This is a genomic window from Pseudomonas sp. GW822-FHT03F04, assembly GCF_058801405.1.
The window spans coordinates 55,618-516,990 of the sequence record NZ_JBXANF010000003.1 but is presented as its reverse complement, the minus strand read 5'-3'; the positions used below and the strand labels follow the sequence as shown (position 1 = coordinate 516,990).

Sequence of the window (461,373 nt, the reverse complement as noted above, 5' to 3'; positions counted from 1 at the left end):
CAGGCGTTTCTTGGTCATGGTGGTTTTCCAGTCAGTGCGAGGAGGTGTGTCGGTAGTGGGCACCGGTGTGCTGCTGCGGCAGATGCGCTTCGCCGTGAAACAGTTTTTCCCGCAGACTGCCGGTGTCGTACGCGGTCTTGTACGAGCCGCGCCGTTGCAGTTCCGGAATCACCAGATCGATGAAATCCACATAGCTTTCCGGGGTGACGATGCGGGTCAGGTTGAAGCCGTCGAGGCCGGTTTCGGCGATCCACGATTCCAGTTCATCCGCCACTTGCTGCGGCGAGCCGACCACCGTGATGTAGCGCCCGCCGAGGGCGTGCTGGTCGAGCAACTTGCGGCGGGTCCAGTCGTTGTTCTGCAGGTTTTTGGTGGCGGACTGGATTGCGTTGCTCTTGACGTACTGGATGGGCTCGTCGATTTCGTACTGGGAAAAATCGATGCCGGTGGACGCCGAAAAATGCGCCACGCCCGCTTCGGCGCTGGCGTAGCTCAGGTATTCGGCATGCTTGGCCCAGGCCGCTTCTTCGGTCTCGCCGACGATCACGTTCAGGCCCATGAACACCTTGATGTCCTCGAGATTGCGACCTGCCTCGACGGCACTGGCGCGGACCTTGTCCACCTGTACTTTGGTCGACGGTTTGTTCTGACCGCTGATGAACACGCACTCGGCATGACGCCCGGCGAACAGCAGACCGCGATCCGAACTGCCGGCCTGGAACAGCACCGGCGTACGCTGCGGTGACGGTTCGCACAGGTGATAACCCTCGACCTGATAGAACTCGCCCTTGTGCTCGACCTTGTGCACTTTGTCTGGCTGCGCGTAGATCCGCTGCTGCGGATCGTTGAGCACTGCACCGTCTTCCCAGCTGCCTTCCCAGAGTTTGTAGAGGACTTCGAGGTACTCGTCGGCCTGGTCGTAACGCCGGTCATGTTCGACCTGTTCACTCAGGCCCATGGCCTTGGCGGCGCTGTCCAGATAACCGGTGACGATGTTCCAGCCCACCCGTCCACGGCTCAGGTGATCGAGGGTCGACATGCGTCGGGCGAACAGATACGGCGGCTCGTAGGTGAGGTTGGCGGTCAGGCCGAAACCCAGATTTTTGGTCACCGCTGACATGGCCGACACCAGCAGCAGCGGATCGTTGACCGGCAGCTGGATCGACTCTTTCAGGGTGACGTCCACCGAGTTCTGGTAGACGTCGTACACGCCGACGATGTCGGCGATGAACAACCCGTCGAACAGCCCACGCTCCAGCAATTGCGCCAGTTCGGTCCAGTATTCAATGGTCTTGTATTGGGTCGAGGTGTCCCGTGGGTGGGTCCACAACCCGTGGTTGATGTGGCCGATGCAGTTCATGTTGAACGCATTGAGCAGGATCTTTTTCTTGCTCATCAGATGGTCCCTCGCAGCGGAGGGTTTTCATCGTTGAGGTAGTAATTGCCGACCGCGTGATACTTCCAGCGCACCGGGTCGTGCAGGGTGTGCACCCGGGCGTTGCGCCAGTGACGGTCGAGGCCGTGCTCGATCAGGGTGGCCTGGCTGCCGGCCAGTTCGAACAACGTGCTGCCGGCGGCCAGAGAAATTTCAGTGCTGATCGCCCGTGCTTCAGCGACGGCAATCGAGGCTGCTGCAACCGTCTCGGCGTTGCTCTCGGCCTGGGCCGCATCGAGGAATTCGCCGGCGCGTTCGAGCAGGGCTTCGGTGGCGTGCAGGCGGATGCTCAAGTGGCCGAAACTCTTGAGGGTCAGTGGGTCTTCGGTGGCTTTGTCGTTGCCCGAGTCGATCCATGGCCGGGTCTTGCTGCGCACGAAGTGCAGCGCATCTTCGTAGGCGGCGCGGGCGATGCCGGTGTCGATGGCGGCGTGAAGAATCTGCGCCAGCGGGCCGACGGTGGTCGGGCGTTCGAAAGCGCTCTGGAACGGAATGACATCTTCGGCGGCGACATACACGTCCTCGAACACCACCGAACCACTGCCGGTGGTGCGCTGGCCGAAGCCGCTCCAGTCGTCGATCACCGTCAGGCCTTTGCTGTCACGCGGGACAAACGCCAGTTGCTGCACTCCGTCTTCATCGACCACTGAGGTCGGGATGCGTTGGGCGTAAATGGCGCCGGTTGCATAAAACTTGCGACCGTTGATGCGATAACCGCTGCCGTCGCGTTTCAGGCTGGTAACCCGATCGTGGGCAGTCTTGGTGCCCAGTTCTGCCAGGGCATTGCCGAAGCGCTGGCCGGCGAGGACTTCGGCGTACAGACGTTGTTTCTGCTCGTGGCTGCCATTCACCCGGAGTACTTCGAGGGCATAGAAATGGTTCTGCGGAATCTGCCCGAGCGAGCCATCGGCCCGGGCGATCAGGGCGATGACGTTGGCCAGGGTCACGTTGGACACGCCGGCGCCGCCGTATTCCTTGGGCACGCTGATGCCCCACAGGCCGGAGCGGGAAAACACGTCGAGTTCCGGCAGCGGCAGGCGGCGTTCGCGGTCGCGCAGGTTGCTGTCGCGCTGGAAGTCTTCGGCCAGGTCGCTGGCGACGATCAGGGCTTGCTCGTCGCTGGTGATGACCGCGACGGGATGAGAAAGAGTCATGTGTTTCTCCAGAGATCTGGTCAAAAGTGTTCTGGTCGTCAGATCCAGGAATGGCGAGCCGGCAACTTGCCGTTGAGGCGATAGGCGCCGACCGCGTGGTACTTCCAGCGCACCGGGTCGTGCAAGGTGTGCACCCGTGCGTTGCGCCAGTGACGGTCGAGGTTGAATTCGGCGAGGGTGGCGCGGCTGCCGGCCAGTTCGAAGAGCTTTTCGCTGGCCAGCAGCGAGATCTCGGTGGTCAGCACCTTGGCTTCGGCCACGGCAATCGAGGCGCGGGCGGCGGACTCGGCGGTGAGCGGCGCGGCGTGCACCTGATCCAGCACCTGACCGGCCTTGCGCAGCAGCACTTCGGCGGCGTGCAGTTCGATTTTCAGTTTGCCGATGTCGGCGATCACGTAGAGGTCATCGCTGGCGCGTTCGACCTTGGCATCGATCCACGGCCGGGCGCGGGTCTTGACGAATTCGATGGCGTCATCGATGGCGCCACGGGCGATGCCGGCGTCGATTGCTGCCTGAATCAGCTGCGACACCGCGCCCTGGGTGTTGGGCTTTTCGTTGATCTTCCAGTTGTCCACCACAAGACCAGCATCGACCCGCACGTTGTTCAGCAGGATTGTGCCGCTGGCGGTGGTGCGTTGGCCGAAACCCGACCAGTCATCGACGATGCGCAGGCCCGGTGTGCCACGACGGACGAAGGCCAGCACTTGCCTGCCGTCATCGTTGAGTGCCTTGACCGCGACCCAGTGGGCGAAGAGGGCGCCGGTGGAATAGAACTTCTGGCCGTTGATCACGTAGTCATCGCCATCGGCGGTGATGCGCGCTTTCAGCTCCAGGGTGTCTTTGGTGCCGCGTTCAGGCCCGGCGTTACCGATGCGCCAGCCTTCGAGCACGCTCTGCAGCAATTGTTTTTTCTGCTCTTCGGTGGCGCTGCCGAGGATCAGGTTGATGATGCCGAACTGGTTCTGCGGGATCTGTCCCAGTGCCGGGTCGGCCGCGGAAATGATCGCGAACACCTCGGCCAGGGTGACGAAGGAAACCTGCGGGCCGCCGTACTCGCGCGGAATCGCGATGCTGCCCAGTCCGCTGCGGGTGAACTGTTCGACTTCCGACCACGGCAGCTTGCGCTGGCGGTCACGTTTGGCGGCCTGCACGCGGGCGACTTGCGCCAGTTCATGTGCAGCCTTGATGGCTTGAGCGTCGTTGCGCAGCACTTGCGCGGGCAACAACAGCGGGGCGATGTCCAGGTCACTCTGGACGTTTGCGTCTGCCAGACTGGACATCAGTGCCACTCCTTGGCTGCACGCAATGCCCTGGCGATTTGCACTGGGGTGATTGTGTTCCGGACCATGTTACCTACCTCACATCTCATGAAAAACGCCGCAAAAGTGCGGCGAACGAAAGAATGTCCGGTGGTCCGGTTCATATACCCTAAGCGCGTATAAATATTAAATAAACTAACTTTTAGGAATATGCATAGAAGATCAAAAGCTCACTCGGCTTTACGCTCCGCGGCCATGGGAATCTGCCTCAAGGGCACTTTCAGATAAGGATTCACGCAACCGATTTTCAGCGTCTGTGATGGTGCCCAACGCGAGTTGTTGCCGACCCGGTCGATGATGCAATAGGTCACATCCAGCCGCAGGTCTTCGCCGGCTTCGACGATGATTGCCGGGGGCACCCAGACCTGAATGCCGTAACCGATATCGGATTGGGTAATACGCGGCAGATCCATGCGTACATCGCCCCAGCGCAGGGTGATTTCGTCACCCTCGGCCATGTTCAGGTAAGGCTCGATAGTCAGGGGAACGCCGCGCTTGATCTGGTTCGGGTTGATCCCGCGTCGGCGAATGACCTCGGGAAGACTGACCGGCAGCAGGTACTGGTTTTCCTCCGCGCAGCCTGCCGCGAATTGCCCGCCCGGGCAGTCGAGCTTGACCTGGAACTGCGCGCTGGCCGACAGCGCCGGGTTTCTTCCGACCTGCATGACCCGGTAATGCACGCGCGGCGAACCGCTGATGATGAAGCTTTCCGGCACCCGCAGGCTGACCGTGCTTCCGACATCCCCGGCATTCAGCACGCGGGAAGCGACGTAGCAGCCATCCCAGAACAGCTCGATCAGGTCGCCACTGTCCATGTCGTGCCAAGGCACGATGTCGACCGTCAGGTTGGCGGCTCCCATGAGGTTGATACCGGCCCCGTGGGATTTTTCCAGGGTCGGTGGTGCCAGCAGCGGGGTGTTTGAAATGCAGGTCATCGGTTTCTCTCCTTGAAGCCTTGCAGCGAAGTCCGTTTTCGAAAGAACGAATGGCGTGAATTACCCGGCAATAAAACTTCGGAGTTCCGTACAAGTTTGAAAGTGTCTTGTTGAACTAGCGTGTGCCGGTTGGAGACTAGATAAGAGTTCGCCGGAAGAGGTGTCAAGCGAGTGGGTTAGTTAATCCGTGAATTACGGATTAATCAGAAGGTTCCTACATTGTCGCGGCTGTCAGCCTAGGCTTTGTAAGGAAGAGAGCTACAGATTGCTGCGGTTTTCAGCCTGTTTCGCTGTGAGTTCTACCGAAGCGGAAAGTCAAGACGCGGCGAATTTTACGCACAGGGAGCGTGTTGCAGGAGATATATACGTACTGCGCTTTGAAGGGTTTTATTGTTTATTTTTGGAGGGGGATTGTATGGCGGGGAAAACACTACTTCCATCCATGGAAGTGAGTGATAGCACTTGCGAAGTTATCAGCCGTTGTTGCGGAACTTGCTGAGAAACTGTCGTGTGCGTTCTTCTTTCGGATTGGCAAACAGTGCCTTGGCTTCGCCTTGCTCGACGATCACACCCTTGTCGAAAAACACCACGCGGTTGGCCACGTCACGGGCGAACGCCATTTCGTGAGTCACGATAACCATGGTGCGTTTTTCTTCGGCCAGGCCGCGAATGGTCGCCAGTACTTCGCCGACCAGTTCCGGGTCGAGGGCCGATGTAGGCTCGTCGAACAGGATCACTTCCGGCTCCATCGCCAGCGCCCGGGCAATCGCCACGCGCTGTTGCTGGCCACCGGACAGGCGCCGTGGGTAGGCGTCTTCCTTGCCCGCCAGGCCGACCTTGGCCAGCAGCTTCTTGCCCAGGGCAATGGCTGCGTCGCGGTGCATCTTCTTGACCACGATCGGGCCTTCGATGACGTTTTCCAGGGCGGTGCGGTGGGGGAACAGGTTGAAGTTCTGGAACACGAAGCCCACATGCTGGCGCAGGTTGCGCACCAGGCTTTGCTGCTGGTTCAGCGGGCGGCTGGTATCGATCTCGATATCGCCGACCTTGATCCGGCCGCTGGTGGGTTGTTCGAGGAAGTTCAGGCAGCGCAGGAACGTGGTCTTGCCCGAACCGCTGGGGCCGATGATCGCCACGACCTCGCCTTCCTTCACTTCAAGATCGATGCCGTTGAGCACGACTTGACCCTTGAACTGCTTTGTCAGTTTTTCCACGACAATCATGGGGTCAGGACTCCTGGTCGTGCCGATTGACCCGCTCTTCCAACTTGTTCTGGAAGTGCGACAGCACTGTGGCCAGAATCCAGTAGATCAGCGCGGCGGCAAGATACATGGTGAAGACTTCGAAAGTCCGGGCGGTAATCAGTTGTGCCTGACGGAACAGCTCCGGCACCTGGATGGTGGCAGCCAGCGCGGTGTCCTTGACCAGTGAAATGAAGCTGTTGCCCAGCGGCGGCAACGCCGTGCGCATCGCTTGCGGCAGGATGGCCCGGCGCAGGGTCTGCGCGCGGGTCATGCCGATGCTCGCAGCCGCTTCCCACTGGCCTCGTTCGATCGAACCGATCGCGGACCGCAGGATTTCACAGGCGTAAGCGGCCATGTTCAGCGAGAAGCCGATCAGGGCCGCCGGCAGCGGATCGAGTTCCAGACCCATTTGCGGCAAGCCGTAATAGATCACGAACAGTTGGACCAGCAATGGCGTGCCGCGAAAGAACGACACGTAGATGCGGGCCAGCCAGCTGACCGATTTGAAACGCGACAGGCGCATCAGCGCCAGGCCAAAGCCCAGCAGCAGGCCGAAGAACATGCCGCCGAGGCTGAGGACTACCGTGTAGTACGCGCCCTTGAGCAGAAAGGGCGCGGAGTCCAGTGCGAGTTGGAAAGCTGCTTCCATTATTTAGTGACGTCAGCTTGGAAGTATTTTTCCGAGATCTTGGCCAGGGTCCCGTCGGCACGCAGCTCGTCGAGGGCCTTGTTCACGGCCGCCAGCAGCTCAGGCTCGCCTTTGCGCAGGGCAATACCGGATTCCTGACGGGAGAACGCCTGACCGGCCGCTACGGTTTTCGGTGCTTTCTTGGCGTATTCGAGCGCGGCCAGACGGTCGATCAGAATCGCGTCGGTACGACCGTTGTTCAGGTCGGCGAACTTGGTCGGATCATCGTCATAGGTGCGCACGTCGGCACCCGGCACGTTGGCGCGAACCCATTGCTCGTAGTTGGTGCCCAGGCCTACGCCGACTTTCTTGCCGGACAGGTCAGCGGCGGACTTGATGTTCAGCGCAGCTTCCTTGTCCTTCAGTACCAGCGCCTGAATCCCGGAGATGGTGTACGGCTCGGAGAAGTCATACTTCTTCTTGCGCTCGTCGGAGATGGTCACTTGGTTGACCACAACGTCCAGACGCTTGGATTCCAGCGCGGCGAGGATGCCGTCCCACTTGGTTGGCTGAATCTTGGCCTTGACGCCCAGCTTCTTGGCCAGGGCTTCGGACAGTTCAACTTCGAAGCCCGACAGCTTGCCGTCGGCATCAACGAAGCTGAACGGTGGATAAGTGCCTTCCAGGCCGACGTTGATAACGCCTTTGTCCTTGATCTGTTGCAGTTGCTCACCGGCAACGGCGCTGCTGATCAGACCGGCGCTCAGTGCCAGGCCCAGCGAACCTACCAGCAGATTTCGACGTAGTGCGGAAAGAATCATGACAAGCCCCTGTGTTTTCTTATGGAAGACGCTTAAGGAAAGTTGGCGAATCCGGGAGTTGAACGACAGCGCTATCCTGCCTTAAAGCAGCTTATGCGTCTCTCGCGAAATTCGCCTGCGGCGAGACTATAAGACGGTTCTTTTAGAATGGAAAATAATGAATTTTCTATTTGTTATGCATTTAATGAATATGCATTCGAGCCGACGCTGAGCGTTCCCACGCAGGGCGCGGGAACGCGCTTCAGCCTAGAGAAAATCCTTGTAGGCAAACAGCGCCGGGGCTCCGCCGGTGTGCAGGAAAATGATCGGGCCGTCGTCGAAACGCCCGCGACCGATGCCGTCGAGCAACCCGGCCATGGCCTTGCCGGTGTAGACCGGATCCAGCAACACGGCGTCCTGACTCGCCAGCAGTTTCACGGCCGCCAATGTCCCGGCATTTGGCTCGCCATAGCGCGGGCCGAAGTATTCGTCCCACAACTCGACCTTGAAACTCTCCGGCAGCGCCACGCCCAGCAGGTCGGCAGTGCGTTCCGCCAGGCCCTGCACTTTCGGGCGCTGATCTTCTTCGCTGCGCGAGACGGTCACGCCGATCACCGGCAGTTGCGGCAGCGCTTCGCTCAAGGCCAGTGCCAGGCCGCTGTGCGTGCCGGCGCTGCCCGAGGCGAGCACCACGGCGGAAAATTGCAGGCCGGTGTCCTTGATCTGTTCCGCCAGCTCCAGGCCGGCGCGTACGTAACCCAGTGCGCCGAGGGCGTTGGAACCACCGATCGGCACCAGATACGGCTTCTTGCCGTTGCTGCGCAGGCGCACGGCGAGGGCGGCCAGTTGTTCGTCGGCGTTGTCGAGGTTGTCGACCAGTTCGACTTTGGTGTCGAACAGATCCAGCAGCAGGCGGTTGCCGTTGCCGGTGTAGTTGCTGTCATCGGTGCCCAGCGGATTTTCCAGCAGCGCCACGCAGCCCAGGCCGAGTTTCGCGGCCAGCGCAGCGGTCTGGCGAACGTGGTTCGATTGCAGTGCGCCGGCGGTGATCAGCGTGTCCGCGCCTTGGGCGAGGGCGTCGGCGGCGAGGTATTCGAGCTTGCGCAGCTTGTTGCCGCCCATGGCCAGCGGCGTCAGGTCATCGCGCTTGATGTAGACATCGCGGCCGAGCCAGGTGGACAGGCGCTCGAGCTTTTCCAGTGGGGTCGGTTGGCCGAGCAGGTCGAGGCGGTTAAAGCGGTCCAGCTGTTGTTTGATCATGAGTCCGTACTGATGCAAGGAGATGTCAGGACTATAGGCACGCCGATTTACCGGGGCAACCGCCAATCGCTTATAGCCAAATGTGCTTAGGCCAGCACTATCGGTTCTTAATTCGCCTCCTAGGCGTTGCCGTAAAGTAGTGGCCGTTGACGCGGCCAGACAGTCCGGCCGCCCGTGAGGAGTCTTTACCGTGAGCGAGCGTTCCAGCCATTGGCAATTGCAGACCATCGTCAGCCAACTGCGTACCGCCCGGGATCAGTGGCGCACACAAAATGGCCGCGCCAGCGGCGAACAGGGCGGGCGCGAATTGCCGTCCCGTGATGCGATGGCGCAGATTCTCGAAGCCTTGTGCGGCGCGTTGTTCCCGATGCGTCTGGGGCCGGTTGATCTACGAGAAGAAAGTGAAGATTTTTACGTCGGTCACACCCTCGACGTTGCGTTGAATGCATTGCTGGCGCAGGCGCGACTCGAACTGCGTTACGTCGCCCGTCACAGTGCCCGGGCCGACACCGAAGTCGAGGCGCAGGCGATCAGGATCATCCAGGACTTCGCCCTCGCATTGCCGGGCCTGCGCAGCCTGCTCGACACCGACGTGCTGGCCGCCTATCACGGTGATCCGGCGGCGCGCAGCGTCGATGAAGTGCTGCTGTGCTATCCGGGGATTCTGGCGGTGATCCACCATCGTCTGGCGCACCATTTGTATCGCGCGGGTCTGCCGTTGCTGGCGCGGATCAGTTCGGAAATCGCCCACTCGGCGACCGGTATCGATATCCATCCGGGCGCGCAGATCGGCCGCAGTTTCTTCATCGACCACGGGACCGGCGTGGTGATCGGCGAGACCGCGATCATCGGCGAGCGCGTCAGGATCTATCAGGCAGTGACCCTCGGCGCCAAACGCTTCCCGGCGGACGAGGACGGCCAGTTGCAGAAGGGCCATCCTAGGCATCCGATTGTCGAGGACGACGTGGTGATTTACGCCGGCGCGACGATTCTCGGGCGCATCACCATCGGCCAGGGTTCGACCATCGGCGGCAACGTATGGCTGACCCGCAGCGTGCCGGCCGGGTGCAACCTGACCCAGGCCAACCTGCAGCATGATGACGGGACGCAGAAGTAATTTTCCTGTCCGTTCGTTCCCGCGCGAGGTGGGAACGAACGCCCTCGCCACAGCGTCATACCCCTCCTTGAGCTAGCTTACGAAAGCGACCGCTGAGCCCTGCGATTAGTCCTTAGCGTGCTATCCATGTTTAACTTGAACGTTCATTCAAGTTAAACCGGTAGCTCGCTGCCCGCTCACAACAGGAGGCTTGCCTTTGCTGAGTCCGATCATTTCAGCCATTTTCCAACCCCTTGAGGTGCACCGTTCATGAGTGCATCGTCCACCCCCGCCAGCGGCCTGGTACGCATGAATCCGCCGGTGTTCTGGTTCGCCGCGACAGTGATTCTGCTGTTTGGCCTGGTTGTCATCGCCATGCCGGAACAGGCCGGTGCCTGGCTCCTTGAAGCGCAAAACTGGGCGGCCAATACGGTCGGCTGGTACTACATGCTCGCGATGACCCTGTATCTGGTCTTCGTGGTGGTCACCGCGTTATCGGGCTACGGCAAGATCAAACTCGGTGCCGACCACGACGAACCCGAATTCAGTTACCTGTCCTGGGCCGGCATGCTGTTCGCCGCCGGGATCAGCATCACGCTGTTTTTCTTCTGTGTGTCCGAGCCGCTGACCCACATGCTCCAGCCGCCGCAAGGCGAGGCCGGCACGGCGGATGCGGCGCGTCAGGCGATGCAGATTCTGTTTCTGCACTGGGGCCTGCACGGCTGGGGCGTGTTCGCTTTCGTCGGCATGGCGCTGGCGTATTTCGCCTATCGGCACAACCTGCCACTGGCCCTGCGTTCGGCGCTGTACCCGCTGATCGGCAAACGCATCAACGGCCCCATCGGCTACGCGGTGGACGGCTTCGGCATCATCGCCACGGTGTTCGGTCTCGGTGCGGACATGGGCTTCGGCGTGTTGCACCTCAATTCCGGTCTGGACTACCTGTTCGGCATCGCCCACACCCAGTGGATTCAGGTCGGCCTGATCACGCTGATGATGGGCGCGGCGATCATCGTCGCCGTCTCCGGTGTAGATAAGGGCGTGCGGGTCATGTCCGACATCAACATGCTGCTGGCCTGTGCGCTGCTGCTGTTCGTGTTGTTCGCCGGTCCCACCCAGCATTTGCTCAACACCCTGATCCAGAACCTCGGCGACTACCTCGGCGCGTTGCCGATGAAGAGTTTCGACCTCTACGCCTACGACAAACCGAGCGACTGGCTCGGTGGCTGGACGGTGTTCTACTGGGCCTGGTGGATCGCATGGTCGCCATTCGTGGGCCTGTTCATCGCACGGATTTCCCGTGGCCGGACCATCCGCGAATTCGTCTTCGGCGTGCTGCTGATTCCGCTCGGTTTCACCCTGGCGTGGATGTCGATCTTCGGCAATAGCGCCATCGATCAGGTGCTCAATCACGGCATGTCGGCACTGGGCATGTCGGCCCTCGACAACCCGTCGATGACCCTTTACCTGCTGCTGGAAACCTACCCGTGGAGCAAAACTGTCATCGCGGTGACGGTGTTCATCAGCTTCGTGTTCTTCGTCACCTCCGCCGACTCCGGCACGGTAGTGCTCTCGACCCTGTCGGCCAAGGGTGGCAACCCGGATGAAGACGGACCGAAATGGCTGCGGGTGTTCTGGGGTGCGATGACCGCACTGATCACCAGTGCGCTGCTGTTTTCCGGCAGCATCGATGCGCTGAAGTCAGCGGTGGTGCTGACCTCGCTGCCGTTCTCGCTGATTCTGCTGCTGATGATGTGGGGGCTGCACAAGGCGTTCTATCTGGAATCGCAGAAGCAGATCGCGCAACTGCATTCGCTGGCGCCTGTGTCCGGTTCACGACGTGGCAAGGGTGGCTGGCGCCAGCGCCTGAGTCAGGCCGTGCACTTCCCGTCGCGGGACGAGGTGTACCGCTTCATGGACACCACGGTAAAACCGGCCATCGAAGAAGTGACCGCGGTGTTCGTCGAGAAAGGTCTGAACGTGGTCACCCAACCGGACCCGGCCCATGACAGCGTCAGCCTGGAAATCGGCCATGGTGAGTTGCACCCGTTCATCTACCAGGTGCAGATGCGTGGCTACTTCACGCCATCGTTCGCTCGTGGTGGCATGGGTTCCAAGCAGCTTAACAACCGCCGCTACTACCGCGCCGAAGTGCACCTGAGCGAGGGCAGCCAGGACTACGATCTGGTCGGTTACACGAAAGAACAGATCATCAACGACATCCTCGACCAGTACGAACGGCACATGCAGTTCCTGCATCTGGTGCGTTGATCGGGGCAGGGCGCCGGGACGGATTCAGGTCTCGGCGCTCAGCACCATGAACAAAACCATCGCGGCGATCGGCACGCCGAACACGGCGCTGCCAATCGCGATCTCCGACCCCAGCGGCTGCCCGGCGTGCACCACGCCGACCGCGCCATTGATCACCGTCAACGCCAGCCACAACGCCGCGAAGCCGTAGGCCAGCGTCTGCCGGCTGAAGCCGATGCGCTCGCCGATATAGAACATCAGCGCCAGCAGGATCAGGCCGAAGAAGATGATGATTGCGGTGTGCATGGTCGCCCCTGCGGGATGTGCGGTATCACCTAGAGCATAGCCAACTCAGCCCACGCTGTGCTCATCAGGTACTTTCCCGCTCAATGACCGTGCATTGCAGCAGATTCAACCGCTGCACCTCATCGCTCGGCAGCACGCCCAGACTTTCCAGTACTCGCGTCGCCGCCAGAACGCCGATCTCCAGCGCCGGCGGTTTGATCGTGCTCAGACTCGGCAGCAGCATCTCGGCGAACGGGTAGTCGCCGAAGCCGAGGACGGCGCAGTCTTCGGGAATCTTGAGGCCGGCCCGTTGCCCGGCGAGCAGGCCGCCGGCGGCGAGGTTGTCGTTGGCGAAGATGATGGCGTCCGGGCGCGGTGAGGTGTTCATCAGCGCTTCCATCGCTTGCTTGCCGGCCTCGAACGGGGCGCGATCGGCATCTGGTGCGAATACCCACGGTTCCAGACCGAACTCGCGGACGGTCGCTGCGTAACCGTCGCGGCGTTCCAGTGCGCTGAAGTCGCCGGGTGCGCTGTTCTGCACGAAGGCGATTCGCCGATAGCCTTTGCCGTGCAGATAACGAGCGGCGCTGACACCCACCTCGAAGTGCGAAAAACCGATCTGCATCGGCTCGCGATCCGGCTGGTAATCCCAGGTTTCGATCACCGGGATATCCGCTTCGGCGAGCATCTTTTCCGTGCCCGCGCTGTGAAAGTGACTGGTGACCACCAGCGCCGCCGGCGACCAGCCGAGGAAGGCCCGTACCGCGTTTTCTTCCTGCTCGGCGCTGAAGTAACTCGAGGCCAGCAGCAACTGATAACCGTGGCGGCTGAGGGTGTCGCTGAAGCCTTGAATGGTGTTGGCGAAGATCGGCCCGGAGATGTTCGGGATCACCATGCCGACGATTTTCCCCCGCGCTGAGGCGAGCCCGCCGGCCACCAGATTCGGCACATAACCCAGCTCGGCGACCACCGCCGCGATCCGCTCGCGGCGTTCGGGCGAGACCTGTTCCGGCTGGTTGAAATAGCGCGACACGGTGATTGCCGAAACACCGGCCTGGCGCGCCACCGCGTTGAGGGTCACGCGACCGGCGCCACGGCGTTTGCGGGGCTTTTCTTCGCTCAAGGCTCGATCCTTCTTAAAAACCAAAACGCATATAAAAGTAATTTTTCAGTATTGGACGGTCTATGTCCGGCTTGCCAATACTGGCGATGTTAGCGCTAACAAGGCGCGTTGTCTGCTACTCGCTCGAGCGAATGCCCAAGACACCGAGACAGGCGCTGTCGTCGCAGAACGGCAGCGGTTCAGGGCAACTTTTCGAGCGGGCAAACATGCACAACATTCCTGGGGCGACACACAAACTGGCGCAATCGATCCGCGCTGCGGGCTGGCTACTCACCGGGCTGGCCGCGCTGCCGCTGCCCGCCGCGTTCGCCGCCTACAGCTCCGATCAGGAGCCGACACTCAAGTCCGTCACGGTCACCGCCACCCGCCGCGAAGAGTCGCTGCAAAAGGTCCCGGTGGCGGTGTCGGTGATCGACGGCGAGCAACTGGAACGCGACAACCGCAACAGCGTGGCGAGCATCGTCCAGCAAGTGCCGTCGCTGAATTTCCGCACTGGCGCATCGAACAAGGACACCTCGTTGTTCGTGCGTGGCGTGGGGACGATTTCCACCTCGCCGGGCGTCGAGCCGACGGTGGCCACGGTGATTGACGGCGTGGTCTACGCCCGTCCTGGCCAGTCGACCCTCGATCTGCTGGATCTGGAGCGCGTCGAAGTTCTACGTGGCCCGCAAGGCACGCTGTTCGGCAAAAACGCGTCGGCCGGCGTGCTGAACATCACCAGCAAGGCGCCGACCGCCGAGACCCACGGTTACATCGATCAGTCGTACTACAGCGGCAACGAAAGCCGCACCCGTTTCGGCATTGGCGGCAGCCTGATTCCGGACACGCTCAAGGGTTCGATCAGCACCTTGTTCGGCACTTACGACGGCAACGTCGATAACAAGCACAATGGCCAGGAGGTCAACGGTTACAACCATCGCGGTGTACGCGGCAAACTGGAATTCACCCCGAACGACGACGTCACCTTCACCCTGATCGTCGACTACATGCAGTCCCACGATGACGGCCCCAACGGCGTCGTCACCAAGTCGTTGACCCCGGCCTTCGCCAACGCGCTGAGTCCGGTCAGCGCCACCAGCCACAACCGCGACATCAACACCGACACCCGCACCCACGTCGAAGACACCAACAAGGGCCTGTCCGGCCAGCTCGACTGGCAACTGGGCGATTACACCCTGACGTCGATCACCGCGTGGCGTGGCTGGGACAACACCCAGTATCAGGACGGCGACCGCCTCGGCACGGTGACGGCCGCGTTCCCCGGCACGGCGGACAAGGGCGATCTGGCCTTCGACCAGTACTCGCAGGAGCTGCGGCTGGCTTCGCCGAAAGGCGAATTCCTCGAATACGTCGGCGGCCTGTTCTACATGCACGGCAAGGATGACGAGACCTATCAGCGCACGTTGACCACCACCACGCGGACTGATCGCGGCGTCGCCGATTACAGCACCACCAGCGACAGCTACGCGGTGTTCGGCGAAAGCACGCTGAATTTCACCTCGGACTTCCGTGGCATCGCCGGCCTGCGCTATACCCACGACGATCTGGAATACGATCACCGTCGCGTTTCCACTTCTGCAACCACGGTCAGCGGCATTCAACCGGCGACCAGCAGCTCTGGCTCGGTGGACGAGGACGGCTGGTCCGGTCGGCTCGGTTTGCAGTACGACCTGAGCGATACCGTCACCACTTATCTGACCTACTCGCGCGGCTACAAAGGCCCGGCCTACAACGTGTTCTTCAACATGCAGCCGCGCGATACCGAAGCACTGAAACCGGAAACCTCCAACACCTGGGAGGCGGGGATCAAAGCTTCGTCGTGGAACAATCGCCTGACCACCAACCTCGCGGTTTTCCACAGCGACTACGACAACTATCAGGCGAACTTTTTCGACACCGTCGCAGGCCAAGTGGTAACGCGCCTGATCAACGCCGGCAGCGTCAGCACCGAAGGCGTGGAACTCGATTACACCTTGCAGGCGACCCAGCAACTGAAGTTCTCCGGAGCGCTGGCTTACACCCGCGCCCGCATCGACCAGTTCGCCTGCCCGGCGGGTGCGGCGGCGTCTTGCAACGTCAATGGCAAACCGCTGCCGTTCAGCCCGGACTGGAAAAGCTACGTGCGGGCCGACTACACCATCCCGCTGGAAAACGGCCTGGATATCGAACTCGGCACCGACTACAGCTGGCAGAGCGAAGTGCAGTACGACATCAGCCAGAACACCGACACCAAGCAGGGCGCCTACGGCCTCTGGAATGCCAGCGTCGCCCTGGCCGATTACACCAACGGCTGGCGCGTGGCATTGCTGGGCAAGAACCTCACCGACAAGTCGTATTCGCCGTTGCTCGCCAGCGGTGGCAATTACATCTACCGCGCCGTGCCTCGCGACGACGAGCGCTACTTCGGCGTGCAACTGCGCAAGGACTTCTGAGATGAGCAGACAGCTGAAACTCGGCGCGTTTCTCATGGCCACCGGGCACCACGTCGCCGCGTGGCGTCATCCGGATGTGCCGGCCAACGCCGGGCTGGATTTCGCCCATTACAAACGTCTGGCGCAGATTGCCGAGGCAGCGAAGTTCGATACGTTGTTCGTCGCCGACAGCGTCGCTGCGCCGACCCAGGACATCGCCAGCCGGATGGCCCGTTCGGATCACTTCGAGCCGCTGACGTTGCTCTCGGCCTTGAGCGCCGTGACCGAACGCATCGGCCTGATCGCCACCGCCACTACCAGCTACAACGAGCCGTATCACGTGGCGCGTAAATTCGCTTCGCTCGATCACCTCTCGGGCGGGCGAGCGGGGTGGAATCTGGTGACCTCGGACAACGCCGCCGAAGCGCAGAATTTCGGCCGCGACGAACACATCGGCCATGCCGAACGCTACAGCCGCGCCCGGGAGTTTCATCAGGTGGTCACCGGACTTTGGGACAGTTGGCAGGACGACGCCTTCCTCCGCGACAAGGCCAGCGGAGCGTATTACGACCCGGAAAAATTGCACGTGCTGGATCACGTCGGTGAGCACTTCCGGGTCAAGGGCCCGCTGAACGTCGCACGTTCGCCACAGGGTCAGCCGGTGATCGTGCAGGCCGGCTCGTCGGAAACCGGGCGTGAACTGGCGGCGCAGACGGCCGAAGTAGTGTTCACCGCGCAGACCTCACTGGCCAGCGCCCAGGCGTTTTACGCCGACCTCAAGGGACGCTTGCCGAAGTACGGACGCAGCGCCGACTCACTGAAAATCATGCCCGGTGTGTTTGTCGTCGTCGGGCAGACGGAAGCCGAAGCGCAGGAAAAATGTGAAACGTTTCAGCAATTGGTCGAACCCGAGGTTGGTGTCGCCCTGCTTGGGCGTATGCTGGGCAACTTCGACCTGTCGAAGTACCCGTTGGACGGGCCGCTGCCGGAATTGCCGCTGACCGACAGCGGCCAGCAGAGCCGGCAGAAACTGCTGACAGAACTGGCCGGTCGCGAGCATCTGACCCTGGCCGAACTGGGCCGCCGAATCGCCGGCGGTCGCGGGCATTACAGCGTCGTCGGCACGCCGGCGCAGATTGCCGACCGCTTGCAGGAATGGTTCGAGCAGGGCGCGGCAGACGGTTTCAACGTGCTGGTGCCGCACTTGCCCGGCGGGCTCGAAGACTTCGCCAATGGCGTGGTCCCGGAACTGCAACGGCGCGGACTGTTCAGAACCGAATACGAGGGCCGGACCTTGCGCCAGAACCTTGGCCTCGCCCGTCCCGGCAATAGATTTGCGTAGCAATCGACACCCATTTCAAGACCGACAAGAGAGGATTCGATGACTTACACCGCTGCCGAAAACCGTTATGACTCCATCCCTTACCGCCGCGTCGGACGCAGCGGTCTGGTGCTGCCGGCGCTGTCCCTGGGCCTGTGGCACAACTTCGGCGACAGCACGCCGATCGACACCCAGCGTGCCTTGCTGCGCACCGCGTTCGATCTGGGGATCAACCACTTCGACCTGGCCAACAACTACGGCCCTCCCTACGGCAGCGCCGAGACCAATTTCGGCCGCTTGCTGCGCGAAGACTTCAAGCAGTATCGCGACGAACTGATCATCTCCAGCAAGGCCGGTTGGGACATGTGGCCCGGCCCTTACGGTCAGGGCGGCGGTTCGCGCAAATACGTGCTGGCCAGCCTCGATCAGAGCCTGCAACGCCTGGGTCTGGACTATGTGGATATCTTTTATTCGCACCGCTTCGACCCGGACACCCCGCTGGAAGAAACCGCCAGCGCCCTCGCCACTGCGGTGCAGCAGGGCAAGGCGCTGTACATCGGTATCTCGTCGTACTCCGGGGTGAAAACCCGCGAGATCGCCGCGCTGCTCAAAGAGTGGAAAGTGCCGCTGTTGATTCACCAGCCGGCCTACAACCTGCTCAACCGTTGGGTGGAAAAAGACCTGCTCGACACCACCGACGAACTCGGCACCGGCGTGATTGCGTTCACCCCGCTGGCGCAAGGTCTGCTGACTGACAAATACCTCAACGGCGTGCCGGCGGATGCGCGAGTCAATCGTCCGGGGGGTGGTTCGTTGCAGGCTTCACATTTGTCCGAGGCCAACATCGCTCATGTGCGGGCGTTGAACGAGATCGCCAAGCGTCGTGGCCAGAGCCTGGCGCAACTGGCATTGGCGTGGACGTTGCGGGATCCTCGGGTGACCTCGGCGCTGATCGGCGCGAGCCGGCCGGAGCAGATTGTCGAGAACGTCGGGGCGTTGAAAAATCTGAGATTCAGTGCGGAGGAGTTGGCGGAGATTGACCGGTTTGCCCAGGAGGGCGGGATCAATCTTTGGGAGAAGCCTTCGACGGCGGAATAACGACACACTGATCGTTCCCACGCAGAGCGTGGGAACGATCAATTGTTCAGCGAAAAAACGGCACATCCCCCAACACCGTAGCCCGCTGCATCACCCGCTGCGCCGGCCGGTAATCATCCACCGCGTAATGCTGCGTCACGCGGTTATCCCAGAACGCAATGTCATCCTTCTGCCAGCGCCAGCGAATGGTGAACTCCGGCCGCGTCGCGTGGGCGAACAGAAACTTCAGCACCGCTTCGCTCTCAGTTTCCGACAGCTCATTGATCTTCGACGTGAAGCCTTCGTTGACGAACAACGAACGCCGCCCGCTCACCGGGTGCGTGCGAATCACCGGATGCGACAGCGGTGGATTCTTGCGCCGCGCCTCTTCCCACTGCGCCAGTGCTTCCGGCGTGTTGCCATAGCGCTCCAGCGGAAACGAGCGGGTGAAGTCGTGAGTCGCGGTCAGCCCTTCGAGCAGCGCTTTCATCGGCGCAGAAAGTGCCTCATACGCGGCAATCCCGCTGGCCCACAACGTATCGCCGCCGAACTCCGGCAACAGCTTGGCGCTGAGCACCGCGCCCATGGCCGGGGTTGGCAGGAAGGTGACGTCGGTGTGCCAGATCGCGTTGTCGCGCACGTCGGTGACGGCGGTGTCGAGGATCAGCACTTCCGGTTGCTCAGGCACATTCGGGTAGATCGGGTGAATGTGCAGGTCGCCGAAATAGTGGGCGAAACGTGCCTGTTGCGACGGCTCGATCGGCTGATTGCGGAAGAACAGCACCTGGTATTTGAGCAGTGCCTGCTCGATGGCGTCGCGCTGTTCCAGGTTCAGCGGCTGGCTGATGTCGACGCCGCTGATCTGTGCGCCGAGGGCCGAGCTTAACGGGGTGATGTTCAGGCTGCTCATGGTGGTTCTCTTCAATTCCGGGGCCCCGAAACTGTCGGGGTAGTCAGTGCTGAAAAATCAGTGGGCCTGGCCGTGCCACGGCACCAGTTTGCGTTGCAGGGCGCGCAGGCCCATTTCCATGGCGAAGGCGATCAGGGCGATGACCAGAATCCCCAGCACCACCACATCGGTGACCAGGAATTGCGCGGCCGACTGCACCATGAAGCCCAGGCCACTGGTGGCCGCGATCAATTCGGCGGCGACCAGAGTCGACCAGCCGACACCCAGACCGATGCGCACACCGGTCAGAATGTCTGGCAGCGCGCTCGGCAAAATCACGTGGCGAATCAGTTGTGCGCGAGTGGCGCCCAGCGATTGCGCAGCGCGCAGTTTGGCCGGGTCGACGGTGCGCACGCCGGTGGCGGTGGCAATCGCGATCGGAGCGAAAATCGCCAAGTAGATCAGCAGCACTTTCGACAATTCGCCGATGCCGCACCAGATCACGATCAGCGGCAGATACGCGAGCGGCGGAATAGGGCGGTAGAACTCGATCAGCGGATCCAGCACACCTCGGGCGATGCGGTTGGCGCCGATGGCAATGCCCACCGGCACCGCGGTCAGAATCGCAAAACCCAGGCCCAGACCGATGCGGCTCAGGCTCGCGCCCAGGTGCTGCCACAACGTCGAATCCATGTAACCCGTGGTCGCCAGTAACCAGCCTTTTTGCAGCACGGCGGACGGTGGCGGCAGGAACAGCGGTTCGATCAGGCCGGTGGCCGTGACGACCCACCAGATCACCAGCAACGCGAACAAGGTCAGCAGGCTGATCCAGCGAGTGCTGAGGCTGCGACGCACAGGAATCACCACCGACGTGGCGGCGGGTTTCACTGCGGTGGCGGAAACGTCGTAACTGCTCATGCGCGCTCCTGCCGCTGAACGGCGCTGCGTTGCGAGAACACTTTGGCGAGCACGTGTTCGCGGGTTTCGATGAAGCGCGGATCGGACTTGATCGCCCGCGCCGATTCGCCGGCGGCGTAACGCTGGCCGAAGTCGAGGTGCAGACGCTCGACGATCTGCCCCGGATTCGGCGCCAGCAGAATCAGGTCAGTGGCGAGGAACACCGCTTCTTCAATGTCGTGGGTAATCAGGAACACCGGTTTGGCGGTGCGTTGCCAGACTTGCAGCAACAGCTCCTGCATCTGTTCGCGGGTGAAGGCGTCGAGGGCACCGAAGGGTTCGTCCATCAGCAGCACGCGCGGGTCGGCTGCGAGGGCGCGGGCCAGGCCGACACGTTGCTTCTGGCCACCGGAGAGTTGCCAGATGCGACGTTTTTCGAAACCGGAGAGATCGACCAGCGCGAGCATTTCCCGGGCGCGCTGTTCGCGTTTGTCCTTGGCGACACCGGCCAGTTCGAGACCGAAGGCAACGTTGGCCAGCACGTCCTGCCAGGGCAGCAGGGCGTCGTCCTGGAACACCACGCCGCGCTCGGCGCTCGGGCCTTTGACTGGCACGTTGTCGAGGGTGATGCGCCCTGTGCTCGGTTCGACGAAGCCGGCAATCAGGTTCAACAGCGAAGTCTTGCCACTGCCGGACGGGCCGAGGGCGACCAGCAACTGCTGGGGCCCCAGGGTCAGAGAGATATCCGCCAGCACCGGTTCCGGGCTGCCGGGATACTGTGCGCTGATGCGCTCCAGCTGTAGCAAGGCCATCGCAATTAACTCCCGATCAGTTGGTGATGTACTTGGCGCTGACGTACGGCGCGTAGTCCGGCAGAACCGCTTCGACCTTGCCTTGCTCCTTGAGGAACGCAGCGGTGTCGGTGATGGCTTTGGTGGTCGGCGCGCCGAGGTCACTGACCTGATCCGCCGCCAGCGGGTAGACGTTGCCTTGCAGCAGCAATGGAATGTCGCTGGCCTTGGCGCCGGACAGTTTCACCAGCTTGTCGACGTTGCTCTGATTGGCGATCCAGGCTTTTGGATCCTTGCGGTAGTCGGCGTAGGCGTCGAGGGTGACCTTGGCGAATGCGGTAACGATTTCCGGGTGCTTCTCGGCGAAGTCTTTACGCACGATCCAGGCGTCGAAAGTTGGCGCGCCGAACTTGGCCAGTTCGCCGGAAGTGATCAGCACTTTGCCGTTTTCCTTGGCCACACCCAGCGCCGGATCCCAAACGTAGGTGGCATCGATGTCACCGCGCTTCCACGCGGCAATGATCGCTGGCGGGGCGAGGTTGAGGACGGTGACTTTCGAAGGGTCGATGTTCCAGTGCTTCAGCGCGGCCAGCAGGCTGTAGTGACCGGTGGACACGAATGGCACGGCGATTTTCTTGCCGACCAGATCCTGCGGCGTCTTGATGCCGGAGCCGTCGCGGGCGACCAGCGCTTCGGCAGCTCCGATCTGAGTGGCGATAAGGAAGGTTTCCACCGGGACTTTGCGGGTGATCGCAGCGGTCAGCGGGCTGGAACCGAGGTAGCCGATCTGCACGTCGCCGGAAGCGATGGCGGTGATGACGTCGGCACCGTTGTCGAACTTGCGCCAGCTGATGTCGGCCTTGGTGGCTTTTTCATAGGCGCCGTCGGCCTGGGCGACTTTCGCCGGGTCAACGGTGGTCTGGTAGGCGACGGTGAGGTCGGCGGCCTGAGCCAGGAAACTCGCGGCAGCCAGAGAGGCCACGGCCAGCAGGCGAAGCGGGACATTCAGTTTCATTGAAGAGCTCCATATCAGGCGACCGAGCGTCGGCGTGAAAGGAGACTAAATGATCTAAGAATCTAGAAATAAATAACTTTTTAGACTTAGCTTATGAGCGGAAAAATCTAAGGGAAGGCAGAGCAGATCGTTCCCACGCTCTGCGTGGGAACGCCTCAATGGACGCTCTGCGTCCCGGTGACAGTGACGTGGAGCGTCAGGACCTGCATTCCCACGCGGAGCGTGGGAATGATCGGAGAAGGAAGTGTCAGTTGCTGATCGCCAGAATACTCGCCTGATACGACCCGACAAACACGTCGAAATCGCCCACCTCGTTCTGCTCCAGCTCAGCCTGTTGCGCCAGCGACGACCGCGCCAGTTCTTCAAACTTCGCCTGTTCCTCAGCCGCCAACGGCTCGCTGCGGAAGAACTCGGCGTGAGCCTGGCTCTGGCGCAGGGAGAATTGCGCGAAGCTTTCCTTGTGCTCGGCCATCGCCGCCAGCACCTGGGCCGAAGGCGTCAGGGACGAATCCTTGACCTTGGCCAGTTGTGCGTCGAGTGCCTTGCTGTGGGCATCTCCACCATGGCTTTGATCCAGCAGCGCCGCCAGTGGAGCAATTTTTTCCAGCAGTTCGGCGGCCCATTCCTTCAGTTCGACCGGTTGGCCGTCACGCTGCAATTGCAGGCCCGGACGACGACCTTCCTTGACCACGCTGAGGAAGTTCGACGTGGCGTTGCCGCAGCTGATGTTGGTCAGCAGCGGGCTGTCGTTCAGTGCGCAGTACAGCAGGAACGCGTCGAGGAAGCGCGATTCGGTGAGGTCGATGCCCATCGGCAGGAACGGGTTGATGTCCAGGCAACGCACTTCGACGTACTGGATGCCACGGGCGACCAGCGCCTGGATCGGCCGCTCGCCGGTGTAGGTCACGCGTTTCGGGCGGATGTTGGAGTAGTACTCGTTTTCGATCTGCAGGATGTTGGTGTTCAGTTGCACCCACTCGCCATCCTGGTGCGTGCCGACTTCTACGTACGGCGCGTATGGCGTGGCCACCGCCTTGCGCAGACTGTCGGTGTAGCTTGCCAGGTCGTTGTAGCAAGGGGTCAGGCCAGCCTGGGCGTTGCTCTGGTAACCGAGGTCACTCATGCGCAGGCTGGTGGCGTAAGGCAGGTACAGAGTGTCCGGGTCCAACTGTTCCAGCTGATGCGAACGGCCGCGCAGGAACCCCGCGTCCAGCGCCGGTGAAGCACCGAACAGGTACATCAGCAGCCAGCTGTAGCGACGGAAGTTACGGATCAGCGCGATATAGGACGACGACTGGAAATCCCGGTCGGTGCCGACGAAGCCTTCGGCTTCTTTCAGCAGCGGCCAGAGTTTTTCCGGCAGGGAGAAGTTGTAGTGAATCCCGGCGATGCACTGCATGGTCTTGCCGTAACGCAGGGCCAGGCCCTTGCGGTAGACGTACTTGAGCTGACCGATGTTGGAGGTGCCGTAATAGGCGATCGGGATGTCTTCCTCGGCCGGCAACGGGCACGGCATCGATGGACTCCACAGGTACTCGTTGCCGAGCTTGCTGTAGGCGAAGCGATGAATCTTGTCCAGGCTGGCCAGGGTGTCGGCCGGGTCTGGCAGGGCAGGCGTGATGAATTCCAGCAGCGACTCGGAATAGTCGGTGGTGATCTGTTCGTTGGTCAGCGCGGAACCCAGGCTTTCAGGGTGCGGCGTTTGCGCCAGACGTCCCTCGCCGGTCACGCGCAGGCATTCACGTTCGATACCGTGCAGGCACTGCTCGAGCAGAGAGAGGTTGGCGCGCTCACCGAGCAGAGCCAGGCGGCGGTTGAGAAGTTCGCTCAATTTGGATTCCTTCACGCGTCAGTCGCCCCAATATGGGGGTGGGCAGGACGGTCTACAAGGGTGAAGTTGAAACTGGCGTTTTCGCCTGGTTTTCGGGCCATGAAAGCCCCATTGGAAACGCCAACTTCAGTCCCTGAATCTGGCAGACGCGGGCGAGGAAAACTCCGACGCTGCGATCACAGCGCCGAAATTAACTCAAAATGATGAACAACATCTACAGGACAGCGAACGTGCCTTGCGCTTTTGCGACCAGTTTGTCGCCCTGCATCACGTCGGCTTCGACCACCAGCGTGCGCCGGCCCGGGTGGATCACCCGCGCCGTGCACATCACCTCGCCCTCGGAGACGGCGCGGATGTAGTTGATCTTGCACTCGATGGTCGCGCTTTGCTGGTCAAAGCCGTGGGTGCTGGAGCAGGCCAGCCCCATGGCGATATCGACCAGACTGAACAGCGCGCCGCCGTGCAGCTTGCCGCCGCGGTTGCGCAGTTCGGGTTCCAGCACCAGGGCGACTTGCGCCACCCCGGTTTCCAGGCTGTGCAGGCGGCAGCCCAACAGCTTGAAAAACGCGCTCTCGACGAGCCCGGCCGGAATCTCCATCAGCGTTTCTTCAACTGCTTGGCGTTGGCGAACAGCGACGCCATGGCGTTGTTCGCCGGAGCCGCCGGGGTGCTTTCCTTGCGCGGCGCCGAACCCTGCGACTGGCGTGGCGCCGAGCCTGGACGCGCGCCACGGGCACCGTCGATTTTCTCGCCCGGGGTGTCGCTCATGCGCATCGACAGGCCGACGCGTTTGCGCGGGATGTCGACTTCCATGACCTTCACTTTCACCACGTCACCGGCCTTCACCGCTTCGCGTGGATCCTTGATGAACTTCTCCGACAGCGCCGAGATGTGCACCAGACCATCCTGATGCACGCCGATGTCGACGAACGCGCCGAACGCGGTCACGTTGGTCACCACGCCTTCGAGGATCATCCCCAGTTGCAGGTCTTTCAGGTCCTCGACGCCTTCCTGGAACTCGGCGGTCTTGAACTCCGGACGCGGGTCGCGGCCCGGTTTTTCCAGTTCCTGCAGGATGTCGGTGACGGTTGGCAGACCGAAGGTCTCGTCGGTGAATTTCTTCGGATCCAGACGCTTGAGGAACCCGGCGTCGCCGATCAGCGAGCGGATGTCGCGGTCGGTTTCAGCGGCGATGCGTTGCACCAGCGGATAGGCTTCCGGGTGAACGGCCGAGGAATCCAGCGGGTTGTCGCCGTTCATCACGCGCAGGAAGCCGGCGGCCTGTTCGAAGGTTTTTTCGCCCAGACGCGCGACTTTCTTCAGTGCAGCGCGAGTCTTGAACGCGCCGTGTTCGTCACGGTGAGTCACGATGTTCTGTGCCAGGGTCGCGTTGAGGCCGGAGATCCGCGCCAACAGCGCCACGGAGGCGGTGTTCACGTCCACGCCCACGGCGTTCACGCAGTCCTCGACCACGGCGTCCAGGCCGCGCGCCAGTTTCAGCTGCGACACGTCGTGCTGGTACTGGCCGACACCGATGGATTTCGGATCGATCTTCACCAGTTCGGCCAGTGGATCTTGCAGGCGACGGGCAATCGATACCGCGCCGCGAATCGACACGTCCAGATCCGGGAATTCCTTGGCTGCCAGTTCCGATGCCGAGTACACCGATGCGCCGGCTTCGGAGACCATGACCTTGGTCATTTTCATCGCTGGATATTTTTTGATCAGCTCGATGGCCAGTTTGTCGGTTTCACGACTGGCGGTGCCGTTGCCGATGGCGATCAGGTCGACCGAGTGCTTGGCGCACAGAGCGGCCAGGATCGCGATGGTCTGATCCCATTTGTTGTGCGGCACGTGCGGGTAAACCGTGGCGTGATCCAGCAGCTTGCCGGTGGAGTCGACCACCGCGACCTTGCAGCCGGTGCGCAGGCCCGGGTCGAGACCCAGGGTGGCGCGCGGGCCGGCCGGGGCAGCCAGCAACAGGTCGTGCAGGTTGTGGGCGAACACGTTGATCGCCTCGGTTTCGGCGCCGTCGCGCAGCTCGCCGAGCAGGTCGGTTTCCAGGTGGGTGTAGAGCTTGACCTTCCAGGTCCAGCGCACCACTTCACCCAGCCATTTGTCGGCCGGACGGTTCTGGTTCTGGATGCCGACTTGCTGGCCGATCATGCCTTCGCACGGATGCATGGTGCCCGGCAGTTCATCGCCGACCTTCAGTGCGGAGCTGAGAATGCCTTCATTGCGGCCACGGAAAATCGCCAGCGCGCGGTGCGACGGCATGCTTTTCAGCGGTTCGTCGTGTTCGAAGTAATCGCGGAACTTGGCGCCTTCCTCTTCCTTGCCGGCGATCACGCGGGCACTGAGGGTGGCTTCCTGCTTCAGGTAAGTGCGCAGTTTTTCCAGCAGGTTGGCGTCTTCGGCGAAGCGCTCCATGAGGATGTACTTGGCGCCTTCCAGCGCAGCCTTGACGTCGGCCACGCCTTTTTCGGCGTCGATGAAGCGTACGGCTTCGGCTTCCGGGGCCAGGCTCGGGTCGTTGAACAGACCGTCGGCCAGCTCGCCGAGGCCGGCTTCCAGGGCGATCTGGCCCTTGGTGCGGCGCTTCTGCTTGTACGGCAGGTACAAGTCTTCGAGGCGGGTCTTGGTGTCGGCGAGTTTGATTTCGCGCTCCAGTTCAGGGGTGAGTTTGCCCTGCTCCTGGATGCTGGAAAGAATGCTGATGCGCCGTTCGTCGAGTTCTCGCAGGTAGCGCAGACGCTCTTCCAGATGACGCAGTTGAGTGTCATCGAGGCTGCCGGTCACTTCTTTCCGGTAACGGGCGATGAAGGGAACGGTAGAGCCTTCATCGAGTAGCGCGACGGCCGCTTCGACCTGTTGTGGGCGTACGCCGAGTTCCTCGGCGATGCGGCTGTTGATGCTGTCCATAAAACCACCTGACAAATTGTGAAAGCAGGCTCGCAGGCACGTAAATAAAGGCCCGGAGTCTGGTTGGGCGGCCTGACGCTTGCCGCTGCCTGGGTCAAAAGGCATCCCATTGACCCGTGAAATCGAACAATTACTGCGACGGCCCGGAAAATAAGAGACGGCCACCTGCGGTAACGATTCAGACGTTGCCTGACACAAAAGGCCGCGCATTATAACCAGCGTTCTGTCATTCGGGGGCGACACAGTCTGTAGGCTCAAGCCCCGGTTTTCTGGCAGTGAAGGAAAAATCTGCTAACAATGCACACGGTGCGTATAACGGCAGCTACGCCATAATGCGCGCCGAGCTAAAAGGAGCATCCAATGAGCAGCACTGCACAAACTGCTGAAGGCGAAAAAATTCTTATTGTTGATGACGATCCGGGGCTGAGCAGCCTGCTGGAACGCTTCTTCGTCAGCAAGGGCTACCGTGCCCGAGCCGTACCGAATACCGAGCAGATGGATCGTCTGCTGTCGCGTGAAGTGTTCAACCTGGTCGTCCTCGACCTGATGCTGCCGGGCGAAGACGGCCTGACCGCTTGCCGTCGCCTGCGTGGCGCGAACAATCAGATCCCGATCATCATGCTCACCGCCAAGGGCGACGAGCTGAGCCGTATCAAGGGCCTGGAACTGGGCGCCGACGACTACCTGGCCAAGCCGTTCAACCCGGACGAGTTGATGGCCCGCGTCAAAGCCGTGCTGCGCCGTCAGGCCGCACCGGTGCCGGGCGCGCCGGGCAGCGAAGAAGAGAACGTCACGTTCGGTGACTACGTGCTGTCCCTGGCCACCCGCGAACTCAAGCGCGGCGACGAAGTGCACATGCTCACCACCGGTGAGTTCGCGGTACTCAAGGCCCTGGTGATGAACGCCCGTCAGCCGCTGACCCGCGACAAACTGATGAACCTGGCCCGTGGCCGGGAGTGGGATGCCCTGGAGCGTTCCATCGATGTGCAGATTTCCCGTCTGCGCCGGATGATCGAACCCGATCCGTCCAAACCGCGCTACATCCAGACTGTCTGGGGCGTGGGTTATGTGTTCGTGCCGGATGGCAACTCCACCAAGTGACGGGTGATTTGTAGGAGCGGGTCTGTGGGGAGCGGTCAAAAAAGCCGCCTCCGCAGACTCGTTATCCGCAATATGCGAGCATTGCTCGCTCCTGCAAGTGCGTAGCGGTTATCCATGAAAACCCCTGTCTGGTTCCCCCAAAGTTTCTTCTCCCGCACCCTCTGGCTGGTGCTCATCGTCGTATTGTTTTCCAAGGCGCTGACCCTGGTTTATCTGCTGATGAACGAGGACGTGCTGGTGGACCGTCAATACAGCCACGGCGTCGCCCTGACGCTGCGTGCCTATTGGGCTGCCGATGAAGAAAACCGCGCGAAGATCGCTGATGCCGCGACCCTGATCCGGGTGGTCGGTGCCGGTGTGCCGGAAGGCGAGCAGCACTGGCCGTACAGCGAAATCTACCAGCGGCAGATGCAGGCGGAACTGGGTGCCGACACCGAGGTTCGCTTGCGCATGCATTCGCCGCCGGCGTTGTGGGTGCGTGCGCCGAGCCTGGGTGATGGCTGGCTGAAAGTGCCGTTGTACCCGCATCCATTGCGCGGCCAGAAAATCTGGAACGTACTCGGCTGGTTCCTCGCCATCGGGTTGCTCTCGACCGCGTCGGCATGGATCTTCGTCAGCCAGCTCAATCAGCCTTTGAAGCGTCTCGTGTATGCCGCACGGCAACTCGGCCAGGGCCGCAGCGTGCGCCTGCCGATCAGTGACACGCCAAGCGAAATGACCGAGGTTTATCGCGCCTTCAACCAGATGGCCGAGGACGTCGAACAGGCCGGCCGTGAACGTGAACTGATGCTCGCCGGGGTTTCCCACGACCTGCGCACGCCGCTGACCCGTCTACGGCTGTCGCTGGAACTGATGGGTGACCGCACCGACCTGACCGACGACATGGTGCGGGACATCGAAGACATGGACGCGATTCTCGACCAGTTCCTCGCGTTCATTCGCGATGGTCGGGATGAATCCGTGGAAGAGGTGGACCTGAGCGATCTGGTGCGCGAAGTCGCGGCGCCGTACAACCAGAGTGAAGAGAAGGTGCGCTTGCGTCTGGAGCCGATCCAGCCGTTTCCGCTACGCCGGGTATCGATGAAGCGTTTGCTGAACAACCTGATTGGCAATGCGTTGAATCATGCCGGCAGCGGCGTCGAAGTTGCGGCTTACGTGTCCGGCGATACCAGTGCGCCGTATGTGGTGCTGAGCGTGATGGACCGTGGCGCGGGGATTGATCCGTCGGAGCTAGAGGCGATCTTCAATCCGTTCACCCGTGGCGACCGTGCGCGGGGCGGAAAGGGTACCGGGTTGGGGCTGGCGATCGTGAAGCGGATTGCTTCGATGCATGGCGGCAATGTCGAGCTGCGCAACCGCTCCGGTGGCGGGCTGGAGGCGCGGGTGCGCTTGCCGCTGGGGTTGATGCTGCCGCGGGACGCGGTTTAAGTTTCAGGCGGCCTTGCGGCCGCCTGATTCAAGGTTCAACCCTTGCCTTTGGTACGGGTCATGTTCGGCCCGCCATTTTTCTCAAGGTGTTCGATGATGATCCCCGCCACGTTCTTGCCGGTGGTGGTCTCGATCCCTTCCAGGCCCGGCGACGAGTTCACTTCCATCACCAGCGGCCCGTGATTCGAACGCAGGATATCCACACCCGCCACCGCCAGGCCCATGACCTTGGCGGCGCGCAACGCGGTCATGCGCTCTTCCGGGGTGATCTTGATCAGGCTGGCGCTGCCGCCACGGTGCAGGTTGGAGCGGAATTCCCCGGGCTTGGCCTGACGCTTCATCGCCGCGATTACCTTGTCGCCGACCACGAAGCAGCGGATGTCCGCGCCGCCGGCCTCCTTGATGTATTCCTGCACCATGATGTTCTGCTTGAGACCCATGAACGCCTCGATCACCGACTCCGCCGCCGTCGCGGTTTCGCACAGCACCACGCCGATGCCCTGAGTACCTTCCAGCACCTTGATCACCAGCGGCGCGCCGTTGACCATGTCGATCAGGTCGGGAATGTCGTCCGGCGAGTGGGCGAAGCCGGTCACCGGCAAACCGATGCCCCGGCGCGACAGCAATTGCAGCGAACGCAGCTTGTCCCGGGAGCGGGCGATGGCCACCGATTCGTTGAGCGGAAACACCCCCATCATTTCAAACTGACGCAACACTGCGCAGCCATAAAACGTCACCGACGCGCCGATCCGTGGAATCACTGCGTCGAACCCTTCCAGCGGCTTGCCGCGATAGTGGATCTGCGGCTTGTGGCTGGCGATGTTCATGTAGGCGCGCAAGGTGTCGATCACCACCATTTCATGCCCGCGTTCGGTGCCGGCTTCGACCAGACGACGGGTGGAATACAGACGCGGATTCCGCGACAGCACAGCGATCTTCATGCAACACCTGTGGAGGAGGTAGATACCGGGAACACCGGCTTGTCTTGTACATACTTGATACCCGGATTGACCACCAACTGGCCGTCGATCAGGGCTTTGGAACCGAGCAACAGGCGATAGCGCATGGACTTGCGGCAGGCGAGGGTGAACTCGACCGGCCAGACCCGATCACCGAGGGCCAGGGTGGTGCTGATCACATAGCGCACCTGGGCCTGGCCGTTGGAACTCTTGATGGTCTTGCGGGTGACCAGCGGTGCTTCGCAACGCCGGTGGCGCAATTGCACCACCGTGCCCAGGTGCGCGGTGAAACGCACCCACTTCTCGCCGTCCCGCTCGAACGGTTCGATGTCGGTGGCGTGCAGGCTGGAGGTACTGGCACCGGTGTCGATTTTCGCCCGAAGGCCTGCGACTCCCAAACCTGGGAGCGCCACCCACTCACGCAGACCGACAACGGTCAAATGGTCAAATGTCTTCAAAAAAATGCTCAACCGGTGAAAACCGATCAGCCCGCAGGGGGCCGGATTTGCGGTATTCACGCAGAATAGTGGTTAAAAGGCGACAGATATCTACGGCCCGGATTTGCGCGCTCTCAAGCACGCCCCGGAATGTGTGCATTGTAATCCGGGACAGCACAATTCATGGCACGACAGAAACGGTAGTACAGTTCATCAATATTTCAGAATGAGGAAATTCCATGGCACAAAAAAGCGAAGAGGACGACAAGGTCCGTCTCGACAAATGGCTGTGGGCTGCACGTTTTTTTAAAACCCGCGCCTTGGCCAAAGCCGCCATCGAAAGTGGCAAGGTGCATTGTCGGGGAGAGCGCTGCAAGCCTGGCAAAGAACCACGCATCGGCGATGAATTCGAGATTCGTACCGGCTTCGATGAAAAGACTATCGTGGTCCAGGCTCTGTCGATCGTGCGCCGTGGCGCGCCGGAAGCGCAGACGCTGTATGCGGAAACCGAAGCCAGTATCGCCAAGCGCGAGGCGGCCGCGGCGATGCGCAAGGCGGGCGCGTTGGGCGTGACCACCGACGGCAAACCGAGCAAGAAACAGCGTCGGGACTTGTTTAAATTTCGTGGGAACAGTAGCGGCGAATAAAAAATCGCAGCCTGCATGCGCTCCCTGAGGAGCTGCCGGAGGCTGCGATCTTTTCAGGCGCATCGAATTAGCGGAGCGCCACCACACTCATCCGCGAAACCACCGGCAACTTGCCCACCAGCCTGAAAATCGGCGCTGTGATCTTCAGCCAGAAGTTCGCTGCGTGATAGGCAAACGGTGTGTAGTAACCCCAGCCCAACGCCCACACCGCCAACAGCAGGCCACCGATGTAATCGTCCTGGCCCCAGTGCGCGCCGGCCACCAGACGCGGCAGCATGAACAGCAGCGCCAGACCCCAGATCGTCAGGAACTGGCCGGCGGAGCGACTGAAAACGCCCATGAACAGCGCCCAGATCAACAGCACCGAAGCATGGTCACCGGGGAAGCTCTGGCTCGAACGGTCCTTCAGCTCAAAGGTCTTCTCGAGATGCGGGAAGTAGTCGCTCATATGAACGGCGCCCTGGAGCACCATGGATGGGCTATTGTGCTGCCAGCCCATGTGGTCGGCGAATTTGGAAAACAGCGCGCGGATCACCACCATCAGCAGCAGGATCGAGAAAAATCCGAAGAAGGCGCGACGCACGTCAATCGCCTTGAACACCCAGTCGCCCTTGATCAGCAGGGTCAGCAGGATCAGTCCGACGACAACGTCGAACGGGCGCAGACTTGCAATTGCCCAGATGTGGAGCCATATGGGGTTGCTGGCCAGCGGTGCATTGAGTGAGCGGAACAGCCACTCGTCGAAAATCACACACAGCATCTGACCCGTAGGCCATAACCAGAAAGCCAGTAGTGCCAAAGGCACTGCATTGCACAGAACCAGCCGGCCGAGGTTCCACCTTGATTGGAACAAACCCGGATTGTTCATAAAATGCCTCCCGTGGCTGAACATAGGCATCAAAATGGATGCCAGAAGCGCGGGATTTTCATTCTTTGTAACCTTTTTGTCATTAAAATCAGATACCTAGACCTATGACCGATTTCCTCGATACCGATTACACCCAACGCTTCATCTTCGATGACAGCGACACGCGCGGCGAACTGGTGTCGCTGGAACGCAGCTACGCCGAAGTGCTCGCCAAGCACCCGTATCCGGAGCCGGTTGCGCAATTGCTGGGCGAACTGATGGCTGCTGCGTCGTTGCTGGTAGGCACCCTGAAATTCGATGGCTTGCTGATTCTTCAGGCGCGCTCCGAAGGCCCGATCCCGCTGCTGATGATCGAGTGCTCCAGTGACCGCGAAATTCGTGGCCTGGCCCGTTATGAAGCCGACTTGATCGCCGCTGATGCGACCCTCTCCGACCTGATGCCCAACGGCGTGTTGGCGTTGACTGTCGATCCGACGGTGGGCCAGCGCTACCAGGGCATCGTCGACCTCGACGGCGAAACCCTGTCCGACTGCTTCACCAACTACTTCGTCATGTCCCAGCAGGTTGGCACCCGCTTCAAGCTGTGCGCCGATGGCCGTCGCGCCCGTGGCCTGCTGCTGCAGCAACTGCCTGCCGATCGCCTGAAAGATGAAGAAGAACGCGCCGCCAGCTGGCAGCACATCACCGCGCTGGGCAACACCCTGACCGCTGATGAACTGTTGAGCCTGGACAACGAAACGGTTCTGCATCGCCTCTACCATGAAGAACAGGTCCGTCTGTTCGATGTGCAGAAACTGCGCTTCCATTGCAGCTGCTCCCGCGAACGCTCGGGCAACGCACTGGTCAGCCTGGGTCTGGAAGATGCGCAGCAATTGGTGGCCGAGCAGGGTGGCAGCGTCGAGATCGATTGCCAGTTCTGCAACCAGCGCTACCTGTTCGACGCGGCGGATATCGCTCAATTGTTCGCTGGTGCGGGTGTCGAGACGCCGTCAGATACCCGGCACTAAAACGGTTCAGCGCAGGTAAATTCACTGCTCAACGACGGAATAACGCCGTTACGACGGGAGGGCCCTACTCTTTTTGGGCTTTTCTGGCATAATCCGGCCCACTTTTTTCGCGGTAGTAGTGCACGACTTTCTACTACAAAACGTTTGGAGCACACTCGGCCACTGGCCGACGGGGAACCTCATGACGCAAGCCAATAACGCCGTGTACACCGATCTGAGTGTTGATGATCTGGTAAAAGAAGCCCTGAAACGCGGTGAAGGCGAGCTTGCCGATACCGGCGCTCTGGTAGTTCGCACCGGTCACCGCACCGGCCGTTCGCCAGTCGACCGTTTCATCGTTGAAGAGCCTTCCACCCAGGACGCAATCGCCTGGGGCCCGATCAACCGCAAGTTCCCGGCCGACAAGTTCGACGCGCTGTGGGCTCGTGTCGAGGCGTTCAACAACGCGCAAGAGCATTTCGTTTCCCACGTGCATGTAGGCGCGGCCGAAGATCACTACCTGGCCGTGAAGATGACCACTCAGACTGCCTGGCAGAACCTGTTCGGTCGTTGCCTGTTCATCAACCCGGCTCAGTACAACCCGGCCGGTCGTGACGAGTGGCAAGTGTTGAACGTAGCCAATTTCGAGTGCGTGCCTGAGCGTGACGGCACCAACTCCGACGGTTGCGTGATCCTCAACTTCGCCCAGAAAAAAGTGCTGATCGCCGGCATGCGTTACGCCGGTGAAATGAAGAAAGCCATGTTCTCGGTGCAGAACTTCCTGCTGCCGGCCGCTGACGTGCTGCCAATGCACTGCGCTGCCAACATCGGCGAAGAGGGCGACGTGACCCTGTTCTTCGGTCTGTCCGGCACTGGCAAGACCACCCTGTCCGCCGACGAAAGCCGTTACCTGATCGGTGACGACGAACACGGCTGGGGTGAAGGCGTTGTCTTCAACATCGAAGGCGGCTGCTACGCCAAGTGCATCGACTTGTCCGAGAAGAACGAGCCGGTCATCTGGAAAGCCATCAAGCACGGCGCTGTGCTGGAAAACGTCGTGATCGACGATGCCAAGCACGCCGACTACGCCGATGTCAGCCTGACCCAGAACAGCCGCGCGGCCTACCCGCTGGAGCACGTTGCCAAGCGTTCCGAGAAGAACCTGGGCGGCGAGCCGAACGCTGTAATCTTCCTGACCTGCGATCTGACCGGCGTACTGCCGCCAGTGTCGATCCTGAACAACGAGCAAGCGGCTTACCACTTCCTGTCCGGCTACACCGCACTGGTGGGCTCGACTGAAATGGGTTCGGGCAGCGGCATCAAGTCGACCTTCTCCACCTGCTTCGGCGCACCGTTCTTCCCGCGTCCGGCTGGCGAATACGCTGAACTGCTGATCAAGCGCATCAAGGGCTTCGGCTCCAAGGTCTACCTGGTCAACACCGGCTGGACCGGCGGTGGCTACGGCGTCGGCAAACGCTTCAACATCCCGACCACCCGCGCCGTGATCGCAGCGATCCAGAGCGGTGCACTGATCGGTGCCGAAACCGAACACCTGGACACCATCAACCTGGACGTGCCACTGGCCGTACCGGGCGTCGAAACCAACCTGCTCAACCCACGCAACACCTGGGCTGACAAGGCTGCGTACGACGAAGCTGCCAAGGCACTGGCCGGTCTGTTCATCGAGAACTTCAAGAAGTTCGACGTGAGCGACGCGATCAAGGCTGCCGGGCCTAAGTTGTAAGACTGGGTTCTGGTGAATGAAAAAGCCGCCTCTTGTGGGCGGCTTTTTTGTGGGCGTTCAGTTCTCGAGTAAGTACCATTATTCCCGCACGATACGGTGTGAACTGCCAGAATTCTGCTACTTAAGATGCAAGCTTTTCGCCAATGCAGCGATCAAAAATTGCCTCAAGGCCCCGGTAATCGCATGCCACAGCATCGATGTTTGCCGGAATCCAGGTCTCATCCTTGATCAACCACCAATCTACTGCAAAACCAGCATTGATGATTATGTGCTCAAAAAGAATGCGTTGGGCACGACCATTGCCTTCACGAAAAGGATGAATGACGTTCAGATCGCCGTAGGCTTCAGCAACTTTTACTACAAGATCTGACCTTTCCAGCCCCTCGAACCATGCGGAGCGTTCCATAGAGAGAAAAATTTTGTCAGCTTCCGGGAGGATCCTCTCCGCAGTGCAAAAAAATGTTTCGCCTTTTTGGATGTTAACGGTACGCAGCAGTCCAGCCCAATCATAGACGTCGCAAAAAAGAACTTCATGGACGTGCTGCAAGCGGCTGAGGTCATAAGGAGGGGGGAGAAGATGAAATCGGCTGATTGCGATTTCAGAGAGCTCTCGCTCTGCTTTTTGAAGTTGTTCTTCACAATGGATGTTGAGCAAATTACGCAAAACATCGGTGCCAGGGTAACAATAAGGGTCTTGCCCAACCCCGTACTTGTCCACCATTAACGGCCGTTTTGACGATATTTTTCGATAACCGATTCCCGCGAAGGAAGTGGTTTTTCAGCGTCGGCACGGGTGGTGTCAAAGCCTTCAAGCCGCAGACTCGCCAGATAGTTGGACCGGCGGACCTTGTCGTAATAAGCCTGCTTTTGCTGGAACGTCAACTCGCTCATGTCATATGCCTCTTTGTGCTGGATTCCAGTGTAGCGCAATCGTGTTCCCGGATCGGTCGGGATTTTCGATGCTTACATATGCGTTGCCTATCATTGGGCTGATGGGGTTCTTTGGGAAATCCATCGAAACTCGATTGGCAGTCGGCTCGGTGCTCACGACGAAAGATTTCGTCTGCCTGTTTAACGCTTTCCATCAGCTCATCAAAAAATTTGCTCACCGGAATCTCCATTGTTCGATTGCTGTTTTTTAGATCGCTCTCAGGTAATGCGTGAGAGCGATTCGATCACTCAGCCTCAGGCCGGCGCTTTCCAGTTAAGCATTCGCTGCTGGGCGACCTGGAGCAGGTCATAGCCGTCTTTGGTCAGCAGGTAGAGGGCGTGGGTGATGTGCGGGATATCTTCGACGTCGGCGTGTTTGAAGCAGAGGCAGTAGAGGGTTTGCAGCAGGTCACTGGAGGCGCGCAGGCGCTGGACGGCGCATTCGAGGATGTCTTGCGGGTTGGCCTCGGTGTCGATGACCAAGGGCTTGGTGTCGGTGAGGTTGGAGTCGAGTGGACGGTAGCGATCGGAGTGGAGCTCGTTCCATGATTTCATTTTTTAGATCCTCAATTGCTTCGAATGAAGCCACCACATCGTGACCAAGCGACTGGAGGCGACTGTGTTCGGGTTGGTCAACCGGTGAGGATCATGCACATACCCGGCACGCTCGAAAGCGTCCCAAACACAGCCACCATAACGCTGCTGGCAATTAAGTGCCGGCAGCATACAGCGGACGCGAATGCATGATCCATTCGGGTGACCAAGCCCGAGCCGCTGAATTGGCAGCGACAGTCACAACTATAGGTTTTGGCCCACCGGCGCCGATAGAAGACAAGGCGCCGCTGCCTGTAGGAACAGGATGCAAATCTGGGCAGGCCGTTCCTACAGATCAATCACGGTTTTCAACGAATCGCCCGATACGCCTCAACATCCAGCACACTCGTCGTCAGCCCGCTCGCCGGTGTGTAGATCGTGCCTTTCACCGTCGAGAACGGGACGCCTTTGCTGCCCAGTGACACGTAGCGTTCACCCTGATCCAGTTCGGTGAACCAGGTGTAGGAGCACTTCTCCATGGCCTTGTATTTCGCTGCCGCGTTGACGATGGCGGCGGTGTGGTTTCGCAGGTCGGCGTCGGTGAGGTTGAGGTTCTTGTCGAGCACGGTGCCCCAGCGTTTCAGGCAGACCTCGGCAAAGTGGCGGACGATGAGACCGGGTTCGGCCAGCACTTTTGGTCCACTGTTGCCATCGGCGGAGGCGTTGCCGACCAGGGTGGCGTGACGGCCGGGCATGGGGAAGATGCTGGTTTTGGTGCCGGTCGCGGTTTGCGGGATGACGCAGCTGAAACCCTTGGAGCGTTCGTCCCGTGCATAGAAACCCACGTACTCTTTTACGTTGTAATTGAGCTTCACCCGGTGTTCCTGAAAGTTACCGATACCGGGCACGGGATCAATAGCGAAGATATTCACCGGTATATTTTTCAGCGCACTGTCGTTGAACATGGAATTGGCCAGCATGTGGCAACTAATGCCGCCACGGCTCCAGCCCACCAGATTAACCTTTGTTGGAATAACGCCGTCCTTGCGGAACGTTTTAATGATTTGCTCTTGTAACTTCTGTTGCGTGACGCTGCGATCACCATAGTTGTATTTGCGCCACAGCCAGGAGCCCTCGACTTTTACATCTTCAATGGGGATGCCGGCGGCTTTGAGGCGGTTGTACTCTGCTTCGGTCAGTTGCTCGCGCTGCCAGTCGCATTGGCCTTTGATGATGTTCATCGCGTGCTGGACGTTTTCCTCCCAGCCCTTGCCGAACAGGGTTCCGCTGAGGCCATAGTCCTTGGATTTGGTGAACAGGTCATCGGCCTGCAGGTTGCTGGTGCCGGGGCCATCGACCACGATCCATTCGGCAAACTCGCGACCGGCGTGATGGGAGGCGAGTGTTGAAACCAGCTCGCCATCCCAATAGTTTTCATGGGCATTATCAAACTTTGTCGAACCTGTACCGCAAAAGAAAATAGTCAGCGTAGTCATGTTGTTGCTCTTGGTTGATGTAAGAGCAAACAGGCTAGTTCTGAACTTTGCAGTAATGGAAGTGATGGGTTGTTGCGAACTTTGTAAGTTTGGCTGGTGGCGTCAGTTATTTATTCGTTGTCTGGCAACTTCCAGCAAGTCACAGCCGTCCTGCGTCAACAAATACAGCGCATTGACGATGTTGGGGATGTCTTTCACGTCGGCCTGTTTGAAACACAGGCAGTAAAGAGTTTCCAGCAGATCGCTGGCGGCACGGAGGCGTTGATCGGCAGCATTGAGCAGATCCCCAGGTTTGGCTTCGGTGTCGATGACCATGACCGGGATGTCGCCGTCGCAGGTTTTGAGAGGGCGAAAACGAGTATTCAGCGGTTTGAACATGTTCATGATTGAGGCGTGTCCTTTACGAAGTCGCGTCGGTGGGCCGACACAGTGTTTTCAGCCGCGCCGGCCACTATAGAAGGGCGCCATCGAGTGGGACAAGACAGCCACAATGGACAGGATTCGTAGGGGTTTTTCCGGGGTTCGGGCATTTGCCCTACGCGTTTTTACGGCGTTTTAACAGCCAAACCCTGAGGAGAGAAATTTCCCACGTGTTTGTCGGGCGATTCCCGGTAAACCTCTGTATGGTGCGCGCCAGAATCCGTAGGGCGTTTCCAGACGTCCGACACACGCTTAAAGGGAATTAGGTATGCAGTGGCTACGAATGGCCTCGATCATTTTGCTGTGGGCCAGTGGTTGTCGTTTGACGGTGGCCTCCGACACGGGCAACGGGCTGGCGCTGGCCAACCTGGAGCGCAGCGGTTGGCCCGATGCACTCACCACTCAGGCCAGCATCGACACAGCCTCCCGCGCTGAGGTGCTGATCTTCGGCAAGGCTCTGTTGGCGAGCGAAGCGCTGGACGAAACAGGACTCAAGCAACGACTGGGCGTGCAGCAAATGCAGCTCAAGTCGATCAGGCAAGTGCGCGACGGTCTGTGGGATCGCTTGCTCAACACCTACCGCAACGCCAGCCAGAATTGCGACGAGCAAGCGTTTTGCCCACGGGTGCGCAGCGTCGCCGACTTGCGTCAGTTGGCGGCGGCATTCACTGGCGGCATCAGCCCGGCCCATGCACTGTGGGCGAGCAAGAGCCTGGATGTGCATGAGCGGGTACTGGATGAGCAATTGCGGGTAGCCGTATTGCGGCCATAGCAGCGCGCTTGCGGCTGCTAAGTCGACGAGGCTTCATCCGCTGTCACGGCGATCGCCAAGGGCGGTGGGAAGCCATCGGGAACTGGCGTGCATGCGCCCAGCAACAGGGATGCAAAGACCAGGGCGACAGGCAGTTTCAGGTTGTTCGACATGTTCACTCCTTGATAAAAATCCATGCGCCTCGGCCGTCCTGGCTCGAGGCGTGACGGACATTACCCTCGGGTCGATTCACGCGGCGATGAACAAAGTGTTTCATTTGTTTGATCCCGTGGCGGAGCTGCCGACGCTGTATCATCCCGTATCGATTTGCCCCCCGACCTTTTCTCGACTCGCTGCGATCGCCCGCTAGGCTGTTGGCATCACAGCGGTCAACGGAGTGACAGCGAATGCACAACACCCTGGAACAGGTTTTCGGTTATCCACAATTTCGACCCGGTCAGGAAGCGGCAATCAGCGCCGTGCTGGCCGGGCGCTCGGCGGCGGCGATCTTTCCCACGGGCTCCGGAAAATCCCTTTGCTACCAGGTGCCGGCTCTCCTGCTGCCGCACCTGACGCTGGTGGTCTCGCCGTTGCTCGCGCTGATGCAGGATCAGTTGGCGTTTCTGCAGCGACATGGCATTTCGGCAGGCAGCATCGATTCGGCGCAGAGTCGTGAAGACGCCAATGATGTGATGGCTCGTGCCCGATCGGGCGAACTGAAGATCCTGATGATTTCCGTGGAGCGCCTGAAGAACGAGCGCTTCCGCAATTTTTTGCAGCAGGTGCCGATCTCGCTGCTGGTGGTGGATGAGGCGCACTGCATCTCCGAATGGGGCCACAACTTCCGGCCTGATTACCTCAAGCTGCCGGACTACCAGCGTCAGTTCAACATCCCGCAAACCTTGCTGCTGACCGCCACGGCAACGCCGAAAGTCATCGCCGACATGCAGGCGAAATTCGCCATCGCTGCCGAAGACGTTGTGACCACGGGTTTCTATCGGCCCAATCTCAATCTGCTGGTGGAGCCGGTGCGCGGTGAGGACAAGCGTCGACGGCTGGTGCAGTGGATGGCCGAGCGGGCGGGTCAACCGAGCATCGTCTACGTCACCCTGCAGAAAACCGCCGAGCACATCGCCGAGCATCTGGGGCGCAATGGCATTCAGGCCGAGGCTTACCACGCCGGGCTGCCCCACGAGCAACGGGAAGCGATTCAGAAACGCTTCATGGGTGGGCAGTCCAATTGCATCGTCGCCACCATCGCGTTCGGCATGGGCATCGACAAGAGTGACATCCGCAACGTGGTGCATTTCGACCTGCCCAAATCCATCGAAAACTACAGCCAGGAAATCGGCCGCGCCGGGCGTGACGGGCAACCGTCCGACTGTCTGGTGCTGGCCAACCGCGACAGCCTCAATGTGCTGGAAAACTTTGTCTACGGCGACACGCCGGAGCGCGATGGCATTCGCCATGTGCTGGACGAGTTGCAGGCCGCTGCGCCTGAAGGTCAGTGGGAGTTTTTGCTCGGGCCGCTGGCGGATCAGAGCAACATTCGTGCGCTGCCATTGAAGACGTTGCTGGTGCAACTGGAGCTGCGAGGGCTGATTGCCCCGCGCTACGCGTACTACGCCGAATACCGTTTCAAATACCTGCTGGAACCCGAGGCGCTGCTAGAGCGTTTCGAGGGCGAGCGCAGGGATTTCGTTGCGGCGATCATCCAGACCTCGAATCGCGCGCGGACCTGGGCCACGGTGAATTTCGAGGCGATGTACACGCAGTATTCGGCTGAGCGCAATCGTGTGGTGAAGGCGCTGGATTACTTCCAGGAGAAAGGCTGGGTCGAGCTGGAAAGCAAGCAGATGACCGAAGTCTACAACGTGCTGCACAGCGCCTTCGACAGCCAGGTCTTGAGTGGCGAGCTACATGATTATTTCTCTCGCCACGAACAGACCGAAGTGGCGCGGATTCACGCCATGCTCGAATTGTTCGCCACCGAGCGGTGCCTGGGCTATCGACTGGCGGAGTACTTCGGTGATCACAACGCCCCCGAGCAGTGCGGGCATTGCTCGGTGTGTCACGGGCAGGTTGCCCGGCTCCCGACGCCTCCGGAATTGCCGGCGCTTGTGGATAAAAGTTTCCCGGCGTTGTGCGGCGATTTTATCCACAGGCATGAGCAGCAGACAGGCAGTGCGCCTTCAACGGAGCGGCTGACGCGCTTTCTGTGCGGGATCAGTGTGCCGCTGTTCACCAAGCTCAAGGCACGGACCATTTCCGGGTATGCGGCGCTGGAGGAGTATCCCTACGCGGACGTGCGGGCTTGGGCTCAGGCGCATCTCTGAAGCAACGAATCCATTTGCTGAATGTCGATCATCACAGCAATAAACTTCAAAAATACCCGTTGGCTGACTATGGTGAAGGCTGTCTTTGGATCTCCAACAAGAGAACAACAATGAGCCAGACATCCTTCGAAATTCGGCAGGCCGCCGTGATCGGCGCCGGCACCATGGGCCGTGGCATTGTCATGTGCCTGGCCAACGCCGGCGTGTCAGTGCAATGGGTCGATAACAATCCACAGATGCTTGAGCAGGCGCTGAAGACGGTGGCCGATACCTATGCGCACAACGTGCGTCAGGGTCGGATCGATCAGGCCGAGGCCGATGCGCGAATCGCCCGGATCAGTGCGGCGGCGGATTATGTGGCGATCCGCAATGTCGACCTGGTGATCGAAGCGGTGTACGAGAATCTCGAACTCAAGCAGAAGATCTTCCGTGAGCTCGATGGCTTGCTGAAACCCGAAGCCCTGCTGGCGAGCAACACCTCGGCACTGGACATCGATGCGATTGCCGCCGCGACACGACGACCGACGCAAGTGCTGGGTCTGCATTTCTTCAGCCCGGCGCATATCATGAAACTGCTGGAAATAGTCCGTGGTGCACAGACCTCGCCAGCCGTGCTTGAGGCTGCACTCGAGCTGGGCAAGCGTATGGGCAAGGTCAGTGTGGTGTCGGGCAACTGCCACGGATTCATCGGCAATCGCATGCTCCATCCTTACGTGCTCGAGGCGCGCAAGATGCTGCTTGAGGGGGCCTGGCCGCAGCAGATCGACGCAATATTGCAGGGCTTCGGTTTTGCCATGGGGCCGTTTCGCATGTACGACGTGGTCGGCATCGATCTTGAGTGGCGTGCTCGTGAGCTGGCCGGCAAGGGCCAGGATGCGCCAGAGGTTCAGGTGGATAACCGCTTGTGCGAGTTGGGTCGGTTCGGGCAGAAGTCTGGCAATGGTTACTACCACTACGAACCGGGCAGTCGTCAGGCCGAACATGATCCCGAGGTGGATGCACTGGTGTTGAGTGTCAGCGAAGGTCTGGGGTTTCATCGCCGTGAGATCGGATCTGAGGAGATCCTTGAGCGCTGTCTTCTGGCGTTGGTCAACGAGGGCGCGAAGATTCTGCAGGAAGGGATTGCCGAGTCGGCGCATGACATCGATCAGGTTTACCTGAACGGCTATGGCTTCCCGGCTGAGAGAGGCGGGCCGATGGCCTGGGCGGACGATCAGGGGCTGGCAGACATTCACAAGCGGCTGCTGGCGCTGGAAACGCGGCAGGGTGATCAATGGCGGCCGGCGCAACTGATTGGCGAGCTGGCGGCACGAGGCAAAGGTTTTTACCTTTAGACTGGGCCGATCACTCAAGGAATCGACACTGATGTCCAACCCGATGCCGCAACGCGCCGATTACCCACATTTCCAGCCGATCACCACGCGCTGGCATGACAACGATGCCTACGGCCACGTCAACAACGTCACCTACTACAGCTTTTTCGATACGGCCGTGAACACCTACCTGATTCAGGTCGGCGGCCTGGATATCCACGATGGGGAGGTGGTGGGGTTTGTGGTGAGTTCGTCTTGCGATTACTTCGCCTCGATTGCGTTCCCGGACTTGATCGAAGTTGGTTTGCGGGTCGGCAAACTGGGCAACAGTTCAGTGCAATACGAGCTGGCCGTGTTCAAGGCTGGCGAGCATGAAGCCTGTGCGGCGGGGCGTTTCGTGCATGTGTTCGTTGATCGTGCATCGAATCAGCCGGTGGCGATCCCTGCGGGGTTACGCGGAGCGCTGGAACGGCTGGCGGTTTGACAGGCAAAAAAAATCGCAGCTCGGGGGAGCTGCGATCTGGCTGTACCGGCAACGAGGTCAAGCCTCAGTCGCGGTAGTAGCGGTGATGCTTGCGATGGCCGTAGGCGTGGCCACGACCACGGTGGTCGTCGCGGTAGTAGCGACCACGGTCACGGCCGCGATCGTAATTGCGGTCTTCGCGATTACTCTCGTTGCCCATGTAGTTACCCAGCGCGCCACCGGCGCCGCCACCTGCTGCGGCGCCGATCAGGCTGCCGGTGGTGCCGCCCATGCTGCGGCCAACCACGTTACCGCCGGCTGCGCCCAACGCACCGCCAATGGCCGCTTCGCCACGGCTGTGTTTGTTGGCGCCCACCGCGCTACCACCCGCGCCGCCCAGGGCCGCGCCAATGGTTGAACCTGTGCTGCCGCCTAAAGACTGACCGACGACCGAGCCAAGAACCCCGCCCAATGCGCCGCCCACACCTGCTTCGGTGGTGCCTCCGGCAGAAGCGAAGCCACTGACCAGGCCAAGGGACAACAAGAGAATCTGGGAGAACTTCATAGAGGAGCCTCAAAGGGATGACGGCGCGATCCTGAGGCTGTGTAACAAGGCTGACAATCGAAATCCGACGAATAACACGACTTGTATACAATTATGCAAGTTACTGATTTTTGGGTGGAACTTAACCGATTTTCACCGGTCTTTAACTGCTTCGGACAGGCCGCTTTTATACAAAAGCGGCCTTTTTTGTGGGCGCTGAAAAGTTTGGTGTCAGGCCGACCTGGCCATTATCAGTCCTGTCTCGCTCGCCGCTTCCAACCGGATCGCGATGAACTTCGACGTCGGCGTATGGCTGCCGTCCCCGGTGCTTTCGAGCGGCACCAGCGGGTTCACCTCAGGGTAGTAAGCCGCCGCTTGCCCCGCCGGAATATCGAACGCCAGCAGTGTGAAGCCTTTCACGCGACGCTCACGGCCATCGTCCCACAGCGACACGATGTCAGCCTTCTGCCCAGGCTTGAAGCCCAGACGGATGATGTCCGCCTCGTTGGCGAACAGCACGTCACGCTGTCCCTTCACCCCGCGATAACGATCGTCGAGACCATAAATCGTGGTGTTGTACTGATCGTGAGAGCGCATCGATTGCAAGATCAGATCCGGCAGTTGACCGGTGGCGCGAGTGCGTTCGTGGATCAGGTCTTTGGGCAGCATGTTCGGTTTGAAGTTGGCCCGGCCCGACGTGGTGTTCCACTTGCGCGCGCCGGCACTGTTGCCGAGGTAGAAACCGCCCGGGTTCTTGACCTTCTCGTTGAAGTCCTTGAAGCCCGGGATGGTGTCGGCGATCAGTTCGCGGATGCGCCGGTAGTCGGCCACCAGCCAGTTCCAGTCCACCGGTTTGCTGCCCAAGGTCGCGGCGGCAATGCCGGCGATGATCGACGGCTCCGAGCGCATCTGGTTCGACAGCGGCTGCAACTGGCCGTTGGAGGCGTGCACCATGCTGAACGAGTCTTCCACGGTGACGGCCTGCGGGCCTTCGGTCTGGATGTCGATGTCGGTACGACCCAGGCACGGCAGGATCAATGCGTCCTTGCCGTGGGCAAGGTGGCTGCGGTTGAGCTTGGTGCTGATCTGCACGGTCAGGTCGCAGTTGCGCAGGGCCTGGAAGGTGCGCGGGCTGTCAGGCGTGGCCTGGGCGAAGTTGCCGCCCAGACCGATGAACACCTTGGCCCGACCTTCGGCCATCGCATGGATCGCTTCGACCACGTTGTGCCCGTTGTGGCGCGGCACCTTGAACTGGAAGCGACGCTCCAGGGAATCGAGAAACGCCACCGGCGGACGCTCGTTGATGCCCATGGTGCGGTCGCCCTGCACGTTACTGTGACCGCGCACCGGGCACAGACCGGCGCCGGGTTTGCCGATGTTGCCGCGCAGCAGCATCAGGTTGGCGATTTCCTGGATGGTCGGCACCGAATGGCGGTGTTGGGTGATGCCCATCGCCCAGCACATGATCACGTTCTTGCCTTTGGCGTACATGCGCGCCGCTTGCTCGATTTCAACCAGCGTCAGGCCGGACTGCGCAACGATCTGCTCCCACGGCGTGTCATCAACGACGCCGAGGTATTCCAGCACGTTGACGCTGTGTTCATTGAGGAAGTCGTGATCGAACACCGCCGGCGCACCGGCCTTCTGCGCATCGCGTTCCCATTGCAGCAGGAACTTGGCCATGCCGCGTAGCACTGCCATGTCACCGCCCAGTGCCGGGCGGAAATACGCGGTGTTGGTCGGCTTGTCGCCGTTGGTGAGCATTTCGATCGGGTGCTGCGGATGCTGGAAGCGTTCCAGACCGCGTTCTTTCAGCGGGTTGATGCAGACCACCTGAGCGCCGCGCTTCACCGCTTCACGCAGCGGTTCGAGCATGCGTGGGTGGTTGGTGCCGGGGTTCTGGCCCCAGACAAAAATCGCATCGGCGTGTTCGAAATCGTCGAAGGTCACGGTGCCTTTGCCGACACCGACGCTTTGCGCGAGCGCCACGCCGCTGGCCTCGTGGCACATGTTCGAGCAGTCGGGGAAATTGTTGGTGCCGTAGGCGCGCACGAACAGTTGATACAAATAGGCGGCTTCGTTGCTGGCACGACCCGAGGTGTAGAACTCGGCCTGGTCCGGACTCGGCAGGGCTTGCAGGTGCTTGCCGATCAGCGCGTAGGCATCGTCCCAACTGATCGGCTTGTAGCGGTCGGTTTCGGCGTCATACACCACCGGTTCGGTCAGACGGCCCTGATATTCGAGCCAGTAGTCGCTCTGCTCCAGCAACGAGGTGACGCTGTGTTTGGCGAAGAACTTGCCGTCCACCCGACGTTTGGTCGCTTCCCAGTTCACCGCTTTGGCGCCGTTCTCGCAGAACTTGACCATGCCGCTTTCCGGCGAGTCACCCCAGGCGCAACCCGGGCAGTCGAAGCCGCCGTTCTGGTTGGTCTTGAGCATCATGCGCAGGTTCTTCAGCGCGTTGTCGCTGGTCAACCAGGCCTGGGCCACGCTGATCAGTGCGCCCCAGCCGCCGGCTGCGCCCTTGTAGGGCTTGTAGCGCGGGACGGGTTTCTGGTCGGCTTGATGGTGTTGGCTCACGAGTGTTTCTCCATTTCTGGGCTATACACCCGCGGCGCGTTCTTCTGCGGCAGGTGGATGAGATTGAGGTTGTGGCGGCGGGCCCATTGCACGGCGAGGCCGGTGGGCGCGGACAGACTGACGAGGGTCTGGATCCCGGCGCGCAGGACTTTCTGGATCAATTCGAGGCTGCAACGGCTGGTGACAATCGCCAGGCCGCCGGTGGTGGAGATCTTTTGCCGGATCAGGCCACCGATCAGTTTGTCGAGGGCGTTGTGTCGGCCGATGTCTTCGCGGCCCAGCAGCAATTCACCGCTGGCGTTCATGAACACCGCCGCGTGCACCGCGCCGCAATGCTGGCCCAGCGGCTGGAACGCACCGATGCGCTGGCGCAAACCGTCGAGCCATTCAATCGGCGGCAAAGGGGCGCCGGGCAAGACCTTGAGATCGGGTAACGCCTGTTCCACCGCCTCCACGCCGCACAAACCGCAACCGCTGGTGCCGGCCAGTTGCCGACGCTGCTGCTTGAGATTCCAGAAGGCGCGGTTGGCGATGGTCACCTGGGCGTATTGCGCCGAGCCTGAACCGGTCAGTTGCAGGTCATAGATGTCCGAGGCGTCTTCGATGATGCCGCTGCCCAGGCTGAAGCCGACGATGAAGTCTTCGAGGTCGGTTGGCGTCACCAGCATCACGGCCTGGCTGATGCCGTTGTAGGCAATCGCCAGTGCGACTTCCTCGGCCAGCGCGGTGCTGGCCGACTCCGCCAGGGGCAGGTCGCTGTAGCTGTAGGTCTGACTGGCGGCGGGCGCGGGCGTTTCGAGTGCAGGCGCCGCGCAGGCCGGGCGCTTGGCGTTCATGGCATCACCGACGGATTGATCAACGTTAAGACTAGGCGCGGCAACTTGTCGCGTCTAATCGCTAGTGTCGATCTATCGATAGATGCCGTCGATCAAGCGGCCGCTGGCGATTTCTGATACAGCGCGAAACAGGCCTCGGCCAGTGCCGAACGCGGGGCGCCGCGGCGCATGATCAGGCCCAGCCGGGCGAGGGTCTGGGCGTTTTCGATCGGTTGCAGGCGCAGGTGATCGGTGAGGCTTTCGAGGCCGCCGTCCAGCGGCATGATCGCGCAGCAGAATCCGCCGTGCACAGCTTGTAACAATTGATGCACGGCGTCGGTCTGCAACAACGGCTGCGGTGTCAGGCCCCGGCTGTGGAAGTTGTGGTCGATGGACTGGCGAAAGTGCATACCGCTGGTGAGCATGCCCAGCGGCAGTTCGATCAGCGCCTGCCAGCTCAATGGCGCCTCGCCGAAGCTGAAGGAACGCTGATCGTAGAGCAGGCCCATGCGGGTTTCGTCGAACGCCAGGGATTCGAAACGCTCGTTGTCGAGACGATCCAGGTAGGACACGCCGATGTCGATCCGGTTGTCCGCCAGTTGTTCGAGGATCTGTTCCGAACTCAGTGCCGACAATTCGAAGCGCAGTTCCGGGTGTGCAGCGTGCAGGCGTTGCATCAACGGCAGCGGATCAAAACTCGACAGCGGCACCACTCCCAGGCGCAAGGTACCGATCAGGTTGCCGCGACAGGCCGCCGCTTCCGCCTGCAAGCCGTCATAAGCCGCCAGCACCGTACGGGCCCAGGCCAGCACTCGCTCGCCTGGCGCGGTGAAACCTTCGAAGCGCTGGCCGCGATTGACCAGCGGCAGATCGAGTTCTTCTTCGAGGCTGCGCAGGCGCATTGATAGAGTCGGCTGGGTGATGTGGCACCGGGCGGCGGCCTGGCCGAAATGGCGGGTTTCGTCGAGGGCGATGAGGAATTTCAGCTGCTTGATGTCCATCTTCGCTCCGGGGCGCTGGCAAGGGTGGGCGATTCTACCGTTTGCGCGGCGACAGGGTCATTGGTCGGTCTGGAACCGGGTTAGTTTGTGGTGGTCTAGGCTTGGGCGTCTGGAACTTAAATCAAGGAGTGTGCGCTATGAGTCTTTTGAGCTTTGTAAAAGAGGCCGGTGAGAAGCTGATCGACCTGTTGACCCCTGGCAACGCCAATGCCAGCGAGCAATTGAAGGAACACATCAGCAAGGTCGGGTTGGGTAACCCGAATGTTCAGGCGACGGTGGATGGCGACAAGGTGACGGTCACCGGCGAGGTGGCGAGCCAGGAAGAGAAAGAAAAGATTCTGCTGGCGGTGGGCAATATCGAAGGCGTCGGCAGTGTCGATGACCAGATCACGGTCACTGGGCCGGTAGTGGCTGCCGCACGTTTCGTGGTGGTGAAAAAGGGCGACACCCTCAGCGCGATTTCCCTGGCGGTGTATGGCAATGCCAACCAGTACAACAAGATTTTCGAGGCCAACAAGCCGCTGCTCAAGGACGTGAACAAGATCTATCCGGGGCAGACGCTGCGTATTCCTGAGTAACAACAGACTTGCAGGAGCTGCCTCTGGCAGCTCCTGCAACGTTCAGAGTCCTGCTATCAAGTCCCGATAATCTTCGACGGCCACAAACTCCGCCGTGTCCTTCGGCCCCTTGCGACTGTCCGGCTCCTTTACGGCCAACAGATGTGCCACACCAAAGTCCCGTGCACTGCGCAGGATCGGCAGGGTGTCGTCGATGAACAGGCTGCGCGCCGGGTCAAAACCGATATCGGCCTGCAAGGCATCCCAGAACTGCGGGTTCTCCTTGGGAAAACCGTAATCGTGGGAGCTGATCAGCCGCTCGAAGTACGGCGCCAGTTCAACCCGTTCCAGTTTCAGCGACAGCGAATCGCGGTGCGCGTTGGTGATCATCACCACGCGTTTACCGGCCCGCTTGATCGCGGCCAGAAAAGTGTCGGCGTCCGGGCGCAGGGCAATCAGGTGGGCAGTTTCCAGCTTCAGCTCGCGCACCGACAGCTTCAATTCCGTGCTCCAGAAGTCCAGGCAATACCACTGCAATTGACCGGCATGACGTTCGAACAACGGCTGCAATTCCATTTCCGCCATGGCCCGGCTCACGCCATGCAGTTCGGCGTAGCGCTGCGGCAAGTGTTCCAGCCAGAAGTGGTTGTCGAAGTGCAGATCCAGCAGCGTGCCGTCCATGTCGAGCAGAACGGTATCGATGTCGGACCACGGTAATGAAGGCATGGCAACGTCTCGAACGGTAGAAAGATATCCGACGCAAACAATCGGAAAAGCCGCGTTATAGTAGCGCGTTCACGCCAAGGAGCTTTGCATGCGCCAGAAACCAACCGTACTTGCCCGCGAAATCGTCGCCACCAGTCGTCTGTTCTGCGTGGAAGAGCTGAAACTGCGCTTTTCCAACGGCGTGGAGCGCACCTACGAGCGGCTGGTGGGCAAGGGCGCCGGTTACGGCGCGGTGATGATTGTGGCCATGCTCGATGCCGAGCACGCAGTGCTGGTCGAGGAATACTGCGGCGGTACCGACGAGTACGAGCTGTCCCTGCCCAAAGGCTTGATCGAGCCGGGCGAGGATGTGCTGGCGGCGGCCGAACGTGAGCTCAAGGAAGAGGCGGGCTTTGGTGCCCGGCAATTGGAACACCTGACCGAGTTGTCGTTGTCCCCCGGCTATATGAGCCAGAAAATCCAGGTGGTGCTTGCCAGCGATCTGTATGAGGAGCGACTGGAAGGCGACGAGCCGGAGCCGATGCGGGTGGACAAGGTCAACCTGCGGGATCTCTCTTCATTGGCGCAAAATCCGCAGTTTTCCGAAGGTCGTGCCTTGGCGGCGTTGTACCTGGCCCGCGATCTGCTGACCCAGCGCGGTTTTTTCCAGTCATGAGTGAGATGTCTATGAGTTTTTCCCATCCGTTGATGGCGCCGGTGGTTGAACTGGCGCTGCGGGCCGGCGAGGCGATTCTGCCGTTCTGGCGCGCCGATGTGGCGGTGACCGCCAAGTCCGATGATTCGCCGGTGACCGCTGCGGATATCGCCGCGCACCATGTGATCGTCGCCGGCCTGACCGCCCTGGATCCGAGCATCCCGGTGTTGTCCGAAGAGGACGCCAACATCCCGCAAAGCGTGCGTGCCGGCTGGCAGCGCTGGTGGCTGGTGGATCCGCTGGATGGCACCAAGGAATTCATCAGCGGCAGCGAAGAGTTCACCGTCAACATTGCCCTGATCGAAAATGGCCGGGTGGTCTTTGGCGTGGTATCGATGCCGACCAATGGGCGTTACTACGTTGGCGGTGCCGGGCTCGGTGCCTGGCGTGGCGACACGGGCGGCACGCCGGTGGCGATTCAGGTTCGTGACGTGCCGGGGCCTGGCGAAGCCTTCACTGTGGTTGCCAGCCGCCGTCATTCGAGCCCGGAACAGGAACGCTTGCTGGCCGGTTTGAGCGCAAGCCTTGGCGAGTTGCAATTGGCCAATATCGGCAGTTCGCTGAAGTTCTGTCTGGTGGCCGAAGGTGCGGCGGATTGTTATCCGCGACTGGCGCCGACGTCCCAGTGGGACACAGCGGCGGCGCAGGGCGTTCTGGAAGGTGCCGGTGGCGAGGTGCTGGATTTGAACGGTGATGCGTTCTGTTATCCACCGCGGGAATCATTGCGCAACGCGTTCTTTCTGGCGCTGCCGGCGAAAGCGGCGTGGCGTTCGAAGTTGCTGGAACTGGCCCGTTCGTAAGCGCGTTCCCGGACTCGGGAACGCTCAGCCTTCAGCGGTGCAGAACGTACTGCCCGCTGAAGGTCACCGCATCCTCATCGCTCCCCGCATTGACCACTCGCGTATGCAGCGTCAATCGCGCCCGCCCGTAGCGCTGATACATCGTCAGAAACTTCTTCCACACGGCCGCATTCGGCGCCGCGCAGATGGCGTTGGCATCGCCGGTTACCGGCAGCGGATAACTGATCTGTCCTTCCTGGATCACGATGTGTCCGTCGGTGATGCCTTCTTCTTTCAAACGCAAGTGCAGCCAGCCCCAGCCGGCCAGCACCGCGCCGCAATACAGACTGCCGCCGAACATGGTGCTCTTGTGGTTGACGTTGGCTTCCAGCGGCAAATGCAGGCGTAGTTGCTGTTCCTGCCAGTCGAGCACCTTAAGGCCCATGTCCCGGGTCAGCGGAATGTCGTGATGGAGGACGGATTCCAGATAGCGGCTGTCGCGATTCATTCGGATTCGTCTCCATGGCTGCTGCTGTCGGCGAAATTCAGACCGTGCTTGCGCAGTTTGTCGTGCAGAGTCTTGCGCGGAATGCCCAAGGCTTCGGCGAGACTGCGTACCGAGCTGTGCGAGCGGGCCAGCTCGGCGGCGATCAATGACTTCTCGAAATTCTCCACCTGTTCACTGAGGCCACCGCTGGTGACCTCGATGGCGGTGCTGCTGCCGTCAGGCTGAGTGTTGTCCAGCGCCAGCTCCAGGCCAAGGGCGAAACGCTCTGCCGCGTTCTGCAATTCCCGCACATTTCCCGGCCATGAGTGACGCAGCAGCAATGCCCGTTGCGCCGGTTGCAGTTCATGAGGCGGCAAACCGTGGCGGGCGCTGGCTTCGTCGGCATAGTGCTGGAACAGCACCAGCGCGTCTTCGCCCCGTTCGCGCAATGGCGGGATACGTAGTGGCGCTACATTGAGGCGGTAATACAAGTCGGCCCGGAACCGCCCTTGATCGGCGGCCTGGCGCAGGTCTTCCTTGGTGGCGGCGATGACGCGGATGTCCAACGGGATCAACTGATTGCCGCCCAGCCGTTCGACGACTCGCTCCTGCAGCATGCGCAGCAGTTTGACCTGCACGTCCATGCTCATGCTCTCGATTTCATCGAGGAACAGCGTGCCGCCATTGGCGAATTCGAACTTGCCGATCCGGCGCTTTTGCGCACCAGTGAACGCGCCGGGCTCATGGCCGAACAGCTCGCTTTCGACCACCGACTCGGCCAGTGCCCCGGCGTTGATCGCCACGAACGGGCCGTTGCGCCGGCTCGACAGGTCGTGCAATGCGCGGGCGACAACTTCTTTGCCGGCACCGGTTTCGCCGAGGATCAAGACGTCGGCCTTGGTCGCGGCCAGTGCGCCGATCTGCTCGCGCAGGCGCGCCATCGGCGCCGACTGGCCGACCAGTCGCGCGCTCAGTTCGTTGCGGTCGCTCAGGGCCATGCGCAGGCTGCGGTTGTCCAGCACCAGACGCCGCAGGGCCAATGCGCGGCGCACACTGTCGAGCAGGGCGTCACTGGCGAACGGTTTTTCGAGGAAGTCGTAGGCGCCGGCGCGCATGGCTTGTACGGCCAGCGGCACGTCGCCGTGGCCGGTGATCAGTAGCACGGGCAGCTCAGGGTCCTGTGCGTGCAGTTCGCTCAATAACTCAAGACCGTCCATGCCGGGCATGCGGATGTCACTGACCACCACACCCGGCCAGTCACGCTCCAGTTGGGCGGCCAGGCCCTTGGCTTCGGACAGCGGGAGGATTTTCAGGCCGGCCAGATCCAGCGTCTGGCCCAGGGCCTGACGCAGGTGCGGATCGTCGTCGATCAGCACCACCTGAATGCGGTTGTCGATGGTCATGCACTTCGATCCTCGGACGGTTGCAGGCTGACCCCGGGCGCGCCGGCGCGCAGCCGCAGGGTGATCAAGGCGCCACCTTGCTTGTGGTTGGCGAACGACAGTTCACCGCCGAAGGCGCGCATCAGGGTTTCGCAGATGGCCAACCCCAGACCAAGCCCCTGTGTGCGGGTCTTGGTGGTGTAAAACGGTTCGCTGGCGCGGCCCAGCGCTTCCATGCAGAACCCCGGGCCGTTGTCGCGAATGTACAGATTGACGCCCTCGCCGGTGGATTCGGCACTCAGCCACAATTTGCGCGGCGGGCCTTTCTCGGTCAGGGCATCGAGGGCGTTGGCCAGCAGGTTGCCGAGGACCTGGCGCAGACGGGTTTCCCCGGCTTCAACCCACAAGGTTGCGGCGGGCAGGTCGCGGATCAGCTCGACGTCCATGCTCCGGCGACGTTTGGCCAGCAGCGCCAATGCATCGTCCAGTGCCGGTTGCAGGGCCACGCTTTCCGGGGCGTGGCGATCGCGGCGGGCGAAGGCGCGCAGGTGAGCGATGATCGACGCCATGCGCCCGGTCAGTTCGCTGATCAACTTGAGGTTGCCACGAGCGTCGTCGGTGCGCTGATGGTCAAGCAGCACCTCGGCGTTTTCCGCGTAACTGCGGATCGCCGCCAGCGGCTGGTTGAGTTCGTGGCTGATGCTCGCCGACATCGTCCCGAGCGCTGACAGTTTGCCGGCCTGTACCAGGTCGTCCTGGGCCCGCACCAGTTCCTGCTGAGCCTGTTCACGCTCCAGCACTTCCTGTTTCAGGCGCCGGTTGAGTCCTTCCAGATCGCTGGTGCGCTCGGCGACCCGGCCTTCGAGTTCCCGTCTTGCCTTGGCTTCGAAAGCGATCCGTTCCAGGTAATGGCGGCGGCGCTGCATCATCAGCCCGAGCAACAGCATGACCACCAGCAACGTGGCGCCGCCGACGGCCACCACGGTGCGCACCGGACGATCGATCAGGGTGCGCGGCGCAAGAATGCTGACGCTCCAGCCGGTTTCTTCGATGTCCCGGGTCTGGGTCAGCCAGGCGGTCGGGCTGAGGTTCAATGGCCGCGGCTCGCGAGTCGGGTACGGCTGGATCGCGGTGATTGCTGAGCGTTCGTCGTTACTCAATGGACGGGTGGAGCGGAAGCGCCATTCCGGGCGCGAGGTGAGAATGACCACGCCGTTGTGATCGGTCACCAGCAGTTGTTCCGGGGTTTTGCCCCACAGGCTTTCGGTGTGGTCGAGGTCGACCTTGATCACCAGCACACCGATGATTTTCTCGCCATTGCGCACGGCCGCCGCGAAGAAATAGCCGCGTTTGGCGGAGGTGGTGCCAAGGCCGAAGAAGCGGCCCAGGCGTCCGGCCATGGCTTCGCTGAAGTAAGGCCGGAACGAGAAATTGCGCCCGACGAAACTGTCGTGCTTGTCCCAGTTCGACGCCGCCAGCGTTCGGCCAGTGGTGTCCATCAGGTACATGACTTCGGCGCCGGTCTGGGAAGCGATGTTCTTCAGCAGGCGGTTGGCATTGCCCTGGGTGACACCGTCGTCCGGCGCGCCGACGACCGCGCGCAGGGCCGGCAGATCGCCGAGGATCTGTGGCAGCACTTCGTAACGATGCAGAGTGCCCAGCAGGTTGGCGACGTAGAGGTCGAGGGTCTGGCGGTTCTGGCCAGCCAGCTCACTGCGGTAGTAACGCTCGGCGAGATGCTCCAGCGGCCACAGCAGCGGGGCCAGGCACAGGGCCAGCAGGGCGAGGCTGCGCCAGCGGGGGCGGCGGGGAAGGGTCGGAGTCATGAGCATCGAGCGCCTGTGGATACAGGCGCATTATGCCTAGGCTTGCAGTCGCAGTCTGCGCACCCGTTGTCGGGTGCACAGCAGCGCTGAAGTTTCACACAGGCATTCAGGAAAAGACGTCGGCGTCCTTGAGGAGTGCACCCGCCTGATCCTTGGCCGACAGTTTCGGTTCTTCGTCCAACTGCCAGTCGATGCCCAGATCCGGGTCGTTCCAGCGAATGCTGCGCTCCGCGGACGGGGTGTAGTAGTTGGTGGTCTTGTAGAGGAACTCGGCGAATTCGCTCAACACCACGAAGCCATGGGCGAAGCCTTCCGGTACCCAGAGTTGGCGGTGGTTTTCGGCCGACAGCCGTACAGCAACCCATTTGCCGAAGTTCGGCGAGCTGCGGCGGATATCTACCGCCACGTCGAGCACTTCACCAACGGTGACACGGACCAGTTTGCCCTGAGTGTTTTCCAGTTGGTAATGCAGGCCGCGCAGCACGCCTTTCTGCGAGCGCGAATGGTTGTCCTGGACGAATTGCGTATCCAGACCGGTCGCTTCCTGAAAAGCCTTGGCATTAAAGCTTTCGTAAAAGAAACCACGCTCGTCACCAAACACCTTGGGTTCGATGATCAGAACGCCGGGCAGATCGGTAGCGATTACATTCATGAGTTTTTTCCAGTGAGAGGTGTGAATGGTCGACATTCTTGCGCAAAGTGCCGGTGGGCGCGAGTGGTCTGAAACATTTCGCCCGAACTTGCGATCCCGTCCGACGGAGCAGGGGTTGCGAATCGTCCAAAGCAATGGCGATATAGGCGCCTAATAAAATTTCAGGGGTCGTTCCATGTCGTTCGCCACGTTGATTCATCGCGCCAGTCTGCCAGGCCCACAGGTCACTGCGGAGCAGGCGTTGCAGGTTCTGGCGCAGCATTACGGGCTGAACGGCACGTTGCAGGCACTGGGTAGCCAGCAGGACCTCAACTATCGCGTGGACAGCGAGCGCGGGCGATTCGTGCTGAAAATCTGCCGGGGCGACTATTCGCTGGTGGAGTTGCAGGCCCAGCACGCTGGCCTGAAATATTTGGCCGAACACTGCGATGTCCATGTTCCCCGGGTCATCCCGGCCAATGACGGCCAGGACCTGTTGTCGCTGGAGATCGGCGGTGAAGCGGTGCATGTGCGGTTGCTCGATTACATCGAAGGCCAGCCGCTGACGGCGCTCGATCATCTTGGCCACGAAGTCGTCGCCGGATTCGGCCGGCTCTGCGGTGAAATGGACCTGGCCCTGGCCGGGTTCGACCATCCGGGGCTCGCGCGCACGTTGCAATGGGATGCGCGCCACGCCAGTGCCCTGATCGAGCACCTGCTGCCGGTGATCGAGGATCAGCGCCAGCGCGCACTGATCGCCGAGGCCGCCGAACAGGCTGGTCGCCGTCTGCAACCGTTGCTGGAAAAGCTGCCGGTGCAGGCGATCCACATGGATATCACCGACGACAACGTGGTCTGGCAGCGTGATGCCCGGCGACACTGGCAGTTACAGGGCGTCATCGATTTCGGTGATCTGGTGCGCACCTGGCGTATCACTGATCTGTCGGTCACCTGCGCGGCGTTGCTGCATCACGCCGGGGGCGATCCGTTCGTGATCCTGCTGGCAGTGCAGGCCTACCACGCGGTCAATCCGTTGCAACACGAAGAATTGCAGGCGTTGTGGCCGCTGATCGTGGCGCGCGCGGCGGTGCTGGTGCTCAGTGGCGAGCAACAGGTCAGCATTGATCCGGGCAATACCTACAGCCGCGACAACCTCACCCATGAATGGGAAATCTTCCGGGTCGCCACTTCGGTGCCGCTGGCGCTGATGGAGGCGGCGATTCTCTCGGCGGTCGGGCGGACGTTGCCGGCCATCGACAGTGAAGGCTTCGCGCCGTTGTTGCCCGGTCTGGTCGGGCGCGAGTTCGCGCTGATTGATCTGGGTGTGTTGAGCGCGCACTTCGAGGCGGGCAATTGGGAGCAATCGGGCATTGATCAACGTCTGTTGAACGAGGCCGCCGCCATCCACGGTCTGGCCGCCAGTCGATACGGGCAATACCGTCTGTCTCGTACCCGGCCTGACAGTGCCGAGGAGCCAGAAACATTCCCGCTGCACGTTGAGTTGCGCGTACCTCAGGGTACGACGGTGGAAGCGCCGTTTGCGGGCGTTCTGCATCTGTCGGCTGACGGCGCGCTGCGACTCGATGGCCCGCAACTGTGCGTGCGCCTGTGGGGCGTGACGCCGTCGCTGCACAGCGGCGCGGCGCTGGTCAAAGGCCAGGTGCTGGGTTCGGTGGACGGTCCGCTGATTGTGCAACTGGTTCGCGATGCGCACCTGGAGGCACCGCTGTTCTGCACGCCGACCCGCGCGCCGGCGTGGCAGGCGCTGTCCCCATCGCCAGCGGCGCTGCTGGGCCTGGCCTGCGACGCGGAGCCGGAGCTGGATGCGAAAACCCTGCTGGCGCGCCGTGATGCCAGTTTCGCCCGCACCCAGAAACATTATTACGTCGACCCGCCGCGCATCGAGCGCGGCTGGCGCAATCACCTGATCGACATGCAGGGCCGCTCCTACCTCGACATGCTCAATAACGTCGCGGTGCTCGGGCACGGTCATCCGCGCATGGCAGCGGTCGCGAGCCGGCAATGGTCACTGCTCAATACCAACTCGCGTTTCAACTATGCGGCGGTTGCCGAGTTTTCCGAACGCTTGCTGAAGCTGGCGCCGGAAGGCATGGACCGGGTGTTCCTGGTCAACAGCGGCAGCGAGGCCAATGATCTGGCGATCCGTCTGGCGTGGGCCTACAGCGGCGGGCGCGACATGCTCAGTGTGCTGGAGGCCTATCACGGCTGGACGGTCGGCGCGGATGCAGTGTCGACCTCGATTGCCGACAACCCGCAGGCCCTGAGCAGTCGTCCGGACTGGGTGCACCCGGTGACTGCGCCGAATATCTATCGTGGCGAATTCCGAGGCCTCGATTCGGCGCCGGACTACGTGCGCAGCGTCGAACACAACCTGGCCAAAATCGACGAGCAGAAGCGGCAACTGGCCGGGTTCATCTGCGAGCCGGTCTACGGCAATGCGGGCGGGATCTCGCTGCCGCCGGGCTATCTGAAAAAAGTCTATGAATTGGTGCGCGCCCGGGGCGGCGTGTGCATCGCCGACGAGGTGCAGGTCGGTTACGGGCGCATGGGCCACTTCTTCTGGGGCTTCGAAGAGCAAGGCGTGGTGCCGGACATCATCACCATGGCCAAGGGCATGGGCAACGGCCAGCCACTGGGCGCCGTGATCACCCGCCGGGAAATCGCCGAAGCGCTGGAAGCCGAGGGTTACTTCTTCTCGTCCGCGGGCGGCAGTCCGGTGAGTTGCCAGATCGGCATGGCCGTGCTCGATGTGATGGAAGAAGAAAAACTCTGGGAAAACGCCCAGGTGGTCGGCGGGCACTTCAAGCAGCGGCTGGAGGCATTGATCGATAAACATCCGCTGGTCGGTGCGGTGCATGGCTCGGGGTTCTATCTGGGGGTCGAACTGATCCGCAATCGGCAGACCCTGGAGCCGGCAACCGAAGAAACCACGTTGCTGTGCGATCGCCTGCGAGAGCTGGGGATCTTCATGCAGCCGACCGGCGATGACCTGAATATCCTCAAGATCAAACCGCCGATGGTCACTTCGCGTCAGAGCGTGGATTTCTTTGTCGACATGCTGTCGAAGGTGCTGGAAGAAGGCCTCTGAGCCTGTGATAGGCCGATTAATGCCGATTTGTATCGGCATTAATCGGTAGATTCAAAAGCGATCATTTGTTTTTAGCTTTTAAAGTCGATATTTATCGTTTATAAAGTCGCCATAGTCCGTCGTCCAAACCTGTTCGGCGCGTTGAACACCCTCGACCGTTCCCTGGAGTCCTGATCGACATGACCACCTTGAAAAGTACCCCACGCGCCGATGGCTTCCACATGCCGGCCGAATGGGCGCCGCAAACCCAGACCTGGATGATCTGGCCCGAGCGTCCGGACAACTGGCGTCTGGGCGGCAAGCCCGCGCAGGCCGCTCACGCCGCCGTGGCCAAGGCCATCGCGCGTTTTGAACCGGTGACCGTGGCAGTGTCCGCCGGCCAGTACGAAAACGCTCGCGCTCGCCTCGATGTACCGAATATCCGTGTGGTCGAGATGTCCAGCGATGACGCCTGGGTCCGCGACAGCGGTCCGACCTTCGTGATCAACAACAGCGGCGAAGTGCGCGGTGTGAACTGGGACTTCAACGCCTGGGGCGGCTTTGATGGCGGCCTGTATTCGCCGTGGAACCGTGATTCTCAGGTTGGCGGCAAGATCCTCGAGATCGAACGCAGCCCACGCTACCGCACTGAAGGTTTCGTGCTTGAAGGCGGCTCGATTCACGTCGACGGCGAAGGCACCCTGATCACCACCGAAGAGTGCCTGCTCAACCGCAATCGCAACCCGCACCTGGGCCGCGAAGAAATCGAAGCGGTGCTCAGCGAAAACCTGTCGGTGGACAAGATCATCTGGCTGCCGGATGGCCTGTTCAACGACGAAACCGACGGCCATGTGGATAACTTCTGCTGCTACGTGCGTCCGGGCGAAGTGCTGCTGGCGTGGACCGACGATCCGCAGGATCCGAACTACCCGCGCTGCCAGGCTGCGATGAAAGTGCTGGAAAGCAGCACCGACGCCAAGGGCCGCCCGTTCACGGTGCACAAGATGCCGATTCCGGGGCCGCTGTTTGCCACCGAAGAAGAATGCGCGGGCGTGGACCCGGTGGACGGCACTCAGGAGCGCAACCCGAGCGTGCGTCTGGCCGGGTCCTACGTGAACTTCCTGATCGTCAACGGCGGCATCATCGCACCGAGTTTCGACGATCCAATGGACGCCCCGGCCCGCGAAATCCTGCAGAACCTGTTCCCGCAACACGAAGTGGTGATGGTGCCGGGTCGTGAACTGTTACTGGGTGGCGGCAACATTCACTGCCTTACCCAACAGCAACCCGCGCCGCACAAAGAGTGAGTGCGGATGTAACAGCTTGAGTTGATTGAAAAATCGACCGGGCAGTCATTTGTTGCCCACGCTTGAAGAGAAACCCGCAGCCCGTCAGGACTGCGGGTTTCTTTATATCCGCCTGTCGGTATTTTCAACACATTGGCATAGCTCTTGTATCGCTCATGACGCACTAGGGAGGGGGGAGAACTTCAACAGTTCTGTCATAAACCTTGGATAACGTAGCCGCTCACGAACGGGGAGAGAGCGCTGAAATGAACGCCGAAGTGAACGTAATCAGCGAGCGGACGTTGCATCCCATGGCTGTAAATAGTGAGTCGCTCCAGATTGTCGCGCACTGGTTGAAATCCAATGGAACGCGTCAGATCAGGGAACCTGATCCGCGCCGGATGATGATCGAGCGTTACCCCGCTGGCCTGTTCAGCGAGGCCGAACTGGACGCATTGTGGGATGTGATGGAAGGATAAGAAGAACAGACAAGGATTGTAAAAAGCGCTGCCGGGATGGCAGCGCTTTTTTTATGGGCGTGAATCAGAAGCTGTAGGTGCCGGTCATGACCAGGCTGCGTGGTGCGCCTGGCTGGATCTGGAAGGCGCTGGTGGCCGACGAGTAATACTCGCGGTCGGTGATGTTGTTCAGCGCTGCGCGCAAGTCCCAGTCCTTGTGGCGGTAGCCGACCAGGGCGTCCCAGCGACCGTAGCCCGGCAACACGGTGGTGTTGGCGTTGTCGGCGTAACGCTGACCGACCAGGGTCAGACCGGTTTCGCCGTACCAGCCCATCTCCGGTTTCCAGGTCAGGAACAGGCTGCCGTTGTGCTTGGCGACGTTGTTGACGCGTTTGCCTTCCAGGCCGTTGTTGTCCTTCTCGATGGTCGCGTCCTGCACACCAACGCCACCGCGCACGTACCAGTTGCCGACGATCTTGCCAGTACCGGTCAGTTCGATCCCGCGCGAGCGCTGCAAACCGCTCATCACGGTCAGCGTCGGATCGACCGGGTCGGTGGTGCGGCGGTTGTAGAGTTCCAGCTCGTAGACGGCGAGGGTGGTGCTCAGGCGATCGTCGAGCCAGTCGCTCTTGACGCCGATTTCCTTTTGCTTGGTCAGCTCCGGACTCAAGTCGTTGGTGTTGCCGGCTGCACCGGGGGTGATACCGATCAGACCGCCGCCAACCGGCGAAAACGTCTTGGTCCATGAAGCGTAGAACGAGTGATTCTGCAGCGGCGTCCAGACCACGCCGAAACGCGGACTGGTGCTGTGGCTGTCGCGGTCCTCGGAGATGTTGCGCAGTTTATTGGTCGACTCGATATCGAAAGTGTCGTAGCGCAGACCGGCCAGCAGTTGCCATTCATCGTTCAGGCGCAGTTGATCCTGAACATAGATCGCGCGGCTTTCGACTTCGGTGTGGCTGCTGCTCGACACCTGCATGCGCCCGGTGTGGCGCTGGCTGCGATCCGGGTTGTACAGATCCAGCGACGGCACCGGTTGGGTGCCACGACCGGTGGCCGCGTTGTACAGGGTCGGGTCGCGGCGCTGGCTGCCGGTTTCGATCCCGGTCAGCAGTCGATGTTCGAGGCCGAAGGTATCGAAGCCGCCTTCCAGTTCGACGTTGTTGAACACGTTGCGGGTGGTCAGGTCCTGTTGCCAATGCTGGCGGGTGACCTTGTTGGTCTTCGCATCGAAGCCGGTGAGGTAGGTGTTGTCGAAATCGCTGTCGAGCTTGAACACACCGAGCGTGTGGCGCAGTTGCCAGTTGTCGTTGATTTCATAGCTCAGTTTCGAGCGCAGGGACTGCGTCTTGTCGTCGATGAAGTCGTGATCGTTGCCGTAGGTCGTGTCCCGGCCGACATCCGCCGGACGTCCACCGACCCCGGGAATGCCGCGATCCGGCGTGCGGTTGTAGCGGCTGTATTCGTATTGCACCAGCCAGTTCAGGTCAGGCGTGAGCTGCCAGCTCATCGACGGCGCAAACAGTTTGCGGTTGCCGCTGACACCGTCGCGGAAGCTGTTCTCGTCCATGTTGCCCATGTTCAGACGCAGGCTGATGTTCTCGCTCGGGTCGGCGCTGAGGTCGGCGTACAGACTGCGCAGATCCTCGCTGCCGCCCTGGGCCTCAATGGTCGAGCGGCGGCCGAACTCGGGCGCCTTGCTCACCCGGTTGACGATCCCGCCCTGGCTACCACGGCCGTACAGCACGGCGGCGGGGCCCTTGAGTACTTCGACGCGTTCGATGTTGTGCAGATCGCGCTTGTACTGGCTGTCGTCGCGGATGCCGTCCAGGTAGAAGTCGTTGCTGGCGTCGAAACCACGGATGCGTAGGCTGTCGAAGCGCGTGTCGCCTCCGCCGCTGACGTTGGGAATCCCGCTCAGGGCATCTTCGATGTCATTGACGCCGTAATCCGCGACGTTGGCGGTCTTGATCGAATCGATCGCCTGCGGCACGTAGCGCACGGGGGTGGACGTGCGGGTTGCGGTGTTGCTGACCTTTACGCGCGGGTCGTCGGCCTGCGCTTCAGCACTGATCGAAGTGGCGGGAAGTTCGGTCGCGGAGTAAGCGAAACCAGAGGACAAAAAGGCAGAAAGCCCAAGCGTGACGGGCGTGAGACGGAACGGGGCAGGCATTGAAAAGCGCATCCGGAAGGGTGGAAGAATTCGAGTGCGCGAATGGTAATGCTTTGCATTTACTTCCGTTAATTATTCCTGAAAGGTTCCGTTGTTTGATTGTTTCATTTTGTTTCAGGTCTTTTTCAAGACTGTTACAAGACTGACAACGACCCCATTCGACCGATTGCCGAAACAGACTGAAAGCCATTCCGGCGTTTTTCCGCAACGACCAGAGGATTAAGGTGGCGACATCGTTTTTCCCACCTTCTTGCCGGAGCTTTCCGATGACGCTTCATTACATCTACGACCCTCTGTGCGGCTGGTGCTATGGCGCCAAACCGCTGGTACAAGCCGCACAACAAGTGCTGCCGGTGATCGCCCACGCGGGCGGCATGATGACCGGTGCCAACCGCCAGAGTGTTTCACCGCAACTGCGCAATTACGTGATGCCTCACGACCGACGCATCGCCGAATACACCGGACAGCCGTTCGGCGAAGCCTATTTCGAAGGTCTGTTGCGCGATCACACGGCGGTTTTTGATTCCGCGCCACCGATTGCTGCTGTCATGGCAGCAGAAAGCATCGATGAGCGTGGCCTGGAACTGCTTGGCCGTTTGCAAACCGCACACTATGTAGAAGGCCGGCGAATTGCCGATGAAGCCGTGCTCGTGGAGTGCGCGGCAGAGATGGGCTACGAGGCGGATACGTTCCTCAAAACCCTCAAAGCGACTGACACCGATCAACACATAAAGAACAGCCGCGCATTGTTGGCGAAACTCGGTGGCCAAGGCTTTCCGACCTTTGCGCTGGAACAGGACGGGCAGTTCACCCTGATCGATATCGGCCCGTGGCTCGGCAAACCGCAGGCCTTTGCACAGTGGTTGAGCGAGTCGATTCCTTCGGCACCATCGGCGCAAACCTTGCCGGTTTGCGGCCTCGACGGTTGCGCGTGAGACGGCATCAAAATCCCTGATTACAGGCGTTTCCCTGCACGCAGCCATCGAAAAATTTACTTTTTTTAGACGATTTTTGCCTATTTAAAGACGATTCTTGAAATTGACACATTGTTCAGGGCGCGGCTACGATTCGGCCCAACGCCTGTGGCCAACCGCCATGACTCAAAAATAATAAGAAGGCCCGCCACGACTTTGTCGTGGGCGGGCCTTTTTGTTTCGGGGTGAAAAAAGAGTGCATTAGCGCCGTTTCAGCCGTTCGACACAGCGCGTTTCAACCCGTAATAAGGAAAACAAAATGTTGAACAAGCGGATCAGTCTGATCGCATTGGGGATGTTGAGCGCCACTCAGGCCATGGCTAACGACCAGGCCGAGTCCAAGGGTTTTGTTGAAGACAGCAGCCTCAAAGTGCTGCTGCGCAATGCCTACATCAATCGTGACTACAAAGACGGCAACAAGGACAAATCCGAGTGGGGCCAGGCGGCCATCGGTACGTTCTCGTCCGGTTTCACCCAAGGTACTGTCGGTGTCGGCGTTGACGCATTCGGCCTGTACGCCCTGAACCTGGAGCGCAGCGAAGATCGCAGCGGCGCCCAAGGTATCGACTTCTTCAAGAAGGGCGACAGCGGCCACCCGGCCAACGACCTGTCCAAGGGCGGCGCAGCGGTGAAATTCCGCCTGTCCAACACCACCCTGACTTACGGTGACCAGATGCCGGCCCTGCCGGTGCTGAACTACGACAACTCGCGCCTGCTGCCGGAAAGCTACACCGGTACCTTGATCACTTCCAAAGAGATCAAAGGTCTGCAACTGGATGCCGGTCGTTTCACCGCCGAATCGCGTAAAAGCGCTGAAGGCCGTGACAGCGGTGGTCTGAAGTCGATCAACGTGTTGGGCGGTAGCTACCAGTTCACCGAACAGTTCAAGGCAGCGCTGTACGCTTCCGACGTCGAAGACGTGCTGAAGAAGCAATACGTGAACGCCAACTACGTGTTCCCGATCGACAAGGATCAGTCCCTGACCCTGGACTTCAACGGTTACCGCACCAAGCTGGACAACTCCTATGTCCGCGAAAACGGTGTGACCGGCGACGACAACAAGATCTGGAGCCTGGCAGCGACCTTCGCTACCGGTCCGCACTCGTTCACCGTGGCACACCAGCGTTCCACCGGCGACAGCAACCTGGGTTACGCCTATGGCGGCTACCAGAAAGGTCAAGGTCGCGTGGGTGACGGTGGCAACACCATCTACCTGGCCAACTCCTACTGGTCGGACTTCAACGCTGAAGACGAGCGCAGCTGGCAGTTGGGCTACGGCCTGGACTTCGGCGCATTCGGCGTACCGGGTCTGAGCTACAACTTCGCGTACGTGCGTGGCGATAACATCACCACGTCCACCAGCGAAGGCGGCACCGAGCGCGAAATCTTCAACCAGTTCAAGTACGTCGTGCAAAGTGGCCCGGCCAAAGACCTGAGCGTGAAACTGCGCAGCTCGATCCTGCGTGTTTCGCAGAAATCCAGCGAATACAACGTCAGCGGCAACGAGCTGCGTGTGTTCGTGGATTACCCGATCAACATCTTCTGATGATCGGTTAAGGCTGCGAAACGCCATAAAAAACCCCGACTGGTTCGGGGTTTTTTTTTGACGTTTTTTGAAAAAAAAGCATAAAAACCCGTGTTTTTGTCATTTGAAACGCACTTTGAAGGCGTTTCAAATCGCGTTTCAAACAGGGCTTTAAATGCCTGAAATTCTTTCTCATGGACGCAAATTCTCCACCTAATAGATTAGGCCGCTCAATGCAGCGGAGAATTTGGTAATGATCGTTTTAACCAGAGAAGTGGGCGAATCGCTACGGCGTGACAAGTACGCCAATGTGCAGGGTGCTGACTTCAATCTCTACGGTCATTTCGCCGACTTCGTCAGACTGACCAAAAGTTGGGAAAACATGGAGCCTGACAGTTACTACGGTCAGGCCGAAGCCGGCATGCGTTACCGTCGTTACAGCGACTTTGAGTACAACCCCAAGACACGCGAACTGAAGCAACTGGAACATCGCGCGTACGTGCAGTCCAAGGAAAACAATGCTTACGTGGGCGGCGTTGTACGGCACTTCCAGGACTTCTCTGATGAAGTCATCAGTTCGCCGGTGATGCGCAGCCTGATCGACACCGATTTCGAAGTGTACAAAAGCGTGTTGCCGGAAGAGCTGCACGATGAAATCTGGCAATGCCAGATCCATCAGATCCGCATCGAGATCAAACCCGGCAAACAACTGGAAATCACGCCGGAAGGCATTCATTGCGACGGTTACCCGTTCAGCGGTGTGCACTTCTGGGGCCGCAACAATGTCGAGGGCGCCGAAAGCCGTCTGTACGACATTCACGAGCAGCAACTGGCGTCGACCACTTACCTGGAAATCCTCGACACCACTTACTTCCTCGACCGCGACATGCGCCACTACGTGACACCGGCACGCAATACCCACTCCCATGCCATGGCGTACCGGCAGATTCTGGCGATTTCCTTCTCGCGGCCCGGGACCGCTTTCGACATTGTTCGCTAATCAGATCACTCAAATTGACGGCGTCGAATGCTCGACGCCGGTGGTGCTGCGGCGCGCGACGGCCAAGGATGCGCAGCGCATGGAGCGCTTCTTCCGCCAGTTCGACGAAGTGTCGTTCTGCGAATGGCAGGACGCCAAATGCCTGCGCGGTGTGCTGATCCAGAAAACCACCACGGCGTATCTGGCCTTCGATGTCGAAGGCGAGATCGTCGGCGCGGTGCTGGGCGGCATGCTGGGCAGTCGCGGCACGATCAACCATCTGGCGGTCAGCGCGCGCTATCGCAGCCAGGGCGTCGGCCAGCGGCTGGTGGAAGCGGCGTCGGCCGACATGAAACGGGTCGGTGTGCTGCGGATGTTCCTGTTCGTCGATGATGCTAACCTCGCGGGCAAGCGTTTCTGGACTGCCCAGGGTTTTTGCGAACCACACGGCGAGCGGACATTTGAGAGGGATCTATGAATGAAACATCCGGCAGTGCGCCGCTGATGGTCGACCGTCAGCCGTCGCGCACTTTTGCCGAAGCCAGCCCGGTGGTGGCCGGTTATTTCACCGTGTCGTTCGTGTTCGGGCTGATGGCGGTCAACGCCGGGCTGCCGCTGTGGCTGCCGGTGGCCATGTGTCTGTTCGTGTATGCCGGGGCTTCGCAATTCGCGGCGCTGGCGCTGATCAGCAGCGGGGCGTCACTGACCACCATCGTGCTGACCACGTTTCTGATCAATGCGCGGCACATGCTGATGTCGGTGTACATGGCGAAGGCCCTGCGGGCGCTGGGCCTGAGCCGCATGGAGCGCTGGTGCTACGCCGGCGGCCTGACCGATGAGTCGTTCGCCTTCCACAGCGTCAAGCTCGGCACCGGGGTGCCGGTGAACATCCGTTATCTGATCGGCTTCAACCTGTTCTGCCACACCTCCTGGGTGATCGGCGGATTGCTCGGCGCCCTGTGCGCGCAGTACGCGTCGCATCTGATCAAATACCAGCTCGACTATGCGCTGACCGCGATGATGCTCTACGTGCTGGTCTCGCTGTGCAACACCCGCAACAAACTCATCGCCGCACTGGCCGCTGTGGTCTGCATGGGCGCACTGAGCCTGGTCGGCAGCTCGCCATTCAACGTTTTCATCGCCACGTTTGTGGGCTGCGGAGTGGGTGTATGCCTGACCAAACGTTCCTGATTCTGGTGGTCGCGCTGATGATGGCCGTGACCTTCCTGCCGCGTGCCTTGCCGTTGCAGGTCAACACCGAGCACTGGCCGCCCTTCATCGCCCGGGCGCTGGAATACCTGCCGGTGGCGATCGTCGCTGCGATCAGCCTGACTCCCTTGTTGATCAAGGATCAGCACATACAGCTCGATCGCCCGGAATTCTATGCAGCGATTCCGACGCTGTTATGTGCGTATTTCAGCAAAAACCTCTTTCTCAGTGTGGCGGTTGGGACGGCTGCGTACATTGCGCTCGGCTCGTTCATGTAGCGGCAGATCGACCACATCGTTCAACGCCTGGCCGGACAGATCCGGGTTGTTCACCGCCAGGCGCACTTCGAGGAAATCCTCGAACCCGGGGAAAATCGTCAGGCCGTTCTTCTGTGCGGCCTCGCGGGAGACCATGCCGACCGCGTCCATCTGCGTGATGAGCGACAGGGTCAGCGTTTCGCTGCAGGAATAAATCGTCCGTTGGCTGTTCTCGTGATTACCCAGCCCGGCGTCGAGAAAACGCAAAAAGCTGTGGGAATACGGACAATCCTCTGCCGGACGCACCTGAAACTTGTTGCCGAGCAACGTCAGCGGATCGTTTTCCTGACCGCAATGCGCGCCGACCACTTGCACCTGCACTTCAGGCAGGACAATGCTCGGCAAACCCGGACGCTGCGGGCCGATCAACACCGCGAGGTCGAAGTCCTCGTTCTTCAGCTTGCTGAGGTTTTCCATCGACTCGGCGTAGCTGAATTCCATCTGGTAGTCGGGAAACACGTCGATCAGGCGTCCGATCAATCGTCGGTTGAAATCCGGGTCCAGCGTGGTGTTCAGCGCCACTTTCAACGTGCGCTGTCCCGGCACCTTCAACGCCTCGACTTTCTCTTCCATCTGCCGCGTGGCTATCAGCACTCGGTCCATATAGGGCGTCAGCTCCGTGCCTTGCGGCGTCAGCGTCAGCCCTTTGTTGGAACGGCGAAACAAGCGGAAACCGAACTGTTCTTCGACCTTGTTCAACTGCGCGGCCAGGGCCTGCACAGTCAGGCACGAATGCTCGGCTGCGGCCGACAACGAGCCGGTCTGCACGATGCGCATGAGGTTGCGTAAGGTTCTGCTATCCATGGGTAATGCCCTCTGAAGTGGGCTGGGTATTGTTGTGTACGTGACGGCCTGAACGGCTCCATTTGCCGGCTATATTCCTGCACCTGAGCATAGTTGTCGCGCAATTAGTAGCGAATTGATGTCCCTGCCGATGGCTGGAGGCTGACACAGGATCGGGGTTTTTGGTGACGTGGGGGTGATTGGGGTCAAAAAAAGTGCCCGACTCGAAGGAGTCGGGCACTTTTTTTGTGCGGTTGGGTTACAGCGGCTGGGACAATTTCGTACAGCCATCTCGCGCTGTTCAGCGTTGATGCCGGAAGCGTCCTATTGAAAGACAAGAACGGGCTGATTTATTACCGCAGCACAAGTAGCTGAAATATCAGGTAGTTAATTTCGGGACTTTTTCAGTCCGAGGCCATTGGATATCCAGGCAATGCCGGCATCCGCGAAGCTAGCGAGAAGATGCCAATGAGTGTGCCTGGGAGCAGGGCGTTACCTGAACAAAAGAACTGGAAGGATCTTGGTTTACCGGACATTCGGGACATTGATCCCGAGTTGCTGACTTCTGCGATCAGAGAACGTCCGGGCGCCGAGAGTCTGGAGGCTGCATGGGAGCAAGTTGCCGAAGGCTTCGGACTTCAGGACGGCCTCAATTCAAAAGTGATTGAGACACCCATTTGCCCAGTTCTGGTGAGGCGCGAGCACTTGTTGCACATTGTGGAAAAACGTCCGAATGCTCGGGAGCGCTTCACAGACTTCGCGGAGGACACCCTGAAAAAGCCGTTAGAAATCTGGAAGATTTCCTACGATGACGACTCTTTCCGGCTCTCATATATCGGTGCCTACAACACGAAATACCAGATGCTGGTCGTGATCCATGTCGATCATGGCAACGTACTCTGGAAGTTCATGAACTGTGACAAAAAGGGGCTGAACAAGCATCGGCATGGAGAGCTGCTGTTTCAACGTTACCGATGACCCAAACAAAAAGGGCAGCCTTAACAGGCTGCCCTTCACGAAAAAGTTGCTTGATATTGTGCTCCCTCAAGCAGGGGAGAAGAGGTCTCACCCGAACGCTGATTTTCAGGTCATCAACGGGGTTCCTAACGCCGACTATCGCCACCTGATGGCAGTCGGTTTCGCGCTCTTGGTGCCGATTCTCGGCCACTGAATCTGATGTGTCAACCTACGACTTCAATGGGTAAGCGGTAGCGACATCGGCGTATCAATTCATTACACCACCTCACAAATGAAGTACCCCACCCCTACTTTTTCCCCCACCGGCACACGCCTAAATTGAGCTCCAACACCTGACCATCATCCCGAGGCCAGGTCACTGGAGTAATCGTCATGCCATTTGTCAGCGTACGCATCACCCGTGACGGTGTTACCCGCGAGCAGAAAGCTCAGGTGATCGCCGAAATCACCGAAACCCTGGAACGCGTCCTCAACAAACGCCCGGACCTGACCCACATCGTGATCGAAGAAGTCGACACCGATAACTGGGGTTACGCCGGCATCACCACCACCGAATACCGCCGACAACTGGCGGAACGGAATCAGTCATGACCGCACTCACTGTCTTTTCGGTCACCATCAACCTGTTGAGGATTTCATCATGAGCCATTCGAAAAAAACCGTCGTCATCACTGGCGCCTCCCAAGGTCTGGGCGAAGGCATGGTCAAGGCCTTCCGTGAACTGGGCTACAACATCGTCGCCACCTCGCGCTCGATCAAACCGTCGAACGACCCGCAGATCCTGACCATCGCCGGCGACATAGGCGATCCTGCCACCGCTCAGCGTGTGATCAGCGAAGGTGTGGCGCGCTTTGGCCGCATCGACACCCTGGTCAACAACGCCGGCATCTTCGTCGCCAAACCGTTCACCGCCTACACCCCGGAAGACTACGCGGCGGTGCTGTCGGTCAACCTCAACGGCTTCTTCTACATCACCCAACTGGCCATCGCCGAAATGGAAAAACAGGGCAAGGGCCACGTGGTCAACATCACCACCAGCCTGACCGACCACGCGGTCGACGGCGTGCCCTCGGTCCTCGCCTCACTGACCAAGGGCGGCCTCAACGCCGCCACCAAATCACTGGCCATCGAATACGCCAAACGCGGGATCCGGGTGAACGCGGTGTCGCCTGGCATCATCAAGACGCCGATGCATGGCGAGGAAACCCACGCGGCACTGGGGGCTTTGCACCCGGTTGGGCACATGGGCGAGGTCGACGATATCGCGCAGGCCGTGGTGTATCTGGATAACGCGGCGTTTGTGACGGGTGAGATTCTGCATGTGGATGGCGGGCAGAGCGCCGGGCACTGACCGTCGGCGTGTCGATCGGGTGCAACTGACTGACCTGATGCGGCTGGCCGAGGCTTCGGTCAGCTGCATCCATACAAAATTGTGAACGATAGGATCAAGCCGCAGGGGGGGGGCTTGTTTTTCTTACGCCTGTCAATGAAACCAGGATTGCAGAATCAATCTGATACCGAATGGATCGCTGAAATTCGGCTCAATCATTTTGATCCTTTTTGTTGATCAGCTTCGTTCCTCGTCCCACTCGCAGCGCTTTCGAGACCACATTACGAAGGCTGTTGTCCACAATACCCAGCAGGCGACGACCTGTTTCTTCCGGGCGGCCACTGAACGACGTTACGTGAAAGTATTCGTGATCATCCGGCGAAGTTGCCGAGAAGTAATAGTTGGAAACACAGCACCGAGGCATTTCGGCGCGAACACCGCTCACGGAGTGCCAGGAGTATTTGTTGGTTTCCATCACCACCAGGCGATTGCACTTGGACACGATCGTTTTCTGCTGCTTGACCTTCGGATCCCACAGCTCAAAGTTGCCGCCATTTTCAAGCGCCCAGTTGGGCGACACGTAATAGAGCAGATTCAGGCGGCGGTACAGGTTGCGTGTGCCGTCGTGGCTGTTGTCGATGTGAGGGTTCAGAAAGTCGCCTTGGAACATCATCGACAGACCGCCGGCGTACAGGCTTGGGTCCGGCACGACATCATCCATCCCGACCAGTTGTGCAACCTTGGCCACAACAGATTCGTGCTGCATTGCGTAGGTCACGGCGCTCAGGATCTGCGGATAGTCGGAGAGATTGGTCAGCGTTTTTTTCTTCTCCCGGAACGACTGGCGGTCAAAGAACCCATCAGCATTACGCGGGAACGCCTCATAAATCGCCTCGGCCATTTCGTCCGTGAGCAGGTCGTCAACGAAGAAGTGGCGAGTGTGGGTGCCCTCGGGATTGTTCCACTGTCTCTGAATGTCAGTGCCCATTTCGTCAAGCCGATTGACGATAAGCGCAGCGATTTGTGTGACTTCCATTTGAGATCCTTGGCCTGGTGGCATTTGAGCGACCAACATTCTCCCCGAAACGGATCATCGTATTCAAACGGAAGCAGCGGGTTGCATTTGCGACCACGCTGGGATTGCCGGATAAGAGCACCCATCAATGCACTCGATGCCGAGCAGTACAAGCGCCGTTATGGCCATTCGGCAAGCGTGACATCCATGAAGGTGCTCAGGAATCTGCAACCGGCTTGAAGTGATCAGTCTATGGATTGTTCCGATTAAAACTGGCAACACGATTACTGATGATCGGAGATGTAGACGAAATTTGGACACTCCAGAAACAACAAAGCCCCTGCATTTCTGCAGGGGCTTCGTTTTGTATGGTGCCGGCACCAGGAATCGAACCCGGGACCTACTGATTACAAGTCAGTTGCTCTACCATCTGAGCTATACCGGCGTGTGGGCGACGATTATAGCGACTCGGTTGCTTCTGTAAACCCCTGAATTCAGACTATTTTTGCGCGGGCTCCGATCAAGCCCGACGCAGGACGTTGCGCAGTTTCTGGATCGCTCGCCAGGCGCGGTTGTTCTGGATGGCGCGCAGTTGGGCTTCGGCGTGTTCGGCGCGTTGCAGAGCGGCGCTGATTTGCGCCAAGGCGTCGGCTTCGCCGGGGCTGACGGGGTGGGCGAAGGGGTGGCCGAGGCATAGCTGGAAGTTGTCGAGTTGGCAGGGCGCCATGTCAAAGGCCGGTTTCAGATTCAGGTGTTCGTCGGCCAGGAAATAGCTGTTGAGGCCGTCGAAGCAAACGTTGGTGTAGCCGGCGTCGGTGACCAGGTGTTCCCAGGTGTGGTCGCGTTCGAACGGAGTTTCGATGAGGATGATCCATGGACGGAAGCGGCTGAAGTCCATGCCGCGCAGCACGGTTTCCTCGTGGCCTTCGACGTCGATTTTCAGGAAATGGATTTCGCGGCCGCTGGCGTGTTCTTCGCAAATCGAGGTCAGGGTCCGGGCCTGGACAGTGAGGCTGCGCACATCGAGGCCGAGATCGCGGCGCTCCTGGGCGGTGACGGGGTCGGCGGTGGACAGGCCGGTCCCGGGAATGCCGTAGAAGGTCACTTCACCGGGCTTATCACTGGCGATGCATTGCAAGGTCGTGTCGCGCGGGCGTTGTTCGCACAGGGCGTCGTGGAAGTTCTGCATCGGCTCGACGTTGATGCCGCTCCAGCCGCGATCGTAGAACGCCTTGGTGACCGAGTCGTGGGTCGGATCGTTGGCGCCGACATCGATGTAGAAGCCGTTTTCAAAGAACTTGAGGGCGCGCCACAGGCGGATGTCTTCGAAATTCTGTGCGTAAGAGATGAACGTCACGGTCGCTCCCTGTCGGTCAGGTTCTTCTTGTTCGTGCGTGCGCTGCCGGCACGGTGTGAGCCTGTATAGCAAGGGTGGTGGGCAGGCGCAATTTTCGGTTGCCGGCGTCCGTGATTCGGCGGTTATGTCCTTTTGCTTGGGGGCTTATGCACAACAGGCGTTTAATTCGACAGGGTCAGGCGGGATTTTGTGGACGGGTTCTCATTTGAATCGCAAATCCCTGTTTTACCGGTTTTTTATTCATGTGAACAAAAAATGACCAGGGCTGTTAATGGCTTGAAACAGCCGTGGATATTGGATCCACGAGAAATCCATCAACAGAGTTATCCACAGGCTGTAAGGATTTAAGCGCGTTCGGCCAGCAACAGGAAATTACGCGGTGTGAGCGGCGCCTCGCAGAAGGTACCGAGACGTACGACGTATCCCTGTTCGCTGAGGAAAAGTGCCCGATCAAGATTCAGCCAAAGCTCCAACGGTCGTCGGAAGAGTCCGCGCATTAATTCCAGGTTGCGAACTTCGGCCAACCGCTGCCAACCCGCTGCTTCCAGTGCCGGCCAATCGCGCTCGCCGATTGTGGATAACTCTTTCAACGCCGCCAGGTCGCGACAGAAGTCGTCGAACGGCTTGTCCAGCCAGGCGCTGGGAAGGGATGGCGTCGGGAGGTACTCGTCGATGCCCCGCACTTGCCGTTGCAGCAGATCGAAGGCCAACCGACGGGCCATGGAGGTATCACGTTGACGTCGGACGCGGGCCCCGGCAGTGACGGTTTCGCTCATCGGTAGGGACAGATCTTCCAGCGAGAGCTGTAGGTCTGATCGCGAACCAGCGGAGGACAATGCCTGATATTCAGTACGACTGATCCGGTTGTAGCAGCACGGTGCGATCGCCAATTGTCGGCAGCCAGCGTCGGAAGCCAGTTGCATCAGCCGCACATGCAGGTCGCCGCAAGCGTGTAGGGCGACGGGTGTGTGCTCTGCGTTCAGCAATAAAGCGGTGTTCGCCGCGAGCACATCCTGCTCGACATGCAGCGCATGCAGGCGATGACGTTGACTCAGCGCCTGACCGCTGGCGACCAGCGCCGGGTCATATTCCAGACAGATGAGTTGCTGGTCAGCGCCGAGCAGGCGACGGCCCAAATGACCTTTGCCCGAACACCAATCCAGCCAGTGCTTCGGTTGTGAGGCAAACGACAAACGGCTGGCGAAGGCCTCGATCTGCTGCCATTTGCGCCCCGGCACATCGACATTCAGTCGATGGCTGGAAGCTTCCAACTCGTGTGCAGGTAATTCACCCACCGAGCTCAGCTCAAGCGATAACGCTGCCAATGAAGCAAAGGGTTCGGGCGCACCCAAAAGTTCGGCAGGATGGTTGTGGGCGTTTTCCGCATCCTCCAGCGACCGGCCACGTAGCCACAAGGCCAGCTCCGGGTAGGACGCTTCCCAGGGCAGTTGCAGATGAGTGAACGGGCGGGGTTTCCACAGCGTCTGATGCGCCGTGAGAAATGTATCCAGTGCCGTGAAACGGGCGAGCAGATCCTCGCCCGTCAGCACGTAAGAAGCTTCAGCGCCCCTGGCACGCATCGACGCGCAGCCAGCGTTCCAGCAACTTGAAGCCGCGAACCAGCACGTAGGCCATTACCAGATAGAACACACCGGCCGCGAAGAAGATCTCCACCGGCAAGTAAGTGCGGGCAATGATCGTACGGGCCATGCCGGTCAGTTCCAGCAAAGTCACGGTACTGGCCAGGGCACTGGCCTTGAGCATCAGGATCACTTCGTTGCTGTAGGCCGGCAAGCCGATGCGCGCAGCACGCGGCAGGATGATGTAGAACAGCGCTTTCGGCCGGGACATGCCCAGCGCCCGCGCCGCTTCGATTTCACCCGGGGGAATCGCCTGGATCGCGCCGCGCAGGATCTCGGCGATGTACGCCGCGGTGTGCAGGGTCATGGTCGCGGTAGCGCACCAGAACGGATCGCGCAGGTACGGCCACATCGAGCTGTTACGCACCGCGTCGAACTGCGCCAGGCCGTAATAGACCAGGAACAACTGAACCAGCAACGGCGTGCCACGGAAAAAGAAGATGTAGGCGTAGGGCAATGCGCGCACGTACCACAGCTTCGAAGAACGGGCGATGCCCAGCGGGATTGCCAGCAGCAGCCCGGCGATCACGGCGATGGCCACCAGTTCCAGGGTCAGGGTCGCGCCCTGAGCCAGTTTCGGCAGCCACTTGATGATGACTTCCCAGTTCATTGAGCGCTCCTCGCGAAGCCGCGTGCGGCGCGTTTTTCCAGGAAGTGCATGCCGGTCATGGCCAGTACGGTCAGGCCCAGGTACATGAAGGCGGCGACCATATAAAAGGTGAACGGCTGTTTGGATACGGTCACGCCGATCTGCGCGTGTCGCATGATTTCTTCCAGACCGATCACCGACACCAGTGCGGTGTCCTTCATCAGGATCATGAACAGGTTGCCCAGACCGGGCAGGGCGATGCGCCACATCTGCGGCATGATCAGCCGGGTGAAGATCCGCCATTTCGACAGGCCCAGGGCCACGCCGGCCTCACGGTGGCCTTTGGGAATGGCGAGGATCGCGCCGCGGAACACTTCCGTGGCGTAGGCGCCGAAGCACAGGCCCAGCGCAATGACGCCGGCGGCGAAGGCGCTGAGTTCCAGATCGGGATTGCCGAAGAACTCACCGAGGGCGCGCATGGCGTTGACCGTACCGAAGTAGATCAACAGCACCCAGAGCAATTCCGGGACGCCGCGCACCAGGGTCGAATAAGTGCCGCCAAGCCATTGCAGCGGCTTGTACGGGGAAGTCTTGGCCAAGGCGCCGAGCAGACCGAGCACCAGCCCGAGGCACAGGGCCGAGAGTGCCAGTTTGACGGTCATCAGCGCGCCGGCGGCGAGCGCCGGGCCGAATCCGTAGAGGTCGATAATCATGGATTTCTTTTCAAATCGCGGCAGGCAAGGCCGGGGATCGGCGCCACTCTGTAGCGGCGTCGATCCGGCAGGTCAGGATCAGTAGATGCTGAACGGGAAGTACTTGTCGTTGATCTTCTTGTAGGTGCCGTCGGCAACGATTTCCTTCAGCGCGACGTTCAGCTTCTCGCGGATGGCGTCGCCTTTACGTACAGCGATACCGATCTTGTCGCTTTCTTCCACCGGGTCGCCCTTGAATTCGTAGGCTTTGCCGGCGTCGCTTTTCAGCCACTCGTAGTTGACGTATTTGTCGGCGAGGATGCCGTCCAGGCGACCGGAAGTCAGGTCGAGGTAGGCGTTTTCCTGGGTGTCGTAGAGCTTGACGGTGATGTCGTCACCGAAGTGATCTTCCAGGAAGGTGCCGGCCAGGGTCGCGCGCTGGGCGCCGATCACTTTGCCCTTCAGTGCAGCCTTGTCGGTTTTGAAGTCGACGTTTTTCGGCGCGATGAATTGCAGCTTGTTGGAGTAGTACGGGTCGGTGAAGTCCACCGCTTGCTTGCGCTCGTCGGTGATCGACATCGAAGAGATCAGGAAGTCGAACTTCTTGGCGTTCAGGGCCGGGATGATGCCGTCCCAGTCGGAAGTGACCACGGAGCACTCGACTTTCATCTTGGCGCACAGGGCATCGCCGATGTCTTTGTCGAAGCCGACGACGTTACCGCTGGCATCTTTGTTGTTGAACGGCGGGTAAGCCGCTTCGATGCCCATCTTCAGGGTCTCGGCCATGGCGCCGGCGCTGAACGCCAGGGAGACGGCGGCGGCCAGGAAGACCTTTTTGTAGTTCTGCATGCGGGTAGCTCCGTTAGCGGTTGCTGGACATGAATTGTTTGCAGCGCGCCGAAAGCGGGTTTTCAAACACCTGCTGTGGCGATCCTTGCTCTTCGACCAGGCCCTGGTGGAGGAATACCACTTCACTGGAAACCTGACGGGCGAACCCCATTTCGTGGGTCACGAGCAGCATGGTGCGGCCTTCTTCGGCCAATGCGCGGATGACATTAAGTACTTCCTGGACCATTTCCGGGTCAAGGGCGGAGGTGGGCTCGTCGAACAGGATCACCTTGGGCTGCATCGCCAGCGTGCGGGCAATCGCCGCGCGTTGTTGCTGGCCACCGGACAGTTGCGCCGGGTAGGCGTGGCGCTTGTCGGCGATGCCGACCTTGGCCAGCAGGGCTTCGGCGACTTCGATGGCTTCGGCCTTGCTCTGGCCGAGCACGCGGCGCGGGGCTTCGATGATGTTGTCGAGCACGCTCATGTGTGGCCACAGATTAAAGTTTTGAAACACAAAACCAATCTCGGAGCGCAGGCGATTGATCTGCTTGCCGTCGGCGGCAACCAGCTCGCCATTCTTGGCGGCCTTGAGCTTGAGTTCTTCCCCGGCCACCAGGATCTGGCCCTGATGCGGGTTTTCCAACAGGTTGATGCAACGCAGGAACGTGGACTTGCCGGAACCGGAGGAACCCAGGATCGAGATCACATCGCCGTCGCGGGCGGTCAGCGAGATGCCTTTGAGCACCTCAAGCTGTCCGTAGCGTTTGTGCAAGTTGCGGATTTCAAGCGCGGGCGTGGCCTCAGCCATGTGCGTTCCTCATATATGTTGCGCTCCTGCTGTTGGTTGGCCTTCCTGGCGAGGCGGCCAAGCTAGCATAGCGTTTCAATGGCAGCCAACAGCGCTTCGGGCGGTAAACGGATGGCGTGTGGCAGGTTGTCGCATCGGCGCAGCAGACTGTCGCCCCATCAACAACCGAACGGGTGTTTGAACGTTGATTCCCGTGGGTGCCGCGTAAAAAAAGGCGCGATGTTGCCACCTTTGGCGGGGTGTTGGAAGCGCTAACCGGCCGAACGTTCCTCATTCGCCCTTTTATTGTGCATCCCACACTTTTTCAGTGTGTTTCTGGTGCGCTGATTCGTTTAAAAAGTGAGTCGCAGGGTAACGCTTTGGCGAAAGGCCAGTATTCTCAAGGACTTGCGATGACTGTCCGGTCGCGCTGAAAACCGCAGGCCAGAAGAGTTTGAAACATTTTGGCGCAATTATTGCGTGCAGAATCCGGAACGCCCCGTTGGATTCTTTTTACGAGAAAGAACGCCAGACGGGACGGACTGAATCGCTTTCCTCGCAAAGGTAGTTTCAATGAGCAGTACCCAAAGCTCCAATGGCCTCGAACAGGGGCTCAAACCGCGTCATGTGACCATGCTGTCGATCGCCGGGGTGATCGGTGCAGGTCTGTTCGTAGGCTCCGGCCACGCCATCGCCGCCGCCGGTCCCGCTGTTCTGCTGGCGTACGCCGCTGCTGGCGCGCTGGTTGTGCTGGTGATGCGCATGCTCGGCGAAATGGCTGTTGCTTCGCCTGACACCGGCTCGTTCTCGACTTACGCCGACCGCGCCATCGGCCATTGGGCCGGTTTCACCATCGGCTGGCTGTACTGGTGGTTCTGGGTACTGGTGATCCCGCTGGAGGCCAACGCCGCCGCGACCATCCTGCACGCCTGGTTCCCGAGCGTGGAAATCTGGGCCTTCGCGCTGATCATCACCATGCTGCTGACGGTGACCAACCTGTTCAGCGTGAAAAACTACGGTGAGTTCGAATTCTGGTTCGCCCTGCTCAAAGTCGTGGCGATCATCGGTTTCATCATCCTCGGTATCGCGGCCATTTTCGGCTTCCTGCCGAACAGCCAGGTCAGCGGCGTTTCGCACATCTTCGACACCCAGGGCTTCCTGCCAAACGGCATGGGCGCGGTGTTGGGCGCGATCCTGACCACCATGTTCTCCTTCATGGGTACCGAGATCGTGACCATCGCGGCCGCGGAATCGAAGAACCCTGGCAAGCAGATCTCCAAGGCCACCAACTCGGTGATCTGGCGGATCGGCCTGTTCTACCTCGTATCGATCTTCATCGTTGTGGCCCTGGTGCCATGGAACGACCCGGTTCTGGCGAGCCTCGGCTCCTACCAGACTGTGCTTGAGCGCATGGGCATCCCGAACGCCAAGATGATCGTCGACATCGTGGTACTGGTCGCGGTGACCAGCTGCCTGAACTCGGCGCTGTACACCTCTTCGCGCATGCTGTTCTCCCTCGGCAAGCGTGGTGATGCTCCTGCCATGGCAACCCGCACCAACAAGAGCGGCACCCCTTACTGGGCGGTGATGCTGTCCACTGGCGCGGCGTTCCTGTGCACCTTCGCCAACTACGTGGCCCCGGCTGCGGTGTTCGAGTTCCTGCTGGCCAGCTCCGGCGCCATCGCGCTGCTGGTGTACCTGGTGATCGCGATTTCGCAACTGCGCATGCGTAAACAACGCATGGCTCGCGGCGAAAAAATCGTCTTCAGCATGTGGCTGTTCCCAGGCCTGACCTACGCGGTGATCGCCTTCATCGTGGCAGCCCTGACCATCATGCTGTTCCAGGACGCCCACCGTGTGGAAATCCTCGCGACCGGCCTGCTGAGTCTGGTCGTTGTGGCTACCGGTCTGTTGGTCGCTCGCCGTCGCAAGGCGGAAAACCGTGGTGCGGCGGTTCTGAACTGATCCGAATCGCGTAATGCAAAACGGCCGCTGTCAGTGATGACAAGCGGCCGTTTTTGTTACTGAGCGGGGTTTATTCGCTCTTCTCTTCCGGTGCATCAACCGACTGACCGTAGCTATCCAGCGCAATCCCGAAGTCGGTGATGAACTGCGGTTCGCTCAGCCAGGCCTGGGCGGTCTCGCGGTCCATGCCGTCGGCCCACATGCGGTAGTCGATCAGCATGTCGGCGGCCAGGTGGGTGGCGGCCATGCCTTCGTTGTCGGCGTTTTCCATGTCCAGCAGTTCAGGATGATCAACGATGATGAACGCCAGCTCCCGCAGCAGCGTCAGCAGCATGTCGTTGCGGCTGACGGCTTCGGCGTCGCGCATCTTGCTGAACATCGCCAGGGTGTATTCCGGGATCGGCTCGGCCAGGTGACCGAGGTCATCGTCCTGGGCCAGAGGTTTGCGGCCGACCATGCGGATTTGCTTGGCTTTGGCCTTGGCGCGTTTGGCGCGTTTCTGCTGCTTGTTAAGGGATGCCATGGGAACTCAGTTTTTCTGTTGGGTTTGTGCGGCGATTGCGTCGGACGCGGCCACATAGTCTTTCTGGAAGGCAGGCGATTCAATCCACGCCAAGGCGCCGGCCTCGTCGGTCTCGGTGGACCACTGGCGGTACTCGATCAGTGCGGCGAGGATGAAGTCCATCGCACCTTCTTCGCCTTCCTGTTCGTACACCAGTTCCAGCAACGGGTCTTCGAGGAACGCGGTGCACATGGCCTGCTGGCTGATCTTCTCGGCGTCGATCATTTTCTTGAACAGCTCGGTCAGGTCCACCGATTCGAAATCGATGCGGTCGTCGTTCGGGTCCAGCTCGACCGGCGCTTCCGCACGTTTGGTGCGGTTCTGCTTGGCCTTGGTCTTGGCCCGGGCGGCGCGTTTTTGCTGCTTGTTGGCGGAAGCCATGGTGTGTGTTCCGTGGTGCGTTGGAGGGGTTCAGCTGCGCGGTACTTGCCGCCCCGGTGTGTCGGGGGCCAGTGCGCCGGTTTGCAGCCAGGTCAGAGCGATGGGCCATAGTGTGGCTTGGTATGCGCTGCGAAAAAAGGCGAAATGTCCGACTTCTTGTTCGCCAATGTCCTGGGGTTCGATTCGCAGGTGGGTCTTTTGCGCACTGTCGAAGTAATCGAGCAGGCGTTCGGTTGCCGGAATGGTCCCGTAAGGATCGTCGCCGATACTGATTGCCAGGGTGTTTGCGTGGACATTGGAGAAGGGCAGGCGGCCGTTTTTCGCCAGCATCGCCCGACCGCTCGGACGCTGCTCATAACGTGCGCCAGGCGTGCTCCAGTCGCGCACTACGCCCGCGGGCGTGTCTTCCAGCCAGCCGAGGCGTTTGCCCGGAAAGTAGCCACAGAGCAGCGTGACCAGTGGCATCAGCAGATGCCATTTGCCGAACATCCGCCAGCGATGCTCGGGCGCGTAATCGCGCCAGTAAGCGAATTGCGCGCCGACCATAACCAATCGTCGGATTACCTGCCCGGAGGCCCCCAGACCTGCTGCGCAGCCACCGAAGCTGTGCCCGACCACATCGATCGGCTGACCGGGAAACTCCCGCTGCGCGCGTTTGAGCATCGCTTCGAAATCCAGCGCGCCCCAGTCCGTCCACGAAGCCTGCAAATGCCTCATCGACTTCGGGCGCGATTCACCAATGCCCCGGTAGTCATAAATGATCACGTCGAAACCGTTGGCGAACAGGTACGCGGCGAAGCGCGAATAGTGACGGCAGCGCACGGAAGTGGCGGCATTGATGATCACCACCGGGCGCTGTGGGTCGGGCGAAGCGTGGCGCCAGGTGAAACCACCAAGGCGATAGCCATCGGCGGCGGGCTCCTGAAAGGGTGCGTCCTGAACATCGCTTGCGAGCGCGGTTCTGTTCCGGGCATCTTCCAGTGCGTGCGTCTCTTGAAAACCCATGGCTCTCGACCTTCGCGGAGTAGCTGCCAACGATAGTCTCAGGCGGCTCGGTGAACAATCCGTCGTCGGTTAATCATCCGGCTGATCAATCAAGCGTTCTTCCAGCAGCGTGTGTTCCCGGTTTAGCTCCGCTCGTAATTCCTCTTCGCTCGGCAGCACCAGTTTGTAGCTGCTGGCGAACAGTTGTTCATTGCCCTTGAGGATTGTGTAGCGCGCAACCGATTCATTTTGTTGTGCACAGAGAATGATCCCCACCGTAGGCCCGTCGCCCTCACTGCGTTTCAGGTCGTCGTACATGCGTATGTACATGTCCATCTGTCCCACGTCCCGAGCGCTGAGTTTGCCGCGCTTCAGATCCAGGATGACGAAGCATTTGAGCAGATAGTTGTAGAACACCAGATCGATGTAAAAATCATCGTCTCCAGCACTGATGCGTTGCTGACGGCCGACAAAAGCGAAGCCCTTGCCCAGTTCGAGGAGAAATCCCTGGAGCTGGTCGATCAAGGCTTGCTCCAGTTCGGATTCCTGAAGCTTGCCCGGTGATGGCAGGCCGAGAAACTCCAGAAGGACGGGGTCGCGGATGAATTCCCGAGGATTGCTTTTCATCGCGGCAATGTTCGTCGCTGCCTCTGCATAGACGTCGGTTCTGTCTCGGCTCATCAACAGACGTTCGTAGTAGAGCGTGTTGATCTGGCGATCCAGGGCGCGGCTTGACCAGTTTTGCGTGGCGGCTTCGTTCATGTACCACTGGCGGGCTGATTCGCTTTCTATCCCCAATAGCTTGCGATAGTGGGTCCAGCTCAATTCGTGACGCAGTGCGTCACGAATTGGAAATGCCTGATAAAACAAACGCATGTAGCGAAGGTTTGAAGAATCGAAGCCTTTCCCAAAGTCCGCAGTCAGTTCTTTTGCCAACGTAGCCAGAAGTTGTTTTCCATACCCCGCCCGTCGGGCTCCCTGTTGTTCGAACTCGACAATATGTCGCCCGATCTGCCAGCAGGTCTGGACCTGAATCGTGTCGACCGTTCGCAACACTTTCTGCCGCGCCTGGCGTATCAGGTCACCCAGATCGCCCAACAGCGAATCGAGTTTTGGATCTTGCGTATCAGCAGGTTCAAGTTGGCTCATCAGGTCTTCCGGCTCAGGAGAAACAGAAGCAAGAGCATGCCAATAATTCACGGACTGGCGATGCCGGCCGTGTCTGGCTCTACCGAAGGAAGAGGGGGCGGGTTTTGCAGGATGCGACCGACGAAGATAGCGATTGGGGAATACAACGCGTAGTCCTTTTCGCATTCAAGACAACTCCCAATCAATCTAAAACCAGCCTTGCATCGCAAAATCTAAACAGGAGTAACGATTGGGTTCTGCGAGAACCCGGGAGTACTCATCATGAAACGCGTCATTTCATTCATGCTGCCGGTCGCTGCAGTGGCTGTTCTGATGTTCCCGCTCATGGCGCAGGCGAGCAGCGCCGAGCCGATCGACAGTGCCGGTGTGCAAGTCCAGCAACAACAGCAAAACGGTATCAATTACCTGTCCGGAGGGATTGGCCTGGACGAGTCACGGGCGATTCAGCAAGCCGCCGGCTACAACCTGCACATGACCTTCTCCGTCGGTGCACAAAACCTGTACACCTCGGACGTCGACCTGGTTGTCCAGAAAGCGACAGGGCAGCCGGTGCTGAACCTGAGCCAGATCGGGCCTTTGGTCTATGCGCAACTGCCGCCAGGCAAATACACCGTGGTTGCCACCCGCAATGGTGAGGTGCGGCGGGACGTTGCCAATGTTGGCATCGGCGGGGCAAGTAACCTGGTGTTTCATTGGGATTGGCATCAATAACGTCGACCAGGACGGGGTTCGGGCTGAATCCCGTCCATTACGTTCACTTGCGTACCTTCAGGTGGATCCGTAACCCGAACAGCGCAACGCTCACCAGCATTAGGGGGACGAGGCTTTGCCACACGACTTCGAACCAGTACCTGCGCGGTTGCAGATCCCGGAGGTAGGTTGTGCGCGGGCCGCGATTGGTTGTGGTGATCGAGCCACTGATCAGGCTGTCGATGATCATGTAAATCGACGCGCCAATGGCGAACGTTATCAACAGCCCGACAAGAAGCGTCAGCCAGAACGAAGTCCGGCTCTGGCGATAGGGTGGTGGATGGGGCAGGGGGATGCGGGTTCTTTTCTGGTTCATCGACTGGATGACCCTCTTCCGTAAGGGTTGGGAAAAGTATCGCGAATTCCGGCCTGCAAGAAGCGCGGGATCCAGTCTCCATCAAATCGCAGGCATAAAAAAACCCTGAATCTTGCGATTCAGGGTTTTCGGTATTTGGTGCCCAGAGACGGAATCGAACCGCCGACACGGGGATTTTCAATCCCCTGCTCTACCGACTGAGCTATCTGGGCAACGGGGCGCATTAAAAGGGTTTTTCGGATTTACGTCAAACACTTTTTTAAAATTTCTTAAATTAATTCCGTCGCTTACGATCCGACCCCCGATTTTCGGGGGTTATTCCGCTGGCGGCACGTAGCCTTCCGCCTGGGCGTATTCCTCGCCGGAGAAGTACTTGTCCATTTCGCCCTGCAGAAATTTGCGATCTTCGGCGTTCATCATGTTCAGGCGTTTTTCGTTGATCAGCAGGGTCTGGTGTTTCTGCCAGTCGGCCCAGGCCTTGGCCGAGACGTGTTCGAAGATGTCCTGGCCCTTGGCGCCCGGGTACGGTGGGCGCTCCAGACCTTCGAGTTGTTCTTTGTACTTGCGGCACATTACGGTGCGGGTCATGTCGACTCTCCTGCATTCAAGACGGCGGCCGCGCGTTCGAGCAAGGTTTTGACCGGGGCGGCGAGGCCCAGGCGCGGCGGGGTGGCGAGGTTATACCAGAGCCAGTCGGCCTCGGCCACGTGACCGCCCGCCTCCTGCACCTGAACCAGCCAGGGTTCGATGGACAGCTGGAAATGGCTGAAGGTGTGGACAAGGCTCGGCAGCGCCTGCTGCTCGCCGAGTTCCAGCGAGTGCTGCGCGGCGAGGTGTTGCAGGTCGTCGAGGTCGTCGAGTTCCGGCAGGCTCCACAAACCGCCCCACAATCCGCTGGAGGGGCGGCGATAAAGCAGAATCGCGCCCTCCTCGTTGGCCAGCAGCGGCATCAGCGTGCGTTTCTGCGGGATGGCTTTACGCGGCTTGGGAATCGGGTAGCGCGTCTCCAGGCCGAGCATATGCGCTTCGCAGCCCTTCTCCAGTGGACACAGCAGGCAGCTCGGTTTGCTGCGGGTGCACAGCGTGGCGCCCAGATCCATCATCGCCTGGGTGTAGGCGTTGACCCGATCCTGCGGCGTGAAGCGTTCTGCGTTGGCCCACAGCTGTTTGGCGACCTTTGGCTCGCCGGGGTAGCCCTCCTGCGCGGTAAAGCGCGCCAGCACCCGTTTGACGTTGCCGTCGAGGATCGGTGCGCGCAGGCCCATGCTGATGCTGGCAATCGCGCCAGCGGTGGACAGGCCGATGCCCGGCAAGTCCGTGAGTTTCTCGACATCGCGGGGAAACTCGCCGCCGTACTGGCTGACGACGATCTTCGCGGTCTTCTGCAAATTGCGCGCGCGGGTGTAGTAACCCAGGCCCGTCCACAGGTGCAGCACTTCGTCCTCCGGCGCTTCGGCCAGGGCTTCGACCGTCGGCAACGCAGCCATAAACCGGTCGAAGTAGTTGAGTACGGTGCTGACCTGGGTTTGCTGCAACATGATCTCGGACACCCACACCCTGTATGGGTTGATGTCCTGTTGCCAAGGCAAATCATGGCGGCCGTGGCGGTCGAACCATTCCAGCACCGCCGTGGAAAACTGCTCCGCTCTCATCGCTTGAACAGCCCCTTCAATGCGTTTTTCAGTTCAGGGCTGACTTTGTCGCCCAGTTTTTCGTCGATTTTTTCGCTGAGCTTGTCGCCGGCCATTTTGGTCGCGACCTGGCCGAGCCGCTCGTTATCCACACGGCAAGCCTTGGCGCCGAGCTCCAGCGGGCCACGGCAGCGCAGCGGCCACTCGATGCCGACGAATTTGTCGCCGACCTGACAGGCCGGGTCCGGCATGGCGCTGGTGTCGCCTTCGACGATGATGCCGACGCGATAGTCCATGCCCAGCACTTTCAGGTCGATGTCGCCGTCACCGTTGACGGTCATGCCCGGGATCCGCACTTTCAGGTCCGGGTTGCTGGCGACGCCGTTGCGGAAGGTCAGGTTGCCCTTGAGCTCCTGAAACGGCGTGTCCTTGCCGCGCGGCTCGCCGCTCAGGGATTTGCGGTTGAGCGTGGCGATGCCTTTGCACAGTTGCTGTTCGAGGTTGGCATTGAGCAACACGCCGTTGTTGATCACGAAACTGGCGTTGCCGTTGAGGGTGTCGATCAGCGCCTGTTGGCTGTTGCCGCTACCGGTGACAGTGCTGGTGAGGTTCACCAGGCCTTTGACCGGTGGATTCTTGCCCTGGCTTTCGAGGATTTTTTCCACTGGCACGCGGTTGATCCGGGTTTGCAGATTCAGCACTGGCGCGGTCTGGCGCACATCCAGCGTGCCCTTGGCTTCGAAGTCGCCGTTGTACAGCTCGCCGCGCAGGTTCTCCAGGGTCAACAGGCCGCCCTGGCCGGTGGCTTTCAGTGCAGCGTTCTGGATCGGCAGCTTGTCGAGGGTCAACTGGCCGAAGGTCAGGTCGGCGTTCACGTCCAGTTTGCTCAGGCGCTCCACCGGGAACAGTCGCTCGGTGCTCCAGGCACTTTTGCTCGGTTTGTCCGGCAGCGGGGTGCTGCCGGCGCCGGCCATGGCATCGGCTTCGGTGCTGGCGACTTCGGTCTGACGTGCCTGGGTGGCGCTGGTGGCTTTTTCCGATTTTGGCGGCAGGTAGCGGTCGACGTTGAAAGTGTCGGCCTTGAGGATCGCCCGCAGCGATTGCTTGGCGAAATCTTCGACGGCGATGCGGCCGCTGAAGCTGCTGTCGTCGAGTTTCAGGTTGATGTTGTCCAGCGCCACGCTGGTGGGCGTGGCAGACACGCGACTGACCAGCTCGACCTTGCTCAGGCTGCCTTCGGCCATGGCCGGCAGGGTCTGGCCGATGCTGTCGACGAATTTCGCCAGATCGAACTGGGCGATGGAAATCCCGCCGGTGATCTGCGGGGTCTTGTCGAGATCGTTGGCCTTCAGCTCACCCAAGGCGCGCAACTGGTTGGCGGAGATCTTGATCCCGGTCCATTCGGCGACGTTCGCAGCCTTGTCCAGCAGCATCTGCCCCTGGGCGGAGAACGTCATGGCCTTGCCTTGCAGTGGATCGCCGGTCAGTTCGCCGGACAGCTTCAAGTCTTCGAACTTGTAGCGTTGCAGGGCGCGCTCGATGCGCAACTCGCCATTGAGCTCGGTGCGTACTCGCAACACGGGCTGATTGGTGCTGAGGAACGCCGTGGCTTTCAGCGGAATGTTGGTTGAATCGTGTACCGCGCCGGTGCTCAGCTGGATGCTTTCGGCACTGAACTGCTTGCCGGTCTGCTCGTCGTTGTATTCAACGCGGGCGTTGTTGACGGTCAGGCTGTCGATGTCGAGGCGGATCGGCTGCGGCGGTTTCTCCGGCTGGGCAGGCGTTTCGGCAACCGGCTCGCCAGCGGCAACCGGCGGGGTGCTGCCCGGCGTAGGCGCTGCGGCAGGCAGCTTGCCGATGTCTTCCCAGTTGCCGTGACCGTTCTTGTCACGGTTCAGGCGCAGGTTCAGGCCTTCGACACGCACATCGCTCATCTGCACTTCGCGGCGCAACAGCGGCAGCACGCGCACGGACAGACCGAGCATCTGCAGATCGGCAAACGGTTCGGCAGGCTTGATCAGGGTGGCGACGCTGGCCTCGTGCAATTCCAGGCCGAGCCACGGGAACAGGCTCCAGCCGATATCGCCATTGAGCGTCAGCTCGATGTGGGCCTTGTCGCGGGCTATCTGGCGGATCTCGTCTTTGTAGTCGTTGGGATCGAAGAGGTGGGTCAGGGCGAAGCCCGCCGCCACAATGATCAGCAACAGCCCGAGAAGTACCAGACCCAGGATTTTGCCGAACGCTTTCATGGGCGAGTCCTTGTAGTTAGTCGAATTCGTAATTTAGCCGGGGAGTATAGCGCTGCATAACCCCGCGCTGGTGCGGCGTCCTGAGGAACCTGTTGATCCGCGACGTGCAGCGCTTCGACAACGGTCGGCAGGAGGGTTCCCCGGTCACAGGAGATCAGATGACTCAAAAAAGGTGATATCAGTTTGGTTTTTCTGTCACGTGCAGATGGTAACCTTCGCCCGTTCGTCCGCCCTTCTGCGACTTTTGGTCGCGCCTCAAGGAGCTTCACCCACCAACACGGTCATGCCTGCGTGCATAAAGGCCGGGGGTGAGCAGTGGCTGGCGAACCATACTAATAATTGGGGGATACACAATGAGCACGAGCATTACGGCGGACGGCCTCAGCGCCGCCCAGCCTGCGTTCCTGTCCAAGGAACGCATCATCGCCAAGCCCGGTTTCAACCGCTGGCTGGTACCACCGGCCGCTCTGGCCATTCACCTGTGCATCGGCATGGCCTACGGTTTTTCCGTGTTCTGGCTGCCGTTGTCCAAGGCGCTGGGCATCACCGCTCCGGTGGCTTGCGCGCCGGACATGAGCTTCATCGCACAAGTCTTCTCGTCGCAATGCGACTGGCCGATCTCCATGCTCGGCTGGATCTACACCCTGTTCTTCATCTTCCTCGGCTGCTCGGCAGCGATCTGGGGTGGCTGGCTCGAACACGCCGGCCCGCGCAAGGCCGGTGTCGTCTCGGCACTGTGCTGGTGCGGCGGTCTGTTGATTTCTGCGTTGGGGATCTATACCCACCAGATCTGGCTGATGTGGATCGGCTCCGGCGTGATCGGCGGTATCGGTCTGGGCCTGGGCTACATCTCGCCGGTGTCGACCCTGATCAAATGGTTCCCGGACAAGCGCGGCATGGCCACCGGCATGGCGATCATGGGCTTCGGTGGTGGCGCGATGGTCGGTGCGCCACTGGCGACCGCTCTGATGAGCCATTTCGCTTCGCCGGCTGGCGTGGGCGTGTGGCAGAGCTTTGTGGCCATGGCCGCGATCTACTTCGTGTTCATGATCGGTGGTGCGTTGTCGTACCGCGTCCCGCCGACCGGCTGGAAGCCTGAAGGCTGGACCGCGCCAGCGAAGAAAGCGTCGAATGCGATGATCACCCACCGTCACGTACACGTGAATGTGGCGTGGAAAACCCCGCAATTCCGTCTGGTGTGGCTGGTGCTGTGCCTGAACGTGTCCGCCGGTATCGGCATCCTCGGCATGGCTTCGCCACTGTTGCAGGAAGTGTTCGGCGGCAAGCTGCTGGGCAATGATCTGCCGTTCGGTCAGCTGGATGCCGGGCAACTGGCGTCGATCGCAGCGATTGCGGCCGGTTTCACTGGTCTGCTGAGCCTGTTCAACATCGGCGGCCGGTTCTTCTGGGCGTCGTTCTCGGACTACCTGGGTCGCAAGAACACCTACTTCGTGTTCTTCGCGCTGGGCTTTGCGCTGTACGCGCTGATTCCGAACCTCGGCCATCTGGGCAACGTTGCGCTGTTCGTGGCGGCGTTCTGCATCATCCTGTCGATGTATGGCGGTGGCTTCGCAACCGTTCCGGCATATCTGGCCGACCTGTTCGGCACGCAGATGGTCGGCGCGATCCACGGTCGTCTGCTGACGGCATGGGCTGCTGCTGGCGTGCTGGGTCCGGTGCTAGTGAACTACCTGCGTGAGTATCAACTGAGCATCGGCGTTGAACGCGCGGCGGCTTACGACATCACTCTGTACATCCTCGCCGGCCTGCTGGTGCTGGGTTTTCTGTGCAACCTGCTGGTGCGTCCGGTGGCAGACAAGTACTTCATGACCGACGCCGAACTGGCTGCCGAGCAGGCGCTGGGCCACGACAAGGGTGCTGACAGCAGCACCGTGCTTGAGTGGAAAGCCGCGCCGGGCAGCAAGCCGTTGGCGGTTGCTGCGTGGCTGGCGGTCGGGATTCCGTTGGCGTGGGGTGTGTGGGTGACCCTGCAGAAGACGGCGGTGCTGTTCCACTAAGTAAAACGTCGTAACCCTGTGGGAGCGAGCCTGCTCGCGATAGCGGTCTGACAGTCGACAGTGATGTTGAATGTGTGGCCCTCATCGCGAGCAAGCACGCTCCCACAGTTGTTTTGGGCTGTCCGAAATGGCTTGTATGGACATGTCTATCCCCGACAGTACGGGCTTCTATCCGTCTGCCATATCACGTCTCGTGTTTCTGTTTCGGCCCCGCGCCCCTATAATGGCTGCCTTTTTCGCCCAATGATTTTGCGGAGCTGGTGATGGCCGAACGTAAGGCGTCTGTCGAGCGCGACACTCTGGAAACCCAGATCAAAGCCTCGATCAACCTTGATGGCACCGGAAAGGCCCGATTCGATATCGGTGTTCCTTTTCTTGAGCACATGCTGGATCAGATCGCCCGTCACGGGTTGATCGACCTGGATATCCAATGCAAGGGCGATCTGCATATCGACGACCACCATACCGTGGAAGACGTCGGTATCACTCTCGGCCAGGCCTTCGCGCAAGCCATCGGCGACAAGAAAGGCATCCGTCGCTACGGCCATGCCTACGTGCCGCTCGATGAAGCGCTGTCGCGCGTAGTGATCGACTTCTCCGGCCGTCCGGGCCTGCAGATGCACGTGCCGTACACCCGCGCCACCGTCGGCGGCTTCGACGTCGACCTGTTCCAGGAATTCTTCCAGGGCTTCGTCAACCACGCGCTGGTCAGCCTGCACATCGACAACCTGCGTGGCACCAACACTCACCACCAGATCGAAACCGTGTTCAAGGCTTTCGGCCGCGCGCTGCGCATGGCCGTCGAGCTGGACGACCGCATGGCCGGCCAGATGCCTTCGACCAAGGGCGTGCTGTAATGCAGACGGTTGCGGTAATCGACTACGGCATGGGCAACCTGCACTCGGTGGCCAAGGCCCTCGAGCACGTTGGCGCCGGCAAAGTGCTGATCACCAGCGATGCGGACGTGATCCGCGAAGCCGACCGCGTGGTTTTTCCCGGTGTCGGCGCGATTCGCGATTGCATGGCGGAGATCCGTCGCCTCGGTTTCGACTCGCTGGTACGTGAAGTCAGCCAGGATCGCCCGTTCCTCGGCATCTGCGTCGGCATGCAAGCCTTGCTCGACACCAGCGAAGAGAACGACGGTGTCGACTGCATCGGTCTGTTCCCGGGCGCGGTGAAGTTCTTCGGCAAAGACCTGCATGAAGACGGCGAGCACCTGAAAGTCCCGCACATGGGCTGGAACGAAGTGAAACAGTCGGTGGATCACCCGCTGTGGCACAACATTCCGGACCTGGCGCGTTTCTACTTCGTGCACAGCTACTACATCGCCGCCGGTAACCCGCGGCAGGTGGTCGGCAGCGGTCATTACGGTGTCGATTTCGCCGCGGCGCTGGCCGAGGGTTCGCGTTTCGCCGTGCAGTTCCACCCGGAGAAGAGCCATACCCATGGCCTGCAATTGCTGCAGAACTTCGCTGCGTGGGATGGTCGCTGGTAAATGGCCGTCAAGAAATCCAAGCCGCCGATCCTGACCCTCACGCCCGAGCAGGAAAGCGACGCCAATCGCAAGATCCAGCGGTTCATGGAGGATCGTTTCGAACTGGACCTGGGTTCGTTCGAGGCGGCGGAAATTCTTGAGCTGTTTACCCGCGAAATTGCTCCGCACTATTACAACAGGGCGATTTTCGATGTGCAGACCCACCTCAAGGAGCGGTTTGAAAGCATCGAAAGCGACCTGTGGGCGCTCGAGAAAAACTGATTTCCGAGCCAAGCTGAACATTCAAATTTGAAGGTTTGCCAGATGCTGATTATTCCCGCTATCGATCTCAAAGACGGTGCCTGCGTACGTCTGCGCCAGGGCCGCATGGAAGATTCCACAGTGTTCTCCGATGACCCGGTGAGCATGGCTGCCAAGTGGGTGGAGGGCGGTTGCCGTCGTCTGCATCTGGTCGACCTGAACGGCGCTTTCGAAGGCCAACCGGTCAACGGCGAAGTGGTGACCGCCATCGCCAAGCGCTACCCGACTTTGCCGATCCAGATCGGCGGCGGCATCCGTTCGCTGGAAACCATCGAGCACTACGTCAAGGCCGGCGTGAGCTACGTGATCATCGGCACCAAAGCGGTGAAGGATCCGGCGTTCGTCGCGGAAGCCTGCCGTGCGTTCCCGGGCAAGATCATCGTCGGTCTGGATGCCAAAGACGGTTTTGTCGCCACCGATGGCTGGGCTGAAATCAGCACCGTGCAGGTCATCGACCTGGCCAAACAGTTTGAAGCCGACGGCGTGTCCTCGATCGTTTATACCGACATCGCCAAAGACGGCATGATGCAGGGCTGCAACGTACCGTTCACCGCTGCGCTGGCTGCTGCCACCAAGATCCCGGTGATCGCGTCCGGCGGCATTCACAACCTGGGTGACATCAAGTCGCTGCTCGACGCCAAGGCGCCAGGCATCATCGGCGCCATCACTGGCCGGGCGATCTACGAAGGCACTCTCGACGTCGCCGAAGCGCAAGCTTTCTGCGACTCGTACCAAGGCTGAGGACTGACCATGGCGCTGGCCAGACGCATCATCCCTTGCCTGGACGTGGACAACGGCCGGGTCGTCAAAGGTGTGAAGTTCGAGAACATCCGTGACGCCGGCGATCCGGTGGAAATCGCCCGTCGCTACGACGAGCAGGGTGCCGACGAGATTACCTTTCTCGACATCACCGCCAGTGTCGATGGTCGCGACACCACGCTGCATACCGTCGAGCGCATGGCCAGCCAGGTGTTCATTCCGCTGACCGTCGGCGGCGGCGTGCGGACCGTGCAGGACATTCGCAATCTGCTCAATGCGGGTGCGGACAAGGTGTCGATCAACACCGCTGCCGTGTTCAACCCGGAATTCGTCGGCGAAGCGGCGCAGCATTTCGGCTCGCAATGCATCGTCGTCGCCATCGACGCGAAGAAGGTTTCGGGCCCGGGCGAAACCCCGCGCTGGGAAATCTTCACCCACGGCGGTCGCAAGCCGACCGGCCTCGACGCGGTCGAGTGGGCGAAGAAAATGGAAGGCCTGGGTGCCGGTGAAATCCTCCTGACCAGCATGGATCAGGACGGCATGAAAAACGGTTTCGACCTGGGTGTGACCCGCGCCATCAGCGATGCGCTGGGGATCCCGGTGATCGCTTCCGGTGGCGTCGGCAACCTGCAGCATCTGGCCGATGGCATCCTCGAAGGCCACGCCAGTGCCGTACTGGCGGCGAGTATTTTCCACTTCGGCGAATACACGGTTCAGGAAGCCAAGGCTTACATGGCTCACCGCGGCATCGTAATGCGTTAAACATCCATACAGGCCAGTGGACAGCATGGCGTACCCAAGGCACTCTTGGGCACGCCATGGATTTCGGTAGCCCGACATGATCAAACGCCTGCTTCTCGCCCTCGCCAGTGCCTCCGTGTTGTTGATCAACACTGGCCACGCCGAAGAAAGCCCCGACACCGATCTGGTGCTCCTCACCGAAAACTTCCCGCCGTACAACATGGCGAAGAACGGCAAGAATTTCGCTCAAGACGAAAACATCAACGGCATCGCCACAGACATTGTGCGCGAGATGTTCAAGCGTGCCGGCATCACTTACAGTCTGACCCTGCGCTTCCCCTGGGAACGGGTCTACAAGCTCGCGCTGGAGAACCCCGGTTACGGTGCTTTCGTCATGGCACGCCTGCCGGATCGCGAAACGCTGTTCAAGTGGGTCGGCCCCATCGGCCCGGATGACTGGGTCATGCTGGCCAAAGCCGACAGCAAGATCACCCTCGAAACCCTGAACGATGCGCGCAAGTACAAGATCGGCGCTTACAAAGGCGATGCGATTGCCGAGACCCTGGCCAAGCAGGGCCTGAAACCGGTGGTGGTGTTGCGCGATCAGGACAACGCCAAAAAGCTCGTCAGCGGGCAGATCGACCTGTGGGCTACCGGCGATCCCGCCGGCCGTTATCTGGCGCGGCAGGATGGCGTGACCGGGCTGAAAACCGTGCTTCGCTTCAACAGCGCCGAACTGTATCTGGCGTTGAACAAGGACGTGCCGGACGAAGCCGTCGCCAAACTTCAGGCAGCGCTTGATCAGATGCGCAAGGACGGCGTGGTCGACGAGATCATGGGGCGGTATCTGTAACTGTCGCTGATTCTTTCGTTGATTGCGGACCTGCCACGGGCTCCGCAGCCGGCAGCTTTTCAGGTTCCTTCTCTGGCTCGATGGCAGTCGGTTTCTCAAGTTCTTTCTTCGTATCCTTTGACGGTTCCGGCTCGGCCGGGTAGTCAGTCAGATGCAGGCTATTCATATCGGTATAGCTGAGATGGCCTTCCACTTGTGAACCGTCTTCGCGCAGCAATCGGTAGTCGCTCTGCATAAGATAAATCGCTGCGAACCGGTTTTTCGCAACCAGCGCAATAACTTCTGCCTGTTCGGAGTTCACCCATTCATAGGGTGCCGATTCGGTGTTGCAGAAACTGTCGCCCAACCTGGCTGAGCAGGTGATGGCCGACTCAGGCGCAGACAATGCCGACGGCCATTGGCTGCCGATGTCGATTCCGGTTTTGCGCGTGAACGTGCGCACCATTTCGAAGGATTGGGCTCGGCCGGCTCTCCACCTGAAAGGGCGATGCATGTCTGTGCTGTTCTGGTCTTGGCCGACGAGCAAGTAGCGATCAGTTCTTTCCATACGATAAAACGGTGAAGTGCGTAGCTGTACAAGGCTTGTCATCGCCGGGTCGCTGACCGTGAACCACGGCAATCGGACGACCTGTGTAATCTTGGGTTGCGTCAGGATGGCGGAGGCATCATGCCCGGTCAGTACAGGGGCCGCCGGAGGCGTATCGACCTGAAGCGCAATAGGCATCCGTAAGGCATAGGCCGTGATGGATGCAGCAGGTTTGCTGTAGCCGTTGGCACCGATAAACGTGCCGGGTGCAAAGAATATCTCCCCGGCAGGTGCGGTCGGAGGCTTGACGCTCCAGGTGCTGAAATCGCGGTCGGCTCCGCTACCCTTGTCGCTCCAGATCAGTGCGTTGGCGCTTGCGGCGACCACCAGATCTGCACGTACACAACGAACGGCGTTGAAGGACGGCTTGTTGCGGTCGTTGGAACATACCATTCCGACTGCCACATAGCCTTCGGGAGGAATCGGCCGCCATACGGAGCAGTCACCGTTGGCGCGCGAACCTGAATCGCTCCATACCCGTTGGTAATCATCAGGCCTGCTCAGTGCCGGCCCCTTGCCGGCTTCGGCATTCTGCGGATCGCCCTCGCGGACAACCGCCATCACCTGCCTGTCGTTGATATTGTCCCGTCCGGAGACAACGAGATCGCCCAAGGAAAAATAGCCGGGCAGCAGGTCGGGAGCCGGTGTCGGGCGCCAGAAGCTGCCGGGTTTTGAATTCGAGCCTGTGTTGTCCCAGATCCGGTGAAACTCGGTGGTGAAATTGATCAGCAGGTTTTCAACTGCAATGGGCTCCATCTGCCGAACAGATGAGTTGAGAGAAGTTTGGGTGTTCATGATTGATCCCGAATAAAGAAAGCGGCTTGGTGTCGCCGCGACGGGTCTCAATATCCGGGTATGGAGGGGGCTGGCTGCGGTATCTATCTATTGCTTCGTGACAGCTTGTTACCGGTAGACGCCGTCTTTGCCATGAGCGGCCGTGGCGCGATTGCTGCGCACGCTGATCATCTGCTTGATGTCGATCCAGTCGATGCCTTGGGCTTTCAGCTTCGGCAGTTCCCGTTCCAGCACAGCCAGAGTCTGTGGATAAGGATGGCCGATCATCACCGCCGAACCCTGCTTGTGAGCCAGGCTGATCGCCGTCTGCAACTGGGTGAAAATCGCTGCTTCAGTGCGCTCGTCATCGAGAAACACATCCCGCGAGACGCTCGCCAGATCGATCTTCTGTGCCTGTTGAGCAGCGACCGTTTGCGCGCTGGTGCGGCTGTCGACGAAGAACTTGTGACGGCGCTGCAACTCACCCATCAACCAGGCCATCGCCACTGGTTGTGCGGTCATGCGACTGCCCATGTGGTTGTTGATGCCGGCGGTGTAGGGGACCCTCTTGAATGCGGCGTCGAGGCGTTTCTCAAGTTCTTCGATGGGCAGTTCAGGATGCCAGGCAAACGGGCCGGTGGCCGGGTCCATCGGCATGTGCAGGATCACGATCTTGCCGGCGCGATGGGCTTCGCGGGCAAATTCGGTGGCGTGCGGGGTGTCGGGCATGATTGCCGTGGTGACGGGCCCGGGGAGGGCCAGCACGCGGCGATCCCGGGGCAGGTTCTGCCCCAGGTCGTCGATGATCAGTGTCAGGTAGGCTTTTTGTGGTGTCGGTCTGGCAGGCTCTGCGTGAGCAGCACCCGCCAGACAGCACAGCAGGACAAAGACAAGACGCAAAGACATCCTCAACGGCCGGACGTGATGCTCAGGCCTTTGAGCAGGCTCAGGGCCTGGGCCAACTGGTAATCGTCATCCTGCGGCATGGCTTTCGGTTTCGCGCCGGAGCCGGTCGGTTTGTCTGCGCCGCCGTTGCCGTTGCCCAGGTGACCCTGCAGGTCGGCTTCCTTGAAGTATTCGCCGTCCGCTTCGTTGGTGATCTTGGCCTTGCGTACTTCGATGTCCGGGACGATGCCCTGGGCCTGGATCGAGCGGCCGTTCGGCGTGAAGTACAACGCGGTGGTGATCTTCAGCGCGCGGTCGTTGTTCAGCGGCAGCACGGTCTGCACCGAGCCCTTGCCGAAACTGGTGGTGCCCATGACCACGGCGCGTTTCTGGTCTTGCAGGGCGCCGGCGACGATTTCCGAGGCCGAGGCACTGCCACCGTTGATCAGCACAACCATTGGCACGGCTTCGCTTTCGTCTTTGCCGGTGGCGGAGAAGCGCAGTTCGGAGTTGGCGATCCGGCCCTTGGTGTAGACGATCAGGCCTTTGGTGATGAAGTGGTCGACCACTTCCACCGCTGCCTGCAGCACGCCGCCCGGGTTGTTGCGCAGGTCAAGGATGATGCCGTTGAGCTTCTTGCCGTTGTCCTTGCGCAGCTTGGCCAGGGCCTTGGAGACTTCCTCGCCGGTCTTGACCTGGAACTGGGTGATGCGGATCAGGCCGTAACCCGATTCCAGCAGTTGCGCCTTGACGCTCTTCACCTGGATCACCGCACGGGCCAGGGTCACGTCGAACGGCGTACCGCCGTCGCGGACCAGGGTCAGGGTGATTTTCTGGCCGATCTTGCCGCGCATCTTGTCCACGGCTTCGGTCATGGTCTGGCCACGGGTCGGCGCGCCGTTGATCTTGACGATGAAGTCACCGGCCTGAATGCCGGCCTTCGACGCTGGCGTATCGTCGATTGGCGACACAACCTTGATGAAACCGTCTTCCGAGCCGACTTCGATGCCCAAGCCGCCGAACTCACCGCTGGTGCTTTCCTGCAGCTCGGTGAAATCTTCCGGGCCGAGGTAGGCCGAGTGCGGGTCGAGGTTGCTAAGCATGCCCTTGATGGCGTTTTCCAGCAGGGTCTTGTCGTCCACCGGTTCGACATAAGCGGCCTTGATCCGGTCCATGACCTCGGCAAAGGTGCGCAACTCTTCCAGCGGCAGCGGGGCCTTGGAAGTCGCGGCAGTGCCTGCCGGAGCGACAGCCGGAGCCGGTTGAGCGGCGAACGCCAGAGGCGCGCCGATCACCAGGGCGATCGTCAGGGCCAGCGAGGTAAGACGGGACAAATGCAGCATGTCGAACGAACTCCTAAAGTTGGTGACTCAACGCCTATCCTTGCGCGCGGCACCATTGCGCCGGATCACTCGGGTGACCCTGCTGACGAATTGCGAAATACAGCGCTGGTGTGTCCTGCCCGCCACTGCTACCGACAGTGGAGATGGACTCACCGGCTTTTACCACGTCACCAGCCGACTTCAGCAGCGTCTGGTTATGACCGTAAAGGCTCAGAAAACCGTTGCCGTGATCAAGGATCACCAGCAGCCCGGCACCGCGCAACCAGTCGGCAAACACCACGCGCCCGCCGTGTACGGCGTGCACCTGGCTGCCGGCGGAGGCGCTGATCATCACGCCATCCCACTTGGTGCGGGCATCGTCGCCACGGGTTTCACCGAAGCGTGCCAGCAGTCGACCATCAACCGGCCATGGAAGTTTTCCCCGGGTGGCGGCAAAAGGGCCGCCGAATGTCTCGCCGCTGCTGGAAACCAGCGCGCCAGGTGTGGGTCTGGCTTGTTTTCGCGGGGCGTCGCTGGTGTCCGAGTCCGCATCGGCGCGGGCCTGGGCCTCACGCAAACGCTTTTTTTCGGCTTCCTGCTGGGCGATGAGCGCTTTCTGTCGCGCTTCTTCTGCCTCACGGGCCTGGCGGGCCAGGGTTTCTTCAATGGTTTTAAGGACTTTAGACAGGTCTGCCTGATCCTGCTCGCGGGAGGCCAGTTTCTGATCGCGCGCCTTCACGTCGTCGTTGAGCTTGGCCAGCACCTGCTGGCGCTCCTTGCGAACCTTGTCGAGTGCGTCGCGCTGGGTATCCAGGTCGCTTTTCTGCACCAGCAACTGGGCTTGCTGCGTGGAAATGTCTTTTTCGACATTGTCCAGCTGGCGCAGGGTTTCGTTGAAATTCTTCAGCTGCTCCAGGCGGGCCTGGCTCAGGTAGTCGTAATAGGTGAGGGTGCGGGCGAATTTCTCGGGGTTCTGCTGGTTGAGCAGCAGCTTGAGGTATTCCTGCCGGCCGTTCTGATAGGCCGCGCGGGCCTGGATGGCGATCAGTCGTTGCTGTTCAGTGCGCGCGCTCTGGAGTTTTTTTTTCTCCGCATCGAGCCGCTGCAGCTCGGATTCGCTCTTTTTCAGCTCCTTTTGCAGGGCGTCCACCTGTTTTTCGAGATTGCCCATCTCGGTTTCAGTGCCCTTGAGCTCTTTCTGTACGCCGGATTTTTCTTCCTGGAGCTTGCCCAGCAGCTTTTTCAGCTCGGCGATATCCTGACGCGTGGCGTCCAACTGTTGTTGGGTTTGCGCGCGCTCGTCAGCGAAGGCCGGTTGGAGCAGGCATGTCAGAGCGAGGGCGATCAGGACGCGAAGCATAGAGGCGGGCGGCACCAGGGTAAGGGACGGCCTAGTATGCCCGCCCCACGCGGCAAAAAAAACGCCTCAAAGCCAACTGCTTTGAGGCGTTCGTCATAAAAAGCCGTTTCAGGCTGATTACAGGGCGTTTTTGATATCAGACCAGAATCGAAGTGCCAGTCATTTCCGCTGGTTTTTCCAGGCCCAGCAGTTTGAGCATGGTCGGCGCCACGTCCGCCAGCACGCCGCCTTCACGGACCTTGAGGTCGCGTTTGCCGACATAGATGAACGGCACCGGTTCGGTGGTGTGAGCGGTGTGCGCCTGGCCGGTGGCTTCGTCGGCCATTTGTTCGACGTTACCGTGGTCGGCGGTGATCAGCGCTTCGCCGCCGACCTTTTCCAGCGCCTCGACGATGCGGCCGACGCAGGTGTCCAGGCATTCCACGGCTTTTACCGCCGCCTCGAACACACCGCTGTGGCCGACCATGTCGCCGTTGGCGTAGTTGACCACGATCACGTCGTAGCGCTGATTCTCGATGGCATCGACGATGCGGTCGGTGACTTCCGGTGCGCTCATTTCCGGCTGAAGGTCATAAGTGGCGACTTTCGGCGACGGGATCAGGATGCGCTCTTCGCCCGGGAACGGTTCTTCGCGACCGCCGGAGAAGAAGAAGGTCACGTGGGCGTACTTTTCGGTTTCGGCGATGCGCAGTTGGGTCTTGCCGTTTTTCGCCAGATAGTCGCCGAGAACATTTTCCAGGCTGCCCGGCGCAAAGGCTGCGGGGGCCGGGATGCTGGCGGCGTACTGGGTCAGGCCCACGTACTGCACTTTTGGCTGGCGGGCGCGTTCGAATTCCTTGAAACCGTCTTCGACAAACACGCGGCTCAGCTCGCGAGCACGGTCGGCGCGGAAGTTCATGAACACCACGGCGTCGCCGTCTTCGACTTGCACGGGCTCACCGATGCTGGTGGCTTTGACGAATTCGTCGCTCTCGCCACGGGCGTAGGCGGCTTCCAGGCCTTCCTGGGCGGTGGCGGCGTTGAATTCACCCTTGCCGTCGACGATCAGGTTGTAGGCCTGGGAAACGCGGTCCCAGCGGTTGTCGCGATCCATGGCGAAGTAGCGGCCGATGATGCTGGCGATGCGGCCCTTGCCGAGCGCCTGGAAGGTCGCGTCGAGCAGTTCGATCGACGACGCGGCGCTTTTCGGCGGCGTGTCACGGCCATCGAGGAAGGCGTGCAGGTAGATTTTTTCGGCGCCACGCTTGAAGGCCAGTTCGGCCATGGCGATCAGATGATCCTGGTGGCTGTGAACGCCGCCGTCCGACAGCAGCCCCATGAAATGCACGGCCTTGCCGGCGGCCACGGCTTTGTCCACGGCGGCGCAGATGGTCGGGTTCTCGAAGAACTCGCCGTCGCGGATCGCTTTGGTCACGCGCGTGAAGTCCTGATACACCACGCGGCCGGCGCCGAGGTTCATGTGGCCGACTTCGGAGTTGCCCATTTGGCCGTCCGGCAGGCCGACGTCCATGCCGCTGCCCGAGATCAGGCCGTTCGGCACGGTGGCCCACAGGCGATCCAGCACAGGCTTTTTGGCCGCGAAGACGGCGTTGGATTCGGGGCTGTCGCTGTGACCGAAGCCGTCGAGAATCATCAGGACCAAAGGTTTAGGCGTGGTAGTCATGGAATCCACTCGTGGCTAATAAAGAAGAGGGCGATGGAAAAGGGAGTTGGAGTTTAAAGCGAAGTTCCGACCGCGTCACCGCCGGACGGGGTTTGGCCCACCATAGTGGCTGTGTATACTGGCCGACATTTTAACGCCCTGGAACCTCCTTCGATGGTTGCTCACCTGATTGAATTTGCCACTAACCACTACATTCTTGTCGGTATCTTCGTCGTACTGCTGGCATTGCTGCTGGCGCACACAGTGCAGGGCGGCGGTAAAAGCCTGAGCACGGGCGAGCTGACCGCACTGGTCAACAAGGAAGCCGGCGTGGTGGTGGACATCCGTCCGAGCAAGGATTACGCCGCCGGTCACATCGTTGGCGCGGTGAACATTCCCCAGGACAAACTGGCCGCCCGTATCGGCGAGCTGGAAAAACACAAGGCCAAGACCATCATTCTGGTCGACGCCCTGGGCCAGACGGCCGGCACCCACGCCCGCGAGCTGATGAAATCCGGCTTCACCGCTGCCAAGCTGTCCGGCGGGATTTCCAGCTGGAAAGGCGACAACCTGCCGCTGGTGAAGTGACATGAGCGAAGTCATCGTCTACTCCAGCGATTACTGCCCTTACTGCTCGCGCGCCAAGTACCTGCTCGCGAACAAAGGCGTGGCCTTCGAAGAGATCAAGGTCGATGGCAAGCCGCAAGTGCGCGCCGCCATGGCCCAGAAGGCCGGACGCACGTCCGTGCCGCAGATCTGGATCGGCGACACCCACGTCGGCGGATGTGACGATTTGTTTGCCCTGGAGCGCGCCGGCAAGCTCGACGCGCTGCTCAAGGCCTGAACTGCTGCACCTGCAAACCAAGAACCCTAAAAGACCCAAGATCAGAAAGGATCTGAGATGACTGACCAACAGAACACTGCAGCCAGCGAAGAAGAAACCGCACCGCAATTCTCCTTGCAGCGCATCTACGTACGCGACCTGTCCTTCGAAGCCCCGAAAAGCCCGGCGATCTTCCGCCAGCAGTGGGACCCGGCGGTCGGTCTGGATCTGAACACCCGTCAGAAGGCGCTGGAAGGCGATTTCTACGAAGTCGTACTGACCCTGTCCGTCACCGTGAAAAACGGTGAAGAAGTCGCCTTCATCGCTGAAGTGCAACAGGCCGGTATCTTCCTGATCAAGAACCTGGACGCGGCTTCGATGAGCCACACCCTGGGTGCGTTCTGCCCGAACATTCTGTTCCCGTACGCTCGCGAAACCCTGGACAGCCTGGTGACCCGCGGTTCGTTCCCGGCCCTGATGCTGGCCCCGGTGAACTTCGACGCCTTGTACGCGCAAGAGCTGCAGCGCATGCAGGAAGCCGGCGAGACCCCGACCGTTCAGTAAGCGGTCGATGCAACAACGAAAAAAGCGCCGTTACAGGCGCTTTTTTCTTGGGCGATCGAATGGCGTTACTTGAAGTCGTTCTGCCGCCACGCTTCGTACACGGCCACTGCCACGGTGTTCGACAGGTTCAGGCTGCGGCAACCTTCACGCATTGGCAGGCGCAGGCGCTGTTCGGCGGGCAGGGCATCCAACACTTCCGGCGGCAGGCCACGGCTTTCCGGGCCGAAGATGAAGGCATCGCCGGGGACGAACGCCGCATCGTGAAACGGTCGCGAACCCTTGGTGGTGAAGGCGAACAACCGAGGGTTATCGAGGCTTTCCAGGCAACTGGCCAGGTCGGCGTGGCGTTGCAGAGTGGCATACTCGTGATAGTCGAGACCGGCGCGACGCAGGCGCTTGTCGTCCATCTCGAAGCCCAGCGGTTCGATCAAATGCAGGTGGCAGCCGCTGTTGGCGCACAGCCTGATAACGTTACCGGTGTTCGGTGGAATTTCCGGTTGAAAAAGGATGACGTGAAACATGCACGGCTCCGAAGGTAAAGATGACGCGCATTCTACGCCGCAAGCCGACCCGCGTTCGAAACTATTCCCGCGGGTGATGGCGTCGCTGGCGATCGTCGGTGTGATGGTCGGGATGATGATCGGCCGTTTGACCACGCCTGACCCGAGCGTCTTGCAACAGGTCGAGGTGGCTGATGGCGGTCTGACGGTCTGGTTCAACAACGAGCCGAAGCTGCACGGCGAGATCGTCGATGGCAGCGTTGCGCTGTTGTTCGAGGCCGAAGGCAAGGCGCAGAAGGGCCAGCTCAAGCTCAACGGCAAGGACGTGAACTGGCGGACGCGATTGAGTGATGGGGGCCTGTTGCTGACGTTGGTAGCAGCGCGACCGCTGCAAGGGGAGTGGGCCGGCAGCAAGGTCGATGACCGCTGGCGGCTGGAGATCCATCTCCGGGAGCAATAAAAGAGGGAATCCCCGGCCTGCCTGTACCAAGGTTCCCGAAACGGGCGGGCTCATCGCATCGCGTACTGAGCCGGTGTAAAGAAGGAACCCCTGACCTGCCTGTATCAAGGGCCCCAAAAGGGTGGACTCGATGAGTCCGGTGTAAAGAGGGGAATCCCCGGCCTGCCTGTACCAAGGCCCCCGAAAGGGTTGGTGAAACGAATCACCTGATTGGGTTATTGCAGGGGGCGTGCCAGTTTTTATCGTTTTGAAACAAAAAAGCCCGATACAACGACGAAGGCCCCGTAATACGGGGCCTTCGTCTTTTCACCGGATGGTTTTTTCAGCGGGTTGCGGTGCAGGAATGAGCCAGCGACCGTGCCCGATTACGGGTCACGGTGCCTTGCGGCGGTGCAGGCGGGCGCTGAGGGTCAGCCTTCTTCGCCTTCGTCGTCATCCCCGCCATCGACCTTCATTCCCAGTTCCTTGATCTTGCGGGTCAAGGTGTTCCGGCCCCAGCCCAGCAACACGGCAGCGTCACGACGACGCCCGGCGGTGTGCTTCAGCGCCGTCTCGATCATGATCCGCTCGAACGCCGGTACCGCGCTGTCGAGCAGGCTCGACTGGCCACGCGCCAACGCCTGATCGGCCCACTGACGCAGCGCCTGTTCCCAATTGGTCACCGGTGCCGAGTCTTGCGGCAGGCTCAGCAGTTCCGGTGGCAGGTCGCTGATGTGCACCTCGCGCCCGGACGCCATCACCGTGATCCAGCGGCAGGTGTTTTCCAGCTGACGCACGTTGCCCGGCCATGGCAGGTTTTTCAGGTATTCCTCGGTCTCGCTTTTCAGCAGTTTTGGCTCTACCGCCAGTTCTTGTGCTGCGCGGCTGAGGAAGTGCTTGGCCAGGGTCGGGATGTCTTCGCGACGGTCCGACAGGCGCGGAATGTGGATGCGGATCACGTTGAGGCGGTGGAACAAGTCCTCACGGAATTTCCCGGCGTGAACCAGGGTTTCCAGATTCTGGTGAGTCGCGGCGATGATTCGTACATCGACCTTGACCGGCACGTGCCCGCCGACGCGGTAGAACTCGCCGTCGGCCAGTACCCGCAGCAGTCGGGTCTGGGTGTCCGCCGGCATGTCGCCGATTTCATCGAGGAACAGCGTGCCGCCGTCAGCCTGCTCGAAACGCCCGCGACGCAGGTTGGCCGCGCCGGTGAAGGCGCCTTTCTCGTGGCCGAACAGCTCGGACTCCATCAGATCCTTCGGGATCGCCGCCATGTTCAGCGCGATGAACGGCGAGGCCGCACGCGGGCTGTGGCGGTGCAGGGCGTGAGCCACCAGTTCTTTACCGGTGCCGGATTCGCCGTTGATCAGCACGGTGATGTTGGAGTGGCTCAAGCGCCCGATGGCGCGAAACACTTCCTGCATCGCCGGCGCTTCGCCGATGATTTCCGGGGTGCGGGTCAGGGTCGGCGCGACTTCCAGGCCCTGTTGTTCCTGGGCGTGCTGATTGGCGCGTTTGACCAGAGACACCGCTTCGTCGACATCGAACGGTTTGGGCAGGTACTCGAAGGCACCGCCCTGATAGGAGGCGACAGCGCTGTCCAGATCGGAGTGAGCGGTCATGATGATGACCGGCAGTCGTGGGTGTTGCTCGCGAATCCGCGCCAGAAGGTCCAGACCGCTGGCACCCGGCATGCGGATGTCGGAGATGATCACGTCCGGCTGCTGGCGCGCCAGGCGACTCATCACGCCATCGGCACTGTCGAAGCTCTGGGTGGTCATGCCTTCCTGTTGCAGGGCTTTTTCCAGGACCCAACGGATAGAACGGTCGTCATCGACGATCCACACGGTTTCACTACGGCTCATGTCGATGTGGCTCCTTGTTCCAGTGGCAGAAAGATCGAGAACGTGGTGTGGCCTGGATGGCTGTCACACTCGATCAGGCCCTGGTGCTGGCTGATGATGTTCTGGGTGATGGCCAGGCCCAGCCCGGTACCGTCCGGACGGCCGCTGACCATGGGAAAGAAAATGGTTTCCTGGAGTTCCGCCGGGATCCCCGGACCGTTGTCGATGATCTCGATCTTGGTCACCAGGCGATGGCGGATGTGGCCAATGGTGAACTGGCGCATGGCGCGGGTGCGCAGGCTGATGCGGCCCAGGCGCAACTCGTTCTGGCTGCTGATCGCCTGCATCGCGTTGCGCACGATGTTCAGCACGGCCTGAATCATTTGCTCGCGGTCGATCAATACGTCGGGAATGCTCGGGTCGTAATCGCGCACCAGCGTGATGCAGCCCTGGCTTTCGGCCTCGACCAACTGGCAAACGCGCTCCAGCACTTCGTGGACGTTGCACAGGGCCAGCGACGGCAGTTTGTTCGAGCCGAGCATGCGGTCGACCAGATTGCGCAGGCGGTCGGCCTCTTCAATGATCACGTTGGTGTAGTCGCGCAGGCTGTCTTCCGGCAGTTCCCGGGCCAGCAGTTGCGCGGCGCCACGGATGCCGCCCAGCGGGTTCTTGATCTCGTGGGCGAGGCCGCGCACCAGCATCTTGCTGGTTTCCTGCTTCGACAGTTGCGCCTCTTCCTTGGTGATCCGCAGCAAGCGGTCGCGAGGGTGAACCTCCAGCAACAGCAGGGTCGCGCCGTTGCTGAGGATCGGCGTCACCGCGTAGTCCACGGTCAGGGTCTGGCCGGTGAGGGCGGTGAGCATTGCTTCGCGCTTGGTGAACGGGTGCGCCTGTTCCACCGCCTGGCGTAACGAATTGAGCGCCTCGGTGGACTCGGTGAACAGCTCACTGATGAACTGGCCATGGCTGCGCTGACCGCTGATGGCCAGCAGCATCTCCGCCGCCGGGTTCATGTACTCGAGGCGCAATTCGGCATCGAGCAGGATGGTGGCGGTGGTCAGGTTGTCGAGCAGCAAACGGTGGAGTGCGTCGCTTATGGTCATCAGGACCTCTTTTGGAGCAAGGCGTGCGCAAGGAACCAAGCGCCGATATCAGGAAAATGCAAAAACCAAACCAAGGCTCCGAAAAGAAGCGTTCGACCCCTGAAACGGGCGTTTGACGCTCGTTTGCGTGGCGATCGGCCGACCCTGGCGGGTACTTTCGAACCAAAATGGGTTGCAATGTGGGTACGGTGCAGACTGTTGCACCAATATAGTGCGCAAAGCTGAACGGCGTTAGAAGAAACGCAGGAAGGGATTTTTCGGTTCGACGGGTTTGTCTTTCAGCGGGCATTCCGGGCGAACGCCGTAGTCTTCGGTGGTGCAGGGTTTGACCTGGCGTTTCTGCGCCAGCGAGATGCGCTGCATATGGAATGGCTGATTGGCGGTGCGCTCGACGATGCGATCCTGCGCGTCGAGAATCTCCACCGACAGGTTATGGCTGCCGCGATCGATATTGCTCAGCGGGAACACCGGGCTAAGGCCGGGCTCGCCGGTGGCCTGGCCGTCCAGCAGCAGGCGATAGCGATGACCTTTTTGCAGCCCCGGCTCGCTGGTGATGCTGACGATCAATTCGCCGGCGCTGCTGCGAATGGTCGCGTCCGGCTCGGGAACCAGCACCCGCAGCATGTCGTAGCGGAACAGCGGTTGCTCCGGTGATTTTTTAGCTTTGGTAATGGGCGCCGCCCCGGTCGGGTTGGAGGCCATGCGATTGCTGGTGGCCAGCGGCACACGCTTGGCATTGCCGCGCGGTTGATCGGTGTAGACCCGATTGCCCTGCGAGTCGACATACGTGAAGACCTCGGCGGATGCGCCAAGCGCGAACAGAACCAGACACACGGCAATCAATCCGCGAGTCATGGCTTGTGCACCCGCTGCACAGTGAAGACCACTGCCGGACTCTGCTGAATGATCGCCTCGCCATTGATCACCTGAACCGCCAGCCGATGCTCGCCCCGGTCAATGTTCACCAGCTGCAGGATCGGCACGTTGCTCGGCTGGCCATAAGGCGCGTCGTCCAGCAGCAGGCGCAATTGATGTGGCGGTTGCAGGCGCGGCTTGATCAGCACGCTGACGGTGAACGTACCGTTGTTGGCGCGCAGGGCCTCTTCGGTGGGCAGGTCGGTCAGCTCCAACACCTCATAGGCATTGTGCGCAGGCGCCCGGCTGGCCGTGTCCGACGACGGCACGCTCGGTGCCTGAGGCTGGACGCTGTTGAGCGGCGGCAACTCCACCGGCTGCGCCTTCACGCCGTCCGGCGCATGATCGCTGTACACCGTGTTGCCGCTGGCGTCGGTGTATTTGTAGATCTGCGCCGTCACTGGAAATGCGAAAGTCAGCATCAAAAACAACAAAAATGGCCGCATCAAGCCCCCCCGGTGAGCAGCAAGGATGGCTCCGACAATGGAATTCCCTGGCTGCCAGCATAGAACACTCTCCGGTTTACGCAGCCTCAATATCAGTGGAGGAATTTCTGCATGCGTCGTTCCATTTCCGGTGTCAATGGAGCACAGCGTTGCGGGATTTCCTTGCCCGACTCGTCGTAATCGATCGCGCAGCCGAGATAGCCACGGTCAAAATAGTAGCGATTGCGGACAACACCGCTCGGGTAATAACACAGCTGTTCACCATACAGTTTTGCACCGTCGTAATTTTTGACGGGCTGCTGGTTGATGGTCATCAGCGTGAAGCCTTTTTTCGACTGTTTGCAGGAAAGAGTGCCATCAGGGCCATAGCCATTAACGGTCACCTGATCGTCCTCGCCGATAATCGTTTCCTTGGTTTTTTTCCCCGTCTGGACGTTGTATTCCACATTGGTTTGTTCCCGGCCATAGAGATAGTCGCTTTCGGTTCTCAGTTTTCCATTCTCGAAAACACGGTATTTTCCGCAGCGGTCTACCTTTGGGCCGTTTTCATCGAAGCTGCACCAGCGGGTTTCTATCAGCAGGGGGCTTTTGGGGTTTTGGTCAATCCAGAGGCCAATAAACTTGCCGTTTTCGTAGACGCCGTCGCTGGCGAGCCTGCCATCATCGAAGAAATCGCGATAAGGCCCATCGACCACACCGGCGCGCCAGTTGAAGTCCTTGAGCAAACGTTCCCCATTGGCACTGAAATGCTGGGCGTGCCCGTCGAGTTTTCCGTCGGTGTAGTTTTCCACGAAGGTAAGCTTGCCGTTTGGCGCGTAGCCTTCACGACTGCCTGACAGGACGCCTGCCTTGTAATGCTCGATGAATATCAGTACGCCATTGGCGTCGGTGTCGCGCAATTCCCCGTCCTTTTTGCCGGCGACGAAGTTCACCGCTTGGCGATGACCGTCGCCGGCCTTGAGTGTCCACGGACCGCTTTGCAGGCCATCGGTGTAGTTGCCGCTGCCTGAATCGGTCACCCATGGGCCCTGGCGTTTATCGTCGAGATAGTTGCCATGTTCGGTGGTGCTGCCGACGGTCAGTTCGCTGGGGCCGTTGAGTTGGCCGTGGGCATAGGTCTGGAACCCGGTAGCGATCCACCCCATTTCAGCTTCGTTGGAAAACACCCAGCGACCTTCGCGCAAGTCATTGCGGTATTCGCCGCTCTTGCCTTGCGCATCGTCATCTTCGGTCCATTGCCCCTCGCGTTTGCCGTTGACGTATTCACCGGACTCCGACTGTTTTTCGTCGTTGGAAAGCATCCACGTACCGCTACGCAAGCCGTGCTGGTAAGCACCCTGGGCCGAGACATTGCCGAAGTAGTAGGACGCCGATTGACCGTCTTCACTGCCCGTGAACTGCGCCGGCGCGGTCTCCCAGGCGATGCGTCTGACCTGGTAGTTGTAGAGCGTGTGTTGGCCTTCACCGACGGTAGTATCGGCGGCGCGCCAGAAGGTGACGGTCAGGAAGCGCCCGTCCTTTTCCTGATAGGTCTTTTTAAAGAAGTACGGTTCGTCATCCGGCGTCGGGTTGTGCAGAGGGTCGTGGTATTGGCCGTAATAGCTCACCAGTGTTCCCTGAGTCAGGTCGAGTTGGTCGAACTCGTCGATGCCGGAGGTCTGGTAGCGGATGCCGTAGTTGATGGGCGTGAGCTGGGCCAGGGCTTTCTTGATGGTGAGGGCGTCGAGGCGTTTCTGGCCTTCGGTAATACGGTCAAGGGCTTTTTGCAGCCCCTGGAGGCGACTGTAGCGTTCTTGGCTGGGGTCGTATTTGTAGGCATAAACCCGGTACTTCGCCTGCTGTTTGAAGAGAACGAGGCGGATAGGACCTTCGCTGTCGAGTTGGGTGAGGAACACCGACTCGATGTTCGCCTGACCAAAGTCATCCAGCAACTGAGGGCTTCCCTCGGACGTGTTGCAAAGGCAGTAGTAGCCTTTGACGCCACCTGGCTCTTTTATGAACGCCAGGGTCGCCGAGCTTTCCTGTAACCCTTCGATCAGCGGGTGAGCCAGCGGCTTGTCTTCATAGAACTCGGCAGCGCCGGCTGTCGAGCAGGCGAGGCCCGCCATCAGGGCGATAGCCCGTAACCACTTCATGCGAATCCCTTCGTCAAGGCGCCGGTCATGGCGCGAAAGCGGCGGATTATCCATGGATGAGCGGGCACAAAAAAGGCCTCCCGAAGGAGGCCTCTCTTTTGTCACGCCGCGTAGTGCAGCGCTACCGGATCAGCAGCTGTAGTACAGCTCATATTCCAGTGGGTGTACGAAGGTGCGAACCTTGATTTCTTCTTCGGATTTCAGCGCGATGTAGGCGTCGATGAAGTCGTCGGAGAACACGCCGCCCTTGGTCAGGAACGCGCGGCCCTTGTCCAGCTCTTCCAGGGCTTCTTTCAGGCTGCCGCAAACTTGCGGGATCTCTTTCGCCTCTTCAGGCGGCAGGTCGTACAGGTTTTTGTCAGCCGCATCGCCTGGGTGGATCTTGTTCTGGATACCGTCCAGACCGGCCATCAGCAGTGCTGCGAAAGCCAGGTACGGGTTGGCAGCCGGATCCGGGAAACGTGCTTCGATACGACGGCCACGTGGGCTGTTGACGTAAGGAATACGGATCGAGGCGGAACGGTTGCGAGCCGAGTAGGCCAGCATCACCGGAGCTTCGAAACCTGGCACCAGACGCTTGTAGGAGTTGGTGGCCGGGTTGGTGAAGCCGTTCAGGGCCTTACCGTGCTTGATGATACCGCCGATGAAGTACAGGGCGGTTTCGGACAGGCCGGCATAGCCTTCGCCAGCGAAGGTGTTCTTGCCATCTTTGGCGATGGACATGTGAACGTGCATACCCGAACCGTTATCGCCGTACAGAGGCTTCGGCATGAAGGTCGCGGTGCGGCCATAGGCATCGGCCACGTTGTGTACAACGTATTTCAGAGTCTGAACTTCGTCAGCTTTCTTCACCAGGGTGTTGAACTTGACACCAATTTCGTTTTGACCGGCAGTTGCCACTTCGTGGTGGTGAACTTCAACGGTCTGACCCATCTCTTCCAGTGCGTTGCACATGGCGGTACGGATTTCGTGGTCGTGGTCGAACGGCGGAACCGGGAAGTAGCCGCCTTTCACGCCTGGACGGTGGCCCTTGTTGCCGCCTTCCACGTCCTGGTCGGACATCCACGAGCCTTGCTCGGAGTAGATCTTGAACATCGAGCCGGAGATGTCGGACTTGAACTTCACTTCGTCGAAGATGAAGAACTCAGGCTCTGGACCGGCGAATACGGTGTCACCGATACCGGTGGTCTTCAGGTATTCCTCGGCACGGTGGGCGATGGCGCGCGGGTCGCGATCGTAGCCTTGCATGGTCGACGGTTCGATGATGTCGCAGACCAGGATCAGGGTCGGCTCTTCGGTGAACGGGTCGAGAACGGCGGTTTCGTCGTCCGGCAGCAGGATCATGTCGGAGGCTTCGATGCCTTTCCAGCCAGCGATGGAGGAACCGTCGAACATCTTGCCAACTTCGAAGAAGTCGTCTTCCAGCGCATCGCGAGCCGGCATGGTCACGTGGTGCTGAGTGCCTTTGGTGTCCGTGAAGCGCAGATCAATCCACTTGACGTCATGATCTTTGATGAGTTGAACCGACTTCGACATAGTGTCCTCCGGGTGGCTTAGGGCTGGTAGTGGATGCCCTTAAATGTTGGTGATGCCGGCGCGAATACTCTGCCAAGGCAACCTGCCTCACAAGGGAGCAAATTGCATGCCAGTGCCCCAGCATGGGTTTTTTGCCCCAAATTCACGCTTATAAAGGTGCGAAGTGCATAAAGGGTGAAAATCTCGCCCTTTAATGTAGCGCTTTAAGTCGAAAATGACCCGTTTTGGTGCATGCAAAACCTTCTGCACATTAACTGGTTAAACCTTGAGCAATTTCCGCTATAATCCGCGCCCCCCTTTTTCGGCTGGCCCTGCGCGCGCTGTTTTCATGAAACTAATCGTAAAAGTCTTCCCCGAGATCACCATCAAAAGCCGACCTGTCCGGACGAAATTCATCCGCCAGCTGGCCAAGAACATCCGCACCGTGCTCCGCGACCTGGACCCGGCCGTGGTGGTGAACGGTGTGTGGGACAATCTCGAGCTGGAAACCCGCGTTACCGACCCCAAGGCCCTGAAAGAGATGGGCGAGCGCCTGACCTGCATGCCGGGCATCGCGCACTTTCTGCAGATCGACGAGTACCCGCTGGGCGACTTCGACGACATCACCGAGAAGTGCAAAGAGCACTACGGCGATGCACTGGCCGGGAAGATTTTCTCGGTGCGCTGCAAACGTGCGGGCAAGCATGCGTTCAGCTCGATGGACGTCGAAAAATACGTCGGCAGCAAGCTGCGCCGTGAGTGCGGTGCTGCCGGAATCGACTTGAAACAGCCGGAAATCGAAGTCCGCATCGAAGTTCGCGACAAACGGTTGTTCGTGATCCACAGCCAGCACAATGGCATCGGCGGCTACCCGCTCGGTGCGCTGGAGCAGACGCTGGTATTGATGTCCGGCGGCTTTGACTCGACGGTTGCCGCCTACCAGATCATGCGTCGCGGCCTGATGGCGCACTTCTGCTTCTTCAATCTGGGCGGTCGTGCCCACGAATTGGGCGTGATGGAAGTCGCGCATTTCATCTGGAAGAAGTACGGCAGCTCGCAACGCGTGCTATTTGTCAGTGTTCCGTTCGAAGAAGTGTTGGGCGAAATTCTCGGCAAAGTCGATAACAGTCATATGGGCGTCGTATTGAAGCGTATGATGTTGCGCGCGTCCTCGGCCATCGCCGAGCGTCTGCACATTGATGCGCTGGTCACCGGCGAGGCGATCTCCCAGGTGTCGAGCCAGACGCTGCCGAACCTGTCGGTGATCGACTGCGTGACCGACAAACTGGTCCTGCGTCCGCTGATCGTCGCCCACAAGCAGGACATCATCGACACGGCCAACGAGATCGGCACCGCCGATTTCGCCCGGCACATGCCGGAGTACTGCGGGGTCATTTCGGTCAATCCGAAGACCGCCGCCAAGCGTGGTCGCGTTGAGCACGAAGAGCAGGAATTCGACATGGCGGTGCTTGAGCGTGCGCTCGCAAACGCCAGACTGGTGCCGATCGATCGGGTGATCGACGAATTGGGCCAGGATTTGCAAATCGAAGAAGTCAGCGAAGCACTGGCCGGCCAGATCGTCATCGACATCCGTCACCCGGATGCCGCCGAGGATGAGCCGCTGGAGCTCGAGGGCATAGAAGTACAGACGATGCCGTTCTACGCAGTGAACGCTCGTTTCAAGGAGCTGGATCCGACTCGCCAGTACCTGCTGTATTGCGACAAAGGCGTGATGAGTCGCCTGCATGCTCACCATTTGCTCAGTGAGGGGCATGCCAATGTGCGCGTTTATCGACCGAGCTAAGTGCCCGGGGCTGTTTGCCTGTGGCCTGCGTCACCGGCCCCCCGACACCGCCGTCAAGCTGTAACGGCCATGCCGGACACTACTGCTAATCGCTGCCAAGACTTGTCAGCAAACCGAATCCTCTGATCGAGATACACAAGTGATCGAAAATCTACGCAACATCGCCATCATTGCCCACGTTGACCATGGTAAAACCACCCTGGTAGACAAACTCCTGCGTCAATCCGGCACTCTGGAGCGCAACGAGCTCAACGACGAGCGCGTGATGGACTCCAACGACCAGGAAAAAGAGCGCGGCATTACCATTCTGGCGAAAAACACCGCCATCAACTGGAACGGCTACCACATCAACATCGTGGACACCCCGGGCCACGCCGACTTCGGCGGCGAAGTTGAGCGCGTAATGTCCATGGTTGACTCCGTGCTGCTGCTGGTCGACGCTCAAGACGGCCCTATGCCGCAAACCCGTTTCGTGACCAAGAAGGCTTTCGAAGCCGGCCTGCGTCCAATCGTGGTTATCAACAAGGTTGACCGTCCGGGCGCGCGTCCTGATTGGGTTCTGGACCAGATCTTCGATCTGTTCGACAACCTGGGCGCAACCGAAGAACAACTGGACTTCCAGGTTGTTTACGCTTCGGCCCTGAACGGCATCGCCGGTCTGGACCACACCGCCATGGCGGAAGACATGACCCCGCTGTACCAAGCGGTTGTCGACCACGTTCCAGCGCCTGCTGTTGACCGTGACGGCCCGTTCCAGATGCAGATCTCCGCTCTGGACTACAACAGCTTCCTGGGTGTTATCGGTGTTGGCCGTATCGCTCGTGGTCGCGTCAAGCCGAACACTCCGGTTGTCGCTATCGACGCCAACGGCAAGCGCCGCAACGGCCGTATCCTGAAGCTGATGGGTCACCACGGTCTGCACCGCATCGACGTTGAAGAAGCAGCTGCCGGCGACATCGTCTGCATCAGCGGTTTCGACGAGCTGTTCATCTCCGACACCCTGTGCGACATCAACACCGTCGAGGCGATGAAGCCTCTGACCGTTGACGAGCCAACCGTTTCCATGACCTTCCAGGTAAACGACTCGCCTTTCTGCGGTAAAGAAGGCAAGTTCGTGACCTCCCGTAACATCAAGGATCGTCTGGACAAGGAGCTGCTGTACAACGTTGCACTGCGCGTTGAAGAAGGCGACTCGGCTGACAAGTTCAAGGTTTCCGGCCGTGGTGAGCTGCACCTCTCGGTACTGATCGAAACCATGCGTCGCGAAGGCTTCGAGCTGGCCCTGGGCCGTCCTGAAGTGATCATCCGTGAAGTTGACGGCGTGAAGCAGGAACCGTTCGAAAACGTAACCATCGACATCCCTGAAGAATCCCAGGGCAAGGTCATGGAAGAGATGGGTCTGCGTAAAGGCGACCTGAGCAACATGGTGCCGGATGGCAAGGGCCGTGTTCGTCTGGAATACAACATCCCTGCTCGCGGTCTGATCGGTTTCCGTAACCAGTTCCTGACCCTGACCAACGGTGCTGGCATCCTGACCTCGATCTTCGATCGTTACGCTCCAGTGAAGTCGGGCCACATGTCCGGCCGTCAGAACGGCGTTCTGGTTTCGGTTGAAACCGGCAAGGCGCTGACCTACTCCCTGGAAACCCTGCAGGCTCGTGGCAAGCTGTTCGTAGAACACGGCCAGGAGATCTACAACGGTCAGATCGTTGGTCAGAACTCCCGCGACAACGACCTGGGTGTAAACCCAACCAAAGGCAAGAAGCTCGACAACATGCGTGCTTCGGGTAAAGACGAAACCATCGCTCTGGTTCCACCTGTTCGCTTCACCCTGGAACAGGCTCTGGAATACATCCAGGAAGACGAGCTGTGCGAAGTCACTCCTAAGTCCATCCGTCTTCGCAAGAAGATCCTGGACGAAAGCGAGCGTACCCGCGCTGCCAAGAAAGCCAAGGCGTAATTTAGCCCAGGCTTAAAAAAACGCCCCCGGTCGAGAGACCGGGGGCGTTTTTGTTTGTCCGGGTTTTTTTGATGTCTCGTTCCCACGCAAGGCGTGGGAACGATCAAGGGCAGATCAGAACTTCTCGATCGCCCGGAAATTCTGCACCCGCTCCACTTCCTTCGGCTTGTACGCGCAATACCCCGGACGCGGGCCGATTTTCGGGTGGTTGCGGCAGGTGTCCGGGCGCTTGTCATAAATGGTGCACAGCCGGCTCTTACGATCCAGGTAGTAGCAATCGTTGTTGCTCATGCGTTGCAGGGTGAAGATCCCCGACTTCTGGTTGAAGCGTTCCACCAGGCCTTCCTTTTGCAGGCGCTTGGCGATGTTCTTCGGCGGGTCGCCCAGTTCGAACTCGTCGACCACACCGATACGCACCAGGTCCTTGATCTTGACCTCGACCGGCAGCGTGCAGCAGCTGGACATGCACGAACCGCACATCGGGGCCGAATATTTGGCCCAGGTATCGAGACGGTCGATCTCGGCTGCGGCGATCAGGTTGGGCTTCATCATCGGGGTTTACCAGACATGTGCATCAGGGCGCGCGATCATACCGGGACTGGTGGATTTTTGAACAACCTTTCGCCAGATTTTTTCTTCCTGCCACCACCAGGGCTGACAATTCGGCACGGCCCCTGCATTCATTCAGGCATTCGCCAGGGTATTGCCGGACGAACGTTCACTCTCAGGAAAAACTGCCGAACCAGAGCCAACACCGTCGGTCAGACCGTCTAGGCTCTGACAATTCCCCGCTCGCTCGAGGTCCTATCGATGACTCAAGAACCACTAGTTCGCGAAGCAGAGGTGGCCGCATTCCGCGACGCCGTCCTGACCAAACTCACCTACGCGGTGGGCAAAGACCCGGATCACGCCTTTGACCATGACTGGTTCGAAGCCATCGCCCTGGCGGCGCGCGATCACATGGTCGAGCACTGGATGGACCACACCCGGCAGATCTACCGCAAAGGTCAGAAGCGGGTGTATTACCTCTCGCTGGAATTCCTCATCGGCCGTTTGCTGTACGACAGTTTGAGCAATCTCGGTCTGCTCGACGTCGCCCGTGAAGCATTGACCGAACTGGGCGTGGATCTGGAGCGCATCCGCCTGCTGGAACCTGACGCTGCACTGGGCAACGGTGGCCTCGGACGGCTGGCAGCGTGCTTCATGGAAAGCATGTCGACCCTCGGCATCGCCGGTCATGGTTACGGCATCCGATACGAACACGGGTTGTTCCGTCAGGCGATAGTCGATGGCTGGCAGCAGGAACAGACCGAGCACTGGCTGGATTTCGGCAACCCGTGGGAGTTCGAGCGGCCGGAGGTTGTGTACTCCATCGGATTTGGCGGCAGCGTCGAGACCGTCACCGATGTCAGCGGCAAGAGCAAACAGGTCTGGCACCCGGCAGAAACCGTCCGGGCGATTGCCTACGACACCCCGGTGGTCGGCTGGCGCGGGGCGAGCGTCAACACCTTGCGCCTGTGGCGGGCCCGGGCCATGGAAGATTTGCACCTGGAGCGCTTCAACGCGGGTGATCACCTGGGCGCCGTCGCCGAAGTGGCCCGGGCCGAAAGCATCTCCCGCGTCCTTTATCCGGCGGACAGCACCGAGGCCGGGCAGGAATTGCGCCTGCGTCAGGAATACTTCTTCGTCGCCGCCTCGCTTCAGGATCTGCTGCGCCGTCATCGCAACATGCACACCTCGGTGCTGACCCTGGGCGATCACGCGGCGATCCAACTCAACGACACTCACCCCTCGATCGCCGTCGCCGAACTGATGCGCCAACTGGTCGACGTCTACGACGTGGCCTGGGATGCGGCGTGGCAAGTCACCGTCGACACGCTGTCGTACACCAACCACACGCTGCTGCCCGAAGCGCTGGAAACCTGGCCGGTGGGGCTGATGGAGCGCATGTTGCCCCGGCACATGCAGATCATTTACCTGATCAACGCCCAGCACATCGATTCACTGCGGGCCAAGGGCATCCATGATTTCGACGTGCTGCGCGCGGTGTCGCTGATCGAAGAAGACAATGGCCGCCGGGTGCGCATGGGCAACCTCGCGTTCCTCGGCTCCCACAGCGTCAACGGCGTGTCGGGGCTGCACACGCAACTGATGCGCAAGACCGTGTTCGCCGAACTGCACAAGCTCTACCCGGAGCGAATCAACAACAAGACCAACGGCATCACCTTCCGCCGCTGGCTGTACCAGGCCAACCCGGAGCTGACGTCGATGCTGGTCGATTCCCTCGGCCCGGACGTTCTGGATAACCCCGAACAGCGTCTGCTCGATCTTGAGCCTTTCGCCGAGAAACCCGCCTTCCGCAAAGCCTTCGCCGAGCAACGGCTGCACAGCAAAAAGGCCCTCGCTTATCTGATCCACGAGCGGCTGGGGATCGCCGTCAACCCGGCGGCGATGTTCGACGTGCAGGTCAAGCGGATCCACGAATACAAACGCCAGTTGCTCAACCTGATGCACACCGTCGCGCTGTATCAGGCGATCCGCGCCGAGCCGGAAATCGACTGGGTGCCGCGGGTGAAAATCTTCGCCGGCAAAGCGGCGGCGAGTTATCACCAGGCCAAGCTGATCATCAAGTTGACCAACGACATCGCCCGCGTGGTGAACAACGACCCGACCGTGCGGGGCCTGCTGAAAGTGGTGTTCCTGCCCAACTACAACGTCAGCCTGGCGGAAAGCATCATTCCGGCTGCGGACTTGTCGGAGCAGATCTCCACCGCCGGTTTCGAAGCCTCGGGCACCAGCAACATGAAGTTCGGCCTCAACGGCGCGCTGACCATCGGCACCCTCGACGGCGCCAACGTGGAAATGTGCGAGCGCATCGGTGCCGAACACATGTTCATTTTCGGCCTGAGTGCCCAGCAGGTCGAAGCGCGCAAGCAGAACCACGAGTTCAGCGCGGTGCCGGATATCGCCGCCTCCCATCGTTTGAACGATGTATTGCAGGCGATTCGCGGCGGTGTGTTCTCGCCGGATGACACGTCGCGCTACACCGGGCTGATCGATTCGCTGGTGGATTACGACCGCTTCCTGGTCTGCGCCGATTTCGACTCTTACTGGGAGGCGCAAATGCGCGTCGATGCGCTCTGGCACGATTCCAACAAGTGGTGGCGCTCGGCGGTGTTGAACACGTCGCGGATGGGCTGGTTCTCCTCCGACCGGACGATTCGCGAGTACGCCACGGATATCTGGAAGGCACTGGAGTAACTTTTAGCGACAAATGTGCGCCCGGCCCCCACGCTTGTTGGGCCGGGCCGATATACTGAGCCCTGGTTCGGCCCCGCTTCGGGGCTGCTCAGGGATATCGACCATGCAATGGATGTTCATGTTGATCGGGCTGCTGCTCGGTTGGCTGCTCGACGAATCGTTCAGTTCTGCGCTATTGGGCGCGTTGTTGGGCCTGGCAATCGGGCAGACGATCCGCATCATGCGGCTCGGCTCGCAGGTGGCGGAGCAACAGCAGCAACTTGAACAGGCGAAGGTGGCTTTGCAGGGCGTCGCGCAGCGTCTGTATCTGCTGGAGGGTTCGCCTTCTCACGCGGTGCCGGCGCCAGGCGTAGAGTCGGCCCCCGAGCCTTTGGTCGAGCCCGTCGATATCGTCGAAGAAGCGCCGGCCCCCGAACTGGTCTGGGAGCTGCCGCCCGAACTCGAACCTCTCTCTGCCGTCGCCAGCGAAACCAGTCAGCCGCTGCCGGCCGATGTCTGGCGTCTCGACGCCGTTACTGCCGACCTTCCCGAACCGCAGCAACCCGCTGAACCCCGTGGCCCGAACCTTATCGAGCGCGGCATCAGCGCTGCGCGCAACTGGCTGTTCGGTGGCAACACCGTGTTGCGGGTCGGCGTGGTGCTGTTGTTTTTCGGTCTGGCCTTCCTGCTGCGCTACGCCACCGAAGGCATGGTGGTGCCGATCGAAATGCGCTATGCCGGAGTCGCAGCAGCGGCGCTGGGGTTGCTGGCGCTGGGCTGGTGGCTGCGCCATCGCAACAGCAGCTACGCCTTGATGCTGCAAGGCACCGGGATTGCGGTGTTGTACCTGACGGTGTTTGCGGCGATGCGTCTGCACCCGCTGCTCGATCCGTCCGCTGCACTGGGATTGCTGGTAGCAGTGACGGTGTTCTCGGCCATTCTGGCCATCACCCAGGATTCCCTCGCCCTGGCCTGCGTTGCGGCCTTGGGCGGTTTTGCCGCGCCGATCCTGACCTCCACCGGCGCCGGTAATCATGTCGCGTTGTTCAGTTATTTCGCGCTGCTCAACGCCGGCATCCTGGCCATCGCCTGGTTCAAGGCCTGGCGCCTGCTCAACCTGATCGGTTTCGCCGGCACCTTCGGCATCGGTTTCGCCTGGGGTGTGCGTTCGTATGCGCCGGAACTGCTGTGGAGCACCGAGCCGTTCCTGATTCTGTTCTTCCTGATGTACCTGGCCATCGGCCTGCTGTTCGCCCGACGCAAGTTGCTGGACATGCCGGACGCCCCGGCGGAGAACGATCGCGAGGCGCTGCTGAATTGGTCGGCGCGCAAGGGTGACTACGTCGATGGCACGATGCTGTTCGGCCCGCCGCTGGTAGGTTTCGGTCTGCAATTCGCGCTGGTGCAGCATCTGGAGTTCGCCGCCGCGTTCAGTGCGTTGGCACTGGGCGTGATTTACATGACGCTCGCTCGGGTGCTGATGGGCGGCCGGGCGTTGTTGCTGGGCGAGACTTGCCTGGCGCTGGGGGTGATTTTCGCCAGCCTGGCGATTCCACTGGGGCTGGATGCGCGCTGGACGTCTGCAGCCTGGGCGGTGGAGGGCGCGGGGATTTTCTGGCTCGGCCTGCGTCAGCACCGGCCGTTTGCCCGGGCCTTCGCATTGCTGCTGCAACTCGGTTCGGCGCTGGCGTTTCTCAGCCAGTTGCGCGTTGGCGAAAGCAGCCTGCTCGACGGTGCACCGCTGGGCGCGCTGATGCTCGGCATCGCGCTGCTGTTCAGTTTCTATCAGTTGCGCAAAGCCCCGGCGGAATACACCTCGGCTTTGGAACGGCAGGGCTTGCCGGTATTGGCGAGTCTCGGTCTGACGTTCCTCTATCTGCTGGCGCCGCTGTTTTTCTTCACCCACGGCACGGCGATCAGTTGGGCGCTGGCCGGTCTGGTGACCTTGTTCGTCGGCTTGCGCCTGCAATCGCGCACGTTCCTGTTCACCGCGTTTGCCGTGCAGTTGCTGGGTGGTGCGTTGTTCCTGTTGTGCCTGCAAGGGGCGGGCGAGGATTCGGCGGCCGTGTTCAGCGCCGGCTGGAGCGGTTTGCTCAGCGCCTCGCTGATCGGTCTGGCCTTGATCGCCGGCATGCTGCTGGCGGCGCGCGACGAGATGGTGCGCAACGATGTTCGTCTGTTGCGCGGTTTGTCGGTGGTGCTGTTGGCGGGGTTGGTGCTGATCAATCTGGCGGTGTTGTTCGTCCTGCCGTGGCAAACCGCGAGCGCCGTGTGGGCGGCCAGTGGGTTGCTGATCATCTGGCTCAGTCTGTACCTCAAGCAGCGCGTGAGTTTTGTCTTCGGTCTGCTGTTGCAACTGATCGGCGGCGCGGCGTTTTTGCTGGCCGGTCCCGAGCTGCTCGGGCCGCTGTCCAGCGAAGGTCTGCGACCGCTGGCTCATGGCGGGTTCTGGACGCCGCTGGTGCTGGGTCTGGCGGCGATGATCGGGGCGTGGCGCCTGCAACTGGGCAATCACGCTTCGGCGTTCGATGTGCTGAGTTTGCAGCGATTGTCCGAAGTGTTGCTGGTGTGGGGCGCCGGTTGGTGGGCGCTGGCGTGGGTCAGCGAAGTGCTGCGCTTTGCGCCGCTGAATCTGCAGGCAACGCTGTTGCTGCTGGTCGCCGCGTTGAGCATCGCATTGTGGGCGCTGTTGGCATTGCGTCTGAAATGGCCTTCGCTTGGTTTGCTCTGCACCTTGCTGATACCGGCAGCCGGGCTGGTGTTGCTCGCTGCGTGGCACTCGCGTTATCACCCGGCGGCCAACTTCGGCTGGCTGGCGTGGGCAGCAGTGTTTGCGGTGCATTTCTTCAGCCTGCGGCGTCTGGCGCCGATGTTGCCGGCGCGGGCCTTGAGCACGGCGCATGTGCTCGGCTGCTGGCTGCTGATCGGCGTGCTGGCGCTGGAGCTGCGCTACGGCCTGCTGCTGTTGTCCGAGCAATACAACGCCTGGCGCTGGCTGGGCTGGGCGATTCTGCCGAGCGTGTATCTGTTGCTGATGGCTGCGCCGCGCAACTGGCCGTGGCCGGTGGCGGCGTTCCCTCGTGAGTACCGCTTGTACGCGGCGGCGCCGCTGGCGGTGTTGATGCTTGTCTGGTTCTGGCTGGCGAATGGAGTGAGTGACGGCAACGCCGAACCGCTGCCTTACGTGCCGCTGATCAACCCATTGGAGCTGGGCCTGTTGATCGCGTTGTTCAGCGTCTATGTCTGGTCACGCAGCGCGGTCACCGAGCTGTCGATCCGCAAGGATTACGCCGCTCACGCCTCGCAATTGATTGCCGGTGTTTCGCTGTTCGCGTTCTGCACCGCGATGGTGACCCGCGCCGCGCACCATTGGGCGGGGATTTCGTTCGAGCTGGACCTGTTGCTTGAGTCGATGCTGGTGCAGGCCGGGTTGTCCATCGTCTGGACGCTGATGGCGCTCGGGCTGATGATCGGCGGGCATCTGCGTCATCGCCGCGAAGTGTGGCTGATCGGTGCGGCGCTGATTGCGCTGGTGGTGGCCAAACTGATTTTTGTCGAACTGAGCAACCGTGGCGGGCTGGCCCGGATCGTCTCGTTTATCGGCGTCGGCGTGTTGCTGCTGGTGGTGGGCTACTTCGCGCCGCTGCCGCCCAAACGTGTCGAAGTTGCACCGGAGGCGGACAAACCGGCCCCGGAAACCGAAGGAGTGTCGTCTTGAGTCGCAAGCTTAATCTGGGGTGGCTGTTGCTGGGCGTGGCCATGACGGCCGGCGCCCAGGAAAAACCGGCGGACTTCGCCGCACAGGTGCCGTTGTCGGTCAGTGGCGCAGGCCCGTGGTATCGCCTCGAACTGCCGCTGAGCGTGCAGTTGCAGGCGCGTCAGACCGATCTCAGCGACCTGCGGGTGTTCAACGCCGCCGGAGAGCCCCAGGCGTATGCGCTGGCCCGGGAATCAGCGCAGACCCGCGACGACGGCCAGTTGAACACGGTGAAGTGGTTCCCGCTGTACAACTCGGCGGATGCCACCGAGCGCGCGCCGAGCGTGCGGGTGCAGTCCACGACTACCGGCACGCTGGTGGAAGTGCAGCCATCCAGCCAACTGGAAGCGGGGGAAGAGGTGCTGCGCGGCTGGCTGCTGGATGCCAGTGCGATCAAGGCACCGTTGCAGCAACTGATCCTCGACTGGACCAGCGAGCGCGACGGCTTCCAGCGTTTCAGCATCGAGGCCAGCGACGACTTGCAGCACTGGCAAGCCTGGGGCGAAGGCCAGGTCGCGCGCCTGACCTTTTCCGATGAGCGCATCGAGCAGCATGAAGTCGCGTTGCCGGGACAATCGGCGCGTTATCTGCGCCTGTTGTGGGATTCGCCGAATGCGGCCCCGACCCTGACGTCGGCGCAGTTGAAAAGCAGCGACCCGCAAAACCTGCCGCTGCCGCTCGTCTGGTCGCCAGCGCTGGCCGGCAGCAGCACCAAGGCCGGGGAGTACACCTGGCAGTTGCCGATGGGGCTGAATATCGAGCGGGTCCAGGTTGAGCTGAAGCAACCCAACAGCCTGGCGCCGGTGACGCTGTCGGGACGCCGCGAAACCAGTCTGCCGTGGCAGCCGTTGAGCAGCGGCTTGCTCTATCGCCTGACCCAGAATGGCCAGGACGTGGTGCAGAACGAATTGCAGCTCTACGGGCAGACCGTCCAGCAGTTGAAACTGACGGTCGACGAACGCGGCGGCGGTCTCGGCGAGCAGGCGCCGAGCGTCAAGTACGCGGTGCGCGCCACCCAGGTGATCTTTCTCGCCCGCGGCGACGGGCCCTACAGCCTGGCGCTGGGCAATCCGACGGTGAGAACGGCGAACTTGCCGCTCTCGACTCTGATCCCTGACTTCAAACCGGAGAAACTGGCCACGCTTGGCAAGGCGACGGTGCAGGGGGAGGCGGTGGCGACCCAGACTTCGACGGCCACCTCGGCGGCCACAACCGACACCAACTGGAAGAAATTCGGCCTGTGGGCGGTGTTGCTGCTCAGTGTTCTGTTTCTGGCGGCGATGGCCTTCAGTCTGCTGCGCAAACCGCCGGCCAAGTCCTGAATATGACGGGTGTGGCCTCTACACCCGTCGGGTTTCCAACTACGCTGAATCCGGTGCATGAACTCTCTCGGTTCGATCACGTCTGATAGCAGGAATTGCACCTGACGCACGTTACCGGGCGTCATTGCTCGCTACGGTTTCAGACTCCCTGTAAACTGCGCGGGTTTTTAGCCCCCCATTCCACCGGAGCCGTCCATGTCCCGCGTTACCCTGAGTCGCTATTTGATTGAGCAGACCCGCAGCAACAACACTCCTGCCGATCTGCGCTTCCTGATCGAAGTGGTGGCGCGTGCCTGCAAGGAGATCAGCCACGCCGTGTCCAAAGGCGCCCTGGGCGGCGTTCTGGGCAGCATGGGCACTGAAAACGTGCAAGGTGAAGTGCAGAAGAAGCTCGACGTGCTGTCGAACGAAATTCTGCTCGAAGCCAACGAATGGGGCGGTCACCTGGCCGGCATGGCGTCCGAAGAAATGGACAACGCCTACCAGATCCCGGGCAAATACCCGAAAGGCGCCTACCTGCTGGTATTCGATCCGCTGGACGGTTCGTCGAACATCGACATCAACGCACCGGTCGGCACCATCTTCTCGGTACTGCGTTGCCCGAACGAATACCTGAGCCAGAACGAGCCTCTGAATGAGAAGGCCTTCCTGCAGCCAGGCACCCAGCAAGTTGCCGCCGGTTATGCCATCTACGGCCCGCAAACCATGCTGGTGCTGACCCTGGGCCACGGCGTCAAAGGCTTCACCCTGGACCGCGAAATGGGCAGCTTCGTCCTGACCCACGAAGACATCACCATTCCTGAAAGCACCCAGGAATTCGCCATCAACATGTCCAACCAGCGTCACTGGGAAGCCCCGGTACAGCGCTACGTTTCGGAACTGCTGGCTGGTGAAGAAGGCCCGCTGAAAAAGAACTACAACATGCGTTGGGTCGCGGCGATGGTTGCCGACGTGCACCGCATCCTGACCCGTGGCGGTCTGTTCATGTACCCGCGCGACAGCCGCGAGCCGTCCAAGCCGGGCAAACTGCGCCTGATGTACGAAGCCAACCCGATGTCGTTCCTGGTGGAACAGGCGGGCGGCGCTTCCACCGACGGTCACCAGCGTATCCTCGACATTCAGCCTGAAGGCCTGCACCAGCGCGTAGCGGTGTTCCTCGGCTCGAAAGAAGAAGTTGCCCGCGCCACGGCTTACCACAAGGAATAAACCATGACCGCGCCCTGGCAGCCGTTGCTCGATTGGTGGTTCGGTCACTCCGAGTCAGCCACTGAAGTGACGGCGCAACAGGGCGGGTTGTGGTTCGGCAAGAAAGACAGCCAGGACCTCGAAGCGCGTGAGCGTTTCGGGGTCTTTGTCGATCAGGCCCTCGCTGGCGAATTGACCGAGTGGACGCAACGTCCCGAAGGTTGGTTGGCGGTGGTGCTGCTGCTCGATCAACTCCCGCGAATGATCTTTCGCGATACTCCCAAAGCTTTCTCTGGTGATCTACGGGCACAGAAGCTGGTTGCCCAAGGCATCGCGGCGGATTTCGATCGGCAGTTGAAGCCGATCCAGCGACTCTTCATCTACCTCGTCTTCGAACACTGCGAAAACCTCGCGGTGCAGAATGAAGCGGTCTCGCGATTCATCGAACTGGTGGCCGAACAGCCGGAGGCGGAGCGCGGGGTGTTTGCCGACAACCTGGATTATGCCGAGCGGCATCAGCGGGTGATTGCGCGGTTTGGGCGGTTTCCGCATCGCAATGCGGTATTGGGGCGGGAGTCTACGGCTGAGGAGCTGGCGTTTCTTTCGCAGCCGGGGTCGAGTTTCTGAAGCTGCATCAGACTCAGGGATTGCCTTGAAGCAAACGCTTCATCAAGAGTGCAGGCAGGTTTTTTCTCGTATCGGCGATGATGTGGATATAGATGGTCTGCTCTCGAACTTCATAAATAATGCGATTCAAGCCAGAGATGACTTGTCGATATTGACCAAGGTTCAGCCTTTCTATTTCTTCGGGAATGGAACCTGAATAGGGTAAGGATGCGAGACTGCGAATAGCGACCTTCAAGCTGGCATAAGTGCTATGCCAAGTTTGAGGTGAGAACTGTTTGATGAGGTAGGTGCGAAGATCTTTGAGATCTGTTTCGGCGGACTGAAGAATAACGACCTTCAAACTCATTGGGGGTCGATCCTGTCCAGCTCTGCGAAAACGTCTTCAACGTCCCTGTACTTGCCTTCCTCAATTTCTCGATTACCCATGGCAAGCAGTTTGAGCAGAGCCATTGTTTCTTCCTGCTCTTCAAAACTTTTGACGTCCATGACTACAAGCTTCGCTTCGCCGTTCTGGGTAATCACCAGCGGCTCACGGCTTTCGCTAATCGTTTTGACGATTTCGGCGGTATGGCTTTTCAGGTAACTGATGGGTTTGATCTGGGATGAAAGCTTCACGGGCTGCGCCTCGCTCGGTGGACTAGGACTGAGTTTAGTCTTAATTCAGTCCTGAGTCAGGCCGAGGTGACAAGCGTGTCGAATGTTGTTCCGTCTTCGCGGGTTCAAGCGCGAAGACGGCTTCGGACGCCTTATATCCTGAAGCTGCCTACCAACTGCTTCAACCGCGCAGCCTGCTGCTCAAGATCCGCACAAGCGCGCAAAGTCGCCTGCAAGTTCTCCACACCTTCCTGGTTCAGCGTGTTGATCTCGTTGATGTCGACGTTGATCGATTCGACCACGGCCGTCTGCTCTTCCGTTGCCGTCGCCACCGACTGGTTCATGCCGTCGATCTCGCCGATGCGCTGGGTCACGCTGCCCAGGCGTTCGCCGGCCTGGTTGGCGATGCCGACGCTGCTTTCGCTCTCTCGTTGGCTCTCGGTCATGATGCCGACCGCCTGACGCGCGCCGACCTGCAGCTCTTCGATCATTTTCTGCACTTGCTGCGCCGAATCCTGGGTGCGGTGCGCCAGGTTGCGGACTTCGTCGGCCACCACGGCGAAACCGCGACCGGCTTCGCCGGCACGGGCCGCTTCGATGGCGGCGTTGAGGGCCAGCAGGTTGGTCTGTTGGGAGATGCTGGTGATCACTTCCAGAATCTGCCCGATGTTCACGGTGTTGCTGTTCAGCGTTTCGATGTTGCCGCAGGAATCGCTGATCTTCGCCGACAGTTGCTGCATCGCGTGGATGGTTTTATCCACAACCTGCTGGCCGTCTTCGGCCAGGCTGCGCGCGTCGCTGGAGTGTTGCGAGGCGAGGGCGGCGTTCTGGGCGATTTCCTGGGCGGCGGCGCCGAGTTGATTGATCGCGGCGGCCACGCTGTTGGTACGCGAGGCTTGCTGGTCCGAGTTGTACATCGACGAGTTGGACGCCGCGACCACGCGCAGGGCAACTTCGTTGACCTGGCCAGTGGCCGAGGACACTTCGCGGATCGAGGTATGGATACGTTCGACGAAGCGGTTGAACGACAAGCCCAGCGCGCCGAATTCGTCGTGGCCGTGGATGGTCAGGCGTTTGGTCAGGTCGCCTTCGCCTTCGGCGATGTCATGCATGGCGCGGCCCATGGTCAGCAGCGGTTGCATCAGCACGCGGATCAGCATGCCGAGCAGGGCGATGATGATCACCACGGCAATGATCATGGCGATCAGCGCCGAGGTGCGGAACTCGCTGAGCATCGAGAACGCGGTGTCCTTGTCCAGCACCAGGCCCACGTACCAGTCGGCCGACGGTACGCCGTTGACACGGGTGAAGGAGATCAGTTGGGTCTTGCCGTCGAACTCGACTTCTTTCAGGCCCGGGCTGACTTTCGGTGCACCGTTGGGATAGGCCTCGGCCAAGGTCTTGAGCACCAGTTTGCTGTCCGGGTGGATCAGGATCTTGCCGTCGGCACTGACGATGAACGCGTGGCCATGGCCGCCGAAGTTCAGCGAGTTGATGATTGCGCTGACACTCGACAGATCGATGTCGGCACCGGCCACACCGATCATCTGGCCCTGGCGCTGCACCGGGGTGGCAACGGTAATCACCAGTTTGCCCGACGAGGCGGCGATGTACGGTTCGGTGACGATGGTTTGCTGGGCGCTGTTCGCGGCCTTGTACCAGCCACGGGCGCGCGGGTCGTAATCCGGTGCGCGGTTGCCGGCCGGAACCGAGAACATCACACCGTCGGCACCGCCGAAATAGCTGAGCTGGAAATTGCCGGTGTAGGCGGGCAGGTCGATGATGCGTTTCAGGCTCGCCGGGGCGTTGCCGTCGGCGACAACCTGCTGCGACATCGATTGCAGCAACTGAATGCGGCTTTCCAGCCAGGTCTGGATGTTGCTGGTGGTCAGGCTGCCCAGTTCCTGCATTGACGCTTCGGTGCTGGTTTGCAGGGCTTCGCGTTGTCGATAGTCGTTGAACAAAATGAAACAGGCGAACGCAACGGCCACCACGAGGGCGGCAGCCAACAAGATCTTGTGGCTGAATTTCATGTTTCTGGTCATTAAGTGAGCTACCGCGAAGGGGCTGGTCAAGAAAGGGCGGCAATTTGCCACACTCTCGGGCTTTGCGCTGCTCTTATTTCGACCGCTGCGCGCCAAAGATTAGGCAGCTTTTGCTAAAGGCGACGAAATGCTCAATAGCCCTACAAAGTGTCTGATTTACCGATGAATGCCGGACGAGCGGGCTAACAAATAGCCAGTGCTCCAGGGAACCAGACAGGGGTTTTCTCTTCTAAGCTTCTGGTTGGCGCCATGCCATCCCCCTTCCGTTCCAGGAGTTACACCATGTCGCTGCGATCTATCGCCCTTCTGTCGTTTTGCGTGCTGTTGGCCGCATGCAGCAAGGTCAATCAGGAAAACTACTCGAAGCTCTCGGCCGGCATGGCCAAGGCCGAAGTGGAGACGCTGCTCGGCAAGCCTACCGATTGCTCGGGCGCGCTCGGCATGTCCAGTTGCACCTGGGGCGACAAGAACAGCTTTATCAGCGTGCAGTACGCCGGTGACAAAGTGTTGATGTTTTCCGGCCAAGGCCTGAAGTAAACCGGGGCTACGCGCCCACGGGAGAAAAACAATGAAGCGGTTATTGCTTGTCCTTTTTGCCGGCCTGGTATTGGCCGGCTGCGCCACGACCGGTGAAGATCCGCTGGCGCCCAAGACAGTCCACAGCGTCAATCTCAAGCGTTACCAGGGCACCTGGTACGAGTTGGCGCGGCTGCCGATGTATTTCCAGCGCAATTGCGCTCAATCCGAAGCCCGCTACAGCCTCCAGCCTGACGGCAACCTCGGCGTGTTCAACCGTTGCCTGACCAAGGACTGGCAGTGGGAAGAGGTCAAGGGCAAGGCTTATCCACAGGTGCCGGGCAAGACCGACAAATTGTGGGTCGAGTTCGATACCTGGTTCTCGCGCTTGATTCCGGGCTCGGCGAAGGGTCAATACTGGGTGCTGTACGTCAGTGACGACTACAAGACCGCCATTGTTGGCGACCCGAGCCGCCGTTACCTGTGGCTGTTGTCCCGCACGCCGACCGTCAACGGTGTGGTGCGCGAAGAACTGCTGAGCAAGGCGCGTCAGCAGGGTTACGACACCACGCGATTGATCTGGCGCGCATCGGATCAGCAGATGGCCAAGACGTCCAACTGACGCGCAACAAAAAACCTGTGGAGGTTGCCCTCCACAGGTTTTTTTGTGTCAGCCCAAAAGGTCTCGCAGGACTTGGGTGAAGGCGCGATTGCTGTCCTCCTCCCCGGCATGTCGCCCGTCACGAACGACCCACTGACCGTTGACCAGCACGTCACGCACCTGACGGTCGCCACCGGCAAACAGCCAGCGGTTGAGGATCCCGTCACCGCTGGCCGTCGCCAGATACGGATCGCTGCCATCGAGCACAATCCAGTCGGCGCGTTTGCCGACTTCCAGCGCACCGATCGGCTGGCCCAGAGCCTGAGCACCACCGTCCAGTGCCGCGTCGTACAGCGTGCGGCCGACCATCGGCTGATCCGCGCCATACAAGCGGTTGCGACGCTGATCGCGCAGACGTTGGCCGTATTCCAACCAGCGCAGTTCCTCCACCACGCTCAACGACACATGGCTGTCGGAGCCGATACCCATGCGTCCGCCCTGAGCCAGGAAATCCACCGCCGGGAAGATCCCGTCGCCGAGGTTGGCTTCGGTGGTCAGGCACAGGCCGGCGATGGCGCGGCTCTTGGCCATCAGCGTGACTTCTTCCGGATTGGCGTGGGTCGCGTGCACCAGGCACCAGCGCTGATCGACTTCGGTGTTCTCGTACAGCCATTGCAGCGGACGGCGACCGCTCCAGCTCAGGCAGTCGTCGACTTCCTTTTGCTGTTCGGCGATGTGGATGTGCACCGGGCATTGCTTGTCGCTGGCCGCCAGCACTTCGCTGATCTGCTGTGGGGTGACTGCGCGCAACGAGTGGAAACACAATCCTAGCGACTGAGCCTTTTCCTGAGCCAGCAGCGGTTGCAGGCGTGATTGCAGTTTCAGGTAGTTTTCGGTGCTGTTGATGAAGCGGCGCTGGCCTTCGTTCGGTGTCTGGCCACCGAAACCGCTGTGGCTGTAGAGCACCGGCAACAGCGTCAGGCCGATGCCGGCGGAGCTCGCGGCCTGGCTGATACGCAACGCCAGCTCGGCCGGATCGGCATAAGGCTGACCGTTGTGATCGTGGTGGACGTAATGGAATTCGGCGACCGAGGTGTAACCGGCCTTGAGCATTTCGATGTACAGCTGACGGGCGATCACGCCGAGCTGGTCCGGGCTGATTTTTCCGACGAGCCGATACATCAGATCGCGCCAGGTCCAGAAACTGTCATTGGGATTGCCGGCCACTTCTGCCAGCCCGGCCATCGCTCGCTGGAACGCGTGGGAGTGCAGATTCGGCATCCCCGGCAGCAGCGGACCGCTCAGCCGTTCGGCGCCTTCTGCGGTGGAATCGGCCTGGATTCGGGTCAAGACGCCTTCGGCGCTGACCTCGAGACGTACATTGTTGGCCCATCCGTTAGGCAGCAGCGCGCGTTCGGCAAAGAAGGCGGACATGGTTCAGCACCCCATCGTGTGTTATTTGTATATACATATACAGACGTTTGCCTGCCCGGTAAACTCCGGCAAGCTAGCAACCTTATCCAATGAACAGGGATCCACCGTGCCGACTCCGCCTCCAGTCTCTCCGTTGGCCGCGAACATGGGCGACAGTCCGGCGCCCTTGTACGCCCGCGTCAAACAGATGATCACCCAGCAGATCGACAGTGGTAACTGGCCGCCGCATTACCGCGTGCCGTCGGAAAGCGAGCTGGTCAGCCAGTTGGGCTTCAGCCGCATGACCATCAACCGCGCGCTGCGGGAAATGACCGCCGACGGTTTGCTGGTGCGCATGCAAGGTGTCGGCACATTCGTTGCCGAGCCGAAGAGCCAGTCCGCGCTGTTCGAGGTGCACAACATCGCTGATGAAATCGCCTCCCGTGGCCATCGCCACACCTGCCAGGTGATCACCCTGGAAGAAGAGGCCGCCGGTTCCGAGCGCGCCCTGGCCCTGGACATGCGCGAAGGGCAAAAGGTGTTCCACTCGCTGATCGTGCATTACGAAAACGATATTCCGGTGCAGATCGAAGACCGTTTCGTCAACGCGCTGGTCGCCCCGGAATACCTCAAGCAGGACTTCACCCTGCAAACGCCTTACGCCTACCTCAACCAGGTTGCGCCGCTGACCGAAGGCGAGCATGTGGTCGAAGCGATCCTCGCCGAGCCGACCGAATGCAAATTGCTGCAGATCGAAAAAGGCGAGCCGTGCCTGCTGATCCGCCGTCGCACCTGGTCGGGCCGTCAGCCAGTGACGGCAGCGCGCCTGATCCACCCCGGTTCCCGTCATCGTCTGGAAGGTCGGTTTCATAAATAAAAAGCATAAATAGAGAGCATAAATGAGCGAGTTGAAGGTTCTACGCGCCGAAGGCTACCCGCGCATGCCGTGGAAAAACGGCGGCGGCAGCACCGAGGAAATCACCCGTGACGCCGGTGCCGGTCTCGACGGTTTCGGCTGGCGTCTGTCGATTGCCGACATCGCCGAATCCGGCGGCTTCTCGACGTTCACCGGTTATCAGCGGGTGATCACGGTGTTGCAGGGCGACGGCATGACCTTGTGTGTCGACGGTGACGACACTCGGCCGCTGTTACCCCTCGACCCGTTTGCCTTCAGCGGCGAAAGCCAGGTGTCCTGCACCTTGCTCGGCGGCGCGATCCGCGATTTCAACCTGATCTACGCACCGCAGCGTTACAGCGCGCGTTTGCAGTGGCTGGATGGCGAGCAACGGTTCTTCAGCTCCGCCGGCACCGTTCTCGTCTTCAGCGTCAGCGAGTTGCTGGAAGTGACGGTCGGTGACAGCGCTTCGCAACTCGGCCGGCATGATTGCCTGCAACTGGACGGTAACACCGGTCTGGTGGAAATCGCCGTGAATGCCGGCTGCTGCGTGATCGAACTGACTGCACACTGATCGGCCCCTTAAAAACCGCCGCTTTGAACAGTGCCCGTAAGGGCTGTTGAAAACGGCGGTTTTTTTCATCCCGACGTTCCCGAACGCGCACCAACTTGTTACCGAACGCCCCAGCGTGGCGCAAAACCACGCTTATGAACCAGCCTCCCGCTTGCTCAAACCAACCCCGCGAAAAAATTCATACACGCCACAACCCTTGATTCAGGCGTCCTCCAGCCATGCCCGGCATTTTTGTTGAACAGCCCTCCAACAAGTTGGCCGCTCGATTGCATATGCTTGTATGTACAAGTAAAGACGTATGCGTATGAGTCGTTAGAGGTTCTCCGCAGCGTCCCTGATTCGCTTGTCGCGCATTGAAGCGCACAAGCCGCTTGCCCATCGCCAGGGTTGGTTTGAATTGATCGCTGAGGAGTCTTTTTCGTGACTGACAATAAGCCTACAAAATTCCGCAATGTCGAAATCCGCGCTGCCCGCGGCAACAAGCTGACCGCCAAGAGCTGGCTGACCGAAGCGCCGCTGCGCATGCTGATGAACAACCTCGACCCGGAAGTGGCCGAGAATCCGAAAGAACTGGTGGTCTACGGTGGCATCGGCCGCGCCGCGCGTAACTGGGAGTGCTACGACAAGATCGTCGAAAGCCTGACCAACCTGAACGACGACGAGACCCTGCTGGTGCAATCCGGCAAGCCGGTCGGCGTGTTCAAGACCCACAGCAATGCGCCGCGCGTACTGATCGCCAACTCCAACCTGGTGCCGCACTGGGCGACCTGGGAACACTTCAACGAACTCGACGCCAAAGGCCTGGCCATGTACGGCCAGATGACCGCCGGCAGCTGGATCTACATCGGCAGCCAGGGCATTGTCCAGGGCACCTACGAAACCTTCGTCGAAGCCGGTCGCCAGCATTACAACTCCAACCTCAAGGGCCGCTGGGTCCTGACCGCCGGCCTCGGCGGCATGGGTGGCGCTCAGCCGCTGGCCGCGACCCTGGCCGGTGCCTGCTCGCTGAACATTGAATGCCAGCAGGTGAGCATCGATTTCCGCCTGAAAAGCCGTTACGTCGACGAGCAAGCCAAAGACCTCGACGACGCGCTGGCGCGCATTGAGAAGTACACCAAAGAAGGCAAGGCGATCTCCATCGCGCTGCTGGGCAACGCCGCGGAAATCCTCCCGGAACTGGTCCGTCGCGGCGTGCGCCCGGACATGGTCACCGACCAGACCAGCGCCCACGACCCATTGAACGGTTACCTGCCGGCCGGCTGGACCTGGGACGAATACCGCGCCCGCGCCAAGACCGAACCGGCCGCTGTAATCAAAGCCGCCAAGCAATCGATGGCGGTGCACGTCAAGGCGATGCTGGACTTCCAGAAACAAGGCATCCCGACCTTCGACTACGGCAACAACATCCGTCAGATGGCTCAGGAAGAGGGCGTGGAAAACGCCTTCGACTTCCCGGGCTTCGTCCCGGCCTACATCCGTCCGCTGTTCTGCCGTGGCATCGGCCCGTTCCGCTGGGCGGCGCTGTCGGGTGATCCGCAGGACATCTACAAGACCGACGCCAAGGTCAAAGAGCTGATCCCGGACGACGCGCACCTGCACAACTGGCTGGACATGGCCCGCGAGCGCATCAGCTTCCAGGGTCTGCCGGCGCGGATCTGCTGGGTCGGCCTGGGCCAGCGCGCCAAGCTCGGCCTGGCGTTCAACGAAATGGTCCGTCGTGGCGAGCTGTCGGCACCAATCGTGATCGGTCGCGACCACCTCGACTCCGGCTCGGTCTCCAGCCCGAACCGCGAAACTGAATCGATGCAGGACGGTTCCGATGCCGTCTCCGACTGGCCACTGCTCAACGCCCTGCTGAACACCGCGAGCGGCGCGACCTGGGTGTCGTTGCACCACGGTGGCGGCGTCGGCATGGGCTTCTCGCAGCACTCGGGCATGGTGATCGTCTGCGACGGCACGGATGAAGCGGCCGAGCGTATCGCTCGCGTGCTGCACAACGATCCGGGCACCGGTGTGATGCGTCACGCCGATGCCGGTTACCAGATCGCCATCGACTGCGCCAAGGAGCAAGGGCTGAACCTGCCGATGATCACCGGTAAATAAAAAACCGGCGGGAGCGAGCATGCTCGCTCCCGCTCAAGCCAATACAACAACAAAACCCAGAACAATCCACAGAGGTTGAATCATGGCTGGCAACACCGATCGTGCAAGCAACAAACCGTTGATCGAAAAGCGTTCGATCGACTACATCCCGGAAGCGGAAAGACACGGTCGTCTATTCAGTCAGTTCACCCTGTGGATGGGTGCCAACCTGCAAATCACCGCAATCGTCACCGGGGCCTTGGCCGTGGTGCTGGGCGGTGATGTGTTCTGGTCGCTGATCGGTCTGTTGATCGGTCAACTGCTGGGCGGCGGTGTCATGGCGCTGCACGCGGCACAAGGTCCGAAGCTGGGCCTGCCGCAGATGATCTCCAGCCGTGTGCAGTTCGGGGTTTATGGCGCGGCGATTCCGATCGTGCTGGTGTGCCTGATGTACCTGGGCTTCACCGCGACCGGCACGGTGCTGTCGGGCCAGGCGCTGGGCCAGTTGTTTGGTGTCAGTGACACTGTCGGCATCCTTCTTTTCGCCAGCGTCATTGTCGTGGTCACGGTGCTCGGCTATCGGGTGATCCACTGGATCGGCCGTATTGCCAGTGCCATTGGCGTGATTGCTTTCGTTTATCTGTTCAGCCGTCTGATGAGTCAGGTGGACGTCGGCGCACTTCTGGAAATCCGCCACTTCAGCTGGAGCAGTTTCCTGCTGGCGGTGTCGCTGGCAGCGTCCTGGCAGATCGCCTTCGGCCCTTACGTGGCGGACTACTCGCGCTACCTGCCGAGCAAGGTTTCCTCGGTGAAAACCTTTTTCGCTGCCGGTGCCGGTTCGGTGATTGGCGCGCAGGTGGCGATGATCCTCGGCGTGTTCGCGGCGGCTTCGGCCAACGGGCAGTTCGCCGGTCATGAAGTGGCTTACATCGTCGGTCTGGGCGGCACGGGTGCCACCGCTGCGCTGCTGTATTTCAGCATCGCGTTCGGCAAGGTGACCATCTCCACCCTGAACTCCTACGGCAGCTTCATGTGCATCGCGACCATCATCAGCGGTTTCCGTGGTGACCTGAAAGTAACGCGCCTGCAGCGTCTGGTGTTCGTGCTGGTCATCGTGGGTGCGGCGACGCTGATGGCGCTGCTCGGCCAGCACTCGTTCCTCGGGGCGTTCAAGTCTTTCATCCTGTTCCTGCTGGCGTTCTTCACGCCGTGGAGCGCGATCAATCTGGTGGACTACTACTGCATCACCCGCGAGCGCTATGACGTACCGGCGCTGGCCGATCCGAACGGTCGCTACGGCCGCTGGAACATGCTTGGTATCAGCGTCTACGTGTTCGGTGTGCTGGTGCAGCTGCCGTTCATTTCCACCAAGTTCTACACCGGTCCGCTGGTGGCCGCGCTGGGTGATGTGGATATCTCGTGGATCATCGGCCTGGTGTTGCCTGCCGCGCTGTACTACGTGTGCGCAAAGAAATGGCACGGCAGCGTGCCCGATCAACTGATTCTGCCGGTCGAGCAGAACAGCGTTGTACAACCTAAAGCAAGCGGGGCCGGTCGCGCTGCGGCGCAGGCCTGATTTGGACGTGGACAGGGCTGGATGCCTCTTGACTGCCGTAAGCCAACTCATGATTAGGAGCGTCACAACAATGAAATCGAACAAGACCCTGCTGACCACACTGCTGTCCATGGGCCTGCTGGCCAGTGCCGGCGCCACTCAGGCTGCCGGCTGGTGCGAATCCGGCAAACCGGTGAAATTCGCCGGCCTGAACTGGGAAAGCGCGATGTTGCTGACCGACGTGCTGCAAGTCGTGTTGGAGAAAGGTTACGACTGCAAGACCGACAGCCTGCCGGGCAACTCCATCACCATGGAAAACGCCCTGAGCAGCAACGATATTCAAGTGTTCGCCGAAGAGTGGGTCGGCCGCAGCGAGGTCTGGAACAAGGCCGAGAAGGCCGGCAAGGTCGTCGGTGTCGGCGCGCCGGTCGTCGGTGCGATTGAAGGCTGGTACGTGCCGCGCTACGTGATCGAAGGCGATGCCAAGCGCAAGATCGAAGCCAAGGCGCCGGACCTGAAAAACATCGCTGACCTGGGCAAATACTCGGCAATCTTCAAGGATGCCGAAGAGCCGTCCAAGGGCCGTTTCTACAACTGCCCGGCCGGCTGGACCTGCGAGCTGGACAACAGCGAAATGCTGAAAAGCTACGGCCTGGAAAGCACCTACACCAACTTCCGCCCGGGCACCGGCCCGGCGCTGGATGCGGCGGTGCTGTCGAGCTACAAGCGTGGCGAGCCGATCCTGTTCTACTACTGGTCGCCAACCCCGCTGATGGGCCAGATCGACGCGGTCAAACTGGAAGAGAAACCGGGCGTTGACAAGACCGTGACCATCAAGGTCGGCCTGTCCAAGACCTTCCACGAGCAAGCGCCTGAGCTGGTGGCCGTGCTGGAAAAGGTCAACCTGCCGATCGACCTGCTGAACCAGAACCTGGGTCGCATGACCAAGGAGCGGATCGAGTCGCCAAAACTGGCCAAGATCTTCCTGAAGGAACATCCTGAAGTCTGGCACGCATGGGTGAGCGACGACGCAGCCAAGAAAATCGACGCGGCCTTGTAGGTCGAGCTTCACCGGCTGCCGGCAACGGCAGTCGGACGCTTGATCGCAACCCCTTGATTGAGAGTCTCTTATGTTTCCCGAACGCTTTACGTTTTCCATCGCCGACTGGGTCAACGGTTGGGTCGATGCGCTGGTCACCAACTACGGCGACGTGTTCCGCCATATCTCCGACACCCTGCTGTGGGCCATCGTCAACCTTGAAGGCTTGCTGCGCGCAGCACCGTGGTGGTTGATGCTGGCCATCGTCGCGGGCGTTGCCTGGCACGCCACGCGCAAAGTCGTGACCACCGCCGTGATCGTCGGTTTGCTGTTCCTGGTCGGCGCCGTCGGCCTGTGGGACAAACTGATGCAAACGCTGGCGCTGATGATGGTCGCCACGGTCATCTCGGTGCTGATCGGTGTGCCGCTGGGGATTCTCTCGGCGCGCAGCAATCGCCTGCGTTCGATCCTGATGCCGCTGCTCGACATCATGCAGACCATGCCCAGCTTCGTGTACCTGATTCCGGTGCTGATGCTGTTCGGCCTGGGCAAGGTGCCGGCGATTTTCGCCACCGTGATCTACGCAGCACCGCCGCTGATCCGCCTGACCGATCTGGGCATCCGCCAGGTCGACGGTGAAGTGATGGAAGCCATCAACGCCTTCGGCGCCAACCGCTGGCAGCAACTGTTCGGCGTGCAACTGCCGCTGGCCCTGCCGAGCATCATGGCCGGGATCAACCAGACCACCATGATGGCCCTGTCGATGGTGGTGATCGCCTCGATGATCGGCGCCCGTGGCCTGGGTGAAGATGTGCTGGTGGGCATTCAGACCCTCAACGTCGGACGTGGTCTTGAAGCCGGTCTGGCGATCGTGATTCTCGCAGTGGTCATCGACCGCATTACCCAGGCGTATGGTCGGCCACGGCATGAGGTGAGCAAATGAACAACGCAACCGTGAGCAAGATCGAAGTCAAAAACGTCTTCAAGATTTTCGGCAACCGCGCCAAGGACGCCCTGGCGATGGTCGGCCAGGGCAAGACCAAGGATCAGGTGCTGAACGAAACCGGTTGCGTGGTCGGGGTCAACGACTTGTCCCTGAGCATCGGCACCGGCGAGATCTTCGTGATCATGGGCCTGTCCGGCTCCGGCAAATCCACGCTGGTGCGCCACTTCAATCGCCTGATCGACCCGACCAGCGGCGCGATCCTGGTGGACGGCGTGGACATCCTGCAATACGACATGGAAGCCCTGCGCGAATTTCGCCGGCACAAGATCAGCATGGTGTTCCAGAGCTTCGGCCTGCTGCCGCACAAGACCGTCCTCGACAACGTCGCCTACGGCCTGAAAGTGCGCGGCGAGACCAAGCAGCTGTGCGCCGAACGCGCACTGCACTGGATCAACACCGTGGGCCTCAAAGGCTACGAAAACAAATACCCGCACCAGCTCTCCGGTGGCATGCGCCAGCGTGTCGGCCTGGCCCGCGCTCTGGCGGCGGACACCGACATCATCCTGATGGACGAAGCGTTCAGTGCCCTCGATCCGCTGATCCGCGCCGAGATGCAGGATCAGTTGCTGGAGCTGCAAAAGACCCTGCACAAGACCATCGTCTTCATCACCCACGACCTCGACGAGGCTGTGCGCATCGGCAACCGCATCGCGATCCTCAAGGACGGCCGCCTGATCCAGGTCGGTACGCCGAAAGAGATCCTGCACTCGCCAGCGGATGAGTATGTCGACCGCTTCGTGCAGCGGCGGGCGGCGGTGGTTTGAGGTTCGTTCCCGCGTCGAGGCGTCGAACCGTCTGCGTGGGAATGCATTCCGTGACGATCAGGTTAAAGAGGTTTTAGATGTCCCAGGCTGAAAAAATCGTTATCGCCGACGCCCCGATGCGTTGGCAGGATGTGGTCGCGGTAGCCCGTCACGGCGCGCAGCTCGAGCTGTCGGCCCAGACCTGGGCGCGCATCGAAAATGCTCAGGGCATCGTCCAGCGCATCGTTGCCAGCGGCGAACGTGCTTATGGCGTCAATACCGGGCTGGGCGGTTTGTCCAACGTCTCGCTGCAGGGCGAGCAGCTCAGTCAGTTGTCGCGCAACACTTTGCTCAGCCATGCCTGCGGTGTCGGTCCGGTACTGGCCGATGAGCAGACCCGCGCCATCATGTGCGCTGCGATCCGCAATTACAGCCACGGCAAATCCGGGATTCATCGCCAAGTGGTCGAAGCGCTGCTGGCGCTGCTCAATCGCGGCATCACCCCGCAAGTGCCGTCCCAGGGTTCGGTGGGTTACCTGACCCACATGGCGCACATCGGTATCGCGCTGCTGGGCGTCGGCAATGTCAGCTATCGCGGGCAGGTTGTCTCTGCGCAGCAAGCGCTGGCCGAAGAAGGCCTGCAACCGGTGCAACTCGGCGCGAAGGACGGTTTGTGCCTGGTCAATGGCACGCCGTGCATGACCGGTCTCAGCTGCCTGGCCATCGCCGATGCCACGCGTCTGGTGCAATGGGCGGACGTGGTCGGTGCCATGAGTTTCGAAGCGCAGCGCGGCCAGATCGCCGCGTTCGACGCCGAGATCATCGCGCTCAAGCCGCACCCGGGCATGCAACAAGTCGGCGCCAATCTGCGTGCGCTGCTCGATGGCAGCGAAGTGATTGCGACAAGCAAAGGCATTCGCACCCAGGATGCGCTGAGCATCCGTTCGATCCCGCAGGTGCACGGCGCCGCGCGCGATCAACTGGAACACGCGATCAAACAGATCGAAACCGAGCTCAACGGCTGCACCGACAACCCGTTGCTGCTGGGTACGCCGGACAACTTCCGGGTGATGTCCCAGGCCAACCCGCACGGTCAATCGGTCGCGCTGGCGGCGGACTTGCTGGCCATCGCGATGGCCGAAATCGGCTCGATTGCCGAGCGGCGTCTGGACCGACTGATCAACCCGCATGTCAGCGGTCTGCCGGCGTTCCTGGTGGCCAATCCGGGGGTGAACTCCGGGATGATGATCGTGCAATACGTCGCTGCGTCGCTGTGCGCGGAAAACCGCCAGTTGGCACAACCGGCGGTGCTCGACAACTACGTCACTTCGGGCCTGCAGGAAGACCACTTGAGCATGGGCACCAACGCCGCGCTGAAGCTGCATCGCGCACTGGAAAACTGCACGCAGATCCTCGCCATCGAGTACCTGTTGGCGGCTCAGGCCTTTGAATTTCTCAAGGTACAACGCTTCGGCGCCGGCACCGATGTGGCGTGGCGACTGCTGCGCGAGAAAGTCCCGGCCTACGATCAGGACCGCTGGCTGGCGCCGGATATCGCCGCTGCCGCGAGCGTGTTGAAGGACTCGGATTTGCTGCACAACGTACTACCGAATTTGCACTGACGAATACCCATGCCAGCGTGCCAAGGCGCGGCTCCCCAAAAGGCGAGAAGCGACGGACAACGGACATCTCCGGAGCGTCTGGTTAGTTAACAAGAAACTCTCAAAAGGAGCACAAGATGACTGCGCTGAACCTGATCCCCGGCCAACTGAGCCTGGCCCAACTGCGTGACGTCTACCAGAACCCGGTCAAGCTGACCCTCGACAACAGCGCCTCGGCGCAGATCGAAGCCAGCGTCGCCTGCGTCGAGCAGATCCTCGCCGAGAACCGCACTGCCTACGGCATCAACACCGGTTTCGGCCTGCTGGCCTCGACCCGCATCGCCAGCGAAGACCTGGAAAACCTCCAGCGCTCGCTGGTGCTGTCCCATGCCGCTGGCGTTGGTCAGCCGATCAGCGATGAGCTGGTGCGTTTGATCATGGTGCTCAAGGTCAACAGCCTGAGCCGTGGTTTCTCTGGCATCCGCCGCGTGGTGATCGATGCGCTGATCGCCCTGATCAATGCCGAGGTTTACCCGCACATTCCGTTGAAAGGTTCGGTCGGTGCGTCCGGCGACCTGGCACCGCTGGCGCACATGTCGCTGGTACTGCTGGGCGAAGGCAAGGCGCGCTACAAGGGCGAGTGGATGGAAGCGACCGAAGCGCTGAAAGTTGCCGGTCTGACCCCGCTGACACTGGCGGCGAAGGAAGGTCTGGCGCTGCTCAACGGCACTCAGGTTTCTACCGCATTCGCTTTGCGCGGTCTGTTCGAAGGTGAAGACCTGTTTGCCGGTGCACTGGCGCTGGGTGGTCTTACAGTTGAAGCGGTATTGGGCTCGCGTTCGCCGTTCGACGCCCGTATCCACGCCGCCCGTGGCCAGAAAGGCCAGATTGACACCGCCGCTGCTTACCGCGATCTGCTGGGCGAGCGCAGTGAAGTCTCCGACTCGCACCAGAACTGCGAAAAGGTTCAGGACCCGTACTCGCTGCGCTGCCAGCCGCAAGTCATGGGCGCCTGCCTGACTCAGTTCCGTCAGGCTGCCGAGGTGCTGGTGATCGAAGCCAACGCCGTGTCCGACAACCCATTGGTATTCGCGGCTGAAGGCGACGTGATTTCCGGCGGCAACTTCCACGCCGAGCCAGTGGCCATGGCTGCCGACAACATGGCTTTGGCCATTGCGGAAATCGGTTCGCTGAGCGAGCGCCGTATCTCGTTGATGATGGACAAGCACATGTCGCAATTGCCGCCGTTCCTGGTGGCCAATGGCGGCGTGAACTCCGGTTTCATGATCGCTCAGGTGACCGCTGCGGCCCTGGCCAGCGAGAACAAGGCACTGGCCCATCCGCATTCGGTGGACAGCCTGCCGACCTCCGCCAACCAGGAAGACCACGTGTCGATGGCTCCGGCCGCCGGCAAGCGTCTGTGGGAAATGGCCGAAAACACTCGCGGGATTCTCGCGGTGGAATGGCTGGCGGCGGCGCAAGGTCTGGACCTGCGCAACGGCCTGAAGACCTCGACCAAACTGGAAAAGGCCCGGGGGATTCTGCGTCGCGAAGTACCGTTCTATGAGAAGGACCGCTTCTTCGCGCCGGACATCAATGCGGCGACCGAGCTGCTGGCTTCGCGCATTCTGACTGAACTGGTTCCGGCGAAACTGCTGCCGAGCCTTTAACCCTATCCACTGATCGTTCCCACGCAGACGGTTCGGCGCCTCGACGTGGGAACGATCGCAAGACGAGGACCTGGGATGAAAACCCTCTGGCAACACTGCCACGTCGCAACCATGGCGCAAGGCGTCTACTCGATCATCGAGGATGCGGCCATCGTGACGTCCGGTGCACACATCGAGTGGATCGGCCCGCGCACTCAATTGCCGTCGGGCGAATACCCGGCGGTCAACGATCTGCAAGGCGCGTGGGTCACCCCCGGCCTGATCGACTGCCACACCCACACCGTGTTCGGCGGCAACCGCAGCGGTGAGTTCGAGAAACGCCTGCAAGGCGTCAGCTACGCCGAGATCGCAGCGGCCGGCGGCGGCATCGCCAGCACCGTGCGCGCCACGCGCGAAGCGTCGGAAGACGAACTGTTCGCCAGCGCCGCCAAGCGCTTGAAAAGCCTGATGCGCGACGGCGTGACCACGGTCGAAATGAAATCCGGCTACGGCCTCGACCTGGCCAGCGAGCGCAAGATCCTGCGGGTCATCCGCCGCCTTGCCGACGAATTGCCGATCAGCGTGCGCAGCACCTGTCTGGCGGCTCACGCGTTGCCACCGGAATACAAGGATCGCGCTGACGATTACATCGATCACATCTGCACCGAAATGCTTCCAGCGCTGGCCGCCGAAGGCCTGGTGGATGCGGTGGATGCGTTCTGCGAATACCTGGCGTTCTCCCCGGAACAAGTCGAGCGGGTATTCATAGTCGCGCAAAAACTCGGCCTGCCGGTGAAGTTGCACGCCGAACAACTGTCGTCGCTGCACGGCTCCAGCCTGGCTGCGCGTTATCACGCATTGTCTGCCGATCATCTGGAGTTCATGGATGAAGCCGACGCCATCGCCATGGCCGAATCCGACACTGTCGCGGTGTTGTTGCCGGGCGCGTTCTACTTCCTGCGTGAAACCCAGTTGCCGCCGATGGAAGCCCTGCGCAAGCACAAGGTGAAAATCGCCATCGCCAGCGACCTCAACCCCGGCACTTCGCCGGCGCTGTCGTTGCGCCTGATGCTGAACATGGCCTGCACCTGTTTCCGCATGACCCCGGAAGAAGCCCTGGCCGGCGCCACGATTCATGCGGCGCAAGCCTTGGGCATGGCCGATACCCACGGTTCGCTGGAAGTCGGCAAGGTGGCGGATTTCGTCGCCTGGCACATCGACCGGCCGGCGGATCTGGCGTACTGGCTCGGTGGTGAACTGGACAAACGCGTCGTGCGTCACGGCGTTGAATCAAGTCTGTAGGAGAACGGTTGTGGATAAGGTTCTGAACTTCAAACAAGGTCGCGTGCCGCTGCTGATCAGCATGCCCCACGCGGGTGTGCGCCTGACCCCGGTGGTCGAGGCCGGATTGATCCCGGACGCGAAAAGCCTGCCGGACACCGACTGGCATATTCCGCAGCTCTACGATTTTGCCGCCGAGCTGGGCGCCAGCACGCTGGCGGCCGAGTACTCGCGGTTCGTCATCGACTTGAACCGGCCGTCCGACGACAAACCGTTGTACGCGGGCGCCACCACCGGGCTGTACCCGGCGACGCTGTTCGATGGCATTCCGTTGTTCAAGGAAGGCAAGGAACCGTCGAAAGAAGAACGCGCGTCGTATCTGGAGCAGATCTGGACGCCGTACCACCGCACCTTGCAGGAAGAACTGGCGCGGCTGAAGGCCGAGTTCGGTTACGTACTGTTATTCGATGCGCACTCGATCCGTTCGGTGATCCCGCACCTGTTCGACGGCAAGCTGCCGGACTTCAACCTCGGCACCTTCAACGGCGCCAGCTGCGATCCGCAGTTGGCCACGCAACTGGAAGCGATCTGCGCACGCCACGGCGATTACAGCCATGTGCTGAACGGACGCTTCAAGGGCGGCCACATCACCCGTCACTACGGCAACCCGGCCGAGAACATCCACGCCGTGCAACTGGAACTGGGCCAGTGCACCTATATGGAAGAGTTCGAACCGTTCCGCTACCGCGCCGATCTGGCGGAGCCGACGCGGGTGGTGCTCAAGGAGTTGTTGCAAGGGCTGCTCGCCTGGGGCGAAAAGCACTACAACTGAATCTGTTTTGGAGAGCGCCTGTCGCCACCGTGCAAATCCCGGTCGCCACAGGTCGCTTTTCCGTCTCGTCTGCTGCGTAATGTTTCGGCCACGGTGCAAGAAGACACCGATCCGAACAATAACCCGCTGCCGCACGAGACGATCCCACATGAAAAAACTGTTCACTCGTTGTGCGTTAATCCTCACCGGCAGTGCGCTGCTCAGCGCCGGCGCCATGGCTTCCGACGATGCTTCCTGCAAAACCGTGCGCATGGGCGTGGTCAACTGGACCGACGTGATCGCCACCAGCGGCATGGCCGACGTATTGCTCAATGGTCTCGGCTACGAAAGCAAACAGACCAGCGCCGTGCAGCAAATCATCTTTGCCGGCATCCGCGACAAGCGTCTGGATATCTTCCTCGGCTACTGGAAACCGGCGATGGACAAGAACATCGCGCCGTTCATCGCTGCCAATCAAGTCAAAGTGATGGACAAGCCAAGCCTGGCGGATGCTCAGGCGACCCTCGCGGTGCCGGACTACGTTGCGGCGGCGGGGCTGAAAACCTTTGGTGACATCGCAAAATTCAAGGATCAGCTCGGCGCCAAGATCTACGGCATTGAGCCCGGCAGCGGCGCCAACACCACGATCAAGACCATGATCGAAACCAACCATTTCGGTCTGAAGGATTTCAAGATCATTGAATCCGGTGAGGCCGGCATGCTTGCCGCCGTGCAGCGGGCGGTGAACCGCAAGGAATTCGTGGTGTTCGTCGGCTGGACCCCGCACCCGATGAACATCAACATGAAAATCACCTACCTGACCGGCAGCGATGATGTCTACGGCCCGAACGAAGGCGCCGCCACCGTTTCCACCGTCACCTCGCCGGACTACGCCGAGCGCTGCCCCAACGTCCATCGACTGCTGGAGAACCTGACCTTCACCGCCGCTCAGGAAAGCCAGTTGATGGTGCCGATCATGGAACGCAAGACACCCCAGGAAGTGGCGAAGAACTGGCTGCGTGAGCACCCGGAAGATTTGCAGCGCTGGCTGGCGGGTGTCAGCAGTTTCGACGGCAAGGATGGCGTGGCCACGGTTCAGGCCAGTCTGAAAAACTGATGGGTACTTATCCACTGTCGCCGGCGATGGCGGCGTTTGTCGCCAGGACCGAAAGCTTCGCCAGCGATGACAGCAGCCTTGCTGGATTGCGCCGGGGCTATGACGAGATGTGCCGGGCGTTCACTCCACCGCGACCGGCAGGGCTTGAGGTAGAGGACTTTCGATTGGGCGCGGTGTCGGTCCGTGCCTATCGCCCACCCCTGGCGTTACCGCCCTGTGTGGTGTACCTGCACGGCGGTGGCTGGGTGGTTGGCGGGCTGGATTCCCACGACTTCATCTGCTGCGAACTGGCCGTGGCGCTCGGGGCAATGGTGGTGGCGGTGGATTACCGGCTGGCGCCGGAGCATCCGTTTCCCGCCGGATTCGACGATTGCCTGAATGTCTGGCGTGCCCTGCGCGACGGATCGTTCGGCTTCGACCGCGAGCGGATGCTGGTGGCCGGCGACAGCGCCGGTGGCAATCTCGCCGCCGCGTTGTGCCTGGCCTTGCGCGATACCGGCGAGCCTCTGCCCGGCGCTCAGGTGCTGATCTATCCCGGACTGGGCGGCGACGAACATCTGCCGTCACGCAGCGAATGCGCCGATGCGCCACTACTGACCAGCAGCGATGTCGACTGTTATCACGCGTTGTACCTGCGTGGCTCGACGCAACCGAATGCCTGGGCCATGCCGTTGCTCGCCGATGACGTCAGCCGATTGCCCCCGGCCTGGATCGCCGTGGCGCAGTTCGATCCGTTGCGCGACGACGGGGTGCGCTACGCCGAACGACTCGCCGCCGCCGGGGGCGAGGCCGCGTTGTATTACGGTGAAGGGCTGGTGCATGGCTGTCTGCGGGCGCGGCATCAGGTCGCCGAAGTCGATCGTCTCTACGAAAGCCTGCTGGGGTTCATGGCTGACAAATTGTGACAGTGCACGGGCATGCTCATTGACGTAAATCGGGTTTATGATGCCGGACGGCAGAATAATAGAAGTCCCCCCAGGGATGACCTCGACCCCTTACGGAGCACGCAATGCAGACATTGTTTCCGCAGATCAAACCTCACGCACGGCACGATCTGGCCGTCGACGACACCCATACGCTGTACGTCGACGAAAGCGGTTCACCGGAAGGTTTGCCGGTGGTGTTCATTCACGGTGGTCCCGGTGCCGGGTGCGATGCCCAGAGCCGTCGCTACTTCGATCCTAACCTGTATCGCATTGTCACCTTCGACCAGCGCGGTTGCGGTCGCTCCACCCCGCACGCCAGTCTGGAAAACAACACCACCTGGGATCTGGTCGAAGACCTCGAGCGCATTCGCAAACACCTGGGCATCGAGAAATGGGTGCTGTTCGGCGGCTCCTGGGGTTCGACCCTGGCGCTGGCTTATGCGCAGACCCACCCGGAGCGCGTGCATGGTCTGATCCTGCGTGGGATCTTTCTCTGCCGCCCGCAGGAAATCGAATGGTTCTACCAGGCCGGTGCCAGCCGTCTGTTCCCCGATTACTGGCAGGACTACATCGCGCCGATCCCGCTGGACGAGCGTGATGACCTGCTCAGCGCGTTCCACAAACGCCTGACCGGCAACGACCAGATCGCCCAGATGCACGCGGCCAAAGCCTGGTCGACCTGGGAAGGGCGCACCGCGACCCTGCGGCCGAACCCGCTGGTGGTCGACCGTTTCTCCGAGCCGCAGCGCGCCTTGTCGATTGCGCGGATCGAATGCCACTACTTCACCAACAACGCTTTTCTTGAGCCGAACCAGTTGATTCGCGACATGGGCAAGATCGCCCACCTGCCGGGTGTGATCATCCACGGCCGCTACGACGTGATCTGCCCGCTCGACAATGCCTGGGAACTGCATCAGGCCTGGCCGAACAGCGAGCTGCAGGTGATCCGCGACGCCGGTCATGCCGCGTCCGAACCGGGCATCACCGATGCGCTGGTACGTGCCGCCAGCAACATGGCCCGGCGCCTGCTCGACCTGCCGCCCGAAGAAGCATGAAGGGTCTTTTGCAGCGCGTGAAAGGCGCGCGGGTCGAAGTGGCGGGTGAGGTGGTCGGCAGCGTCGATCAGGGATTGCTGGTGCTGGTGGCGGTCGAACCCGACGACACGCAGGCCAGCGCCGACAAACTTCTGCATAAGCTGCTTAACTATCGAGTATTCAGTGACGCCGAGGGCAAGATGAACCTGTCTTTGGCGGATGTGGGCGGCGGGTTGCTGCTGGTCTCTCAGTTCACCCTGGCTGCCGACACCAAAAGCGGGTTGCGTCCGAGTTTCTCGACCGCTGCCCCTCCGGCGCTGGGCGAGGAATTGTTCGACTATCTATTAAGCAAAGCGAAACAGATGCATGGCACTGTGGCATCAGGTAGATTCGGCGCGGATATGCAGGTGCACCTGGTCAACGATGGCCCGGTAACCTTCCTGTTACAGACATGAAAGTGCTTGAAACAACTTTTTAAGGGCTTTTCGGCTGAAAACAGGGAATTTTCGCGATAAATACTTTGTTACCCCTGATGCGTTGTCACGCGGGCTACTAGATAATCGCGCGCTACGGGGATCAGCGTTCGTTGGTCCATTTTGACTTAGGTAGAGACTTGTCCGGATCCGATTGGGGAATCATTTTGCCCCAGCGGAGTCGGAACAATGCTCGCCAACTTGGCAAGGGTGCCCTGCAAGGCCGGTATTTTTGTACCGAAAACCTCACAGGCACTTCATCTGGCCGTTGGTTTATTGATCTGTTTTCGGCGAGGGTTGCTCGTGATTGTTAGTCCCTGTAATGCAGCAAAATTGTCTGCCAAACGCTTGCGCAGCGCTCTGGTAGCGGGCTCGGCACTGCTGTGCCTGCTCAGCGCCGGCCAGCTTTGGGCATTCAATCTTGACGATGTGTCGGCCAAGGCCAAAGAACTGGCCGGGCAGAAATTCGAAGCCCCGCGCAGCAACCTGCCGAACGAATTCCGTGACATGAAATTCGCGGACTACCAGAAGATTCGTTTCCGCACCGAAAAAGCCGAATGGGCCGACCAGAAGACCCCGTTCAAGCTGTCCTTCTATCATCAGGGCATGCACTTCGATACGCCGGTGAAAATCAACGAAATCACCGCGAACACCGTCGAAGAGATCAAATACGATCCGAGCCGTTTCGATTTCGGCGATCTGCAGTTCGATCCAAAGGCCACCGAACAACTGGGCTATGCCGGTTTCCGTGTGCTGTACCCGATCAACAAGGCTGACAAGCAAGACGAAATCATGACCATGCTGGGCGCGAGCTACTTCCGCGTCGTCGGCAAGGGTCACACCTACGGTCTGTCGGCCCGTGGCCTGGCGATCGATACTGCTCTGCCGTCCGGCGAAGAATTCCCGCGTTTTCGCGAGTTCTGGATTCAGCAGCCGAAGCCGGGTGACAAGCACCTGGTGATCTTCGCCCTGCTCGATTCGCCGCGCGCCACCGGCGCCTACCGTCTGATCCTGCGTCCTGGCAGCGACACCATCGTCGACGTCAAAGGCCAGATGTACCTGCGTGACAAGGTTGGCAAGCTCGGCGTCGCGCCGCTGACCAGCATGTTCCTGTTCGGCGCCAACCAGCCGTCGAAAGTGCTCAACTACCGTCGTGAATTGCACGACTCCAGCGGTCTGTCGATCCATGCCGGCAACGGCGAGTGGATCTGGCGCCCGTTGAACAACCCTAAACATTTGGCTGTCAGCCAGTTCAGCGTCGAAAACCCGCGTGGTTTCGGTCTGCTGCAACGTGGCCGTGACTTCAGCCACTACGAAGACCTCGACGACCGCTACGACAAGCGTCCAAGCGCCTGGATCGAGCCGAAGGGCGACTGGGGCAAAGGCACCGTCGATCTGGTCGAGATCCCGACCGCCGACGAAACCAACGACAACATCGTTGCGTTCTGGAACCCGGAAAAACTGCCGGAGCCAGGCCAGCCGCTGGACTTCGCCTACCGCATGCACTGGACCATGGACGAAGCGGCGATTCACGCGCCGGACAGTGCCTGGGTCAAGCAGACCCTGCGTTCGACCGGTGACGTCAAGCAATCGAACCTGATCCGTCAGCCGGATGGCAGCGTGGCCTATCTGGTCGACTTCGAAGGCCCGTCGCTGTCGGCCCTGGCCCCGGATGCGGACGTTCGCAGCCAGGTCAGCGTCGGCGACAACGCCGAACTGGTCGAGAACAGCGTGCGCTACAACCCTGAAACCAAGGGCTGGCGCCTGACCCTGCGGATGAAGATCAAGGACGCGAGCAAGTCGACCGAGATGCGTGCCGCACTGGTGCAGAACATCGTCCCGGCCGATCTGGCCAAGACCTCGCTGCCGGCTTCCAACTCCTCGGTTGCCAAGGCCGACAAGGTCGCCGCCAAGCAACAGGAGAAAGCCGACAAGGAAGCCAAGGCCGCCGAAGCCAAACAGGCCGACGCCAAGCCAGCGACAGACGCCAAGGACAAGGCCAACAAAGACGCCAAGCAGCCAGCCGCTGCGGACGCGGCCCCAGCCACACCGGAATCGGCACCGACTGAAGAAGTCCTGACCGAGACCTGGAGCTATCAGTTGCCTGCCGATGAGTAACTCTCAAGTACAGCCAGAGACTCTGTCCGAGTACCTGGCGCATCTGCCGATGACCGACGAGCAGCGCGCGGAACTCGCGGGCTGCCAGTCCTTCAGCGAATTGCATGAACGCCTGTCGTCCTCGACGTTCGACGCGCCGACCGAAGCCGCCCAGGCTTCGGTGGGCAAGCGCCTGACCCTGAGCACCGCCGAAGAGCTGGAAGACGCGGAAATGCTGGGCGTGGACGCCAGCGGTCGAGTCCGTCTCAAGGCCACGCCACCGATTCGTCGGACCAAGGTCGTGCCGGAGCCGTGGCGCACCAATATCCTGGTGCGTGGCTGGCGCCGCCTGACCGGCCGGACCAATCCGCCGCAACCGCCGAAAGACGAAAATGTGCTGCCTGCTGCGCGCTGGCGCACCGTCGGTTCGATCCGTCGCTACATTCTGCTGATCCTGATGCTCGGTCAGACCATCGTCGCCGGCTGGTACATGAAAGGCATCATGCCGTACCAGGGCTGGTCGTTCGTCGATCTGGAAGAAGTCCTGCATCAACCGCTGCTGCAAACCGCCACGCAAGTGCTGCCGTATGCGCTGCAGACCAGCATCCTGATCATGTTCGGGATCCTGTTCTGCTGGGTATCGGCCGGTTTCTGGACCGCGCTGATGGGCTTCCTCGAATTGCTCACCGGTCACGATAAATACCGGATCTCCGGTAAAAGTGCTGGCAACGAGCCGATTCCGAAAGACGCGCGCACCGCACTGGTGATGCCGATCTGCAACGAAGACGTGCCTCGGGTGTTCGCCGGTCTGCGTGCGACGTTCGAGTCGGTGGCGGCCACGGGTGACCTGGATCGCTTCGACTTCTTTGTGCTCAGTGACAGTAACGAAACCGATATCTGCGTCGCCGAACAGCAGGCCTGGCTGGACGTCTGTCGTGAAGCCAAGGGCTTCGGCAAGATCTTCTATCGCCGTCGTCGCCGTCGCGTCAAACGCAAGAGCGGCAACCTCGACGACTTCTGCCGTCGCTGGGGCGGTGACTACAAGTACATGGTCGTGCTCGACGCCGACTCGGTGATGAGCGGTGAGTGCCTGACCAGTCTGGTGCGCCTGATGGAGGCCACTCCGGACGCCGGTATCATCCAGACCGCGCCGCGTGCTTCGGGCATGGACACGCTGTATGCACGCATGCAGCAGTTCGCCACTCGCGTTTACGGTCCGCTGTTCACCGCCGGCCTGCACTTCTGGCAGCTGGGTGAATCCCACTACTGGGGTCACAACGCGATCATCCGCATGAAGCCGTTCATCGACCACTGCGCCCTGGCGCCGTTGCCGGGCAAAGGTGCGTTCTCCGGTGCGATCCTCTCTCACGACTTCGTTGAAGCAGCGCTGATGCGCCGTGCCGGCTGGGGCGTGTGGATTGCCTACGATCTGCCGGGCAGCTACGAAGAACTGCCGCCGAACCTGCTCGACGAACTCAAGCGTGACCGTCGCTGGTGCCACGGCAACCTGATGAACTTCCGCCTGTTCCTGGTAAAAGGCATGCACCCGGTGCACCGTGCGGTGTTCCTGACCGGCGTGATGTCTTACCTGTCGGCGCCGTTGTGGTTCTTCTTCCTGGTGCTGTCCACCGCGCTGCTGGCGGTCAACACGCTGATGGAACCGCAGTATTTCATGGAGCCACGCCAGCTCTATCCGCTGTGGCCGCAATGGCATCCGGATAAAGCGGTCGCGCTGTTCTCGACGACCATCGTGCTGCTGTTCCTGCCGAAGCTGTTGAGCATCATCCTGATCTGGGCCAAGGGCGCGAAAGAGTTCGGCGGCAAGTTCAAGGTGACCCTGTCGATGCTGCTGGAGATGCTGTTCTCCATGCTGCTGGCGCCGGTGCGGATGATTTTCCACACCCGTTTCGTCCTCGCCGCGTTCCTCGGCTGGGCCGCGACCTGGAACTCGCCACAGCGTGACGACGACTCCACGCCATGGAGCGAAGCGGTCAAGCGCCACGGCCCGCAGACTCTGCTGGGCTTCTTCTGGGCACTGCTGGTGATCTGGCTGAACCCGAGCTTCCTGTGGTGGCTGGTGCCGATCGTCGGTTCGCTGATGCTGTCGATTCCGGTGTCGGTGATTTCCAGCCGCGTGGGTCTGGGCCTGAAGTCCCGTGACGAGAGCCTGTTCCTCATCCCCGAGGAATACAATCCGCCACAGGCGTTGCTGGCCACTGATCAGTACACCCACGAAAACCGCTGGCATGCGCTGAACGACGGCTTCGTCCGCGCCGTGGTCGATCCGCAGCAGAACGCCCTGGCGTGCTCGCTGGCGACCTCGCGTCACGGTGAGGCCGAGCCGATCGAGTGGCTGCGTCAGGAACGTGTGCGTCACGCGATCAAGGTGGGCCCGGCCGGGCTGAACAACCATGATCGCCTGCAACTGCTGAGCGACCCGGTCGCCCTGGCCCGTCTGCACGAGCAGGTGTGGGCCGAAGGTCACGCCGAGTGGCTGGACGCCTGGCGGGCCTCGGTGAAAGCCGATCCCCATGCGCCGTTGCTGCCGCTCAAGCCTGTGAGCTTGCAGGCGCAACCGGCCTGATGAAGAACCCCGCGAAAGCGGGGTTTTTTTTGTTCTCGATAAAGGAGCCCCTCAGCCCGGCCCTTGATTGTTAAACAAATCGTCCATTAAACCTTGTGCAAAAAATCGAGTGCGTTAGCATCCGTCCCCGAATTGGCGCACCCGGACAATCTTGTCCACCTCTGTCGGTTTTCGCGCCGCAAACGCAATGGTTTTGGGGACTTGAAGATGAAGAAGTATCTGTCGATGCTGCTGGTCGGCGTCACGGCACTGGTTGCAGTCAATGCGGCGCAGGCCGGCGCAATCGATGACGCGGTCAAGCGCGGCACCTTGAAAGTCGGCATGGACCCGACCTACATGCCGTTCGAAATGACCAACAAGCGCGGCGAGATCATCGGTTTCGAAGTCGACATCCTCAAAGCCATGTCCAAGGCCATGGGCGTCAAGCTGGAGCTGGTTTCGACCGGTTACGACGGCATCATCCCGGCGCTGATGACCGACAAATTCGACATGATCGGCAGCGGCATGACCCTGACCCAGGAGCGCAACCTGCGCCTGAACTTCAGCGAACCGTTCATCGTGGTCGGCCAGACCCTGCTGATCCGCAAGGAGCTGGAAGGCACCATCAAGTCCTATAAAGACCTGAACACCGCCGACTACCGCATCACCTCCAAGCTCGGTACCACCGGTGAAATGGTCGCCAAGAAGCTGATCGCCAAGGCCAAGTACCACGGCTACGACAACGAGCAGGAAGCCGTGCTCGACGTGGTCAACGGCAAGGCCGACGCCTTCATCTACGACGCGCCGTACAACGTGGTCGCGGTGAACAAGGTCGGTGCCGGCAAACTGGTGTTCCTCGACAAGCCGTTCACTTACGAGCCGCTGGCCTTCGGCCTGAAGAAGGGTGATTACGACAGCATCAACTTCATCAACAACTTCCTGCACCAGATCCACGAAGACGGCACCTACGATCGCATCCATGACAAGTGGTTCAAGAGCACCGAGTGGCTCAAGGACATGGAATAAGCGCTGGTCAGACTGACCGCGTCGCGCCCATCGCCAGCAGGCTGGCTCCCACATTGGAATGCGCTTCCCTGTGGGAGCGGGCCTGCTCGCGATAGCGGCCTCCCCGGCGACACAACTTTCGGATTTCGCTAAACCCATGAAACAGAAAAAAGCCCAATGGCCCTGGCACGTGCTGACCGTGCTGGTGCTGATCGGCCTGGCTGGCGCGCTGTATTACGCCACGTCGCTGATGTCCTACGAATGGCGCTGGAACCGCGTGCCGCAGTACTTCGCCTATCAGGCCGAGGAAACCCAGCGCGCGACCGACATTTCCACCGTCAGCGAACTGGTGCGCAAGGGCGGCAGCGCGCAAGTCACCCTGCGCAACGATGCCGGTGACGAGCAGCACCTGACCGTCGACGAAAACAGCCTGCAATTCGCCCAGGGCGACGATGTGGCTGAAGGCGACGTCGTGGGTGTTACCCGACATTGGGCGGCGGGGCCGCTGCTGTGGGGCCTGTGGACGACGCTTTGGCTGTCGGTGGTGTCCGGTGTGCTGGGGTTGTTGATCGGTCTGGCGACCGGGCTGTGCCGACTGTCGAGCAACCCGACCCTGCGCGACCTGTCGACGATCTATGTCGAACTGGTGCGCGGCACGCCGCTGCTGGTGCAGATCTTCATTTTCTACTTCTTCATCGGCACGGTGATGAACCTGTCCCGGGAGTTCGCCGGGATCGCCGCGCTGTCGCTGTTCACCGGCGCCTACGTGGCGGAAATCATCCGTTCCGGCGTGCAGTCGATTGCCCGTGGCCAGAATGAAGCCGCCCGTTCGCTGGGTCTGGGCGCTGGCCAGTCGATGCGCCACGTAGTGTTGCCGCAAGCCTTCAAGCGCGTGCTGCCACCGCTGGCGGGGCAGTTCATCAGTCTGGTGAAGGACACTTCGCTGGTGTCGGTGATCGCCATCACCGAGCTGCTGAAAAGCGGTCGTGAAGTGATCACCACCTCGTTTTCGCCGTTCGAAATCCTGTTCTGCGTTGCCGGCCTGTACCTGTTGATCAACCTGCCGCTGTCGAAAATCGCCAGCCGGCTTGAGCGGAGGCTCGCGCAAAGTGATTGAAGTCCGCGATCTGGTAAAAGTCTTCGACACCCGTGGGCAAGTGGTCCGGGCTGTGGATAACGTCACCACTTCCGTCGCCAAGGGCGAGGTGCTGGTGGTGATCGGTCCGTCCGGCTCCGGCAAGTCGACCTTCCTGCGTTGCCTCAATGGTCTGGAGGCATTCGATTCCGGCTCGGTGAGCATCGACGGCCTGCAACTGGCCGACCCGAAAACCGACGTCAACGCCTACCGCCGCGAAGTCGGCATGGTGTTCCAGCACTTCAACCTGTTCCCGCACATGACCGTGCTGGAAAACCTGTGCCTGGCGCAGAAAGTCGTGCGCAAGCGCGGCCAGAAGGAAAGCGAGGCGAAGGCTTTGGCGTTGCTGGAGAAGGTCGGGATTGCACAGAAGGCCCGCGAATATCCTTCGCGCCTGTCCGGCGGTCAGCAGCAGCGCGTGGCGATTGCCCGGGCACTGGCGATGGATCCTAAGGTCATGCTGTTCGATGAGCCGACCTCGGCCCTCGATCCGGAAATGGTCGGTGAAGTGCTGGATGTGATGAAAAACCTGGCCGTGGAAGGCATGACCATGGTCTGCGTGACCCACGAAATGGGCTTTGCCCGGGAAGTGGCGGATCGGGTGCTGTTCTTCGATCACGGCAAACTGCTGGAAGACGCCTCGCCGGCCGAGTTCTTCGATGCGCCGAAGGATCCGCGGGCCCAGGCTTTCCTGCGCCAGGTTCTCTAAGCGCGGGGCAAAAAAAATCGCAGCCATTGGCTGCGATTTTTTTGTTTGCGCGGTTTAAACCTTGAAGCGTCCCACCAGCGTTTGCAGGTGAGTGCCCAGGCGCGCCAGCTCGACGCTGGAGGCCGCCGTCTCTTCACTCGCCGCCGACGTCTGGTCCGATACATCCCGTACGTTCAGCACGCTACGGTTGATCTCTTCGGCCACGGCACTCTGCTGCTCGGCCGCCGCTGCGATTTGCTGGTTCATCGCCTGAATCGCCGACACGGTGCGCGTGATGTTTTCCAGCGAGCCACCGGCACGACGGGTCAGTTCCACGCTGCTCTGGGTCAGCGTGCGGCTGTTGTCCATGATCGTCGCCACTTGCTGGGTGCCGTTCTGCAGGCCGACGATCAGCTCTTCGATTTCTTCGGTGGACTTCTGGGTGCGTTGCGCGAGGCTGCGCACTTCGTCGGCGACCACCGCGAAACCACGTCCGGCTTCACCGGCGCGGGCCGCTTCGATGGCGGCGTTGAGGGCCAGCAGGTTGGTTTGCTGGGCCACGGACTTGATCACGTCGAGGACGCTGCCGATCTTGTCGCTTTCGCGCTTGAGTTCGCCCATGGCCTCGGTGGAGTGGCCGACTTCAGTGGCCAGGCGTTCGATCTGGGCGATGGCTTCGCCGACCACTTTGTCGCCTTCGCGGGCCTGTTGGTCAGCGGCGACGGCCGCTTCTGAAGCTTCCTCGGCGTTGCGCGCGACTTCCTGCACGGTGGCAGCCATTTCGTTCATGGCGGTGGCGACCTGATCGGTCTCGACTTTCTGATTGTTCACGCCGGCACTGGTCTGCTCGGTCACGGCCGACAGTTCTTCGGCGGCGCTGGCGATCTGGGTGACGCCGTCACTGATCCCGCCGATCAGGTCGCGCAGGCCCTGAGTCATGCTCTGCATCGAACGTTGCAACTGGCCGAGTTCGTCGCGGCGCTGGGAGATCAGGTTGTGGGTCAGGTCGCCAGCGGCCACGCGCTCGGCGACTTTCAGGGTCTGCTCCAGCGGGATGATGATCTGCCGGGTGATCGCCCAGGCGGCGAGCAGGCCGAAGGCCACGGCCAGCAAGGTGGCGATCAGCAACTGGTTCTTGGCGCTGGCGGCATCGGTATCACGCACGATGGTCTGGGAGTCGGTGAGCTTCTTGCTGATGTCCATCAACAGGTCGCCCTGGGCCGACATGCGGGCCAGCGCCTTGGCGCTGGCAACCTGCGAATCACGGAACTGGCTGACAGCGGCGCGATAGGCTTTCAGCGACTCGGTAGCCTGTTGCAGATTGGCGATGTGCTGTTCCGGCAATTTGGCCGGCAGGGTCTCGAGGTTTTTCAGGGCGTTGTCGATGGCGTCGAGGGCCGGTTGTTCGGCCTCGGCCTTGGCGCTGTAGGTGTAGCCGCGCACCTGGAAGCGGGCCTGCTGGATCAGCTTGCTGAGGTCGATCACCGCGTTGAACTGGGCAACGCTGTCGCCTTGCAGCATGGATTTCTCGACTTCGGCAACCTTGGCCACGGCATTGTCGGCGGTGGCGCCGAGTTTGCTGCGGGCGTCTTCACGCAGGGCGGTGGCCTGGGTCATGTCGGCGAAGGCGCGTTTGTATTCGGCAACGGCGGCCAGTTGCTGATCGACCATCGCCGCGTCGGCTGGCTGTTCGATCAGGCTGCGAGCGGTTTGCAGGCCGCTGTCGAGTTTGCCGAGCAGGTCATTGACTGTGCCCGGGCCTTGTTCGCCACGGCGCATTTCGTAGTCCAGACGCGCCAGGCGCAGGTCCTTGGTCAGCTCGTTGAGGCTCGAGATGAAACCGAGTTTGTCACCGCGGCTGATGATGCCGCTCATGCCGGTCCAACCGGTGAAGGTGATCAACAGGGTCAGAAGCAGCACCAGGCCGAAACCGATGCCCAGCTTGCGTTTGACGCTGACGTTTCCAAGATTCTCGGCTAACCAACGGTACATGCGACGACTCCCCTCGGACCACTAATTGGACTTATGGAGACTGTATCGGCTGGATGATGGCAATCTGTAACGCAATTTGTCTGGCGCCAAATGGCGCCAGAGCGCTTCAGAACAGGCGGGCGAGCAGGGCAGTGACGGCGGTTTCGACGCGCAGGATGCGATCGCCGAGTTGCACCGGTTGCAGGCCGGATTTGCCCAGCAGGTCGATCTCGTAGGGAATCCAGCCACCCTCGGGGCCGATGGCCAGGGTCACCGGTTCGTTCAGGGCACGCGGGCAGGGCGGGAAGTTGCCCGGATGGCCGACCAGGCCGAGGGTGCCGTCGGTGATGGCCGGCAGACGATCTTCGACAAACGGCTTGAAGCGCTTCTCGATGATGATTTCCGGCAGCACGGTATCGCGGGCCTGTTCGAGGCCGAGGATCAAATTCTCGCGAATCGCTTCCGGCTCCAGAAACGGCGTCTGCCAGAAGCTCTTTTCGACGCGATAGCTGTTGACCAGAATCACCTTCGATACACCCATGGTCGCCACGGTCTGGAACACCCGACGCAGCATCTTCGGGCGTGGCAGGGCGAGTACCAGGGTCAGCGGCAGCTTGGCCGGCGGTGGCTGATCGAGGGTGACCCGCAGTTCGGCTTCGCCCGCTTCCAGACGCAGCAGTTCGGCAGAGCCCATCAACCCGTTGATGCGCCCGACCCGCAGGCTGTCGCCGACTTCCGAGCGGTGGACTTCCTGCATGTGAGTCAGGCGCCGATCACGCAGCACGACACGGTCGGCCGCAATGAAATCGGCTTCTTCAAGCAACAGCAGGTTCATGGCTGCGTCGCTGGCGGCTGATCGTTGTGGTCGTCGACGGTTTCGTCCGGGCGCTCGCGCTTGCTGACCAGGCTGCCGAACAGGATGCCGACTTCGAACAGCATCCACATCGGCACGGCCAGCAGGGTCTGGGAGAAGATGTCCGGCGGGGTCAGGATCATGCCGACCACGAAGCAGCCGATGATCACGTACGGGCGGATCTTCTTCAGGTATTTGACGTCGACCACGCCGATCCACACCAGCAGGACCACGGCCACCGGGATTTCGAACGCCACGCCGAAGGCAAAGAACAGCGTCATGACGAAATCGAGGTAACTGGTGATGTCGGTCATCATTTCCACGCCGGCCGGGGTGGCCGAGGCGAAGAACTTGAAGATCAGCGGGAACACGAAGTAATAGGCGAATGCCATACCGGTGTAGAACAGCAGGATGCTGGAAATCAGCAACGGCACTGCGACACGCTTCTCGTGCTTGTACAGGCCCGGCGCGATGAAGCCCCAGATCTGATGCAGGATCACCGGGATCGCGAGGAACAGCGACACCATCATCGTCAGCTTCAGCGGCGTCAGGAACGGCGAGGACACGTCGGTGGCGATCATCGTCGCGCCGGCTGGCAAGTAACTGCGCAGCGGCGTCGAGACGAAGGTGTAGATCTGCTGGGTGAAGGCGAACAGCCCGGCGAAGATGATGAAGATCGCCGCGACGCAACGCAGCAGGCGGGTGCGCAACTCGGTGAGGTGCGAAACCAGCGGCATGTGCTGGTCGTTTTCAGGGAGATCGCTCATGGGGCTCGCGGCGGCAAAGTGGTGTCTTGGGGCGCCGGTGTGGCTGGCGCAGCGGCTGGAGCAACAGGTTCAATCGGCTTCATGATCGGCGCAGCTTCAGCGGCGGCGGCAGAAACGTGCTCGACGCTTGCCGGTTGTTCCGCAACGGGAGCCACTGGCGTTTGCTCTGCAACCGGCGGCACCGGTGTCGGCTCCTGCTGAGCCGGAGGCGTGAAAATCTTCCGCGCCTCCTGCTCCAGCGACAGAATGTGTTCGTTGTGCAGTTGCCGACGGATTTCGTCGGCACCGATTTCACGTTCAACTTCCTGTTTGATCGCGTTGAAGCTGCGCTTCAGCCGTCCGACCCACAGGCCAGCGGTGCGTGCAGCGCCCGGCAAACGCTCGGGGCCCAGCACCAGCAGGGCAACGAGGCCGACGAGCAGCAGTTCAGAGAAGCTGATACCAAACATTAGTCAGTGCTCACACGTCTTTGCGGATCGGCTCTTCGACTTTTTGCGCCTGCACGTCAATGGTGTGCGGCGGGTTGGCCTGAGCGGTGGCTTGCGGCTGAACCGGCGGTACCGGTTGCGCAGGCGTGACGGTCGGATCGGCGGACGGTTTTTCGTCGTCGTTCATGGCTTTGCGAAAGCCCTTGATCGATTCGCCGACGTCGGTGCCGAGGTTTTTCAGTTTCTTGGTGCCGAACACCAGCACCACGACAACCAGAATGACGATCCAGTGTTTCCAGTCAAAAATGCCCATCTTGCTGTTCCTCTCTAATAGTTGTTCAGGCGGACGGACGCGAGGCTTTCTCGACGTGTCCGGACAGGCCGAAGCGACGATCCAGCTCGTCGAGTACAGCCTGCGGATGCTGCCCCAGTTGGGCGAGCATGACCATGCTGTGAAACCACAGGTCGGCGGTCTCGTAGATCACGTCGCTGCAGTCGCCACTGACGGCGGCGTCCTTGGCGGCAATGATCGTTTCGACCGATTCTTCGCCGACTTTTTCCAGAATCTTGTTCAAGCCCTTGTGATACAGACTGGCCACATACGAGCTGTCGGCAGCAGCGCCCTTGCGCTCTTCAAGCACCTGAGCGAGGCGGGTCAGGGTGTCACTCATGTTTGTGTCCTGCGGAATAAATAGCGTGCGGGTCTTTCAAGACCGGGTCGACCGTTTTCCAGTCGCCGTTTTCGAAGACGCGGTAGAAGCAGCTCTGACGGCCGGTATGGCAAGCGATGTCGCCAATCTGTTCGACCATCAGGATGATCACGTCGGCGTCGCAGTCCAGGCGCATTTCATGCAGGGTCTGCACATGGCCGGACTCTTCGCCCTTGCGCCACAGCTTGCCACGGGAACGTGACCAGTAGATTGCACGGTTTTCCGCGGCGGTCAGCTCCAGGGCTTCGCGGTTCATCCAGGCCATCATCAGCACGCGTCCGGTCTTGTGATCCTGGGCAATCGCCGGCACCAGGCCATCGGCGTCCCACTTGATCTCGTCCAGCCAGTTTTTCATCTTCGACTCCGACAGCGAACCCACACTTCAATAGTCGGGTTCAGGCGTTGAAACAGTGTGCCAGCCGATCACGGAACTGGCTATCGGCGAACGACCAGATACAAGCCGACTGCCACCATGATTCCGGCGGGCCAATGCCCCAGTTCGTGCAACGGGCCGCCGGCGGCGAGGATCGTGCCGCCCGCCAGATGCGCGCTGCCGAGCAGGCGCAGGAACCAGTCGTCCTTGCGTTTGTGCCACGGCGGCGGTGGATCGTTGGCGTGGGGCTGGGACATGCGTTCGAGCAGGTCGCGGGCCATGTTGGCCAGGTGCGGCAGTTGTTCGAACTGGCTCTGGACGTTGCCGATCAAGGCTTTCGGGCTGACGCGCTCGCGCATCCAGCGTTCGAGGAACGGCTGCGCGGTGTTCCACAGATCCAGGTCCGGGTACAGCTGACGGCCCAGGCCTTCGATGTTCAGCAAGGTCTTTTGCAGCAAAACGAGTTGCGGCTGCACTTCCATGTTGAAGCGGCGCGCGGTCTGGAACAGGCGCATCAGCACCTGGCCAAATGAAATATCTTTTAACGGTTTTTCGAAGATCGGTTCGCACACGGTACGGATTGCCGCTTCGAATTCGTTGAGTTTGGTTTCCGCCGGCACCCAGCCCGAATCGATGTGCAATTGCGCCACACGACGGTAGTCGCGCTTGAAGAAGGCGAACAGGTTGCGTGCCAGATAGTCCTGGTCTTCCGGGGTCAGGCTGCCGACGATGCCGCAGTCGATCGCAATGTACTGCGGGCTCCACGGGTTGACGGTGCTGACGAAGATGTTTCCCGGGTGCATGTCAGCGTGGAAGAAACTGTCGCGGAATACCTGGGTGAAGAAGATCTCCACGCCGCGCTCGGCAAGCATTTTCATGTCGGTGCGCTGGTCGGCGAGGGTCGCCAGGTCCGTCACCTGAATCCCGTAGATACGCTCCATCACCAGCACTTTCGGCCGGCACCAGTCCCAATAGACTTGTGGCACGTACAGCAGCGGCGAGCCTTCGAAGTTGCGCTTCAACTGGCTGGCGTTGGCCGCCTCGCGCAACAGGTCGAGTTCGTCGTAGATGGTTTTTTCGTAGTCGCTGACCACTTCCACCGGGTGCAGCAGACGGGCGTCGGCGGAGACCTTTTCGGCCGCGCGGGCGAGGATGAACAGCCACGCCAGATCCTGCGCGATGATCGGCTTCAGGCCCGGGCGGATCACCTTGACCACCACCTCTTCGCCGGTCTTCAACTGCGCGGCATGCACCTGCGCGACCGAGGCCGAGGCCAGCGGTTCGACGTCGAAGCGGCTGAACACTTCGCTGATCTTCTTGCCCAGCTGTTCTTCGATCAGCTTGACCGACAGCTGCGAATCGAACGGCGGCACGCGGTCCTGCAACAGCATCAGCTCATCGGCGATGTCTTCAGGCAGCAGGTCGCGGCGGGTCGAGAGGATCTGCCCGAACTTGATGAAGATCGGCCCCAGGTCCTGCAAGGCCAGGCGCAGGCGTGCGCCACGGCTCAGGTCCAGCGGCTTGCGCGGGAACCAGCGCCACGGCAAGGCGTAGCGCAGCGCCAGCAGGAACCACGGCAATGGCAGATCGAACAGCAGGTCATCGAGGCGGTAGCGGATCACGACGCGCTGGATGCGCAACAGACGGCGGACGGCGAGCAGCTTCATGCGTTATCGCTTGGGTCGAGGGATCGGGAAAGGCGCTCGAAGCGCGCCTCGAGACGTTCCAGATCGAGTTTGATCCGGTCCAGTTCGCTGAAACGGGCTTCGGCTTCGCGTTGCCCGACGAGGGTGCGCGATTCTTCGGCCAGGTATTCGGCGAGGTTCTGGTTGAGGCTGGCAAATCCTTGTTGATACCAGCGGGCGCGGCTGCGCAGGTGACCGCCGACCAGTTGCGTAGCGACCGGTCCCAGCCAGCGCGAGAGTTCGTACTCCCAGTCCAGCTCAAGGTCCTGCAGCACGCCCGCCAGTTCCAGCAGCACGCCGCTGTCGCCGTCGAGTTCGACTTCCGGTGCGTGCAGCACCGCCGTCTTGTCCTTGCTCAGGGCCAGTTTCACCAGGCTCGAGGCCGGGGCGCGCAAGGTGCAGTCGACGCCGGTTTCCCAGTGGGACGCCAGCATCAGGCCTTCGTCGCTCGGCAGGATGAACAGTTGCAGCGCCGGGCTGCGGCAATCCACGGCAATCACTTTGCCGGTCAGATGCGCCAGTCGCGGCAGCGCGGTGCTGTCGAGACGCAGCACGCGGTTCAGGCCGAGTTCGACGCTGGCCAGCAGCCCGGTCAGCAGCATCAGGGTTTGATGCCGCGGTGCAGGGCAACGATGCCTGCGGTCATGTTGTGATAGGTCACACGGTCGAAACCGGCGTCGACCATCATCGACTTCAGGGTTTCCTGATTCGGGTGCATGCGGATCGATTCGGCCAGGTAGCGATAGCTTTCCGAGTCGTTGGTGATCAGCTTGCCCATCAGCGGCATGAAGGCGAACGAGTAGGCGTCGTAGGCCTTGGACATCAGCGCGTTGGTCGGCTTGGAGAACTCCAGCACCAGCAGGCGGCCGCCAGGCTTGAGTACGCGCAGCATGGAGCGCAGAGCGTCTTCCTTGTGCGTCACGTTGCGCAGGCCGAAGGCGATGGTCACGCAGTCGAAATGGTTGTCCGGGAACGGCAGTTTTTCTGCGTCGGCCTGGACGAATTCGACGTTGCCCGACACGCCGACATCCAGCAGGCGGTCACGACCGACCTTGAGCATGGATTCGTTGATGTCCGCGAGAACCACCTGACCGGTCGGGCCGACCAGGTGCGAGAATTTCTTGGTCAGGTCGCCCGTGCCGCCGGCGATGTCCAGCACGCGGTTGCCGGCGCGCACGCCCGACAATTCGATTGCGAAGCGCTTCCACAGACGGTGCATGCCGCCCGACAGAAGGTCGTTCATCAGGTCGTACTTGGCGGCTACGGAGTGGAACACCTCAGCGACTTTTTCCGCTTTCTGGCTTTCCGGAACGTTTTTGAAGCCGAAGTGAGTGGTGGGTTCGGCATCGCTGCCTTTGCGCTGATCAGTCATATCGCTGTCACCAAAAGAGAATGCGCGACATTCTAATCCCCAAGCCATGCTTTGTCTTGGAATGGCTAAAGGTAAGATGGGCAACCTTCGGGACGATTTGCCGCAGTGGCGGTCAAGATTCGTTGCAGGCATTCATAGCCCCATTCAAAAAGCAGGAGTCATTCAATGGCCCATATCAGTGTTGAGCGTGCCCACAGCCTGGGCAAGGAAGTTGCCCGCGAGAAAGCCGACAAGCTGGCGCAGAAACTGTCCGATCAGTATGGCCTCGAGCCGCAGTGGGCGGGTGACACCCTGAACCTCAAGCGCTCGGGCGTGAAAGGCGCGGTGCATGTGGCCGAGGATTCGATCCGGGTCGACGTGGAACTGGGCCTGATGATGTCGGCCATGAGCGGCATGATCAAAGCCGAGATCGAGAAGGCGCTGGACAAGGCGCTGGTCTGAACAGAACAAAGGGGGAGCTTCGGGCTCCCTTTTTTCTTTGTGGTGCACCTGCCTTTTATGTCAGTTGTTAGGGTGCCGTTTCTAATTTTTCTCCCTACTTTGTGCCTGAGCCCGACACACGTCCGGGCAGTTCCTCAAACCTTCTGCGCGTGAGGTGCACCATGGCCAAAGTTATTTTGAAGAAAAAAATCGACGCCTCGACTTCTGCTCTGAGCGACGTCAAATCCTATGCCCGCAAGATCTGGCTGGCAGGCCTGGGTGCCTACACCAAGGTCGGCCAGGAGGGCAGCGAGTACTTTCAGGAGTTGATCAAGGCTGGTCAAACTGTTGAAAAGAAAGGCAAAAAAGTCGTCACCGAAAAACTCGAAGCGGCCAATGCCGAGATCGACGAAGCCAAGAGCGAAGTCAGCTCTTTCAAAGGCCGCGTCGAAGTTCAGCTCGACAAGGTCGAGAAGGCGTTCGACACGCGTGTCGCCAGTGCCTTGAATCGTATCGGCATTCCGTCTAAACATGACGTTGAGGCACTCTCTGCTAAGCTCGATGAGCTGACGGCATTGCTCGAACGCGTCGCGCGTAAATCTTAAGGAGAACGGGATGGCTGGTAAAAAGAACACCGATAAAGAAGGCAGCTCGTGGATCGGGAAAGTCGAAGACTACTCCCGCAAGATCTGGCTGGCTGGTTTAGGCGTGTACTCGAAGATCGACACTGACGGCAGCAAGCTCTTCGATACATTGGTCAAAGACGGCGAGAAAGCCGAGAAGCTCACCAAGGCTGCAGTCGGCAAGACAGTCGATGCTGCCAAGGACTCTGCAAACTCGGCCAAATCGCGCATCAGCGGCGTGAAAGATCGCGCGCTGGGCACGTGGGATCAACTGGAAGGGGCTTTCGACAAGCGCCTGAACAGTGCGATTTCGCGCCTGGGCGTACCGAGCCGCAACGAGGTGAAGGATCTGCACAAGAAGGTCGATACCCTGACCAAGCAGATCGAAAAACTCACCGGTCTGAAAACCCAGCCTGTAGCGGCCAAAACCGCAGCAGCCAAACCGGCGGCAAAACCTGCTGCCAAACCATTGGCCAAGGCTGCTGCTAAACCTGCCGCCAAGCCAGCGGCCAAAACCGCAGCCGCCAAGCCAGCAGCGAAAGCCGCGGCCAAACCGGTTGCCGCCAAGGCCGCCGCGAAACCTGCTGCAAAACCAGCGGCCAAGCCAGCAGTGAAAACCGCTGCCGCCAAACCCGCTGCCAAGCCTGCCGCCAAACCGGCTGCGGCGAAAAAACCAGCAGTGAAAAAACCGGCCGCGCCGAAAGCCGCTGCGCCGAAACCGGTGACCACACCAGCAGCACTGGCAAGCACGTCGAACTCCGCCTCGGCTCCAACCCCGGCGCCAGCTCCGACTGTTGCATCGACTCCGTCGACGCCGACCAGTCAGTCCTGATTTTCAGGGCTCAAGAAAACGCCCGGCCTGTGAAGGTCGGGCGTTTTTGTTTGGGCGGTCACTCGTGATCTTCGAGGTATTGCAGGGCCATTCTCTCCGTCGCCACTTTCACCGGCGGCAACAGGTGCGGTGCCACCAGCATCATGATCTGGTAAACCACCAGCCGCACTTCCCCTTCACGATCAAGAATCCGCTGATAGTCCAGCGAGAACAGCAAGGTCATGGTGATCTGCTCCACCAGTTGCCCCAGCGCCTGGGTATCACTGACCAACTGCCCCGAGGCCTTCAGCCGTGCCAGCAATGACGCCAGCGTGCGCTTCAGGACGTTGAGAAAGTTGCGAATGCCCTTGGCCAGCTTCGGCAGCCGTCCGGCCAGGTTCGACAGGTCCTGGAACAGGAACCGGTACTGCGCCAGCCGCTCGACGATCAAGTGCAGGAACAGCCAGTAATCCCCCGGCGCCAGCTCTACATCCGCGGGCGGGTCGAGCAGTGGCGCCAGTTCGTTCTGGAAGCGCTCGAACAACCCGAGAATCAGCGGCTCCTTGCCGTGAAAGTGGTAGTAGAGGTTGCCGGGGCTGATCCCCATTTCATTGGCAACCTCCATGGTGGAGACGTTCGGCTCGCCCTTTTCGTTGAACAACTGCAGGGCACATTCGAGGATCCGTTCGCTTGTTTTCATCCAGTCTTCTTAAAGGGCGGTTGGGGCCGGTCAGCGCACACGCACGTAAGTGCCGGGCGCCGCCTCCATCGGTGGATAGTTCGCGTTGCCAAGGGCCATCTGGGTTTCGCGCAAGGTGCCGGAGCGCTGCTGAACCCATTCCAGCCACTGCGGCCACCAGCTGCCGTCGACTTTTTTCGCGTCGTAGTACCAGGCACGCGGGTCGCTGCTCATCTTGCCGTTTTCGACGTAGTTGGCCTTGGGGTTGCTTGGCGGGTTGAGAATGCTCTGCACATGGCCGCTGTTGGACAGCACGAAGCGCCGCTCGCCACCGAGCAGCAAGGTCGAGCGATACACCGCGTCCCATGGCGTGATGTGGTCGTTCATGCCGGCCACGCTGAAACTGTCGACCGTGACTTTCTGCAGGTCGATCGGCGTGCCGCAGACTTCCAGGCCGCCCGAATGAATCAGCGGGTTGTGCTTGAAGAAATCCAGCAGATCGCCATGAAACGCGGCGGGCAGACGGGTGCTGTCGTTGTTCCAGTAGAGGATGTCGAACGCCGGCGGCTCCTTGCCCAGCAGGTAGTTGTTGACGAAGTAGCTCCAGATCAGATCGTTGGGACGCATCCAGGCGAACACCTTGGCCATGTCGCGACCGTCCAGCACGCCTTTCTGGTAGGAGCGGCGTTTGGCCGCTTCGAGGGTCTGTTCATCGGCGAACAGTGTGGCCGGAGAGTCGATCTGGCTGTCGAGCAGGCTCACCAGATAGGTTGCGCTGGAGACTCGGCGCAACTGCCGCTTGGCCTGCAAGTGCCCTTGCAGTGCGGCGATGGTCAGCCCGCCGGCGCAGGCGCCCATCAGGTTGACTTCGCGGGCGCCGGTGATCGCCCGGCAGATGTTCATCGCTTCTTCCACGGCTTCGACGTAGGTCGACAGGCCCCATTCGCGGTGGCGCACGTCCGGGTTGCGCCAACTGATCATGAAGGTCTGCAAGCCGTTCTTCAGGGCGTACTGGACGAAGCTGTTGTTCGGGCTCAGGTCGAAAATGTAGTACTTGTTGATTTGTGGCGGCACCACCAGCAGCGGTTTTGAATACTGCTTTTCGCTCATCGGCTTGTACTGGATCAGCTCAAGCATTTCGTTGCGAAACACCACTGAGCCTGTGGTGGTGGCGACGGTCTTGCCGACTTCGAAAGCCTGCTTGGTCACCTGGCGCGGCAGGCCGTCGTTGTGCAGCAGGTCATCGAACAGATGGCTCAGCCCACGCACCAGGCTGTGGCCGCCGGAGTTGAACAGCTCCTTGACCGCCAGCGGATTGAGCAGCGTGTTGGAGGGCGCGACGGCGTCGTTGATCAGGGAAAAAGCGAAGTGCGCACGGGCGCGATCGTCATCGCTCATGCTGCTGTCGTCGATCCAGCTCTTGACCTGCTTCTGCCAGCTCAAATAAGCCTGCAGGCTCCGGCGGTAGAACGGGTTGAGGCTCCAGGCCGGGTCGGCGAAGCGGCTGTCATTGGGGTTGGTCGGGTGCAGGGTTTCGCCGAGCAGCACGCGTCCGAGCGCGCCACCGAGTTTCAACGCGTGCCTCGCGCTGTGAATCGGGTTGCGCAGGCCGTGGGCGGCTACGCTGCGCAACGTCGAAATCAGGTCGCGGCCACGCAGGCCGGTCATTGCACTTTGTGCATTGATGAAAACGGCAGGACTGGGCACTACGCCCGTCGCTGGTTTGTCGCGCATGACTCAACACTCCTTCGTCTTCAGGTCAAAAACAAACACACCGAACCAGAACACCATAGACGCTGTTGCGGGTTGTTGCCTGCGCGGCGTCCTGCCACGCACTTTGAAAAGGCTCTGCAAGGAGCTGTCCAGAAAACCGGACCGGGCCGGTTATCCGCCCAGCGGTGTCGGGTGGGGGTGCATCACTGCACGAAGACGTTCCTCCTGGAGGAACTTCATGATGATCGGCGCCACGGCTTCGGCCCGGGTGATCAGGAACAGATGACCGTCATCGATGATGTGCAACTGGGCATTGGGAATCCGCCAGGCCAGCATGCGCATGTTGATCAGCGGGATCAGCGGATCGTCGTCACCGGCCAACACCAGGGTCGGCTGATGGATCTTGTGCAGCCAGTGAATGCTGGTCCAGCCAAGGCCCGCGAACAGTTGCCAGTAGTAGCCGAGCTTGCCCGCCGAACGCACCTTGGCCGCATGGCTGGCGGCGAGTGTCGGGTCGCGGCGGAACGAGCCGCCGTAGATCATCGGGGCGATGCGGATCACATGGGACGGCTGGATGTAGCGCCGTGGACTGGCCATCATCCACAGCACCTTCGGCTTGCCCGGCACCATCACCGCGCCCGCCGCTGTCGCTGCGAGTACCAGCTTCTTGCAGCGCTCGGGATAGTCATAGGCGAACTGTTGCGCCAGCGCGCCACCCCAGGACACGCCGATCACATTGACCTGTCCGTAGTCGAGGTAGTCGAGCATCCGTGCAGTGAGCTTCGCCAGTCCCGGAAAGCGATACGGCCGTCTCGGCGTCGAAGAGCCACCGACACCGGGCACGTCGAAGGCGATCACTTCCAGGTCCGGATCCAGCGCCGCGACAAAAGGAAACACCAGCTCCAGGTTGGCGCCGATGCCGTTGAAAATCAGCAAGGGCGTCAAGTGAGGCTTGCCGGGGCGAACCGCCGTGCGGATGGTCTGGCCATCCAGCTCGACAGTACGAAAGATGAACGGTTGCGGCATGCTTCAAGGCCCTGTGGGTCGCAATCTCAGTGTTCACCTCACTCCCCGGGGGGAGTGAGGTGTGTCGGTTACCGCTCGTGTACGTAAGTGCCCGGTGAGGCCTCGCCTGCCGGGAATGCTTTGTTGCCCAGTTTCGTCGGTGCCTTTTTCAGCTCGCCCGAACGCGCCGCTTGCCACGCCTGCCAGTGCAACCACCAGGAATCGGCATGCTTGGTCGAGTTTTCCTGCCAGTCATCGGCATTGGCGGTCATTTCGTCGCTGGTCATGTAGCGCGATTTCGGGTTGCCCGGCGGGTTCAGAATGCTTTGGATATGCCCGCTGCTCGACAGCACGAATTCCACCTTGCCGCCAAACAGCTGCGCCGACTTGTAGCAAGACTTCCACGGGGTGATGTGGTCGTTGGTGCCGGCCAGCGAGAAGATGTCGGCGGTCACCTGCTTGAGGTCGATCGGCGTGCCGCACACTTCCAGTGCATCGGGGCGGATCAGTGGGTTGTTTTTGAACATCTCGATCAGGTCGCCGTGGAACGCCGCCGGCAACCGGGTGGTGTCGTTGTTCCAGAACAGGATGTCGAACACCGGCGGCTCGTTGCCGAGCAGGTAGTTGTTGACCCAGTAGTTCCAGATCAGATCGTTGGGACGCATCCAGGCGAAGACCTTGGCCATGTCTTTGCCTTCGAGCACGCCGGCCTGATACGAATGACGCTTGGCCATTTCCAGGGTCTGCTCGTCGACAAACAGCGCGACGTCGCTGTCCAGGGTGGTGTCGAGCACGCTGACCAGCAGGGTCAGGGCATTGACCTTGTTTTCGCCAGTGGCGGCATAGTGGCCGAGCAGGGCGGTGCACGTGATGCCGCCAGAGCAGGCGCCGAGCATGTTGACGTCCTTGCTGCCGGTGATCGCGGTGACCACGTCGACCGCTTCCTTCAGGGCTTCGATGTAGGTCGAAAGGCCCCACTCGCGCTGTTCCTTGGTCGGGTTGCGCCAGCTGACGATGAAGGTCTGCACATTGTTGCGCAGGCAGAAGCGCGCCAGGCTCTTGTCCGGGCTCAGGTCGAATACATAGAACTTGTTGATCTGCGGCGGTACGACCAGCAGCGGGCGCTCGTGCACCTGTTCGGTGATCGGCTTGTACTGGATCAGCTCCAGCACGTCGTTGCGAAACACTACCGCGCCTTCGGTCACGCCCAGGGTCTTGCCGACCTCGAACGCGCCCATGTTGACCTGGCTCGGCATGCCGCCGTTGTGGACCAGATCCTTGGCCAGATGCGAGAGGCCGTCGAGCAGGCTCTTGCCGCCGGTCTCGAAGAAACGTTTGACCGCCGCCGGGTTGGCCGCCGTGTTGGTCGGCGCCATGGCTTCGGTCATCAGGTTGATCACGAAGTGCCCGCGCGCAATGTCCTTGGGCGAGAGGCTGCTGTCGTCGATCCAGGCATGGAGTTCCTTGCGCCACGCCAGGTAGGTTTGCAGGTAACGCTTGTACAGCGGGTTCTGACTCCACGCCGGATCGGCAAAGCGACGGTCATCGCCAGCCGGTTGCAGTTCTGATTTGCCGAACAGCACGTTCTTCAATTCGAGGCCGAAATGAGTGACGTGTTTGACACTATGGATCGGTTGTTTGATGGCCTGGGTCAGCACCATTCGAGCAGAGGCCAGCAGATCCTTTCCGCGAAGCCCAACGACAGGATTCAGCCCCAGGGTGTTTTCCGAGGCTTGGTACTTCAAATCATCGTTATTCTTGTTACTCATCTACGACGCTCCATTGTCCTGAGACGAGTACCCGGTTTTCTGCTGTGCAGTTCCACAGCCAATGCCAGGTACTACTGCTCGGGTGACCGTTGATTCTGCATAGCTGCTTTACAGTCGTAGAGCACTGCAGGGAACTTGCCAGCTCCATTGGTTACCCGAGTTTAATTTTTTTCGCAAGCAGCCGATCCCGGGCCGCTTTAGCGGAGCATTCAAACAGATGAATTTAGAAAATGCCCTCTAAACAGTCCGAGGCGCGGACTAGAGCATCAGCTTGACGACGGACTCGTCCGGGTCGCGGGTTTTGCCGGCGGCTTTGAGTTCGGCCAGATAATCCGCCCAGAGTGCGTCATAACGTCGCCCCAGTTCGTAGAGGTAATCCCAGGTGAACAGGCCGCTGTCGTGACCGTCGTCGAAGGTCAGTTTCAGTGCGTACTGACCGGCCGGTTCTACCTTGGTCAGGCCGACGTGCAGCTTGCCGAATTGCAGGATCGGTTTGCCGTGGCCCTGGACCTCGGCGGAGGGCGAATGCACGCGCAGGAATTCGGCGGGCAGGGTGTACTCCTCGCCGGACGCGTATTTGAGCGACAGGGTTTTCGAGGCTTTGTGCAGTTTGATGTCGGTGGGGAGTTGGGTCATTGCCGGCGTTCCGTCAGGTGAAAAAAATTGTGGGAGCCGATGGCTCCCACAGTTTCACGACCACTGTCAGTATGGCTTACAGGATATAACGAGACAGATCTTCGTTCTGCGCCAATTCACCCAGATGGCTGTTGACGTACTCGGCGTCGATCAGGATCGCCTTGTCGTCGTGGGCGCTGGCCAGGTCACCGGCGCTGAACGACACCTCTTCCAGCAGGCGTTCGAGCAGCGTGTGCAGGCGACGGGCACCGATGTTCTCGGTCTTCTCGTTGACCTGCCAGGCAATCTCCGCCAGGCGCTTGATGCCGTCAGGCTGGAACTGAATGTTCAGGCCTTCGGTCTTCAGCAGCGCGCAGTATTGCTCGGTGAGCGAGGCGTGCGGTTCGCTGAGGATGCGCTCGAAGTCTTCCGGGCTCAGGGCCTTGAGTTCGACGCGGATCGGCAGACGGCCTTGCAGCTCCGGCACCAGGTCGCTCGGCTTGCTCAGGTGGAAAGCACCGGAGGCGATGAACAGGATGTGGTCGGTCTTGACCATGCCCAGCTTGGTGTTGACGGTGCAGCCTTCGATCAGCGGCAGCAGGTCGCGTTGTACGCCTTCACGGGACACATCGGCGCCGCCGACATTGCCGCGCTTGGCGACCTTGTCGATTTCGTCGATGAACACGATGCCGTGCTGCTCGACCGCTTCCAGGGCCTTGGCCTTCAACTCTTCTTCGTTGACCAGGCGACCGGCTTCTTCATCGCGCACCAGCTTCAGCGCTTCCTTGACCTTGAGCTTGCGAGACTTCTTCTTGCCCTTGCCCATGTTGGCGAACAGGGACTGAAGCTGGTTGGTCATCTCTTCCATGCCCGGCGGCGTGGCGATCTCGATGCCGGCCATTTCGGCGACTTCGATCTCGATTTCCTTGTCGTCCAGTTGACCTTCGCGCAGGCGCTTGCGGAACAGCTGGCGGGTGTTGGAATCCGGGCTCGGCGCTTCTTCGTTGCTGAAGCCCATGCGTGCCGGCGGCAGCAGGGCGTCGAGGATTCGGTCCTCGGCAGCGTCTTCGGCGCGGTGGCGAACGCGGGTCATTTCCTGCTCGCGCAGCATTTTGATCGCGGCATCGGCCAGATCACGGATGATCGATTCGACGTCGCGGCCGACGTAGCCGACTTCGGTGAACTTGGTCGCTTCGACCTTGATGAACGGCGCATTGGCCAGCTTGGCCAGGCGACGGGCGATCTCGGTTTTACCGACACCGGTCGGGCCGATCATCAGGATGTTCTTCGGGGTCACTTCAACACGCAGCTCTTCAGGCAGCTGCATGCGGCGCCAGCGGTTGCGCAGGGCAATCGCGACGGCGCGCTTGGCATCGTCCTGGCCGATGATATGGCGATTGAGTTCGTGGACGATTTCGCGGGGAGTCATGGACATAATAATTGACGGTCCTCAAGCAGAAACAAGCCGTGGCACAGGGCCGACTCAGGCTTCTTCAGCGAGATCCTGCTCCTCAATGGTCTGAGTGTGGTTGGTGAATACACAGATGTCGGCGGCGATCCCGAGAGCGGTCTCGACGATTTCGCGGGCCGACAGATCGGTCTTTTTCAGCAGCGCGCTGGCAGCAGCTTGGGCGTAACCGCCACCGGAACCCATGGCGATCAGGCCGTTTTCCGGTTCGACCACGTCACCGTTGCCGGTGATGATCAGGGAGGCGTCCTTGTTGGCGACCGCGAGCATGGCTTCGAGGCGGCTCAGGGAACGGTCGGTGCGCCATTCTTTTGCGAGTTCGACGGCGGCGCGGATCAGGTGGCCCTGATGTTTCTCGAGCTGGCCTTCGAAACGTTCGAACAGGGTAAAGGCGTCGGCGGTGGCACCGGCGAAACCGGCGATGACCTGGCCGTGGTACAGGCGACGAACTTTCTTCGCGTTGCCTTTCATCACGGTGTTGCCGAGAGAAACCTGGCCGTCGCCGCCCATGACGACTTTGCCGTGGCGGCGGACTGAAACGATGGTGGTCAAGGGAAGAGTCTCCACACTGCGGGGCGAAAATGCCTTATGCCCATTCATATGGGGGTGGTGGAGAGGATTTCAACTGCGGGGAGGGAGAGGGGACGAGCGGTGTTGTCGCGCTGATCCTCCCCACGCAGAGCGCGGGAAGGATCATTGGGGGGGAATCAGCGGCTCTGGCGTTGTTGTAACAACAGGTTGCTGAAGCCCGCGCCCGCCAGTTGTTTCTGGGCGGTGGTCAGTTGTTCGCGGTTGCTGAACGGGCCGACCAATACGCGGTACCAGGTTTCATCCTTCACCGTCCCGGATTCAACCGCTACCGCCTGGCCGAGCAGAATGATCTGCGCGCGCACCTTGTCGGCATCGGCCTCTTTGCGGAACGAACCGGCCTGGAGGAAGAACTTGGTTACTGGCGCAGCCTTGGTCACCGGTGGCGCTGGCGGCGGGGTAATCCCGGCCAGTGCAGCCTGCGCGCGCGCCGTGTCGATCTTCGCCGCTTCGGCCGGGGTCACCGGCGTGGTCGGGATCGCCGGCACCTGTGGCGTCGGCAGGGTTTTCTCCGGCACGGCGTCTGGCGGCACGATCACTTCCGATTCCGGCAGCAGGGTGTAGAAGTCGTACTTCGGCTTCACCGGTTGCGTCGGGCTCGGCGGGGTCTTGTTGGCCTCGGCGATCTTGGTGGCTTTCTGTTGCTGCTGTTGCTCGATCTTCTCGCGCTTGACCGTGTCGCTGCCCTTGCCCGGCTCCAGTTTCATCAGGAACACGATGAACGCGCCGACCGTCAGGCCGATGGCCATCCACAGCCAACCCGGGATCGGTTGCTTTGCAGGAGCTTGGTAACGGCTGGCGCCACGCTTGGGTGCAGGTTTTTTCTTGGCAGCCAACTTACATACGCTCCAGGGTTTCCAGGCCGAGCAGTTCCAGGCCTTGCTTGAGGGTACGGCCGGTCAGCGCGGCAAGGCGCAGACGGCTTTGCATTTGTGCCGGGTTGTCGGCGGCGAGGATCGGGCAGTTCTCGTAGAAGCTGGAGAACAGGCCGGCGACGTCGTACAGGTAGGTGCACAGGGTGTGTGGCGTGCCCTTTTCCGCGACGTTGTTCAGCACTTCACCGAACTGCGCCAGTTTGGCCGCCAGTTCCTGTTCGTGCGCCGCTTCGAGAACGATCTGGCCGTCGACTTCGCTGAAGTCCTTGCCCAGTTTGCGGAACACGCCGGCCACGCGGGTGTAGGCGTACAGCAGGTACGGCGCGGTGTTGCCTTCGAAGTTGAGCATCAGGTCGAAGTTGAAGCTGTAGTCGCTGGTGCGGTGCTTCGACAGGTCGGCGTACTTCACCGCGCCGATGCCCACGACTTTGGCGATGTTGCGCAGCTCGTCTTCGGCCAGCTCCGGATTCTTGTCCTTCACCAGGGTGTAGGCGCGTTCCTGAGCTTCGGTCAGCAGATCGATCAGCTTCACGGTGCCACCATCACGGGTCTTGAACGGACGGCCGTCGGCGCCGTTCATGGTGCCGAAGCCCATGTGTTCCATTTCCATCGGATGGGTCACGAAACCGGCCTTACGCGCCACGGCGAACACTTGCTGGAAGTGCAGGGCCTGACGCTGGTCGACGAAGTACAGCGCACGGTCGGCCTTCAGCTTGCCGCTGCGGTAGCGCACGGCGGCCAGGTCGGTGGTGGCGTACAGGTAGCCGCCGTCAGCCTTGACGATGATCACCGGCAGCGGCTCGCCTTCGGCGTTCTTGAACTCGTCGAGGAACACGCACTGGGCGCCGTTGCTTTCGACCAGCATGCCGGCGGCTTTCAGGTCGTTGACCACGTTGATCAGGTCGTCGTTGTAGGCGCTTTCGCCCATCACGTCGGCCATGGTCAGTTTGACGTTGAGCAGTTCGTAGATCTTCTGGCAGTGCGACAGCGAGATGTCCTTGAACTTGGTCCACAGCGCCAGGCATTCGGCATCGCCGGCCTGTAGCTTGACCACCAGGCCACGGGCGCGGTCGGCGAATTCCGGGGACTCGTCGAAACGCTGCTTGGCGGCGCGGTAGAAGTTTTCCAGGTCCGACAGTTCGTCGCTGGTGATCGGGTTTTCCTGCAGGTACGCCATCAGCATGCCGAACTGGGTACCCCAGTCGCCAACGTGGTTCTGACGGATCACGGTATCGCCGAGGAACTCGAGCACACGGGCCACGCCGTCGCCGATGATGGTAGAGCGCAAGTGACCGACGTGCATCTCTTTGGCCAGGTTCGGTGCCGACAGGTCGACCACGGTGCGTTGCGCCGGGCCGGCCTTGCGTACGCCAACGTGTTCGTCCGCCAGGGCGGCGTCGAGGCGCGAGGCCAGCGCTTGCGTGTTCTGGAAGAAATTGAGGAAGCCGGGGCCGGCGATTTCGGCCTTGGTGACGTTCTCGTCAGCCGGCAGGGCGGCGATGATTTTCTCTGCCAGGTCGCGCGGCTTCATGCCCGCAGGCTTGGCCAGCATCATCGCGATGTTGCTGGCGAAGTCGCCGTGGGTCTTGTCTCGGGCGTTTTCCACCTGGATCGCCGGCGTCAGGCCTTCAGGCAACACACCTTCGTTGACGAGTTGGGTGAGGGCTTGTTGGATCAGCTGGCGAATGGTGTCTTTCATGGTCTTCTCTTTCGACCGCAAGCGCGGCGGCGCATCGATGCGCGGGTGGAAAAACTGGGCATTATCCGTTGCGAAGACGGGCTTGCCAACCTTAGCAGGCAGGATGTGGATGTGTGGTGACAATTCGAGCGGTTTTGCCCGGTCAGTACAGATCCACCGGATCGACATCCAGCGACCAGCGCACCGCCCGGCCGCTCGGCATCTGCTCCAGCGCCAGCAGCCAGCTCGCCAGCAACCGGTGCAGCGGCGCCCGGGCCGTGGCCTGCAACAGCAGCTGCGCGCGGAAGCGTCCGGCTCGACGTTCCATCGGCGCTGGCACCGGTCCCAGCAACTCGATGCCGCTCAGGTTCTGCTCGGCCAGCAAGCGCTCGGCCTCGCTGCAGGCTTCATCAAGAAAACCTTCGGCCTGCCCCGGCTTGTGGGCTTCGGCGCGCAACAGTGCCAGATGCGAGAACGGCGGCAGCCCGGCGGCGCGGCGTTCGCTCAGGGCCTGTTCGGCGAAGGCGAAATAACCCTGTTCGGTCAGTTGCACCAATAAAGGGTGGTCGGCGAGGTGGGTCTGGATGATCACCTTGCCCGGTTCTTCCGCCCGCCCGGCACGGCCGGCGACCTGCACGATCAGCTGCGCCATGCGCTCGCTGGCGCGGAAGTCACCGGAAAACAATCCGCCGTCGGCGTCGAGGATCGACACGAGGGTGACCCGGGGGAAGTGGTGACCCTTGGCCAACATTTGAGTGCCGACCAGAATGCACGGCTGACCTTTCTGGATCGTGGCGAACAACTGATTCATGGCGTCCTTGCGCGACGTGCTGTCGCGGTCGACGCGCAGTACCGGATAGTCCGGGAACAGAATCGCCAGCCGCTCCTCGGCCCGTTCGGTGCCGGCGCCCACCGGCCGCAGATCGACCTTGTTGCACTTCGGGCACTGGCGCGGCACGCGCTCGACATAACCGCAGTGGTGGCAGCGCAGTTCGCCATAGCGCTGGTGCACGGTCATCCGCGCATCGCAGCGCTGGCACTCGGACATCCAGCCGCAATCGTGGCACAGCAGGGTCGGGGCAAAACCCCGGCGGTTGAGGAACACCAGCACTTGTTGGCCGGCGGCGAGGGTCTGGCCGATGGCCTGCTGCATCGGCCCGGAAATGCCGCTGTCCAGCGGACGACTTTTCACATCCAGGCGCAGGAACCGTGGCTGCTTGGCGCCGCCGGCCCGTTCATTCAGGCGCAGGAGTCCGTAGCGACCGGTGTAGGCGTTGTGCAGGCTTTCCAGCGATGGCGTCGCGGAGCCGAGGACAATCGGGATGTTTTCCTGCCGCGCCCGCACCAGCGCCAGATCCCGTGCGTGGTAGCGCAGGCCTTCCTGCTGTTTATAGGAACCGTCGTGTTCTTCGTCGATGATGATCAACCCCGGATTCTTCATCGGGGTGAACAGCGCCGAGCGGGTGCCGATAATAATGTCGGCCTCGCCATCGCGGGCGGCGAGCCAGGCGTCGAGCCGCTCGCGGTCGTTGACCGCCGAGTGCAGCAGGGCGATGCGCGCATTGAAGCGTTGTTCGAAGCGCGCCAGGGTTTGCGGGCCGAGGTTGATCTCCGGGATCAGCACCAGCGCCTGCTTGCCGGCTTCGAGGGTTTCGCGGATCAGCTGCAGATAGACTTCGGTCTTGCCGCTGCCGGTAACCCCGGCCAGCAGGAACGCGTGATAACTGTCGAAACCGGCGCGAATCGCTTCATACGCAGCGCGCTGTTCGCTGTTGAGCGGCAGTTCCGGCTGGGCCAGCCAGTGCTCGTGGCGTGCGCCGGGGGCGTGGCGACGCACTTCGACCTGCACCAGATCCTTGGCCAGCAGCAGATCGAGGCTGTCCTTGTTCAGCATCAGTTTGCTAAGCAACTGATGGGCGACGCCGTGAGGATGCTGGGCCAAAGTCGCCAGGGCTTCACGCTGGCGCGGCGCGCGGGCGATGCGCGGGTCATCGAGGCTGGCACCGGGGGCAGCGGACCAGAAACGCTCCTGCCGGGCCTCGGCCAGTTCGCCCTGGCGCAGCAGCACCGGCAGTGCCCAACTCAAGGTGTCGCCGAGGCTGTGCTGATAATACTGGGCGGTCCACAGGCACAGCTTGAACAGTGCTGGCGGCAGCGGCGCCGTGGCATCGAGCAGGGCCAGCGCCGGTTTGAGCTTCTCCACCGGCACTTCACTGGTGTCAGTGACTTCCACCAGAATCCCGATCATTTCCCGCCGACCGAACGGCACTCGCAGGCGCATGCCCGGTTGCAACTGCGAACGCAGCACGCCGGCCGGGGCCCGATAGTCGAACAGGCGGCGCAGGGGCGAAGGCAGGGCGAGGCGCAGAATGGCGTCGGGCACGCGGAGGATTCTCATAGGCGGGGCGGTGAAGAAGGGCGGGAGCCTAGCAGACGGTCGGTTCTGTGTCCTCCATCAGGAAAGCGTTCAAATGTTGACGAGTGGGTTTTGGCGTCAGGCAAGGCGCTACGACGACTCATAGCTTGCTATGGGGAGGAGTAGCAACGCAGCCTGACGTCAAAAGACGCCGTCAACATTGAACAGTCTTTTCTGATGGAGGGCACCCCGGACAGCTTGCGTGATTGAAAAGGTCTGGTAGAATCCGCGGCCTAATTACGTGCGGTATTCAACAATAGTGTTGGGTGGCGGCACGCTAGCCTGAGGAAGACACCATGAAAGCTGATATCCATCCAGAATACCCAGCAGTTGCTGTTACCTGCAGCTGCGGCAACAAGTTCGAAACCCGTTCGACCTTCGGCAAAGCCCTGGCGATCGACGTTTGCAACGAGTGCCACCCGTTCTACACCGGTAAGCAGAAGACTCTGGACACCGGTGGTCGCGTTCAGAAGTTCGCCGACCGTTTCGGTGCTTTCGGCGCGAAAAAGGCCTAAGGCCCTTCATTCTGGAAAGCCTCAAAGGTTTTTCCGGTCTGATGAAAAAGGCGTCCCTTGCGGGCGCCTTTTTTGTGTCCGCGATTTGGCTGTCCGGCGCCCAGGCCTTCTGCCCTGCTCCCGCCGGCCTGACCAGCGTCTCCGTGCAGCGCGTGGTCGACGGCGACACCTTGCGCCTGAGCGACGGGCGCAGCGTGCGGATGATCGGGCTCAACACCCCTGAGCTCGGCAAGCAGGGTCGCAGTGACGAGCCATTCGCGGCAGCGGCGCGCAAGCGCCTCGAAGCATTGGTCGCGGAGGGCGACGGTCGGGTTGGCCTGCAGCTCGGCGCCGAGTCCAAGGATCATTACGGCCGGACCCTGGCCCATGTTTTCAGCGCCAAGGGTGACAATCTCGAAGCGCAAATGCTCGCCGATGGCCTCGGTTTCCAGGTCGCGGTGGCGCCGAATGTCGATCTTGTCGATTGCCAGCAGGCTGCCGAACGACGTGCACGGCAGGCCGGTCTTGGCCTGTGGAAGCGCTCACCTGTACTGAAAGCGGAGCAGATCGAGCGATCGGGTTTCGCCGTGGTCAGCGGTCGTGTGAGCAAGGTTCAGCGCAATCGCGGCGGAATCTGGATCGAATTGCAGGACAAGCTTGTACTGCGCGTTGCACCCAATCTGCTGGATCGTTTCGATGACGCTTCGTTGCTAGCGCTGAAGGGCAGGCAGATCGAGGCCCGAGGCTGGGTGGTCGACCGTTCGCGACGGGGCGGATTGAAACCGGGTCAGGCCCGCTGGTTGTTGCCGCTGACCGATCCTTCGATGTTGCAATCGTCTCGCTGAAGAAAAATTGTAGACATTTTTTCTGTCGATTGTGAACAGTCAAGCCCTTGTGCGCCGTGGCTCTTGGCCCAAAGTCGTAGGGCAGGGCGCTTGACAGGGGTGACCGGGCAGTCTTGTGGGGACTTTGCGAGGCGCGTATCCTCGCTGACCAGTCTGTCCAACAGTAAAAAGCGGAATGCCAAAATGTCTGATCTGAAAACTGCCGCTCTCGAATATCACGCCCATCCTCGTCCAGGAAAGCTGAGTGTCGAGCTCACCAAGGCCACTGCTACCGCCCGCGACCTGTCGCTGGCCTACAGCCCCGGCGTAGCTGAACCAGTGCGCGAGATCGCTCGCGATCCTGAACTGGCCTACAAGTACACCGGCAAGGGCAACCTGGTTGCAGTCATTTCCGATGGCACCGCGATTCTGGGCCTGGGTAACCTCGGCCCACTGGCTTCCAAGCCAGTGATGGAAGGTAAAGGCGTGCTGTTCAAGCGCTTCGCCGGCATCGACGTGTTCGACATCGAAGTCGATTCCGAAAGCCCGCAAGCCTTCATCGACACCGTAAAACGCATTTCCATCACCTTCGGTGGCATCAACCTGGAAGACATCAAGGCGCCTGAGTGCTTTGAGATCGAACGCGCTCTGATCGAGCAGTGCGACATTCCGGTGTTCCACGATGACCAGCACGGCACCGCGATCGTGACCGCTGCGGGCATGATCAACGCCCTGGAAATCGCTGGCAAAACCCTCGGCGAAGCCAAGATCGTCTGCCTGGGCGCCGGCGCTGCCGCTATCTCCTGCATGAAATTGCTGGTGAGCATGGGCGCCAAGGTCGAGAACATCTTCATGATCGACCGTACCGGCGTGATCCACGCTGGCCGTGACGACCTGAACCAGTACAAGGCTGTGTTTGCTCACGCTACCGAGAAACGCACGCTGGACGACGCCATCGAAGGCGCTGACGTATTCGTCGGCCTGTCGGGCCCGAACCTGCTGAGCGCCGAGCAACTCAAGCGCATGGCGGCCAACCCGATCGTGTTCGCGTGCTCCAACCCGGATCCGGAAATCTCCCCGGAACTGGCCCACGCCACCCGTAACGACGTGATCATGGCCACCGGCCGTTCGGACTACCCGAACCAGGTCAACAACGTGCTGGGCTTCCCGTTCATCTTCCGTGGTGCCTTGGACGTTCGCGCCAAGCGCATCAACGAAGAAATGAAAGTGGCTGCTGCCAACGCCCTGCGTGAACTGGCCAAACTGCCGGTTCCACAGGAAGTTTGCGACGCCTACGGCGGCATCAAGCTGGAATTCGGTCGTGAGTACATCATTCCGAAGCCAATGGACAAGCGCCTGATCACCCTGATCTCCGACGCCGTGGCCAAGGCCGCGATCGAGACCGGTGTGGCCACCCTGCCGTATCCGAAGCACTACCCGCTGAAAAGCGTGGATGACGTGTTCAACGGCTAAGTCGTTGTAGCGCTTCAACCGAAAGCCCCGGCTCGTGAGAGTCGGGGCTTTTTTGTGCCTGAGGGTTTTGTGTCGGGTGTGGCCGGTTCATCCAGCACCAATCCTGAAGGCAATAAAAAAGCCCCGCACTTCTCACGAAGGCGGGGCTTTTTGGCGGATCAGGATCGGGATCAGAACAAATCGATCGGCGCCTGTTCATCCGCCGGCAGCGGGCTGCCCGGCGCGGTACCGTTGCCGATCTCGTTGACCGACGGCGGCGTGTCTTCGGCCTTGAACAGCTCGAAGTAGGCGCCCGGTGTGCTCGGTGTGGCCGCGCGGCCGCTGACCGGGTCCACCCGCAGGCTGAGGATGCCTTCCGGCTCTGGCTGGACATGCGGCGGCTTGTCCTTGAGTGCGGCGCTCATGTAGTTCATCCAGATTGGCAGCGCTACGGTGCCGCCGAACTCCCGGCGACCAAGGCTTTCCGGCTGGTCGAAACCGGTCCAGACCGTGGTCACGTAATCGGCGTTGTAACCGGAGAACCACGCATCCTTGGATTCGTTGGTGGTACCGGTTTTACCCGCGATGTCGCTGCGACCCATGGCCAGTGCACGACGACCGGTGCCGAGCTTGATCACGTCCTGCAGCATGCTGTTGAGGATGTAGGTGGTGCGACCATCGACGATGCGCTCGGCGACTGCCGGCACTTGCGGCATTGCGGCACTGCCCGGCGCTTCACCCGGAATCGGCGCTGCGTTGACGGTGATCGATTGGGTCGCCGGTGCCGCGATGCCGTCGGTGGCTGCGCCGCCCTGCGGTACTGTCGGCGGGTTGGCGACAAACAGCGTGTCGCCATTGCGGCTTTCGATCTTGTCGATGATGTACGGGGTGATCTTGAAACCGCCGTTGGCGAAGGTGCTCCAGCCGGTGGCGATTTCCATTGGCGTCAGGGTCGCGGTGCCCAGCGCCAGGGACAGGTTAGGCGGCAGGTCCTGTTTGTTGAAGCCGAAGCGGGTGATGTAGTCGATGGTCTTGCCTACGCCCATCGCCTGCAGCAAGCGGATCGAAACCAGGTTACGCGACTTGTACAGCGCCTCACGCAGACGGATCGGGCCGAGGAAGGTGTTGGTGTCGTTCTTCGGACGCCAGACCTTGTCCAGGTACTCGTCGACGAACACGATCGGTGCGTCGTTGACCAGGCTGGCGGCGGTGTAGCCGTTATCCAGCGCGGCGCTGTAGACGAACGGCTTGAAGCTCGAGCCCGGCTGACGCTTGGCCTGCATTGCGCGGTTGTAGTTGCTCTGCTCGAAGGCGAAACCGCCGACCAGCGAACGGATCGCGCCGTTTTGCGGATCCAGCGACACCAGCGCGCCCTGGGCCTGTGGAATCTGGCTGAACTTCAGCGAATTGTTCGGCTGGCGCTGCACGCGCACCAGGTCGCCGACCTGCGCGACATCCGATGGCTGACGCGGCGCGGCGCCCATGCTGTTGGTATTGAGGAACGGACGGGCCCATTTCATGGTGTCCCACGCCACGTGCTCTTCGCCGGTGCGGGTCAGCACTTGCAGACCGTTCTTGTCGACCTGGGTGACGATGGCTGGCTCGAGGCTGCTGATGGTGCGCTGCTTGGTCAGTTCGGTGGCCCAGGCTTCATGGGTCTTGCCCGGCAGACGCGATTCAGGGCCACGGTAGCCGTGACGCTGGTCGTAGGTCATCAAACCTTCGTGCAGCGCGGTGTTGGCCATTTCCTGAAGGTTGCTCGGCACCGTGGTGGTGACGCGGAAACCTTCGGTATAGGCGTCGCTGCCGTAGCGGCCGACCATTTCGGCGCGGGCCATCTCGGCGATGTACGGCGCGTTCACTTCCGGGGTTGGCACGTGATAGCTGGCGTTCAACGGCTCGTTGATGGCGGCGGTGTAGTCGGCCTCGGTGATCTTGCCGAGCTTGTACATGCGCCCGAGGATCCAGTCGCGACGCTCCTTGCTGCGCGCCGGGTTGGCCAGCGGGTTGAAGCGCGACGGGGCTTTCGGCAGGCCGGCGATCATCGCCATCTGCGCCAGGCTGACCTCACGGATCGACTTGCCGTAATACACCTGCGCCGCCGCCTCGATGCCGTAGGCGCGGTTGCCCAGATAAATCTTGTTCACGTACAGCTCGAGGATCTCGTCCTTGGTCAGCTGCCGTTCGATCTGCAGGGCCAGGAGGATTTCCGTGGTCTTGCGCGAGAAGCTGCGTTCGCTGGTCAGGAAGAAGTTCTTCGCCACCTGCATGGTGATGGTGCTGCCGCCGGACTGGATGTGTCCGCTTTTGACCAGTTGGGTTGCGGCACGCATCAGGCTGCTCGGATCGACGCCATAGTGGTTGGCGAAGTTGTCGTCTTCAGCACTTAGTAACGCATTGATGAAATTGGGGGGAATGTCGGCGAAACGGATCGGCGTGCGGCGCATTTCGCCAAATTCTGCGATCAACTTGTTGTCGCTGCTGTACACCCGGAGCGGAATCTGCAACTGAATGCTTCTCAGCGCCTCCACAGATGGCAAACCCGGACTAAGGTAAAGAAACGCGCCGCTGAGACCTAAAAGCAGTCCGCAGAAAACGGCGACGATGGACCAACCGAAGAATTTCAGCAGACGAATCAAGGCTTTTGGACATCCAGGGCAAAGAATGAATTGGGCGACAGGGTTCCGGAAACACACAGAACGGCCCGCGCCGGCAGTAAAAAGCGGAAAAAATCGCTGGGCATTATAAGCACTTTTCCGCTGGGGGCGTCATTTGCGCTTCTGTCAAGACGGGGCGAGGGAACGCAATGCGCATTACAGAGTCCGTAACTCACGGATAGTCATAGGGAATTGGTAGTGCTAGGACTCTTCAACAAAAAGACCAACACGTTACTGGGGATCGACATCAGCTCCACTTCGGTGAAGCTGCTGGAGCTGAGCCGTCAGGGTGAGCGCTACCGGGTCGAGGCGTACGCGGTGGAGCCGTTGCCGGCCAACGCCGTGGTCGAGAAGAACATCGCCGAACTCGAAGGCGTCGGGCACGCCTTGTCCCGGGTGCTGGTCAAGGCGCGTACCGGGCTCAAGAGCGTGGCGGTGGCGGTGGCCGGCTCGGCGGTCATCACCAAGGTCATCGAAATGGACGCCGGGCTGTCCGACGACGAGCTGGAAAACCAGCTCAGGATCGAGGCCGATCAATACATCCCCTATCCGCTGGACGAAGTTGCCATCGACTTCGAAGTTCAGGGCGTTTCACCGCGCAACCCCGAACGGGTCAATGTGCTGCTGGCCGCCTGTCGCAAGGAAAACGTCGAAGTCCGCGAGGCGGCACTGGCCCTCGCCGGCCTGACTGCGCGGGTGGTGGATGTCGAGGCGTATGCGCTTGAGCGCTCGTTCGGCTTGCTGGCCATGCAGTTGGCGGCTTCCCAGGAGCGCCTGACCGTTGCGGTGGTCGATATCGGCGCCACCATGACCACCCTCAGCGTCCTGCACAACGGCCGGATCATCTACACCCGCGAGCAACTGTTTGGCGGACGCCAGCTGACCGAGGAAATCCAGCGCCGTTATGGCCTGACCATTGAGCAGGCCGGGCTGGCCAAAAAGCAGGGCGGTCTGCCGGACGATTATGTCAGCGAAGTCCTGCAGCCCTTTCGCGAGGCGCTGGTGCAGCAGGTCTCGCGTTCCCTGCAATTCTTCTTCGCCTCCGGCCAGTACAACGCGGTCGACCATATTCTGCTGGCCGGTGGCACGGCGTCGGTGCCCGGGCTGGATCGGCTGATCGAAGAGCGCCTGGGCACGCCGACCCAGGTCGCCAATCCGTTTTCCGACATGGCCTTGAGCAGCAAGGTCAACGCCGGGGCCCTGGCCAGTGATGCGCCGGCCCTGATGATTGCCTGCGGGCTCGCGCTCAGGAGTTTCGACTGATGGCGCGGATCAACCTTTTACCCTGGCGTGAGGAGCGCCGCGAAGAACGACGCAAACGCTTCCTGCTGGCCCTGACGGGCGTGGTGGTCGGTTCGGTCGGCGCGGTCTTCATTGCTGCGCAGATCTTCAGCACCGCCATTGAGCGGCAGCAGACGCGCAACGATTACATCGGCAAACAGATCGCCGTGGTCGATGAGCGGATCAAGCAGATCAGCGAGCTCAAGGCGCGTCGCCAGCAATTGGTGGAGCGGATGCGCATCATCCAGGACCTGCAGGCCAACCGGCAGGTCAGCGGGCGGATTTTCGATCAACTGGCACGCACCCTGCCTGACGGGGTGTATTTCACCAGCGTGAAAATGGTCGGCAAAACCCTGTCGATCAGCGGTGCGGCGGAGTCGAACAATCGAGTGTCCGACCTGATGCGCAATCTCGATGCATCCGACTGGTTCGATGCGCCGAGCCTGAACGAGGTCAAGGCGACCACGGCCGGGCAACTGGATCAGGCCAACGTCTTTCAACTGACCGTCCGTCAAACCCGGCCCAAGAACCTGGAGGACGATCAATGAAACCGTCCGAATGGTTCGCAAGCCTGCGCAATATCGATTTCAACGACCTGGATACCAGCAACATCGGCTCCTGGCCGCCGGCCGTCAAAGGCCTGGCCGGGGCGCTGTTGATGATCCTGGTCCTGGCGCTGGGCTACAACTTTTTCGTCAGTGACATGGAAAACCAGCTTGAGCTCAAGCGTACGGAGGAAGCCACGCTCAAGGAACAGTTCACCAGCAAGGCACACCTGGCGGCCAATCTCGAGCTGTACACCCAGCAGATGAAGGAAATGGAGAACTCGTTCGGCGTCCTGCTGCGGCAATTGCCCAGCGACACCGAAGTGCCGGGGCTGCTGGAAGACATCACGCGCACCGGTCTGGGCAGCGGTCTTGAATTCGAGGAGATCAAGCTGTTGCCGGAGGTGACGCAGCAGTTCTACATCGAATTGCCGATCCAGATCACCGTCACAGGCGCGTATCACGACCTCGCCACCTTCGTCAGCGGTGTGGCCGGATTGCCACGTATCGTGACCCTGCACGACTTCGAGCTGGCGCCGGCCAACCCGGAAGGCGGGACGAAGTTGCGCATGAGCATCCTCGCCAAGACGTACCGCTACAACGACAAGGGGCTGCAAAAATGAGCCCGATCCGTTTCCTTCTATTGTCGACCTTGACGCTGGGCTTGAGCGGTTGCGGCGGCAACGACTTCAGCGATCTCGACGCCTACATGAATGAAGTGCGCCTGCGACCGCCGGGCAAGATCGAGCCGACGCCGACCTTCCGTTCCTACCCGACGTTCACCTACAGCGCCGCCAGCCTGCGCAGCCCGTTCTCGCGTCAGGTGCGGGTCGATCTGGCCGGGCAGCAGCATGGTTCGCGCAACGTCAAGCCGGACCCGAACCGGGTCAAGCAGTACCTCGAAGGTTTCAACATCGAGCAATTCGAGATGGTCGGCACGATTGCCAATGCCTCCGGCTCCTTTGCGCTGCTGCGCGGGGCGGGCGGGGTGCATCGGCTGAAAGTCGGCGATTACCTGGGGCGCAACGACGGGCGCATCGTCGCGATCAGCGCCTCCCAGGTCGATGTGGTCGAAATCGTTCCCGATGGCGAAGGCGCCTGGCTGGAGCGGCCGCGCACCATTCCTTTGAAAGAGCACTCATAGTGGAAGTCGAACAATGAACAGGATTTTCTCCACCCTCGGTTTTTCGCTATGGATAGCGCTGCTGTCGCCGATGGTTCAAGCGGCCAATCTGAAGACGCTGGACGTTGCGGCGCTGCCGGGCGATCGCGTCGAGTTGAAGCTGTCGTTCGACGGCCCACCGCCACAGCCCAAGGGCTACACCACCGATTCGCCTGCGCGGATTGCTCTGGATCTGCCGGGAGTGGCCAGCCAGCTCGCGAGCAAGACTCGCGACCTCGGTAGCGGAAATGCGCGCACTGCCACCGTGGTCGAGGCCAACGACCGTACCCGGTTGATCATCAATCTGACGCAGCTGGCGCCGTATGACGCCCGGGTCGAGGGGAACACGCTGTTCGTGGTGGTTGGGCAGGGCAGCAAAGTTACTGCGCCGCGACCTGCCACCAAGGCTCCGCGCGCCACGCCGGTGGCCGCCCCGGCCCGGACGTTTGTGCCGACGGCCAAGGCCATTCGTGGCGTGGATTTCCAGCGTGGCACGGCGGGTGAGGGCAATGTCGTCATCGACCTGTCCGACCCGACCATTGCGCCGGACATCCAGGAGCATGACGGCAAGATCATCCTCAATTTTGCCCGCACCCAATTGCCCGAGCCGTTGCGGGTACGCCTCGACGTCAAGGATTTCGCCACCCCGGTGCAGTTCGTCAATGCCGGCGTCAGCGGAGATCGCGCGACCATCACCGTCGAGCCCAGCGGCACCTTCGACTATTCCACTTACCAGACCGACAACAAGCTGACCGTGAGCATCCGGCCGTTGACCGTCGATGACCTGCAAAAGCGCAACGCCGACCGCAACAGCTACAGCGGTGAAAAGCTTTCGTTGAATTTCCAGGACATCGATGTGCGTTCGGTGCTGCAACTGATCGCCGATTTCACCAACCTCAACCTGGTGGCCAGCGACACGGTGCAGGGCGGGATCACCTTGCGCCTGCAAAACGTGCCATGGGACCAGGCGCTGGATCTGGTGCTCAAGACCAAAGGCCTGGACAAGCGCAAGGTCGGCAACGTGTTGCTGGTGGCGCCGGCAGATGAAATCGCCGCCCGTGAGCGGCAGGAACTGGAATCGCAGAAACAGATCGCCGAACTGGCGCCGCTGCGCCGAGAGCTGCTGCAAGTGAACTACGCCAAGGCTGCGGACATCGCCAAGCTGTTCCAGTCGGTCACCAGCGCCGAGGCCAAAGTCGACGAACGGGGTTCGATCACCGTCGATGAGCGCACCAACAACATCATCGCCTACCAGACCCAGGATCGCCTCGACGAGCTGCGGCGGATCGTGGCGCAACTGGATATCCCGGTGCGTCAGGTGATGATCGAGGCGCGGATCGTCGAAGCCAACGTCGATTACGACAAAAGCCTGGGCGTGCGCTGGGGCGGATCGATCCAGAACAAGGGCAACTGGAATACTTCCGGGGTCAGCAACGGCTCGTCGACCACCATCGGTACACCGGGGAGCACCAGCACCAACTCACCGTTCGTCGACATGGGCACGGTCAACAACACGTCCGGGATCGGCATTGCGTTCATCACCGACAACGTCTTGTTGGACCTTGAGCTGACGGCGATGGAGAAGACCGGCAACGGTGAAATCGTCTCGCAGCCCAAGGTCGTGACCTCCGACAAGGAGACCGCGAAGATCCTCAAGGGCACCGAAATTCCGTATCAGGAAGCCAGCTCCAGCGGCGCTACGTCGGTGTCTTTCAAGGAGGCCTCGCTGTCGCTGGAGGTCACGCCGCAGATCACTCCGGACAACCGCATCATCATGGAGGTGAAGGTCACCAAGGACGAACCGGACTACCTGAACAAAGTGCAGGATGTACCGCCGATCAAGAAAAACGAGGTCAATGCCAAGGTGCTGGTGAACGACGGCGAGACCATCGTGATTGGCGGGGTTTTCTCAAATACTCAAAGCAAGGTCGTAGATAAGGTGCCATTTCTTGGCGATGTGCCGTATCTTGGCCGCCTTTTCCGGCGTGATGTGGTTTCGGAGAAAAAATCCGAGCTGCTGGTATTCCTCACTCCGCGTATCATGAATAACCAGGCGATTGCTGTGAGTCGTTGATTCTGTGCGAAATTTGATTCTTGTAGGACCGATGGGGGCTGGAAAAAGCACCATCGGCCGATTACTGGCCAAAGAGCTGCGCCTGCCGTTCAAGGATTCCGACAAGGAAATTGAACTGCGTACGGGCGCCAATATCCCGTGGATCTTCGACAAGGAAGGCGAGCCCGGTTTTCGTGATCGTGAGCAGGCGATGATCGCCGAGCTGTGCGCGTTCGACGGCGTGGTGCTGGCGACGGGCGGCGGCGCGGTGATGCGCGATGCCAACCGCAAGGCCCTGCATGAGGGCGGACGGGTGGTGTATCTGCACGCCTCCGTCGAGCAGCAGGTCGGCCGCACCTCCCGCGACCGCAACCGGCCGCTGCTGCGCACGGCCAATCCCGAGAAAACCTTGCGCGACCTGCTGGCGATCCGTGATCCGCTTTATCGGGAAATCGCCGATCTGGTGGTGGAAACCGACGAGCGGCCACCACGCATGGTCGTGCTCGATATTCTCGACCGCCTGCAGCAGCTTCCGCCCCGTTAAAGCGCCGCTCGAAATGCGCTATCCTCGGCGTCCTGTCGAGGGTTGTGGCCGATCGCATGCAAGCGGCGTCACATCACTCAAGACCGGGGACATCCGATAATTCAAGGCAGGACGCCTGCTTCCATCTTCACTGTGGGGACACATGCAGACACTCAAGGTCGATCTAGGCGAGCGCAGCTACCCGATTCATATTGGCGAAGGACTGTTGGATCAGCCTGAATTGCTGGCTCCGCACATCCACGGGCGGCAAGTGGCAATCATCTCCAACGAGACTGTTGCGCCGCTCTATCTCGAGCGTCTGACCCGCAGCCTGGCGCAATTCTCGGTGGTTTCCGTGGTGCTGCCGGACGGCGAAGCCTTCAAGAACTGGGAAACCCTGCAACTGATCTTCGATGGTCTGCTGACTGCTCGGCATGATCGTCGTACCACCGTCATCGCCCTTGGTGGCGGTGTGATCGGCGACATGGCCGGTTTTGCAGCCGCCTGCTACCAGCGCGGTGTCGATTTCATCCAGATTCCTACCACGCTGCTGTCCCAGGTCGATTCGTCGGTGGGCGGCAAGACCGGGATCAACCACCCGCTGGGCAAGAACATGGTCGGCGCCTTCTATCAGCCGAACGTGGTGCTGATCGATACGGCGTCCCTGAAAACCCTGCCAGCGCGCGAGCTGTCGGCAGGCCTGGCGGAAGTCATCAAGTACGGCCTGATCTGCGACGAGCCGTTCCTGACCTGGCTCGAAGACAACGTCGACGCCCTGCGCGCGCTGGATCAGAAAGCCCTGACCTATGCCATCGAGCGCTCCTGCGCGGCCAAGGCGGCGGTGGTCGGCGCCGATGAGAAAGAAACCGGCGTGCGCGCCACGCTCAACCTCGGGCACACCTTCGGCCACGCTATCGAAACCCACATGGGCTATGGTGTCTGGTTGCATGGCGAAGCGGTTGCCGCTGGCACCGTGATGGCGCTGGAAATGTCCGCGCGCCTGGGCTGGATCAGCGAGCAGGAGCGCGATCGCGGGATTCGTCTGTTCCAGCGTGCCGGCCTGCCGGTGGTGCCGCCGACAGAGATGACCGAAGCCGATTTTCTCGAACACATGGCAATTGACAAAAAAGTGATCGACGGTCGTTTGCGCCTGGTGCTGCTGCGCCGGATGGGCGAAGCGGTAGTGACCGACGATTATCCGAAAGAGGTTCTACAGGCCACGCTGGGAGCGGATTACCGCGCTCTGGCTCAGCTTAAAGGTTAATAAGATTCCGATGACTAGTTTGCATGCCGACGAGGCGTTCCTCGGCCATTTCCAGTTAAGTCATGACCCTTTCGCTCCACGGGTCCCGGGCTTCAAATTCTTCCCGGCCCAGCGCAAACCGGTGCTGGGTCAACTGCACCACCTGGCGCGTTACAGCCAGTTGCTGCTGGTGGTCACCGGCCCTCAGGGCAGCGGCAAGACGTTGCTGCGCCAGGCGCTGGTTGCCAGCACCAACAAGCAGTCGGTTCAGAGTGTTGTCGTCTCCGCCCGTGGCGCCGGCGATGCGGCCGGTGTGCTGCGTCAGGTCGCCCAGGCGCTGGACGTGGCCCAGGCCGATGTCGGAGCGATCCTCGATCAGGTCGTACAGTTGGCGCTGACCGGCCAGGAAGTCTATCTGCTGGTGGACGATGCCGAGCAGCTCGACGAGTCCGCCCTCGAAGCCCTTATGGCTTTGGGTGCCGGCGCACCGGAAGGCCGTCCGCATGTGTTCCTGTTCGGTGAGTCGTCGCTGATTGCTCAGCTTGAGGCGCTGCACCTTGAGGAAGAGCGCTTCCACGTCATCGAATTGCAGCCATACACCGAAGAAGAAACCCGCGAATATCTCGACCAGCGGCTCGAAGGCGCGGGCCGTGGCGTCGAACTTTTCACCGCGGATCAGATCTCTGATATTCACGAAAGCTCCGAGGGCTGGCCGGGCAACATCAACCAGGTCGCTCGCGATGCTCTGATCGAAGTCATGATTGCCAGCCGCTCTGCGGTCAAGCGTCCAAGTATGGGGTTCAACATGCCGAAGAAACACGTATTGGCGATTTCCGCCGTCGTCGTGGTGGCGGTCGCTGCCGCCTGGCTGATGCCTGGTCGCAACAAGGCGCCAACCACCGGCGCACCGGCCAATGAACAGGCACAGCTGCCATTGGGCCAGGGTGGCGCACCGAACGTGGAGTTCGCCGGTAACACCCAGCCGATGCCGTTGCCGCTGGTCGGCAATTCGCAACCGGTCATGCGCAAGCCATTGGCCGAAGCGGCGGGCGGGATTACCGAGGGTGACGACGGTGTGCCGCTGGAAGGTTCCAGCAATACGCCGCCAACCGTGACCACTACTGCGCCGCCTGTCGGTGTGCCGGCCGGTCCAGCGCCGACGCCGGTTCCGGTCCCTGCGGCCAAACCGACACCGGCACCGACTCAGGTTGCCACGGCCAAGCCAGTGCCTGCTCCAGCCGCGCCAGTCGCCAAGCCTGCTCCAGCGCCGGCCAAGCCTGTAGCAGCGGCCAAACCGGCCGAGAAAGCCGCCGAGAAGCCGGTCACCGTCGCCAAAGCCGCTGGCGGCAGCTGGTACGCCGGCCAGGCGCCGGGCAACTACGTGGTGCAGATCCTCGGCACCAGCTCTGAAGCTGCCGCACAAAGCTTCGTCAAGGAGCAGGGCGGCGAGTACCGTTATTTCAAGAAAGTCCTCAACGGCAAGCCGCTCTACGTGATCACCTATGGCAGCTTTGCCAATCGTGATGCGGCCGTTTCTGCCATCAAGGCCTTGCCAGCGAAGGTTCAGGCTGGTAAACCTTGGCCTCGCACTGTCGCCAGCGTCCAACAGGAACTGGCAACAACTCGCTGAAGATTCGGCGGCCTTACCCAGGCCGCCTCTCCAAGCACCTCAAAATTTCTACAAGTGCGCGCCGCCCTTACGGGTCGCGTGCCTTGTGGTGTCTGCGTCACAGTAGTCTTTGAGTCGTTGCGGTCAAAATTAAAAAAGTTTTGACTAGCACAGCAGATCGCTTTAAACCTTTCACAAATGCGACATGAATTTGCGAAATTTCGTCGTCAAATTTGTGAGCCTCTGTGTCGCTGTGTACAATGACCACCCTTTTGCCCCCGCTAAGCCGGCGTACGTTCGGCGCGAGATGCAAGTGGTTGAATTGAAAAGAAATTTGCCTCGAAAAGAGGCAGCCTGGTGAGAAAGTGTCTATGAAAGCAGGTCTGTACCAACCAGATGAATTCAAGGATAACTGCGGTTTCGGCCTGATAGCCCATATGCAGGGCGAACCCAGTCATACCCTATTGCAAACGGCCATTGAGGCCCTGACCTGCATGACCCACCGCGGTGGGATTAATGCCGACGGCAAGACCGGTGACGGTTGCGGTCTGCTGATTCAAAAGCCTGACGCCTTCCTGCGCGCGATTGCCCAGGAAGCCTTCAGCGTCGAGCTGCCCAAGCAATATGCCGTGGGCATGGTCTTCTTCAACCAGGATCCGGCCAAGGCCGAAGCCGCTCGCGAGAACATGAACCGCGAGATCCTGGCCGAAGGCCTGCAACTGATCGGCTGGCGCAAAGTGCCCATCGACACCAGCGTCCTCGGCCGCCTCGCCCTTGAGCGCCTGCCGCAGATCGAGCAGGTGTACATCGGCGGCGAAGGCCTGAGCGATCAGGACATGGCGGTCAAGCTGTTCAGCGCACGTCGTCGTTCGTCCGTGGCCAACGCCGCTGACACCGACCACTACATCTGCAGCTTTTCCCACAAGACCATCATCTATAAAGGCCTGATGATGCCGGCCGACCTGGCCGCGTTCTATCCGGATCTGGGTGACCAGCGCCTGCAAACCGCGATCTGCGTGTTCCACCAGCGCTTCTCCACCAACACCCTGCCGAAATGGCCGCTGGCTCAGCCATTCCGCTTCCTCGCTCACAACGGCGAGATCAACACCATCACCGGTAACCGCAACTGGGCTCAGGCCCGTCGCACCAAGTTCAGCAACGATCTGATGGATCTGGAAGAACTCGGCCCGCTGGTGAACCGTGTCGGTTCCGACTCCTCGAGCATGGACAACATGCTCGAACTGATGGTCACCGGTGGCATCGACCTGTTCCGTGGCGTGCGGATGATCATTCCGCCTGCGTGGCAGAACGTCGAAACCATGGACCCGGATCTGCGTGCGTTCTACGAGTACAACTCGATGCACATGGAGCCGTGGGACGGCCCGGCCGGCGTGGTGATGACCGATGGTCGTTACGCGGTGTGCCTGCTCGACCGTAACGGTCTGCGCCCGGCGCGCTGGGTCACCACCACCAATGGTTTCATCACTGTCGCTTCGGAAATCGGCGTCTGGAACTACCAGCCGCAGGACGTGATCGCCAAGGGCCGCGTCGGTCCTGGCCAGATCCTCGCCGTGGACACCGAAACCGGTCAGATCCTCGACACCGACGCGATCGACAACCGTCTGAAATCCCGTCATCCGTACAAGCAATGGCTGCGCAAGAATGCCCTGCGCATCCAGGCGACCATGGAAGACAACGATCACGGTTCGGCTTTCTACGACGTCGATCAGCTCAAGCAATACATGAAGATGTATCAGGTCACGTTCGAAGAGCGCGATCAGGTACTGCGTCCGCTCGGCGAGCAAGGCTACGAAGCCGTCGGCTCGATGGGCGACGACACGCCGATGGCCGTGCTGTCCCAGCGTGTGCGCACGCCATACGACTATTTCCGTCAGCAGTTCGCGCAGGTGACCAACCCGCCGATCGACCCGCTGCGTGAAGCGATCGTGATGTCGCTGGAAATCTGCCTCGGTGCCGAACGCAACATCTTCCAGGAATCGCCGGAACACGCTTCGCGCGTGATCCTCAGCTCGCCGGTCATTTCCCCGGCCAAGTGGCGCTCGCTGATGAACCTCGACCGCCCGGGTTTCGAGCGGCAGATCATCGACCTCAACTACGACGAAAGCGTCGGCCTCGAAGCGGCGATCCGCAACGTCGCCGATCAGGCTGAAGAAGCCGTGCGCGCCGGTCGTACCCAGATCGTTCTGAGCGACCGCCATATCGCGCCGGGCAAGCTGCCGATCCACGCCTCGATGGCTACCGGCGCGGTACACCACCGCCTGACCGAAAAAGGCCTGCGCTGCGATTCCAACATCCTCGTTGAAACCGCAACCGCCCGCGATCCGCATCACTTCGCGGTGCTGATCGGCTTCGGCGCCTCGGCGGTCTATCCGTTCCTGGCCTACGAAGTGCTGGGCGACCTGATCCGTACCGGTGAAGTCCTGGGCGACCTCTACGAGGTGTTCAAGAACTACCGCAAAGGCATCACCAAAGGCCTGTTGAAGATCCTGTCGAAGATGGGCATCTCGACCATTGCGTCCTATCGCGGTGCGCAGCTGTTCGAAGCCATTGGTCTGTCCGAAGAAGTTTGCGAGCTGAGCTTCCGTGGCGTGCCGAGCCGCATCAAGGGCGCGCGTTTCGTCGACATCGAAGCCGAGCAGAAAGCACTGGCCACCGAAGCCTGGAGTCCGCGCAAGCCGATCCAGCAGGGCGGCCTGCTGAAGTTCGTCCACGGTGGCGAATACCACGCGTACAACCCGGACGTGGTCAACACCCTGCAAGCCGCCGTGCAGCAGGGCGACTACGCCAAGTTCAAGGAATACACCTCGCTGGTGGACAACCGTCCGGTGTCAATGATCCGCGACCTGTTCAAGGTCAAGACCCTCGACACGCCGCTGGACATCAGTGAAGTCGAGCCGCTGGAATCGGTGCTCAAGCGCTTCGACTCCGCCGGTATCTCGCTGGGCGCCCTGTCGCCGGAAGCTCATGAAGCCCTGGCCGAAGCCATGAACCGCCTCGGTGCGCGTTCCAACTCCGGCGAAGGCGGCGAAGACCCGGCACGTTACGGCACCATCAAGAGCTCGAAAATCAAGCAGGTTGCGACCGGTCGTTTCGGCGTGACCCCGGAATACCTGGTCAACGCCGAAGTGCTGCAGATCAAGGTCGCCCAGGGCGCCAAGCCGGGCGAGGGCGGGCAACTGCCGGGCGGTAAAGTGAACGGGCTGATCGCCAAGCTGCGTTACGCAGTGCCGGGCGTGACCCTGATTTCGCCACCGCCGCACCACGACATCTATTCGATCGAAGACTTGTCGCAGTTGATCTTCGACCTGAAACAGGTCAACCCGAAGGCGCTGGTTTCGGTGAAGCTTGTGGCTGAAGCGGGCGTCGGCACCATCGCCGCCGGTGTGGCCAAGGCCTATGCGGACTTGATCACCATCTCCGGCTACGACGGTGGCACCGGTGCTTCGCCGCTGACCTCGATCAAATACGCTGGCGCACCGTGGGAACTCGGCCTGGCCGAAACCCACCAGACCCTGCGCGGCAACGACCTGCGCGGCAAGGTCCGGGTGCAGACCGACGGCGGCCTGAAAACCGGTCTCGACGTGATCAAGGCGGCCATCCTCGGCGCCGAAAGCTTCGGCTTCGGTACCGCGCCGATGATCGCGCTGGGCTGCAAATACCTGCGTATCTGCCACCTGAACAACTGCGCCACCGGCGTTGCGACTCAGAACGAGAAGCTGCGCAAGGATCACTACATCGGCACCGTCGACATGGTGGTGAACTTCTTCACCTACGTCGCCGAAGAAACCCGTGAGTGGCTGGCCAAGCTGGGCGTGCGTTCCCTCGAAGAGCTGATCGGCCGCACTGATCTGCTGGAAATCCTCGAAGGCCAGACCGCCAAGCAGCATCACCTGGATCTGACCCCGCTGCTGGGCAGCGATCACATCCCGGCGGACAAGCCTCAGTTCTGCGGCGTCGAGCGCAACCCGCCATTCGACCAGGGCCTGCTGGCCGAGAAAATGGTCGAGATGGCGACGTCGGCGATCAACGACCTCAGCGGCGCCGAGTTCGAACTGGACATCTGCAACTGCGACCGTTCGATCGGCGCGCGGATCTCCGGCGAAATCGCCCGCAAGCATGGCAATCAGGGCATGGCCAAGGCGCCAGTCACCTTCCGCTTCAAGGGCACTGCGGGTCAGAGCTTCGGCGTGTGGAACGCCGGCGGTCTGAACATGTACCTGGAAGGCGACGCCAACGACTACGTCGGCAAAGGCATGACCGGCGGCAAACTGGTCATCGTGCCGCCGAAGGGCAGCGCTTATCAGACTCAGAACAGCGCCATCATCGGCAACACCTGCCTGTACGGCGCCACTGGCGGCAAGCTGTTCGCCGCCGGCACCGCAGGCGAGCGTTTCGCCGTGCGCAACTCCGGTGCCCACACGGTCGTGGAAGGCACTGGCGATCACTGCTGCGAGTACATGACCGGTGGTTTCGTCTGCGTCCTGGGCAAGACCGGTTACAACTTCGGCTCAGGCATGACCGGCGGCTTCGCCTACGTGCTCGACCAGGACAACACCTTCGTTGACCGGGTCAACCACGAACTGGTGGAAATCCAGCGGATCAGCGGCGAGGCGATGGAAGCCTATCGCAGCCACCTGCAGAACGTGCTGAACGAGTACGTCGCGGAAACCGACAGCGAGTGGGGTCGTGAACTCGCCGAGAACCTCGATGACTACTTGCGTCGTTTCTGGCTGGTCAAGCCGAAGGCTGCCAACCTGAAGTCGTTGCTTTCCAGCACCCGTGCCAACCCGCAGTGATATGCGCCTGAAGAGTTTGATGAGGTTTTAACAATGGCTGAACGTCTGAATAACGACTTCCAGTTCATCGACGTCGGGCGCAAAGATCCGAAGAAGAAACTGTTGCGTCAACGCAAGAAAGAGTTCGTGGAAATCTACGAACCGTTCAAACCCCAGCAGTCGGCCGACCAGGCCCACCGCTGCCTGGGTTGCGGCAACCCGTATTGCGAATGGAAGTGCCCGGTGCACAACTTCATTCCGAACTGGCTGAAACTGGTGGCCGAGGGCAACATCCTCCAGGCCGCCGAGCTGTCGCACCAGACCAACACCCTGCCGGAAGTCTGCGGCCGGGTGTGCCCGCAGGATCGTCTGTGCGAGGGTGCCTGCACCCTCAACGACGGCTTCGGCGCGGTGACCATCGGTTCGGTCGAGAAGTACATCACCGACACCGCGTTCGCCATGGGCTGGCGCCCGGACATGTCCAAGGTCAAGCCGACCGGCAAGCGTGTCGCGATCATCGGTGCAGGCCCGGCGGGCCTCGGTTGTGCCGACGTGCTGGTGCGTGGCGGCGTGACCCCGGTGGTGTTCGACAAGAACCCGGAAATCGGCGGTCTGCTGACCTTCGGCATCCCCGAGTTCAAACTTGAGAAGACCGTGCTGAGCAATCGCCGCGAAGTCTTCACCGGCATGGGCATCGAATTTCGCCTCAACACCGAGGTCGGCAAGGACGTGACCATGGAGCAACTGCTCGCCGAATACGATGCCGTGTTCATGGGCATGGGCACCTACACCTACATGAAGGGCGGTTTTGCCGGTGAGGATCTGCCGGGCGTTTATGACGCGCTGGATTTCCTGATTGCCAACGTCAATCGCAACCTGGGCTTTGAAAAGTCGCCGGAAGATTTCGTCGACATGAAAGGCAAGAAGGTTGTGGTGCTGGGCGGCGGCGACACGGCGATGGACTGCAACCGCACGTCGATCCGCCAGGGCGCCAAGTCGGTAACCTGTGCTTATCGTCGTGACGAAGCGAACATGCCCGGCTCGCGCAAAGAGGTGAAGAACGCCAAGGAAGAAGGCGTGAAATTCCTCTACAACCGCCAGCCGATCGCCATCGTCGGCGAAGACAAGGTCGAAGGCGTGAAAGTGGTCGAGACCCGTCTCGGCGAACCGGACGCCCGTGGCCGTCGCAGCCCCGAGCCGATCCCGGGTTCCGAAGAGATCATCCCGGCCGACGCCGTGGTCATCGCGTTCGGTTTCCGCCCGAGCCCGGCGCCGTGGTTCGAACAGTTCGAGATCCAGACCGACAGCCAGGGCCGCGTCGTTGCGCCTGAGCAAGGTCAATACAAGCACCAGACCAGCAACCCGAAAATTTTCGCCGGTGGCGACATGGTGCGCGGTTCCGACCTGGTGGTGACGGCGATCTTCGAAGGTCGCAATGCGGCGGAAGGGATCCTGGATTACCTGGGCGTCTAAACCCGGTTCGAAACTGCACCGCAATACCTGTGGGAGCTGGCTTGCCAGCTCCCACATTGTTTTCAGGGTGTTGCTGAAATCCACGAAATCATTGCGACAAATTGACCCGATAGACAAAAGGCTGACCTGCAACCGTGCCTTTTGCGTCGCGCTCTGAGAAAATGCCCGCACTTTTTTTCCGGATGCCGACATGACTGCCCTGAAGAACGACCGTTTCCTCCGCGCCCTGCTCAAGCAACCCGTAGACGTCACCCCTGTGTGGATGATGCGCCAGGCCGGCCGCTACCTGCCGGAATACCGCGCCAGCCGCGCCCAGGCCGGTGATTTCATGAGCCTGTGCATGAATCCGGAATTCGCCTGCGAAGTCACGCTGCAACCTCTCGACCGCTATCCGCAACTGGACGCGGCGATCCTGTTCTCCGACATCCTCACCATTCCCGATGCCATGGGCCAGGGCCTGTACTTCGAGACCGGTGAAGGTCCGCGCTTCAAGAAAGTCGTCAGCACCCTGGCAGACATCGAAGCCCTGCCGATCCCGGATCCGCACAAAGACCTCGGCTACGTGATGGACGCGGTCAGCACCATCCGCCGCGAACTGAACGGCCGTGTGCCGCTGATCGGTTTCTCCGGCAGCCCATGGACCCTCGCTACTTACATGGTCGAAGGCGGCTCGTCGAAAGACTTCCGCAAGACCAAGGCGATGCTCTACGACAACCCGCAAGCCATGCACCTGCTGCTGGACAAGCTGGCGCAGTCGGTGACCTCGTACCTGAACGGCCAGATCCAGGCCGGTGCGCAAGCGGTGCAGATTTTCGATACCTGGGGCGGCAACCTGTCGGCGGCGGCATATCAGGAATTCTCCCTGGCCTACATGAAGAAAATCGTCAGCGGCCTGATCCGCGAGCACAACGGTCGCAAGGTGCCGGTGATCCTCTTCACCAAGAACGGCGGCCTGTGGCTGGAAAGCATCGCCGACGCTGGCGCCGACGCACTGGGCCTGGACTGGACCTGCGACATCGGCAACGCCCGCGCCCGCGTTGGCGATAAGGTCGCACTGCAAGGCAACATGGACCCGACCGTGCTGTATGCCAAGCCGGAAGCGATCCGCACCGAAGTCGGACGCATCCTCGCCAGCTACGGCAAGGGCAGCGGCCACGTGTTCAACCTCGGCCACGGCATCACGCCTGAGGTCGATCCGGAACACGCTGGCGCGTTCCTGCGCGCGGTGCACGAGTTGTCGGCGCAGTACCACGAGTGATCGTGCCTCAATAAAAAACGCCCGGCTTATGCCGGGCGTTTTTTTATGGGTGTGAATCAGGCTTTGACGCCGCCCAGCGGTGGCAACTTCGCCAGCTTCAACGCCACCAGCAGCGCCACCAGCAACAATGCGCCAATGAACAGGCCTATCCCGTTCCATCCCGCCATGTGCCAGAACACTCCGCCCGCCGTCCCGGCGATGCTCGACCCGGCGTAATAGCTGAACAGGTACAACGACGACGCCTGGCCCTTGGCTTTGAGCGCCCGACGGCCGATCCAGCTGCTGGCCACCGAGTGTGCGGCGAAGAAGCCGAAGGTGAAGATCAGCATGCCGATGATCACCAGAGGCAGCGGTGTAAACATCGTCAGGGCGAGGCCGGCGAACATCAGGGCGATGGTTGCCCACAGGACTTTGCGGCGGCCCAGTTTGTCGGCCAGTGAACCGATTTTTGCCGAGCTGTAGATGCCCGACAGGTAGACCACCGACAACAACCCCACAAACACCTGATCCAGGTGATACGGCTCGGCCAGCAGGCGGTAGCCGATGTAGTTGAACAGGGTGACGAACGCGCCCATCAGCACGAACGCCTCAAGGAACAGCAGCGGCAGGCCGGCATCGCGAAAGTGCATGGTGAAGCCGTCGAGCAGGCTGCGCGGATGCAGCGAGCGGGAGCGGAAGTTGCGCGACTCCGGCAGGATCTTCCAGAACACCGCTGCCGCGATCAGCGCCAGACCGCCGATCACCAGCATCGCCGTGTGCCAGCTGACGAAGTCGATCAGTACGCCGGTGATCAAGCGCCCGCTCATCCCGCCAATCGCGTTGCCGCCGATGTACAGGCCCATCGCCAGACCGATGTGCTGCGGATGGATTTCCTCGCTGAGGTAAGTCATTGCAACCGCCGCCAGACCGCTCAACGACAACCCGATCAGCGCCCGCATGATCAGCACGCCGTGCCAGCTCGGCATCATCGAACTGGCGATGGTGCACAGGGCTGCGGCAAACAGAGCGGCGACCATCACCGGTTTGCGCCCGACCCGATCGGAAATCGGCCCGGTGATCAGCAGACCGAAGGCCAACATGCCGGTGGCCACCGACAGGATCAGGCTGCTCTGCGCCGCGTTGATCGAATATTCCTGGGACAGCAGCGGCATCATCGGCTGCACGCAGTACAGCAGGGCAAACGTCGCGAAGCCGCCGCTGAACAGCGCGAGCACCGTGCGCATGAACGCGGGCGTGCCTTTCTCGATGTAGATTTCTTGCAGTTCGGTCAGCACATCGTCCGCCGCAGCGGGCGGGACTTCATGGGCCAGTGGAGCGACGGCGGTTTTCACATCAGACCTCGGAGGGCGCGGGCAGGCAGGCAATGAAAAAATCATATAGCTGGCTAATGTTTCTATCCAATATATTGTTCGACCTGTTTGATAGCTTTCACGACCTAATGGGGTTTCCATGGAATTGCGTCACTTGCGCTACTTCATCGCCGTCGCCGAAGAACTGCACTTCGGCCGCGCCGCACAGGTGCTGGGCATCTCCCAGCCACCGCTGAGCCAGCAGATTCAGGCGCTGGAGCAGGAAGTCGGCGCACGGCTGTTCGAGCGTACCAATCGTCGGGTCGAGCTCAGCGAGGCCGGGCGACTGTTCCTGGAAGAGGCGCGGTTGGTGCTGGCTCAGGTCGACAAAGCGGCGGACGTGGCGCGGCGCGCGCAATTGGGTGAGCTCGGTGAGTTGAAGATCGGTTTCACCTCGTCGGCACCGTTCAACTCGACCATTCCCCAGGCGATTTTTTCCTTCCGCCAGCGTTTCCCGGCCGTGCACCTGAATCTGCGGGAGATGAGCAGCACCATGGTGGCCGACGCATTGGTGGACGAATCGATCGAGGTCGGCATCATGCGCCCCCTGGGCCTGCCGGATTCGCTTAGCGTGGTCGAACTGATGCGCGAGCCTTTGGTGGCGGTGCTCAGCTCCAAACATCCGCTGGCCCAGGGCAGCGAGGAAGGTCTGTTTCTTTCGGCGCTGGCTCTGGAGCCGTTCGTGTTCTTCCCGCGCAGCTACGGCAGCGGTCTTTACTCGCAACTGATCAGCCTGGCCCGTGACGCCGGTTTCAGCCCGCACTTTGCACAGGAGGCGGGGGAGGCGATGACGATCATCGGCCTGGTGGCGGCGGGCCTGGGCGTGTCGGTCATGCCGGCCTCGTATCAGCGGATGCGCATCGACGGCGTGGTCTATCGGCCGTTGCTCGATCCCGAAGCGGTGACGGCGGTGTGGCTGGTGCAGCGCAAGGATCAGAAATCGCCGATGGCCAAGGCGTTCGTCGAGCTGCTCACGCGCAAGGTCGAAGCCGGTTGATCAGGGCAGTCGCACCAGGTCACCCTTCAACGCCACCCGCGTCACGAACACCCCGGCCCGACATTCGTAAGTGTTCAGATCCTTGCGCACATGCTGATCGTAGTAGCTGACGATATTGGTCACCGCGTTAGCCCCGACGCGTTTGGCCTGGGTCTGCAGCGCAATCAGATTCGACTGCAACACCCACTCGCAGGAGTCGTGATCGCTCTTGTTGAAGCCGTTGGTCTTCAGATCGCTGACGACCCCGCGCTGCAACATCCGCTGAGTCCCCAGTGGTCCATTGCCGATCAGGTAGAACTTCACACTGCCATCCAGCCGCCCCGCACGAATCGCATCCGACAGCACGGTTTCGAACGGCATGTACATCAGGTTGGTGGCATGGCTGGCGCTGGGGAGCAGGCTGAAAAGGGCGGCGGCGATCAGGGCTTTTGCTTGCATGGTCATCTCCTTGACGGTGAAAGAAAACCGCGAGTGCTCGACCGACCGGGCTCGCCGTTCCGGCAGACGCTGTGTGTCGGCCTGTTTGAGCCAGTGTAGTTGTGTGCATGGATTTGGTTGGCTTGGCTCCGTACATTTCGAGTAACGGAACTGTCGTAGGGAATATGGCCGTAGTTGCGCAAAATCAGTTCTTTTTCAAACGAGTGTCACGGATGCCACTTCGATACCAGCCTAAGGAGGGCAGCGTTTTGATTTGCGATTTCAGGGGTTATGAAATTCCCGAGATGGTCAAAGTCAGACCTGTTGTTGTGATCCGCAAACATCGAACCAACAGCCTGCTGGTGACAGTAGTGCCGTTGAGTACCACCGCCCCTGATTGCTTGCTCGGGCATCATCTTGAACTTGCAAGCCACCTTCAGGGAGCCAGCCCGACCTGTTGGGCAAAGTGCGACATGATTGCCACGGTCAGCCTTTCGCGGCTTGATCGGATCAAAAGCCGGGATCGGCAAGGCAAGCGCATCTACCTGATCTCACATCTTGCAACAGACGAATTTCACGCGATCAAAACCGCGGTCAGACGGGCGTTGGGGCTGTGATGGCAGCTGAAGTGGCGCATCGAAGCCAAATGCCAGCCGTTGCTCCACATGCAGTTTCAGGCAATACTGCCCGCGTTCCCGAAAGGGGCTTGTGAGACTCTGAGGATCCTGGGCAACCAGCCATCGCAGAGCCAGGCAGGTGAGAGGTGATGACAAGCCAACCTGTTTGTGAAAGGGCGCCGAAAGGCGCCCTTTGTCGTTTCCGGCGGTTACTGAACCGTCGCCAGATCACCCTTCAAGGCAACGCCAGCCATGATCGCGCCCGCGTGGCACTCGTAGTTCTTCGCATCCTTGCGCTCGTTGCTCTTGTAGAAGCTGACGATGTTGGTCACGGCGTTGGCGCCGGCGCTTTTCGCGGCCTGGTGCAGGCTGATGATGGCCGATTGCACGACCCATTCGCAGGCCACTTCATCGGACTTGTTGAAGGCGTTGGTCTTCTTGTTGGTCACCGCGCCGCTGCTGACCACGGTGACTTTGCCGGCCGGGGCGTTGCCCGCCAGATAGAACTTCACGCTGCCGTCGATCTTGCCGGTGCGGGTTGCTTCGGCGACCGCTTTGTCGAACGGCAGGTAAACCGCCGTGTCACGGGCGTGGCTGACGGCGGGCAACGTGCAGAGCAGCAGGGTGGCGGCCGCGAGTTTGTTCAAACGCATGGAGGTCTCCTTGACCTGAATTAATTCGGTGGCGTCCAGCGGCGGAAGATCAGCGAGGTGTTGACCCCGCCAAACGCGAAGTTGTTGTTCATCACGTAATCGTGGTGCATCTGGCGGAATTCGCCGCGCAGGTAATCGAGCTTGCCGCAGTGCGGGTCGACTTCGTCGAGGTTGAGCGTGTGCACGTACAGGTCGCGATTGAGCATTTCGATGCTGAACCATGATTCCAGCGCACCACAGGCACCCAGGGTGTGGCCGAGGAAACTCTTCTGCGAACTGATCGGCATGCGTTCGCCGAACAGGCTGCTGGTGGCCAGGGTTTCGGCGATGTCGCCCTGCTCGGTGGCCGTGCCGTGACCGTTCACGTAACCGATGGCGTCAGGCGTCAGGCCCGCGTCTTCCAGTGCCAGCTCCATCGCTCGGCGCATGGTGACTTGCTCCGGACGGGTGGTGTGCTGGCCGTCGGCGTTGCTGCCAAAGCCGACGATTTCGGCGTGAATGTGCGCACCGCGAGCCAAGGCGTGTTCCAGTTCTTCAAGCACCAGCATGCCGCCGCCTTCGCCGATCACCAGACCGTCGCGGCCCTTGTCGTACGGGCGTGGCGAGGTTTGCGGCGCATCGTTTTTCAAACTGGTGGCGTACAGCGCGTCGAACACCATGGCTTCGGTCGGGCAGAGTTCTTCGGCGCCACCGGCGAGCATCAGCGGCAAACGACCGAACTTGATCGCCTCGTAGGCATAACCGACGCCCTGGCTGCCGCTGGTGCAGGCGCTGGAGGTCGGGATCAGGCGACCGGTGAGGCCGAAGAAGATGCTGATGTTCGCCGCCGTGGTGTGCGGCATCATCCGCACGTAGGAGTTGGCGTTGAGGCCTTCGGCCACCGAATTCAGCAGCATGTTGCCGAACGCCTTGATCTCGTCGGTGCTGCCGGTGGACGAACCGCAGGCCACGCCCATACGGCCGTCCTTGATCGATTCGTCGCCGAGCAGGCCGGCATCGGCCAAAGCCTTTTCGGCTGCGCCGACGGCCAGTCGTGAAACCCGGCCCATGCTGCGCAGTTGTTTGCGGGTCCAGTGCGCCGGCACCACAAAATCGTCGATCGGCCCGGCCAGTCGGGTGTTGAGTTCGCTGAAGCGATCCCACTCGTCCATCCGGCGGATACCGCTGCGGTTGGCGGCGAAGTTGCCGGCGATGGTGTCCCAGTCGCTGCCCAGCGAGGTGATGCCGGCCATGCCGGTGACGACAACGCGCTTCATCAGCACAAGCCTCCGTTGACTGCCAGCACCTGGCGGGTGATGTACGACGCTTCCGCCGACATCAGGAAATTCACCGCACCGGCCACTTCTTCCGGCGTGCCCATGCGTTGCGCGGGGATCATTTTCATCAGTTCTTCCACCGGCACGTTTTCATCGAGCATGGCCGTATCGATCAGGCCGGGAGCAACACAGTTCACCGTGATTTTGCGCTTGGCCAGTTCGATCGCCAACGCCTTTGCGGCACCGATCACACCCGCTTTCGAGGCGCTGTAGTTGACCTGGCCACGGTTGCCGATCAGCCCCGAGACCGAGGTGATGCAAACGATGCGACCGGCGGCGCGGCGGCGGATCATCGGCATCATCACCGGGTGCAGGACGTTGTAGAAGCCGTCGAGGTTGGTGCGCAATACCACGTCCCAATCGTCATCGCTGAGGGCCGGAAACGCGCCGTCGCGGGTCAGCCCGGCATTGAGCACCACGCCGTAATAGGCGCCGTGGGCTTCGACATCGGCTTCGAGAATGGCTTTGCAGGTTTCGCGGTCGGCGACGTCGAATTGCAGGATGCGTGCATGGCGCCCGAGCGCTTCGACTTCGGCTTTCACCGCTTGCGCCTCAGTCACGCCGCTGCGGCAATGCAGGACGATGTCGTAGCCGGCCTGAGCCAGACGCAGGGCAATCGCGCGGCCGATACCGCGACTGGAGCCGGTGACCAGTACGAATTCAGTCATGGTTCGACTCCTTCAATTGTTCTAGATATTGCGCCGCGTGCGGCGGGCGGAACACGTTCAGCCGGGCGCTGGCTTCGATGCCGGGCGCATTGATGTGGCATTCGAAGACGCCCATGCCGTTGTCGTCTTCCAGCGAGCGGATGCCGTGGATAGTCAGTTCACAACCGACCGGAAACGCCTCGACATTGCATTCGAACTTGCGGGTGCCGAGCAGAAAGCCCAGCTCCACCGCATTGCCCTTCTGTCGTGCATGGCAGCCAGCGAATGCAGCGACGCTCTGCGCCATCAACTCGACGCCGACCCACGCCGGCAGGCTGCCGTCGGGGAGGTTGAACAAACCGTTGGGCTTGACCGTGAGGGTGGTGTGGATCTGCTCGTCGTCGAAGCTCAGGATCCGGTCGATCAGAATCATGTCGCCAGCGTGGGGCAGCAATTCGGCGAGCGGCCAGTCATTCATGGGGCGTCTCCGATAATCAGGCTGACGTTATTGCCACCGAAGGCAAACGAGTTGCTCATCAGGTAGCGGGGTGCAATGGACGCCAGGCGCTCGCTCGCGGTCACCCACTTCAGCGCTGGCAGGTCCGGATCGGCCTGGCCGTCCCAGACGTGCGGCGGCAAGGCGTGGTCGGGGTTGTCGGCACTCAGACTCAACCAGCAGAACGCGGCTTCCAGTGCGCCGGCAGCACCGAGGGTGTGGCCGGTCATCGGTTTGGTCGAGGAACACGCCACACCCTGCGGGAACAACGTGGAAACGGCCAGGCTTTCCATGGCGTCGTTGTGCTGGGTGGCGGTGCCGTGCAGGTTCAGATAACTGATTTGCGTGGCTTGCAGCTGCGCGCGGTCCAGCGCCTGTTGCATGGCTTGCAACGCGCCACGGCCGGACGGCTCCGGCGCGGAAATATGGTGCGCATCGGAGCTGGCGCCAGCGCCCAGCAGGGCAATGGCCGGGCCGTCGCCGCGCTGTTTGCTCATCACGAACAGCACTGCGGCCTCGCCGATGTTGATGCCGTTGCGGTTGGCCGAGAACGGATTGCAGCGCTCGTCGGACACCGCTTCCAGCGACGAGAAACCATTCAGGGTCAGCTTGCACAGGCTGTCGACACCACCGCACAGCACCGCGTCGCACAGCCCCAGATCCAGCAGACGCCGGGCGCTCATCAAGGCCCGGGCGCTGGAGGTGCACGCGGTGGAAATCACGTAGGTCGGGCCGCTCAGTTGCAGCCAGTCGGCGAGGAACGTCGCCGGGGCGCCGAGTTCCTGCTGTCGGTAGTCGTAATCGGCCGGGAACTGTTGGTCGCGAATGTAATGCGCCAGACCCTCGCTGGCCTCGTCGATGCCCGAAGTGCTGGTGCCGAGCACTACGCCGATGCGGTCGGGGCCATAGGTCTGAATGGCGGCGTCGATGTCGTCGCGAATCTGCAGCGCGGCTTCCAGCAGCAACTGATTGTTGCGGCTCTTGTGCGCCGCCATCTGCGGCGGAATGGGCGCCAGATCACCGCGTACGGCGGCCACCGGCAACTCGCGTTCCGGCACCCAGCCCGACTCGTGGCGCATGCCCGAGCAATCGCCGGCGAACAGGTGACTGGCGACTTCTTGCTTGTCACGGCCCAGGGCGCAGATCACGCCGAGGGCGTTGAGGTAGGCGGTCATGGCGTCGATTCACCTAAAGGAGAAACCCGATACTGCGGGCCTTGGGGCAGGTTCAATTCGAAGCTCAACGGTTGTGCATAACGGATGTCCCAACGCGCCGGCAAGGAACGTTGCCCGCCGTGTTGCTGCGCGGTGGGGTAATTGCGCGACAGTTCGCCGGACGGCGTCAGGGCAAACAGCAGCGCAGCGAACAACTCCCGGGCCTCCGGATTCGGCGGCAGCAGGCCGTCAGCCTGCCAGCGTCCGTCGATCAGTTGCTGACGGGCCTGGGGAATGCCCAGCGGATCCATCATCGACCAGCGAATGCCCGGGCCCTCGCGCTGGATCACCAGCAACCAGTCCTGACGCTGTTCGGCTTGCTGGCGCTCGATGTGCAATTGCAGCGGCAAGGGCAGCGTAGGGTTATCCACAGGCAGCGGCGCCTGGCTGGCGCAAGCGGTCAGCAGCAGGACGCAGGCGAGCAGCAGAACACGCAGCATCAGACGGCCTCTTCCAGCGGTTTGCGCGCCACGACGTTGACCAGGGTTTCTTCACGCTGGCCAACCGGCTTCGGTTTGCGCAGGCCAAAACGTTCCAGCAGACCAAAATCCTTTGAGCGGCTCCACCATAGATACGGGTAGGAAACATTCCGCTCGGCGAACTCGAATCCCTGCTGGCGAATCATCTCCAGATACTGCGCCGCACTCTTTTGCACGTGCATCGGATGGCGGAACAACCAACGGATGACCCATGTATCAATGTAAGCCTCGGTGGACTCGGCGAACAGCAGATAACCGCCCGGCTTGAGCACCCGGTAGAACTCGGCCAGGGCTTTTTCCTGCTCCACCAGATGATGGAAGGTCTGGTGACAGAACAGCAGATCGACGCTCGCATCCGGGACATTCAGTGTCGCGCAGTCGCTGCCGATCAGCTCGACGGCGAAGCCCTGGCGCGCCGCTTCTTCAGCGCTCAATTCCAGGCTGTGCGGGTCGGCATCGACGCCGATCAAACGCTGTGGCGCGAAGGTCTGGCGCAGATGGCCGAAGGATTTGCCCTGGCCGCAGCCTGCATCCAGCAGCACCGGGTTGGCCGGCAGCGGTTCGCTGAACAAGCCGCGCAAATCATTGATCGCCACGCGCAGCACATGGTGCTGCCAGGTGTGGCTGCGCAGGAACCAGAAGCCGAAACGGGTTTCCTCGACGTAGCTGTCGCTCAAGTAATTCATGTGTCGTCCCTTGCACAGAGTTCGGAAATCGTCTTCAGCCGGCGGCGCGCTTCGCTGACGAACGGGTTGCGTTCGTCCCAGGCGTAGCCGGCGAGGATCGAGCAGATCATGCGACGGATTTCGGGGGAGCCTTGCTCGTGGAAAATCACGTCCTGGAAGGTGCCGGCGTACCAGCCCTCGACATAGCAGCGGAAGGTATCGACGCCGCGCTTGAGCGGTTCGGCGAACTCGCTCTGCCAATCCACGGTTTCGCCCTGCAACTGCCGGTGCAGCACGCCGGCGGCCATGCTTGCCGAGCGCATGGCGATGGTCACGCCCGAGGAGAACACCGGGTCGAGAAACTCCGCCGCGTTGCCCAGCAGCGCAAACCCCGGACCGTGCAGGGTTTTGACGTTGGCCGCATAACCGCCGAGGGTACGCGCCGGGGTATCCCACACGGCGTTGTTCAGTACCTTGGCCAGACTCGGGGTTTCGGCGATGAAACCGCGCAGGCAGGCGTCGAGATCGGTATCGCTACCCTTGAAATGTTCAGCGGCAGCGACCACGCCCACCGAGCAGCGACCGTTACTGAACGGAATCGTCCAGAACCAGATGTCGCGATGCTGCGGGTGGGTGGTGACGAGGATTTTCTCGCGGTCGAAGGCCGGGTGGTCGATGTGATCTTCGACGTGGGTGAACACGGCCTGGCGCACCGGGAAATTCGATGGAGCTTCCAGATCCAGCAGGCGTGACAGCACGCGGCCGTAGCCGCTGGCATCGAGGACGAAACCGGCCTCGACGCGGTACTCGCTGCCGTCTTCGCGACGCACATCGAGTTGCGGATGCGGACGCTCGAAGTCGACGCTGACAATGGCGTCGCCATAACGGATTTCCACGCCTTGCAACGCCGCTTGATCGGCCAGCAGTTTGTCGAAGTCGGCGCGTTGTACCTGGAAGGTAGTCGGTTTGCCGCCGGTGAACGTATCGCCGAAATCGAACGCGCTGTAGCGCTCGCCCCAGGCGAATGCCGCGCCGGTCTTGCGCTGGAATCCGGCCGCGTTCACCGCTTCGAGCATCCCCGCTTCTTCGACGAAATCCAGGCAATGGCTGAGCAGGCTTTCGCCGATGGAGAACCGTGGGAAATGCTGGCGCTCGATAACCAGCACGTCGTGGCCCTTACGCTTGAGCAACGCGGCGGCGATGGCGCCGGACGGGCCGGCGCCGATGATCACGACCTGACGGGATTCCATTTCAACGATTGGCACGCGAGCTCCTGGGTACGGCAATAGGGTTCAATGACGCACGGTGCAGGCCGATGAAAGCCGGCAACAGCGTCGCGATCAGGCCCATCAGCATCAGCGCAAAGTACAGCGCCGGGCTGATGAGTTGTTGTTGCAACAGCAAGTTGAGAAAAACGATTTCGCTCAAGCCGCGAATGTTCAGCAGCACGCTTTCACGCCAGCGGCTGGCGCCTTCGAACGATGCGCCGGCCCAGCCGAGGCCCAGCCAGTTGCCGAGCAGTTTGCTGGCGATCGGCAACAGCAGCAGCGCTGCCCATTGCACGACGCCGAGGCTGGCGAGGGCGCTGTGCACATCGATCTGCACGATGCCGAAGGTGAGGATCAGCGGAATCGCGATCCACGTTTGCAAACGGTTCATCCAGCGTGCCGGCAACGGCAGCACCAACGGCACCTTCAGCGCGGCCATGCACAGCAGATAGCCGATGCCGAAAATCAGCGCATTGAGTTTGTAGTGTTCGGCCAGCACCAACAGCGCAAAAAAGCCAAGGCTGTAGGTCAATGGCCGGCGGACGCCGAACACACGCAGCAGTACTGGCACGCAGGCCAGCCCCAGCGGCAGCAGCAGACTGCTCAGGTGCAGGCTGCCCTGGGCGAGGCCGAACAGGGTCCAGCAGGTCAGGTCGATCAGGATCGCAGTCTGCACCAGACGCCGGGTGGCGGCGGGCGGATAGTCGATATGGCGCAGATACAGATACAGCACCGGGATCGCGGTGATGGCGAACACCAGACCGATGGCCAGCGAGTTGATCCACGGTTGCGCTGGCAGCAGCCAGTACGCCGTCGCCAACCCGCAGGCGAACGGCACGGCAAAACTCGGCAGGGCAATTTTCACGCTCTGACGATCCAGGCGCAGGTCGATCACGTCGCTGAGAATGTGCCCGAGCAACAGCGCGAAGCTCAGGCTGTAGAGGTTTTTCAGCCAGCTCGGCGCAATCAGTTCGGCTCCGCTGAGCTGCCAGCCCGGTTCGATCCAGAAATACATCAACAGCGGCAGCACGAAACTGGCCAGCAGCAACTGGCTGACGATCGGAATCAATCCGAAATATCGACCGACACGGGTGGCCACGGCGAACAACGCCAGCGCCATCAGCCAGAAAATCACGATCATCATGCTGCCGGCTCCGCGACTGTCACCGCATGGGCATGACGCCCGGCCCACGGCGCCAGCATGAAACTGAAGGCCAGCCCGAGGCTCACCGACAACCCGAAGTTGCTCACCGCCGGCGTACTCGACACTGCCAGCAGACCGAACGACAGCCAGGTCGTCAGCGCCGCCAGCAAAGTGCCAAGCAGGCTGACCGCCGCGCCGCCGACCTGTTCGCGCATGAGGATCGCGTAATCGACGCTGATCGCCGTCACCAGCAGCAGGCCGAACAGGCTGAACAGGGTCAGCGGCTGACCGAGCCAGCCGAGGCTGGCCAGGCTGCACAGCGCCGCGAGCAGTGGCAGGGAAACGATGCGCAACGCGCCACCGAGACCGAACGGCAGGATCAGCACCAGCACGATCAGCACGCAGGAAGCGAGTTTCAGTTCGGCGGCGCTGATCTGGGTTTCGGCAAACACCCGGTTCAAGTCACCGAGGCGATCCACCAGCTCCACGCCGGGCAAGTCCAGCGCCTGCACCCGCAGCAGCGCCGGGTTGTTCAGGCCTTGCAGGCTGACCATCGCCGCGACGCCTTCTTCGGTCGGACCGAGCCACAAGGTGCGGTAGGGCTCGCCGAGCGGGCCGACCAGTGCGGCGTCGATGTCTTCGGCGGGCAGGGCCTGCAATTGCGTCAGTTCGGTTTGTAACGCTGCCAGTGGTACGCCGACTTCAAGCAGCGGCTGCCAGAATTGCGGCAATTTGTTCAGCGCTTCGCGAGCCTGTTGCTGCTGGCTCGGCGGGCTGACCAATTGGTTGAGCGCCAGATAACCCTGCAACTTGTCGAGGTTGACCAGTTGATCCAGCCGCTCGCTCAGGGCTGCCTGGCGTTCCAGCAGTTGCTGCTGGTTTTCTGCGCGCACCAGGAAAAACTGGCTGGTCGGCTGATAACCGGTGATGCGGGCGATGGTCTGCGCCTCATCGGTCAGGTGCTGCGGCGCGCCGACCCATTGGCGGATATCGTTTTTGCTTTGCAGTTGCACCAGGCCGCCGGCGCAGAACGCGATCAGCAGTGCCGCCAGAATCGGTGTGCGCACGTGTTCCAGCAGCGTTTCCCGAAGACTGACCATGCGCTCGGCCAGACGCAGCGGCCATTGCGCCGGGCGCAACTCGACGTTGCTCAACAGCGCCGGCAGCAGGCACACCGCGGACAGGTAAGCGCCGAGCAGGCCAGCAGCGGAGAACACGGCGATCTGGGTCAGGGCCGGGAACGGTGTCCAGGCCAGCGCCAGATAGCCGATGGCGCTGGTGATCAGGCTCAGGGTCAGGCCCGACACGGTCAGGCGCAAGGCCGGCCAGCTGCGCCACGGTTTGAGGCTCCAGCTCTTGGACAGATAGTGCAGCGGGTAATCCACAGCCACGCCGATCAGGCTCGAACCGAGCACCAAGGTCATGACATGCAGGTGCCCGAACAGTGCCACGCAGGCCACCGCGCCGAACAGCATGCCCACCAGCACCGGAATGAACGCCAGCAACACCCGCCAGCGGCGGAAGGCGAGCAACAGCAGCAACAGAATGCCGAGGGTGGCGCCGCCGCCGACCCAGGAAATTTCCCGGGTCGCTTGTTGCTGACCATTGGCCGCGTAGAGCAATCCGCTGGCAGCCAGCAGTTGCACACCGGATTTCGCCGCTTGCTCGCGGCTGTGTTGCAGCAGCGCGGCGACTTGTAGCGGCAGGTTCATGTCGAAGGCGTTGCCGGTGGTGCGCGCGCGCAGCAGCACCCAGCTCTTGCCGTCGGAATCGGCAATCAATGCGCCGCTGCCGATGTCCAGTTGCACCGCGCCGTGCTGCGGCTGGTTGTTCTGGATGCGTCCGGTCAGGCCCAGCCAGTCGTCCTGGCTCGGCACCAGACTGAAACCGGTGAACGGATCGAACAGCGCCTGCACCCGTTGCTGGATGAAGGCGTCCGGGTGTTCGATCAGCAACTGCCGATCATCGGCCGAGAGCATCGCCAGTCGCCCTTGCAGCAATTGTGCGCGCAGGGCGGGCAGATCGGCCTGCAGGTTCCACTGGACCTTTTCGAACAAGCCGCTGGCCTGCCATTGCTCGCCCAGGGTCTGGGCCATGGCGACGGCCTGCTGGCGATCGGTGTGACCGACCAATACCAGCATTTCCCGGTTGAGCGGTTCCTGCATGCGTTGTTCGGCACGCTGCTCGACGGCGTCCGGATGGGTGCCGGGCACCAGCTCCATCAGGTTCGCCGACAGCGGTGCGCCGTCGCGCCACTGCCAGGCGCCCAGTGCGACGACGGCCAGCAGCAGGATCAGGAACAGCCAGGGCAGCCTGCGTTCACTCGGCAAAGTCATGTTGCTCCGCGTCGCTCAACGGTTGGCCGGCGGTGCTGTCCTGCATGCGCAGCACAGTGCTGTCGCCCTGGGTTTCCAGCAGTTCGATGGTACTCACCAGCGTGCCGCCGGTGATGTTGATCTGGTTGAACACTTGCTTGAGTAGCACCGAACGCGGGGTGAGCGTCAGTTGCCACTTTTGTGCGTCGCCGTTCAGGGCCAGTTCGAAATCCCGTTGCAGACCGCTGCTGTCGCCTTGCAGCACGGCGAGAAACAAACGGTTCTGTTCGGCGCCGGCGCTCTTGCCGGGCAACAGTTGCCAACCGTTGAGGTCACGACGGGCAATGCCTTTGGCGCTGATGCGGTAATCCTGCTGCAGCGGGGTTTTCAACAGCCAGAGCAGGCCGTGGTTTTTGGCGAGGACAAAGCTGCCCTTGCTGATCAGCGGCTGGGGCAGGGCGCGCAGGTGTTTTTCCTGAATGAACTGGCCGTGGATCACGTCCGGTTTCGCCAGTTGATCGCTCAACTGTTGCAGGTCGAAGGCGTTGGCCAGCGACGACAGCCCCAGCAACGCCAAGGCCCCGAAGGATTTCACAAACACATTCATCGCAGCATCCTTTCCACGGCATCGGTGAAGACTTTCGGCGACGCCAGTTGCATCTCGCGGCTGCTCACCTCGACGGCGACCTGTACCGAGCTGGCGCGGGTCAGGCGTTCGCCGGTCTGGGCGTCGGTGATCAGGTAGTGAATCTTCAGGCGGTTTTCCCATTCCACCAGGCTGGCGCGCACGTTCAGCCGCTGACCGAACACCGCGCCGCGCACGTAGCGCAATTGCAGGTCGATCACCGGCCAGGCATAGCCCGAGTCGACCATCTGGTTGTAGTTGTGGCCGATCTTGTCGAGCAACGCGCAGCGCGCCACTTCCAGGTATTTCACGTAATGGCCGTGCCAGACGACGTGCATGGTGTCGATGTCAAAGAACGGCACGAGGATTTCCGTATCGGCGTGAAGCACTCCGGCGCTACGCATGCAGCCTCCAGTGTTGTTCGGCGATACGTTGCAGGCACAGGCGCAGTTCGCCTTCCAGGGCGCGGTCTTCGATGACTGGCGGGAAGTCTTTGGCCAGCTCTTCGTGCATGGCGGCCAGCGACGGTGGCAGTGGTCGTGCGTCTTCATCACGGCCACGCAGCCAGACGCCCTGATTGGCCGCGAGCAAGGTGGCGGCGGCGACCTGTTCGGTCAGCTCCAGCACGCGAATGGCGTCGCGTGCGGCGATGGTGCCCATGCTCACCTTGTCCTGGTTGTGGCACTCGGTGGAGCGCGAGAACACGCTGGCCGGCATGGTGTTTTTCAACGCTTCGGCAGTCCAGGCGCTGGCGCCGATCTGCACAGCCTTGAAGCCGTGGTTGAGCATCGCCCGGTCGGCGCTGGCGCCGGACAGGTTGCTCGGCAAACCGTGGTTGTAACGCTCGTCCACCAGCAGCGCGAGTTGTCGGTCGAGCAGGTCGGCGACGTTGGCCACGAGGTTTTTCAGGCTGTCCATGGCGAAGGCGATATGCCCGCCGTAGAAATGCCCGCCGTGCAGCACGCGCTCGGCTTCGGCGTCGATGATCGGGTTGTCGTTGGCGCTGTTGAGTTCGGTCTCGATGAACGAACGCAGCCAGTTCAGGCTGTCGGCCAATACGCCGAGCACGTGCGGTGCGCAGCGCAGCGAGTAACGATCCTGCAAGCGGTGCAGCGGCGCGGTCGGCGCGTCGATCGCCAGATCCTTGCGCAGCCACGCGGCAACCTGCATCTGCCCCGGGTGCGGCTTAGCGGCGAACAGGCGCTCGTCGAAGTGCTCCGGATTGCCTTGCAGCGCCACCACGTTCAACGCAGTGATGCGGGTGGCCAGTTGCAGCAGGTAATCGGCGCGGGCATAGGCCAGGCAGGCAAGACCGGTCATCACGGCGGTGCCGTTCATCAGTGCCAGCGCTTCTTTCGGGCGCAGCACCAGCGGCGTCCAGCCGAGTTCGCGATGCACATCGGCGGACTGGCGGCGTTCGCCACGGAACATCACTTCGCGCTCGCCGGACAGGGTTGCGGCGACGTAGGACAGCGGCGTCAGATCGCCGCTGGCGCCCACCGAACCCTCTTCGGGGATCAGCGGCAGGATGTCGTGTTCGAGGAAGGCATGCAGCCGCTCCAGCAGCTCGATGCGCACCCCGGACACGCCGTGGCACAGCGACTGCAAACGCGCCGCCAGCACCGCGCGGGTGGCCTGGGCGTCGAGCAGTTTGCCCAGTCCGCAACCGTGGAAGGTGTAGAGATGACGCGGCAGCGCCTCGACGTGATGCAGCGGCACCGCGACCACGCAGGAGTCGCCGTAACCGGTGGTCACGCCGTAGATCACGCCTTCCTTGTCCAGCAGCGAATCGAGGAACCGCGCGCCTTTGGCGATGCGTTCGCGGTAGTCGGCGTCGCTCTGCAACTGCACGGGCGCCTGACGGTTGGCCAGGGCCAGCACGTCTTCGATGCGCAAAGGGCGTTCGCCGAAGGTTACCGGCTCATGGGTTGGCGTCGTCATCGGTCTTCCAGAAAGGGTAAAAGTTGAACCATTGCTTGGGGGCTTCGAGGCAATAGTGACTCAGGCGTTCGGCATAGCGGGTCGCCCACTGATGAATGACCTGTTCGCGATCGCGGCGTGTCCACGTCACGGCATCGGCGAACGGCTCAAGGGTCAGGCGATAGTGTCCGTCAGGTTGCTTGAGGCACATCAGCAGATTGACCGGGCATTTCAGCAGACCGGCCAGCAGCCACGGGCCTTGCGGGAAACGCGCCGGGTGGCCGAGGAAGTCCACGGTCACGCTGCGCCCGCCGTGCAGCGGCACGCGGTCGCCGGCAATCGCCAGCCATTCGCCGCGCTCCAGGCGTTCGTGCAGTTGCAGCATGATCACCGGGTCCAGCTCGCTGACCTGGATCAGCCGCAGATTGGTCGCCCCGGCCTCGCCCAGCAGGCGATTGAATTGTTCGGCGTGCTTGGTGTGCACCAGAACGTTCATGGTGACCTTTTCGCCGATCTCCGCCAGCGCCCGGCACACTTCGAGGTTGCCCAGATGCGCGCCCACCAGCATTTGCCCGCGACTGCCGCGCAACTGATCGCGCAACAGCGCCGGGTCGATGATTTCGATCTGCTCGATGCGCAGCTTGCGGTTCCACACGTCGAGCTTGTCGAGCAGCGAATCGGCGAACGCCATGAACTGGCCGAACACCCGCCACAGGCTTGGGCGCAATTCGTGGCGGCCGCTCCAGTCGGCGAGGCGTTGCTGATACTGCCACGCACTGCGCCGGGCTGTGCGGCCGAACAGGAAAAAGTACAGGACGATGCCGTACAGCAACGGGCTCAACAGGCGTCGGCCAAGAACCTTGGCGGCGAACGCGGTGAATTTCATCAGCAGAAAGCTGCCGCGCTCTTCGCGGTCGGCCCAGTGCTTCTTGTCGGTCTCGACCGTCATGCGCGCCACCGTCGCCAGAGGATGGCGGGCGAGCGCAGCAACATGCCGAAGAACAGGCGCGTGTGCATGCTCGAAATCAACACGTTGTCGTGGAACATCCTAAAGTGCGACACGCCGTCCAGCGGGTAGTGCACGCTGGTTTGCAGCCAGCGCATCGGCTGGTTGCGCCATGACAGGCGCACGAGGATGTCCGAGTCGAAATCCATGCGCTTGCCGATCCGCGCCGAGTCGATCAGTGCCAGGGTCGGCTCCAGCGGATAGACACGGAAACCGCACATCGAATCGCGAATCTGCAGTGACAGGCTGTTGATCCACACCATCACGTGAGTGAGGTAACGGGCGTACAGGCGCCCCTTGGGCACGCTGGCGTCGTAGAGCGGATAACCGCAGATCAGCGCACGCGGATGGGCGCGGGATTCTTCGACGAAGCGGCTGACGTCCTGCAAGTCGTGCTGACCGTCGGCATCGACCTGCAAGGCATGAGTGAAACCCAGTCGCGCGGCTTCACGCAGTCCGGTCATCACCGCGCCGCCCTTGCCCTGATTGGTGGTGAGTCGCACCAGATACACCCGCTCGCGTTCGGCCAGAACATCCAGCACGGCTGCGCAGGATTTGCTGCTGGCGTCGTCCACCAGAATGCACGGCAAGCCTTGGGCGAGCAGGGCCTCGACCACCGTGGTGATCGCGGTTTCGTGGTTGTAGACCGGGATGACCGCGCAAGGGTTATGCATCGCCAGCCCCCAGCAGAATCCGGCCGCTGGAGCAGGTCGCGGTGTCGTTGCGATAGGCGAAATACAGCTTGCCGCGTTCTGCGTCGAAGCGCAGGTGCAACTGGATTTCATCGCCGGGGCGCACCAGTTGCTGGAACTTCAGCACTTCCATCCCGGCGAATGCACCAGACAGGTTCAACAGTTGCCGACCGAGGTTCAGCGCCCACTCGACCTGCACCACGCCGGGCAGCACCGGGGCCTTGGGGAAGTGACCGCTGAAGTAGGCCAGATCCGGCGGCACGCTCAGTTGCAGGCTCCATTCGCCCTCGGTTTCGGTCTGCTCCAGAACTTCCGGTGCCTTCGGACGCGGTGCCAGCAGCAAGGCTTCGACGTCAGCCTGAGGCAACTTGCCCTGAGTGTTCAGCGGCAGTTGTCGCAGCAAGCGCCAGCGCCGAGGCAGGGCGAGGGCTTCGCAATGCTCGCCGAGGTGACGGCGCAGGGTTTCGGTGAGGCTGCGCCGGCCGTGTTCGCGCAGGGCAAACAGGCCTGATTCGCTGAGCACCAGCAAGGCACCGAGAGACGCGCGGTTTTCCTGCACCACACCGAGTCGCGCTTCGGCGACCCAGTCGTGGGCGACCAGGGCCTGTTCCAGCATCGGCAGGGAGATACGCTTTTCTTCCAGTTTGACGATCCGGTCCAGTCGCCCGAGCAGCTCGAAGCGACCATCGGCCTCGATGCGCGCGGCATCGGCGGTGTGTTCGATATGTCCGGAGGGCAAATACGGCGAGGCGATCAGCAACGCGCCGTCGCCGTCCTGGCTCAGCTCGACCCCGGTGAACGGCTGCCACAGCGACTCGCCCTGACGCCAGGCGATACCGCCGGTCTCCGAGCTGCCGAGGATTTCCGTCGGCCACTGTTGCAAACGCTGGTGCAGGCTTTGCGCGGCATCCGCCGGCAACGCACCACCGGAGGAAAACACCCGACGCACGGCGCTCAGGGCCGGCCAGTCGAGGTTGTCGCCCATGCGCTTGAGCAGCGCCGGGCTGGCGACCCAGGCGAAGGCCGGGTGCTCGCGACTGGCGCGCTGCATGTCTTCGGGAAAGGCCAGTTGCTTGCGCAGAAACGGGCGTCCGGCACACAGCGGCCACAGCACACGGAACAACAGACCGTAGATGTGTTGGGTGGCGACGCTGCCGATGATGCAGGCCTCACCGAGATCCATGCCCCACAGTTGCTCGAGGGCTTCGACTTCGTTGGCCAGTTGCCGCAGGGATTTGTCGATGCGCTTGGGTTCGCCGCTGGAGCCGGAGGTGCACAGGCTCAGGCGGCACTGGTCGAGATCCAGTTCGGCGCCGGTCAGTGCGGTGTGCTGCCAATCGCTCAGGTGCGCGTCGTCCGCGTGATCGGTCAGCCACAGGTCGACTTCATGCGACCAGCGCTGGCGAGTCTGTGCTTGCAGATCCGAAGGCAGCAATACGCTGACGCCGGCGCGCCAGGCACCGAGCAGGGCGACGGCCAATTCTGCGGCATCTTCCAGGTGCACGGCCATTCGCTGCACACCTTTGGCTTGCAGGCCCGCAGCCAGGCTCAGGGCCTGTTCGCGCAGGTGTGCGTGATCGAGTGCCGGCGCGACGGTGATGGCGCGCTGCGGCAGATCCTTGAGCAACAGTTGCTCAAGTTTTATCCAGTTCATGGGCGACCTCTTACCCGTTGTCGTATCAGCCATTCAATGGCAAACATCAGGCCGATCAATCCGTAGGAGATCAGGCCGGTGTACAACATCCACCAGTGCAGCGGCGCCCAAAGGGTCAGCAGGGCCGCGCACAAGCCGTTACAGAAAAAGAACACGCTCCAGGCCACGGTGACCTGGCGGGTGTAGCGGATCGCTTCGGGTGGCAGCTGCGGTTCACGCAAGCGCGCCAGGCGCTCGACCATCGGCGGGCCGTATTTCAGGCTCAGGCTGAACAGCATCAACATGAAGCCGCTGATCAGCACCGGGTACCAGCGCAGTAACAGCGGGCTGTCGAACAGCGCCAGCAGCAGGCAGAACACGATCGCCACGCAGGCCATCCACAGGCTGCCGGGCTTGCGCTCGCCGGTCAGCGCACGGGCCAGCCACAGGCTGCCCAGCAGCAGGCCGAACTGCCACGGCGCAAAGTGCTCCATGCCGAAATACACCGCAAAGGGGTACAACAGGCCCGCCAACAGCAGGCCGAGGCCGATCAGTCGGCTCATGCGGCCGGTTGAACCAGACGGTAGACCGCCTCGACCACGTCGCCGACGGTGCGCACCGACTTGAATTCCTCGGCGGCGATTTTCTTGCCGGTCTGACGCTTGATGTGGTCGATCAGGTCGACCGCGTCGATGCTGTCGATTTCCAGGTCCTGATACAGGTTCGATTCCAGGCTCACACGGGCCGGGTCCAGTTCGAACAGCTCGACCAGGGCATCGCGCAGGGTGTTGAAAATGTCGTCACGAGTTTGCATGGTCCGGTCTCAAGCTGCCTGTTTTGCCGTGACGAACGCCGCAAGGCTCGCCACGTTGGTGAAATGGTTGCGGGTGTCCTTGGCGTCGGCATCGATCTTGATGCCGTACTTTTTCTGGATGGCCAGGCCAAGTTCCAGGGCGTCGACCGAATCCAGGCCCAGGCCTTCGCCAAACAGCGTCTGGTCGTCGCCAATATCGTCGACGCTGATGTCTTCGAGGCCCAGGGCGTCGATGATCAGCAGTTTTATCTCACGGTGCAGATCGCTCATCTTCGGCGAGCTCCTTGATAAAAAAATGGTGCAGAAAGTCGTTGAGCTTGCGCGAGGCCTGCGGTGCAGGGCCTTGTGCGGCAAAGGTCTGTGGGTCTATATCGGCCCCGACGCGAAAACTGAAGTGAACACGGCGGCAGGGGATGCGATACCACGGCTCGGCCTTGGTCAGCGTAGTCGGGCTGACCTTGATGATCACCGGGGTGAGAATTTTCGCACCCCGCAGTGCGATGGCCGCCGCGCCCCGATGGAAGGCCGGTGCCTGTCCGGGCTGGGTGCGGGTGCCCTCCGGGAAAATGATCAGGGTCTGCCCGTCTCGCAGCGCATCGGCGGCGGCATCGAGCATGTCCATGCTGCCGTCGTTGCTGATGTATTCGGTGCTGCGCAGCGGGCCACGGGTGAAAGGGTTTTCCCACAGGCTTTTCTTCACCACGCAATTGGCGTGGCGCACCAGACCGATCAGAAACACCACGTCGATCAGCGACGGGTGGTTGGCGATGATCATCTGCCCCGGACGGCCAAGGCGTTCGGCACCCTGGATGTCGTAGGTCAGCACCCCGGTGCGGGCCATGAACCGGACGAAAAACCAGAACAGCCGACTGACGGTCTGCCGCGCCCGCTCCCGATGGGTCTTCGCATCGCCCGGCAGGCAGCCCAGCAGCGGAAACACCAGCAGGCGCAGGCACAGCCCGCCCAGCCCGAACAGAGCGAAGCTGATGGCGGTGGCCAGCAGACGCCAGTAGTAGGCGTCGCGGTTTTTTTCGGTTACGGGTTGCGTTGCCAGGTCCATACACGATTTTTCCAGGCATGTTGGCAAAGGGTTTGCTGGCCGAGCAGGGTTTGCAGCAGATTCAGCGCGTGGGGCCATTGCGCTTTGGACAGTGCTTCGGGGGCGCTGTTCAGGGTCAGCCGCCAGTCGGTACCGGGGGTCAGCAGCAAGCCCACCGCATACGGAAACGGCACGTCATCGATCCAGGCTGAATAGGCGGCGGGCGGTTGCTCTTCGGTGATCACCAACAGTACCGCTGGAGCGCCTTCGTCCAGCAGGGCGGCGGCTTCCAGCACGCCGTGCTCGAGGCCGTCGCCCGCTGCTGCGAGGGCGGTCATCTCACTGGTTTCGCCGCGCATGATCGACCACAGGCCGATGATCGCGTTGTGCACGGAGAGGCTGAACTGGGTCGGTGACAGCGGTTGTTCGTTGGCCAGGTCGCTGAGGATGTCGAACGTACGCGGGGTTTCACCGTGGCGGGAGACGAAGACCAGCGGCAGGTTTTCCCGACCGTCGGCCAGTGGCCAGCCGACACTGAAGGCCATCCGCGCCAGGCGGCTGAGACGGCGGCGCTGCATGGCGGGAAGGAACGACACATCGGGCGCGGCATCGCTGCTCGGGAGCACGACCGGCTGTCGGCTCCAGGCTTGCCAGGCGTCCACACTGTCGAGCCCGGGAGCCCAGGCGCGCCATTGGGCGATGTTGAAGTTGATCACGGACATTCATCCCGCCCCTGCGGGCTGTTTTTGACGCGGTTCTGCCAAAGCCACAGAGGTGCTGACCTTGCCGAAAGTGGCGTGGCGCTTGGCGCCGGGTGGCGCGCATTATCCCGGTGCGACGAGTGTGTAGCAAATGCTGGTTACATTTTGCGCGCTGAAATGGACCGAAGGGTACATGGCAAAAAATGTCACTTGGCCATTATCCGGATTGCGACGGGATTGTCTGTCGGGCATATCGGCGGCCAATGGCGGCATTTGCGCCGTGTCCATTGAGATATTTGCGCCTGACCCTGTAGTCCGTGTCCGTGAAGGTAGCGAAGCGGGGCCGGGCACCACTACACTCGGTCATTCTTTGATACACGGAGGTTTTGTCATGCGGCGCGTGGTGTTCAATCAGAAAGGTGGCGTGGGCAAATCCAGCATCGCCTGCAATCTGGCGGCGGTCAGCGCCAGCGAGGGTTATCGCACGCTGTTGGTGGACCTCGATGCCCAGGCCAACTCCACTCAGTATCTGACCGGGCTCACCGGTGACGACATTCCGATGGGCATCGCCGACTTCTTCAAGCAGACCCTGTCCTCGGGCCCGTTCTCCAAGAAGAACAAGGCCGATATCTACGAAACCCCGTTCGACAACCTGCACATCATCACCGCCACGGCGGAACTGGCCGACTTGCAGCCCAAACTCGAAGCCAAGCACAAGATCAACAAGCTGCGGAAGTTGCTCGATGAGTTGAGCGAGGACTACGACCGTATCTACCTGGATACGCCGCCGGCGCTGAACTTTTATGCGGTTTCGGCGTTGATTGCTGCTGATCGGGTGTTGATTCCCTTCGATTGCGACAGCTTTTCCCGTCAGGCCCTGTACGGGCTGATGTCGGAGATCGAAGAGTTGAAGGATGACCACAACGAAGGCCTGGAAGTCGAAGGCATCGTGGTCAACCAGTTCCAGGCCCGGGCCAGTCTGCCGCAGCAGATTCTCGATGAATTGATCGCTGAAGGTTTGCCGGTGCTGCCGGTTTATCTCGCCAGCTCAGTGCGCATGCGCGAATCGCATCAGGCCAGCACGCCGCTGATCCATCTCGACCCGCGACACAAGTTGACTCAGCAGTTCGTCGAACTGCACAACCTGCTCGAAGACGCCTGAAAAAACCAATGTGGGAGCAAGCTCCCACATTTGGAGGGTGTTGTGTCAGATGCCCTGGCTGCGCAGCCACGCCATCAGTTGCGGCAGCGGAAACGCCCCGCTTTGCCGCGCCACCTCACGACCGTTCCTGAACAGAATCAGGCTCGGAATCGAGCGGATCCCCAACTGCGCCGACAACTGCTGATTGGCCTCGCTGTCCAGCTTGGCCAGCCGGCACTTGCCTGCCAATTGCGCAGCGGCTTGCTCGAACACCGGCGCAAACGACTTGCACGGCCCGCACCAGTCCGCCCACACGTCCACCAGTAACGGCAGATCGCCCTTGATCTGGCTGGCGTAGTCGCCTTGCTTGAGTTCGAACGGCTTGTTCAACAGCACCTCTGACTTGCAGCGTCCGCATTTCGGGTGGTCGTTGAGGCGCTCGGCAGGAATGCGGTTGAGGCCGTTGCAGGAGGGGCAGGGGATGAGGAGTGGGTCAGTCATGATCGGCTCGGTTGATTAGGCAGTTCGTAAAACGAATCTGGTGTCATGCGAGGCATTTATCAAGACGAAATCTGACAGCAGTTACCTTCGATAATCGAAGATGTGTCCTACATAAAGTGTCGTTTCAGCTGATTTTGCTCATTTTGCTCGCGGCATAGAGTGACTCCGGGCGTCCTGGCAATTTGCTGGTGACCAAAGCAAGGGGCAAAAATGAGCGGAATAGTTGAGTTGGCTATTGAGCACTGGGGCCACGTCGCACCTGTCCTTAAGCGGCCAGAGTCAGAGGAGGAATACAATTTGCTGGTCGAAGCAGTTAAGGAGCTGAGAGGCATGGCTGGAGCGGACGAGTCACACCCGCTCATGGGTTTGATCGAGATAATAGGCGGCCATCTCGACGCGTATAGCCAATTACATCGATCATCTTGAGTATTTGGAAGTTGGAAGCAGCCTCACGACGAACAACTGATCTCCAAATGCTTGCCCCACTCCGGCGGCCGTTGCGCGTAGCTTTCCATTCCAGGTTGTTCCTCGAATGGATTGCTCAACACCGCATGCAGTCGGCGAACCTCCGAATAGTCACCCTGTTCCGCCGCATCAATCGCCTTCTGCGCCAGGTAATTGCGCAGGATGTACAGCGGATTCACCGCATGCATCCGCGCGCGGCGTTGTTCCTGATCGGTCGCGCCATCGCGTGCAACACGGTCGACGTAACGCTCGCCCCAGGCGTCGAAGCCTCGGATATCCACAAAGTCATCGCGCAACCGGGCAACAGCCTTATCTGCTGACTCCTCGCCCAGACGACGGAAGAACAGCGTGTAGTCGACGCCACTGTTCTGCATCAATTGCAGCAGTTGCTCCAGCAGTTGCTGGTCCTCGTCCTCGGCCGTGGTGAAGCCCAGACGGCGGCGCATCAGGTCGAGGTAATGGGCCTGGAACAATGGCAGATACAGGCCAAGGGTTTCGCGCAGGGCTTCGACGCTGATGAACGGCGTCAGGGCCTGGGCCAGGGCGCTGAGGTTCCACTGGCCGACGGGCACCTGATTGCTGAACGAGTAGCGGCCCTGATCATCGGAGTGGTTGCAGATGAAGTTCGCGTCGAAGTCGTCGAGGAAGGCGAACGGGCCGAAGTCGAAGGTGATGCCGAGGATCGACATGTTGTCGGTGTTCATCACCCCGTGGCAGAAACCGTAGGCCTGCCACTTGGCGATCAGTTCGGCGTTGCGCTCGACGATTTCGCGGAACATCGCCAGATACGGTTCCGGCTGTTCCAGGCATTCGGGGAAGTGCATCGCCAGCACGTGTTCGCCGAGCAACTTCTGCTGCTCGGGACGCTTGGTGTAATAGAAATATTCGAAGTGGCCGAAACGCACGTGGCTTGGCGCCAGCCGCAGCACCATCGCGGCGCGTTCCTGTTTCTCACGCCAGACCGGGGTGTCGGAACCGATCACGCACGCGGCGCGTGAGGACGGGATGTTCAGCGCATACAGCGCTTCGGATGCGAGAAATTCACGAATCGACGAACGCAGCACCGCACGACCGTCGCCCATGCGCGAAAACGGTGTCTGTCCGGCGCCCTTGAGGTGCAAGTCCCAATGCTCGCCGGCCGCGTTGTAGACCTCGCCCAGCAGCAGCCCGCGACCATCGCCCAGTTGCGGGGTATAGCCGCCGAATTGATGCCCGGAATAGACCATCGCCCGCGGCTCGGCATCGGCCCACAACTTGTGGCCGCCGAACAGTTCAGCGAATTCCTGAGTGTCGGCCGTCGCCGGATCCAGATCCAGCAGCGCCAGGGCCGCCGGGCTGGCGACCACCAGTCGCGGGTTGTCGATCGGTTCGGGCAGCACATGGGCCGAAAACGCGTCGCCCAGGCGGGCGAAACGGTTGTCGAAGGTCAGTTCGTCGAGGGCTTTCAAGGGCCGGCTCCAGCAGAATGTCCGAGCATTCTGCTGGGATTAGTCGGGTTAGTCGAGTTTGGCGGGCGGCGGCTCTTGCAGCGGTTTTTGCTCGCCGCTGACGGGCGCGATGGTTTTGCTGTCGTCTTCGACCGGCACCAGTTTGTACTCCTGGCCGTGGAGGTTCTTCAGGTAAACCTCCATCTGCCGGAACGAGATGTTGATGTGCTGCTTCTTGAACTCGCGGTTGATGAAGCGGTTGACCTCGTCGATCACCGGGTTGCGGTCACCGAGGTCGCGCACGTGCATGCGCAGTTCGTGGTCGAGGGTGCTTTCGCCGAAGTTGAGGAAGTACACATGCGGCTCGGGTTCCTTCAGCACGCGCGGGTTTTCCCGGGCGGCCTTGAGCAGCAGTTCCTTGACCAGATCCAGATCGGAACCGTAATCCACGCCGAGTTTCAGCGTCACCCGGGTGATGGTGTCGGTCAGCGACCAGTTGATCAGTTGCCCGGTGATGAACGTCTTGTTCGGGACAATGATGTCCTTGCGGTCGAAGTCGGTGATGGTCGTGGCGCGGATGCGGATCTTGCTCACCGTGCCCGACAGGTTGCCGATGGTGATGGTGTCGCCGATCCGCACCGGGCGTTCGAACAGGATCATGATGCCGGAGATGAAGTTCGCGAAGATCTCCTGCATACCGAAACCGAGACCGACCGACAGCGCCGCCACCAACCATTGCAACTTGTCCCAGCTAACCCCGAGGGTCGACAGGGTCGAGACGAAACCGACCCCGGCGATCACATACGACAGCAGCGTCGTGGTTGCGTAGGCACTGCCCTGGGCCAGATTGAGTTTCGACAGCACGAACACTTCCAGCAGACCCGGCAAGTTGCGTGCAAGCGCAAAGGTGATGCCGATGATGATCAGCGCGCCGAGCATGTCGCCGATGCTGATCGGCACCATGCTCATGTTGGCGCCGGTGCCGCTGGTGTATTCGTAGAGGGTGATGTTGTCGAGGTACGAGAACACCGTGATCAGGTCGGCCCAGACCCAGTACAGCGCGGCGATGAATCCGCCGAGCAGCGCCAGTCGGATCAGGCGCAGGGACTGTTCGTTGACCTTTTCGATGTCCAGGGTCGGTTCTTCGATCACCGCTTCGCCGTCGCCGGCTTCTTTCGCTGCCTGACGTTTGGCCAGGGCCCGCTGGTAGGCGAGACGCCGTGCCGCGACCGCGAGGCCACGGACGAAGGTGGCTTCGATCACCAGCCAGAACATCAGCAGGTACAGGGTGTTGATCAAGCGGTCGCTGAGTTTCAGCGCGGTGTAGTAGTAGCCGAAGCACACCGCGACGAACAGGGCGATCGGCAGAAGGGTGAACATCACACCCACGGCCTTGCGGAACAGCGAGGCGTTTTCGTGGGCCGGGCTGCTGATCAGCAGTCGACTGAGCAGCCACCCCATCAGGGCGTAGCAGGTCAGCACCACCGGCATGCCGATGACGTCATCGGCCAGCGCCGCCGGTTGCAGCTCGGCAACCGCCACCACCGCCACAAGTGCCATCACCACCAGACCGAGGCGACGCACCCAGCCCTGAAGGAATTCGACCTGCGGCTTCTCCCAGCGGAAGTGCAGCTCGGCCACACCGCCCGGCGCGAGGATCCGGTAAGCGGTGTAGAACACCAGCCACGCCTGGCCCATTTGCAGCAGGGCCGCACCCATGTTGGCGTTCTGGCCCCGGGCGTCGATCTGTAGCGCCAGCCCGCACAACGCCAGGCCCAGCGCCACCGGCATCGCCAGCAGGATGTTGATCAGAATTGCCTGCGGGGTGTGCCACTGGCTGTCACGTTTGAAGTGACCGATATCCTGGTGGACCTTGTTCAGTCGCGAATACAGCTGTTTGCGGCGCCACAGCAGCGCGCCGATCAGCAGCGCCAGCGGCAGGAACAGCAGCGGGCGCTGAGTGAGGCCGTCGGTCAGTTCGCTCAGGCTCGAGGCCAGCGGCAGGGTGTCGATCTGGCGTTTCAGGCGTTCCGGCACGCCGCGAATCCACTCGTTGTCAAGCGGCTTGTTGCTGGGGATCCAGAACATCTGTTCGTCGAGGGTCGCGCGCAGGCTTTGCGCGGTGCTCAGCAGTTGCTTCTGGTTCAGTTGCAGGGTGATCGACTCGTTGAGCATCGCGCTCAGTTCGCGACTCAGCCGCTCCAGCAGATCGACGCGGGTGTTGGCCAGCTCCAGCAGGCTCTTGCGCAGCTGTGGCGTGACTTGCTCCGGCGGTTGGGTGGACAGCAGGTTGTCGACGTAAGTCGCCGGATTGCTCAACTGTTCGCGCTGTTGGTTGATTTCGAACTGGTACAGGCGAATGTCGGCGATCTGATCCGCCAGGTCGCGGTCGACCTTGAGGCGCGGCAGCGCCTGTTTCTGTTTATAGAGAATCTTCGACAGCAGCAGGCTGCCCTTGAGCACGTTGATCTGCTCGTCGAGGGCCGAATCGCTCTGGGTCACGCTGTCCAGCTGCTGCTTGGTCTGCAGGTTCTGCTGGGTGAGCTCGTTGAGGCGGTCGGTGCTTTTGAGCAGGTAGTCGGAGAGCTTGAGGTTGGCCGCGCTTTCAGTGGCGAGCAGGGTGCTGCTGCCCGACTTCTGAGCCTCGATCGACTGCTGCGTCACGGTTTCCTGAGACAGGGTCAGACGTTTCTGGTTGATCAGGGTTTGCAGTTCCTGGATCTCATGGTCCAGGCGGTCGGACTTTTCCGTGAGCAGGTCATGCTGGCTGTTGCCCAGATCCTGCAACTGGTTGTTGCCGGCCAGTTCCTGACGGCGCAGCGGGATCAGTGCATTGAGCGCCGACAGCTCGGCGTTGAGCAGGTCGCGTTGCTCGGCGCTCAGGGTCTTGCCGCTGTCCTTGCCGGTCTTGAGGATGTTGTTGATCTGCTGGATGCGCGTCTGGCTGCTGGCGATTTCTGCCTGGGCGCGCTCCGGGCGAGTTTGCGCAGTGATGATCAGGCTGTTGGCGTCGGCCAGGGCTTTTTGCAGATCGCTTTGCTGGGTCGAGCGCTCGGTGAGTATCTGCTCCAGCTGCTGGATGTTCTCTTTGGTGAAGCGCTGCGCCACTGGCACCACAGGGGTGGCCTTGAGTCGCGTCAGTTCGCGCGCGTTCTCGATGGTCTGCTTCGGCGCGGTGGCCAACTGCTGCTTGAGGTCGCTCAGCTTCTGCTCGTAGTCACGCCGGTTGTTGAGCTGGTTCAGCGTGTTTTGCAGGAGCGTTTGCAGGGCCTTTTTGTCGGCCTCGGGCAGTTTGCTGTCGGTGAGCTTGTCCAGGTTGGCCTGCACGGCGTCGCTGGATGGCGGTTCTGCGGCGTGCAGCGGGCCGACAGTAAGACTCAGGCCCAGCAGGGCCGCGAGGAAAAAGGAGCGCAGGGTAGGCATAGAGACCGGTCAAGCAAGTGAGAGTGGAGGCAGTTTAGAGGAAGAGCCCGGGGCCCGGGCGACTTCCTTCGGGGAATCTGACGCCCACTTTGGCGATCTTGTTCCCGTCCATGACCGCAACCGTCCAGTGGGTGTTGTTCCATTCCACCTGGTCGCCCACGATCGGTGCACCGCCGACTTTCTGGGCAATGAAGTGGCCCAGGGTCATGTCCGGATCGATGCCTTCGGCCGGCAGGCCGTACAGGGCCGCAACCGCTTTGAGCTGGGCGTCTCCTTCGAGTACGAAGTCGCCGAAGAAACGCAGATCGAGGCCCCGTTGCGGTGCCTGGCTGAACAGTTTTCCGAGGGCCGGCAAGTTGTGTTCATGGCCGATAACGCACAGCAAATCATCGACTTCCAGCACCGTACTACCCGACGGATGGAGCAGTTGCTGGCCGCGAAACAGGGCGGCGATACGGGTGCCTTCGGGCATTTTCAGCTCGCGCAGGGGCGAACCGATGCACCATTTCTCCGCGCCGAGCTTGTAAACGAACAGCTCCCACTCGCTGGTGATGTGCACTTCCAGGGCCGAACGGGAGATCGGCGCAGGCTCCGGCGGCACCGTCACCTTGAGCAGTCTGGCCACCCACGGCAGGCTCGTGCCCTGCACCAGCAGCGACACCAGCACGATGAAGAACGCGAGGTTGAAGTACAGCTGCGCATTCGGCAGCCCGGCCATCAGCGGGAACACCGCCAGAATGATCGGTACCGCGCCGCGCAGGCCGACCCAGGAAATGAACGCCTTTTCGCGACCATGGAACGCCTTGAACGGCAGCAACCCGACCACCACAGACAGGGGCCGTGCGAACAGAATCATCCACAGCGCCAGGCCCAGAGCAGGCAGGGCGATCGGCAGCAAGTCGTGCGGAGTAACCAGCAAGCCCAGCACCAGGAACATGCCGATCTGCGCCAGCCACGCCATGCCGTCGAGCATGTGCAGGATGCCGTGGCGGCTGCGCACCGGACGGTTGCCGATCACCAGGCCGCACAGGTAAACGGCGAGGAAGCCGCTGCCGTGCAGGGCGTTGGTCAGGGCGAACACCACCAGACCGCCGGCGATTACCAGGATCGGATAGAGGCCGGTGGCGAGGTTGATCCGGTTGACCAGTTGCAGCATCAGCCAGCCGCCGCCGAGGCCGATCACGCCACCGATGCCGAACTCGCGGATCAGGTGGGTCAACAGGCTCCAGTGCAGGCCGGTCTGGCCGCTGGCGAGCATGTCGATCAGGGTCACGGTGAGGAACACCGCCATCGGGTCGTTGCTGCCGGATTCGATTTCCAGGCTGGCGGTCACCCGTTCGTTCAGGCCCTTGCCGCCGAGCAGCGAGAACACCGCTGCGGCGTCCGTCGAGCCGACGATGGCGCCGATCAGCAGGCCTTGAATCAGGTTCAGGTCGAACAGCCACGCAGCGGCCATGCCGGTGAGGCCGGTTGTTATAAGGACGCCGACCGTGGCCAGCGACAAGGCCGGCCACAAGGCCACGCGGAAACTGGACACCCGGGTTCGCAAGCCGCCGTCGAGGAGGATCACCGCCAGTGCGAGGTTGCCGACCAGATAGGCCGTCGGGTAGTTATCGAAAATGATGCCGCCGCCATCGACCCCGGCAGTCATGCCGACTGCGAGGATAATCACCAGAATCGGGATGCCGAGACGCGACGAAAGGGAACTGACAAGAATGCTCGCACCTACCAGCAACGCGCCGATCAAGAACAGGCTGTTGATGGTCGTCGCATTCAAAGGCAGTACTCCAGAAGCGGAAAGACGGGCACAAACTGACCATGCAGTCTGCGTGCCAGCGATTCTAACCTGTTGAAATGTGATGCTGTCAAAAAGGTTTTTGCGCGGAGTGCAAGATCGTTCCCACGGGCGTGGGAACGATCAGTCATGCGGAAGGTTACAGGCTGAACCGCCCAACCATATTGTTCAGATCCAGCGCCAGGCGCGACAGCTCGTTGCTCGCCGCACTGGTCTGATTCGCGCCGGTCGCCGATTGCACCGACAGATCGCGGATGTTGACCAGGTTGCGATCCACTTCACGTGCAACCTGTGCCTGTTCTTCGGCAGCGCTGGCGATTACCAGGTTGCGCTCGTTGATTTCGACGATGGCCGTGTTGATGGTGTCCAGCGACAGACCAGCGCCACGGGCGATGTTCAGGGTCGATTCGGCGCGCTCGGTGCTGTTGCGCATCGAATCCACGGCGTGCTCGGTGCCGCTCTGGATGCTGCCGATCATGCGCTCGATTTCGCTGGTCGACTGCTGGGTGCGGTGCGCGAGGGCACGGACTTCGTCCGCCACCACGGCAAAACCGCGACCGGCTTCACCGGCACGGGCCGCTTCGATGGCAGCGTTCAGTGCCAGCAGGTTGGTCTGGTCAGCCAGGCCGCGGATCACGTCCAGCACCTTGCCGATGTCACGGGATTCGTTGGCCAGATCACCGATCAGGGTCGCGGTGCTCTGCACGTCGGCGCTCATGCGTTCGATGGCGCTGACGGTTTCCTGCACCAGGTCACGGCCGTCGCCGGCGGAGGTGGTGGCGTTCTTCGAGGCTTCCGAGGTGCTGACCGCGTTGCGTGCGACTTCTTCCACGGCGCTGGTCATCTCGTTGACCGCCGTGGCGGCCTGCTCGATTTCGTTGTTCTGTTGGGTCAGGCCACGGGCGCTTTCGTCGGTGACACTGTTCAGCTCTTCGGCGGCGGACGCCAGTTGGGTGGCCGAGCCGGAGATTCGCTGCAGCGTGTCGCGCAGCTTCGACTGCATCTTGGCCATGGCCGCCAGCAGGCGACCGGCTTCGTCGGTGCCGTCAACGTGGATCGGCTGGGTCAGGTTGCCTTCGGCGATGGTTTCCGCCGCATCCAGCGCTTTGGAAATCGGCTTGGTGATACTCAGGGTCAGCAGCCAGGCGAAGAGGAAGGTCAGGCCGGTCGCGATCACCAGCAGCGTCACCACCAGGCTGAAAGCCGAAGAAAACTGCTCGGCGGCTTGCTGGTTGGTGGTGCTGATCTGCTCGCCGTTGATTTGCATCAGACGGTTGAGCACCGAGTTCATCGCTTCGGAGTTGTCGAGCAACTGGGTGTTCAGCAGGTTGCGCAGCTCATCCACCTGATTGTTGCGCGACAGGGTTTTCATCCGGTCTTCGATCTGGCGGTATTGACCCAGCAACTGCACGTATTGATCGTAGGCCGCACGTTCGGCCGGGCTGCCGATCAACGGCTCGTAATCAGTCTGGGCCTTGCGGATCTGCTGGTTGCGCATCTCCAGCAGTTCGATGGTTTTCTGCTGGATGTCCGGCTCGCGGTTCACCAGCAAACGGTACGACAGCACCCGCAGACGCAGGGTCAGCTGAGTGAACTCGTCGAGGTTCTTGATGCTCGGCACGCTGGTGGTGGTGATGTTTTCGGCGGCGCCGCGGATCTTGCTCATCTGGTTCAGGGCGAACACACCGAGAATGAGCATCAGGCCGCCGATCAGGGCGAAACCGGTGAACGCCCGGGGGGCGATATTCATATTGCGAAGGGACATGGGGCGTATACCAGGAAGGGCCGCATCCATGCGGGCTGAGACTGCTGTTGGATGACTTATCGGTCATACGACTAAAGTCTTGAGCCGGTGCGCGTATTTGTCGCACTGAAGGCCGGGCGACGAAGTGCAGGAACCAGATCGGCAGATCACAGTCTCTAACACTCGCAGGAACGGTCGGCCACCAGGAAAATCAAGGCCTTGCGCCGGTTTAACCCTGGCATCCACGACGACTTTTCTTTATCGTACGCGCCCTTTGAAAATGCCCTGGAAGATCAAAATGTTGGAAGCATCCCTCAGCCAATTGGAACAGCTCGTCAGCGACCTGGTGCAACAGAACCAGACCCTCTCGGAAACCAACCAGACCCTGTCCACGGAACTGGCCCAGGCCAAGGATGAAAACGAAAGCCTGCAACTGAGCCTGATGGAACAGGAAGAAAAGCACGGCGCCACCGCCGCACGCATCCAGGCCCTGGTTGATCGCGTCAACGCAGGTCCTGTCAGCGCATGAACCACGGCACAGCAGGGGTAAAAGTCGTCTCCATCATGGGGGAGGACTATTCGATCAAGGCACCGGCCGGGGAAGAACAGACCCTGCTGGACGCCGCATTGATGCTCAAGGCCGCACTGGCCGACACCAAACGCAAATACCCGACGCTGATCGGCGACCGCCTGCTGGTGCTGGCGGCGATGAATCTGTGCTCGCAGCAGATTGAAATGAAGAAGCAGCACCAGCAGGAACTCGAGCGTTACCAAGAGCAAGTCAGCGCCACGGTCGAGACCATCGCCAAGACCATCAATCAGGGTTGATGGGGTTGCGCACAACCAAGGAATAAGATTGTCGATTGCGTTGTATACAATCGGCACGGCTGTTGCAGTGTTTCAGCCTCTTATTCTTTGGGGGTGCTCCATGCAGTTCTGGCGTCGCAGTATTCAATGGCAGTTGATCCTCGGCATGGGCACCGCCCTGCTGGTCAGCATCCTGATCGTGGTTGGCATTTATACCCTGGTGGTCAACCGCCTCGCCCAGAGCTATCTGGTCGAGCAGGCGTTGCCGTCGAGCATCGAAGCGACGCGCAACGACATCGAGCGAATCCTCGTTCAACCCCTCACCGCCGCCAAAGACATCGCCAGCAACACCATGGTCCGCGACTGGCTGGCCACAGGTGAAGACTCCGCCAAAACGGCAGGCTTCGCGCAATATCTGGAAGGCATCCGCGCCGAACACAAGGCGTTTACCGCGCTGATCATCGGCACCGAATCCAATCACTACATCACCGAAAAAGGCCTGGATCGCACCCTCAGCCGCGCCAAACCGGCCGATGCGTGGTTCTACTCATTCCTGGACAGCAATCAGCCCCGAACCCTGAACATCGACAACGACGGGGCCACCGGAGAGTTGGCGCTGTTCATCGACCTGAAGGTCGAGCAGGCCGGCAAAGTGGTCGGCGTTGCGGGGCTCGGGCTGAGCATGAAAGAGCTGTCGGAGCTGATCCACAACTTCAGCTTCGGTGAACGCGGGAAGGTCTATCTCGTGCGTTCCGACGGTTTGATCCAGGTCCATCCCGAAGCGCAGTTCAGCGGCAAGCGCACCTTGAGCGAGCAGATCGGCGGATCAGCGGCACAAGCGGTCATGGGCCATAAAGTAGCGACCAACAGCAGCTTCCAGCGTGACGGCGAAGACTTCCTCGCCTTCAGCCTGCCTTTGCGTGACCTTGGCTGGACCCTGGTGGCCGAAGTGCCACAGTCGCAGATCTACGCCGAAGCCCGACGGGCGATGTGGATGAGCAGCGGCATCGGTCTGGCGGTGGCGCTGGTTTGCCTGGCGCTGGTGATCTGGCTGGCTCAGGGATTGGTGCGACCGATTCGTCAGGTAACAGCTGCGCTGGTAGCAATCGGTAGCGGTGGTGGAGATTTGACCCATCGGTTAGATTCCAGCCGCGCCGATGAGCTGGGCGACCTCGCTCGGGGCTTCAACCGTTTCCTCGACAGCCAACGCGGGATGATCGGCGAAGTGCTGACCACCAGCGAACGTCTGCGCGTTGCCGTCGGCCAAGTGGCCAAGGTTGTGGATAACACCGCCGAGCGATCCGGTCGTCAGCAGGAAATGACTGACATGGTCGCCACCGCCGTCCATGAAATGGGCCTGACCGTGCAGGAAATCGCCCAGAACGCCGGCAACGCCGCGCTCGCCTCGCAAACCGCTCGCGATGAAGCGATGCAGGCGCGCGAAGTGGTCGGCGGCTCGATTCGCCATATAGAAAGCATGTCTGATGAAATCGGCGTCGCGGCCGGTGCGGTGGGTGAGCTGGCGCATCAGGTGGCGTCGATCGATCAAGTGCTGGCGGTGATTCGCGGGGTGTCGGAGCAGACCAATCTGTTGGCGCTCAACGCTGCCATCGAGGCGGCGCGGGCCGGGGACATGGGGCGTGGTTTTGCGGTGGTGGCCGATGAAGTGCGCACCTTGGCGCGCCGCACTCAGGCATCCACTGACGAAATCCAGCAGATGATCGGCAGCCTCAAACAGGGGGCGGAGAATGCCGTGTCTTCAATGCGTACGGGACAGGCGGCAACCGGCACCGGCGTAGAGTCGAGCCAGCGTACGGGTGCGTCTTTGACTGCGATTACCGGGCAGGTCGAGCGCATCAGCGACATGAACCATCAGGTGGCGACGGCGACTGAGGAGCAGTCGGCGGTGACCGAGGAGATCAACCGCAACGTGCAGGGGATTTCCGATCTGGCGCGGGCGACGGCGGGGGAGGTTCGGGCTTGTCGTGAGGATTGTCAGATGCTGCAGCGGCTGGCGGATGATCTGGCGCGGCAGATGGGTGGCTTCAAACTTACCTGATTAGTTGATCGTTCCCACGCAACGCGTGGGAACGATCATCAACGTGTCAGAACCACGCGTCCTGCATTGCAAGGCACGTATCATCCCGAGCCTCCAGCAACGCCAGCTCATGATGGCAACCCGGCACTTCCCACGTCAGGAAATACCGCGCCGCCTGCAACTTGCCCTTATAGAAGTCGGCATCCGCCGCATTCCCCTTGGCCAAACCTTCCTCCGCCCGAATCGCCTGCTCCAGCCAGCGCCAGCCAATCACCGTGTGCCCGAACACTTTCAGGTACAGCGCCGAATTCGCCAGGCTGCTGTTGACCTTGCCCTGGGCCAGATCCGTCAGCAGGCCGATGGTCACGCTCTGCAGGCGTGCGACCAGTTTCTCCAGCGGCTCACGCAATGCGGTCAACGATTCGTACGCCACCGCGCGTTCGGCCGTGTCGGCAATCAGGCGGATCAGTTGCTTGAGCCCGGCGCCACCGTTCTGCGCCAGTTTGCGTCCCAGCAAGTCCAGCGACTGAATGCCGTGGGTGCCTTCGTGTATCGGGTTCAAGCGGTTGTCGCGGTAATACTGCTCCACCGGGTATTCGCGGGTGTAACCGTGGCCGCCGAGAATCTGGATCGCCAGTTCGTTGGCCTTGAGGCAGAACTCCGATGGCCAGGATTTGACGATCGGCGTCAGCAAGTCCAGCAGCTCATGCGCCTGTTTGCGCTCGGCTTCGGTTTCCAGCGTGGTGGTGTCATCAAACAGCCGTGCCGCGTACAGGCCGAGATCGAACGCACCTTCGACGTAGGATTTCTGCGTCAGCAGCATGCGTCTGACGTCCGCGTGCTGAATGATCGCCACCGGCGCCGTCGTCGGGTCCTTGCTGTCCGGCACTCGGCCCTGCGGACGTTCGCGAGCGTATTCCAGCGAGTACAAATAGCCGGCGTAACCGAGCATCACCGCGCCCATGCCGACGCCGATTCGCGCCTCGTTCATCATCTGGAACATGTAGCTCAAACCGTGATGCGGCTTGCCCACCAGATAGCCAACGCACTCGCCGTTATCGCCGAAGTTCAGCGCGGTCGAGGTCGTTCCGCGCCAGCCCATCTTGTGGAACAGCCCGGCCAGCAGCACGTCGTTGCGTTTGCCGAGACTGCCGTCATCGTTGACCAGGAACTTGGGCACGATGAACAGCGAAATCCCCTTCACCCCGGCCGGCGCGTCCGGCAATTTGGCCAGCACCATGTGCACGATGTTTTCCGAAAGCGGGTGATCGCCGCCGGAGATGAAGATCTTGTTGCCCTTCAGGCGATAAGTGCCGTCGGACGCTGGTTCGGCGCGGGTACGAATATCCGACAGCGACGAACCGGCATGGGGTTCGGTCAGGGCCATGGTGCCGAAGAAGCGGCCGTCGATCATCGGTTGCAGGAACCGTTGCTTCTGTTCTTCGGTGCCGAAGCTTTCGATCAGGTTGGCCGCACCCATGGTCAGGAACGGGTACGAGGTCGACGCCGCGTTGGCCGACTGAAAGTGAGCGAAGCAGGCCTGGGACAGCAGTGTAGGAAGTTGCATGCCGCCGGCGTCGAAACTGCGCGCCGCATTGAGGAATCCGGCTTCGAGGAAGGCATCCACCGCCGGTTTCACTTCGGGAATCAGAATCGCCTGACCGTTCTCGTAGCGCGGCTCGTTCTCGTCGCCCTTGCGGTTGTGCGGTGCGAAGTACTTCTCGGCGATGTTGCGCGCCGTGCCGATGGCGGCATCGAAGGTTTCGCGGTTGTGTTCGGCAAACCGCTCGCGCCGGGTCAGGCCCTCGGCATCGAGGACTTCGTACAGCTCGAAAGCCAGATTGCGGGAACTGAGCAGCGTCTCGGACATGGCGGCCTACCTTTTTTGGAATGGACCGAGTCTAGGCGTGCGAATAAAGGCTGAACAGGAAGATTGATAACGGTGATGGAGAGGCCAAAAAAATGGGCGCCGGTGAGGGCGCCCATTTTTTATGTTGCTGACAGAGTCGGCGATTAACCGATAGTCATCAGGCTGGCGTTGCCGCCCGCCGCTGCGGTGTTGACGCTCAACGCGCGCTCGATCACCAGGCGCTCCAGCGCAATGTTGGTCTCGCCCTGGGACAGGCCCTGAACCCCGACGATGGCGCCGGCACGCTTGGCGATCTGCTGGCAGACCGCGCGCAACTGGTCGGAGTGGCCGTGATGCAGAACCGCATCGAATACCACGTCGTCCTTGTTCCAGTCGGAAACCAGTTTGATCCGCGCCTGAATCTCCTTCGGCAGGCGTGCGAACAATGCCTTGCTGGTGTCGGATTCCGGCCAGACCGCCGAACCGCCCACTGCCAGTACTGCCGCGAGTTGGGTCAGCAGATCACCTTCGATGTCCGCCAGGCACAGCACGTGCTCGCGCGGCAGGATCGCGTAGCTGTTCTTCTCGCCGGTCGGGCCGGCCAGTACGCGGGTGATACCGCTTTGCGACTGGGCTGCGTATTGCACGCACAGAGTGCTCAGGTCGGCGAACTTGTTGCTGTCGGCCCAGGCTTTCAGGGCGACCAGCGGTTTGCTCAGGGCGTCGCGCAGACGAACGTCCGGTGCCACGGCCGCATCGCCGCGAGCGAAGGATTGTTCGATGGCATCGGTAGGACGCGTCGACAGCAGACGGTACAGGTACAGCGGGCCACCGGCCTTCGGACCGGTACCCGACAGGCCTTCGCCGCCGAACGGCTGGACGCCGACCACGGCACCCACGATGTTGCGGTTGACGTAGACGTTACCGGCGTTGACGTTGTCGATCACCTTGGCGATGGTCTCGTCGATGCGGGTGTGCACGCCGAGGGTCAGGCCGTAACCGGACGCATTGATCTGGGCGATCAACTGGTCGATCTCTTTACGCTTGTAGCGCACCACGTGCAGCACCGGGCCGAAGATCTCGCGTTGCAGCTCGTCGAAGCTTTCCAGCTCGATCAGGGTCGGCATGACGAAGGTGCCGCGTTTGACTTCCTCGGCATCGGCGATGGCCACCTGGTACACGTTGCGACCTTTGTCGCGCATGCCCTGGATGTGCTTCTCGATGCCGGCCTTGGCTTCGGCGTCGATCACCGGGCCGATGTCCACGGACAGGCGCTCCGGGTTGCCGAGACGGCTTTCAGCCATCGCGCCCTTGAGCATTTCGATGACGCGATCAGCGGAATCTTCCTGCAAGCACAGGACGCGCAGGGCGGAGCAACGCTGACCAGCGCTGTCGAAGGCCGACGAAACTACGTCGATCACCACTTGTTCGGTCAGTGCCGAAGAGTCGACGATCATCGCGTTCTGGCCGCCGGTTTCGGCGATCAGCGGAATCGGACGGCCCTGGTTGTCGAGGCGACCGGCGATGTTGCGTTGCAGCAGACGCGCGACTTCGGTGGAGCCGGTGAACATCACGCCTTTGACGCGCTCGTCACCCACCAGACCGGCGCCGACGGTTTCACCGCGCCCCGGCAGCAGTTGCAGCACGCCTTCCGGGATCCCGGCTTCGAGCAGCAGGCGCACGGCTTGTGCGGCGACCAGCGGGGTCTGTTCGGCTGGTTTGGCCAGTACCGGGTTGCCGGCGGCCAGTGCGGCGGCGACCTGGCCGCTGAAGATGGCCAGCGGGAAGTTCCACGGGCTGATGCAGACCACCGGGCCCAGTGGGCGGTGGGCGTCGTTGCTGAAATCGTTGCGGGCCTGCACTGCGTAATAACGCAGGAAGTCGACGGCTTCGCGGACTTCGGCGATGGCGTTGGCGAAGGTCTTGCCGGCTTCGCGAGCCAGCAGGCCCATCAGCGGCTGAATCTCGCCTTCCATCAAGTCGGCGGCGCGTTCCAGAATCGCGGCGCGTTCGGCCGGCGGGGTGGCCTGCCAGATCGGTGCAGCGTTCAGGGCGCATTGAATGGCGTTGTCGACGTCTTCGACAGTGGCTTCCTGCACGTGGCCGACCACGTCACGCAGATCGGACGGGTTCAGGACTGGTGCCGGCGCTTCGTTGCTGGAGGCGCAACCGAGCATCGGTGCGGCTTTCCAGTGGTTGTGCGCGGTCGCCAGCAGGGCGCAGGACAGCGATGCCAGACGATGTTCGTTGGCCATGTCGATGCCGCTGGAGTTGGCGCGCTCGGAACCATAAAGGTCACGCGGCAGCGGAATGCGTGGGTGCGGCAGGCCGAAACCACCTTCCACGGTTGCCATCTGCTCGATGCTGGCCACCGGATCGGCCACCAGTTCCTGGATCGAAATCGACTGGTCGGCGATGCGGTTGACGAACGAGGTGTTGGCGCCGTTTTCCAGCAGGCGACGTACGAGGTACGCCAGCAGGGTTTCGTGGGTGCCGACCGGAGCGTACACACGGCACGGACGGTTCAGCTTGCCTTCGGAGACTTTGCCTACAACCTGCTCGTAGAGCGGTTCGCCCATGCCGTGCAGGCACTGGAATTCGTACTGGCCCAGGTAATAGTTCTGACCGGCAATGTGATAAATCGCCGACAGGGTGTGGGCGTTGTGCGTGGCGAACTGCGGGTAGATGACTTCCGGCACCGACAGCAGTTTGCGGGCGCAAGCGATGTAGGAAACGTCGGTGTACACCTTGCGGGTGTAGACCGGATAGCCTTCCAGGCCTTCGACCTGGGCGCGCTTGATTTCGCTGTCCCAGTACGCGCCTTTCACCAGACGGATCATCAGGCGATGACGGCTGCGGCGAGCCAGGTCGATCACGTAGTCGATCACATACGGGCAACGCTTCTGGTAGGCCTGGATCACGAAGCCGATGCCGTTCCAGCCCGTCAGTTGCGGCTCGAAGCACAGGCGCTCGAGCAGATCCAGCGACAGCTCCAGGCGGTCGGCTTCTTCGGCGTCGATGTTCAGGCCGATGTCGTATTGCTTGGCCAGCAGGGTCAGCGACAGCAGGCGCGGATACAGCTCATCCATCACGCGCTCGTACTGGGCGCGGCTGTAACGCGGGTGCAGGGCCGACAGTTTGATCGAGATGCCCGGGCCTTCATAAATCCCACGGCCGTGAGAGGCTTTGCCGATCGAGTGAATAGCTTGTTCGTACGAGGCCAGGTACTTCTGGGCGTCGTGTTCGGTCAGCGCTGCTTCACCAAGCATGTCGTAGGAATAGCGGAAACCCTTGGCTTCGAACTTGCTCGCGTTGGCCAGGGCTTCGGCGATGGTTTCGCCGGTCACGAACTGCTCGCCCATCAGGCGCATGGCCATGTCGACGCCCTTGCGGATCATCGGCTCGCCGCTCTTGCCGATGATGCGGCTCAGGGACGAAGTCAGGCCGGCTTCATTGTGGGTCGACACCAGTTTGCCGGTCAGCAGCAGACCCCAGGTCGCCGCGTTGACGAACAGCGACGGGCTGTTGCCCAGATGCGGCTGCCAGTTGCCGGTGCTGATCTTGTCGCGGATCAGTGCATCGCGAGTGCCTTTGTCCGGGATACGCAGCAGCGCTTCGGCCAGGCACATCAGCGCCACGCCTTCCTGGGACGACAGGGAAAATTCCTGCAGCAGACCCTGAACAATGCCTGCACGACCGCCGGCACTCTTCTGGTTACGCAGTTTTTCCGCGATGGAGGCGGCGAGCTTGTTGGTGGCTTCGGCCATCGGCGCCGGCAGGCGAGCCTGCTCGATCAGCATCGGTACCACTTCCGGCTCAGGGCGACGGTAAGCGGCGGTGATCGAGGCGCGCAGCACCGATTGCGGCAGGATGCTTTCGGCAAATTCGAGGAAGCATTGGTGAGCGTGATCGGTATGGACTTCGCCTGCCTCATCGGCGTCCTTGGCGGTCAAACCGTTCAGCTCGGTCAGGGTTGCACCACCCTCGAGTTTTTCCAGGTAATTGAAAATTGCCTGCTTGATCAGCCAGTGCGGTGTGCGATCAATCGAGGTTGCGGCGGCCTTCAGGCGCTCGCGGGTCGGGTCATCGAGTTTGACCCCAAGGGTGGTGGTAGCCATATTTTTATCCTCATAGGTGCCGCAGTTGCGCGACAACAGCTGGCGGCAAGATTAGCCGTGAGCTTGCAGAGGTGCAACCGGGTGCAACCCTTTTTTTGTCGGAATATTCGGCAACTTGTCAGGAATAAATTTCAGCTTCGCGATGACCGCTCTAGATAGGTGCTTTCAAGGCAGATGGAGGGGTGTTACTGCGCCGGAACAGTGCAAAATAGGCGGTTTGCAGTCGAAAAAACGACGTAGGTGCAACTAATTCTCAAGAAACTGGTTGCACCTGTTTTGCTTTGTTGCATAGGATTCGCGCCCAAGGTGCAACCGGGGAACCCGGTGTACCGGCCAATGGCTTTCCTGGGGAAACATTGGTCATAAATGCGCGGCCGTGCGAATCGTCTGTCAGACGTCAGTCTGCAAACGGTGCAACCGCCGCCGCTACATAAAAACAAAGCCAGGGCACGTACGTAATGAGCGCAAGCAATCCAACCCTGATCACGTTCGTGATCTACATCGCAGCAATGGTGCTGATCGGCTTCATGGCCTATCGCTCCACCAACAACCTTTCCGACTACATTCTGGGCGGCCGCAGCCTGGGCAGCGTGGTGACCGCATTGTCCGCCGGCGCTTCCGACATGAGCGGCTGGTTGCTGATGGGCCTGCCGGGCGCCATCTACATGTCCGGCCTGTCCGAAAGCTGGATCGCCATCGGCCTGATCGTCGGTGCCTACCTGAACTGGCTGTTCGTCGCCGGTCGTCTGCGTGTTCAAACCGAACACAACGGTGATGCGCTGACCCTGCCGGACTACTTCGCCAGCCGTTTCGAAGACAAAAGCGGCCTGCTGCGGATCATTTCGGCGGTGGTGATTCTGGTGTTCTTCACCATCTACTGCGCTTCCGGCATTGTTGCCGGCGCCCGTCTCTTCGAAAGCACCTTCGGCATGTCCTACGAGACCGCGCTGTGGGCCGGTGCTGCGGCGACGATTGCCTACACCTTCGTCGGTGGTTTCCTCGCGGTCAGCTGGACCGACACCGTGCAAGCCACCCTGATGATCTTCGCGCTGATCCTGACGCCGATCATCGTGCTGCTGGCCACCGGCGGCGTCGACACCACGTTCCTGGCCATCGAAGCCAACGATCCTGGCAACTTCGACATGCTCAAAGGCACCACTTTCATCGGCATCATCTCGCTGATGGGCTGGGGCCTGGGTTACTTCGGTCAGCCGCACATCCTGGCGCGCTTCATGGCCGCTGACTCGGTGAAATCCATCGCCAACGCCCGCCGCATCTCCATGACCTGGATGATCCTGTGCCTGGGCGGCACCGTGGCTGTGGGCTTCTTCGGTATCGCTTACTTCTCGGCCAACCCGGACGTGGCAATGCCCGTGAGCGAGAACCACGAGCGTGTGTTCATCGAACTGGCGAAAATCCTCTTCAACCCGTGGATTGCCGGTGTCTTGCTGTCGGCCATTCTGGCGGCGGTGATGAGCACCCTGAGCTGCCAGTTGCTGGTGTGCTCCAGCGCCCTGACCGAAGACTTCTACAAGACCTTCCTGCGTAAATCCGCCTCGCAAGTCGAGCTGGTATGGGTCGGCCGCGCCATGGTGTTGCTGGTTGCACTGATCGCTATCGCGATGGCCGCCAACCCGGAAAACCGCGTGCTGGGCCTGGTGTCCTACGCCTGGGCCGGTTTCGGCGCAGCGTTCGGTCCAGTCGTACTGATCTCGGTAATCTGGAAGAAAATGACCCGCGACGGCGCACTGGCCGGCATCCTGGTCGGCGCGATCACCGTGATCGTGTGGAAGCATTTCGAAGTGCTGGGCCTGTACGAAATCATCCCGGGCTTCATCTTCGCCAGCCTGGCGATCTACTTCGTCAGCCTGCTGGGCCAGCCGAGCACCGGCATGGTTCAGCGCTTTGAAGCGGCCGAGAAGGATTTCCATCTGAACAAGTGATGGGAATGAGCTGAGGCTCACAAGAAAACGGCCCGTTTCCTACCAGGAAACGGGCCGTTTTTTATTGCCTGCGATTTATCTGAAGGAAAAGTCTGTAGTCGAATACGCCGATTATTGAAGGGGAGATCGAAATTTGAAGTAGGGAAAGTCTGATTTTCCGGTCACTCAACCTGCACCCCTTGCCCCTCATGCAGAATCGCCCGCCCTCAATCTGCAGAGAGACATCGGATGTTCGCGCCTGCCAATCAACCGCGTTTCACGTTGACCGTCGAAGGCGCCCAGTTTGACCTCAAAGTCCTTGAGTTCACGGGCAAGGAAGCCATCAGCCAACCCTTTCGTTTCGACCTGGAGCTGGTCAGCGAACGGCCGGACCTGGACCTTGAAAGCCTGCTGCACTGTCAGGCGTTTCTGAGTTTTGATGAAGACGGTTCCGGTATTCACGGTCAGATCTATCGGGTCGGGCAGGGCGATTCCGGCAAGCGTCTGACCCGCTATCACGTCAGTCTTGTTCCGCGCCTGGCTTATCTCGGCCATCGGATCAATCAGCGAATCTTCCAGCATCAAAGCGTGCCGCAGATCGTGACGCAGATCCTCAAGGATCACGCGATCCTGCGCGATGCCTTCGAATTTCGCCTCGGCAGCGATTACCCGCCTCGTGAGTATTGCGTGCAGTACGCCGAGAGTGATCTGGCGTTCATTCAGCGCCTGTGTGCCGAAGTCGGCATTCATTTCCACTTTCAGCACAGTCCTGACGGGCATTTGTTGGTGTTCGGCGACGATCAAACGGTGTTCCCGCGTCTGGCCGAACCGACGCTGTACCTCCCGGGCAGCGGCATGGCTGCGGCGGCCCCGGCGATCAAGCGTTTCACGGTACGTGTTGAAACCCGCACCAGCGTAGTCACCCGGCGTGATTACGACTTCACCAAACCCCGGCTGGCGCTGCAAAGTCGCGCCGAAAGCGAACAGCGCCCGGTGCTGGAGGATTATCACTTTCCCGGCCAGTTCACCGAGCGCGAAACCGGCAAGCAACTGGCCCAGCGCACCCTTGAGCGACATGTCGCCGACTACCGTCAGGCTGAGGGTCGCAGCGATCAATCTGCCTTGGTCAGCGGACATTTCCTGCAACTGACCGAGCATCCACGCCAGGACTTGAATGACCTCTGGCTGCTGACTGCCGTCGAGCACCATGGCCGACAGCCGCAAGTGCTGGAGGAATCGGTCACCAGCAATGGCGATGAATTCCAGGGTTACCGTAATACCTTTCTCGCCACACCGTGGGACGTGTTCTTCCGTCCACCGATGGGCCCGGAAAAGCCACGGATGCTTGGTTATCAACCGGCCGTGGTTACCGGCCCGAAAGACAGTGAAATCCATTGCGACGAGTACGGCCGGGTCAAGGTGCAACTGGCCTGGGATCGCGACGGCGAACTCAACGAGCATTCCAGTTGCTGGCTGCGGGTCGCCAGTGGTTGGGCTCATGACCGCTATGGCAGCGTGCTGATTCCACGGGTCGGCATGGAAGTGCTGGTGGGGTTCATCGATTCGGATGCCGACAAACCATTGGTCATGGGTTGCCTGCCGAACGCGGCGACGCCGGTGCCGCTGGATCTGCCGGCCGACAAGACCCGCAGCATTTTCCGCAGCCAGAGTAGTCCGGGCGGCGGCGGTTACAACGAATTGCGTATAGAGGATCGCAAAGGCGCCGAGGAAATCTACCTGCGCGCCCAGCGAAACTGGACGCAGCATGTGTTGAATGATCAACAGGTGCAGGTGGATAACCAGCGTAGCGTCGTTGTCACTGGCCTCGCAAAACACGAGCTGAAAGCCGATGAACAGCGCATCACCCACGGTCAGCGTCAGACCGAGGTGAAGAAGGACGACCATCTCACGGTGAGCGGCGATCGGCACATCCGCGTGAGCAATCAGGCGATCAATGCCAGTGCTCAATTCCACGTCAGCGCCGGCCAGCAAGTGGTGATCGACGGCGGGGCGAGCGCAACGATTCAGGCGGGCGGGCAGTGGATCAACATCGGCCCCGGCGGGATCTTCAGCAGTGTGCCGATTGTGGTGGGCGGTGCGCCGATGGCGGCGATGAGTGCAGCACCAACAGTGCCGGGGTTGCCGGAAAAACTGGTGGCGGCACCGGCGGCGATTCTGACTGCCGCGCAAATCATGAGCCTTAAGGGAGATGCGCCGTTCTGCGAAGAATGCGAGCGCTGTAAGGAGGGAGTCTGTGCAGCCTGATCAATGGTTGAAGGGAGATCCGCTGAAACCATCGGAGCAGTTGTTCGCGATTTTCAGCAGCGCCAGTGCGGTGGGTCCGCTGAAAGCCTGGCCTTCGAATGCGCAGATGCCGAAACCGGTCTGGACGGAAACGATCTATGCCGAGTGGGATGCGGTGATGCCCTATGTGGGAATCGTCGACGCAGGCTGTGAGTTTCTGGATTGGGTGGCGACCACGGAGTCTCGGGACTGGGGCTGGCTGGCAGTGTCCTCGGCGGGGCTTGAGGCGGTGGTCGAGCATTTTCGCAGTTTGACTCAGGTACTGATGCCGGACGGGAAAGCGGTGTTCTTTCGGTTTTGGGATGGGCGGTATTTGTTGCCGATCCTTGAGTCGCCCGAGGTGGAGGCCGGGCAACTTCTACCGGTCCTCTCGCGAGGGTTGGTCAACGGTCAGGCCGTCGAGATCGGGGGCAGGGGACAGGCCTCGGGGCGGGAATTTCCTTGGTGGTCGGTGCCGGAAAAACTGCTGACGCAATTCGGTGGTGATGCCCGGATCAACAATGCCTTGCAGTGGTTGAGCGAGGAACATCCGGCATTGTTCGAGGCATTCCCCGCCGATGTCCTGCGCTGCAAGGTTGTCAGGTTTTTTGCGGTTTCGGCGTCGGACGAATCTTCGGATTCGGCGTTGCTGGACTACTTATGGGACGAGTCAGAGTGAAATTTCCGGGCAATGGCTTCGGACGTTTCCCGCGAGTTGTGGCGGTTTGCGTGAACTGGTGGGGGCGGTGGTGCGGGGATAGTCTTTTGGCTGTCACTGCGAGAGTAGTGACAGGGTGTAGGAACCCTTGGAAAACTCACCGTGCATTAGCTCTGTTCTTTGATTGCGGCACTTTAACGTGCCCATGAAATTGTTCGCGGCGGCTGTGCGCGGGAACGCTTCGGCGTGGCTGAGTTTGGTGGGTTCCTCAGTTTCCTACTCTCGCGTACAGCTGCCACCCAAACCTGTAGGAAGGTCGTTGGCAGCCTCACTTAACCTGCCGAGGTGCAAAAAATATGTCGACGTTAAAACCCGATCCACCCTACGAACCCTTCATCCCTCACCCCAACAACCGCCTCATGGCGCTGACCAGCAACTGCAACGACATGCCCACCCTGTTCATCGACACCCACGCCCCGCTCGACATCCTGATGGACGCCGCCAACTACCGCATCCGCGCGGTAATCCAGGTTCTGGAAAACATGTGCATGCGCGGCTCGGTCGAGTGCGACTCGGTCATCCTCAGCGACTTCGCCCAGCTCTGCGTGATTCCGCTGCGTGACGGCTGCGATGTGTTGGATGTGATTGGCAAGCGCCTACGCGCCATACCGTCCTGACTCGATCGTTCCCACGCTCTGCGTGGGAACAAACGCCCACTCAGCCCCCAACCCCTGACTTGCCGCCCGGTAAAAGGTAAACTTCACGGCCCTCGCAGGAGCAGCCATGAATTATCGTCACGCCTTCCATGCCGGCAATCACGCCGATGTGTTCAAACACCTGACCTTGACCCGCCTCATCGCCCTGATGTCGCGCAAGGAGCAGCCGTTTGCCTATCTCGACAGCCACGCCGGCATCGGTCTGTATGACCTGCAGGGCGATCAGGCCAACCGTACCGGCGAGTACCTGGAAGGCATCGCGCGCTTGTGGGACCAGCCGGATCTGCCGGCGCTGACCGCCGATTACATGAAAGTGCTGCACGAGATGAACCCGGACGGCCAGTTGCGCTATTACCCGGGTTCGCCGGAGCTGGCGCGGCGTCTGACCCGGCCGCAGGATCGGGTGATGCTCAATGAGAAGCACCCCGAAGACGGCGTCCTGCTCAAGGACAACATGGCCGGCGATCGTCGGGTCAAAGTGCATCTGGGCGAGGGCTGGCATGTCGCCCGCGCGATGTTGCCGGTGCAGGAGAAACGCGCGGTGATGCTGATTGATCCGCCGTTCGAACAGCTCGATGAAATGCAGCGCTGTGCGGCGTCGATGAAAGAAGCCATTGGCCGGATGCGCCAAACCGTGGCGGCCATCTGGTATCCGGTGAAGGATCAGCGCGCATTGCGTCGTTTCTATCAGGATCTGGCCGGCACCGGTGCGCCGAAGTTGCTGCGGGTCGAACTGCTGGTGCATCCGCTGGATACGCCGAACAGTCTGAACGGCTCTGGCCTGGCGATTGCCAATCCGCCGTGGGGGCTGGAGGAAGAATTGCGTGAGCTGCTGCCGTGGCTGTCCAAGAAACTGGGCCAGACCCAGGGTGGGTGGCAGATGGATTGGTTGATCGCCGAGAGCTGATCAACCGTCAATCGCTCCCACGTAAAGCGTGGGAGCGATCAGGGCGGGCTTAGTTACCTGCCAGGCTCGGTGGCATGCACACACCGGTACCGCCAATCCCGCAGTAGCCTTCCGGGTTTTTCGCCAGATACTGCTGGTGGTAAGTCTCGGCGAAGTAAACGGTCGGCGCCTGTTCAATCTCGGTGCTGATTTCACCCAGACCTGCCTTCGACAGCTCAGCCTGATAAACGGCTTTGCTCTTCAACGCCGCATCCAGTTGCTCCGGATGAGTTGCGTAGATCACCGAACGGTACTGGGTGCCGATGTCATTGCCCTGACGCATGCCCTGCGTCGGGTTGTGCAGTTCCCAGAACATTGCCAGCAGCTCTTCGTAGCTGACTTTGTCTTTGTCGAAAACGACCAACACCACTTCCGAATGACCGGTCAGGCCCGAGCAGACTTCTTCGTAGGTCGGGTTCGGCGTGAAGCCGCCGGCGTAACCGACCACGGTGCTGACCACGCCTTCTCGCTGCCAGAAGCGGCGTTCCGCACCCCAGAAACAGCCCAGTCCGAAAATCGCGAAATCGACGTCCTGAAAGAACGGGCCAAGCAGCGGCGTGTCTTTGAAGACGAAATGGTTTTCAGGCAGGGTCATCGCGGTTTCGCGACCAGGCAGAGCTTGTTCTTTAGTCGGTAGCACGTTTTTGTTCACCAGAATTTCCGAGCGCAGAACCATGATCGTTCCTCTCAGTCAGGATGGGATGTCAATTACACAGACCACCAGTGTGCCCAATGATGCCCAGTTAATCACTAGTCAAAATGTGCGGGTACTGCGGTTGTGGTTTACAGCGGGAGAGGGCCGCGCGGGTAGCGCTTGAGCGCCTGGATCAGCTCGGCGCCCGGAATCGGCCGGTCGAACAGGTAGCCCTGGCCGACGTCGCAGCGGTGCCGGCGCAGGAACGCCAGCTGCTCGGCGGTCTCGATGCCTTCGGCCACGACCTTGAGTTTGAGGTTGTGGGCCATGGCGATCACGGCGGAGGTGATTTCCATGTCGTCCTGGTTGTCCGGGATTTCGTGGATGAAGCTGCGATCGATCTTGATGATGTCGATCGGGAATTTTTTCAGGTAGCTGAGCGACGAGTAACCGGTGCCGAAGTCGTCCATGGCCAGGGTCAGGCCCAGGCGCTTGAGCTGGTCGAGCTGCAAGTGGGTGTCTTCGGTGGCTTCCAGCAGCAGGCCTTCGGTCAGCTCCAGCTCCAGCAGATTGGCCGGCAGCGCTTCTTCCTTGAGGATGTTGGCGATGGAAGCCACCAGATCCGGGTCGGAAAACTGTTTGGGCGACAGGTTGATCGCCACTTGCAGGTTGCCCATGCCCGCAGCGGTCAGCGCTTTGCTCATGCGGCAGGCCTGGCGGGCGATCCACTTGCCGATCGGAATGATCAGGCCGGTTTCCTCGGCCACGCTGATGAACTGGTCCGGGCGGATCATGCCGCGTTCCGGGTGGTTCCAGCGCAGCAGCGCTTCCATGCCCAGCAACCGGCCGCTGCGCAGGCACAGCTTCGGCTGGTAGAACACGTCCAGTTCGTTCTGGGTCAGGGCGCGGCGCAGGTTGTTCTCGACGAACAGTTTGTAGCTGGCCTCGGCGTTCAGCGCTTCGGTGAACACCTGCACCTGATGTTTGCCGTTGGCCTTGGCCTTGTGCAGGGCGAGGCCGGCGTTGCGCATCAGGGTCTGCGGGTCGCGGCCGTGCAGCGGCGCGCAGGCCAGGCCCACGGAACCGGTGACGCTGATCAACTGGTTGTCGACGAACATCGGCTTGTCGAGGGTCAGCAGCAACTGGCTGGCGATCTGTTGGCCGGCCTCAAGGTCGGTGTTGTCGAGCAACACCGCGAATTCGTTACTGGCGAACCGCGCCAGACTACCGCTCGGGCTCAGGCTGTTGCGCAGACGCCGGGCCAGGCTGATCAACAGTTTGTCGCCGGTCTGGTGGCCGAGGCTGTCGTTGATCCGCTTGAAATTGTCGATGTCCACCAGCAGCAGGCTGATCGGGGTATCGCTGTCTCGGGCAAAGCGCTCATCCAGATTGCGGATAAATGCAGGGCGGTTGCCGAGGTTGGTCAGGTTGTCGGTGTAGGCCAGACGCTCGATGCGCTGCTGCGCCAGTTTGGTCTGGGTGATGTCTTCGTAGATGCCGATGTAGTGCGTCAGCTCACGGTTGTCGCCGTAGACCTTGGAAATCGACAACTGGCCCCAGTAGGGTTCGAGGTTCTTGCGGCGGCTTTTGAATTCGCCCTGCCAGCTGTTGCTCTTGGCCAGCGCCGAGGGCGCGTCGAACAACAGCTCGCTGAGGTTTTCCAGGGCCGGCAGCTCCGAGAGGCGCTGGCCGTGGACTTCCTCGGTGGTGTACTGGGTGATCGCGGTGAAGCTCGGGTTGACGTACTCGACCACGCCGTCGCAGTTGACCAACAAGAAGGCATTGGCGCTTTGCTCGACCGCGCGCTGGAACAGGTGCAAGGCACTGGTGGCGGTGCGTCGGTTGTGGTTGTTGATGACTTGGGCGAACTGATCGGCCAGCTCGCCGGCAAAGGCGATTTCGTCGGACTGCCAGGCGCGTGTCACGCCGGTCTGCTCCAGGCACAGTACGCCGACCACCTGGCCGTCGACGCGGATGCTGGCGTCGAGCATGGCGTTGACGTCACGCGGGCGCAGGGCTTCGGCCATCTCCCGGGTACGCGGGTCGCGCATCGCGTTGTGCGCGTCGATGGCGCGGCTGCCGTGCAGGGCGTCCATGTAGTCGGGAAAGCCGCTGACGTCGATCACCTCCGGCAGGATGTATTCCTGGGTGGCGCGGTGATAGGCGGAAATCGGTACCAGCTTCTGGCCTTCGAGGTTCCACAGGCTGGCGCAGTCGATTTCATAGATATCGCAGGCGCAGCGGGTAATCAGCTCGGCGGCTTCTTGCAGGGAGTTCTGGCTGCTGTAGCGTTGGCGGGCCAGCAACAGGATCAGGTCCTGCTGGGCGCGCACCCGCTCCAGATGCTGCAGTTGTTCCTGCTGGGCACGCTGATTGAGCTCAAGGGCGATTTGCAGGCGCGAGTTCTGGGTTTCCAGGTCGACGGACGGCAATGCTGGCGCTTCGTCGAACACGTCATCGACTGCCAGCAGGTAACCGCGCAGCAAGTGGCGGTTGTGCTGTTTGTAGGCTTCACCGAGTTCGAGAATACTCAGCGCCCCGGCGGCGGTGTGCAGGGTATAGCGCACCAGATAATGCGGGCTGTCGCGCAGTTGTTGCTGGATCGCATCGTGCAACTGATAGCGCGCTTCGGGCTCCATCAGGCTGGCGTAGGGTGAACCGACCAAAGCGCAGAGTTCGACGGCAGGCTGGCCGAACTGGCGTTCGCAGTTGGGATCGAGAAACAGCATCGCCCAGCTGGCTTCATTCAGGCGCTCGAAACGCAGCATGCCGAGCCGCGAGGGCACAGGCAACTGCGTCACTACCTCGGCCACCATACGGCTGGCGGCATCGGGTTGGCTCTTCATGAAGGGAACTCGCTTGGAAATTTGCTGAACGCGCCGGGCTCTCGCCCTCTTTACTGTTGCCTGCGGCAAGGTTGCATCATTGCGGCACCGACTGACAAGAGACATGAAGGCCAAGTGCTATAAGAATATGTCGGCTGCGCTGAACATTTCTCCAGCGGGCGCTGGAAAGTAATGCAGCGGCGCGCTGAGAGCGCCGTTCCAGAGCCTTCTGGCATCCGGAGCGGCGGCATTTTTCCATTCAGCGCAGTGGAATGTCGATTGATTGCAAGTGTTTGCCATCCCGGTCGTGGTAGTTGACCCGGATGTGTTCGGCCTCGACCACCATGTGGGCAAAATTGTCCTGGCTGACGACCTGGCTGGTCAGCGTGTGCCGGTATTCTCCCGCGTCTGTGCGAGCCAGCGGCTGATCGAGAATGAACGTCGATGCCCTGGCATAGGGCAGCAGTTTGCTGTTGCTCAGCGGCGAGGACACGACGGTGTGTACTTCAAAGTCCTGGTCTTCGCTGTGGGTCAGGCGACTGGTCAGCGAACCATGCACATCGCCGGAAATGAACACGACGTTTTTGAGCCGATGCCGGCGGATGGTTTCCAGCAGGCGCAGTCGCTGTTCGGGGAAGCCCGCCCAGGCATCATCGCTGTTCATTTTGCGGTCGGGGTAGAACATGACGCTGGTGACCACGAATTTGACCCGCGCCGGGCTCTCGACCAACCACTTGCACAAGGCCTGTTCCTGTTCTTCATCGAGGATGCGGCGGTTCTCGCTCGACAAGTTGCGGCGAGTTCGACTGTCCGTCACAAACCATTCGATATCGCCGTCGCTGAATTGATACCAGTAGTGCTTCAGTGTCGTGCGATCAATTGTGCCGTTAGTTGTTGTCGCGCAGATCGGGCTATGACTTGCTTGATAAATATCGTAAGCCGCTATTGCATTGCGATACAGGGTTTTATCGGACTTGCTGGCATTCATTGGCCAGTTGTCTTCTATTTCGTGATCATCAAGGATCATGTAAGTCGAAGTGCCGGACATCAGTCGTCGGATATTGGGCAGGGAAAACGCCACACGATACTTTGCAATGAACTCGTCGTAGTCGCGATCCGGTGCGAACAGGTTCAGATCGTCCGCGTAGATCTGATCGCCACACATCATGATTGCACTGATCGCCGGTTGTGCCCCCTCGATCAACTGGCTGATGGACGCGAAGATCCGGTCGCCCAGATGCGGGAGCGACGGGATGCCGGCGGTCAGGCGCAGATAGCGGCAGGAACCGAGGATGTAGGCGCGAGGCTGCAAAGGCCGATGGCTGCGGGTGCGCAGGCGATACGTTTCCCGTGGCCATTGCAGCGGTAACTCCGCCACGCTGTGGATGGTGTGGGCGGGACTCATCGGGCTGAACCAGCCGGTCTGGTATTCGTAGTCGGTGTCGGCTTGCAAGTGATCGAGTACCAGCACTTCAGTCATGTCGCGGGTTGAATCCAGTTTGACAAACTGGCCCGGTTGCCATTGTTTCGAATTCAATATTCGATAGCGAATGCCGGCAAATGCGGCCGTGTTATGTTGCAGTCCACCGCGAATGAAGATCCGCGCCTGATTAGTTGTTGTGTGGCCAACGATCGGGCCGACAGTAGGTTTCAGCATGTTCGAATCCATTCGAATAAGTATTGGTAATGAATAAAGTTATCCAGCTTTATAGGCGTAACTTTAATGCGCAAAGGTTAGTTGTCTGTTGCTGAAAAATATCGATAGGAAGTGGACTCGAGTCGTGGCTTATATCAGCGCAAGTTGTGGGAAAAGTGCGGGCGGCAGTTATTTCAGGCAAAAAAAAGCCCCGCCAAACTGACGGGGTTGAGGTACGAGCGTGTGGCGCTCGAAAACGTGGAACCCGGTCGGCCCTCCGTTGCCGGAGGGCCAAGCGGTTTACAGCAGGATGGTGCGGATGTCCGCCAGCAGGCTGCTCAGACGCTGGGTGAAGCGTGCGGCAGCGGCGCCGTTGATCACACGGTGATCGTAGGACAGCGACAGTGGCAGCATCAGTTTCGGCTGGAAGGCTTTGCCGTCCCAGACTGGCTGGATGGTTGCCTTGGAAACACCGAGGATCGCCACTTCCGGCGCGTTGACGATCGGCGTGAAGCCGGTGCCGCCAATGTGGCCGAGGCTGGAAATGGTGAAGCAGGCGCCCTGCATGTCGTCAGCGGTGAGCTTCTTGTCGCGGGCCTTGGCGGCCAGCGCAGCGGCTTCGGCTGCCAGTTGCAGCAGGCTCTTCTGGTCGACGTTCTTGATGACCGGTACCAGCAGGCCATCCGGGGTGTCGACGGCGAAGCCGATGTTCACGTACTTCTTGCGGATGATCGCCTTGCCGCTAGGTGCCAGCGAACTGTTGAAGTCCGGCAGTTCCTTGAGCATGTGCGCGCAGGACTTGAGCAGCAGCGGCAGGATGGTCAGCTTGACGCCAGCCTTCTCTGCAACGGCTTTCTGAGCGATACGGAACGCTTCCAGCTCGGTGATATCAGCCGAATCGAACTGAGTCACGTGCGGGATGTTCAGCCAGCTGCGGTGCAGGCTCGACGCGCCGATCTGCATCAGACGAGTCATTGGCACTTCTTCGATTTCGCCGAAACGGCTGAAGTCGACGACCGGAATCGGCGGGATGCCCGCGCCACCGGTTGCGCCAGCAGCAGCGGCCGGTGCTTCCTTGGCCTTCTGCATCATGGCTTTGACGTAAGTCTGCACGTCTTCTTTCAGGATGCGACCGTGCGGACCGCTGGCGCCGACAGCGCTCAGCTCGACGCCGAACTCGCGAGCCAGTTGACGCACGGCAGGGCCGGCGTGAACTTTGGCGCCCGGCTTGGCTGGAGCAGCAACCGGAGCGGCAGAAGCAGGTGCAGCGGCAGCCGGAGCAGCAGCGGCTGGCGCCGGAGCGCTCGGAGCAGCAGCGGCAGCTGGAGCCGGGGCAGCAGCCGGAGCGGCGCCTTTGACTTTCAGCTTGAGGATCAGGTCGCCAGTGCCGACTTCGTCGTCCAGCTTGATGGAAATGCTTTCCACCACGCCAGCGGCAGGCGACGGGATTTCCATGCTCGCCTTGTCGGATTCCAGGGTGATCAGCGACTGGTCGGCTTCAACGCTGTCGCCAGCCTTGACCAACACTTCGATGATCTTGGCCTTGCCGGCCGAACCGATGTCCGGAACGTGGATGTCCTGAACGCTATCGGCAACCGGTGCAGCAGGCGCGGCGGCCGGAGCCGGCGCAGCGGCAGCGGCTGGAGCAGCAGCCTGGGCCGGAGCGGCCGCAGCAGGGGCCGCAGCACCCGCCACTTCCAGATCCAGGATCAGGTCGCCAGTGCCGACTTCGTCGTTCAACTTGACGCTGATGGCCTTGACCACGCCAGCGGCAGGCGACGGGATTTCCATGCTCGCCTTGTCGGATTCCAGGGTGATCAGCGACTGATCAGCCTCGACCTTGTCGCCGACCTTGACCTGGATCTCGATGATCTGGGCCTTGCCCGACGAACCGATGTCCGGCACGTGCACTTGCTGAACCGAAGCGGCAGCAGGCGCTGCGGCTGGCGCGGCAGCCGCAGGAGCGGCAGCCGATTTGGCTTCAGCCTTGGCAGCAGGAGCAGCGGCAGGCGCTGGGGCCGCAGCAGCGGCGCCCTCGACTTCCAGTTCCAACAGTTCGTCGCCTTCTTTCAGGCGATCGCCCAGCTTCACTTTCAGGCTCTTGATGACGCCGGCCTTCGGGGCCGGCACTTCCATGCTGGCCTTGTCCGATTCCAGAGTCAGGATGCTCTGGTCGGCTTCGATACGGTCGCCGACCTTCACAAACAGTTCGATTACTTCACCTTCACCGCTGCCGATGTCAGGTACGCGAATGAGTTCGCTCACAGAGTTTCTCCTCAGCAGTCCAGTGGGTTGCGTTTTTCCGGGTCGATACCGAACTTGGTGATGGCCTCGGCCACGACTTTAGGTTCGATATCACCACGGTCAGCCAGTGCTTCCAGGGCTGCCAACACCACGAAATGACGGTCGACTTCGAAGAAATGACGCAGTTTCTTGCGGCTGTCGCTGCGGCCGAAACCGTCGGTGCCCAGGACTTTGAATTCCTTGGACGGTACCCACTGACGGATCTGCTCGGCGAACAGTTTCATGTAGTCGGTAGAGGCGATGACCGGACCCTTACGGCCGCTCAGGCACTCTTCGACGTAGCTGCGCTTAGGCTTCTGGCCTGGTTTCAGACGGTTGCTGCGCTCTACGGCCAGGCCGTCGCGACGCAGTTCGTTGAAGCTGGTGACGCTCCACACGTCGGCACCGACGTTGAACTCTTCACGCAGGATCTTCGCCGCTTCACGGACTTCACGCAGGATGGTGCCGGAGCCCATCAGCTGTACGTGGTGCGCCGCTTCGCGGGTGTCTTCTTCCAGCAGGTACATGCCTTTCTTGATGCCTTCTTCGGCACCGGCCGGCATGGCTGGCTGCTGGTAGGACTCGTTCATCACGGTGATGTAATAGAAGATGTCCTGTTGCTCTTCGGTCATCTTCTTCATGCCGTCCTGAATGATCACCGCCAGCTCGTAGCCGTAGGTCGGATCGTAGGTGCGGCAGTTCGGGATGGTGGCAGCCAGCAGGTGGCTGTGACCGTCTTCGTGCTGCAGGCCTTCACCGTTCAGGGTGGTACGGCCGGCGGTGCCGCCGATCAGGAAGCCACGGGTGCGGCTGTCGCCGGCGGCCCAGGCCAGATCGCCGATACGCTGGAAGCCGAACATCGAGTAGAAGATGTAGAACGGCAGCATTGGCTGGTTGTGGCTGGAGTACGAAGTACCGGCCGCGATGAAGGAGCTCATGGCGCCCGCTTCGTTGATGCCTTCTTCAAGGATCTGACCTTTCTGGTCTTCCTTGTAGAACATCACCTGGTCTTTATCGACTGGCTCGTAGAGCTGGCCGACGGACGAGTAGATGCCCAGCTGACGGAACATGCCTTCCATACCGAAGGTACGGGCTTCGTCCGGGATGATCGGAACGATGCGCGGGCCGATTTCCTTGTCCTTGACCAGTTGCGCGAGGATCCGCACGAACGCCATGGTGGTGGAAATTTCACGGTCGCCGGAACCGTCGAGGATTGCCTTGAGGGTATCCAGATCCGGGGTCGGTACGCTGAAGCTTTGTGCACGACGCTGAGGGACGAAACCGCCCAGTGCAGTGCGACGCTCTGCCAGGTAACGGGCTTCGGCGCTGTTTGGCTCCGGCTTGAAGAACGGCAGGTTTTCCAGCTCTTCGTCTTTCACCGGGATGTCGAAGCGGTCGCGGAACAGCTTCAGGCTGTCGACGTCGACTTTCTTGGTGTTGTGCGCGGTGTTCTTCGCTTCGCCGGCACCGGTACCGTAACCCTTGATGGTCTTGGCCAGGATGACGGTCGGTTGTTCTTTGTGGTTGACCGCTTCGTGGTACGCCGCGTAGACCTTGTACGGGTCGTGGCCGCCACGGTTGAGTTTCCAGATCTCGTCGTCGGACAGGTCTGCAACCATCGCCTTGAGTTCAGGCGTGTTGAAGAAGTGTTCGCGAACGAACGCGCCGTCTTTGGCCTTGTAGTTCTGGTACTCGCCGTCGATGACTTCGTCCATGCGACGTTGCAGGATGCCGTCGACGTCCTTGGCCAGCAGTGGGTCCCAGAAACGGCCCCAGATGACTTTGGTCACGTTCCACTGAGCACCGCGGAACACGCCTTCGAGTTCCTGGATGATCTTGCCGTTGCCGCGAACCGGGCCGTCGAGGCGCTGCAGGTTGCAGTTGATGACGAAGATCAGATTGTCCAGCTTCTCGCGGCCGGCCAGGGAGATCGCGCCCAGGGATTCCGGCTCGTCGCACTCGCCGTCGCCCAGGAAGCACCAGACTTTCTGTTTGCCCGGCTGGATGAAGCCGCGGTGTTCCAGGTACTTCATGAAGCGAGCCTGGTAGATCGCCTGGATCGGGCCCAGACCCATCGATACAGTCGGGAACTGCCAGAAGTCAGGCATCAGCCAAGGGTGCGGATAGGACGACAGGCCCTGACCGTCGACTTCCTGGCGGAAGTTGTTCATCTGGTCTTCGGTGATGCGGCCTTCCATGAACGCACGGGCGTAGACGCCTGGCGAGGTGTGGCCCTGGAAGTAGATCAGGTCGCCGCCGTGTTCGTCGGTCGGGGCCTGGAAGAAGTAGTTGAAGCCGATGTCGTACAGGGTCGCGCTGGAGGCGAAGCTGGAGATGTGACCGCCCAGGTCAGAATCTTTCAGGTTCGTACGCATTACCATGGCCATCGCGTTCCAGCGTACCAGCGAGCGAATGCGGCGTTCCATGAACAGGTCGCCAGGCATGCGTGCTTCGTGGGTAACGGGAATCGTGTTGCGGTAAGGCGTGGTGATGGCGTAAGGCAGTTGCGAGCCGCTGCGGGTCGCGAGTTCGCCCATACGGGTCATCAGATAGTGAGCACGGTCTTCGCCTTCTTTGTCGAGAACCGATTCCAGGGCGTCCAGCCATTCCTGGGTTTCGACGGGATCGAGGTCTTGCATGGCTTGCTCCAGGGCGGAAAGGCTTCCAGAATCGGTTGCCTGAGTTTGCGACTGGCCTTGTGGGCAGACGATTTAAAATTCTTGGATTGCCGACAGGTTGTTCCGGCGGCGTGTAGTTTTACTACAAATCATCCGGCATTTCAGCCTTTCGAATGTATAGACGAGTAGTAAAACTACAGATGAAAGGCTTGTGGCCTCCGACTGCGTTGTGAGAATAATCGTTAAGGTTGCTCTTTAGCCATCCGAAAAAGGTGAAAGTTTGATGCTGGCTGCCAAAGAAAAAGAAATTTCAGCTATTTCTCACTTTTGTTCGACAGTCCTTCGCGTAGCGGTTTTTCAATCATCACTACAAGCGGCCATTTACACGCCGATCAAGGATAGACCATGACCCTGCCCGCGCTTGCCGAACTGCCTGCCATTCTCCTGCCGTTGGTCAGCCGATCCGAGCAGTCGTTCCGTACGGCCGTCGCCGCACTTGAGGACGATCAAGGCTTCTCCACCTGGACTCCGGAGCGCTGGGCGCAGTTCGCCCGCGTCACCGCCGCCAGCGATTTCGTGATTGAACAGAGCGTTCGTGACCCTTTGATGTTGCTGTCGCTGGTGCAGTCCGGTGAGCTCGATCGACCGTTCGCCCCCGGCGAGTTGTGCGGGCAGATTGCGGCGGCGGTCAGCACCGCGCAGACCGAGGATGAACTGGGTCGCGTCCTGCGTCGTCAGCGCGCCCGGCATCAGGTGCGGATCATCTGGCGCGACCTGACTCGCCAGGCCGATCTGGTGCAAACCTGCCGCGACCTCTCGGACATGGCCGACGCCAGCATCGACCAGGCTTATCAATGGCTGTACAGCCGCCATTGCGAACAGTTCGGTACGCCGACCGGCCGGCGCAGCGGCGAACCGCAGCAAATGGTCATCCTCGGCATGGGCAAGCTCGGCGCGGTCGAGCTGAACCTTTCCTCGGACATCGACCTGATCTTCGCCTACCCCGAGGGTGGCGAAACCGTCGGCGTGAAGCGCGCGCTGGATAACCAGGAATTTTTCATTCGTCTCGGCCAGCGCCTGATCAAGGCCCTCGATCCGATGACCGTCGACGGCTTTGTGTTCCGCGTCGACATGCGCCTGCGCCCGTACGGCTCGTCCGGCGCGCTGGTGCTGAGCTTCAATGCGCTGGAGCAGTATTACCAGGATCAGGGCCGTGACTGGGAGCGCTACGCGATGATCAAGTCGCGGGTGGTGGCCGGTGATCAGGTGGCCGGTGCGCAGTTGCAGGAAATGCTGCGGCCGTTCGTTTACCGGCGCTATCTGGACTTCTCGGCGATCGAAGCGCTGCGCACCATGAAGCAACTGATCCAGCAGGAAGTCCGGCGCAAGGGCATGGCCGATAACATCAAGCTTGGCTCCGGTGGCATTCGCGAAGTCGAGTTCATCGCCCAGGCCTTTCAGTTGATTCATGGCGGTCGCGATCTGAGCCTGCAACAGCGGCCTCTATTAAAGGTGTTGAGCACGCTGGAAGGGCAGGGTTATCTGCCGCCGGCAGTGATCAGCGAATTGCGTGAAGGTTATGAATTCCTGCGCTACACCGAACACGCGATCCAGGCGATTGCCGATCGGCAGACCCAGATGCTGCCGGACAGCCAGCAGGATCAGGCCCGCATCGCCTTCATGCTCGGTTTCGCCGACTGGGACGCCTTCCATGAAAAGCTGATGTTCTGGCGTGGCCGGGTGGCTTGGCATTTTGCTCAGGTCATCGCCGATCCCGATGAGGAAGAAGGCGCCGACTGCGAAGTGGTGGTCGGCGGTGAATGGCTGCCGCTGTGGGAAGAGGCTCAGGACGAAGAAGCCGCTTGCCGCCAACTGGAAGAGGGCGGTTTCGCCGACGCCACCAAAGCCTTGAAAGCGCTGGCCGGTCTGCGCAGCAGTCCGCAGCTGCGGGCGATGCAGCGTCTGGGACGCGAACGCCTCGACGCCTTTATTCCACGTCTGCTCGCTCAGGCAGTGGAGCATGACAATCCGGATCTGGTGCTCGAACGGGTTCTGCCGCTGGTCGAAGCGGTGGCCCGGCGTTCGGCTTATTTAGTGTTGCTGACGGAAAACCCCGGCGCGCTGCGTCGCTTGCTGACTCTGTGCGCCGCGAGTCCGTGGATCGCCGAGCAGATCACCCGTTTCCCGCTGCTGCTGGATGAGTTGCTCAACGAAGGTCGCCTGTTCAAGCCGCCCTTGGCGCCGGAACTGGCCGCCGAATTGCGCGAGCGCCTGACCCGGATCCCCGAGGACGACCTCGAACAGCAGATGGAAGCCCTGCGCCATTTCAAACTGGCGCATCGCTTGCGCGTCGCCGCGTCGGAAATCGCCGGCAGCCTGCCGTTGATGAAAGTCAGCGATTACCTGACCTGGCTGGCGGAAGCGATTCTGGAACAAGTGCTGGCCCTGGCCTGGCGCCAGACCGTGGCCAAGTACGGCACGCCGCTGCGCACCGACGGCACGTTGTGCGATCCCGGCTTCATCATTGTCGGTTATGGGAAAGTCGGCGGGATCGAGTTGGGGCATGGTTCGGACCTGGATCTGGTGTTCATCCACGACGGCGATCCACAGGCAGAAACCGACGGAGCGAAGCCTATTGATGGCGCGCAGTTCTTTACCCGGCTCGGCCAGCGGATCATTCACTTGCTGACGGCGCAGACCAACTCCGGCCAGCTGTATGAAGTGGACATGCGCCTGCGGCCGTCCGGTGCGTCGGGGCTGTTGGTCAGTTCGCTGGGGGCATTTGCCCGCTATCAAGAAAATGAAGCCTGGACGTGGGAGCATCAGGCTCTGGTGCGGGCGCGGGTGCTGGTGGGCAGTCAGGATGTCGGCCAGGCGTTCGAGAAAGTGCGGGCTCAGGTGCTGGGCAAGGCGCGGGATCTGGCGAAACTGCAACAGGAAGTGAGCGAGATGCGCGCCAAGATGCGCGATAACCTCGGCAGCAAGAGCACCGCCGCCGGTACCGGGGCGAATGCCTTCGACGCCACGGCGCCGTTCGACCTCAAGCAGGACGCCGGAGGTATCGTCGATATTGAATTTATGGTGCAATACGCGGCCCTGGCGTGGTCGCAGACCCACCCGCCGCTGCTGCGCTGGACGGACAATATCCGCATTCTGGAAGAGCTGGAACACGAGGGGCTGATGCCCGTCGAAGACGCCAGCCTGTTGCGCGAGGCCTATAAGGCCTATCGCTCCGCCGCCCACCGGCAGGCGTTGCAGAAGGATGCCGGGGTGATACCGGGCGATCAGTTCGCGGACGAACGGCGGCAGGTGATGCGGATCTGGCGCGAGCTGGGGCTAAGCTGATTCTCGAGACGGGGAGGCGTAAAGCCTCCCCGGTTCGTTTTTGGAAACCACATGAATATTCTGATCGTTGGGCCCAGTTGGGTCGGTGACATGGTGATGGCGCAGACACTGTTTCAGTGTCTCAAGCAACGCCACCCGCAGTGCGAAATCGACGTGCTGGCCCCCGAGTGGAGCCGGCCGATCCTTGAGCGCATGCCCGAAGTGCGCAAGGCCTTGAGCTTTCCGCTCGGCCACGGCGCGCTGGAGCTGGCGACCCGCCGGCGGATCGGCAAATCCCTGGCCGGCCAGTACGACCAGGCGATCCTGCTGCCGAACTCGCTGAAGTCGGCGCTGGTGCCGTTCTTCGCCGGCATCCCGAAACGCACCGGCTGGCGCGGCGAATTCCGCTACGGCCTGCTCAATGACGTGCGCACACTGGATAAAGAACGTTATCCGCTGATGATCGAGCGCTTCATGGCGTTGGCCTACGAGCCGAACGCCGAGCTGCCGAAACCGTATCCGCGCCCGAGCCTGCAAATCGACCCGGTGACCCGCGAGGCGGTGCTGGCCAAGTTCGGCCTGACCCTAGATCGCCCGGTGCTGGTGCTGTGCCCCGGTGCCGAGTTCGGTGAAGCCAAACGCTGGCCGTCCGAGCATTACGCCAAGGTCGCCGAAGCGCGTATCCGCGAAGGCTGGCAAGTCTGGCTGTTCGGCTCGAAGAACGATCACGCGGTGGGAGAAGACATCCGCGCGCGGCTGATCCCGGGCCTGCGTGAAGAGTCCGTGAACCTCAGTGGCGGTACTTCGCTGGCCGAGGCCATCGACCTGATGTCCTGCGCTGACTCTGTGGTTTCCAACGATTCCGGTCTGATGCACGTTGCTGCAGCGCTGAACCGTCCGTTGGTGGCGGTCTACGGTTCGACTTCGCCGGGTTTCACCCCGCCGTTGGCCGAGCATGTGGAAATCGTCCGTCTGGGCCTCGATTGCAGCCCTTGCTTTGATCGCACTTGCCGTTTCGGCCATTACAACTGCCTGCGCCAGCTGATGCCGGACGCGGTCAACGATGCCTTGCAGCGTTTGCAGGGCTCTGTGGTCGAGGTCCATTAAGTTGCGGGTATTGCTGATCAAGACTTCATCGCTGGGCGACGTGATTCACGCGTTGCCGGCGCTGACCGACGCTGCCCGGGCGATTCCCGGGATCAAATTCGACTGGGTGGTGGAAGAAGGCTTTGCCGAAATCCCGACCTGGCACCCGGCCGTGGGCAAGGTCATTCCCGTGGCGATCCGCCGCTGGCGCAAGAACCTCTGGAAAACCATCACCAGCGGCGAGTGGAAGCGCTTCAAGCAATCCGTTCGGGCGAACAAATATGACTTGGTGATAGACGCTCAAGGCTTGCTGAAAAGCGCCTGGCTGACTCGTTACGTCAAAGCCCCGGTGGCCGGTCTCGACAAGGGCTCTGCCCGCGAGCCGATTGCCGCGCGTTTTTATGACCGCAAACTGGCGGTGGCCCGTGGGCAGCACGCCGTTGAGCGCGTGCGCCAATTGTTCGCTATCGCCTTGGGTTACGACTTGCCCAAAGGCCTTGGCGATTACGGCCTCAACGTCGAGCGTCTGGTGGAACTGCCACGCAAGAATGCTTACGTGGTGTTTTTGCACGGCACCACCTGGGACACCAAACACTGGCCGGAAAGCTACTGGCGTGAGCTGACCGAGCGGGTCGGCTACCTCGGCGTCGGGATCAAGCTGCCGTGGGGCAACCCGCTGGAGAAGGCCCGGGCCGAGCGCATCGCTGCCGGCTTCAAGCATGCCGAAGTGCTGCCGAAGCTCAACCTGGCCGGGGTCGGCAAGGTGCTGGCCGGCGCCCAGGCCTGTGTCGCGGTGGACACCGGTCTCGGCCATCTCGCTGCGGCATTGGACGTGCCGACGATTTCGCTGTTCGGCCCGACCAATCCGGGCCTGACCGGTGCCTACGGCAAGCTGCAGATTCACCTCGGCAGCGATTTCCCGTGCGCGCCGTGCCTGCAAAAGAAATGTACGTATCAACCGACCGCGCAGGATGCCCGTCAGTTTGACCTGAAACGCGAGTTGCCTTTGTGCTTCACGCGTCTGAATCCCGAGCGTGTCGCCAGCCGACTGAGCACGTTGTTGATGGCTGAGGAGCTGCGTTGATGCAATTGGCATTTGTCCTTTACAAGTATTTCCCGTTCGGTGGTTTGCAGCGCGATTTCATGCGCATCGCCCTCGAATGTCAGAAGCGTGGCCACAAGATCCGCGTCTACACCCTGATCTGGGAAGGCGACGTGCCGCCCGGTTTCGAAGTGCTGGTGGCGCCGGTCAAGGCGTTCTTCAACCATCGCCGCAACGAGAAACTCAGCGCGTGGATGGAAGCGGACCTGGCCAGGCGCCCGGTGGATCGCCTGATCGGCTTCAACAAGATGCCGGGGCTGGACGTCTACTACGCCGCCGACGGCTGCTTCGAGGACAAGGCGCAGAACCTGCGCAATTCGCTGTATCGCCGCTGGGGCCGCTATCGCCACTTCGCCGAGTACGAGCGCGCGGTGTTCGCCAAAGACGCGAAGACTGAAGTGTTGATGATCTCCGAAGTGCAGCAGCCGCTGTTCATCAAGCATTACGACACGCCGCTCGAGCGCTTCCACCTGCTGCCTCCGGGCATCGCCCAGGATCGTCGGCGTCCGGCGGATGCCGACGAAATTCGCGCCGGTTTCCGCGCCGAATTCAACCTCAAGGACGACGAACTGTTGCTGGTGCAGATCGGCTCCGGGTTCAAGACCAAGGGCGTCGATCGCAGCCTGAAGGCGCTGGCCGCATTGCCCGCCGAACTGAAGAAACGCACCCGGCTGTTTGTAATCGGCCAGGATGACCCCAAATTGTTCCAGATGCAGAGTGCAACATTGGGTCTGGGCGACAACGTGACGTTCCTCAAGGGGCGCAGCGATATCCCGCGTTTCCTGCTCGGCGCCGATCTGTTGATCCACCCGGCGTACAACGAGAACACCGGTACGGTATTGCTTGAAGCGCTGGTCGCCGGGTTGCCGGTGCTGGTCAGCGCGGTCTGCGGCTACGCCCATTACATTGCCGAGGCCGATGCCGGGCGCGTGCTGGACGAGCCGTTCGATCAGGCGCAACTGACGCAATACCTGACTGACATGTTGAACGACGACGCTGCACGGGCGGCCTGGAGCCGCAACGGTTTGGCTTTCGCCGAGACGGCCGACCTCTACAGCATGCCGCAGCACGCGGCCGATGTGATTCTGGCGGAGCACGCATAAATGAAGTTGATGCTGGCTGAACCGTTCAAGAGCCTCTGGGCCGGCCGCGATGCGTTCGCGGAAGTCGAGGGCTTGCAGGGCGAGGTGTACCGCGAGCTGGAAGCCCGCAGGACTTTGCGCACGGAAGTCGACGGCAACGGATTTTTCGTCAAGATCCACCGTGGCATTGGCTGGGGCGAGATTTTCAAGAACCTGCTGACTGCCAAGCTGCCGGTGCTTGGCGCGGGCCAGGAATGGAAGGCTATCCAGCGTCTGCAGGAAGTCGGTGTGCCGACCATGACCGCCGTCGCGTACGGCGAGAAGGGCAGCAACCCGGCGGATCAGCATTCGTTCATCGTCACCGAGGAGCTGGCGCCGACCATCAGCCTCGAAGACTTCAGCATCGACTGGGTCAAGCAGCCGCCGCAGCCAAAGCTCAAGCGCGCGCTGATCGCCGAAGTTGCACGCATGACGGGCATGATGCACCGCGCGGGGGTCAACCATCGCGACTGCTACATCTGCCACTTCCTGCTGCACACCGACAAACCGGTCACCCCGGAAGATTTCAAACTCTCGGTGATCGACCTGCACCGCGCCCAGACCCGCCCGGCGATCACTCAGCGCTGGCGCAACAAGGATCTGGCGGCGCTGTATTTCTCCGCGCTGGACATCGGCCTGACCCGTCGCGACAAGCTGCGCTTTCTCAAGGGTTACTTCCAGCAACCGCTGCGCCAGATCCTGGCTGAAGAAGCGCCGTTGCTGAACTGGCTCGAAGGCAAGGCCAACAAACTCTACGAGCGCAAGTTGCGCTACGGGGATGCGCTCTGATGGCGGGTTGGAATCTTGAACCCGAGTACAGCGACCTCGCAGCGGATTTTGGCAGCCTTGAAGCGGTATTCGCGCTTGAAGGCGAGCGTCTGACCCGCGACCCGCTGTCCGAAGTCATCCGCGTGCAGCGCAACGGTGTCAATTACTACGTCAAACGCTACGTCGGCGCCGGCAAGGGCTTGCGCCGTTACCTCGGCAAGCCGCGGGTGAAGATGGAGTGGCAGAACCTCAAGCGTTTCGCCAAGTGGGGCATTCCCACCGCCGAAGTGGTGGCCTGGGGCCTGGAGCGCAATGGCATGGCCTACGATCGCGGGGCGATGATCACCCGCGAACTGCCGCGTACCGAGGACCTCTCGGCGCTGGCCGAGCGCAACGATCCCAAGCTGAAGAGTCATAGCTGGGTTGACGGCATCAGTCGGCAGTTGGCCGTTTACACCCGGACAATGCACGACCATCGCTTCACCCATAACGATCTGAAGTGGCGCAACCTGCTGATCGACGATCAGGCGCGGCTGTTTCTGATCGACTGCCCGAACGGCGATTTCTGGCGCGGTTTCTGGCTCAAATACCGGATTACCAAGGACCTGGCCTGTCTCGACAAGGTTGCCAAATACCACCTGTCGAACACCCAGCGCCTGCGCTTCTACCTGCAATACCGCCAGCGTGACCGGCTCAATGCCGCCGACAAGAAACGGATTCGCCACGTGGTGAGATTTTTCGAGGGACGCGAATGACTGATTTTCTCGCCGCTGAAGACCGTGCGCTGCTGGAGCGCCACGGCCTCGGCACGTTCGACGCGTTGTGGGACAAGCAACTCGATGCGGTGGATGAACCGAACACCGACGGCGGCGGCTGGAGCAGTGTGTTCCGGCTCGAACTCGAAGGCCACGGTTATTACCTCAAGCGTCAGAGCAACTACCTGACCCGCACCCTGCACGCGCCGTTTGGCGAGCCGACGTTCGCCCGGGAGTTTCGCAACATCAGTCGTTACAACCAGCTCGGCATTCCGGCGCTGCAAGCGGCGTTTTTCGGCCAGCGTAAAATCAACGGCGAAGTGCGCGCGATCCTGCTGACCCGAGCCCTCGACGGTTGGGATGATCTGGATTCGTTGCTGCAGCGCTGGTCTAGCCTGGAAGTCACGCAGCATTTGGCGATTCTCAAGGCCTGCGGCCAGCTGGCGCGGCGCCTGCACGGTGTACGTCAGGTGCACGGCTGCTTCTATCCCAAGCACATTTTCCTGCGTGCCGAGGGTACCGGGTATCAGGCGCAACTGATCGACCTGGAAAAGACCCGGCCCCTGCTGTTCGGCCAGCGTGATCGGGTCAAGGATCTGGAGCCGCTGCTGCGTCGCGCTCCGGAGTGGAGTGATGCCCAGTTGCGCGAGTTGCTGGCGGCGTATCTCGATCAGTCGGTCGACAGTTCACTGGTCGATAGCTGGGTCACGCGGCTGACCGCGCGGCGCAGTCGCAAGGAGACGCGCTGATGCAGTTGTCCGACCTGAAAAACGCCGGGCGTACACCGAGCCTGCCGCTGACGGTTTCGTTGGCCGATGCGGCGGGTACCGCCGATTTGCAGTTGCTCAGCCTGTTGCGGGTGTTGCCGGGGCAGCGCTATGTCGGTGCCGGCGTGTGGCGCGGGCGTCCGGTGTTGGCCAAATTGCTGGTTGGCAGCAAGGCTGCACGGCATTTTCAGCGTGAACTGGAAGGGGTGAAACTGCTCGCCGCCCAAGGCATGACTACGCCGTTGCTGCTGGCCGATGGCCTGAAGGACGGCGAGGGTGGCTGGTTGTTGTTCGAGTTTCTCGAAGGTTCCGAAAGTCTCGGTGATGCCTGGAACAAGGTCGAGTCCTTGCCGGTGCTGGCCGACGAACAGTCGGCGGTGCTGGCCGAGGCCCTCGGCGCCATTGGCCAGTTGCACGGTAAAGGCCTGTGGCAGGAAGACCTGCACCTGGACAACCTGCTGCGCCACGGCGGTCAGTTGTACCTGATCGATGGCGCCGGCATTTGTGCGGAAAACGCTGGCCAGCCATTGTCCCGGCAGAAAGTGCTGGAAAACCTCGGGGTGTTTTTCGCCCAGTTGCCCAAGTCGCTCGAGCCGTTCACCGAAGAGTTGCTGGTGTATTACCTGCTGAGCAACAGCGAGCACGCGCTGCCGCTGGAAGCCTTGCAGAAACAGATCGACAAGGTGCGCGCCTGGCGGTTGAAGGATTTCCTGATCAAGGTCGGTCGTGAATGCACGTTGTTCAGCGTGCGACGCGGAGCCTTTGGCCTGCGTTCGATCCGTCGCGAGGAAGAACCCGCGATGCTGCCGGTGCTGGAGCAGGCCGATGCCTTGCTCGATCAGGGGCACCTGTACAAGACCGGCGGCGCGGCCAGCGTCGGCAAGGTCGAAGTCGCCGGGCGTCCGCTGGTGATCAAGCGTTACAACATCAAGAATTTTGCCCATTGGCTCAAGCGCTTCTGGCGCCCGAGCCGCGCCTGGCACTCCTGGCGCGAAGGCAATCGCCTGGCGTTTCTCGGCATTGCTACGCCGAAGCCGCTGGCGGTGCTGGAAACGCGCTTCTTTTGGTTGCGCAGCAAGGCGTACCTGATCACCGAGTACCTGGCCGGGCCGGACATCATCGAGCGTTTTGCACCGTACGTTGAAAGCGGCGAAGCGCCGGAAGCCGAGTTGCAGGCGCTGGATCAGTTGTTTGCGCGGTTGATTGCAGAGCGCATCAGTCACGGCGATTTCAAGGGCCACAACCTGTTCTGGCACGAGGATCGCTGGGCGCTGATCGATCTGGATTCGATGTGCCAGCACGGCTCGGCGGGCAGCTTTGCTCCGGCTTATGCCAAGGATCGTGCGCGGTTCATGCGCAACTGGCCTGAGAGCTGTGCGCTGTATCAGGTGATTGATCAGCGTTTGCCCAAGGATGCATCGGGCGCTGCGTGATTATTTTCGCCAGCGCGTAAGAGGTTTCTGCAGTTGAATTCGGGTAAGGCATGTGGCGACAAATCCTTGTGACTTGTCCTACGGCCTTCCCGGAACCCATGAACTGCCCCCCGTAAAGCCCCGATGCTAGTTTGCCCCGACGTTCCCGGAGGGCAAACCTTGACCATCAAAACGGCGATCACCATCGGTGCATTTTCCCTGGCGCTATCCGGCTGCGGCACCGCCGTCACGGTGTTGCAGGATGACGAGGACGCCACGCGCGGCCTGCGCAAACAGAAAACTTACTGCCAGTCCATTCCGCGCATCTACAGCGGCCTGGCCCACGACTTCTGCCAGCTGCACGCGCCGCCAGATCCCTCCGGCATTCTGGTGCCGGTCGTCCTGCTCGACCTGACCCTGTCCGGCGTCTTCGACACGGCTTGCCTGCCTTATACGATCTATCGTCAGGCGGTGGACGGGAATATCAGTGTTTATTGGCGGCCAGGTCGGGGGTAATTACCTTGCCCCCAACCAGTGAATACAGCGATGCCATCGTTTATGTCGATGAGAGCGGTGATCATGGAATGCAAACACTGGATCCCAACTATCCAGTTTTCGTGTTCGCGTTTTGTGCGTTTCATAAAAGGCATTATTGCGAGAAGGTCATTCCGGCCCTGCAGAAATTCAAGTTCACCCATATGGGACACGATCTGATCGGTCTGCATGAGCTCGAAATTCGTAAAGAAAAAGGAGCGTTTTCTGGCCTCTTCATGTCGAGAGAGCACAAGAATGCTTTTCTTGAGGAGCTGACTTGCATCATTGAAGCCAGCAACTTCGTTCTGATCAGTTGCGTCGTAGACAAGGCTTCCCTTCGCGAGAAACAAGGCACGGGACACAATCCTTATCACCTCGCGCTCGGCTTTTGTCTGGAAACGCTCTATGAGTTTTTGCAGGAGAAGAATCAACAAGGGGCACTGACGCACGTGATTTTCGAGCGCCGAGGAAAGCGAGAGGATAACGAGCTTGAATTGGAGTTTCGCAGGATGTGTGGTGGGGCGAATCGATGGGGTATTCAACTGCCGTTTGACATCGTTTTTGCAACCAAGCAGGTGAACTCCACCGGCCTGCAGCTAGCCGATCTTGTTGCGAGACCCATTGGCATGAGCGTGTTGAGGGCGGGTCAGGGAAACCGTGCTTTTGACGTGCTCAAGCGCAAGTTCTATTGCAGCGGGGGGCGGAGCAAAGTTGGAGAGGGTTTCGAGAATTGGGGTTTGAAAATTTTCTCATCCCCAGAAAGCGAAAAGCCCCGATGATCTCACCGAGGCATTAGCGCCGACCGGGATCTCCCAGTCCATTTGGGTTGGAGTCTATGTCGATGCTACTCGAGTGTCAACGCACCGGCCGGCCAGTTCCGCTAGAGGTTTGTCGGCGCTTTTAAGCTATAATCCCGCCCTTTAGCTGTCTCTCGCCCGGTGCGAGGGCACATCATTTTTCAAGGCGCATCGCGCCTGAATGCAGACTAAAGAGGCTAGACCCCTGTGGCATTGACGATTCTTGGCCTGTCCGGCGCCCTTAGCCATGATCCTTCAGCAGCCTTGTACATCGACGGCAAGCTGGTCGCGGCGGCTGAGGAAGAGCGCTTCGTACGCGATAAACATGCAAAGAACCGCATGCCCTACGAATCGGCGAAGTTCTGCCTGGAGCAGGCTGGCATCAAGCCGTCCGACGTTGACGTGGTCGCGATTCCGTTCGCCCCGATCAGCATTTTCGGCAAGGCCCGCTGGCAGTACGCCAAGCGTTACTGGTACGCCCCGGACCGTGCACTCGACGCGATCCTGATGGGTAACCGCCGCTACAAGCGCTATCGCAACAAGATCGTCTGGTGCCTGGAGCAACTGGGCTTCGATCCGAAGAAAATCAAGATCGAGCCGGTTGAACACCACCTGGCCCACGCTTCCAGTGCCTACCACTGCTCGGGTTTCAAAGAGAAAACCGCGATCCTCGGCATCGACGGCAAGGGCGAGTACGCCACGACCTTCTTCGGTTATGGCGAAAACGGCAAGATCCACAAGATCAAGGAATTCTTCGATCCGGACTCCCTGGGCGGCCTGTACGGTGCGATCACCGAGTTCCTCGGTTTCGACATGCTGGACGGTGAGTTCAAGGTCATGGGCATGGCGCCGTACGGCGACGCCAGCAAATACGATTTCTCGCGTCTGGCCTCGTTCGAGAACGGCGAGCTGGTGATCAACACCGACTACGCCAACGTGATCGGTCTGCGTCGCTATAAAGAGAAGGGCAAGGGTTACTACTTCTCGCCGAAGCTGATCGAGTGGCTGGGTCCGAAGCGCGAAGGCGACATCGCCGACGAGCCGTACATCCACTACGCCGCCAGCATTCAAGCGCTGTTCGAAAAAATTGCGCTGCAGATGATCGACTACTACCTGGGCGACGTGCTCAAGGAAACCGGCAAACTGGCCTACGCCGGTGGCTGTGCGTTGAACGTCAAGCTCAACCAGAAAATCATCGCCCGCGACGACGTCAAGGAACTGTTCGTACAGCCTGCATCCGGCGACGCCGGCACCGCAGTCGGCGCAGCGGCCTATGTGTCCAACGCCCGTGGCGTGCCGGTCGAGAAGATGGAACACGTCTACCTCGGCCCGTCGTACAGCAACGAAGACGTGATCGCCGCGTGCGCCCGTCACGAGAACAAGCCGACCTGGCGCAAGCTCGACAACATGCCGGAGCAGATCGCCAAGATCATGGTTGATGGCAACCCGGTGGCCTGGTTCCAGGGCCGCATGGAGTTCGGTCCGCGTGCACTGGGTGGTCGTTCGATCATCGGTTGCCCGAGCGTCGCTGGCGTGGCTGACCGCATCAACCACCAGATTAAGTTCCGCGAGCGCTGGAGGCCTTTCTGCCCGTCGATGCTCGACACCGTTGCGCCGCAGATGATCAAGATCGATCACCCGGCGCCGTTCATGACCTTCACCTTCGAAGTGGCGGAAGAGTGGAAGACCCGCGTGCCGGAAGTCGTCCACGAAGACGGTACTTCCCGGGCCCAGGTGCTCAAGCGCGAATACAACCCGCGCTACTACGACATGATGAAGGCGCTTGAAGTGCTGACCGGCAACGGCGTGTCCCTGAACACCTCGCTCAACCGCCGTGGTGAACCGATGATCTGCTCGCCGACCGATGCCCTGAACATGTTCTTCGGCTCCGATCTGCAGTACCTGATCATGGAAGACATCCTGGTGGTCAAAGAAGGCGCAAACGCTTATGACACGCTCGGCTGAACGCCATGTGCTGCAGTTCTGCCACGGCTATGACGGGCCGTTCCTGGACTGCGCGCGGCAGTACGCCAGCCTGTTCGCGGGCACCGGTTATCGGGTCACCACGGTCTTTCTGACCGGGGCGGCCGATAGCGAGGTGGCCGCGGCCTGCGCCTCCGACGAAGTGTTGTTCATGGAATACAGCTCCAAGGCCATTCGTGGCCTGAAGCTGGGCGCCATCGGCGATCTGCGCAAGATCGCCGCTTCACGCAATTTCAGTTTCTGCATCGCCCATCGCTTCAAGCCGATCTACATCGCCTTGCTCGGCACTTCGCTGCCGGTCATTGGCGTGCACCACGCGTTTGGCGATTACAAACGCGGCACGCGCAAGCTGTTCGCGCACATTTTCCGCAAGCGCCTGAGCCTGCTCGGCGTGTCCGACGCGGTGCGCGACGACATGCGCCGCTGCCTGCCGAAATGGCCGGCGACGCGAATCCAGACCCTCTACAACCGCATCGATGTCTCGGCGTTGCAGATGAGTCAGGTGTCCGCCCGTGAAGCCCGCGAAACCCTCGGTCTTTCAGCGGATGCGTTCATTGTCGGCAACGTCGGTCGCCTGCATCCGGACAAGGATCAGGCCACGCTGCTGCACGGTTTTGCCGCGGCGCTGCCCGGTCTGCCGGCCAACAGCCAACTGGTGATTCTCGGCAAGGGGCGTCTTGAGGATGATCTGAAGGCGCTGGCCCGCGAACTGGGCGTCGGTGATCGCGTGCTGTTTCTCGGTCAGGTGCCGGACGCGCGCAATTATTTCCGTGCATTCGATGTGTTTGCCCTGAGTTCCGACCACGAACCGTTCGGCATGGTGCTGCTGGAGGCCATGGCCGCTGGCGTGCCGTTGTTGGCGACTGCGTGCGGCGGGGCGAAGGAAGTGGTCGAAGGCGTGGGCATTCTGTTCCCGCTGGGTGATGCCGAACATCTGGCCCAGGGCCTGAAACATCTGGCCGGCATGGACGAGCAGCAACGCCGTCAATGCGCCGAGATGATGTTCGATCGCCTGCGCGAGCGCTTCTCCGACCGCGCCGTACGCGACACCTTCTGGCATTTGCCGCAAGTTACCGATCTGGCACCGAGGGGCTGATGCTCAACCGATTTCAAGGCTGGCGCGAACGTGGCTGGTCGCCCGTTGACGCCTCAACTTATGCACAGGCCTGGCAGCGTTTTGGCGGCAGCGTCGCGACTCATCCGCTGGTCGTCGAGCGTCTGGCGGATCTGGCCGGCATCCCGGTGCGCTATCTGGCCTGGGAGCAGCAGGGCGAAGTCAAGGCGGCGATCCCGACCTGGGGCCGCGATCTGGCCTTGTCCAAGGACGTGCTCAAGCGCAACGGCAAGAAAGGCCTGTTCGACCTCGGCAACGCCGAGCTGATCCTGCCGGCCGCCGTCGATGCCCAGGCCCCGCTGCGCCATCGCGGGCGATACCTGTCGGCGCTCAACGAAAACCGCTTCAGCGGTCTCAAGTTGCAGACCGAACAACTGGCCATGGCCCGCACCCCGGAAGAACTGTCGAAGAAGTTTCGCTACAACCAGCGCCGTGAGCTGCGCCTGCTGGAAGAGGCGGGCGGTGTCGTACGGCCGGTCAGCGAGTTCACGAGTGCGGAACTGGCAGCCATTTATTGCGACCTGTTCCAGCGTCGCTGGGGATTCCCGGCCACTGGCGCGGCACGCATGGCCGAGGTCATCGAGTTGTTGCGCGAGCTGTTGATCGGTTCGGTGATCTTCCTCAACGATGTGCCGATCGCCATTCAACTGGTATATCGCGTCGAAGCGCCGGAGTGGATCAGCGTCGAGTACATCAACGGCGGCGTCGACCCCGAAACCCGTGAATTCAGCCCCGGCAGTGTCTTGAGCTTCCTCAATACGCAATCGGCGTGGGAGCACGCCCGGGCGCTGAACAAGCCGCTACGCTTTTCCTTCGGTCGTGCCGACCGTGAATACAAGGATCGCTGGTGCAATCCTGTGCCGGTCTTCACCGTATGAGTCAGCCCATGAGCCGCAAACAGCAACTGCTCAAGCGTCACCGGCGCAATAAACGCATCGGCCTGTTGATCGCGCTGATCGTGTTGATCGCCCTCGGTGTGCTGGTGGCCTGGTGGTTGCCGCTGGTGCTGGCGGTGGTTGGCTGGATCGCTCACGAAGCGTGGTTCGCCGATCACTTGTTCTACTCGCCGAAAGACGACTACCAATACAGCTTTCCGCCGTTCACACCGCAGCCGAAAGTGCATTTGAGCGGTGAGCAGTTGCGCCTCGACGAGGGCGTGATGCTGGTGGACGACGCCACGCTGATCCTCGCCGTGCGGGTGAAAAGCACCTGGCTGGGACGTTTCTTCGATCCACGGGTGGAGCTTGCGGGCGGAACGAATCCGGATGCTCAGACTTTCGAACGTGGCGTCAACGGCCTGCGTTATCTGAACCTCAGCGGTCAGGCGCAGACCTTGTCGCAAGGCCTGTTGCGCCTGCGCGGACGTTTCTGCCGGGTGACCGGCGAACCGGTGTTGTGGGCGCTGGAACAACCGGATTACCGCCGTCAGCGGGTGATGGTGATCGCGCCGCACGCCGACGATGCCGAGTTGGCCGCTTACGGTTTGTACAGTCAGGCCGATGAGGCCTGGATCGTTACCCTGACCGCTGGCGAGATCGAAGCCGAACACTATCAGCAGATGGGCCTGAACAAGGTCGAGGCGGCGCGACTCAAGGGCCGCTTGCGGGCCTGGGACAGCCTCGCCGTGCCGCGCTGGGCCGGTGTACCGCAGGAACACTGCGTGCAGCTCGGGTATTTCTGCCTGCAACTGGCGGCGATGCAGGCTGCGCCGAATCAGCCGGTGGGTTCGCGGGAAGCCGATCTGAGCGACACGCGAATTTTTCGTCAGTTGAATCCGTTTGCCTTGCCCGGCGATGCCGACGGCGCGCCGACCTGGAACAATCTGCTGGCCGACCTGTGTGACGTCCTGTCTCGTGCGCGTCCGGATGTGATCGTGTTGCCACATCCGACGCTGGATCCGCATCCCGACCATATCTGCGCCCAGGAGGCCGTACTGGAAGCCTTGCGCGGTCTCGATTACCAACCGACCCTGCTCGGTTACGCCAACCACCTGCACGACAACGATCGCTGGCCGATGGGCGACAGCGGGCAGGGCATCGCCTTGCCGCCGACGTTCGATGCAAACGTGGCGATGCAACCGGTGTGCCTGCCGCTGCCGATCGAGCTGCAACGTGACAAGGCCATGGCGCTGGGCATGATGCATGACCTGCAGCCGCCGGCGCCGTTCAAGCGGCGACTGCGCCGGCTGTTTCAGCGAATGCTGGCCGGCCGAACGCCGTCGGTATACGGCGAGAACGAATTTTTCCGCAAAGCGGTCAGGCGCCAGGAGTTGTTCTGGGTGCTGAAGCAGAGCGAAACAGGCGCGACGGGTTCGCAACGGGGAGAGTCATGAGTCAACGCGCAAAGGTTCTGCAGCTGCAGCCCGACTACAACGTCAAATCCCATGATTTCGCCGACCTCGCCGAACAGATCGTCAAGGCTTTGCCGACGGATCGTTATGAGGTGACGGCAGCATTCCTGCGCGGCAAGCCCGGGCCGGGTGAAGCCGTCAGCCGGGCCGACCGTTCGGTGTATTTCGAGTTTTCCGACAAGTCCCTCAAAGGCATGCGCCTGCGGGCGATGTGGCAGCTGTACAAGTTCTGCCGTCGGGAAAAGTTTGATGTGGTGATCTGCAACCGGTTCAAACCGGTGAACATGATGCTGACGCTCAACCGCTGGTTGAAAGTGCCGTTGTGCATCGGCATTTCCCACGGTTTTGGCGAGTACGACCGCTTCTATCGCCGTCGTCAGACCCAGCGTCTGATCGATCGCCACTGGCGCTTTGTCGGTGTGTCGCCGGCGGTCAAGCAGTACCTGCTGGACTGCGATTGCGGTTTCACCGATCAGAATACGTATGCGATCACCAACGCCATCGACATCGAACAGGCCGAAGGTTTGCAGCACAGCCGCGAGCGGGCCCGTGAGCTGCTCGGTATCGACCCGAAGGTGCGCCTGATCGGTGCGCTGGGCCGGCTGGTGTCGGTCAAGGGCCACACTTACCTGTTGCAGGCTTTCGCCCAACTGAAAGACAAATACCCGAACACCCAACTGGCAATCATCGGTGCCGGGCGCCTGCAAGCGCCGCTGGCGGCCGAGATCGAACAGTTGGGCCTGAGCGGTCGCGCGCACCTGCTGGGCTTCAAGGAAAACGCCCTGCAATACGTACGAGCGTTCGATATCTGGACCATGCCGTCGCTGGCCGAAGGCCTGGGCCTGGCCTTGCTGGAAGGCATGAGCGGGCATCTGCCGGTGATCGCGTCGAACGTGCCGGCCATGTTGCCGCTGATCGAAGGTGCCGGTGGCCTGTCGATCACCCCCAAGGACGTGACGAGCCTGGTGACGGCGCTGGATACCTACCTCGGGCTGTCGGATGACGAGCTCAAGGCCAAGGGCGAGCAGGCCTATCGCTATTTGCAGGAACAACACGACATTGAGGTCTTCCGTCAGGAATACCTGACCCTGATCGACTCCGGCCTGGCGCAGGCCCGCAAGGAACAGCCATGAGTGAGGTCACCGCCCTGAGCGATGCACAACCCATCGTCACCGTGATCATCGCGTCCTACAACCACGGACCGTACATCGAGGAAAGCATCCTCAGCGTCATCAACCAGAGCTACAAGAACATTGAGCTGCTGGTGGTCGACGACGGCTCGAAGGATGACAGCGTCGAGCGCATCAAAGCCTTGCAGGAAAAGCACGGATTCGACTTCCGTGTGCAGCAGAACCAGGGCCTGACCAATACGCTGAACGGCGCGATTGCGCGGGCCAGGGGCAGCCTGATCGTGCCGTTCGGCTCCGACGACATCATGTACCCGGACCGGATCGCCACCCAGGTCGCGTACATGGACGGCAAGCCGGAAGTGGGTATCTGCGCCGGCAACATCGAGTTGATGGACGCCGACGGCAACCTCTACCCGGAAAAGCGCCAGCGCCGGGACGTGCCGTTCCGTCGCCTGGATTTCGATGACATGTTCCTGGAGCGCAAGCCGTATCCGCCGGCCCCGACCCTGATGATCCGCCGCGAGGCACTGGACAAGGTGGGTGGGTTCGATCCGACGATTCGTCTTGAGGATCTGTACATCGAGCTGAAAGTCACCCGCGCCGGGTATTTCATCGACGGCCTGAACGTGGTGATGGCGCGCTATCGCAAACACGCCACGAACTCGTACAAGAACCACCGTTTCATGATCGAAAACATCCTGCGCACTTACGCGCTGTTCAGCGATCACCCGCTGTACGACGAGGTGCGCTACAAGTCGCTCAATTCGATGTTCCTGAAAACCGCCAACCGTGACCGCAAACTGGCGCGGGAGCTGCTGGCACAGATTCCGCTCAAGGCCTGGAACAAGAAAACCTGGCGCGGTCTGGGCCGGCTGCTGTTTTCACCGCTGGAAAAGGACTGAGCCATGGGCTGGCTTCAGCGCTGGCGTGAGCAGCGCGCCAAACGGGCGATTCGCAAGCTGCCGAAGATCGAACGCGGCGCGGCGCGGTTCGCCCGGGCTTACCCTGACTACAGCTTTGGCCGGGGCAGTTATGGTCTGCCGATCGTTCATGACTGGAAGGAAGGCTCGACGCTGAAGATCGGTGCCTACTGTTCGATTGCCGTAGGTGTGCAGATCTTTCTTGGCGGGCATCACCGGGCGGACTGGGTGACCACGTTTCCCTTTCCGGCGATGCTGCCGGAGGCTGCTGGCATCTGCGATTACAGCGGTACTCACGGGGACGTGATAATCGGCAACGATGTCTGGCTGTGCTCCAACTGCACAATCCTGTCGGGTGTCACGATCGGCAGTGGCGCGATCATCGCTGCCGGTGCACTGGTCACGCGGGATGTTGAACCCTATGCGGTCATGGGTGGCAATCCGGCGAAGTTCCTGCGCTGGCGGTTTTCCGAGGAGCAGCGTCAGCAGTTGTTGCAGAGTGCCTGGTGGGATTGGCCGGAAGCCGAACTGCGCGGGCTGGTCGACAAGCTCTGCAGCGATGACATCGAGGCTTTCCTGAGTTATGCCCGCCAACGCCAGCCGGCGTAGCCGCTCAGTGGTCCTGAACGGCTTTGTCGGCCAGTTTTTTCGGCGCCTGCTTCTGACGTAACCATTGCAGAAACTTCCTGCCTGCTTCGATGCCCGGTTTCTCGATGTACAGAAATGTCAGGCTGGCGATCACGATCAGCAGACAACTGCACACGGCCATCAACAGCAGATAGAGGATCGGGTTCTGTGGATTGAAGGGAACCAGGTGTGGGAGTTGCTGCACCATCATCCAGAGCACATAGCCATGCAGCAGATAGGTGCTGTAGCTGATCTCTCCCAGCCAGCGGACGCTACGCAGGCGCAAGGCGCCAAATAGCGCGTTGCCCGATGCCACGATGACGAAAAACACGCCCAGCAACAGCAGCGGCATCAGGCTGAAGGCGCGTTTGTATTGCGTCATCACGAGAACAAGGGCCAGCAGGGCAATGAAGGTGGCGAACCGTGTCTGGCTCCATGCCACCAGATGGGGACGTCTCACCCAGTAAGCCGCGGCGATCCCCCCCAGGAAACTCGCCAGAAAGTGCTTTTTCAGCGAATGCTCCCAGCCGACCACCTGATAAAGGGCATAGATCCCGATCAGGCACAGGACCACCTGCAGCCAGTGCTTGCGGTAGATGAATATCAGCCCCAGAAGTGGTAGCGCCAGGTAGAAAAACACCTCATAGGCCAGCGTCCAGGTCACGTTGGAAATCAACATGCCGCTATGGGGGTACTGATTGATGTCGGGTCGGTCGAACGTCAGCCAGGCCAGTATCTGCCCGGCCAGCTGCGTGCCGGAGTCTTTCAGCTCCCAGCCTTGCAGGTGGAAGACGGTGACAAACACGATCAGCATCAGCGGCAGGTAAAGCGGATAAAGCCGAAACACGCGTGAAACCGCAAATGCCTGCCAGTCATGGTCGCGACCCTGTTTGAGCAGGCGGCTCCAGAACAGGAAACCGGTGATCATGAAAAACAGCGCGACACTGGCCTGGCCCAATTGGGAGTAGAGATTGCTGGGCGGAAAGTCGATGACGCCGGTGCGCAGGTAGAACCAGGTAATGATTGCGTGATGAATGAACACGCCAAAAGCCAGATAGCCGCGCAAGCCGTCAATGCTGTTATAGCGGCTTTCGCCGCTATGACGCAGGTGCTGGGCGGCTTTGGGTATCAGACGCAGGAACATTACCGACGTCGCGATAGCGAGCAGATACGCTATCGCGGCAAAGACTGGGTTTGTATCCGTCATGATCAGTGGGCCCGAGCCGGGCGACCTCCCTGTTGCACTTGCCGGTGCAGATTGTCGACGGCAGCCTTGGAGGCCGTCACCGAATACCCCTGGAGCAGGGCATCGAAGTGATCCTCGAACAGCCAGCGCTTGTCTTCCGTGTAGCGTTGCATGTGGCGCAAATTGCGCTGGCGCAATGAAAGGCTCAAGGGTGATGGATAGATGCGCAGGTCGGCCAGATCGATCAGCCCGAACTCACCGTCCTCCAGCACCAGCACGTTACCCAGATGCAGTGAGCGGAAATAGACACCCTGCTCATGAAGCCGGGCCATGAACTTGCCGAAACGTTCGACCAGCGCCTGTCGCACCGCTGGTGCGGGGATGCCCTGCAGCACCTGACGCAAGGTGTGACCCGGCAACGGAGCGTAGTGCACCGCGCTGCTGCCATCGTCCAGGCGATACAGATTCAGCACCTGCGGGGTCGGGATGCCCATCCGGCGCAATTGTTCGCTATTGATGGCGAAGCGTTCGGAGTACGGGTTGAAGTTGCCGGAGGTGTACCAGCGGCGGCGACGGAACAGCTTGAGGAAACTGCCATCGGTCAGGCGCAGGACCTTTGGACCCAGGCCGTCCTCTTCGATCACCTGAGCATCGGCGCAGCGTTGTTGCAGGCCGGAGACCGACAGTTTCTGCACCGGTATTGCCAACAGGCGTCGGGCCCGCTGATTGATGCTGAGCGCAGCAATCAGCGCCAGCGGAATCCACAGCAGGAACCAGTGTTCCTTGGGGCGCGAAATGATGCCGCCACCTTCTGTCAGCCCGGCGCCGATGCCGAACACCAGCCAGGTGGAAGCGATGATCAGCAAGGGTTGTACGCGTTGACGCCAGCTGCTCAGCAAGCTCCAGCCCTGGAAGAACAGCCACGGCAGCAGGCCCAGGATGCCGACGTAATAAAGCACGCCGAGGACAAAGCTGTGCGGTTCCTGAAAGCTGTAGCCAACGCCCGGGTCAATCGCCAGATCGGCGTTGTAGCCATGACCGATCCAGGGATGATCGGCAATTTTTTGCAGGGCAATCTGCCAGATTTCGAAACGGTAGGAGTCGCCGCGCTCGGTGATCATCTTCGAGAACAGGGCGACCACGGCGATGCCGACGGCCGCCAGCGACCCCAGCATCACCAGCGAACGCCGGTTCCAGCAGATGAAGGCCAGCCACAAGGCCGCCATGGTCAAGGCGACCAGCGGCGTTCTGGAACCGGTCGAGATCACCGCCGCGAACATGATCAGCATCGCCGGCAGGCTGAGCCAGAGCAGGCGGCCATGTTTGCAGGACATGCTGACGCTGAGCCAGTAGGCACAGAAAAAACCGAACAGATGGGAGCTGAGCAGCGGGTTGTCGAACGCCCCGCCGCCGACCAGACGCGCACCTGGCTGGTAATGATGGATAAAGGGGATCAGGAAACAGATCGTGGCGATCAAGGCAACCACGGCCGCGACGAACAGCATCGGCGAAATAATGTCACTGCGGTAGCGCACCACCAGGTAGCAACCGACGAACAGCAGCAAGGTATGCAGCGGGGGTTTGAGCATGCCGCCGAACGATTCGCCATCGGGCGGACCCCAGCACAGACTGAGCAACGCCCAGGCGATGAACGCAAGCACCGCAAGAATCACCGGTTCGCCCAGCAGCTCTTTCAACTCCCGCGGGCGCAGGCACAGGGCGATCAGGGCAGGAATGCTGAACAGACCATAAAACAGTTTGTGATGCAGGCTGCGACCCGGCAGGAAGAACAGCGCGCACAAGAGCAGGAAGTAGCCGACGGGAAGTATCCACAGGCTGATGAAATCGAAGATTCGATTGGACGTACTGCTGAAGCCGCGAAGTTGCATGCTGTGAGATTCAATCCTGAAGTTGATCGGCCATTTCATTGATGGCTATTTGATGCTGAAAAAGATGCCTAACAATAACAGCCTTTGCCCGATTGCCAGAACCCTGAAGAAGCTGTGCTAAAGTCAGCGTCCTTTTTATCGACTCTCGCGTGATATGACCGACTCCAGTCTCGCCGCAAGCCCTTCGAGCTTGAAAATCTACTTCCGCCTGCTCGGCTACGTCCGGCCGTATATCAGTCTGTTCCTGATCAGCATCGTCGGTTTTCTGATTTTCGCATCGACCCAGCCGATGCTCGGTTACATTCTCAAGTATTTCGTCGACGGTCTGTCCAATCCCGAGGCAGTGCTGTTTCCCACCGTGCCGTACCTGCGCGACCTGCAACTGTTGCAGGCCGTACCGCTGCTGATCATCCTGATCGCTGCGTGGCAGGGCCTGGGATCCTATCTGGGCAACTACTTCCTGGCCAAGGTCTCCCTGGGCCTGGTGCACGATCTGCGGGTGCAGCTGTTCAACAACCTGCTGGTGCTGCCGAACCGGTATTTCGACAAGCATAACTCCGGCCATCTGATTTCGCGTATCACCTTCAACGTGACCATGGTCACGGGGGCGGCAACAGATGCGATCAAGGTCGTAATCCGTGAAGGCATGACGGTGATCTTCCTGTTCGCCTCCCTGCTGTTCATGAACTGGAAGCTGACGCTGGTGATGGTTGCGATCCTGCCGCTGATCGCCGTGATGGTGCGTACCGCGAGCAAGAAATTCCGCAAGCAGAGCAAGAAGATCCAGGCGGCCATGGGCGACGTGACACACGTGGCCTCGGAAACCATCCAGGGTTATCGCGTGGTGCGCAGCTTCGGCGGCGAAAACTACGAAGAAAAACGCTTCCTCAATGCCAGTCAGAGCAATACCGACAAACAACTGCGCATGACCCGCACCGGCGCGATCTACACGCCGATGCTGCAACTGGTGATCTACAGCGCCATGGCGGTGTTGATGTTCCTGGTGCTGTTCCTGCGCGGTGACGCTTCGGCGGGTGACATGGTGGCCTACATCACCCTGGCCGGCTTGCTGCCAAAGCCGATTCGCCAGTTGTCCGAAGTCAGCTCGACCATCCAGAAGGGCGTTGCCGGTGCAGAAAGCATTTTCGAGCAGTTGGACGTCGAGCCGGAAGTCGATACCGGCACGATCGAGCGCGATGCGGTCAGCGGTCGTCTCGATGTGCGTAACTTGAGTTTCACCTACCCGGGGACCGAACGTCAGGTACTCGACAACATCAGCTTCTCGGTCGAGCCGGGGCAGATGGTGGCGCTGGTGGGGCGTTCCGGCAGCGGCAAGTCGACGCTGGCTAACCTGATCCCGCGCTTCTATCACCACGACAAGGGTGAAATCCTGATCGATGGCGTGGAAGTCGAGCAGTACAAGTTGCTCAACCTGCGCCGCCACATTGCCCAGGTGACCCAGCACGTCACGCTGTTCAGCGACACCGTGGCCAACAACATTGCCTACGGCGACCTGGCCGGGGCACCGCGTGAAGACATCGAGAAAGCGGCGCGTGATGCGTACGCGATGGATTTCATCGCGCAACTGCCGGAAGGCCTGGACACCCAGGTCGGCGAGAACGGCGTGCTGCTTTCCGGCGGTCAGCGCCAGCGCCTGGCGATTGCCCGTGCTTTGCTCAAGAACGCGCCGCTGCTGATCCTCGACGAGGCCACCTCGGCTCTCGACACCGAATCCGAGCGGCACATTCAGGCGGCTCTGGACCAGGTGATGAAAGGCCGCACCACGCTGGTGATCGCTCACCGTCTGTCGACTATCGAGAAGGCCGATCTGATTCTGGTCATGGATCAGGGCCGGATCGTCGAGCGCGGGACTCACGGCGACCTGCTGGCGCAGAACGGCTACTACGCGCGTCTGAACGCCATGGGCCTCGATGCGCCGGCCGAAGACATCGCCTGATCCAGCCTTGTGAAGGTCGGGCGCGCAATGCGCCCGGCCATTTGTATCTGAATCTTTACCCTTCTTGACCAAACCTGCATAAAACCCGGCATCGCGCTTGTTAAGGTTCCTGACTGAACTCTGACTTCCAACGAAGGGGCTATCCCCGTCGCGCGGGTACTCTCATGCTGCAACGCTATCTGTGGAAATTGTTGCCCAAGTCGCAGCGAACCTTCCTGCTTGGGCGCCTGTCGGTGGTCGACCGGCAAGTGGTGAACAAGTCGATGTCGGCCAACCTGCGCTTTCCCAAAGCCTTCGAGCAGCATTCCTGTCTGTTCATTCATGTGCCCAAATGCGCCGGCAGCAGCGTGTGCGCGGCGATGTTCGACGGCTGGCGGCCCGGCCATCTGCCGTTGTACTGGTATGAAGAACAGTTTCCCGCGCAGTTTGCGGCTGCATACAAGTTCGCTTTCGTGCGTGATCCGCTGGAGCGTGCCTATTCGGCCTACGCGTTCCTGCGGGGCAACGAACTGAGCGAGCGTGATCACGCAGCGCAGCAAATGGTCAGGCATTACCGCGACTTCGACGATTTTGTTGCACGCTGGCTACATGCCGACACCATTGCGCGACAATTGCACTTTGCCGCGCAAACCGACTTTCTCACCGATTCGCTGGGCCGCCTGGCGCTGGATTTCGTTGGCTATCAGGAGCATCTGGAGCGGGACTTCCGCCTGGTGTGTGAGCACCTGGGGCTGACGAGTCAATTGCAGCACGTCAACGTTTCCCGGCAGCGGCGTCCGCTGCCGGCGCGTGATTTCTGCACGCAGCGCACCCGACGCCTGGTTCGGCGGGTCTATGAACGTGACTACGAGATGCTCGGCTATGAATGAAGCACTGTCCGTTTCCCTGTTGCCACCGGCCATCCGCCCCTATGCCCTGGCACTGCCCGCCCAGGCTCGCGCCGAGCAGAAGTCGCAGCAACCGCGCTGCCTGTGGCTGACCGGGTTGTCCGGGGCCGGCAAATCGACGCTGGCCAATGCACTGGAGCTGCATCTGCATCAGTTCGGTCTGCATACGTTCCTGCTCGATGGCGACAACCTGCGCGGCGGTCTTTGTCGCGATCTGGGGATGACCGAGGCCTGTCGGCGCGAGAACATCCGGCGCACCGCCGAAGTGGCACGGTTGATGGTGGACGCCGGGTTGATCGTGATCGTGGCCGCCATTTCACCGTTTCGTGCCGAGCGGGATACGGCGCGCCGGCTGTTTGCCGAAGGCGATTTCATTGAAGTGCATGTCAGCACCTCGCTGGAGGTCTGCGCCCGACGCGACCCGAAGGGCTTGTACCGGGCGGCGCGGGAAGGGCGGATCAAGGACTTCACCGGGATCGACAGCCCGTACGAGGCGCCGCTGGCGGCCGAGTGCCGGATCGATACCGATGAGGTGGAACTGGCCGATGCCTGCCATCGCCTGGCCGCGTTTCTGTGCAAAAAATGAGCAAAAAAGCCTGTCGTTTCATCCTGTTGCAGCCACCGCACAAGCCTTCGCCAACCCTGTGTTAATATCGCGCCCCTGTTCATTTTGTATGTGGGTTGCTCCATGAAGTTGTCCATGCCGCGATTCGATCAAGCCCCTGTCTTGGTGGTCGGCGATGTCATGCTCGACCGTTACTGGCATGGTGGTACCTCACGGATTTCCCCTGAGGCGCCGGTTCCGGTTGTAAAGGTCGAGCAAATCGAAGACCGCCCGGGCGGTGCCGCCAACGTTGCCTTGAACATTGCCGCGCTGGGTGCGCCGGCCTCGCTGGTCGGTGTGACCGGCGATGACGAAGCCGCCGACAGCCTGAGCAACAGCCTCAAGGGTGCGGGCGTGCGCGCCTTGTTCCAGCGCATTGCGCACCAGCCGACCATCGTCAAGCTGCGGGTCATGAGCCGGCACCAGCAACTGCTGCGTATCGACTTCGAAGAACCGTTCGCCACTGACGCCCTGGCCCTTGCTTCCCAGGTCGACGACCTGCTGGAAGGCATCAAGGTGCTGGTGTTGTCCGACTACGGCAAAGGCGCCCTGAAAAACCATCAGGCGTTGATCCAGGCCGCCCGTGCCAAAGGCATTCCGGTGCTGGCCGACCCGAAGGGCAAGGATTTCTCGATCTACCGTGGCGCGAGCCTGATCACCCCGAATCTCAGCGAGTTCGAAGCTATCGTCGGCGGTTGCGCCGATGAGCACGAACTGGTGAGCAAGGGCGCAACGCTGATGCACGACCTCGAGCTCGGCGCACTGCTGGTGACCCGCGGCGAGCACGGCATGACCCTGCTGCGTCCGGATCATCCGGCGCTGCACCTGCCGGCCCGGGCCCGTGAAGTGTTCGACGTGACCGGTGCCGGCGACACGGTGATTTCCACCCTGGCGGCCGCGATTGCCGCTGGCGAAGAACTGCCGCACGCGGTGGCGCTGGCCAACCTGGCGGCCGGCATCGTGGTCGGCAAGCTGGGTACGGCGGCGATCAGCGCTCCGGAACTGCGCCGCGCGATTCAGCGCGAGGAAGGTTCCGAGCGGGGTGTGCTGGGTCTGGAACAACTGCTGCTGGCGGTTGCCGATGCCCGGGCGCACAACGAGCGGATCGTGTTCACCAACGGCTGTTTCGACATCCTCCATGCCGGCCACGTGACCTACCTCGAGCAGGCGCGGGCCCAGGGCGATCGTCTGATCGTTGCGATCAACGATGACGCTTCGGTCAGCCGCCTGAAAGGCCCGGGCCGGCCGATCAACAGCGTCGATCGGCGCATGGCGGTTCTCGCCGGTCTCGGTGCGGTGGACTGGGTGATCAGCTTCGCCGAAGGCACCCCGGAAAACCTGCTGCGCGAGGTCAAGCCGGACGTGTTGGTGAAGGGTGGCGACTATGGCATCGACCAGGTTGTCGGCGCCGACATCGTCAAGGCCTACGGTGGCACCGTTAAAGTGCTGGGGCTGGTGGAAAACAGCTCGACCACGGCGATTGTGGAAAAAATCCGCAAGTCCGAGTGATGCAAGCATAAAGACCGCGCCTGCGACGACTCTCTGGAGTCACTCGCAGGCGCGGTCTTTTGCCGTTCAGGAGTTCACTTTCTTGCGCGGCACGATCTTCTTCAGCAGTTGTTTCGCCTTGCCGCGCAATCGCGCCAGCCCCGTGTCCTTGGGCGGCGGCGTCAAACCTTGCTGCCGCAGCCAGTCCTTCCAGCGAATCCGCTCCTCGCGCACCAGCCAGCCGTCCTGTCGGGCGAAGCTTTCCGCCAGATACAGACCGCGGGTTCCCGCCGGGTACAGCTGACCTTTCTTCAGCGTATACAACTCAGGGAGCGGTTCGCCGTCCTGCAACGGCATCAAGTACAGATCGGGGCGTTTGCGGTCGAGCCGGGCGACCAGTTGATCGCCTTCCAGCCGTTCATCGACATGGAACAGGCTCAGACTCTTGGCCTCCTTGGGCACGTCCAGCCGCAGGTCGTAGATCAATTGCAGGGACGCGGTCGGCAAGTGCACGTAGGCCTGTGGCCGTTCGAGCAATTGCAGGTTGGCGCAGCGCACCGGTCGGGCCGAACCGGACAGCGGCGTCAGGCGAAAGGGCAGGGCCTCGCGGTAATGCAGCGCCGATGCGTACGGCGCTGGCAGCCAGGTGTCGTTGAAACGCCCGCCGAGCCAGCCTTCCGGGGTTTCCAGCAAGCATTCCTCGGCGATCTCCTGGATCGCCGTGTGCAGCGGAATGTTCAGTTCATGCGCCGGCACGTAGCCGGAAATCAGCTTGAGCACGACATCGCCGCGATCCTGCCGCCGCTGGCGCACCAGCACCCAGTAATCACGATTCTGCCAGTGCAAGGTCAGGCGCACCGAGACGCCGAGGTTGGCCAGCTCCAGCGCAAAGCGTTCGGCATCCGCCACGCTGACCGGTTTGCGCCGTTGCAGGGTCTGGGCGAAATTCAGCGGCATGCCGACGCTCTGGTAGGTCAGGCCTTCGGGCGTCGCTTCGACGAACAGCGGCAGCGTCTTGAAGTTGCTCGGGTTCTTTCTGATGAGCGTACGCGGCATGTCGGCTCCTGCTTAAGGCCGCGGGGCGGCGTCATTGACCACGAAGGACCTGAGCAACGGTCGCAACGTTATGGGCGAGGTGCAGCGGATTGATCGTCCCGACAATGGCGCTGGCCACACCGGGCTGGGCGAACAGCAACTCGAAGCTGGCGCGCACCGGGTCCACGCCGGGACTCAGGCACACGTGACCGCTGGCCAGCGCCTTCTTCACCAGAATGGCTTTGCCGTGGGCAGCAGCATAGTCAATGACTGCCTTCTCGTTTTGCTCGTTCAGATTGTAGGTGACCATCGCGCAATCGCCTTGCTCCAGTGCTTTCAGGCCGCCGTCGACGGTTTTGCCGGAGAAACCGAAGCCGCGAATCTTGCCTTCGGCCTTCAGCGCCGCGAGGGTCGCGTAGACTTCGCTGTCATTGAGAATCGCCAGATCGTTGCCATCGGAGTGCACCAGCACCAGGTCGATAAAATCGGTTTCCAGACGTTGCAGGCTGCGCTCCACCGACATTCGCGTGTGAGCGGCGCTGAAGTCGTGGGTCGACTGGCCATCGACAAATTCTTCGCCGACCTTGCTGACGATCACCCAATCCTCGCGCTCGCCGCGCAACAGCGGGCCGAGGCGCTCTTCGCTGCGGCCATAGGCCGGTGCGGTGTCGATCAGGTTGATGCCCAGCTCCCGCGCCTGCTTGAGCAGCATCCGCGCAGCGTCGTCGTCGGGGATCTGAAAGCCGTTGGGGTATTTCACCCCTTGGTCGCGACCGAGTTTGACGGTGCCCAGGCCCAGTGGCGAAACCTTCAGGCCGGTGCTGCCCAACGGGCGGTGCAAATCGTGCAGGGTCGGCAGGCTCATGGCAGCAGTTGCTCCCAGGCCGGAACGCCCATCGGTGGTTTCGGCAGCTCGGGCAGCGGAGCCGGGTGGCTCGGCTGGATGCCGTCACGTTCGAGGGACGCGATCACCCGGTCGGCGAAGTCCGGCGCGAGTGCGAGTTTGGTTGGCCAGCCCACCAGCAGACGACCTTCTTCCGCAAGGAAGGCGTTGTCCGGGCGGGTCAAGCCGGTTTGCAGCGGTTCGGCGCGGTCGACGCGCAGGGTCGCCCACTGCGTGGTGCTGAGATCGATCCACGGCAACAACTGTGCAATTTCCTTTTGCGCAGTGGCGATCTGCTCGGCCGGCTCGCGGGCAACGCCTTCACTTTCGGCAATGTCGCCACCCATGTACCAGACCCACTGACCATTCGCTGCCGGATGGGTCGTGACGGTGATGCGCGGCTTGGTGCCGCCTCCGAGGCAGTGAGCGTACAGCGGCTTCAGGCCGGGGCCCTTGGCGATGATCATGTGCAACGGCCGGCGTTGCATGGCCGGATGAGTCAGGCCGAGGGTTTCCAGCAGCGCTGCGGTGCCGGCACCGGCACTGATGACAATGCGCTGGGCACGAATCTCTCGGCCATCAACTTTCAAGCCAACCAGCACGCCGCTTTCCAGCAACGGCTCGATGTTCTGACCGGCGAGCAGACCGTCGCCCGCCAGGTCGGCCAGGCGCTGGATCACGCTCGGCACATCGACCACCAGCTCGGCGAGGCGGTAAACCTTGCCCTTGAAGCGCTTGTCCTGCAGGGCCGGCGGTAATTGGTCGCCCTTGACTTGATCGACCCGGCCACGCACCGCTTTACTGGCGAAGAAACTGGTGAGGTTGCCGGCCAGGGTGCCCGGCGACCACAGGTAATGGGCTTCGGACAGCAGGCGCACGCCGCTCAGGTCCAGTTCGCCGTCGCCGGCCAGGGCTTCACGCCAGCGGCGCGGCATGTCGGCGATGGCTTCCGAGGCGCCGGTCAGCGCACCGTGCAGCGCGTACTTGGCGCCGCCGTGGATGATGCCCTGGGACTTCACGCTCTGCCCGCCGCCGAGGCTGGCGCTTTCCACCAGCACGGTCGAAAAACCCTGGCGGCGCAGGCGCGCGTTCAGCCAGAGACCGGCGACACCCGCGCCGACAATCAGCACGTCGGTGGAAATTGGAGATGGCATGCAACGACCTCAGTGTTCAAGACGAGGGCGCAGTATACAGACTCGGGGAAAAGGGGATTTGTTGCTGATCAACAGAGGGAAGGCACCCGCCACTGTGGGAGCACGCTGGCTCCCACAGGGATCTGGATCGGCTTATCAGTGGCCGGCGGTTTTCGAGAACAGCTGGATCACCACCACGCCGAGCACGATCAAGCCCATCCCGAGCATCGCCGGGATATCCAGCTTCTGTCCGTAGATGAACAGTGCCGCGATGCTGACCATCACGATGCCCATGCCGGCCCACACCGCGTAGGCCACGCCCACCGGCACGCTGCGCACTACCAGCGTCAGCATCCAGAACGCGATGCCGTAGCCGACGATGACCAGCACCAGTGGCAATGGTGTGCTGAAGCCTTTGACGGCTTTCATCGAAACGGTCGCGATCACTTCGGCGCAAATGGCGATGGCCAGGTAGACGTAAGCGTTCATGTTCAAATCCTCGTGTGAAGCGTTGCTTTCTGAGGCGGCATTCTAGTGACTCCCCAGATGGGGTAAAGTCATTACCTATCTGTTTACAAGATGGGTTGGCCGATGAGCATGCAGTGGAATCTGGATCAGTTACGCGTGTTCGTCGCGGTCGCCGAACAGCGTTCGTTCTCCGCCGTGGCGCGCCAGCAGCGCAAGGCGCAGTCGGCAATCAGTAGTGCGATCGCGATGCTGGAGGACGACCTCGGTGTCAGTCTGTTCGAGCGTAGCAGCGGTCGCCAGCCGAGTCTTACCGAAGCGGGTGAAGCCTTGCTCGAAGAGGCGCGGGAAGTCCTGCGTCAGTGCGAGCGCCTGAACGGCCGGGCCATGGCCATGTTGCGCGGTCAGGAGGCGCAACTGCGGGTGGCTCAGGATGAGGCGATGCCTTATCAGGCACTGGTGGAAAGCTTCGGCGCACTGGCCGAGCAGTTTCCGAGTCTGGAAGTGCAGCTGACCAGTGCCGCCCAGGGCGAAGTCTCGCGCAAACTGGTGGAGCGCCGAGCCGATCTCGGGCTGCTGTTCTATCACGACGAAATCCCCGAAGCGCTGGAGCGCCGGGTGTTGGGCAGCGTGGAAATGGTCACGGTGTGTGGCGTCAATCACCCGCTGGCGGCGCAGTCCCGGGTCAATTGCCAGCAACTGGCGCAACATCGGCAACTGTTGATGTCGACCCAGACCAGCGTCTACCCCGGCAGTGAACCGGCCAGCCCGCAGGTGTGGCGCGCCGACAGTTTCTACGTGATGGCCGAATGGCTGGTGCGCGACCTCGGCTGGGCCTGGCTGCCGCGCCACGTGGTGCAGTATTCGGCGTATCAAGGGCTGATGGTGGAACTCGACAGCGAATGGACGCCGCCGGCGCTGGTGGTGGAACTGGTCTGGCGCCGTGACGAACCGCTGGGGCCGGCGGCGCGTTGGCTGGCGGAGCGATTTGCCATACACCTGCGGGCGATCGGCGGCAAAAGCCGATAAACTCCGCCGCCATGAATAGAACTCTCTACACCGCGCTGTTTTACCTGGGGCTGCCATTGGTGGCGATTCGGCTATGGCTGCGTTCGCGCAAGGCGCCGGCGTATGCCAAACGGATTGGTGAACGCTTCTCCTATGGGATGCCGACGCTGCAACCTGGCGGCATCTGGGTCCACGCAGTGTCGGTGGGCGAAAGCATCGCGGCCGCGCCGATGGTCCGCGCGCTGCTGCAACGTTATCCACAGCTGCCGATCACCGTGACCTGCATGACGCCGACCGGGTCGGAGCGCATCCATGCGATGTTCGCCGACGAACCGCGCATCCAGCACTGCTACCTGCCTTACGATTTGCCGTGCGCGGCGGCGCGTTTTCTCGATCGCGTGCAGCCGAAGCTGGCGGTGATCATGGAAACTGAACTCTGGCCCAACCACATTCACCAATGCGCCAAACGCGGGATCCCGGTGGCGTTGGCCAACGGACGCTTGTCCGAGCGTTCGGCCAAAGGCTATGCCCGGTTCAGCAAACTGACCGCGCCAATGCTCGCCGAAATGAGCCTGTTCGCCGTGCAGACCGAAGCGGAAGCCCAGCGTTTCCGTGATTTGGGCGCACGCCCTGAGACAGTCGAAGTCACCGGCTCGATCAAGTTCGACCTGACCATCGACCCGCAGCTGTTGCAACGCGCCGCTGAACTGCGCGGCCAATGGCAGGCGCAGGAGCGTCCGGTGTGGATCGCCGCCAGCACCCATGAAGGCGAAGACGAGGTGGTGTTGAACGCCCATCGCCGTTTACTGGCCAACCATCCCGATGCGTTGCTGATTCTGGTGCCGCGCCATCCGGAGCGTTTCAACTCAGTGTTCGAACTGTGCCAGCGCGAAGGTTTCGCCACGGTGCGTCGTTCGACCGGCGCGAGTGTCGATGCGCAGACTTCGGTGCTGCTCGGCGACACCATGGGCGAGTTGCTGTTTCTCTACGCCCTGGCCGACAGCGCGTTTGTCGGTGGCAGCCTGGTGCCCAACGGCGGACATAACCTGCTGGAACCGGCAGCGCTGGCGAAACCGGTGATCAGCGGCCCGCACCTGTTCAACTTCCTCGACATCGCCGCACAACTGCGCAGCGCCGGGGCGTTGGCCGAAGTGGATGACGCCGAAGGTCTGGCGACAGAAGTGCAGCGACTGTTCGAACTGCCGCGCGACGCACAGCGCATGGCCGAAGCCGGATTGAGCGTGATGCGCCGCAATCAGGGCGCGTTGCAGCGCTTGCTCGATGGCCTGGGAAGGTTGATCGACCGCCCATAAAAAAACGCAGCCTCAGGGCTGCGTTTTTTGTTTAAGGCCGGGCCTTGAGCTGTGCTTCCGCAGCCTTGGCCAGATCCGGCGGCAGGAAATCCTTGTCCGGGTTGTAGTCGGCCTTCAGATAACGTGTCAGGTCCTGCAAGTCGCCCGGGTTCAAGGTGCCCGCGGCCTGCTTCAGGCGCAGGTTGTCGAGGATGTAGTCGTAACGGGTGTTGTTGTAGTTGCGCACCGAGGTGTAGAGCTGGCGCTGGGCGTCGAGCACGTCGACGATGTTGCGCGTCCCCACCTGATAACCGATTTCCGTGGCTTCCACCGCGCTCTGGTTGGAGATGATCGACTGGCGGCGCGCCTGCACCTGCTCGACGTCGGTGTTCACCGCGCGATGCAGGTTGCGGGTGTTTTCCACGATCTGCCGGCGCAGGCTTTCGCGCTGCTGCTCGCTCTGATCCAGTTGCGCGTAGGACTGGCGCACCTGGGAGCTGGTCAGCCCGCCGCTGTAGATCGGGATGTTCAGTTGCAGGCCCACGGTGCTCTGCTCGACGTTGCCACTGTACGGCGTACCGAAGGCATTCGGGTTGGCGAATCCGAGGGCGTCGTTGTCGCCTTTTTCGTATTTGGCCACGGCGTCGAGGGTCGGCAAGTGGCCGGCCTTGCGTTGCTTCAGCGTTTGCTCGGCGGAGCTGACGGCAAAGTTGCTGGCCAGCAGGTTGAGGTTCTGTTTCGCGGCGGTGTCGACCCAGGCCTTGGCGTCGTTCGGCGCCGGAGGCAGGATCGGCAGGGTGTGGACGATGCCCTGGATCGAGTTGTACTGGCGGTTGGTCAGGGTGATCAGCGCTTCGAATGCATCATCGACCTGACGCTGGGCGACGATCCGGTTGGCGCGGGCGGTGTCGTAACTGGCTTGCGATTGCAGCACGTCGGTCTTGTCCGACAGGCCCACGTCGAAGCGCTCGTTGGACTGGTCGAGCTGGCGCTTGAACGCGGCTTCTTCGGCTTTGGTCGAGGCCAGGTTGTCCTGGCTGCGCAGCACGTTGAAATAGCTTTCGGCCGATTGCAGGATCAGGTTCTGCTCGGTGGCCGAGAGTTGCAGCGCGGCTTGCTCGTTGACGTCCTTGGCGGCCTGGTACTGGAACCAGCGATCGGCGCGGAACAGCGGCTGTGCCAGCGTCGCCTGATAGGAATGCGCGCTGCGGTTGGCGGTGGCCGAAGGCTGGTCGATCGAGGTACGCACGTTGGCGGTTTCGGCGCCGCCGGACAGGTTCGGCAGCAAGCCCGCGCGGGCCTGAGGCACGACTTCTTTCTGGGCACCGTACTGGGCGCGGGCGGCGGCCAGATCGGCGTTGTTGTCGACCGCTTCCTGATAGACGCTGACCAGATCGGTCTTGGTCGACAAGGGCGCTTCTGCTGCCCAGACCATTGCGTTGGACGCACAAGACACGGCAACAGCCAGTGAGAGTTTGCGCAGCATGAGGCGATCCCTAGCATGAATATTATGGAAATAATCCGGGCGCCAAAGGTAGGGCGCGGGCACTGCATCGTCAAGGCCTGGCGCCAAGGCGCGGCAGGGCAAGGCGAGTGTAGTTGTGCATTGAGGCGCTCACAATCCTGTCGGCCGCCGCAATTGCGCCATTCATCATGGTGTTTGCCACGGTGTTGGCGTTCTTTGCCGGTTGTGTCTAGACTGGCCGGGTTCTTGTCGGGGTGCCTTGCTATGAGGCTGAGATCGAATAATTTCGGATCCCGTTGAACCTGATCAGGTTAGCGCCTGCGTAGGGAACAAGATTTCTCGTCACCCGGCGAGTCCTCTTGTGCTTCGTCCGGGAAATTGTTCGACAATCGAACGCTCGACGACGATGCACAGCACCAGTCCTGGTGCGTCCGTGCCTTTCAGGTTCTGCTCCGACAATCCACTGCCTGGATGCTGTCTGGAGAGCCCGTGATGACTACAAAATCTAAAAACGCGATCAACCTGAGTGACTCGGCCAAGGTCGATGAACAGTCGGTTCAACCGTTCACCCGTTCGCAAAAAGTCTACGTTCAGGGCTCCCGCCCGGACATCCGCGTGCCGATGCGCGAAATCACCCTCGATGTGACCCCGACCGACTTCGGCGGCGAAATCAACGCGCCGGTCACCGTCTACGACACCTCTGGCCCGTACACCGATCCGAACGTGGTGATCGACGTACGCAAAGGTCTGGGCGATGTGCGTTCGGCGTGGATCGACGACCGTGGCGACACCGAGCGCCTGCCAGGCCTGAGCTCGAACTTCGGCCAGCAACGCCTTGCCGACGCCGAACTGACCAAACTGCGTTTCGCCCACGTCAACAACCCGCGCCGCGCCAAGGCCGGGGCCAACGTCAGCCAGATGCACTACGCCCGCCAAGGCATCATCACCGCCGAGATGGAATACGTCGCCATCCGCGAAAACATGAAGCTGCAGGAGGCCCGCGCTGCCGGCCTGTTGAAGCAGCAGCACGCCGGCCACAGCTTCGGCGCGAGCATCCCGAAAGAAATCACCCCTGAGTTCGTGCGTGAAGAAATCGCCCGTGGCCGCGCGATCATTCCGGCCAACATCAACCACGTCGAACTGGAACCGATGATCATCGGTCGCAACTTCCTGGTGAAGATCAACGGCAATATCGGCAACAGCGCACTGGGTTCGTCCATCGAAGAAGAAGTGGCGAAACTGACCTGGGGCATTCGCTGGGGTTCGGACACCGTCATGGACTTGTCCACCGGCAAACACATTCACGAAACCCGCGAGTGGATCATCCGCAACTCGCCGGTGCCGATCGGCACCGTGCCGATTTATCAGGCGCTGGAAAAGGTTAACGGCGTCGCCGAAGACCTGACCTGGGAGCTGTTCCGCGACACGCTGATCGAGCAGGCGGAGCAGGGCGTCGACTACTTCACCATCCACGCCGGCGTACTGTTGCGCTACGTGCCGCTGACCGCCAAGCGCGTGACCGGCATCGTTTCCCGTGGCGGTTCGATCATGGCCAAGTGGTGCCTGGCGCACCACAAAGAGAACTTCCTCTACACCCACTTCGACGAAATCTGCGAAATCATGAAGGCCTACGACGTCAGCTTCTCGCTGGGCGACGGCCTGCGTCCGGGCTCGATTGCCGACGCCAACGATGAAGCGCAATTCGGCGAGCTGGAGACCCTCGGCGAGCTGACCAAGATCGCCTGGAAACACGACGTGCAATGCATGATCGAAGGCCCGGGCCACGTGCCGATGCAGTTGATCAAGGAGAACATGGACAAGCAGCTGGAGTGCTGCGACGAGGCGCCGTTCTACACCCTCGGCCCGCTGACCACCGACATTGCACCGGGCTACGACCACATCACCTCCGGTATCGGTGCGGCGATGATCGGCTGGTTCGGTTGCGCGATGCTCTGCTACGTGACGCCGAAGGAGCACCTGGGTCTGCCGAACAAGGATGACGTGAAAACCGGGATCATCACCTACAAGATCGCCGCTCACGCCGCGGACTTGGCCAAAGGACATCCGGGCGCGCAGATCCGCGACAACGCCTTGAGCAAGGCGCGGTTCGAATTCCGTTGGGAAGACCAGTTCAACCTTGGCCTGGACCCGGACACCGCCCGTTCGTATCACGATGAAACCCTGCCGAAGGACTCGGCGAAGGTCGCGCATTTCTGTTCGATGTGCGGGCCGAAATTCTGCTCGATGAAGATCACTCAGGAAGTCCGCGAATACGCGGCCAACCAGCGGATCGACGCGGTCGACGTGGACGTCGCCCAGGGCCTGGCGGAACAGGCCGAGCGGTTCAAGAAGGAAGGCAGTCAGCTGTACAAGAAGGTTTGATCTGACCTGAGTCGGGCGGCGTTCGCGCCGCCGCGATGACGATCGAAAAACAACAAATGTCCCTCTGAGATAACACCCTTGAGCATTCAACCCGGTACTTATTCCCCCGACCTCGCCGTGCCCGCCGACAAGCGGGTATTCGGCGGTCGCGATCTGTTTTCCCTGTGGTTTTCCCTCGGCATCGGCCTGATGGTATTGCAGACCGGTGCGCTGCTGGCGCCGGGGCTGGGACTGTCGGGATCGCTGCTGGCGATCTTCCTCGGCACGCTGGTCGGCGTCCTGTTGCTGGCCGCCGTTGGCGTGATCGGCAGCGACACCGGCCTGTCGTCGATGGCCGCGCTGAAACTCAGCCTCGGCCGCCAGGGCGCGAGCCTGCCGGCGCTGCTCAATCTGCTGCAACTGATCGGTTGGGGCTCGTTCGAAATCATCGTCATGCGCGACGCCGCCAGCCTGCTCGGCACCCGTGCATTCAGCGAAGGTTCGCTGTGGGCCAGCCCGATGTTGTGGACGTTGTGCTTCGGTGCACTGGCGACGCTGCTCGCCGTCAGCGGTCCGCTGACATTCGTGCGCAAGATCCTGCGCAAATGGGGTATCTGGCTGATTCTGGCCGCGTGCATCTGGCTGACCTGGAACCTGTTCGCCAAGGCCGATCTGGGCGCCTTGTGGGCACAGGCCGGGGATGGTTCTATGCCGTTCGCCGTGGGCTTCGACATTGCCATCGCGATGCCGCTGTCATGGCTGCCGCTGATTGCCGACTACTCGCGTTTCGGCAAGAAGGCGAAAAACGTGTTCGGTGGTACGGCGATCGGTTTCTTCATCGGCAACTTCTGGCTGATGAGCCTGGGCGTCGCCTACACCCTGGCCTTTGCGCCGAGCGGTGAAGTCAACGCGTTGCTGCTGGCGCTGGCCGGTGCCGGTCTGGGGATTCCGTTGCTGCTGATCCTGTTGGACGAGTCGGAAAACGCCTTTGCCGACATTCACTCGGCAGCGGTTTCCAGCGGGATTCTGTTGCGTCTGAAAGTCGAGCATCTGGCGCTGGCCATCGGCGTGATCTGCACCCTGATCGCCTTGCTCGCGCCACTGGCGCAATACCAGAACTTCCTGCTGTTGATCGGCTCGGTGTTCGCGCCGCTGTTCGGCGTGGTGCTGGTGGATCACTTCATCCTGCGCAAACGCAGTGGCCAGGTGGCTTCGGCCGCATTGCGCTGGCCGGCGTTGTTGGCCTGGCTGGGTGGCATCAGCACCTATCACTTGCTGGCCAACCTGTATCCGGATGTCGGCGCAACCCTGCCGGCGCTGGTCCTGGCAGGGCTGCTGCAGCTGGTGCTCGGTCGGGCTTTCAGTTACGGCCGGGAAACAGCTCGGGCTTGATGATGCCGTTCAGGCGCGGGTAAGGGATCTTCAGTTCGACGTGGCCCAGCGCATAAGGCGCGATAGTGGTCACGTCGTACTTGAGGATCACGCCGCCGTAAGTCAGCGCCACGTGCGGGGTTTTGACGAACGGCCAGTTCTTCACATATTCCGGTTCCTGATCCAGCTTGGTGCTGATCAGCCAGCTGTTATGCGCCACTTGCGCAGCCTTCCAGAACGCTTCTTCCTGACCCGGCACCAACATGTCCGACAGGCTCAGCACCTTGTGCTGTTGGCGCGAATAGTTGATGAAGCCACGACCCGGTGTGCCATGGGCGCCGCCGGTATCCAGGTAGCTCGACACTTCGACAATCACCAGACCGTCATGCTGCTCGCGTACTTTCGCCTGCAAATAGCTGCTGTTGCGCGGGCCGGCAGTGCGCAGGAACTGCTCGCGATAGGCGGCCAGGGTCGGCGCTACCGGTGCATCCGGCGATGTGCGGGTGAATTGCAGCAGGCGTTTTTCGATGATGCCATCCAGTGCAGGCTCTGCCGGGAAGTGCAGAGTGTCGATGTTCACCAGTGGGCAGTCAGGGTTGGAGCAACCGGGTTTCAGTGTTTCCGAGGCGTCGCGGGTGGTTTCCAGCGGCGTCCGGTAGTTGGGCTGGAACAGGCTGGCGCAAGCGCCCAGGGTCAGGGCGATGGCGGCCACGGAGGCAATTTTGAAAAGCGACATGGGCGTCCTTTCTGAAACAGGGGAAGGCAAAAAGTTACCGCTTCGACTCTCTACGAAGCAGTCAGTTCGCCACTAAGCTAATTAGAGTGGGTTTCACCTCCACCGTCCATCCCGCTGACGGTAAAGGGGCTGCATCAAACGTCACGGGCGCGTTAGGATGGCGCGAAGTCGAGGTTGCAGGTAGCAAAAATGAACCTCGTATAGGATTTGCAGTAAACGAGGATGCTCATGACCGATTTTGCCAAAGCCATTCCGTCCGCCATCGACATCGTGCGACGCGAGCAATGCTACAAGGGCTTCTACAAGCTCGATCGCGTGCATTTGCGCCATGAATTGTTCGCCGGTGGCATGAGCCGCGAGATCAATCGTGAAGTGTTCGTGCGACACGACGCCGTGTGCCTGCTGCCCTACGATCCGCAGCGCGATGAAGTGGTGCTGATCGAGCAGTTTCGCGTCGGCGCCATGGGCAAGACCACCAATCCCTGGCTGGTGGAGCTGGTCGCCGGTCTGATCGACAAGGAAGAAGTGCCGGAAGAAGTTGCTCGCCGCGAAGCGCAGGAGGAAGCTGGACTGGACATCAAGGCCCTGTGGCCGATGATGCAATATTTCCCGTCGCCGGGGGGCAGCAACGAGTTCGTGCATTTGTACTTGGGGCGTTGCAGCACCGAAGGCGTTGGCGGCCTGCACGGGCTGGAGGAAGAGGCAGAAGATATCCGCGTCACGGTCTGGGCCTTCGAAGATGCCCTGCAGGCTGTACGCGACGGACGGATTGCCAATGCGGCGAGCATCATCGCCTTGCAGTGGCTGGCGCTCAATCGCGCCGAAGTGAGGGGGCTATGGTCGTAAACAAACTGCGCGATCGCTATCGTGTCGACCTCGTGGGCCTGCAAGCCGCCTGCGAGGCCAACTACGCGCGCCTGATGCGACTGTTGCCGGACATGCGCCGCGAACCTGAAGCGCGGCGCATCGCCGTGACCCAGGGTGACCAGATGCTCGGCGTGCTGGCCATCGAAGTGTTGCAGGCCTGTCCGTACACCACGACCCTGCAAGTGCGTCAGGAACACAGCCTGCCCTGGCTGCCGGTGCCGCAACTGGAAGTGCAGGTCTATCACGACGCGCGCATGGCCGAAGTGATCAGCGCCGAACATGCACGACGCTTTCGCGGCATCTATCCTTACCCCAACGCGGCCATGCATCAGCCGGACGAAAAGGCCCAGCTCAATCTCTTTCTCGGAGAATGGCTGAGTCATTGTCTGGCCTGCGGTCACGAGTACGCTGCCGTTCGATAGCTTCGATAGCTGTGATAACAGCGGCAAGTTGTGAACTGCGTCCGGTTCGGCGGTTTCTTCCCGGGGGCTTCCCCCAGCATAATTGCGAACCTTTCCGACCCGGCGATCCAGCCTTGGGAGAACGCCTTGCCGAGCGTATCGACTCTGACCACCGCCGATACGGCGTTGCTGGTGCAACTGTCCGACAGTCATTTGTTCGCCGAGGCGGACGGTGCGCTGCTGGGCATGAAGACTCGCGAGAGCCTGCAAAAAGTCATCGAACTGGTGCTCGAGCAGCAGCCGCAGATCGACTTGATCGTTGCCAGCGGTGATCTGTCCCAGGACGGCACGCTGGAGTCCTACCAGCAATTTCGTCAGATGACGGCGCAGATCGACGCGCCGGCCCGCTGGATCCCCGGCAACCACGACGAACCGCAGATCATGCAGATGGCCGCGGTACAAAGTGCATTGCTGGAGCCGGTGGTGGATGTCGGTAACTGGCGCGTGACCCTGCTCGACTCGGCGGTGCCGGGCTCGGTGCCAGGGTATTTGCAGGATGACCAACTGCAATTGCTGGCGCGTTCGCTGAGCGAAGCGCCGGATCGGCATCATCTGGTGTGTTTCCACCATCACCCGGTGTCGATCGGTTGCGCCTGGATGGAGCCGATCGGCTTGCGCAATCCCGAAGCGTTTTTCGACGTGCTTGACCGTTTCCCGCAGGCCCGTGCCGTGTTGTGGGGGCATGTGCATCAAGAGATCGATCGTGAGCGCAATGGCGTGCGACTGATCGCCTCGCCGTCGACCTGCATTCAGTTCGAGCCGGGCAGTGTCGACTTCAAGGTCGGCGAGCAGTCACCGGGCTATCGCTGGTTGCGGCTGTTGCCGGACGGGCGGATCGAGACGGGCGTGGAGCGTGTCACCGATTTCCGGTTCACCGTCGATTATGGCTCCAACGGCTACTGATTCAGGGGCGCGGCGCTGATTTCCTCGGGTGCTGGCCCAACACCCCCTGACTCCCTGTAAACTCCGCTTTCTTTAGCCGACACCCAGGGAGCTCAAATGTCCGGTTCGATCCTCTATATCCACGGTTTCAACAGCGCACCGGCCTCGAAGAAGGCCTGTCAGCTGGTCGAGGTGATGGAGCGGTTGGGTTTGAGCGATCAATTGCGTGTCCCGGCGCTGCATCACCACCCGCGTGAAGCCATCGGTCAGCTGGAGCAGGCAATCGCCGAACTCGGCCGGCCGTTGCTGGTGGGAAGCTCGCTCGGCGGCTACTATGCGACTCACCTGGCCGAGCGCCATGGCCTGAAAGCCCTGCTGGTCAACCCGGCCGTCAGTCCGCACCGGATGTTCGACGGATACCTGGGGACGCAGAAAAACCTGTACACCGACGAAACCTGGGAATTGACCCACGACCATGTGACGGCCCTGGCCGAACTGGAAGTGCCGGCACCGCAGGATTCGCAGCGGTATCAGGTGTGGTTGCAGACCGGGGACGAAACGCTGGACTATCGCCATGCCCAGCAGTATTACCGGGCCTGTGCCTTGCGCATCCAGGCCGGCGGCGACCATAGTTTTCAGGGGTTCGCCGGGCAATTGCCGGCGTTGCTGAGTTTTGCCGGCATTGGCGCCGATTTGTTTCAGGCAATCGATTTCACCGCGCTGTGAGCGGTTGCCCCATTAATTCCTTATTCACCGAACACTGACGACGAGACCTTATGGCCACTCCCAGCGCTAGCTCCTATAACGCCGACGCCATCGAAGTCCTCTCGGGCCTCGACCCGGTGCGCAAACGCCCGGGCATGTACACCGACACCAGTCGGCCGAACCACCTTGCCCAGGAAGTCATCGACAACAGTGTCGACGAAGCCCTGGCCGGCCACGCCAAATCGATCCAGGTCATCCTCCACGCCGACCACTCGCTGGAAGTCTGCGATGACGGTCGCGGCATGCCGGTCGACATCCACCCGGAAGAGGGTGTGTCGGGCGTTGAGCTGATCCTCACCAAGCTCCATGCGGGCGGCAAGTTTTCCAACAAGAACTACCAGTTCTCCGGCGGTCTGCACGGGGTGGGTATTTCCGTGGTCAACGCCTTGTCGACCCAGGTGCGGGTGCGGGTCAAGCGTGACGGCAACGAATACGAGATGACCTTCGCCGACGGCTACAAGGCCACCGATCTGCAAGTGATCGGCACCGTCGGCAAGCGCAATACCGGGACCAGCGTGTACTTCGCGCCGGACCCGAAATACTTCGATTCGCCAAAATTCTCCATCAGCCGCCTCAAGCACGTGCTCAAGGCCAAGGCCGTGCTGTGCCCGGGTCTGCTGATCAGCTTCGAAGACAAAGGCACCGGCGAAAAGGTCGAGTGGCATTACGAAGATGGCCTGCGCTCCTATCTGGTAGACGCGGTCAGCGAATTCGAGCGTCTGCCGGACGCGCCGTTCTGCGGCAATCTGGCCGGGACCAAGGAAGCGGTCGAATGGGCCCTGCTGTGGCTGCCGGAAGGCGGCACCTCGGTCACCGAAAGCTACGTCAACCTGATCCCGACGGAGCAGGGCGGCACCCACGTCAACGGTCTGCGTCAGGGCCTGCTCGACGCGATGCGCGAGTTCTGCGAATTCCGCAGCCTGCTGCCGCGCGGCGTGAAGCTGGCGCCGGAAGACGTCTGGGAACGCATCGCCTTCGTGCTGTCGATGAAGATGCAGGAGCCGCAATTCTCCGGCCAGACCAAGGAGCGTCTGTCCTCCCGTGAAGCGGCGGCGTTTGTCTCCGGCGTGGTCAAGGACGCGTTCAGCCTGTGGCTTAACGCCAACCCGGAAACCGGTCTGGCGTTGGCGGAGCTGGCAATCAGCAACGCCGGCCGTCGCCTGAAGGCCAGCAAGAAAGTCGAGCGCAAGCGCATCACCCAGGGGCCGGCATTGCCGGGCAAACTGGCCGATTGCGCCGGGCAGGACCCGATGCGTTCCGAGCTGTTCCTGGTGGAAGGTGATTCCGCCGGCGGTTCGGCCAAGCAGGCGCGGGACAAGGAATTCCAGGCGATCCTGCCGTTGCGCGGCAAGATCCTCAACACCTGGGAAGTCGACGGCAGCGAAGTGCTCGCCAGCCAGGAAGTGCACAACATCGCCGTGGCCATCGGCGTCGATCCGGGCGCCGAGGACATGAGCCAGCTGCGTTACGGCAAGATCTGCATCCTCGCCGACGCCGACTCCGACGGTCTGCACATCGCCACGTTGTTGTGCGCCTTGTTCGTCCAGCATTTCCGCCCGCTGGTGGATGCCGGTCACGTCTACGTCGCGATGCCGCCGCTGTACCGCATCGACCTGGGCAAAGAGATTTTCTACGCCCTGGACGACGCCGAGCGCGACGGGATCCTCGACCGTCTGGTGGCCGAGAAGAAGCGCGGCAAGCCGCAGGTCACCCGATTCAAGGGTCTGGGTGAAATGAACCCGCCGCAACTGCGTGAAACCACCATGGACCCGAACACCCGGCGTCTGGTGCAGTTGACCCTCGGGGAGGACTTCGCCGAGACCTCGGAAATGATGGACATGCTGCTGGCGAAGAAACGCGCCGGCGACCGCAAGACCTGGCTCGAATCCAAGGGCAACCTCGCCGAGGTTCTGGCCTGATGCGGTTTGGCTGGGTCTTGGCGGGTGCGTTGCTGCTGGGGTCGATGACGGCGTCGGCGGAGCCTGTGCAAGAACTGCGCGTGCTCGCCGAACACCCGGTCGAAGGCATGCGCGGCGGCAACCTGTCGGGGCTGGCCCTGTGCGGCAACGAGTTGTGGACGGTGTCGGATCGCGATGATGATCAGATCTACCGTCTCGATACTCGCGATGCCGTCTGGCAGGCGACTGCCGTGCGCATCGATCCGCCGCCAGTCCCCGACAGCGGCTTGCCGTGGGGCATCAAGTCACGGACCTGGGCGGCGTCGTTCGTTCGCGGTGGTGATCTGGATTTCGAAGGGATCACCTGCGACAGCGCCGGCAATCGCTACATTGTCAGCGAAGGCCACGCAGCCGTATTGCAAGTACCGCCGCAAGGGCCGTCGTCATGGCTGAAAATCTCGCCGATGATGGTGCGCGAAGCGCGGGCCAGTGGCCTGCTGCTGCAATTCAATGCGATTTTCGAAGGCCTGGCGATCAATCCGGCGGGCGATCAGATGTGGCTGGCTGCCGAACGGCAAAGCCGTGGTTTGTTGCTGATCAAGCGCCAACAGACGGTGTGGGACTGTGACGGTCGCTGCGTGTTGCTGAGCGAAGGCGGGATGGAAATGCAGCCGCCGCAGTTTCCCAAGGCCAGACCGGTCAATCGGGATTTTTCCGACCTGTCATTGTTCAACGGCAAACTGTTTACCCTTGAGCGCAACGCCTACCAGATCTGTCGCCGTGATCCGCAGACGGCCAAGGTCGAGCTTTGCTGGTCGTACGCGGCCGAGCTGTTACAGGGCAATCGTCGTTACGCGCAGAACTTCGGGCTGGAAGAGGCGCTGGTCGTCGATGCTCAAGGCGCCTGGATCGGCGTCGACAACAATTTTGGTCCTCGCGCCGATGGCGAGGTCCGCCCGATCGTCTGGCGCTTTGCCGCGCCTGAGGGTGGCTGGAGCGCCAAGCCATGAGTCAGCAACCGCCGGGCAAGCGCGCCGGGCGTGTGCTGATGATTCTGGCCTGGTGCGCGGCGCTGTTTCTGGCCACACGGTTTTTCGGCCAGTGGGAAGACCGCCAGCGTAATCCCAATGCAGAGGTGACTTCGCAGCAGGGCAACGGCTATATCGAAGTGAAACTGATCGGCAACGCACAGGGGCATTTTGTCGTCAGCGGCCTGATCAACGGTCGGCCGGTGGAGTTCATGCTCGACACCGGCGCGACCGACGTGGCAATCCCGGCGGAGGTGGCGAAAAGCCTGAAGCTGGAAGAAGGTTTCGGTGTGACCCTGAGCACGGCCAATGGCCTGAGTCAGGGCTATCGCACCCGTATCGACCGCCTGCAACTGGGCGACATCGTGCTGCGGGACGTCCGCGCACTGGTGGCGCCGGGGCTGCATGGCGACCAGGTGCTGCTCGGCATGAGCGCCCTGAACAAACTTGAATTTACTCAGCGCGGCGGCACCATGCTGTTGCGCCAGACAACGAACCGATGAGGCCCGCATGAGCGACAACCTTGCAGACAGCTTAGATGGCGTAGAACGCCGGTCGCTGGCTGACTTCACCGAAAATGCCTACCTCAACTACTCCATGTACGTGATCATGGACCGTGCCTTGCCACATATCGGCGACGGTCTGAAACCAGTACAACGGCGTATCGTCTACGCCATGAGCGAGCTGGGGCTGGATGCCGATTCCAAGCACAAGAAGTCGGCGCGTACCGTCGGCGACGTGCTCGGCAAGTTCCACCCCCACGGCGACTCGGCGTGCTACGAAGCGATGGTGCTGATGGCCCAGCCGTTCAGCTATCGCTACACGCTGGTGGACGGCCAGGGTAACTGGGGTGCGCCGGACGATCCGAAATCCTTCGCCGCCATGCGATACACCGAAGCGCGACTGTCGCGTTATTCCGAAGTGCTGCTCAGCGAGCTGGGCCAGGGCACCGCAGACTGGGGCCCGAACTTCGACGGCACCCTTCAGGAACCGCTGGTTCTCCCTGCGCGTCTTCCGAACATCCTGCTCAACGGCACCACCGGTATCGCCGTGGGCATGGCCACCGACGTGCCGCCGCACAACCTGCGCGAAGTCGCCACGGCGTGCGTGCGTCTGCTCGATGAGCCGAAAGCCACGGTCGAACAGCTCTGCGAACACATTCAGGGCCCGGACTACCCGACCGAAGCGGAAATCATCACCCCGCGTGCCGACCTGCTGAAAATGTACGAAACCGGCAAGGGCTCGGTGCGCATGCGCGCTGTGTACCACGTCGAGGACGGCGACATCATCGTCACCGCGCTGCCGCACCAGGTCTCCGGTGCCAAGGTGCTGGAGCAGATCGCCGCGCTGATGCAGGCCAAACCGTCGAAAGCGCCGCAGATCGCCGACCTGCGTGACGAGTCCGACCACGAAAACCCGTGCCGCATTGTGATCATCCCGGTCAACAGTCGTGTCGATCACGAAGCGCTGATGCAGCACCTGTTCGCCAGCACCGAGCTGGAGTCGACCTACCGGGTCAACGTCAACATCATCGGTCTGGACGGCAAGCCGCAGCTGAAAAACCTCCGTGCGTTGCTGGTGGAGTGGCTGGAATTCCGCGTGCTGACCGTGCGTCGCCGCCTGCAATTCCGCCTCGACAAGGTCGAGCGTCGCCTGCACCTGTTGGACGGTTTGCTGATCGCCTACCTCAACCTGGATGAAGTGATCCACATCATCCGCACCGAGGAGCGCCCGAGAGACAGATTGATCGAGCGTTTTGCTCTCAGCGAGATCCAGGCCGACTACATCCTCGATACCCGTCTGCGTCAGTTGGCGCGTCTGGAGGAGATGAAGCTGCGCGACGAGCAGGACGAACTGCTCAAGGAACAAGCGAAACTGCAAGCGCTGCTGGGCAGCGAAGCCAAGCTGAAGAAACTGGTGCGCACCGAGCTGTTGAAAGACGCCGAAACCTACGGTGATGACCGTCGGTCGCCCATCGTCGAGCGTACGGAAGCCAAAGCGCTGACCGAGCACGATCTGCTGCCGAACGAGAAAGTCACCGTTGTGCTGTCGGAAAAAGGCTGGATTCGTTCGGCCAAGGGCCACGAGATCGACGCCACCGGCCTGTCGTACAAGGCCGGCGACGGCTTCAAGACCTCGGCGGCGGGGCGTTCGAACCAGTCAGCCGTGGTCATCGACTCCACCGGTCGCAGTTACTCGGTGGCCGCGCACACCTTGCCGTCGGCACGGGGCCAGGGCGAGCCGTTGACCGGCCGTCTGACGCCACCGCCTGGCGCCACGTTCGAATGCGTGCTGATGCCGGAAGACGATGCGCTGTACGTGATCGCCTCTGACGCCGGCTACGGTTTTGTGGTGAAAGGCGAAGATCTGCAAGCCAAGAACAAGGCCGGCAAGGCCCTGTTGAGCCTGCCGAACAATGCCAAGGTGATCGCGCCGCGCCCAGTGGCCGATCGCGAGCAGAACTGGCTGGCTTCGGTGACGACCGAGGGTCGCCTGCTGATCTTCAAAATCAGCGATCTGCCACAATTAGGAAAGGGCAAAGGCAACAAGATCATCGGCATTTCCGGTGAACGCGTGGCCAGTCGCGAAGAATATGTCACGGACATCGCCGTTCTTCCGGAAGGCGCCACGCTGGTGCTGCAGGCCGGAAAACGTACCTTGTCGCTGAAAGCCGACGACCTCGAACACTACAAGGGTGAGCGTGGTCGCCGTGGCAATAAACTGCCACGGGGCTTCCAGCGAGTGGATGCGCTGCTCGTCGAAAACCTCAATTAAGCGGCCAGGAAGCGTTCGCACTCATTTCTCCTTCGGGAAAAATGACTGAGAACGCCTCTCTAGAGCGCCCGATCTTCGATTTAACCCGTAGATCGGCGCTTTGGCGCTGGAGTCGGAACGCATATTCACGGATGATATGGCCTTTCCAAGCGCCGGCGTGGCCGAGCGTTCTTCATATTTTTTGAGTATTTTCACTGTGGTCAGCCTTGTGGCGGCCACCTGGACGGGATGATGACTTCTCTGCGCCCCCTTATTTTCCTGCTCGCCGGCGTTCTTGGCCTGGCGGGTTGCAGCGTTCACCAGCCGGTGTCGCTGTATCAGCTGGACAGCGGAAGTCCGGCTCAGCCTGCGCAAAGCGCGGGCATGGCAGTTTTGCTGGGCCCTGTGGTAGTTGCCGATTACCTGCAACGTGAAACCCTGTTGCAGCGTCAGCCGGACGGCAGCCTGCAGGCATCGATCGACGGCCGCTGGGCCGGCAGCCTGTCTTCGGACATCGATCAGTTGCTGTTGCGTCAGGTCGCCGGCCATCTGGACAGCCAGCGTGTGGTATTGGCGCCGGCCACTCTGGGTTTCACCCCGGATGTGCAGGTGCTGTTGACTATCACGCGTCTGGATTCCGGCGTGTCGCAGCCGGCGATTCTCGATGCTCAATGGCGTCTGATCGACCGTCGTGGCCAGGTGCGTGACAACCGCATCGTCCATCTGCAAGAGCAGCACAGTGGCGGCACGGCTTCGCAGGTTCAGGCGCAAGGCATCTTGCTGCAACGCTTGGCCGAGCAGCTCTCGGTAGCGCTCAAGCCGTTGGCCAACCAGCCACCGGTTGCCGAAGCACCGCGCAAACCGGCACCGAAACCGGCAGCGCCGGCGGCAGAAGCCGAGAAACAACCGAAGATCCCGATGGCTTCGCCGATTCGCACCGATATGGAAGTGTTTCGCTTCTAAGGCTGGAACGAGTCAGAACAGAGCCCGCCTTGTGCGGGCTTTGTCGTTTCTGGGCGTTGGTGGTACATGCATTGATGCCTGTCTCGAAAAGCTCCCCTCACCCTAACCCTCTCCCGGAGGGAGAGGGGACTGACCGAGGTGTCTTGCGTCATTCATCGACCTGCGAAGTCTTGGCGATTATGGATTTGGCGCAGAGCGGTCTCACAATTATGGATTCGGCACAGCATGTTCAGGTCGGTGTAGATCCCGAATATCCCCCTATCAGTCCCCTCTCCCTTTGGGAGAGGGTTAGGGTGAGGGGACTCCAAAGCCTGGCGAGATCACGAAAACGCCACACACAAAAAAGCCCGCAGACAATCACTCGTCTGCGGGCTTCTTCACATCAAGGCCTCAGGCCCGACGCTCATGCATCCGCGCCAGCTGCCGCTCAAGCATCGACGGATAAGGCTCCATCAATCGCTCCACACAGCAAGCCCCTTCAGGGCTGGCAATCGGCCGGATCCGTGCACGCTGGCGAATCAGCGCGTCATCACCGATCTTGCGCTCCACCAGCAACAGGTTGCGGCTGTGCTGCGACAGCGCCAGGGCGTCCTGGGCGGAGTCGGTCAGCAGCAGGTCGATCTGGCTCAGGCCGAACAGTTCGTCGCCCAGGGTCAGGCCCAACTGCAATTGCAGGGTGATGCCGCTGTCGGCGACTTCGATCTGCAACTGGTGGCCCAGCGCTCGCAGCAGCTCGCCGCAGCAGATGGCGTTGGTCAGGTAATCGTCGCCGCTGTCTTCGGTGTGGAACAGCATCAGCGTGCTGCCATCGTTCAGGGTTTCGATTTCACCCTGATACAGCGAAGCAGCTTGCTCCAGGCAGTCACGATAGCGCTCCTGCAACTCTTCCAGACGTGCCCGCGGCAGGCGGCGAAGTTGCTCCTGCGAACCCAGTTGCACTGCCAGCACCGCGGTGTGCTGCGGCACGCTCGGGGTTGGCTTGCGAACGGCAGGTTGCGCGGGTTCGTTCAGCGATTCGTCACGCAGATCGGCAAACGGGTCTTCGTCATCGTCGTCTTCAACGGTACTGACCACATGGCGCGGCGCAGGCTTCTGCGCGGTCATCGGGCGGCTCTCGTCAAAGCTCGGATCGCGCAGGTTGCGCACTTCGAATTCCGGCTCGACGTCGTCGTCCTCGAACTCGGGTTCCGGCTCAGGCTCGGGAATGGTTGGTTCCGGGGCGTAACTGGCGTGCAGTTGACGGGCCAGATCGCCGATCTCGTCCTGACGCTCGATCCCCGGCGTGTATTCGTCGATCCGGCGCAGCCACACGCGCAATTGCAGCAGCGGCGTGGAGATGTGCCGGCCAAGGCGCAGACTCAGGGCCAGGGACAGCGCCAGCAGGATCGCACTCAGGATGCCCATGCTTTGCAGGCTGATGGTCATCGGCTGCTGGAACTGATCCATGTCCAGACTGATGCGCAGTTGCCCGGCGGTCACGTCCTGGAAGGTGATCTTGCTCTCGTACATGCCCTCGGCTTCGCCCAGCAGGCTGTGCTTGGGCCGCTGACCGGACTCGGCGAGGATGCGGTTGTCCACGCTGTAGATGGCGGCGTGGGCCACCAGCTTGTTCTTGGTCAGGTTGTTGAGCAGCACGTTGAGGCTGAGGATGTCGTTGGACACCAGCAGCTCGGTCGCGGAGGTGGCGGTCTGCGTGGTCAGGCTTTCGCCCAGCGCATCGGCCTGCTCGTGCATGGCCTGCTTGAACTGCAAGCCCATCACGCAGGCATAGATCACCAGGGCCAGGGCGACCAGGATCACGTTATGGCTGGCAATGCGTAATGCAATCGGTACACGGCGGTGGCGCAGTGCACGGAAGATCAGCAGAAAGAAGTTATCGGTTTTAACTGGCGTGGGCCGGTTCACTGAGCTCGGCTCTTTTGTCCGTGAAGTTGACGCGCAGTATAGCGACAGGCCCTAGACCGGCAAAGCGCTGGCGGTGCCCGATGGTCACTGAAAGTGGGTAGAATGCGGTTTTTTTCCAGTTGCGGGGGTGCGCGTTGCGCGAAATCGTCCTGATTAACATCACGGGAGTCGACCGTCCCGGTCTGACGGCGGCCATTACCGGTGTTCTGGCTCAGGGTGGTGTGAACATCCTCGATATCGGTCAGGCGGTGATCCACGACATGCTGTCGTTCGGCATCCTCGTGGAAATCCCCGACTCCGAGCAAGGCAAGTCGGTGCTCAAGGACATCCTGTTCAAGGGTTACGAGCTCGACCAGCAGGTGCGCTTCACCCCGGTGTCCGAAGAGGATTACCAGCAATGGGTTGGCAATCAGGGCAAGAAACGCCACATCGTTACCCTGCTGACCCGCAAGGTCACTGCCGGCCAGTTGCAGGCCGTGAGCTCGATCACCGCCAAATATGGCCTGAACATCGACCATATCGACCGTCTGTCGGGTCGCATGCCGCTGGACACGCCGGCGGACAAGGGCAAGGGTTGCATCGAATTCTCCGTGCGCGGCGAAGCTGCCGATCCGCAGGCCCTGCGCGCCGAATTCCTCAGCGTGGCCCAGGAGCTGAACGTCGACATCGCGTTCCAGGAAGATTCGCTGTTCCGTCGCAACCGTCGTCTGGCGGTGTTCGACATGGACTCGACCTTGATCGAAGCCGAAGTCATCGACGAACTGGCCAAGGCCGCCGGCGTTGGCGACCAGGTTTCGGAAATCACCGAGCGGGCAATGGCCGGTGAGCTGGACTTCCGCGCCAGCTTCAAAGAGCGTCTGGCGCTGCTCAAGGGCCTGGATGTCGGTGTACTCGATTCGATCGGTGCCTCGCTGCGCCTGACCGAAGGCGCCGAAACCCTGTTCGCCGAACTCAAGCGCCTGGGCTACAAGACCGCGATCCTGTCCGGCGGCTTCACCTACTTCGCCAAGCAATTGCAGGCCAAACTCGGCATCGACTATGTGTTCGCCAACGAACTGGAAGTGGTCGACGGCAAGTGCACCGGCGTGGCGATCGAGCCGATCGTCGATGCCCAGCGCAAGGCTGATCTGCTGAAACAGCTGGCTGAAAAAGAAGGTTTGCGTCTGGAGCAGACCATCGCGGTGGGCGACGGTGCCAACGACCTGCCGATGCTGGCGATTGCCGGTCTGGGTGTGGCGTTCCGCGCCAAGCCGCTGGTCAAGCAGTCGGCGAAACAGGCGATTTCCACCCTCGGCCTGGATGGCGTGCTGTACCTGCTGGGCTTCCGGGATCGCGACGGGCAGCTCTGACAACGGCACAGGATCGCAGCTCCCGGCTGCGGTCCTGGCTCAAAGGGATTTCCACAACGAGTCGAAATCCTCCTCGCTCCCGCCATTCTGCGCGGCCTCCAGCGAGCGATAGGCAAATTGATTGAAACTGTGGGTGCTCGCCACCCGCCGATCCAGCCCGGCGCGGTGCTCTTCGCCCTGGGTGTTGATCATGACTTTACTGCCTTCCTGAAACGGCAGTCGTGGCGCCAGTAGCGTCGCGGGCAAGTCGATGGCGCTGATTTCCGGCAACAACAAACCCCGCAGGTAATGGCTGTGATCGTCCCGCGTGCGCACCAGTTGCAATCCGCAGGGCTGGGCGTGTGGCGCCACCAGTTCGATGCCCATTTGTGTCCCGGCACCGCGCACCTGGCGGATCCAGCGCACCACGGCAATGCTCCAGCCCTGATTCGTGGTGTCCTGGATGCCGACCATCTCCCCGGTCTGCAATTCGGCGGGCACTTCTTTTGGCCACGCCAGGCAATAACCGCCGGGGCTGTGGTTGATGACCGGCAACGCATAGGTCGGGTAATGCGGCGGGCTGTCAGTGTCGCCTTCGTCGTCAGCCAAGGGTTCGTAGCGGATTTCTTCGTAAGGCAAAAACTCGTCGGACTTGCTCTGTGGCGCGGCATCGAATGCCTGGCTCCAGCTGTCCTTTTCGCCTTGGGCCACCGCGCGGCTGAAGTTTGCGGCGCGTGAACCGGGATGCCTGAGCAGTTCGCTGAAGGTGCGTTCGCCACCCAGATAGAAGTGCAGGGCGCTCATGCCCACACATACGGTCAGGTTGCCCTGGCCGACGGTGCGCTGGAAGCTGCGCTCGGCGGCTTCGCCCCAGGTGGCGTGCAGATGTTGCAGGGTGTCGAGTGTCAGACCGGCCGGCACTGGCAGTGGCGTCGAGGTGTCCTGATGCAGCAGGTGAGCCTCGATGGCATTCACCAGCGCTTGCGGATCGAATCCCAGCAGTCCCGGCTGTTGTTCGCTGCGAAATTTGCTGCGATAGCGCGGACCTGCGTCGATCTCCGCAGAAATGGCGAACAGCCCTTCGCCCGAGGCACCGGGATGGAGTTTCAACCAGGCACTCCACGGCTCAAGCACCTGCGCGAGTTGGGCGATCGGGTTCTGGCGCAGTTGATTGCAGCGGGCGCTGCCCAGCAGCAGAGCGGCGATGTAGGTCTGTTCGACGCTCAGTTCCCCGGCGAGGCTGGCCAGGTCATCACGGACCCGACGGTGTTGCAGCTGCAAGTCGCAGGCGCAGCGAAACAATTGGTGCAATTCAAACCACAGCTGTTCCGGCGCCGGGCTGTACAACTGCGTGGCGCGCACCAGTTGCCCTTTCAGCGCATGGGCGGCGCGTTGCAGCGCCTCGCTCAGCAGAGTCGCCCGATCCTTTGTGTATTTGGGCGCGATCCGCAGAACGATCTGTTTGTAACCGATGGCCAGTTGGCTTTGCAGCGCCTGGCACAGGTTGCTGATCTTGCGTGAACGCTCATCGAGCATGATCGCCTGATGCAGAAAGTGCCGCTCAAGGTGCTGGCAGACGAAGTACACCTCGGGCCGCAGCAGTTCCAGCAGATGCAGACGATTGTCACTGGGCGTCAGCAATTGATTGAGTTCGCCAAGGCCCTGATAAAGCTGGCGCGCGGTTTCGCCGATGTTGGCTTTCGGCAGGCCGGCGATCCAGCGCTTGAGATCGCGCGGGGTCGCTTCACAGAACGACAGGCGCAACTGAGTCGGGGTCGGGGCGCTCAGTTGTGGTCGGGATCGAGGCTCACTCATGCCGTGACCAGCTCCGGCGGCGAATAGGACGATGCCAAAAACTCTAGCAGTTGTGGTCTGTTTCGCAGACGTTTGTCAGGCTTTTTTACCGTTGGTCTGCTGGCTTGGTGCCATTTCGGCAGGCGCTACTAGGCTCTTTGGCGTGCGATCGGAAACGCACGGTTGCACGGCTTGCCGCACACGTCGGGCAGGTCTCTGAACAACTTCAAGGAGATGAGGTTCATGTCTAAATACGCAGTGGCAAATCAATGGGGCGGTAATTCGGCACCCTGGCATCCGGGTGGAACCTGGGTACTGGGCGCGCGGGACAACCAGAAAGTCGTCGCGATCGAGATCAAGTCCGGCGACGGCGGCAAAAGCTTCACCGGCACCATGACCTACGCCGGCGAAGGCCCTATTGGCTTCAAGGCTCAGCGCACTGGCCAGAACCAGTACAACGTCGAGAACCAGTGGGGTGGCAACGATGCCCCGTGGCACCCAGGTGGCAAATGGGTGATCGGCGGTCGGGATAACCAGAACGTTATCGCGTTGAGTGTCACGTCGAGTGACGGCGGGAAAAACCTCAGCGGCACCAATACCTACGCCAACGAAGGGCCGATCGGCTTCCGTGGGCAGATAGAGTAACGGCGCCAGCCAGGTCGTGTCCGCCCCTTCGCAGACGTGCGAAAGGGCGGATCAACAGGTTCAGGCGTTCGGCAATGCCAGGGCCTGGCCCATCTGTACCGGCGAGCCGGCTTTCATTTCTTCAACCCATTTCACCTGATCCGGGCCAAACAGCACGATCGCGGTCGAACCCAGCTTGAAGCGACCCAGTTCCGCACCTTTTTCCAGATGAATCGGTGCACGGGCGGCTTCGTCGTAGCGGAAGGTTTTCAGTTCGCGCTTCGGTGGAGTCACCAGGCCGGCCCACACGGTTTCAATCGACGCCACGATCATCGCGCCCACCAGCACCACGGCCATCGGCCCGCGCTCGGTGTCGAAGATGCACGCTACGCGCTCGTTGCGGGCGAACAGCTCAGGGACGTTTTCAGCGGTGGTCTTGTTGACCGAGAAGATCCGGCCCGGGATGTAGACCATTTCGCGCAGGGTGCCGGCCAGCGGCATGTGCACGCGGTGGTAGTCCTTCGGCGACAGGTAAACGGTAGCGAATTCGCCGCCCATGAACGGCGCAGCGTTGGCCGCGTCGCCACCCAGCAGCTCCAGCACGCTGAAGCTGTGGCCCTTGGCCTGGAAGATGCGACCGTGTTCGATCGGGCCGAGCTGGCTGATCGCACCGTCGGCCGGGCTGAGGATCGCGCCCGGTGTCTCGTCCAGAGGACGTGCGCCGTCTTTCAGCGCACGGGTGAAGAAGGCGTTGAAGTGCTCGTAAGCGGTCACGTCCTCAACCAGCGCCAGCGACATGTCCACCTGATAACGCTTGGCGAACCAGGTGGTGAAGGCATTCTTGAACCAGCGCACGCGGCACTCGGCAATGCAGCCGGCCAGGCGCGACAGCAAGTGGTGAGGCAGCAGGTATTGGCTGATGATAAACAAACGCTCTTTCATGACTGTCCTTAAAAATCCTTAAAGCTCGACGGGGGTGTCGGGGTGGTTGCCCCATTCGCCCCAGGAACCGGCGTAGCCCTTGACCCGCGGATAACCGAGGGATTTGGCCACCAGATAAGTGAAACCGGACCGGTGATGGGTCTGGCAGTGAGTAATGATTTCTTTGTCTTTCGTGATCCCGAGGCTTTCGAGGATCTGCGGCATGTCGGTGCGGATGCGCAGCTGGCGCGCCTGATCCATGCCTGCCGTCCATTCGAAGTTGACTGCGCCGGGGATGTGTCCACCCTTGGCCGCCAGCACTTTCTCGCCGGAGTATTCAAGTGGCCCGCGAGCATCCCAGATCGCCAGGTCGGCGGCACCGAGGCGGCTTTGCAGGTATTCGCGGGTGGCGGTCGGTTCGTCGTGCAGGGTCAGGGCTACCGGACCGCCGACGGCGGGCGGGATCTGGATCGACATCGGCGAACCTTCCGCCAGCCACGCCGGCAGACCGCCGTCGAGGTAGTGGTACTTGTCGTGACCGATCACGTCGAGCAGCCAGATGAAACGTCCGGCCCAGCCACCGCCTTCGTCGTCATAGACCACGTAGACCGCGTCCTTGTGATGACCCAGTTCACCGAACAGCTCTTCGAGTTTTTCTTTTGTCGGCAACAGGCCCGGAGCCGGTGCCTGGCCCAGCTGGGTGCGCTTCGGATCGACGAAGCGTGCGCCGGGAATGTGACCCTCGGCATAGCGGGCGGCACTGGTCAGATCCACCAGAATCAGGTTGCGGGCTTCGAGGCGAGGGAGCAGGTCGCTCGGCTCGATCACCAGCGCCAGGCCAGAGAAGTCAGACATGTGAGGTCTCCAGAGCACAAAGGGGAAGGATTGTAGCTGTCATTGGCCGCGCTGGCTAAAGCTGTGCAGGGCTTTCTCGATGCACTGCGCGGTTTTGCCGAAGGCTTGCACGGTGATGTCGGCGAACGGCCCGCCACCTTGGTCGGCCACCACGATCATGATGACGCGGCCGTTGTGGACCAGCGAGCGCAGGAACAGGTGTTCGCCTCGGAACAGCGTGCGCAGCGAGGGCGGCAGCAGGGCGGAAAACTGGGCGTTGTTGTCCGGGGTGATCCGCACTTGTGCCTGCTGCGCGAGCAAGCGTTGCAACACGGTGCTTTGACTGACGACGAAGTTGAGCGCAGCGGCTTCCTTCGGCAGACCGGAAATCTGATGCACACGCAGACTGGACTGCGTGCGGTCGGCCATCAGGATCATCACCCGGCGCATGCCGCTGGCCACCAGCGCGTCGCGAGCGGCAATGGTCAAGTGCATGGCATTGGTGAAACGGCTCGGCTCGGCCAGCAGTTCGGCACATTGCCGGCGCCACTTGGCGAGGTCGTCGGCATTGGGTGCGGCGGCCGGCAGCATTCCGGCAGGCAGGCGATGGGTGCCCCACGGCCACAACAGGGAAACCGCCGGGTGCCACAGATCCGGCATCGAATGTCGGCGTGCGCTGTTGGCGGCCTGCTGGTGCAGCTGTTGTTGCACCTCGTCCATCGAGATTTGCAGATAGAGGCTGGTCAGGTATTGCCAGCGCTCGCTGTGCGGACTGTCCCAGGCCTGTTGCGCCGACAGCGCCAGGCCGTTGGCCAGCAGCACGGTGTTGGCCGGCTGATTGAGCCAGTGGCGCAGGGTCGGGTCGTCATCGAGGCGATTCTGCTGGCGTAGCGGGTGATCGACATCGCGGGCGATGCGCAAAACCTTGACCAGTTCGCGTTGCTCGGTGAGCAGCAATCGATAACCCTGCTGCACCCAGATCGGCAATCGCCAGACTTCGACCAGCGCCTCACCGATCTTCAGCAGACGCACACCGAACAATTGCTTTTCCACGTCGCGGGCCGATTCGCCCTTGTGGATAACCCGCACTTCCCACTCTTCGAGCAGTTTGGGAAAGGTCAGCGCCAGCGGCCACAGCGGCGACAGAAATAACAGACTGCCCCAATGAATGTCCTGCCACAGCCGCGCCAGGCGACTGGCAAAAAAGCCGTTGGCCTGTTGCGTGGCGTGCTGGCTGATCATCTGTATCTGGCGCAAGGCCTGGGGAATTTGTGCCTGCGGTTCGGCGGGCAGGCGAGCCAGCAGTTCTTCGGTGCGGGCGAGGCCAAGGCGATTGATCGCGACCTCAAGGTTTTCCGCCAGCGCGGTCATGCTGCCCAGGGTGTGACGGTTGGCTTCGCGAATGATGCTCAGCGCCAGCGCCGGGCTGTCCTGCATCAGGTCGGCGATGTCGCGCAGCGAGCTGCGATTATCGCGGATGGCGCGGCAGACACGATCGTGGGCTTCTTGCGGCACCGGCAGGCGTACGCCGTCGAGCAGCTTCACCCAGCCATCGAGTGTGGTGGGTTTTACGTGTGGGACGTTCGTTTCATTAGCCATGTCTGGACGAGATCTTCACTGACTGTAGACGCGCCCGGCATGGGCTAAATTGGCTTTTCGCCTGAACTGGCTATAGTCTGGCGCAGTTTTGCCGATAAGTAGAAGAAGAGATTTTTTAACTTCCGAATATGACCTTGAACCCGACTTAAATAAGTACTTTCTACCTATGGCTAAAATTATCGGCATCATCGTCGTATTCGCGAGCGTGCTCGGCGGATACGTGCTCTCCCACGGCAAGATTGCCGCCCTGATCCAGCCTTTCGAGGTGATGATCATCGGTGGTGCGGCACTCGGAGCATTCCTCCAGGCCAACCCCGGTTACATGACGATGCACGTGCTCAAGAAATCCCTGAGCATGTTCAGCTCGCGTTTCAGCCACACGTTCTATCTGGAAGTGCTGGGCCTGATCTACGAGATCCTCAACAAGAGCCGCCGTGAAGGCATGATGGCCATCGAGGGCGACATCGAAGATGCCGCTGCGAGCCCGATCTTCGCCAAGTACCCGGCGGTATTGAAAGACGAACGCATGACCGCGTTCATCTGCGATTACCTGCGCATCATGTCGTCCGGCAACATGGCGCCGCACGAGCTGGAAGGCTTGTTCGACATGGAACTGTACAGCCTCAAGGAAGACCTGGAGCATCCGTCCCACGCGGTGAACGGCATCGCCGACGCCATGCCGGGTTTCGGTATCGTCGCGGCGGTACTGGGTATCGTGGTGACCATGGCCTCGTTGGGTGAAGGCGATCAGAAGTCCATCGGTTTGCACGTGGGTGCGGCACTCGTGGGTACCTTCTTCGGTATTCTCGCGGCATACGGTTTCTTCGGCCCGCTGGCGCACTCCCTGGCGCACGATGCCAAGGAAGAGCTGAACGTCTACGAAGCCATCAAGGCCTCGCTGGTGGCTTCGGCGTCCGGCATGCCGCCATCGCTGGCTGTCGAGTTCGGTCGCAAGGTTCTGTACCCGGCTCACCGTCCAAGCTTTGCCGAGCTGGAACAAGCCGTTCGCGGTCGTTAAGTCATGGAAAATAACCAGCCGATAATCATCAAGCGCGTCAAGCGCATCGACGGCGGGCATCACGGCGGGGCGTGGAAGATCGCCTTCGCCGACTTCGCGACGGCGATGATGGCGTTCTTCCTGGTGTTGTGGCTGCTGTCCACCGCGACCCCGGAACAGAAGATCGCCATCGCCGGTTACTTCAAGGACCCGGTCGGTTTCTCCGAGAGCGGCACGCCGTACATCATCGACCTGGGCGGTACGCCGACCCTGGCGCCGGAAAACACCCTCAACCCTGAAGTGAAGTCGCAGCCGCAACCGGACAAGGTCACGGTCGACACCGAGCAGGTTGAAGGCATGGCCGAGCAGGTCGAGAAGGAACGTCTGGAACTGTTGCTGCAAGAACTGCAGAACAAGGTCGACGAGAATCCGCAGCTGCAGAAGTTCAAGGATCAGATCCTGTTCGAGATCACGCCGAACGGCTTGCGCATCCAGATCATGGACGCCGAGAACCGTCCGATGTTCGACTCCGGTTCTGCACGCCTGAAGCCGTACTTCGAAGACATCCTGCTGGCCATGGCCGACACCATCAAAGCGGTGCCGAACAAGATCAGCATCAGCGGCCACACCGACGCCAAGCCGTACACCGGCACCGGTGACTTCGGTAACTGGGAGCTCTCGGCCAACCGTGCCAACGCCGCCCGGCGTGCGCTGGTGGCGGGTAGTTATCCGGACGGGCAAGTGGCGCGGGTCGTGGGTTACGCCTCGTCGGCACTGTTCGACAAGGAGAACCCGTTCAACCCGGTCAACCGTCGCATCGACATCGTGGTGCTGACCAAGAAGGCCCAGGCGGCCATCGAAGGTTCGCAAGGTACCGAACCGTCGAAACCGGCAGATCAAGGTCAGAACGGTGCGGCCCCGGCCACACCGGTCGACCCGAACGCCTTGCCGGCGGATCAGCAGCCAGTGCCGGCGCACGAGCTGCGTGAACGGTTGAACCTGTTTGACGACGCGGCGCCGAAACCAGCCGCGCCGGGCAGCGCGGCACCCGCCCCGGCGCCCGCTGCACCCGCCACTGCACCGGCTCCCGCGCCGAAACAGTGACCCACAAAAAAGCCGCGAGATGATCGCGGCTTTTTTGTGTCTGGCTACTCAGTAGTTTAGTAACCGTTTTCCGGCAGGCTGGCGATGATCGAGCGGTAGCTGTTCATTCGCTGCTGTTGCACGCGGCCATCTTCCAGGGCCTTGAGCAGGGCGCATCCTGGCTCGCGGTCGTGCTTGCAGTCGCGGAAGCGGCAGGTGCCGAGCAGGTCGTCGAACTCGATGAAGCCAGCCTCGACGTCGGCTCGGCTGACGTGGCCCAGGCCGAATTCGCGGATACCCGGGGAGTCGATCAGCTCACCGCCACCAGGGAAGTGGAACAGGCGCGCGGTGGTCGTGGTGTGGGTGCCCTGGCCGGACAGTTCGGACAGCGGGCCGACGCGGGTTTCCACCTCGGGCAGCAGGCTGTTGACCAAGGATGACTTGCCGACACCGGACTGACCGACGAATACGCTGATGCGCCCGTCGAGCTGCTTCTGCAATTGCTCCATGCCGTTGCCGTGATGCGCCGACACTTCCAGCACCGGATAACCCAGCGTGCGGTACACCGCCAACAACGCGTTCAGCGCCGGGGCGTTCTGTTCGTCGATCAGGTCGAATTTGTTCAGCAGCAGCAACGGGCGGATGCCGGCGTGCTCGGCCGCGACCAGATAGCGGTCGATCAGGTTCGCATGGGGCTCGGGCAGCGGGGCGAAGACGATGACGATCATGTCGACGTTGGCGGCCACCGGTTTGAGCTGGCCACGGCTGTCCGGGCGGCACAGTTCGGTGGTGCGCGGCAGTTGCGCAACGATCACGCCGATGCCCTGGTTGCCGGCGCGCCAGACCACCTGATCGCCGGTCACCAGCGCAGGCAGGTTGGCCCGCAAGTGACAGCGGAAAACCTGGCCGGCCAGTTCGCCGTCAACGGCCTCGACTTCGACCTGCACACCGAAGTGGGCGATCACCAGGCCGTGCTGTTCCGGGCCCAGATCGCCGCCTTCGAGCGCCTCGACAGCCGAGGACTCGCGTTTGGCGGCGCGGGCGGCGCGCTCGCCCTGAATCTTTTCGATGCGCCAGTTTTGACGACGATTGAGTTGGCGTTTGGCCATGGGTGTTCCGTCTGAAGAATGCAGCGATTAGGTAAAACGGCCGCGAGTTTAGCACGCCCGGGCACCGCCCTAGGCTAAACTGCGCAGCATTGCCTAGGAGCCGAAATATGCAAAACCCGCAGAATCTGATCTGGATCGACCTGGAAATGACCGGTCTGGATCCGGAAAACGACGTCATCATCGAAATGGCCACCATCGTCACCGACAGTGACCTGAATACGTTGGCCGAAGGCCCGGTGATCGCCATCCACCACAGCGACGAAGTGCTGGCCCGCATGGATGAGTGGAACACCCGCACCCACGGCAACTCCGGCCTGACCCAGCGCGTGCGCGACAGTCGTGTCAGCATGGCCGAGGCTGAAGCCGAAACCATCACCTTCCTCGAGCAGTGGGTGCCGAAGGGCAAGTCGCCGATCTGTGGCAACAGCATCTGCCAGGATCGCCGCTTCCTCTATACCCACATGAAGTCGCTGGAAAGCTACTTTCACTATCGCAACCTCGACGTTTCCACGCTCAAGGAACTGGCCGCGCGCTGGGCGCCGGACGTGCGCGACAGCTTCAAGAAGGGCAGCACTCACCTGGCGCTGGACGACATCCGTGAATCCATCGCCGAGCTGCAGCACTACCGCAAGCATTTCATCAAGTTCTGAGATCGGCGACCCACGCCGAGGCGCCCTCTTTTGGTGCCCCGGCGAAGTGAGTAGACTGCGCGCCTTCCTGCCAGGATCGCCACCATGTTGCTGATGCTCTACCTCGTCGCCATTACTGCTGAAGCCATGACCGGCGCCCTGTCTGCGGGCCGTCGCGGCATGGACTGGTTCGGCGTGGTGCTGATCGCCTGCGTCACGGCATTGGGCGGCGGTTCGGTGCGCGACGTGCTGCTCGGGCACTACCCGCTGACCTGGGTCAAACACCCGGAATACCTGGTGCTGACCACGGTCGCGGCGATGATCACCGTGTTCACGGCACGCTGGATGCGCCATCTGCGCTCGCTGTTTCTGGTGCTCGACGCGGTCGGTCTGGTGGCGTTCACTCTGATCGGCTGCATGACCGCGCTGGAAATGGGTCACGGCATGCTGGTGGCATCGGTCAGTGGCGTGATCACCGGGGTGTTCGGCGGCATCCTGCGCGACATCTTCTGCAACGACATCCCGCTGATCTTTCGCCGCGAACTCTACGCCAGCGTCTCGTTCGCCGCGGCGTGGTGCTACATGCTCTGTCTGTTCCTCAACGTGCCGAGCGAGCAGGCGATTCTGATCACCCTGTTCGGTGGCTTTCTATTGCGGCTGTTGGCGATTCGCTTCCATTGGGAAATGCCGAAGTTCGTCTATAACGACGCGCCTTGACGGTCGGCGTGTTGTTTCAGCGCCCACTCCACATGTTCACGCACCAGCTCTGACGGGTATCCACGCCGCGCCTTGAGCGCTTCCAGCACCGGAATGCTCGATGGCGCATTACCCAATCCCACCGCCAGATTGCGCAGCCAGCGCTCATAGCCGGCGCGACGCAGCGGCGAACCCTCGGTGCTGCTGAGGAATTTGTCTTCATCCCACAGAAACAGCTCGGCCAGTTCGGCGTTGTCCAGATTGTGCCGTGGCTTGAAATCGCTTTCGCCGGACGGGCGGGCGAAGCGGTTCCACGGGCAGCAGATCTGGCAGTCGTCGCAGCCGAACACCCGATTGCCGATCAGCGGTCGCAGGTCTTCGGGGATGGCGTTCTTCAGCTCGATGGTCAGGTAGGAAATGCAGCGTCGCGCATCCAGCACATACGGCCCGACGAAAGCGTTGGTCGGGCAGATGTCGAGGCACGCGGTGCAGCGCCCGCAGTGTTCGGTGCTGTGGGGTTCGTCCACCGGCAACGGCAGGTCGACGAACAGTTCGCTGAGAAAGAAGTAACTGCCGGCCTTGCGGTTCAGCACCAGGGTGTTTTTGCCGATCCAGCCCAGGCCGGCCTGTTCGGCGATGGCTTTTTCCAGCACCGGGGCGCTGTCGACGAAGGCGCGGAAGCCGAACGGGCCGATTTCGGATTGAATCTTGTCCGCCAGTTGTTGCACGCGTTTACGGATCAATTTGTGATAATCGCGGCCCAAGGCATAACGCGAGATGTAGGCCTTTTCCGGTTTGGCCAGCAATTGCGCCATTTGCGTGTCGCCCGGCAGGTAGTCCATGCGCAAGGACACCACGCGCAAGGTGCCCGGCACCAGCTCTTCGGGGTGCGAGCGTTTGCTGCCGTGGGCGCCCATGTAATCCATTTCGCCGTGGTAGCCGGCCTCGAGCCAGCGTTGCAGATGCTGCTCGTGCTCGGCCAGGTCCAGACCGCTGATGCCGACTTGCTGGAAGCCCAGCTCGCGGCCCCAGTCCTTGATGGATTGGGCGAGGGCGGGAAGATCTGTGGTGATGGCGGACATGAGGCGAGAGAAACCGGAGCTGAGGTGCGTATAATTCTGCCAGACATCGGAGCCCGAAGACGCATGCCGCACACTAAAGATCAATTACCCGACGCGCTGTACTGCGCCGCGCAAGTGCGGGCACTCGACGCACGGCTGATTGCCGCCGGCACGCCGGGCTTCGAATTGATGCAGCGTGCCGCCCATGCCACCTGGCGTGCACTGGTGCGCCAATGGCCAGCCGCGAATGAATTGACGGTGCTGGCCGGGCACGGCAACAACGCCGGCGATGGTTATCTGGTGGCTGCGCTGGCCCGGCGTGCGGGGTGGACGGTGCAGGTGCTGGCCGTCGGCGATCCGCAACGCTTGCAGGGCGATGCGGCCCTGGCGCATGCCGAAGCAGTGGCTGAAGGCGTTGCGATTGCTGTTTGGAATGTTTCCAGTGAATTGCGCGGAATTCTTGTCGACGCGCTGCTTGGCACCGGTCTGAGCGGTGATGTGCGTGAGCCGTATGCATCTGCCATCGCAGTCATCAATGCCAGCGGCCTGCCGGTGGTGGCGGTCGATATCCCTTCGGGTTTGTGTGCCGATACCGGCCATGTGCTGGGCAGCGCGGTGCGCGCTGACCTGACCGTGACCTTCATCGGGCTGAAACTCGGCCTGTTTACCGGGGACGCGGCGGATCACGTCGGCGACCTGCTGTTTAACGATCTGCAAGCGCCTGCCGAAACCTACAGTGACATTGCCGTCGCCGCCCGCCGGCTCAATGCCGGTAATCTGCCGCGCCTGCCTGCTCGATTGCCGGCTGCGCACAAGGGGCGTTTTGGCCATGTCCTGCTGATCGGTGGCGATCACGGCTTTGGCGGCGCGATTCTTCTCAGCACCGAAAGTGCGTTGCGCAGCGGAGCCGGAATGGTGTCGCTGGCGACCCGCCCGGAACATGTCCCGGCAGCGTTGAGCCGGGTTCCTGAAGCCATGGCGTTGGGCACTTCGTCGGCCAATCAACTGATGGGGCTGCTGGAAAAGGTGTCCGTGCTGGTAGTAGGTCCGGGGCTTGGGCAAGCGAGTTGGGGCAGGGCACTGCTGTCGGCCGCCGCCAATGCACCGCTGCCGCAAGTGTGGGATGCCGACGCGTTGAATCTGCTGGCGTCCGGATTTGTCACTCTGCCCAAAGATTGTGTGATCACGCCGCATCCGGGTGAAGCGGCGCGTTTGCTGGGGATCGGCACCGCCGAGGTGCAGGCCGATCGTCCTGCGGCAGCACTGGCCTTGAGCAAAAAATATGCAGCGGTGGTGGTGCTCAAGGGCGCCGGCAGTCTGATCGCTCATCCCGACGGGCGTCTGGCGTTGTGTCATCAAGGCCACCCGGCCATGGCCACTGCGGGCCTCGGCGATGTGCTGGCCGGTCTGGTCGGTGCGTTGCTGGCTCAGGGCATGAATGTGTTCGACGCGGCGTGCCTGGCGGTCTGGCTGCACGCCAACGCCGGAGCACAACAAGGTAAATTCGGCCGTGGGCTGGCGGCCAGTGATCTGATTCCAGCCATTCGTCAGTTGTTGGAGGAGCATGCACCGTGTCTGAAGTAACCCTGTACCTGGCCGATGAACAGGCGATGAGCGACTTTGGCGCACGGATCGCCCGCGTGACCGGGGGGCATGGCCTGATCTTCCTCGAAGGCAACCTCGGCATGGGTAAAACCACGCTGTCGCGGGGCATCATTCGCGGGCTGGGGCACGTCGGTGCGGTGAAAAGCCCGACCTTCACGCTGGTCGAGCCCTACGAGATCGGTGACATCCGCGCCTTCCACTTTGATCTGTATCGTCTGGTCGATCCGGAAGAGCTGGAGTTTCTCGGCATTCGCGACTATTTCGAAGACGACGCCCTGTGCCTGATCGAGTGGCCCGATAAAGGTGCAGGCTTTTTGCCAAAGCCTGACCTGACCATTACCATTAGCCCGCAAGACAGCGGGCGTTCGCTGACTATTTTGTCCCAGGGCTCGCGTGGCGAGGCCTGGTGTGCCGCTTTGGCATTGGAAACCAATTAAATGATGGGGTTAGGTATGCGCTTTCGCGCGTTGGTGGCTGCCGCTGGACTGATGTTGATGGCAGTAACCGTCAACGCTGTGGCCGACACGAAGGTCAACAGCGTGCGCCTGTGGCGGGCGCCGGACAACACGCGTCTGGTGTTCGACCTGACCGGTCCGGTGCAGCACAGCGTTTTCACCCTGACGTCGCCGGACCGTCTGGTCATCGACATCAATGGCGCCACCCTCGGCGCGCCGTTGAAAGTCTCCACCGCCAATACGCCGATCACTGCGATGCGTTCGGCCCAGCGTACGCCGACCGACCTGCGGGTGGTCATCGACCTGAAAAAAGCCGTCACCCCGAAAAGTTTCTCGCTGGCGCCAAACGCGCAGTATGGCAACCGTCTGGTGGTCGACCTGTTCGATAACCCGGCCGATGCCGCACCGCCGCCAACCACACCTGCGCCGACACCGACAGTCGCGACCGTTCCGGCCGTGCCGGTCACCCCGACAGAACCGGCGATCAAACTGCCACCGGCCCCGGCCGGCAAGCGCGACATCATTGTGGTGATCGACGCCGGCCACGGTGGCGAAGACCCGGGTGCGTCCGGCTCACGCGGTCAGCGCGAGAAAGACGTGGTGCTGCAGATCGCCCGTGAGTTGCAGCGTCAGGTCAACGGCATGAAAGGTTTCCGCGCCGAACTGACCCGTACCGGCGACTACTTCATCCCGCTGCGTGGCCGTACCGAAATCGCCCGCAAGAAAGGCGCCGATCTGTTCGTCTCGATCCACGCCGACGCCGCGCCGTCTGCGGCGGCCTTCGGTGCTTCGGTGTTTGCCTTGTCCGACCGTGGCGCCACCTCGGAAACCGCCCGCTGGCTGGCAGACAGTGAAAACCGTTCTGACTTGATCGGTGGTGCCGGCAACGTCAGCCTCGATGACAAGGACCGGATGCTTGCCGGCGTGCTGCTCGACCTGTCGATGACCGCCTCGCTGACCTCCAGCCTCAACGTCGGCCAGAAAGTCCTGACCAACATTGGTCGCGTCACGCCGTTGCACAAGCAACGCGTGGAGCAGGCCGGGTTCATGGTGCTGAAGTCGCCAGACATCCCGTCGATCCTGGTGGAAACCGGCTTTATCTCCAACGCCAACGAAGCGAACAAGCTCTCGGCCTCGAGCCACCAGCAGGCGCTGGCGCGTTCGATCAGCAGCGGCGTGCGCCAGTTCTTCCAGCAGAACCCGCCACCGGGCACTTACATTGCCTGGCTGCGTGATTCGGGCAAGATCGCCCAGGGGCCACGTGATCACCGCGTCAGCCCGGGCGAAACCCTGGCGATGATTGCCGTGCGTTATCAGGTGTCGCCAGCCACTTTGCGCAGTGCCAACAACCTCAGCAGCGATGAGCTGAAGGTCGGTCAGCACCTGACCATTCCTGGTACCGAACTGGCGTCCAAAGAATGAATCAGGTGTTGAACGCTGCCCGCATTGAACTGCTCAGCCCACGGCTGGCGAACCAGATCGCCGCTGGCGAGGTGGTTGAGCGCCCGGCCTCGGTGATCAAGGAATTGCTGGAAAACAGCCTCGACTCCGGCGCCAAGCGCATCGACGTCGATGTCGAGCAGGGCGGCGTCAAGCTGCTGCGGGTGCGTGACGATGGCAGCGGCATTTCCGCCGATGACCTGCCGCTGGCGCTGGCCCGTCACGCCACCAGCAAGATCCGCAACCTTGAAGACCTCGAACAGGTGATGAGCCTGGGTTTCCGGGGCGAGGCACTGGCGTCGATCAGCTCCGTGGCGCGCCTGACCCTGACGTCGCGTACCCGCGATGCCGATCAGGCCTGGCAGGTCGAGACCGAAGGTCGCGACATGGCACCCCGCGTGCAGCCGGCGGCGCATCCGGTCGGCACCTCGGTGGAAGTCCGTGACCTGTTCTTCAACACCCCGGCACGGCGCAAATTCCTCAAGACCGAAAAAACCGAATTCGATCATCTGCAAGAAGTGATCAAGCGCCTGGCGCTGGCGCGTTTCGACGTGGCCTTCCATCTGCGCCACAACGGCAAGACCATCCTCAGCCTGCACGAGGCTCACGATGACGCGGCCCGCGCCCGGCGTGTGGCGGCGATCTGCGGTTCGGGCTTCCTTGAGCAGGCGTTGCCGATCGAGATCGAGCGCAACGGCTTGCACCTGTGGGGTTGGGTCGGTCTGCCGACGTTCAACCGCAGTCAGGCGGACTTGCAGTATTTCTTCGTCAACGGCCGTGCGGTGCGCGACAAACTGGTGGCCCACGCGGTGCGTCAGGCCTATCGCGATGTGCTGTTCAACGGCCGGCATCCGACGTTCGCGCTGTTTTTCGAGGTCGATCCGGCAGCGGTCGACGTCAACGTGCACCCGACCAAACACGAAGTGCGCTTCCGTGACGGGCGCATGGTGCATGACTTCCTGTATGGCACCTTGCACCGTGCCCTCGGCGATGTGCGACCGGAAGATCAGCTTGCCGGTTCGGTCACCACCGCGATCGTCCGGCCAACCGGCCTCGAGGCCGGTGAGTTTGGCCCGCAAGGTGAAATGCGTCTGGCCGCCAATGCGCTGCTGGAGCAGCCGCAGGCACAACCGGCGTTCAATACCTCGTCGGGCGCCAGCACTGGTGGCGCTTATCAGTATCAATACACGCCGCGCCCACAACCCGCCGTGCCGGCCGCTGAAGCTCAGGCTGCGTACCGCGAGTTTTTCGCGCCGCTGCCCGAGGCGAATGCCAATGCGCTACCGGCCGGTCAGGAAGACATTCCGCCACTTGGCTATGCGCTGGCGCAGCTCAAGGGCATCTATATCCTGTCCGAGAACGCCCAGGGCCTGGTTTTGGTGGACATGCACGCCGCTCACGAGCGGATCATGTATGAGCGCCTGAAGATCGCCATGGCCAGCGAAGGCCTGAGCGGTCAGCCGTTGCTGGTGCCGGAGTCGCTGGCGGTCAGTCAGCGTGAGGCCGATTGCGCTGAAGAGCATGCGGCGTGGTTCCAGCGTCTCGGGTTCGAATTGCAGCGTCTGGGCCCGGAAACCCTGGCGATCCGCCAGATTCCGGCCCTGCTCAAACAGGCCGAAGCCAACCGTCTGGTGGGCGACGTACTGTCGGACTTGATGGAATACGGCACCAGTGACCGGATCCAGGCGCACCTGAATGAACTGCTCGGCACCATGGCCTGCCACGGCGCGATCCGCGCCAACCGCCGCCTGGCCTTGCCGGAAATGAACGGTCTGCTGCGCGACATGGAAAACACCGAGCGCAGCGGTCAATGCAACCATGGCCGACCGACCTGGACCCAACTGGGTCTGGACGATCTGGACAAACTGTTCCTGCGCGGTCGTTGATGAGCCAGCTTCCTCCAGCGATTTTCCTGATGGGCCCGACCGCTGCGGGCAAGACCGACCTGGCCATCGAGCTGACCAAGGTGCTGCCGTGCGAGTTGATCAGCGTTGATTCGGCGCTGGTCTATCGCGGCATGGACATCGGCACGGCCAAACCGTCCAAAGAACTGCTCGCCGAACATCCTCATCGGCTGATCGACATCCTCGACCCGGCCGAGAGTTATTCGGCGGCCGATTTTCGCCGCGATGCCCTGCAAGCCATGGCCGAAATCACCGCACGCGGAAAAATTCCGCTGTTGGTAGGCGGCACGATGCTCTATTACAAGGCTTTGGTCGACGGTCTGGCGGATATGCCGGCGGCGGATCCCGAGGTTCGTGCGCAGATCGAGGAGGAGGCTGCACGCCTTGGCTGGCAAGCCTTGCACGATCAGTTGGCAGTGATCGATCCGGAATCGGCGGCGCGTATTCACCCGAATGATCCTCAGCGCCTGAGTCGTGCGCTGGAAGTCTATCGGGTCAGCGGTCAGAGCATGACTGAACTGCGGCTGAAACAATCTGAACAAAGTACCCAAGCTGCGGCATCGGGACTGCAACAATTGCCCTATACTGTCGCGAACTTGGCCATTGCTCCGGCAAATCGTCAGGTACTGCACGACCGCATTAAACAAAGATTCACAAATATGCTGGAACAGGGATTCATCGACGAGGTCGTAGCCCTGCGTAATAGAAGTGACCTGCATGCCGGGTTGCCGTCTATACGTGCGGTAGGCTATCGCCAAGTCTGGGATTACCTGGATGGCAAGCTGACGTCGGCTGAAATGCAGGAGCGGGGCATCATTGCCACGCGCCAATTGGCCAAACGCCAGTTTACCTGGCTGCGCAGCTGGGACGATTTACACTGGCTCGACAGTCTGGATTGCGACAATCTGCCACGCGCCTTGAAATACCTTGGGACCATCTCCATATTGAGCTGAGTCCTTGCAATTGCCGTCTATCCTTGGGGGTGTGGCGGCAAAAGCCATCTGATTACCTATTTTTTATATTGAATCCTTAAAGGAGTGCGGCACATGTCAAAAGGGCATTCGCTACAAGACCCTTACTTGAATACTTTACGTAAAGAGAAAGTTGGGGTTTCCATCTACCTGGTCAACGGTATCAAACTGCAAGGCACGATCGAGTCGTTCGACCAGTTCGTTATCCTGCTGAAGAACACCGTCAGCCAGATGGTTTACAAACACGCTATCTCTACAGTCGTGCCGGTTCGTCCAATTCGTCTGCCAAGCGCAACCGAATCCGAAGCAGGTGACGCTGAGCCAGGTAACGCCTGATAGGAGTCTCCTTTGTTCTTTGAGCGCCACGGTGGTGGTGAGCGAGTCATCCTCGTTCACTTGGATGGACAGGACCCTGAGGCGCGCGAAGATCCGCAGGAGTTTCAGGAGTTGGCAAATTCGGCCGGCGCCGAGACCGTTGCGTTTTTTAACGTGCCGCGTCATCGGCCAACGGCCAAATTCCTGATTGGCAGCGGCAAGGTCGAGGAACTGCGCGACCTGGTCCACGCCGAAGAAGCCGATCTGGTGATCTTCAATCACGTCCTCACGCCCAGTCAGGAACGTAACCTCGAACGTGTTTTCGAGTGTCGCGTGATCGACCGTACCGGTCTGATTCTCGATATTTTCGCCCAGCGCGCCCGTACCCATGAAGGCAAGCTCCAGGTCGAACTGGCCCAGCTTGACCACATGAGCACCCGGCTGGTTCGCGGCTGGACTCACCTTGAGCGTCAGGGTGGCGGTATCGGCATGCGCGGTCCGGGTGAAACCCAGCTCGAAACCGACCGGCGACTGCTGCGGGTTCGCCTGCGCCAGATCAAGGGGCGGCTGGAAAAAGTGCGCAGCCAGCGCGAACAGTCGCGTCGCGGCCGCTCGCGTGCGGATATCCCAACCGTGTCTCTGGTGGGCTATACCAACGCCGGCAAATCCACGCTCTTCAATAACGTGACGAAATCCGACGTGTACGCGGCGGACCAGTTGTTCGCCACGCTGGACCCGACCCTGCGCCGTCTGGAACTGGACGACCTGGGGCCGATTGTCCTGGCCGACACCGTGGGTTTCATTCGTCATTTGCCGCACAAGCTGGTCGAGGCATTTCGGTCTACGCTCGAAGAGTCGAGCAATTCCGACCTGCTGTTGCACGTGATCGATGCGGCCGAACCGGATCGCATGTTGCAGATCGAGCAGGTGATGGTGGTGCTGGGCGAGATTGGTGCCCAGGACTTGCCGATCCTCGAGGTCTATAACAAACTCGATTTGCTTGAAGGCGTTGAGCCACAAATCCAGCGCGACGAAAACGGCAGGCCTCAACGGGTCTGGCTGTCGGCGCGGGATGGCACTGGTCTGGAATTGCTTGAGCAAGCCATTGCCGAATTGCTGGGCAGTGATTTGTTTGTCGGAACCTTGCGTTTGCCCCAGCGGTTTGCGCGTCTGCGTGCACAGTTCTTCGAGCTGGGCGCGGTACAGAAAGAAGAATACGACGAAGAAGGTGTCAGCTTGCTGGCCATTCGATTGCCACGCTCGGAGCTCAATCGACTGGTCAGTCGTGAAGGCGTTGTGCCGACGGAGTTCATCGAGCAACACACTTTGCAATAAAAGCCTGAAAAAGCGGTTGTGCCGCAACGGCAGGCATTCTGTAGCATTGGTCGGCGCGCCGTGGGTGCGTCTTTGCTTTATCAGATGGAGAGCGCTATGGCTTGGAATGAGCCGGGTGGCAACTCGAACAATCAGGATCCTTGGGGTGGCAAGCGCCGCAATAACGGCGATCGCAAGGGACCACCAGATCTCGACGAGGCCTTCCGAAAGCTGCAGGAAAGCCTGAACGGGTTGTTCGGTGGTGGTAAGAAACGGGGTGACGATGGCGGTGGTTCGGGCAAGAGTGGCGGCTTCGGCGGCCTGCTCGGCATCGGCCTCGTCGTGCTGGCGGCCGTGTGGCTGTACAGCGCGGTGTACGTGGTGGACGAGCAGGAGCAAGCCGTGGTGCTGCGCTTCGGCAAGTACTACGAGACAGTCGGCCCGGGCCTGAACATCTATTTCCCGCCGATCGACAAGAAGTACATGGAAAACGTCACGCGTGAGCGTGCCTACACCAAGCAGGGCCAGATGCTGACCGAAGACGAGAACATCGTCGAAGTGCCGCTGACCGTGCAGTACAAGATCAGCAACCTGCAGGACTTCGTGCTGAACGTCGACCAGCCGGAAATCAGCCTGCAACATGCGACCGACAGTGCGCTGCGCCATGTGGTGGGTTCCACCGCGATGGACCAGGTGCTGACCGAAGGTCGTGAGCTGATGGCCAGCGAGATCAAGGAGCGTCTGCAACGTTTCCTCGATACCTATCGCACCGGTATCACCGTCACCCAGGTCAACGTACAGAGCGCAGCCGCACCGCGTGAAGTGCAGGAAGCCTTCGATGACGTGATCCGCGCCCGTGAAGACGAGCAGCGTTCGCGCAACCAGGCTGAAACCTACGCCAACGGCGTGGTGCCGGAAGCCCGTGGTCAGGCCCAGCGCATCCTCGAAGATGCCAACGGCTACCGCGACGAAACGGTCTCGCGCGCCAAGGGTGAGGCAGATCGCTTCACCAAGCTGGTTGCCGAGTATCGCAAGGCGCCCGAGGTCACGCGTCAGCGTCTGTACCTGGACACCATGCAGGAAGTCTTCAGCAGCACCAGCAAGGTACTCGTGACCGGTAACAAGAACGGCCAGAGCAACCTGCTTTACCTGCCGCTGGACAAAATGATTCAGAACAGTTCGGGCAGCAATGCACCGGTCACCGGCTCGGCTGCCGCCAGCAACAACACGGACGTCACGCCGCATGTCACTGACCTGCCGCAGTCGCGCACAAGGGAGACCCGCTGATGAGCAATAAATCGCTGATCGCCCTGATCGTTGGCGTTGTTGTGGTACTGGTTGGCTGGAACTGCTTCTACATCGTGGCTCAAACCGAGCGTGCGGTGTTGCTGCAGTTCGGTCGTGTGGTTCAGGCCGATGTTCAGCCTGGTCTGCATGTGAAGGTGCCTTACGTTAACCAGGTGCGTAAATTCGACGCACGTCTGATGACGCTGGATGCACCGACACAACGCTTCCTGACGCTGGAAAAGAAAGCCGTGATGGTCGATGCCTACGCCAAGTGGCGCGTGAAGGATGCCGAGCGCTTCTACACCGCGACTTCCGGCCTCAAGCAGATCGCCGACGAGCGTCTGTCCCGTCGTCTGGAATCGGGCCTGCGTGACCAGTTCGGTAAACGTACCCTGCACGAAGTGGTGTCCGGTGAGCGCGATGCGCTGATGGCCGATATCACGGCGTCGTTGAACAAGATGGCGGAAAAAGAGCTGGGTATCGAAGTGGTCGATGTCCGGGTCAAGGCCATCGATCTGCCGAAAGAAGTGAACCGCAGTGTGTTCGAACGTATGAGCACCGAGCGTGAGCGTGAAGCTCGCGAGCACCGCGCCAAGGGTAACGAGCTGGCCGAAGGCATCCGTGCCGACGCCGATCGTCAACGCCGCGTGCTGCTGGCTGAAGCCTATCGTGAATCCGAAGAGATTCGCGGTGACGGTGACGCCCAGGCTGCTGCGATCTACTCCAAGGCCTACGGCCAGGATCAGGAGTTCTACGGTTTCTACCGTAGCCTGCGTGCCTACCGTGAAAGCTTCGCGAACAAATCCGACGTCTTGGTCCTCGACCCAAGCAGCGACTTCTTCCGTTACCTGGAAAAGTCCAAGCCTTGATACGACGTTGACCTGAATCATTCCGCCCGGCGGCTAAAACCTCGGGCGGGGTGATCCTTTGGGAAAACGTGTGTATGATGCGGCAGCCGGGAAATTCCCGGCTTTTTTGCGTCTGCACGTTTGATTGCTGTTTTTGTTGCAGAAGACGGGTTGAATGACCCGACAGTTTTTCGAGGAAAGTGATGGGCGAAGCCGGTAACAGGCCTTTCGCCGCGTCGTTCATGCGCGTGCGTTTTGAACGGGCCGGTCATTTTCTGCTTCACTCAAGGCTCGCCCTCGGGCTGGCCGCCCGGATCTAAGGGGAATGGCGTAATGGCAACGGTAGACCGCTGGCTGCTGCCAGATGGCATCGAAGAAGTACTGCCACCGGAAGCGGCGCGCATTGAAGTCGCGCGTCGTCAGGTGTTGGATCTGTTCCAGAGCTGGGGTTACGAGTTTGTCGTGACTCCTCATATCGAGTACCTGGAATCCCTGCTGACCGGCGCGGGCCAGGACCTGGATCTGCGTACCTTCAAGGTCATCGACCCGCAATCGGGCCGGCAGATGGGGTTCCGTGCCGACATCACGCCGCAAGTGGCGCGCATCGATGCGCACACCCTGCGTCGTGAAGGCCCGAGCCGTCTGTGCTACGCCGGCAGCGTGCTGCATGCCCAGCCGCGTGCCTTGTCGTCCTCGCGCAGCCCGATCCAGTTGGGCGCCGAGTTGTACGGCGATGCGAGCCCGAGCAGCGACGTTGAAGTCATCAGCCTGATGCTGGCCATGCTGCAACTGGCCGATGTGCCGGACGTGCACATGGACCTGGGGCATGTCGGCATCTACCGCGGTCTGGCCCAGGCGGCCGGTCTGTCGGGTGAGGTCGAGCAGCAGTTGTTCGATGCGTTGCAACGCAAGGCTATCGACGAGGTCATTACCTTGACCGAAGGCCTGCCGGCCGATCTGTCCGGCATGCTGCGTGCGCTGGTCGACCTGTGCGGCGGCCGTGAAGTATTGAGCGCTGCCCGTGAGCGTCTGGCCAATGCGCCGGCGCCGGTACTGGCCGCGCTGGAAGATTTGCTGGCGATCGCCGAGCGGCTGTCGGCGCGCTTCCCGGAGCTGCCGCTGTACTTCGATCTGGGCGAGTTGCGCGGTTACCACTACCACACGGGTGTGGTGTTCGCGGTGTTCGTGCCGGGTGTTGGCCAGTCCATCGCTCAGGGCGGTCGTTACGACGACATCGGCGCTGACTTCGGTCGCGCCCGTCCGGCCACCGGCTTTTCCACCGATTTGAAAACCCTGGTGACCCTGGGGCGTGCTGAGATCGAGCTACCGTCTGGCGGTATCTGGATGCCTGACAGTACGGATGCGGCACTCTGGCAGCAGGTTTGCCAGTTGCGCAGTGAGGGTCAGCGTGTCGTTCAGGCGTTGCCTGGACAACCTTTGGCCGCCGCCCGTGATGCGGACTGCGACCGGCAATTGATCCAGCAGAACGGGCTTTGGCAAGTATCGCCACTGGCTTCTTGAGTTTTCCTGCCGGCCACCGCCGGCACCAAGTTTGCGCGAATGAGGACAAGTGTTATGGGTAAGAATGTCGTAGTCCTGGGCACCCAATGGGGTGATGAGGGCAAAGGCAAGATCGTTGATCTGCTGACCGAACATGCTGCCGCCGTAGTGCGCTACCAAGGTGGCCACAACGCTGGCCACACGCTGGTGATCGACGGTGAAAAAACCGTCCTGCACCTGATCCCGTCGGGCGTGCTGCGCGAAGGCGTGCAGTGCCTGATCGGCAACGGCGTGGTGGTTGCACCCGACGCCCTGCTGCGCGAGATCACCAAGCTGGAAGAGAAAGGCGTACCGGTGCGCGAGCGCCTGCGTATCAGCCCGTCCTGCCCGCTGATCCTGTCCTTCCACGTGGCGCTGGACCAGGCCCGTGAAAAGGCCCGTGGCGAGCTGAAGATCGGTACGACCGGTCGCGGCATCGGCCCGGCGTACGAAGACAAGGTTGCACGTCGTGGCCTGCGTGTTGGCGACCTGCTCAACATGCCGCGCTTTGAAGACAAGCTGCGTGAACTGGTGGACTACCACAACTTCATGCTGGTTGGTTACTACAAAGAGCCTGCCATCGAGTTCGAAAAGACCCTGGCCGAGTGCAAGGAATACGCTGAGCTGCTCAAGCCGCTGATGCTGGACGTTACTGCCGAGCTGCACGACCTGCGTCGCGCTGGCAAAGACATCATGTTCGAAGGCGCCCAAGGTTCGTTGCTCGACATCGACCACGGTACCTACCCGTACGTGACCAGCTCCAACACCACCGCTGGTGGCGTGGCGACCGGTTCGGGCGTTGGCCCGATGTTCCTGGACTACATCCTGGGCATCACCAAGGCTTACACCACTCGCGTAGGTTCGGGTCCATTCCCGACTGAGCTGTTCGACGAAGTCGGAGCACACCTGGCCAAACAAGGTCACGAGTTCGGTGCTACCACCGGCCGTGCCCGTCGTTGCGGCTGGTTCGACGCCGTTATCCTGCGTCGCGCTATCGATGTGAACAGCATCTCGGGCATCTGCCTGACCAAGCTGGACGTACTCGACGGTCTGGAAACCATCAACATCTGCACCGGCTACAAAGACGCGCAAGGCAACGCTGTTGCGCCGACTGACGCTGACAGCTACGTGGGCCTGCAGCCTGTGTACGAAGAAGTGCCGGGCTGGACCGAATCGACCGTGGGCGCCAAGACCCTGGAAGAGCTGCCGGCCAACGCTCGTGCCTACATCAAACGCGTTGAAGAGTTGATCGGCGCGCCGATCGACATTATTTCGACGGGCCCGGACCGCAACGAAACCATCGTTCTGCGTCATCCGTTCGCTTGATAAGTCGTTGATGTAAAAACACAAAGGCCCCTTCATCGGGGCCTTTGTCGTTTATGCCTGTTGGACGGCATGACCTTTGCTGTGAATCTGTCTACAAGAGTGCCATCAAATTAATGGCGTCAGAAGTAGAGGGATTCACAGTGTCGGCCGTTCTCTCACTGTTACAAAGCCGTTTGTTGCGGCCCGTATTCGTTACCCTAGGTATCGCCCTTTTGGTGCAAGTGTTGGTGGCCGTCGCCCTGACGCGGAGCACCGTCACCGCGCTGGAAGCCGATCTCGGTGCTCGCCTGGGCGTCGACAGTCAGAAGCTGTCCGGCGAGCTGGAGCAGGCCGGGCGTGAGGTCACGTCGAGCCTCGATACCTTGTCCACCAACACTCGTCAGCGGCTGACTGCAGGCCTGTCCTCGCGTCTGAAGGACGAGCAGGCACAACTGCGTGCGACCCTGGAAAAAGACCTGAAGGACTCGGCCAACGACATGGCCCAGTTGCTCGCGTCCGTAGCGCCTCGCGCCATGTGGGACAGCGACGTGCCGACCCTGTCCGAATTCGCCCGCCGAGCCCAGCGCAATCCCAACGTGCTGTTCGTGGTTTACGACGACGCCACCGGCCAGCATCTGACCCGCTATCTCAACCGCGAAAACCCGATCAACAAGGCCCTTTTGGAAAAAGGCCAGGGTGAGCGGGCGCTGGATAAAGTGCTGGATGCGGCGAAGAACGATCCCTCGGTCTATTACCTCGAGGCGTCGATCAATCCCAACGGAGTCGAAATCGGCAAGGTGCTGATGGGCGTCTCGACGGCCTCGGTGGATGCCGATCTGGCGGCGCTCGATCAACGCTTCTCGGCGCTGATCGCCAGCAGCGATCAACTGGTCGGCGACAGCCTCAAGGGCGCGGCCGCCGACAGCGCCACGGCCATGCGCGCGCGCTTGCAATCGGCGCAGTCCACCGCTGCGGAGATGAAAGCCAACACCACCAGCACCGTGCAGGACGCCGCCGCGACACTGCGCTGGCGTATCGGCATGGGCCTGGCGCTGGTTGGTGCCGGCGTGCTGTTGCTGCTGGCCGTGGTGCTCGGTCACCGTGTGGTCAACCGCTTGAAGATGCTCAACGCCGCCATGGATGATCTCGCGGCGGGTGAGGGCGATCTGACCAAACGTGTGCAGATCAACAGCAAAGACGAAATCGGCGACATGGCTTCGGCGGTCAACCGCTTTGTGGATAAGTTGCAACCGATCGTGCGCGAGGCCGGGGATGTGGCTCAGCGTACCGGCGTGGAAATCGGCGCGATGACGTTGCGCAATGCCGGTGCCGACGCGGCGGCCGGGATGCAGCGTGATGAAGTCGCCGAGAGCTTGCGCGCGCTGTCGCAAATGGCCGATGAGGCGCAGTCGGAAAGCCATGCGATGCAGGCGGCGCTGAAGCAGGTGGTGGATATTCGCCAGGCCACCGACGAGAACACCCGCACGTCGGCCAAGGTCGGCAGCCTGATCGAGGCGCTGGCAGGGCAGGTCGATACCGGCGCCAAAGTCATCGAGCGCCTGGCGCAGCAAAGTGAGCAGATCGAAGTGGTGTTGACCGTGATTCACGGCATCGCCGAGCAGACCAACCTGCTGGCGCTCAACGCCGCCATCGAAGCGGCCAGAGCTGGTGAGACGGGGCGAGGGTTTGCGGTGGTGGCGGATGAAGTCCGTGCGCTGGCGAGCAAGACCCAAAGCTCCACTGGCGACATCCAGGCGCACATCGTGGCCTTGCAGCAGGGCGCTCGTGAGGCGGTTGAGGCGATCGGGCAGGCCGGGCGCCAGGCCAGCGAAGGTTTGCTGGTGCTGCGTGACAGCGCGCGACTGCAGCAGTCGGTGCAGGCGTCGGTCGAGCAGGTGCATGCGGCGATTGGCCTGGCGACTCAGGCCGCGGCGCATCAGGCGCAGGGCGCGCAGGCTGTGCGTGGGCGCGTCGAGACGATTCATGCCCAGGCCGAGAAAGCCGCTCAGGCGGTGGTCGAAACAACGGCCAGCGGCAAGGTGCTGGACGGGCTGGCGGCGCAGCTCAAGGCCAGTCTGGGTCAGTTCCGGGCTTGATATATTGCGGGCAAAAAAAATCGCAGCTTCGGCTGCGATTTTTTTATCGGCTCAAATACATCCGGGTTGTCAGCAGGTAGACGGGCAAGCCCGACACCACAATCAACAACGCTGCGTAAGGCGCTGCCGCGGCAAATTCGACGTTCGCGGTGTGTGCCCAGACTTCGGTCGCCAAGGTGTTGAGCCCGGTCGGACTCAGCAGTAGCGTCGCCGTCAGTTCCTTCATGGCATCCAGAAACACCAGCGCAAACGCCGCGCCCAGTGCCGGGAAGATGATCGGTAAAGTCACGCGGCAAAACGCGGTGAACGAAGACGCGCCCAGTGTGCGGGCGGCCTCTTCCAGTTGTGGTGCTGCCTTGTTCAGCGCCGTGCGGATCGGCGCTTGAGCCAGTGGCAGAAACAGCAGCGCATAAGCGATCAGCAACAGCGCGGAAGTCTGGTACAGCGCCGGCACGTAATGCAGGGCGAAATACACCAGTGTCAGGGCGATCACCAGCCCCGGCAGCGCGTGCAGCAGATAAGGCAGGCGCTCGGCCCAGATCGCCAATTGGCCTTTGTAACGTACGACCAGCAACCCGACCGGCACCGCCAGCACCAGACACAATCCTGCGCCACCCAGAGACAGCGCCAATGAAGACAGCAAAGCTTCAGTGATCGCTGCAACCGGAAACGCCGCTGACGATCCCACGGCGAGCCAGTACGCCAGCATCCCCAGTGGAATCCCGCTGCCGACAATCGCCAGCATCAGGCAGTACAGCTGACCCGCAGCGGCCCACGGTCCCAATTGCACTTGCTCGGCGCGACGCGCAGCCCCTTGGCCGGTACGCACATGACGGCCCTTGCCGCGCACCCGCAGTTCCAGCCACAACAGCATCAGGCACAGCGCCAGCAGCACCGCAGACAGCATCGCCGCGTTGGCATTGCTGAATTCCAGTTCGAATTGCTGATAGATCGCGGTAGTGAAGGTTTGCAGACCAATGATCGACAGTGCGCCGAATTCCACCAACATGTGCAGCGCAATCAATAATGAGCCCGCCAGCAAAGACGGCCAGAGCAGCGGCAGGGTGACGCGGAAAAACACGCCCCAGCGATTCTGCCCCAGCGTTCGGGCGGACTCTTCAAGGGACGGATCGAGATTGCGCAGCGTGGCTGCCACCGGCAGGAAGATCAGCGGGTATTTAGACAGGCTCATCACCAGAATCGCCCCGCCGAGCCCTTCGAACTGCGCGCTGAGTGAAACCCAGGTAAAGCTGCTGACGAAGGCCGGCACCGCGAACGGCAAGCATAGAATCACGCCCCACAGGCGCCGGCCCGGCAGATTGCTGCGCTCCAGCAGCCAGGCCAGCGACAGGCCGATCACGCCACAAGTTACGGTTACGCCAACCATCAGCGCTAGCGTGTTGCGCAGCAGGCCGAACACGTAGGGGCGCCACAGCAAGTGCAGCGCTTCGCTCCAGCCGGCCTGCCAGGCTTTGAGCCCGACGTAGGCCAGCGGCAGCAGACTCATGACCACCAGCAGCAACACCGGCAGCACCAGCCAGATCGATGGCCGCTTGCGGCGTGGCACGTAACCCCCGCGAGCGGCGGAGGCGGATAGCGATGCGGTCATCAGTTCAGGCCAACTTCGCGTTCCAGGTCCAGCGCTTCTTCGGCATTGCCCAGGTCGGCGGGCGTGACGTCCGGCGCTTCCAGTTCACTGAAAGGCTTGAGGCCGCGATCCGACTCCATGCCTTTGTGCAGCGGATACTCGGCAGTCGTCTGGGTGATCACACGCTGGCCTTCTTCGCTGGCCATGTACGCGAGGAACTGCTGGGCTTCTTTTGGATGCTTGCTGGATTTCAGCACGGCTGCGCTGGAGACGGTAATCAAACCGCCCACATCGCCGCCGGTGAAGTAATGCAGTTTGGAGTCGAGCTTGCCTTTCTCCCGTTGCAGGGCGAACCAGTAGTAGTTGTTCACCAGTACGGTGGCGACTTCGCCGTTTTCCACAGCCTTGAGGGCGACCATGTTGTTGCTGTAGGTCTTGCCGAAGGCGCGCAGGCCGGTCAGCCATTCTTCGGCGGCTTCGCGACCGTGCTTTTTGATGATGGCGACGGCCTGTTCCTGAAACGCGCCGCTGGTGGGCACGAAACCGACCTTGCCTTGCCATTGTGGGTCGGCGAAATCCAGGACCGATTTCGGCAGGTCCTTTTCATCGACCAGTTTCGGGTTGAAGGCCACCACGCGAACCCGGGCGGTGACGCCGATCCAGGTGCCGTTGCCGGCGACGTATTCTTTTGGCAGAACGGCCAGGGTTGCATCGTCGGCCTTGGCCAGCAGGCCTTGTTCGCCGAGGTTGTTCAGCGGTGGGGATTCTTCGGTGTAGATGACGTCGGCGGGGGAGCGGTCGCCTTCTTCGATGATCTGGCTGGCGAGCTGGTTGCTGCTGCCCTTGCGTACATTGACGTGAATGCCGGTCTTGGCTTCGAAGGCTTTTGCGATCGCATCGCCGACTTCCTTGTGTTGACCGTTGTAGAGCGTCAGGGAAACCGCGTCGGCAGCCTGGGTGAGGGGAGTGGCGAGCGCCAGGCCGAGCAGGGTGAAGGTCAAGCCGCGGCGCAGGGTATTTCGAAACATCATTCGCAGGGTTCCTCACTGTCGCATTGCAAAAACTTGCAACAATGATAAACGATATCGTTTCTCAAATGCTCCTTGCGGGGAGAGGGTGTGTCTGGTAGGTGCTGTGTCTCGGGCTTTTCCAAACCCCGGAAACGCAAAAACCCGCTTTCGCGGGTTTTTGTGAGATTCAAGATCGTGACCTTGAATTTGAATTGGTGCCCAGAAGAAGACTCGAACTTCCACGACCGTAAGGTCACCAGCACCTGAAGCTGGCGTGTCTACCAATTTCACCATCTGGGCTTCATCTTCAGCGTTGCCGCTGTTGATGTGGCGCACTATACGGAGCGTCTTTTGATCTGTAAACCCCTGATTTGATTTTAATAAATCAGTTTTAAGAAAATGACGGCTTAGAATGCAAAAAACCCGCTTTCGCGGGTTTTTGTGTGAGTCTTGAAACTGATCTAGTCTCAAACTCGAAATTGGTGCCCAGAAGAAGACTCGAACTTCCACGACCGTAAGGTCACCAGCACCTGAAGCTGGCGTGTCTACCAATTTTCACCATCTGGGCATCTCGGCAACGTGTGTACGTCGTCGATGGCGCGCACTATACGGAGCGTCTTTTTAACTGTAAACCCCTGCCAGCAAAAAAAATGGTTTTTTTTACCAGCGGTGTTCAAAACGCCTTTCAGACGTCGATACAAGGCTCAAGACGCGCCTTATAGAGTTGGAAATTTCCCGTTTGATGGCGCCTATGCCAAACTAACCCGCATATAGACAAGGTGAAAACTCTCTAATGGCCGATTGGCAGTCCCTCGATCCCGAGGCCGCTCGTGAAGCGGAAAAATATGAAAACCCTATTCCCAGCCGCGAACTGATCCTTCAGCACCTTGCTGATCGGGGTTCGCCTGCTGCCCGCGAGCAACTGGTCGAAGAATTTGGTCTGACCACAGAAGACCAGATCGAAGCCCTGCGCCGCCGCCTGCGCGCCATGGAGCGCGACGCTCAACTGATCTACACCCGTCGTGGCACTTATGCGCCGGTGGACAAGCTCGACCTGATCCTCGGTCGCATCAGCGGTCACCGCGACGGCTTCGGCTTCCTGGTGCCGGATGACGGTTCCGACGACTTGTTCATGAGCCCGGCGCAAATGCGTCTGGTGTTCGATGGCGACCGTGCCCTGGCCCGTGTTTCCGGCCTGGACCGTCGCGGTCGCCGCGAAGGCGTGATTGTCGAAGTGGTGTCCCGTGCCCACGAAAGCATTGTCGGCCGCTATTTCGAAGAAGGCGGTATCGGCTTTGTTGTCGCGGACAACCCGAAGATCCAGCAGGAAGTGCTGGTGACCCCGGGCCGCAACGCCAATGCCCAGATCGGTCAGTTCGTCGAGGTGAAAATCACCCACTGGCCGACTCCGCGCTTCCAGCCGCAAGGCGATGTGGTCGAAGTCGTCGGCAACTACATGGCGCCGGGCATGGAAATCGATGTCGCCCTGCGCACCTACGACATTCCGCACGTCTGGCCTGAGGCCGTTCTGAAGGAAGCCGGCAAGCTCAAGCCGGAAGTCGAAGAGAAAGACAAAGAGAAACGCGTCGACCTGCGTCATCTGCCGTTCGTCACCATCGACGGCGAAGATGCCCGCGACTTCGATGACGCGGTCTACTGCGAATCCAAGCCAGGCAAGCTGCGCCTGTTCTCCGGCGGCTGGAAGTTGTACGTGGCGATTGCCGACGTTTCCAGCTACGTGAAGATCGGTTCGGCCCTGGACAACGAAGCCCAGGTGCGCGGCAACTCGGTGTACTTCCCCGAGCGCGTGGTGCCGATGCTGCCGGAGCAGCTCTCCAACGGCCTGTGCTCGCTGAACCCGCACGTCGATCGTCTGGCCATGGTTTGCGAGATGACCATCTCCAAATCCGGCGAAATGACCGACTACTGCTTCTATGAGGCGGTGATCCACTCCCACGCCCGTCTGACCTACAACAAGGTCAGCGCGATGCTGGAAACGCCGAAGGCTACCGAAGGGCGCAAGCTTCGCGGTGAATACACCGACGTCCTGCCGCACCTGAAACAGCTCTACGCGCTGTACAAGGTATTGCTGGCTGCCCGTCACGTCCGTGGCGCGATCGATTTCGAAACGCAGGAAACCCGGATCATCTTCGGTTCCGAGCGCAAGATTGCCGAAATCCGCCCGACCACTCGCAACGACGCGCACAAGCTGATCGAGGAATGCATGCTGGCGGCCAACGTGGCCACCGCCGAATTCCTGAAAAAGCACGAAATCCCTGCGTTGTACCGTGTCCACGACGGTCCGCCACCGGAGCGTCTGGAAAAACTGCGTGCATTCCTCGGCGAGCTTGGTCTGTCCCTGCACAAAGGCAAGGACGGCCCGTCGCCGAAGGACTATCAGGCCTTGTTGGCCAGCATCAAGGACCGTCCGGATTTCCACCTGATCCAGACCGTGATGCTGCGCTCCTTGAGCCAGGCGGTGTACAGCGCCGAGAACGACGGCCACTTCGGCCTGAATTACGAAGCCTATACCCACTTCACCTCGCCGATCCGCCGTTACCCGGACTTGCTCACGCACCGGGCGATCCGCAGCGTGATCCATTCGAAACAGGACACCCCGCACGTTCGCCGTGCCGGCGCGATGACCATTCCGAAGGCGCGCATCTATCCGTACGACGAGGCGGCCCTGGAACAGCTCGGCGAGCAGTGCTCGATGAGCGAGCGCCGTGCCGACGAAGCAACCCGCGATGTGGTGAACTGGCTCAAGTGCGAGTTCATGAAGGATCGCGTGGGCGAGTCGTTCCCGGGCGTGATCACTGCCGTGACCGGTTTTGGCCTGTTCGTCGAGCTGACCGATATCTACGTCGAAGGTCTGGTGCACGTTACGGCGCTGCCGGGCGATTACTACCACTTCGACCCTGTGCATCACCGCCTGGCGGGCGAGCGCACCGGTCGCAGCTTCCGTCTTGGCGATACCGTTGAAGTGCGGGTCATGCGCGTCGATCTCGACGAGCGCAAGATCGACTTCGAGATGGCCGAAAAAACCATCAGCGCGCCAATCGGCCGCAAGAAGCGTGGCACCGAAACGGCTGCTCCAGCGGCCAAGGCTGTGGAAGAAAAGGCTCCGGCAAAAACCGCCAGCCGTCGTCTGGCCAAGGAAAAGGTGGCCGAGGCTTATCGCCCGAGCGATGCCGTGGCGAAAAACGCCGAGCTGCGCAAAAGCCGTGAAATGAAGAAGGCCTTGCTGGCCGACGCCAAAAACGGTGGTAAAGCGGCGTCCGGGGGAAAGACCGGGCGGTCGGCGCCTGAAAAGGCCTCCGGCGGCAAGCCAGCCAAACCGAGCAAACACCGCAAGGGCCCGCCAAAAGCGGGTTCCGCTCCAGCCAGAAGCGGCGGGGCACGTAAACCGAAGGCGAAGTCATGAGTCAGTTGGAAAAAATCTACGGCGTTCACGCGGTAGAAGCGTTGCTGCGTCACCACCCTAAACGCGTCAAGCAGATCTGGCTGGCCGAAAGCCGCAACGATCCGCGGGTGCAGACGTTGATCGAGCTGGCCAACGAAAACCGGGTCCAGATCGGTCAGGCCGAGCGCCGTGAAATGGACGCCTGGGTCGAAGGCGTGCACCAGGGCGTGGTGGCGGACGTCAGCCCGAGCCAGGTCTGGGGCGAAGCGATGCTCGACGAGCTGCTCGATCGCACTGAAGGCGCGCCGCTGTTGCTGGTGCTCGACGGCGTGACCGATCCGCATAACCTCGGTGCTTGCCTGCGTTCGGCGGACGCTGCCGGTGCGCTGGCGGTCATCGTGCCGAAAGACAAATCGGCCACCCTGACGCCCGTCGTGCGTAAAGTGGCCTGCGGCGCGGCGGAAGTGATTCCGCTGGTGGCCGTCACCAACCTTGCGCGCACCCTGGAAAAGCTCCAGCAGCGCGGGCTGTGGGTTGTCGGCACGGCAGGTGAGGCCGAGGTCAGCATCTACGACCAGGACCTGACCGGCCCGACCATCCTGATCATGGGCGCCGAAGGTAAAGGCATGCGTCGCCTGACCCGTGAGCATTGCGACTACCTGGTGAACCTGCCGATGGCCGGTAGCGTCAGCAGTCTCAACGTGTCGGTTGCGACGGGCGTGTGCCTGTTCGAGGCCCAGCGCCAGCGCGGGGCCAAGGCCAAGGCGGCTGCCAAGAAGCCTTAAGCCTTACGCCGTCCAAAGTGTGGGAGCGAGTCTGTTCGCGAAAGCGGAGTTACATTCGGCATCATTGCTGAGTGTTTCACCCAATCGCGAGCAGACTGCGCTCCCGCAGCGTTTTATGGCAGAGCGAAGTTTTGGTGGCTGTTCAAATAATCACCAATTGCCTTGCACCTCTTCTGTCCCTTCTCTACAATTGCGCCCCTTGCTGTGACGGCAGGCACGCATGTGCCCCGCGCCGGCAAGTCCATAAGTGTCATTCACTCCTTGTCTGACCGTTTTTGAGCGGCAGGCTACAACCCGTAAGGAGCATTCATGCGTCATTACGAAATCATCTTTCTGGTCCACCCTGACCAGAGCGAGCAAGTCGGCGGCATGGTTGAGCGTTACACCAAGCTGATCGAAGAAGACGGCGGCAAAATCCACCGTCTGGAAGACTGGGGCCGTCGTCAACTGGCCTACGCAATCAACAATGTTCACAAGGCTCACTACGTGATGCTGAACGTTGAGTGCACTGGCAAGGCCCTGGCCGAGCTGGAAGACAACTTCCGCTACAACGATGCAGTGATCCGTAACCTGGTCATCCGTCGCGACGAAGCCGTTACCGGCCAGTCCGAGATGCTCAAGGCTGAAGAAAACCGCAGTGAGCGCCGTGAGCGTCGCGAACGTCCTGAGCACGATGGCAGCGCCGATGGCGATGACAGCGATAGCGACAGCGACAACAGCGATAACGCTGACGAGTAATCCACGGACCTTTTAAGGAGCCTATCAAATGGCACGTTTCTTCCGTCGTCGTAAATTCTGCCGCTTCACCGCTGAAGACGTGAAGGAGATCGATTACAAAGATCTCAACACTCTGAAAGCCTACGTATCCGAGACCGGCAAAATCGTTCCAAGCCGCATCACCGGTACCAAAGCTCGTTATCAGCGTCAGCTGGCCACCGCTATCAAGCGCGCCCGCTTCCTGGCCCTGCTGGCCTACACCGACAGCCACGGCCGCTGAGACCGGGTAGTCGACAAGTAAGTAAGGGATCGAATGCATGCGTGCCTTAGCTGAATTCATCATGCGGGGGCGTATGCAGGCCACGCTGGTCGTGGCCGGATCTGCGGCATTGCCGCTGTTGTTCTGGTTGAGTGCCGCTGCAGGTTGCCTTGTGCTCCTGCGGCGCGGTTCGGACGCCTTGAGCGTCCTGGGTGTGGGAGTGTTGTCAGCGTTAGTGAGCTGGCACTACCTGAAAGACCCGACGGCACTGATTGTGTTGCTCGGGTCCTGTGGTCTGGCGCTGGTTTTACGCGCCGGCCACACCTGGAATCGCGCGCTGCTGGTCAGCGTGGCCGTGGGATTGTTGATTGCCGTGAGCCTGGGGACTGTATTCAGTTCCTTCACCGAGACTCTGGCGCAGACGTTTGAACAAGTCTTGCCGCTGGCGATGGGTGAGGTCTACGAGAAATTCTCGGCAGATCAGAAGGCAATTCTCACTGCATTGGCGGTCCCACTGTCGATCATTTCGACAGCGGTGTCGTTGCAGGTTTTTAGCGTGCTGTGCCTGATTCTTGGGCGCTACTGGCAGGCGTTGTTGTATAACCCCGGCGGTTTCGGTCGCGAGTTTCGCGCCATCCGACTGCCGAAAAGCGTTGCGCTGTCGCTTCTGGCCGTCATGTGTGTGGCACCGTTCTTCGGTCTGCATGCCTTGGTCCTGTTGCCGTTGTGCAGCGTGCCGCTGTTCTTCGCAGGTCTGGCCTTGGTTCACGGGCTGGTGGCGCAGAAGCGGTTGGCCGGTTTCTGGCTGGTGGGGATATACGTGACGCTCGTGCCTTTCATGCACTTGCTCGGTCCGTTACTGGTGGTCTTGGCCATCGTCGACAGCCTGATTGATTTTCGCGGTCGTCACGTGTCGAAAGACACCGATAGCGCGAACGGTGAAGGTTAAAAGTTAAGAGGATTTTCACATGCAACTGATCCTTCTGGAAAAAGTCACCAACCTGGGCAACCTGGGTGACAAAGTGAACGTTAAGGCCGGTTACGGTCGTAACTACCTGCTGCCTTACGGCAAGGCTACCGCCGCGACCCCAGCAAACATTGCTGCGTTCGAAGAGCGTCGTGCCGAGCTGGAAAAAGCTGCTGCAGACCGTAAAGCATCGGCTGAAAGCCGTGCTGCCCAACTGGCCGAGCTGGAAGTGACCATCACTGCCACCGCTGGCGACGAAGGCAAGCTGTTCGGTTCGATCGGTACTCACGACATCGCTGACGCACTGACCGCCTCCGGCGTTGAAGTTGCGAAAAGCGAAGTTCGTCTGCCGAACGGCACCATCCGCAACGTGGGTGAATTCGACGTGGCTGTGCACCTGCACGCCGAAGTTGAAGCCACCGTACGCGTTGTTGTGGTAGCAGCTTAAGCAACACCTGATCGGCTGGCGGCTTGTCCGTCAGACGGTTAACATCGGGCACGATCCTGTTTACAGGTCGTGCCCTTTGTCTTTCTGTAATCCCTGCTTTTCCTGAATAAAAAAGTGGCCATGAACGAAATCTCCGCTCCCGAGCAATACGATCTGCAAACCGCATCCCTGAAGGTGCCGCCGCATTCCATCGAGGCCGAACAGGCTGTACTCGGTGGTCTGATGCTGGACAACAACGCCTGGGAACGCGTGCTTGATCAAGTCTCCGACGGCGATTTCTACCGGCATGACCACCGTCTGATCTTCCGTGCGATCGCCAAACTCGCCGATCAGAACTCGCCGATCGACGTCGTGACCCTTTCCGAGCAACTGGACAAGGAAGGTCAGACTTCGCAAGTCGGGGGGCTTGGGTATCTGGTCGAACTGGCGAAAAACACACCGTCCGTCGCCAACATCAAGGCTTATGCGCAAATCGTCCGCCAGCGTGCGACGTTGCGCCAGTTGATCGGTATCAGCAACGACATCGCCGACGCCGCCTTCAACCCTGAAGGCCGTACCGCCGAAGAGATCCTCGACGAAGCCGAGCGGCAGATCTTCGCAATTGCCGAGGCGCGGCCGAAGACCGGCGGCCCGGTGGGCGTCAACGAATTGCTGACCAAGGCCATCGACCGCATCGACACCCTGTTCAACACCGCCGACGCGATCACCGGCCTGTCCACCGGTTACACCGACCTCGACGAGAAGACCAGCGGCCTGCAACCGTCCGACCTGATCATCGTCGCCGGCCGTCCGTCGATGGGTAAGACCACCTTCGCGATGAACCTGGTGGAAAACGCCGTTCTACGCAGTGAAAAGGCGGTTCTGGTGTACTCCCTCGAGATGCCAGGCGAATCGCTGATCATGCGTATGCTTTCGTCCCTCGGTCGTATCGACCAGACCAAGGTACGTTCCGGTCAGTTGGAAGACGACGACTGGCCACGCCTGACCTCGGCGGTCAATTTGCTCAACGACCGCAAGCTGTTCATCGATGACACCGCTGGCATCAGTCCGTCGGAGATGCGCGCCCGGACCCGGCGTCTGGTACGTGAGCACGGCGATGTCGGCCTGATCATGATCGACTACCTGCAGCTGATGCAGATTCCCGGCTCCAGCGGTGACAACCGGACCAACGAGATTTCCGAGATCTCCCGATCCCTGAAAGCCCTGGCCAAGGAATTCAACTGCCCGGTGGTTGCCCTGTCGCAGCTCAACCGTTCCCTGGAACAACGTCCCAACAAGCGTCCGGTGAACTCCGACTTGCGGGAATCCGGAGCGATCGAGCAGGACGCCGACGTCATCATGTTCGTGTATCGGGACGAGGTTTATCACCCGGAAACCGAACACAAGGGCATCGCCGAAATCATCATCGGCAAACAGCGGAACGGCCCGATCGGCTTCATCCGCCTGGCCTTCATCGGCAAATACACACGCTTCGAAAACCTTGCGCCGGGCAGCTATAACTTCGACGACGACGAGTAAGCGCTCCGTCGTCTGAGTGCTCCTGATATTTCCGACCACAGTCGTCGGAATTGGTTATTTTTTGTGCTATATTCCGCGCCCGCGATTTTTCACCTCAACACCGGTCATCGACATGCAAGCAGCCAAGCCGTTATTTGACTATCCAAAATACTGGGCCGAATGTTTCGGGCCGGCGCCATTCCTGCCGATGAGCAGGGAGGAGATGGATCAGCTCGGCTGGGATTCCTGCGACATCATCATTGTGACGGGAGATGCCTACGTCGATCACCCGTCGTTCGGCATGGCGATCATCGGCCGGCTGCTGGAGTCGCAAGGCTTCCGCGTCGGGATCATTGCCCAGCCGAACTGGCAGTCCAAAGACGACTTCATGAAGCTCGGCGAGCCGAACCTGTTCTTCGGCGTCGCGGCCGGCAACATGGACTCGATGATCAACCGCTACACCGCGGACAAGAAAATCCGTTCCGACGACGCCTACACCCCGGGTGGCATGGCGGGCAAACGTCCGGATCGCGCGAGCCTGGTCTACAGCCAGCGCTGCAAGGAAGCCTACAAGCACGTGCCGATCGTGCTCGGCGGCATCGAAGCCTCCCTGCGCCGCATCGCCCACTACGACTACTGGCAGGATCGCGTGCGCAACTCGATCCTGATCGACGCCAGCGCCGACATCCTGCTGTACGGCAACGCCGAGCGCGCGATCGTCGAAGTCGCCCAGCGTCTGTCCTACGGTCACAAGATCGAAGACATCACCGATGTGCGTGGCACCGCGTTTATCCGTCGCGACACCCCTGCGGGCTGGTACGAAGTCGACTCCACGCGCATCGACCGTCCGGGCAAGATCGACAAGATCATCAACCCGTACGTCAACACCCAGGACACTCAGGCTTGCGCCATCGAGCAAGAGAAGGGGCCGGTTGAAGATCCGGAAGAAGCCAAGGTCGTGCAGATCCTGGCCAGCCCGAAGATGACGCGCGACAAGACCGTGATCCGCCTGCCGTCGATGGAGAAAGTGCGTGGTGATGCGGTCCTGTACGCCCACGCCAACCGCGTGCTGCACCTGGAAACCAACCCGGGCAACGCCCGTGCCTTGGTGCAGAAACACGGCGAAGTCGACGTCTGGTTCAACCCGCCACCGATTCCGATGACCACCGAAGAAATGGACTACGTGTTCGGCATGCCTTACGCACGTATCCCGCATCCTGCGTACGGCAAGGAAAAGATCCCGGCCTACGACATGATCCGCTTCTCGGTGAACATCATGCGTGGCTGCTTCGGCGGCTGCACCTTCTGCTCGATCACCGAGCACGAAGGCCGGATCATCCAGAACCGCTCCGAAGAGTCGATCATTCGCGAAATCGAAGAGATCCGCGACAAGGTGCCGGGTTTCACCGGCGTCATTTCCGACCTCGGCGGCCCGACCGCGAACATGTACCGCATCGCCTGCAAGAGCCCGGAAATCGAATCCGCGTGCCGCAAGCCGTCCTGCGTGTTCCCGGGCATCTGCCCGAACCTGAACACCGACCACTCGTCGCTGATTCAGCTGTATCGCAGCGCCCGTGCGTTGCCGGGTGTGAAGAAGATCCTGATCGCCTCTGGCCTGCGTTACGACCTCGCGGTCGAGTCGCCGGAGTACGTCAAAGAGCTGGTGACCCACCACGTCGGCGGTTACCTGAAGATCGCCCCGGAACATACCGAGGAAGGTCCGCTCAACCAGATGATGAAGCCGGGGATCGGCACGTACGATCGCTTCAAGCGCATGTTCGAGAAGTACACCAAGGAAGCGGGGAAAGAGCAGTACCTGATTCCGTACTTCATCGCCGCGCACCCGGGCACCACCGACGAAGACATGATGAACCTCGCCTTGTGGCTCAAGGGCAACGGCTTCCGTGCCGACCAGGTGCAGGCGTTCTACCCTTCGCCGATGGCCACCGCCACCGCGATGTACCACTCGGGCAAGAACCCGCTGCGCAAGGTCACCTACAAGAGCGACGGCGTGACCATCGTCAAGAGCGAGGAGCAGCGTCGTCTGCACAAGGCGTTCCTGCGTTATCACGACCCGAAAGGCTGGCCGATGCTGCGTGAAGCGCTGATCCGCATGGGCCGCGCCGACCTGATCGGGCCGGGCAAGAACCAGTTGATCCCGACGCATCAGCCGGCCACCGACAGCTATCAGAGTGCCCGTCGCAAGAACTCGACGCCGTCCGGCAGCCATAAAGTGGCGAAGGACGTGAAAGAGAAGACCACCAAGATCCTCACCCAGCACACCGGTCTGCCACCCCGCGCCAGCGATGGCGGCAACCCGTGGGACAAGCGTGAGCAGGCCAAGGCTGCGGCATTCGCCCGCAACCAGCAGGCTGCCAAGGAGCGCAAGGACGCGGCGAAAGGCAAGGGGCCGAAGCCGACGAAGAAGCCTGTAGTGCCACGCTGAATCGTTGTTGATGTAAACAGAACGCCAACCTTCGGGTTGGCGTTTTGCGTTGTGCCTAGCAACATTTGCGTGCAACTGTGCCAAACCATTTCACCGCATCGCCCGATTTTGGTGCTGTACTGCCTTGAGCATTCCGGGAAAGCGCCCAAGCCTCTGCATGGCATAAGTCTTGCGCGCTTTCCAATACGCTTAGGCTCGCAGGAGGCACGCCGTGTCGATTCATGTCGCATTGCATCACGTCACGCATTACCGCTACGACCGCGCTGTCGAACTCGGCCCGCAGATCGTGCGTCTGCGCCCGGCTGCCCACAGCCGCACGCGGATTCTGTCGTATGCGCTGAAAGTCTCGCCCGAGCAGCACTTCATCAACTGGCAGCAGGACCCTCAGGGCAACTACCTGGCGAGGCTGGTGTTCCCCGAGAAAACCGCCGAGCTGCGGATCGAGGTCGACCTGCTGGCCGAGATGGCGGTGTTCAACCCGTTCGACTTTTTCCTCGAGCCCTACGCCGAGAAAATCCCCTTTGCCTACGCCGCCGATGAACGCAAGGAACTGGCGCCGTACCTCGAAACCCTGCCGCTGACGCCAAAACTCAAGGCCTACCTGGACGCCATCGACCGCACGCCGCTACCGGCGGTGGATTTCCTCGTGGCGCTCAACCAGCGCCTGAGCGAGGACATCAATTACCTGATCCGCATGGAACCGGGCGTGCAAACCCCGGAGTACACCCTCGAACACGCCTCCGGCTCCTGCCGCGATTCGGCATGGTTGCTGGTGCAACTGCTGCGCAATCTCGGGCTGGCGGCGCGTTTCGTCTCCGGTTACCTGATTCAACTGACCGCCGACGTGAAAAGCCTCGACGGCCCCTCCGGCACCGAAGTGGACTTCACCGATCTGCATGCCTGGTGCGAGGTGTACTTGCCCGGCGCCGGCTGGATCGGCCTCGATGCCACCTCCGGGCTGTTCGCCGGGGAAGGGCATATCCCGTTGGCCTGCAGTCCCGATCCGTCCTCGGCGGCGCCGATCAGCGGTCTTGTGGAGCCTTGCGAATGTGAGTTCAGCCACGAAATGTCCGTGGAGCGGATCTGGGAAGCTCCTCGGGTCACCAAGCCCTACACCGATGAGCAATGGCTGGCGATCCAGGCGCTGGGCCGGCAGATTGATGCCGACCTGCTGGAAGGCGATGTGCGTCTGACCATGGGCGGCGAGCCGACCTTCGTGTCCATCGATGACCCGGATGGCGCCGAATGGAACACCGCCGCGCTGGGCCCGGACAAGCGCCGGCTCTCCGCCGAACTGTTCCAGCGCATGCGCAAACACTACGCGCCAAAAGGGCTGGTGCATTTCGGTCAGGGCAAGTGGTATCCGGGCGAGCAATTGCCGCGCTGGTCGCTGAATTGCTACTGGCGCCGCGACGGCCTGCCGATCTGGCACAACACCGCGTTGATCGCCGATGAGCAGCAGGACTACGGCGCCGATGGCGCATTGGCCGGGCGCTTTCTGGCGAGTGTCGCCGAACGCCTGAAACTGCCGACACGTTTTGTGTTTCCGGCCTACGAAGACAATTTCTATTACCTCTGGCGCGAGGGCGCCTTGCCGAGCAACGTCAGCGCCGAAGACTCGCGTCTGGAGGAGCCGCTGGAACGTGCGCGCCTGCGCAAGGTGTTCAGTCAGGGGCTGGACAAGGTCATCGGTCAGGTGCTGCCGCTGGCACGCACCGCCAAGGGCGATCAATGGCAGAGCGGGCGCTGGTATCTGCGCGATGAGCATTGCCGGCTGGTGCCGGGGGATTCACCGCTCGGTTATCGCCTGCCATTGGGTTCGCAGCCTTGGGTGAAGGCGGCGGAGTATCCGTTCATTCATCCGAACGACCCGAATCAGGATTTCCCCGAACTGCCCGACACGGCGCAACTCAATCGCCATGATGCGCCGGCTGCGGCGGATGAACGGGCGCCAAAGATCGACGAATCCGCCGACTGGCTGACCCGCACCGCGTTCTGCGCCGAGGCACGAGAAGGCCGGTTGTATCTGTTCATGCCGCCGCTGGAACGGGTCGAGGATTATCTGGAATTGGTGGCAGCCATCGAAGCCACCGCCGAGGAACTGCACTGTCCGGTGCTGCTGGAAGGCTACGAGCCGCCGAGCGATCCGCGTCTGAGCAACTTCCGTATTACGCCGGATCCCGGCGTGATCGAGGTCAACGTCCAGCCGTCCGCGACCTGGGACGAGTTGGTCGAGCGCACGGAGTTCCTGTACGAGGAGGCGCGCCAGACCCGACTGTCCACCGAGAAATTCATGATCGATGGGCGCCACACCGGTACGGGCGGCGGTAACCATTTTGTGCTCGGCGGGGCGACGTCGGCCGACTCCCCGTTCCTGCGCCGCCCGGATCTGCTGCGCAGCCTGATCAGCTATTGGCACAACCATCCGTCGCTGTCCTACCTGTTTTCCGGACTGTTTATCGGCCCGACTTCTCAAGCACCGCGAGTCGATGAAGCGCGCAACGATGCGCTGTACGAGCTGGAAATCGCCTTCGCGCAAATGCCGGCGCCGGGAGAAGCGTGCGCACCATGGTTGGTGGATCGCTTGCTGCGCAATCTGCTGATCGACGTCACCGGCAACACCCACCGCGCCGAGTTCTGTATCGACAAACTGTATTCACCGGATGGCGCCACCGGGCGTCTCGGTCTGCTGGAGTTGCGTGCATTCGAAATGCCGCCCCATGCGCGCATGAGCCTGGCTCAGCAGCTGTTGCTGCGGGCACTGGTGGCGCGGTTCTGGCGCGAGCCCTATGCGCCGCCGAAACTGGCGCGCTGGGGCACCGAGTTGCATGACCGCTTCCTGCTGCCGCACTTCATCGAACAGGACTTTGCCGACGTCATCGTCGAACTCAACAATGCCGGTTATCCGCTGCGTGCCGAATGGTTCGCTGCGCATCTGGAGTTCCGTTTTCCCAAGGTCGGCGATTACGCCGTCAACGGCATCGAGCTGGAGTTGCGTCAGGCCCTTGAGCCCTGGCATGTGCTGGGCGAGGAGGGCGCGGCGGGCGGCACGGTGCGTTACGTCGATTCATCGCTGGAGCGTCTGCAGGTCAAGCTCACGGGGCTGCCGCCGCAGCGTTATCTGCTGACCTGCAATGGCATCCCGGTACCGCTGCAACCGACCGGGCGGGTCGGCGAGTTTGTCGCCGGTGTGCGTTTCCGTGCGTGGCAACCGGCCAACTGCCTGCAACCGACGATCCCGGTGCATGCGCCGCTGGTGTTCGACCTGCTCGACACCTGGATGCAGCGCTCGCTGGGCGGTTGTCAGTACCACGTCGCGCATCCGGGCGGGCGCAATTACGAGACGTTGCCGGTCAACGCCAACGAAGCGGAGAGCCGGCGCATGGCGCGTTTCTTCCGCATCGGGCACACGCCGGGGAAACTTCCTGTACCCATTGTCGAAACGAACGACGAGCTACCGATGACTCTCGATTTGCGACGCTTTTAGATCGTACGCGACGCCCGGATTTTTCGTATATCCGGGCGTCATGTGCCTGCGTTAGTCTGACAGTTCCTTGCTGGCTGCCGAGCTTTCCATGCCTGACCTGCTTGACCGCTACCCGCTGACGGCGGGCACTTACCACGAACTGCTCGACGCCGGCGGGGCGGTGCGTCCGCACTGGCAGCGACTGTTCGACCAATTGCAGCGCAGCACCCCGACGCAACTGGTGCAGCGTCAGGCATTGCTGACCCGGCAGATTCAGGAAAACGGTGTCACCTACAACGTCTATGCCGACCCCAAGGGCGCGGATCGTCCGTGGGAACTCGACCTGCTGCCCCACGTGATCGCCGCTGACGAGTGGCAGCAGTTGTCGGCCGGGATCGCCCAGCGCGCGCGCCTGCTCAATGCGGTGCTGGCGGATCTGTACGGTCCGCAGCGGCTGATCAGCGAAGGGTTGCTGCCGGCGGAGCTGGTGTTCGGCCACAACAACTTCCTCTGGCCCTGTCAGGGTATCTCGCCACCGGACGGGGCCTTTCTGCATCTGTATGCCGTGGATCTGGCGCGCACGCCGGACGGGCGCTGGTGGGTGACGGCGGATCGTACCCAGGCGCCGTCCGGTGCCGGCTATGCGCTGGAAAACCGCACCATCGTGTCCCGGGCCTTCCCCGAGCTGTACCGGGACTTGAAAGTGCAGCATCTGGCCGGATTCTTCCGTACCTTGCAGGAAACCCTGGCCCGTCAGGCACCCTGCGACGATGACGCGCCGCTGGTGGTGTTGCTGACCCCGGGGCGTTTCAACGAAAGCTATTTCGAACATCTTTATCTCGCGCGCCAGCTCGGCTATCCGCTGGTGGAGGGCGGTGACCTGACGGTGCGCGATGCCACGGTCTACCTGAAAACCCTCAGTGGCCTGCGTCGGGTTCACGCGATCATGCGTCGGCTCGACGATGACTTCTGCGATCCGCTGGAACTGCGCACGGATTCGGCGCTGGGCGTTCCCGGGCTGCTTGAGGCCGTGCGTCAGGGCCGGGTGTTGGTGGCCAACGCGCTGGGCAGCGGCGTGCTGGAGTCGCCGGGGCTGCTGGGTTTCTTGCCGAAGATCAATCAGTACCTGTTCGGCGAAGAACTGATCCTGCCCTCCATCGCCACCTGGTGGTGTGGAGAGGCGCCGGTACTGGCCCAAGCGTTGGAAAAATTGCCGGAACTGCTGATCAAACCGGCTTTCCCATCCCAGAGTTTTTCGCCCGTTTTCGGACGTGATTTGAGCGAAAAACAGCGCCAGAGTCTCGCCGAGCGCATGCAGGCCCGGCCTTATGCCTATGTCGCGCAAGAACTTGCGCAACTGTCCCACGCGCCGATCTGGCAGCCCGAGGACGGCCAGTTGCAACCGCGAGCCATCGGCATGCGCATGTACGCGGTGGCCAGTCGCGACGGCTATCGAGTGCTGCCCGGTGGCCTGACCCGGGTGGCGGCTGAAGCCGATGCCGAAGTGGTGTCGATGCAGCGCGGCGGCGCGAGCAAGGACACCTGGGTGCTGGGCGAGCGGCCGCCAAGCGGTGAACAATGGAAGGCCCAGCGCAACATCGGTGTGCCTGATCTGGTGCGGCGCGATCCCTATCTGCCGTCGCGGGTGGTGGAAAACCTGTTCTGGTTCGGCCGTTACTGCGAGCGCTGTGACGACAGCGCGCGGTTGTTGCGGATCATGCTGGCGCGGTACGTCGACGGTGACGATCCACAAGCCTTGCAGGCTGCCGTGGAGCTCGGTGAGCGCCTGATGCTGCTGCCAGACGAAGGCGAGTTGCCGGAGCGCCTGCTCGCGGCTTTGCTCGGCGAGGACTGGTCGTTCAGCTTGCGTTCCAACCTGCAACGCTTGCAGTGGGCGGCGTCGCAGGTGCGCGGCAAGCTCTCGCGGGAGAACTGGCAGGCGCTGGTGGAGTTGCAGCGCGAGGCGACGGAACTGGACACCGACGAGCCGGACTTCGGCGAGCTGCTGGATTTTCTCAACCGGCTGGTGATGTCGCTGGCGGCGCTGTCCGGGTTTGCCCTCGACGACATGACCCGTGACGAAGGCTGGCGCTTCCTGATGATCGGCCGGCGCATCGAGCGTCTGCAATTTCTCAGCAGCAGTCTCGCGGGTTTCCTGCGCGGCGCCGGGGCGTTCGATCAAGCGGGGCTTGAGTGGTTGCTGGAACTGGGCAACAGCAGCATCACCTATCGCTCGCGTTATCTGGCGGTAGCGCAGTTGATCCCGGTGCTCGACCTGTTGCTGCTGGACGAGCAGAACCCCCATGCGGTGTTGTTCCAGTTGAAACTGGTGACGCGCACCCTCAAGCGTCTGAACGATGATTTCGGTGTGCCGAGGGAGGCCGGGTTGCCAGAACTGGTCGAGCGTCTGGCGCGCTTCGACCTGGGTTGTCTGGAAAATCCCCTGTTCGGCGAGTCCAGCGTACGCGCGGCCCTCGACGGGCTGGCGGATCTGCTGCAAGACATCGCCGACGCCAGCGGCCAGGTGTCCGATCGTCTGGCCCTGCGCCATTTCGCCCATGTCGATGATGTCAGCCAGCGCACGGTGTCCGTCTGATGAATGCCCACTACCAGATCCTCCACGACACCTGCTATCACTACGACAGCCCGGTCTCGCTGGCGCAGCAACTCGCGCACCTGTGGCCCCGGGAATGTGCCTGGCAGCGCTGCACCGAGCAGCAATTACTGATCAGTCCGGAGCCGACCGCACGTCGTGACGAACAGGATGTGTTCGGCAATCCGCTGACACGCCTGGCGTTCGAACGGCCTCATGATGAATTGCAGGTCAACGCACGGCTGACGGTCGAGGTGCTGGCGAGGCCGGCGCTGGATTTCAATCTGTCCCCGGCTTGGGAATTGACCCGTAATGCGCTGACCTACAGCAGTCAGCCGTTGTCCGCTGAGCTGCTGGAGGCTTGTCGCTACCGGTTTCAGTCACCCTACGTTCACTTGAAACGCAGTTTCGTCGAGTTCTCCGAAAGCTGTTTTCCGCCTGGGCGACCGTTGCTGCTGGGCGTGCAGGCGTTGATGGAAAAGATCTTCGACGAATTCACCTTCGATGCCGAGGCGACGCAAGTCGCGACTCCGCTGGTCGAGGTGCTGGAGCGGCGGCGCGGGGTCTGTCAGGACTTTGCCCACCTGATGCTGGCCTGCGTACGTTCCCGAGGATTGGCGGCGCGCTACATCAGCGGCTATCTGCTGACACGACCGCCACCGGGGCAGCCGCGATTGATCGGCGCCGATGCGTCCCATGCCTGGGTGTCGGTGTTTTGCCCGGTGCTGGGCTGGGTGGATTTCGATCCGACCAACAATGTGCAACCGGCACTGGAGCACATTACCCTGGCCTGGGGCCGGGATTTTTCCGATGTGTCGCCGTTGCGCGGGGTGATTCTGGGAGGGGGGAGCCATGATCCCGAGGTCCGGGTCACGGTGATGCCACTGAATGAGTGATGAGGCACACTGCAGGAGCGGGCAAGCCCGATCCTGCAGGTTTTGCGTTCAGTGGTCCTGCGGTGTTGCTCAGGCGTCGGGCGCCGGGTCTTTCGGTGCATCAACATCATCATCGGTCGCCACTTCACCGTCAGGGTTCAGTGCCGCTTCTTCAGCCATCTGTTTCTTGCGCTGAAGCTTTTCCTCTTTCTTCTGTTCCTTGGCCAGGTCACGTTGACGCTTGGCGAAGGAGTAATTGGGTTTGGCCATGGGCGATCCTCTTGGGTCGAAGGTGAGGTTGAGCGGCGCGTATTCTGCCCTGTATCGGTGCCCGGGGGTTAACCGGGTTTCTGGTCGACCCACTTTGGCGTGACGGTCGGCTGCCACTGGTCGAGAGCATCGAGCAGCGATTGCGGCGATTCGCTCACTTGCAGCATGTCACGGTGCGGTGCGCGAACGAAGCCTTCGCCGACGATGTGATCGAGAAATGCGGTGAGTTTGCTGTAGAAACCGTTCACTTCCAGCAGGCCCAGCGGCTTGCCGTGGTAGCCGAGCTGGCCCCAGGTCCAGACTTCGAACAGCTCTTCAAGCGTGCCGAGGCCACCCGGCAGGGCGATGAACGCATCGCTGAGTTCGGCCATGCGCGCCTTGCGGGCGTGCATGCCGTCGACGACTTCCAGGCGCGACAGGCTCTTGTGACCGATTTCCTTGTCCATCAGGCTCTGCGGAATGATGCCGATCACTTCACCGCCGGCCGCCAGTGCGGCATCCGCGACAATCCCCATCAGGCCGACAGCGCCACCGCCGTAAACCAGAGTCAGTTTGCGCTCGGCAATGGCTGTGCCGAGGGCGATGGCGGCTTCGGTGTACGCCGGGGTGGTGCCGGCGTTGGCACCGCAAAATACACAAACGGATGTGAGAGACATGCCTTCCTCCTGGGTCAATCCGTCACAGGGTAATGGCTGGCACGCCTTGATCCAAGGGCTAGACTTCGCGTTTCGGGGTTTCATAGGTGCCGCTGGCGCCACAGGCGTAGGCGGCGAGCAGGCTGCACAACAGACTGTTGAAGGACATGACTGATGCTCCAGATGAGAGTTGAGCCCTGAAGATACGGCCCGGCCAAACGTCTGGCTGTTAGATTGTTTCGATGAGTGTCATAGCCTGAAAGTTGTATACAATTTTTGACTCAAGTCATAGGAACTTGCGAAGATTTCAGGCAGTCTTTCCCCCATTCGTGTTTTTGTTAACCCTGCCTTGGAGATTCACCATGTTTTCCAAAGTTGTTGCGGTATCCCTGCTGGCGCTGGCCAGCAGCCAATTGATGGCTGCCGAGTGCAAAACTACCGTTGACTCCACCGACCAGATGTCCTTCACCACCAAGGAGATCGTGATCGACAAGAGCTGCAAGACTTTCACCGTCGAACTGACCCATTCCGGCAGCCTGCCGAAGAACGTCATGGGCCACAACCTGGTGGTCAGCAAGACCGCTGACATGCAGCCGATCGCCACTGACGGCCTGGCCGCGGGCATCGACAAGAACTACCTGAAGGACGGTGACGAGCGCGTCATTGCCCACACCAAGATCATTGGCGCCGGCGAGAAAGATTCGCTGACCATCGACGTATCGAAACTGGCAGCCGGCACCGATTACGGTTTCTTCTGCTCGTTCCCGGGCCACATCTCGATGATGAAAGGCACAGTGACCGTGAAGTAAGAAAAACACGGTCAAAAAAAAGCGTCCCGAGGGACGCTTTTTTTATGCCCTGGATTCAAGGCGCAAACGGCATGACGCGTTTGTGATGGGTCTTCTTGTACGTGTTGACGATGATGTCGAACGCTTCCTGACGCACCGGCTCGCCGTGCAGAAAGGCGTCGATCTCGGCGTAGGTCACGCCGTGGGAGGCTTCGTCCGGTTTGCCCGGCGACAGGTCTTCCAGGTCCGCCGTCGGCACTTTTTCCACCAGCGATTCCGGTGCGCCGAAGCTGCGGGCGATGGCCCGGACCTGATTTTTCACCAGACCGCTGAGCGGCGCCAGGTCGCAGGCGCCGTCACCGAACTTGGTGAAGAAACCCATCACCGCTTCCGCCGCGTGATCGGTGCCGATCACCAGGCCATGGGCCGCGCCGGCGATGGTGTACTGAGCGACCATGCGCATCCGCGCCTTGGTGTTGCCGAGCACGAAATCCACCGACACTGCGTGCTTGCCTTCGAAGGCTGCGACTTCGCCGGCCAGGGATTTCACTGCCGGGCCGATGTTGACGGTGTGGCGTTCGTCCGGGGCGATGAAGTCCACCGAGGCCTGGGCGTCGTGTTCATCGAACTGCACGTCGTACGGCAGGCGCACGGCGATGAACTTGTAGCCGTTGTCGCCAGTGCGCTCGCGCAGTTCACGCATGGCGCGCTGGGCCAGGAGGCCTGCGGTCAGCGAGTCGACACCGCCGCTGATGCCCAGCACCAGGGTCTTGAGCCCGGAATTGGTCAGACAATCCTGGATGAAGGTGATGCGTCGGGCGACTTCCGCTTCGAGGGCCTGGTAATCGGCGAACGGCGGCTGAACGTTGAGCTGTTCAGCAATCTCACGCTGTACGGCTTGCATGAATTCACTCCTTGCTAGAAAGGCTGGAAACGGCAGGAACCTGGAAAACGTGTCGCAAATAGGCGACGAAATTCGGGTCTTTGCAGTGGGTCTTGCCCGGCTCGTCGGAGATCTTCGCCACCGGTTGGCCGTTGCAGGCGGTCATTTTAAGCACGATGCTCATCGGTTCGACACCCGGAATGTCACAGGTCAGGTTGGTGCCGATGCCGAAGCTGACATTGATCCGACCGCGCAGCGCGCGGAAGATCTCCAGCGACTTGGGCAGCGTCAGGCTGTCGGAGAACACCAGGGTCTTACTCATCGGGTCGATGCCGAGCTTGTGATAGTGAGCGATGCATTTTTCGCCCCACTGCACCGGATCCCCGGAATCATGACGCAAGCCGTCGAACAGCTTGGCGAAGAACAGATCGAAATCACCGAGGAAGGCATCGGTGGTGATGCAGTCGGTCAGGGCGATCCCCAGCAGGCCGCGGTACTCGCGAACCCAGCAATCGAGTGCGGCAATCTGGCTGTCGATCAGTCGCGGGCCGAGTTGCTGGTGGGCCATGATCCATTCGTGGGCCATGGTGCCCAGCGGTTTCATGTCCAGTTCGCGGGACAGGTGCACGTTGCTGGTGCCGACGAAACGCCCGGGGAAATCATGCTTGAGCACGTTCACCACTTCTTCCTGCACGCGGTAGGAAAACCGTCGGCGTGTGCCGAAATCGGCGACCTGCAACTGCGACAACTCTTCGGCCGAGGCGTTGGCCGTCAGCCAGTCGAACTTGCGGTAGAGCTGTTCGCGGGCCTGTTCCAGGACGGTTTCGCGGTAGCGATAGCGGTTGCGCACTTCGCTGACGATCGCCAGCAGCGGCACTTCGAACAGGATCACGTGCAGCCACGGCCCGCGCAGACGGATGAACAACTCGCCGTTCTCGATGCCGGTGTGCAGGTAGCGCAGGTTGAAGCGGAACAGACCGAGGAATCGCAGAAAGTCAGGTTTGAGGAAGCTGATGCGCTCCAGGAAACTCAACTGATCGGCGCTCAGGCTCAACTCGGCCAGACGCTCGACCTGGAAGCGGATCTCCGCCAGATAGGGCCGCAGATCTTCACTGTTACGGCAACGAAACTCCCATTCGACTTCGACGTTGGGGTAGTTGTGCAGCACCGCCTGCATCATCGTCAGTTTGTAGAAGTCGGTGTCGAGCAGGTTCTGCACGATGCGATCGGCAAACACACTCTCGCTCATAACGGGGTCTCCAGGCGGACCGCGCATTGGCGCGGTATCAATCAATGGCGCTAGTGGCTCATATCCGGGGTGTGGATTGCCAGCGATTTTTATCCCGGCGCTGAGCCTCAGACCGCCTCAGGACTGTCGATCTGCTCCAGCATCCACTTCACGAAATCACGCACCTTGGGCACTTCCGCCGCGTGTTCCGGGTAGGCCAGGTAATACGCATCGGTGCTGGGCATTGCATGCTGCCAGGGAATGACCAGTTTGCCGTCGGCCAATTCCTCTTCCACCAGAAACCTCGGCAACAGCGCGACGCCGCAGCCGACCTGCGCGGCGCGGATGCACATATAAAAGGTTTCGAAACGCGGACCGTGGTAGCTGTGTTCGGTCTGGTAGCCCTGACTGTCGAACCAGTCGTGCCACGCCTGTGGGCGCGAAGCATTCTGCAGCAGGACCAGATCGGTGAGTTGCGTTGGATCAGTCAACGGAGTGTCCGGCAGACTGCTCGGTGCGCAGACCGGCACCAGTTCCTCGCCAAACAACTTCAGGCATTCGGTGCCGGGGCGTGAACCCTGGCCGAAATAGAACGCCAGGTCGCTGCGCCCTTGCAGCAAGTCATCGGCCTCCTGCTCGTTGCACAGGTCCAGATGAATCGACGGATGGCGCAGGCGCCAGCCCTTGAGGCGCGGCACCAGCCAGCGTGCGCCGAAGGTCGAGGGTGTGGAGACGCGCAGGACTTCGGTCTCGCCGCCGTAGGAACGCAGGTAATGGGTCGACATCTCGACCTGGGTCAGGATTTTTCTGACTTCCACCAGGTACAGATCGCCGGCCGGGGTCATCTGCAAACGGCGGCGTACCCGACGGAACAACAAGTGCTGTAACAATTCTTCGAGTTGCGCCACCTGCTTGCTGACGGCGCTCTGGGTCAGGTTCAGTTCCTCGGCGGCCCGGGTGAAACTCAGGTGCCGGGTCACGGCCTCGAAGCACTGCAACGCGGTGATCGACGGCAAGTGGCGTTTGTTCAGCATGGGCGATCCTTTTCTTGTCTTTCTGCGCAGCATGAATAAACGGAATGATATCTCGCGTAAAGGTCGTTTGTTGCACAGCCTTCCTGACGCTACAACTAAAGGTCTGCCCGGTCGTGAAAACGCGCCCGCACACATTCAGTTTTTTGCTTGAGGAGTGACCCATGGTTGCCGCATTGCTTGATCGTCTTGGTGTGAACCCGGCCCTGTACCAAAACGGCAAAGTGCCGGTGCATTCGCCCATCGACGGCAGCCGCATCGCCGCCGTGAACTGGGAAGGCCCGGCCGAAGTCGAGCAGCACATCAGTCGCGCAGATCATGCGTTCGAACAATGGCGCAAGGTGCCGGCCCCCCGTCGCGGCGAGCTGGTGCGTCAGTTCGGCGAAGTGCTGCGCGAGTACAAGAATGATCTTGGCGAACTGGTTTCCTGGGAGGCCGGCAAGATCACTCAGGAAGGCCTGGGTGAAGTGCAGGAGATGATCGACATCTGCGACTTCGCCGTCGGCCTGTCCCGCCAGTTGTACGGCTTGACCATCGCTTCCGAGCGCCCGGGTCACCACATGCGTGAAACCTGGCATCCGCTGGGCGTGGTCGGCGTGATCAGCGCGTTCAACTTCCCGGTCGCGGTGTGGGCGTGGAACACCACGCTGGCGCTGGTCTGCGGCAACCCGGTGGTGTGGAAGCCTTCGGAGAAAACCCCACTGACCGCATTGGCCTGTCAGGCGCTGTTTGATCGCGTGGTGAAGAACTTCAGCGATGCGCCGGCCAATCTGTGCCAGGTCATCATCGGTGGTCGCGATGCCGGCGAAGCGCTGGTGGATGACCCGCGTGTCGCGCTGATCAGCGCCACCGGCAGCACTCGCATGGGCCGCGAAGTGGCGCCGAAAGTCGCCGCACGCTTCGCCCGCAGCATTCTTGAGCTGGGTGGCAACAACGCAATGATCCTCGGCCCGAGCGCCGATCTGGACATGGCCGTGCGCGCCATCCTGTTCAGCGCCGTCGGCACCGCCGGTCAGCGTTGCACCACGTTGCGTCGCCTGATCGCCCATGAATCGGTGAAAGAAGAAATCGTCACCCGCCTGAAAACCGCGTACTCCAAGGTCCGCATCGGTCACCCGCTGGAAGGTAACCTGATCGGCCCGCTGATCGACAAACACAGCTTCGAAAACATGCAGGACGCGCTGGAACAAGCGCTGAGCGAGGGCGGCCGGGTGTTCGGCGGCAAGCGCCAACTGGAAGACCAATTCCCCAACGCCTACTACGTGTCGCCGGCCATCGTTGAAATGCCGGAGCAGAGCGATGTGGTGTGCAGCGAGACTTTCGCGCCGATCCTGTACGTGGTTGGCTACAGCGACTTCGAAGAGGCGCTGCGCCTGAACAACGCGGTGCCGCAAGGTCTGTCGTCGTGCATCTTCACCACCGATGTGCGCGAGGCCGAGAAATTCATGTCGGCAGTCGGCAGTGATTGCGGCATCGCCAACGTCAACATCGGCCCGAGCGGCGCGGAAATCGGCGGCGCGTTCGGTGGCGAGAAAGAGACGGGTGGTGGTCGCGAGTCGGGCTCGGATGCATGGCGCGCCTACATGCGCCGGCAGACCAACACCGTGAACTACTCGCTGGAGTTGCCGCTGGCACAGGGCATTACGTTCGACTGACAGTTTTCTCAAAGCTATCGACCGTTCCCACGCTCTGCATGGGAACGGTCATTTTGGTGTGTTTGGCAGGTTTCTGTTGGAGTCTGGCAATGCCGTTACGCGAAGAATGTCTGTGGGAAAAACTCACGCCGCAACGACCGGATAACACGGCGCTCATGGGCGAGGTCAAAGTCGATGTCTGCGTGATCGGCGCCGGGTTTACCGGGCTGTCGGCGGCGCTGCATCTGTTGGAAAAGGGCAAAAGCGTCTGCGTGCTCGAAGCCCATCGCGCCGGGCATGGCGGATCCGGGCGCAACGTCGGCCTGGTCAACGCCGGGATGTGGATTCCGCCGGACGAGATCGAGGCGGGATTCGGCGAGGCCGTCGGCAGTCAGCTCAACCGCATGCTCGGTGCGGCGCCGGCGCTGGTGTTCAGCCTTGTGGATAAATACAACATCGATTGCCAGTTGCGCCGCGAAGGCACCCTGCACATGGCGCACAACGCCAAGGGTGAGGCGGATCTGCGCAGTCGCGAAGAACAGTGGAAACGCCGCGGTGCGCCGGTCGAACTGCTGACCGGCAAGGCCTGTGAACAGGCGACCGGTACGCAGAAGATTGCCGCCGCGTTGCTCGACCGGCGTGCTGGTACCCTCAATCCGATGGCTTATGTCACCGGGTTGGCGAAAGCCGTGGCGGGGCTCGGCGGGCAGATGTTCGATCATTCCCCGGTCACACGCCTTGAACGTCAGGGCCAGCAATGGTCGGTGCAGACCGAGCAGGGTTCGGTGCTCGCCGAACAAGTGGTGATCGCTTCCAACGCCTACACCGAAGGCGACTGGACCGAACTCAAGCGCAATTTCTTTCCCGGTTACTACTATCAGGTCGCTTCGGTGCCGCTCACCGAAGACGCTGCTCATGAAATCCTCCCGGGCGGTCAGGGCTCGTGGGATACCCGCCAGGTGCTGAGCAGCATCCGTCGCGACAAGGACGGGCGTCTGTTGCTGGGCAGCCTTGGCAACGGCAATCAGAAACCGACCTGGTTCCTCAAGGCCTGGGCCGACCGGGTGCAGCAGCATTACTTCCCCAACCTCAAACCTGTGGAGTGGGAATGCACCTGGACCGGGCGCATCGCTTTTACTCCCGATCATTTGATGCGCCTGTTCGAGCCCGCGCCGGGACTGGTGGCCGTCACCGGTTACAACGGCCGTGGCGTGACCACCGGCACCGTGGTCGGCAAAGCCTTCGCCGACTACCTGTGTAACGGAAATCCTCAAGCGTTGCCGATTCCCTTTGCACCGATGCAGCCCCTGGCGGGCGTGGGTTTGCGCAGTTGTCTGTACGAGGCCGGGTTCTCGCTGTATCACGCGGGCCAGTGCCTACGCATTGTCATTTGAGTGTTGAAATATGTTGCGTGAAGCGGCGCTTTTCGGCGTAGCGACTAGCCTGTAATGGTGCGGGTTGTAGCAGTCCCGCACCAGCAGTGTGCAGTTCGGTGACGCGGGCTGTTACAGGCTGGTTGCACGTCGTTTGGCGCCGCGGTTGCAATGATGGCGCGTGCGGGTTGCGCCTGAAAAAATAAATGGTTTCACCTTCCGCGGTTTAGACGGTTGCACGCCCAATGAAAATGGGAACGAAACAGTCGAAATAACAAGAAAGCAGCGACTTTTTGAAGAATAAAAAACCGATGGCACGGCCCTTGCTCTGAGCAATCCAGTGAAGTCGCAGTGCCAACTAAAAAAAACCTTGGAGCACCACCTCATGTCCCAGACGTTTTACAAGAAAGGCTTTCTGGCCCTCGCAGTGGCTACTGCGCTGGGTGTTTCTGCGTTTGCACAAGCTGATGTGAAAATCGGTGTGGCGGGCCCTATGACTGGCGCCAACGCGGCATTTGGCGAGCAGTACATGAAGGGGGCACAAGCGGCGGCCGATGCGGTCAACGCGGCGGGCGGCGTCAACGGGGAGAAAATCGTCCTGGTCAAAGGCGATGACGCCTGCGAACCGAAACAGGCGGTGACGGTCGCCAAGGACCTCACCAACCAGAAAGTCGCCGGTGTGGTTGGCCACTTCTGCTCGTCCTCCACCATTCCTGCGTCGGAGATCTACGACGAAGCCGGCATCATCGCGATCACCCCGGGTTCCACCAACCCGCAAGTGACCGAGCGCGGTCTGAGCGCCATGTTCCGTATGTGCGGGCGTGACGACCAGCAAGGCATCGTCGCCGGCGACTACATCGTCGACGTGCTCAAGGGCAAGAAAGTGGCCGTGCTGCACGACAAGGACACCTACGGTCAGGGCCTGGCCGATGCGACCAAGGCACAGTTGACCAAGCGCGGCGTGACGCCGGTGCTGTACGAAGGCCTGACCCGTGGCGAGAAAGACTTCAGCGCCGTGGTCACCAAGATCCGCGCGGCCGGTGCCGACGTGGTCTACTTCGGCGGCCTGCACCCGGAAGCCGGTCCTCTGGTCAAGCAACTGCGTACCGAAGGCCTGAAAGACGTGAAGTTCATGTCTGACGACGGCATCGTGACCGACGAACTGGTGACCACCGCCGGCGGCCCGCAATACGTCGACGGCGTGCTGATGACCTTCGGCGCCGACCCGCGCCTGCTACCGGAAAGCAAGACTGTAGTGGATGCCTTCCGCAAGGCCGGCACCGAGCCTGAAGGCTACACCCTGTACGCCTACGCTTCGGTTCAAGCACTGGCTGCGGGCTTCAACGGCGCCAAGTCCAACAAGGGCGAAGACGCTGCCAAATGGCTGAAAGCCAACCCTGTGAAAACCGTGATGGGCGAGAAGACCTGGGACGCCAAGGGCGACCTGAAAGTCTCCGACTACGTGGTTTACCAGTGGGACAAGGACGGCAAATATCACCAGCTGGAAAAACAGAAGTAAGGGCTGACGCGATCGGCTGACCTCTGCAGAAATTCTGTGGGGGCCAGCCCGGTCGTGGCTGACATTGCTCCGACGTACATCTGTATTTTTCCTAGAAGAACCGCGCGCCCCAGGGTGTGCAGGTTCTCACTGCGTGAGATTGCGTTATGGATGGTATTTTCCTGCAGCAACTGGTCAACGGCCTGACCCTCGGGTCGGTCTATGGCCTGATCGCCATCGGCTACACAATGGTCTACGGCATCATCGGCATGATCAACTTCGCCCACGGCGAGGTTTACATGATTTCCGCTTACCTCGCGGCAATCAGTCTGGCTCTGCTGGCTTACTTCGGTATCGAATCCTTCCCGCTGCTGATGCTCGGCACACTGGTCTTCACCATCGTCGTCACGGGGGTGTATGGCTGGGTCATCGAACGCATCGCCTACAAACCACTGCGCAACTCCACCCGACTGGCACCGCTGATCAGCGCCATCGGTATCTCCCTGATTCTGCAAAACTATGCGCAGATCAGCCAGGGCGCCCGTCAACAGGGTGTTCCGACGCTGCTCACCGGTGCCTGGCGCATCGACGTCGGCTCGGGCTTCGTCCAGCTGACCTACACCAAGATCTTCATTCTCGTCGCGGCGTTCGTCGGGATGGGCCTGCTGACCTACGTGATCAAGTACACCAAGCTCGGCCGCATGTGCCGCGCGACCCAGCAAGACCGCAAGATGGCTTCGATTCTGGGGATCAACACCGACCGCGTGATTTCCTACGTGTTCATCATCGGTGCAGCGATGGCGGCCCTGGCCGGCGTGCTGATCACCATGAACTACGGCACGTTCGACTTCTACGCAGGCTTCGTCATCGGCATCAAGGCGTTCACCGCTGCGGTGCTCGGCGGGATCGGCTCGCTGCCTGGCGCCATGCTCGGCGGGATCATCCTCGGGATCTCCGAGTCGCTGTTCTCGGGCCTGGTCAACTCCGACTACAAAGACGTGTTCAGCTTCTCGCTGCTCGTACTTGTTCTGGTCTTCCGGCCTCAGGGCCTGCTGGGCCGTCCTCTTGTGTCGAAGGTGTAAGCGATGTCTTCAACCACTACAAAATCCATTGATGTCAAAAAAAGCCTGGTTGAGGCGATTCTCGCCGGTCTGATTGCCCTGATCGTGTTCGGGCCGATTGTCGGCGTGGTACTCGACGGCTACAGCTTCAACCTCGAACCGACCCGCGTGGCGTGGATCATTGCCATCGTCATGGCCGGCCGGTTTGCCTTGAGCCTGTTCCTGCAAACCCCCAAGGGCCTGAAAATCCTCGAAGGATTCGAGAGCACCGGTTCCGGCGTGCATGTGCTGCCCGCCGATCACAAGTCCAAGCTGCGCTGGATCATCCCGCTGCTGATCGTGCTGGCCGTGGCCGTGCCGTTCGTTTCCAACTCCTACCTGCTGGGCGTGGTCATCCTCGGATTGATCTACGTGCTGCTGGGGTTGGGGCTGAACATCGTGGTCGGTCTGGCCGGCCTGCTCGACCTCGGTTACGTGGCGTTCTACGCCATCGGTGCCTACGGTCTGGCGCTCGGTTATCAGTACCTCGGCCTGGGCTTCTGGACCGTGCTGCCGCTGGCGGCGATCACCGCCGGGCTGGCCGGATGCATCCTCGGTTTCCCGGTGTTGCGACTGCACGGCGACTACCTGGCGATCGTGACCCTCGGTTTCGGAGAAATCATTCGTCTGATCCTCAACAACTGGCTGTCCCTGACGGGCGGTCCGAACGGCATGCCGGCGCCACTGCCGACCTTCTTCGGCCTGGAATTCGGCAAGCGGGCGAAGGATGGCGGGGTGCCGTTCCACGAGTTCTTCGGCATCGCCTACAACCCGGACGTGAAGTACTACTTCATCTATGCGGTGTTGTTCCTGGTGGTGCTGGCCGTGCTGTACATCAAGCATCGTCTGGTGAAGATGCCGGTTGGCCGCGCCTGGGAAGCCCTGCGTGAAGATGAGATCGCCTGCCGCTCGATGGGCCTCAACCACGTGCTGGTCAAACTCTCGGCGTTCACTATCGGTGCATCCACCGCCGGTCTGGCGGGTGTGTTCTTCGCTACCTACCAAGGCTTCGTCAACCCGACCTCGTTCACCTTCTTCGAATCGGCGCTGATCCTCGCCATCGTTGTGCTCGGCGGCATGGGTTCGACCATCGGTGTGGTAATCGCAGCGTTCGTGCTGACCGTCGCCCCGGAACTGTTGCGCGGCTTCGCCGAATACCGCGTGCTGCTGTTCGGGATCCTGATGGTGTTGATGATGATCTGGCGACCTCGCGGGCTGATCCGCATCAGCCGTACCGGGGTCACTCCACGCAAAGGTGCCATTCACTATGAGAGGACTGCGCCATGAGTGAAGTCGTACTCTCTGTTGAAAAACTGATGATGCACTTCGGTGGCATCAAGGCCTTGAGCGACGTCAGCCTGAAGGTCAAACGCAATTCGATCTTCGCCCTGATCGGCCCCAACGGCGCCGGCAAGACCACGGTGTTCAACTGCCTGACCGGGTTCTACAAGGCCTCTGGCGGCAAGATCGAACTCAACGTGCGTGGCCAGCAGACCAACGTCATCAAGTTGCTGGGCGAGTCGTTCAAGCCGACCGACTTCGTCTCGCCGAAAAACTTTGCCAGTCGTCTGTACTACAAGATGTTCGGCGGCACCCACCTGGTGAACCGCGCGGGTCTGGCCCGGACGTTCCAGAACATTCGCCTGTTCAAGGAAATGTCGGTGCTGGAAAACCTGCTGGTGGCCCAGCACATGTGGGTCAACCGCAACATGCTGGCCGGCATCCTCAACACCAAGGGCTATCGCAAGGCCGAAAGCGATGCGCTGGACTGCGCGTTCTACTGGCTGGAAGTGGTGGATCTGGTGGACTGCGCCAACCGTCTGGCCGGTGAACTGTCCTACGGCCAGCAACGCCGTCTGGAGATTGCCCGGGCCATGTGCACGCGGCCGCAGATCATCTGCCTCGACGAACCGGCCGCCGGCCTCAACCCTCAGGAAACCGAAGCGCTGAGCGCGATGATCCGGCTGCTGCGCGACGAGCACGATCTGACCGTGGTGCTGATCGAACACGACATGGGCATGGTAATGAGCATTTCCGATCACATCGTGGTGCTGGACCACGGCATCGTCATCGCCGAGGGCGGTCCGGAGGCTATCCGCCACGATCCGAAGGTGATTGCGGCTTACCTGGGCGCCGACGAAGAGGAAGTCGTATGACGCAACCCATCCTCGAACTCAAGGATCTGGACGTGTTCTACGGCCCGATCCAGGCCCTCAAAGGCGTTTCGCTGCAGATCAACGAAGGGGAAACCGTCAGCCTGATCGGCTCCAACGGCGCGGGCAAGTCGACGCTGCTGATGTCGATCTTCGGCCAGCCACGGGCGGCAGGCGGACAGATCGTTTATCAAGGCGTGGACATCACCCACAAGTCATCGCACTACATCGCCTCCAACGGCATCGCGCAGTCGCCGGAAGGGCGGCGGGTGTTCCCCGACATGACCGTCGAGGAAAACCTGCTGATGGGCACCATCCCGATTGGCGACAAGTACGCCAAGGAAGACATGCAGCGCATGTTCGAGCTGTTCCCGCGGCTTGAAGAGCGTCGCACTCAGCGCGCAATGACCATGTCCGGTGGCGAACAGCAGATGCTCGCCATTGCCCGGGCGCTGATGAGCCGTCCCAAGCTGTTGCTGCTGGATGAGCCGAGCCTGGGGCTGGCGCCGATCGTGGTGAAACAGATCTTCGCCACCCTGCGGGAACTGGCGAAAACCGGCATGACCATTTTCCTTGTCGAGCAGAACGCCAACCATGCGTTGAAACTGTCCGACCGGGCGTACGTGATGGTCAACGGCGAGATCCGCCTGACGGGTACCGGAAAGGAACTGCTGGTGAATGAGGAGGTGCGTAACGCCTATCTCGGCGGGCACTGAGTTTTCAGGTTTTCCACAGCGATACAGAGCCCCGAGACGCCAGTCCCGGGGCTTTTTTGTATCCAGAATCCATCACGATCCACGCCATTCCCGAAATTGTGGAAAACAAAATCCCCAACCTGCCAAAGCGCGACATATAGACGCTGCAAATCGCTGTTTTTCCACAGTTTTGACTTGTCCCCGTTTGCTGTGGAGCCGGCTGTGAATAACGTGGGAGTAGCTGGCTGAGAGCCTTTCAAACCGTGGCTTGCAGGCGTGTGATTGTTTTTTGATCAGGCCTTTTCCCAGTTGCTGAGGGTTCGTTTGTCAACCTTTTTATGGCCATGGCAAAACAGGCGAATGCATGTGCGCAAGCCTGTGGATAAGTCTGTGATTAAACTCTGGAAAGACTGCGCTAAGGGCCGTGATTACTGGCCCTGCGCAATCACGGCGGTGACCGGTCGGTCGTGCAAAATGCCTTGCCCGGCACAATCGGCGGATCAGGGTCAAGCGAAAAACTTTGCTTTTGCGGCGCAAAGCCTTGTGTAGCGCGGCTTTGCGCATTTCCACTTGCCCCCGGAAACTGTGGAAGGGCTTGTGGATAACGTGCGTGCATGTGGCTACAGGCCACGCCATTCAAGGCGTTGCGAGGGTTGATCAAATTATGAGCAGAAATGCACGCCAGTCGGTGGTTGCTCGTGAATGCGGGGCCGGGCATGCTGCCTGCTGATTTTCTATTCCAATGGCTGCCCCGGGTGGCCGAAGCAAGGAGAACACGATGTCCAACACCCTGTTTATCACCGGCGCGACGTCCGGTTTTGGTGAAGCCTGTGCCCGTCGTTTTGCCGAGGCCGGCTGGAAACTGGTGCTGACCGGTCGTCGTGAAGAACGCCTCAACGCGCTGTGTGCCGAGCTGTCGAAGCAGACCGAAGTGCATGGTCTGGTGCTGGACGTGCGTGATCGCAAGGCGATGGAGGAGGCGATTGCCAACCTGCCGCCGTCCTTCGCCAAGCTGCGCGGCCTGATCAACAACGCAGGTCTCGCGCTGGGCGTGGACCCTGCACCGAAGTGCGACCTCGACGATTGGGACACCATGGTCGACACCAACGTCAAAGGCCTGATGTACAGCACTCGCCTGTTGCTGCCACGCCTGATCGCCCACGGTCGCGGCGCCGGTATCGTCAACCTCGGTTCCATCGCCGGTAACTACCCGTACCCAGGCAGCCACGTTTACGGTGCGACCAAGGCGTTCGTTAAGCAGTTCTCGCTGAACCTGCGTTGTGACCTGCAGGGCACCGGCGTGCGTGTCAGCAACATCGAACCGGGCCTGTGCGAGAGCGAGTTCTCGCTGGTGCGTTTCGCGGGCGATCAGGCGCGTTACGACGCGACCTACGCCGGTGCCGAGCCGATCCAGCCGCAGGACATTGCCGAGACCATCTTCTGGGTGCTGAACGCACCGGCGCACATCAACATCAACAGCCTGGAGCTGATGCCGGTGAGCCAGACCTGGGCGGGTTTTGCCATCGAGCGTAACAAGGCTTGATACGGTTTTGCCCTCTTCGCCAGCGGGCTGGCGAAGAGGGCAAATCGGCCAGAATCTGGCAGTAAGGTAGACTCATCCCTCAACAACCCCGCCGCACCCTGCGGTTTTCAAGGTTTTTCGAGGAGTTCAAGTGAGTAACCGAGGTGAGCAGTCGCTGCTCAAACAATCGACCATCCTGATGTTCGCCGTGGCGATCGCCGGGATCGTCACCGGTTTTGTTTCGGGTTCCCAGTCCATCCTGTTCGATGGCTTTTTTTCGTTGATTGCAACGTTCATCAAAGTCCTGATGTTGATCACGGCGAAGCTCATCGCCAAGCAAAGCAACCAGCGCTTCCAGTTCGGCTTTTGGCATCTGGAGCCGATGGTGCTGCTGATCGAGGGCAGTTTCCTGCTGCTGATCGCGATCTATGCGTTTCTCAACGGCGTGTTCGGCATCATCAACGGCGGTCGTGAAATCGAGCTGGGTCTGGTGATCATCTACGCGGCGGTGTTTACCGTTGTCGAGTTCGCCTACTTCTTCTACGTGCGCCACCGTAATCGCAAGCTCAAGTCGAGCCTGATCCAGTTCGACAACATCAGTTGGCTGGTGGATGCGATGCTGTCGGTGGGCCTGTTGATCAGTTTCCTCGCGGCGCTGCTGCTCAAGTCCCAGGGCTATGGCGAATGGGCGAAATTTGTAGACCCGCTGATTCTCATCGTGCTGGCCCTGACCATGCTGCCGCCGGCCTTCAAGATCCTTGGCCCGGCGCTGCGTGACGTGCTCGGTATTGCGCCGGACACGCTGGACGACCAAGTCCGTCAGGTAATGGACGCGGCCAAGGTCGAACATGGTTTTGATGACTACGTGTCTTACGTGCAGAAGCACGGACGGGCGCGCTTCATCGAGATTCATGTGGTGTTGCCGGCGGATTACCGACTGCAGAGCGTCGGCCAGCTGGATCTGCTGCGTGAGGCGATTTCCGCGAAGCTGGGCAAACCGGATGCGGCGCGCTGGCTGACCATCAGCTTCACTGGCGACAGGAAGTGGATTGCCTGATGTTATGTGGCGAGGGAGTTTGCTCCCTCGCCACGGCTGTCAGCTCAGATAGTCGGCGAGGCCGCGATAGCAGGTCGCCAGGTGATACGGCGTGGTCGACGGCATGTCCTTGCGGCTGACCTCGCCCTGTTCGTCGCGGCACTCGTTCCAGCCACCTGCATGCAGGAAGCGCTGCTGCAACGCCTGCAACTGGCGCAGCACGGCGGTTTCGCTGTCCGGACGCAGTGTCAGCGCGCGCAGGTATTCGGCCTGGGCCCAGATGCGCTGGGTCGAATCTTTCGGGCGTCCGTCCCTATTCAGATCGAGCATGGCCCGCACGGCACCGGACGGCTGCACCACACCGAACTGCTCGGTGAACGCAAAGGCCCGGTCCAGGGCGGCATGCAGTTTCGAACCGCGCAGCAGGGGCGAGGACTCCAGCAGGAAATACCACTCGAACTGATGGCCCGGCTCATACCAGTTATCCACAGCCCCCAGCGGTTTTTCCATCAGCACGCCATGTTGCGGATCGACGAAACGCTTGTGCATGGCTGTGCATAACTCGCTCAGCGCTTGCTTGACCTGTGCGTCTTCGCGCACGGCCAGCGTGGCCAGGAAGGCTTCGGCCAGGTGCATCAATGGGTTTTGCAGCGGGCCGGTTTCCAGGGTGATCCAGTCACGGTCGAGGCAGGCTTCATAGAGGCCGTCACCGGTGGCGAAACGCCGGCCGATGACTTCCAGCGCAGCGTTCAGGGTCGATTCGACCAAGGGCTCGCGGGACTTTTCCCAGTAATGCGCGCAAGCGAACAGGATGAAGGCGTGGGTGTAGAGGTCCTTGCGCTGATCCAGCGGTTTGCCCTGCGGATCGATGCTGTAGAACCAGCCGCCGTGCTCGGCATCGTGGAAGTGCCGTTGCAGGGAGCGGAACAGTGCGGCCGCCCGAGCTTCGGCGTTATCCACAACCCCGATCAGGCTGGAAAACAGATACAGCTGCCGTGCGCAGGCCATGGCCCGATAGCGCTGCGGTGGCAGCGGCTGATGCGCGGCGTCCAGCGCCTCGTAAGGCAACGCCATGTCGGCGTTCCAGCCCGGTCCTTGCCAAAGGGGCACGATCACGTCCAGAAAGTGCTGTTGCACTTCACTGAACAGGGTGGTCAATTCAGGCAGGGAGGTGGAGCGGGAAGCGTGGGGCATGGGCGGACGTCGTCACGGCAGGGGCGATTGCGCGACATGGTAGCAGAGAGTGGCGATCGATCGTTCCCGCGCCATGCGCGGGAGCGATCAGAGGTGCCATTCAGCCGGCCAGCAACCACGCGCCCGTCACGGCCGAAGCGGCTCCGGCCAGTCGAACCAGCGGCGCGGCCGCCTGAGGCAGAAAACGCACGACCGCATAACCCGTTGCATGCAGGGCAGCTGTCGCGACCACGAAACCGGCGGCATACGCCCATGGGCTCGACATATCCGGCAACTCCAGACCGTGGGCCACGCCATGGAACAGCGCAAACAGCGCCGTCGCCGCCACCGCCATCACCAACGGCGGACGTACGGCCAGCGCCACCGCCAGGCCCAGCGCCAGCACCGACGCGGCAATCCCGCTTTCCAGCGCCGGCAACTCCAGCCCTTCAAACCCGAGCAGGCCGCCGATCAGCATGGTGCCGACGAAGGTGCACGGCAGCGCCCAGCGTGCCGCGCCTTGCTGCTGCGCCGCCCACAGACCGACGGCCACCATCGCCAGCAAATGGTCGAGGCCGCCGATCGGGTGACTGATGCCGGCCACCAGGCCAGAGTCGCCGTGTCCGGGGTGGGCGAAGGCCAGTGCCGGTGTCAGCAGGAGTGCGATGGCGCCGAGAATGCGTTTGAGTGTCATGAATAAGCTTCCGTGTTGATCAATGAATCAGGCTGCAGTCAGCAGGCCCTGGCGTTCGATGAAGGCGATGATGTCTTCCAGGCCCTGACCGGTTTTCTGGTTGCTGAACACGAACGGCTTGCCGTTGCGCATGCGTTGAGTGTCGCTGTTCATCATCTCCAGCGAGGCGCCGACCAGCGGCGCGAGGTCGATCTTGTTGATCACCAGCAGGTCGGATTTGCAAATGCCGGGCCCGCCCTTGCGCGGCAGCTTGTCGCCGGCCGACACGTCGATCACGTAGATGGTCAGGTCGGACAGCTCCGGGCTGAAGGTGGCGGAAAGGTTGTCGCCGCCGGACTCCACCAGAATCAGGTCCAGTCCCGGAAAACGCCGGTTCAGTTGATCCACCGCTTCAAGGTTGATCGAGGCGTCTTCGCGAATCGCCGTGTGCGGGCAGCCACCGGTTTCCACGCCGATGATGCGTTCCGGCGCCAGCGCTTCATTGCGAACCAGAAAGTCGGCGTCTTCGCGGGTGTAGATGTCGTTGGTGACCACCGCCAGGTTGTAGCGTTCGCGCAGCGCCAGGCACAGGGCCAGGGTCAACGCGGTTTTTCCGGAACCGACCGGGCCGCCAATGCCGACGCGTAGGGGTTGTGTGTTCATGTGATTCTCCAGATAAAAGGCCCTAGGAACGGAACAGGCGGCTGTACTGGCGCTCATGGGCCATGCACGCCAGGGACAGACCGAACGCGGCGCTGCCGAGGTGTTCGGGATTGATTCGGGTGGCGTCCTGCTGCGCCTGTTGCAGCAGCGGCAGCAGTTCGCTGGTCAGGCGCTGGGCGGCTTGCTGGCCCAGCGGCAGGGTTTTCATCAGTACCGCGAGCTGGTTTTCCAGCCAGCTCCACATCCAGGCGGCGAGGGCGTCCTGCGGGCTGATCTGCCAGGCGCGGGCCGCCAGTGCCCAGCACAGGGCCAGGTGCGGTTCGGTGCATTGCTCAAGAAAATCGCGGGCCGGTGCGTCGAGTTCGGGCAAGCCGTTGAGCAATTGCTGCAACGAGTAGCCCATCTGCCGGCTCTCCAGATGCAGTTCACGGGTTTCGCGGCTGGCGCGGTGGCTTTCGCAGAGTTTGCGCAATTCATCCCAGTTTTCGTCCGCTGCGCTCTGGCAGTGGGCAAGCAGCATGGGCGCTTCGAACCGCGCGAGATTGAGCAGCAATTGATCGCTGATCCAGCGGCGGGCGCTGTCCGGGCTGTCGACGCGGCCGTTATCCACCGCCATCTCCAGGCCTTGCGAATAGCTGTAGCCGCCAATCGGCAGTTGCGGACTGGCCAGGCGCAGCAGCGCCCAGGCCGGGTTCACAAACGGACGCCGAACTGGTGGAGTTTCGGCGCGTAGTTGAAGTCCTCGTCACCGTGTCGCGAATGGTGATGGCCGCCACCGTAGGCGCCGTGTTCCGGCTGGAACGGGGCTTCGATGGATTCGACCTGCGCACCCAGTTGTTCGAGCATGGCCTTGAGCACGTAATCGTCGAGCAGACGCAACCAGCCGTCACCGACTTGCAGCGCGACGTGGCGATTGCCCAGGTGATAGGCCGCGCGGGTCAGTTCAAAGGCGTTGGCGCAGGTGACGTGCAGCAGTTGTTCGGGGCGGGCGCAGACCCGGACGATCCGGCCATCTTCGGCTTGCAGGCATTCGCCGTCATGCAGCGGCGGCTGGCCGCGCTCCAGAAACAATCCGACGTCTTCGCCTTCGGCACTGAAACAGCGCAGGCGGCTTTTGCTCCGGGCTTCGAAAGTCAGGTGCAACTCGGCGGCCCAGACGGGTTGAGGGTCGATTCTGCGATGAATCACCAGCATCGGAAAGCTTCCTGCTATGGACAATGCTCAGGTTAGAGCAAGGGGCTTGCCAATCGGACGAGACGTAGGAAAACCCTGTCGGAGCCTAGCGGATGTTTCAAGATGTTGCAGGATTGTGAGGTATTTTGGTGCATGAAGGTTTTTACATGCACCAATTTACGGCGCAAAAAAAATCGCAGCTCCAGGCTGCGATTTTGGTCTGCTTACTCGGTACTCCCGAGCCCTTGCCAGTGTTTGAGCCCGATAAAGATGAAGCGCAACTGCTGGGTGATCTTCGCCTGTGGCGTCAGATGCTCGGGCAGGGCTTCGGCCGGTGGATCGATGATGTCCGGCAGGGTGGCGAACACCGATTTGACGATCAGGTCGGCCATCACGCTCAAGCCTTCACGGTTCAGGTGCTGGAGTTTGGGCATCAAGGCCAGATCCGCCGCCAGGTCGGAACTGATGTTTTCACGCAAACGGCCAATCGCCTGACGCACCGGCAGCGATCCACCGTACTGCTCACGGGCCAGAAACAGGAACTGCGAACGGTTGGCGCTGACCACGTCAAGGAAGATCCGCACCGACGCATCGATGATCCCGCCCATGACGAATTCGTTATGGCGCACCAGGCGGATGGTTTCGCGGAAGGTCTGGCCGACTTCGCTGACCAGTACCAGGCCGAGTTCGTCCATGTCGGCGAAATGCCGGTAGAAACCGGTGGGCACGATGCCAGCGGTTTTCGTCACTTCACGCAGGCTCAGGCTGCCGAATCCTCGGCCGCTTTCCATCAAGTGGCGGGCAGCGTCCATCAGGGCGTTGCGGGTCTGTTGTTTCTGTTCGGCGCGGGGCAGCATCGCAAGGGTGTGTTCTTAGGCAAGACAAGCGCCGCACTCTAGCAAATCGGCTTTGTCGGCGTCGAACGGCAGCGGGGGAGATGGAAGCGGGAAATCGCGACTTCTTTATACAGGCTGCTGAAAAGTCAAAAGCCCAATCCGGGGATTGGGCTTTTTTTCCAGGCCGCCACGGGCTTAGCTCAAAGCGCTGTTGCGTTCGATCACGCGGTCACCACCACCTTCGGCCAGGGTTTGACCTTGTGGGGTTTTGTCGTAGCCATCTGCAGCCAGGGTTTGGCCTTGTGGAGTGCGGTCGGAACCATCAGCAGCCAGGGTCTGGCCTTGTGGGGTGCGATCGGAACCATCGGCTGCAAGGGTTTGACCTTGTGGAGTGCGATCCGAGCCGTCTTGAACCAGACCTTTTTCTTCCAGACGATCACGGCCACCTTCAGCTACGGTTTGACCTTGTGGGGTCTTGTCATAGCCATCTTGAACCAGACCTTTTTCTTCCAGGCGGTTACGACCGTTTTCAGCCAGGGTCTGGCCTTGTGGAGTGCGGTCAGAACCGTCAGCGGCAACAGTCTGGCTGAACACCGAGTGGCTGGATTTCACTTGCGGGGTAGCCTGGTCGGCGGCTGGCAGAGCGAAAGCGGTGCTGGCCAGCATCGAGAGGGTAAGACTGAACAGAAGTTGGCGTTTCATGATGGGTTGCTCCTTGGGAGGGCGATAAAGTGGGTACGAAGCTAATGCTACTCTCGATAAGTCGATATAAAAGTTCATAAACACAATGGTAATAATCAACAGAATTGATTGTTCGCTCGGGAGGCTCTAGCTCGGGCGTTTCAGGCGAGCGGTTTTGCACCGCAGTGGGTATTTTCCACCCACTTGCGCCTCGCAAAAGTGCGGGGCCGGTAACGCCGACTCGACCGATCGGTCAGAATGGCGACCGTTTTTTGGCCCTGATGGGGCTTTCGATTAAACCTGCGGGCTGTTTGTCAGTCGTAGACTTCATGAGGGCCGTTAACGGCCCGTCGTATCAGCGGTGTCGATCCGCCGTCGTTTTCAGGAGCTTTGTGCAATGACGCGCACGCGTAAAATCTTCGCCTGGACCTTCGCCACCCTCGTGCTGTTGCTGGCGGTGCTGGTCCTGATCATCGTGTTCTTCGATTGGAACCGGATCAAACCGCCCCTCAACGCCAAAGTCTCGGAAGAATTGCACCGACCGTTCGCCATCAACGGCAACCTCGCCGTGGTCTGGCAGCGTGAGCCGGACGAGGGCGGCTGGCGCGCCTGGGTGCCGTGGCCGCATGTGGTGGCCGAAGACCTGACCCTGGGCAACCCGGACTGGTCGAAGCAGCCGCAGATGGTCACCCTCAAACGGGTTGAACTGCGCATTTCGCCGCTGGCGCTGCTGGCACAACGGGTGACGATCCCGCGTATCGACCTGACTGAACCCAACGCGCAATTGCAGCGTCTGGCTGACGGTCGTGCCAACTGGACGTTCAAGTTCGATCCCAAGGACCCGAATGCCGAGCCCTCGAGCTGGGTGGTGGACATCGGCGCCATCGGTTTCGACAAGGGCCACGTCACTCTGGACGACCAGACCCTCAAGACCAACCTCGACCTGTTGATCGATCCGCTGGGCAAACCGATTCCCTTCAGCGAAATCGTCGGCGACAAAGCGGCGAAAACCGCGCTGGAAAAGGGCGGCGCACCGCAGGATTATGCCTTCGCACTGAAAGTCACCGGCCAGTACCACGGTCAGAAACTCGCCGGCCAGGGCAAGATCGGCGGTCTGCTCGCCTTGCAGGACGCGGCCAAACCGTTCCCGCTGCAGGCCCAGGCAAAAATCGGCGACACCAGCATCGAACTCGCCGGCACGCTGACCGATCCGCTGAACCTCGGCGCCCTCGACCTGCGCCTGAAACTGGCGGGCGCCAGCCTGGGCAATCTCTATCCGCTGACCGGTGTCACCCTCCCGGACACACCGCCATACGCCACCGACGGTCATTTGATCGCCAAACTGCATGAGCCGGACGGCGCGCAGTTCCGCTATGAACAGTTCAACGGCAAGATCGGCGGCAGCGACATTCACGGCGACCTCGCCTACGTCGCCAGTCAGCCACGGCCCAAGCTGAGTGGCGCGCTGCTGTCCAATCAACTGCTGTTCGCCGACCTCGCACCGTTGATCGGTGCCGACTCCAATGACAAGCAAAAGGCCCGCGGCGGTGAAAGCAAACAACCGGCGGACAAAGTGCTGCCGGTGGAAGAGTTCAAGACCGAGCGCTGGCGCGATATGGACGCCGACGTCGAATTCACCGGCAAACGCATCGTCCACAGCGAGAAACTGCCGTTCACCGACCTCTATACCCACCTCAAACTCAACGACGGCGAACTGAGCCTGGAGCCGCTGCGCTTCGGCGTGGCCGGCGGCAACCTTGATGCGCAGATCCGCCTCAATGGCCGCACTGAACCATTGGAAGGCCGGGCAAAACTGACCGCGCGCAAGTTCAAGCTCAAGCAGCTGTTCCCGACCTTTGAACCGATGAAGACCAGCTTCGGTGAACTCAATGGTGACGCCGACATCAGCGGTCGCGGCAACTCGGTGGCCAAGCTGCTGGGCGGTGCCAACGGCAATCTGAAGATGCTGATCAACGACGGGGCGATCAGTCGTGAGCTGATGGAACTGGCGGGCCTCAACGTCGGCAACTACGTGGTCGGTAAAGTCTTTGGCGACAAGGAAGTGAAGATCAACTGCGCGGCGGCGGACTTCGACATCAAGACCGGGCTGGCGACCACGCGGCTGTTCGTGTTCGATACCGAGAACGCGATCATCTACATCGACGGCACGGCGAACATGGCCACCGAGCAACTGGACCTTACCGTGACCCCGGAATCCAAGGGCTGGCGTCTGATCTCCCTGCGCTCGCCGTTGTACGTGCGCGGCAAATTCATCAAGCCGGATGCCGGGGTGAAAGCGGTGCCGCTGATCCTGCGCGGAGCAGGCATGGTGGCGCTGGGCGTGATCGCCGCGCCGGCGGCGGGGCTGCTGGCGCTGGTGGCGCCGAGCGGCGGCGAGCCGAATCAGTGCGCGCCGTTGCTGGAGCAGATGAAGGCAGGCAAGGCGCCGGTGACCGTCAAACCCACCCGATAAACCCCAAATGATCGTAGCTTCGGGCCGAGGCTACGATCGCGGCGACAGTCCCGACAACAGCGCCTCTTCGCGCAGCCAGGCAAAAAACGCTTTCACCGGGGGATGTCGCTCGCGCCCCGGAACGCACAGGGCGCTGTAACCGGCGCCATCGACTTGCACCTCGCCCTTGTACGGCACCAGCAGACCGCTGGCGATGCTCTCCGACACCAGAATATTGCTCGCCAGCACCAGCCCTTGCCCGGCGATGGCGGCTTGCAGCGCGTAATGTTCTTCGTCGTATTCGCGGACGGCCGGGTGCTGATTCAGCCAGTGCTCGCCCGACTGCGCGCACCACGCTTCCCAACCATGGGCATACAACTTCGAGTTGTGCCAGCGCACGCTGATCAGCGCCGGGGTGCGGCGGGCGGCCAGCGCCACCTGTTCCGGCGAGCCGTACACGCCGAACGATTCATCGAACAGGCACAACCCGTAGAGGTTCGGGTAGTCGTCGAGGCTGTAGCGCAACACCAGATCGACGCTGGCGTCCTGATGCAGGTCGATCACTTCGCAGTGGGTGTCCAGCCGCACATTGATGTTCGGATGCTTCGCGTAAAACCTTCCCAGTCGCGGCACCAGCCACAGCGCGGCGAAGGCGGCAGTGGTCGACAGCGTCAGGCTGCTGCCGCTGCGCTGCGGGCGCAGCGTGTCAACGCTTTGCGCCACCTCCAGAAACGCCCCATGCAGGCTGCGGAACAGCCGCTCGCCACCCTCGGTCAGGCGCACCTGACGTGGCAGACGTTCGAACAACGCCACGCCGAGCCAGTCCTCCAGCGAGCGGATCTGATGGGAAATCGCCGTCGGCGTCACCGCCAGTTCTTCGGCGGCCGCCTTGAAGCTCAACAGCCGTGAGGCGGATTCAAACGCGCGCAGGGCGGTCAGCGGCAATGAAGCGAACATGAAAACTCCATGGATGAAATCAATTCATCAAGACTGATTTTTGCTCATTTGAGGCGATCACTGGATGGCAGCAATCTGGCGCCACACAGCCACTCAAGTCTAGTCCCAAGGAGATACAGATGAGTAAGATTCTTGCGATCCATGCCAGCCCACGCGGTGAGCGCTCCCATTCGCGGCGCCTGGCGGAAAGTTTTCTCAGCGCCTGGCAAGTCCGTCATCCGCAGGCTCAGGTCACCCGTCGTGAGGTGGGGCGGGCGCTGATTCCGGCGGTGAATGAAGCGTTTGTCGCAGCGGCGTTTTATCCGGAGCCTGAAGCACGGCCGCTGTCGATGCAGGCCGATCTGGCCCTCAGCGATCAACTGGTGGGCGAGTTGTTCGAGCACGATCTGCTGCTGATTTCCACGCCGATGTACAACTTCAACGTGCCCAGCGGCCTCAAGGCCTGGGTGGATCAGATCGTGCGTCTGGGCCTGACGTTCGACCACACCCTGGACAATGGCATCGCCCAGTACACGCCGCTGTTGCGCGGCAAGAAAGCGCTGATCGTCACCAGTCGCGGCGGTTTCGGTTTCGGCCCGGGTGGCGAGCTGGAAGCGTTGAACCACGCCGATCCATGGCTGCGCACGGCGCTGGGGTTCATCGGCATCAACGACGTCACGGTGGTCGCAGCCGAGGGCGAGGAATCCGCCGAACGCACCTTCGCGGTGTCGGTGGCCGAGGCCGAGCAGCGTTTGCTCGACCTGGCCCGGGAGTTCTAAGTGGCCTGGCTGTTTCTGCTGATTGCCGCCGGGTTCGAAGTCACCTTCGCCATGGGCATGAAGTACGCCGAGGGTTTCACCCGGCTGTGGCCGTCGCTGATCACCGTGGTCGCTGCGGTAGGCGGGATTTACTTCCTGACCCTGGCGATGCGCGAGTTGCCGGTGAGCATCGCCTACCCGATCTGGACCGCCATCGGCTCGCTCGGCACGGTGTTTCTCGGTTTCGCGTTGCTGGGCGAGAGCCTGACGTTGGTGAAGTTGCTGTCGGTGGGGCTGATTGTGGCGGGGGAGGTGGGGCTGAAGTAGGCTGGTCGTGGAGTTGTCATCATCGAGGAGGATGCTTGGCGGGCGTTTTGCACGTCATGCATCCACCCACCGACCACAGGGATGTCTGCCCATGTCGCAGGATTCGGCCACACGTTATCCACTGGTGCTGGTGCCGGGAATGCTCGGGTTTATCCGGTTGGTGCTGTACCCGTACTGGTACGGGATCATCGCCGCGTTGCGCCGGGGTGGGGCGACGGTGATTGCGGTGCAGGTGTCGCCGCTCAATTCCACCGAGGTGCGCGGCGAGCAGTTGCTGGCGCGCATCGATGAAATCCTGCGCGAGACCGGCGCCGCCAGGGTCAATCTGTTCGGCCATAGCCAGGGCTCGCTGACGGCGCGTTACGCGGCGGCGAAGCGCCCGGATCTGGTGGCGTCGGTGACGTCGGTGGCCGGACCCAATCACGGTTCGGAACTGGCCGACTATCTGGCGAAACACTATCCGGCAGACAGTGCCCGGGGCCGCATTCTTGAGGCGCTGCTGCGTTTTGTCGGCTGGTTGATGGCACTCATGGAAACCGGTTACCACGGGCCGAAACTGCCGGTGGATATCCACGCCTCACACCATTCCCTGACCACCGAAGGCGTGGCGCTGTTCAACCAGCGTTATCCACAGGGCTTGCCGGAAACCTGGGGCGGGCACGGGGCGGAAGAGGTCAACGGCGTGCGTTATTACTCGTGGTCCGGCACCTTGCAGCCGGGCAAGACCGACCGTGGCGGCAACCTGTTCGACGGTACCAATCGCAGTTGCCGGTTGTTTGCCAAGACCTTCGTGCGCGAGCCGGGGCAGTGCGACGGCATGGTCGGACGCTACAGCTCGCACCTGGGCACGGTCATCGGTGATGACTACCCGATGGATCACTTCGACATCGTCAACCAGTCGCTGGGACTGGTCGGCAAAGGGGCGGACCCGGTGCGGCTGTTCGTCGAGCACGCGGCGCGGTTGAAAGCCGCCGGGGTCTAGGCGGCGCTCGGGGTGCGGGAGCGGCCGAGGACGGTCGTCCAGCGCTCGGAAAGAATCACCCCGCCCAAGGTCAGCAAACCGCCTACCAGGTGATACATCGCCAGTTGTTCCTTCAACACCACCGCGGCAATCAGCGCGGTGATCAACGGCAGCAGGTTGAAGAACAGCGTGGTCCGACTCGGCCCCAGACGCTGCACAGCCTGCATCCACGCCAGCGGCGCGAGCATCGAGGCCAGCAGGCACGCGTACAGCACCAGCGGAATGTTCTGCAGGGTCAGGCCGGTTTTCGGCGACACGGCGTACAGCGGAAACAGCACCACCACCGCCACCAGCACCTGCAAGTACAGCAACACCAGTGGCGGCAGGCGCAGCTGCCATTTTTTCAGCAGGGTGCTGTAGATCGCGTAGGCGAGGGTAGCGATCAGCATCATCGCGTCACCCAGGTTCACCCCGTGTTGCAGCAAAGCGCCGAGGCTGCCGGACGACACCACCACCAGCACACCGGCGAATGACAGCACCGCACCGACCAGCGCGCCGGCGGTGAGGCGCTGGCCGAGGCTGATGATTGCCATCGCCAGCGACATCAACGGCATCAGCGACAGGATGATGCCCATGTTGGTGGCGGTGGTCATGGTCGCGGCGAAGTAGGCCAGGCTCTGGTAGACCGCCATGCCGAGCACGCCGAGGATAAAAATCTTGCCCAGGTTCGGGCGGATCTGCGGCCAATGCGCAATCACCTTCCTGAGCATGAACGGGGTAAACAGCAAACCGGCCAGCAGCCAGCGGTAGAAGCCGATTTCGGCGGGGAAGATCGCACCGACAGCCAGCTTGTTGATCACGGTGTTGCCGGCCCAGATGAAAATCGCCAGCAGGGGAAACGCGTATTGCATGGGAGGAGAAACCAGTACGTTGATGAACGGTGATTATCCCCTGTCTGGATGCAGGCCTATACTGCGAACCGGACAACCTGCCTCTGATTCCGGACAGCATGAACAGTAAACACATCGATCTGCTGGATTTCAGCGAACTGCCGTCGGCGGTGTATTTCCGCTATGCCGACTTCAACGCCCACGAATACGCCGCGCCGCACCGCCATCCGTGGGGCACGCTGGAATACGCGGCCCACGGCGTGCTGCACATGGATGTCGACGGCAGCCGTTTCATGTCGCCGCCGCAGTACGCGGTGTGGGTGCCGCCACAGGTCGAGCACAGTTTCTACAGTCATCAGCCGGTCAATTATCGGGCGGTGTGCCTGGCGCCCGAGGTGTGCGCGGATTTGCCGGCGCAGGCTTGCACCCTGGCGATCAGCGACATTCTCAAGGCAATCCTCAAGGACTTCGCCGCCCGGGATGTGAAGATCCCCGCGTTCGATGCCGACCAGCGCCTGGCCCAGGTGCTGGTCGATCAGTTGCGGCAGGCGCCGGTTCATCAGTGTTATCTGCCATACGCCAGCAGTCCCGGGTTGCTGACGATCCTCGAAACCCTGCAGGCCGAGCCCGGCAACAATGAACCGCTGGCGCACTGGGCGGCGCAGGTGCATGTCAGCGAGCGCACCCTGGCCCGGCAATTCGTGCGGGAGTTGGGGATGAGTTTCGGCGAATGGCGCCAGCGGCTGCGCTATCTCGCGGCCATCGAGGCGCTGGAAAGTACGCGCAGTGTGCAGGAAATCGCCTTCGATCTCGGCTACAGCAGCGGCTCGGCGTTCATCGCCATGTTTGCCCGGCAGGCCGGATGTACGCCGGAACAATACCGGCGTAGCCATCTGGAGACTAGGAAGGTGTAACAAGCTTTGACTACACTCAGCCGGAGGCCGCCTCCATCGATGCGGCAACAAGGAGAAAACTCCATGAAGATGTTGCGTGTCCCTTTGTTGATGATCGGTCTGCTGCTGTGCTCCCAGGGTTTTGCCGCCACGGCGCAACAGAACAAGATGACCACTTGCAACGCCGACGCCACGGCCAAGAGCCTGAAAGGCGATGAGCGCAAGACCTTCATGAGCACTTGCCTGAAGGCAGCGCCGGCGGCCAACGACGCCAAGACCCTGACCCCGCAGCAGGAAAAGATGAAAACCTGTAATGCCGACGCCAAGACCAAGGCCCTGACCGGCGATGCGCGCAAAACCTTCATGAGTGATTGCCTGAAGAAAAAATAAGATCGACAGATCGCAGCGAGCGGCAGGGCATCCGCTCGCTTCGGCGCTGGATCGCTGGCAGACTGCCAATCCTTTTACGCCGTTCGTTTTGAGGCTGTATGCCAACGTTTTCTGAGCGTCATGTTGTGTTCTGGGTCAGTTGCATCATCATTTTCGGCGGTTTGCTGCTGGTGCTGCCGCTGCGCTTGTTGCCCAGTCTGTTGGCCGGTCTGCTGGTGTTCGAGCTGGTCAACATGCTCACCCCACAACTGCAACGGCTGATCGAAGGCCGCCGCGCGCGCTGGCTGGCGGTGGCGTTGCTGGGCACGCTGGTGGTGAGTGTGCTGGCGCTGATCTTTGCCGGGGCCATCAGTTTCCTGCTGCACGAGGCGGAAAATCCCGGGGCTTCCCTCGACAAATTCATGGGCGTGGTCGATCGTGCGCGCGGGCAACTGCCGCCGTTTGTCGATGCGTATCTGCCGGCCAGTGCCGCGGAGTTTCGCGTGGCCATCGGTGAATGGCTGAGCAAGCACTTGTCCGACCTGCAACTGGTGGGCAAGGACGCGGCGCACATGTTCGTGACCCTGCTGATCGGTATGGTGCTCGGCGCGATCATCGCGCTGCAGCGCGTACCGGACGTCACCAAGCGCAAGCCGCTGGCGGCCGCATTGTTCGATCGTCTGCACCTGCTGGTTCAGGCGTTTCGCAATATCGTTTTTGCGCAGATCAAGATTTCCCTGCTCAACACCTTCTTCACCGGGATCTTCCTGGCGGTGATCCTGCCGCTGTTCGGGATCAAGCTGCCACTGACCAAGACCCTGATCGTGCTGACGTTCCTGCTCGGCTTGCTGCCGGTGATCGGCAACCTGATGTCGAACACGCTGATCACTATCGTCGGCCTGTCGCTGTCGATCTGGGTGGCGATTGCCGCGCTGGGCTACCTGATCTTTATCCACAAGCTCGAATACTTCCTCAACGCGCGCATCGTCGGCGGGCAGATCAGTGCCAAGTCCTGGGAGTTGCTGCTGGCGATGCTGGTGTTCGAGGCCGCGTTCGGCCTGCCGGGGGTGGTGGCGGGGCCGATTTATTACGCGTATCTGAAGAGTGAGTTGAAGCTGGGCGGGATGGTTTAAGCGATTTGATCGCTCCCACGTCGAACCGTCTGCGTGGGAACGATCATCAGTGCAGTGTCAGTTCATCGAGCCATAGCGTTTCATGGCTTCAATCGCCAGGCCGCTGCCGATGCTGCCGAAGATATTGCCTTCCACATGCCGCGCGTTCGGCAGCATCGCCGAGACGCTGTTGCGCAGCGCCGGGATACCGCTGGAACCACCGGTGAAGAACACCGTATCGACCTGACCCACCGCCACATTGGCGTCCGCCAGCAATTGCGTGACGCTGCCGCGCACGCGCTCCAGCTGCGTATCGATCGCCGATTCGAACAAGGCCCGGGTCAGCTCGACGCTCAGCCCGGATTCGATCCGGTCCAGCGGCACGTGGCGGCTGTCGTTGTGGGTCAGCTGGATCTTGGTTTCTTCCACTTCCATCGCCAGCCAGTGCCCGGCGCGCTGTTCGATCAGCTTGAACAGACGGTCGATGCCGCCGGTGTCCTCGATGTCATAACGCATGCTGCCCAGGGCCAGGGTCGATTTCTGCGAGTACACCGAGTTGATGGTGTGCCAGGTCGCCAGGTTCATGTGGTGACTGGTCGGCATGAACGCGCCGCTCTTCATGCGGCTGCCGTAGCCGAACAGCGGCATCAGGCCTTGCAGGCTCAGTTGCTTGTCGAAATCGGTCCCGCCGATGTGCACGCCGCCGGTGGCGAGGATGTCGTCGTGACGGTTATCCATGCCCCGACGCTCGGGCGACAGGCGCACCAGCGAGAAGTCCGACGTACCACCGCCGATGTCGACGATCAGTACCAGCTCTTCCTTTTCGATGGTCGACTCGTAGTCGAAGGCCGCAGCGATCGGCTCGTACTGGAACGACACGTCCTTGAAGCCGAGCTTGCGCGCCACTTCCACCAGGGTGTCTTCGGCTTCCTGGTCGGCCAGCGGATCGTCGTCGACGAAGAACACCGGACGTCCCAGCACCACCTGCTCGAACTCACGACCGGCGGCCGCTTCGGCGCGGTTCTTGAGCTGGCCGATGAACAGCCCGAGCAAGTCCTTGAACGGCATCGCGGTGCCGAGGACGCTGGTGTCGTGCTTGATCAGCTTGGAACCGAGCAGGCTCTTGAGCGAGCGCATCAGCCGGCCTTCGTAGCCTTCCAGGTACTCGTGCAGCGCCAGGCGACCGTAAACCGGGCGGCGCTCCTCGATGTTGAAGAAGACCACCGACGGCAGGGTGATCTTGTCGTCTTCCAGCGCGATCATCGTTTCCATGCCGGGGCGCAGCCAGCCGACGGTGGAGTTGGACGTGCCGAAGTCGATGCCGCAGGCACGGGCTGGAGAGGCGTCTTTCATGGTCTTTCGGTTCCGGTCAAAAAAACGGCCGCGCAGTGTATGCCAGTGCGCGACAGATTCGAAGGCCAGTCATCTGCTATTTCACGACTAAGCTTGCTTGAAAGTCGCCGCTTTGCCCCAAACTTGCTGGCATGGGCCGGCAGACATACCGGCGGTCGCAAGAACCGCCGTCCACTGCCGATAAACTTCTGCTGCGCCACCCGGTCACAAGTTTGAGATCGGTCAACCTGGCACGCGCGAATCGGCGCATGCTGACGGCGGCGCGAAATCGATAACGGATGGTGACTCCTTCAATGGACTTCAAAGACTATTACAAGATACTCGGCGTGGAGCCGACGGCTGACGACAAGGCAATCAAGGCGGCCTATCGCAAGCTTGCGCGCAAATACCACCCCGATGTCAGCAAGGAAAAAGACGCCGAGGCCAAGTTCAAGGATGCCTCGGAAGCCTATGAAGCGCTGAAAAGCGCCGACAAGCGCGCCGAATACGATGACCTGCGCCGCTACGGCCAGCACGGTCAGCCGTTCCAGGGCCCACCGGGCTGGCAGAGCCGTGGCGGCTTTGGTGGCGGCGGTGGCGACACCGGTGACTTCTCGGACTTCTTCAGTTCGATCTTCGGCAATCGCGGCCCCGGTTTCGGTGGCGGCGAAGGCCGGCAATCCCGCAGCGCCGGACGGCGAGGGCAAGACGTGGAACTGGAACTGCCGATCTTTCTCGAAGAGACGCTTTCGAACGAATCGAAAAAAATCAGCTTCCAGGTGCCGCAATACAACGGTTCCGGCCAGCACGTCAGCAACACCAGCAAGAGCCTGAACGTGAAGATCCCGGCGGGCGTGACCGACGGCGAGCGCATCCGCCTCAAGGGCCAGGGCGCACCGGGCATCGGTGGCGGTGCCAATGGCGATCTGTACCTGACCATCCGTTTCGCGCCGCACCCGAAATTCGATGTCGAAGGCGAAAACCTGATCATCACCTTGCCGCTGGCACCGTGGGAACTGGCGCTGGGTGCCGAAGTGGCCGTGCCGACCCTGACCGGCAAGATCAACCTCAAGGTCCCGGCCGGCAGCCAGAACGGCCAGCGCATGCGCGCCAAGGGCCATGGTCTGCAGAACAAGGCCGGCGAGCGCGGTTATCTGTTCGTCCAGCTCAAGGCCGTGATGCCGAAGGCTGCGGGCGATGACGTCAAGGCGCTGTGGCAGGAACTGGCGAAGAAAGCCGCCTTCAACCCGCGAGAGAACTTCTGAACCCGGCGACGGAGTAGCCCATCATGAGCAGCCCCCTGATCGTTCAACTGGACATGGCAGAATTCTGTGAGGCGGCCGACCTGTCGGACGTCTACGTGATCGAAATCGTCGAACACGGCATCCTCGAACCTCAGGGCGCGCAGCCCCGGGAATGGCGCTTCACCGACTACGAACTGGCCTTGGCCAAACGCGCCGTCAAGCTGCGGCGCGACCTGGAGCTGGAATGGGAAGGCGTCGCCCTGGCGCTGGACCTGCTGGAAGAAGTGAAGGAACTGCGCGCCGAGAACCGGATGCTTCGTCAGCGTCTGGCGCGGCTGGTGGTTGAGTAGCGCTTCAAACCTGTCTGGGCAGCGTCACGCTGAACAGCGTTCCGTCGGCTTCGCTTGAACTGACTTCGATCGTCCCGCCGTGGGCGGTCACCACTTCCTTGACGATGAACAGCCCCAGACCGAGGCTGGTCGACGGCTGCCCGAGTTCTTCGTCGGCGCTGCGTACCAACGGATCGAAAATCGTGCCGATGGCCTCTTCGGGGATCGGCGTGCCGTCGTTATGCACGCTCAGGCACACGTTGTCGGTGTCGCCGCGCAGATCAACGCTCACCTCGCGGGGATCGGAGCCGTGCTGCAAGGCGTTGCCGATCAGGTTCTGTAACAGCTGATCGATCCGTCCGGCATCCCAGGCACCCCGGGTATCGCCGCTGATGGTCAGTGTCGGATCGCATTCCGGATTCCCGGCGCAGGCTTCGGCGATCGCCCGGCGCGCGGCGTCTGCCAGGTCCATGGGGACAGGGTTGATCGGCAGGCTTTTGCCGAGGCGACTGCGCACCAGTTCGAGCAGGTCGCTGACCATGGCCGCCATGTGTCGCGCACCGTGTTTGATGTTCAGCGCGCAGGTCAGCGCATCGCCTTCCAGGGTGGTTTTGCGCATCAGCACTTCGGTCGACATGCTGACCGCTTGCAGCGGCGCGCGCAGGTCGTGACCGAGGATGGCGAGGAAAATGTCGCGCGAGCGGTTGACCTGCTCGGCGTAGGCTGCCGTGGATTCCGCCAGCGCTTCGTCGATGGCTTCGTTGAAGCGGATCATGTCCTGAAAATATGCCATGTCCGGCGACTGCAGCGAATTGACCCACAAGCGAATCACACAGGCGCGCAGGTGACGGAACTCCGAGGTCATCTGCACCAGGTCGAACCCCACCGTATGCCGCAACTCACCGTGGCTGGCGCCGGCCTCGTCCAGGCTCGGGGTTTTCTCGGGGCCTTCGCCCTTGGCCTTGGCGATTTGCTCGCTGGCGGTTTGTGCGGTGTCCATGTCCCGCGCGGCGGCCAGCAGGATGGCCTTGGCATGGTCGCGCAGCGCCGTCTGATCCATATTGTCGGCCGCCGGCGTGATCGTACGGGCGAACTGCTCCCATTCCTCGACGATGTGATCCGCGTGTTGCCTGATGAATTCGGATAAACGCATGTCCGGGTTCCTGGAAATTCAAGGCGGGGCGTTCGAATATTAGTCCCTTTGCGCGGGAAAGATAGCGCCGCTCGAGCCTGACATTTCCGCTGACAAGACGCCGTACTGCGAGACATATGTACCGCAGCCACGGAGGTTCGCCATGGTCTGCTTTCGCTCCATTTCAAGGAGCGAATCATGCCCGAAATCCCTCTCACCCCACCTTCGCCAGATAAGGCTGCACCGCCTCCCGGGCCGGTTGTAACGCAAAGTCTGCACGCCGGTTTCCTCCAGCAGGCCAGCCCCGACTGGTTGATCAACGCACCGGTTCAGCAGCGTGAAGGGCTGAAAAGTGCCGATAACGCCACACCCGACTGGTACAGGCGCGCCTCGCGCGATCAGCGCAAGGCGGTGGGCGACGCCGTGACTGCCAGCCTCGCTGCCCAGGCTCGCCTGGACAAGGCCATGTCGGGTTTCCAGGACATCGACAGCTTCGCCGCGCCGTTGCTGACCAAGGCCCTCAAGGACCGCTTCAACGTGACGCTGGACCTCAACAAGACCTGGCTGCTGCTGAACAAACCGGTGGAAATGGGGATTTTTGCCATCGACATCGATTTCTTCGAAGTCCTGAAACTGCCATTGCTGCAAGCGGCCCTGCACAACTTCGAAGATCGTGAATGTAAACGTGGCGCCTTTCATGAAACCTCGGGATTTCGCAGGGAAACCTCGACACCCGGCACGCTTGTGCCATTGAACTCGCCCCTGACGGTCGAGCAATTCACCGGTCTGTGCCGCTCGCTAGACATCGGGGCGAAATATCAGGCTTACCTCAAGGATTTCCTGCGCCCCAAGGACGCGGTGGCCGAACACGTGCTGCGCGACAAATTCGTCGCCGCGCATAAAGCCGCGTTGCGTGCGGCGGCCGAACTGGCATTGGTCAAAGGTGATATCGGACACGAAGACTACGCCTCGATTCGCTCCATCCTCAACGGCGAACTGGCGCCGCGTCAGGGCCGTCGGCAGATCTGGTTCCGTGATCTGGGCCTGATGGGCCGGCGCATGACTGGCTGCGTGATGTTCACAATCTGCGAGAAGTATCGCTACAGCGACGACTCGATCCTGTATATCCCGGGTGATCCTTACCACCCGCTTAAACGCTACAAGGGGCGGGAAATAGCAGCAATGTTCAAGCAGCGGTTTACCGCACGTGACGCGACTCAAACTCATCCCGCCGAACCGAATGCCTACCAGCGCTTTTTCAGTCAGTTCGTCGCCTATGCCGACCGGCCGCGCTACTTCGACCAGTTCACCGACGACACGCCGAACCGCACGTTCACGCAAAGACTGGCGCCCTACGAGCCGCTGCTCAACGAGTTTTTCAAGGCACTCAACCCGATCAACGCCGCGCTGACAGGGATCCGCGAATTGCCGCCTGCGCCGCCGGTCGAGCAGGTGCCGAATGTTGAGCCGTATCTGAACCCGGTTGACCTGTCTCGCAAGGGGGGCGGGATCTGGTCGGACAATGTCGACCTGTGGAATTACCAGTTCGAGCAGCATCGTGAGCGGTTGATCGCCGATGCCCGCAGCCATGCCGTGCCCACGGCGGATGTCGACGCCAGGGTACGCTCGGAGAAGCTCGCCGCGTTGTTGAACATTGGCATGCTGGTGCTGATGGGTGTCTCGATGTTCGTGCCGGTGCTGGGCGAAGTGATGATGGTAGTGATGGCCGGGCAACTGTTCGAAGAAACTTTTGAAGGCGCCATCGAGTGGAGCGAAGGTGATCGCAAGGCTGCCAAGGCCCATCTGATCGATGTCGCGCAGAATCTCGCGTTGATTGCCTTGATGGCGGGGGCGGGAAAGGGGGTTGCTCGGTTGACGGCAGCCAGATCGGTGCCGGTCATCGAGAACCTGCATCAGGTGGAATTGCCCGACGGCACGACCCGTTTGTGGAAGCCTGACCTGAGTGGCTACGAGAGTCCGGTTAGGCTGGATCCGCACGCGATGCCGAATGCGCTGGGGCAATACGAGGCCGGAGAAAAAACCTGCATCCGGCTCGACGGCAAGACCTACCAGCAGGCTTATGACGAATCGCTCAAGGCCTGGCGCATCCAGCATCCGAGCGATCCGCAGGCTTATCAGCCGTCCCTGACGCACAACGGCGCCGGCGCATGGCGGCATACCCTGGAACGCCCACAGGACTGGGATCGATTGACGCTGTTGCGGCGCATCGGCCACAGCACCGAGCCCTTCGCTGACGAACAATTGCTGACGCTGGCCGATGTCGCCGGTGTCAGCGACAACGCCTTGCGCAAGATGCACCTGGACAATGCCTTGCCGCCGCCGGAACTGGCGGACGCCATGCGCCTGTTCAACGCCGAGCGTGACGCCGGACTGATCGTCGGGCAGGCCGCTGGTGCACAGGCGATCGACAGTCGCTTTCTGCATCTGCTGGCGCTGCTTCCCGACATGCCACGCTGGCCGTTCGGACGAGTGCTGAAGATCTACGACAGCCCTGAACTCTCGGGGAAGGCGCGCAGTTACGGGACGAAGCGCGGCGGCAAGGCGCCGATCCGGATCAGCCGGGCCGAGGTGTTGAACGGTCAGATGCCGACCCGGATACTCGCGGCGCTGGATGAAGCGGAGACGATTCGCCTGTTGGGTGGCGAGCCTGCACGCGTTCGGTCGGCACGGGCGCAGGAGTTCTCCAGACAGATTGCCGACTTCGCCAGCGCTCGTCAGCCTGCGTTATTCAACAGCCTGCTCAAGGGAACCGAGCCTGTAGAGCCTCGGACAGCAAAGCTGCAACGAGTGATCCCCGGCCTGACCGACCGTGCGGCCGCAGCCGTGTTGGGGCAAGCCAATGCCGGGGAACTGGCACGGCTGGACAGCGCAGCGAAGGTCCCCTTGCATTTACAGGAACTTGGTCGCTGGTATGGCCAGGCAGGGCGCTTGAGCCGGGCCCTGGCCGGATTGCGCAGTGAAACCATGGCCTCTGCCGATAGCCGCCATCTCGCGTTGCAGACGTTGGGACGGCTACCGGGCTGGTCCAATGACGTGCGTCTGGAAATCCGCGAGGGCAGTATCAGCGGCCCGATGCTGGATGCCATCGGCAGCGAAACGGCCGCCGAACACAAGTATCTGGTCAAGTACAGGGACGCCTATCAAGCCGCCAATGAACGAGGCGAGCCGCTCAACAGCATTCCGTTCAGGGGCGACAACTTTTTCGCCTCGTTGATGCACGCCTTGCCTGATCAGGCACGTCATGCGCTGGGGCTGCCGAATGTCGGGCAGAGTGTCGAGTTGCAAGGCGCGATCATGGATCGGGCGCTTGCCGAGCGCAGTCAGTCGGCACAGATTCTTCGCGCAGGTGCCGTCGAGAAACCTTGGTTCAAGCCGCCGCAACGCATTGCCCCCAAACTGCTTGGCTATCCCGCCAGCGGCGATGGACCGGGGCCGGACTCGGTGTTGACCGGGCACGTGCAGAACGTCTATCCGGGACTGACCGACGTCCAGGCCCGCGGCTTCATTCTTGAGCAATGGCGGCTGGGCAAGACCGACCAACAGATCTTTCATCTGCTCAACAATCGAATGAGCGAATGGCGAGAGCTGGAAACAACGCTTGATCAATGGCTGATGTCGCAGAACCTGCGCCTGCGCAGTACCCGCGACGAATTCGTCAGCGTGGTGCAAAACATAAAGGACTGTTGGCGCAACGCACCGTTGGCCGAACACAACGCTCAAGCGGCGCGCCTCACGATCATCAGTGATGCTCCGTTGCCGTCATTGACGGCGGATTTCTCTCATGTGCGCGAACTGACATTGCGTGCCCCGGTAGTGGGTGACACGCTTGCAGCGTTCCCCAATGTTGAAAAACTGGTGATGAGCGCCGGTGTCGGGGAATTCGACAAGGTCCTCGCGACGTTGAAGACACTGCGGCACATGACCCGGCTGAAACTGGCCACACCCATCACGGGCGCGGTGGCGTCGAGGGTCAGGGAACTGATCCGGCTCGAGGAACTGGAACTGCACTGTACGGGCGGCGGCATCAACACAGTGATACCGATGCAGTTGGATGTCAGCGGCATGCGCCAGCTGCGCAGGCTCGAAGTCGGCAGCCCGCCAATGCACCAATGGCCGCGCGGCGTTCTGGATTTACCACGACTGGAGCGTCTGAACCTGCGATCAACCTCGATCAATGCGCTGCCGATGGAAATCTATGAAGGTCATCAGCGACTGTTGTCCGGTCTGTCGCTGGACTGGTCGAAGTTCCCGCGCCGGGTGTTCAAACCGATCTACGAATTCGTCCGCAGTCAACCTCGGCATCTGATCGATCTGGACGAAATGGTTGCCGACTACTGTCGCGGTGAGCTCAAGCGTTTTGTCGGCATGGAGTCCAGCCTGTTCGATGTCCTGAGCAATGGTTTCAAGACGCAATGGACAGATGCCGGGAGCCGGCTCGTCGCCATCGAAGCCCTGAGTGAACAGTTCAGCGAACTCAACCGGCTGACGGAGTGGGTCGGTTCCGAACCGACCATCGCCAACGGCGGCGCCGCACGCTCGGCAGTCGCCGAAACCTTGCGGAGCAATTGGCGCAGTGGCTTGTTCCAGCGCTACGGCGCGCGCACCGAAAGCGTGTTTTTCAACCTGTACGTCAGTTTGCCCACCGATCCGTCGGTGCTGGATCTTCTGGGTTCTCCCGTGGACAGTCTGCCGGTCTTGTCTGCTGAAGGTTTCAGCCACGTCAGAAGCCTGCATCTGGCCGGGTTGCAGGCCCCGGTCGAACAGTTGCGCGGTTTCATCCGCACCTTCCGCGGGGTCGATACCCTCGACCTGAGCCATTGTGGCTTGACCGAACTGCCGCTGGAGCCGAGCGATCTGCCGGCGCTCGAAACCCTGAACCTGCACGATAACCCTCTGGAGCGTGTCGACGTGCGCGGCATGAATCGCCTGATGGCGTTGGACCTGAGTTCGACGGCCCTGCGCGAATGGCCGGCCGGTGCCGAGGATCTTCCGGAACTGACCTGGCTGGACCTCAGTGACAGTCAGTTGACCTCGCTGCCGGATGCGCTGCTGACGCGTGATGCATTGTTGCTGGATACCAGCCTGACCGGCACCCCGTTGAACCCGCAAGCCAAAGCCGCTCTCGCTACTGCGCGGCAGAGGATCGAAGGCGCCCGAGGCCTGGCCCCCGGATCGTTGCAGCGTTTTGCGCTGGAGGAACCGCGTCACCGTACACCGCCCACCGAAAGCGGTTCGGTCATCGCGCGACGCCTGTTGCCGTTGCCGCCACGGTTGCCTGCTGTTGAAGGGCCGGCCGGATGGGGCGCGCGCTTACGCCGCCTGCGCCCGCAGTACGACAACACTCGGGCACAACAGGCCATCGAACGGATGCAGGGCGCGGGGCTGACCGAGGTGCAGATCAGTGCGCGAATCGACGCTTGGGAACAGACATTCGAGTCGCTGACGCGGCGCCTCAACGATTGGTTGTTCACCCACGAAACCCGCGGTATGGATTGGGTCGTGTCGTCGCGCACCCGCCAGATTGCTGCGCAGCGCATCATCGAATGCTGGCGGGACGGTACGGTCGACTGGAATGGCGTCACTGATCGCGAGCTGAACCTCGACGGTCTGCAAGTAGGCAATCTGCCCGAGCTGACGGACGTGTTTCCTGCGGTGAGCACCCTGAACCTGGCGGGGGTCAAGCTTTCCACCGATGGCTCCAATGCGTTCCTCAGGGCATTCACGCAGGTGCGCCGACTCAATCTCAGCGGCAACCACTTGCCGGCTCTCCCCGAACCTGTCGGGCAAATGCGTCAGCTGGCGCGACTGGAACTGTCGTTCACCGGCCTTGCGGATTCTGCGGCGCTGTCTCAAACGCTTGAGGGGTTGACCCAATTGCAATGGCTGGATCTGAGCCATAACAGCCTGCGCACGTTCAGTGTCGCTCGCCTCGGGCGGCTGGAGCGGCTGGATCTGCGCGACAACCTGCTCACGGGCTGGCCAGAGGGAGTATTGCAAGCCCCGCACTTGCAGGCGATCGACTTGAGCAACAACGAAATATCGTCAATTCCAACGCAGCTGTATGACGGCAGCCATGCTGCGCTGATTGCCGGCAGCAATCTTTCGGAAAACTACGAAATGTCGCAGCAAAGTCTCGTTCGGCTGCGCGAGTACGCTGATGCGAATGGGCGTCGTGATGCGCTGGGCATGACGTATGCCGATATCGACCGGATGATCGACGATCTGGGCAGCACCACCGAAAGCGATGCGGAGGGCGCGGGCACCGATAGCGATCCCGAGCCGGATGAGGTCATTGCGGCACTCACCGAAACGGTTCTCGAGCAGCAAATGACGCCGTGGATTGAAAACATCCCCCAGGAGGACGCCGTGCGTTATCGGGCGATGTGGCAGCGGTTGGCAGTCGAACCCGACAACGAGGCCTTCTTCCATCTGCTGTCGCGGATGCCGGACACCGAGGAATTCCGGGTGTTTCGCGCCGACCTGACCCGACGGGTCTGGGAAATCGTCGAGGCGGCCGATGGCAGCCAGGAGCTGCGCGATACGCTGTTTTCCATGGCGACCACGCACACGACCTGCGTCGACGGGCGAACCCTGGCGCTCAGCGAAATCGAGGTCAAAGTGTATGAGTACAACGCCTTGCGACACCTGCAGCCAGGTCTTGCGGCGAAAGGGCGTGCCTTGCTCGACCTGTCGCGACAACTGTTTCGCCTGGGTGAGGTGGAAAAACTCGCGGCGCGCAGCATGGGCCGTCACGCCGATCCTGCGGAAGTGCGCCTGCAGTATCGAATCGGCCTGACGTCGGGTTGGGAGGATGGTCTGCAACTGCCGGGGCAACCCAGCCACATGCGGTTTGCCCGGCCGCTCAGGGGCGAGGATCTGGCAGCCGCTCGCGCTGCGGTGGTGAAGGCTGAAAAAGGCGAGGGGTTTTATGAGGAACTGATCAGCCGTGATTACTGGGTGCAATACCTGACCGAGAAGTACCCGGATGAACTCGGCGCGCTCAAGCGCAGTTCGGATGAAAAATTGCAGCGACTTGAGGATGAATACGAAGACGTCACCAGCGCGGCGTACCAGGAGGCGGTGCAGATGCTCGAGGTTGAACGCAGTATTGAGCGCAACCAGCAACTGATTGCCTTGTCACGCCTGGAAACCGGCGAGCCGGTGACGGTCGGGCTTGAGGGGGAGCGGTCCGGCACTTCGCGGTATCTGATGGACACCTCAGACCGCTGAAGCGCTGGCAGCCTCGGTCGTCGAGAGGCTCGACGACCGGGGCCAGACATCAGAACAGAAAGTAACGCTGCGCCATCGGCAGGGTTTCGGCCGGCTCACACCAGAGCAACACGCCGTCGGCCTTGACCTGATAGGTCTGCGGGTCGACGTCGATGTTCGGCAGGTAATCGTTGTGGATCAGGTCGGTTTTCTGCACGTCGCGGCAGCCTTTGACCACGGCGATTTTCTTTTTCAGGCCCAACGCTTCGGGCAGCCCGGATTCCTGCGCTGCCTGGCTGATGAACGTCAGACTGGTGGCATGCAACGAGCCACCGTAACTGGCGAACATCGGGCGATAGTGCACCGGTTGCGGGGTCGGGATCGACGCGTTGGCGTCGCCCATCAGGCTCGCGGCGATGGCGCCGCCCTTGAGGATCAGCGTCGGTTTCACGCCGAAAAATGCCGGGCGCCACAGCACCAGATCCGCCCATTTGCCGACTTCCACCGAACCTACCTCGTGGCTGATGCCATGGGTGATCGCCGGGTTGATGGTGTACTTGGCGATGTAGCGTTTGGCGCGGAAGTTGTCGTTGCCTTCGCCGTCCTTAGGCAACGGGCCGCGCTGCTTTTTCATCTTGTCGGCGGTCTGCCAGGTGCGCGTGATGACTTCGCCGACGCGGCCCATGGCCTGGCTGTCGGAGCTGATCATCGAGAACGCGCCGAGGTCGTGGAGGATGTCTTCGGCGGCAATGGTTTCGCGGCGGATACGGCTTTCGGCGAACGCCACGTCTTCGGCAATGCTCGGGTCGAGGTGGTGGCAGACCATCAGCATGTCGAGGTGTTCGTCGATGGTGTTGCGGGTGAACGGCCGGGTCGGGTTGGTCGAACTCGGCAGCACGTTGGCGAAACCGCAGGCCTTGATGATGTCCGGCGCGTGACCGCCGCCGGCACCTTCGGTGTGATAGGTGTGGATGGTCCGACCCTTGAATGCGCCGAGGGTGGTTTCAACGAAACCGGATTCGTTGAGGGTGTCGGTGTGGATCGCCACCTGCACGTCGTACTGGTCGGCGACGCTCAGGCAGTTGTCGATGCTCGCCGGGGTCGTACCCCAGTCTTCGTGCAGCTTGAGGCCAATGGCGCCGGCCTTGACCTGTTCGATCAATGGCTCCGGCAGGCTGGCGTTGCCCTTGCCGGTGAGGCCGATGTTCATCGGGAACGCATCGGCCGCCTGGAGCATCCGCGCCAGGTGCCACGGTCCCGAAGTGCAGGTCGTTGCATTGGTGCCGGTGGCCGGCCCCGTGCCGCCGCCGATCATGGTGGTGACGCCGCTCATCAGTGCTTCTTCGATCTGCTGCGGGCAGATGAAGTGGATGTGCGTGTCGATGCCGCCGGCGGTGAGGATCATGCCTTCGCCGGCAATCACTTCGGTGCTGGCGCCGATGGCGATGGTCACGCCGGGCTGGACGTCCGGGTTGCCGGCCTTGCCGATGGCGGCGATGCGCCCGTCCTTGAGGCCGACGTCAGCCTTGACGATGCCCCAGTGGTCGATGATCAGCGCGTTGGTGATGACAGTGTCGACCACTTCGGCCGCCAGCAACTGGCTCTGGCCCTGGCCGTCGCGGATCACTTTGCCGCCGCCGAATTTCACTTCTTCGCCGTAGGTGGTGAAGTCCTGTTCGACTTCGATCCACAGCTCGGTGTCGGCCAGGCGCACCTTGTCGCCGACGGTGGGGCCGAACATGTCGGCGTAGGCTTGTCTGGAAATCTTCATCTAGCGTCCTTCAGGAAAATAACGACACACGCGGACTCAGAGGTCACCCATGACCCGCCCGGCAAACCCGAACACCCGCCGGTGCCCGGCGTAATCCACCAGTTCCACTTCGCGGCTCTGGCCCGGCTCGAAACGCACGGCCGTACCCGCCGGGATGTTCAGGCGCATGCCACGGCTGGCGGCGCGGTCGAAGGTCAGGGCGTCGTTGGTCTCGAAAAAGTGGTAGTGCGAACCGACCTGGATCGGCCGGTCGCCACTGTTTGCCACTTTCAGGCTGATCGTGCGACGACCGACGTTGAGTTCGATGTCGCCGGGCTGGATCCGGTATTCGCCGGGAATCATCAGTGGGCTCCTTGCAGGATCTTGTAATAGAGGGCTGTCGGGCGATACGTGCCGCTCGGGTCGCAGGCGTAATCGGGAATTTCCCCGGCGCGGGTGTAACCCAGGGCCTTGTAGAAATCTTCGGCGGGGGAGCCGGCCTCGGTATCGAGGTAGAGCATGCCGCGCTTGTACTGGCGAGCGGTCAGTTCCAGCGCTTCCATCAACTGCTGACCGAGGCCGCGCCGCCGGGCCTGTTCGCGCACCAGCAGTTTCTGCACTTCGGCGCGGTTCAGACCGTTGGCCTTCTGGCACAGGCCCAGTTGCACGCTGGCCTGCACCTGTTCGTCCTTGACCACCACCCACAGCAAGACGTTGCCCTTGTTCAGGTTGTCCTGCACTTCATCGAAATAGGCGCGGGCCTGAGTGGCATCCAGATCGGCCATGAAGCCGACGCTGGCGCCATACCCCACGGCGTCGAGCAGCAGGTCGATCAGGCCCTGACGATAGTGCGCAAAACTTTCAGCATTGACGCGTCGCAGTTGGGCGGGGTTCATCGGTGTCACTCCTTGTTGGCGAGCGGCGGCTCCGCGCCAGGGTTGAGGGTCAGTTGCATGAACGTCAGGTCGAGCCAGCGGCCGAACTTGGTGCCGACCTGCGGCATCTGCCCGGTGCTGATGAACCCGGCGCGTTCGTGCAGGCGGATCGACGCGGCGTTGCCGCTTTCGATGGCGGCGACCATGACGTGCTTGCCGCAGGTTTTCGCACGTTCGATCAGCGCGGTCATCAGTTGCGGGCCGAGGCCGTTGCCGCGCTGGTCGCTGCGCACGTAGACCGAGTGCTCGACCGTGTGACGGAAACCATCGAACGGCCGCCAGTCACCGAACGAAGCGTAGCCGAGGGTGGTGTTGTCGGCGTCGACGATCACCAGGATCGGATAGCCTTGGGCCTGGCGCGCGCTGAACCACGCCTGACGGTTGCCGAGGTCGACCGGGGATTCGTTCCAGATCGCCGTGGTGTTGAGCACGGCGTCGTTGTAGATGTCGCGGATCGCCGGCAGGTCGGCATGCAGTGCATCGCGGATGGTGTAAGTCATGGCGCGGCCTCAGACGATCGGTTGGTGAACGGTGACCAGTTTGGTGCCGTCGGGGAACGTCGCTTCGACCTGAATCTCCGGGATCATTTCCGGGATGCCTTCCATCACCTGATCGCGGGTCAGCAGGGTGGTGCCGTAATGCATCAGCTCGGCCACGGTCTGGCCGTCCCGGGCGCCCTCGAGCAGCGCCGCCGAGATGAAAGCCATGGCTTCCGGGTAGTTGAGCTTCACGCCACGGGCCAGTCGCCGCTCGGCAACGAGGCCGGCGGTGAAGATCAGCAGCTTGTCTTTTTCGCGTGGGGTCAGGTCCATCGTTTGAAATCCATTGTCGGCAGTTGAAGAAAATCAGGTGTTCCAGATTCGGGGAGGAAGGGCTTCGCGGCCAAGCAGCGCAGGCCTGAGCAATCGCCAGAGTTCGATCAGCCAGGCCCGCGCGAGCAACGCTTCACTGGCCAGGCAACGGGCGACCAAAAGTCCGGGCAATTGCGTCAGATCCCCGCGCACTTCATGGCCCAGCGAGCGGCAGCGCTCCAGTAGTTCGGCATCAATCTCACCGGTGACCAGCAACGTCGCAAACACCGGATTACCGTCCAGTCCGATCGGCGAATCAAGCAAGCCGTCATTGCCGACGATGCGCTGGCGTTCATGCCACAACAGCCGGCCATCACGGCGAATATCCAGATGCGCCTGGAAATGCCCGAGGTCGAAACGCTCACCACTGGCCGGGCGCCCGAGGGCCACCACGTCCCAGTAGAACAGTCGTGCATCGCCTTCAAGGTCGATCGAGGTCGTGAGTTCCGCTTGGGCGGCGCTGTAGACGATGGTTTCCTGCGGCAGCCATTCCAGTGTCGCGCCGGCGGCGACGTGCAGGTCCAGCGACTGATAAGCGGGGCCTGCCGCGCGATACCACTTGGCCGCGCCGGGGCTGGTGATCTGTGCCCAGGCGCCCTGTTCGACGCGGGCGCTGATGTCGAGCCGGTCACCGCCGGCAATGCCGCCCGGCGGGTGGACGATGATGTGCTGGCAGACCTCGGGCCCTTCGGCATACAGATGCTTTTGCACCCGCAACGGACCGAGGTGTCGGCGTCGGGTCGGCCGCGTGCAATCGCCGAAGCGGGCGTAGGCCAGCTCAAGCTCGGCGTGCCAGCTCGGGGTAAACAGGGCAGTCGCTAAAGGTAAGTTCATGTTTTCTGATTATCGTTAGGACGCTACAGATTAGACCGTAACGTCAAATAGTCACCAGCCCGCGCACACCTTCGGCTTCCATATTTTCGCCACGGCCCTGCTGCACGATCTCGCCCCGGGACATCACCAGGTACTGATCGGCCAGTTCGGCGGCGAAATCGTAGAACTGCTCCACCAACAGGATCGCCATGTCGCCTCGGGCGGCGAGCTTTTTGATCACCGCGCCGATTTCCTTGATCACCGACGGCTGGATGCCTTCGGTGGGTTCGTCGAGGATCAACAGTCGCGGACGGCTGGCCAACGCTCGGCCGATGGCGAGTTGTTGTTGCTGACCGCCGGACAGGTCGCCGCCGCGCCGCTGTTTCATTTGCAGCAGCACCGGGAACAGTTCGTAGATGAACGCAGGAACCTCTTTGGCTTCGCTGCCGGGGAAGCGCGACAGGCCCATCAGCAGGTTTTCTTCCACGGTCAGTCGGCCGAAAATCTCCCGGCCCTGCGGCACGTAGGCGATCCCGGCGTGCACCCGTTGATGCGGCTTGAACGCGGTGATCGGTTTGCCTTCCCAGTTCACCGCGCCTTCCTTGGCCGGCAACAGGCCCATCAGGCATTTGAGCAACGTGGTCTTGCCCACGCCGTTACGGCCGAGCAGGCAGGTCACTTCGCCGACCTTCACGTCAAAGCTCAGGCCACGCAGGATGTGGCTACCGCCGTAGTACTGATGCAATTTGTCGACTTGCAGCATGTTGGAATTCCTCTTCAGCGCCCGAGATAGACTTCGATCACGCGCTCGTTGTCCTGCACCTGTTCCAGCGAGCCTTCAGCCAGCACGCTGCCCTGATGCAACACGGTGACGTGGTCGGCAATCGAGCCGACGAAGCCCATGTCGTGTTCCACCACCATCAGCGAATGCTTGCCCGCGAGCGACTTGAACAGCTCGGCGGTGAATTCGGTTTCGGCGTCGGTCATGCCCGCCACCGGTTCGTCGAGCAGCAGCAGTTGCGGGTCCTGCATCAGCAACATGCCGATTTCCAGAAACTGTTTCTGCCCGTGGGACAGCAGCCCCGCCGGGCGATTGACCGAGGTGGTCAGGCGAATGGTGTCGAGCACTTCGCTGATCCGGTCTTTCTGCTCGCCGCTCAACTTCGCCCGCAAACTGGCCCACACCGACTTGTCGGTTTTCTGCGCCAGCTCAAGGTTCTCGAACACGCTCAGGGCTTCGAACACCGTGGGTTTCTGGAACTTGCGACCGATGCCGGCCTGGGCGATCTGCACTTCGCTCATCTGCGTCAGGTCGAGGGTTTCGCCGAACCACGCCTTGCCATGACTCGGGCGGGTCTTGCCGGTGATCACGTCCATCAGCGTGGTCTTGCCCGCGCCGTTGGGGCCGATGATGCAGCGCAGTTCGCCGACGCCGATGTACAGGTTCAGAGCGTTCAGCGCCCGGAAACCGTCGAAGCTGACGCTGATGTCTTCCAGGGTCAGGATCGTGCCGTGACGGGTGTCGAGGCCCGGACCGACGCGTTGTCCGAGGCCGATCGAGTCGCGGCTGGTGCCTTCGTCCTTGTTGGGCTCCACCGGGAAAAAGGCCGGTTCCAGCATGAATTCAGCGCTCGCCGTGACTCTCATGATTCACCTCGTTTCTTCAGCAGACCGATCACGCCTTTGGGCAGGTACAACGTCACGACGATGAACAGCGCGCCGAGGAAGAACAGCCAGTATTCGGGGAAGGCCACGGTGAACCAGCTCTTCATGCCGTTGACCACGCCGGCGCCGAGCAGCGGGCCGATCAGGGTGCCGCGCCCGCCAAGCGCCACCCACACCGCGGCCTCGATCGAGTTGGTCGGCGACATTTCGCTCGGGTTGATGATCCCCACTTGCGGCACGTACAGCGCGCCGGCCAATCCGCACAACACCGCGCTCAACACCCAGACGAACAGCTTGAAACCGCGCGGGTCGTAGCCGCAGAACATCAGGCGATTCTCTGCATCACGCAGGGCGGTCAGCACCCGGCCGAACTTGCTGCGCGCCAGCCGCCAGCCGATGAACAGGCTCGCCACCAGCAGCAACACCGTCGCCAGAAACAGCACCGCGCGGGTGCCGGGTTCGGTGATGCCGAAACCGAGGATCGTGCGGAAATTGGTAAAGCCGTTGTTGCCGCCGAACCCGGTCTCGTTGCGGAAAAACAGCAGCATCCCGGCGAAGGTCAAGGCCTGGGTCATGATCGAGAAATACACGCCCTTGATCCGCGAGCGGAAGGCGAAAAAACCGAATACCAACGCCAGCAATCCCGGTGCCAAAACCACCAGGCACATTGCCCAGAGGAAGTTGCCGGTGCCGCTCCAGTACCACGGCAATTCGCTCCACGACAGAAAGGTCATGAACGCCGGTAAGCCATCGCCGGCGGCCTGACGCATCAGGTACATGCCCATCGCATAACCGCCGAGGGCGAAGAACAGGCCGTGACCGAGGGACAAGAGACCGGCGTAGCCCCAGACCAGATCCAGCGCCAGGGCGACGATGGCGTAGCAGAGAATCTTGCCGACCAGCGTCAGGGTGTAGGCCGAAACGTGCAGCGCACTGTCCGCCGACAACAGCGACAGCAGCGGCAGGGCGATCAGCAACGCGAGAACAACGGCACCGACAGTGAGGGAAACTTTGGGGCCGGCCTTTTGCGTGGCCGTAACGAGCAGGGGCTGGTTCATCAGTCGATCACCCGTCCTTTCAGTGCGAAGAGGCCTTGCGGACGTTTCTGGATGAACAGAATGATCAGCGCGAGGATCAGAATCTTGCCGAGCACAGCACCGATCTGCGGCTCGAGAATCTTGTTGGCGATGCCCAGGCCGAACGCGGCGAACACGCTACCGGCCAATTGGCCGACGCCGCCGAGCACCACCACCAGAAACGAATCGATGATGTAGCTCTGGCCGAGGTCCGGGCCGACGTTGCCGATCTGGCTCAGCGCCACGCCGCCGAGCCCGGCGATGCCCGAGCCGAGACCGAAGGCGAGCATGTCGACACGCCCGGTCGGCACGCCGCAGCAGGCGGCCATGTTGCGGTTCTGGGTGACGGCGCGCACGTTCAGACCGAGGCGAGTCTTGTTCAGCAGCAGCCAGGTCAGCACCACTACGAACAATGCGAAGGCGATGATCACGATGCGGTTGTACGGCAGCACCAGATTCGGCAACACCTGAATCCCGCCGGACAGCCATGCCGGGTTCGCCACTTCAACGTTCTGTGCACCGAACACCAGGCGCACCAGCTGAATCAGCATCAGGCTGATGCCCCAGGTGGCGAGCAGGGTTTCCAGTGGGCGGCCGTAGAGATGGCGAATCACCGTGCGCTCCAGTGCCATGCCGATGGCGGCGGTAACGAAGAACGCCACCGGCAGCGCGATCAAAGGATAGAACTCGATGGCCTGCGGTGCGTAGCGCTGAAACATCAACTGCACGACGTAGGTCGAGTAGGCACCGAGCATCAGCATCTCGCCGTGGGCCATGTTGATTACACCCAGCAGGCCGAAGGTGATCGCCAGCCCCAGCGCCGCGAGCAACAGAATCGAACCGAGGGACATGCCGCTGAAGGCCTGGCCGAGCAGTTCGCCGATCAGCAGTTTGCGCTTGACCTGGGCGAGGCTGGTTTCGGCGGCGGTGCGCACATTGGCGTCAGCCTCGACGCCGGGTTCGAGCAAACCTTCGAGGCGAGTGCGGGCCAACGGGTCGCCGGTTTCACCGAGCAGCCGCACGGCCGCGAGGCGCACTGCCGGGTCGGTGTCGACCAGTTGCAGGTTAGCCAGCGCCAGGCTCAGGGCGGCGTGGACGCTTTCGTCTTTTTCGCCAGCCAGTTGCTGGTCGAGGAATTTCAGCTGCGCCGGTTTGGCGCTTTTCTGCAATTGCTGCGCGGCAGTCAGACGGGTTTTGGCGTCGACGGCGAGCAATTGGTGGCTGGCCAGTGCGGTGTCGATCAGACCTCGCAGGCGGTTGTTCAGGCGCAGGGTTTTGGGTTGGCCGTCGACGGTCAGTTCGCCTTGTTGCAGGGCGTTGATCAGTTCGACACGCGCCGGATCGGGCTGCGCGGCCCAGGCTTCCAGCAGTTTGGCTTGTTGCACGGGGTTGGCGGCGACGAAGTCTTCGGCGTCGCTGGCGTGGGCGGCTATCGGCAGCAAAAGTGCGAGGGCCAGGAGCAAACGGTATAGGGCAGTGGGCATAACGGGCCTTCCTGTATTGATCGTTCCCACGCAGAGCGTGGGAACGATCAGGTTGAGCGGGTTAACTCAGTTGCTCTTCACCGCATACTCCGGCTTCTTGTCGTTGCCCGGAATGAACGGACTCCAGGGCTGCGCACGAATCGGCCCCTCGGTCTGCCACACCACGTTGAACTGACCGTCGGCCTGGATCTCGCCGATCATCACCGGTTTGTGCAGGTGGTGGTTGGTCTTGTCCATGGTCAGGGTGTAGCCGGACGGCGCGGCGAAGGTCTGGCCGCCGAGGGCTTCGCGGACCTTGTCGACGTCGGTGGACTTGGCTTTCTCCGCCGCCTGCGCCCACATGTGGATGCCGACGTAAGTGGCTTCCATCGGGTCGTTGGTCACGGCTTTGTCGGCGCCCGGCAGGTTGTGTTTCTTCGCGTAGGCTTTCCAGTCATCGACGAACTTCTTGTTCACCGGGTTCTCCACCGACTCGAAGTAGTTCCACGCCGCGAGGTTGCCCACCAGCGGTTTGGTGTCGATGCCGCGCAGTTCTTCTTCGCCCACCGAGAACGCCACCACCGGTACGTCGGTGGCCTTCAGGCCCTGGTTGGCCAGTTCCTTGTAGAACGGAACGTTGGAGTCGCCGTTGACGGTGGAGATCACAGCGGTCTTGCCGCCGGCCGAGAATTTTTTGATGTTGGCGACGATGGTTTGATAGTCGCTGTGGCCGAACGGGGTGTAGACCTCTTCGATGTCCTTGTCGGCTACGCCTTTGGAATGCAGGAACGAACGCAGGATCTTGTTGGTGGTGCGCGGGTACACGTAGTCGGTGCCGAGCAGGAAGTAGCGCTTGGCGCTGCCGCCTTCTTCGCTCATCAGGTATTCAACCGCCGGGATCGCTTGCTGGTTCGGCGCGGCGCCGGTGTAGAACACGTTCGGCGACATCTCTTCGCCTTCGTATTGCACCGGGTAGAACAGCAGACCATTGAGTTCTTCGAACACCGGCAGCACCGATTTGCGCGACACCGAGGTCCAGCAACCGAACACCACCGCGACCTTGTCCTGAGTCAGCAACTGCCGGCCCTTCTCCGCGAACAGCGGCCAGTTCGACGCCGGGTCGACTACCACCGGTTCCAGCATCTTGCCGTTCACCCCGCCCTTGGCGTTGATCTCGTCGATGGTCATCAACGCCATGTCTTTGAGCGATGTTTCGGAGATCGCCATGGTGCCGGACAACGAATGCAGAATCCCGACCTTGATGGTCTCGGCGGCCTGTACCGTCCAGGTCATGCCCATCGCGGCAATGGATGCCGTGAGTGTGAAAGCCTTGATCAAACTGCGACGCTTCATTGTGCGATCTCCACGAACGTTAAAGTTTTTTATGGTTGGCAGATGCGAACGACTGAAGGGTGTTTTGCAAGGGCTGTGCCCGGTCGGGATCGGGCAGCAAAAGGTCGGTTTAGAGCGGTTGTGCGCAGGGACGGCGCACCAGGAGGGGACAGACGGCAGGGTGTGGTGCGGGGAAGTGCTTCATTGTGGTGCTGCCGCGAGGCGGCAGCAGTGTCGGGTGGAACTCAGTTCACACCGGGGAACGAATCGACGTACTTGATGGTGAAATCAGGGAAGGAATCAACGATCTGGATTTTGTAGTCGGGAAAGCTGTCGACGGTTTTCCATTTACCGGCCGAGTCCGGGAACGAGTCGACTTTCTTCACTTTGAGGTCGGGAAACGAGTCCACGACCTTCACCTTGTAATCGGGGAAGCTGTCGACGAATTTGATCTTGCCGTAGATCTTCGAGACATCGACGGTCGTATCGGCCAGCACCGCGCTGGATCCCACAAACAACAACGCGACAACAGCTGCTTTCAACATGACACTCATCCTGAGAAAAATCGGGTGCGCAGTCTAAGGCAGGCTCAGCGGCGGCGCATCAGGCCGATGAAGAACAATCCGCCGAGGGCAGCGGTGGCAACACCAATGGGCAAGTCTTCGGGGGCGATCAGCGTGCGTGCGGCGACGTCCACCCAAACGAGGAAGACGCTGCCGAGCAACACGCACACCGGCAGCAGACGCCGGTGCTCGGCACCGATCAAGCGCCGCGCAATGTGCGGCACCATCAGCCCGACAAACCCGATTGAGCCGCTGATCGACACCAGTACCCCGGTCATCAGTGAAGCAATCACGAACACCCGCAGACGGACCGCCCGCGCGTTCAGGCCAAGGGTGACAGCCGTCTGTTCGCCAGCCATCAAAGCGTTCAATGGCCGGGCCATGCCCAGCAGCAGAATCAGCCCGAGCAACACGCTGAGCGCCGGCACGGCCAACAACTCCCAGCGCGCCAGGCCGAGGCCGCCGAGCATCCAGAACATCACCGCCGAACTGGCGCGGTGATCGCCCATGAACAGCAGCAGGTTGGCGATCGCCATCATCACGAACGACACCGCCACGCCACACAGCAGCAGGCGATCACTGTCCAGTCGTCCGTGACGGTTGGCGATGCCCAGTACCAGAAACATGCTCAACAACGCGCCGATAAACGCGGCAATCGGCAAGGTCAGCAGACCGACGATTTCGCCGACGTGCAGCACCACGATCACTGCGCCGAGGGTCGCGCCGGAGGTAACGCCGAGCAGGTGCGGGTCGGCCAGAGGGTTACGCGTCACCGCTTGCAGCACCGCACCGATCAACGCCAGCCCGGCGCCAACCAACGCACCGAGCAACATGCGCGGTACACGGATCAGCCAGACGATGTGCTCCTGACCAGCGCTCCAGTCGGGCACGCCGAAACCGAACAACTTGTGCAGCAGAATCCGCCACACCACGTCCACCGGCACCCGCGCCGGGCCGAAGCCCAGCGACACCACGCACGACACCAGCAGCACCGCGCCGAGGGCGATCAGCAGCCAGGCGTAACGACGATTGATCATTCGCCGTGGAACCCTTTGGCCAGAGTTTCAACCGCCAGCACGTTGTCGATCCCCGGCGTGGCCTGCACGTAAGGGATGACAATGAAACGCTGGTTCTTGATCGCGTCCACCGATTGCAGCGCCTTGTTCTTCAGCAGAAATTCAATCTTCTGCTCGGCGGTGATTTCGCTGTAGTCGACGATCACGATCACCTGCGGATTGCGCTCGACCACGGTCTCCCAGTTGACCCGGGTCCAGCTCGCATCGACGTCATCGAGGATGTTGCGCCCACCAGATGCGTCGATCAGCGCTTGCGGCATGCCGAGGCGGCCGGAGGTCATGGCGCGGTCTTCGCCGCTGTCGTACAGGAACACCCGTGGCTTCTCGGCGGGCAGGTCTTTGCGGATGTCGGCGACCTGACTTTGCATGTCGGCGATCAGCGCGTTGGCGCGATCCTGCACGTCGAAGATTTTGCCGAGGTTGCGCAGGTCGTTGTAGGTGTCTTCCAGCGTGGCGGCCGGGCGCTTCATCACGAAGGCGCAGGATTCAGTCAGTTCATAGACATTGATACCCAGCGGTTGCAGGGTCTGCGGGGTGAGATCGCCACCGACGCGCATGCCGTAATCCCAGCCGGCGAAGAAGAAATCGACGTTGGCGTTGAGTAACGTTTCCACCGATGGGTATTTGGCCGCCAGTTCCGGCAGGCCATCGAGGAGCGACTGCATTTCGGGTGTTACCGACTTCCAGCCACTGACGCCGCTGTAGCCGGCCATCTTCGACTTGAGGCCGAGGGCGAGCATCATCTGGGTCATGTTGATGTCGTGGCTGACCGCGTGTTTCGGCGCTTCCTTGAAGGTCACTTCGCGGTTGCAGCTGTGGATCGTCAGCGGGTACTTGGTGGCCTCGGCGAAGGCTTGGGTGGTGCCCAGCAACAGGGCGAGGCAAAGCAGGGAGCGCACAGTCATGGTCGGGTTATCCAGGTGATTCGCGGGTAGCCGTGGAGGGGGTGGGCATCGATCAGTGCTTCGACGCCGAACACGTCGCGCAGCAATTCAACCGTGAGGACTTCTTGCGGGGTGCCGCTGGCGACGATGCGACCGTGGTTGATCACATACAAACGGTCGCAGAACGCGGCGGCCAGGTTCAGGTCGTGAATGCTTGCCAGGGTGCCAATTTGCAAGCGCTTGACCAGTTGCAGCAGTTCCAGCTGATAGCGCGGGTCGAGGTGGTTGGTCGGCTCGTCGAGGATCAGCAGTTGCGGTTGCTGGGTCAGGGCGCGGGCGAGGATCACGCGTTGTTTTTCACCGCCGGACAGCGTGGCGAATGCGTGGTCTTCGAAACCATCGAGGCCCACGGATTTGAGGGCCTGGGTGGCGAGGTGGCGGTCTTCCAGCGTGTCGCCATCGAACAGGCCTTTGTGCGGCGTGCGGCCCATGGCGACCACTTCTTCGACGGTCAGGCCGAAGGCGTCGGGGAATTCCTGCAGCACCACGGCGATGCGTTGCGCACACCAGCGTGAAGATTGCTTCCACACGTTGTGGTGATCGAGTCTGACCTCGCCGTGCTCCGGCTGGCTGAAACGGTAGGCGCAGCGCAACAGGCTGGTCTTGCCGCTGCCGTTGGGCCCGATCAGCCCGACGAACTCACCGGCGGCCACTTGCAACGAGGCGTCACGCAGCTGGAACTGGTGATGGCAGTGGTCGTGGCCCAAGGGGGACCATCTCAGGTCGGTGAGGGTCAGTGAGGTCATTTCGTTCCTGTTCTAGAAGGTGTAGTCAGCTGTGACAAAGAACGAACGAGGCTCACCCAGAATCCACTGCTGCCCCTCATTGTATTGGCTTTGCGCATAGGTCCGGTCAAACAGATTGTTCACCTGCAACCCCAGCGTGGTGTTGCGCAGGGCTTTCCACGACAGCGTCGCATCGACCACGGTGTAGCTCGGCAGTTCGTTGCGGTTGGCCATGTCGGCGTAGCGCGCATCGACATAACGCACGCCGGCGCCGGCTTTCAGGTCATCGCTCAGCGCCTTGCTCAGCCACAGGTTCGCCGTGCGACGTGGCACGTCCACCGGGCGATTGCCGTTGCGCGACACCGGCACGCCGCCGACCACCTCTTCGAAATCGTCGTACTTGGCTTTAACGATGGCGGCGTTGGCTTGCAGTTGCCAGGCGTTTGGCAGTTGCAGATCGAAGCTGGCTTCCAGGCCGTTCGACGATTGCTGGCCGACCTGCTGCTTGAGCGTCGGGTTGCCCGGATCGTCGGTCAGCAGCTTCTTCTTCACGATGCGATACGCCGCCAGCGTGAATTCGCCACGCTGGTCCCAGAACAGCTGCTTCATGCCGATCTCGGTTTGCCGCGCGGTGGACAAGTCGTATTGCTGCTGGCTCGGGCTCAGAGAAATCAAACCGCCGATGCCATCGGTGCTGGTAGCGACCTGACCGTAGAACGAGGTGTCCTGCGTCAACGCGAACACCAGCCCGGCCTTCCAGTTGTTGCCGGTCAGGGTCTTGTCGCTCTGGCTGCCGTCGACCAGGTTGTTGCGATCCACCTGCACGTAATCGCGGCGCACACCGGTCACCAGCGACCAGCGCTCGCTCAGTTGCGTGCGGTTTTCGGCGAACACCGACATCTGTCTGGTGGTGCTGTCGAACTGATCGCGATACGGGTCGGCGCTCTCGAAATAACCGGTTTGCGGGTGATACAGATCCAGCGGCTGACCGTTCGGCAACACGTCGTTGAACGGCGAGTTGCTGTTGAGCTGGAAGCGGATGCGGTTGTAATCGACGCCGGTCACGGTCTGGCTGTCGAGGCCGAACAGCGAATGCTTGAAGGTGAAAGTCTGGCGGTCGCCGACCTGTTCCTGTTGGTGGCCGATGCCGAAGTAACCGCTGCGGCTGAGTTGTTGGCTGCCAGCGTCGAAGTTGTAGTTCTCGGCGTTCTGCCAGCGGCGCTGAGCCTTGAGGTAATACAACTCGTTGCTGGCGCTGACCGCGTCGTTGATCTGCCAATCGGTGGTCAGGCGTGTCCATTGATCGTTGTAGTGCTGCTTGTCGTTGCGCACGTTGTAGTTCTTGTTGCGCAGGCTGTCCTTCAACTGGCCGTTGATCAGCGGTGTGCCGAAGTAGTTCTGCGGGCGTTGGTCGCCGTAATCGTGGGCGAGGGTGAAAGTCAGATCATCGGTGGCCTGCCAGCGCAGGGCGGCGCTGATGAAGTCGCTGGACGAGTCGCCGCGATCGATCCAGCCGTTGCTGCGCAGGCGGTTGAGGTTGAGGCGATAGCTCAGGGTGTCGGTCAGCGAACCGCCGCTGTCGAACGCCTGTTGCTGGCTGTCGAACGAGCCGTAACCGACGCGCACGTGGTTTTCGATTTCGCCTTCGAACGGTTTCTTCGGGATCACGTTGACCACCGCACCGGTCGCGCCTTCGCCGTACAGCACCGAGGCCGGGCCGCGCAGGACGTCGACGCGCTCCACCGACCAGGTGTCGACCGGGAACGTCACGGTGCCCATGCCGGTGTACATCCGGTTGCCGTCATACAACTGCATCACCGAACTCTGCCCGGTAAAGCCCCGGGCCTGCAACGAAGTGCCGCCATCGCCCGGCGTGCCGGTTCGGCTGATGCCGGTGCTGCGCGACACCGCGTCCTGCACGCTGCGGTCGCCACGAGTGCGGACTTGCTCGCCGCTCAGGCTTTCGACGCTGGCCGGGGTTTCCATCGCGCTGAGGTTCAGGCGTGAGCCGGCGCTGGTCGGCGTGGTCAGGCTGACGGTCTGGTCGTCATTGGCCAGAGCCGTGATGGTGCCGGTGGGCAGCGTCAGCGGCGCGCTGTCGGCGTGGGCGCTGTTGTTCAGGGCGAACAGGCAGAGGCTGGACAAGAGGTACTTGTTCATCGGGGTGGTGAATCACTTCTTCAAAAGAAAAGCCCGCAGGCTCATGGCAATGCATGGCTGCGGGCAGAGCAGCAAATTAGTGTTATACAGTAACACTAAAAATTGCCGGAGTTTAAGCCCCGGCAGTTTAAAGATCTGTCTAGGTCGCGCATCTCGCCTGTTTCATGATGAAGTTGAGGCAGATTCAGCTTGTCGGCCCAGACGCGACAGCAGTAGCCGATCCAGCAACCACACCACCACCAGCGAAGCGCCCACCAGTGGAAACACCACCGCCAGAACCAGCATGATCGCCACGCCGGTTTTCCATTTCGGCAGATCGTGGCGCAGCGGTGGTACGCCGAATTTTCCTTGCGGGCGACGCTTCCACCAGATCACCACGCCGCTGACGGCGCTGAGCAGGATCATCAGGCAGATCAGCAGCACGATGATCTGGTTGAAGGTGCCGAACATCTTGCCTTCGTGGAGCATCACGCCGATTTCCGTGGCCCGGGCGACGGCGCCGTATTGCTCGAAACGCACGTCGGCCAACACTTTGCCGGTGTACTGATCGATGTGCAGGGTGGCGTCGTTGCGTGGGTCGTCAGCGAATACGGCGATGGTGAACACGCCGGTGGCGGTGGTCGGCAGGGTGATGCTGTAGCCCGGCTCGACCTTGCGCTCGATGGCGATGTTCTGCACGTCCTGCAGGCTGATGATCGGCGCGGCGGGGCCGTGTTGCATGCCGCCGTGGGCCATGTGTTCGGCGTGGTCGCCGGACATTGGCATCGGGGTGTTTTCCATCGCCCAGGGTACGGTCTGGCGCGCGGCGTTGTTGAGGCTGCCGGCCTCGACGTCGGAGGTCGGCACGTTGTCCCACATCGCCGCCGGGAACACGTTCCACACCTGGGCGTATTGCTTGCCCCAGAACCCGGTCCAGGTCATGCCGCTGAGCAGCATCACCAGCAGCAATGCCGCACCCCAGAACCCGGTAACGGCATGCAGATCACGCCACAGAACGCGACCGCGACTGTTCAGGCGTGGCCACAGTATTCCGGCGGCCTGACCTCGCGGCCACCACAGGAAAACCCCGGACACTACCAGCACCACGCCCCAGCCGGCGGCGAGTTCGATCAGCCGGTCACCGACGGTGCCGATCATCAATTCGCCGTGGATCGCCCGGGCGAGCGCTTGCAGGTTCTGCTTGGCGTCCTGCTCGCCGAGGATGTCGCCGTGGTACGGATCGACAAACACGTTCAGCTCATGGCCGGCGTTCTTCACCACGAATTGCGCGCTGCGCTCGGCGTTCGCTGGCGGCAGGTACTGGGTGACCTGGCCTTGTGGATAAGCGCTTTTGACCTTTTGCAGCAAGTCATCGGCCGGCACGGTGTGATGCCCGGCGGGGACGTTCAGCAGGCTGCTGTACATCAGCGAATCGAGTTGCGGTTTGAACAGGTAAATGATGCCGGTCAGGGCCAGCATCACCATGAATGGCGCGACGAACAATCCGGCATAGAAATGCCAACGCCAGGCCAGGTTGTAGAAATTCGGTTTGGGCTGTTTCATCACGAGTGCTCCGCTTGGCTTGGATCTTCTAGTTGTCTGTTGTCACTCGCTCCCTCAAGGAGAGCGAGTGCCCTTGAGGGTTAGAAACTCATGTCCACCTTGGTCCAGAGCGTGCGCCCCGGTTCATTGATGGCTTGCGGGTCGTTGGCCGGGTAGCCGAACCCGGCGTTGCCCGCCAGGTTGAGGTGTTCGGCGTAAGCCTTGCCGAACAGGTTGTCGACGCCGGTACTGACCTTCCAGTTCTTGTTGATCCGGTAGGCACCGTTGAGCGAGAACACGCCGAAGCCCGAACTCTTGTCGTAATCCTTGCCGACCACGTTGCCCTTGTTCTGGTCGATACGGTTTTGCGCGGCAACCACCCTCCACAGTGCGCCGGCGCTCCAGTTGTCTTCGCTGTAGGTCAGGCCGAAACGTGCATCCAGCGGTGGCATTTGCGGCAGTGCCTTGCCGTCGCTGCTGTTCTTGCCCCAGGCGTAGGCCAGAGTCGCATCGGCTTTCCAGTGGTCGGTGAGTTTGTAAGCGGCACCGAGTTCACCGCCCATGATCCGCGCGTCGATGTTCTCGGCACGGGAGGTGCTCATGCCCATCATCGTCGGGGTGTAGTCGAACAGGATGTAGTCGCGCACCACGCCGATGTAGCCCGAGGCCCAGGCTTCGAGGTCGGCGTCCTTGTAGTTCACGCCGAAGTCGAGCTGAGTGGTTTTTTCCGGTTTGATCGAATCGAACGCATTGACCGAGCCGGCCGGGCCGGACTTGGGCGAAAACAGTTCCCAGTAATCCGGGAACCGCTGGGCGTGGCCGAGACCGGCGTAGAGCGTGGTCGGGCTGTCGGCCAGGTCATGCTCGTAACGGATAAAACCGCTCGGCAGGGTGTCGGCGCGGGTATCGCCTGCGGTCGGGTTCGGGCGGGACATCATTCCCGATCCGGTGGTCTGCCGATAATCCTTGGCCGAGGCACGGTCGACCCGGGCGCCAGTGATCAGGCGGTCACGGTCGGCGGCGTACCAGGTCATTTCGCTGAATACCCCGTAGTTATGGAAGTCGGCGTCCTTGTTGCGCGGCAGATCCTTGTAGGCGTCGATGCCCATGGCCGCGCGCTGACGGTGTTCGTTGGTCTGCGCATCTAGGCCGGTGATCAGCTGGATATCGGCCCAGCGCCAGGTCGCCTTGATCCGCGCGCCGAGGGTGCGGCGGTCGACGTTGGACGCCATGGGACCTGCCATCATCCCGGTGCCGGATGGCGTGCGCAGGGTGTAGTTGTCCATCACGTGGTCGGCGTAGTTGTAGTAGACCTGCGCTTCGAGCTTCTCCAGCACATCGGTGATGTTGGATTTTTCGAAGCGCAGGCCGAGGCTTTCACGCAGGAATTGCGAGCCGTCCATGCCGCGCCCGGCGTAGCGCGCTTCGCCGTCGCCCTTGCCGGCGGTCAGCTCGATCAGGGTGTCGGCGTCAGGCGTCCAGCCCACCGCCACATCGCCGTTCCACTTGTCGTAGCGCGAGGCGACGGTGTCGTTGTTGCCATCGCGGTAGTCGTCGGAATGCGCGGTGTTGCCGATCACGCGCACATAGCCCAGCGAGCCGCCGGCCGCCGCATCGACGACTTTGTCGAAGCGTCCGTTGGAGCCGGCCAGCACGCTGGCATTCACGCGGGTGCCGAGTTCGCCGAAGCTCTCTGGCTCGCGGTCGAACAGGACTGTGCCGGCCGATGCGCCCGGTCCGTAGAGCACGGTTTGCGGGCCTTTGATCACGGTGAGTTTGTCGTAGGTCTCGGGCGAGATGTACGAGGTCGGCGCGTCCATCCGGCCGGGACAGGCGCCGAGCATCATGCTGCCGTTGGTGAGGATGTTCAGCCGCGAACCGAACATGCCACGCAGCACCGGATCACCGTTGGTGCCGCCGTTGCGCACCAGCGCGAAGCCGGGAATGGTCTTCAGATAGTCGCCGCCATCGCTGGCCGGCACCGGTTGGCGCGGGTCTTTCGGGTTGGTGACGATGGTCAGCGGCGAGCTCGGGGCGATGGCGGTGATCACCGTCGGGCTCAGTTCTTCTGTGTGGCCGGCGTGTTCATCGGCGTGGACCAGCGGGGACAGCAGAACGCCGCAAAGGACGGCGGTAGCGTGCCTGAAACGAATGCGCGATTCGTTCAGGGCGAAGGACGCCGGGGCAGAACCCGAGCGTGGGACAGCAGAAAACCTGGACATGACAATTTCCATCAAACAGTCGTAAACGACACGGCCGGCAGCCTGAAGCTGTCTTCTCAACCGTGTGCAATCAGAGGTGGGTGTTTACGCTGCGACGGGCGGGGCGCGGGTGCGGGCGCCGGGGAAGAAAGTCTGCCGGGCATGGCCCAGACGTGGGGAGGGCGTGGTGAAGGTGTTGACGTGGGCGATGCTGAACGTGGCAAAACTGCCACCACCGGTCAGTGCCGGGCAGTTGAACAGCAGGCTGCAATAGCCGCATTTTTCCCACAACACATGGTGCGACGATTGCGGCGGGCAGTGTTCGGCCGAGGGTTTCGCTTCATGCGCGGAATGATCCATGTCCATCGACATGTCCATGCTCATCGGCATCGAAGTCGAGGCGTGCTGATCCATCGGCATCGACTGAGAAATCAGCGGGCCGATGAAGATCATCAACATGGCGAACAGGGCGATCCAGCTGCCGCGTGTCAGGTGTTCAGTCTGACGGCGTTGCACGGACGACCTGGCGCTGCGCGGGCGCATGGGCGGAGTCTGCCGAAGGGGTTACTGGGCGTGCGCGTGTTCCGGCATGTCTTGCGGTGGTTTCTTCTGCACGGCGACTTCGACGGTCACGTCACCGGCCTTCTCGAAATGCATCGTCAGCGGGAAGCGCTTGCCGTCGGTCAGCAGGCTGCGGTCGGTCGGATTCATCAGCATCACGTGATAGGCCATCGGCGCGAAGGTCACGTTCTCGCCGGCCGGGATCGCTACGTTCGGCACCTGTTGCATCTTCATCAGATTGCCCTGCATCACGTGTTCGTGCAGTTCGGCAGTCGGGGCGATGGGCGAATCCACGCTGAGCAGGCGGTCAGCGGTCTTGCCGCCATTGTGAATGATGAAATACGCGGCAACCGTCGGCGCATTCGGCGGCAGTTCCTGCGACCACGGGTGGGCGATTTCCAGCTCGCCGGCCTTGTATTCGTGGGCATGGGCGAAGCACGCAGGCAGCAACAGCGCAGCGATGACGATGAATTTGTTCAACATGGCAGTTCTCCAGAACGATTTGAAACGCAGGTCAAATGCGGGAACAAATCAAACCAGAGGAGAGGCGCGGGGATTGAGGCTCGGCCACTGCTGGCGCGGTGTCGGGGATTGCAGCAAGGCGGGCGCCACACTGCGATTGCTTTCGTATCGGGCGAAGTACAGCTGCGGCGAATGCCCCGGCAACGCCACCACCGGCGCCGATCCGGAACAGCACCAGCAATGCTGCATGGTCGAATGATTGTCACCGCTTTGCGGTGCTTTCTGATCGAGGCTGCCGATGTCGATCGCCACCATCTTCGTCCCGCTGCCGGTGCAGAAACTGCTCCACAGCAACTGCTCGGCCGGTGTCTGCGCCGCCTGCGCCATCGCTCCCGTCAACGGCATGGCGAGCATGTTGAACAGCACTGCAAAGCAGGCGATCCAGGCAAATGCGAGCCGGTGTCGGTTCATGGGACAGGTCCGTAGGGTGGGCGATCAGGCGCGGCTATTTAGCCTGATCAGGGCCGATAAGTAAAAAAGCGTCGTGCGGTTTGGTGTCGCAGCGCACTTTCAAGAGAGTGTAGCGGCTCGAATTTGCATTGCATGGGACTTGCGTCAACAACTGAAGCTATCGCGAGATGAAAAAAGCTCCGTCCCGATCAAGGTTTTTCAAGAGCCGCGATGACGTCAGCAACCGTCGAAAACTCCCGATCAACCCCCGCCAACCCCGGCCGCTTCAACACCATCACCGGCACCCCAAGCTCCCGCGCCACTTCCAGTTTCGGCTCGGTTGCGGTGCTGCCGCTGTTCTTGCTGATCAGCACGTCGATCTGCCGGCGTTCGAACAGCGCCCGCTCATCCTCCAGCAGAAACGGTCCACGGGCGCCGATGACTTCGCAGCGTTCGTTGCCGGGATAAACGTCGAGGGCGCGCAGGGTCCAGAAGTGGTGTGCCGGGATTTCATCGAGGTGTTGCAGCGGTTCGCGGCCAAGGGTGAACAGGGGGCGGCGGAAGGGTTCGAGGGCGGTGATCAGTTCGGCCCAGTCGGCGACTTCGCGCCAGTCATCGCCCGGCTGTGGTTGCCACGCCGGGCGGCGCAGGGCCCAGCAGGGAATGCCGGTGAGTTGCGCGGCGGTGGCGGCGTTCTGGCTGATTTGTGCGGCGTACGGATGGGTCGCGTCGAGCAGCAGATCGATGCCTTCATCGCGAATGAACTGCGCCAGACCTTCGGCACCGCCGTAGCCGCCGACGCGCACCTGACACGTCAGATCGGTCGGCACACGGCCCACTCCAGCCAGGCTGTAAATGTGTTCCGGCCCCAAAGTGCGCGCGATGGCCAGCGCTTCAGTCACGCCGCCCAGCAATAGAATCCGTTTCATACAAAAGCCCCCGCATGGCCAACGATGCCGCCCTGACGATCAATCGCAAACACCTCGACCTGCACCTGCGCCGGCACCACGCTGCGTGCGAATTCCAGAGCATGACGGCAGACCTCGTCGCCCAGTGCAACGCCCGCCGCACTGGCCATCGCCAACGCCTGCTGACTGGTGTTCGCCTCGCGAATGGCTTGCTGCAAGGCGTCATCGGCGCCAATCGCCGCCGCCCATTCGGCCAGTTGCGGCAGGTCGATGCTCGAATGGCGCGAGTGCAGATCCATGTGCCCGGCCGCCAGTTTGCTGATCTTGCCGAAGCCGCCGCACAGGCTGAGTTTATCCACAGGCACTTTGCGCAGGTGCTTGAGCACGGCGCCGACAAAGTCGCCCATTTCGATCAGGGCGATTTCCGGCAGGTCGTAGACCCGGCGCATGGTGTCTTCGCTGGCGTTGCCGGTGCAGGCGGCGATGTGCAGGTAGCCGTTGGTTTTTGCCACGTCGATGCCTTGATGGATCGAGGCAATGTACGCCGCACAGGAAAACGGCCGGACGATGCCGCTGGTGCCGAGGATCGACAGGCCGCCGAGAATCCCCAGGCGCGGGTTCATGGTTTTCAGCGCCAGGGCTTCGCCGCCCTCGACATTCACCGTCACCTCGAAGCCGCCGCGATAGCCGGCTTCTTCGGCGAGCAGGGTCAGGTGATCGCTGATCATCTTGCGCGGCACCGGGTTGATCGCCGGTTCGCCGACGGCCAGCACCAGCCCCGGCCGAGTGACGGTGCCGACGCCTTTGCCGGCGATGAAGCGGATACCCGGCTCAGCCATCAGTTGCACGCGGGAGTAGAGCAGGGCGCCATGCGTCACGTCCGGGTCGTCGCCGGCATCCTTGAGGGTTCCGGCTTCGGCGCCATCTTCGGTCAGCCGGCAGAACTCCAGACGCATCTGCACCTGCTTGCCCTTGGGCAATACGATTTGCACGGCGTCCGCCACCACTCCACCGAGCAACAGGCGGGCGGCGGCGAGGCTGGTGGCCGTGGCGCAGCTGCCAGTGGTCAGGCCGCTGCGCAGGGGCGCAGGTTGTTCGGCGGTTTCGTCACGCATCGAGGGGTTTGACCAGATCGAGCAGGGTGATCGGCAAGGCCTGACGCCAGGTGTCGAACTCGCCCAGCGGCTGCGCCTGGGCGATGTGGATGCGGGTCAACTCGCCGCCATGGCGTTCGCGCCAGCTCATCAAGGTCATTTCGCTTTGCAGGGTCACGGCGTTGGCCACCAGTCGGCCGCCGGGTTTCAGTTGCTCCCAGCAGGTTTCCAGCACGCCTTCGCGGGTAACGCCGCCGCCGATGAAAATCGCGTCCGGACGTTCCAGCCCGGCGAGGGCTTGCGGTGCACTGCCGCGAATCAGTTGCAGACCGGGAACCCCCAGCGCATCGCGGTTGTGTTCGATCAACTGTTGTCGACCGTCATCGGCCTCGATAGCCAGAGCGCGGCAACTCGGGTGAGCGCGCATCCACTCGATGCCGATTGAACCGCTGCCGGCGCCGACGTCCCACAGCAGTTCGCCCGGTGTCGGGGCGAGGCGGGCGAGGGTGATCGCGCGAACGTCGCGTTTGGTCAGTTGACCGTCGTGCCGGAAGGCCGAGTCCGGAAGGCCGGCGAGGCGCGACAGGCGCGGTGTCTGCGGATCGGCGAGGCACTCGAGGGCGATCACGTTGAGGTCGGCAATGACCGGATCGTTCCAGTCGTTGGCGGTGCCGTCGATCCGGCGTTCGGCGCTGCCGCCCAGATGTTCCAGAACACTCAGGCGACTGGCGCCGAACCCGCGTTCGCGCAGCAATGCCGCAACAGCTGCCGGGGATTGACCGTCGTTGCTCAGCAGCAACAGGCGCACGCCGCTGGATAACTGACCATTGAGGGCCGCAAGCGGACGAGCCACCAGCGACAGCACGCTGACGTCCTGCAACGGCCAGCCCAGTCGGGCGGCCGCCAGCGAGCAGGAGGACGGGGCTGGCAGAACCAGCATCTCGGCCCCCGGCACCTGCCGCGCCAGACTCGCGCCAACGCCGTAGAACATCGGATCACCACTGGCCAGCACGCACACCGCTTCGCCACGGCGCTCGAGAACCGGGGCCAGGGAAAACGGGCTCGGCCACAACTGGCGCTCGCCACGGATGCACACCGGCAACAGATCCAGCTGACGCTGACCGCCGATGATCCGCGAGGCGCCCATCAAGGCACGCCGGGCATTTTTGCCCAGGCCCTTGAAGCCGTCTTCACCGATTCCCACTACTGTCAGCCAGACCGTCATGCCGTTCCTCAATTTGTGCGCGCGTACCAGGGCTGCATGATAACGCGGCGGCTGTTCTCTCGCGCTGGTCTGTTGCCGATCCCGGAAACTTCCTGTCGTTGAACAGGAATTGTCGGATTGGGTGTGTTTGTTATGGTTCAGATCAACTCAAACAAAAGCCAGGATTGGCAGGAAGACATAGGGATATGAATTTGAAAACAGGAACGCTCACCCATCATGCGACGCTGGTAGGGGATATTTTGCTGACGGGGGTAGAAGGGCAATCGAAAGAGGATTACGACTTCGCATTGAACTGTACTTACATCGCAAAGAAAGAAGCGGATAAACAGTACAACAGCAATACGCAACCCGGGCCCTGGATCGATTATTTCGCCGACCTGCTGTATTCGTATTTCTGGAAGAAGGACGAGATGGATATCGAATACGTCCAGCCGAATTTTTCGGGAACTGTCGGCGAGGTGTGGATGACACTGGCAAGACCCTGGCTCAGCCCTGAACAAGTCAGTGGTGTGAATTCGGGATTGTCGAGTCTGGAAGCGGAGGTTGATCTGCTGAAAACAATCAGGGGGCTGAGCGGAAAGGCCTTCGATTTCAAACTGATCCCCGTCAGTTATAACGCGAACGGAGATATGGAACTTGTCATTACCAATGTCAGGTTCATCAAGTCCACACTGACGACCAGTTACCTGTTCTGGAAAGTTCATCAGCCAATGAGTCAACTGGATATCCGTGCTCGACGCGTGTCGATGAGCCGTCGCGCGATCGAAGTTCGTCGGCCATTGGTGGAAAAGGCAATAAAAGGGATGTCGTTCGACTTTGCTCATTACGAAATATAGCCGCCGAGGAGACAGAATATCGGGCGTTCGTGATTATTCCGACCGGCAGGCATTTTCATGCACTCGGGCAAAGCAGGCATAATGGCGACCTTTCGCCCATCCTGGCGCTGCCCGTCAGCCGGTCATCCCTTGAACGAACGCCCGATATCCACAGCTATTCGCCCCTCGGCCTGTCCGGGGTTGCTGCGTATCGTCCAGGCGCTGGATGGCGGTATCTGCCGGATCAAGCTCGATGGCGGTTCGATCTCGGCCGATCAGGCCGATGCGGTGGCGAATGCCGCCGAGCGGTTTGCCGGCGGGGCGATCGAGGCGACCAACCGGGGCAATCTGCAGATTCGCGGCATCGGCGATCAGTCCGCCGCGTTGATCGACAGCCTGCTGGCCGCCGGTCTCGGGCCGCGAACCGCTGCGGGCGACGATGTGCGCAACCTGATGCTCAGCCCGGCCGCCGGCATCGACCGGCAGATGCACTTTGATACCCGCCCATTGGCCGGGCAGATCCTCGAGACCCTGCAACGTCATCCGCGTTTCCATGAGTTGAGCGCCAAGTTCGCCGTGCAACTGGATGGCGGTGAAGCGCTGGCGATGCTCGAACATCCCCACGATCTGTGGTTGTCTGCATACGAAGCACGCGGCGACACACTGTTGGCGTTCGGCCTGGCGGGTTGCCCGGCGGATCGACCATTGGCCGCCGTGACGCTTGCGGACGGACATGCGCTGGTGGTCGCCGTACTGGAACTGTTCCTTGATCTGGCCCACCCTGAGCAGACGCGAATGCGCCATCTGCTGGATGAATACCCGGTCCCCGTACTCCTTGAAAAACTCGCTCAGCGGATCAGCCTGCTAGCCGTAGGTGATTGGCAACGTGGAGCCGTGCAGGAAGGCTTGCACATCGGCATTCATCCTCAGCAAGTGGCAGGTCAGGTCTATGTCGGTGCTGTACCGGCGCTCGGTCGTCTCGATCCGGACATGCTGCGAGGTGCCGCGCAATTGGCCAGAACCTTTGGCGACGGCAGCCTCCGTTTCACACCCTGGCAAAGTCTGTTGCTGCCCAATGTGCGGGACGCGGATGCGGCCCAGACCCTCGAGGCGCTGGGCAAGCTGAACCTGCTGACCCGGACCGAAGATCCGCTGTCACACCTGATCGCCTGCACCGGCTCCAACGGTTGCGGCAAAGGCCTGGCCGACACCAAACACGATGCCCGCCTGCTGGCTACGCTGTTGCCACGCACCGTGGATGTGCACCTGTCCGGCTGTTCGCGTTCCTGCGCCGCCGCACACCGGGCTGCCGTGACTCTGCTGGCGGTCGGCCCCGGTCACTACGATCTCTATTTTCGCGATGCAGCTCTGCCGGGTTTCGGCGCGCTGCACGCCCACAACCTTACTATCGAAGCGGCCGCGACCTTGCTCGCCGCCCGCTCACGGAGCCCCCTTGATGCTTGATTACATCCGCGACGGTCAGGAGATCTATCGCAACTCCTTCGCGATCATTCGCCGCGAGGCCAACCTCTCGCGCATCCCGGCCGACCTGGAAAAACTCGCGGTGCGGGTGATCCACGCCTGCGGCATGGTCGAGGCCATCGACGGGCTGCAATTCTCCGAAGGCGCGGGCAAGGCCGGGCGCGATGCGCTGGCCGCTGGCGCGCCGATCCTGTGCGATGCGCGGATGGTCTCCGAAGGCGTGACCCGTGCACGCCTGCCGGCCAACAACGAGGTGATCTGCACCCTGCGCGACGACAGCGTGCCGGAGCTTGCGCGTGAGCTGGGCAACACTCGCTCGGCAGCGGCGCTGGAACTGTGGCGTCCGCATCTGGAAGGCAGCGTGGTGGTGATCGGCAACGCGCCGACCGCGCTGTTCTATCTGCTGGAAATGCTCGACGCCGGCGCTCCGAAACCGGCGCTGATCCTCGGCTTCCCGGTGGGCTTCGTCGGTGCTGCCGAATCCAAGGCCGAGCTGGCCGCCAACAGCCGTGGCGTGCCGTTCGTGATCATGCAGGGCCGCCTCGGCGGCAGCGCCATGGCCGCCGCTGCCGTCAATGCCCTCGCCACGGAGATCGAATGATGCAGGCTAAAGGACGTTTGATTGGCCTGGGCGTCGGCCCCGGTGATCCGGAACTGATTACCGTCAAGGCCCTGCGCCTGCTGCGCGAATCGCCGGTGGTGGCGTATTTCGTGGCCAAGGGCAAGAAGGGCAACGCGTTCGGCATCATTGAAGCGCACCTGCAGGACGCGCAGAACCTGCTGCCGCTGGTGTACCCGGTGACCACCGAAGTGTTGCCGGCGCCGCTGTCCTACGAACAGGTGATCAGCGATTTCTACGATGACGCTGCCGAGGAAGTGGCCGCGCATCTGGATGCCGGTCGCGACGTGGCGGTGATCTGCGAAGGCGACCCGTTCTTCTACGGCTCCTACATGTACCTGCACGATCGCCTCGCCAGCCGTTACGAAGCCGAAGTGGTGCCGGGCGTCTGCTCGATGCTTGGCGGTGCTTCGGTGCTGGGCGCGCCGTTGGTGTATCGCAATCAGAGCCTGTCGGTGCTGTCCGGCGTGCTGCCTCACGACGAACTCAAGCGCCGTCTGGCCGATGCCGACGCGGCAGTGGTCATGAAACTGGGGCGCAATTTCCCGAAAGTGCGCGACGTGTTGGCAGAGTTGGGCCTGGCCGAGCGTGCGCTGTACGTCGAGCGCGCAACCATGGCCAATCAGAAGATCGTGCCGCTGGATGAGGTCGAGCCGATGTCGTCGCCGTACTTCTCGCTGATCATTGTTCCCGGCGAACGGTGGCAAGGCTGATGACCCATTCCACACCGGCCATCGTCATTCTCGGCCAGGGCGCATTGGCCACGGCCCGTCGCCTTCAACAGGTCTATCCGGCTGCGCAGATCCACGGGCTCAAAGTACGTGTCGAAGGGGCTGATCTGACTTACAGCGAGTTCGGCGCAACCCTGCGCGAGCTGTATCAACAAGACACGCCGATCATTGCCCTGTGCGCGGCCGGCATTGTCATCCGCACGCTGGCGCCACTGCTGCTGGAAAAAGGCGTCGAGCCACCGGTGCTCGCCGTGGCTGAAGATGGCAGCGCCGTGGTGCCGCTGCTCGGCGGCCTGGGCGGGGTGAATGTCATGGCCCGTGAGATGGCGGCTGCACTTGAAGTGGCAGCGGCGATCACCACCAGCGGCGAGTTGCGCTTTGGCACCTGCCTGCTCAACCCGCCCGGCGGTTATGCCCTCGGCGATCTGGAGCAGGGCAAGCGCTTTGTGTCCGATCTGCTTGCCGGCCACAGCGTGCGCATCGATGGCGCCGCGCCTTGGCTTGAGCAGGCGCAACTGCCGGAAGATCCACAGGCGCAGCGATCGATTCACGTCGGCAGCGATGCCCGCGTGGCGAGCGCTAGTGAGTTGCTGATTTATCCGCGCAGCGTGGCGGTGGCGGTCGGTGCCGATGTGGCCGACCTGCCGGATGCGATTCGCAATGCGTTGCGGCAGGCCGGTGTGGCGATTCAATCGCTGGCCTGTCTGGTGGCCGCTGACGTTCAGATGGCCAGCCCGACATTGCGTGAAGCTGCGCTTGAATTGGCGGTGCCGCTACGCTTTGTTGCGCCAGCGAGTGACATCGTGGAGCTGGCAAGCCATGCCGTCCCAGACGCTCGAATCATCACAACATCCCACGATATTGCCATCGCCGTGGCCGAACAGCCGCTGGATGTTTCGCAGGTCGGTCGTCCGCGCGGACGTCTGGCCGTCATCGGTCTCGGGCCGGGTGCCGCCGAGTTGATGGTGCCAGCGGTGAAAGCAGAACTGGCTCGGGCTACCGATGTGCTGGGTTACGAAACCTATGTGCGCATGGCCGGCCCGTTCCGCGACGATCAAGTGCAGCACTGCACCGATAACCGCGAAGAAATGCAGCGCGCTCGCCATGCCTTCAGACTGGCCGCTCAGGGCCGTTCGGTGATTGTGGTTTCGTCCGGTGATCCGGGCGTGTTCGCTATGGCGGCGGCGGTGCTTGAGGCGTTGCACGAGTCGACGGATCCGGCGTGGCACAGCGTCGATCTGGAAATCCTGCCGGGTGTTTCCGCGTCGCTCGCCACCGCCGCTCAGGCCGGTGCACCACTGGGCCACGACTTCTGCGTGATGTCGCTGTCGGACAACCTCAAGCCGTGGTCGATCATCGAGAAGCGTCTGGATCTCGCTGCCGAAGCGGATCTGGCGTTGGCGTTCTACAACCCGATCTCCCGCGCCCGTCCGTGGCAACTGGGGCGAGCGCTGGAAATCGTCGCGCAACATCGCACACCGCAAACGCCGGTGGTGCTGGGCCGCGATATCGGTCGGCCGGGGCAGACGCTGCGAGTGACGACGTTGGGCGCGCTGACACCGGATCAGGTCGACATGCGCACGATGGTGCTGATCGGTTCGTCCACCACATGCACTTTCCCTCGCACCGAGGGCGGGGAGTGGGTGTATACGCCGCGCTGGTATGGGGAAAGACCGGTCAGTTGATAACGGTGTAGTCGGAAATTGTTGCAAACACTTATGGATCTAAGTAACAAGGCCGCGAACGGAAGTTTGCGGCCTTTTTTGTGTGGGTAAGTTATGCGGGTTTGTATTTTATTGAGGTAAAAAATGTTGAGTTGATGTTGTCGGATGTTTCTGTTGACATTGTTTGAATGGCTTTGTTTTTTGTCTTTGGAGATGCGTTGTACTAGTTTTGCTTGAAGGTTTTTATCTCTCGAATTGTTCACTGTTTCGGTTTGCCAAAAAGGCATTGTTCTTTTCGGTTGGGTACAGCTGTGCGCACTTTGTTGTGCGTATGTCATCGAGTGTTTCAAGGAAGGTGGTTTATGCAAGATATGAAGATAAAGGCGGTTGATGGCAAGCACTTGAATTTTGTCAAACTGTTTAAGCTGACGGAGCTTGAACAGGCACTCTTGCCCTACAAGAATACTCGTCAATATGACGCGGTTATCCGTTACTACTTCGCCTGCATCGGTTTGCTCGACTCACCCCGGCTACAGCACCCGCTGGCGCTGTTCAGACAGGCGCTGGGAGAGTTGGGGCAGCATCGTGTACGCCGCGATGTGGAACAGGATCCCGCGCCGAGCCCCGATAAAGAGGCGTCGCCCGGTCTGACGCAAATTCTTGGAAGAGTGGATGACTTCGACGCGCGACTGCAATACGGCATAGAACTGATGAAGGTCTCGGCGACGCAGGTGCCGAAGATACTGCACTTCGTCTGGGTCGGAGGAGGCGTCGGGGATATACAGCGTGATTACATCAACCTGTGGAAACAGGTGCTGACTGGACACGACTACACAATCAATCTCTGGTACGACAGCGATGCGTTACTGGCCCATAAAACCAACCGTTTGATTATCGAGGCCGCCAAAGCAGATGCAATGTTGCAGGGTGGAACCGAAAGTACGTCTGAGCGGGTATTGGGCGAATCGTATGTCGCCCGCGCCATTGTTCTGAAACAGCAGATGTACGATTACATCAATGATGCAACCGCACGAGGCGAATCGGCCGATGACGCGAGAGTTCAGTTACTGGCTCGTGCTTATGGACAAGACGCAGGGGGTTTACGTGAGCTGAAGAACCGAAATCGTGAAAGCGTAAAGGGCTTGGTTGACAGAGGTTTACGACTGCGCGACCTGGCGAGTACGGAAACACCTTTGCAGTTGCGAGATATCTACGAGCGCGAAATGCGTCTGCGTGGCAACTTCGCCGCAGCGTCGGACATTGTCAGAGTGGAAGCGTTGTATCCGGAAGGCGGCAGTTATTCCGATGTCGATAACTTGCCTCCGTTACTGCAAGAGATCGGTGGTGTCGACATTAGCGGCTTCGACAACGGAGCACGACTGGGCGTGTTGCAGTTGCTGCTGGATCACAACCCCCACTGGATGCCTGGCCGTGAAGCTCTGCGCAGTCGATACACCGATTACACGGTGCGAATTCCTGAACAGCATCGTCCAGAACTGCAAGCTTTCGCCAGTAGCCAGCCAGACCTCAATCAAGTGTTCCAGCCTCCCCGGGACCTTCTCGCCCGACCTTACACCTTAAGGGCCGTGGCAGAGGGTTCCACGATCAGTAATGCCTTCATGTTGGCCCATCCCGGTTCGACAGTCATCGAGTCCGTGTTTGATCGCTTCCGGTTCAATTATCGGTTGGTTGAAGACACTGCCCGGCTGGCTGCTCAGAGAGGTGTCAGACTTGAAGATTCTGAGGCGATGTCTTCACTGGCGAACGAGGTTCTGGAAAAAGCCTACGGGCCTCTCATTGACTTACCAGGGGAGGAGTCGATTTTCGCTGCCTATCTTGCAGACGCCGCCGCCAATTACTACAACGACGGCATCCGTCCGCAAGGTGAGGGGACGATCTATTTGACCGGCCCGGTCGGCATCAAGGACGGTACGAGCGATTTCGAAAAGGCTCGGTTAACGTCTCGCGGCGCAGAAGCCTCCCGTGCGGAGATGGCAATAGATCCCCTGACGACAGTCAATCGCACAACCGAAGAGGAGCAGGATCACTCCTGGAAAGACAATGAAACCGACTTTGACAAGTGGGTGGAAACCGAGAAGCAGAACTGGCGCGATGGCCAATACAAAACCCGCTACGCCGGGAACATCGCTGAGTTGCTGAAGCAGGCGACTGTCGAATTCGAACTCGGCTGGCCGCTCATCGAAGGACGCCATGTCCTGAACACCGAGCTGTTGCAGCGCATGGCCGAGCGCCTCGGCGAACCGTTTACCCAGGCGATGATGAGCGGCCACGACGGCCCGGTCGTGTTCGCTGAAAGGATGCCACTGAGCTTCGATGATCGTCAGGCCATCCGCAATCAGGACACGCGCCTGCGACCGCCGGCATTCCCTAAAAATCAGCTCGCGCAAAATCTTGCGCTGGATGAAATCTTGATCGGTCTTGGTGCTGGCTCCTGGCACCTTGAGCAGCTCAACCCATTGCAGCGTTTGACGATAGGAGCATTGCTGGGCGTCGAGTCACTGGACAGTCAGAGCTTTTCTGCCCTGAGCGGTGCGCTGGACAATCTGATCAACAGCGTCAGGGAGCGTGGAACCTCCGGGCGTTACGCGGTGATCGAACAGCATCTCTATCAGCGTCGGGCACCCGCGTTTCTGGCGGGGATGGCGAGTGTCGAGGATGGCTTGCCGGCGAACTCGGTCAGCGCATTGGGCCTGAAGAAAAACGCGCTGGCCAACGCTGTGACGCTGTTCGACTGGGGGCGTCAGGTGGCGCAGATCCAGCGACTCGCGACGCGGGAACACCGTGAAAAGGTTCAGGAACGGGTGGAGCAAGTGCTGAACCAGTTCGAGGCCGGAACCGCCAAACTGGTGCCTCAGGATCTGTTGATGCACGGGCCGGGTGATACCGCTGCCGGGCGCTGCTTTCCGCTGGCGTTGGCGATGAGTGCTGCCCTTACGCAAAGTGATACGGCGACCCGACAGTTACGCGAGCGGTTTTTCCTTGCGGTACTTGAACCGGAGCAATCGGACTCGACAGCGTTTCTCGGTGCACTGGAGGACATGCGTGGCGTAAACGCCGCCGAACTGGGCACGGCACTGGGGCGGGTCGATCTGGACAAGGTCGTCACAACCCTCGAGGAGTCCGTCGGGACTCGAACCCTGATGCTCAACTCGGACAACCACTCGATGCTGGTGGCCCGGACAGTGAGTGGGGCGACAGACGCTTACCACTTTTATGATCCGAACTTCGGCCTGTTCGAATTCGACAGTCCAGCGACCTTCAAAATGGCCTTGAAGCAGTTCTTCAAGGACACAAACATGGCCCGACACTATGCGGTGTATGGCAAATCTGGCCGGCCGCTGTTCGATCTGATCGATGTCCAGGGGGAGCAGGTTGCCGGTCTGGAGCTGTCGAGCGGCTTCAAGGTGGCTCAGTTGCTCAAGGATGAACCACTGCCGGACAAACCGTTCAGGCCCATTCGCCAGAGGGTGAACAGTGCTCACGGCCAGTCGCTGATGGCGAATTCGCGCCTGGGTAGTGCGCTGCTGTCTTCAGACAATCACTGGTGGGCGGAGCAGATCGCTGAGGCAACTTCGCGCTTGCAGGAGGGCCATGATTCGGTCACTCCATTGGTGCCGTTGTTCGATTCGCTGGAGGTGATACCCGAGGGCGGCTATCGGGTGAACATGATCGATCCGCAGAGTGGCGAGTCGGTGGCCATGGTCACCAGCCGGGATGATCGCCTGTTGCGAATCAGGAGCTACCTGACTGACCTGTTCTCGACCCTGGGGCGCAAACGTGCGACCGGCGCGGTGGTGGATCCGACCGAGGCGGCAGCGGTGCACACGCTCAATGCCGGGTTTGCGGTGCAGGCACTGATGAATGCGTTGCGCGGGCGTGAAGGCGACGAGCGCACATTGACCACTGCGGTGCAGTGGCATGCCTACGTCAACTACGCACAACTGGTGCATGGCAATGTGGTCGATGTGGCAGGGCTGATCAGTCTGGTTCAAGCCACGTTGCGCGATGAAAAACTGATTGCCCGCACCAGTGCGAAGGTGGTCGGCGAAGCACTTGAGCCATTGACCGGCAGAACCCTCGGCGCAGTGGCCGGACATGTCGTCAACGAGGGCGTCGGTGCCGTGCTGGGTCTGGCCAATGTTGGCTTCGATATCTATCAGCTGGCGAATGCCCGCGATGATGTCGAGACTGCCACCTATGCAACTCAACTGACTTTCGACGCCAGCAGTCTGGCCCTGACGGGAGCGGGACTTGGTGCGGCGCTCGCCGGCGCGGGTACGGCGGCTGCGGTGCTGGGCGGCGCCGGGGTGATTCTGGGGGGCCTGGCGGTCGGCGTGGCTGCACTGGCGCAGAACTTCGCAACCATCGCAGAAGAAGCGAAAGCGGTCGGGCTGTTTTTCGCGGAACTGGAACAGGCGCATCACAGTGCCGGGTATCGCTATAGCGGCGAGCAAGGTGCCTGGTTGCCGCGTCCGTCGCTGATTATCAACGGTCTGGATCTGAACACCGGGAAGCTGCTGCTCGATAGCACCCGTCTGTATCCGCTGCACGATCATTTCGGCGTACCGGAATTCGAGGTCGATTACCCGCGAGCCATCCACCTGAGCAAGGAACTTGGCTACCCCGCCGAAATGGCGTTCGCACCACCGGCCGATCAGGCCATTGTGTTGCCGTGCACGCCGCTCACCTGCTACCGCTACGAGTACCAGATCCTGCCGTTTTCATCGCAACGCCACGACAAGGGCTTCGATATTGCGCGGCGTCTGGAGAAGAAAAAAACGGACGGTCAGTGGCTGTTCCTGTTTTCGTTCTACTCGTTTCCCAGCCACCACATCGTCCATCGGCTGTACCCTGATTACCGGCCGACCGAGATCAGCGTCACACTCGATGCGCAGGCGCGCAAACTGGTTGTGCCGGTAATTCCCAAGCCTTGGCACGAGCAAATCAGCTATCGGATTCAGGGTGGTGGCGGCACCTGCACACTGGTGCTCAACCCCGGTGTAAACCTTGAGCTGGTGTCAGTGGACGTTCAACAGAATCGCTGGATCATCGTCGCCCCCTGGGCCGGCGAGAAGGACATTACGTTCGGCAAGGACGGGCAGTTCAGTGTCAGGGGCTGCCAGTTCAAGGTGACGGCGGCCATTGCGCCGGACATTTCCCTGCTGATCGAAAATGGCCGGCTCTTCAGGGTCGCCGGCGCCAAACGCAATGAGCTGGAGCTGCTGCAAGAGCAGGCGCCCAAAGGGCTGGACGGGCAGATCCTGCAGGATCATCTGCAAGAACTCGCGCGGGCTCATCGATTGGCGCTGCGTTATACGCCGATCCACGACTATCTGATTCCGTTCGAAAACATCAAGGCGCCGCGTTACACCAATGGCTGGTATGACGCCGAGGATGACCGGATCCTCTACATCCGCAATGACGAGGTGTTCGATGATGAGGGCCTGTTGTCGGTGGTGGTCGGCGGCTCGGCGTTTTTCCATGATCCGTTCGGTTACGAGATCTGCCAGGTCGATGCCGGCACCGGGCTGCTCAGCCATCGTTATCGTTTGATGTTCCGTCGCACAGGTGTCAGCACGATTCGCAGTGTGGAGGTCGATGGTCAGGGCGTCGTGCATGTGGTGCAGGAATATGCCTTTGAAAACGGCGCGCTTGAACGCCTTGACTACCTGATTCACGAAGGTGAGCTGTGGTTGAGTTCGGTTACTCGCGGACTTGAACCGACCTTCGAGTCGCTGCTCGATGACAGCACTCCCTTGGCCGGTTGGGCTCCGATACTGGGCGAGTGGGTGGTGCCCAAACCGGTTCACGATGACAAGGGTTATGCCATGGTCGACTGGCAGTTCGCGCCTTACGTTTCGATCTGCTGGAAGATCGAAGAGAACGCCCGGGACATGGCCTGGATTCGTACCCGTGACAATCTGATCGTGCGGCCGGTACCGCGTCGTCGTCATGCACGCGGCTGGCCCGACTCGGTCCAGAACCTGAACGAGTTGATGCTGCTGACGCTGGCTGATGACGTCGACGTGTTCGTCGTCTACGACCGCCCGCTTCAGAACCTGTGCCGGGTGCAGCGCACAGTGGAGGAAGGGCAGGGCCAATGGTCGCACCGCTGGGTGCAACCTGAGGGCTTGAAACAGGTGACTGCTGAGCACAAGGGGTATCAGGTGCGGACCGAGGACGGGTTGTCGTTCGAGATCGGTACCGACGGCGAAGTGCGTTTTGCGGGTCTGGCCGAACCGTGGCTCAAGGGACGAGGGCAATGGTGGCTGGCGCTCGAAGTGGTGGCCCGGCAATACACCGCTGAACAGTTCGCGATTGTCGGCATTGCCAACGCCGCTGGCGATGCACGCTTGCACGCCTGGTACGTGGGTGGCCGCCTGCTGCTGTGTGAGGCGCAACAGACGCAGCTCCGATTGCTCGGCATGACGCCGGACAATCAATCGGCATGGCTGTTCGAACCCGAAAGCGGCGAGGTCTGGCGCCAGACCTTTATCGATAAAGAGCAACTCGACCAGGCCTTCGGAAAAGGCACGCAATTGTTACAGGCCTCCTTGGTGCCCAAACCCGAACGACAGTGGACTGCCTGGCGTTTTGCCGATGTCCGGATCGACGGTGCCGGTCTTGTGGGCACGACGCGGGAGGGGGTGGTGCTGCAACTGGAACATCAGGTCCCCCCGTTGATCACCGGCGTGCAGCATGATTGGCTGGCGGCCCATGGCGACAATCTGATCGGCAACTTGCAGGCCTTGCTGGCGAACGAGGCGCATCGTCCGTTCATTTCGATCGCTGCGCAGGACGCCAGTGTTCAGTGGTACATCGCCGAAAGCGCACGGCTGATCCAGATCCCCGCTGCCGATTTGCCGGAGGATTTCGAGCTGCTCGGAACCCGGCGAAATACCGATGTCCTGCTACATAAGCCGCAGGAACGGGTCGTTCAGGGCTACCCGAGTTTGCGTCAGATCAAACCGCTGGATTATGTCCAGCGCACGGGTGAGGTACTGGTGCTTGAAGGGCGGGTGGATGCCTACGATCTGCTGCCGCTGGTGCCGGACGATGTGCGCACACTGGTTCTGCGGGTGGGACGCGGTTCGATGAAATGGCATGTGACCGAGGCGCTCATGCGCAAGCTCGATTCGCTGGTGGTGGATTGCCGTTATCCGCTGGTGGGTTTTCCGCAGTTCATGGGCCGCTTGATCCTGACCATGACAGATCCGCACAAGCTCGAAGTGGGGATGGTCGAGGAGCATCTGGTGGTAATTGATCCCGACAGTGAGCACTGTGTGCTGGTGCGCAATGCGGATGCGCCTGATCCGGCGCTGCGTGGTGATGCCATGCTTGAGGTCAAGGGGCTGCGTCCATGTCAGGTGTCGACCCTGGTGCGCTGGCTGAAGGCGCGCAAGGATGAAACCGAAAGCGTGACGTTGAAAGCCTTGATCGATCAGGCTGGCGCGAAGAAAACCGTCGAGTCTGCCGATTGAGGGCTTACGGGCACTGACGAAAAAAGACCGCCGACGTTACCGTCGGCGGTCTTTTCGTTTCAGGGTTCAAGGCACAAGGTAGCCTTTGACCCCGGTAAAGATGATCTGCGCCGCCAGCGCGCATACGAACAACCCCATCAGGCGGCTGACGATCTGCAGGCCCTGGTCACCGAGAATCCGCTCGATGCGGTTCGACAGGTAAAGCACCACTCCCACCGTGAAACTGGCGAGCGCGATGCTCATGATCGCGATCAGCTTGTCATCCCAGTGCGGCTGGCTGACGCCCATCACCAGCAATGCACCGATGGTGCCGGGCCCGACGGTCAGTGGAATGGTCAGCGGAACAATTGTCACATCCTGCTGCACGTTGTCGGTCTGCACGGCCGACTTGCCCTGCGCCATGCCCAGCGCCGAGATGAACAGCACGCTGCCGGCACCGATGCGGAAGGCATCCACGGTGATGCCGAACACGTCGAAGATCACCCGCCCGAACAGGTACAGCAACACGCTCGAAACCAGGGTGGCGATCGCAACTTTCCAGGCCAGGCGCCGTTGTTCCTTGCGCGAGTAACCCCGGGTCAGGCTGATGAAGCAGGACAACACGAAGAACGGGCTGTAGAGCACCAGCATCTTCAGGTAAACGCTGAACAACACATGGAGCATGGTTAAAGCTCGCGCGGGCGGAAGTTGAAAGGAGTCTATCAGGCGCCGCACGGTCTGTCGGCAAGATCGTTATGGGTGAACGAATGGTAATTATGAAGTTGCTGCTTGTTGTTTTTGTACAAATATTGTTGTGACTGTTTGTTGTTATCTATTGGTAATGGTTGTTGGCTTGTTAGTTGGTTTTCTGCCGTGTAGTTTTGTTTTGCGAACTCAGGAAGGGTTCGTTGAAAAAAACAAACTAAGGAAATTACTCATGGAAAAAAATACTGTTGTTACTCTCGCCGATCGCCTGGAGCGTCTGAGTACTTATGATGTAACGCCTGAAAAGATCATTATCAATTCGCGCAGTGCTTCCGGCGTGATGGCTTTCGATATTGAAGAACCGAGTCGGGCTTCGATTGTGGGCGATGCGATTCTTTCTTTTGTTTCGGGCATGTCCGATCAGAACCGTGCCGATGTACTCAATACTTATCTGTTTGCATCGTTGGCGGCGAACAAGAAGTACCCTGCCGATCATCAAGGCAAGGAGTGGTATCAAACATTCCTGCAGGTCATGCAGGACGCTGGCTGGATCGTGTTGAAGCGTTATTACGACTCGACCACCGCCTCCGGTAAAAGCTTCACGATGGACCAGTTGGCCCTGACGATCCTGAGCTCGGCAGTCGCTGCGGCAGCGGTTCCGGGGCCGACTTCGGCACTGTTGCTGAAAGTGGCTGCCGATGCGATGGCCTCGCTGCAGAACTCGGATAAACCGTTGAAAGTATTCGACCAGAACATTAAGGAAAAAGGCACCGGGGGTTTTGCCGTGGGTTCTTGCCTTGAAACCCCAGGCCAGGAAGTTATTTTGACATTGGGTGCTGTTCGTTATATCAATCGAGCCAATCAGACCAAAGTGCTGTTCGTTAATTGGGATAGCAGTTCCGTGGATCTGTATCGCGGCGAATCGCATATGACCATGGTGCCGTCCATCATTGAAAAGACTCGCGCCATTATTGCTGGAAAGTTGGGCGATCGTGCGGTCAGGCAAATCAGTGAGTGGGAAATCTGACTTAATAAAAGTAGATGGCGGTGCGATACGCCGTCATCTATCCCCTGTGCTGGAGGTATGGATGAATATGCAATACTCGGTTTATGCCAATGCAGGAGCATTGGTTTTGCTACCTTCAGGAATGTCTGCCCAGGAACAGCAAGATGTTCAGCACTCCGTCTTGTTTGCACAATTGGCAGCCACCCGGAAATGGCTTCAATCCGGCCAGGTCGAATGGTATTCAATCTGGCAGCAAGTTTTGAAAGACAGTTGGTTGCAACGGAAAGTGGCATGGGACACCTTCACCCCGCCACTGGACGCCATGGCGTCGGCCATGGACTGGATGACCCTGCTGCTGGAGAAGTCGCTCGATGATGTCGATGCCCGTGAATGGCTGCCGGTACTGCAAGACATTGCCGGGTTGCCGGCGGCAGATCCACTGATCGGGTTTCTTCGGGAGAGGATCCAGCAACCTGTACTGGCACCGGAGGACAAGGCCGGGCCGGTTGACCTGCTTCGTTTTCTGGTCGTCGTTGCGCAACCGGGCCCTCGTCTGAGTGCGGTGTATATCACCCTGAAGTCTTCAGAGGGCGGTACAGTCAATCCGTTTTCCAGGGTCTTCACATCGGCTGATGTGCAGGGCGTCGTCGAGCAAAAGTTTTTCCAGGCGGATATGTCTGCCGTACTGCAGGAGCGGATCCGAGGCGTGCTGGAAAAGCGCCTGGAGCCGTTCGCTGAGCTGATCCGGCAAATGCCCGGGAAGCCAGAGGTAGAGGCTGGCATCCAGCGCTGATCAAGACGTCCGTGCGGTGCTGCGGTTTTGCTGATCACGCTGGGCCACCCAGTGCTCGATCAGCTCGCGCAGTTGCGACAGCTCCACCGGTTTGGCCATGTGCCCGTCCATGCCAGCCTGGCGCGCACGCTCCTTGTGTTCGGCGAGGATGTGCGCGGTCAGCGCGACGATCGGCGTACGGATGCGCTGATTGCCGACTTCCCAGGCTCGCAGTTGCTGGGTGGCGGAGAAACCATCGAGGATCGGCATTTCGCAGTCCATCAGAACCAGGTCGTACCGCTGGGCCTTCATCGCCTGCAAGGCTTCTTCGCCATTGCTGGCGGTGTCCGGTTGCAGATTGAGCTTGCCGAGCATGCCACGGATCACTTTGGTGGAAATCGTGTTGTCTTCGGCGACAAGAATGCGGAAATCGCTCGGGACCTTGACTGCCGTGGCCGGGCCGGTTGCTTGAGGCTGGAACACCGCCTGGCCACGGTTGCGCTGGTTCAGTTCGTCGGCCAGCGTAGTCTTGAGGGTATAGCCGGCCACCGGTTTGGCCAGGATGCGTTTGATCCCCGAATTTCGCGCGATGATCTTGCTCGGCGCATTGCTGATGCCGGTGAGCATGATCAGCAGGATGTCGTGGTTCAGGCTTGGGTCTTCCTTGATCTTGGCCGCCAGTTGCATGCCGGTCATGCCGGGCATGTTCTGGTCCAGCAAGACCACGTCGAAGTAATCACGCAAATGCGCCTTGGTGCGCAACAGGGCCAGCGCTTCCTTGCCTGACGGTACCGCGCTGACGTTCAGGCCCCAGGCGCTGCACTGTTGCACCAGCACTTTGCGGCAGGTGTCGTTGTCGTCGACCACCAGTACCCGCGCGCCTTGCAGCGGACTGTCGAGATCGGAGGTCGGATGCTCCAGACGATCGGGGTCCAGCGGCAGGGTCAGCCACAGCGTGCTGCCCTGGCTGGCGCCGCTCTTGATGCCGAACTCGCCCTGCATCAGGCGAATCAGTTGCCGTGCGATCACCAGCCCGAGATTGCCGCCCAGCCGGTTGGCCGACAGGAAGTGCTTGCTGTGCAGCTCGGCGTGCATCAACGCATCACGCTCTTCCTGGTCCATCGGCTGACCGCTGTCCTGCACGGCAATACGCAGGCGCGGTTTGGTGCTGCGCTCATCGAGGGCAACCACCACCAGCACTTCGCCTTCTTCGGTTTTCTTCAGGGCGTTTTCCAGCAGGCTCAGCAGCGTCTGGCGCAGACGCGTCGGGTCGCCGCTGATGACCCGTGGCACCTGCGGCTGGATGAAGCTGATCAGTTCGACGTTCTGCTGTTCGGCCTTGGCGCGGTAGATGCTCAGGCAATCGTCGATCAGGGCGTTGAGGTCGAACTGCACGTCGTCCAGCTCGATCTGCCCGGATTCGAGGCGGGAGATGTCGAGGATCTCGTTGATCAGGGTCAGCAGTTCGTTGCCGGCGCTGTGGATGGTCTGCACATAGTCGCGTTGCTTGACCGACAACGGCGTGCCGAGCAGCAATTCGGTCATGCCCAGCACACCGTTCATCGGCGTGCGGATCTCGTGGCTGATCTTGGCGAGGAATTCGGCCTTGGCATTGATCTCGGCGTTGCTCGCGGCGAGGTCGCGGCTGATGCTGAAGCGGCTTTCGGTGATGCTGCGCTGGCGCTCGCCGAGGGCAATGCTCATCAGCAGGCCACTGATGCAGATGAAGCCCATCAGGGTCATGATCAGGCCTTGCGGCGCCACCAGGGTCAGCCCCAGCAAGGCCGGGAGGATGATCAGCGTGCCGATGTTGAACACCACCATCGCGGCGACGAACAAGCGGGCAGGGCGGTAGCCTTTCTGCCAGTGATAGAACGCCACCAGCAACATGCTCAGCCCGGCCAGGGCCACCAGCGCGTAAGTGATGATGTTCAGCGGCAGGGTGTTGACGAACAACAGCAGCAGGCTGCAGATCACGATGAACAGGATGTCGCCCAGCAGCAGTTTGTTCAGCGGGTGCGGGCCAAGCGGGGCGAAGAAGCGGTAGGCGAACATCAGGCCGGCCGGCGCGGTCAGCAACAGGGCCAGATAGGCGCCGGGGGTCTGGATCGCGTGCCAGTTCGGCAGCCAAGGACCGGCGAGGTTGAGCAGCAGCAACAGGCTCAGGCTCAGCAGCGCTTCACAGACTGCCAGCCACAGGCTGCTGCGCGAGCGGGTGTAGGCGTAGCGGATCAGGTTGTGCAGGATCAGCATCGCCAGGCAGCCGAACAGCAAGCCGTAGATCAGCGTCTGGTTATGATTGGCCGCGCCCATCACCGCCGATTGCAGGGTGATGTACGGACGTAACTGGTGGTCGGAGACCATTCGCAGGTAGATGTCGAGGGACTTGTCGCTTTGCGGCAGCGGCAGCAGAAAGTCGCTGCTCGGCAGGGGGCGCTCGGCCTGGGCCTGGACGGTGCCGGTTTCCCGTTGCTCGATCAGTCTGTCGCCATCGAGCACGTACAGATTGAGGTGCGACAGGTCGGGAGCGAAGATGCGCAGCACTTGTTCGTGCTTGCCGGGCGCCAGTCTGAAGCGCAGCCATAACGCGCCATCGGGTTCGGCCGCGGTGAGGCGGTCAAGCTCGATAGGGCTGAATTGATTGGTGTAGCGGGCGGAGCGGATGTCGCTCAGCTGGAGGTTGCCCTGATCGTCGAGCAATACCGACCAGCCACTGCCTTGCGCGGCCTGGGCCGGGAGCATGCAGAGCAAGGTCAACAGTGTGACGGTGAAGCCTATGGCAATCCTGAGCCAGCGCACGGCGAAATCCCTTCGTAGGTTGATGCCAGAATATAACGATGCGCAGCGTCGGAACAGTCCGGCAAGGACCAAGGGCCCTTGCCGGAAACACAGCGTAGCTTATTACCGGGTTTCGCCGCGTTCACGGGCAATGGCGCGGTAGCCAATGTCGGTGCGGTAGAAGCAGCCTTCCCAGTCGATGGCCTTGGCCAGTTTGTAGGCCTGCTCCTGGGCAGCACCCACGCTGGCGCCCATGGCAGTAGCGCACAGCACCCGACCACCGGCCGTCACGACGTTACCGTCCTTGAGCGCGGTGCCGGCGTGGAAGACCTTGCCTTCCAGGCTCGCTGCCGCGTCCAGACCGTTGATCGTCGCGCCCTTGGCGTAGTCGCCCGGGTAACCGCCAGCGGCCAGCACGATGCCGACGCTCGGACGTGGATCCCACTGCGCTTCGACTTTATCCAGGGCCTGGGCCAGTGCCGCTTCGACCAGTAACACCAGGCTCGACTGCAGACGCAGCATCACCGGTTGGGTTTCCGGATCGCCGAAACGGCAGTTGAACTCGATGACCTTCGGATTGCCGGCCTTGTCGATCATCAGACCGGCGTACAGGAAACCGGTGTAGACGTTGCCTTCTTCGGCCATGCCGCGCACGGTCGGCCAGATCACCAGATCCATCACGCGCTGGTGCACGTCGGCGGTGACCACCGGGGCAGGGGAGTAGGCACCCATGCCGCCGGTGTTCGGGCCGCTGTCGCCGTCGCCGACGCGTTTATGGTCCTGGCTGGTGGCCATCGGCAGGACGTTCTTGCCGTCGACCATGACGATGAAGCTGGCTTCTTCGCCGTCGAGGAATTCTTCGATGACGACGCGCGAACCAGCGTCGCCAAAGGCGTTGCCGGCGAGCATGTCGCGCACGGCGTCTTCGGCTTCGGCCAGGGTCATGGCGACGATCACGCCTTTACCGGCGGCCAGGCCGTCGGCCTTGATCACGATCGGCGCACCTTTTTCACGCAGGTAAGCCAGGGCTGGCTCGATCTCGGTGAAGTTCTGGTAGTCGGCGGTCGGGATCTTGTGGCGTGCCAGGAAATCCTTGGTGAAGGCTTTCGAGCCTTCCAGCTGCGCAGCACCGGCGGTCGGACCGAAGCAGTCCAGGCCACGGGAGCGGAACAGATCGACGACGCCGGCAACCAGCGGCACTTCCGGACCGACGATGGTCAGGGAAACGTTCTTCTCGGCGAAGTCGGCCAGTTGCTCGAGGGCCAGTACGTCGATGGCGACGTTTTCGCACTTGGCTTCAATCGCGGTGCCGGCGTTGCCCGGTGCGACGAAAACCTTCTGCACACGCGGATCCTGAGCCACTTTCCAGGCCAGGGCGTGTTCGCGGCCACCGCTGCCAATGATCAAAACATTCATTTCAAAAACCTCGGATGACGCTAATTCTGTTTTGGAACCTGAAGCGCTTCACGCTCCAGGAGGTCGCAATGAAGCCGGTAGATGCAAGGCGGAGTCGACCTCGGTGAGCGGAGTTGCCTTTTGGCAATGAGCATCATCGAGGTCGGCTCCAACGCAGCAGATGCCGGCTTCAGTGCGGCCGTTGTCTGATTAGTGACGGAAGTGGCGCATGCCGGTGAATACCATCGCGATACCGGCTTCGTCAGCAGCAGCAATCACTTCAGCATCGCGCATCGAACCGCCTGGCTGGATCACTGCAGTGATACCCACCTTGGCCGCATTGTCCAGACCGTCGCGGAACGGGAAGAACGCATCGGATGCCATCACCGAACCGGCGACTTGCAGACCGGCGTGTTCAGCCTTGATCGCGGCAATACGTGCCGAGTTCACGCGGCTCATCTGGCCGGCGCCGACACCGATGGTCTGACGGTTCTTGGCGTAGACGATGGCGTTGGATTTAACGTACTTGGCCACTTTCCAGGCGAAGATCAGGTCGTGGATTTCCTGTTCGGTCGGTGCGCGCTTGGTCACCACTTTCAGGTCGTCGGCGCCGATCATGCCGATGTCACGGCTCTGAACCAGCAGGCCGCCGTTGACGCGCTTGTAGTCCCAGGCAGCAGCGCGGTCAGCCGACCAGTCGCCGCAGGCCAGCAGGCGCACATTGGCCTTGGCAGCAACGATGGCGCGGGCTTCTTCGCTGACGCTCGGGGCGATGATCACTTCAACGAACTGACGCTCGACGATCGCCTTGGCGGTCTCGGCATCCAGTTCACGGTTGAAGGCGATGATGCCGCCGAACGCCGACTCGGTGTCGGTGGCGTAGGCCAGTTCGTAGGCCTGACGGATGCCGCCTTCGGCGTCCGGGCTCACGGCCACGCCGCACGGGTTGGCGTGCTTGACGATCACGCAGGCTGGTTTGACGAAGCTCTTCACGCACTCCAGCGCGGCGTCGGTGTCGGCCACGTTGTTGTACGACAGCTCTTTGCCTTGCAGCTGGGTGGCGGTAGCGATGCCGACTTCGGCCGGCTTGGCTTCCACGTAGAACGCCGCGCTCTGGTGCGGGTTCTCGCCGTAGCGCATTTCCTGGGCCTTGATGAACTGGCTGTTGAAGGTGCGCGGGAATTCGCTGCGACCTTCGGTGCTCAGGGTCTCGGCAGCCTGGTTCACGGTGCCCATGTAGTTGGCGATCATGCCGTCGTAGGCGGCGGTGTGTTCGAACGCCTTGAGCATCAGGTCGAAACGCTGAGCGTAGGTCAGGCCGCCGGCCTTGAGGTTTTCCAGGACGTTGGCGTAATCGCTGGCATTCACCACGATGGCCACGTCTTTATGGTTTTTCGCGGCCGAACGGACCATGGTCGGGCCGCCGATGTCGATGTTTTCGATGGCGGTCGGCAGGTCGCAGCCTGGTTTGCTGATGGTGGCTTCGAACGGGTACAGGTTGACGGCTACCAGATCGATCGGCTTGATGCCGTGCTCGTTCATGATCGCGTCATCGATACCGCGACGACCGAGGATCCCGCCGTGGATTTTCGGGTGCAGGGTTTTCACCCGCCCGTCCATCATCTCTGCGAAACCGGTGTAATCCGCGACTTCCACTGCGGCCACGCCGTTGTCCTGCAGCAGTTTGAAGGTCCCGCCGGTGGAAAGGATTTCCACGCCCAGGGCTTCCAGCTCCCTGGCGAATTCGAGGATCCCGGTCTTGTCGGAAACACTGATCAAGGCGCGGCGGATCGGCAGGCGGGTAGTCTGGTCGGTCATCTCAATTTCCATCAAAAGCAAGGGAAGTCAGCAAAAAAGGCGACCGGTTTTACGCGGGCGCCTTTCTGGTTTGATTGAATGCTTACAGCAGATCGTACTGCTTGAGTTTCTTGCGCAGCGTGCCGCGGTTGAGTCCGAGCAGCTCGCTGGCCTTGGTCTGGTTGCCCTTGACGTAGTTCATCACGCTTTCGAGCAGGGGAGCCTCGACTTCGGAGAGCACCAGGTTGTACACGTCCGTGACGGCTGCGCCCTCAAGGTGGGCGAAATAATTGTGCAGCGCCTTCTCGACACTCCCGCGAAGGGTCTGGCCTTCTTCGCTCGGTGTATTGAGGTGCTGTTTCAAATTCACGTTGTCGCTCACGGGTGTTGTTCCACTCACTAAAGTCTCGGTCATCATCGTCATGCGGCCACCCCTTCTCCGTCCCCTGTCAGGCTCTTGTAACGTTCGGCGAAGAACTCCCGAACGTTGGCGCATTGTGTTTCCGTACCATCCAAACGATTGAAACGGGCGCGAAACTCCTTGGCGCCCGGCAAGGTTGCGAGATACCAGCCCACATGCTTTCGGGCAATGCGTACACCCATCACGTCCCCATAAAAGGCGTGGAGGGCAGCCAGATGCTCAAGCAGAATGCGTTCCACCTCGATCAGCTCCGGCGCCGGCAGTTTTTCGCCGGTACGCAGGAAGTGTTCGATCTCACGAAAAATCCATGGCCGCCCCTGGGCGGCCCGGCCGATCAACAGGCCATCGGCACCGGTCGCGTCGAGCACGTAGCGGGCCTTTTCCGGCGATACGATGTCGCCGTTGGCAAAGACCGGAATCGACACCGCCTGCTTGATCGCGGCAATGGTGTCGTACTCGGCTTCGCCGGTGTACAGGTCGGCGCGGGTGCGGCCATGCACCGCCAGCGCCGTGATCCCGGCCTGCTCGGCGATCTTCGCCACGGTCAGGCCGTTCTTGTTGTCGCGATCCCATCCAGTGCGGATCTTCAGGGTCACCGGCACATCAACCGCAGCCACCACGGCGTGCAGGATCTCGGTAACCAGTGCTTCATCCTTCAACAACGCGGAGCCGGCAGCCTTGTTGCAGACTTTTTTTGCCGGGCAACCCATGTTGATGTCGATAATCTGTGCGCCCAGTTCGACGTTGGCCCGGGCCGCATCCGCCAGCATCTGCGCGTCGCCACCGGCAATCTGTACCGAGCGTGGCTCGGGATCGCCTTCGTGGATCATGCGCATGCGCGACTTGCGGGTATTCCACAGGCTCATGTCACTGGTGACCATTTCCGAGACTACAAGCCCTGCGCCCAATCGCTTGCACAACTGACGAAAGGGCTGGTCGGTGACACCCGCCATGGGGGCGAGGATCAAGCCGTTCTGCAATGTATATGGGCCGATGCGTACCGCCGACATAGGACTTCCCTGAAGTGGGGCCGGATCATGAGAGTTCGAAAAAGGGTTGGCATGATACCCGCTCTCGATGACTGGATAAAGGCTGAATTGAACAAAATCTGAACAGTTATTCTGTTATTACCGCCGGTTTGGTCGGTCGATGCCCAGTCAGAAAACTGCCGTCAAACCCGGAGCGGTGAAGCGTTTCACTCGGGCGAGTGGAAACTCAGGCTGTAGTTCACCGCTTTCGGCCCCGGGTCGAGGATGTCGAGGGCGATGTGGATCGGCGTCTGCGGCGGCATCTCCGCCATGCCTTCAAGGTCGCCGTTGAGGTATTCGCCGGGTTTGAAGCGACGGCTGGCGATCAGGTGGCCGTTGAGGTCGGCGAAGCGCAACTCCAGCAGCGGAAACGGTTGCGAGAAGGGCGCGCGGTTATAGATGATCGCGTCCACCACCAGCGCTCCGCTGAATTCCGGATGGCTGCGCACTACCAGGTTGCTGCTCTTGATCTTGGCGATGTCGACCTTGGACGGCACCGTGCAGCCGATCTGCGGGCACAGTTGCTGGAACCACGGGCGGTATTGATCCTGGCGGGCCAGCTCATCGAAATGATAGGCGATGTACTGACCGGCGAGGGCGCTGGCGGCCAGCAGGATCAACAACAGCCAGAGCAGGCGTCGGCCCCAGGGCGAACGGCGTTTCTGCCAGTCCAGTTGCAGCGGATCGTCGGTCAGGTCCTGCAGCACTTCGGCACGTACGCCGGGCTCGCTGCGTTCGCGCTTTTTGCGCGGAGGCTCGACCGGTGTCAGGTCGTCGTCCGTCTCGTCACTGGCCGACAGGCGTTCGTGGCGCGCGGAATGATCGATCGGGTCGTGCAGGCGCAGTTGCGGGATGGGCGGCTCGTCATCGAGGTCCACCGGCTCCAGTGACAACGAAGGTTCGGTGCGTTCCTGCTTCACCGGTTCGAGGTCGACGGCTTCGGTTTCATGCTCGGGTTCGCTGATCCGTTCGTCCGCCGGTTCGCTGAACAGGCTGTCCGACCACGGCTCGTCTTCCGGCTCATGGCTGTCGCGTCGAGCGCTGAGAGACTCTTCGCGCGGGCGGCCGAATTCGGTGGTCGGCTGGATTTCCCGCTGCTCGAGGCGGGCCAGTTCCTGATCCAGGTCCAGGCTGTCCAGATCCAGCTCGGCGGCGCTCCACTGCTTCTGGCTGATGGTGCGCGGCTCAGGCGGTTCGATTGGCTCGGGTGGTCTGGCGACGACCGGTGCTTCGGTGATCGGTGCCGGTTCGACGATGGCTGGCGCTACCGGCGTGACTGCTTCCTTGCCTGCGCGTTGTTCGAGCAACTGCTTGGCTGCGTTGAACACTTGCAGGCAGGAGCCGCAACGAACCACCCCGCGGGCCACGCTCAATTGAGTGTGGCTGACGCGGAAACTGGTTTGGCAATGCGGGCACTGGGTGACGAAGCTGTCGGTCATGCGGCGATCCGGATTGAGCAGGCGGTCATTCTAGCGCCGACGGCCGGTGATGCGCACCCAGCCATCGCGATTGGCGATCGGGTCGAGATCGAAGTCCTGCGCGTAGGCGGCGGCGACTTCTTCACCTTGTTCGGCGAGGATCCCGGACAGTGCGAGACGCCCGCCGGACTTGACCAGGCCGGACAGTTGCGGCGCCAGGGAAACCAGCGGACCGGCCAGAATATTGGCCACCAGCACGTCGGCTTTGATCTGCGGCAGATCCTCCGGCAGATACAGCGGGAACAGCTCGTCGGCAATGCCGTTGCGACCGGCGTTGTCGCGGGACGCTTCCAGCGCCTGCACGTCGATGTCGGTGCCGACGGCTTCTTTCGCGCCCAGAAGCAGCGCGGCGATGGCCAGAATTCCCGAGCCACAGCCGAAGTCCAGCACGTTGCAGTCTTTCAGATCCTGACCGTCCAGCCATTCCAGGCACAGGGCCGTGGTCGGGTGGGTGCCGGTGCCGAATGCCAGGCCCGGATCCAGCAGCAGGTTGACTGCGTCAGGTTGTGGCGCGGCGTGCCAGCTCGGCACGATCCACAGGCGCTGGCCGAATTGCATCGGCTGGAAACCGTCCATCCAGCTGCGTTCCCAGTCCTGGTCTTCGATCACTTCGCTGTGATGCTCGGGCAGCGGGCTGCCGGTCAGCAGTTCCAGATGGGCCAGTACCGGCGCCGCTTCGGTGCCGCCCTCGAACAGGGCCAGCAGGTGGGTGTGCGCCCACAGCGGGGTGGTATTGAGTTCCGGTTCGAAGATCGGCTGATCTTCGGCGTCCATGAAGGTCACCGAAACGGCGCCCACTTCAAGGAAAGCGTCTTCGTAGGTTTCGGCTTGTTCTGGGCTGATGGCGAGACGGACTTGCAGCCAAGGCATGGCGGGCACCTGTGAAAAAGATTGATTGCAGCCTAGCGGCCTGCGAGAAGCGCGCAAGTTTACGCGAGCGCGACGGTTTTGTGGGAGCGGGTAATGTGTGAGCAGATGAAACCTTCGGAAACAACAAAGCCGCCCGAAGGCGGCTTTGTCATGTGCGGGCTGAAGCTTAGTGCTTCTCGCCAGCCAGCTTGTGCTCGAGGTAGTGAATGTTCACGCCCCCTTTGCAGAAGCCTTCGTCGCGGGTCAGGTCACGGTGCAGCGGGATGTTGGTCTTGATCCCGTCAACCACGATTTCGTCCAGGGCATTGCGCATGCGTGCCATGGCTTCGTCGCGGGTGGCGCCGTAAGTGATCAGCTTGCCGATCAGCGAGTCGTAGTTCGGCGGAACTGCATAACCGCTGTACAGGTGCGAATCGACGCGAACGCCGTTGCCGCCTGGTGCGTGGAAATGCTTGACCGTGCCCGGGCTCGGCATGAAGGTTTTCGGGTCTTCAGCGTTGATCCGGCATTCCAGCGAGTGACCGCGGATGACCACGTCATCCTGAGTGAACGACAGCTTGTTGCCAGCGGCGATGCTGAGCATCTCCTTGACGATGTCGATACCGGTGACCATTTCCGAAACCGGGTGCTCCACCTGAACACGGGTGTTCATTTCGATGAAGTAGAAACGACCGTTCTCGTACAGGAACTCGAAGGTGCCGGCGCCACGGTAGCCGATGTCGACGCACGCCTTGACGCAGCGAGCGAGGACTTCCTTGCGGGCCTGCTCGTCGATGCCCGGTGCCGGCGCTTCTTCGAGGACCTTCTGGTGACGGCGCTGCAGCGAGCAGTCACGGTCGCCCAGGTGGATGGCGTTACCCTGGCCGTCGGACAGAACCTGCACTTCGACGTGACGCGGGTTGGTCAGGAATTTTTCCAGATAGACCATCGGGTTGCCGAACGCCGCGCCAGCTTCGGTGCGGGTCAGCTTGGCGAAGGCGATCAGGTCTTCTTCCTTGTGCACCACGCGCATGCCGCGACCACCACCGCCGCCAGCGGCTTTGATGATCACCGGGTAGCCGACTTCACGACCGATGCGCAGCGCCGTTTCTTCGTCTTCGGGCAGTGGGCCGTCGGAGCCTGGAACGGTTGGAACGCCCGCTTCGATCATCGCGTGCTTGGCCGATACCTTGTCGCCCATCAGGCGAATGGTGTCGGCTTTCGGGCCGATGAAAGCGAAACCGGAGTTCTCGACCTGCTCGGCAAAGTCGGCGTTTTCCGCGAGGAAACCGTAGCCTGGGTGAATGGCGGTAGCGCCAGTCACTTCAGCGGCCGCGATGATTGCCGGGATGTGCAGGTAAGAGTGCGCGGCAGAAGCCGGGCCGATGCAGACGGATTCGTCTGCCAGACCCAGGTGCATCAGCTCTTTGTCGGCCTTGGAGTAAACGGCGACGGTCTTGATGCCCATCTCTTTGCAGGCACGCAGAATCCGCAGGGCGATCTCACCGCGGTTAGCGATCAGAACTTTTTCCAACTTCGCAGTCATCAAAGGCTCTCCGCAGTTCAAACGATGGTGAACAGCGGTTGGTCGTACTCAACCGGCTGGCCGTCTTCGACGAGGATGGACTCGATCACACCGCTGGTTTCAGCTTCGATGTGGTTCATCATCTTCATGGCTTCAACGATGCACAGGGTGTCGCCTTTCTTCACGGTCTGGCCGACTTCAACGAAGGACGGCGAGGTTGGCGAAGATTTGCGATAGAAGGTGCCGACCATCGGCGAACGGGCAACGGTGCCGTTCAGCGCTGGAGCAGCAGCGGCAGCCGGAGCGGCGGCAGCGACTGGAGCGGCAGCGGCAACAGGTGCAGCGGCCGGAGCCTGCATCGGAGCCGGTGCGTAGTACTGCTGCGCCGGGGTCTTGCTGTGGCGGCTGATGCGTACGGACTCTTCGCCTTCCTTGATCTCGAGCTCGTCGATGCCGGACTCTTCCAGCAATTCGATCAGTTTCTTAACTTTACGGATATCCATGAATCATCAACTCCCAAGGGTCGGTCAGGGGCGTATAGCTTGTTGTTCAAGCTGCTCTAGTGCAGCCTCCAGGGCCAGTCGATAACCGCTGGCGCCAAGGCCGCAGATCACTCCCACCGCTACGTCGGAGAAGTAAGAGTGATGGCGGAAAGGTTCGCGTTTGTGCACGTTGGACAAATGCACTTCGATGAATGGGATGCTCACCGCCAGCAGCGCGTCACGTAATGCGACACTTGTGTGTGTAAAAGCTGCTGGGTTGATCAGAATGAAGTCCACACCTTCGCCGCGTGCGGCGTGGATGCGGTCGATCAATTCGTACTCGGCGTTGCTTTGCAGGTACAGCAGGTGATGGCCGGCTTCACGGGCGCGGCGTTCCAGGTCCTGATTGATCTGCGCCAGGGTCGTCGACCCGTAGGTCCCGGGTTCGCGGGTGCCGAGCAGGTTCAGGTTGGGGCCGTGCAGCACCAGTAGCGTTGCCATCTGCGTGTTCCTTGTTATGGGTGAGCCTTCGTCAGAACCCGGCGACTATGCCGCAAAGACTTTGTGACTGTCCAGTTCTCTGCAATAGCCAGCACGATCTCCGATGTTTGCGCGAAATATGTGACTGAGTGATCAGATCCGGTCATTCGCACCGCCAAACCCCGCAGAGTTGCGATCAGACGCGGAAAGCCTGAACCGCTGTATGCAGTTGCCCACCCAATACCAGCAGATTCTCCCCCTGTTCGCGTCCTTCGCCGATGCGCAGCAAGTTATCCCCACCCAATTGGTGAATCCGTTCGCTGTGATCGCGGATTTCGCTGACCGCGCCACTTTGCTGCGCGGTGACATCGGCGATGCGCACAGCCGTGTCGGAAATGGTCTGGATTGCGCCGACGATCTTGTCCAGCGCGCCGTCCGCCGATTGCGCCTGATTGGCTGTGGCTTCGGCGTGTTCAACCTGAGCGCGCATGCCTTCGACCGATTGTCGGGCCGCAGTTTGCAGGCCGGCGATCAAGGTTTGGATTTCTGCGGTGGCGCCGGCGGTGCGTTGCGCCAGTGAGCGGACTTCCTCGGCCACCACGGCAAAGCCGCGGCCCATTTCCCCGGCGCGGGCGGCTTCGATCGCTGCGTTCAGCGCCAGCAGGTTGGTCTGGTCGGCAATCGAGCGAATCACCGTCAGCACGCCACCGATGGTGGCCGACTCTTCGGCCAGATGCTCGATCATCTGCGCATTGCCTTGCACTTCCTCTACCAGCGCATGCAATCCGGTGAGGCTCAGGCCAATGACTTTTTGCCCATGCTCGACAGCCTGTCCTGCGTGACGGCTGGCGTCTGCGGCCTGACGTGCATCACCGGCCACTTGCTGGATGGTCGCTTCCAGTTCGCTCAGGGAGTCGCGGATCAGCGCTGTATCGCCGGCCTGATGCTCCGCGCCGCTGTGCAGGTCATTGCTCAGATCGGCGAGGGTGCGACTGCTGCCCGCCACTTGTTCGGCATTGCCGCGAATCGTCCCGACCAGATCCACCAGATAGGCACGCAGGCGGTTGAGCGAGGCTTCGATGTCGTGCAGTTCGCGGTTGGTTTTACCCAAGTGAATGTCTTGGCTGAAATCACCTTCGGCCCAAGTCGACAATGCGGGCGCGAGATTGGTCAGGGTGCGGGCCAGGCGTCGTTGCAGGGTGTCGATCAGCAGGGCGATCAACAGGATCAGGCCGATCATCACGCCTTGCATCAGGCGCACTTCGCTCTGGATCTGGCCGTGCTGGGCGCGCACCACTGGCTCCAGACCGGCGATGGCTTGTTGAACGGCAGCGATTTTCTGGTGGGTGGCGGTGCTGAGCTCGGTGCGTTTCTGGATCTGGTCGCGAGTGCGGGCCAGTTCTGCAGGGTAACGGCCGAGCAAGCTGTTGAGTTCGCGTTTGAGGCCGACGCCGGCATCTTCGGCGACCGCTTTTTCAGTGCTTTCAATGCCCATCATCGAGGCGAAATCGTCGCTGCCGGATTCACTGCGGGTGACCACGCCAAGCAAGGGCAGGGCATCGATCGCCTGGGCCTGGGTGCGGATGTTGGTGACTTCGCGTTCGACATCGGCAGCCAGTTCGCTGCGCCCGCTGCTGACCAGTTTGTCCCGGGCCAGCGACAACTTGCCCAGGTGTTGAGACGCCGCGAGCAGCGGCGTCAGGTAAGTCGCGTTGCCTCCGGCATAGGTGCTGAGCTGATCGAGGCTGGCGCTCAGTTCGCGCTCGGCCTGCAACAGCAACGCCTGTGGATCCCCGGCCAGTTTGCCGGCGGCGAGCAGGTCGGTCTTGCTGAATTCGTCGAGGCTCGACAGGCTCGGGCGCAGGGTATCGGCCAATGCCGGCGGCAGTTCGCCGAGCTCTTTCTGCAGGCTGTCGATGGCCTGGCTGGCGCTGCTCAGGCGCAGGGCGTCGCCGCTACCGAGGTAGTCCTCGACGTTGCGCGCGACTTCATTCTGAAATTGCTGGGACAGCCCGAGGTAGCGCTCCATCAGCAGATAAGGGCGTTCGAGGGCTTTCTGCGACCACCACAGCGTGGCGCCGAGGGCCACGCAGACGGCGACCAGCAACAGTGTGTTGAGATTGGTGAGCAACTTCAGGCGCATGACGGCTACCAACGGCAGAAATGGTAAGCGCCTGAATTTATTGCGGTTCTGTTACAGGGTTATGACCGAATCGGTGGAATCCGGTGAAAAAGTGGCACTTTGCTTTGAGTCCCGCGCGGTCTGCACCCGATTGCGGCCTTCACCCTTGGCGCGGTACAGCGCCTCGTCGGCCTGGCTCGCCATCATCAGGCTGTCGGAATCGTCGTGCATCTCCACCACCCCGGCGCTGAACGTGCACCACAGATCGTGGGGTTGGGCCGGGTAATGGATTTCGGCGAAGCGCTGGCGAATTTCGTCGAGCACTTTGTGCGCGGCTTCTATATCGGTGTCGGGCATGACGATGGCGAATTCTTCGCCGCCGTAACGGCCGATGAAATCGGTCTTGCGCAGACGCTGCTTGAGGAACAGCGCCAGACTCTTGATCACCCGGTCGCCCATGGGGTGGCCGTGGCTGTCGTTGACCCGTTTGAAGTGGTCGATGTCGAGCATCGCAAAACTCAGCGGCTTGTTTTCGCGGCGGGCGCGGAACGAGCAGTCTTCCAGTAACTGAAGAATGTGCGTGTGGTTGTACAGGCCGGTGAGGCTGTCGCGGACCATTCGCGCCTTGAGATTGCGCGCCCGTGCCGCGCGGTTGCGCACCGTGGTGATCAGGTGACGCGGCTTGATCGGTTTGGTCAGGAAGTCGTCGCCGCCCTCGCTCATGGCGTCGAGCTGCTTGTCCAGGTCGTCTTCGGCCGACAGGTAAATGATCGGCACGCTGACGTAGCGATCGTTGTGGCGGATGACCTTGGCCAGTTCGGTGCCGGTGCAGGCTGGCATGTACATGTCGAGGATGATCAGGTCCGGCTGGAAATCCGCCAGCTCGGCCATGGCCTGAATCGGCTCGATCAATGTGCGCGTGACAATCCCGGCGCTGTTGAGCAGGCGCTCGGTGTGCATCGCCTGGGCGCGGGAGTCGTCGATGATCAGCACTTTATAAGGTTCGTACTGGGCGACGCAGGTCAGGACTTCGATTTTTTCCAGCAGGCTCGAGGCTTCGAGGGTGCCGGTGAGAAACTCCTGACCACCGGCGCGCACGGCGGCGAGGCGGGTCGGGGTGTCGGTTTCATGCAAGCTGAAGAACAGCAGCGGCAACGGTTCTTCCAGACCTTGCTGGGCTTCGGCGGCGAGTTTCAGGCCGACGCCGGCGCCGCTGAAGTCCACGTCCATGACGATGGCGGCCGGCAGGCGCTCGACCATCGAGGAGCGAAACGCCGACACGCTGTCCAGCGCCTGGGCACTGAGACCAAAAAACTCAAGTTGCTTGGCCAGCCGCTCGGCGCGGTCGTGATCCTGAAGCATCACGTAGATCGGTTTGCGCAGGGGCGGCAGAAAGGTCTGGTCGAGCTGATCGCCATGGCGCAGGCCGGTGCGCGACAAACGCTGCATCAAACGGTTGAGGTCGGTGATCAGGCCACTGCTCAGGCGCCCGCGATTGGCGTCCACCGCTTCCAGCGACTGGCTGATGTGGTGGGCGAGTTGAGTGTGCTCGGGCTGTTCGAAGCGCTCGGCAAAACGCAGCAGGCGCAGGTTGGCCTCGCTCAGTTCGGCGAGGTCGGCAGTGGACCACTCACTGCGTTGCAGGCGCTGCCATATCTCAAGAATCTGACGTGCCTGATGAATTACCCGCTGGGCAAAGTGGTGCTTGAGGCGCTCACGGCTGGGGTCTTCTGGCTCGGTCATATCCTGACTACTAGTTAGGGTGCATGCTGAGATCGACTGGTGGCTCTATGCTAGCACCTCTTTCCGGTTACATGAGTGTCGTACGTCAATAATCTGCGGTGCGTCACCATTCAGTTTCCGACCGGCGGGTTTCAATCCGAACCGGATCGTCGGGAAAGTCCCCGTGAACAGGGCACTTCGTGGCGCATCGAGAACCAGCTTCTGCCGAAAGCGCGAAACGAAAACCTGAGGGTTCACGAATTTTTCCATCGGTATCGACAAGGTTTTCTCAGGGCGACGGGTATCAGGGAATCCCTTAGCGCACGACGGCAGGCCCAAAGAGTCACCCCCTGTCATTATTGACGGGTGCGGGCCAGAGGCACGTTGTTGTATGGTTGCTGTCGAACCGTTGAACCCAAGATTGAAAGGATATCGCCATGCTGGACTGGAAGAATCGCGCGGGCAGCGCGCCCGAACGTGCCGCCGAGCCGAAGTCGGCCGCGCGCAGCTATGTTGGCGGCCTGTTGTTCAGCCGCGCGCTGGCCACGCTGGTCGGTATTTATCTGTTGGTGACCATCGGCCTGGGCTGGTACTGGAGTGAAGAGCCGGCCCTGTTCCCCGTGGCGCAGAACGCACAGCTTGCCGCCGAGAAAGAAGGCAAGCAGATGGTGGTTGGCTACACCACCGTCGAAACCCTGAAGACCGTCGCCGGCACGCTGCTGAACAAGCCGGGCGGCTACATTTCCAACGACCGTTTCCCGCCGGGCCTGTGGATGGACAACATGCCGAGCTGGGAATATGGCGTGCTGGTGCAGGTGCGTGACCTGACCCGTGCCTTGCGCAAGGACTTCGCCCGCTCGCAGTCGCAATCGGCTGAAGACGCCGATCTGGCCAAGGCCGAACCGCGCTTCAACTTTGACAACAAGAGCTGGATCCTGCCGTCCAGCGAGTCGGAATACCAGGAAGGCATCAACTCCCTGAGCCGTTATCAGGCGCGCCTGTCTGACCCGACGCAAAAGAACGCGCTGTTCTACGCTCGCGCCGACAACCTGAACAACTGGCTGGGTGATGTCGGGACTCGTCTCGGTTCGCTGTCGCAACGCCTGTCGGCCAGTGTCGGCCGGGTCAAGCTCAACACCGCGCTGAAAACCGAAGTGCCGGCGGTGGGTGAAGTGCCACAGGTCGACGAGGAAATCGTCGAGACCCCGTGGATGCAGATCGACAACGTGTTCTATGAAGCCCGCGGTCAGGCCTGGGCGCTGTCGCACATGCTGCGTGCCATCGAAGTCGATTTCGCCGACGTGCTGGCGAAGAAGAACGCCACGGTCAGCGTGCGCCAGATCATTCGTGAACTGGAGGCATCCCAGGAGCCGGTGTGGAGCCCGATGATCCTCAACGGCAGCGGCTTCGGGGTGCTGGCCAACCACTCGCTGGTGATGGCCAACTACATTTCCCGGGCCAACGCCGCCGTGATCGATCTTCGTCAACTGCTCAATCAGGGCTGAGTCATGAGCGACAACGCCAGAGAGGCGGCCCACCGGGCGGCCTCGGATGCCGAACAGATCGCTTGGGTCGACGAGCAGGACAACCTGCTCGGCGCCCTGGTGCGCTCCGACTTGCGCGAGCGCGGGCTGATCGGGCGTGGCACCTACATCATGCTGTTCAACTCCGCCGGTGAACTCTGTGTCCACCGGCGGACCCTGAGCAAAGCCATTTATCCCGGCTACTGGGATGTGGCGGCGGGCGGCATGGTGCAGGCGAACGAGTCCTACGCCGAGTCGGCGGCCCGTGAGCTGGAAGAAGAGTTGGGGGTGAGCGGTGTCGAGCTGACGGCCCACGACCATTTCTACTTCGAGGACACCGGCAATCGCCTGTGGTGCTCGGCGTTCTCGGCGGTGTGGGACGGGCCGTTGATCCTGCAGCCGGAAGAAGTGCTCGAAGCGCGCTTCATTCCGGTCGCCCAGGTCATGCTGGAAATCGAGCAAAAGCCTTATTGCCCGGACTCTCTGGCAGCCTTGAAGCGCTATCTGAAGGCTCAACAAAGCAACGTCGCAAAGAACTCATAAAATGGCGCCGATTGGCACTTAGCAATCGGCGTTTTTGCCGTTACACTGCGCGACCTTTTCAAGCTGTGCCGGCCTGCTTTACAGGAGCAACCGGCACAGTAGCGCTGCCCCTGCCTGAGTGGGGCTTCGCGGTCGATAGCCTTGCCCAAGGCTGCGATCAGTCTTTGTCCTCCCAAGAGGATTGCCGGTGGCCAAAAAAGCCGCATCCTTCGCCGCCCTGGGCGGCTTGGTATTTTCCACCGACGCAGGTCGTCATTGCCCGGAATGCAGTAAGCCGGTGGACGCCTGTATCTGCAGACAAACCGTGATCCCGGCCGGCGACGGTATTGCCCGCGTGCGCCGCGAGAGCAAGGGCCGTGGCGGCAAGACGGTGACCACCATCACCGGCGTGCCCCTGGCCGAAGACGCACTCAAGGAGCTGGCGACAACGTTGAAGAAACGTTGCGGCACCGGCGGTGCGTTGAAAGACGGGATCATCGAAATCCAGGGCGATCATGTCGAGCTACTCTTGGCCGAGTTGATCAAGCACGGTTTCAAGGCGAAGAAGTCCGGCGGCTAGCAGCCTCTGTGAAAACCACCAGCGGCTTGATCCGGCTCTGATTGTCATCAGTCCCGGCGTCGTCTCCATGGTTTTCACAGAGCCTGTTCATGACCGGTTTCTAAACTCAACGCTGTCAGCGCGGTCTACCGCCCCGCTGACGAACCGTCATTTTCATTCTTTAGACTGCGCCGGCCTGCAATCAGGCGACGCACTATGACTTCTTTATAGGGGACTTCGATGTCCGTACGACGCACACGCAAAGACGATGGCAGCCAATGGACAGTTGCGGACAGCCGCAGTGTTTACGGGATTCGCCATTGGGGGGCCGGGTATTTCGCGATCAATGACGCCGGTCGCGTCGAAGTTCGTCCGAACGGCCCGAGCAGTTCACCGATCGACCTGTTCGAACAAGTCGACCAGCTGCGCAAGAGCGGTCTGTCCTTGCCGCTGCTGGTGCGTTTCCCCGACATTCTGCAAGACCGCGTCCGTCAGCTGACCGGTGCGTTCGATGCCAACATCGAGCGTCTGGAGTACCAGAGCAAGTACACCGCGCTGTACCCGATCAAGGTCAACCAGCAGGAAGCGGTGATCGAAAACATCATCGCGACCCAGAACGTCTCCATCGGTCTGGAAGCCGGCTCCAAGCCTGAGCTGCTGGCCGTGCTGGCGCTGGCACCGAAGGGCGGCACCATCGTCTGCAACGGTTACAAGGACCGCGAGTTCATTCGTCTGGCGCTGATGGGCCAGAAGCTCGGCCACAACGTGTTCATCGTGATCGAGAAAGAATCCGAAGTCGGTCTGGTGATCGAAGAAGCGGCTTCGCTGAAGGTCAAGCCACAGGTCGGCCTGCGTGTTCGCCTGTCGTCGCTGGCTTCGTCGAAGTGGGCGGACACCGGTGGCGAGAAATCCAAGTTCGGTCTGTCGGCCGCGCAACTGCTGTCCGTGGTCGAGCGATTCCGCGCCGCCGGCCTGGATCAGGGCATCCGCCTGCTGCACTTCCACATGGGTTCGCAGATCGCCAACCTGGCCGACTACCAGCACGGCTTCAAGGAAGCGATCCGTTATTACGGCGAATTGCGCAACCTGGGTCTGCCGGTCGATCACATCGACGTCGGTGGCGGTCTGGGTGTCGACTACGACGGTACCCACTCGCGCAATGCCAGTTCGATCAACTACGACATGGACGACTACGCCGGTGTCGTGGTCGGCATGCTCAAGGAATTCTGCGATGCGCAGAGCCTGCCGCATCCGAACATTTTCTCTGAAAGTGGCCGCTCGCTGACCGCACACCACGCCATGCTGGTGGTGCAAGTCACCGACGTCGAGAAGCACAACGACGACGTGCCGCAGATCGAGAACAAGGAGTCGCTGCCGGAAACCGTGCAATGGCTGGTTGATCTGCTGGGCCCGACCGACATCGAAATGGTCACCGAAACCTACTGGCGCGCCACTCACTACATGAGCGACGTGGCTGCCCAGTACGCCGATGGCAAACTGACCCTGGCCGAGAAAGCCCTGGCCGAACAGTGCTACTTCGCCGTGTGCCGTCGCCTGCACAACTCGTTGAAAGCGCGTCAGCGTTCGCACCGTCAGGTGCTGGACGAGCTCAACGACAAGCTGGCCGACAAGTACATCTGCAACTTCTCGGTGTTCCAGAGCCTGCCGGACACCTGGGCCATCGGCCAGGTGTTGCCGATTCTGCCGCTGCACCGTCTCGACGAAGAGCCGCTGCGTCGTGCTGTCCTGCAAGACCTGACCTGCGACTCCGACGGCAAGATCAAACAATACGTCGACGAGCAGAGCATCGAGACCAGTCTGCCGGTGCACGGGCTGAATGAAGGTGAGGATTACCTGCTGGGTATCTTCCTGGTGGGCGCCTATCAGGAAATTCTCGGCGACATGCACAACCTGTTCGGTGACACCGACTCGGTGAACATCTACCAGAACGCCGACGGCAGCGTGTACCACGCCGGGATCGAAACTCATGACACCATCGAAGACATGCTGCGCTATGTGCACCTGTCGCCGGAAGAGCTGATGACCCACTACCGCGACAAGTGCGCCAGTGCCCGTATCAGCGCTACCGAACGTACCCAGTTCCTCGATGCGCTGCGCCTGGGTCTGACCCGTTCCTCCTACCTGTCTTCCTGACGTCAGGTTCCGAATCCATCAGGTTGTCTGAAATTGTTCCGCACGCAGCGGAAGTTTCGGATGACCTGATGAGACTTCTCTTTTTCTGCTAGCGAATTGGCCTTCATCCTCACAAGAAAAGTGATGTTGTCTGCTTTTCGCGTAGGCCATTTCCTAATTTGTACTTCGGCTCTCTACTCGGCCATGGCTCTCGGCGAGAATCCCCGGCCGCCCCTCCTGTAGAGAATCGCCCATGTTCGATCCAGCCGACGAGTCGTCGTTTCGTCTCGATGTCACGGGTCTGTCCGCCCCGCTCGAAGTCCTGGCCTTTACCGGTTGCGAGGCGATCAGCGAGCCTTTTTCGTTCGAAATCGATCTGTTGATCGACGACCCTCATCTCGACCTTGCCGGCCTGCTGTACCGCTCGGCGCGTCTGTGCTTCGGGCCTTCGGGCAACGGCGTGCACGGACAGTTGCAGGGTCTTGTCCAGCACGAACAGGGGCATGGCGCCAGATTGTGCCGGGCACGACTGGGCCCGAAGCTGAGTTGTCTGGGCCTGCGCCATAGCCAGCGAATCTTCAGTGGCCGGTCGGTGCCGCAGATCCTCGATCAGGTGCTCAGGGAGCACGGTATCAGCGGCCATCAGCGCCGGTTCGAATTGCAGGCGGACCACCCGTCACGCAGGTTTTGCACTCAATACGGCGAATCGGACCTGCAACTGGTGCAGCGCTTGTGCGCGCAGTCGCGGATCCACTATCACTTCGAACATGGGCGCGAGAACCATTGCCTGGTGTTCGGTGACGATCCGGCGTTGCTGCCGCAAACGGGGAGGGTGAGTTTCGCGGCGCAGGGGCGTGCGCCGGCGGTGCGCCGCTGGCTGATGCGGGAGCGGGTCCGAGAGCCCGGTGATGACGCCCTGCGGACCCGAACGGCGCAGGGACACTCCGATGTGCCAACCCTGCGTTGCGGTCGGTGGCTGAGTTTGTCCCCGCGGCCGTTTGCAGAGTGCGACACCCACTGGCTGTTGACCCGTATCGAGCACCGCGCCGATCAGATGCTCGAACCCTCCTACAGCAACCGCCTCTGTGCCGGCGAGCACTTGCAGGCGTGTGAACCGGTCGTCGAACGTTCGGCATTGCGCATGGGCAGTTTGCAGCGGGCCTGGGTGGTGGCGGTCGACGAGCCGCAACCGGATCGCTCGCGGCCGGTCGCGGTGCAGTTCGACTGGCTCTATCAGGGCGAAGGGGCAAAACCCAGCCACTGCTGGCTGCCATTGGCTCCTGCGTTGGCGGATACGACGCTGACGTCATTGCGTGAAGGCGTCGAGGTGGTGGTGAGCTTTCTCGAGGGCGATCCCGAGCAACCGGTGATCAGTGGTGTTCTGCAGTCGGCGGCAACCACTGAGTGCCATGAGGATGACGAACCGCCGCCACTGCCCGACACCCTGGCGAGTGAAGGCCTGGCGCCATGGCTGAAGACGGGCGAGCCCTTGCTGCTGCTGTGTCTGATGCCGGGAGGCGGCAGTTATCACCACTGCCGGGAGTCGGTGTGCAGCTGCCGACTGGTCGCCGGGTTCAGCCCTGGCGATGGACGATGAGTGGCAAGGCGCCGGGGCAGCGTGCGCAATGGCTGTTGCTGGATGTCGGGCATGCACCGCAGGCGTTGAGCGTATTGCGTCAGGCGTTCTCCGGCGTACCGAGCCTGAAGCTGTTTGACGGCACGGAGTTTCAGCCCGTGTGCGAGCAGGGGCCGTTGTTGGTCGATCTGCGCGATTGCCCGGTGTTGTCGGCGTTGTGTCACACAGACCCACAGACCTGGTGCGGGCTGCTGCTAGGCAGCGATGCCTCGAGCGAATCACTGCGTGAACATTTGCAACGGATGCTGACGGTTTCCGTCGGCCTGAATCATCGTGCGCTGCTCAGTTACTACGACCGGCAGACCGCCAGTTACTTTTTCGACGCCTGCGATGCCCGCCAGTTGAGCCGCTGGCTCGGGCCGATCAGTTGGCTGCGCTGGTTCGGCGGCACCTGGGCCGACCGGGCGAGCGGCAGCCTGGGCTGGCAACAGCTGCGAAATCCGGGACTGGCCATCGAGCCACTGAAGATTGAACAGGGGCTTACCCATCATCAACGTGAGCGCCTGCATCGCTGCCTGCTGGAGCAACATATCTGGCGCTGGAGCCAATCGACGGGAACCGATTACCGCACGTTGTCCTCCCACGTTGAACAGGGCCTGACTTTGGGTTTCAGCGAGCGGGCCGTGCTGGACGACTGGTTGTGGCTACGCTTGCAGCATCCCCGGGCAGAACTGATGCAACCGCCACAAGGATTGACCCAGCAAGAGCGGCTCGACCATCTGCGTCGACGCTGGCAGAACGATCCGGAGTGAGGTGCTCCCCTTCATCGCCTCAGTGAACGGTGCCGACAAACCAGCCGTCGTTGCGCCGCAGTCGCCACGCCAATGTGCCGAGAGTCAGGCTGCGCAGCACCATGAACAGCAGGAATGAAATCCACAGCCCGTGATTGCCCAGCCCGTTCAGCGCCCAGGCGAACGGCACCAGCAGAGCGACCGTCAGCAGCATGCCGTTGCGCATTTCCCGGGCGCGGGTGGCGCCGATGAACAGACCGTCGAGCAAGTAGCTCCAGACCGCAATCAACGGCAGGACGGCAAGGTAAGGCAGGTAGATGAACGCGGTGTCGCGCACGCTCTGGATATCGGTCTGCATCTCTATGAACAGGTGCCCGGCAAAAAGAAACAGCGCGGCAAAGCCCAGGCTTGCGAGCAGCGACCAGCCGCCGGCCACCACCAGCGAACGGCGCAGGGCGAGGCGATCGCGGGCGCCAATGGCATGCCCGCACAAGGCTTCGACCGCGTGGGCCAGACCGTCCAGCGCATGGGCGGTCAACAGCAGGCCATTGAGCAGCAGCGCGTTGGCCGCGACCGTAGCGTCACCCAGCCGTGCGCCTTGCACGGTGATCAGGAAAAACACCGATTGCAGCGCCAGGCTGCGGATGAAGATGTCGCGGTTGACCCCCAGCAGCGGTCGCCAGCTCTGCCACAACCTCAATGCGGCCCAGACGATGTGCCCCGGATAGGCGCGCAGAGCCTTGCGGGTCAGCGCCAGACCGAGCAGGGCACCGCTCCATTCGGCGATCACCGAAGCCCGGGCCGAACCGACCACGCCCCAGTCCAGACCGATGACGAACCACAGGTTCAGTACGATGTTGATCAGGTTGGTCGTCAGCAGAATCGCCAGCGGCGCTCGGGCGTTCTGGGTGCCGAGGAACCAGCCGACCAGCGCATAACTGGCCAGTGCCGCCGGCAGCCCGAACAGACGGGTGTGGAAGAAGTCGCGGGTCAACTGATTGAGTTCCGGCGAAGGCTGCATGAAGTGCAGGGCGACACCGCTCAGCGGCACGCCCACGGCACCTAGCAGCAACGCCAGCCCCATCGCCAGCAACAGACCTTGCAGCAGGATCTGCCGCAGCGCCGCACCATCGCTGCGCCCGGCGGCCTGCGCGGCGAACCCGGTGGTGCCCATCCGCAAGAAACCCATGGCCCAGGCCAGAAAGGTGTACAGGCTGGCCCCGACCGCCACCGCGCCCAACTGATGGGCGTGGGGCAGGTGACCGATGACGGTGCTGTCGACCAGCGCCACCAGCGGCACGGAAATGTTGGAAAGGATCATGGGGGCGGCGAGGGCCCAGACCCGGCGATGGGTCGGGCGGTCGCGCCAGTCGGCGGTCAGGTTGGACATGCGGGCTCCTTGGGGAGCGGCATTGTAGCGGGTGGGGTCAGTGAATGATCCAGCTCAGCAGCCACAACCCCAGCAGCAACCAGATGATTCCCGCAATGATCGACGCATTCATGAATGCGCGGATCGCCGACCACAGCAGCATCAGGCCGACGATCAGCGCGATGATGCTGATGATCGAAGTGTCCATGCCCAAGGCCTTCGCCAGCCCGTCGACGAAGTTGCCGCCGGCATTGCCCAAGATGTTGAACAGGCCGCTCAGGCCGTCGACGATGAAGCGGATGATCGAGCCGAGCGCCTGGCCCAGCCATTCGAAAAAGCTTTCTACCTGCATGTTTGCATCCTGATGAAAGAGCTGAGCCTTGGGCCGCGCCGGGGGCGGCCGAGTTCCCTGCAAGCATAGAGGGTTTGCCGGGTGGTGGCTGCCCCTTGCCTTCGCGCAGCATCCCCCCGAAGCTATACGCCTTCAGGAGAAATCGATGAACCTTGTTGAACTGACCGAACGCCTGCACGCCATTCGCGACCGCAATGACTGGCGGCAATTTCACAGCCCGAAAAACCTGGCCATGGCTGCCAGCGTGGAGATGTCCGAGCTGGTGGAAATTTTCCAGTGGCTGACCGAAGACCAGTCGCGCGAACTGTCCGCAGACAAACTGGCTCACGCCGGCCAGGAAGTCGGTGACATCGTCCTTTATCTGTTGCTGCTGTGCAGCGAGCTGGGGCTGGACATGAATGAAGTGGTGCGCAGCAAGCTCGCCGACAGCGAACGGCGGTTCAGTTGATGAGCGACCGTCATTTCGATCAGTTGGCGACCCGTTTCGCCGAAAAAATCTACGGCGGTGCCAAAGGCGCGATCCGCCTCGCAGTGTTGCAGGCGGATCTTGCCGAAGCCCTGCCGGATCGCCCGTTGCGGGTGCTGGACATCGGCGGTGGTCTTGGCCACATGTCGCTGTGGCTGGCCGAGCGTGGGCACGACGTGACCTTCACCGAGCCGGCCGAGCCGATGCTCGAAGGCGCGCGTCAGCGTTTCGCCGAGGCCGGGCAGACCGCGACGTTCATTCAGGCGCCGTGGCAGGAACTGCTCGGTCAACTCACCGAACCCTATGACGTGGTGATCTGCCACGCCGTGCTCGAATGGCTGGCCGAACCCCACGCGATTCTGCCGGTGCTGCATCAACTGACCAAGCCCGGCGGCTGGCTGTCGCTGGCGTTCTACAACCGTGATGCGCTGGTTTATCGCAACCTGCTCAAAGGCCATTTCAAGAAAATGCGCAAGAACGACATCGCCGGCGAGAAGCAGAGCCTGACCCCGCAGCAGCCGCTCGATCCACGGGAGCTGGCCGCGCAACTCGAAGGGTTGTGGCAGGTCGAAACTCAGAGCGGGGTGCGGGTTTTCCACGATTACATGCCGGTGGAGTTCCAGGCCCGCGCCGAGTTGATCGATTTGCTCGAGATGGAGCTCGCCCACCGTCGTCACCCAAGCTTCGCCGGGCTTGGGCGTTACTTGCACTGGATCTGCCGGCCGATCTGATCGGAGCGTGAAATGAAAGGTCATTCAGGGTTACTGCTGATCTGTCTGGGGTTGGCCGCGTGTCAGGGCAGCAACCCCTATGTGGCGCAGTCGCGGCCATTGCCGCCGGCACCACCGCAAGCCGCGACCACTTTCGACCGCAGCGCCTACCCGGCACCGCCAAGGGATTACGGGCGCTACCGCAGTTGGGCGTGGCTCAATGGGCGCCTGCCTGCGGGCAGCGCATGGGCGGATTCGGCGCAAGTGGCCGAGGCGGTGAGCAATGCGCTGGACCAACGTGGCTTGCGCCCGTTGCATGACAACCGCCCGGCCGACCTGTTTGTCAGTGCCAACCTGAGTCTGGAAACCCGACTGCGCCAGGCCCAGGACGATTACGGGTACGGCGGATACGGTGGTTATGACCGTTACGGCCGAGGCTACGGGATGTACAACACAGTGCCGATCGTACGCACCTATCAGGAGCAGGTCGTGGTGGTTCGAGTCGATCTGTTCGATGCCGGCAGCGGTCAGCCGGTGTGGAGTGCCAGCGCCGAAACCGGCACCCAGGGCAACCAGAGTGACCGGGCCGATGCGATCCGGGAGGCTGTCGAAAAGGCAATGTCGGCGTATCCTCCCAGTTAGCTTCCTGCCAATGAGAAGCTCCCCAGGTTCATGTCTTCCACCGGAGAAAAACCATGTTCCGCCGTCTCGCTTTACTGGCCGTGGCCGCGCTGCTCAGTGCGTGCGCCGCGAACCAGGTCAATCATGACTTCGACGCCAGCCGCGACTTTGCCGCCTACCGCAGCTGGAGCTGGAAAGAACCCGCCCTGCAATACCGTCCCGACGACCCACGGAT

398 protein-coding genes, 4 tRNA genes, 3 pseudogenes and 1 riboswitch (2 of these 406 cut by a window edge) are annotated in these 461,373 nt (G+C 61.3%); of the genes and pseudogenes, 201 read left to right on the top strand and 204 right to left on the bottom strand.

Annotated elements, in window-relative coordinates:
- From AC1RMX_RS08990 to AC1RMX_RS08950, 9 genes are all read right to left on the bottom strand, one after another.
- Positions 1-18: the 5' portion of a MetQ/NlpA family ABC transporter substrate-binding protein gene (locus tag AC1RMX_RS08990; RefSeq protein WP_096821886.1), read on the bottom strand. 792 nt of this gene lie to the left of the window's left edge; only the first 18 of its 810 coding nucleotides appear in the window; it begins with the start codon at positions 16-18; its stop codon lies beyond the left edge, outside the window.
- A 13-nt stretch (positions 19-31) separates the two neighbouring features.
- Positions 32-1,396: an LLM class flavin-dependent oxidoreductase gene (locus AC1RMX_RS08985; protein ID WP_493071509.1), complete on the bottom strand. Its 1,365-nt coding sequence runs from the start codon at positions 1,394-1,396 to the stop codon at positions 32-34.
- Positions 1,396-2,589 carry an SfnB family sulfur acquisition oxidoreductase gene (locus AC1RMX_RS08980; RefSeq protein WP_096821888.1) on the bottom strand — a complete coding sequence of 398 codons (1,194 nt, stop codon included), beginning with the start codon at positions 2,587-2,589 and terminating at the stop codon, positions 1,396-1,398. Before AC1RMX_RS08980 ends, AC1RMX_RS08985 begins: the two co-directional genes overlap by 1 nt.
- Positions 2,590-2,627: 38 nt before the next feature.
- Positions 2,628-3,869, bottom strand: a complete 1,242-nt coding sequence (locus AC1RMX_RS08975) for an SfnB family sulfur acquisition oxidoreductase (RefSeq protein WP_493071507.1) — start codon at positions 3,867-3,869, stop codon at positions 2,628-2,630.
- Between the two features lie 209 nt (positions 3,870-4,078).
- Complete coding sequence (locus AC1RMX_RS08970) at positions 4,079-4,843, bottom strand: hypothetical protein (protein WP_493071505.1); 765 nt, start codon at positions 4,841-4,843, stop codon at positions 4,079-4,081.
- Between the two features lie 473 nt (positions 4,844-5,316).
- Entirely contained in the window at positions 5,317-6,066 is a 750-nt protein-coding gene (gene tcyN, locus AC1RMX_RS08965; protein WP_493071503.1) for an L-cystine ABC transporter ATP-binding protein TcyN, read from the bottom strand.
- A 4-nt stretch (positions 6,067-6,070) separates the two neighbouring features.
- Positions 6,071-6,736, bottom strand: a complete 666-nt coding sequence (gene tcyL / locus AC1RMX_RS08960; protein ID WP_085733348.1) for a cystine ABC transporter permease — start codon at positions 6,734-6,736, stop codon at positions 6,071-6,073.
- Positions 6,736-7,536 carry a cystine ABC transporter substrate-binding protein gene (gene tcyJ / locus AC1RMX_RS08955; RefSeq protein WP_096821892.1) on the bottom strand — a complete coding sequence of 267 codons (801 nt, stop codon included), beginning with the start codon at positions 7,534-7,536 and terminating at the stop codon, positions 6,736-6,738. Before tcyJ ends, tcyL begins: the two co-directional genes overlap by 1 nt.
- A 246-nt stretch (positions 7,537-7,782) precedes the next feature.
- Positions 7,783-8,775 (bottom strand): D-cysteine desulfhydrase, encoded by a 993-nt coding sequence (locus AC1RMX_RS08950; protein ID WP_096821893.1) that lies wholly within the window; start codon positions 8,773-8,775, stop codon positions 7,783-7,785.
- A gap of 190 nt (positions 8,776-8,965) precedes the next feature.
- Here AC1RMX_RS08950 and epsC point away from each other — a divergent pair, with 190 nt between their 5' ends.
- Positions 8,966-9,892 (top strand): serine O-acetyltransferase EpsC, encoded by a 927-nt coding sequence (gene epsC / locus AC1RMX_RS08945; RefSeq protein ID WP_096821894.1) that lies wholly within the window; start codon positions 8,966-8,968, stop codon positions 9,890-9,892.
- Between the two features lie 288 nt (positions 9,893-10,180).
- Entirely contained in the window at positions 10,181-12,142 is a 1,962-nt protein-coding gene (gene betT / locus AC1RMX_RS08940; RefSeq protein WP_173861336.1) for a choline transporter BetT, read from the top strand.
- 24 nt (positions 12,143-12,166) lie between these two features.
- Here betT and AC1RMX_RS08935 read toward each other — a convergent pair whose 3' ends face one another.
- Positions 12,167-12,427 carry a hypothetical protein gene (locus AC1RMX_RS08935; protein WP_096821896.1) on the bottom strand — a complete coding sequence of 87 codons (261 nt, stop codon included), beginning with the start codon at positions 12,425-12,427 and terminating at the stop codon, positions 12,167-12,169.
- Between the two features lie 64 nt (positions 12,428-12,491).
- Positions 12,492-13,529 carry a LacI family DNA-binding transcriptional regulator gene (locus AC1RMX_RS08930; RefSeq protein ID WP_493071501.1) on the bottom strand — a complete coding sequence of 346 codons (1,038 nt, stop codon included), beginning with the start codon at positions 13,527-13,529 and terminating at the stop codon, positions 12,492-12,494.
- A 206-nt stretch (positions 13,530-13,735) separates the two neighbouring features.
- On the opposite strand from AC1RMX_RS08930, the gene AC1RMX_RS08925 reads away from it, so the two are divergent.
- From AC1RMX_RS08925 to mgrA, 3 genes are read left to right on the top strand one after another with little or no spacing between them, the layout of a single operon-like run.
- Complete coding sequence (locus tag AC1RMX_RS08925; RefSeq protein ID WP_493071499.1) at positions 13,736-15,961, top strand: TonB-dependent receptor; 2,226 nt, start codon at positions 13,736-13,738, stop codon at positions 15,959-15,961.
- 1 nt (position 15,962) lies between these two features.
- Complete coding sequence (locus AC1RMX_RS08920) at positions 15,963-17,282, top strand: LLM class flavin-dependent oxidoreductase (protein ID WP_493071497.1); 1,320 nt, start codon at positions 15,963-15,965, stop codon at positions 17,280-17,282.
- 39 nt (positions 17,283-17,321) lie between these two features.
- Complete coding sequence (gene mgrA, locus AC1RMX_RS08915) at positions 17,322-18,359, top strand: L-glyceraldehyde 3-phosphate reductase (RefSeq protein ID WP_493071495.1); 1,038 nt, start codon at positions 17,322-17,324, stop codon at positions 18,357-18,359.
- 46 nt (positions 18,360-18,405) lie between these two features.
- Here mgrA and tauD read toward each other — a convergent pair whose 3' ends face one another.
- From tauD to AC1RMX_RS08880, 7 genes are all read right to left on the bottom strand, one after another.
- Complete coding sequence (gene tauD / locus AC1RMX_RS08910; RefSeq protein ID WP_493071493.1) at positions 18,406-19,248, bottom strand: taurine dioxygenase; 843 nt, start codon at positions 19,246-19,248, stop codon at positions 18,406-18,408.
- Positions 19,249-19,305: 57 nt separating this feature from the next.
- A complete protein-coding gene (gene tauC / locus AC1RMX_RS08905) occupies positions 19,306-20,145 on the bottom strand; it encodes a taurine ABC transporter permease TauC (RefSeq protein WP_493071491.1) in 840 nt (279 codons plus the stop codon).
- A complete protein-coding gene (tauB, locus tag AC1RMX_RS08900) occupies positions 20,142-20,936 on the bottom strand; it encodes a taurine ABC transporter ATP-binding subunit (protein WP_493071489.1) in 795 nt (264 codons plus the stop codon). Before tauB ends, tauC begins: the two co-directional genes overlap by 4 nt.
- A 16-nt stretch (positions 20,937-20,952) precedes the next feature.
- On the bottom strand, positions 20,953-21,930 hold the full coding sequence (tauA, locus tag AC1RMX_RS08895; RefSeq protein WP_192559494.1) for a taurine ABC transporter substrate-binding protein: 978 nt from the start codon (positions 21,928-21,930) through the stop codon (positions 20,953-20,955).
- A 247-nt stretch (positions 21,931-22,177) separates the two neighbouring features.
- Positions 22,178-23,761: a glutamate--cysteine ligase gene (gene gshA / locus AC1RMX_RS08890; protein WP_102620597.1), complete on the bottom strand. Its 1,584-nt coding sequence runs from the start codon at positions 23,759-23,761 to the stop codon at positions 22,178-22,180.
- A 214-nt stretch (positions 23,762-23,975) separates the two neighbouring features.
- On the bottom strand, positions 23,976-24,359 hold the full coding sequence (locus AC1RMX_RS08885) for a PaaI family thioesterase (protein ID WP_085712709.1): 384 nt from the start codon (positions 24,357-24,359) through the stop codon (positions 23,976-23,978).
- Entirely contained in the window at positions 24,359-26,683 is a 2,325-nt protein-coding gene (locus tag AC1RMX_RS08880) for a Tex family protein (protein ID WP_096821904.1), read from the bottom strand. The genes AC1RMX_RS08885 and AC1RMX_RS08880 overlap by 1 nt, the downstream gene beginning before the upstream one ends.
- A 360-nt stretch (positions 26,684-27,043) precedes the next feature.
- On the opposite strand from AC1RMX_RS08880, the gene ompR reads away from it, so the two are divergent.
- Together ompR and AC1RMX_RS08870 are read left to right on the top strand one after the other, a co-directional pair.
- A complete protein-coding gene (gene ompR / locus AC1RMX_RS08875; RefSeq protein ID WP_007952694.1) occupies positions 27,044-27,784 on the top strand; it encodes an osmolarity response regulator transcription factor OmpR in 741 nt (246 codons plus the stop codon).
- 114 nt (positions 27,785-27,898) lie between these two features.
- A complete protein-coding gene (locus tag AC1RMX_RS08870; protein WP_096821905.1) occupies positions 27,899-29,212 on the top strand; it encodes an ATP-binding protein in 1,314 nt (437 codons plus the stop codon).
- A 35-nt stretch (positions 29,213-29,247) separates the two neighbouring features.
- On the opposite strand, the gene rimK is transcribed toward AC1RMX_RS08870, so the two are convergent.
- Together rimK and rimB are read right to left on the bottom strand one after the other, a co-directional pair.
- Complete coding sequence (rimK, locus tag AC1RMX_RS08865) at positions 29,248-30,153, bottom strand: 30S ribosomal protein S6--L-glutamate ligase (protein WP_007949201.1); 906 nt, start codon at positions 30,151-30,153, stop codon at positions 29,248-29,250.
- Positions 30,150-30,629, bottom strand: a complete 480-nt coding sequence (gene rimB / locus AC1RMX_RS08860) for a retropepsin-like aspartic endopeptidase RimB (protein ID WP_102620599.1) — start codon at positions 30,627-30,629, stop codon at positions 30,150-30,152. The genes rimK and rimB overlap by 4 nt, the downstream gene beginning before the upstream one ends.
- A 218-nt stretch (positions 30,630-30,847) precedes the next feature.
- Here rimB and AC1RMX_RS08855 point away from each other — a divergent pair, with 218 nt between their 5' ends.
- Positions 30,848-31,255 carry an RNA-binding S4 domain-containing protein gene (locus AC1RMX_RS08855; protein WP_493071486.1) on the top strand — a complete coding sequence of 136 codons (408 nt, stop codon included), beginning with the start codon at positions 30,848-30,850 and terminating at the stop codon, positions 31,253-31,255.
- A 67-nt stretch (positions 31,256-31,322) separates the two neighbouring features.
- Here the strand turns inward: AC1RMX_RS08855 and AC1RMX_RS08850 are convergent, their stop codons facing one another.
- Positions 31,323-32,123 (bottom strand): phosphatase PAP2 family protein, encoded by an 801-nt coding sequence (locus tag AC1RMX_RS08850; RefSeq protein ID WP_493071484.1) that lies wholly within the window; start codon positions 32,121-32,123, stop codon positions 31,323-31,325.
- 104 nt (positions 32,124-32,227) lie between these two features.
- Here AC1RMX_RS08850 and hslO point away from each other — a divergent pair, with 104 nt between their 5' ends.
- Together hslO and AC1RMX_RS08840 are read left to right on the top strand one after the other, a co-directional pair.
- The gene (hslO, locus tag AC1RMX_RS08845) at positions 32,228-33,130 is read left to right on the top strand and encodes an Hsp33 family molecular chaperone HslO (protein WP_096821908.1); all 903 of its coding nucleotides are present in this window, start codon (positions 32,228-32,230) and stop codon (positions 33,128-33,130) included.
- A gap of 181 nt (positions 33,131-33,311) precedes the next feature.
- A complete protein-coding gene (locus AC1RMX_RS08840; protein ID WP_102620601.1) occupies positions 33,312-34,853 on the top strand; it encodes a phosphoenolpyruvate carboxykinase in 1,542 nt (513 codons plus the stop codon).
- A 121-nt stretch (positions 34,854-34,974) separates the two neighbouring features.
- Here AC1RMX_RS08840 and AC1RMX_RS08835 read toward each other — a convergent pair whose 3' ends face one another.
- The 5 genes from AC1RMX_RS08835 to AC1RMX_RS08815 all read right to left on the bottom strand — a co-directional run bounded on the left by AC1RMX_RS08835 (position 34,975) and on the right by AC1RMX_RS08815 (position 38,197).
- Positions 34,975-35,574 (bottom strand): Fic/DOC family protein, encoded by a 600-nt coding sequence (locus tag AC1RMX_RS08835; protein ID WP_493071482.1) that lies wholly within the window; start codon positions 35,572-35,574, stop codon positions 34,975-34,977.
- Positions 35,574-35,744 (bottom strand): YhfG family protein, encoded by a 171-nt coding sequence (locus AC1RMX_RS08830; protein ID WP_096821911.1) that lies wholly within the window; start codon positions 35,742-35,744, stop codon positions 35,574-35,576. The genes AC1RMX_RS08835 and AC1RMX_RS08830 overlap by 1 nt, the downstream gene beginning before the upstream one ends.
- A 294-nt stretch (positions 35,745-36,038) precedes the next feature.
- A complete protein-coding gene (locus AC1RMX_RS08825; protein WP_007952679.1) occupies positions 36,039-36,338 on the bottom strand; it encodes a hypothetical protein in 300 nt (99 codons plus the stop codon).
- Positions 36,339-36,685: 347 nt separating this feature from the next.
- Positions 36,686-37,813, bottom strand: a complete 1,128-nt coding sequence (locus AC1RMX_RS08820) for a hypothetical protein (RefSeq protein ID WP_493071480.1) — start codon at positions 37,811-37,813, stop codon at positions 36,686-36,688.
- A 102-nt stretch (positions 37,814-37,915) separates the two neighbouring features.
- Complete coding sequence (locus AC1RMX_RS08815) at positions 37,916-38,197, bottom strand: hypothetical protein (protein ID WP_176504883.1); 282 nt, start codon at positions 38,195-38,197, stop codon at positions 37,916-37,918.
- A 304-nt stretch (positions 38,198-38,501) separates the two neighbouring features.
- On the opposite strand from AC1RMX_RS08815, the gene AC1RMX_RS08810 reads away from it, so the two are divergent.
- Positions 38,502-39,005, top strand: coding sequence for a polysaccharide deacetylase (locus AC1RMX_RS08810; RefSeq protein WP_096821915.1), 504 nt, complete (start codon positions 38,502-38,504; stop codon positions 39,003-39,005).
- A gap of 17 nt (positions 39,006-39,022) precedes the next feature.
- Here AC1RMX_RS08810 and AC1RMX_RS08805 read toward each other — a convergent pair whose 3' ends face one another.
- Positions 39,023-39,157: a hypothetical protein gene (locus AC1RMX_RS08805; protein WP_255261955.1), complete on the bottom strand. Its 135-nt coding sequence runs from the start codon at positions 39,155-39,157 to the stop codon at positions 39,023-39,025.
- A 234-nt stretch (positions 39,158-39,391) separates the two neighbouring features.
- On the opposite strand from AC1RMX_RS08805, the gene AC1RMX_RS08800 reads away from it, so the two are divergent.
- The 3 genes from AC1RMX_RS08800 (at position 39,392) to AC1RMX_RS08790 (ending at position 43,117) form a co-directional block, all read left to right on the top strand.
- On the top strand, positions 39,392-41,320 hold the full coding sequence (locus tag AC1RMX_RS08800) for a RecQ family ATP-dependent DNA helicase (RefSeq protein WP_493071477.1): 1,929 nt from the start codon (positions 39,392-39,394) through the stop codon (positions 41,318-41,320).
- 110 nt (positions 41,321-41,430) lie between these two features.
- Complete coding sequence (locus tag AC1RMX_RS08795; RefSeq protein WP_192559501.1) at positions 41,431-42,654, top strand: 3-hydroxyacyl-CoA dehydrogenase; 1,224 nt, start codon at positions 41,431-41,433, stop codon at positions 42,652-42,654.
- Positions 42,655-42,685: 31 nt separating this feature from the next.
- Positions 42,686-43,117: an acyl-CoA thioesterase gene (locus tag AC1RMX_RS08790; protein ID WP_096821918.1), complete on the top strand. Its 432-nt coding sequence runs from the start codon at positions 42,686-42,688 to the stop codon at positions 43,115-43,117.
- A gap of 64 nt (positions 43,118-43,181) precedes the next feature.
- Here the strand turns inward: AC1RMX_RS08790 and AC1RMX_RS08785 are convergent, their stop codons facing one another.
- From AC1RMX_RS08785 to AC1RMX_RS08770, 4 genes are all read right to left on the bottom strand, one after another.
- A complete protein-coding gene (locus AC1RMX_RS08785) occupies positions 43,182-43,661 on the bottom strand; it encodes a glycine zipper domain-containing protein (protein ID WP_248738654.1) in 480 nt (159 codons plus the stop codon).
- Positions 43,662-43,871: 210 nt separating this feature from the next.
- Positions 43,872-46,220: an FdhF/YdeP family oxidoreductase gene (locus AC1RMX_RS08780; protein WP_493071475.1), complete on the bottom strand. Its 2,349-nt coding sequence runs from the start codon at positions 46,218-46,220 to the stop codon at positions 43,872-43,874.
- Positions 46,217-47,056 (bottom strand): formate dehydrogenase accessory sulfurtransferase FdhD, encoded by an 840-nt coding sequence (gene fdhD, locus AC1RMX_RS08775; protein ID WP_096821921.1) that lies wholly within the window; start codon positions 47,054-47,056, stop codon positions 46,217-46,219. Before fdhD ends, AC1RMX_RS08780 begins: the two co-directional genes overlap by 4 nt.
- Before the next feature lie 92 nt (positions 47,057-47,148).
- Positions 47,149-48,036 carry a LysR family transcriptional regulator gene (locus AC1RMX_RS08770; protein ID WP_085712727.1) on the bottom strand — a complete coding sequence of 296 codons (888 nt, stop codon included), beginning with the start codon at positions 48,034-48,036 and terminating at the stop codon, positions 47,149-47,151.
- Positions 48,037-48,173: 137 nt separating this feature from the next.
- On the opposite strand from AC1RMX_RS08770, the gene lysM reads away from it, so the two are divergent.
- Positions 48,174-48,614 carry a peptidoglycan-binding protein LysM gene (lysM, locus tag AC1RMX_RS08765; RefSeq protein WP_008080501.1) on the top strand — a complete coding sequence of 147 codons (441 nt, stop codon included), beginning with the start codon at positions 48,174-48,176 and terminating at the stop codon, positions 48,612-48,614.
- A gap of 42 nt (positions 48,615-48,656) precedes the next feature.
- Here the strand turns inward: lysM and yrfG are convergent, their stop codons facing one another.
- Positions 48,657-49,319, bottom strand: coding sequence for a GMP/IMP nucleotidase (gene yrfG, locus AC1RMX_RS08760; protein ID WP_102620610.1), 663 nt, complete (start codon positions 49,317-49,319; stop codon positions 48,657-48,659).
- Positions 49,320-49,407: 88 nt separating this feature from the next.
- On the opposite strand from yrfG, the gene nudE reads away from it, so the two are divergent.
- On the top strand, positions 49,408-49,974 hold the full coding sequence (gene nudE / locus AC1RMX_RS08755) for an ADP compounds hydrolase NudE (protein WP_065257777.1): 567 nt from the start codon (positions 49,408-49,410) through the stop codon (positions 49,972-49,974).
- A 5-nt stretch (positions 49,975-49,979) separates the two neighbouring features.
- The gene (cysQ, locus tag AC1RMX_RS08750; RefSeq protein ID WP_096821923.1) at positions 49,980-50,813 is read left to right on the top strand and encodes a 3'(2'),5'-bisphosphate nucleotidase CysQ; all 834 of its coding nucleotides are present in this window, start codon (positions 49,980-49,982) and stop codon (positions 50,811-50,813) included.
- Positions 50,814-50,844: 31 nt separating this feature from the next.
- Here the strand turns inward: cysQ and AC1RMX_RS08745 are convergent, their stop codons facing one another.
- The 4 genes from AC1RMX_RS08745 to rfbC form a co-directional block, all read right to left on the bottom strand.
- On the bottom strand, positions 50,845-51,300 hold the full coding sequence (locus tag AC1RMX_RS08745; protein WP_102620612.1) for a YiiD C-terminal domain-containing protein: 456 nt from the start codon (positions 51,298-51,300) through the stop codon (positions 50,845-50,847).
- Entirely contained in the window at positions 51,297-52,682 is a 1,386-nt protein-coding gene (locus AC1RMX_RS08740) for a sigma-54-dependent transcriptional regulator (protein ID WP_102620613.1), read from the bottom strand. Before AC1RMX_RS08740 ends, AC1RMX_RS08745 begins: the two co-directional genes overlap by 4 nt.
- On the bottom strand, positions 52,679-54,487 hold the full coding sequence (locus AC1RMX_RS08735; RefSeq protein WP_096821985.1) for a sensor histidine kinase: 1,809 nt from the start codon (positions 54,485-54,487) through the stop codon (positions 52,679-52,681). The genes AC1RMX_RS08740 and AC1RMX_RS08735 overlap by 4 nt, the downstream gene beginning before the upstream one ends.
- A gap of 106 nt (positions 54,488-54,593) precedes the next feature.
- Complete coding sequence (rfbC, locus tag AC1RMX_RS08730) at positions 54,594-55,139, bottom strand: dTDP-4-dehydrorhamnose 3,5-epimerase (RefSeq protein ID WP_096821926.1); 546 nt, start codon at positions 55,137-55,139, stop codon at positions 54,594-54,596.
- A gap of 175 nt (positions 55,140-55,314) precedes the next feature.
- Here rfbC and AC1RMX_RS08725 point away from each other — a divergent pair, with 175 nt between their 5' ends.
- The 3 genes from AC1RMX_RS08725 to AC1RMX_RS08715 all read left to right on the top strand — a co-directional run bounded on the left by AC1RMX_RS08725 (position 55,315) and on the right by AC1RMX_RS08715 (position 59,971).
- Complete coding sequence (locus tag AC1RMX_RS08725) at positions 55,315-58,227, top strand: aminotransferase (protein ID WP_493071472.1); 2,913 nt, start codon at positions 55,315-55,317, stop codon at positions 58,225-58,227.
- Positions 58,228-58,406: 179 nt separating this feature from the next.
- Positions 58,407-59,513: an agmatine deiminase gene (gene aguA / locus AC1RMX_RS08720; protein ID WP_096821928.1), complete on the top strand. Its 1,107-nt coding sequence runs from the start codon at positions 58,407-58,409 to the stop codon at positions 59,511-59,513.
- Positions 59,514-59,758: 245 nt separating this feature from the next.
- Positions 59,759-59,971 (top strand): hypothetical protein, encoded by a 213-nt coding sequence (locus AC1RMX_RS08715; RefSeq protein ID WP_065257771.1) that lies wholly within the window; start codon positions 59,759-59,761, stop codon positions 59,969-59,971.
- Between the two features lie 64 nt (positions 59,972-60,035).
- Here AC1RMX_RS08715 and AC1RMX_RS08710 read toward each other — a convergent pair whose 3' ends face one another.
- Positions 60,036-62,123, bottom strand: coding sequence for a TonB-dependent receptor (locus AC1RMX_RS08710; RefSeq protein WP_096821929.1), 2,088 nt, complete (start codon positions 62,121-62,123; stop codon positions 60,036-60,038).
- Between the two features lie 266 nt (positions 62,124-62,389).
- Here AC1RMX_RS08710 and AC1RMX_RS08705 point away from each other — a divergent pair, with 266 nt between their 5' ends.
- The 6 genes from AC1RMX_RS08705 (at position 62,390) to AC1RMX_RS08680 (ending at position 67,088) form a co-directional block, all read left to right on the top strand.
- Complete coding sequence (locus tag AC1RMX_RS08705) at positions 62,390-63,058, top strand: DsbA family protein (RefSeq protein ID WP_096821930.1); 669 nt, start codon at positions 62,390-62,392, stop codon at positions 63,056-63,058.
- Between the two features lie 298 nt (positions 63,059-63,356).
- A complete protein-coding gene (locus AC1RMX_RS08700) occupies positions 63,357-64,643 on the top strand; it encodes an OprD family porin (protein WP_096821931.1) in 1,287 nt (428 codons plus the stop codon).
- Positions 64,644-64,875: 232 nt separating this feature from the next.
- Positions 64,876-65,622: a 2OG-Fe dioxygenase family protein gene (locus AC1RMX_RS08695; protein WP_096821932.1), complete on the top strand. Its 747-nt coding sequence runs from the start codon at positions 64,876-64,878 to the stop codon at positions 65,620-65,622.
- Between the two features lie 79 nt (positions 65,623-65,701).
- A complete protein-coding gene (locus AC1RMX_RS08690; protein ID WP_096821986.1) occupies positions 65,702-66,079 on the top strand; it encodes a GNAT family N-acetyltransferase in 378 nt (125 codons plus the stop codon).
- Positions 66,076-66,792, top strand: coding sequence for an AzlC family ABC transporter permease (locus AC1RMX_RS08685; protein WP_192559507.1), 717 nt, complete (start codon positions 66,076-66,078; stop codon positions 66,790-66,792). Before AC1RMX_RS08690 ends, AC1RMX_RS08685 begins: the two co-directional genes overlap by 4 nt.
- Complete coding sequence (locus tag AC1RMX_RS08680; protein ID WP_007909127.1) at positions 66,771-67,088, top strand: AzlD domain-containing protein; 318 nt, start codon at positions 66,771-66,773, stop codon at positions 67,086-67,088. Before AC1RMX_RS08685 ends, AC1RMX_RS08680 begins: the two co-directional genes overlap by 22 nt.
- Here the strand turns inward: AC1RMX_RS08680 and AC1RMX_RS08675 are convergent.
- Positions 67,005-67,931, bottom strand: a complete 927-nt coding sequence (locus AC1RMX_RS08675; protein WP_085712740.1) for a LysR family transcriptional regulator — start codon at positions 67,929-67,931, stop codon at positions 67,005-67,007. The genes AC1RMX_RS08680 and AC1RMX_RS08675 overlap by 84 nt on opposite strands.
- A gap of 447 nt (positions 67,932-68,378) precedes the next feature.
- On the opposite strand from AC1RMX_RS08675, the gene AC1RMX_RS08670 reads away from it, so the two are divergent.
- The 3 genes from AC1RMX_RS08670 to AC1RMX_RS08660 all read left to right on the top strand — a co-directional run bounded on the left by AC1RMX_RS08670 (position 68,379) and on the right by AC1RMX_RS08660 (position 70,239).
- Complete coding sequence (locus tag AC1RMX_RS08670; RefSeq protein WP_493071468.1) at positions 68,379-68,888, top strand: PBECR2 nuclease fold domain-containing protein; 510 nt, start codon at positions 68,379-68,381, stop codon at positions 68,886-68,888.
- A 372-nt stretch (positions 68,889-69,260) separates the two neighbouring features.
- On the top strand, positions 69,261-69,479 hold the full coding sequence (locus tag AC1RMX_RS08665; RefSeq protein WP_065257763.1) for a tautomerase family protein: 219 nt from the start codon (positions 69,261-69,263) through the stop codon (positions 69,477-69,479).
- A gap of 49 nt (positions 69,480-69,528) precedes the next feature.
- Positions 69,529-70,239, top strand: coding sequence for an SDR family NAD(P)-dependent oxidoreductase (locus AC1RMX_RS08660; RefSeq protein ID WP_096821934.1), 711 nt, complete (start codon positions 69,529-69,531; stop codon positions 70,237-70,239).
- 190 nt (positions 70,240-70,429) lie between these two features.
- Here the strand turns inward: AC1RMX_RS08660 and AC1RMX_RS08655 are convergent, their stop codons facing one another.
- The 8 genes from AC1RMX_RS08655 to AC1RMX_RS08620 form a co-directional block, all read right to left on the bottom strand.
- Positions 70,430-71,254: a 2OG-Fe(II) oxygenase gene (locus AC1RMX_RS08655; protein ID WP_493071466.1), complete on the bottom strand. Its 825-nt coding sequence runs from the start codon at positions 71,252-71,254 to the stop codon at positions 70,430-70,432.
- 348 nt (positions 71,255-71,602) lie between these two features.
- Positions 71,603-71,678 (bottom strand) — tRNA-Thr (locus AC1RMX_RS08650).
- Between the two features lie 75 nt (positions 71,679-71,753).
- The gene (locus AC1RMX_RS08645) at positions 71,754-72,590 is read right to left on the bottom strand and encodes an FkbM family methyltransferase (RefSeq protein ID WP_493071464.1); all 837 of its coding nucleotides are present in this window, start codon (positions 72,588-72,590) and stop codon (positions 71,754-71,756) included.
- A 344-nt stretch (positions 72,591-72,934) separates the two neighbouring features.
- Positions 72,935-74,170 (bottom strand): methyltransferase, encoded by a 1,236-nt coding sequence (locus tag AC1RMX_RS08640; RefSeq protein WP_493071462.1) that lies wholly within the window; start codon positions 74,168-74,170, stop codon positions 72,935-72,937.
- Complete coding sequence (locus AC1RMX_RS08635; protein WP_007952568.1) at positions 74,151-74,840, bottom strand: ABC transporter permease; 690 nt, start codon at positions 74,838-74,840, stop codon at positions 74,151-74,153. The genes AC1RMX_RS08640 and AC1RMX_RS08635 overlap by 20 nt, the downstream gene beginning before the upstream one ends.
- On the bottom strand, positions 74,837-75,532 hold the full coding sequence (locus AC1RMX_RS08630) for an ABC transporter permease (protein ID WP_096821938.1): 696 nt from the start codon (positions 75,530-75,532) through the stop codon (positions 74,837-74,839). Before AC1RMX_RS08630 ends, AC1RMX_RS08635 begins: the two co-directional genes overlap by 4 nt.
- Positions 75,533-75,610: 78 nt before the next feature.
- Complete coding sequence (locus AC1RMX_RS08625) at positions 75,611-76,360, bottom strand: ABC transporter substrate-binding protein (RefSeq protein ID WP_096821939.1); 750 nt, start codon at positions 76,358-76,360, stop codon at positions 75,611-75,613.
- A 13-nt stretch (positions 76,361-76,373) separates the two neighbouring features.
- The gene (locus AC1RMX_RS08620) at positions 76,374-77,147 is read right to left on the bottom strand and encodes an ABC transporter ATP-binding protein (protein ID WP_007897462.1); all 774 of its coding nucleotides are present in this window, start codon (positions 77,145-77,147) and stop codon (positions 76,374-76,376) included.
- 552 nt (positions 77,148-77,699) lie between these two features.
- On the opposite strand from AC1RMX_RS08620, the gene gabP reads away from it, so the two are divergent.
- On the top strand, positions 77,700-79,091 hold the full coding sequence (gene gabP, locus AC1RMX_RS08615) for a GABA permease (protein ID WP_096821940.1): 1,392 nt from the start codon (positions 77,700-77,702) through the stop codon (positions 79,089-79,091).
- A 70-nt stretch (positions 79,092-79,161) separates the two neighbouring features.
- Here the strand turns inward: gabP and AC1RMX_RS08610 are convergent, their stop codons facing one another.
- The 4 genes from AC1RMX_RS08610 to AC1RMX_RS08595 form a co-directional block, all read right to left on the bottom strand.
- Positions 79,162-79,614 carry a hypothetical protein gene (locus tag AC1RMX_RS08610; protein WP_096821941.1) on the bottom strand — a complete coding sequence of 151 codons (453 nt, stop codon included), beginning with the start codon at positions 79,612-79,614 and terminating at the stop codon, positions 79,162-79,164.
- A 6-nt stretch (positions 79,615-79,620) separates the two neighbouring features.
- Complete coding sequence (locus tag AC1RMX_RS08605; RefSeq protein ID WP_249484256.1) at positions 79,621-80,034, bottom strand: hypothetical protein; 414 nt, start codon at positions 80,032-80,034, stop codon at positions 79,621-79,623.
- A 30-nt stretch (positions 80,035-80,064) separates the two neighbouring features.
- Positions 80,065-81,039 carry an alpha/beta hydrolase family protein gene (locus AC1RMX_RS08600; RefSeq protein WP_493071459.1) on the bottom strand — a complete coding sequence of 325 codons (975 nt, stop codon included), beginning with the start codon at positions 81,037-81,039 and terminating at the stop codon, positions 80,065-80,067.
- A gap of 69 nt (positions 81,040-81,108) precedes the next feature.
- Complete coding sequence (locus tag AC1RMX_RS08595) at positions 81,109-82,167, bottom strand: PDDEXK nuclease domain-containing protein (RefSeq protein WP_493071457.1); 1,059 nt, start codon at positions 82,165-82,167, stop codon at positions 81,109-81,111.
- 261 nt (positions 82,168-82,428) lie between these two features.
- Between AC1RMX_RS08595 and AC1RMX_RS08590 the strand changes: the two genes are divergently transcribed.
- A complete protein-coding gene (locus AC1RMX_RS08590; RefSeq protein WP_493071455.1) occupies positions 82,429-82,878 on the top strand; it encodes a carboxypeptidase regulatory-like domain-containing protein in 450 nt (149 codons plus the stop codon).
- 43 nt (positions 82,879-82,921) lie between these two features.
- Here the strand turns inward: AC1RMX_RS08590 and AC1RMX_RS08585 are convergent, their stop codons facing one another.
- From AC1RMX_RS08585 to AC1RMX_RS08565, 5 genes are all read right to left on the bottom strand, one after another.
- Positions 82,922-83,233 (bottom strand): hypothetical protein, encoded by a 312-nt coding sequence (locus AC1RMX_RS08585; RefSeq protein WP_493071453.1) that lies wholly within the window; start codon positions 83,231-83,233, stop codon positions 82,922-82,924.
- Positions 83,234-83,369: 136 nt separating this feature from the next.
- Positions 83,370-83,445 (bottom strand) — tRNA-Phe (locus AC1RMX_RS08580).
- Positions 83,446-83,548: 103 nt separating this feature from the next.
- On the bottom strand, positions 83,549-83,821 hold the full coding sequence (locus AC1RMX_RS08575; RefSeq protein ID WP_007952551.1) for an oxidative damage protection protein: 273 nt from the start codon (positions 83,819-83,821) through the stop codon (positions 83,549-83,551).
- Complete coding sequence (gene mutY / locus AC1RMX_RS08570; RefSeq protein WP_096821952.1) at positions 83,818-84,885, bottom strand: A/G-specific adenine glycosylase; 1,068 nt, start codon at positions 84,883-84,885, stop codon at positions 83,818-83,820. Before mutY ends, AC1RMX_RS08575 begins: the two co-directional genes overlap by 4 nt.
- Positions 84,882-87,113 carry an AsmA family protein gene (locus AC1RMX_RS08565; protein WP_493071451.1) on the bottom strand — a complete coding sequence of 744 codons (2,232 nt, stop codon included), beginning with the start codon at positions 87,111-87,113 and terminating at the stop codon, positions 84,882-84,884. The genes mutY and AC1RMX_RS08565 overlap by 4 nt, the downstream gene beginning before the upstream one ends.
- 353 nt (positions 87,114-87,466) lie before the next feature.
- Between AC1RMX_RS08565 and AC1RMX_RS08560 the strand changes: the two genes are divergently transcribed.
- From AC1RMX_RS08560 to AC1RMX_RS08530, 7 genes are all read left to right on the top strand, one after another.
- Positions 87,467-89,131 (top strand): OFA family MFS transporter, encoded by a 1,665-nt coding sequence (locus AC1RMX_RS08560; protein WP_096821954.1) that lies wholly within the window; start codon positions 87,467-87,469, stop codon positions 89,129-89,131.
- A 263-nt stretch (positions 89,132-89,394) separates the two neighbouring features.
- On the top strand, positions 89,395-89,988 hold the full coding sequence (gene hisB / locus AC1RMX_RS08555; RefSeq protein WP_085712764.1) for an imidazoleglycerol-phosphate dehydratase HisB: 594 nt from the start codon (positions 89,395-89,397) through the stop codon (positions 89,986-89,988).
- On the top strand, positions 89,988-90,626 hold the full coding sequence (gene hisH / locus AC1RMX_RS08550; protein ID WP_085712765.1) for an imidazole glycerol phosphate synthase subunit HisH: 639 nt from the start codon (positions 89,988-89,990) through the stop codon (positions 90,624-90,626). Before hisB ends, hisH begins: the two co-directional genes overlap by 1 nt.
- Positions 90,627-90,887: a DUF2164 domain-containing protein gene (locus tag AC1RMX_RS08545; RefSeq protein WP_096821955.1), complete on the top strand. Its 261-nt coding sequence runs from the start codon at positions 90,627-90,629 to the stop codon at positions 90,885-90,887.
- A gap of 42 nt (positions 90,888-90,929) precedes the next feature.
- Positions 90,930-91,667: a 1-(5-phosphoribosyl)-5-[(5-phosphoribosylamino)methylideneamino]imidazole-4-carboxamide isomerase gene (gene hisA, locus AC1RMX_RS08540; protein ID WP_003220753.1), complete on the top strand. Its 738-nt coding sequence runs from the start codon at positions 90,930-90,932 to the stop codon at positions 91,665-91,667.
- A gap of 9 nt (positions 91,668-91,676) precedes the next feature.
- Complete coding sequence (hisF, locus tag AC1RMX_RS08535; protein ID WP_493071449.1) at positions 91,677-92,447, top strand: imidazole glycerol phosphate synthase subunit HisF; 771 nt, start codon at positions 91,677-91,679, stop codon at positions 92,445-92,447.
- 76 nt (positions 92,448-92,523) lie between these two features.
- Positions 92,524-93,279: a substrate-binding periplasmic protein gene (locus AC1RMX_RS08530; RefSeq protein WP_096821956.1), complete on the top strand. Its 756-nt coding sequence runs from the start codon at positions 92,524-92,526 to the stop codon at positions 93,277-93,279.
- On the opposite strand, the gene AC1RMX_RS08525 is transcribed toward AC1RMX_RS08530, so the two are convergent.
- From AC1RMX_RS08525 to gpmI, 5 genes are all read right to left on the bottom strand, one after another.
- Positions 93,260-94,660 (bottom strand): Vps62-related protein, encoded by a 1,401-nt coding sequence (locus tag AC1RMX_RS08525; protein ID WP_493071447.1) that lies wholly within the window; start codon positions 94,658-94,660, stop codon positions 93,260-93,262. The two genes, AC1RMX_RS08530 and AC1RMX_RS08525, sit on opposite strands and share 20 nt — an antisense overlap.
- A gap of 108 nt (positions 94,661-94,768) precedes the next feature.
- Positions 94,769-95,545, bottom strand: a complete 777-nt coding sequence (locus tag AC1RMX_RS08520; RefSeq protein ID WP_493071445.1) for a divergent polysaccharide deacetylase family protein — start codon at positions 95,543-95,545, stop codon at positions 94,769-94,771.
- 2 nt (positions 95,546-95,547) lie between these two features.
- The gene (locus AC1RMX_RS08515; RefSeq protein WP_096821959.1) at positions 95,548-96,867 is read right to left on the bottom strand and encodes a S41 family peptidase; all 1,320 of its coding nucleotides are present in this window, start codon (positions 96,865-96,867) and stop codon (positions 95,548-95,550) included.
- Between the two features lie 34 nt (positions 96,868-96,901).
- A complete protein-coding gene (locus tag AC1RMX_RS08510) occupies positions 96,902-98,206 on the bottom strand; it encodes a murein hydrolase activator EnvC family protein (RefSeq protein WP_493071443.1) in 1,305 nt (434 codons plus the stop codon).
- Between the two features lie 136 nt (positions 98,207-98,342).
- Positions 98,343-99,869, bottom strand: a complete 1,527-nt coding sequence (gpmI, locus tag AC1RMX_RS08505; RefSeq protein WP_096821961.1) for a 2,3-bisphosphoglycerate-independent phosphoglycerate mutase — start codon at positions 99,867-99,869, stop codon at positions 98,343-98,345.
- 153 nt (positions 99,870-100,022) lie between these two features.
- Between gpmI and AC1RMX_RS08500 the strand changes: the two genes are divergently transcribed.
- From AC1RMX_RS08500 to secB, 3 genes are read left to right on the top strand one after another with little or no spacing between them, the layout of a single operon-like run.
- A complete protein-coding gene (locus tag AC1RMX_RS08500) occupies positions 100,023-100,436 on the top strand; it encodes a rhodanese-like domain-containing protein (RefSeq protein WP_096821962.1) in 414 nt (137 codons plus the stop codon).
- Between the two features lies 1 nt (position 100,437).
- Positions 100,438-100,692 carry a glutaredoxin 3 gene (gene grxC / locus AC1RMX_RS08495; RefSeq protein ID WP_096821963.1) on the top strand — a complete coding sequence of 85 codons (255 nt, stop codon included), beginning with the start codon at positions 100,438-100,440 and terminating at the stop codon, positions 100,690-100,692.
- Positions 100,693-100,749: 57 nt separating this feature from the next.
- Positions 100,750-101,235 (top strand): protein-export chaperone SecB, encoded by a 486-nt coding sequence (gene secB / locus AC1RMX_RS08490; RefSeq protein ID WP_085733279.1) that lies wholly within the window; start codon positions 100,750-100,752, stop codon positions 101,233-101,235.
- Between the two features lie 65 nt (positions 101,236-101,300).
- Here the strand turns inward: secB and trmL are convergent, their stop codons facing one another.
- The gene (trmL, locus tag AC1RMX_RS08485; RefSeq protein WP_096821964.1) at positions 101,301-101,756 is read right to left on the bottom strand and encodes a tRNA (uridine(34)/cytosine(34)/5-carboxymethylaminomethyluridine(34)-2'-O)-methyltransferase TrmL; all 456 of its coding nucleotides are present in this window, start codon (positions 101,754-101,756) and stop codon (positions 101,301-101,303) included.
- Between trmL and AC1RMX_RS08480 the strand changes: the two genes are divergently transcribed.
- A complete protein-coding gene (locus tag AC1RMX_RS08480) occupies positions 101,755-102,195 on the top strand; it encodes a hypothetical protein (protein ID WP_096821965.1) in 441 nt (146 codons plus the stop codon). The two genes, trmL and AC1RMX_RS08480, sit on opposite strands and share 2 nt — an antisense overlap.
- Before the next feature lie 410 nt (positions 102,196-102,605).
- On the opposite strand, the gene ntrC is transcribed toward AC1RMX_RS08480, so the two are convergent.
- The 6 genes from ntrC to glnA form a co-directional block, all read right to left on the bottom strand.
- Positions 102,606-104,042, bottom strand: coding sequence for a nitrogen regulation protein NR(I) (gene ntrC, locus AC1RMX_RS08475; RefSeq protein WP_096821966.1), 1,437 nt, complete (start codon positions 104,040-104,042; stop codon positions 102,606-102,608).
- Positions 104,039-105,124, bottom strand: coding sequence for a nitrogen regulation protein NR(II) (gene glnL / locus AC1RMX_RS08470; RefSeq protein ID WP_096821967.1), 1,086 nt, complete (start codon positions 105,122-105,124; stop codon positions 104,039-104,041). The genes ntrC and glnL overlap by 4 nt, the downstream gene beginning before the upstream one ends.
- Positions 105,125-105,355: 231 nt before the next feature.
- The gene (locus AC1RMX_RS08465; RefSeq protein WP_096821968.1) at positions 105,356-105,979 is read right to left on the bottom strand and encodes a DUF4124 domain-containing protein; all 624 of its coding nucleotides are present in this window, start codon (positions 105,977-105,979) and stop codon (positions 105,356-105,358) included.
- Positions 105,976-106,485, bottom strand: a complete 510-nt coding sequence (locus AC1RMX_RS08460) for a DUF4124 domain-containing protein (protein ID WP_493071440.1) — start codon at positions 106,483-106,485, stop codon at positions 105,976-105,978. Before AC1RMX_RS08460 ends, AC1RMX_RS08465 begins: the two co-directional genes overlap by 4 nt.
- A 92-nt stretch (positions 106,486-106,577) precedes the next feature.
- Positions 106,578-108,674 (bottom strand): toxin-antitoxin system YwqK family antitoxin, encoded by a 2,097-nt coding sequence (locus AC1RMX_RS08455; RefSeq protein ID WP_255261957.1) that lies wholly within the window; start codon positions 108,672-108,674, stop codon positions 106,578-106,580.
- A gap of 75 nt (positions 108,675-108,749) precedes the next feature.
- Positions 108,750-110,156: a glutamate--ammonia ligase gene (glnA, locus tag AC1RMX_RS08450; protein WP_085712782.1), complete on the bottom strand. Its 1,407-nt coding sequence runs from the start codon at positions 110,154-110,156 to the stop codon at positions 108,750-108,752.
- 328 nt (positions 110,157-110,484) lie between these two features.
- On the opposite strand from glnA, the gene thiI reads away from it, so the two are divergent.
- Complete coding sequence (thiI, locus tag AC1RMX_RS08445; RefSeq protein WP_096821970.1) at positions 110,485-111,939, top strand: tRNA uracil 4-sulfurtransferase ThiI; 1,455 nt, start codon at positions 110,485-110,487, stop codon at positions 111,937-111,939.
- Positions 111,940-112,078: 139 nt separating this feature from the next.
- Complete coding sequence (typA, locus tag AC1RMX_RS08440; protein WP_096821971.1) at positions 112,079-113,899, top strand: translational GTPase TypA; 1,821 nt, start codon at positions 112,079-112,081, stop codon at positions 113,897-113,899.
- Positions 113,900-114,013: 114 nt separating this feature from the next.
- Here the strand turns inward: typA and AC1RMX_RS08435 are convergent, their stop codons facing one another.
- Positions 114,014-114,451, bottom strand: coding sequence for a YkgJ family cysteine cluster protein (locus tag AC1RMX_RS08435; RefSeq protein WP_025110918.1), 438 nt, complete (start codon positions 114,449-114,451; stop codon positions 114,014-114,016).
- A 258-nt stretch (positions 114,452-114,709) separates the two neighbouring features.
- Here AC1RMX_RS08435 and AC1RMX_RS08430 point away from each other — a divergent pair, with 258 nt between their 5' ends.
- The 5 genes from AC1RMX_RS08430 to AC1RMX_RS08410 all read left to right on the top strand — a co-directional run bounded on the left by AC1RMX_RS08430 (position 114,710) and on the right by AC1RMX_RS08410 (position 124,030).
- A complete protein-coding gene (locus AC1RMX_RS08430) occupies positions 114,710-117,160 on the top strand; it encodes a glycogen/starch/alpha-glucan phosphorylase (protein ID WP_096821972.1) in 2,451 nt (816 codons plus the stop codon).
- A 103-nt stretch (positions 117,161-117,263) separates the two neighbouring features.
- Positions 117,264-120,857 (top strand): DUF2339 domain-containing protein, encoded by a 3,594-nt coding sequence (locus AC1RMX_RS08425; protein WP_493071437.1) that lies wholly within the window; start codon positions 117,264-117,266, stop codon positions 120,855-120,857.
- Complete coding sequence (locus AC1RMX_RS08420) at positions 120,854-122,218, top strand: DUF3999 domain-containing protein (protein ID WP_493071435.1); 1,365 nt, start codon at positions 120,854-120,856, stop codon at positions 122,216-122,218. Before AC1RMX_RS08425 ends, AC1RMX_RS08420 begins: the two co-directional genes overlap by 4 nt.
- A 195-nt stretch (positions 122,219-122,413) precedes the next feature.
- Complete coding sequence (locus AC1RMX_RS08415) at positions 122,414-123,424, top strand: class 1 fructose-bisphosphatase (protein WP_096821975.1); 1,011 nt, start codon at positions 122,414-122,416, stop codon at positions 123,422-123,424.
- 3 nt (positions 123,425-123,427) lie between these two features.
- Positions 123,428-124,030 carry a DUF924 family protein gene (locus AC1RMX_RS08410; protein WP_493071433.1) on the top strand — a complete coding sequence of 201 codons (603 nt, stop codon included), beginning with the start codon at positions 123,428-123,430 and terminating at the stop codon, positions 124,028-124,030.
- 13 nt (positions 124,031-124,043) lie between these two features.
- Here AC1RMX_RS08410 and AC1RMX_RS08405 read toward each other — a convergent pair whose 3' ends face one another.
- The 3 genes from AC1RMX_RS08405 to AC1RMX_RS08395 all read right to left on the bottom strand — a co-directional run bounded on the left by AC1RMX_RS08405 (position 124,044) and on the right by AC1RMX_RS08395 (position 126,669).
- Positions 124,044-124,376 (bottom strand): type II toxin-antitoxin system RelE/ParE family toxin, encoded by a 333-nt coding sequence (locus AC1RMX_RS08405; protein ID WP_085698076.1) that lies wholly within the window; start codon positions 124,374-124,376, stop codon positions 124,044-124,046.
- A complete protein-coding gene (locus AC1RMX_RS08400; protein ID WP_039764708.1) occupies positions 124,373-124,645 on the bottom strand; it encodes a type II toxin-antitoxin system Phd/YefM family antitoxin in 273 nt (90 codons plus the stop codon). Before AC1RMX_RS08400 ends, AC1RMX_RS08405 begins: the two co-directional genes overlap by 4 nt.
- Positions 124,646-124,776: 131 nt before the next feature.
- On the bottom strand, positions 124,777-126,669 hold the full coding sequence (locus AC1RMX_RS08395) for a methyl-accepting chemotaxis protein (protein ID WP_493071430.1): 1,893 nt from the start codon (positions 126,667-126,669) through the stop codon (positions 124,777-124,779).
- A gap of 282 nt (positions 126,670-126,951) precedes the next feature.
- Between AC1RMX_RS08395 and AC1RMX_RS08390 the strand changes: the two genes are divergently transcribed.
- Positions 126,952-127,206, top strand: a complete 255-nt coding sequence (locus tag AC1RMX_RS08390; RefSeq protein WP_007952486.1) for a hypothetical protein — start codon at positions 126,952-126,954, stop codon at positions 127,204-127,206.
- Between the two features lie 31 nt (positions 127,207-127,237).
- Entirely contained in the window at positions 127,238-127,807 is a 570-nt protein-coding gene (locus tag AC1RMX_RS08385; RefSeq protein WP_096821978.1) for a lipocalin family protein, read from the top strand.
- Positions 127,808-127,855: 48 nt separating this feature from the next.
- Here AC1RMX_RS08385 and AC1RMX_RS08380 read toward each other — a convergent pair whose 3' ends face one another.
- A complete protein-coding gene (locus AC1RMX_RS08380; RefSeq protein WP_096821979.1) occupies positions 127,856-129,220 on the bottom strand; it encodes a formimidoylglutamate deiminase in 1,365 nt (454 codons plus the stop codon).
- A gap of 145 nt (positions 129,221-129,365) precedes the next feature.
- On the opposite strand from AC1RMX_RS08380, the gene hutC reads away from it, so the two are divergent.
- The 20 genes from hutC to AC1RMX_RS08280 all read left to right on the top strand — a co-directional run bounded on the left by hutC (position 129,366) and on the right by AC1RMX_RS08280 (position 153,494).
- On the top strand, positions 129,366-130,076 hold the full coding sequence (gene hutC, locus AC1RMX_RS08375; RefSeq protein ID WP_173861404.1) for a histidine utilization transcriptional repressor HutC: 711 nt from the start codon (positions 129,366-129,368) through the stop codon (positions 130,074-130,076).
- 22 nt (positions 130,077-130,098) lie between these two features.
- Positions 130,099-130,668 (top strand): HutD/Ves family protein, encoded by a 570-nt coding sequence (locus AC1RMX_RS08370; protein WP_096821981.1) that lies wholly within the window; start codon positions 130,099-130,101, stop codon positions 130,666-130,668.
- A gap of 420 nt (positions 130,669-131,088) precedes the next feature.
- Positions 131,089-132,771, top strand: a complete 1,683-nt coding sequence (hutU, locus tag AC1RMX_RS08365; protein WP_273538988.1) for a urocanate hydratase — start codon at positions 131,089-131,091, stop codon at positions 132,769-132,771.
- 82 nt (positions 132,772-132,853) lie between these two features.
- Positions 132,854-134,326, top strand: coding sequence for a purine-cytosine permease family protein (locus AC1RMX_RS08360; protein WP_493071427.1), 1,473 nt, complete (start codon positions 132,854-132,856; stop codon positions 134,324-134,326).
- 70 nt (positions 134,327-134,396) lie between these two features.
- Positions 134,397-135,365 (top strand): ABC transporter substrate-binding protein, encoded by a 969-nt coding sequence (locus AC1RMX_RS08355; RefSeq protein WP_096819949.1) that lies wholly within the window; start codon positions 134,397-134,399, stop codon positions 135,363-135,365.
- Positions 135,366-135,435: 70 nt separating this feature from the next.
- Positions 135,436-136,287: an ABC transporter permease gene (locus AC1RMX_RS08350; protein ID WP_096819948.1), complete on the top strand. Its 852-nt coding sequence runs from the start codon at positions 135,436-135,438 to the stop codon at positions 136,285-136,287.
- A complete protein-coding gene (locus AC1RMX_RS08345; RefSeq protein WP_102622793.1) occupies positions 136,284-137,114 on the top strand; it encodes a quaternary amine ABC transporter ATP-binding protein in 831 nt (276 codons plus the stop codon). Before AC1RMX_RS08350 ends, AC1RMX_RS08345 begins: the two co-directional genes overlap by 4 nt.
- A 77-nt stretch (positions 137,115-137,191) precedes the next feature.
- Positions 137,192-138,715 (top strand): histidine ammonia-lyase, encoded by a 1,524-nt coding sequence (hutH, locus tag AC1RMX_RS08340; RefSeq protein WP_493071425.1) that lies wholly within the window; start codon positions 137,192-137,194, stop codon positions 138,713-138,715.
- Between the two features lie 116 nt (positions 138,716-138,831).
- On the top strand, positions 138,832-140,364 hold the full coding sequence (hutH, locus tag AC1RMX_RS08335) for a histidine ammonia-lyase (protein ID WP_493071423.1): 1,533 nt from the start codon (positions 138,832-138,834) through the stop codon (positions 140,362-140,364).
- Between the two features lie 75 nt (positions 140,365-140,439).
- Positions 140,440-141,645 carry an imidazolonepropionase gene (gene hutI, locus AC1RMX_RS08330; RefSeq protein ID WP_096819944.1) on the top strand — a complete coding sequence of 402 codons (1,206 nt, stop codon included), beginning with the start codon at positions 140,440-140,442 and terminating at the stop codon, positions 141,643-141,645.
- Between the two features lie 10 nt (positions 141,646-141,655).
- Positions 141,656-142,456, top strand: a complete 801-nt coding sequence (hutG, locus tag AC1RMX_RS08325; protein ID WP_096819943.1) for an N-formylglutamate deformylase — start codon at positions 141,656-141,658, stop codon at positions 142,454-142,456.
- A 148-nt stretch (positions 142,457-142,604) separates the two neighbouring features.
- The gene (locus AC1RMX_RS08320) at positions 142,605-143,552 is read left to right on the top strand and encodes a choline ABC transporter substrate-binding protein (RefSeq protein WP_096819942.1); all 948 of its coding nucleotides are present in this window, start codon (positions 142,605-142,607) and stop codon (positions 143,550-143,552) included.
- Positions 143,552-144,457 (top strand): alpha/beta hydrolase, encoded by a 906-nt coding sequence (locus AC1RMX_RS08315; protein ID WP_096819941.1) that lies wholly within the window; start codon positions 143,552-143,554, stop codon positions 144,455-144,457. The genes AC1RMX_RS08320 and AC1RMX_RS08315 overlap by 1 nt, the downstream gene beginning before the upstream one ends.
- Positions 144,458-144,561: 104 nt before the next feature.
- Positions 144,562-145,533, top strand: coding sequence for a prolyl aminopeptidase (pip, locus tag AC1RMX_RS08310; protein WP_096819940.1), 972 nt, complete (start codon positions 144,562-144,564; stop codon positions 145,531-145,533).
- Positions 145,530-145,967, top strand: coding sequence for a D-aminoacyl-tRNA deacylase (gene dtd, locus AC1RMX_RS08305; RefSeq protein ID WP_065260939.1), 438 nt, complete (start codon positions 145,530-145,532; stop codon positions 145,965-145,967). The genes pip and dtd overlap by 4 nt, the downstream gene beginning before the upstream one ends.
- A 321-nt stretch (positions 145,968-146,288) precedes the next feature.
- Entirely contained in the window at positions 146,289-148,103 is a 1,815-nt protein-coding gene (locus AC1RMX_RS08300) for a glucan biosynthesis protein G (protein WP_096819956.1), read from the top strand.
- The gene (mdoH, locus tag AC1RMX_RS08295; protein WP_493071420.1) at positions 148,096-150,666 is read left to right on the top strand and encodes a glucans biosynthesis glucosyltransferase MdoH; all 2,571 of its coding nucleotides are present in this window, start codon (positions 148,096-148,098) and stop codon (positions 150,664-150,666) included. Before AC1RMX_RS08300 ends, mdoH begins: the two co-directional genes overlap by 8 nt.
- A gap of 207 nt (positions 150,667-150,873) precedes the next feature.
- Complete coding sequence (locus AC1RMX_RS08290) at positions 150,874-151,671, top strand: transporter substrate-binding domain-containing protein (protein WP_085711037.1); 798 nt, start codon at positions 150,874-150,876, stop codon at positions 151,669-151,671.
- A gap of 136 nt (positions 151,672-151,807) precedes the next feature.
- Positions 151,808-152,767 (top strand): amino acid ABC transporter permease, encoded by a 960-nt coding sequence (locus tag AC1RMX_RS08285; protein ID WP_493071418.1) that lies wholly within the window; start codon positions 151,808-151,810, stop codon positions 152,765-152,767.
- Positions 152,760-153,494, top strand: a complete 735-nt coding sequence (locus AC1RMX_RS08280; RefSeq protein WP_192559566.1) for an amino acid ABC transporter ATP-binding protein — start codon at positions 152,760-152,762, stop codon at positions 153,492-153,494. The genes AC1RMX_RS08285 and AC1RMX_RS08280 overlap by 8 nt, the downstream gene beginning before the upstream one ends.
- Before the next feature lie 54 nt (positions 153,495-153,548).
- Here AC1RMX_RS08280 and AC1RMX_RS08275 read toward each other — a convergent pair whose 3' ends face one another.
- The 11 genes and pseudogenes from AC1RMX_RS08275 to ubiE all read right to left on the bottom strand — a co-directional run bounded on the left by AC1RMX_RS08275 (position 153,549) and on the right by ubiE (position 161,632).
- A complete protein-coding gene (locus AC1RMX_RS08275) occupies positions 153,549-154,262 on the bottom strand; it encodes a methyl-accepting chemotaxis protein (protein ID WP_371858310.1) in 714 nt (237 codons plus the stop codon).
- A 141-nt stretch (positions 154,263-154,403) separates the two neighbouring features.
- A pseudogene (locus AC1RMX_RS08270) lies at positions 154,404-155,348 on the bottom strand (methyl-accepting chemotaxis protein); the annotation flags it as partial.
- Between the two features lie 223 nt (positions 155,349-155,571).
- A complete protein-coding gene (locus tag AC1RMX_RS08265; RefSeq protein WP_493071416.1) occupies positions 155,572-156,279 on the bottom strand; it encodes a 16S rRNA (uracil(1498)-N(3))-methyltransferase in 708 nt (235 codons plus the stop codon).
- The gene (tatC, locus tag AC1RMX_RS08260) at positions 156,276-157,064 is read right to left on the bottom strand and encodes a twin-arginine translocase subunit TatC (RefSeq protein WP_493071414.1); all 789 of its coding nucleotides are present in this window, start codon (positions 157,062-157,064) and stop codon (positions 156,276-156,278) included. Before tatC ends, AC1RMX_RS08265 begins: the two co-directional genes overlap by 4 nt.
- Positions 157,061-157,513: a Sec-independent protein translocase protein TatB gene (tatB, locus tag AC1RMX_RS08255; protein ID WP_493071412.1), complete on the bottom strand. Its 453-nt coding sequence runs from the start codon at positions 157,511-157,513 to the stop codon at positions 157,061-157,063. Before tatB ends, tatC begins: the two co-directional genes overlap by 4 nt.
- A gap of 10 nt (positions 157,514-157,523) precedes the next feature.
- Positions 157,524-157,805: a twin-arginine translocase TatA/TatE family subunit gene (locus tag AC1RMX_RS08250; protein WP_493071410.1), complete on the bottom strand. Its 282-nt coding sequence runs from the start codon at positions 157,803-157,805 to the stop codon at positions 157,524-157,526.
- A 25-nt stretch (positions 157,806-157,830) separates the two neighbouring features.
- A complete protein-coding gene (locus tag AC1RMX_RS08245) occupies positions 157,831-158,163 on the bottom strand; it encodes a phosphoribosyl-ATP diphosphatase (RefSeq protein WP_007952422.1) in 333 nt (110 codons plus the stop codon).
- Positions 158,156-158,557, bottom strand: coding sequence for a phosphoribosyl-AMP cyclohydrolase (gene hisI, locus AC1RMX_RS08240; RefSeq protein ID WP_007909357.1), 402 nt, complete (start codon positions 158,555-158,557; stop codon positions 158,156-158,158). The genes AC1RMX_RS08245 and hisI overlap by 8 nt, the downstream gene beginning before the upstream one ends.
- Before the next feature lie 80 nt (positions 158,558-158,637).
- Positions 158,638-160,242, bottom strand: a complete 1,605-nt coding sequence (gene ubiB, locus AC1RMX_RS08235) for a ubiquinone biosynthesis regulatory protein kinase UbiB (RefSeq protein WP_096819933.1) — start codon at positions 160,240-160,242, stop codon at positions 158,638-158,640.
- Positions 160,239-160,862 (bottom strand): ubiquinone biosynthesis accessory factor UbiJ, encoded by a 624-nt coding sequence (locus AC1RMX_RS08230; protein WP_007952419.1) that lies wholly within the window; start codon positions 160,860-160,862, stop codon positions 160,239-160,241. Before AC1RMX_RS08230 ends, ubiB begins: the two co-directional genes overlap by 4 nt.
- Entirely contained in the window at positions 160,862-161,632 is a 771-nt protein-coding gene (ubiE, locus tag AC1RMX_RS08225) for a bifunctional demethylmenaquinone methyltransferase/2-methoxy-6-polyprenyl-1,4-benzoquinol methylase UbiE (protein WP_007952418.1), read from the bottom strand. Before ubiE ends, AC1RMX_RS08230 begins: the two co-directional genes overlap by 1 nt.
- A 165-nt stretch (positions 161,633-161,797) precedes the next feature.
- Between ubiE and AC1RMX_RS08220 the strand changes: the two genes are divergently transcribed.
- The 3 genes from AC1RMX_RS08220 to AC1RMX_RS08210 all read left to right on the top strand — a co-directional run bounded on the left by AC1RMX_RS08220 (position 161,798) and on the right by AC1RMX_RS08210 (position 163,507).
- Positions 161,798-162,073 (top strand): polyhydroxyalkanoic acid system family protein, encoded by a 276-nt coding sequence (locus tag AC1RMX_RS08220; RefSeq protein ID WP_085711042.1) that lies wholly within the window; start codon positions 161,798-161,800, stop codon positions 162,071-162,073.
- 161 nt (positions 162,074-162,234) lie between these two features.
- Positions 162,235-162,657: a phasin family protein gene (locus AC1RMX_RS08215; protein WP_096819932.1), complete on the top strand. Its 423-nt coding sequence runs from the start codon at positions 162,235-162,237 to the stop codon at positions 162,655-162,657.
- 10 nt (positions 162,658-162,667) lie between these two features.
- On the top strand, positions 162,668-163,507 hold the full coding sequence (locus AC1RMX_RS08210) for a phasin family protein (protein ID WP_096819931.1): 840 nt from the start codon (positions 162,668-162,670) through the stop codon (positions 163,505-163,507).
- Between the two features lie 58 nt (positions 163,508-163,565).
- On the opposite strand, the gene AC1RMX_RS08205 is transcribed toward AC1RMX_RS08210, so the two are convergent.
- From AC1RMX_RS08205 to AC1RMX_RS08160, 10 genes are all read right to left on the bottom strand, one after another.
- Positions 163,566-164,186 carry a TetR/AcrR family transcriptional regulator gene (locus AC1RMX_RS08205; RefSeq protein WP_096819930.1) on the bottom strand — a complete coding sequence of 207 codons (621 nt, stop codon included), beginning with the start codon at positions 164,184-164,186 and terminating at the stop codon, positions 163,566-163,568.
- Between the two features lie 30 nt (positions 164,187-164,216).
- Positions 164,217-165,899: a class II poly(R)-hydroxyalkanoic acid synthase gene (gene phaC / locus AC1RMX_RS08200; protein ID WP_096819929.1), complete on the bottom strand. Its 1,683-nt coding sequence runs from the start codon at positions 165,897-165,899 to the stop codon at positions 164,217-164,219.
- A 150-nt stretch (positions 165,900-166,049) separates the two neighbouring features.
- Complete coding sequence (gene phaZ, locus AC1RMX_RS08195) at positions 166,050-166,904, bottom strand: poly(3-hydroxyalkanoate) depolymerase (protein WP_085732561.1); 855 nt, start codon at positions 166,902-166,904, stop codon at positions 166,050-166,052.
- A 68-nt stretch (positions 166,905-166,972) separates the two neighbouring features.
- Positions 166,973-168,652 (bottom strand): class II poly(R)-hydroxyalkanoic acid synthase, encoded by a 1,680-nt coding sequence (gene phaC / locus AC1RMX_RS08190; RefSeq protein WP_102620211.1) that lies wholly within the window; start codon positions 168,650-168,652, stop codon positions 166,973-166,975.
- 258 nt (positions 168,653-168,910) lie between these two features.
- Positions 168,911-169,288 carry a gamma-butyrobetaine hydroxylase family protein gene (locus tag AC1RMX_RS08185; RefSeq protein WP_085711048.1) on the bottom strand — a complete coding sequence of 126 codons (378 nt, stop codon included), beginning with the start codon at positions 169,286-169,288 and terminating at the stop codon, positions 168,911-168,913.
- A 76-nt stretch (positions 169,289-169,364) separates the two neighbouring features.
- On the bottom strand, positions 169,365-170,702 hold the full coding sequence (gene hslU / locus AC1RMX_RS08180; protein ID WP_096819927.1) for an ATP-dependent protease ATPase subunit HslU: 1,338 nt from the start codon (positions 170,700-170,702) through the stop codon (positions 169,365-169,367).
- Positions 170,703-170,750: 48 nt separating this feature from the next.
- The gene (gene hslV / locus AC1RMX_RS08175) at positions 170,751-171,287 is read right to left on the bottom strand and encodes an ATP-dependent protease subunit HslV (RefSeq protein ID WP_003220875.1); all 537 of its coding nucleotides are present in this window, start codon (positions 171,285-171,287) and stop codon (positions 170,751-170,753) included.
- Between the two features lie 155 nt (positions 171,288-171,442).
- Complete coding sequence (locus AC1RMX_RS08170; RefSeq protein ID WP_096819926.1) at positions 171,443-172,159, bottom strand: SPOR domain-containing protein; 717 nt, start codon at positions 172,157-172,159, stop codon at positions 171,443-171,445.
- Position 172,160: 1 nt separating this feature from the next.
- Entirely contained in the window at positions 172,161-173,897 is a 1,737-nt protein-coding gene (gene argS, locus AC1RMX_RS08165; protein WP_493071407.1) for an arginine--tRNA ligase, read from the bottom strand.
- Between the two features lie 142 nt (positions 173,898-174,039).
- Positions 174,040-176,259, bottom strand: coding sequence for a primosomal protein N' (locus AC1RMX_RS08160; RefSeq protein WP_096819924.1), 2,220 nt, complete (start codon positions 176,257-176,259; stop codon positions 174,040-174,042).
- Positions 176,260-176,588: 329 nt separating this feature from the next.
- On the opposite strand from AC1RMX_RS08160, the gene rpmE reads away from it, so the two are divergent.
- The 3 genes from rpmE to AC1RMX_RS08145 all read left to right on the top strand — a co-directional run bounded on the left by rpmE (position 176,589) and on the right by AC1RMX_RS08145 (position 179,083).
- Positions 176,589-176,807: a 50S ribosomal protein L31 gene (gene rpmE, locus AC1RMX_RS08155; RefSeq protein ID WP_007975586.1), complete on the top strand. Its 219-nt coding sequence runs from the start codon at positions 176,589-176,591 to the stop codon at positions 176,805-176,807.
- A gap of 41 nt (positions 176,808-176,848) precedes the next feature.
- Positions 176,849-177,631: a thermonuclease family protein gene (locus AC1RMX_RS08150; protein WP_493071405.1), complete on the top strand. Its 783-nt coding sequence runs from the start codon at positions 176,849-176,851 to the stop codon at positions 177,629-177,631.
- Between the two features lie 183 nt (positions 177,632-177,814).
- Complete coding sequence (locus AC1RMX_RS08145; RefSeq protein WP_096819922.1) at positions 177,815-179,083, top strand: malic enzyme-like NAD(P)-binding protein; 1,269 nt, start codon at positions 177,815-177,817, stop codon at positions 179,081-179,083.
- Between the two features lie 170 nt (positions 179,084-179,253).
- Here AC1RMX_RS08145 and AC1RMX_RS08140 read toward each other — a convergent pair whose 3' ends face one another.
- Positions 179,254-181,698 carry a penicillin-binding protein 1A gene (locus AC1RMX_RS08140; protein WP_371858309.1) on the bottom strand — a complete coding sequence of 815 codons (2,445 nt, stop codon included), beginning with the start codon at positions 181,696-181,698 and terminating at the stop codon, positions 179,254-179,256.
- A 219-nt stretch (positions 181,699-181,917) separates the two neighbouring features.
- Between AC1RMX_RS08140 and AC1RMX_RS08135 the strand changes: the two genes are divergently transcribed.
- From AC1RMX_RS08135 to hemE, 11 genes are all read left to right on the top strand, one after another.
- Entirely contained in the window at positions 181,918-182,982 is a 1,065-nt protein-coding gene (locus AC1RMX_RS08135; RefSeq protein ID WP_102620205.1) for a pilus assembly protein PilM, read from the top strand.
- Complete coding sequence (locus AC1RMX_RS08130; protein ID WP_192559571.1) at positions 182,982-183,548, top strand: PilN domain-containing protein; 567 nt, start codon at positions 182,982-182,984, stop codon at positions 183,546-183,548. Before AC1RMX_RS08135 ends, AC1RMX_RS08130 begins: the two co-directional genes overlap by 1 nt.
- Positions 183,545-184,168 carry a type 4a pilus biogenesis protein PilO gene (pilO, locus tag AC1RMX_RS08125; protein WP_102620203.1) on the top strand — a complete coding sequence of 208 codons (624 nt, stop codon included), beginning with the start codon at positions 183,545-183,547 and terminating at the stop codon, positions 184,166-184,168. Before AC1RMX_RS08130 ends, pilO begins: the two co-directional genes overlap by 4 nt.
- A complete protein-coding gene (locus tag AC1RMX_RS08120) occupies positions 184,165-184,689 on the top strand; it encodes a pilus assembly protein PilP (protein ID WP_096819917.1) in 525 nt (174 codons plus the stop codon). Before pilO ends, AC1RMX_RS08120 begins: the two co-directional genes overlap by 4 nt.
- A gap of 13 nt (positions 184,690-184,702) precedes the next feature.
- The gene (locus AC1RMX_RS08115; RefSeq protein WP_493071402.1) at positions 184,703-186,781 is read left to right on the top strand and encodes a type IV pilus secretin PilQ; all 2,079 of its coding nucleotides are present in this window, start codon (positions 184,703-184,705) and stop codon (positions 186,779-186,781) included.
- A 4-nt stretch (positions 186,782-186,785) separates the two neighbouring features.
- Complete coding sequence (gene aroK / locus AC1RMX_RS08110; protein WP_045121685.1) at positions 186,786-187,304, top strand: shikimate kinase AroK; 519 nt, start codon at positions 186,786-186,788, stop codon at positions 187,302-187,304.
- Between the two features lie 142 nt (positions 187,305-187,446).
- Entirely contained in the window at positions 187,447-188,547 is a 1,101-nt protein-coding gene (aroB, locus tag AC1RMX_RS08105; protein WP_493071400.1) for a 3-dehydroquinate synthase, read from the top strand.
- Positions 188,548-188,557: 10 nt separating this feature from the next.
- On the top strand, positions 188,558-190,156 hold the full coding sequence (locus AC1RMX_RS08100; protein ID WP_096819914.1) for an AAA family ATPase: 1,599 nt from the start codon (positions 188,558-188,560) through the stop codon (positions 190,154-190,156).
- A 350-nt stretch (positions 190,157-190,506) separates the two neighbouring features.
- Positions 190,507-194,952 (top strand): glutamate synthase large subunit, encoded by a 4,446-nt coding sequence (gene gltB, locus AC1RMX_RS08095; protein WP_493071398.1) that lies wholly within the window; start codon positions 190,507-190,509, stop codon positions 194,950-194,952.
- Between the two features lie 33 nt (positions 194,953-194,985).
- Positions 194,986-196,404 carry an FAD-dependent oxidoreductase gene (locus AC1RMX_RS08090; RefSeq protein WP_007909438.1) on the top strand — a complete coding sequence of 473 codons (1,419 nt, stop codon included), beginning with the start codon at positions 194,986-194,988 and terminating at the stop codon, positions 196,402-196,404.
- A 190-nt stretch (positions 196,405-196,594) separates the two neighbouring features.
- Positions 196,595-197,662 (top strand): uroporphyrinogen decarboxylase, encoded by a 1,068-nt coding sequence (hemE, locus tag AC1RMX_RS08085; protein WP_493071396.1) that lies wholly within the window; start codon positions 196,595-196,597, stop codon positions 197,660-197,662.
- Between the two features lie 56 nt (positions 197,663-197,718).
- Here hemE and AC1RMX_RS08080 read toward each other — a convergent pair whose 3' ends face one another.
- Positions 197,719-198,993: an MFS transporter gene (locus AC1RMX_RS08080; protein ID WP_096819912.1), complete on the bottom strand. Its 1,275-nt coding sequence runs from the start codon at positions 198,991-198,993 to the stop codon at positions 197,719-197,721.
- Between the two features lie 118 nt (positions 198,994-199,111).
- On the opposite strand from AC1RMX_RS08080, the gene AC1RMX_RS08075 reads away from it, so the two are divergent.
- Positions 199,112-200,008, top strand: coding sequence for a LysR family transcriptional regulator (locus AC1RMX_RS08075; protein ID WP_039766450.1), 897 nt, complete (start codon positions 199,112-199,114; stop codon positions 200,006-200,008).
- Here the strand turns inward: AC1RMX_RS08075 and AC1RMX_RS08070 are convergent, their stop codons facing one another.
- Positions 200,009-200,446: an excinuclease gene (locus AC1RMX_RS08070; protein WP_493071394.1), complete on the bottom strand. Its 438-nt coding sequence runs from the start codon at positions 200,444-200,446 to the stop codon at positions 200,009-200,011.
- A gap of 212 nt (positions 200,447-200,658) precedes the next feature.
- On the opposite strand from AC1RMX_RS08070, the gene AC1RMX_RS08065 reads away from it, so the two are divergent.
- Positions 200,659-201,042 carry a type II toxin-antitoxin system PemK/MazF family toxin gene (locus tag AC1RMX_RS08065; RefSeq protein ID WP_085611128.1) on the top strand — a complete coding sequence of 128 codons (384 nt, stop codon included), beginning with the start codon at positions 200,659-200,661 and terminating at the stop codon, positions 201,040-201,042.
- Positions 201,043-201,251: 209 nt separating this feature from the next.
- Here AC1RMX_RS08065 and AC1RMX_RS08060 read toward each other — a convergent pair whose 3' ends face one another.
- Genes AC1RMX_RS08060 through AC1RMX_RS07960 form a run of 21 tightly spaced genes read right to left on the bottom strand, consistent with a single transcriptional unit; the run spans position 201,252 to position 219,690 of the window.
- Entirely contained in the window at positions 201,252-201,695 is a 444-nt protein-coding gene (locus tag AC1RMX_RS08060) for an excinuclease (RefSeq protein ID WP_096819909.1), read from the bottom strand.
- 20 nt (positions 201,696-201,715) lie between these two features.
- The gene (locus tag AC1RMX_RS08055) at positions 201,716-202,951 is read right to left on the bottom strand and encodes a beta-ketoacyl-ACP synthase (protein WP_096819908.1); all 1,236 of its coding nucleotides are present in this window, start codon (positions 202,949-202,951) and stop codon (positions 201,716-201,718) included.
- Positions 202,951-203,679, bottom strand: a complete 729-nt coding sequence (gene fabG / locus AC1RMX_RS08050) for a 3-oxoacyl-ACP reductase FabG (RefSeq protein ID WP_493071391.1) — start codon at positions 203,677-203,679, stop codon at positions 202,951-202,953. The genes AC1RMX_RS08055 and fabG overlap by 1 nt, the downstream gene beginning before the upstream one ends.
- Entirely contained in the window at positions 203,672-204,136 is a 465-nt protein-coding gene (locus tag AC1RMX_RS08045; RefSeq protein WP_493071389.1) for a hotdog family protein, read from the bottom strand. The genes fabG and AC1RMX_RS08045 overlap by 8 nt, the downstream gene beginning before the upstream one ends.
- Complete coding sequence (locus AC1RMX_RS08040; protein WP_096819906.1) at positions 204,133-205,329, bottom strand: beta-ketoacyl-[acyl-carrier-protein] synthase family protein; 1,197 nt, start codon at positions 205,327-205,329, stop codon at positions 204,133-204,135. Before AC1RMX_RS08040 ends, AC1RMX_RS08045 begins: the two co-directional genes overlap by 4 nt.
- Entirely contained in the window at positions 205,326-205,808 is a 483-nt protein-coding gene (locus AC1RMX_RS08035; protein WP_096819905.1) for a hypothetical protein, read from the bottom strand. The genes AC1RMX_RS08040 and AC1RMX_RS08035 overlap by 4 nt, the downstream gene beginning before the upstream one ends.
- Positions 205,808-206,533 carry a class I SAM-dependent methyltransferase gene (locus tag AC1RMX_RS08030; protein ID WP_096819904.1) on the bottom strand — a complete coding sequence of 242 codons (726 nt, stop codon included), beginning with the start codon at positions 206,531-206,533 and terminating at the stop codon, positions 205,808-205,810. Before AC1RMX_RS08030 ends, AC1RMX_RS08035 begins: the two co-directional genes overlap by 1 nt.
- The gene (locus tag AC1RMX_RS08025; RefSeq protein ID WP_096819903.1) at positions 206,530-207,777 is read right to left on the bottom strand and encodes an NAD(P)/FAD-dependent oxidoreductase; all 1,248 of its coding nucleotides are present in this window, start codon (positions 207,775-207,777) and stop codon (positions 206,530-206,532) included. The genes AC1RMX_RS08030 and AC1RMX_RS08025 overlap by 4 nt, the downstream gene beginning before the upstream one ends.
- On the bottom strand, positions 207,764-208,924 hold the full coding sequence (locus tag AC1RMX_RS08020; RefSeq protein WP_096819902.1) for a cation:proton antiporter: 1,161 nt from the start codon (positions 208,922-208,924) through the stop codon (positions 207,764-207,766). Before AC1RMX_RS08020 ends, AC1RMX_RS08025 begins: the two co-directional genes overlap by 14 nt.
- Complete coding sequence (locus tag AC1RMX_RS08015) at positions 208,921-211,260, bottom strand: MMPL family transporter (protein WP_493071385.1); 2,340 nt, start codon at positions 211,258-211,260, stop codon at positions 208,921-208,923. Before AC1RMX_RS08015 ends, AC1RMX_RS08020 begins: the two co-directional genes overlap by 4 nt.
- Positions 211,244-211,846 (bottom strand): outer membrane lipoprotein carrier protein LolA, encoded by a 603-nt coding sequence (locus tag AC1RMX_RS08010; RefSeq protein ID WP_493071383.1) that lies wholly within the window; start codon positions 211,844-211,846, stop codon positions 211,244-211,246. The genes AC1RMX_RS08015 and AC1RMX_RS08010 overlap by 17 nt, the downstream gene beginning before the upstream one ends.
- Entirely contained in the window at positions 211,843-212,268 is a 426-nt protein-coding gene (locus AC1RMX_RS08005) for an acyl-CoA thioesterase (protein WP_096819899.1), read from the bottom strand. The genes AC1RMX_RS08010 and AC1RMX_RS08005 overlap by 4 nt, the downstream gene beginning before the upstream one ends.
- Positions 212,261-213,805 carry an HAL/PAL/TAL family ammonia-lyase gene (locus AC1RMX_RS08000; protein WP_493071381.1) on the bottom strand — a complete coding sequence of 515 codons (1,545 nt, stop codon included), beginning with the start codon at positions 213,803-213,805 and terminating at the stop codon, positions 212,261-212,263. Before AC1RMX_RS08000 ends, AC1RMX_RS08005 begins: the two co-directional genes overlap by 8 nt.
- The gene (locus AC1RMX_RS07995) at positions 213,786-214,733 is read right to left on the bottom strand and encodes a lysophospholipid acyltransferase family protein (RefSeq protein WP_102620185.1); all 948 of its coding nucleotides are present in this window, start codon (positions 214,731-214,733) and stop codon (positions 213,786-213,788) included. Before AC1RMX_RS07995 ends, AC1RMX_RS08000 begins: the two co-directional genes overlap by 20 nt.
- Positions 214,730-215,464, bottom strand: coding sequence for a glycosyltransferase family 2 protein (locus tag AC1RMX_RS07990; RefSeq protein WP_096819896.1), 735 nt, complete (start codon positions 215,462-215,464; stop codon positions 214,730-214,732). The genes AC1RMX_RS07995 and AC1RMX_RS07990 overlap by 4 nt, the downstream gene beginning before the upstream one ends.
- A complete protein-coding gene (locus tag AC1RMX_RS07985) occupies positions 215,457-217,136 on the bottom strand; it encodes an ApeI family dehydratase (RefSeq protein ID WP_493071379.1) in 1,680 nt (559 codons plus the stop codon). The genes AC1RMX_RS07990 and AC1RMX_RS07985 overlap by 8 nt, the downstream gene beginning before the upstream one ends.
- Entirely contained in the window at positions 217,133-217,678 is a 546-nt protein-coding gene (locus AC1RMX_RS07980) for a COG4648 family protein (protein ID WP_096819894.1), read from the bottom strand. Before AC1RMX_RS07980 ends, AC1RMX_RS07985 begins: the two co-directional genes overlap by 4 nt.
- Entirely contained in the window at positions 217,675-217,929 is a 255-nt protein-coding gene (locus AC1RMX_RS07975; RefSeq protein WP_007909503.1) for an acyl carrier protein, read from the bottom strand. Before AC1RMX_RS07975 ends, AC1RMX_RS07980 begins: the two co-directional genes overlap by 4 nt.
- A 9-nt stretch (positions 217,930-217,938) precedes the next feature.
- Entirely contained in the window at positions 217,939-218,199 is a 261-nt protein-coding gene (locus tag AC1RMX_RS07970; protein WP_085711082.1) for a phosphopantetheine-binding protein, read from the bottom strand.
- Complete coding sequence (locus tag AC1RMX_RS07965) at positions 218,180-218,989, bottom strand: lysophospholipid acyltransferase family protein (protein ID WP_096819893.1); 810 nt, start codon at positions 218,987-218,989, stop codon at positions 218,180-218,182. The genes AC1RMX_RS07970 and AC1RMX_RS07965 overlap by 20 nt, the downstream gene beginning before the upstream one ends.
- Positions 218,965-219,690 (bottom strand): beta-ketoacyl synthase chain length factor, encoded by a 726-nt coding sequence (locus AC1RMX_RS07960; protein ID WP_096819892.1) that lies wholly within the window; start codon positions 219,688-219,690, stop codon positions 218,965-218,967. Before AC1RMX_RS07960 ends, AC1RMX_RS07965 begins: the two co-directional genes overlap by 25 nt.
- A 370-nt stretch (positions 219,691-220,060) precedes the next feature.
- Here AC1RMX_RS07960 and AC1RMX_RS07955 point away from each other — a divergent pair, with 370 nt between their 5' ends.
- Positions 220,061-220,831 carry a ParA family protein gene (locus AC1RMX_RS07955; protein ID WP_096819891.1) on the top strand — a complete coding sequence of 257 codons (771 nt, stop codon included), beginning with the start codon at positions 220,061-220,063 and terminating at the stop codon, positions 220,829-220,831.
- A 45-nt stretch (positions 220,832-220,876) separates the two neighbouring features.
- On the opposite strand, the gene trxC is transcribed toward AC1RMX_RS07955, so the two are convergent.
- The 6 genes and pseudogenes from trxC to AC1RMX_RS07925 all read right to left on the bottom strand — a co-directional run.
- Entirely contained in the window at positions 220,877-221,311 is a 435-nt protein-coding gene (gene trxC / locus AC1RMX_RS07950) for a thioredoxin TrxC (RefSeq protein ID WP_064592954.1), read from the bottom strand.
- 449 nt (positions 221,312-221,760) lie between these two features.
- Positions 221,761-223,224 carry a protein adenylyltransferase SelO gene (gene selO / locus AC1RMX_RS07945; RefSeq protein WP_096819888.1) on the bottom strand — a complete coding sequence of 488 codons (1,464 nt, stop codon included), beginning with the start codon at positions 223,222-223,224 and terminating at the stop codon, positions 221,761-221,763.
- A 48-nt stretch (positions 223,225-223,272) separates the two neighbouring features.
- The gene (gene mscK, locus AC1RMX_RS07940) at positions 223,273-226,626 is read right to left on the bottom strand and encodes a mechanosensitive channel MscK (protein WP_096819887.1); all 3,354 of its coding nucleotides are present in this window, start codon (positions 226,624-226,626) and stop codon (positions 223,273-223,275) included.
- A 34-nt stretch (positions 226,627-226,660) separates the two neighbouring features.
- Positions 226,661-228,403 carry a potassium/proton antiporter gene (locus AC1RMX_RS07935; protein ID WP_096819886.1) on the bottom strand — a complete coding sequence of 581 codons (1,743 nt, stop codon included), beginning with the start codon at positions 228,401-228,403 and terminating at the stop codon, positions 226,661-226,663.
- A gap of 157 nt (positions 228,404-228,560) precedes the next feature.
- Positions 228,561-229,160: pseudogene (locus AC1RMX_RS07930) on the bottom strand (methyl-accepting chemotaxis protein); the annotation flags it as partial.
- 303 nt (positions 229,161-229,463) lie between these two features.
- A pseudogene (locus AC1RMX_RS07925) lies at positions 229,464-230,120 on the bottom strand (MCP four helix bundle domain-containing protein); the annotation flags it as partial.
- A 343-nt stretch (positions 230,121-230,463) separates the two neighbouring features.
- Here AC1RMX_RS07925 and AC1RMX_RS07920 point away from each other — a divergent pair.
- The 3 genes from AC1RMX_RS07920 to AC1RMX_RS07910 all read left to right on the top strand — a co-directional run bounded on the left by AC1RMX_RS07920 (position 230,464) and on the right by AC1RMX_RS07910 (position 233,031).
- Entirely contained in the window at positions 230,464-230,694 is a 231-nt protein-coding gene (locus tag AC1RMX_RS07920; protein WP_007952320.1) for a hypothetical protein, read from the top strand.
- Positions 230,691-230,993: a cell division protein ZapA gene (locus AC1RMX_RS07915; RefSeq protein ID WP_096819884.1), complete on the top strand. Its 303-nt coding sequence runs from the start codon at positions 230,691-230,693 to the stop codon at positions 230,991-230,993. The genes AC1RMX_RS07920 and AC1RMX_RS07915 overlap by 4 nt, the downstream gene beginning before the upstream one ends.
- 100 nt (positions 230,994-231,093) lie before the next feature.
- Positions 231,094-233,031 carry a methyl-accepting chemotaxis protein gene (locus AC1RMX_RS07910; RefSeq protein WP_096819883.1) on the top strand — a complete coding sequence of 646 codons (1,938 nt, stop codon included), beginning with the start codon at positions 231,094-231,096 and terminating at the stop codon, positions 233,029-233,031.
- A gap of 46 nt (positions 233,032-233,077) precedes the next feature.
- Here the strand turns inward: AC1RMX_RS07910 and AC1RMX_RS07905 are convergent, their stop codons facing one another.
- The gene (locus AC1RMX_RS07905; protein ID WP_096819882.1) at positions 233,078-234,880 is read right to left on the bottom strand and encodes an acyl-CoA dehydrogenase; all 1,803 of its coding nucleotides are present in this window, start codon (positions 234,878-234,880) and stop codon (positions 233,078-233,080) included.
- 143 nt (positions 234,881-235,023) lie between these two features.
- Entirely contained in the window at positions 235,024-238,977 is a 3,954-nt protein-coding gene (gene putA / locus AC1RMX_RS07900; RefSeq protein WP_493071375.1) for a trifunctional transcriptional regulator/proline dehydrogenase/L-glutamate gamma-semialdehyde dehydrogenase, read from the bottom strand.
- A gap of 458 nt (positions 238,978-239,435) precedes the next feature.
- On the opposite strand from putA, the gene putP reads away from it, so the two are divergent.
- The 5 genes from putP to AC1RMX_RS07875 all read left to right on the top strand — a co-directional run bounded on the left by putP (position 239,436) and on the right by AC1RMX_RS07875 (position 245,463).
- Complete coding sequence (gene putP / locus AC1RMX_RS07895; protein ID WP_102620174.1) at positions 239,436-240,920, top strand: sodium/proline symporter PutP; 1,485 nt, start codon at positions 239,436-239,438, stop codon at positions 240,918-240,920.
- 228 nt (positions 240,921-241,148) lie between these two features.
- The gene (locus AC1RMX_RS07890) at positions 241,149-243,164 is read left to right on the top strand and encodes a type VI secretion system Vgr family protein (RefSeq protein WP_493071372.1); all 2,016 of its coding nucleotides are present in this window, start codon (positions 241,149-241,151) and stop codon (positions 243,162-243,164) included.
- Positions 243,154-243,861, top strand: coding sequence for a DUF4123 domain-containing protein (locus AC1RMX_RS07885; protein ID WP_493071370.1), 708 nt, complete (start codon positions 243,154-243,156; stop codon positions 243,859-243,861). The genes AC1RMX_RS07890 and AC1RMX_RS07885 overlap by 11 nt, the downstream gene beginning before the upstream one ends.
- 335 nt (positions 243,862-244,196) lie before the next feature.
- Entirely contained in the window at positions 244,197-244,517 is a 321-nt protein-coding gene (locus AC1RMX_RS07880; protein ID WP_096819877.1) for a hypothetical protein, read from the top strand.
- A gap of 106 nt (positions 244,518-244,623) precedes the next feature.
- A complete protein-coding gene (locus AC1RMX_RS07875; protein ID WP_007952304.1) occupies positions 244,624-245,463 on the top strand; it encodes a 23S rRNA (adenine(2030)-N(6))-methyltransferase RlmJ in 840 nt (279 codons plus the stop codon).
- Between the two features lie 49 nt (positions 245,464-245,512).
- Here the strand turns inward: AC1RMX_RS07875 and msrA are convergent, their stop codons facing one another.
- From msrA to aceE, 5 genes are all read right to left on the bottom strand, one after another.
- The gene (gene msrA / locus AC1RMX_RS07870) at positions 245,513-246,178 is read right to left on the bottom strand and encodes a peptide-methionine (S)-S-oxide reductase MsrA (protein WP_102620170.1); all 666 of its coding nucleotides are present in this window, start codon (positions 246,176-246,178) and stop codon (positions 245,513-245,515) included.
- Positions 246,179-246,285: 107 nt separating this feature from the next.
- Entirely contained in the window at positions 246,286-248,982 is a 2,697-nt protein-coding gene (locus tag AC1RMX_RS07865) for a putative bifunctional diguanylate cyclase/phosphodiesterase (RefSeq protein ID WP_493071368.1), read from the bottom strand.
- Positions 248,983-249,220: 238 nt separating this feature from the next.
- Positions 249,221-250,618 (bottom strand): alkaline phosphatase D family protein, encoded by a 1,398-nt coding sequence (locus tag AC1RMX_RS07860; RefSeq protein WP_493071366.1) that lies wholly within the window; start codon positions 250,616-250,618, stop codon positions 249,221-249,223.
- A 279-nt stretch (positions 250,619-250,897) separates the two neighbouring features.
- The gene (gene aceF, locus AC1RMX_RS07855) at positions 250,898-252,862 is read right to left on the bottom strand and encodes a dihydrolipoyllysine-residue acetyltransferase (protein ID WP_493071363.1); all 1,965 of its coding nucleotides are present in this window, start codon (positions 252,860-252,862) and stop codon (positions 250,898-250,900) included.
- Between the two features lie 11 nt (positions 252,863-252,873).
- Positions 252,874-255,519 (bottom strand): pyruvate dehydrogenase (acetyl-transferring), homodimeric type, encoded by a 2,646-nt coding sequence (aceE, locus tag AC1RMX_RS07850; protein ID WP_096819872.1) that lies wholly within the window; start codon positions 255,517-255,519, stop codon positions 252,874-252,876.
- Between the two features lie 262 nt (positions 255,520-255,781).
- Here aceE and AC1RMX_RS07845 point away from each other — a divergent pair, with 262 nt between their 5' ends.
- The 18 genes from AC1RMX_RS07845 (at position 255,782) to AC1RMX_RS07760 (ending at position 275,270) form a co-directional block, all read left to right on the top strand.
- Positions 255,782-255,907, top strand: a complete 126-nt coding sequence (locus AC1RMX_RS07845) for a hypothetical protein (protein ID WP_255261909.1) — start codon at positions 255,782-255,784, stop codon at positions 255,905-255,907.
- Complete coding sequence (gene glnE, locus AC1RMX_RS07840) at positions 255,904-258,843, top strand: bifunctional [glutamate--ammonia ligase]-adenylyl-L-tyrosine phosphorylase/[glutamate--ammonia-ligase] adenylyltransferase (protein WP_493071361.1); 2,940 nt, start codon at positions 255,904-255,906, stop codon at positions 258,841-258,843. The genes AC1RMX_RS07845 and glnE overlap by 4 nt, the downstream gene beginning before the upstream one ends.
- 51 nt (positions 258,844-258,894) lie before the next feature.
- Positions 258,895-259,929 (top strand): lipopolysaccharide heptosyltransferase II, encoded by a 1,035-nt coding sequence (gene waaF / locus AC1RMX_RS07835; protein WP_493071359.1) that lies wholly within the window; start codon positions 258,895-258,897, stop codon positions 259,927-259,929.
- 1 nt (position 259,930) lies between these two features.
- Positions 259,931-260,992 (top strand): lipopolysaccharide heptosyltransferase I, encoded by a 1,062-nt coding sequence (gene waaC / locus AC1RMX_RS07830; protein WP_085711109.1) that lies wholly within the window; start codon positions 259,931-259,933, stop codon positions 260,990-260,992.
- Positions 260,992-262,113, top strand: a complete 1,122-nt coding sequence (locus AC1RMX_RS07825) for a glycosyltransferase family 4 protein (protein ID WP_096819870.1) — start codon at positions 260,992-260,994, stop codon at positions 262,111-262,113. Before waaC ends, AC1RMX_RS07825 begins: the two co-directional genes overlap by 1 nt.
- Positions 262,114-262,920, top strand: a complete 807-nt coding sequence (gene rfaP / locus AC1RMX_RS07820) for a lipopolysaccharide core heptose(I) kinase RfaP (protein WP_493071357.1) — start codon at positions 262,114-262,116, stop codon at positions 262,918-262,920.
- Positions 262,920-263,654, top strand: a complete 735-nt coding sequence (locus AC1RMX_RS07815; protein WP_273536175.1) for a lipopolysaccharide kinase InaA family protein — start codon at positions 262,920-262,922, stop codon at positions 263,652-263,654. Before rfaP ends, AC1RMX_RS07815 begins: the two co-directional genes overlap by 1 nt.
- Complete coding sequence (locus AC1RMX_RS07810; protein WP_493071354.1) at positions 263,651-264,403, top strand: lipopolysaccharide kinase InaA family protein; 753 nt, start codon at positions 263,651-263,653, stop codon at positions 264,401-264,403. The genes AC1RMX_RS07815 and AC1RMX_RS07810 overlap by 4 nt, the downstream gene beginning before the upstream one ends.
- On the top strand, positions 264,403-265,854 hold the full coding sequence (locus AC1RMX_RS07805; RefSeq protein ID WP_493071352.1) for a lipopolysaccharide kinase InaA family protein: 1,452 nt from the start codon (positions 264,403-264,405) through the stop codon (positions 265,852-265,854). The genes AC1RMX_RS07810 and AC1RMX_RS07805 overlap by 1 nt, the downstream gene beginning before the upstream one ends.
- Before the next feature lie 159 nt (positions 265,855-266,013).
- The gene (locus AC1RMX_RS07800; protein ID WP_493071350.1) at positions 266,014-266,349 is read left to right on the top strand and encodes a YceK/YidQ family lipoprotein; all 336 of its coding nucleotides are present in this window, start codon (positions 266,014-266,016) and stop codon (positions 266,347-266,349) included.
- 5 nt (positions 266,350-266,354) lie between these two features.
- Positions 266,355-267,146: a DUF3800 domain-containing protein gene (locus tag AC1RMX_RS07795; RefSeq protein ID WP_493071348.1), complete on the top strand. Its 792-nt coding sequence runs from the start codon at positions 266,355-266,357 to the stop codon at positions 267,144-267,146.
- Positions 267,147-267,371: 225 nt separating this feature from the next.
- Positions 267,372-269,129 (top strand): carbamoyltransferase family protein, encoded by a 1,758-nt coding sequence (locus AC1RMX_RS07790; protein WP_007952261.1) that lies wholly within the window; start codon positions 267,372-267,374, stop codon positions 269,127-269,129.
- Entirely contained in the window at positions 269,113-270,243 is a 1,131-nt protein-coding gene (locus tag AC1RMX_RS07785; protein ID WP_096819863.1) for a glycosyltransferase, read from the top strand. Before AC1RMX_RS07790 ends, AC1RMX_RS07785 begins: the two co-directional genes overlap by 17 nt.
- Positions 270,243-271,139, top strand: coding sequence for an antimicrobial resistance protein Mig-14 (locus AC1RMX_RS07780; RefSeq protein ID WP_493071346.1), 897 nt, complete (start codon positions 270,243-270,245; stop codon positions 271,137-271,139). Before AC1RMX_RS07785 ends, AC1RMX_RS07780 begins: the two co-directional genes overlap by 1 nt.
- Before the next feature lie 8 nt (positions 271,140-271,147).
- Positions 271,148-272,593, top strand: coding sequence for a PIG-L family deacetylase (locus tag AC1RMX_RS07775; RefSeq protein WP_493071344.1), 1,446 nt, complete (start codon positions 271,148-271,150; stop codon positions 272,591-272,593).
- A complete protein-coding gene (locus AC1RMX_RS07770) occupies positions 272,590-273,744 on the top strand; it encodes a glycosyltransferase family 4 protein (RefSeq protein ID WP_096819860.1) in 1,155 nt (384 codons plus the stop codon). Before AC1RMX_RS07775 ends, AC1RMX_RS07770 begins: the two co-directional genes overlap by 4 nt.
- Before the next feature lie 14 nt (positions 273,745-273,758).
- Positions 273,759-274,643, top strand: a complete 885-nt coding sequence (locus tag AC1RMX_RS07765; RefSeq protein WP_096819955.1) for a glycosyltransferase — start codon at positions 273,759-273,761, stop codon at positions 274,641-274,643.
- Between the two features lie 3 nt (positions 274,644-274,646).
- Positions 274,647-275,270 carry a CatB-related O-acetyltransferase gene (locus AC1RMX_RS07760; protein ID WP_493071342.1) on the top strand — a complete coding sequence of 208 codons (624 nt, stop codon included), beginning with the start codon at positions 274,647-274,649 and terminating at the stop codon, positions 275,268-275,270.
- Positions 275,271-275,274: 4 nt separating this feature from the next.
- On the opposite strand, the gene AC1RMX_RS07755 is transcribed toward AC1RMX_RS07760, so the two are convergent.
- Positions 275,275-276,495, bottom strand: coding sequence for an acyltransferase family protein (locus tag AC1RMX_RS07755; RefSeq protein ID WP_102620155.1), 1,221 nt, complete (start codon positions 276,493-276,495; stop codon positions 275,275-275,277).
- Between the two features lie 2 nt (positions 276,496-276,497).
- Complete coding sequence (locus AC1RMX_RS07750) at positions 276,498-278,363, bottom strand: O-antigen ligase family protein (protein WP_493071340.1); 1,866 nt, start codon at positions 278,361-278,363, stop codon at positions 276,498-276,500.
- A 154-nt stretch (positions 278,364-278,517) separates the two neighbouring features.
- On the opposite strand from AC1RMX_RS07750, the gene msbA reads away from it, so the two are divergent.
- The 4 genes from msbA to hldE all read left to right on the top strand — a co-directional run bounded on the left by msbA (position 278,518) and on the right by hldE (position 283,320).
- Entirely contained in the window at positions 278,518-280,320 is a 1,803-nt protein-coding gene (msbA, locus tag AC1RMX_RS07745) for a lipid A export permease/ATP-binding protein MsbA (RefSeq protein WP_493071338.1), read from the top strand.
- Between the two features lie 164 nt (positions 280,321-280,484).
- Positions 280,485-281,189, top strand: a complete 705-nt coding sequence (locus AC1RMX_RS07740) for a sulfotransferase family 2 domain-containing protein (RefSeq protein ID WP_096819855.1) — start codon at positions 280,485-280,487, stop codon at positions 281,187-281,189.
- Positions 281,182-281,793: an adenylyl-sulfate kinase gene (cysC, locus tag AC1RMX_RS07735; protein WP_096819854.1), complete on the top strand. Its 612-nt coding sequence runs from the start codon at positions 281,182-281,184 to the stop codon at positions 281,791-281,793. The genes AC1RMX_RS07740 and cysC overlap by 8 nt, the downstream gene beginning before the upstream one ends.
- Positions 281,794-281,895: 102 nt before the next feature.
- Positions 281,896-283,320 carry a bifunctional D-glycero-beta-D-manno-heptose-7-phosphate kinase/D-glycero-beta-D-manno-heptose 1-phosphate adenylyltransferase HldE gene (gene hldE, locus AC1RMX_RS07730; protein WP_096819853.1) on the top strand — a complete coding sequence of 475 codons (1,425 nt, stop codon included), beginning with the start codon at positions 281,896-281,898 and terminating at the stop codon, positions 283,318-283,320.
- Between the two features lie 66 nt (positions 283,321-283,386).
- Here hldE and AC1RMX_RS07725 read toward each other — a convergent pair whose 3' ends face one another.
- The 4 genes from AC1RMX_RS07725 to AC1RMX_RS07710 form a co-directional block, all read right to left on the bottom strand.
- Entirely contained in the window at positions 283,387-284,355 is a 969-nt protein-coding gene (locus AC1RMX_RS07725; protein ID WP_096819852.1) for a metal ABC transporter ATPase, read from the bottom strand.
- 31 nt (positions 284,356-284,386) lie between these two features.
- Positions 284,387-285,199, bottom strand: coding sequence for an aldo/keto reductase (locus tag AC1RMX_RS07720; protein WP_096819851.1), 813 nt, complete (start codon positions 285,197-285,199; stop codon positions 284,387-284,389).
- Positions 285,196-286,371 carry an FAD-dependent oxidoreductase gene (locus tag AC1RMX_RS07715; RefSeq protein WP_273536195.1) on the bottom strand — a complete coding sequence of 392 codons (1,176 nt, stop codon included), beginning with the start codon at positions 286,369-286,371 and terminating at the stop codon, positions 285,196-285,198. The genes AC1RMX_RS07720 and AC1RMX_RS07715 overlap by 4 nt, the downstream gene beginning before the upstream one ends.
- A 135-nt stretch (positions 286,372-286,506) precedes the next feature.
- On the bottom strand, positions 286,507-286,839 hold the full coding sequence (locus AC1RMX_RS07710; protein WP_096819849.1) for a DMT family transporter: 333 nt from the start codon (positions 286,837-286,839) through the stop codon (positions 286,507-286,509).
- A 102-nt stretch (positions 286,840-286,941) separates the two neighbouring features.
- Here AC1RMX_RS07710 and AC1RMX_RS07705 point away from each other — a divergent pair, with 102 nt between their 5' ends.
- Complete coding sequence (locus AC1RMX_RS07705; protein ID WP_096819848.1) at positions 286,942-287,844, top strand: LysR family transcriptional regulator; 903 nt, start codon at positions 286,942-286,944, stop codon at positions 287,842-287,844.
- A gap of 11 nt (positions 287,845-287,855) precedes the next feature.
- A complete protein-coding gene (gene waaA / locus AC1RMX_RS07700) occupies positions 287,856-289,136 on the top strand; it encodes a lipid IV(A) 3-deoxy-D-manno-octulosonic acid transferase (protein WP_493071335.1) in 1,281 nt (426 codons plus the stop codon).
- 31 nt (positions 289,137-289,167) lie between these two features.
- On the opposite strand, the gene AC1RMX_RS07695 is transcribed toward waaA, so the two are convergent.
- Positions 289,168-290,601, bottom strand: a complete 1,434-nt coding sequence (locus AC1RMX_RS07695; RefSeq protein ID WP_102620150.1) for a TolC family outer membrane protein — start codon at positions 290,599-290,601, stop codon at positions 289,168-289,170.
- Positions 290,602-290,820: 219 nt separating this feature from the next.
- A riboswitch (TPP riboswitch) is annotated at positions 290,821-290,926 on the top strand.
- A 146-nt stretch (positions 290,927-291,072) separates the two neighbouring features.
- Here AC1RMX_RS07695 and thiC point away from each other — a divergent pair.
- Both thiC and cytX read left to right on the top strand, forming a co-directional pair.
- Positions 291,073-292,962, top strand: coding sequence for a phosphomethylpyrimidine synthase ThiC (gene thiC / locus AC1RMX_RS07690; protein WP_096819845.1), 1,890 nt, complete (start codon positions 291,073-291,075; stop codon positions 292,960-292,962).
- A 78-nt stretch (positions 292,963-293,040) separates the two neighbouring features.
- Positions 293,041-294,333, top strand: a complete 1,293-nt coding sequence (gene cytX, locus AC1RMX_RS07685) for a putative hydroxymethylpyrimidine transporter CytX (protein ID WP_096819844.1) — start codon at positions 293,041-293,043, stop codon at positions 294,331-294,333.
- Here cytX and AC1RMX_RS07680 read toward each other — a convergent pair.
- Positions 294,302-295,048 (bottom strand): RsiV family protein, encoded by a 747-nt coding sequence (locus AC1RMX_RS07680; RefSeq protein ID WP_102620148.1) that lies wholly within the window; start codon positions 295,046-295,048, stop codon positions 294,302-294,304. The two genes, cytX and AC1RMX_RS07680, sit on opposite strands and share 32 nt — an antisense overlap.
- Before the next feature lie 228 nt (positions 295,049-295,276).
- Between AC1RMX_RS07680 and AC1RMX_RS07675 the strand changes: the two genes are divergently transcribed.
- The 9 genes from AC1RMX_RS07675 to AC1RMX_RS07635 all read left to right on the top strand — a co-directional run bounded on the left by AC1RMX_RS07675 (position 295,277) and on the right by AC1RMX_RS07635 (position 304,666).
- The gene (locus AC1RMX_RS07675) at positions 295,277-295,894 is read left to right on the top strand and encodes an NUDIX domain-containing protein (RefSeq protein WP_096819842.1); all 618 of its coding nucleotides are present in this window, start codon (positions 295,277-295,279) and stop codon (positions 295,892-295,894) included.
- The gene (locus tag AC1RMX_RS07670) at positions 295,885-296,337 is read left to right on the top strand and encodes a DUF1249 domain-containing protein (protein WP_096819841.1); all 453 of its coding nucleotides are present in this window, start codon (positions 295,885-295,887) and stop codon (positions 296,335-296,337) included. Before AC1RMX_RS07675 ends, AC1RMX_RS07670 begins: the two co-directional genes overlap by 10 nt.
- Before the next feature lie 126 nt (positions 296,338-296,463).
- Entirely contained in the window at positions 296,464-297,279 is an 816-nt protein-coding gene (gene cpdA, locus AC1RMX_RS07665) for a 3',5'-cyclic-AMP phosphodiesterase (RefSeq protein ID WP_096819840.1), read from the top strand.
- A 96-nt stretch (positions 297,280-297,375) separates the two neighbouring features.
- The gene (locus AC1RMX_RS07660) at positions 297,376-297,984 is read left to right on the top strand and encodes a YqiA/YcfP family alpha/beta fold hydrolase (RefSeq protein ID WP_085711138.1); all 609 of its coding nucleotides are present in this window, start codon (positions 297,376-297,378) and stop codon (positions 297,982-297,984) included.
- A 50-nt stretch (positions 297,985-298,034) separates the two neighbouring features.
- The gene (gene parE / locus AC1RMX_RS07655) at positions 298,035-299,942 is read left to right on the top strand and encodes a DNA topoisomerase IV subunit B (protein ID WP_096819839.1); all 1,908 of its coding nucleotides are present in this window, start codon (positions 298,035-298,037) and stop codon (positions 299,940-299,942) included.
- The gene (locus AC1RMX_RS07650) at positions 299,942-300,931 is read left to right on the top strand and encodes an esterase-like activity of phytase family protein (RefSeq protein WP_493071332.1); all 990 of its coding nucleotides are present in this window, start codon (positions 299,942-299,944) and stop codon (positions 300,929-300,931) included. The genes parE and AC1RMX_RS07650 overlap by 1 nt, the downstream gene beginning before the upstream one ends.
- Positions 300,928-301,452, top strand: coding sequence for a retropepsin-like aspartic protease family protein (locus tag AC1RMX_RS07645; protein WP_096819837.1), 525 nt, complete (start codon positions 300,928-300,930; stop codon positions 301,450-301,452). Before AC1RMX_RS07650 ends, AC1RMX_RS07645 begins: the two co-directional genes overlap by 4 nt.
- Before the next feature lie 7 nt (positions 301,453-301,459).
- Positions 301,460-303,724 (top strand): DNA topoisomerase IV subunit A, encoded by a 2,265-nt coding sequence (gene parC / locus AC1RMX_RS07640; protein ID WP_493071330.1) that lies wholly within the window; start codon positions 301,460-301,462, stop codon positions 303,722-303,724.
- Positions 303,725-303,955: 231 nt separating this feature from the next.
- A complete protein-coding gene (locus AC1RMX_RS07635) occupies positions 303,956-304,666 on the top strand; it encodes a PqiC family protein (RefSeq protein WP_102620143.1) in 711 nt (236 codons plus the stop codon).
- A gap of 390 nt (positions 304,667-305,056) precedes the next feature.
- Here the strand turns inward: AC1RMX_RS07635 and AC1RMX_RS07630 are convergent, their stop codons facing one another.
- Positions 305,057-306,571, bottom strand: a complete 1,515-nt coding sequence (locus tag AC1RMX_RS07630; RefSeq protein WP_493071328.1) for an AhpA/YtjB family protein — start codon at positions 306,569-306,571, stop codon at positions 305,057-305,059.
- 134 nt (positions 306,572-306,705) lie between these two features.
- On the opposite strand from AC1RMX_RS07630, the gene serB reads away from it, so the two are divergent.
- Positions 306,706-307,920, top strand: coding sequence for a phosphoserine phosphatase SerB (gene serB / locus AC1RMX_RS07625; RefSeq protein ID WP_096819833.1), 1,215 nt, complete (start codon positions 306,706-306,708; stop codon positions 307,918-307,920).
- Between the two features lie 39 nt (positions 307,921-307,959).
- On the opposite strand, the gene AC1RMX_RS07620 is transcribed toward serB, so the two are convergent.
- Complete coding sequence (locus AC1RMX_RS07620) at positions 307,960-309,714, bottom strand: cyclic-di-GMP receptor FimW-related protein (RefSeq protein WP_493071326.1); 1,755 nt, start codon at positions 309,712-309,714, stop codon at positions 307,960-307,962.
- Positions 309,715-309,936: 222 nt separating this feature from the next.
- On the opposite strand from AC1RMX_RS07620, the gene AC1RMX_RS07615 reads away from it, so the two are divergent.
- The gene (locus AC1RMX_RS07615; RefSeq protein ID WP_096819831.1) at positions 309,937-310,338 is read left to right on the top strand and encodes a lectin OAA family protein; all 402 of its coding nucleotides are present in this window, start codon (positions 309,937-309,939) and stop codon (positions 310,336-310,338) included.
- Positions 310,339-310,398: 60 nt separating this feature from the next.
- Here the strand turns inward: AC1RMX_RS07615 and asd are convergent, their stop codons facing one another.
- The 3 genes from asd to AC1RMX_RS07600 are packed head-to-tail and all read right to left on the bottom strand — an operon-like array spanning position 310,399 to position 313,671.
- Positions 310,399-311,259, bottom strand: a complete 861-nt coding sequence (gene asd / locus AC1RMX_RS07610) for an archaetidylserine decarboxylase (RefSeq protein WP_096819830.1) — start codon at positions 311,257-311,259, stop codon at positions 310,399-310,401.
- An 18-nt stretch (positions 311,260-311,277) separates the two neighbouring features.
- Entirely contained in the window at positions 311,278-312,093 is an 816-nt protein-coding gene (locus AC1RMX_RS07605) for a rhodanese-like domain-containing protein (RefSeq protein ID WP_096819829.1), read from the bottom strand.
- A gap of 39 nt (positions 312,094-312,132) precedes the next feature.
- Positions 312,133-313,671 carry an HDOD domain-containing protein gene (locus tag AC1RMX_RS07600; RefSeq protein WP_493071323.1) on the bottom strand — a complete coding sequence of 513 codons (1,539 nt, stop codon included), beginning with the start codon at positions 313,669-313,671 and terminating at the stop codon, positions 312,133-312,135.
- 166 nt (positions 313,672-313,837) lie between these two features.
- Here AC1RMX_RS07600 and motA point away from each other — a divergent pair, with 166 nt between their 5' ends.
- Positions 313,838-314,689: a flagellar motor stator protein MotA gene (gene motA, locus AC1RMX_RS07595; RefSeq protein ID WP_007952169.1), complete on the top strand. Its 852-nt coding sequence runs from the start codon at positions 313,838-313,840 to the stop codon at positions 314,687-314,689.
- Between the two features lie 3 nt (positions 314,690-314,692).
- Positions 314,693-315,772: a flagellar motor protein MotB gene (gene motB / locus AC1RMX_RS07590; protein WP_493071321.1), complete on the top strand. Its 1,080-nt coding sequence runs from the start codon at positions 314,693-314,695 to the stop codon at positions 315,770-315,772.
- 56 nt (positions 315,773-315,828) lie between these two features.
- Here the strand turns inward: motB and rsgA are convergent, their stop codons facing one another.
- Positions 315,829-316,860 carry a small ribosomal subunit biogenesis GTPase RsgA gene (gene rsgA, locus AC1RMX_RS07585; protein ID WP_102620136.1) on the bottom strand — a complete coding sequence of 344 codons (1,032 nt, stop codon included), beginning with the start codon at positions 316,858-316,860 and terminating at the stop codon, positions 315,829-315,831.
- 107 nt (positions 316,861-316,967) lie between these two features.
- Between rsgA and orn the strand changes: the two genes are divergently transcribed.
- Positions 316,968-317,510 (top strand): oligoribonuclease, encoded by a 543-nt coding sequence (gene orn / locus AC1RMX_RS07580; protein ID WP_493071319.1) that lies wholly within the window; start codon positions 316,968-316,970, stop codon positions 317,508-317,510.
- An 84-nt stretch (positions 317,511-317,594) separates the two neighbouring features.
- Positions 317,595-318,206, top strand: a complete 612-nt coding sequence (locus AC1RMX_RS07575; protein WP_096819823.1) for a trimeric intracellular cation channel family protein — start codon at positions 317,595-317,597, stop codon at positions 318,204-318,206.
- Here AC1RMX_RS07575 and queG read toward each other — a convergent pair.
- Entirely contained in the window at positions 318,188-319,267 is a 1,080-nt protein-coding gene (gene queG, locus AC1RMX_RS07570) for a tRNA epoxyqueuosine(34) reductase QueG (protein WP_493071317.1), read from the bottom strand. The genes AC1RMX_RS07575 and queG overlap by 19 nt on opposite strands.
- A gap of 63 nt (positions 319,268-319,330) precedes the next feature.
- Between queG and AC1RMX_RS07565 the strand changes: the two genes are divergently transcribed.
- The 12 genes from AC1RMX_RS07565 to AC1RMX_RS07510 all read left to right on the top strand — a co-directional run bounded on the left by AC1RMX_RS07565 (position 319,331) and on the right by AC1RMX_RS07510 (position 334,325).
- Positions 319,331-320,830, top strand: a complete 1,500-nt coding sequence (locus tag AC1RMX_RS07565; protein ID WP_493071315.1) for an NAD(P)H-hydrate dehydratase — start codon at positions 319,331-319,333, stop codon at positions 320,828-320,830.
- Positions 320,818-321,288: a tRNA (adenosine(37)-N6)-threonylcarbamoyltransferase complex ATPase subunit type 1 TsaE gene (tsaE, locus tag AC1RMX_RS07560; protein WP_096819821.1), complete on the top strand. Its 471-nt coding sequence runs from the start codon at positions 320,818-320,820 to the stop codon at positions 321,286-321,288. Before AC1RMX_RS07565 ends, tsaE begins: the two co-directional genes overlap by 13 nt.
- A 51-nt stretch (positions 321,289-321,339) precedes the next feature.
- On the top strand, positions 321,340-322,728 hold the full coding sequence (locus tag AC1RMX_RS07555) for an N-acetylmuramoyl-L-alanine amidase (protein WP_493071623.1): 1,389 nt from the start codon (positions 321,340-321,342) through the stop codon (positions 322,726-322,728).
- Positions 322,729-322,733: 5 nt separating this feature from the next.
- A complete protein-coding gene (gene mutL, locus AC1RMX_RS07550) occupies positions 322,734-324,632 on the top strand; it encodes a DNA mismatch repair endonuclease MutL (protein WP_493071621.1) in 1,899 nt (632 codons plus the stop codon).
- Positions 324,632-325,603, top strand: coding sequence for a tRNA (adenosine(37)-N6)-dimethylallyltransferase MiaA (miaA, locus tag AC1RMX_RS07545; protein WP_493065932.1), 972 nt, complete (start codon positions 324,632-324,634; stop codon positions 325,601-325,603). The genes mutL and miaA overlap by 1 nt, the downstream gene beginning before the upstream one ends.
- Before the next feature lie 93 nt (positions 325,604-325,696).
- The gene (gene hfq, locus AC1RMX_RS07540; protein ID WP_007902656.1) at positions 325,697-325,957 is read left to right on the top strand and encodes an RNA chaperone Hfq; all 261 of its coding nucleotides are present in this window, start codon (positions 325,697-325,699) and stop codon (positions 325,955-325,957) included.
- A gap of 12 nt (positions 325,958-325,969) precedes the next feature.
- A complete protein-coding gene (gene hflX / locus AC1RMX_RS07535; protein ID WP_096819817.1) occupies positions 325,970-327,271 on the top strand; it encodes a ribosome rescue GTPase HflX in 1,302 nt (433 codons plus the stop codon).
- A 96-nt stretch (positions 327,272-327,367) separates the two neighbouring features.
- Entirely contained in the window at positions 327,368-328,537 is a 1,170-nt protein-coding gene (hflK, locus tag AC1RMX_RS07530) for an FtsH protease activity modulator HflK (RefSeq protein WP_085685164.1), read from the top strand.
- On the top strand, positions 328,537-329,406 hold the full coding sequence (gene hflC / locus AC1RMX_RS07525) for a protease modulator HflC (protein ID WP_007950723.1): 870 nt from the start codon (positions 328,537-328,539) through the stop codon (positions 329,404-329,406). The genes hflK and hflC overlap by 1 nt, the downstream gene beginning before the upstream one ends.
- Before the next feature lie 312 nt (positions 329,407-329,718).
- A complete protein-coding gene (locus tag AC1RMX_RS07520; RefSeq protein WP_085746509.1) occupies positions 329,719-330,906 on the top strand; it encodes an ATP phosphoribosyltransferase regulatory subunit in 1,188 nt (395 codons plus the stop codon).
- A gap of 54 nt (positions 330,907-330,960) precedes the next feature.
- Positions 330,961-332,250: an adenylosuccinate synthase gene (locus AC1RMX_RS07515; RefSeq protein ID WP_085711159.1), complete on the top strand. Its 1,290-nt coding sequence runs from the start codon at positions 330,961-330,963 to the stop codon at positions 332,248-332,250.
- A gap of 140 nt (positions 332,251-332,390) precedes the next feature.
- Entirely contained in the window at positions 332,391-334,325 is a 1,935-nt protein-coding gene (locus AC1RMX_RS07510; RefSeq protein WP_096819816.1) for a methyl-accepting chemotaxis protein, read from the top strand.
- A 43-nt stretch (positions 334,326-334,368) separates the two neighbouring features.
- Here the strand turns inward: AC1RMX_RS07510 and AC1RMX_RS07505 are convergent, their stop codons facing one another.
- The 4 genes from AC1RMX_RS07505 to AC1RMX_RS07490 form a co-directional block, all read right to left on the bottom strand.
- Positions 334,369-335,934 carry an ABC transporter permease gene (locus AC1RMX_RS07505; RefSeq protein WP_096819815.1) on the bottom strand — a complete coding sequence of 522 codons (1,566 nt, stop codon included), beginning with the start codon at positions 335,932-335,934 and terminating at the stop codon, positions 334,369-334,371.
- The gene (locus tag AC1RMX_RS07500; protein ID WP_096819814.1) at positions 335,934-336,944 is read right to left on the bottom strand and encodes an iron ABC transporter substrate-binding protein; all 1,011 of its coding nucleotides are present in this window, start codon (positions 336,942-336,944) and stop codon (positions 335,934-335,936) included. Before AC1RMX_RS07500 ends, AC1RMX_RS07505 begins: the two co-directional genes overlap by 1 nt.
- A 192-nt stretch (positions 336,945-337,136) precedes the next feature.
- Positions 337,137-337,223, bottom strand: a tRNA-Leu gene (locus tag AC1RMX_RS07495).
- A gap of 180 nt (positions 337,224-337,403) precedes the next feature.
- Positions 337,404-337,491, bottom strand: a tRNA-Leu gene (locus tag AC1RMX_RS07490).
- 225 nt (positions 337,492-337,716) lie between these two features.
- Here AC1RMX_RS07490 and rnr point away from each other — a divergent pair.
- From rnr to AC1RMX_RS07435, 11 genes are all read left to right on the top strand, one after another.
- Positions 337,717-340,347, top strand: a complete 2,631-nt coding sequence (gene rnr, locus AC1RMX_RS07485) for a ribonuclease R (RefSeq protein ID WP_493071313.1) — start codon at positions 337,717-337,719, stop codon at positions 340,345-340,347.
- A complete protein-coding gene (gene rlmB, locus AC1RMX_RS07480; RefSeq protein WP_096819812.1) occupies positions 340,344-341,111 on the top strand; it encodes a 23S rRNA (guanosine(2251)-2'-O)-methyltransferase RlmB in 768 nt (255 codons plus the stop codon). Before rnr ends, rlmB begins: the two co-directional genes overlap by 4 nt.
- Before the next feature lie 309 nt (positions 341,112-341,420).
- Entirely contained in the window at positions 341,421-341,849 is a 429-nt protein-coding gene (gene rpsF / locus AC1RMX_RS07475; protein WP_007950702.1) for a 30S ribosomal protein S6, read from the top strand.
- Between the two features lie 28 nt (positions 341,850-341,877).
- A complete protein-coding gene (rpsR, locus tag AC1RMX_RS07470; RefSeq protein WP_002551829.1) occupies positions 341,878-342,108 on the top strand; it encodes a 30S ribosomal protein S18 in 231 nt (76 codons plus the stop codon).
- A gap of 37 nt (positions 342,109-342,145) precedes the next feature.
- Positions 342,146-343,036 (top strand): YybS family protein, encoded by an 891-nt coding sequence (locus AC1RMX_RS07465; protein WP_493071311.1) that lies wholly within the window; start codon positions 342,146-342,148, stop codon positions 343,034-343,036.
- Between the two features lie 19 nt (positions 343,037-343,055).
- On the top strand, positions 343,056-343,502 hold the full coding sequence (gene rplI / locus AC1RMX_RS07460) for a 50S ribosomal protein L9 (protein ID WP_008078307.1): 447 nt from the start codon (positions 343,056-343,058) through the stop codon (positions 343,500-343,502).
- Positions 343,503-343,622: 120 nt separating this feature from the next.
- Positions 343,623-345,020: a replicative DNA helicase gene (gene dnaB / locus AC1RMX_RS07455; RefSeq protein WP_096819810.1), complete on the top strand. Its 1,398-nt coding sequence runs from the start codon at positions 343,623-343,625 to the stop codon at positions 345,018-345,020.
- Positions 345,021-345,132: 112 nt separating this feature from the next.
- Positions 345,133-347,445 (top strand): YgiQ family radical SAM protein, encoded by a 2,313-nt coding sequence (locus tag AC1RMX_RS07450; protein WP_096819809.1) that lies wholly within the window; start codon positions 345,133-345,135, stop codon positions 347,443-347,445.
- Between the two features lie 211 nt (positions 347,446-347,656).
- Positions 347,657-350,932: a transglutaminase family protein gene (locus AC1RMX_RS07445; RefSeq protein WP_493071308.1), complete on the top strand. Its 3,276-nt coding sequence runs from the start codon at positions 347,657-347,659 to the stop codon at positions 350,930-350,932.
- An 88-nt stretch (positions 350,933-351,020) separates the two neighbouring features.
- Positions 351,021-353,507, top strand: coding sequence for a circularly permuted type 2 ATP-grasp protein (locus tag AC1RMX_RS07440; protein ID WP_493071306.1), 2,487 nt, complete (start codon positions 351,021-351,023; stop codon positions 353,505-353,507).
- Positions 353,507-354,400: a transglutaminase family protein gene (locus AC1RMX_RS07435; protein ID WP_096819806.1), complete on the top strand. Its 894-nt coding sequence runs from the start codon at positions 353,507-353,509 to the stop codon at positions 354,398-354,400. Before AC1RMX_RS07440 ends, AC1RMX_RS07435 begins: the two co-directional genes overlap by 1 nt.
- 69 nt (positions 354,401-354,469) lie before the next feature.
- Here AC1RMX_RS07435 and AC1RMX_RS07430 read toward each other — a convergent pair whose 3' ends face one another.
- Both AC1RMX_RS07430 and AC1RMX_RS07425 read right to left on the bottom strand, forming a co-directional pair.
- The gene (locus AC1RMX_RS07430) at positions 354,470-354,649 is read right to left on the bottom strand and encodes a hypothetical protein (RefSeq protein WP_085732676.1); all 180 of its coding nucleotides are present in this window, start codon (positions 354,647-354,649) and stop codon (positions 354,470-354,472) included.
- Positions 354,650-354,717: 68 nt separating this feature from the next.
- A complete protein-coding gene (locus tag AC1RMX_RS07425; protein WP_096819805.1) occupies positions 354,718-355,305 on the bottom strand; it encodes a cytokinin riboside 5'-monophosphate phosphoribohydrolase in 588 nt (195 codons plus the stop codon).
- A 341-nt stretch (positions 355,306-355,646) separates the two neighbouring features.
- Here AC1RMX_RS07425 and azu point away from each other — a divergent pair, with 341 nt between their 5' ends.
- Positions 355,647-356,093: an azurin gene (gene azu, locus AC1RMX_RS07420; RefSeq protein WP_493071304.1), complete on the top strand. Its 447-nt coding sequence runs from the start codon at positions 355,647-355,649 to the stop codon at positions 356,091-356,093.
- A gap of 55 nt (positions 356,094-356,148) precedes the next feature.
- Here the strand turns inward: azu and nadE are convergent, their stop codons facing one another.
- From nadE to AC1RMX_RS07405, 3 genes are all read right to left on the bottom strand, one after another.
- Positions 356,149-356,976: an NAD(+) synthase gene (gene nadE / locus AC1RMX_RS07415; protein ID WP_096819803.1), complete on the bottom strand. Its 828-nt coding sequence runs from the start codon at positions 356,974-356,976 to the stop codon at positions 356,149-356,151.
- A gap of 4 nt (positions 356,977-356,980) precedes the next feature.
- On the bottom strand, positions 356,981-358,204 hold the full coding sequence (pncB, locus tag AC1RMX_RS07410; RefSeq protein WP_085685119.1) for a nicotinate phosphoribosyltransferase: 1,224 nt from the start codon (positions 358,202-358,204) through the stop codon (positions 356,981-356,983).
- 107 nt (positions 358,205-358,311) lie between these two features.
- Positions 358,312-359,217: a LysR family transcriptional regulator gene (locus tag AC1RMX_RS07405; protein WP_096819802.1), complete on the bottom strand. Its 906-nt coding sequence runs from the start codon at positions 359,215-359,217 to the stop codon at positions 358,312-358,314.
- 161 nt (positions 359,218-359,378) lie between these two features.
- Here AC1RMX_RS07405 and amaB point away from each other — a divergent pair, with 161 nt between their 5' ends.
- The 9 genes from amaB to AC1RMX_RS07360 all read left to right on the top strand — a co-directional run bounded on the left by amaB (position 359,379) and on the right by AC1RMX_RS07360 (position 370,246).
- The gene (amaB, locus tag AC1RMX_RS07400; RefSeq protein WP_493071300.1) at positions 359,379-360,869 is read left to right on the top strand and encodes an L-piperidine-6-carboxylate dehydrogenase; all 1,491 of its coding nucleotides are present in this window, start codon (positions 359,379-359,381) and stop codon (positions 360,867-360,869) included.
- An 89-nt stretch (positions 360,870-360,958) separates the two neighbouring features.
- Positions 360,959-362,242 carry an L-pipecolate oxidase gene (gene amaA, locus AC1RMX_RS07395; RefSeq protein WP_493071298.1) on the top strand — a complete coding sequence of 428 codons (1,284 nt, stop codon included), beginning with the start codon at positions 360,959-360,961 and terminating at the stop codon, positions 362,240-362,242.
- A gap of 364 nt (positions 362,243-362,606) precedes the next feature.
- Positions 362,607-363,740 carry an ABC transporter substrate-binding protein gene (locus AC1RMX_RS07390; protein WP_096819799.1) on the top strand — a complete coding sequence of 378 codons (1,134 nt, stop codon included), beginning with the start codon at positions 362,607-362,609 and terminating at the stop codon, positions 363,738-363,740.
- A 146-nt stretch (positions 363,741-363,886) separates the two neighbouring features.
- On the top strand, positions 363,887-364,801 hold the full coding sequence (locus AC1RMX_RS07385) for an ABC transporter permease subunit (protein WP_007950661.1): 915 nt from the start codon (positions 363,887-363,889) through the stop codon (positions 364,799-364,801).
- A gap of 3 nt (positions 364,802-364,804) precedes the next feature.
- A complete protein-coding gene (gene livM, locus AC1RMX_RS07380; protein ID WP_408986460.1) occupies positions 364,805-366,106 on the top strand; it encodes a high-affinity branched-chain amino acid ABC transporter permease LivM in 1,302 nt (433 codons plus the stop codon).
- Positions 366,103-366,975, top strand: a complete 873-nt coding sequence (locus tag AC1RMX_RS07375; RefSeq protein WP_096819797.1) for an ATP-binding cassette domain-containing protein — start codon at positions 366,103-366,105, stop codon at positions 366,973-366,975. Before livM ends, AC1RMX_RS07375 begins: the two co-directional genes overlap by 4 nt.
- Positions 366,972-367,688, top strand: a complete 717-nt coding sequence (locus tag AC1RMX_RS07370) for an ABC transporter ATP-binding protein (protein ID WP_096819796.1) — start codon at positions 366,972-366,974, stop codon at positions 367,686-367,688. Before AC1RMX_RS07375 ends, AC1RMX_RS07370 begins: the two co-directional genes overlap by 4 nt.
- 757 nt (positions 367,689-368,445) lie before the next feature.
- Positions 368,446-369,210 carry an SDR family oxidoreductase gene (locus AC1RMX_RS07365; RefSeq protein WP_007950653.1) on the top strand — a complete coding sequence of 255 codons (765 nt, stop codon included), beginning with the start codon at positions 368,446-368,448 and terminating at the stop codon, positions 369,208-369,210.
- Positions 369,211-369,340: 130 nt separating this feature from the next.
- On the top strand, positions 369,341-370,246 hold the full coding sequence (locus AC1RMX_RS07360; protein WP_096819795.1) for a cation diffusion facilitator family transporter: 906 nt from the start codon (positions 369,341-369,343) through the stop codon (positions 370,244-370,246).
- 39 nt (positions 370,247-370,285) lie between these two features.
- Here AC1RMX_RS07360 and AC1RMX_RS07355 read toward each other — a convergent pair whose 3' ends face one another.
- The 7 genes from AC1RMX_RS07355 to AC1RMX_RS07325 form a co-directional block, all read right to left on the bottom strand.
- Complete coding sequence (locus tag AC1RMX_RS07355; RefSeq protein WP_493071295.1) at positions 370,286-371,419, bottom strand: AGE family epimerase/isomerase; 1,134 nt, start codon at positions 371,417-371,419, stop codon at positions 370,286-370,288.
- Between the two features lie 100 nt (positions 371,420-371,519).
- The gene (locus AC1RMX_RS07350) at positions 371,520-372,092 is read right to left on the bottom strand and encodes a HupE/UreJ family protein (protein ID WP_493071293.1); all 573 of its coding nucleotides are present in this window, start codon (positions 372,090-372,092) and stop codon (positions 371,520-371,522) included.
- Between the two features lie 27 nt (positions 372,093-372,119).
- Complete coding sequence (gene ureG, locus AC1RMX_RS07345) at positions 372,120-372,734, bottom strand: urease accessory protein UreG (protein WP_007950645.1); 615 nt, start codon at positions 372,732-372,734, stop codon at positions 372,120-372,122.
- A 22-nt stretch (positions 372,735-372,756) separates the two neighbouring features.
- Positions 372,757-373,431, bottom strand: coding sequence for an urease accessory protein UreF (locus tag AC1RMX_RS07340; protein ID WP_493071291.1), 675 nt, complete (start codon positions 373,429-373,431; stop codon positions 372,757-372,759).
- Positions 373,428-373,928 carry an urease accessory protein UreE gene (gene ureE, locus AC1RMX_RS07335; RefSeq protein ID WP_096819791.1) on the bottom strand — a complete coding sequence of 167 codons (501 nt, stop codon included), beginning with the start codon at positions 373,926-373,928 and terminating at the stop codon, positions 373,428-373,430. Before ureE ends, AC1RMX_RS07340 begins: the two co-directional genes overlap by 4 nt.
- A gap of 203 nt (positions 373,929-374,131) precedes the next feature.
- Positions 374,132-374,764, bottom strand: coding sequence for a TetR family transcriptional regulator (locus tag AC1RMX_RS07330; protein WP_096819790.1), 633 nt, complete (start codon positions 374,762-374,764; stop codon positions 374,132-374,134).
- Positions 374,765-374,938: 174 nt separating this feature from the next.
- Positions 374,939-375,445 carry a hypothetical protein gene (locus tag AC1RMX_RS07325; RefSeq protein ID WP_096819789.1) on the bottom strand — a complete coding sequence of 169 codons (507 nt, stop codon included), beginning with the start codon at positions 375,443-375,445 and terminating at the stop codon, positions 374,939-374,941.
- Between the two features lie 376 nt (positions 375,446-375,821).
- Here AC1RMX_RS07325 and AC1RMX_RS07320 point away from each other — a divergent pair, with 376 nt between their 5' ends.
- The gene (locus AC1RMX_RS07320; RefSeq protein ID WP_493071289.1) at positions 375,822-377,897 is read left to right on the top strand and encodes an AsmA family protein; all 2,076 of its coding nucleotides are present in this window, start codon (positions 375,822-375,824) and stop codon (positions 377,895-377,897) included.
- Between the two features lie 30 nt (positions 377,898-377,927).
- On the opposite strand, the gene AC1RMX_RS07315 is transcribed toward AC1RMX_RS07320, so the two are convergent.
- The gene (locus tag AC1RMX_RS07315) at positions 377,928-378,833 is read right to left on the bottom strand and encodes a LysR substrate-binding domain-containing protein (protein WP_493071287.1); all 906 of its coding nucleotides are present in this window, start codon (positions 378,831-378,833) and stop codon (positions 377,928-377,930) included.
- A 119-nt stretch (positions 378,834-378,952) separates the two neighbouring features.
- Here AC1RMX_RS07315 and AC1RMX_RS07310 point away from each other — a divergent pair, with 119 nt between their 5' ends.
- The 3 genes from AC1RMX_RS07310 to AC1RMX_RS07300 all read left to right on the top strand — a co-directional run bounded on the left by AC1RMX_RS07310 (position 378,953) and on the right by AC1RMX_RS07300 (position 380,879).
- Positions 378,953-379,591: an FMN-dependent NADH-azoreductase gene (locus AC1RMX_RS07310; protein ID WP_102620114.1), complete on the top strand. Its 639-nt coding sequence runs from the start codon at positions 378,953-378,955 to the stop codon at positions 379,589-379,591.
- Positions 379,592-379,897 (top strand): DMT family transporter, encoded by a 306-nt coding sequence (locus tag AC1RMX_RS07305; protein ID WP_493071284.1) that lies wholly within the window; start codon positions 379,592-379,594, stop codon positions 379,895-379,897.
- Positions 379,898-379,988: 91 nt separating this feature from the next.
- Entirely contained in the window at positions 379,989-380,879 is an 891-nt protein-coding gene (locus AC1RMX_RS07300; protein ID WP_493071282.1) for an alpha/beta fold hydrolase, read from the top strand.
- Here the strand turns inward: AC1RMX_RS07300 and AC1RMX_RS07295 are convergent.
- The gene (locus AC1RMX_RS07295) at positions 380,876-381,769 is read right to left on the bottom strand and encodes a DMT family transporter (protein WP_096819783.1); all 894 of its coding nucleotides are present in this window, start codon (positions 381,767-381,769) and stop codon (positions 380,876-380,878) included. The genes AC1RMX_RS07300 and AC1RMX_RS07295 overlap by 4 nt on opposite strands.
- A gap of 98 nt (positions 381,770-381,867) precedes the next feature.
- On the opposite strand from AC1RMX_RS07295, the gene AC1RMX_RS07290 reads away from it, so the two are divergent.
- From AC1RMX_RS07290 to AC1RMX_RS07280, 3 genes are all read left to right on the top strand, one after another.
- Entirely contained in the window at positions 381,868-382,662 is a 795-nt protein-coding gene (locus AC1RMX_RS07290; protein ID WP_096819782.1) for an AraC family transcriptional regulator, read from the top strand.
- A gap of 63 nt (positions 382,663-382,725) precedes the next feature.
- On the top strand, positions 382,726-383,031 hold the full coding sequence (locus AC1RMX_RS07285) for a PsiF family protein (RefSeq protein WP_025111807.1): 306 nt from the start codon (positions 382,726-382,728) through the stop codon (positions 383,029-383,031).
- Positions 383,032-383,129: 98 nt separating this feature from the next.
- Positions 383,130-384,143 carry an AI-2E family transporter gene (locus AC1RMX_RS07280; protein WP_096819781.1) on the top strand — a complete coding sequence of 338 codons (1,014 nt, stop codon included), beginning with the start codon at positions 383,130-383,132 and terminating at the stop codon, positions 384,141-384,143.
- A 57-nt stretch (positions 384,144-384,200) separates the two neighbouring features.
- On the opposite strand, the gene AC1RMX_RS07275 is transcribed toward AC1RMX_RS07280, so the two are convergent.
- Positions 384,201-385,475, bottom strand: a complete 1,275-nt coding sequence (locus AC1RMX_RS07275; protein WP_102620112.1) for an Hsp70 family protein — start codon at positions 385,473-385,475, stop codon at positions 384,201-384,203.
- Between the two features lie 293 nt (positions 385,476-385,768).
- Here AC1RMX_RS07275 and AC1RMX_RS07270 point away from each other — a divergent pair, with 293 nt between their 5' ends.
- Positions 385,769-386,719, top strand: a complete 951-nt coding sequence (locus tag AC1RMX_RS07270; protein ID WP_096819779.1) for a DnaJ C-terminal domain-containing protein — start codon at positions 385,769-385,771, stop codon at positions 386,717-386,719.
- Positions 386,720-386,742: 23 nt separating this feature from the next.
- A complete protein-coding gene (locus AC1RMX_RS07265; protein ID WP_096819778.1) occupies positions 386,743-387,048 on the top strand; it encodes a chaperone modulator CbpM in 306 nt (101 codons plus the stop codon).
- Between the two features lie 4 nt (positions 387,049-387,052).
- Here the strand turns inward: AC1RMX_RS07265 and AC1RMX_RS07260 are convergent, their stop codons facing one another.
- Positions 387,053-388,180 carry a sensor histidine kinase gene (locus AC1RMX_RS07260; RefSeq protein WP_493071278.1) on the bottom strand — a complete coding sequence of 376 codons (1,128 nt, stop codon included), beginning with the start codon at positions 388,178-388,180 and terminating at the stop codon, positions 387,053-387,055.
- A gap of 177 nt (positions 388,181-388,357) precedes the next feature.
- Between AC1RMX_RS07260 and AC1RMX_RS07255 the strand changes: the two genes are divergently transcribed.
- Positions 388,358-395,410: an NEL-type E3 ubiquitin ligase domain-containing protein gene (locus AC1RMX_RS07255; protein WP_493071276.1), complete on the top strand. Its 7,053-nt coding sequence runs from the start codon at positions 388,358-388,360 to the stop codon at positions 395,408-395,410.
- Positions 395,411-395,459: 49 nt separating this feature from the next.
- Here AC1RMX_RS07255 and ureC read toward each other — a convergent pair whose 3' ends face one another.
- The 24 genes from ureC to cbiE all read right to left on the bottom strand — a co-directional run bounded on the left by ureC (position 395,460) and on the right by cbiE (position 419,164).
- Positions 395,460-397,160 (bottom strand): urease subunit alpha, encoded by a 1,701-nt coding sequence (gene ureC, locus AC1RMX_RS07250; protein WP_096819775.1) that lies wholly within the window; start codon positions 397,158-397,160, stop codon positions 395,460-395,462.
- Between the two features lie 36 nt (positions 397,161-397,196).
- The gene (locus AC1RMX_RS07245; RefSeq protein WP_096819774.1) at positions 397,197-397,502 is read right to left on the bottom strand and encodes an urease subunit beta; all 306 of its coding nucleotides are present in this window, start codon (positions 397,500-397,502) and stop codon (positions 397,197-397,199) included.
- Complete coding sequence (locus tag AC1RMX_RS07240; RefSeq protein WP_096819773.1) at positions 397,502-398,035, bottom strand: GNAT family N-acetyltransferase; 534 nt, start codon at positions 398,033-398,035, stop codon at positions 397,502-397,504. The genes AC1RMX_RS07245 and AC1RMX_RS07240 overlap by 1 nt, the downstream gene beginning before the upstream one ends.
- Before the next feature lie 5 nt (positions 398,036-398,040).
- Entirely contained in the window at positions 398,041-398,574 is a 534-nt protein-coding gene (locus AC1RMX_RS07235) for a GNAT family N-acetyltransferase (RefSeq protein WP_096819772.1), read from the bottom strand.
- Between the two features lie 9 nt (positions 398,575-398,583).
- Positions 398,584-398,886, bottom strand: coding sequence for an urease subunit gamma (gene ureA, locus AC1RMX_RS07230; protein WP_007950602.1), 303 nt, complete (start codon positions 398,884-398,886; stop codon positions 398,584-398,586).
- A 33-nt stretch (positions 398,887-398,919) separates the two neighbouring features.
- Positions 398,920-399,759: an urease accessory protein UreD gene (locus tag AC1RMX_RS07225; RefSeq protein WP_493071272.1), complete on the bottom strand. Its 840-nt coding sequence runs from the start codon at positions 399,757-399,759 to the stop codon at positions 398,920-398,922.
- 43 nt (positions 399,760-399,802) lie between these two features.
- Complete coding sequence (gene urtE, locus AC1RMX_RS07220) at positions 399,803-400,501, bottom strand: urea ABC transporter ATP-binding subunit UrtE (protein ID WP_096819770.1); 699 nt, start codon at positions 400,499-400,501, stop codon at positions 399,803-399,805.
- Positions 400,502-400,515: 14 nt separating this feature from the next.
- Positions 400,516-401,385 carry an urea ABC transporter ATP-binding protein UrtD gene (gene urtD, locus AC1RMX_RS07215; RefSeq protein ID WP_085711202.1) on the bottom strand — a complete coding sequence of 290 codons (870 nt, stop codon included), beginning with the start codon at positions 401,383-401,385 and terminating at the stop codon, positions 400,516-400,518.
- On the bottom strand, positions 401,382-402,461 hold the full coding sequence (urtC, locus tag AC1RMX_RS07210; RefSeq protein WP_493071270.1) for an urea ABC transporter permease subunit UrtC: 1,080 nt from the start codon (positions 402,459-402,461) through the stop codon (positions 401,382-401,384). The genes urtD and urtC overlap by 4 nt, the downstream gene beginning before the upstream one ends.
- Complete coding sequence (urtB, locus tag AC1RMX_RS07205; RefSeq protein ID WP_096819768.1) at positions 402,461-403,963, bottom strand: urea ABC transporter permease subunit UrtB; 1,503 nt, start codon at positions 403,961-403,963, stop codon at positions 402,461-402,463. Before urtB ends, urtC begins: the two co-directional genes overlap by 1 nt.
- A 66-nt stretch (positions 403,964-404,029) precedes the next feature.
- Positions 404,030-405,295 (bottom strand): urea ABC transporter substrate-binding protein, encoded by a 1,266-nt coding sequence (gene urtA, locus AC1RMX_RS07200; RefSeq protein WP_102620102.1) that lies wholly within the window; start codon positions 405,293-405,295, stop codon positions 404,030-404,032.
- A gap of 224 nt (positions 405,296-405,519) precedes the next feature.
- The gene (locus AC1RMX_RS07195) at positions 405,520-405,819 is read right to left on the bottom strand and encodes a 7(1) septoil knot domain-containing protein (protein WP_096819766.1); all 300 of its coding nucleotides are present in this window, start codon (positions 405,817-405,819) and stop codon (positions 405,520-405,522) included.
- Positions 405,820-405,863: 44 nt separating this feature from the next.
- Complete coding sequence (locus AC1RMX_RS07190; RefSeq protein WP_096819765.1) at positions 405,864-406,874, bottom strand: FecCD family ABC transporter permease; 1,011 nt, start codon at positions 406,872-406,874, stop codon at positions 405,864-405,866.
- Positions 406,871-407,818, bottom strand: a complete 948-nt coding sequence (locus AC1RMX_RS07185; protein WP_493071266.1) for an ABC transporter substrate-binding protein — start codon at positions 407,816-407,818, stop codon at positions 406,871-406,873. Before AC1RMX_RS07185 ends, AC1RMX_RS07190 begins: the two co-directional genes overlap by 4 nt.
- Complete coding sequence (locus AC1RMX_RS07180) at positions 407,815-408,603, bottom strand: ABC transporter ATP-binding protein (protein WP_493065789.1); 789 nt, start codon at positions 408,601-408,603, stop codon at positions 407,815-407,817. Before AC1RMX_RS07180 ends, AC1RMX_RS07185 begins: the two co-directional genes overlap by 4 nt.
- A 12-nt stretch (positions 408,604-408,615) precedes the next feature.
- A complete protein-coding gene (locus AC1RMX_RS07175) occupies positions 408,616-410,742 on the bottom strand; it encodes a TonB-dependent receptor (protein WP_493071264.1) in 2,127 nt (708 codons plus the stop codon).
- A 162-nt stretch (positions 410,743-410,904) separates the two neighbouring features.
- Complete coding sequence (locus tag AC1RMX_RS07170; RefSeq protein ID WP_102620097.1) at positions 410,905-412,284, bottom strand: PepSY-associated TM helix domain-containing protein; 1,380 nt, start codon at positions 412,282-412,284, stop codon at positions 410,905-410,907.
- Between the two features lie 80 nt (positions 412,285-412,364).
- Entirely contained in the window at positions 412,365-414,485 is a 2,121-nt protein-coding gene (locus AC1RMX_RS07165) for a TonB-dependent copper receptor (RefSeq protein ID WP_493071262.1), read from the bottom strand.
- Between the two features lie 84 nt (positions 414,486-414,569).
- Positions 414,570-415,007, bottom strand: coding sequence for a DUF2946 domain-containing protein (locus AC1RMX_RS07160; protein ID WP_493071260.1), 438 nt, complete (start codon positions 415,005-415,007; stop codon positions 414,570-414,572).
- Positions 415,008-415,028: 21 nt separating this feature from the next.
- Positions 415,029-415,508 carry a copper chaperone PCu(A)C gene (locus AC1RMX_RS07155; RefSeq protein ID WP_493071258.1) on the bottom strand — a complete coding sequence of 160 codons (480 nt, stop codon included), beginning with the start codon at positions 415,506-415,508 and terminating at the stop codon, positions 415,029-415,031.
- A 48-nt stretch (positions 415,509-415,556) separates the two neighbouring features.
- Positions 415,557-415,958, bottom strand: a complete 402-nt coding sequence (locus tag AC1RMX_RS07150; RefSeq protein ID WP_102620093.1) for a DUF2946 domain-containing protein — start codon at positions 415,956-415,958, stop codon at positions 415,557-415,559.
- A gap of 188 nt (positions 415,959-416,146) precedes the next feature.
- Entirely contained in the window at positions 416,147-416,866 is a 720-nt protein-coding gene (locus tag AC1RMX_RS07145) for a cobalt-precorrin-6A reductase (protein ID WP_096819756.1), read from the bottom strand.
- A complete protein-coding gene (locus tag AC1RMX_RS07140; RefSeq protein ID WP_493071255.1) occupies positions 416,863-417,960 on the bottom strand; it encodes a cobalt-precorrin-5B (C(1))-methyltransferase in 1,098 nt (365 codons plus the stop codon). The genes AC1RMX_RS07145 and AC1RMX_RS07140 overlap by 4 nt, the downstream gene beginning before the upstream one ends.
- Entirely contained in the window at positions 417,953-419,164 is a 1,212-nt protein-coding gene (gene cbiE / locus AC1RMX_RS07135; protein ID WP_096819754.1) for a precorrin-6y C5,15-methyltransferase (decarboxylating) subunit CbiE, read from the bottom strand. The genes AC1RMX_RS07140 and cbiE overlap by 8 nt, the downstream gene beginning before the upstream one ends.
- A gap of 185 nt (positions 419,165-419,349) precedes the next feature.
- Here cbiE and AC1RMX_RS07130 point away from each other — a divergent pair, with 185 nt between their 5' ends.
- The 6 genes from AC1RMX_RS07130 (at position 419,350) to AC1RMX_RS07105 (ending at position 431,977) form a co-directional block, all read left to right on the top strand.
- A complete protein-coding gene (locus tag AC1RMX_RS07130) occupies positions 419,350-420,000 on the top strand; it encodes a hypothetical protein (RefSeq protein ID WP_493071253.1) in 651 nt (216 codons plus the stop codon).
- A 144-nt stretch (positions 420,001-420,144) separates the two neighbouring features.
- Positions 420,145-421,443: a precorrin-3B synthase gene (gene cobG / locus AC1RMX_RS07125; protein ID WP_493071619.1), complete on the top strand. Its 1,299-nt coding sequence runs from the start codon at positions 420,145-420,147 to the stop codon at positions 421,441-421,443.
- Entirely contained in the window at positions 421,436-422,062 is a 627-nt protein-coding gene (locus tag AC1RMX_RS07120; RefSeq protein WP_096819751.1) for a precorrin-8X methylmutase, read from the top strand. The genes cobG and AC1RMX_RS07120 overlap by 8 nt, the downstream gene beginning before the upstream one ends.
- Positions 422,059-422,793 carry a precorrin-2 C(20)-methyltransferase gene (locus AC1RMX_RS07115; protein ID WP_493071251.1) on the top strand — a complete coding sequence of 245 codons (735 nt, stop codon included), beginning with the start codon at positions 422,059-422,061 and terminating at the stop codon, positions 422,791-422,793. Before AC1RMX_RS07120 ends, AC1RMX_RS07115 begins: the two co-directional genes overlap by 4 nt.
- The gene (gene cobJ / locus AC1RMX_RS07110) at positions 422,793-424,496 is read left to right on the top strand and encodes a precorrin-3B C(17)-methyltransferase (protein WP_493071249.1); all 1,704 of its coding nucleotides are present in this window, start codon (positions 422,793-422,795) and stop codon (positions 424,494-424,496) included. The genes AC1RMX_RS07115 and cobJ overlap by 1 nt, the downstream gene beginning before the upstream one ends.
- 341 nt (positions 424,497-424,837) lie before the next feature.
- Positions 424,838-431,977, top strand: coding sequence for a TcdA/TcdB pore-forming domain-containing protein (locus tag AC1RMX_RS07105; protein WP_493071247.1), 7,140 nt, complete (start codon positions 424,838-424,840; stop codon positions 431,975-431,977).
- Between the two features lie 66 nt (positions 431,978-432,043).
- On the opposite strand, the gene AC1RMX_RS07100 is transcribed toward AC1RMX_RS07105, so the two are convergent.
- A complete protein-coding gene (locus AC1RMX_RS07100; protein ID WP_096819748.1) occupies positions 432,044-432,640 on the bottom strand; it encodes a MarC family protein in 597 nt (198 codons plus the stop codon).
- Positions 432,641-432,893: 253 nt separating this feature from the next.
- Between AC1RMX_RS07100 and AC1RMX_RS07095 the strand changes: the two genes are divergently transcribed.
- Together AC1RMX_RS07095 and AC1RMX_RS07090 are read left to right on the top strand one after the other, a co-directional pair.
- Positions 432,894-433,688: a hypothetical protein gene (locus AC1RMX_RS07095; RefSeq protein WP_493071245.1), complete on the top strand. Its 795-nt coding sequence runs from the start codon at positions 432,894-432,896 to the stop codon at positions 433,686-433,688.
- A gap of 61 nt (positions 433,689-433,749) precedes the next feature.
- On the top strand, positions 433,750-434,460 hold the full coding sequence (locus AC1RMX_RS07090) for a hypothetical protein (protein ID WP_493071243.1): 711 nt from the start codon (positions 433,750-433,752) through the stop codon (positions 434,458-434,460).
- On the opposite strand, the gene AC1RMX_RS07085 is transcribed toward AC1RMX_RS07090, so the two are convergent.
- The 12 genes from AC1RMX_RS07085 to gcbA form a co-directional block, all read right to left on the bottom strand.
- The gene (locus AC1RMX_RS07085) at positions 434,461-437,238 is read right to left on the bottom strand and encodes a hybrid sensor histidine kinase/response regulator (protein ID WP_493071241.1); all 2,778 of its coding nucleotides are present in this window, start codon (positions 437,236-437,238) and stop codon (positions 434,461-434,463) included.
- A 102-nt stretch (positions 437,239-437,340) separates the two neighbouring features.
- Entirely contained in the window at positions 437,341-438,633 is a 1,293-nt protein-coding gene (gene purD, locus AC1RMX_RS07080) for a phosphoribosylamine--glycine ligase (RefSeq protein WP_096819744.1), read from the bottom strand.
- A gap of 189 nt (positions 438,634-438,822) precedes the next feature.
- Positions 438,823-440,430 carry a bifunctional phosphoribosylaminoimidazolecarboxamide formyltransferase/IMP cyclohydrolase gene (gene purH, locus AC1RMX_RS07075; RefSeq protein WP_102620083.1) on the bottom strand — a complete coding sequence of 536 codons (1,608 nt, stop codon included), beginning with the start codon at positions 440,428-440,430 and terminating at the stop codon, positions 438,823-438,825.
- An 82-nt stretch (positions 440,431-440,512) separates the two neighbouring features.
- Positions 440,513-440,833 (bottom strand): DNA-binding transcriptional regulator Fis, encoded by a 321-nt coding sequence (gene fis, locus AC1RMX_RS07070; protein WP_003186237.1) that lies wholly within the window; start codon positions 440,831-440,833, stop codon positions 440,513-440,515.
- Positions 440,830-441,840 carry a tRNA dihydrouridine synthase DusB gene (gene dusB, locus AC1RMX_RS07065; protein ID WP_085732733.1) on the bottom strand — a complete coding sequence of 337 codons (1,011 nt, stop codon included), beginning with the start codon at positions 441,838-441,840 and terminating at the stop codon, positions 440,830-440,832. The genes fis and dusB overlap by 4 nt, the downstream gene beginning before the upstream one ends.
- Positions 441,841-442,025: 185 nt before the next feature.
- Positions 442,026-443,297: a DUF3426 domain-containing protein gene (locus AC1RMX_RS07060; RefSeq protein WP_493071238.1), complete on the bottom strand. Its 1,272-nt coding sequence runs from the start codon at positions 443,295-443,297 to the stop codon at positions 442,026-442,028.
- 30 nt (positions 443,298-443,327) lie between these two features.
- Complete coding sequence (gene prmA / locus AC1RMX_RS07055) at positions 443,328-444,206, bottom strand: 50S ribosomal protein L11 methyltransferase (protein WP_493071236.1); 879 nt, start codon at positions 444,204-444,206, stop codon at positions 443,328-443,330.
- A 166-nt stretch (positions 444,207-444,372) separates the two neighbouring features.
- Entirely contained in the window at positions 444,373-445,731 is a 1,359-nt protein-coding gene (accC, locus tag AC1RMX_RS07050; RefSeq protein ID WP_096819741.1) for an acetyl-CoA carboxylase biotin carboxylase subunit, read from the bottom strand.
- Between the two features lie 17 nt (positions 445,732-445,748).
- On the bottom strand, positions 445,749-446,213 hold the full coding sequence (gene accB, locus AC1RMX_RS07045) for an acetyl-CoA carboxylase biotin carboxyl carrier protein (RefSeq protein WP_096819740.1): 465 nt from the start codon (positions 446,211-446,213) through the stop codon (positions 445,749-445,751).
- A 24-nt stretch (positions 446,214-446,237) separates the two neighbouring features.
- Complete coding sequence (aroQ, locus tag AC1RMX_RS07040) at positions 446,238-446,693, bottom strand: type II 3-dehydroquinate dehydratase (RefSeq protein WP_096819739.1); 456 nt, start codon at positions 446,691-446,693, stop codon at positions 446,238-446,240.
- 175 nt (positions 446,694-446,868) lie between these two features.
- Positions 446,869-447,912 (bottom strand): methyl-accepting chemotaxis protein, encoded by a 1,044-nt coding sequence (locus AC1RMX_RS07035; RefSeq protein ID WP_492574049.1) that lies wholly within the window; start codon positions 447,910-447,912, stop codon positions 446,869-446,871.
- 954 nt (positions 447,913-448,866) lie between these two features.
- On the bottom strand, positions 448,867-450,537 hold the full coding sequence (gcbA, locus tag AC1RMX_RS07030; protein ID WP_096819737.1) for a diguanylate cyclase GcbA: 1,671 nt from the start codon (positions 450,535-450,537) through the stop codon (positions 448,867-448,869).
- A 416-nt stretch (positions 450,538-450,953) separates the two neighbouring features.
- Here gcbA and AC1RMX_RS07025 point away from each other — a divergent pair, with 416 nt between their 5' ends.
- From AC1RMX_RS07025 to AC1RMX_RS07000, 6 genes are all read left to right on the top strand, one after another.
- Positions 450,954-452,021 carry a DUF2333 family protein gene (locus AC1RMX_RS07025; protein WP_096819736.1) on the top strand — a complete coding sequence of 356 codons (1,068 nt, stop codon included), beginning with the start codon at positions 450,954-450,956 and terminating at the stop codon, positions 452,019-452,021.
- A 3-nt stretch (positions 452,022-452,024) separates the two neighbouring features.
- Entirely contained in the window at positions 452,025-452,582 is a 558-nt protein-coding gene (locus AC1RMX_RS07020; RefSeq protein WP_102620079.1) for an NUDIX hydrolase, read from the top strand.
- Between the two features lie 187 nt (positions 452,583-452,769).
- Positions 452,770-453,141 carry a translation initiation factor Sui1 gene (locus AC1RMX_RS07015; RefSeq protein ID WP_096819734.1) on the top strand — a complete coding sequence of 124 codons (372 nt, stop codon included), beginning with the start codon at positions 452,770-452,772 and terminating at the stop codon, positions 453,139-453,141.
- A gap of 219 nt (positions 453,142-453,360) precedes the next feature.
- Positions 453,361-455,274 carry an arginine decarboxylase gene (speA, locus tag AC1RMX_RS07010; RefSeq protein ID WP_493071234.1) on the top strand — a complete coding sequence of 638 codons (1,914 nt, stop codon included), beginning with the start codon at positions 453,361-453,363 and terminating at the stop codon, positions 455,272-455,274.
- Between the two features lie 232 nt (positions 455,275-455,506).
- Positions 455,507-456,850, top strand: a complete 1,344-nt coding sequence (locus AC1RMX_RS07005; RefSeq protein WP_493071232.1) for a type VI secretion system Vgr family protein — start codon at positions 455,507-455,509, stop codon at positions 456,848-456,850.
- A complete protein-coding gene (locus AC1RMX_RS07000) occupies positions 456,847-457,641 on the top strand; it encodes a DUF4123 domain-containing protein (RefSeq protein WP_493071230.1) in 795 nt (264 codons plus the stop codon). Before AC1RMX_RS07005 ends, AC1RMX_RS07000 begins: the two co-directional genes overlap by 4 nt.
- A 19-nt stretch (positions 457,642-457,660) precedes the next feature.
- On the opposite strand, the gene AC1RMX_RS06995 is transcribed toward AC1RMX_RS07000, so the two are convergent.
- On the bottom strand, positions 457,661-459,010 hold the full coding sequence (locus AC1RMX_RS06995) for an MATE family efflux transporter (protein WP_096819730.1): 1,350 nt from the start codon (positions 459,008-459,010) through the stop codon (positions 457,661-457,663).
- A gap of 37 nt (positions 459,011-459,047) precedes the next feature.
- On the bottom strand, positions 459,048-459,341 hold the full coding sequence (locus tag AC1RMX_RS06990) for a hypothetical protein (protein ID WP_085732747.1): 294 nt from the start codon (positions 459,339-459,341) through the stop codon (positions 459,048-459,050).
- A 145-nt stretch (positions 459,342-459,486) separates the two neighbouring features.
- Here AC1RMX_RS06990 and AC1RMX_RS06985 point away from each other — a divergent pair, with 145 nt between their 5' ends.
- The 4 genes in view from AC1RMX_RS06985 to AC1RMX_RS06970 are tightly spaced (at most 53 nt apart) and all read left to right on the top strand, a layout consistent with a single transcriptional unit that may run on beyond the window.
- Positions 459,487-459,789, top strand: a complete 303-nt coding sequence (locus AC1RMX_RS06985) for a MazG-like family protein (RefSeq protein WP_273540063.1) — start codon at positions 459,487-459,489, stop codon at positions 459,787-459,789.
- Entirely contained in the window at positions 459,789-460,538 is a 750-nt protein-coding gene (locus AC1RMX_RS06980; RefSeq protein WP_493071227.1) for a methyltransferase, read from the top strand. The genes AC1RMX_RS06985 and AC1RMX_RS06980 overlap by 1 nt, the downstream gene beginning before the upstream one ends.
- A gap of 12 nt (positions 460,539-460,550) precedes the next feature.
- Positions 460,551-461,159, top strand: coding sequence for a DUF4136 domain-containing protein (locus tag AC1RMX_RS06975; protein WP_493071225.1), 609 nt, complete (start codon positions 460,551-460,553; stop codon positions 461,157-461,159).
- A gap of 53 nt (positions 461,160-461,212) precedes the next feature.
- Positions 461,213-461,373, top strand: partial view of a DUF4136 domain-containing protein gene (locus tag AC1RMX_RS06970; RefSeq protein ID WP_096819727.1) — the start only. It continues 397 nt past the right edge of the window; only the first 161 of its 558 coding nucleotides appear in the window; the start codon lies at positions 461,213-461,215; its stop codon lies off the right edge, out of view.

Bases quoted from the DNA above. Each gene is read 5' to 3' on its own strand.
- tatC (WP_493071414.1), bottom strand. From the start codon at position 157,064: ATGAGCGATCTCCCTGAAAACGACCAGCACATGCCGCTGGTTTCGCAC.
- AC1RMX_RS07385 (WP_007950661.1), top strand. From the start codon at position 363,887: ATGGATGGTATTTTCCTGCAGCAACTGGTCAACGGCCTGACCCTCGGG.
- AC1RMX_RS07990 (WP_096819896.1), bottom strand. From the start codon at position 215,464: ATGCATAACCCTTGCGCGGTCATCCCGGTCTACAACCACGAAACCGCG.
- AC1RMX_RS08380 (WP_096821979.1), bottom strand. From the start codon at position 129,220: ATGTCCGCCTTCTTTGCCGAACGCGCGCTGCTGCCTAACGGATGGGCC.
- tcyN (WP_493071503.1), bottom strand. From the start codon at position 6,066: ATGATTGTCGTGGAAAAACTGACAAAGCAGTTCAAGGGTCAAGTCGTG.
- tcyJ (WP_096821892.1), bottom strand. From the start codon at position 7,536: ATGATTCTTTCCGCACTACGTCGAAATCTGCTGGTAGGTTCGCTGGGC.
- AC1RMX_RS07605 (WP_096819829.1), bottom strand. From the start codon at position 312,093: ATGTCTGACTTCTCTGGCCTGGCGCTGGTGATCGAGCCGAGCGACCTG.
- queG (WP_493071317.1), bottom strand. From the start codon at position 319,267: ATGTCCGCCATCACCACAGATCTTCCCGCCCTCGCCCAATCCATCAAG.
- putA (WP_493071375.1), bottom strand. From the start codon at position 238,977: ATGGCTACCACCACCCTTGGGGTCAAACTCGATGACCCGACCCGCGAG.
- hutH (WP_493071425.1), top strand. From the start codon at position 137,192: ATGTCCCAGGCTGAAAAAATCGTTATCGCCGACGCCCCGATGCGTTGG.
- purD (WP_096819744.1), bottom strand. From the start codon at position 438,633: ATGAATGTTTTGATCATTGGCAGCGGTGGCCGCGAACACGCCCTGGCC.
- AC1RMX_RS06985 (WP_273540063.1), top strand. From the start codon at position 459,487: ATGAACCTTGTTGAACTGACCGAACGCCTGCACGCCATTCGCGACCGC.
- AC1RMX_RS08805 (WP_255261955.1), bottom strand. From the start codon at position 39,157: ATGTCGAACAACCTGAAACTGCCTGTCGCCCTGGTCTTTGCATCCCTG.
- AC1RMX_RS08275 (WP_371858310.1), bottom strand. From the start codon at position 154,262: ATGAACGAAATGGCTGCCACCGTGCAGGAAGTCGCGCGCAACGCCGAG.
- fdhD (WP_096821921.1), bottom strand. From the start codon at position 47,056: ATGAACGCCAAGCGCCCGGCCTGCGCGGCGCCTGCACTCGAAACGCCC.
- AC1RMX_RS08675 (WP_085712740.1), bottom strand. From the start codon at position 67,931: ATGGATAGCAGAACCTTACGCAACCTCATGCGCATCGTGCAGACCGGC.
- AC1RMX_RS08970 (WP_493071505.1), bottom strand. From the start codon at position 4,843: ATGACCTGCATTTCAAACACCCCGCTGCTGGCACCACCGACCCTGGAA.
- AC1RMX_RS07505 (WP_096819815.1), bottom strand. From the start codon at position 335,934: ATGACCGCATCGCTATCCGCCTCCGCCGCTCGCGGGGGTTACGTGCCA.
- AC1RMX_RS07825 (WP_096819870.1), top strand. From the start codon at position 260,992: ATGCAATTGGCATTTGTCCTTTACAAGTATTTCCCGTTCGGTGGTTTG.
- AC1RMX_RS08215 (WP_096819932.1), top strand. From the start codon at position 162,235: ATGGCCAAAGTTATTTTGAAGAAAAAAATCGACGCCTCGACTTCTGCT.
- AC1RMX_RS08075 (WP_039766450.1), top strand. From the start codon at position 199,112: ATGGAATTGCGTCACTTGCGCTACTTCATCGCCGTCGCCGAAGAACTG.
- AC1RMX_RS08510 (WP_493071443.1), bottom strand. From the start codon at position 98,206: ATGCTTCGCGTCCTGATCGCCCTCGCTCTGACATGCCTGCTCCAACCG.
- pilO (WP_102620203.1), top strand. From the start codon at position 183,545: ATGAAACCGTCCGAATGGTTCGCAAGCCTGCGCAATATCGATTTCAAC.
- tauB (WP_493071489.1), bottom strand. From the start codon at position 20,936: ATGGCCTTGCTACAGCTGGAGCGCATCAGCGCACAGTATCCCGGCAGC.
- pip (WP_096819940.1), top strand. From the start codon at position 144,562: ATGCAGACATTGTTTCCGCAGATCAAACCTCACGCACGGCACGATCTG.
- yrfG (WP_102620610.1), bottom strand. From the start codon at position 49,319: ATGCCTTCATTACCGTGGTCCGACATCGATACCGTTCTGCTCGACATG.
- AC1RMX_RS08145 (WP_096819922.1), top strand. From the start codon at position 177,815: ATGTCTGATCTGAAAACTGCCGCTCTCGAATATCACGCCCATCCTCGT.
- ubiB (WP_096819933.1), bottom strand. From the start codon at position 160,242: ATGAAGCTGCTCGCCGTCCGCCGTCTGTTGCGCATCCAGCGCGTCGTG.
- AC1RMX_RS07060 (WP_493071238.1), bottom strand. From the start codon at position 443,297: ATGACCGACAGCTTCGTCACCCAGTGCCCGCATTGCCAAACCAGTTTC.
- AC1RMX_RS07975 (WP_007909503.1), bottom strand. From the start codon at position 217,929: ATGCAAACTCGTGACGACATTTTCAACACCCTGCGCGATGCCCTGGTC.
- AC1RMX_RS08810 (WP_096821915.1), top strand. From the start codon at position 38,502: ATGCAGTGGCTACGAATGGCCTCGATCATTTTGCTGTGGGCCAGTGGT.
- AC1RMX_RS08230 (WP_007952419.1), bottom strand. From the start codon at position 160,862: ATGCTGCTGACCGGGCTGCTGGCCAGCGTCGAACTCGGCCTGAACCGC.
- dusB (WP_085732733.1), bottom strand. From the start codon at position 441,840: ATGTCGGCGGTACGCATCGGCCCATATACATTGCAGAACGGCTTGATC.
- azu (WP_493071304.1), top strand. From the start codon at position 355,647: ATGTTTTCCAAAGTTGTTGCGGTATCCCTGCTGGCGCTGGCCAGCAGC.
- AC1RMX_RS08430 (WP_096821972.1), top strand. From the start codon at position 114,710: ATGACTCAAGAACCACTAGTTCGCGAAGCAGAGGTGGCCGCATTCCGC.
- AC1RMX_RS08655 (WP_493071466.1), bottom strand. From the start codon at position 71,254: ATGGAAGTCACACAAATCGCTGCGCTTATCGTCAATCGGCTTGACGAA.
- AC1RMX_RS08705 (WP_096821930.1), top strand. From the start codon at position 62,390: ATGACGCTTCATTACATCTACGACCCTCTGTGCGGCTGGTGCTATGGC.
- AC1RMX_RS07025 (WP_096819736.1), top strand. From the start codon at position 450,954: ATGCTGGACTGGAAGAATCGCGCGGGCAGCGCGCCCGAACGTGCCGCC.
- AC1RMX_RS07890 (WP_493071372.1), top strand. From the start codon at position 241,149: ATGTTCGCGCCTGCCAATCAACCGCGTTTCACGTTGACCGTCGAAGGC.
- AC1RMX_RS07240 (WP_096819773.1), bottom strand. From the start codon at position 398,035: ATGAACCCCGCCCAACTGCGACGCGTCAATGCTGAAAGTTTTGCGCAC.
- trmL (WP_096821964.1), bottom strand. From the start codon at position 101,756: ATGTTTCACGTCATCCTTTTTCAACCGGAAATTCCACCGAACACCGGT.
- AC1RMX_RS07780 (WP_493071346.1), top strand. From the start codon at position 270,243: ATGCTCAACCGATTTCAAGGCTGGCGCGAACGTGGCTGGTCGCCCGTT.
- AC1RMX_RS07620 (WP_493071326.1), bottom strand. From the start codon at position 309,714: ATGAGTGAGCCTCGATCCCGACCACAACTGAGCGCCCCGACCCCGACT.
- asd (WP_096819830.1), bottom strand. From the start codon at position 311,259: ATGAAAGAGCGTTTGTTTATCATCAGCCAATACCTGCTGCCTCACCAC.
- motB (WP_493071321.1), top strand. From the start codon at position 314,693: ATGGAAAATAACCAGCCGATAATCATCAAGCGCGTCAAGCGCATCGAC.
- AC1RMX_RS07130 (WP_493071253.1), top strand. From the start codon at position 419,350: ATGAATTTGAAAACAGGAACGCTCACCCATCATGCGACGCTGGTAGGG.
- AC1RMX_RS08415 (WP_096821975.1), top strand. From the start codon at position 122,414: ATGTCCCGCGTTACCCTGAGTCGCTATTTGATTGAGCAGACCCGCAGC.
- livM (WP_408986460.1), top strand. From the start codon at position 364,805: ATGTCTTCAACCACTACAAAATCCATTGATGTCAAAAAAAGCCTGGTT.
- AC1RMX_RS07325 (WP_096819789.1), bottom strand. From the start codon at position 375,445: ATGAAACGCCAACTTCTGTTCAGTCTTACCCTCTCGATGCTGGCCAGC.
- AC1RMX_RS08595 (WP_493071457.1), bottom strand. From the start codon at position 82,167: ATGAGCCAACTTGAACCTGCTGATACGCAAGATCCAAAACTCGATTCG.
- AC1RMX_RS07660 (WP_085711138.1), top strand. From the start codon at position 297,376: ATGTCCGGTTCGATCCTCTATATCCACGGTTTCAACAGCGCACCGGCC.
- AC1RMX_RS07375 (WP_096819797.1), top strand. From the start codon at position 366,103: ATGAGTGAAGTCGTACTCTCTGTTGAAAAACTGATGATGCACTTCGGT.
- rsgA (WP_102620136.1), bottom strand. From the start codon at position 316,860: ATGGCCAAACGCCAACTCAATCGTCGTCAAAACTGGCGCATCGAAAAG.
- AC1RMX_RS08610 (WP_096821941.1), bottom strand. From the start codon at position 79,614: ATGGCATCCCTTAACAAGCAGCAGAAACGCGCCAAACGCGCCAAGGCC.
- AC1RMX_RS06980 (WP_493071227.1), top strand. From the start codon at position 459,789: ATGAGCGACCGTCATTTCGATCAGTTGGCGACCCGTTTCGCCGAAAAA.
- rpsR (WP_002551829.1), top strand. From the start codon at position 341,878: ATGGCACGTTTCTTCCGTCGTCGTAAATTCTGCCGCTTCACCGCTGAA.
- hfq (WP_007902656.1), top strand. From the start codon at position 325,697: ATGTCAAAAGGGCATTCGCTACAAGACCCTTACTTGAATACTTTACGT.
- AC1RMX_RS07715 (WP_273536195.1), bottom strand. From the start codon at position 286,371: ATGCCATCTCCAATTTCCACCGACGTGCTGATTGTCGGCGCGGGTGTC.
- AC1RMX_RS08590 (WP_493071455.1), top strand. From the start codon at position 82,429: ATGAAACGCGTCATTTCATTCATGCTGCCGGTCGCTGCAGTGGCTGTT.
- AC1RMX_RS08265 (WP_493071416.1), bottom strand. From the start codon at position 156,279: ATGAACCTGCTGTTGCTTGAAGAAGCCGATTTCATTGCGGCCGACCGT.
- AC1RMX_RS07265 (WP_096819778.1), top strand. From the start codon at position 386,743: ATGAGCAGCCCCCTGATCGTTCAACTGGACATGGCAGAATTCTGTGAG.
- AC1RMX_RS08000 (WP_493071381.1), bottom strand. From the start codon at position 213,805: ATGACGACGCCAACCCATGAGCCGGTAACCTTCGGCGAACGCCCTTTG.
- AC1RMX_RS07520 (WP_085746509.1), top strand. From the start codon at position 329,719: ATGGCAACGGTAGACCGCTGGCTGCTGCCAGATGGCATCGAAGAAGTA.
- AC1RMX_RS08350 (WP_096819948.1), top strand. From the start codon at position 135,436: ATGTTTCCCGAACGCTTTACGTTTTCCATCGCCGACTGGGTCAACGGT.
- AC1RMX_RS08045 (WP_493071389.1), bottom strand. From the start codon at position 204,136: ATGAATGACTGGCCGCTCGCCGAATTGCTGCCCCACGCTGGCGACATG.
- AC1RMX_RS08850 (WP_493071484.1), bottom strand. From the start codon at position 32,123: ATGAACAATCCGGGTTTGTTCCAATCAAGGTGGAACCTCGGCCGGCTG.
- AC1RMX_RS07300 (WP_493071282.1), top strand. From the start codon at position 379,989: ATGTCGCAGGATTCGGCCACACGTTATCCACTGGTGCTGGTGCCGGGA.
- AC1RMX_RS07365 (WP_007950653.1), top strand. From the start codon at position 368,446: ATGTCCAACACCCTGTTTATCACCGGCGCGACGTCCGGTTTTGGTGAA.
- mdoH (WP_493071420.1), top strand. From the start codon at position 148,096: ATGAGTAACTCTCAAGTACAGCCAGAGACTCTGTCCGAGTACCTGGCG.
- AC1RMX_RS07260 (WP_493071278.1), bottom strand. From the start codon at position 388,180: ATGCGTTTATCCGAATTCATCAGGCAACACGCGGATCACATCGTCGAG.
- AC1RMX_RS07145 (WP_096819756.1), bottom strand. From the start codon at position 416,866: ATGAAACGGATTCTATTGCTGGGCGGCGTGACTGAAGCGCTGGCCATC.
- dtd (WP_065260939.1), top strand. From the start codon at position 145,530: ATGAAGGGTCTTTTGCAGCGCGTGAAAGGCGCGCGGGTCGAAGTGGCG.
- glnA (WP_085712782.1), bottom strand. From the start codon at position 110,156: ATGTCGAAGTCGGTTCAACTCATCAAAGATCATGACGTCAAGTGGATT.
- AC1RMX_RS08830 (WP_096821911.1), bottom strand. From the start codon at position 35,744: ATGAGCGAGTTGACGTTCCAGCAAAAGCAGGCTTATTACGACAAGGTC.
- AC1RMX_RS07155 (WP_493071258.1), bottom strand. From the start codon at position 415,508: ATGTTGAACAAATTCATCGTCATCGCTGCGCTGTTGCTGCCTGCGTGC.
- AC1RMX_RS07615 (WP_096819831.1), top strand. From the start codon at position 309,937: ATGTCTAAATACGCAGTGGCAAATCAATGGGGCGGTAATTCGGCACCC.
- hutH (WP_493071423.1), top strand. From the start codon at position 138,832: ATGACTGCGCTGAACCTGATCCCCGGCCAACTGAGCCTGGCCCAACTG.
- AC1RMX_RS08745 (WP_102620612.1), bottom strand. From the start codon at position 51,300: ATGAATCGCGACAGCCGCTATCTGGAATCCGTCCTCCATCACGACATT.
- AC1RMX_RS07140 (WP_493071255.1), bottom strand. From the start codon at position 417,960: ATGCGTGACGAAACCGCCGAACAACCTGCGCCCCTGCGCAGCGGCCTG.
- AC1RMX_RS07435 (WP_096819806.1), top strand. From the start codon at position 353,507: ATGAATGCCCACTACCAGATCCTCCACGACACCTGCTATCACTACGAC.
- AC1RMX_RS06995 (WP_096819730.1), bottom strand. From the start codon at position 459,010: ATGTCCAACCTGACCGCCGACTGGCGCGACCGCCCGACCCATCGCCGG.
- AC1RMX_RS07985 (WP_493071379.1), bottom strand. From the start codon at position 217,136: ATGAACTGGATAAAACTTGAGCAACTGTTGCTCAAGGATCTGCCGCAG.
- aroB (WP_493071400.1), top strand. From the start codon at position 187,447: ATGCAGACACTCAAGGTCGATCTAGGCGAGCGCAGCTACCCGATTCAT.
- AC1RMX_RS07390 (WP_096819799.1), top strand. From the start codon at position 362,607: ATGTCCCAGACGTTTTACAAGAAAGGCTTTCTGGCCCTCGCAGTGGCT.
- AC1RMX_RS07150 (WP_102620093.1), bottom strand. From the start codon at position 415,958: ATGAACCGACACCGGCTCGCATTTGCCTGGATCGCCTGCTTTGCAGTG.
- AC1RMX_RS08575 (WP_007952551.1), bottom strand. From the start codon at position 83,821: ATGACCCGCACCGTAATGTGCCGCAAGTACAAAGAACAACTCGAAGGT.
- gltB (WP_493071398.1), top strand. From the start codon at position 190,507: ATGAAAGCAGGTCTGTACCAACCAGATGAATTCAAGGATAACTGCGGT.
- AC1RMX_RS08770 (WP_085712727.1), bottom strand. From the start codon at position 48,036: ATGGACATCAAGCAGCTGAAATTCCTCATCGCCCTCGACGAAACCCGC.
- AC1RMX_RS07805 (WP_493071352.1), top strand. From the start codon at position 264,403: ATGCAGTTGTCCGACCTGAAAAACGCCGGGCGTACACCGAGCCTGCCG.
- AC1RMX_RS08120 (WP_096819917.1), top strand. From the start codon at position 184,165: ATGAGCCCGATCCGTTTCCTTCTATTGTCGACCTTGACGCTGGGCTTG.
- betT (WP_173861336.1), top strand. From the start codon at position 10,181: ATGAATCCGCCGGTGTTCTGGTTCGCCGCGACAGTGATTCTGCTGTTT.
- AC1RMX_RS07750 (WP_493071340.1), bottom strand. From the start codon at position 278,363: ATGCAACTTCGCGGCTTCAGCAGTACGTCCAATCGAATCTTCGATTTC.
- aceE (WP_096819872.1), bottom strand. From the start codon at position 255,519: ATGCAAGACCTCGATCCCGTCGAAACCCAGGAATGGCTGGACGCCCTG.
- purH (WP_102620083.1), bottom strand. From the start codon at position 440,430: ATGACCGACCAGACTACCCGCCTGCCGATCCGCCGCGCCTTGATCAGT.
- waaF (WP_493071359.1), top strand. From the start codon at position 258,895: ATGAATATTCTGATCGTTGGGCCCAGTTGGGTCGGTGACATGGTGATG.
- AC1RMX_RS08625 (WP_096821939.1), bottom strand. From the start codon at position 76,360: ATGCAGAACTACAAAAAGGTCTTCCTGGCCGCCGCCGTCTCCCTGGCG.
- AC1RMX_RS08090 (WP_007909438.1), top strand. From the start codon at position 194,986: ATGGCTGAACGTCTGAATAACGACTTCCAGTTCATCGACGTCGGGCGC.
- AC1RMX_RS08455 (WP_255261957.1), bottom strand. From the start codon at position 108,674: ATGGATAATCCGCCGCTTTCGCGCCATGACCGGCGCCTTGACGAAGGG.
- AC1RMX_RS08870 (WP_096821905.1), top strand. From the start codon at position 27,899: ATGAAAACCCCTGTCTGGTTCCCCCAAAGTTTCTTCTCCCGCACCCTC.
- AC1RMX_RS07000 (WP_493071230.1), top strand. From the start codon at position 456,847: ATGAGTGGCAAGGCGCCGGGGCAGCGTGCGCAATGGCTGTTGCTGGAT.
- AC1RMX_RS07315 (WP_493071287.1), bottom strand. From the start codon at position 378,833: ATGTTCGCTTCATTGCCGCTGACCGCCCTGCGCGCGTTTGAATCCGCC.
- mutY (WP_096821952.1), bottom strand. From the start codon at position 84,885: ATGAGAGCGGAGCAGTTTTCCACGGCGGTGCTGGAATGGTTCGACCGC.
- AC1RMX_RS08515 (WP_096821959.1), bottom strand. From the start codon at position 96,867: ATGCTGCATTTGTCCCGTCTTACCTCGCTGGCCCTGACGATCGCCCTG.
- gpmI (WP_096821961.1), bottom strand. From the start codon at position 99,869: ATGACTACCACGCCTAAACCTTTGGTCCTGATGATTCTCGACGGCTTC.
- AC1RMX_RS08665 (WP_065257763.1), top strand. From the start codon at position 69,261: ATGCCATTTGTCAGCGTACGCATCACCCGTGACGGTGTTACCCGCGAG.
- cysQ (WP_096821923.1), top strand. From the start codon at position 49,980: ATGTCTATGAGTTTTTCCCATCCGTTGATGGCGCCGGTGGTTGAACTG.
- AC1RMX_RS07290 (WP_096819782.1), top strand. From the start codon at position 381,868: ATGAACAGTAAACACATCGATCTGCTGGATTTCAGCGAACTGCCGTCG.
- AC1RMX_RS08935 (WP_096821896.1), bottom strand. From the start codon at position 12,427: ATGCACACCGCAATCATCATCTTCTTCGGCCTGATCCTGCTGGCGCTG.
- AC1RMX_RS08465 (WP_096821968.1), bottom strand. From the start codon at position 105,979: ATGACTCGCGGATTGATTGCCGTGTGTCTGGTTCTGTTCGCGCTTGGC.
- AC1RMX_RS07920 (WP_007952320.1), top strand. From the start codon at position 230,464: ATGTTGGAAGCATCCCTCAGCCAATTGGAACAGCTCGTCAGCGACCTG.
- urtD (WP_085711202.1), bottom strand. From the start codon at position 401,385: ATGAGAGTCACGGCGAGCGCTGAATTCATGCTGGAACCGGCCTTTTTC.
- AC1RMX_RS08520 (WP_493071445.1), bottom strand. From the start codon at position 95,545: ATGTCTTTGCGTCTTGTCTTTGTCCTGCTGTGCTGTCTGGCGGGTGCT.
- AC1RMX_RS07120 (WP_096819751.1), top strand. From the start codon at position 421,436: ATGCTTGATTACATCCGCGACGGTCAGGAGATCTATCGCAACTCCTTC.
- AC1RMX_RS08065 (WP_085611128.1), top strand. From the start codon at position 200,659: ATGCCACTTCGATACCAGCCTAAGGAGGGCAGCGTTTTGATTTGCGAT.
- AC1RMX_RS08715 (WP_065257771.1), top strand. From the start codon at position 59,759: ATGAACGCCGAAGTGAACGTAATCAGCGAGCGGACGTTGCATCCCATG.
- AC1RMX_RS07195 (WP_096819766.1), bottom strand. From the start codon at position 405,819: ATGTTGAAAGCAGCTGTTGTCGCGTTGTTGTTTGTGGGATCCAGCGCG.
- ureA (WP_007950602.1), bottom strand. From the start codon at position 398,886: ATGGACCTGACCCCACGCGAAAAAGACAAGCTGCTGATCTTCACCGCC.
- AC1RMX_RS08800 (WP_493071477.1), top strand. From the start codon at position 39,392: ATGCACAACACCCTGGAACAGGTTTTCGGTTATCCACAATTTCGACCC.
- accC (WP_096819741.1), bottom strand. From the start codon at position 445,731: ATGACTGCGAAGTTGGAAAAAGTTCTGATCGCTAACCGCGGTGAGATC.
- AC1RMX_RS07225 (WP_493071272.1), bottom strand. From the start codon at position 399,759: ATGAACTTACCTTTAGCGACTGCCCTGTTTACCCCGAGCTGGCACGCC.
- AC1RMX_RS07295 (WP_096819783.1), bottom strand. From the start codon at position 381,769: ATGCAATACGCGTTTCCCCTGCTGGCGATTTTCATCTGGGCCGGCAAC.
- AC1RMX_RS08010 (WP_493071383.1), bottom strand. From the start codon at position 211,846: ATGAATGTGTTTGTGAAATCCTTCGGGGCCTTGGCGTTGCTGGGGCTG.
- AC1RMX_RS07500 (WP_096819814.1), bottom strand. From the start codon at position 336,944: ATGATGTTTCGAAATACCCTGCGCCGCGGCTTGACCTTCACCCTGCTC.
- prmA (WP_493071236.1), bottom strand. From the start codon at position 444,206: ATGCCTTGGCTGCAAGTCCGTCTCGCCATCAGCCCAGAACAAGCCGAA.
- AC1RMX_RS07465 (WP_493071311.1), top strand. From the start codon at position 342,146: ATGCGTGCCTTAGCTGAATTCATCATGCGGGGGCGTATGCAGGCCACG.
- AC1RMX_RS07100 (WP_096819748.1), bottom strand. From the start codon at position 432,640: ATGCTCCATGTGTTGTTCAGCGTTTACCTGAAGATGCTGGTGCTCTAC.
- argS (WP_493071407.1), bottom strand. From the start codon at position 173,897: ATGAAAGACACCATTCGCCAGCTGATCCAACAAGCCCTCACCCAACTC.
- AC1RMX_RS07355 (WP_493071295.1), bottom strand. From the start codon at position 371,419: ATGCCCCACGCTTCCCGCTCCACCTCCCTGCCTGAATTGACCACCCTG.
- AC1RMX_RS08630 (WP_096821938.1), bottom strand. From the start codon at position 75,532: ATGATTATCGACCTCTACGGATTCGGCCCGGCGCTCGCCGCCGGCGCG.
- msrA (WP_102620170.1), bottom strand. From the start codon at position 246,178: ATGGTTCTGCGCTCGGAAATTCTGGTGAACAAAAACGTGCTACCGACT.
- AC1RMX_RS08150 (WP_493071405.1), top strand. From the start codon at position 176,849: ATGAAAAAGGCGTCCCTTGCGGGCGCCTTTTTTGTGTCCGCGATTTGG.
- AC1RMX_RS08925 (WP_493071499.1), top strand. From the start codon at position 13,736: ATGCACAACATTCCTGGGGCGACACACAAACTGGCGCAATCGATCCGC.
- AC1RMX_RS08695 (WP_096821932.1), top strand. From the start codon at position 64,876: ATGATCGTTTTAACCAGAGAAGTGGGCGAATCGCTACGGCGTGACAAG.
- AC1RMX_RS08980 (WP_096821888.1), bottom strand. From the start codon at position 2,589: ATGACTCTTTCTCATCCCGTCGCGGTCATCACCAGCGACGAGCAAGCC.
- gabP (WP_096821940.1), top strand. From the start codon at position 77,700: ATGAGCAGTACCCAAAGCTCCAATGGCCTCGAACAGGGGCTCAAACCG.
- AC1RMX_RS07680 (WP_102620148.1), bottom strand. From the start codon at position 295,048: ATGTCGCTTTTCAAAATTGCCTCCGTGGCCGCCATCGCCCTGACCCTG.
- tauA (WP_192559494.1), bottom strand. From the start codon at position 21,930: ATGAAACTGAATGTCCCGCTTCGCCTGCTGGCCGTGGCCTCTCTGGCT.
- rfbC (WP_096821926.1), bottom strand. From the start codon at position 55,139: ATGAATGTAATCGCTACCGATCTGCCCGGCGTTCTGATCATCGAACCC.
- AC1RMX_RS07175 (WP_493071264.1), bottom strand. From the start codon at position 410,742: ATGAACAAGTACCTCTTGTCCAGCCTCTGCCTGTTCGCCCTGAACAAC.
- AC1RMX_RS08205 (WP_096819930.1), bottom strand. From the start codon at position 164,186: ATGAAAACAAGCGAACGGATCCTCGAATGTGCCCTGCAGTTGTTCAAC.
- motA (WP_007952169.1), top strand. From the start codon at position 313,838: ATGGCTAAAATTATCGGCATCATCGTCGTATTCGCGAGCGTGCTCGGC.
- speA (WP_493071234.1), top strand. From the start codon at position 453,361: ATGTCCGTACGACGCACACGCAAAGACGATGGCAGCCAATGGACAGTT.
- AC1RMX_RS08880 (WP_096821904.1), bottom strand. From the start codon at position 26,683: ATGGACAGCATCAACAGCCGCATCGCCGAGGAACTCGGCGTACGCCCA.
- AC1RMX_RS08855 (WP_493071486.1), top strand. From the start codon at position 30,848: ATGGCACAAAAAAGCGAAGAGGACGACAAGGTCCGTCTCGACAAATGG.
- AC1RMX_RS07165 (WP_493071262.1), bottom strand. From the start codon at position 414,485: ATGTCCAGGTTTTCTGCTGTCCCACGCTCGGGTTCTGCCCCGGCGTCC.
- rpmE (WP_007975586.1), top strand. From the start codon at position 176,589: ATGAAAGCTGATATCCATCCAGAATACCCAGCAGTTGCTGTTACCTGC.
- pncB (WP_085685119.1), bottom strand. From the start codon at position 358,204: ATGAGCGAGAGTGTGTTTGCCGATCGCATCGTGCAGAACCTGCTCGAC.
- AC1RMX_RS07695 (WP_102620150.1), bottom strand. From the start codon at position 290,601: ATGCTGCGCAAACTCTCACTGGCTGTTGCCGTGTCTTGTGCGTCCAAC.
- AC1RMX_RS07720 (WP_096819851.1), bottom strand. From the start codon at position 285,199: ATGAGCCTGCCGACCCTGCACGATTTGCACCGCCCGTTGGGCAGCACC.
- tauD (WP_493071493.1), bottom strand. From the start codon at position 19,248: ATGAGCAGCCTGAACATCACCCCGTTAAGCTCGGCCCTCGGCGCACAG.
- grxC (WP_096821963.1), top strand. From the start codon at position 100,438: ATGAGCGAAGTCATCGTCTACTCCAGCGATTACTGCCCTTACTGCTCG.
- AC1RMX_RS07370 (WP_096819796.1), top strand. From the start codon at position 366,972: ATGACGCAACCCATCCTCGAACTCAAGGATCTGGACGTGTTCTACGGC.
- AC1RMX_RS07035 (WP_492574049.1), bottom strand. From the start codon at position 447,912: ATGATCGGCCTGATCCTGTTGATCGCCCTGCTGATCGACACCCTGCAA.
- waaA (WP_493071335.1), top strand. From the start codon at position 287,856: ATGAATAGAACTCTCTACACCGCGCTGTTTTACCTGGGGCTGCCATTG.
- AC1RMX_RS08585 (WP_493071453.1), bottom strand. From the start codon at position 83,233: ATGAACCAGAAAAGAACCCGCATCCCCCTGCCCCATCCACCACCCTAT.
- AC1RMX_RS08690 (WP_096821986.1), top strand. From the start codon at position 65,702: ATGGAGCGCTTCTTCCGCCAGTTCGACGAAGTGTCGTTCTGCGAATGG.
- phaZ (WP_085732561.1), bottom strand. From the start codon at position 166,904: ATGCCGCAACCGTTCATCTTTCGTACTGTCGAGCTGGATGGCCAGACC.
- AC1RMX_RS07955 (WP_096819891.1), top strand. From the start codon at position 220,061: ATGCGGCGCGTGGTGTTCAATCAGAAAGGTGGCGTGGGCAAATCCAGC.
- AC1RMX_RS08790 (WP_096821918.1), top strand. From the start codon at position 42,686: ATGTCCAACCCGATGCCGCAACGCGCCGATTACCCACATTTCCAGCCG.
- AC1RMX_RS07320 (WP_493071289.1), top strand. From the start codon at position 375,822: ATGACGCGCACGCGTAAAATCTTCGCCTGGACCTTCGCCACCCTCGTG.
- amaA (WP_493071298.1), top strand. From the start codon at position 360,959: ATGCCGTTACGCGAAGAATGTCTGTGGGAAAAACTCACGCCGCAACGA.
- mscK (WP_096819887.1), bottom strand. From the start codon at position 226,626: ATGCCTACCCTGCGCTCCTTTTTCCTCGCGGCCCTGCTGGGCCTGAGT.
- AC1RMX_RS08460 (WP_493071440.1), bottom strand. From the start codon at position 106,485: ATGCGGCCATTTTTGTTGTTTTTGATGCTGACTTTCGCATTTCCAGTG.
- AC1RMX_RS08005 (WP_096819899.1), bottom strand. From the start codon at position 212,268: ATGCGTAGCGCCGGAGTGCTTCACGCCGATACGGAAATCCTCGTGCCG.
- tauC (WP_493071491.1), bottom strand. From the start codon at position 20,145: ATGAGCAGTTACGACGTTTCCGCCACCGCAGTGAAACCCGCCGCCACG.
- AC1RMX_RS07710 (WP_096819849.1), bottom strand. From the start codon at position 286,839: ATGAACGCTTACGTCTACCTGGCCATCGCCATTTGCGCCGAAGTGATC.
- AC1RMX_RS07450 (WP_096819809.1), top strand. From the start codon at position 345,133: ATGCAAGCAGCCAAGCCGTTATTTGACTATCCAAAATACTGGGCCGAA.
- AC1RMX_RS07910 (WP_096819883.1), top strand. From the start codon at position 231,094: ATGCAGTTCTGGCGTCGCAGTATTCAATGGCAGTTGATCCTCGGCATG.
- AC1RMX_RS08815 (WP_176504883.1), bottom strand. From the start codon at position 38,197: ATGAACATGTTCAAACCGCTGAATACTCGTTTTCGCCCTCTCAAAACC.
- AC1RMX_RS07995 (WP_102620185.1), bottom strand. From the start codon at position 214,733: ATGACGGTCGAGACCGACAAGAAGCACTGGGCCGACCGCGAAGAGCGC.
- AC1RMX_RS08545 (WP_096821955.1), top strand. From the start codon at position 90,627: ATGGCCGTCAAGAAATCCAAGCCGCCGATCCTGACCCTCACGCCCGAG.
- AC1RMX_RS08115 (WP_493071402.1), top strand. From the start codon at position 184,703: ATGAACAGGATTTTCTCCACCCTCGGTTTTTCGCTATGGATAGCGCTG.
- secB (WP_085733279.1), top strand. From the start codon at position 100,750: ATGACTGACCAACAGAACACTGCAGCCAGCGAAGAAGAAACCGCACCG.
- AC1RMX_RS07960 (WP_096819892.1), bottom strand. From the start codon at position 219,690: ATGTCCGTGATCAACTTCAACATCGCCCAATGGCGCGCCTGGGCTCCC.
- AC1RMX_RS08985 (WP_493071509.1), bottom strand. From the start codon at position 1,396: ATGAGCAAGAAAAAGATCCTGCTCAATGCGTTCAACATGAACTGCATC.
- AC1RMX_RS07425 (WP_096819805.1), bottom strand. From the start codon at position 355,305: ATGTCTCTCACATCCGTTTGTGTATTTTGCGGTGCCAACGCCGGCACC.
- mgrA (WP_493071495.1), top strand. From the start codon at position 17,322: ATGACTTACACCGCTGCCGAAAACCGTTATGACTCCATCCCTTACCGC.
- cysC (WP_096819854.1), top strand. From the start codon at position 281,182: ATGAATGAAGCACTGTCCGTTTCCCTGTTGCCACCGGCCATCCGCCCC.
- AC1RMX_RS07515 (WP_085711159.1), top strand. From the start codon at position 330,961: ATGGGTAAGAATGTCGTAGTCCTGGGCACCCAATGGGGTGATGAGGGC.
- tcyL (WP_085733348.1), bottom strand. From the start codon at position 6,736: ATGGAAGCAGCTTTCCAACTCGCACTGGACTCCGCGCCCTTTCTGCTC.
- ubiE (WP_007952418.1), bottom strand. From the start codon at position 161,632: ATGACTGATCAGCGCAAAGGCAGCGATGCCGAACCCACCACTCACTTC.
- AC1RMX_RS07310 (WP_102620114.1), top strand. From the start codon at position 378,953: ATGAGTAAGATTCTTGCGATCCATGCCAGCCCACGCGGTGAGCGCTCC.
- AC1RMX_RS08975 (WP_493071507.1), bottom strand. From the start codon at position 3,869: ATGTCCAGTCTGGCAGACGCAAACGTCCAGAGTGACCTGGACATCGCC.
- AC1RMX_RS07285 (WP_025111807.1), top strand. From the start codon at position 382,726: ATGAAGATGTTGCGTGTCCCTTTGTTGATGATCGGTCTGCTGCTGTGC.
- cobJ (WP_493071249.1), top strand. From the start codon at position 422,793: ATGACCCATTCCACACCGGCCATCGTCATTCTCGGCCAGGGCGCATTG.
- AC1RMX_RS08735 (WP_096821985.1), bottom strand. From the start codon at position 54,487: ATGACTCCGACCCTTCCCCGCCGCCCCCGCTGGCGCAGCCTCGCCCTG.
- rlmB (WP_096819812.1), top strand. From the start codon at position 340,344: ATGAGTCAGTTGGAAAAAATCTACGGCGTTCACGCGGTAGAAGCGTTG.
- accB (WP_096819740.1), bottom strand. From the start codon at position 446,213: ATGGATATCCGTAAAGTTAAGAAACTGATCGAATTGCTGGAAGAGTCC.
- AC1RMX_RS07860 (WP_493071366.1), bottom strand. From the start codon at position 250,618: ATGCTGAAACCTACTGTCGGCCCGATCGTTGGCCACACAACAACTAAT.
- AC1RMX_RS07270 (WP_096819779.1), top strand. From the start codon at position 385,769: ATGGACTTCAAAGACTATTACAAGATACTCGGCGTGGAGCCGACGGCT.
- hemE (WP_493071396.1), top strand. From the start codon at position 196,595: ATGACTGCCCTGAAGAACGACCGTTTCCTCCGCGCCCTGCTCAAGCAA.
- AC1RMX_RS08040 (WP_096819906.1), bottom strand. From the start codon at position 205,329: ATGACCGCCTACCTCAACGCCCTCGGCGTGATCTGCGCCCTGGGCCGT.
- AC1RMX_RS08565 (WP_493071451.1), bottom strand. From the start codon at position 87,113: ATGAAAGCGTTCGGCAAAATCCTGGGTCTGGTACTTCTCGGGCTGTTG.
- AC1RMX_RS07020 (WP_102620079.1), top strand. From the start codon at position 452,025: ATGAGCGACAACGCCAGAGAGGCGGCCCACCGGGCGGCCTCGGATGCC.
- phaC (WP_096819929.1), bottom strand. From the start codon at position 165,899: ATGCGCGACAAACCAGCGACGGGCGTAGTGCCCAGTCCTGCCGTTTTC.
- AC1RMX_RS07965 (WP_096819893.1), bottom strand. From the start codon at position 218,989: ATGGACCTGGCAACGCAACCCGTAACCGAAAAAAACCGCGACGCCTAC.
- AC1RMX_RS07170 (WP_102620097.1), bottom strand. From the start codon at position 412,284: ATGAAACAGCCCAAACCGAATTTCTACAACCTGGCCTGGCGTTGGCAT.
- AC1RMX_RS08605 (WP_249484256.1), bottom strand. From the start codon at position 80,034: ATGGCTTCCGCCAACAAGCAGCAAAAACGCGCCGCCCGGGCCAAGACC.
- AC1RMX_RS08210 (WP_096819931.1), top strand. From the start codon at position 162,668: ATGGCTGGTAAAAAGAACACCGATAAAGAAGGCAGCTCGTGGATCGGG.
- AC1RMX_RS08500 (WP_096821962.1), top strand. From the start codon at position 100,023: ATGGTTGCTCACCTGATTGAATTTGCCACTAACCACTACATTCTTGTC.
- AC1RMX_RS08620 (WP_007897462.1), bottom strand. From the start codon at position 77,147: ATGGCTGAGGCCACGCCCGCGCTTGAAATCCGCAACTTGCACAAACGC.
- AC1RMX_RS08710 (WP_096821929.1), bottom strand. From the start codon at position 62,123: ATGCCTGCCCCGTTCCGTCTCACGCCCGTCACGCTTGGGCTTTCTGCC.
- AC1RMX_RS07670 (WP_096819841.1), top strand. From the start codon at position 295,885: ATGGTCGTAAACAAACTGCGCGATCGCTATCGTGTCGACCTCGTGGGC.
- AC1RMX_RS07245 (WP_096819774.1), bottom strand. From the start codon at position 397,502: ATGATTCCCGGCGAATACCGGATCCAGCCCGGCGACATCGAACTCAAC.
- AC1RMX_RS08285 (WP_493071418.1), top strand. From the start codon at position 151,808: ATGAAACAGAAAAAAGCCCAATGGCCCTGGCACGTGCTGACCGTGCTG.
- ompR (WP_007952694.1), top strand. From the start codon at position 27,044: ATGAGCAGCACTGCACAAACTGCTGAAGGCGAAAAAATTCTTATTGTT.
- AC1RMX_RS07875 (WP_007952304.1), top strand. From the start codon at position 244,624: ATGAATTATCGTCACGCCTTCCATGCCGGCAATCACGCCGATGTGTTC.
- urtE (WP_096819770.1), bottom strand. From the start codon at position 400,501: ATGCTGCAAGTCGACAAATTGCATCAGTACTACGGCGGTAGCCACATC.
- AC1RMX_RS07405 (WP_096819802.1), bottom strand. From the start codon at position 359,217: ATGCTGAACAAACGCCACTTGCCGTCGATCACCGCGTTGCAGTGCTTC.
- rfaP (WP_493071357.1), top strand. From the start codon at position 262,114: ATGAAGTTGATGCTGGCTGAACCGTTCAAGAGCCTCTGGGCCGGCCGC.
- hisB (WP_085712764.1), top strand. From the start codon at position 89,395: ATGGCCGAACGTAAGGCGTCTGTCGAGCGCGACACTCTGGAAACCCAG.
- tatB (WP_493071412.1), bottom strand. From the start codon at position 157,513: ATGTTTGGTATCAGCTTCTCTGAACTGCTGCTCGTCGGCCTCGTTGCC.
- urtA (WP_102620102.1), bottom strand. From the start codon at position 405,295: ATGAAGCGTCGCAGTTTGATCAAGGCTTTCACACTCACGGCATCCATT.
- glnE (WP_493071361.1), top strand. From the start codon at position 255,904: ATGACCCTGCCCGCGCTTGCCGAACTGCCTGCCATTCTCCTGCCGTTG.
- AC1RMX_RS08250 (WP_493071410.1), bottom strand. From the start codon at position 157,805: ATGGGCATTTTTGACTGGAAACACTGGATCGTCATTCTGGTTGTCGTG.
- ureC (WP_096819775.1), bottom strand. From the start codon at position 397,160: ATGAAGATTTCCAGACAAGCCTACGCCGACATGTTCGGCCCCACCGTC.
- AC1RMX_RS08070 (WP_493071394.1), bottom strand. From the start codon at position 200,446: ATGCAAGCAAAAGCCCTGATCGCCGCCGCCCTTTTCAGCCTGCTCCCC.
- aguA (WP_096821928.1), top strand. From the start codon at position 58,407: ATGACCACCTTGAAAAGTACCCCACGCGCCGATGGCTTCCACATGCCG.
- gcbA (WP_096819737.1), bottom strand. From the start codon at position 450,537: ATGACCGAGCCAGAAGACCCCAGCCGTGAGCGCCTCAAGCACCACTTT.
- AC1RMX_RS07650 (WP_493071332.1), top strand. From the start codon at position 299,942: ATGCGGTTTGGCTGGGTCTTGGCGGGTGCGTTGCTGCTGGGGTCGATG.
- AC1RMX_RS07760 (WP_493071342.1), top strand. From the start codon at position 274,647: ATGGGCTGGCTTCAGCGCTGGCGTGAGCAGCGCGCCAAACGGGCGATT.
- AC1RMX_RS08825 (WP_007952679.1), bottom strand. From the start codon at position 36,338: ATGAAATCATGGAACGAGCTCCACTCCGATCGCTACCGTCCACTCGAC.
- amaB (WP_493071300.1), top strand. From the start codon at position 359,379: ATGGTTGCCGCATTGCTTGATCGTCTTGGTGTGAACCCGGCCCTGTAC.
- ureG (WP_007950645.1), bottom strand. From the start codon at position 372,734: ATGAACACACAACCCCTACGCGTCGGCATTGGCGGCCCGGTCGGTTCC.
- AC1RMX_RS07090 (WP_493071243.1), top strand. From the start codon at position 433,750: ATGAATATGCAATACTCGGTTTATGCCAATGCAGGAGCATTGGTTTTG.
- orn (WP_493071319.1), top strand. From the start codon at position 316,968: ATGCAAAACCCGCAGAATCTGATCTGGATCGACCTGGAAATGACCGGT.
- hutC (WP_173861404.1), top strand. From the start codon at position 129,366: ATGGGCGACAGTCCGGCGCCCTTGTACGCCCGCGTCAAACAGATGATC.
- AC1RMX_RS08060 (WP_096819909.1), bottom strand. From the start codon at position 201,695: ATGCGTTTGAACAAACTCGCGGCCGCCACCCTGCTGCTCTGCACGTTG.
- AC1RMX_RS08700 (WP_096821931.1), top strand. From the start codon at position 63,357: ATGTTGAACAAGCGGATCAGTCTGATCGCATTGGGGATGTTGAGCGCC.
- AC1RMX_RS08395 (WP_493071430.1), bottom strand. From the start codon at position 126,669: ATGACCAGAAACATGAAATTCAGCCACAAGATCTTGTTGGCTGCCGCC.
- AC1RMX_RS07785 (WP_096819863.1), top strand. From the start codon at position 269,113: ATGACACGCTCGGCTGAACGCCATGTGCTGCAGTTCTGCCACGGCTAT.
- AC1RMX_RS08315 (WP_096819941.1), top strand. From the start codon at position 143,552: ATGGGTACTTATCCACTGTCGCCGGCGATGGCGGCGTTTGTCGCCAGG.
- AC1RMX_RS08370 (WP_096821981.1), top strand. From the start codon at position 130,099: ATGAGCGAGTTGAAGGTTCTACGCGCCGAAGGCTACCCGCGCATGCCG.
- hflK (WP_085685164.1), top strand. From the start codon at position 327,368: ATGGCTTGGAATGAGCCGGGTGGCAACTCGAACAATCAGGATCCTTGG.
- hslO (WP_096821908.1), top strand. From the start codon at position 32,228: ATGACCGATTTCCTCGATACCGATTACACCCAACGCTTCATCTTCGAT.
- AC1RMX_RS07645 (WP_096819837.1), top strand. From the start codon at position 300,928: ATGAGTCAGCAACCGCCGGGCAAGCGCGCCGGGCGTGTGCTGATGATT.
- AC1RMX_RS07235 (WP_096819772.1), bottom strand. From the start codon at position 398,574: ATGACTTACACCATCCGCGATGCACTGCATGCCGACCTGCCGGCGATC.
- AC1RMX_RS07880 (WP_096819877.1), top strand. From the start codon at position 244,197: ATGTCGACGTTAAAACCCGATCCACCCTACGAACCCTTCATCCCTCAC.
- AC1RMX_RS08290 (WP_085711037.1), top strand. From the start codon at position 150,874: ATGAAGAAGTATCTGTCGATGCTGCTGGTCGGCGTCACGGCACTGGTT.
- AC1RMX_RS07740 (WP_096819855.1), top strand. From the start codon at position 280,485: ATGCTGCAACGCTATCTGTGGAAATTGTTGCCCAAGTCGCAGCGAACC.
- msbA (WP_493071338.1), top strand. From the start codon at position 278,518: ATGACCGACTCCAGTCTCGCCGCAAGCCCTTCGAGCTTGAAAATCTAC.
- putP (WP_102620174.1), top strand. From the start codon at position 239,436: ATGAGCGCAAGCAATCCAACCCTGATCACGTTCGTGATCTACATCGCA.
- AC1RMX_RS07330 (WP_096819790.1), bottom strand. From the start codon at position 374,764: ATGCTGCCCCGCGCCGAACAGAAACAACAGACCCGCAACGCCCTGATG.
- AC1RMX_RS08660 (WP_096821934.1), top strand. From the start codon at position 69,529: ATGAGCCATTCGAAAAAAACCGTCGTCATCACTGGCGCCTCCCAAGGT.
- aroQ (WP_096819739.1), bottom strand. From the start codon at position 446,693: ATGGCAACGCTACTGGTGCTGCACGGCCCCAACCTGAACCTGCTCGGC.
- AC1RMX_RS07440 (WP_493071306.1), top strand. From the start codon at position 351,021: ATGCCTGACCTGCTTGACCGCTACCCGCTGACGGCGGGCACTTACCAC.
- AC1RMX_RS08385 (WP_096821978.1), top strand. From the start codon at position 127,238: ATGAAGCGGTTATTGCTTGTCCTTTTTGCCGGCCTGGTATTGGCCGGC.
- AC1RMX_RS07775 (WP_493071344.1), top strand. From the start codon at position 271,148: ATGAGCCGCAAACAGCAACTGCTCAAGCGTCACCGGCGCAATAAACGC.
- AC1RMX_RS07635 (WP_102620143.1), top strand. From the start codon at position 303,956: ATGACTTCTCTGCGCCCCCTTATTTTCCTGCTCGCCGGCGTTCTTGGC.
- AC1RMX_RS08100 (WP_096819914.1), top strand. From the start codon at position 188,558: ATGACTAGTTTGCATGCCGACGAGGCGTTCCTCGGCCATTTCCAGTTA.
- AC1RMX_RS08725 (WP_493071472.1), top strand. From the start codon at position 55,315: ATGTCGTTCGCCACGTTGATTCATCGCGCCAGTCTGCCAGGCCCACAG.
- AC1RMX_RS07005 (WP_493071232.1), top strand. From the start codon at position 455,507: ATGTTCGATCCAGCCGACGAGTCGTCGTTTCGTCTCGATGTCACGGGT.
- AC1RMX_RS08405 (WP_085698076.1), bottom strand. From the start codon at position 124,376: ATGAGTTTGAAGGTCGTTATTCTTCAGTCCGCCGAAACAGATCTCAAA.
- AC1RMX_RS06975 (WP_493071225.1), top strand. From the start codon at position 460,551: ATGAAAGGTCATTCAGGGTTACTGCTGATCTGTCTGGGGTTGGCCGCG.
- hisI (WP_007909357.1), bottom strand. From the start codon at position 158,557: ATGAAAAACTGGCTGGACGAGATCAAGTGGGACGCCGATGGCCTGGTG.
- AC1RMX_RS07105 (WP_493071247.1), top strand. From the start codon at position 424,838: ATGCAAGATATGAAGATAAAGGCGGTTGATGGCAAGCACTTGAATTTT.
- AC1RMX_RS07905 (WP_096819882.1), bottom strand. From the start codon at position 234,880: ATGTCCGAGACGCTGCTCAGTTCCCGCAATCTGGCTTTCGAGCTGTAC.
- hldE (WP_096819853.1), top strand. From the start codon at position 281,896: ATGAAGTTGTCCATGCCGCGATTCGATCAAGCCCCTGTCTTGGTGGTC.
- AC1RMX_RS07280 (WP_096819781.1), top strand. From the start codon at position 383,130: ATGCCAACGTTTTCTGAGCGTCATGTTGTGTTCTGGGTCAGTTGCATC.
- rplI (WP_008078307.1), top strand. From the start codon at position 343,056: ATGCAACTGATCCTTCTGGAAAAAGTCACCAACCTGGGCAACCTGGGT.
- AC1RMX_RS08435 (WP_025110918.1), bottom strand. From the start codon at position 114,451: ATGATGAAGCCCAACCTGATCGCCGCAGCCGAGATCGACCGTCTCGAT.
- fabG (WP_493071391.1), bottom strand. From the start codon at position 203,679: ATGACTGAATTCGTACTGGTCACCGGCTCCAGTCGCGGTATCGGCCGC.
- AC1RMX_RS07180 (WP_493065789.1), bottom strand. From the start codon at position 408,603: ATGACCTCACTGACCCTCACCGACCTGAGATGGTCCCCCTTGGGCCAC.
- AC1RMX_RS08345 (WP_102622793.1), top strand. From the start codon at position 136,284: ATGAACAACGCAACCGTGAGCAAGATCGAAGTCAAAAACGTCTTCAAG.
- dnaB (WP_096819810.1), top strand. From the start codon at position 343,623: ATGAACGAAATCTCCGCTCCCGAGCAATACGATCTGCAAACCGCATCC.
- phaC (WP_102620211.1), bottom strand. From the start codon at position 168,652: ATGAGTAACAAGAATAACGATGATTTGAAGTACCAAGCCTCGGAAAAC.
- AC1RMX_RS08560 (WP_096821954.1), top strand. From the start codon at position 87,467: ATGAGCACGAGCATTACGGCGGACGGCCTCAGCGCCGCCCAGCCTGCG.
- parE (WP_096819839.1), top strand. From the start codon at position 298,035: ATGGCCACTCCCAGCGCTAGCTCCTATAACGCCGACGCCATCGAAGTC.
- parC (WP_493071330.1), top strand. From the start codon at position 301,460: ATGAGCGACAACCTTGCAGACAGCTTAGATGGCGTAGAACGCCGGTCG.
- urtB (WP_096819768.1), bottom strand. From the start codon at position 403,963: ATGCCCACTGCCCTATACCGTTTGCTCCTGGCCCTCGCACTTTTGCTG.
- glnL (WP_096821967.1), bottom strand. From the start codon at position 105,124: ATGACCATAAGCGACGCACTCCACCGTTTGCTGCTCGACAACCTGACC.
- AC1RMX_RS08670 (WP_493071468.1), top strand. From the start codon at position 68,379: ATGAGTGTGCCTGGGAGCAGGGCGTTACCTGAACAAAAGAACTGGAAG.
- AC1RMX_RS07190 (WP_096819765.1), bottom strand. From the start codon at position 406,874: ATGATCAATCGTCGTTACGCCTGGCTGCTGATCGCCCTCGGCGCGGTG.
- AC1RMX_RS08920 (WP_493071497.1), top strand. From the start codon at position 15,963: ATGAGCAGACAGCTGAAACTCGGCGCGTTTCTCATGGCCACCGGGCAC.
- AC1RMX_RS07725 (WP_096819852.1), bottom strand. From the start codon at position 284,355: ATGCCGCGTACGCTCATCAGAAAGAACCCGAGCAACTTCAAGACGCTG.
- AC1RMX_RS07575 (WP_096819823.1), top strand. From the start codon at position 317,595: ATGTTGCTGATGCTCTACCTCGTCGCCATTACTGCTGAAGCCATGACC.
- nudE (WP_065257777.1), top strand. From the start codon at position 49,408: ATGCGCCAGAAACCAACCGTACTTGCCCGCGAAATCGTCGCCACCAGT.
- AC1RMX_RS07565 (WP_493071315.1), top strand. From the start codon at position 319,331: ATGCCGCACACTAAAGATCAATTACCCGACGCGCTGTACTGCGCCGCG.
- AC1RMX_RS08425 (WP_493071437.1), top strand. From the start codon at position 117,264: ATGCAATGGATGTTCATGTTGATCGGGCTGCTGCTCGGTTGGCTGCTC.
- AC1RMX_RS08030 (WP_096819904.1), bottom strand. From the start codon at position 206,533: ATGAATTACTTGAGCGACAGCTACGTCGAGGAAACCCGTTTCGGCTTC.
- rpsF (WP_007950702.1), top strand. From the start codon at position 341,421: ATGCGTCATTACGAAATCATCTTTCTGGTCCACCCTGACCAGAGCGAG.
- hslU (WP_096819927.1), bottom strand. From the start codon at position 170,702: ATGTCCATGACTCCCCGCGAAATCGTCCACGAACTCAATCGCCATATC.
- AC1RMX_RS07970 (WP_085711082.1), bottom strand. From the start codon at position 218,199: ATGAGCGATCTGCACCGTGAGATAAAACTGCTGATCATCGACGCCCTG.
- AC1RMX_RS08390 (WP_007952486.1), top strand. From the start codon at position 126,952: ATGTCGCTGCGATCTATCGCCCTTCTGTCGTTTTGCGTGCTGTTGGCC.
- AC1RMX_RS07160 (WP_493071260.1), bottom strand. From the start codon at position 415,007: ATGCGCCCGCGCAGCGCCAGGTCGTCCGTGCAACGCCGTCAGACTGAA.
- AC1RMX_RS08220 (WP_085711042.1), top strand. From the start codon at position 161,798: ATGGCCCATATCAGTGTTGAGCGTGCCCACAGCCTGGGCAAGGAAGTT.
- AC1RMX_RS08635 (WP_007952568.1), bottom strand. From the start codon at position 74,840: ATGAACTGGGAAGTCATCATCAAGTGGCTGCCGAAACTGGCTCAGGGC.
- lysM (WP_008080501.1), top strand. From the start codon at position 48,174: ATGAGTCTTTTGAGCTTTGTAAAAGAGGCCGGTGAGAAGCTGATCGAC.
- AC1RMX_RS07275 (WP_102620112.1), bottom strand. From the start codon at position 385,475: ATGAAAGACGCCTCTCCAGCCCGTGCCTGCGGCATCGACTTCGGCACG.
- AC1RMX_RS08360 (WP_493071427.1), top strand. From the start codon at position 132,854: ATGGCTGGCAACACCGATCGTGCAAGCAACAAACCGTTGATCGAAAAG.
- AC1RMX_RS07600 (WP_493071323.1), bottom strand. From the start codon at position 313,671: ATGGCTAATGAAACGAACGTCCCACACGTAAAACCCACCACACTCGAT.
- AC1RMX_RS07755 (WP_102620155.1), bottom strand. From the start codon at position 276,495: ATGACGGATACAAACCCAGTCTTTGCCGCGATAGCGTATCTGCTCGCT.
- AC1RMX_RS08245 (WP_007952422.1), bottom strand. From the start codon at position 158,163: ATGAGTGACACCCTGACCCGCCTCGCTCAGGTGCTTGAAGAGCGCAAG.
- AC1RMX_RS07915 (WP_096819884.1), top strand. From the start codon at position 230,691: ATGAACCACGGCACAGCAGGGGTAAAAGTCGTCTCCATCATGGGGGAG.
- AC1RMX_RS08055 (WP_096819908.1), bottom strand. From the start codon at position 202,951: ATGAAGCGCGTTGTCGTCACCGGCATGGCCGGCATCACCTCGCTGGGC.
- trxC (WP_064592954.1), bottom strand. From the start codon at position 221,311: ATGACTGACCCACTCCTCATCCCCTGCCCCTCCTGCAACGGCCTCAAC.
- AC1RMX_RS08685 (WP_192559507.1), top strand. From the start codon at position 66,076: ATGAATGAAACATCCGGCAGTGCGCCGCTGATGGTCGACCGTCAGCCG.
- ntrC (WP_096821966.1), bottom strand. From the start codon at position 104,042: ATGAGCCGTAGTGAAACCGTGTGGATCGTCGATGACGACCGTTCTATC.
- hisA (WP_003220753.1), top strand. From the start codon at position 90,930: ATGCTGATTATTCCCGCTATCGATCTCAAAGACGGTGCCTGCGTACGT.
- AC1RMX_RS08740 (WP_102620613.1), bottom strand. From the start codon at position 52,682: ATGACCATCGACAACCGCATTCAGGTGGTGCTGATCGACGACGATCCG.
- AC1RMX_RS07555 (WP_493071623.1), top strand. From the start codon at position 321,340: ATGTTGATGGCAGTAACCGTCAACGCTGTGGCCGACACGAAGGTCAAC.
- hflC (WP_007950723.1), top strand. From the start codon at position 328,537: ATGAGCAATAAATCGCTGATCGCCCTGATCGTTGGCGTTGTTGTGGTA.
- AC1RMX_RS08185 (WP_085711048.1), bottom strand. From the start codon at position 169,288: ATGACCCAACTCCCCACCGACATCAAACTGCACAAAGCCTCGAAAACC.
- AC1RMX_RS08840 (WP_102620601.1), top strand. From the start codon at position 33,312: ATGACGCAAGCCAATAACGCCGTGTACACCGATCTGAGTGTTGATGAT.
- AC1RMX_RS08410 (WP_493071433.1), top strand. From the start codon at position 123,428: ATGACCGCGCCCTGGCAGCCGTTGCTCGATTGGTGGTTCGGTCACTCC.
- AC1RMX_RS07770 (WP_096819860.1), top strand. From the start codon at position 272,590: ATGAGTCAACGCGCAAAGGTTCTGCAGCTGCAGCCCGACTACAACGTC.
- cbiE (WP_096819754.1), bottom strand. From the start codon at position 419,164: ATGACGGTCTGGCTGACAGTAGTGGGAATCGGTGAAGACGGCTTCAAG.
- AC1RMX_RS07095 (WP_493071245.1), top strand. From the start codon at position 432,894: ATGGAAAAAAATACTGTTGTTACTCTCGCCGATCGCCTGGAGCGTCTG.
- AC1RMX_RS08835 (WP_493071482.1), bottom strand. From the start codon at position 35,574: ATGGTGGACAAGTACGGGGTTGGGCAAGACCCTTATTGTTACCCTGGC.
- AC1RMX_RS08680 (WP_007909127.1), top strand. From the start codon at position 66,771: ATGCCTGACCAAACGTTCCTGATTCTGGTGGTCGCGCTGATGATGGCC.
- AC1RMX_RS07350 (WP_493071293.1), bottom strand. From the start codon at position 372,092: ATGACACTCAAACGCATTCTCGGCGCCATCGCACTCCTGCTGACACCG.
- thiI (WP_096821970.1), top strand. From the start codon at position 110,485: ATGAAACTAATCGTAAAAGTCTTCCCCGAGATCACCATCAAAAGCCGA.
- rimK (WP_007949201.1), bottom strand. From the start codon at position 30,153: ATGAAGATCGCTGTGCTGTCGCGGAATCCGCGTCTGTATTCCACCCGT.
- AC1RMX_RS06990 (WP_085732747.1), bottom strand. From the start codon at position 459,341: ATGCAGGTAGAAAGCTTTTTCGAATGGCTGGGCCAGGCGCTCGGCTCG.
- AC1RMX_RS07815 (WP_273536175.1), top strand. From the start codon at position 262,920: ATGGCGGGTTGGAATCTTGAACCCGAGTACAGCGACCTCGCAGCGGAT.
- AC1RMX_RS07255 (WP_493071276.1), top strand. From the start codon at position 388,358: ATGCCCGAAATCCCTCTCACCCCACCTTCGCCAGATAAGGCTGCACCG.
- urtC (WP_493071270.1), bottom strand. From the start codon at position 402,461: ATGAACCAGCCCCTGCTCGTTACGGCCACGCAAAAGGCCGGCCCCAAA.
- AC1RMX_RS08885 (WP_085712709.1), bottom strand. From the start codon at position 24,359: ATGGAGATTCCGGCCGGGCTCGTCGAGAGCGCGTTTTTCAAGCTGTTG.
- AC1RMX_RS08795 (WP_192559501.1), top strand. From the start codon at position 41,431: ATGAGCCAGACATCCTTCGAAATTCGGCAGGCCGCCGTGATCGGCGCC.
- AC1RMX_RS07980 (WP_096819894.1), bottom strand. From the start codon at position 217,678: ATGAGCCGACTGATCGGCCTCGGCCTGCTGTTGGCGGGCCTGTTGTAC.
- nadE (WP_096819803.1), bottom strand. From the start codon at position 356,976: ATGCAAGCCGTACAGCGTGAGATTGCTGAACAGCTCAACGTTCAGCCG.
- AC1RMX_RS08355 (WP_096819949.1), top strand. From the start codon at position 134,397: ATGAAATCGAACAAGACCCTGCTGACCACACTGCTGTCCATGGGCCTG.
- AC1RMX_RS08820 (WP_493071480.1), bottom strand. From the start codon at position 37,813: ATGACTACGCTGACTATTTTCTTTTGCGGTACAGGTTCGACAAAGTTT.
- AC1RMX_RS08785 (WP_248738654.1), bottom strand. From the start codon at position 43,661: ATGAAGTTCTCCCAGATTCTCTTGTTGTCCCTTGGCCTGGTCAGTGGC.
- AC1RMX_RS07675 (WP_096819842.1), top strand. From the start codon at position 295,277: ATGACCGATTTTGCCAAAGCCATTCCGTCCGCCATCGACATCGTGCGA.
- hisF (WP_493071449.1), top strand. From the start codon at position 91,677: ATGGCGCTGGCCAGACGCATCATCCCTTGCCTGGACGTGGACAACGGC.
- AC1RMX_RS07865 (WP_493071368.1), bottom strand. From the start codon at position 248,982: ATGAAGAGCCAACCCGATGCCGCCAGCCGTATGGTGGCCGAGGTAGTG.
- AC1RMX_RS08640 (WP_493071462.1), bottom strand. From the start codon at position 74,170: ATGCGTGCCAGGGGCGCTGAAGCTTCTTACGTGCTGACGGGCGAGGAT.
- AC1RMX_RS07430 (WP_085732676.1), bottom strand. From the start codon at position 354,649: ATGGCCAAACCCAATTACTCCTTCGCCAAGCGTCAACGTGACCTGGCC.
- hisH (WP_085712765.1), top strand. From the start codon at position 89,988: ATGCAGACGGTTGCGGTAATCGACTACGGCATGGGCAACCTGCACTCG.
- thiC (WP_096819845.1), top strand. From the start codon at position 291,073: ATGACTACAAAATCTAAAAACGCGATCAACCTGAGTGACTCGGCCAAG.
- AC1RMX_RS08020 (WP_096819902.1), bottom strand. From the start codon at position 208,924: ATGATGATCGTGATTTTCTGGCTGATGGCGCTGGCGTTGTTCGCCGTG.
- AC1RMX_RS08950 (WP_096821893.1), bottom strand. From the start codon at position 8,775: ATGATCAAACAACAGCTGGACCGCTTTAACCGCCTCGACCTGCTCGGC.
- AC1RMX_RS07185 (WP_493071266.1), bottom strand. From the start codon at position 407,818: ATGACTGTGCGCTCCCTGCTTTGCCTCGCCCTGTTGCTGGGCACCACC.
- miaA (WP_493065932.1), top strand. From the start codon at position 324,632: ATGAGCCAGCTTCCTCCAGCGATTTTCCTGATGGGCCCGACCGCTGCG.
- AC1RMX_RS08530 (WP_096821956.1), top strand. From the start codon at position 92,524: ATGATCAAACGCCTGCTTCTCGCCCTCGCCAGTGCCTCCGTGTTGTTG.
- fis (WP_003186237.1), bottom strand. From the start codon at position 440,833: ATGACGATGATGACCGAGACTTTAGTGAGTGGAACAACACCCGTGAGC.
- AC1RMX_RS08035 (WP_096819905.1), bottom strand. From the start codon at position 205,808: ATGCTGCGTGTTCTGCTGCTCGCCTGCGTCCTGCTGCTGACCGCTTGC.
- hutI (WP_096819944.1), top strand. From the start codon at position 140,440: ATGAAAACCCTCTGGCAACACTGCCACGTCGCAACCATGGCGCAAGGC.
- AC1RMX_RS08015 (WP_493071385.1), bottom strand. From the start codon at position 211,260: ATGACTTTGCCGAGTGAACGCAGGCTGCCCTGGCTGTTCCTGATCCTG.
- AC1RMX_RS08480 (WP_096821965.1), top strand. From the start codon at position 101,755: ATGCACGGCTCCGAAGGTAAAGATGACGCGCATTCTACGCCGCAAGCC.
- AC1RMX_RS08320 (WP_096819942.1), top strand. From the start codon at position 142,605: ATGAAAAAACTGTTCACTCGTTGTGCGTTAATCCTCACCGGCAGTGCG.
- rnr (WP_493071313.1), top strand. From the start codon at position 337,717: ATGGCCGATTGGCAGTCCCTCGATCCCGAGGCCGCTCGTGAAGCGGAA.
- ureE (WP_096819791.1), bottom strand. From the start codon at position 373,928: ATGCTGGTGATTCATCGCAGAATCGACCCTCAACCCGTCTGGGCCGCC.
- AC1RMX_RS08130 (WP_192559571.1), top strand. From the start codon at position 182,982: ATGGCGCGGATCAACCTTTTACCCTGGCGTGAGGAGCGCCGCGAAGAA.
- AC1RMX_RS08600 (WP_493071459.1), bottom strand. From the start codon at position 81,039: ATGGGTTTTCAAGAGACGCACGCACTGGAAGATGCCCGGAACAGAACC.
- AC1RMX_RS07845 (WP_255261909.1), top strand. From the start codon at position 255,782: ATGCTGGCTGCCAAAGAAAAAGAAATTTCAGCTATTTCTCACTTTTGT.
- AC1RMX_RS07810 (WP_493071354.1), top strand. From the start codon at position 263,651: ATGACTGATTTTCTCGCCGCTGAAGACCGTGCGCTGCTGGAGCGCCAC.
- AC1RMX_RS07115 (WP_493071251.1), top strand. From the start codon at position 422,059: ATGATGCAGGCTAAAGGACGTTTGATTGGCCTGGGCGTCGGCCCCGGT.
- AC1RMX_RS07705 (WP_096819848.1), top strand. From the start codon at position 286,942: ATGAGCATGCAGTGGAATCTGGATCAGTTACGCGTGTTCGTCGCGGTC.
- AC1RMX_RS08525 (WP_493071447.1), bottom strand. From the start codon at position 94,660: ATGAACACCCAAACTTCTCTCAACTCATCTGTTCGGCAGATGGAGCCC.